Below are 441,257 nucleotides of genomic sequence, written 5' to 3'. Positions count from 1 at the left end.
CAGGACGGGGCTATCTGGATCAACACCGACACCGCATCCGTCGCCGTGGAACTCAAGCGTCTGACGCCTGCCGCATGAGCGCCGCACTCACCTACGCCAACCTCACGCCGGACGCCGTGCTCGATGCGATCGACAGCCTCGGCCTGCGCTGCGACGGCACGCTGCTGCAGCTCAACAGCTTCGAGAACCGCGTGTTCCAGATCCGGCTCGAGGACGGCAGCCAGCGCATCGGCAAGTTCTATCGCCCCGGTCGCTGGAGCGATGCCGCCATCCTCGAGGAACATGCCTTCACCCTCGAACTCGCCGCACGCGAGATTCCCGTGGTGCCGCCGCTCTTGATCGGCGGACGCACACTGCACCACGCCGCAGGCCATCGCTTCGCCCTGTTCGCCAGGCAGGGTGGCCGCACGCCTGAGCTTGAGCAGGAGCAGACCCTGGAATGGCTGGGTCGCTTTCTCGGGCGCATTCATGCAGTCGGGGCGAGCGCCGCGTACCGCGCCCGCCCCGCGCTGGACATCGAGACCTTCGGCCAGGCGCCGCGCCAGGTGCTGCTGGACGGCGACTGGATTCCCCCAGACCTGCGCCCGGCCTGGACCGGCATCAGCGACCAGGCGCTCGACCTTGTGGCGCGCAGCTACGAGCACGCGGGCCCGGTGCAAGGGCTGCGGCTGCATGGCGACTGTCATCCCGGCAATCTGCTGTGGACCGATGACGGCCCGCATTTCGTCGACTTCGACGACAGCCGCATGGGCCCGGCGATTCAGGACTTGTGGATGCTGCTCAGCGGCGACGCCGCCGACACGCGCCGCCAGTTCGACGCGCTGCTGCGCGGCTACACCGTGTTCCGCGACTTCAATGCGAGCGAGATGCACCTCATCGAAGCCCTGCGCACCCTGCGCCTGCTGCACCACAGCGCCTGGATCGCCAGCCGCTGGCACGATCCGGCCTTCCCCGCCGCCTTCCCGTGGTTCGGCAGTGCGCGCTACTGGCAGGACCGCATTCTCGAACTGCGCGAGCAGGTGGCGCTGATGCAGGAAGGGCCGCGTTTCTTTTGAGTCGGCGCGCTGATGCTTGAAGGGCTTTGCGCAAAGCCGCCCTCCCCGCAGGAGCAGCGCCTGCTCCCCCTCGTTGCCAGCACCGTGCTGTGCGGCCTGGGCTTCGGTTTCTTCCAGGTGCCGAACAACCGCAACATGCTGCTTGCCGCCCCCCGTGAGCGCAGCGCGGCGGCTGGCGGCATGCAGGCCACCGCACGGCTTTCGGGCCAGACCGCAGGCGCCGTGGGGAGCTCGGTGGTCTTTCATCTGATGGCCGGAGCCAATGCTCCCCAGGTCGGCCTGATCGTCGCAGCGGGCATGGCCGCGCTCGGAGCCTTGTTCAGTGTGATGCGCGCCAGCGAACAGCCATCAGCCTGAACCGTCCGCCCGGCCTCATTCCACGGTCACGCTCTTGGCCAGGTTTCGCGGCTTGTCCACATCGGTGCCGCGCGCGGTGGCGGTGTGGTAGGCCAGCAGCTGCAGCGGTACGACGTGCAGGATGGGCGAGAGGTCGCCATAGTGCTCGGGCAGGCGGATGAGGTGCACGCCGTCGCTGGCCTCGATCTGGCCGTCGGCGTCGGCGAACACATAGAGCTCGCCGCCGCGGGCGCGCACTTCCTGCAGATTGCTCTTGAGCTTGTCGAGCAGGGCGTCGCGCGGGGCCACCGCGACCACGGGCATGGCGTCGGTCACCAGCGCCAGCGGGCCGTGCTTGAGCTCGCCTGCGGGGTAGGCCTCGGCGTGGATGTAGGTGATTTCCTTGAGCTTGAGCGCGCCTTCGAGGGCGATGGGATAGTGCATGCCGCGGCCGAGGAACAGGGCGTTCTCGCGGCGGGCGAACGCTTCAGCCCACGCGATGATCTGCGGCTCCAGCGCCAGCACGCTCTGCACGGCCGCAGGCAGGTGACGCAGCGCGGTGAGCATGGCGGCTTCGGATTCGTCACTCAGCCGTCCCTTGGCGCGGGCCAGTGCACCGGCGAGCAGGTAGAGCGCAACCAGCTGGGTTGTGAAGGCCTTGGTCGAGGCCACGCCGATTTCGGTGCCGGCGCGGGTGAAGAACTGCATCGCGGTCTCGCGCGCCATCGCGCTGGTGGCGACATTCACCACGGCCAGGGTGTGGGTGTGGCCGAGCTGTTTGGCGTGCTTGAGCGCTGCCAGGGTGTCGGCGGTTTCACCCGATTGCGAGATGACCACGACCAGCGCGCTCGGGTCGGGCACCGAGTCGCGGTAGCGGTATTCGCTGGCCACTTCCACATCCACCGGCACGCGGGCGATGGATTCGATCCAGTACTTGGCCGTCAGCCCCGCGTAGAAACTGGTGCCGCAGGCCAGGATGCGCACGCCGCTGATGGCGGGAAACACGGCGGCGGCCTGCGCGCCGAACAGCGCCGGGGTGATGGCCTGGATGCTGTCGAGCGTGTCGGCAATCGCGCGCGGCTGCTCGAAAATTTCCTTCTGCATGAAGTGGCGGTAGGGGCCGAGCTCGACCGCGGCGGTGTGGGCCGTGATGGTGCGCACCTCGCGCTCCACCGGCTTGTGATCCCGGTCCACGATCCACACCTTGCCGAGCTGCAGATCGGCCACGTCGCCGTCTTCGAGGTAGATGAACTGGTTGGTGGTGCCGGCCAGCGCCAGCGCGTCGGAGGCGAGGAAGTTCTCGCCCTTGCCGAGCCCGACGACCAGCGGCGAGCCCTCGCGCGCGCCGACGATGCGGTGTGGCTCTTCCCGGCTGAACACGGCAATCGCATAGGCGCCATGCAGTTGCCGGGTGGCCGCCTGCACCGCCTCGAACAGATCACCGGCGTAGAGATGGTCGATCAGGTGGGCGATGACTTCGGTATCGGTCTGGCTTTCGAACTGGTAGCCGTCCGAGCGCAGCATGGCGCGCAGGGCCTCGTAGTTTTCGATGATGCCGTTGTGCACCACGGCGATGTGCGCCGACTCGGCAGCCTTGTTCGGCCCGGCGGAAAAATGCGGGTGCGCGTTGCTGGTGGTGGGGGCACCGTGCGTGGCCCAGCGGGTGTGGGCGATGCCGGTGAAGGCCTGCAGGTCATGCGTCTGCGCGTCGAGCTCGGCCACGCGCGCCACGCTGCGCGCACGCTGCAGCTGGCCGTTGGCATAGACGGCGACGCCGCAGGAGTCGTAGCCCCGGTATTCCAGGCGGCGCAGCCCCTCGATCAGAACCGGAACGATATTGCGTTGCGCCACGGCGCCGACGATTCCACACATGGACAGACTCCCCTTGTATTGCGGTGACGCGATGATAGGCAGGCGGATGTGAAATGAGCTGGCAATATTTCACGGAAAATGCTGTGAAATTCCACGATGCGAGCTGTGCGATATAAAATTGCATCTCAATTTCACAAATGGAATGAAATGAATGCCATCTCCCTCGACGACGCCGACCGCCGCCTGCTCGATCTGCTGCAGCAGGATTGCGCGCTGAGCAATCAGGAATTGGCGCAGCGCGCGCATCTCACCCCGCCGACCTGCCTGCGGCGGGTGCGGCGGCTGGTCGAGGCGGGGGTGATCGAGCGGCGCATCGCCGTGCTCGATCCGCAGCGCGTCGGCGCGGGGCTGACCGTCATCGTCGAAATCACCCTGGCCGAGCAGACCGCCGAGCGGCTGGCCGCGTTCGAGGCGCTGGTGGCCGATGTGCCCGAGGTGCAGCAATGCTGGCAGGTCTCACCCGGGCCGGACTTTGTGCTGGTGTTGCTGGTGCCGGACATGCCGGCGTATCACGCGCTGGTGCACCGGCTGTTCACCGCGGCCAACCACGTGCGCAATGTGCGCGCATTCTTTTCGGTGCACCGCAGCAAGTTTGCGCCGCGGGTGCCGCTCAGTCTGGCGACGACGCCAGCTTCTTCTTGACCGGGCGCCTCCAGCCGTCGAGGGTGACGGCCTTGGCGCGCGCCACGGTGAGCTTGCCCGCCGGAACGTCCTTGGCCACGGTGGAGCCCGCGCCGATGGTGGCCCCGGCGCCCACCGTGATGGGCGCGACCAGCACCGAGTTCGAGCCGGTGTGCGCGTCATCCTCGATGACGGTGCGGTGCTTGTTGGCGCCGTCATAGTTGGCGACGATGGTGCCCGCGCCGATGTTCACCCGCGCGCCCACGGTGGCGTCGCCCACATAGCTGAGGTGGTTGGCCTTGGAGCCAGCGCCCAGGGTGGAATTCTTCACCTCGACGAAGTTGCCGATGTGCACCCCGTCGGCCAGCGCCGTGGTCGGGCGCAGGCGGGCGAACGGGCCGATCAGCGCGTCGGCACCGATGCCCGCGCCGTCGAGATGGCAGAACGGATGGATGACCGTGCCCGCGCCCACGCGCACATCGCGCAGCACCGCGTAGGGCCCCACGCGCACGCCATCGGCCAGATGCACCTCGCCTTCGAATACGCAGCCCACGTCGATGAACACATCGCGCCCGCAGTGCAGCGCACCGCGCACGTCCAGCCGCGCCGGGTCGGCGAGCGTCACCCCGGATTCGAGCAGGCGGTTTGCTGCGCGCTGCTGCACCACACGCTCGAGATGCGCCAGTTGCTTGCGGTCGTTCACCCCAAGCACGTCGTCTGCGTCGGCCACGGTGAACGCCTGCACCGGCACGCCATCGGCCACGGCCAGCGCCACCACGTCGGTCAGGTAGTACTCGCCCTGTGCGTTGTCGTTGCGCAACTGGCCCAGCCAGCGGCGCAACTGCGGCAGCGGCGCGCACAGGATGCCGGTATTGCTCTCGCGGATTGCGCGTTGCTCCGGCGTGGCGTCCTTGTGTTCGACGATGCCCTGCACCGCGCCACCCGCGCCGCGCAGGATGCGGCCGTAGCCGGTGGGGTCGGGCAGTTCCACGGTCAGCAGCGCCAGCGCCCCGGCCCGCGCCTGCGCGACCATGGGCACCAGGCTGGAGGCGCTCACCAGCGGCACGTCGCCATACAGCACCAGGCAGACGCCGTGATCCGGCAGTTCGGGCAGCGCCTGCTGCACCGCATGCCCGGTGCCGAGCTGCGGCTCCTGCAGCGCAAAGCGCAGGTGCGGCTGGTGCGCGAAAGCCTGCTGCACCTGCTGCGCACCAAAGCCGGTGACCACCACCGTGCGTTCGGCCGCAAGCTGATGCACCGTGCCCAGCACATGGCCCAGCAGCGGCTTGCCCGCCAGGGGTTGCAGCACCTTGGGAGAATCGGAACGCATGCGCGTGCCCTTGCCAGCGGCAAGGACCACGACGCACAAGGGAGAGGCGGGAGTGGGGACGGTGGTCATGCGGCGCATTCTAAGGAGCGCGCATGACGTGTTTTGGTGATCTTGCGCGATCGCCTCCCCGCGATGCAGGGGAGGCGATCGCGCAAGGAACCGTCAGGCCGTCGCGGGGCGGGCGACCGACTTGGGTACCTCGGCGACGATGCGCTGCAGCAGGAATTTCGGCAGGCCGATCCACATGTCGAACAGCGCCACGCCCATTTCCAGCATCGCAATGGGGCAGGACAGCGCACCGCCGATCAGCACGAACCAGGCGAAGTCCGGGTTCTGCTTGGTGAGGAACCAGCCGGAAAAGTCGAGCAGCATCGCGGCGAACGGGGTGATGACCGAGATCGCCTTGATCTGGTTGTGCACCCGGGTCTGCAGAAACAGCCATCCGGCGATCCAGAAGATGACCCCCAGCATGGTCAGGTGCACCATGCCGGTCATCAGCATGGCGCTGTACGACATGCCGGTATCGACCTTGGCCACGGCCTTCACGTCCTCGTAGGTGGCCAGCGGTGGGTTGTGCAGTTGCTTGCTCATCGCCACGCTGTGACACATCAGACAGTGCTGCGCAAGGATGGGCTTGATCTCGGTTTCGTATCCGGTCTTGGTCTGGCCGCCGACCACCCAGTCATCGATGGTCTTTTGCAGTTGCGGCCACTGCTCCTTGGGCACGCCAGCGTTGGTGAGCATGGTGGGCAGCACGGTCTGCAGCTTGCTGCTGTCGCGGTTGCCGTAGTAGGAAATCTGGATGTCCCTGAGGGTCACGCCGGCCTTGCCGTCCAGACCGGCATGGGTGACGTACAGGTAAGCCTCCGCGCACAGCAGGCCGATGCAGACCAGAAAGATGAAGCCGGTATGCAGCAGTTTTTCCGGCACGGTGAGTTGATGAAGGGAACGCATGTGGGACTTTCTCGCAAGGTGTTCGCGGTTGTGAACGCGTTGTTGTTTTAACTTTTGTCAAAAATGCAGGGTTATCCTACTTCGTAAAAACCCTTAAGTGCAATGCCTGAGTTGCAAGCATGGACACGCGCAACGTTTTGTTTCTATTGCGTTTTACACCCGGCAGTATGTTGCGCCGTGGGCTGCGGTTACGCTGCGTGCTCTCCTTTGCATCCTCGCTGCACCAACGCCCTCGGCGTTCGGTCGGCTTCACTTATCCTTCGCTCGCATGCATAGTCGCTTTCGCCCTGCCGCGCTCTGGCGCCTGACCCGCAAGGAGTTGCGCAGATCCTGGCTGAACTACGGGGTGCTATGGGTCGGGGCGGTGCTGGTGGGCCTGGCGGCGGTGCAGTTTGCCAACTGGACCGACGTTGTGCTGGCGCTCTTTCTGCGCTGGATCGATGGCCGTGCCTGGCTGGCCCTGCTCATCACTCCGGCGCTGACCGCGGCCGGGGTGTGGATGACGCGGCGCTGGTTCAACGGCAGCGAGGGCAGCGGCATCCCGCAGGTGATCGCCGCGCTGCACGGCCCGCCCGATCCCTCACGCATCCGGCGCCTGTTCGGGCTGCGCATCCTGGTGGGCAAGGTTGCGGTGGGGCTGCTGGGCATGCTCGGCGGGCTGACCCTGGGCCGCGAGGGACCGACGGTGCACGTCGGCGCGTCCATCATGATCGAGATGCGGCGCTTTTATCCGCGGGTGTCGCTGCGCATGGAGCGCATGTTGCTGCTGGCGGGCTCCGCGGCGGGGCTGTCGGGCGCGTTCAACACCCCGCTGGCCGGCATTTTGTTCGCCATCGAGGAACTCACCCGCAGCTTCGAGGTACGCACCAACGGCGTGTTGATCACCAGCATCGTGTTTTCCGGCCTGGTGTCGCTGGCGCTGGCGGGCAACTATCTGTACTTCGGCCAGATCACCGCGCCGAACATCTTTCCGCTGGCCTTTGTGCTGCCGGTGGGCATCGCTGCGGTGCTGTGCGGACTGGCCGGGGCGGCGTTCAACCTCGCGCTGCTCAAGCAGGCGCGCTGGATTCCCGCCAGGCTGATGGCGTGGCGCGAGCGCTCGCCGCTGGTGTGGGGCGCGGGGCTGGGGGTGCTGGTGGCGCTCATCGGCATTGCGTCTGCCGGGCAGACCTGGGGCAGCGGCTACGACCAGGCGCGGCATCTGCTGATGAACCACGGCGAGCAGGTGAGTTGGTATTACCCGCTGGTGAAATGGCTCAGCATGGTGCTGTCGTACATCACGGGGCTTCCGGGCGGGCTGTTCTCGCCGTCGCTGTCCATCGGTGCGGGCTTCGGGCAGTGGGTCAGCCAGTGGTTCGGGCAGTATCCGCAATCGGCGCTGGTGGCCATCTGCATGGTGGGGTATCTGGCCGCGGTGACGCAGTCGCCGCTGACCTCCTTTGTCATCGTGATGGAAATGATCAACGGCGGCGGACTGGTGATTCCGCTCATGGCCACGGCGCTGATCAGCAGCCGGGTGGCGAATGTTTTCACGCCACCGCTGTACGAGGCGCTGGCGGTGCAGAAGTATTTCGCTGTCGCTGCGCACCCTGCGAGGGACGCCGTGGGCGACGCGCGTTGAGTGCCGGGGGTCGTCCCCCCGGATCCATCACGACAAGGAGACGCAACATGGCATCACACATCGCAGCTGAAAAAGCCGCTCCGCCGCCCTCGGAGCAGGTCTATCGCCGCATCGGCTGGCGCATCATTCCGTTCCTGATCCTGTGCTACTTCGTCGCCTACCTCGACCGGGTGAACATCGGCTTTGCCCAGCTGCAGATGAAGGGCGATCTGGGCTTTTCCGACGCGGTGTACGGTCTGGGCGCGGGCATCTTCTTTCTCGGCTACTTTGCGTTCGAGGTGCCGAGCAACCTCATCCTGCACCGGGTGGGCGCGCGGGTGTGGATCGCGCGCATCATGATCACCTGGGGGTTGATCTCGGCGGCCACGCTGTTCGTCACCACACCGACGCAGTTCTATGTGATGCGCTTTCTGCTCGGCGTGGCCGAGGCGGGCTTTTTCCCCGGCATCATCCTTTACCTGACCTACTGGTATCCGGCGGCGCGGCGCAGCCAGATGACTGCGTGGTTCATGAGCGCAGTGCCGCTGTCCGGGCTGGTCGGCGGGCCGGTATCGGGCTGGATCCTCCACCATTTCCACGGCCAGCACGGCTGGGCGGGGTGGCAGTGGTTGTTCGTGCTCGAAGGCCTGCCTGCGGTGGTGCTGGGCCTGGTCACGCTGTTCTATCTGGACAACGGCATTGCGCATGCCAAGTGGTTGAGCGCAGATGAAAAGGCCGCGCTGCAGCACGCGCTCGACCAGGAGGCGCAGACCAAGCCCGCGCATTCCGCGCTGCAGGGCCTGGCCGATCCGCGGGTGTGGCTGATGGCGCTGATCTACTTTTCCGTGGTCATCGGCTTGTACGGCCTGAGCTTCTGGCTGCCGCTGCTGATCAAGACGACTGGCGTGACCGATCCGCTGGTCATCGGCTGGCTGGTCGCGGTGCCCTACGGCGTGTCGGTGGTGGCGATGATTCTGGTGGGCCGCAGTTCGGACAGGCGCCATGAGCGCCGCTGGCATGTGGCCATTCCGGCGCTTCTGGGGGCCGTGGGGCTGGTGCTGTCTACCGCATGGAGCACGGACACCGCCCTGGCGATGGCCGCGCTGACCCTGGCCACCGTGGGCATCATGGTGGTGCTGCCGCTGTTCTGGGCGCTGCCCAATGCCTTTCTAGCGGGCAGTGCGGCGGCGGCGGGCATTGCGCTGATCAACGCCCTGGGCAATCTGGCAGGATTTTTCGGGCCGTCCATCATCGGCTGGGTGAAGCAGGCCACGCAGAGCACCAACGGCGGCATTCTGGTGCTGGCCGGTTTCATGGTGCTGTGCGCCGTGCTGGTGCTGCTGACGCCCAAGACAGCAAGCGCAACGCTGAATCAGTCCTTGTGATGATGCGCAGCGCGCAAGAGACCTGTTCAGTGTTGCCCTCAATGAAAAAGGCGTGCGCGAACCGTTCAGATTCGCGCACGCCTTCTTGTGGCTGCGGGTGGATCAGAGCTCGACCTGCAGGCGGGTGGTGTCCTTCACCTCGTCGATGACCGCGAACGATCGGGTTTCGCGCACGCCGGGCAGATTGGCGATGACGTTGGAGACAAAGGTCTTGTACGCCGCCATGTCGGCCACGCGCACCTTGAGCAGGTAGTCGAAGTTGCCGGCCACCATGTGGCATTCGAGAATTTCCGGGCGCACCTTGATGGCGGACTGGAACTTCTCGAAGCTCTCGGGCACGGAGCGGTCGAGCTGCACCTCGACGAACACCATCAGCCCGGCGCCCAGCAGATCGGGGTTGAGGCGGCCCTCATAGCCAAGGATGAAGCCGTCGCGGGTCAGGCGCTTGACGCGCTCGAGCACCGCAGTGGGCGAGAGGTTGACGAGTTGTGCCAGCCGCAGGTTGGCGATGCGGCCATCCTCCTGCAGCAGCGTGAGCAGGCGACGGTCAATGCGGTCGATGCCACCGATCTTTTCAGACATGAGCGGCCTCCGTCTGTCGGCATGGCTGTCGTGGATGAAGCGATAGAGAGTTCTTCATGGGCTTTGTGTGAACGGATGGATTAGTGGAGGTTTCAATTTAGCGCATCAGTGTCGGCAGCACACGGCTTGAGCGACAATTTCCTGACAAAGTCCCCGGATTATGGGGTGAGCACGATGGTCAGGCACGCTGTTGCGCTGGAATCGGTCTGGCGATGCAAACCGGATTCCCGGGCAATTTTATTCACCCATCCAGGCGGGCCGTCGCGGGCCCGCGGGGGTGTTCAGCGCCTCAGATAGTCGTGCACGACCCGGCCCAGGCCCAGGGTGAGATCGGTCAGGATGTGCACCCCAGACACCACGTCGATCACTGGCAGCGACGCCACCGGAGCCAGCGCATGGGCATGCAGTTCCAGTGCCGCCGGGCCTTCCCAGGCGCCTTTCACCACCAGGTCTTCCAGGTCGTACTGCACCAGTTCGCAGATGCGCGGCGTGCAGTCCACATGCGGAATGATCTTGAGCAGAAAGTTGGGCTGCCGCAGCGACGCCAGCACCTTTTCAGGGTCGAGTGCGCGGTGCTTGTAGCCCATGGTGCCGGTGGCGATGCGCACCGGGCCATAGTCCAGCGTGCCCAGCAGCGTGTCTGCCACCACGCTCATCTGCGGCTTGGCGAGCTTTTTCGGAAAGCCCCAGATTTCGCGCCCACCGGCGATCGGCGCCTCGTCGTCGAGGTACATCGCAATCTGATAGGTGGCGGGCTGACCCTTGTAGAGCACCGGTACCACCTGGCCCGACTCGGTGTAGGCGCCAAAGCCGGTGGAGTCGGGCATGCGGATGAACTCGAACTTGACCAGATCGCCTGCGGGCTGCAGCGGCTCGGGAATCATCGCACGCAGCACCTCGGGGTCGGTGCGATAGGTCACGACAAAGAACTCGCGGTCAATGAAACGGTAAGGCCCCGGCGGGTAGGCGGGGCTGGTCAGCGGCATGGAAAAGGCGGTCCTTGCAACGTCGGCAGCTTTCATGGGATGTCCTTCGAATGGATTTGCGCAACGCGGAGTGTCGCGGTGCCTGCAGTGGATCGGTGTCGCTGCGGGCGGCAGGGTTCCGTTGACCTGTGGCGCCTTCAGCCTTGGTTCAGCAGGGCGCAGGGCATAATGGCTCGAACAAGACCACGAGACCCGCTTCATGCCCAGACTGTTGATTGCATTGCTTTGTGCCGCTGCGGCAGTTGCGGGCTGTGGGGTCGTGGCCGCGCCCTGCCGCATTGCTTCGGCGGGGCTGAAAATGGTGCCCGTCGTGGGGCATGTGGCCGCTGCGCCGACGGATGTGTGCGCAGGCGTGATCGACCCCTGACCGGAGCGCGCACATGCCGGTGATTGCCGCGCTCGATCAGGGCACCTCCAGTTCCCGCACCCTCATCGTCGATCTGCAGGGTCAGGTTCTGGCCAGCGCGCAACGTGAGTTTGCGCAGCACTACCCCCAGCCCGGCTGGGTCGAGCACGACCCGCTGGATATCTGGGCCACACAGAGCGCCACGTTCACCGAGGCCCTGGCGCGCGCCGGCCTGGGGCTGCGCGATGTGGCCGCCATCGGCATCACCAACCAGCGCGAAACCGTGGTGCTGTGGGAGCGCGCCACCGGCAGGCCGCTGGCCAAGGCCATCGTCTGGCAAGATCGCCGAACAGCGTCGATCTGCGCCGAACTGGAGGCCAAGGGCCATGCGCCAGAACTGCAGCAACGCACCGGCCTGCTGCCCGACGCCTATTTTTCCGCGACCAAACTGGCCTGGCTGCTCGACCACATTCCGGGCGCGCGCGCTCGCGCCGAGGCGGGGGAACTGGCCGCAGGCACCATCGACAGCTGGCTGGTGTTCAAGCTCAGCGGTGGCACCGCGCACATCACCGATGTCAGCAACGCCAGCCGCACCCTGCTGTGCAACCTCCACACCGGCGACTGGGACGACGCCCTGCTGGCCTTGCTGCGCGTGCCGCGTGCGGTGCTGCCCGAGATCGTGCCCAACTGCGGCGCACTCGCCACGGCGCATCTCGGCGGGCTGGAGATTCCGATCACCGGCATGGCCGGCGACCAGCAGGCGGCGCTGTTCGGCCAGGCCTGCCTGCAGCCCGGCATGGCGAAAAACACCTATGGCACGGGCTGCTTCGCGCTGCAGCACACCGGCACGCAAGCAGTCGCCTCGCAAGCCCGCCTGCTCACCACCGTGGCCTGGAAGCTGGGCCAAGAGCAGCCGCTGCACTACGCCCTGGAAGGCAGTGTGTTCGTTGCCGGTGCCGCAGTGCAATGGCTGCGCGACGGCCTCGGTCTGGTGCAAGGCGCGCAGCAGGCGCAGCAACTCGCCGACAGCGTGCCCAGCAGCGACGGCGTGCTGCTGGTGCCCGCGTTCACCGGCCTGGGCGCGCCGTACTGGGACGCGCAGGCGCGCGGCCTGCTCATCGGCATCACCCGCGGCACCACGGCGGCGCACATTGCCCGCGCCACCATCGAGAGCATGGCCTACCAGAGCGCCGAGCTGTTTGCCGCCATGCAGGCCGATGTCGCCGCGCAAGGCGGCGCACCGCTGCGCGAACTCCGGGTGGACGGCGGCGCGGCGGTGAACGACACGCTGATGCAGTTTCAGGCCGATCTGCTCGGCGTGCCGGTGGTGCGTCCGGTGCAGACGGAAAGCACTGCGCTCGGCGCGGCCTATCTGGCGGGCTTGGGGGCCGGGCTGTGGCCAGATGCCGCCACACTCGGCGCGCTGTGGCAGGCGCAGCGCCGCTTCGAGCCCCGCCTGTCTGCCGACGAGCGCGAACACCGCATGGCACGCTGGGCACGCGCGGTGGAGCGTGCCCGTGGCTGGGCGGATGACGCGTAGCGAGACGGCGTCGCGGATGCGCGGGTCTTTGCCACTGTTGTTGCGTTTGTTTTCACCTGCGCGCCCGAACCTGGGCGGACAATTGCCGCACTAAGTTGATGCGGGCATGCGCCGGGCGCAGCGCCCGCTCGGGAGAACGGATATGGGTGAATTCAGCATCTGGCACTGGCTGATCGTGCTGCTGATCGTGATCATGATTTTCGGCACCAAGAAGCTCAAGAACATGGGCAGCGACCTGGGCGAGGCTGTGCGCGGTTTCAAGCAGGGCATGAAAGAGGCCGACGCTCCAGCGGAAAAAACCGCCGAAACCGAGACCGCCGCACCGCCGCAAGTGAGCACCTCGGCCACATCGCCCCTGGGCACCCGCGCCCAGCAGGCCGAAGACATCGCCTTCAAGTCGAAGTGAGTCGGTGGGGTCAGGTCTAGCTTTGTTGCATGCAGACGGTCGCGTGCAACCGAGCTAGACCTGACCCCGAGCACTTCCCGCCAGCATCTCGAACAGCATCAACCGGCATTCGATCGGCCCGTTGAACAGCACGATGCGCCGCCGGGGTTTGAGGCGCAGTGCGCGGTCCCAGTGCAGGTCGGCGGCGAGCAGGCCCACGTGCCAGCCGGCGAAGCGCTGCTTGAGCACGCGCGCGAGTTGCGGGGCGAAGTCGTCCGCGGCCTGGCCTTCGAAGGCGATGCGCGCGTCATACGGCGGATTGCTGATCAGCCAGGCAGCCTGCCCGGCAGGCAGCGCGGCGGCGTCTACCGGCGGCACGGCGTCGATCACGTCGCCCTGCTGCGCGGCAATCGCGCCCTCCACCCCGGCGCGGCGGGCGTTGTCCAGGGTCATGCGCACATTGGCCGGGTCGATGTCGGCCGCGAAGAACTGGCCCGGCGCCACCGGGCGCACGGCCTGTCGCGCGGCCTCGCGCAGCGCGGCCCAGGCGCTCGGGTCGAAGCCGCGCAGCACCTCGAAGCCGAAGGTGCGATCCAGCCCCGGCGCGCGGTTCGCGGCGATTTGCGCCGCCTCGATGACCAGCGTGCCCGATCCGCACAGCGGGTCGAACAGCACGTCGCGCGGCGTCCAGCCCGAGAGCTTGAGCAGCCCGGCGGCCAGATGTTCCTTCAGCGGCGCCGCGCCGTGTTCGCTGCGCCAGCCGCGCTTGAACAGCGGCTCGCCGCTGGTGTCGAGGTAGAGCAGGGCATCGACCTCGCGCAGATGCAGGTGGATGCGCACGTCGGGGTGCGCGGTGTCCACATCCGGGCGCTCGCCGGTCAGTGCGCGGAAACGGTCGCAGATGCCGTCCTTCACCCGCAGCGCGGCGAACTTGATGCTCTCCAGAGGCGAGCGCTCGGCGGTCACGTCCACGCGCAGCGCCTGGGTCACGTCGAACCATTGTTCCCAACCCAGATCGCGCGCCAGGTGGTAGATGTCTTCGGCGTCGGCATAACGGCAACTGCCGCCCAGCAACAACACCCGGCTGGGCAGACGGCAATGCAGGTTCAGCCGCATGGCGTCGGTCAGCGTGCCTTGCACCGGCAGGCCGCCGGGAGCAGGTGTTCCGGCTTGCAGCGTGGGGCTGTGCGCGGCCAGCGCCTTGACCTCGTCGGCCAGCGCCGCCTCGACGCCGCGTGGGCAGGGCAGGAAAAAATCGAAGAGGCCGGGATCTTGGCTCTTTTGGCTCTTGGGGGTCAGGTCTCGCCTTGATGCAGGTGATGGGGAGCCCGGCCTGACTGTCTTCCTGGATTTGTATGGTGATTGCATGCCCGCATCGTATTGCCTGCGGTCGCGGGGGGGGGGGGCGAGCCGACCCTGGGGGCGCTCAAAACCACCCGACCAGTCCTGCGCCTGCATAGGCCAGACCGAGCACGCCTGCAGCCAGCCAGGCCCAGGCCTGCCAGCGCAGCTTGCGTGCCAGCTTGTCCTGCGGTTCGGTGGTCAGCAGAAACAGGCGCCCGTCCTGCGGTTTTTTGAGCACATGGGTCTGCGGCTGCGTGGCGCGTTCAAGGCGTTCGGCCTGCACTGCGGCGGCGGCCTGCTGGCGCAGTTGCTCGAACTCGGCCATGTCGAGCTGGCCGTCGCCATTGGTGTCGAAGGCGCGGCGTTGCTCCGGGTCGGCCTTCCACGCGGCAATGCGTTCGCGCACTTCCTCGTGCAACCCGGCCTGCAGTGGCGACAGACTGGTGAACCAGCCCAGCGCGTACAGCGGCTCGCGCGGCAGGATGAGCTGCTCGGTGTAGCGATGGTCGCTGTCGCCCACGGTTGCCACCTCGCTGGTGCCGGGAAGGCGCTGCGCGGTTGCGCCCGTCCAGGTGCTTGCCGTGCGCGCAAACACCTCGGCGCCTTCGGGGTCGACGATGCAGCGGCCGGTGTCGTCCTCCAGCCAGAACTGCACGGAGCTCTTTCCCTGTTCCTCCACTTTCCACTTGCCGTTGCCTTCGCCCACGCGCCGTTCGATCTTGTAGCGATACCAGCAGCAGGGCGTGCGGGTGATGGGCGAGTACAGCGGCACATCAGGCGGCAGCGCCTGGCCGATCAGCTCGACATAGCCTTGCGATGCGGAGCGGATGCGTGCCGTGGGCATGTCTTCCATCACCCGGCGGCGGCGCTGCAGCCGAAAGAACTGCACCAGGCCCAGTGCGCCGATGCCCAGCGCGAACGCCAGTACCTGCCCCGGCGCTGCGGCGGGCGACAGACCGCTCAACATCGGCAGGAGACGCGGCGCAGCGCAGGCAACATCAGGAGGCTGCGAACAGACCCTTCAGGTCGACGTCAGCCCGCTCGTTCGACGCCACCTTGAACAGCTCCGCCGGGCCGAAGGCCAGCAGCCGCGCCACGAGCACGTCGGGAAACTGCTCGATGCGCACATTGTTCGCATTGACCGCCGCGTTGTAGAACTCGCGCCGATCGGCAATGCTTTCCTCCAGGGCGCTGATGCGCGCCTGCAAGTGCGCAAACGCCTCGTTGGTCTTGAGATCCGGGTAGGCCTCGGCCACCGCGAACAGCGCGCCCAGCCCGCTGCGCAGCGCCCCTTCGGCGCGGCCCAGGCTGCGCACATCGCCCGCCTCGCGCGCGCTCTGCACCTGCGCCCGCGCGCGCACCACGCGCTCCAGCGTCTCCTGCTCGAAATGCATCGACTGCCGGCACACCTCCACCAGCTTGGGCAGCTCGTCATGCCGCTGTTTGAGCAGCACGTCGATGTTCGCCCAAGCCTGCGAAATGGCGTGCTTGAGGCCGACGAGGTTGTTGTAGATCATCACGCCATACAACAGCAGCGCAACGAGCAGGGCGACGAGGACGAGGGTGACGATCATGTGCGGAGCCGGTTGAAACGGAGTGTGTCGGAGTTTACGTTTGGCGTCCGGCGTCGCCATGCGGCCGCCGGTGAAATCGCCCGCCCTGTGTTGTGCAGCGGGCACAACGCGCGCTGTGCCCGCCGGATTCATTCCCCGGCTTTGCGCGAGCGCACCCCGCGCCGCAGCGCCTTGTTGCTCTTGCGATGCGCCCCTGCCTTGCGCTGCAGCGCCGCCGCCACCAGCGGATTGCGCGGGGTGGAGGCCGGGAGCCGGATGGTCTGCGCGCGGGCGCGCTTGCGGGAGAGTTTCATGGAATGCGCGGGCGGTGCTCTATGCTTGCAGGGTCAGCTACGGACGCAGTGTGCCATGCCACCACAAGCAGCGAAAAAGACCCGCATCAGCATCGACGACTACCTCGCAGGCGAGCGCGATGCCGAAACGCGACACGAATACATCGACGGCGAGGTCTATGCCATGACCAGCGCCGGCCGTCGGCATGCGCTCATCGTCACTGCAATGACTGGCGCGCTGTTGCCGCTGGCCCGTGCGCGCCGCTTCCAGTTGTTTACCAACGACATGAAGCTCAGGCTGGAGATCGCCGGCAGCACCGTGTTTTACTACCCCGACCTGATGCTCGCCTGCGATCCGCAGGACCGCGACCCGTATTTCCTCACCCGCCCCTGCCTGATCGCCGAAGTGCTCAGCCCGGCAACCGAGCGCATCGACCGCCGTGAAAAACTGCTCTCCTACATCACCATCCCCAGCGTGCAAGAGGTGCTGCTGGTGGCGCAAGACCAGCCCCTGCTCGAAATCCACCGCCGCGCCAACGACTGGAAGGTTGAACTCTGCGAGCAAGGCAGCCTGCGGCTGGATTGTCTCGGCGCCGAGATCGCGGTCGAGCATGTGTATGCCGATGTCGATGCGGGGTCAGGTCTAGCTCCGTAGCAAATGCATCAATGCTAGACCTGACCCCACTCCGCGCTGCCTGGCGCTGGCGCCCCGGCGCCTACGCCCGCGACGGCGCGCGCATTTTCGGCTGGCTGCTGCTGCGCGCCGCGGCGCAGGCGGCCACCGTGCTGCTGCTCGCCCGCTGGCTGGGCGCGACGGGTTACGGCGCGTTCGTCGCCGCGCTGGCCATCGCCAGCTTTTTCACCCCGCTGGCCGGGCTCGGGCTGGGCGGGGTGTTGCTCATCCGTGGCGCACGCGCGCCCGCGCAACTGGGCGCGCTGCAGCGGCGCGCCACGGCGGCCTGGCTCGTCGCCAGCATCGGGGTCGTGCCGCTCGCGCTGCTGGCGCTTGCCACCAGCCTGCCCGACGCGCAGCCGCTGTGGGCGCTGGCGCTGCTCGCAAGCGCGGAAGTGGCAGCTGCCTCGTGGGTCGAGTTGCAAGCACGCTGCGCGCAGGCGCGGCACCAAGCGCACCGCTTCGGCGCCATCCAGGCCGGGCTGCCGCTGGCGCGGCTGGCCGCGCTGCTTGTTGTGTTGCCCTGGCTGCCGCCCAGCCCTGCGGTCTGGATGGCGGCCTATGCCGCAGCCAGTACCGTCTACGCCGCTGCACTGGCGTATTCCGCCGCGCGGCCCACAATGGATGCAGCGCGGACCGAGCCGCTGCCGACCAACGCGACCCTCGTGCGCGAAGGGCTGCCGTTTGCTGGCGGCGCGGTGGCGATGCGGCTGCAAGCGGAGTTCAACAAGCCGGTGCTCGCCCACCTGAGCTACGCGCAGGCCGGCGCGTTTGCGGTGGCGCAGCGGGTCATCGATCTGGCCGCGCTGCCGCTGGCAGCCTTGCAGGAAGCCCTTTGGCCACGTGTCTACGCCACTGCCGCGCCCAATGCGCGCCTCGTGCGCACCGGCGCGCTGCTGCTGCTGCTGGCGCTGGCCGCTGGCCTGGCGCTCGCGCTGGCCGCGCCGCTGTTGCCCGCGCTGCTGGGCGTTGGTTATGCTGCCGCGGCGGATGCGCTGGCGCTGCTTTCGCTGCTGCCCGCGGTGCAGCTCGTGCGCAACCTCGGCAACGCCTGGCTGATCGCCAACGTTTCCAACGCCGCGCTCTATGGCGTCTATGCCGCGAGCGCCGCCGCCGGCGTGCTGCTGGCCCTGCTGCTCGTGCCGCGTTGGGGGCTGGATGGGGCGGTGGGGGCGATGTATGGCAGCGAGGGGGTGGGCATGGGTGTCATCGGGTTGCTGGCGCTGCGTCGTGCAGCCAAAGATCAACGGGGAAGAGGATGAACCGGGATCCGTCGCAGGAATTGTTCGACAACTACGCCCGGCATTACGCCGCCATGGGCGAAGTCGAGCGTTTGCCGGCCGATCTGGACAGGCTGCGGCGCGACCGCCTGCCCGCGTGGATCGACTCGATCCCCAAAGACGCACGCATCCTCGATGCTGGTTGCGCGCAGGGCGATTTGTTGGCGGCCTTGTCGCGTGTCGGCTATACGCATCTGACCGGCGTCGATCTTTCGGCGCAACTGCTTGCCGCGGCCAAAGCCAAACTACCGGCAGGGGTGCCCTTGATTGAATGCGATATCCGCCGGTTCTTGGCCGACTGCGTAGAAGGCGCGTTCGACGTGATCTTTTTTTCACGACGTGCTCGAACACCTGCCGCGCGAGGACACGATCTCTGTGTTGCGCGGGTTTTACCGCGCGCTGGCGCCCGGCGGCTGGTTGAGCGTGCGGGTGCCGAACATGAGCGCGCTGATCGCGAGCTACAACGCCGCAATCGACTTCACCCACGTCACCCATTTCACCGAATTTTCTTTGCAGCAGGTGCTCGAGGCCGCGGGTTTTGCCACGGACAACATGACGTTGTCGAGCCAGGCGCCGCGGCTGTTCTGGTCATGGCACAGGCCGCACCGGGCGTTGCTGCGCGTGCTCAACCGCCTGCGTTGGCATCTCAACAATGCCTTGCACCGGGCGGTGTTTGTACTCTCGGACATGCATCCCCGCCCGCAGGTGTTTGACCCCAATCTCGTCGTGCTCGCGCGCAAATGACCAGACGCCTGCTGTTCGTCCTGCCCGATTTATCCAACGGCGGGGCGCATTACATGAATGTGCATCTCGCACATTTACTGCAACAACGCGGCTGGGACGTCCGTCTCGCCGTTCTGTTCGACCGGCCCGAGGCGATACCCTCGAATCTGCTCGAGGGCCTTACGGTCACCCGGCTTGCGGGGCGCGGCGTGGTCGGCAAGGCTGCCACTATCGCGCGCCTTGCCCGACTGGCGGCAGCTTCCGATGGGGTCATTGGCGGAATGGAGTTTGCCGCAACCAACTATGGCTACCTCGCCGCGCGCGCGGCACAACGGCCGTTCATAAGCTGGACACATATTGCATTCGACCGCCATCGAGCCACAGCGGGCGCGGCCGACCGGTGGGTCAGCCATTGGGTCTATCGCCGCTGCGCCGATGTCGTCTTCCCATCGGCCGGCGCGCGCGACTCGTTGCGCTCGGCGCTCGGCACCCAGCCGCCGCGGGCGCGTTGGCATGTGCTCGAAAACTTCATCTCCCTCGCGCCTGCCGCGGCGCAACCGCCCGATGCTGCCATTTACGCCCAACCCGTGTTGATTGGCGTCGGGCGGCTGGTCGATCAAAAAGCCTTCGACCGCCTGATCCGGGCCCATGCCGCGCTGCGGCGAGACGGGGTGGACCATCACCTGGTTTTGCTCGGTGAGGGGCCGCAGCGCGAGGCGCTGCTTGCGCTTGCGCGTTCGCTTGGGGTGGCGGAAACGGTCTTTCTGCCGGGGCAGGTGCAGAACGTGGCCGATTGGCTGGCGCACGCCACGGTGTTTGCGCTGTGTTCGCGCTATGAGGGTCTTCCGCTAGTGCTGCTCGAGGCGCTGGGCTGTGGCGTCCCTGCGGTGGCGATGGATTGCCCGAGCGGCCCGCGCGAAATCCTGCAAGATGGCCACTGCGGCCGGCTGGTGCCGGCAGACGATGAAGCGGCGTTTACCTTGGCGATCGGCGAGCTGCTGCGCGATGCCACGCTGCGGGCGCGGCTGGCGGCGCTGGGCAGGCAACGCGCGCTGGACTATGCCCCCGAGCGCATCGTCCCGCGCTGGGAGGCGTTGCTGGGCGAGCGCATCGAACGCGGGAAGCGCGACCATGGCTGAATGCGTTTCGGTGCTTCTTGCCACGCGCAACCGGGCGCCCTTGCTTGCGCGGGCAATCGCCAGTCTGCGCGGGCAAACGCATGCCAACCTGGAAATCCTGGTGTTGGACGACGGTTCCAGCGACACGACGCCGCGCTGGCTGGAGCGCTGGGCGCGCGAGGATACGCGGCTGCGCTGGTCTCGGCGCGAGCAGTCGCAAGGATTGGCCTCGGCGCTCAATTTCTTGCTTGGACAAAGCCACGGCGCGTGGCTCGCGCGCATGGACGACGATGACGTCGCGCATCCGCGCCGGATCGAGCGGCAGCTCGCCTACATGCAAGCGCAGCACCTCGACGTGAGCGGCACCTGGTATCGGCGCGTGGCGGGCTTGCGGCGTTCGGTTGCGCGGCCAGCGGTGGCGCACGACCGCATCGTCGCCGAGTTGCTCTTTCAGCCGCCGCTGCTGCACCCTTCGGTGATGTTTCGGCGCGCAACCCTCGAGCGGTGCGGCGGTTACTCTGAACATGCCCCCCACGCCGAGGATTACGCGCTCTGGGTGCAGTTGTTGCCCGAGGCGCGATTTGGCAACTGCCCCGAAATCCTCATGGACTACACCCTGTCGGCGCAGCAAGTGTCGCGGCAGTTCAACGCGCAGCAACTGGAAACCGCGCGGGCATTGCGCGTGCAAGCGTTGCAAAAACTTGGCATCACGCACACGCCGGCGCAGGCGCACATCCACGCAAGCCTGCGCGACCCGCAGCCGATTGAATCCCTCGATGCGCTCGAGCAGATTCACGTCTGGCTTCTCGACCTCCACGATCAGTTGCCAGCCGCTGGAAAACCCGCAGTCCAGCGCCAATGGTTTTTGCAATGCGTGCGCGCGGCTGGTTTGGGGCCCAAGGTCTTCCGCGCATTTGCCGCCAGCCCCCTGAGCACAGCCAGTCGTTCGCAAGAGGCGGCATTGCGCGCAATATGCGCCTTGCGGCTGCGCTATCGTTCCCCGCTTTACAACCAGCTCGAACCACTCGCCAGAATTGGATAAGGAGCGGGCGGCGTCCCTACGTCAGCGCGCGGTACAGCATCACCCAGCGTTGCGACTGCGCGGCTTGAGAAAAACATTGCTCTGCCCGCTTCCTTGCCGCCCGGCGCATCGCCAGCCACCGTGCCGGGTTTTGCGCGAGCTGACGCGCCGCATCGGCGAAGGCGGCGACATCATCGACCGGGCAAAGCCAACCACTCGTGCCCTGTTCGACCACCTCGGGCAGCGAAGAGGTCTCGGCGGCAATCACCGGCAGACCGCAGGACAGCGCCTCGATGACGGTAAGCGGCAAGCCTTCCAGCCGACTGGGAAACAGCAGCGCGTCGGCCTGCTGGTAGGCGGCGACCAGCCCGGCCGTGTCGAGTCGGCCGAGGCAACGGGCGTTCGAGGGCAGGGCGAAGCGGGTGTGCGCGCCGCTGCGGTCGGCGGTGTAGTGCAGCTCGAAGCCTGGGCCGAGGGCGTGCAGGATGGGCGCGAGCAGATCGACGCCTTTGCGCTTGACCCAATTGCCGACGTAGAGCAAACGGAGCGGCTGGTTCGGCGCATTGCGGTCGATGGGGCGGAATTGGTCAATATCCACGCCGTTGTGGATGACCTGAATATCGCGACGGCCGAAGGCGGCTTGCGCAACTTGCGCGGTGTAGTGGCTGACCGCAACCACGGCCCGCGCGCGGCGCAGGTTTGCGGCTTCGACCCGTTTGATCCAGGCGGCGTGGTAAAGCCGCTGCGCCGGGCGCTTGTACGGCGCGAGCGCCGGGTCGTGCACGCAGGAATGCAGGGTGCTCACCACCGGCAGGCCGCGCGGCAAAAACCGCGGGTGCAGCCAGGAGTTGACGTGAACGATCGTTGCCCACTGCGGCGGCATGGGAACGGGCACGCTCCAGGGCACGTATTCGGCACGCAGTGGCAGCCAGGTGATTTCGGCGCGGATGCCGCGCGCGTTGAGCGCGGCGCACAGCCGCTGTGTGAACACGTCGGCGCCGCTGTGAGCGCGCACGGCGGGGAACCAGACGGCTGGGGGCTTTGTCGGGTCAGCCGTCATGCTGCGAGTTCCCGTGCGACCTGCCGCCCAAACGCCTCCCACGCAAACCCCCGCGCAAACGACCGGCAACGCTCGGCGCCGGGCGACGCGTCGAGCGCGCGCAGGGTGGCGGCGGCGAGGGCGGCGGCGTCGCCCGGCGGCGCCAGCCAGCCGCTATCGCCGGGCGCGACGGCATCGACCACGCCGCCGGTGGCGTAGGCCACGGTGGGCAGGCCGTGCGCGGCGGCTTCGACCGCGACCATGCCAAAGCCTTCGGGGTCGCCGGGGAGGTCGCGCACGGGGAAGACGTGCACGTCGGCGCCGAAGTAGGCGTCGGCGAGGTCAGGTCCGAATAACTTGCCGAGCAGCCGGATGCGATCGGCGACTCCCGTGGCGCGCGCGGCGTCGAGGATGCTTTGCGCGGTCTGCGGCTGGGCGTAAAGCGCATGCGCCGGCGCGTCGCCGACGACGGCCAGCACCACGTCGGGTCGGGCGCGGGCGATGGTCGGCAGCACCTCCTGCACGAACTCGCGCAGGCCCTTGCGCGCGGTGAGCCGCCCGACCGAGAGCAGCACCGGCGCATGTTCCGGCAGGCCCCAGCGCTGGCGAAAGCGGGCACGGGCGGCGGGGTCGGGTTCGGGAATCGTCACGCCCGGATGGACGATGCCGATGCGCGCAGCATCCACCCCGGCGCTGCGGGCAAGCTGCGCGGTGGGCGTGCTGTTGGCAATCACCCGGTCGATGCGCCGCAGCGCCGGCAGCCACAGCGCGCGATAGACCGGGTGCGGCACGACCACGTCCAGCCCGTGCACATAGGCCGCGGTGCGTGCGCCACACGCACGCGCGGCCAGCAGCGCGTGCGGCGCGGTCAAGCCGCTGCCGGCCAGCACCACATCGGGCCGAAACGCCCGCGCCTGCCGCCAGCCAGCCAGCGCCGCGGCCAGCACGAAGCGCGACAGCGGCGCGAGCGGCACCTCGTGCACCGCGACGCCGCTCGGCGCGTGCTGTGCCGCGCCTGCCGGCGCGACCACGCGCACCGCGAAGCGCCGGGAGAGTTCCTCGGCCAGGTGCCAGTTGAGCCGCTCCATCCCGCCCCACAGCGGGGGGAAGTTACGCGTGACCAGCAGAACGCGCGCGGCGGGCATGGGCGCTCGGCGGGTTCAGGTCGCGGCGGGGTTGACGGGGGAGGCGCTCGGCGCGTCGAGCCGCACGTCCTCGTAAATCGCCGCCACCGGCAGCAGCAGCCCGACGCTTTGCAGCTCGACCGTCTCGCCCTCGGCGTAGGGGTAGAGCACCCAGTGCCCGGAGGCGTCGCGGCGGAACAGATCGACCGCGACCCGCTCGGTGTCGATCAGCGCATATTCCCGCAGGCTTTGCAGCTGGCGGTACCAGGCGAACTTGGCGCCGCGGTCGAACGCGGCGGTCGAGGGCGAGAGCACTTCGGCAACCAGCAGCGGCGCGCGCTTGCGGTCGGGCAGCTGCGCGTCGGCCGCGTCGCAAGTGACGAACACGTCGGGGTAAAAGTAGGCGTTTGCCGAATCCACTTCGACCTTCATGTCGGCGATGTACGTGCGGCACGGCCCGCCGCGCAGGTGCGCGCGCAGCGCGGCCGCCAGGTTCAGGCTGATGGTCACATGCGCGTCGCTGGCCCCCGCCATGGCGAACACCTCGCCGCGCAGGTATTCGTGTTTGCTCGCCTGCTGCGACTCCCAGGCGAGGTATTGCTCAGCGGTGAAGTCAGGGTCGTGCGCGGTTTGCATGGCGTGGTCGGTGTGGATCGACGTAGATTCAGGCGGCTCAGGGGCAGAGCCATGTTTGTTGCATTTGCATCAATGCTAGACCTGACCCCATGCGGCTTTCTCCGGCGTGAGGAGTTCAAGGTTCGGGTAGTAGGTGCGATAGCGCCTCGCGTCGCGTGTGAGCAGGGGCCAGGACTGAACTGCCGCGTGGGCACCGATCAGAAAATCCGGCGGCACACCAGTCTTGATGCCACCGAGCTTGCGGTAACTGGCAAACGCCTTGCCTGCGAGAAACAGCGCAGGGCGCGGCACTTCGCGCAGTTCAATCTCAAGCGTTTTCAACACGGCGTCGAGTGCCTCGAATGTGCTGAATGCCAGCGACAGTTCAGCATAGATGATGGGGTTGATGATCAGCCGGTGGATCTGAGCCTGCGTTCGCAACTGATGGATCGACCAGTCAGCCCATTGCGGATCGTTTTCCAGCACGTCGATCAGAACATTGGTATCGACCAGCAGCATCAGGTGTCGCCACGCAGGAGTTGCATCAACTCGTCGGTGCGCCACTTCACCGTTGCAGCGCCACGCGCGGCGTCGAAACGGTCTCGCTTTCCGCTTGTGCGCCGGGTTGGAGCAGGTTTTATGACAACGCTGCCAGCAGCGTCCAGTGCAAATTCCACTCCGCTGCCTGGCTTGAGATGCAGAGCCTCGCGAATGTGCTTGGGAATGGTGACTTGGCCTTTGCTGGTCAGCGTGGTGGTCATGATTTCTTCAAAAGTATTACTGATTTTTCAATGGTAGGAGGGTGGGTGGGGTCGTGTCTAGTTTTGCATCATTTGCATCGAAGCTGGCCCTGGCCCCGGGTGGCGACCTGAAACGGCCACATGCGCATCGCTTGCTCCGACCACCGAGAACACGTCGCTGGCGAGGTGTTCAGGCTTCTGCGTTCGCTAAGTTTCCCAGGCCAGGTATTGTTCGGCGGTCGAAACGTTCTTGGCTGCGACGCTCATGGCATGTGTGGTTGGTGGGGCGGGCGGGGCAAAGTGTGGGCGCTGTGATGGCTCGCAGGGCATGTTCAGCCGTCGCGCTTGTAGGTGAGGTTGGTGATCTGCTCCGAGATCAGGCCGATGAGAAACACGATCACACTGGCCGACAGCAGCAGCGCGCTCATGTTGGTGAACCGCCCTTCGGTGTGGAAGGTGTAGCCATACCAGCCCAGACCGAGCAGAAAAAACGCCGCCGATACCGGCGCGAAGAGCTTGAGCGGTGAGTACAGCGTGGCAATCTTGAAAATGATCAGCAGAAAGCGCACGCCATCGCGCAGCGGGCGGATGTGACTTTTGCCGATGCGCTTGTGCGCGGTGATGGGTACATAGGCCACGGGGTAGGCGCTGCGGAAGAACGCCATGGTGCTGGTGGTGGGGTAGGAGAAACCGTTGGGCAGCAGGTGGATGAATTCGCGGAACTTGTCGGCGCGCACGGCGCGAAAGCCGCTGGTGAGATCGAGCACGGGGTGGTTGGTCATCCAGGAGGCGAGGCGGTTATACAGGCCGTTGGCCAGGCCGCGCCCCATGCTGGCCTGCGAGCCATCGCCGCGCGCACCCACGGCCATGTCGTAGCCCGCATCGAGCTGGGCGAGCAGGCGAGGAATGTCGGCAGGGTCGTGCTGGCCATCCGCATCCATGAACACCAGCACCTCGCCCTGCGCAGCGCGCGCGCCGGTCTTGATGGCGGCGCCGTTGCCCATGCCATAGGGTTTGCTGATGACCCGCGCTCCGGCCTGCGCAGCCACTTCAGCCGTGGCATCTGTGGACCCGTCGTTCACCACGATGATCTCGGCCTGTGCATAGCGCGCGCGGATCTTCTCCACTGTTTGCGCCACGGCACCAGCCTCGTTGCGTGCGGGCAGGATGATGGAAAGATGCATGGGGGTCAGGTCTAGCTTTGTAGCAAATGCTTCGAAGCTAGACCTGACCCCACCGAAGTTAGTCATCGCGGTCATGGCGTGCGGCGGGGTGGACAAAGCGACTCATTGTGCTGCACCCTTGGTGGCCTTGGCTGCAATCTCTTCTGCCAGTACCTTGCGCAGGTGCAACTCGCTGTCCTGGTAGAAGCCCACATGCCGCAGCCAGCGCTGGTGCAGTGCGGCCATGCTCCAGCCTTGAATGTGCGTGAGCGGCGAGGGCACGGCATTGAGCAAGTCGAGCGCCTTTTGCGGATGCCCGGCGCTGGCGAGTTCCACCGCGAAGCGAAGCCGCGCGCCCACCGGAGAATCGGGCAGGCGCAAGGCCTGCAGGTCGAGGGCGTAGGCCGCCTGCAGCTCTCCCGCAGCGAGAGCGGTCAGCGCCTCGCGGTGCAGCAGGTCGCGACGGACGCTGGTCTGCATCGACTGCGGGTTGCGCAGCGCAGCAGTGAGCAGGCTCTGACCGAAGTCATGGCCGAACGCGGTGCAGTTGCTCTGGCCATCGAGCAGTTTTCCGAACTGGTATTGGGTGACGTTGTCCGCCAGATTCGCGCTGGCCGCTGCGCGCAGCAGGCTGGCGCGCAATCCCTGAGGCGCTTCGCCCTGCGCGCAGGCCACACCAGCGCGGTTGATCAGCACAATCAGGCTGTGCGGGTGCTCGCTCAGCGCTGCATCGAGCAGACGTGCAGATTCGGGCAGATTGCCAACCGCGCTCCAGAAATTCGCCAGATAGCTCTGCGCCCGTGGCGAATCCGGGTGCTCTCGCGCCCACACGAGCGCCTGCTGAAAGGGCTTGCCCCAGACATCGGCCCGGCGTGCCGTTTGCAGGGCGAACAATGCAAGCAGGGCGATGGCAAACCAGACCGGCCAGCGTCTTGGGGTCAGGTCTAGCTTTGGAGCATTTGCAACAAAGCTAGACCTGACCCCCATCAGGCCAACCAGGCCGATGGCCAGCGGCAGGAACATCAGCCCGGCCGGCAGGTAGTTGCGATGCTCGAAGGCGAGTTCGAGCTGCAGCCAGGTGCTTTCCATGACTTGGCCCGCCAGGTAGAAGCCCACGGCCACGCCGGCTGCGGCCACCACCGGATGCCGCGCCCAGCGCGACAGCGCGACAAAGGCGATGAGCGCCAGGATGCCGAGCACCGCGAACAGGGTGGACAGCGGGTGCAGCAGGCCGGTGGACAGGCGGATGTCGTCGTGAAACAGTCCGCCATCGTGGGGGCGGGCCAGCCAGATGTCGCCGATGTATGTCCAGACGATGCGGCTTTCGGTCAGCAGGCGCTGCAGCGGCGTGAAGTCGCGCCCGGCGGTGGCGCCTGTCCACAGGCCCGGCAGGAAGGTGGCCAGATAGCCCAGCACCGCCAGCGCCGGCAGGCGGATGAACACCCAGCGCCAGACGAGGAAGGCGCGCCCGCCTTGCTCCAGCGCGGTGTGCTTGCGGTCGAACACCAGTGCCTCGAGCACCCAGGCCAGCAGCGGCAGCAGTGCGCCGTTTTCCTTGGACAGCACCGCGAGCAGCGTACCCAGCGCCAGCGACAGGCTCATCCACGCATAGCCCGCGCGCCGGCGCCCGCTGGCGAGCAGCGCGCGGCCATGGGCATAGCCCCACAGCCCGGCGAACACGAAGGTCGCCGCGAGCATGGCCATGCGCTGCACCACATACAGCGTGGTGCTCACCCAGAACGGGTCGAGCAGCCACAGCCCGGCGGCCAGCACGCCGGCCCATGCCGCAGGCCGCCGCGCCAGACCCAGTGCCCGTGCCACTGCCGCGCTCAGCCCGGCGAGCAGCGCGCCGTTGATCATGTGGATGGCGACGTTGGTCAGCTTGAACGCCTCGGGAGATGCCGGCCAGTTGCGCGCGTCGAGCAGAAAGGTTGCCAGCGCCAGCGGCCGTCCGGTCGGCCCGGCAAAGCCCGAGGTGAGAAACGCCACGACCTTCCACCAGGTGTCGATCCGGCCGTAGTCGCCCAACGTGGCCAGGTTGGAAAAGTCGTCGAACAGGAAGGGGCCGGTACGTCCCGGCCAGTAGATCCCCCAGGTGAGCAGCAGCACGGCAGCCAGTGCGAGCAGGGGTAGGGTGCGGCGGCGCAAGGAGAGGGTTTGGGCTTGCATGGTGTCAGCGCTCCCTCTCGGCCGTCTTTCCCGCCAGCGGGGAAGGGGCCGCGCGATGCGCCTGCTCGGCGCGCGTGGCGGCCTCCTTGTGTGCCAGCTCTGCACGCAGTGTCGCGATCTCGGCAGTGTGAATGCCAAAGCGGTTCAGTTCGCGCATGCGGTCGAGCACATGGCCCGCATCGGCGTACAGCCCGGCGGCCCTCTGCATGATGAAGAGGTTTTTCCAATAGTCGTACTTGCCGGGGTCGAGCGCCACGGCGCGCAGCATCAGTTGATAGGCCAGGGGATAATTTTTACGGAGATTGGCCTCAAAGTTCGAGCGCAAAACAAGCAACTCAGCGCGATTTGGATTGACCAGCGAGGCGAATTCGAGTAGCCGGGATAAATCGTGAACATCGGCTGGTGAGTAATGACAGATTTTTTTGATACCGCAATCGATCAAGGCATAAATCGCGTTGACTCCTGATGAGCTGAGCGGACTGCGCGCCAGAATGCGCTGCATTCCGGCCCACCAGGTCTGTTCGATTGGGAGATGGTATTTGGCCGCCATAAAAATCAAACTTTGATATGGCGGTAAATCTGCACCGGGCAAGAGAGCCGCAACCTCGGTTTGGCGCATGGCAAGTTGAAATAATGCGCTTTGAGGATTGTTGGTCATCATCAAAAGCGCCCGCCCTAAATCGCTTGCGGCGCGCGCAGACTGCGGATGCGTTGTCGCCTCGAAATACGCCAGGCGGTACGGGTTGCCCCAGGTCTGCGCGCGAATGGCGGTGAACGCGCCATACAGCGCGATCAGCGCCGATACCAAGCCCACGGTGAGCAGCCGCAGCGTGCGGCGTCGCTCGGCATCCGGCGGGCTCCAGCTGAACAGCAGGGCAAACAGCGCGAGAAACACGCCCCAGTCCGGCAGATAGTTGCGGTGCTCGTACACCAGTTCCAGCGGCACGAAGGTGGACAGCAACGACTGCCCCGCGAACCACCACAGCACCCCGAACGCGAACAGCGGCAGGCGCTTGCGCAGCCAAAGCGCCGCAAGCAGCAATGCCGCGAGGAACGCCCAGCTCGCCGCCGTGGTCCACGGCGACAGCCAACCGGTAGACAACGCAATGTCGTCGTGATAGAGGCTGAGCGCATCCGGCGTGGGCAGCACGATCCAGCGCAGATAGTCCACCAGCACGCGGCCTTCGGTGAGCAGGCGCTCGCTCAAGGTAAACGGGCGCGCGGCATAGGCCGAGCCGTTCAGCGAGCCGGGCAGCAGCCACGCCAGGCCGAGCACGCCGGGAACGAGCAGCAGCACGAAGAAGACGGGGATCAGGGGGTGGAGACCGAATGCCCCCTCCCAACCTCCCCCACGCGTGGGGGAGGTGAGTACAACGCTGGGCGCGTCCTGCGGATTCTCCGCCCGACCTCCGCCACGGGTAGGGAAGGCGAGGCCCACGGGGAACTGGTCCGCCGAAAGCGTGCCGCGCAGCACCACCCACTCCAGCACGAAGGCGTAGGCCGGCAGCATCACCCCGGTTTCCTTCGCCAGCGCCGCAACCAAGGTGCCCAGCGCCAGGCTGCCCCAGATCCAGGCGAGCGCGCCGCGCTGCCCATTGATCAGCCGCATGCGGCCATGCCAGTACCCCAGCAGCCCGAGCAGCACGAAGGTCGCGGCCAGCGCCTCTTCGCGCTGAATCACGTACAGCACCGCGGTGAGCTGGATCGGCGCCAGCACCCAGGCCGCGGTCGCCAGCAGCGCCAGAGTTTGCCCGCCGACCAGCCAGGGCCGCTGCGCGCGCGGCTCCAGCCAGCCCAGCACCCGGCTGGAGAGCAGCCATACCAGCCAGCCGTTGAACAGATGCAGCAACACATTGGCGAGCTTCAGCGGCCACGGGTTCAGGCCGGTGAACACCATCTGCGCCGCAAAGCTGAACATCGACAGCGGTCGATCCAGCGGCCCCGCGTTGGCACTCCAGAGCGCATGCCAGAAGTGGGCCTGCAGCGCGCCCTGCGCAAACGCCGGGTTGTCCACCAGATTGCCAAAATCGTCGAACACATACCCCCCGGCCAGACCCGGCCAATAGACCAGCAGGCCGAGCGCGAGGATGAGGAGAAGAAAACCCTTGGGGGTCAGGTCTAGCTTCATAGCATGCGGCTTGCCTTGTGGCGGCGCACCACACGTCCCACGGTTGTGAAATGCACGCCGAAATGCGCGGCGATCTGGGTGTAGCTGTAGTGACCGGTCGCGTGCGCGGCGGCGATGGCGGCGTCGCGGTCGGCATGTGCGGCGGCAATTTCCGCCAGTGGTGCAGCAGGCGCGCGGCGTTGTGCCTTGGGAACCTGGAGCGCCGGCTCCCCCTTGGCCTTCGACAGCATGCGCGCGACAAAGCCCGCATCGCCCAGATACACCTGCCCCTGCAGTTTGTCCCAAAGCGGCGGCGCCTTGATGCCCTCGGCGACGAACTGCGCAAAGGCGCGCATCGCCTCTGCTCGCGCGGTGCCAAATGGGGACAGCAAGGCATCGGTCGTCAGCCAGCGCGGCGGTTCCACCTGCCCCGTCATCGCGCCGTAGCTGCTCCACGGCCAATCCTGCGGCAGGCGAACCATGCCAGCGCGCACCGGATTGAGCACTACATAGCGCGCCACTGCGAGCAAATAATTGTCGCGATCCACCAGAATCGCCTTGTAGCGGCCCTGAAACACATGCCCCACGCGGCCGTGTTTGCGATTGCTGCGCTGGGTAAATACCCCATTGAGTTGTCGCATGCCCGCAGACAGATTGCCGTCCGGGGTTTCCACCAGCAGGTGATAGTGATTGCTCATCAGGCAGTAGGCATGCACCTGCCAGTTGAAGTCAGCCACCGCATCGCCCAGAATGTCCAGAAACAGGTGGCGATCGGAGTCATCCTCATAAATCGCTTCCCGCCGGTCGCCACGCGCGGTGATGTGATAGAGCGCATGTGGAAATTCGAGGCGGAGAGGGCGGGACATGAGCCGAGTCTAAGCAAAGAATGGGGTCAGGTCTAGCCTTGTAGCAAAAGGGCACGAAAAACCCGCAACTCTGTTGCTCTGTTGAACACCGTGTCGTAGCAGCATGCTATAAAGCTAGACCTGACCCCAATTTATTCCAGCCAATTTTCCAAACGCAGCCCGTCGATGCGAGAAAACTCCCGTACGTTTGCTGTCACCAGAATGAGGTTTTCGCACAGCGCATGTGCAGCAATGAACAGATCGTTCGGGCCGATGGGCGTGCCGACCTGTTCCAGTGCATGGCGCAACTGCGCATAAATCGCATCCACTGGCGTCTCCAGGGGCAGAATGTCCATTGCGCAGAGCACGTCCTCCACCTGCTTGATCAGGCGCGGCGACGCGCTTTTTGCGGCGCCGAATCGCAGTTCCGCGCTCACCACCACCGAGGTGCAGACCTGAGACTCACCGACCCTGGCAATCGCCTGCGCAACGATGCCGCGCGGACGCCGCACCAAATCGGACAGCACGTTGGTGTCCAGCAAGTAACGCCATCGCGCGGTCACAGCGAGACGTCATCCGTGGGTTGCAGACCGACATCCACATCGGGGAAATCCGCGTCCAGATCCGGCAATTCGGCCAGTACGGCCAGCAGGCCCTTTTGCGTGACCGGCTCGATGATCAGGCGCGCGCCTTCGCGGCGCATGACAGCCTCGCGCCCCTTCAATTCAAACTCGCGCGGAATGCGCACGGCCTGATTGCGCCCGTTGCGGAAAAGACGGACGTGGCGTTCAGCAGGGTTCATGATCAGGCCTCCGGGATTGTTGAAGCATAGGCCAAGCATAGGTCAGGGAGTGATCGAGGTCAATGCGCCGACCGGGTCAGCAGGCGATCCACCCGAGCACCGAGCGCATCGCCCTTGGAACGCATCAGCACCTCGGTTCGCTGCGGGGGGGGCGGGTGAGGAGGGCGGCGTGAGGTCGGTCAGATGCTATGAAGCTAGACCTGACCCCGGTCGCAGGCAGCCCGCCTGCGCTCATCCCCGGCATGAAACGGAATCAATCCACTTGCCACCGCATCAAGGATGACCATTTCCACCACGGAGCCATCGTCGGCGTAGCTGAGGTTCACGTTCCAGTCCTGAGACGTTTCACGCACGATGGGTTTATCTGAAAAGCGCAGAACAAGAATATCGTCTTGTGGGTGATAGACGGCTTTCATTTTTCAGTTTCCCAGGCAAAGTGATGCATCACGGTTTTCACGACCAAGGTGCCATCGCGCGCTACGGCATCGCACAGCAGATTGTCCGAACGGCCAGAAACCTGTTTGGCGATCCAGACTCGGCGCTCATCCTGATGTCGGACCTCGCCAGTTTCGATGATCTCCAGCAGCAAGTCGAGGCTGATGTGCCGTTCCTGCATACGTTGCTGGGCGTGGAGGGTTGTCACCACTTGGCAATTGAAGCGCGGGCTGAATGCCATGGCGACAGGCAGGCAGTCCGAAACGAACGTCTTCATATCAGTATAGGCCTGCTGCAGAGCGCGGAGTTTCCCGCAATGAAAAAACCCGCCTCGCGGCGGGTTTCGGGGTGAAGCGTGAAAAGCGGGGTGGGGTGGTATGGAGCTAGACCTGACCCCATTCTTCTCATTCTTCTATCATTTATCGGCAAGACGTAGGGAGATACTTGGCAGCTACCCCATTTGTAGATCCAGTTGCGCAGGTCCACTTGATTGCACCACCAGTACCATTCGTCGAAGGAGTGAGAGCCAGAGTCTTGCTTCCAATTGCTGAGTTCGCTTTGTTGCCATAGGTGACGGTAATCACGCCCTTTGTACCAATTCCAACGCTTGATACATAATTACCTGACTGGGTCGTGTAGCCGGCGGTCGAGTTGTCGCCTGGGAAAGTACCTTTGGTTTGTTCATATTCCGAGACGACCGTTTTCGCTCCATCCGCCAGCGACAAGCCCTCCGACACCTGCGCCCGAATCGTGTAATCCTGATACGCCGGAATCGCAATCGCCGCCAAAATACCAATGATCGCCACGACGATCATCAACTCGATCAGCGTGAAACCCTGTTGCAGTTGCTTTTTCATTTGAAAACTCCTGAGAGTGGAAAGTAGAAACTCGGTAAACCAGAACGGTTGGGTAAAAGATCCGCAGCCCGAAGGCGGTGTGAAGCCTGGAGATGCTTGGCCCCGAGCTGCGGTGGACTGACATCACCCCCCGATGGGCAGGAGAGATAGAGCAACCGCCGTGCCAGCCTGCTTGCACTGAGATTCTTTGAACTGGTTCACGAAAATAGGGCCATCTGCCCCATCAGCAGCCGACAATCCTTGCCGCCCCTGCCAATTTTTGTCAGCCCGGTGCGGGAATTGGCAGATTCAGCGCATGCAGTGCGGTTTGTGAATGCGCCCTTACATCGGTACTACAGGTAAGAATTTAGCGAACAAAGAAAATGTGTCGATGTCAACAGCCACCCTCACGTCCAAAGGACAGACCACCATTCCCAAAGACATTCGGGATGCCCTCGGTCTGAAACCGAAGGATCGGATTCACTACACCCCATGCCCGATGGCACCGTGATCATGCGGGCCAAGACGCGCAGTATCGTGGAATTAAAAGGGGTGTTGCACGACCCCGAACGCAAGCCGTTGACCATCGAACAGATGCAGGCCTGGCGCTGATGCAAGGGCTCGACACCCATGTGCTGGTGCGCTACGCGTTGGCTGACGATCCGGAGCAAACCGCAGTGGCGCAGTCCATGATGCAGCAGGCCGCAGCGAGCGGCGAGCCTGTTCTGGTGAGCCTGCTGACGATTCTGGAGACAGAATGGGTGTTGCGTCGTGCGGCAAAGGTTGGAAAACCAGCCTTGATTGGCATGTTCAAAAATCTGCTTGAGTGTGGGGACATCCTGATTGAAAACGAGAACGCCCTGGAGCAGGCGCTGAGTGATTACCAAGACGGATTGGCAGACTTTGCGGATTGCCTGATGGCGGCGCGCTATCAGCAGCTGGGTTGTTCCACGATGCTGACCTTCGACGCCAAGGCCGCGCGCCTCCCGGTGTGTACCCGGCTGTAAGCGCAGCGGGCCGGGTTCAACTGCACGAGGTGGGCAGATACGCGCGCGGCACACCATTGGCCGCGGCAGCGCCACCGGGCGCGGTGGTGCAATTCCACACCAGCGAGCCGCCGCTCCCAAAGTAGCCGGAAAGGAAAAGCTGTTTGCCTTGGATCGGATTTGCGGCACCTTTGCCATAGGTGATGGTGATCAGGCCGTTCGCAGAGGTGACGCTGCTGACATAGTTGCCGCTCAAGGTTTCCAGCCCCATCGATGTGGCGCCGGCCGGGTAATGCCCGTGACTGGTGTAGAAGTCCCAGTTGGCGGTTTTGGCGGTTGCTGCGAGGTTAAGCCCCTCCGCAACCTGCGCGCGGATGGTGTAGTTCTGATACGCCGGAATGGCAATGGCGGCCAGAATGCCGATGATGGCCACCACGATCATCAACTCGATGAGGGTGAACCCGCGTTGGACGGAAGTGCGCATGGTGGATCTCGACAGGGTGCAGCGCGTTTGGCCTGGGAGACGGCGGGACGGACGGCTTTGTAAACAATCGTGATTTTTGCTCTGCAATCCACAGGCCAGCGGTGCGCGCCGCAACAAGGAGCGGATTGTGTGAACTGTTTCACGGTTTTTGCTGCAGCCCTGGTCGCACCGTGACGGTTTGGGGCTGGGAATGGACGATTTTTGTCAGCGCGCCGGATGGGGGTGACGCTTTTTCGCAGATGCGCGCTGGCGGCTCAGGGTTGGCGGGTCTGGGGCACAATCGCCCCGAACATCAACTGGAGGAACACGGCGATGCAACTCATCGACTCCATCGTGGCCGAGGCCGCTGCGCTCACTGCGCTGCGGCGCGATCTGCACGCGCATCCTGAACTGTGCTTCGAGGAGCAGCGCACTTCCGACGTGGTGGCCGCGCAGCTCGCGGCCTGGGGCGTGGAGGTGCACCGCGGCCTGGGCAAGACGGGCGTCGTGGGGGTGATTCAGGGGCGGGACGGCGGCAGGAATGGCCGCATGATCGGCCTGCGCGCCGATTTCGACGCCCTGCCGGTGACCGAATACAACACCTTCGCCCACGCCAGCCAGCACCCCGGCAAGATGCACGCCTGCGGCCACGACGGCCACACCGCCATGCTGCTGGCCGCCGCGCAGCATCTGGCCAAGACGCGCGATTTCGATGGCACGGTGGTGTGCATCTTCCAGCCAGCCGAAGAAGGCGGCGGCGGCGCGCGCGAGATGATCAAGGACGGGCTGTTTGCGCGCTTTCCGGTGCAGGCAGTGTTTGGCATGCACAACTGGCCGGGCATTCCGGCAGGGCAGTTTGCGGTGAAGACCGGGCCGGTGATGGCGTCGAGCAACGAGTTCCACATCCGGCTCACCGGCAAGGGGGCGCATGCGGCCATGCCGCACCTGGGCATCGACCCGGTGCCTGCGGCCTGCCAGATGGTCCAGGCGTTCCAGACCATCGTCACCCGCAACCGCGCGCCGCTGGAGCCCGCAGTGCTCTCGGTGACCATGATCCACACCGGCGAGGCGACCAATGTGATTCCCGAAACGGCGGAGATCCAGGGCACGGTGCGCACCTTCAGCACCGACATGCTCGACCTGATCGAGGCCCGCATGCGCGACATCGCCACGCACACTGCGGCTGCATTCGGCGTGCGCTCTGAGTTTGCGTTCAAGCGCAACTACCCGCCGACCATCAACCACCCCGCCGAGGCCGAATTCGCCCGGGGGGTGATGGTGGACATGGTGGGCGCGGAGGCGGTGCAGGAGTTCGTGCCGTCGATGGGCGCGGAGGATTTTTCCTTCATGCTGCAGGAGAAACCCGGGGCGTATCTGATCATTGGCAACGGCGACGGCGACCACCGCACGCCCGGCCACGGCGAGGGCCCGTGCACCCTGCACAACCCGACCTACGACTTCAACGACGACCTCATTCCCCTGGGCGGCAGCTTCTGGGTGCGGCTGGCGCGGGCCTGGCTGGCGAAGGCGTGAGGCGTTCTGGGGCCCCCTCCCAACCTCCCCCACACGTGGGGGAGGAGAAGTCGGCGCAATGCGAACACTGCGGATGCCCCTCCCAACCTCCCCCACACGTGGGGGAGGAGAAGTCGGCGCAATGCGAACACTGCGGATGCCCCTCCCAACCTCCCCCACACGTGGGGGAGGAGAAGTCGGCGCAATGCGAACACTGCGGATGCCCCTCCCAACCTCCCCCACGTGTGGGGGAGGAGAAGTCAGCGCAATGCGAACACTGCGGATGCCCGTCCCAACCTCCTCCACGGGGTGGGGGAGGCGAGAACGGTTCGCCGGGTGTCGAGGTTACGGCTCCGCCTGCGCGCAGGTCTTGACCACCTGGCCACCAAGCTGGCCCGAGACGCTGCCGAGGGTCTTCACCTGTTGCGGGGTGAGTGCGGGCAGACGCAGGACGACGCGGTTCAGGCCGGCATTGCGCTGCACCACTTTCGCGCCCTGAACGCCCTGCTTTCTGACCAGTTGCAACTGGTCCTGCGCGGCGGCTTCGCTGCTGAACACGCCCAGCGAAATGCCCGGCTCGTAACGCGGCCGGTCGGCCACCGGTGCGTACACCTTGACCTTGCCTTGCTGGGCGAGCTGGTCGAGCGCACTGCGCATCGCGTCCTGGCTGGGGAAGGGGCCAAGCAGCACCATCCATTGTCCGGGCACGGGGCTGGTGTGGGCCTCGGCCTGAAGCCCGGCCTGGCTCAGGGCAGCCTGTGCCTGCGCGAGCGCCTTGGTTTCCATCGCGCCGAACGGCCCGATCTGGCGGCAGACGGTGGGCTCCGCCGCCGCAGCGACCTCGGCCCGGGACGCCGGGGCGGAGGGTCTGGCTGCGGGCGGCGGCGCGCTTGCGGGGGCGCTGGGCGCGGGCTGCGGGGCGCTGGCGGGTGTGGCCGAGGCGCTGGCCAGCGGGGTGACCTGGACCTGCTCGGGATGGATCTGCAGCGCCAGGCGCTCGGGTTCGCGCTGCGTCACCGGCCCCAGCCCGGCACCCGCCATCCACCCCTGTGACCAGGCGAAGAACACGAGGTTGACAAGCAAGAGGGCAAGGAGCAGGACGCGCATGAAGGGGGAGGGCGTGGGCGGGACGGCGCTATTTTGCCGCGTCGGCTGCAACGGCCGCAGCGAGCCGCAGCGAGACATCAGCGCTGAGCACGCGGCGTTCACCGTTCGCGGTGCGCACGCGCAGCGCGCCATCCGGCGCGAGGCCCAGCGCAGTGCCGCAATACAGGGTGAGCCCGCGATCCTGCACCGACACCTCCAGACCGGCCCAGGCGTGCAGCGCATCCCATTGCGTCAATGCGGCGTCGCGCTGCCGGAGGCCGCCCTGCAGCCCATCGAGCAGGGCCGGGGCCAGTGCGGCGAGCACCGCGTCGCGGTCGACGGCGAGTCCGGCGGCGTCGAGCCCGGTGGCCTGCGACTGCCCGGGCGGACTGCGCAGGTTGAGGCCGAAGCCGATCACGACCCAGCGCGTGGTGGCCGTGTCGGCCATTTCCACCAGCACGCCGCCGAGCTTGCGCCAGTTGCCCTGCACGGGAAGCAGCAGGTCGTTGGGCCACTTGAGCCGCACCGAGCTTGCTCCAAGCGCGTGCAGCGCCTGCGCCAGCCAAACGCCCACGGCAAGGCTGAGCGCGCGGATGTCGTGCTGCGGCGGAAAGGGCCAGGCAACGGAGCACAGCACGCTGGTCTGCGCGTCGTCGAGCCACACCCGGCCCTGCCGCCCGCGCCCGGCGGTCTGCTGACGGGTGGCCAGCAGGGTGGGGCTGTCGAGCTGGCCGGAGCGCGCGGCGGCCAGCAGGTCTGCGTTGGTGGAGCCGGTGCGCTCCACCCAGCGCACCGCGCAGGCGGGGTGGGTGCGCGAGAGCCGGGCGCGCAGCGGGACGAGTGGATCGGCGCCCCCTCCCCAACCTTCCCCACCAGCGGGGAGATCGCGGGGTGATGCGTCTGGTGTCGGCAAGGCGGGGCAGGGGTGACACGCTGCCTTCACCTCCGCCACCCTTGGGGGAAGTTGAAAGGGGGTATCCCCAGCGCCCGCTTGACGCTGATTTCTCTTCTCCCGCGCGTGGGGGAGGTTGGGAGGGGCATCCGCAGTGTTCGCATTGCGCTGACTTCTCCTCCCCCACGTGTGGGGGAGGTTGGGAGGGGGAAAGGCATACCCCTGAACACGTTCCCGCAGCGCATCCACGATGGTGAGCAGCACGCCTTCGGTGTTGGCGAGCACCTCGTTGTTCCAGAACCGCAGCACGGCATAGCCCTGAGTGCGCAGCGCACCATCGCGTTGCAGATCGCCGGGGTTGGCGTTGTGCTGACCGCCATCCAGCTCGATGATCAGGCGCGCCTGGGGGCAGAGGAAATGGACGATATAGGGCCCGATGGGTGCCTGGCGACGGAATTTGACGCCGAGCTGCTGGTTGCGCAGGCGGTTCCACAGCAGCCGTTCGGCTTCGGTCAGGTTGCGCCGCAGTTCGCGGGCGCGCTGGATGGACGCTTGAAACATCGGCAAGGAGCGGCGGCGGTCAGGCAGGGGTGGGCTTCAGAGGCGGGGTTTCACTGGCGGGGCAGGCTCCCCACCCCAGCCCTCCCCACCCGTGGGGAGGGAGCACATTCCTCACCCACGGCGCGGGGGATGTCATGCCTTCGCGCTCCGCTTGCGCGTCTTGGGGGCGAGCAGGGTGCCGCGGCAGTTGGGTGCGCCGCAGCGGCAGGCGTAGTCGCGCTTGAGTTTGGCGGTGTAGCGGGCGTCGAGTTCGAGGGCGTAGTCGAAGAACAGTTCTTCGCCCGGGGCGATGTCGCGCAGGGCATCGATGTAGACGCGATGACCGATCTGCTGCGCCTCGCAGTTGGGGGCGCAGGAGTGGTTGATCCAGCGGGCGCTGTTGCCCTGCACGCCGCCGTCGATCACGGTGGCGTCGCCCAGCGAGAAGTAGAAGGTGTGATTGGGCTGGGCGGGATCGTGCGGATGGCGGCGCAGGGCCTCGGGCCAGTCGATGCGCTCGCCCTTGTACTCCAGCAGACGCTGCCCGGCGCGGATGGGACGGCGTGCAAACACCCCGCGACCGTGGATGGGCGAATCCTGCACCTGGGTGTAGGGGCCGCTGTCGGGAATGGTGGCGCGGACAGGGGGGCTTTTGGGCATGGGTTGACTGCGCAGGATGAGGGGAATGCGCGACGGCGCAGAAACTCGGTAAAGTAAAAAAAGGAACGCGAGAGGTCGAGGAGACAAGTTGCCCGCCATCGTTCCCTGTTTGGCAACGACAAAAACATTCTAGGAGTCTGTCGGGCTTGGGGCGCGGATGGCGAAAAAGGGCTGTGGGGATGCGATGTGGCGGCGGATTCGCCGCCCCATGGTGGGTGCCATGGGGCAAGAAGCCGCTGCCGCAGCGCGCCGCACAGCCATTTTGCAGCCCGCGATTCCCAAGCCCGACAGACTCCTAGGGAGCCCGATCATGAATCCACAACGCCGTACGCACTTGAAATGGTTTGCCGCAGCGCTGGCTGCGGCGTCTGCGCCAGTCTGGGCGCAGAGCGTGGCCGAGCAGGCTGGTGCGCTGGAGAAGAAAGACAAGAAGGCGGTGCCGTTACCCAAGGAAGGCAGCCTGTTTCCGTTGCCACCTGCAGTGGAGTTGATCGATGGCAAGACCTTGCAGACCAAGGACTGGGCGGGCAAGGTGGTGGTGCTGGAGTACTGGGCCACCTGGTGCCCGTTCTGCGCGCGGCAGATGCCGCATGTCGAGGCGCTCTATCAAAAGGAGCATCACCGCGGGCTGGAGGTGCTGGCGCTGTCCATCGACAAGAAGGCAGCCGACATCCCGCCGTTTCTCTCAAGAGAACGCCGGGCCGCCCCAAGTTCTCTTGACCCCCATGGGGGGCGGGTCGGCGTGCCGACCCAGGGGGCGCACACCACCAAAAACTACACCTTCCCAGTGGCGTGGCTGTCGCCCGCGCTGGCCAAGGTGCTTCCCAAACCTGCAGGTCTGCCGGTCACCATCGTCATTGGCCGCGACGGCCGGGTGAAGCTGGCCGAGTCGGGCGAGATGTTCGCCGAAGACCTCGCGGGCATCGCCAAATTTCTTTGATTGCATCCATCCATGAGCAAAAGCGACGCTTCCACCAAAACCCTGGTCATCGCCGAAAAGCCCAGCGTGGCACAGGACATCGTGCGCGCGCTCACGCCGCAGTCGGGCAAGTTCGAAAAGCATGATGAGTATTTCGAGAATGCGCAGTACGTCGTCACGTCGGCGGTGGGCCATCTGGTGGAGATCAAGGCCCCGGACGAGTTCGAGGTCAAGCGTGGCAAGTGGAGCTTTGCCAATCTGCCGGTGATTCCGCCGCATTTCGACCTGAACCCCATCGAGAAGACCAAGAGCCGCCTGGCTGCCGTGGTGAAGCAGCTCAAGCGCAAGGACGTGACCGCCGTGGTGAACGCCTGCGACGCGGGGCGCGAGGGCGAACTGATTTTCCGCCTCATCCTGCAATACGCCGAGGGCAAGAAGGCGCTGGACAAGCCGGTGCAGCGGCTGTGGCTGCAGTCGATGACCCCGCAGGCCATCCGCGAGGGCTTCGAGCGTCTGCGCGGCGAGGCCGACATGCGGCCGCTGGCCGACGCCGCGCGCAGCCGCAGCGAGGCCGACTGGCTGGTGGGCATCAACGGCACGCGGGCGATGACCGCATTCAACTCCAAGGACGGCGGCTTTTTTCTCACCCCGGTGGGCCGGGTGCAGACGCCCACGCTGTCCATCGTGGTCACGCGCGAGGAACAGATCCGCAAGCACGTCGCCCGCGATTACTTCGAGGTGCATGCCCAGTTCGGCGCACCTGCTGGCCACTATGCCGGCAAGTGGTTCGACCCGCAGTTCAAACGTGGCGACGATGCCGATGCCCGCGCCGACCGTCTGTGGGACAGGGCGCGCGCCGAGGCCATCGTGGCGGCGTGCAGCGGACAGCCTGCGGTGGTGCGGGACGAATCCAAGCCGTCCACCCAGCTCTCGCCCGCGTTGTTCGACCTCACCTCCTTGCAGCGCGAGGCCAACGGCCGTTTCGGCTTTTCCGCCAAGACCACGCTCGGGCTGGCGCAGGCGCTGTACGAAAAGCACAAGGCGCTGACCTACCCGCGAACCGACTCGCGCTTTCTGCCCGAGGACTATCTCGCCGTGGCGCGGCAGACCGCGCAGGCGCTGATCGATGCGGGCGGCAGCATGGCGCCGCACGCCCGCCGCGCGCTGGAGGCCGACTACATTCGCCCCAACAGGCGCGTGTTCGACAACACCAAGGTGTCGGATCACTTTGCCATCATCCCCACCACCCAGACGCCCGGATCGCTGACCGAGGCCGAGGCCAAGATCTACGACCTGGTGGCGCGGCGCTTCCTCGCGGTGTTCTTCCCGGCGGCTGAATATCTGGTGACCACCCGCATCAGCACCGTGGCGCAGCACCCGTTCAAGACCGAGGGCAAGATTCTGGTCAAGCCCGGCTGGCTGGAAATCTATGGCAAGGAAGAGCAGGGCGCAGACGCCAATCTGCCGCTGGTGGCCGAAGGCGACGCGGTACAGGCCGAGACGGTGGAGATCAAGGCGCTCAAGACCCGCCCGCCCGCCCGCTACACCGAGGCGACGCTGCTGGGCGCGATGGAAAACGCCGGCAAGCTGGTGGAAGACGAGGAACTGGCCGAGGCCATGTCGGGCAAGGGCCTGGGCACGCCCGCCACCCGCGCCGCCACCATCGAAGGCTTGCTGGCCGAGGCCTATATGGTGCGCGAAGGCCGCGAACTCATTCCCACCGCCAAGGCCTTTCAGCTCATGACCCTGCTGCGCGGCCTGCAGGTGGAAGAGCTGACCAAGCCCGAACTCACCGGCGGCTGGGAGCACAAGCTGGCGCAGATGGAGCGCGGCCAGCTCTCGCGCGAAGCCTTCATGCGCGACATTGCCGGCATGACCGAAACCATCGTGCGCCGCGCCAAGGAGTTCGACCGCGACACCGTGCCCGGCGACTACGCCACGCTGCAGACGCCCTGCCCGAACTGCGGCGGCGTGGTGAAGGAGAACTATCACCGATACGCCTGCACCCAGTGCGATTTTTCCATCGGCAAACACCCGGGCGGACGCAGTTTCGAGCTGGCCGAGGTGGAGCAACTGCTGCGCGACAAGCACCTGGGTCCGCTCACCGGCTTTCGCAGCAAGATGGGACGGCCGTTCGCCGCCGAGCTCAAGCTGGTGCAGGAAGACGGCAAGGGCCAGTGGAAGCTCGAATTCGACTTCGGCGACAGTGCCCCGGGCCGCGACGGCGGCGAGGCGCCGGACTTCAGCACGCAGCAGCCGCTTGGCGCCTGTCCCAAGTGCGGCAGCGCGGTGTATGAGGCGGGCAGCAGCTATGTCTGCGAAAAAAGCGTGGGCCCTGCGCCGAGCTGCGATTTCCGCAGCGGCAAGATCATCCTGCAGCAGCCCATCGAGCCGGAGCAGATGCGCAAGCTGCTGGAGACCGGCCGCACCGATCTGCTCGACGGTTTTGTTTCTGCGCGCACCAGGCGCAAGTTCAAGGCGTTTCTGGTGAAGCAGGCCGGCGGCAAGATTGGTTTCGAGTTCGAGCCGCGCGCGGCCAAGGCCCCGGCGAAAAAGGCCGCAGCGAAAAAGGCGGCGGCATGACAACGTGGCGTCATGCTTGCAGTGCAAGATGCGCCGGATGATCTTCGCCTGTGCCACCCCATGACGTCCCAGACTCCCTTTGACCTGCGCTGGTTCGCCCATCGCGGCGGCGGCGATGCGGCGCCGGAAAACACCCTGGCAGCGTTCGAAACCGGCTTCCATGCCGGTTTCCGCGCCTTTGAATGCGACGTGAAGCGCAGCGCCGATGGGGTGCTGTGGCTGCTGCACGACGACACCCTCGACCGCACCACCGATGCCCGTGGCCCGGCAGCGCCGTGGCGCTGGGAGAACCTGCAACTGGTGGACGCCGGCAGTTGGCACAGTGCGCGCTTCAAGGGCGAGCCGCCGCCCAGTCTCGACGCCGTGCTCGATTTCGCCGCGCGGCGGGGTGTCTGGCTGAACCTGGAAATCAAGCCCAACCCGGGTGAGGATGCCGCAACCGGCGACGCGGTGGCGCGGCGTGCGGCGCAATGGTCGGCGGCCCATCCATCGGTGCCCGCGCCCTTGCTGTCCTCGTTTTCGCATCCGGCCCTGCTGGCGGCGCGTGCCGTGCTGGATGCGCAGCATGCCGATTTGCCCCTGGCCTTGCTGGTGGAGGCGTACAGCGCGCAGGCGCTGGCGCAGGCCGTGGCGCTGCGCGCGCAAGCGCTGCACACCGACTGGCGGCAAGTCACGCCCGACACACTTGCCGCAGTGCATGCCGCGGGGCTGAAACTGCGCGCCTACACCGTCAACCAGCGGGACGTGGCGCAGCGCCTGCTGGCCGATGGCCTCGATGGGCTGTTCACCGACCGCCTGGAGTTGCCGCGGGGCCTGTGAGCCCGTCTGTCCGGGCGGGCTGCAACAGCGCCTGCACCAGCGCCAGGCTGTAGACGCTGGCCACGGTGTGGATGAAACGGCCGAAGTCGATGTGGGCGGTGTCGTCGGCGCGGTCGGAAATGGTGCGGGCCAGGGCAAAGGGCGTGGCGTAGTCGTGGCAGACCTGCGCGACTGCGGCGCCTTCCATTTCCACCGCCAGTGCGTCGGGTAGAGACTGGCGCAGGGCCTCGCTGTCGGCGCGGGTGGAGATGAAGCGGTCGCCACTGACAATCAGGCCACGCTGCACGCGCGGCGCATGCAGGCCGAAGGCGTGGCGGGTGGCGGCGTCGATCAGCGGCGGGCATCCGGCGCCGAACACCGCTTGCGCGGCAGTGTGCAGCGCATCGGTGCTGGCGGCGTCGGCGGCGAAGCGGCTCTTTCCGGTGTCCGGCACTTGGTAGCGCGGGTAGAGCGGGCGGGCGTCGAGGTCGTGCTGCAGCAGGCTGTCGGCAATCACCACGTCGCCGACCGCTACTCCCTCACCCAGCCCGCCGGCCACGCCGGTGAACAGCAGCGCGGTGCAGCCGAATTCGACAATCAGGCTGGTGGTCGTGGCCGCCGCAGCCACCTTGCCGATGCCGCACAGCACCAGCACCACGTCCCGGCCCCACAGCGTGCCCACGGTGTATTCGCGGTTGCCATGACGAACCCGGCGCGATTGTTCCAGCGCGTCGAGCAGTCCGCGCTGCTCTTGCGCGATGGCGCTGACGATGCCCAGACGGGACGCGTTCATGAGGGGAGTCCGCCGCGGTGCAGGCGCGCGAACAAGCATGCGAATTGCAGTGTTTGTCTTGTGTCAAACGGTAAACAGTGTTGGGATTTATTCTTTCGCATCGCAAACATGAAGGAGGAGGACATCATGGGTTCAGCCTGGAACGGACTGCTGGGAACCGATTATGGGTTGTTCAGCTTGATTGGCAGCATTGTCATGCTGGGCATCGGCGTGTTTTTCATCTGGTTTTTCAACCGGAAAATTCAGCAGAGCAGCGACGAACACGCACGCGAGCTGCGCAAGGCGGGGAGCAAGCCGCCCGCCAGCAACGGCCACGCCTGAGCGCGCCCCGCGACGGCGCCCCAATCTCTCCACCCCAGCCCGCCCCGCCAGCGGAGGCAGCCGTGCCTCCCCCGCCGCGTGGGGAAGGTTGGGAGGGGCGCAATTCAAACCGCTCCGTACCGGGTCAACCCTTGGGCTGTGGGCCAAGGGTTGACGTATGCTTTCGCCGGTTACAAAAAAAGACATTCCATTTCATAACACATCAACGGAGATCGTCATGCAGCGTCGTCAAGCAGTCATCGGTCTGGGATTGGCAGCAGCTGGTCTGGGGCTGAGCACCGTGGTTCGGGCGCAACAGCCCATCGTCATCAAGTTCAGCCATGTGGTGGCGCCCAATACCCCGAAGGGGCAGGCCGCAGAGCATTTCAAGAAACTGGCGGAAGAGCGCACCAAGGGCCGGGTGAAGGTGGAGGTCTATCCCAACAGCCAGCTCTACAAGGACAAGGAGGAGATGGAGGCGCTGCAGCTCGGTTCGGTGCAGATGCTCGCCCCCTCGCTGGCCAAGTTCGGTCCGCTGGGTGTCAAGGAATTCGAGCTGTTCGACCTGCCCTACATCTTTGACAACTACGCCGAACTGCACAAGATCACCCAAGGGCCGATCGGGCAAAGCCTGCTCAGGAAGCTCGAATCCAAGGGCGTGCTCGGGCTGGCCTACTGGGACAACGGCTTCAAGGACATGAGCGCCAACAAGCCGCTGCGCAACCCCTCGGACGCCAAGGGACTGAAGATGCGCATCCAGTCGAGCAAGATTCTGGACATGGAAATGCGCGCCATCGGGGCCATTCCGCAGGTGCTGGCGTTTTCCGAGGTGTATCAGGCGCTGCAGACCGGGGTGGTGGACGGCACCGAGAACCCGCCGTCCAACTTCTACACCCAGAAGTTCTATGAAGTGCAGAAGGCCATGACCCAGACCCAGCACGGGTATCTGGGCTATGCCGTCATCGTCAACCAGAAGTTCTGGGATGGACTGCCCGCCGACATTCGCAAGATCCTCGATCAGGCCATGGTCGAAGCCACCGACTTTGCCAACGCGGTGGCGAAAAAGGACAACGACGACGCCACGGAGGCGGTGCGCAAGTCGGGCAAGTGCGAGGTGATCGCGCTCACGCCTGCAGAGCGTCTGGCGTGGAAGAAGGCCATGGTGCCGGTCTACAAACAGGCCGAGTCGCGCGTGCCCAAGGCGCTGATGGACGAGGTGTTCAAGGCCACTGGCTTCGATCCGGCCAAGCTGTAAACCGTCCCCGAACCACGGCAAAGCTCGTGTCGCCAGGGTACAGGCCCTATCGACATGGGCTTTTGTCGTTTTGATGTGATCTTTCCTGATCGGATCGCCCCATGTCCGCCCTCTCGCTGTTCAACCGCGTGCTCGACCGGTTGGAAGAAACGCTGATCGCCCTCCTCATGGCGGCGGCGACCTTGCTCATCTTTGTCGCCGTTGCACACCGCTACATGGCCGGTATCGCCATTCCCGTGCTGCAGGACTGGCTGCTGTCGCTCCACTTCAGCTGGGCGCAGGAACTCTGCATCTACATGTTCGTCTGGATGGCCAAGTTCGGCGCTGCGTATGGTGTGCGCACGGGCATCCACGTTGGCGTGGACGTCCTGGTCAACCGCCTGTCGCCCGCGAAACAAAAGCCGGTCATCCTGTTCGGGCTGCTGGCCGGGGCGTTGTTCACCGGGGTCGTCGCTGTCATGGGGGCGAATTTCGTCTGGCACGTCAGCCACACCGACCAGACCTCGCCCGATCTCGAGCTGCCGATGTGGTGGGTGTATCTGGCGATTCCGCTGGGCTCGTCCCTGATGTGCTACCGCTTCCTGCAGGTGGCCTGGCGCTTCAACCGCGACGGCGAACTGCCGCATCACGATCCGGGGGAGGTGGAAGGACTGGATGAACCGATGGATCTTCCTGCTGGCGTGGACAACATTCACCCTGTCGCCGCCGGGAGGAGTGCCCGATGAGCGCCTTGATCATTTTCGGTCTGCTGCTTGCCCTGATGCTCACGGGCATGCCCATCTCCATCGCGCTTGGGCTGACGGTGCTCACCTTCCTGTTCACCATGACCGACGTGCCGATTCAGGCGGTCGCACTCAAGCTGTTCTCGGGGATCGAGAACTTCGAGATCATGGCGATTCCGTTTTTCATTCTGGCCGGCAACTTTCTCACCCACGGCGGAGTGGCGCGGCGGATGATTGCGTTTGCCAGCAGCCTCATCGGGCACTGGGCCGGGGGGCTTGGGCTGGCCGGAGTGCTGGCCTGCGCGCTGTTTGCTGCGGTGTCGGGGTCGAGCCCGGCAACCGTGGTGGCCATCGGCTCCATCCTCATGCCGGCCATGATCAAGGCGGGCTTCCCGCCGCGCTTCGGTGCCGGTGTCATCACCACCTCAGGTGCTCTGGGCATCCTCATTCCGCCGTCGATCGTGATGGTGCTGTATTCCATTTCCACCAACTCATCGGTCGGCGCGCTGTTCATGGCCGGCGTGGTGCCTGGCCTGATGCTGGCCACCATGCTGGGGGTGACCACCTGGTGGCGTGCCTGGCGTGGCAAGTATCCGCGCCAGCCCCGGGCGACATGGGCGCAGCGCGGGCGGGCGCTGCGTGAGAGCATCTGGGGGCTGATGCTCATCCTCATCGTGATGGGCGGCATTTACAGCGGCATCTTCACACCCACGGAGGCCGCAGCCATGAGCGCGGTCTATGCCTTCATCATCGCCGTGTTCGTCTACAAGGACTTGAAGCTGCGCGACGTGCCACGGGTGCTGCTGGCCTCGGCCAACATGAGCGCGATGCTGCTCTACATCATCACCAACGCGGTGCTGTTTTCGTTTTTGATGACCTCGGAGCACATCCCGCAGAGCATGGCGCAGTGGCTGCTCGGCGCCGGCCTGGGACCGATCGCCTTCCTGCTGCTCGTGAATGTGCTGCTTCTGGTGGCTGGCAATGTGATGGAGCCGTCGAGCATCGTGCTGATCCTGGCGCCCATCCTGTTTCCGGTGGCGATGCACCTGGGCATCGACCCGATCCACTTCGGCATCATCATGGTGGTCAACATGGAAGTGGGCATGTGCCACCCGCCCGTCGGGCTGAACCTCTATGTGGCCAGCGGCATCGCCAAGATGGGCATCACCGAGCTGACGATCGCGGTCTGGCCCTGGCTGCTGACCATGCTGGTGTTTCTCGGGATGGTGACCTACATCCCGGCGATCAGCCTGGCGTTTCCGCGCTGGCTGGGCATGGTGCACTGAGCATGGTGCACTGAGCATGGCGCGCGGGCTGACCCTGCCGCCAATGCCATCACCCCGCCAGCGGGGAGGGAGCAAAGACGTCCGGTGTCGACTCCTCCCCCACCGCTTGGGGGAGGTTAGGGCAACACTGAAAAAGTCCTTGTGATGGTGCGCGCCGGTGTGCGGGATGGGATGCAAGGCGCACACCAAGACAATAGCCGAAGCTATGGCGAGCGAGGGCCGCGCCGCAGACCGCCCGCAGAGCGGATGCGCAGCGCGCAAGGGACTTGTTCAGCGTTGCCTTAGCAGGCCGTTGAAAAAGTGCTCACCGAACTTGCGAAGTTCGTGGATTTCGAAGAAACGAGTGGCCCGGATCCGCATGCGAGGTGATTTCGAGGGCCATTTCGGCCTGTTTGCAGGCCTTTTTTCCCCTTTCGGGCGCACGTATCCCACGGCTCACGCATGATGCGCGTCCCACCAACCGCCGATTGCCCCAAGGCGCACCAGGTTGTAGGTGGCAAAGCACAGCAGCGCTTGGCCCGTGAGCTTGGCCTGGCCGATGAGCTTGGTCTTGGCCAGGCCACCCACCGTCTTGATCCATCCGAACGCCTCCTCGATGCGCTTGCGCACTTTGAGGCTGGTCTTGTAACCCTCGTTCCGGGTGATGCGACCATCCACCGCCGAGTGCTTGTCCTTGGCCGCCACGCGCGGCGTGACCTTGAGCGTTCTGCAGCCTTTGAGGAAGTCCTTGGTGTCGTACCCCTTGTCGGCTGCGACCGTGGCCCGCTTGTTTCTGTTGCCCCGGCGTTTGAGCATGGCCAGCGCCGCCTCGCGCTCTGCGGTGCCGCTGGCATGGGTGATCTCGACATCCACGATCAGGCCGTTGCGGTTCTCCATGAGGATGTGCCCCATGTGGCACAGACGGGACTTGTCCCCTGGGGCTTTCTTGTAAAGCCGGGCATCGGCGTCGGTGGTGCTGGCGTGGGTGTCGTTGCAGCGTAAGCGTTCAGCCAGCGGCGTGATTGCGCTCGAGCTATTGGGTGGGTAGATGCAGCAGCATCAGGCAGCAGTCTTCACGCGTCGGGCAGTGCGCCGCTGCACCGCCTTGGTGGTGTGCGATGGGCATACTGCTGCGACGCACTCGGTGAGGTTCACCGCTGCCAGAAGCATGAACATGATCGCATCGGTTTTCACGTCCAGCAGGTCGTGATCCTGCAGGCGGCTGTAGACGAACGCCAGCAGGTTGGGCTCGGCGTGGGAGTCGATCTGCTGCTGCAGCGCCTGCGCCTGCTGCAGCGTGGTCAAGCCGTCGAGGAAGAGCATCTTCGCCACGAGGCGGTCGAGGCAGCGATCTTGCAGATCCTCGCAGACCATCGGCCATGCATGTCCGCTGATCTTCATCGCCTGGTACACCACGAAGAGGATGTTGAGGATAATCTCGACCTGCTCCAGCCTGGCGCCCAGGCGCGGCAGGACCAGCACACTGGCAAGCAGCGTGGGCTGGTGCGCATGGATCTCGTCGGCGAGCGCCTCGCGCGCGCGCAGATCCATGCGGTCGACGGTGAGGATCGCCTGGGCAACAATGCGCGTGGAGATCCGCTGCGTCATCGGGGCGCGGCCCTGTCCAGGTCCGAGCACAGCGGGTCCTGCCCGAAGTGCTGCGTCCACAGCCTGGGGGTGAGTTCGACCACCCGGGACTGGGGATGTCGGCCCACGCGCTGCAACACGTCGACCAGATAGGTGTACGGGTCGATACCCTGCAGCACGCAGGTGGCGATGAGGCTTTGCAGGATGCCCACATGGCGTGCGCCGACCTCGCTCCAGCAGAACAGCCAGTTGCGCCGCCCCATCGGGATCGGACGCAGCGCGCGCTCGATGTGGTTCGTGTCGATGGGCACCGCCGGGTCATCGATGAACACTGACAGCGCTGCCCGTCGCTCTCGCACGTAGGCCAGCGCTTTGGTCAACGGATTGCTCGGCAGCAGGCCCTGCTGCGCGAACTGCTGCTCGACCCAGGCGAAGAACGCCTGCACCCGCGCCCGGCTGTGGGTGGCGCGATGCGCCAGCTTGGCCGCACCCTCCCACCCGGCGGCGCGGATCTCGGCCTCGATACGGTACAGCGCGGTGATGTGCTGCAAGGCTTGCGTGGCCGCCCGCGGCTCGGCGTCTTGCGCCTCGAAGAACAGGCGCCGCGCGTGCGCCCAGCACTGCGCGTGGGTGACTCCGGTCTGCCTCGCATAGCGGGCATAGGCCGCGTAGCCATCGCTCAGCAGCACCGTGCCACTGGGCAACTGTCCAAGAACTTGGCTCACATGCTCATGGCGGCGCGAGGCGAAGTGGGGGAAGCACACCTCGTCGTGCTCGCCATACACCGGCCAGAAGTACGTGCCCTTCATCTTCCCCGGCCCGGCGCGGCCGGCCTTGATCGGGGTCTCGTCCATCGTGATCACATGCCCGCCCAGGATCGAGGCCAGCTGCGCATCCACGATGGGCTCGAGCAGCGCCGCAGTCTGCTGCATGAGCTGGGTCAACCAGGCCCGGCTGAGCTTGAAGCCGGCATCGGCCAGCCGCTGATGCTGGCGGTACAGCGGCAGGTGGTAGCGGAACTTGTCCACCGCCATGCCGGCGACGAAACTCACGTCGGCGCGGCTGCCCTCGAACACGCTGGCCGGCGCCGGCGCGCAGTGCAGGGTCGCGGTGTCGAGCCGCTTGATCACCGGGCGCACGTACTTGAGCGCCACATAGGCGCCCGGGCGCTGCGCCAGGCGGTAGCTGACCTTCTCGCCGATGACCTCGTACTCCTCGGCACGCAACCCCTGCGCCTGGGCGCACGGCAGGTGGATGACCTGCACCTCGACCCGCTCGGCGTCGAAGAACGCCGTCGCGTCCTGGTCGCCAGCACAATCTGTCGTGCGTGCGCGCCGCGTGTGCCCGGCCACTTGGCGTCCAGCCTCGGGGGCTTGTGGCGGGATCGGCAGATCACCCAGAATCTGGCCGAGATGAAGTTGCTGCGCATCGGCCACGCTCTGCAGCCGTTCGCTCTTGCTGCCGAAGATCTGTCGCCTGAACCACGCCAGTTGCCGCTGCTGCTCAACGATGGTCTGCGCTTGCGATTGCAGCAACCGCACGAGAGCCTCAACCGCCATGCCCGCCACGATCTGGGCGGTATAGGTCTGCACTTGAGCGGGGTCTGCACGCATGAAAGCATTGTGCCCATGGCAAAGCCCGAAGGGAATCGGGCTTTGCCACATTGCAAAACCCGTTATCGCCACTCCACGTGTCGATGCCGCTTGAACTGCCGCGTCACCTGCAGCCCCTCGAGCAGGAGCTTGAGCGCGGTGAAGTCGATCTCGGCGCTGCGCTGCCCGCCCCAGTCGCGCACAAAGCGGCCGGCCTCCAGCCGTTTGCTCCACACGCACCAGCCGCTGCGATCGAAGTACAGCACCTTGATCTGGTCAGCCCGACGGTTCGCGAACACGAACAGATGCCCGCCCAGCGGGTCGACCTCAAAGCCCTGGCGCGCCAGCGCGTACAGCCCGTCGTAGGACTTGCGCATGTCGGCAGGCTGCCCATACAAGAAGACCCGGATGCGCCCCTCAGGAAAGAACATCAGCGGCGCACCAGATGCAGGCTCATGCCGCCGCCCAGGTCCAGCCGCAACTCCATGGGCGCATGCATGCCGCCGGTACCGACTTCGCCCAACTCGATGAACCCCGCGGCACGCTGCTCCATACGCCCAGTCTTGGCCGTCACGGGCGCAGCCTTCACCTTGCCCGACAGCCGCTCACGCCAGCGCCGATAGCTGCTCACACACACTCGCTCCTGCCGACAAAAGCTCTTGAGCGTCAGCCCCGAGGCCGGGAAACGCTCAATCACGTCGCGCCAGCACGCCTCGTCCAGGTGCCGCCGCCGCTTGACCTCGGCCACCTCTGCCGCGTCGTTCTCCATCTCGAATGTCTCCTCATCCCTGCGATGGGAAACATTCTTCGTGGGATCCGAAACGAACGAAAGAACGCCGCTGGCTTACCGGTTACGTTGCAGCGCTGCTGCCCTTTGAAGTCCACCTCGGGGTTGCGCCCGGGCGGGCTGGCGCTGTCATCGTCCTTGCGCTTGAAGCTCTTGTGCGAGGCCCACGCTTCGATGAGCGTGCCGTCCACGCTGAAGTGTTCGTCGCTAGCGAGCTTGCCCCATTGGGCGCTGAGCTTGACGCGCTCGAAGAAAGCGCGGGCCAGGTCCTGGTTGAACAGGCGTTCGCGGTTGGCGCTGAAGGTGGAGTGGTCCCAGACCTTGTCCTCGATGTTCAGGCCCACGAACCAGCGGTACAGCAGGTTGTAGTTGACCGCCTCGACCAACAGGCGCTCGCTGCGGATGGAGAACAGGATCTGCAGCAGCAGGGCCTTGAGCGGCATCTCCGGCGGCACCGAGGGGCGACCACGGCGGGCGTAGACCGATTCGAACTCGCGGTTCATCGTTGCCAGCAACGCATCAACCACCGCGCGCAACTTGCGCAGTGGGTGGGCCTGCGGCACGCGCTCTTCAAGGCTGATGTAGCTGAACATCGCTCCCTGGAAATCCTGGTTGCCCCTCATCGTCTTCGTCTGCGTCGTTCTCGGGTGGCTTCAGATCGTAGTGGCCGACGCGAGCGTCCGCAGGGGATTTTTCAACGGCCTGCTAAGGGGAGACCGTGTCTGGAGGAGCCGATATTCGGCGCCTCAATTCTGGTGGCAAAGCGCGAATTGCGGCCACGACGAAACGACTGACGGATTGGAGCGGGACGACCATTCATCAGTGCGCGTAAGGACATGACGGCATGATGGATCAACTACTGCCGCCGTGTGAACAGCCCATTCGATTGGTGCCCATTCGGGGTGAACCAGAGGAAGCCTCGTCCTGGCGCGTTCTCAGCCTTCCTTGCGAGCATTCCACCGGATCCGTCAGCGGTGCACATGAGCGCGAACGGCTACTCGTCGCACTTGCTGGAGCGCTGGGAGGATTGATCGATCCCGCCGACTGCGCATCGGTCATGCAAAGCCTCATCGAGGAAATCGTGACCGCGTCTGACCAAATTACGCTGGCTTGGGCGTGGATTGGCAAACCGGAGGATGAGGCCATTGCGCCTCTATGCGTGGCAGGACAAGAGGAGGTTTTCGGCCGCGCGTTGCGTATCAACCGCGACCCTACGACTGCACACTGCCCGATCTTTCAGGCGCTAACGCAACATCGCATCATCTATATGCCCATGTCTCCACGCAGCCCTTACAAACCATGGAGGCGTGCAGCTCAACAATATGGCTTCGAAGAAGTGCTTGCCGTTCCGATTGATCTTGATGTAACGGGTCAACACGGTGTGGTTGTGTTTTACGCGGTTGAGCGGGGCTACTTTGCCCGCATCGGGATGCAACCCTTTCGTGCGCTCGCCAAGCTTGGCCAGGTTGCTGTGCATCAAGCACAGCTCATCACCCGCCTCCAAATCCAAAGTTCGATCGATCCGTTGTGTGGCACGCTCAATCGCCATGCGACTGAGCAAATTCTGGAACAAGAATTTTCTCGTGCGCGACTCAGCCACGACGGGTTTGGGCTGATCCTGCTTGATCTTGACCGCTTCAAGCTCATCAACGACTCCTACGGACACATGGCCGGAGATGAAGCCCTGCGCGAAACCGTCTCCGTGCTGCGTCGACATGTCAGGTCCTCGGATCACATCGGACGGTGGGGAGGTGAGGAGTTTCTTGTCATCCTCCCTCACCAAACGATTGAACAGGTTTATGCCACGGCCGAGCGATTGCGCAGAGCAATCGAGTCGATCTGCGTCAAGCATGAAGGTCGCTGCATCCAATTCACCGCAAGTTTTGGCATCACGACATGGTCAGGTCAGTCCTGCACACCGGAACGCCTGATCTCGCGACTCGATTCATTTCTCTATGACGCAAAACGCTTGGGGCGCAACCAGGTGCGAGGTGCTGACGGGCGCGGCAGCGAGACGCTGTCTCTCGGAGCGCAAATCCAGGTGGCGTTGGAGACCCAGCGCATGCGTGTGGCGTATCAGCCGTTGGTTGACCTGCGCACTGGCGCTGTGGTCGCACAGGAGGCACTGGCCCGACTGATTACAGCTGAGGGCACCGTCATGCCAGCCAGCGCTTTTATCGGTGCGGCACACCGTCTGCGCATGGAATGGCGGATCGACGAAGCTGTATCGCGCCAAGCGCTGGCGCACTGTCTGGCGAGCACGCAGCAGGGTGTACACCCTCAAAGACATCTCATCAATTGTTCGGCGGATTTTCTGGCACGTCCGGACTGCATTGAAAGATTGCTCAGTGCCGCAGAACGCAATTGCGCGGATTGCGCTGACGTGTTGCATGGCCCGCACAAGCCAGTCATCATTGAAGTCACCGAGCGCCAGTTGCTCGGCGATCCCGCAAAAACGCGGCAACTGCTACAGCCCTTGCTCGATTTCGGATTCGAACTCGCTGTGGATGACTTCGGGAGCGGCTACTCGTCGTTTCTGTATCTGCTCGACCTTCCGGTGCGCTACCTCAAAATCGAAGGCGAACTCGTGCGCCGCTCTGTGGGGGAGTCACGCGCACGCACCATGATCGAGGCCATTCAGGCCATGGCTCGGCGCTTGGGCATTTGCACCATTGCCGAGGGCATCGAAGACCAAGCAACCTGCGACTTGATGCGCGACCTCGGTATCGACTGGGGACAAGGTTACTTGATAGGACGGCCGGAAATTTCCTGAAAAAGAACCCAGAGGGAGGAGAAAACATGTTTCATATTGACTATGCCCTGTTTGCACCCTGGCACGCGCTGGCTGGTGGCGTGATGATCGGAGCGGCCGCCGGCATCATGGCGCTGTTGGGAGGAAAAGTCATGGGTTGCAGCGGAATCGCAGGTGGCAATTTGCATGATCTGATCGAAGGCATACCCACTCAGGCCTGGCGATGGTCGTTTTTGCTGGGGGTCCTGTTGGGCACCGTCGGGTGGCTTGTACTTGAGGGGCCGATTCCCGGCGCATCTCAACCTCTGCCCTGGCTTGGTTACACCGTCGGAGGATTGGCTGTTGGCTTTGGCACACGGCTGGGTTCAGGCTGCACCAGCGGACATGGCGTGTGCGGAATTCCCCGGTTGTCCCAGCGTTCGCTCGTTGCGGTGGCCTGCTTTTTTTGCACGGCCATGTTGACCGTGTTCATTTCCCACCATCTTGTGTGAGGCAAACCATGATGAATCTGATTGCCATGGTCTGCGGCCTCTTGTTCAGTCTCGGTCTCTTGGTCTCTGGCATGGTTGATCCGGATAAAGTGATCGGCTTTCTGAATATTGCCGGGCATTGGGACCCCAGTTTGGCGTTTGTGATGATTGGAGCAATCCTCACCAATCTACTTCCGATGCGGCTGGCCATGCGGCGCAAGGAATCCATGTTGTTGCACTGCCCAATGGATCTACCGAAAGCGTCGCAAATCACCAAGCGTCTTGTCTTTGGCAGCGTGATTTTCGGCCTGGGTTGGGGTTTGAGCGGCATCTGTCCTGGTCCTGCTCTGGTCAATATTGGTACTGCACAGCCCGATCGCTTGCTGTTTTTTGTGTTTATGGTTCTCGGCATGGGGGGCTATGAAATCTGGAATCGGCAAATCTCGAACCAACGTACCCCCGTCACACATTTTTCTGACGCATTGGAACTTCTGCCATTGGGACGAGAGATCCAGCCGCCGCTGCGTGCCAAACTTGCAGCGCAGGGAGATGGCCATCAGATGACGATCCTGATTGATACGCCGCTTTCTGTGGGTGAACGGTACTGGGTGATGCAATCAGGACAAACGCGGCGCCAGGCGCGCTGTTATGTGGTGCAACACTTTCGCCCAGGCGTTCGAGAGGGCGACATAGCCAGCGCCGTCCTGGTTGCTTATCTCTTACTCGACATTCCTGAGCCAGCCTGACCTTGCCCGTGAAAAACGTATCCCTTGCTGAGTGATTCAATCCAAGCAAGGAGAACGGAAATGACGAAGACGACAAGGCGGGCGCGGTACACGCTCGAGTTCAAGCAAGAGGCTGTGCGGCTGGTCGAGGGCGGCCAGAGCATCGCTGCGGCAGCCCGCACACTGGGCGTGGTGGATCAGACGCTGTTCAACTGGGTCAAAGCCCAGCGGCACGGCAAGCTCAAGGGGGCTGACAGCAAGGTCGTCAGCGCCGAGCAGATGGAGATCAGTCGGCTGCGGGCCGAATTGGCGCGTGTGAAGATGGAGCGCGACATCCTGGGAAAAGCGACGGCGTACTTCGCAAAGGCAGCGACGTGAAGTACGCCTTCATCCAGCGCCACCGGCGCGTGTGGCCGATCTCGGTGCAGTGCCGGGTGCTGGAGGTCAGCGTGGCTGGCTACCACGCGCACGTCGTGCGGGCCGCCAGCACGGCCCAGCAACGCCATCTCAGCGACGATGCGCTGCTGGTGCATATCAAGGCCATCCACGCCGAGACCCGTGGGAGCTACGGCTGGCCGCGCACCTGGAAGGAACTGCTGGCCAGGGGCATCCGCGTGGGCAAGGAGCGTGTCCAGAAGCTCATGCAACGGCATGGCATCCGCGCCCGTGGCAAGCGGCGCTTCAAGGTCACCACCGACAGCAATCATGACTTCCCGATTGCCCCCAACCTGCTTGACCGGCAGTTCACCGTGGCCGAGCCCGACAAGGTCTGGGCAGGTGACATCACCTACATCGCCACCGACGAAGGGTGGCTGTTTCTGGCCGTGGTCATTGATTTGTTCAGCCGCCAGGTGATCGGCTGGAGCCTGCGCGCCGACATGACGCGCGACATCGTCATCGACGCCCTGCGCATGGCTTGGTTCAAGCGCCATCCGAGCAAGAAAGCCGGGCTCATCTTCCACAGCGACCGCGGTAGCCAGTACGCTGCCAAGGACTTCCGCGACGTGCTGGCCGAGTATGGGATCACGAGTTCAATGAGCCGCAAAGGCAACTGCTGGGACAACGCTTGCAGCGAGACGTTATTCGGTTCGCTCAAGGTGGAGCGGTTGCATGGGCAGCGCTTCAAGACACGTCGCCAAGCGATGGACGAAGCCGTCGCCTGGATGCTCTGGTACAACCGCACCCGGCTGCACTCAACCCTGGCCTATGTCAGCCCGATGCGGTTCGAAGAAAACTGGCTCGCCAACAAACCAAGGCAAGCCAGTGCATGAGTCAGCTATGGGATACGAATTCCAGGGGCAAGGTCAGCCCTTGTCGATGACTCAGCCAGTTCACCATTGAACTCTGCGCAAAAGGAAATGGCATGACAACGACGTTAAGCGAGAGCACAACGCGCGATGCTGCACGCTCTCATCTGTTGCTCTGGGCGATTCCAGCCCTGTTGATGACATTTGGTGAGGAGGGATGGCGTTTGCAGGAAAGTAACGCTGCAGCCGACGAATTTGCGATGGCAGGCGGAATCGACTTGTCGCGCGATGCCCCCACTTGGTTGCCGAGCACGGCCAAGGATTTAGCCTTGTCGCAAGACGGCACCGCAAACCGCCAGTCACCGAAATTCCTTGGGGTGGAAAGGCAGATCGGAGCGAGACCATGCCGGCTGCACATCACGGCCTGGCCCAGTGCGCAAGACTTGCTCCTCGTCCAGATGATTGATCTTTCAGCACGTCAGTTTGCCGAGACAACCACACGCGATGTCATCAATATTGTCAACAGTTCGGGCAGGGTTCTGGGGCAGACTGCTGACCAGATCTATGCCACCATCGAGGGCGTTGAGCAGGGTCTACGCACCACGGAAATGAGCGAAGTCGATAACAGGACGCATGTCGACTCGCTCGTGGGCAATGTCAAATCAATCTCGACGATTGCATCGGATATTCGCGCCATCGCATCCCAAACCAATCTTCTGGCCTTGAACGCGGCAATCGAAGCAGCGCGGGCCGGCGAAGCGGGGCGCGGATTCGCCGTCGTCGCCGACGAAGTCAAGAATCTCTCGCGGCGGGTTCAAGCCGCGACCCAAAGCATTACCGAACTTGCCGACGGAATCCGTGGCGTGTCCGGGGGAATCAAATCGGCATGCCATGCGTCGATGCAATCCGTCGAGGCTTCGCACGCTCTGCTCGAACGTTCAACAGCCGATGTAATGCAGATGCGGCGGGTTTCGCATGTTTCCAGTCTTCGTGCAGCGAAAGGCGGTCATCGACTTTTTGTTTTCCGCGTGCAAGGAGATCTGGAACGTGAGCCGCCGTTGCTCAAGCCTGATAGTCTGGCCACGCACCATAGCTGCGGCCTCGGGGATTGGTATGAGGCCAATCGCAGCACGCAGCTGGGACGGCTGGCCAGTTTTCAGGCCCTGGAGAAACCGCACGCCCGCCTTCATGAGTTGGTGCGTGATTTCGCCAAGCTCCTGCAGGAAGGGCAGCGGCACAAAGCGCTTGGGCTCATGCAAGACATCGACCGAGAACTGGAGATACTGCTAGATGCCATCGACTCATTGATACGCGAAATTGAAACCGTGCTTGAGGGATGAGATACCCCCAGCTCACCAGGCATGTCGTGCCCCGATGCCAGTAAACAAATCGAGGATTTGAGTGGACGATGACACGATCTGAAATTTCCAGCGCACTGGTGATGCAGGCTTTCGACGCCATCCCGGAGTCCTGCGTGCTGACCGATGCCGATCAGACCATCATCACGGTCAACCGTGCGTTCACTGCGCTGACTGGCTATGCGGAACAGGAGGTGATTGGACAGACCTGTCGCATCCTTCAAGGGCCACTCACCGACCCGGTCGCACTCGAAAAGATGCGTCAGGCCATCCAGGCAGGACAGGTGTTCCGAGGATGTCTGAGAAATTACCGCAAGGGCGGTTCGACCTTCTGGAATTCGATCACCATCACCCCATTGCGCGATGCCACTGGCCAAATCACGCACTTCGTCAGCGTGCAGCGGGATGACACCGAAAAGCATCAAATTTGGGAAGCCCTGCGCGAGCAGTCGATTCATGACCCCTGGCCCACCTGCCCAATCGGGCCGGGTTGGCGCAGCACCTCACTCTGGCAATTGCCAGAGCGCAGCGCGATCACAAGATGGTGGCCCTGGGCTATCAGCTTCGCGCGGTTGACTTTCTGGCTCGACTCGGTAGCCCACCAGATGCATGAAAAAAGCCCAGATCAGTCTGGGCTTTTTTCATGCCGACATGGCAGCGAGACGACGCCAGCGGACCAGTTCAGCGTCGATCGGGCGCGGAATTCTTGCGCAGCAGCTTGATGGCTGCGTAAACGGCCCCGCCTGCCAGGCTGACTTTCAGCAGGCGCGAGAACAGCGAGCGCGCCATGCGATGTCGCAGCAAGACAGAACCTGCGGAGCCCAGCAGCGACCCGAGATAGGGGTGGCTGCGGGTGAAACGCAAGACGCCCAGCAGGGCACCAGCCGGGGTCGTTGTGCCGAGCCTGGTGCTGGCGAACGCCAGACGCAGCATCTGGCCCGGACGGGCCTGCTGCTTGAACTGCTCGACCGCCTGAACGAACTCCACACGCTCCACGGCCATGCGCGCCACGAGAATCTGCTTGCGAACTGCAGCGGGCAGAGCGTGGTTCGGATCGGATGGGGGCTGAGACATTCGATCGGTTCTCAGGAGCGGCTGCGCCACACTGCGCTGTCCTTGGCGAATTCGGCGCGGGTGGCTGCAAAGGGAACGGGCGCGTTGCGCTGTGCCACGCGCAGGCGATAGACGCAATAAGCCACCACGCCGGCGTAGAGCAAGGTCAGCACAGTCAGCACCTGCCAGTGCCCGAGATCCCAGAACAGGATGACCAACAGGGCGGTGAGGCTGCCCAACGCAAGCAGACCGAACAACACGGCCAGCAGACCGAGCAGCAACTGGATTTGCAGGCGCTGGCGTTCCTCGCCCAGTTCAAGGGCGGCAAGCTCAAGGCGGCTTTGGAGCAGGCTGCTCCCGCGGCTCAGCAGCCGCTGCCACGCTGCCCCGACGCCCTCGGTGTCTGTGGGCTGCCCGTTCTCGGCCATGTGACAACGGATCAGCGACTGCGGTTGATCAGCAGGCCAACGGCCAGACCGATGGCTGCAGCAACGCCGATGGCTTTCCACGGATGGTCATGCACGTAGTCGTCTGTGGCCTGCGCGGCGGCCTTGCTGCGCTCGACCACGGCGTCCTGCAGATCCTGCGCCTTTTCGGCGGCCTGACGCAGCAGCTTCATGCCGCGGCGCTGCAACTCGGCAGCTTGCTCGCCACTGCTGGCCGCAGCCTGCTTGAGAAGATCTTCGGCGTGGTCGATCACGAGGGCGACGTCGGACTTGATCTCTTGGACGGATTTGGTCATGGTGGACTCCTGAGTGGAATGAAATGAACAGACTACCTGCAACTGATGTTAGCCCGCATCCCGCAGGTCTGGGTGATGTAGCGCAAGGCGGAGGCAAACTTCAGGGACGCAGACCGGCGATCAGGCGCTGGGGAAGCAAAAACAAATCGAGCGCGGCAAGAATGTCGGGGGCGACGAGTTGCGCCGCAGTCAGCGTGAGCGCATGGCTGCATTCCGGGCCGATCACGGCCACGCCCAGCGTGGCTGTGCGCAGCATGTCCACGTCGTTGCGACCATTGCCGATCGCTGCCACACCCGTGCCCAGCAGATGTCTGGCGCGGGCAGTCTTGTCCGCGCCACTCAGCACCACGGTGTGGCGCACGGGCAAGCCGGACAGGGCCTGGGCCACGGTGCCATAGGTGTCGCCGGTCAGCACCTCCACCTCCAGCACTCGGTGCAGCGCCACCAGTCGCTCGGCAACGCCAGCGATCAACTGGCCGTCGTGGGCAAGGGTGCCGTTGAAATCGATCAGCAAGTGCTTGAGATGCAGCACCTCGGCACCTGGAATGGCCACGGACAGGCCGGATGGCAGGCTGGACGTCATGTCAGTCCCCCGCGAATACGTTGCACCAGGCCGGTCGTGGAGCGGCCTTCGACAAAGGGAATCGCCACCGCGCGACCGCCCCAGGTCTGCACCAGCGCGGTCTCTGCGAGCACGGCCATGTCATAGTCGCCGCCCTTGACGTAGAGATCGGGACGCACGCGCGCGATCAGCGCCAGCGGCATGCGGTCTTCGAACAGCGTGACCAGGCTGACGCTTTCCAGTGCGGCCAGCACCGCAGCGCGGTCGTCCTGCGGGTTGAGCGGGCGCTCGGGCCCCTTGCCGAGCAGGCGCACCGACGCGTCGGAATTCAGCCCGAGCACCAGACTGCCGCCGAGCGCACGCGCCGCCGCGAGATAGACGACATGGCCGCGGTGCAGGATGTCGAATACGCCGTTGGTGAACACCACCGGCCGCGGCAGCGCGGCAACGCGGGCATCGAGCTGGTCGGGAGGGACGATTTTGTCGAGGAAATGCATGGCGAGAGCTTAGCCTCTTGGATGCGCGCGCAGATGGCCTCGCGCGTTCACGTTTTTTCACGCCTGCCTCAACAAGGGGCCGATATGATTTTGATCAATTCAAATTCATTTTTCGATTGATTCGTCACTCTGCGTCGAATCGAGAAAGCGAGCTGTCCCGTGTCCTCCGCGTTGTCAGGCCGTCTGCGCCTGTTCTGGCAGAACCTCGATCCGATGGTGCCCATGACTCTGGTCGGCGCGGTCGTGGGGTTCATCAGCGCCATTGCGGTGGAGGGCTTCCGCCAGGCGATGTACGCCGTGATGCGGCTGTACACCGAGCAGGAGCATCTGGTCGCTGCGGCGGCCGGGCTGCCGGCCTGGTCTCGGGTGATGATCCCCACGGTGGGCGCCACGCTGGGCGGGCTGGTGATGTGGGCCGGGCACCGCTGGATCAAGCGCCCGCGCGGGCCCGAATACATGGAGGCAGTGCGGGTGGGCGACGGCGTGCTGCCGCTCGGCCCCAACCTCACCCGCACGCTGTCGTCGCTGGTCGGGGTGAGCAGCGGCATCACCATCGGCCGCGAGGGGACGATGATTCAGTTCGCCGCGCTGGTGTCGTCGCTGCTGGGGCGCATCGGCAAGACCGACGCGGCGCATCGCCGACTCATCGTCGCCTGCGGCGCGGCGGCGGGCTTTGCCGGGGCGTACCACGCGCCGATCGCCGGCACGCTGTTCGTTGCCGAAATCATTCTCGGCGGGCTGGCGCTGCGCGAAATCGCCGCGGTGCTGGTCGCCGCGGTGATGGGCGAACTGACCACGCAGGCGCTGTTCGCCACCGGGCCGCTGTATCTGTCGCACACCATTCCGGTGGTGGGCTTTGCCGATCTGCTCGATGCGGTGTTCATCGGTCTGCTCGCCGGGCTGCTCGGCCCGGCCTTCCTGTGGCTGCTCGACTCGGCGCGCAAGCGCTACCAGCGGCTGATCGACTTTCTGCCGCTGCGCATGGGGCTGGCCGGGCTGCTCATCGGGCTGCTGTCGACCATCCGCCCGGAGGTCTGGGGCAATGGCTACAGCGTGGTGCAGTCGATGCTGGTCGATCACTGGGCGCTGTCCACGCTGATGCTGGTGTTCGTGCTGCGCATCATCGCCGTCACCGCGGCCAGCGCCGCGGGAATCCCCGGCGGCGTGCTCACGCCCACGCTGATGCTCGGCGGCGCGATCGGCCTGATGGTGCAGCACACTCTGCTGCTTTCCGACGCCTCGCACGCGCAAGCGCTGTGGGTGCTGGTGGGCATGGGCAGCCTGCTCGCCGCCACGACGCACGCGCCGGCAATGTCGGCCATCATGGTGTTCGAGATCACGCGCAACTACAACGTGGTGCTCGCGGCCATGCCTGCGTGCGTGGTGGCCTCTGTGATCGGCAGTCTGCTGCACGAGCGCTCGGTGTACGCCGAGGCGCTGGGACTGAAAGAGCAGGCCGGCGGACGCACCTCGCTGCTCGAGGCCATTACCGGAAGACATCCGGTCGCAGCAACCAGTGCCGCGCCGGCAGCGGAACTGAACGAGCAGAGCCCGTCTCAGTCGCGCGACTGAGGCTGCGTTTGGGCGATGCTTGCGGCAGGCGGTTGCTGATGGCGCTGGCGCCAGTCTTGCACGCTCTCGCCCAGATCGCTCAGCGCGCCCGTCACCCGAATGCCCTCGGGCAGCCGCCTGCGCAGCGCCGCATGAGAGCCGCCCACCCAGATGTCCACGGCTTGCGGCATGCGGCTGCGCAGTTCCGTCAGGGCATCGAGAACCTGCGCGGTTTGCAGGATGGGTGAGAAGCTCAGCACCAGCACATCGGCGGCATGCGCCTGCACCGCCTTGAGGATGTCGCCCAGAGGCATCTGCGCGCCAAGCTGCACGCAGCGGCAACCCTCCAGCGCCAGCATGGCCTCGACCATCAGCAGGCCCAATGTGTGCGGTTCCTGCGGCACCGTGGTGAGCAGGACCTTGGGACGCGACTGCGCCTCATCGCCCTGGGGAATGGCACTGATGACCGTGCGCAGCACGCGCTGCAGCACCTCCGAATAGAGGTGCTCTTCAAACACTTCCAGATCGCCGCGCATCCACGCTTCGCCCACGCCGACGGTCAGCGGCGCAATCACCTCGGAGATGAACCGACCAATGCCCATGCGCATCACGTCCTGCTGCAGGCTGCGGCGCAGCAGCTCACCGTCATGCCGCTTGAGCAGCGCGAGGTAGTGGTTCACCTCGTCACTGTGTGAGGAGGGCGTGGGAGGCTGGGCGCCCTCCGCAAGTGGGTTGGCTTCGATGACGGCAGGGCTGAGGGGGGTTTCGCGCGCCAGCGCGTCGAGCTGCTGCATGGACAGTGGCACGATCTGCGCCGGACGGCGACCGCCGTCGAGCAGGCGCTTGATCAGGCGCAGGCGCTCGACCTGATCGAGCGGGTAGAGCCGGTCTCCCGACGCATCTCTCTGCGGCTGTGGAAAGCCATAGCGCCGCTCCCAGACGCGCAGTGTGTCCTTGCCAATGCCGGTGTCCCGCTCCACGGCGGCAATGCCGAACTGCAAGGCGATGTTGAGGGTGCGGTCATTCATCGGTGAGAAACAACATGTCCTGGACAAAGCAGAGAGGGAAGGCTGCACAGACAGCCGGTGGCATGACACCCGACCTGAATCCATGCAGCGATACCGAGCGTACACATATCTTAGGCCGATCTGCGCTTGGCCGATAACCCTTCTGCTGTCTAGGACAAACGGGGAACGGTTTTGCGTGCAACCTGTTCTGAAGCATCATTGTCCTAGACAAACCAATCTCACGCACTGGAGATGTTCATGAAGCTGACCCTGTCCCCCCGTTTCGCAGCAGCCGTCGTGGCCTCGGCCGCACTGTTCTCCGTTGCCCCGCTCGCCCAGGCGGCAGACACCGCGGCGCCTGCTGCGGCAGCCGCCACCTGTCCGTCGCTGCTCAACAAGACCTTTCCCCGCCTGCAGGACGACAAGCCGGAAAGCCTGTGCCAATACGCCGGCAAGGTGGTCCTGGTGGTCAACACCGCCAGCTACTGCGGTTTCACCCCGCAGTACAAGGGGCTGGAAGCGCTGTACCGCGAGTATGGCAAGCAGGGCCTGGTGGTGCTGGGCTTTCCGTCCAACGACTTCCACCAGGAAATGGACAACAACGCCAAGATCGCTGCGTTCTGCAAGGACACGTACAACGTGCAGTTCCCGATGTTCGCGCCCTCGCATGTCACCGAGCCCAAGCCCAACGCGCTCTACGAGCAGCTGATCCTGGCCACCGGCGACCAGCCCAAGTGGAATTTTTACAAGTACCTCATCGGCCGTGACGGCAAGGTCGTGGGGGTCTATCCCAGTCTGGTTTCACCGGACAACAAGGACTTTGTTGCCAAGATCAAGACCTTGCTTGCGCAAAAACCCTGATTCAACTGCTGCCGCCTCCCCTCGACCCGCCCTTGAAAGGTATGCCATGAACGCCCCGGAAAAACTGTTTGCCCAAGCCGCTGCCGTCACTCTTCCCGATGTCCAGGCCACCCCGGACCGCCGCAACATCGCCATTCAACAAGTGGGTGTGCGCGGTGTGCGCTACCCCGTGCACATCGCATCCATGCAGGGCGTGCAGCCCAGCGTGGGCACCTTCGAGATGACCGTGGCGCTGCCCCCGGAGGTCAAGGGCACGCACATGTCGCGCTTCATCGAAATGCTCGAGGCGCACAAGGAGCCGCTCGATGCGCGGCAACTCGGTGTGCTGCTGCAGCACATGCTGGTTCGCCTGCAGGCCAGCGAAGGCGCCATCACCGCGCAGTTCACCTACTTTGCACGCAAGACGGCACCGGTGTCCGGGGTGGAAAGCCTGATGGACTACGAGGTCACGCTGCACGCCGCGCAGAAGGCCGGGGCGCTGACGCTGACGCAGACCGTGCAGGTGCCGGTCACCAGCCTGTGTCCGTGCTCGAAGGAAATTTCCAACTACGGCGCGCACAACCAGCGCTCGCACGTCACCATCGGCGCCACGCTGCGCGGCGATCTGGGCCTCGACGAGCAGATCCGCATTGCGGAAACCGCCGCCTCGTGCGAGCTGTGGGGGCTGCTCAAGCGCCCGGACGAGAAGTACGTCACCGAGCGTGCCTACGACCATCCCAAGTTCGTCGAAGACCTGGTGCGCGACGTCGCCGTGGCACTGGAGCGCGACGACCGCGTGGCCGCGTACACCGTGGAATCGGAAAATTTTGAATCCATTCACAACCATTCCGCGTATGCCCTGGTGGAAGGCCGCAAGACCTGAAGCGACAAGAGGAGAGACAACCATGCGCGTTGCCATCATCGGTACGGGAATTTCCGGTCTCGGAGCAGCCTGGGCCCTGCGCCGTCACGCCCAGGTCACGCTGTTCGAGGCGGGTGAGCACTTCGGTGGCCACACCAATACCGTGGACGTCGATCTGCCGGGCGAGCCGCAGTTTGCGGTCGACACCGGTTTTCTGGTGCTCAACGAGCGCACCTATCCCCGGCTGCAGGCGCTGTTTGCCGAGCTCGACGTGCCGTTGGCACCCTCCGACATGTCGTTCTCGGTGCAGGTGCCGCAGGCGGGTGGCGGCACGCTGGAGTGGAGCGGGTCCAACCTCGACAGCGTGTTCGCCCAGCGGCGCAACCTGGGCAAGCGGGCCTTCTGGCGCATGCTGCGCGACATCCTGCGGTTCAACCGCGCAGCCACCGCGCTGGCCCGCCTGCCCGACGCCGCTCTCAACCCAGACCAGACCGTGGGCGACTACCTGCGGCGCGAAGGCTACTCGGACGCCTTTCTGCACTGGTATCTGTTGCCCATGACCGCCTGCATCTGGTCGTGCCCGCCGGGGCAGATGCTCGACTTTCCAATCGCCACGCTGGTGCGCTTCTGCGACAATCACGGCCTGCTGCAAGTCAACAACCGCCCGCAGTGGTTCACCGTGCGCGGCGGGGCGCGGCAGTACGTGCAGAAAATCCTGGCTCACTTTCCCGATGCCCGCCTGCGCACTCCGGTGCGGCGCGTGGTGCGGCATGACAGCGGCGTGGAACTCCACACGCCAGACGGCGCCATCTGGTTCAACCAGGTGATCTTTGCCTGTCACAGCGACCAGGCCCTGGCCCTGCTCGACACCCCCAGCGCCGCCGAACGCGCCGTGCTCGGCGCCATTCACTACCAGCCCAACCGCGCGCTGCTGCACACCGACACCGGGCTGCTGCCGCGGGCGCGCAAGGCCTGGGCGGCCTGGAACTACGAAAGCGCGCCTGCCGACGGCGCGCAGCCGGGCACCGTCTGCCTGCACTACCTGCTCAACAAGTTGCAGCCGCTACCCACGCAAAAGCCCATCGTGGTGTCGCTCAACCCCTTGCGGGAGCCCGCGCCGCATACCGTGCTGCGCGACATCCACTACGCCCATCCCATTTTCGACCAGGCCGCCATTGCCGCGCAGCAACGCGTGCCCGAGCTGCAGGGCAAGCAGCGCAGCTATTTCTGCGGCGCCTGGTGTGGCTACGGCTTTCATGAGGACGGCCTGAAATCGGGCTACGCCGCCGCGAAGGTGCTGCTGAGCGGGGTGGACGCCCTGACGGCCCGCGCCGCCATCGCTGCATGAGGGAGGGTGGCATGTCTGCGATGCCCGCCGCTGTGCTGCATCACCCGCTGATCGGCAGCGGGCCGGTACGGCACCGGCGTCTGCGGCCCACCGAACATGCGTTCAGCTACCGCGCCATGTTCCTGCTGCTGCCCATGCGCAGCCTGGAGCGCAGTCCCGAGTTGTTGCCCATTGCGCGCAACCGGTTCGGCGCGATGAGCTTTTTCGATTCTGACCACGGCGAGGGCGGCAGCAACAGCCTGCGCTGGCTGCAAGGGCTGCTGGCTGCAGAGGGCATCCATGACGCCGACGGAGAGATCTGGCTGCAGACCTTCCCGCGCATCTGGGGCTATGTGTTCAAGCCGGTGAGTCTGTGGCTGTGCGAGCGCGCCGACGGCAGCCTGCGCTGCGCCGTGGCCGAGGTCAACAACACCTTCGGCGAACGCCACTGCTACATCCTCACGCCGCAACCGGGCGAGCGCAGCCTGCAATGGGGCGCGCAGTACCGCGCCACCAAGGCATTCCATGTCTCGCCGTTCTGCACCGTGGAGGGCGGCTACCGCTTCCGCTTTCTGCGCAGCGCGGGAAAGGCACAGGACCGTCTGATTCTGCGCATCGACCACGACGACGCCAACGGCCCGCTGATCGAAACCAGCATCAGCGGCGTGCTGCAGCCGCTCACCGCCGCGCGCGCCCGGCTGGCCCTGCTGCGCCATCCGATGCACAGCTTCGGCGTCATGGCGCGGATTCACTGGCAGGCCTTCAAGCTCTGGCGCAAGCGCGTGCCGTTTCATTCCAAGCCCCTTCCTCCCGACCAATTCGCAAGCCGATCATGAACGCCAGCGACCGCACCCTGTCTCCGCTCTCCCTCGACCCGGCACATCCTCCGGGGTTGGCCAGCAAGCGTCGCAAGCCGCCACTGGCAGCGCGCGGCGTGCTGCGCCTGCTGGAACGTCTGCAGATCGGCCGTCTCGACTTTCACGGCCCGGACGGTGTCTGGCGGCACTTCGGCACCGACGACAACGGCCCGCATGCGCAGGTCATGCTGCACAGCTGGGCGGTGATGGGCGAGGTGCTCAAGCGCGGCGACATCGCCTTTGCCGAGGCCTGGATGCGCCGCGCCTGGGATACGCCCGATCTGCCCACGCTGCTCAAGCTGCTGGTGGCCAATCGCGAGGTCATCGCCCGCGCGCTGCACGGCAGTGTGCTGGGCACCCTGGGCGACCGCCTGCGCCACCTGTTGCGCCGCAACAGCCGGGCGGGCAGCCGCGAGAACATTCACGCGCATTACGACATCGGCAACCCGTTCTACCAGCTCTGGCTCGACCCGAGCATGACCTACTCCAGCGCGCTGTTCAGCGGCGACGCCGCGCAGACCCTGGAGCAGGCGCAGGGCGCCAAATACGCGCGTGTGCTCGAGCAGATTGGCGTCAAAGCCGGAGCGCACGTGCTGGAAATCGGCTGCGGATGGGGGGGGTTGGCCGAGGCCGGTGCGCAGCGCGGCCTGCGCATGGACGGCGTCACCCTGTCCACCGAACAGCTCGACTACGCCCGCACGCGACTTGCCGGTGCGGCTGTCCCAGCCCGGCTGGAACTGTGCGACTACCGCGATCTCGACCGCATCGCGCCGAAAGGCGGCTATGACGGCATCGCGTCCATCGAAATGTTCGAGGCCGTGGGCGAGGCGTATTGGCCGAGTTTCTTCCGCACGGTGGCGCGGCATCTCAAGCCGGGCGCACGCGCCTGCATCCAGACCATCACCATCGCCGATGCGCTGTTCGACGACTACCGGCGCGGCACCGACTTCATCCAGCGCTACATCTTCCCCGGCGGCATGCTGCCGTCGCGCAGCGCCTTCATCGCCCAGGCCGAGGCTGCCGGGCTGGAAGTGATCGAGGAATTCGCCTTTGGCCCCGACTACGCCCGCACCCTGGCGCTGTGGCGCGAGCGCTTCACCGCCCAGCTCGACGCCGTGCGGGCGCAGGGCTTCGACGAGCGTTTCGTGCGGCTGTGGACCTTCTATCTCGCCTACTGCGAGGCCGGGTTCAGCCAGGGCTCCACCAATGTGCTGCAGTTCACCCTGCGCCATGCCGCAGCCCGCTGAATCCGCCCTGCGGGTGTCGCGCCGCAATCTGCTGCTGGCCGTGGCCGCCACGGCCTTGCCCCTGCACGCCGTGGCGCAGCAAGCGCCCGAGGTTCCGGCCAGTATCGCGGCACTGCTGCCGGATGCCCGGCTCTCGGGGCGGGGCGAGTTCCGTTACTTCGGCTTCCTGGTCTATACCGCCACGCTGTGGGTCGGGTCGCAGGGGCTGGGACCCTCGCTCGGCACCGCGCCGTTCGCACTGCAACTGCGCTACGCGCGCAGCCTCAAGGGTGCCGACATCGCGGCGCGGTCCGAGGAGGAAATGCGCAAGCTCGGCGAAGGCAGCCCGCAGCAGCGCGCCGCCTGGCTGCAGGCCATGCAGCAACTCTTTCCCGATGTGCAGGACGGCAACACCCTGACCGGCGTGTTCACCCCGGCATCCGGCGCGCAGACCGCGCAGACGCGCTTCTACTTCAATGGCACGCTGCGCGGCGCCGTGCCCGGTGCGGCCTTCGCACGCGCGTTCTTCTCCATCTGGCTGTCACCGCAAACCCCTGCGCCGGGGCTGCGCGACGATCTGCTCGCAAACGCCGGCACCAAAGCCAGCCTGCCATGAACGCCACCTCGGTTGCCCTGCCAGCCACGGCCTCCCAGCACCGCGCAGCCGCGCAGCCGCTGCACGCGCTGGCCTTGCTGCGTTACGGTGCGCCCAGTCTGGCCTTCGCCTTCGTCGCGCTGCCGCTGTATGTCTATCTGCCCGAACATTACGCCACGCGCTATGGCGTTCCGCTGGCGTATCTGGGCATGGTGCTGCTGCTCACGCGGTTTGCAGACGCGCTGTTCGATCCGCTGCTGGGTCGGCTGGCCGATCGGCTGTTGCTGCGCGGGCTGACCAAGCCCGCCATGCTGGCGGCCTGCGCGCTGATGTTCCTGGGGTTCGCCGCGCTGTTCGCCCTGCCTGCGCTGCTGCCGTTCAGTGCGCAATCCGGGTGGTTCACGGCATTGTTCACCGCGGCGCTGCTGCTCACCTATCTTGGGTTCAGCGCGGCGTCCATCCTCCATCAGGCCTGGGGCGCCACGCTGGGCGCGAACGAAGCGCAGCTTGCGCGCACCGTGGCGTGGCGCGAGGGGTTGGGGCTGGCGGGCGTGCTGCTCGCGGCCATCGTGCCGCAACTTGGCGGCGCGCCCCTGCTGGTGGGCGTGTTCGCCGTCGCCCTGGTCGTCGGCTTGACGCTGGTCTGGCGCGCGCCTGCGCCGTCTCCCCATCATGCGCTGCACGCCGCGCTGCACTGGCGCACCCTGTTCGTGCCGCTGCACAACCCGCGCTTTGTTGCGCTGCTGGCCGTGTTCGTCACCAGCGGCATCGCCGCGGCCATACCGGCCACGCTGGTGCTGTTCTTCATCCGCGACCGGCTGGACGCCGCAGACCTGTCGGGCGCCTATCTGTTCGCCTACTTTGCCGCTGCGGGTCTGCTGGTGCCATTGTGGCTGCGTGGCGTGCGGCGCTGGGGTGCGGCACGCTGCTGGCTGCTGGGCATGGGGCTGGCGGTGGCGGCCTTTGTCTGGGCGGCGCTGCTTCAGCCGGGCGATCGCTGTGGCTATGCGCTGGTGGTGGTGCTGTCGGGGGCGGCACTCGGGCCCGATCTGGTCATGCCCCCGGCACTGCTGGCTGGGGTGATTCGCGCCGCGGGGCATGGCGATCAGCTCGAAGGAAGTTACTTCGGCCTGTGGAACTTTGCCACCAAGCTCAATCTCGCACTGGCTGCAGGCCTGGCGCTGCCGCTGCTGGCGCTGTTCGGCTACCGCCCCGGCACGCTGGAGACCGGAGTGCTGCCGCCGCTGGTGGTGGCGTATTGCCTGCTGCCCTCGGCGCTCAAGCTGGTTTCGGCGGCCCTGCTTTGGCGCCATTTCGTTCGCGGCACGCCGGCCCAGACCGGCGCTGCGCTCCATCCCTGAACCGTCAACGGAGATTTCTCATGCTGTCCAAATCCGCGTTCTCTTCCTGGCTGCAACTGCGCCGCTGGTGGCTGCTGGCCGCCGTCCTCGGCGTGAGCCTGTTGTCGGGCTGCGCCAGCATCACGCCACTGGCCTACCGGGGCCAGACGCCCACGCTCGATCTCAAGCAGTATTTCAACGGTCGCATCACGGCGGTGGGCATTGTGTTCGACCGCTCGGGCAAGATGACCCGGCGGTTCCACGTGACCATCGACGCGTCCTGGAAGGGCGATGTGGGCACGCTCGACGAGCATTTCATCTACAACGATGGCGCCAAGCAGGAACGCATCTGGACCATTCGCGAGCTGCCGGAAAAGGATGGCGAGAAGCGCTATGTCGGTACTGCGGGCGATGTGGTGGGCGAGGCCATTGGCCGCGCCGCGGGCAATGCGCTGAACTGGCATTACACCCTGGCGCTGCCGGTGGATGGCACGGTCTACAACGTGCAGCTCGACGACTGGATGTACCTGATGGATGACCATGTGCTGCTCAACCACTCGGTCATCACCAAGTTCGGCTTCAAGGTCGGCAGCGTGTTCCTCTCGTTCAACAAGCCGTGAGCCTGAACCCGCGCATCGACGGCTGGAATGCACACCGCGTCTGGGTGATCGGCGCGTCCACCGGCATCGGCCGTGCCACTGCGCAAGCTCTGCTGCGGCAGGGTGCGCAGGTGGCGGTGTCGGCGCGCAACGCACAGGGTCTGCAATCCATTGACGGCGCGCTCGCGCTGCCGCTGGACGTGACCGATGCCCCCGCAGTGCAAGCCGCCATGAAGCGCCTGATGCGCGACTGGGGCGGCCTCGACCTGCTGCTGTATTGCGCAGGAACCTACCGCCCGATGCGCGCCACCGCCTTCGACCTGGCCAGCGCCCTGCAGCACGACGATGTGAACTACCGCGGCGCGCTGCACGCCCTGGCCGCCGTGCTGCCGGTGCTCACCGCGCAGCGCGCCGGGCACATCGCGCTGGTCAGCAGCGTGGCGGGCTTCGGCGGCCTGCCGCAGGCACTGGCCTATGGCCCGACCAAGGCGGCGCTGATCAATCTGGCGGAAACCCTCTACCTCGACCTGCACCCGCTGGGCATCGGCGTGCACGTGATCAATCCCGGCTTTGTCGAAACCCCGCTCACTGCGCAGAACACCTTTGCGATGCCCGCGCTCATCTCCCCCGAGCAGGCCGCCAGCGCCCTCATCAAGGGGCTGGAGGCCGGCCGCTTCGACATCCACTTCCCGCGCCGCTTCACGCTGTGGCTCAAGCTGCTGCGCCTGCTGCCACGCGGGCTTTACTTCTCGCTGATCAGCCGCTTCACCGGGCTGTGAATCGCGCTCAGCCGCCCCGGATGCGCCGCACCACCGCATCGGTGAAGACCTTGGTGCTGGCGGTGCCGCCCAGATCACCGGTACGGATGTGGTCGATGTTCAGGGTGTCGTGGATGGCCTGGCGCAGGCGCTGCGCCTTGTCGTGCAGGGTGACATGGTCGAGCATCAGCGCGGCGGCGAGCATCAGTGCCGTGGGGTTGGCAATGCCCTTGCCGGCGATGTCGGGCGCCGAGCCGTGCACCGCCTCGAAAATCGCAGCGTCCTCACCGATGTTGGCGCCCGGTGCCATGCCCAGCCCGCCCACCAGCCCGGCGGCCAGATCCGACAGAATGTCGCCGAACAGATTGGTGGTCACCAGGGTGTCGAACTGCCAGGGGTTGATCACCAGCTTCATGCAGCAGGCATCGACGATCACGTCGTCGAGCGCGATTCTCCCCGCGTACTTCTCCTTGTGCAGCATGTAGGCGGTCTCGAGGAAGATGCCGGTCAGCGCCTTCATGATGTTGGCCTTGTGCACCACGGTCACTTTCTTGCGCCCCAGCGCGATCGCGGTGCGGAAGGTGTAGTCCAGGATGTTGCGCGCGCCCTGCCGGGTGTTGACTCCAGTGGCAATGGCCACCGCGTGCGGGTCGCCGTCGATCGGGATGTAGTGCTCATAGCCCATGTACAGGCCCTCGACGTTTTCGCGGAACACCAGCAGGTCGATGTCGTCATAGCGCCCGCCAGGGATCAGGGTCTTGGTCGGGCGCATGTTGGCGTAGAGCTGGAAGGCTTCGCGCAGGCGCACATTGCTGGAGCGGTAGCCGCCGCCCGAGGGGGTTTCCAGCGGCCCCTTGAGCGCCAGCCGCGTGGTGCGGATGCTGGCCAGCGTGGCGGGCGGCAGCGGATCGCCCGCAGCCTTCACCCCGCCCAGACCCGCCACCTGCGCATCCCACTCGAAGGGCGCGTCCAGCGCCTCGAGTGCCGCCAGCGTGGCGTCCATGATCTCGGGGCCGATGCCGTCTCCGGCAATCAGGGTGGCGGGAATGCTTTGGCTCATGGGAAGGACTCCGGTTGTGGGATGCCCAGAGACAAGCAAAGCGCATGCCGCAGTGCATCATTGCCTACACTGTACCGAACACATGCAACAACGAGGGAGCCGAGATGAATGTCCGAAGCGGGTTGGTGATCGTCGTTCTGGTGCTGATTGGCATCTTTTCCGTGCTGAACTGGGGCGTGCTGATGGCATCCACCGATCTGACCCTGGGCTTCACTGCGGTGAAGGCGCCGCTGGGGTTGATCATGCTGGGGCTGATCGTGCTGCTGGCCGCAGTGTTCCTGATCTATGTCGTGGTGCTCCAGGCCGCGATGATGAGCGAATCGCGCCGCGTGGCCAAGGAACTCAAGGCGCAGCGCGAACTGGCCGACACGGCCGAGGCCTCGCGCTTCGATGAACTGCGGCAGCTGCACAGCGCCGACATGGAGCGGCTGCTGGCCAGAATCGATCAGCTCGACCGCGAACTGCGCAGCGCCATCGAAGCCAACGCCAACGGCCTGCACGCCGCGCTGGGCGAGATCGACGACCGGCTGCAGCGCGCAGGCGTGCCGCGGCTGCAGGGCTGATCTCCTCCTGGCTTCTCCTACGAGAGGGCGAGGTGCACCTCACTCCCTCCCCACATGTGGGGAGGACTGGGGTGGGGAGGACGCGCCCGGCCCAACCCGCATCACACTCGGCGCCAGGCAGGTGGTGGCATTGCACGCCTGCAGCCGCAGCGCCAGCGTGCCCTGCTGCGCGGGAGTGAGCGCGGGCAGCGCGAGCCGCACCTGCCCCTCCCACACCGCGATGCCCTGCGGCGCGAACGCCGGGCGGAAGGTCTGGGGCGGCGGATAGCGCACCCCCGGCAGCGGCCTGCCGTCGAGCAGCACGGTGGTGGCGATCAGATGGGGCATCGACGCGGGGTTGGCGTTGATGTGAAACCCGGGCGCGATGCGCAGTTGAAGCACCCAGTCCGAGCCGGCGCGCTGCAACTGCGTCTGCACCTGGTCGGCGGAACACGCGCCCTGCGGCAGCCCGGCGCAGTCTGCGGGCCGCGCGTCGTCCGCCTTCGCCGCAACCGTGAACACCGTCCGTCCTGCGGCGCTGTCCAGGGTTTGCAGTAGATCGGGCCAGTCGAGCGGGCGGGCTGCGACCTGCAGCGCGATCGGCTGCAGCGCGCGCCGCGCTGCCTCGGCCCAATGCGGCTCGCCGGTCTGCTGCGCCAGCGCCACCAGCACCGCGATCGCCGCGCTCTGCCCGGCAGGCCGGTGCACATCGCCCTGCAGTGGAGTGGGAAACGGCAGGGCATCCGCCGCGGGCGTGGAGCGCAGGCTGCCGTCCGGCGCGGCAAAGCGGGCGAGCATCGCCTCGGTCAGGGTGCGAGCACGCGCGTTCCAGAGCGGATCGTGTAGCACTGCGGCGAGCGCAAGGCAGGCGCGGGCGAATTCGGCATAGTCGTCGACAAAGCCGGGATTGCCCGCGCGCGCGCCAGCCCACTGGTGCACCAGCAGCCGCTGCTGCGGGTTCCAGGCGTGCTGCCACAGCCAGTCGGCAGCGCGCACCGCGGCGGCGGTCAGCGCGGAATCGCCGAGGGTGCTTCCGGCCTGCGCCAGCGCGCGGATGGCCAGCGCGTTGTCTGCGGTGACGATTTTGTCGTCGCGCCGGGGTTGCGGGCGGCGCTGGCGCGCGGCCAGCAGCGCGCGACGCAGCGGCGCGAGCTGCTGCAGCCGCGCCGTGAGCTTCCCGTCGCGCAGCAGCGCCTCGGCGACATCACGCTGCTGGCGCAGCACCCCGGCGGCGTCCCCAGGGTGCAGCGGGGTCAGCGTGTACAGCGAAAACCAGGCATCGGCCTGCCGTTTGCCGAGCACGGCGTCGATCTGCGCGCGGGTCCACAGATCGGTCGCGCCCTCGACCCCGCCGGTCTCGGCGGAAATCGCATTGGCGAACGCTCCCTGCGGCAGATGCAGCGCGCGCAGCAGAAAGTCCGCGGTGCGCTGCGCGGCCCAGCGCAGATCGGGCTGCCCGGTCTGCGCGTACGCGCGGGAGTAGACCGCGAGCAGCTGCGCGTTGTCTGCGAGCATCATCTCGAAATGCGGCAGCGACCAGTCGGGGTCGACGGTGTAGCGGCGAAACCCGCCGCCGAGCTGATCCATCAGCCCGCCCTGCGCCATCGCCTGCAGCGTGAACACCGCCGCGTGCGCGGCTTTCGCATGCCCCGCCGCGCCGCGCGCCAGCAGCCACGCCAGCAGTGGCGGCTGCGGAAAGCGCGCCGCGCTGGTGGCCGATGCAAAGCCGCCGTCGAGCGCGTCGAAGCGCTGCAGCGCTTCGGCCTGCGCAGCATCCGCCCAGCCTGCGACGCCGATCGGCGCCGCGGCATTGCCAGCGACCGCGGCGGCCTGCATCGCCCGCGCGATGTTCCCGGCGATGCGTTTGACCGTGGCCGGATGCTGCGTCCAGTTGCGGTGCAGCGTGGCCAGCAGCGTGGGAAAGCCGACCTGCTGCGGCGTGTCTTTCGGCGGGAAGTAGCTGCCGATGTAGAACGGTTGCAGTTCGGGAGTGAGGAAGACGTTGTTCGGCCAGCCGCTGTCGCGGGTCATCAGCTGCCGCGCGAGCATGTAGATGTGGTCGATGTCCGGGCGCTGCTCGCGGTCGACCAGCACGTTGACGAACCAGCGGTTCATCAGCGCGGCGATCTGCGGATTGCGGTAGAGCGCGCGCTGCGCCACATGGCACCAGTAGCAGGAAAAATAGCCGATCGACAGAAAAATCGGCTTGTTCTCGCGCCGCGCCTTGTCCAGCGCCTCCGGCCCCCACGGGTACCAGTCCACCGGGTCGTCGGCATGTTCGCGCAAATACGGATCGTGCGACGCGGCCAGGCGGTTGGCCGCAACCGCAGGCGCCGCGAGCCAAGCGGCCACGAACACGAGCAGGAGGGCGAGCCGCAGCAAAGCGCGCATCAGCCTTGCTCCGCCGGCGCGAGTGTTTGGGCGAGCACGCGCGCGATCGCCTGCACCCGCGCCGCCTGCACCGCCTGCGCGATCGCCGCCGACTTGCCGCCGGCTTGCGCAATCTGCTGCGCGATCGCCCCGGCATCGACGCTGCGCGCCGCGTGCAGCGCCGCGAGCAGCCGCGCGCGCTGCGGATAGGGCTGCTGCGCAAAGTCGCCGCCACGCCCGCGGTGATCGGCCTCGCAGGCCTGCAACACCTGCGCAAACCGCTCGGAGCGGCGCAGCGCGTCGCAGCGCTGCAGCAGCCGCAGCGTCGCCTCGGGCCCCAGGCTCGCGGCTTTGTGGATGTTGCCGTGCTCGGCGGCGACCACAGCGGCCAGCTCGGCGCAGTCGCCCGGCACGCGCAGCCGCCGCGCCACCGCCGCGGCCAGCGCGACGCTGCGCTGCTCGTGCCCCAGATGCCGTGGCAGCAACTCACGCGGCGTGGTGCCCTTTCCCAGATCGTGCGTCAAACAGGCCCAACGCACTTGCAGCGGCGCGCCCAGAGCGACGGCGGCCTGCAACACCAGCATCACATGCACCCCGGTATCGACCTCGGGGTGATAGTCGGCGCGTTGCGGCACACCCCACAGCCGGTCGAGCTCGGGCAGCAGCCGCGCCAGCGCGCCGCAGTCGCGCAGCACCGCGAACATGCGCTGCGGGTGATCTTCCATCAGCCCGCGCGCCAGTTCCTGCCAGACCCGCTCGGGAACCAGCGCGTCCACCTCGCCGGCCTGCACCATGCGGCGCATCAGTTCCAGCGTATCGGCGGCGACGGAAAAGTCGGCAAACCGCGCGGCAAACCGCGCCAGCCGCAGGATGCGCACCGGGTCTTCGGCAAACGCCGGCGATACATGCCGCAACACCCGCGCCTGCAGATCGCGCTGGCCGCCGTAGGGGTCGATCAGCGTGCCGTCTTGGGCCTGCGCCATCGCGTTGATGGTCAGATCGCGGCGCAGCAAATCGTCTTCCAGCGTGACATCGGGAGCGGCATGCACCGCAAAGCCGTGATAGCCCGGCGCGGTCTTGCGCTCGGTGCGCGCCAGCGCGTATTCCTCGTGCGTCTGCGGGTGCAGGAACACCGGAAAATCGCGCCCGACCGGGACGAACCCGGCATCGACCATGTCTTGCGGCGTGGCCCCGACCACCACCCAGTCGCGGTCGCCAGCCAGCCGCCCGAGCAGCGCATCGCGCACCGCACCGCCAACGATGTAGGCCCGACCGGGGAGAGGCAGGAAAGATGTAGACATGCGGGCCAGTGTAAAAGCCGCGCGATGCGGCCTGCGCGGAGTCAGGTCATGAGGCCATCATGGGGGCGTGGCTGTCCATCGCCCATGCGCTGTATCGAAACGCCCCGCTGCTTATCCTCGACGACGCCACCACTGCGCTCGAGCAGGGACGTCTGATCGGACTGTGCAAGCAGGGCGAGCTGCTGGAGCAAGATGGGTTAGGGCCTGTTGACGCTATTGGTGCACCACATGCAGTTTCACGCGCCGTCGAATACGGTCTGAAACAATGCCATCAGTGCCGATACATGCGCGGCGATGTCCGGTTGATAGTGCAGCAACGCCATCGGACAATCGATGCGCGCGCCGGGTTGTCCCGCGCGTTGTGCCGCGCTTTGAAGTGCCATGGCGAGCCCCTGCGGGTCGGAGGCGGCATAGGCGATCTTGGCGTCCTGCGCGATGACCTCGCCGCTGCCCACGACGTCGGCAATCACCACCGGCGTGCCGCACAGCACCGATTCCACTGCGACCAGGCCGAATGGCTCGTAGCGCGACGCGACCACGGTGAAGTCGGCCGCGGCGTAGACCGTCTCGATATCGGCGCGATACCCAAGTTGGAGTACGTTGCGCATCGGGTACGGCAGCGGGCGGCCCGCCACGGCGAGCAATCCGAGGCGGTCGTTCTGCGCGAACAGCGCGGCGAGTTCGGGCAGACCCTTGCGCACATGACCGGTCGAGGCCAGGAGGAACACCGGACGATCGGGTGGAAAACCCAGGCGCTGCCGCGCCTGCAGCCGCTCCTGCGCGGGCAGTGGGTGGAAGCGGTTGGTGTCCACGGGCGGATAGAGCACATGGATCTTTTCCTTTGGCAGGTCGTAGAACTGCAGCAGCTCGTCGCGCATGCGCAGTGAGTGCGCGACGATGTAACGCGCATGCGCATAGGTGCGCTGCTCGATTGCGATCTGGCTGCGGTCGGCCCAGCCGGCGCGCCGTCCCATGGCCTGAAGAAAACCGGGATGCGTACCTCCGCAGATCGCAACAAGGGCATGGCGGGAGTGATTGATTGCGAACACGCAGTTCGCCCCCTCACGCCGCAACACCCGTGCTGCGGCCCAGTCGAACGCTGCGCTGCGCAAGAGACGTGGCACGCCACGCAGCCGCAAGGCCACGCACTGCGCAGCCTGGGCCTGCGGCAGCTCGGTGTCGATCTTGCGGGCGATGACCAGCGGACGCAGGCCCAGAGCGAGCAGCCCGGCGACGACATCGCGTGCATAGCGTTCGGCGCCGCCACCGTGGGTCAGCGCCTGTGCGGTGATCGCCAGGCGCAAGGCCGGAGTTGCAAGCGGTACGCTCATCTCTCAGTCCTGCAGCGGACGCCCTGCGGCATCGCCATGCCGGGCGATGCGCAGCCGCGCCTTGGTGCGGAGCAACGGATCGATCAACCAGGGCAGCGTGGTGTAGCCCAGCAGGCGCAGACGATAGTCCAGGGGCACCCCAGTAGCCTGGAGAAACCGGCGCCATGTGCTGCCGCGTGGGCTTGGCTCGAGCATGGCTGCGGTAAACCGTGCGCGCGCCAGGGGGGCGGCCAGCGCCGCGGCGATCTCTTCTCCCCGCCCTGCTTGTTGCGCATCGGCCAGATGCTGCTCGATAGCGGCGAGAGAGGCGCGATTGCCCTGGGCCATCTGCAGCCGCAGCGTGGCAAGATCGGGCGCGCGGCGCTTGGCCGATAGCCCTCCGCGCCGCCAGCGCACCAGCGGCTCGGGCACGGTGGTCGCGCCGCCCAGCAGCAGGGCGCGCAGCAGCATGATCTGATCCTCGGCGTGGGCGCCTGCGCGCATCGGGCCGAATGCGGCAAACAGCCGTTTGCTCCAGGCGTGCGAGGCGCCGACCAGCCAGGGGCGCTGCTGCAGCCAGCGCCCGAGTGTCCAGTCGTCCAGCCGGGTGTGCGCCAGCCGTTGTTGCACCCGACCCGCGATGTCGATGTCGACCAGGTCGCTGGCGATCAGGTCGGGGCGGCGATTGCAGCCCAGCCAATGCGCCACCAGCCGCTCGCAGCGCTGCGGTTCGGACACGTCGTCACCGGCGGCAACGACCAGCAGCTCGCCCTGGGCGAGCTCGGCCAGCAGCGAAAAATGCGCGCTGATTCCCAGATTGCGCGGATTGCGCCGGAGCATGACGCGGTGCGGCCCGGCATAGCCCTGCACCGCCTGCTGCGCCAGCGCGAAGGTCGCATCGGGCGAGGCGTCGTCGGAAATGATGATTTCAAGCGGCGAATAGGCTTGCGCCAGCGCCGCCTGCACTGCCTCGGCGATGAAGCGCTCCTGACGGTAGCAGGCCAGCAGCAGGCTGACCAGCGGGCGATCGGGCTGGCTCATGCGGTCGTCATCCACCGCTGCGCCTGCTGCCGCACCACCTCGGGAAGGTGGTGCTCGCGCGCAAACACCGCGCGGATCCACTCGGCGTCGTTGCCGCGCGCGCTCACATCGGCGAGCAGTTCGCGCAACGCAACGTCCGCCTTGCAGTCCACCGCGTGGTGTTCGAGCTTGACCAGGGTGCGGATGAGGTCTTCGCGCAGGGTGCGGTGCTCGCGCGTCGCGGGGTCGACGAACGTGCCGTCGAAGCCGAAGCGGCAGGCCTGGAAGCGGTTGAAGGTGTAGACCAGATAGTCGTCTTCCTGCGGCTGGAACGGCCGCTCACGCTGGATGTACGCGCCCAGGGTCTGGATGTACGCGGCGATGCGTGCGGCCTTGGCGATGGTCAGCGGGGTGTCCATCACCCGCACCTCGATGGTGCCGTATTCGGGCTTGGGGCGGATGTCCCAGTAAAAATCCTTCATGCTCTTGACCACGCCGGTGGCGGTCATTTTGTCGAAATAGCGCGTGAATGCGTCCCAGGTGAGGGTGAACGGCGCGCGGCCCGACAGCGGAAACGCGAACACCGAATTGAGCCGCGCGGAGTGAAAGCCGGTGTCCTCGCCCTGCACATACGGCGACGAGGCCGACAGCGCGATGAAATGCGGAATGAAGCGCGACATGCAGTGCAGGGTGTAGAGGGCGGTGTCGGCGTCGGGGCAGCCCAGGTGCACATGCTGGCCGAACACGGTGAACTGTTTGCTCAGGTAGCCGTACAGCTCGGACAGTTGCAAAAAGCGCGGCTTGTCGAAAATGCGCTGCTGCGCCCAGTGTTGAAACGGGTGGGTGCCGCCACCGGCCAGGCCGACGTCGAGCTTGTCTGCGGCCTCCACCAGCGCGCCCTGGATGTCGGTGAGCTGTGCCAGCGCGTCGTCATAGCCGGTGCAGATGCCGGTGGACAGCTCGATCATGCTCTCGGTCATTTCGGGCGTGACCAGCCCCGGCAGCTTGCGGCCCTGGAGCAGGCGCAGCAGGTCGGGCGCGCAGGGCATGAGGTCGTAGTTGTGACGGCCCACGATCTGCAGTTCCAGCTCGATGCCGATGCTCAGCGCCGCCGAGGTTTTGAACGGCCCCAGGCTCATGCCCTGCCTCCAGCTTTGCGCTTGACCGCGGCGATGTCGCCGCTGTACCCGAGCGCCCAGCGCGCGAGCAGCGGCGCGAGCAGCTCCAAAAACGCAATCGCGCTGAACACCACGGCAAATACCGGGTGCAGCGCAGCGCCTGCCGGTGTGCCGAGAAAGCCCAGCGCCAGCGCAAAGTTCACCCCGGCAGCCGGGCTGAGCGCCAGCCCCAGCGCGACCGACTGCCGCCAGCTCGCCCCGCTCGCCCGCCCGAACGCGAGCACCCCGGCCAGCTTGGCCAGCAGCCGCACCACGACCACCAGCGCTGCCGCCAGCCCGCCGGCCAGCAGGATGCGGGTGTCCAGGCTCAGCCCGAGGATCAGGAACATCAGCACCAGCAGCACCCCGCCGGCGGTGCCGAAGTGCTGCGGCCACAGCCGCGGACGCGGGCTGCGCCAGCGCAGCAGCGCGCCGGCCAGCAGCGGGGTGAGCAGCGCAGACCAGCCCAGCATGCGAGTGAGCGAGAGAGTGAGCACGATCAGGCCGACGAGCATCAGCGCGCCGCCCTCGTTGCGGAAGTCGAAATGCCGCTCCACCCAGTTCACCGCCCAGGCCAGCAGCGCCGCAGCCAGCACCGAGCCGCCGAGCAGGTAAAGCAGATGCAGCGCCGAGGCGGCTGCGCCCTGCGGCCCATCCGCGTCCATCATGCCCATGAGCAGACTGCAGACCAGCAGCGCATAAAACGTGTTCAGGGCCGAGAGCAGCAACAGGCGCTCGGTGACTTGCCCGTTGGCGCGAAACTCGCTGCCGATGCGCAGCACCACGGCGGGCGACGTGACCATGAGCACGCCCGACACGATGGCCGACTGCAGCGCCGTGAAGCCCAGCAAGGCCAGCGTGATCCACACCGCGCCAAATCCCAGCGCCGATTCGAGCAGGCTCATGCCCAGCAGAGCCGGGTTGGCGCGCAGCCAGCGCAGGTTCACCCGGTGGCCGATCTCGAACAGCAGCACGGCCAGCGCCGTGTCCACAATCGCGCGGGCGCTGTTCTGCAGGTCGTACACATTGAGCCCGGCGCCTCCGGCAGCCAGAATCATGCCGGCTGCGGCATAGCCCACCAGCCGTGGCCAGCGCAGAAAGCGAAACACCGACTCGCCCGTGAGCGTGGCCAGCACCAGCGCCGCGCCCACCCAGAACACGCCGTCGGGGTGCAAGGGCCATGCGGGCAGGGTGCTGCTGATCATCGTGCGGGGTCTCCGGATGTTGAAACGGTGTTGCACTCCACCATAGCAGAGCGAGATGTTGCCAGCCGAATGGATGGAATAACCAGAAATTACCGACAGTAAGAAGCAATTGATCGGTTCTTTCGGAATCAAGGCGTGCCGGTCGGCGCAGGCTCCTAAAATGCCTTGATGCCCTACGTTCACCTCCGCACCCATACCGAGTATTCGATCGTCGACGGCGCCCTGCGTGTGGACGACATGGTGCCTGCCGCCGCTCGCGATGGCCAGGGGGCGCTGGCAATCACCGACTTCAACAACCTGTTCGCCACGGTGCGGTTCTACAAGGCGGCGCTGGAGGCCGGGGTCAAGCCGGTCATCGGCTGCGACGTGCTGGTGGCGCCCCCCCGCGACCCGGCGCAGCCCACACGCCTGCTGCTGTTGGTGCAGAACCGTGTCGGCTATCTCAACTTGTGCGAGCTGCTCAGCCGCGCCTGGCTGGACAACCAGCAGCGTGGTCGCGCCGTGCTCAAGTGGGAGTGGCTGGAGGACGGGCGGGCCGAGGGCTTGATTGCGCTCTCGGGTGCGCAGGACGGCGCCATCGGCCAGGCGCTGTTGCAGGGTGACACGCGCACCGCGCAGACGCTGGCGCGGCAGCATGTCGCGGTGTTTGCAGACCGCTTCTACATCGAGCTGCAGCGCAGTGGTCATGCGGCCTGCGAGCCGCATGTGCAGGCGGCGGTGCCGCTGGCTGCAGAACTCGGCCTGCCTGTGGTGGCCACGCATCCGGTGGAATTCCTCAAGGCCGCCGATTTCGATGCCCACGAGGCGCGGGTGTGCATCGCCGAGGGCGAGACACTGGGCAATCCGCGCCGCCAGCGCAGGTTCACCGATCAGCAGTATTTCAAGTCGCAGGCGGAGATGGAGGCCTTGTTTGCCGATGTGCCATCCGCGCTGGCCAATACCGTGACCATCGCCCAGCGCTGCAATCTGATGCTCGATCTGGGCAAGCCGCAGCTGCCGCTGTTTCCCACGCCCGAAGGGCTGACCCCGGCCCAGTTCTTTCGCCAGCAGGCGCAGCAGGGGCTGGAGCAGCGGCTGGCGGTGCTCTACCCCGATGCGGCGGCCCGCGATGCAGCGCGCCCGCGCTACCAGGAGCGGCTGGAATACGAGCTGGGCATCATCGCCAAGATGGGCTTCGAGGGCTACTTCCTCATCGTGGCCGATTTCATCAACTGGGCCAAGAACAACGGCTGCCCGGTGGGGCCGGGCCGGGGGTCGGGGGCGGGGTCGCTGGTGGCGTACAGCCTGCGCATCACCGACCTCGACCCGCTGGCCTACAACCTGCTGTTCGAGCGCTTTCTCAACCCGGAGCGGGTGTCCATGCCCGACTTCGACATCGACTTCTGCCAGGAAAACCGCGACCGCGTGATCGACTATGTCAAGCAGAAGTACGGCGTCGAGGCCGTGTCGCAGATCGCCACCTTCGGCACCATGGCCGCGCGCGCTGCGGTGCGCGATGTGGGCCGCGTGCTCGATCTGAGCTACACCTTCTGCGACGGCATCGCCAAGCTCATTCCGGCCAAGCCGGGCCAGCACATCACCATTGCAGATGCCCTGAAGCAGGAGCCCCTGCTCGCGCAGCGCTACGCGCAGGAAGAGGAGGTGCGGCAACTGCTCGATCTCGCGCAGCAGCTCGAAGGCCTGCCGCGCAATATCGGCATGCACGCCGGTGGCGTGCTGATCGCGCCGGGCAAGCTCACCGACTTTTGCCCGCTGTACGCCCAGCCGGGCAGCACCGACGCCGTGTCGCAGTTCGACAAGGACGACGTCGAGGCCGCCGGGCTGGTGAAGTTCGACTTTCTCGGTCTGGCCACGCTCACCATCCTGGAGCTGGGGGCGCAGTACATCCGCCGCAACCACCCAGACCGCGCCGACTTCAGGCTCGAAGACATTCCGCTGGACGACCCCAAGAGCTACAAGCTCATGGCGCGTGGCGATACCGTGGCCGTGTTCCAGCTCGAATCTCGCGGCATGCAGGGCATGCTGCGCGACGCCAGGCCCGACCGCTTCGAGGACATCATTGCGCTGGTGGCGCTGTACCGTCCCGGCCCGATGGACCTCATTCCCACCTATTGCGCGCGCAAGGCCGGCAAGGAAGACGTGGTCTATCCCGACCCGCGCATGGCCCCGGTGCTGGAAGAGACCTACGGCATCATGGTCTATCAGGAGCAGGTCATGCAGGTGGCCCAGGTCATCGGCGGCTACTCGCTCGGCGGCGCCGACCTGCTGCGCCGCGCCATGGGCAAGAAAAAGCCCGAGGAAATGGCCAAGCACCGCGGCATCTTCGCCGAAGGCGCGGCGAAGAATGGCATCAAGCCGGAAAAAGCCAACGAAATCTTCGACCTGATGGAGAAGTTCGCCGGCTACGGCTTCAACAAGTCGCACGCCGCGGCCTATGCGTTGCTCGCGGTGCAGACCGCGTGGATGAAGGCGCACTACCCCGCAGAATTTCTCGCCGCCAACATGAGCATCGCGCTCGACGACACCGACAAGCTCAAGATCCTGGTGGAAGACGCGCAGGCCTGCGGCATCGCCGTGCTGCCGCCCGATGTCAACGCCTCGCAATGGCGGTTCGACCCCGTGGACAGCCGCACCATCCGCTACGCGCTCGGCGCCATCAAAGGCAACGGACAGGGCGCGGTGGAAGCCATGATCGCCGCGCGCCAGCAGCAGCCCTTCACCTCGCTGTTCGACTTTGCCGCCCGCGTGGACCGCGCCCGCATCAACAAGCGCGTGCTCGAAGCCCTGGCCAAGGCCGGTGCGTTCGACGCCCTGCACCCCGAGCGTGCCGCCGTGCTCGCCGCCGTGGAAACCGCGATGGACTACGCCGTGCAGCAGGAGGCCGCGCAGCAGCAGGCCGGGCTGTTCGACCTGTTCGCCGCCGACGCCCATACCGGCTCCAGCGACAACCCCGCGCACGAACCCGCACTGCCCGCCGTGGAACCGTGGGACTTGCGCACCAAGCTCTCCGCTGAGAAAACCGCCATCGGCTTCTACCTCAGCGGCCACCTGTTCGACGCCTGCGCTGAAGAGGTGCGCCAGTTCGCCCGCACCCCGCTGGCCGAACTGGTGGATTCGCGCGAGCCCGTGCTCATCGCAGGCATTGCCGCCGGGGTGCGGCTGGTGCAGTCGCAGCGCGGGCGCATCGCCATCCTCACCCTGGAAGACCGATCCGGCGCGATGGAGATCGTCATTGGTGACAGCCTGCTGGAGAGTGTGCGCGACCGCCTGCGCGACGACGTGCTGCTGGTGCTGCGCGGCAAGGCGCAGACCGATCGCTTCAGTGGCGGCCTGCGGTTCAACGCCGATGCGGTGTGGAGTCTCGACGAGGCCCGTGCGCGGCTGGGCAGGCACATCCGCGTTGCACTCAACGGCAGCAGTACCGCGCAACCGCTGGTGGCGCTGGCTCACGCGCGCGCCAGCGAAGACGGCCTGCCGTTGCTGCTCGACATCGAGCGCGCCGGTGCGCAGGTCAGTCTCAGCGTCGAGGGCTTTCGTCTGCCGCCATCCGATGCGGTGCTGGCCGAACTCGCCCGCATGGCCAAGGACGGCAGGGCGGTGGTGGGCTATTGATCAGCCTGGATCGCGCGGACCGGCTTTCACCAGCATCGGCGTCCAGATCTTGCCATTGCTGTCCGGCGGGAAATGTTGCACCCGCTCGATGGCGCGCAGCACGGCCTGATCCCAGCTCGGCACGCCGCTGGAGCGTTCGACCTTGGCGGTGAGCACGGTGCCATCCGGCGAGAGATTGACCAGAATGGTCACGCGCGGATCGCCGGTGATCTGGTTGATCTCGGGGTAGGTCACGTTTTCGCGCACCAGGCTGGCAATGCGCGCGGCATAGGCGCCAGACGGCCCGGAGGTCTGCGCCGCAGTGCCCGTGCTCGTGGCCGATCCTGTGCCCGCCTGCTGCATCAACTGCTTCATGTAGTCGTCGCGCGACGAGGCGGCGAGCTGCGCCTGTTGTTGCTCGCGTTGCTTCTGCTTCTGTTCCGCCAGACGTTGTTGGGCTTCGCGTTTTTTCTGCTGCGCCAGCTTTTCCTGCTGAAGTCTTTCCGCTTTTTCGCGCTGCTGCTCGGCCAGCTTCTGGGCCTGCTCGCGCTGCTGTTGCTCAGCCTTTTGTTCGGCCAGGCGACGCTTTTCCTCGGCGAGCTTTTTCTTCTCGGCCTGCAGACGCTTTTCAAGCTGCGCTTGCTGCTCCTGCTGCTGCTTTTTCAATGCCGCCTCGCGCTCCTGCCGCAGCACGATGTCGGCCTGCTGCACCTGGGGTTGCGGCCTGGGCTCGACCACAGGCTGGGGCGGCGGGGGAGGTGGGGCCGGTTGCGGTTCGGGCTGCGGTTGCTTGCGCTCCATCGGGGCCGTCGGTCGCGGCGCGGCCCGCTGCACCGTGGGCGACCACAACTCGGCTTCCACCGCTTCCGGTGGGTGGCTTTTCCAGTGCACGCCAAAGGCGATGAGGGCGATGAGCAAGATGTGGAACAGTGCCGCCAGGCCGAAGGCGCGGATGGTGCCGCGTTCATGCGGCGGGCGCAGCGCATTGGGGTCACCGGAGGGAAAGCGTGCCGTGCTCATGCCAGAGAGTGCATCAGGGGTTGGACTGCACGGCAAGGCCCACGCGCTCCACGCCGTGCTGCTTGAGGATGTTGAGCGCGCGCATCACCGCGTCGTACTTCACGTTCTTGTCCGCAGCGATGAGCACCGGCATGGCGTCCAGGCTCAGCCCGGCCTGGGCGGCGAGTTGCTGCACGGTCTGCGGCAGATCCTTGAGGGTGACGGGTTGCGGCGCGGCATTGCTTGACTTGTTCCTGGGGTCGCGCAGCGAGACTTCCAGCATGTCGTCTTTCTGGATGGTGACCTGCACCAGGGTGCTGGGCGCCTGCGGCGCATTGCCCACCGTGGGCAGCTTGACCATGGTGGGTGTGATCAGCGGCGCGGTGACCATGAAAATGATCAGCAGCACCAGCATGACATCGATATAGGGCACGACGTTGATGTCGGCCAAGGCGCGGCGGGAATGCCGCCCGCGGCCGCTGGGTTGCATCGCCGGCATCTCAGCGTCCTCCACCGAAGCCGGTGACAGGGCCCTGCGCGCGGGCGGCAGCCGCCGCAGCCGCGCTGGCCATTTGCGCCGCTGGGGGTGCCGGTGCACTCTGGCGCTGCAGGATGTTGGAGAACTCTTCGGTGAACGACTCGTAGCGGTTGGCCAGGCGGTCGATGTCGCGGGCGAAGAAGTTGTAGGCAATCACCGCAGGGATCGCCGCGAACAGGCCGATGGCGGTGGCCACCAGCGCCTCGGCGATACCCGGCGCCACGGTGGCCAGCGTGACCTGCTGCAGATTCGACAGACCGACGAAGGCGTGCATGATGCCCCACACCGTGCCGAACAGACCGACATAGGGCGAGACCGAGCCGACCGAGGCGAGGAAGGAGAGGTTGGCCTCGAGCGCGTCCATCTCGCGCTGGAAGGCGGCGCGCATGGCGCGGCGGGCGCCGTCCACCAGGGTGGAGCCGTCGAGCACATGGCGCTCGCGCAGCTTGAGGTACTCGCGCATGCCCGAGGCGAAAATGCGCTGCAGCGGGCTGCCGTGGCGACCGTTGCTCAGCGCCGACTGATAGAGATCGTTCAGCCCCGTGCCCGACCAGAATTCCTGCTCAAAGTCTTCGGACTTGATGCGCGCCGACTTGATCGCAAAGTACTTGCGGAAGATGACCGTCCAGCTCGCCAGCGACACACTGAGCAGCAGCGCAAGCACGAGCTGCACCACGATGCTGGCGCCGAGCACCATGGACACGATGGAGAAATTTTGATCCATAGGGAATGGGCCGGATGGGCGATTGGAGGAATGGAGAGGAACGGCGCGATGGCAAAACAGACCGCATTACAACAAATCCGCAACGCGCTGACGCATCAGACAGAGGACAAGAGCGCAGCAAAAAGGTTCACGGCAAGGGCGCTACGGCGCAGTGCGGTCCTCAGCCCGCAGTCCAGCGGGTGATGCGCGCGCGTACTTCAGCGGAAATGCGGGCCGGTCGCAGGCTGGCAGACTGCACGCAGCCCACACGCACGGACGCTTCACACAGCAGCGTGACCGGTGCGCCCTGCGCGTCCGTGCGCCAGGCCTGCTGCGCCACCTGCAGGCTGGCCGCGCCCAGATCCTGCACGCGAAGCTGGATCTGCAGCGCATCATCCAGCCTTGCCGGGGCGGCGTAGCGCAACTGCAGGTCGGCCACGACGAACACCAGCCCGGATTGCGCCGCCAGTTCGGACTGCGCCAGCCCGAGGCTGCGCAACCACTCGGTGCGCGCCCGCTCGAAGAACTTGAGGTAGTTGGCGTAATAGACGATGCCGCCGGCGTCGGTGTCCTCCCAGTAGACCCGCACCGGCCAGGTGAATGTGCGCGTTGTCATGCCGCCTTGCGCTCCAGGTAGCCGCGCAGGCGGTGCAGGGCGTCTTCCAGATTGGCGATGCTGTTGGCATAGCTCAGGCGGAAGTAGCGCTGCGGCTCGGCGGTGCCGAAATCCTTGCCGGGAACGAGCACCACGCCGGTGTCGCGCATCACGTCGAAGCAGAAATCCCAACTGTCGGCGGCGAAGCGCGAGCAGTCGGCATAGACGTAGAACGCACCGTCCGGACGTACGGGAACAGTGAGCCCGAGGGCGTCCAGTCCGGGGACGATCAGGTCGCGGCGGCGCTGGAACTCGGCGCGGCGGCGTTCGTATTCGGCCAGGGTATCAGGCTCGAAACAATCCAGCGCGGCATGCTGCGCCACGCTGCTGGCGCAGATGAACAGGTTGCCGGCCATGCGCTCCAGCGGCGCGATGAGCGCGGGCGGCACGACCAGCCAGCCCAGCCGCCAGCCGGTCATCTGGAAATATTTGGAAAAGCTGTTGACGGTGATGATGTCGTCGCCCGCAGCCAGTGCGGTGCGGCCATAGGCGCGATCGAAGCTGAGGCCGAGATAGATCTCGTCGACGATGCTGACCCCACCGCGCGCGCGCACCACGTCGGCAATGCGGCGCAATTCGTCGGGGGCGATGGAGGTGCCGGTGGGGTTGGAGGGCGATGCCAGCAGCACACCTGCGGTCTGCGCGTTCCAGGCCGCCTCCACTTCGGCTGCCGTGAGCTGAAAGCGCTGCGGCGCCGGTGCCGGCAACATGCGCGCCCGCGCCCCGGCTGCGGCAACGAAGTTCTTGTTGCACGGATAGCTCGGGTCGGGCATGAGCACCTCGTCGCCCGGGTTGAACAGCAGCAGGCTCGCCAGCGTGAGGGCGCCCGAGGCGCCAGCGGTGATGAACACGCGCGCCGGATCGATCTGCGCCCCGTGCACCTGCGCATAGTGCTGCGCGATGCGCTCGCGCAGCGCGGGCAGGCCAGGGGCCAGGGTGTAGCCGGTGCGGCCGTCGCGCAGCGCGCGGGTGGCGGCTTCGACGACGGGCTCGGGCGCGGTGAAGTCGGGTTCGCCCACGCTGAGATGGATCATGCGCTTGCCGTGCGCGTCCCAGGCCGCCTGCTGTTCCCAGGCGGCGCGCACCACGTCCATGACGTAGAACGGTTCGATGGACTGATTGCGTTGGGCAAGGCGCATGGTGCGAGGTCGGCGGTGCCGGGTATGCGGTGTCGGGTCAGTCCTTGCGCGGCGGACGCTGGCCCGCTGGCCGCGCGGCCGGGCGGCGCGGCGCGGCCTTGGCCTTGTGGCGCACGGGCACATGCGCAAAGGGGCTGGGCGGTGGACTGAGATTGGAGGAGCCGGACTGCCCCTGAGGGTGCGACTGGTTGGCCGACTCGACTTCGATCTGGCGCAGTTGCGCGGCAATGCGGTCGAGCACGCCGTTGACGTATTTGTAGCCGTCGGTTCCGCCGTATACCTTGCCGAGTTCAACCGCCTCGTTGATGACCACGCGGTAGGGCACGTCGAGGTGGTGCAGCAGCTCGAATGTCCCCATCAGCAGCAGGGCGTGCTCCACCGGGGAGAGCTCGCTGGTCTGGCGGTCGATGTGCGGCTGGATCAGCGCGTCGAGCGGCCCGGCTTCGGCCAGCGCACCGTGCAGCAGCGACTGGAAGTGCGCGTCGTCGAGCTTGATGGTGGGGTAGCGCTCGTGCAGGAAGGCTTCGATGGCGCCCGCATCGCTGCCTGCGAGCAGCCACTCGTAAATGCCTTGAAACGCGAGTTCGCGCGACTTGCGCCGCGCGCTCTTTGGAGCGGTGGGAGCGGTCATGCGGCCTCGTCTTCGTCTGCGCTGATGTCGATGAACAGATTGGCCATTTCCACCGCGACGCGAGCGCACTCGGCGCCCTTGTCGATGCGCTCCAGCGCCTGCGCTTCGGTGTCCACCGTGAGCACGCCGTTGGCCACCGGCATGTTGTAGTCGAGCGCGACCTGGCTGATGCCGGCAGCGCTGGTGTTGCACACCACCTCGAAGTGATAGGTGTCACCCCGGATCACGCAGCCGATGGCAATCAGCGCGTCGAACGCCTCGCTCTCGGCCAGCGCCTGCAGCAGCAGCGGCAATTCCAGCGCACCAGGTACGGCGTAGAGGCCGATGTCGTCCTCGCCCACGCCCAGCCGTTCGAGTTCGTCGAGGCAGGACTGGGTGATGCGGTCGGTGATGGCGGTGTTGAAGCGCGCCTGGACCACGGCGATGCGCAGATCACGGCCATCGAGTTGTTCGGAAAGAATGCGGTTCTGGACGTTTTGCATGGCGTGGGGAGTCGAATGAGTGGCGCGCCGCAGGCGCGAAAGACAACAGCTTACGCGCCGGACGTCGGGGTGGGGTTGGCGCTGTGCGCCGACTCGAATCCGACGATCTCCAGCCCGTAGCCCACCATGCTGGGCATTTTGCGCGGCTGGCCGAGCAGACGCATCTGCCGCACGCCCAGATCGCGCAGGATTTGCGCACCGATGCCATAGTCGCGCAGCGCGGTGGCAACCGCCTTGGGCGGGGTGGTCGACGGGTGCAGCAGATGCTGGAATTGTGCCCCGAGCTGCTGCGCCGACTCGCCGCAATTGAGCAGCACGGCCACGCCGGCGCCCTCGCGGACGATGCGGCCAAGCGCCTGCGGCAGATTCCAGGAATGGCGCTGGCACGTGCTGTCCAGCAGGTCGAGCACGGACAGCGGCTCGTGCACGCGCACCAAGGGCGCGGACTGCGTGGCCAGGTCGCCATGTACCAGAGCCAGATGCAGGCCATGCCCGGCGCGGTCGGTATAGGCCACGCATTGCATCGCGCCAAACGGGGTCTGCATGGCGTGTGCGCCCACGCGCTGCACCAGCGATTCGGTGCGGCTGCGGTATTCGATCAGGTCGGCAATGGCGCCGATTTTCAACCCGTGTTCGGCGGCGAAGTGTTCCAGGTCGGGCAGGCGGGCCATGCTGCCGTCCGGATTCATCACCTCGCAGATCACGGCTGCGGGCTCCAGCCCGGCCAGTGCGGCCAGGTCGCAGCCGGCTTCGGTATGTCCGGCGCGCATCAACACACCGCCTTCCGCCGCCATCAGCGGGAAGACATGACCGGGCTGCACGATGTCGCTGGCCTTGGCGTTGCGCGCCACAGCGGCCTGCACCGTGCGTGCGCGGTCAGCCGCCGAAATGCCGGTGGTCACGCCCTCGGCGGCTTCGATGGAGGCCGTGAACGCGGTGCCGTGCGACGAGCCGTTGTGCTCCACCATGTGCTTGAGGCCGAGCTGCGCGCAGCGCTGGGCGGTGAGGGTGAGGCAGATCAGGCCGCGCGCGTGCGTGGCCATGAAGTTGATGCTCTGCGGGGTGATGTGCTCGGCAGCGATGACCAGATCGCCTTCGTTTTCACGGTCTTCTTCATCGACCAGGATGACCATGCGCCCGGCCTTGAGCTCGGCAATGATGTCTGGAATGGGGGACAGGGGCATGATGGGCAAGCTGCTGCGAAAAGCCCTTCATTCTAGAAGCGCACGGCCCGGCGTGCTGGCGTTCAGCGTGGCCCTGGGAGTCTGTCGGGCTTGGGGCGTGGATGGCGAAAAAGGGCTGTGGGGATGCGATGGGGCAAGAAGTCGCTGGCGCAGCGCGCCGCACAGCCGTTTTGCAGCCCGCGATCCGCAAGTCCGACAGACTCCTAGAAGTCGTATCGGCCGAAGAAAAAGGCGACGTTGCCGTTGTTCAGTTTGTTGTTGACCTTGGGAATGAAGGTGCCATAGAGCGAGAACTTGCCGAAGCGAATGGAGGCAATGGGCAGCGCGATGGGAAAGGGGATGTTCTTGAAAATGTCGGCGCGCGAGGTGACCGCCAGGGTGTAGCCCAGGCCGAAACCCACCGGGGCGTCGTTATTGAACATCCATTGATGGGCGTAGCCGACCACGGGCTCGGCGTTCCAGTGCGAGTCGGAAAAGATCATGGCATACACCATGTCCTCGTTGCCGTTCGCATCCATCAGATGCCGACCCCAGCCGATGCCCCAGGCGTGCTTGTTGAGGGTGGCACGCTTTGCTGCGGTGTAGGTGCCGGGGTCATGCCAGGTGTAGCCGCTGAAATACAGATCGTCCTTGCCGTGTTCGGTGGTGTTGACGGCGGTGTTCCAGGTGCCCTGTGCCCAGTCCGACACGCTGTCAAGGCCCAGTGCCCAGCTCATGCGCGGCGCAAGCGCCAGCCAGGCGAGGACAAGCAGGGAAATGAGGCGAAAGCGAGCGATCGTCATGGGGTTTTGTTGGGTTCGAGAAACGATTTTCTGCGCGGGAACTGTATCAGCGAGGACATGGCGCGCTGTTTCCGTTTGCAACCCGCACGCGTTCACGACGTCATGCGGGCAATCAGGCGACCCTGCTGCAACACCAGCAGGGTGTTTTCGGGCAGCGGCTCCCAGATTTCCGGCGTGAGGGGCACGCTGGCCAGCAGCACGGCGGGCGCGGGCCTGTCGTCCCGGCCCTGGATGTGCAAGCCGGAAGCGCGCACCTGATGCTCGCTGGCCGCCTCGCGGGTGAGCATGTGCAGCCCGGGAACCCAGGTGTTGCCCGGATGGCTGAGACGGCGGTGGGCGTGGGCGAACAACAGATCGCCGTCGGTGTAGAGAAAGTTGGCCGGGCCAATGGCCCGCAGCCGATTCGCAAACTCAGCGACCCGTTCGATGCGGCGCTTGAGATCGTCGCTGCCGCCTGCGGTGTCGAGAGGGATGAGATCGTGCATCAGCACATAAAAAGCATGTTCGGAGTCGGTCTGCCCCATCGGGCGGTGCGCGGCATGGGCCAGCGGCAGCGCATGCTCGATGTCGGGCAGGTCGCCGTTGTGGGCAAACACATGGCGGCGCCCGAACAGCTCGCGCGCGAAGGGCTGGGTGTTGACCAGCGCGACCGGCCCGCGCGAGGCGCGGCGGATGTGCGCAATCACCAACGGGCTGTGGAAGTCGTGCCTCTCCAGCACCGGGACGAAGGCGCTGGACAGCGCGGGCTGGGCTTCACGCAGCACATGCGCGTCTGCGCCCTCGAAGTAGGCCGCGCCCCAGCCATCGGGGTTGGCCGCGTGCGGGCCGCCGTGCCGAGCGAATTCGCGAAAGGCAAACCGCACTCGCGCAGGCACCCGGCTGGAATAGGCGAACAGTTCACACATGGGGTTGGCTCCGGTCAGCGTTCAACATGCGTTCCACATAGCGCGCGATCAGGTCGACCTCGAGGTTGACCGCCGCACCCGCCTGCAACCGGTGCAGATTGGTGTGCTGCAGGGTATGCGGAATGAGGTTGATGCGCACGCGGCAATGCTGCGGCAGGTCGTCGACCTGGTTGACGGTGAGGCTCACGCCGTTGACCACGATGGAGCCCTTGTAGGCAAAGAACCGGCCCAGTTCGCGCGGCGCGTCCACCTCGAGCAACCACGATTCGCCCACCGGCTCGAACCGGGCAACCTGACCGACGCCGTCCACATGCCCGGTCACCAGATGGCCACCGAGCTTGGTCGACAGCGACAGCGACTGCTCCAGATTGACCAGCGCGCCCACTGTATCGAGGCCGGCCGTGCGCGCCAGGCTCTCGGCCGAGATGTCGAAGGCAAAGCCATCGGGCTGCAGCTCCACGACGGTCATGCAGGCGCCGCTGATGGCAATGCTGTCACCCAGCTGCACGCCCTGCAGCCAGTCTGGTGCGACCCGCAGGGTGATGCGCTTGCCGTGCTGGCTGTTGCCGCCCAGCGGCGTGGCACTGGCGATGGTGGCAGTGGCTGTGATGAGTCCGGTGAACATGGCGATTCAGAAGAAATAGGAAGAAGAAAGGCGTGCGAGGATGCGCAGGTCGTCGCCCACTGGGTCGACCGCGTGCCAGCGCAGCGGCAGGCCGCTGGCCAGCGTTTCAATCGGGCCAAGCGCGGCCAGCCCCGCGCCCTGGCCGAGCAGCGTGGGCGCCAGATACAGCAGCAGTTCGTCGACCACCCCGGCGCGCAGCAAAGAGCCGTTGAGCTTTTCACCGGCTTCGCAGTGCAGCTCATTGATGCCGCGATGGCCCAGCGCGCGCATCAGCGCGCGCAGATCGGTCTTGCCGGGCTTGTCGGCATCAGCGGGCAGGGCGATGTCCTGGAGGTCGAGCCCGGGAGCCGCCGCAGCGCGCAACGCCGCAAGCCGGGGCGCAGCAGCATCGGCGGGCAGGGCGTGGACGATCCATAGCGGCGACGCCGTGCCCTGCAGCAGTCGCGCGGTTGCTGGAAGCTCCAGCCGGCTGTCGACCACGATGCGGATCGGCTGCCGCGGCGTGTCCACCGCGCGCACGGTGAGCTGCGGATCGTCCGCCCGCACCGTGCCCAGGCCGGTGAGCACGGCGCAGGCGCGGGCGCGCCAATGATGGCCGTCGGCGCGCGCCGCCTCGCCGGTGATCCACTGGCTGGTGCCGTTCGGCAGGGCGGTGATGCCGTCCAGCGATGCAGCAGCTTTGAGCCGCACCCAGGGCGTGCCGCGCATCATGCGGGAGAGGAAGCCGATGTTGATCTCGCGCGCTTCGTCTGCCATCAGCCCGACTTGCACCTGCACCCCGGCTTGCCGCAGCCGTTCCAGCCCCTTGCCCGCCACCAGCGGATTGGGGTCGGCAAGCGCTGCGACCACGCGCCGTATGCCCTGCGTGGCCAGCAGGTCGGCGCAGGGTGGGGTGCGGCCATGGTGCGCGCACGGCTCCAGGGTCACATAGGCGGTGGCACCCTGCAGCGCGTGACCGCGTTCCCAGGCTTGCTTGACCGCCTGCACCTCGGCGTGATCGAGCCCAGCAGCCTGGGTTGCGCCTTCGCCCAGCACCACGCCGTCGCGCACCAGCACGCAGCCCACGCGCGGGTTGGGGCTGGTGCGGTACATCGCGCTGCGCGCCAGGTCCAGCGCCCGGTGCATGTGGCGCCGGTCGTCTTCGCTGAACAGGGCGTCTGGTTGGGTCATCTCGATGCCTTGCCGCTTCGGGGCTTGGCCTTCGCGGGGCTGGGCGGCTGCATCTCCTGCAGCACATCGACGAACTGGCTCAAGTCCTTGAAGCTGCGATAGACCGAGGCGAAGCGCACGTAGGCGATGCTGTCCAGGGCGCGCAGTTCCTCCATCACCCAGCTGCCGATCTGGGTGGACGGCAGCTCGCGCGCGCCGCTTTGCAGCAGCAGTTGCTCGACGCGGACGATCGCCGTGTCCACCGCGTCCGCGCTGACCGGCCGCTTGCGCAGCGCGAGCAGGAACGAGGCGCGCAGCTTGTTGCGGTCGTAGTCGGTGCGGCGGCCGTCCTTTTTCACCACCACGGGAAAGCTGACCTCGGCGCGCTCGTAGGTCGTGAAGCGTTTGTCGCACTGGCCGCAGCGCCGCCGCCGCCGCAGGGCGGTGCCGTCCTCCACATCGCGGGTTTCAATCACCTGCGTGTCGGGGCTTTGGCAAAAAGGGCATTTCATTGCAGCGTTCGGAAAGGTAAACCGCCATTATTCACGCTGGGCGCAGCGCTCGCACTCTCGGTCACGGCTACACTGCCCGCCGATGAAAAATCTGGTTCTCCTCATTTCCGGGCGCGGCAGCAATCTGCAGTCCATTCTCCAGGCCGCGCGTGAGCAGGGCTGGATGGACAGCGTGCGCGGAGTGATCAGCAACAGGGCGGACGCCGCCGGGCTGGACGTGGCGCGCTCTTTCGGGGTGCCCACGCAGATCGTGGCGCATACCGATTTCGCCAGCCGAGAGGCGTTCGACCAGGCCCTGGGTGACGTCATCGCCGCGCTGCAGCCCGACGTGATTGCTCTGTGTGGTTTCATGCGGGTGCTGGGCGAGGCGTTCGTGACGCGCTTTTCGGGGAAGCTGGTCAATATTCATCCGTCCCTGCTGCCGGCGTTCACCGGCCTGCACACCCACGCCCGCGCGCTGGAAGAAGGCGTGAAATGGCACGGGGCCACGGTGCATCTCGTGAGCAGCGCACTCGATCACGGACCGATTCTGGCGCAGGCCGTGGTGCCTGTTCTGGATGACGACACCCCGCAATCTCTTGCTGCGCGGGTGCTGGTGGAGGAGCACCGCATCTACCCTCCCGTGGTGCGCGCCTTGCTGGAAGGCCGGGTGCAGACCGACGGTTTGCGCACCCGCATCCTGCCAGCTTCTGAACATCTCTCTTGAAGGTGCGCCATGAAACCGCGTGATCTGCTCTACACCGCGCGCGACGTGCTGCGCGACATGCTGCGCTTCGATGCCGCGGCCGACGCGGTGCTGTCGCGGCATTTCCGCGCCCGGCCGCAACTGGGCAAGACCGACCGCCAGGTTCTGGCCGATACGGTCTATCAGGTTCTGCGGCATCTGCGCCTGTTCCAGACCCTCGCCGCGAGTGACGAGAGCATCGGCGGAGCCATGGAATTGCGGCTCGCCATTCTCGGCTGGTCGGGCAATGCGGCGTCGGTGCACACCGCGTTTTCGCCCGAGCAACTGCAATGGCGCAAACGCCTGCTGACACAGGACGCCATGGCCCTGCCCGAGGCGGTACGCTGGAGTCTGCCCGAATGGCTGGCGGCTGCACTCGAGCAGCAGTACGGCGACGACTATCCCGCGCTGGCGCAGGCGCTGCTGCGCCCGGCACCGCTGGATCTGCGGGTGAATGTGCAAAAAGCCCGACGCGAAGCCGTGCTCGACGTGTTTGCACGTTTGAACATCCCAGCGCAGGCGACAAAGTATTCCCCGTGGGGTGTGCGCCTCGAGGGCAAGCCTGCGCTGCAAGACCTCACCGTGTTCCGCGAGGGGTGGGTGGAGGTGCAGGATGAGGGCAGCCAGTTGCTGGCGCTGCTGCTGGCGCCGCGTCGCGGAGAAATGGTGGTGGATTTTTGCGCCGGTGCCGGTGGCAAGACCCTGGCGCTGGGCGCGATGATGCGCAGTACCGGCAGGCTGTATGCCTTCGACGTGGCCGACTACCGCCTGGCCAAGCTCAAGCCGCGGCTGCTGCGCAGCGGGCTGAGCAATGTGTACCCGGTCGCCATCGCCCACGAACGGGATGAGCGGGTCAAGCGTCTGGCGGGCAAGGTCGACCGCGTGCTGGTCGATGCACCTTGCTCTGGCCTGGGAACCCTGCGCCGCAATCCGGACATGAAATGGCGACAAAAGCCTGAAGATATTGTTGAGTTGACCGCAAAACAGACCAATATCCTGCAATCTGCGGCGACTCTGCTCAAGCCGGGCGGGCGTCTGGTGTATGCGACCTGCAGCATCTTGCCGGAGGAAAACAGCGGGATCGTCAACGCGTTTCTTGCGGCACATCCCGAGTTCGAGCGTGTTCCGGCGGAGTCGGTCCTCGTCCAGCAGGGCGTGAGCGCGGACGGATTGACAGCGCAGGGCGATCTGCAACTCCGCCCCGACCGGCATGGCACCGATGGGTTCTATGCCGCTGTGCTGCAGCGCCGGGTTGCACCGCCTTCTGCGCAGCAAGGCACGAATTCGCTCCCACTTTCGCACTGACAAGGGTTAGGCGTTTGTCCCGAGCGCAGCGGGCTCGGCAGGACGGATAATCTATTACGCACATGTCTGCAACTTACGCGTCATGTGTGGCTCCAAGTGTGCTGTATCCATCTGAAAGTTTTTGATGTTTGATGTATTTTTGAACTGGGCCGGGCACGGCCTGCTGCAGGCCAGTTGGTGGCAAATCGTGCTGTTTGCGTTGATCACCACGCATATCACCATTGCTGCGGTCACGATTTTTTTGCATCGGGCCCAGGCGCACCGGGCGCTGGAACTGCACCCCATCGCGTCGCATTTTTTCCGCTTCTGGCTGTGGTTCACCACCGGCATGGTGACCAAGGAATGGGTTGCCATCCATCGCAAGCACCATGCCAAATGTGAAACGACAGACGATCCGCACAGCCCGGTGACACGCGGCATCGACACCGTCCTGCTGCGTGGCGCCGAGTTGTATCGTTCCGAATCTCGGAATGCCGAGACCCTGAGCAAGTTTGGCCACGGCACGCCGGATGACTGGGTGGAACGCAATGTCTATTCGCGCTTCGTCTGGCAAGGCGTGGGGCTTCTGCTGATTCTCGACGTTCTTTTGTTCGGCGCGATCGGCGCCACGGTGTGGGCCGTGCAGATGCTCTGGATTCCCATCTGGGCAGCCGGGGTCATCAACGGTCTGGGTCACTGGTGGGGCTACCGCAATTTTTCCGCCCGCGACCGCAGCCACAACATTTCCCCTTGGGGGCTTCTGATCGGCGGCGAAGAACTGCACAACAACCACCACACCTATCCCACATCGGCCAAGCTGTCGGTCAAGTGGTGGGAGTTCGATATCGGCTGGGCGTATATCCGCGCCTTGAGCTGGCTTGGATTGGCCAGGCCGCGCAAGCTGCCGCCCCAGTTCAGGCTGGGCGCCGTGCGGGCCGAGGTGGATCAACTCACGCTTCAGGCCGTCATTGCCAACCGCTATGAACTGATGGCGCGTTACGCTGCCGGGCTCAAGGCGACGCTCAGGGCAGAACTGGCCCGCGCCGCGGAGCAGGGCGCCTCAGGCAATCTGCCCGCCTTGCGCGCGGCCAGGCGCTGGATCGGCATGGAGCGCGACATTCTGTGCGAGCGCTCGCGTGCCCTGGTGGACGCGGCGGCGAATGCCAGTCCCAATCTCGGCAAGTTGTTGAACATGCGCGAAGAACTCAAGTCGGTCTGGGAGCAGACCAATCTGAACGCCGAGCAGCTCAGACAAAAGCTGCAGGACTGGTGCCATCGCGCAGAAGACAGTGGCGTGGCGGCTTTGCGCGATATTTCACTGCGCCTGCGCCGTTACACCCCGGCGAACTGATTCGCTTGCGAGAAATTCGGCAGGCCATCTCGGCCTGCCCTGGCGCCATGACGGCCCGCGAGATCGAGCGTCGAACCGTTTTCGCGGTGTGTGCAGAAGTCTTGCCGACAGCCGCCCATGAAAAATCCGCTGGTCTTGCCGTTTTTGCGGCAGATCCAGCGGATCGGTGATGCGACAGAGGACTGATCAGATTACTTGATCTTGCCTTCCTTGTAGCTCACATGTTTGCGCGCAACCGGATCGAACTTCATGATTTCGATTTTTTCCGGTGTGGTGCGCTTGTTCTTGGTGGTGGTGTAGAAATGGCCGGTGCCCGCAGAGGATTCCAGCTTGATTTTTTCGCGTCCGCCTTTGGTTGCCATGATGGGCTCCGTGCAGTTCTAGGGTCAGTCCGGGTCAATGGATAAATTGCTAAAGCTCAGATCTCGCCACGCGAGCGCAGCTCGGCGAGGACGACATCGATGCCTTTCTTGTCGATGGTGCGCAGACCGGAACTCGTGACGCGCAGGCGCACGAAGCGGTTCTCACTCTCCACCCAGAAACGGCGATATTGCAGATTGGGCAGGAAGCGGCGCTTGGTCTTGTTGTTCGCATGGGACACATTGTTCCCGACCATCGGCCCTTTACCTGTCACTTGGCATACACGTGCCATGGCACACCTCGAAATTGTGTAGAACAAAGGCTAAAGATTATAGCCTGAAAGACTGGCGTGTCCACGCCTTTCGTCCGTGCGCGGCGAGAAGACGTGGCGGGAAAGACGATCAGGACTCGGCATTTTCCAGATAACGCTGGGCGTCCAGTGCCGCCATGCAGCCGGTGCCCGCACTGGTGATGGCCTGGCGATAAACGTGGTCCTGCACGTCACCAGCGGCAAACACGCCGGGTACGCTGGTGGCGGTTGCCATGCCGTCGTTGCCGCCCCGGGTGAGGATGTAACCGTCCTTCATGTCCAACTGACCCTTGAAGATGTCGGTGTTGGGTTGATGACCGATGGCGATGAAGCAGCCCTTGAGTTCGATGTCCTCAGACGCGCCGGTCTGGGTGTTGCGGATGCGCACGCCCGTCACGCCGGAGTCGTCTCCCAGAACTTCCTGCAGCTCGCTCCAGAGCTTGAGTTCCACCTTGCCTTCGGCGGCGCGGGCCATGAGCTTGTCCACCAGGATGGGCTCGGCGCGGAACTTGTCGCGGCGATGAATGACCGTGACCTTGCTGGCAATATTGGCCAGATACAGCGCTTCTTCGACCGCAGTGTTGCCGCCGCCAACCACGCAGACCGGCTGGTTGCGATAGAAAAATCCATCGCAGGTGGCGCATCCCGATACACCCTTGCCCATGAAGGCCTGTTCGGTGGGCAGGCCCAGGTATTTGGCCGATGCGCCGGTGGCGATGATCAGGCTGTCGCAGGTGTAGACGCCGTTGTCGCCTTCGAGGCGGATGGGTTTTTCGTTCAGGTGCGCGGTGTGAATGTGATCGAACACGATCTCGGTGTTGAACCGCTCGGCATGCGCCTGAAAGCGCGCCATCAGATCGGGGCCCTGCACGCCGTCCACGTCGGCCGGCCAGTTGTCGACTTCGGTCGTGGTCATGAGCTGGCCGCCCTGTGCCATGCCGGTGATGAGCAAGGGGTGGAGATTGGCGCGCGCGGCATAAACCGCAGCGCTGTAACCGGCGGGGCCGGACCCCAGAATGAGCACTTTGGCGTGTTTGGATGTCATGATGTGTGAGAAACTGGAGGCTGTAAGTTGGGAGATGCGAGGCTGCCTGGGCTTGGCTGAGAGGCCGGAGGACAGGTTTGGCACCGCAACACAATCGCTAAGATTTTAGAAGGGCCGTGCAAAGGGTGCGCGATGCGCCGGGAAAGCCGTTGTTTCGCACGTCCGCTCTTTGCAAGACCCGCAAGATCCGGCAACTGGAGACACTGATGTCGCAAATCACCGATATTGACCTCGTTCGGCGCGTGCCGCTGTTTGCCGTGCTCACCGAGTCGCAGGCCTGGTCGATTTCGCAGTCCATCGTCAAGCGGCGCTACAAGCGCGGGGAAAACATTGTCGAACAGGGCAGCAAGTCCAACGCGCTGTTCATTCTGTTGTCGGGCCGCGCGCGCGTGGTCAGCGTGGACGCCAAGGGGCGCGAGGTCATCATTGCCGTGTTGCACGCGGGCGACTATATCGGCGAGATGAGTCTGATCGACGGCGAGCCGCATTCCGCCACGGTGCAGGCGGAGGTGCAGACCGACGTGATGATGCTGGGGCGCGTGGCGTTCTTGCAGTGCCTGCCCGAGAACACCAGCATGTCGTTTGCCATCATGCGCGGCCTGGCGCTGCGCCTGCGCCGGGCGGATCGCAAGATTGAATCCCTGGCGCTGATGGATGTCTATGGACGGGTGGCGCGCGCGCTGATGGAACTCACCGACGAGATGCAGAACGAGCATGTGATCCGCAACAAGCTGTCGCGCCAGGATCTGGCGAAGATGGTGGGCGCCTCGCGCGAGATGGTCAGCCGGGTGATGAAAGACTTTGAACAGCAAGGCTTTGTGATCGAGCGCGAGGATGGCAGCATGCTGATCCGCGAGCATCTCGCCACACTGCTGTGATGTATGCCGAAAATCGATACCCGACGCCGCCCCTCCCAGACCTCGCCACGTCCTGAGCCGCGCAGTCGCCTGCAGCGTTTTGCGGCAGAAGTCCGCTTGACCTTTGCGTTCATCGGCTGGATTTTGCTGAGCCTGAGTCTGCTGAGCTTTCACAAGTCCGATCCCTCCTGGTCCAGTTCCGGCACCGGCGGCGCCGTGGCCAACTGGGTAGGCGTGCTGGGTGCGTGGTTTTCGGACGTGGCCTACTTTCTTCTCGGCTTTTCGGCGCTTTGGCTCATTCCCCTGGGGCTGTATGGCGTGCTGCGCATGTGGCGCAACGCTCAACGCACTCCGTCACTGGCCGAGGCCGAGGAGACAGTCAGCCGTTGGCAGACATTGCGTCCGGTTGCTGCGGTGGCCGGGGTGCTGTTGCTGCCCCTGTCGAGTGCGGCGCTGGAGTCCACCCGGCTCTGGAGTCTTGCGGCGCGCCTGCCGGGAGAAGCTGGCGGACTGCTCGGCCATGCGCTGGGTGTCGGGGTCGATACCTTGCTGGGCGACACGGGCGGGACGCTGGTGCTGTTGGCCGTCTTCCTGTTTGCCTTGAGTTGGGTCGGGCATTTTTCCTGGGCGGACGCGGCTGAGCGTCTGGGCGGCTGGATCGAGCGGCTGTGGATCTGGCAGCTGGAACGTCGTGACCGCGAAGAAGACGCACTGGCCGGCCAGCAGGCCACGCAGGAGCGCGAGAAGGAAGTCGAATTGCAGCGTCCGCTGGTGGAAGAGCGCGAGGTGCTCGCACCGGTGCTGATCGAGCCCTCTGTGGCCTTCGTGCCGCAGTCGCCGCGGGTGCTCAAGGAAAAGCAGAAGCCCCTGTTCAATGAGTTGCCCGATTCCACCCTGCCGGCGCTGAGCCTGCTCGACCCGGCGCCCGCCGTGCAGGTGGAATCGGTCAATCATGAAACCCTGGAATTCACCTCGCGGCTGATCGAGAAAAAGCTCAAGGATTTTGGCGTGGAGGTGCGCGTGGTGGCGGCCTATCCGGGCCCGGTGATCACCCGCTATGAAGTCGAGCCGGCCACTGGGGTGAAGGGCGCGCAGATCGTCAATCTGTCGCGCGATCTGGCGCGCGCGCTGTCTCTGGTGAGCATCCGGGTGGTCGAGACCATTCCGGGCAAGAACACCATGGCGCTCGAACTGCCCAATGCCAAGCGGCAGACCATCAAACTGTCGGAAATTCTGGGTTCCAACAATTATCACGAGGCCGCATCCCTGCTCACCATGGGGCTGGGCAAGGACATCGTCGGCAATCCCGTGGTGGCCGATCTGGCCAAGATGCCCCACCTGCTGGTGGCAGGGACCACCGGATCGGGCAAGTCGGTGGGCGTCAACGCCATGATTCTCAGCCTGCTATACAAGGCCGAGCCCAGCGATGTGCGCCTGATCCTGATCGATCCGAAGATGCTCGAACTCAGCGTGTACGACGGGATCTCGCACCTGCTCGCACCTGTGGTGATCGACATGCGTCAAGCGGCGCAGGCACTGAACTGGTGCGTCGGCGAAATGGAGCGGCGCTACAAGCTGATGAGCAAGCTCGGCGTGCGCAATCTGGCGGGCTACAACACCAAGGTGCTGGAGGCCAAGGCGCGCGGCGAGCCGCTGACCAACCCGTTCAGCCTGACGCCGGATGCGCCCGAGCCGCTGGAGAAGCTGCCGCATATCGTTGTGGTGATCGACGAACTGGCCGACCTGATGATGGTGGTCGGCAAGAAGATCGAGGAGCTCATCGCGCGGCTGGCGCAGAAGGCGCGGGCCTCGGGCATTCACCTCATTCTTGCCACGCAGCGGCCCAGCGTGGACGTGATCACCGGGCTGATCAAGGCCAACATCCCCACCCGCATGGCGTTCCAGGTGTCGAGCAAGATCGATTCACGCACCATCCTCGACCAGATGGGCGCGGAGAGCCTGCTGGGCATGGGCGACATGCTCTACCTGCCGCCGGGCTCGGGCATGCCGCAGCGGGTGCACGGCGCCTTTGTCAGCGACGCCGAGGTGCACCGCGTGGTCGAGGACATCAAGAGCCGGGGCGGGCCGAACTATCTCGACGGCATTCTCACCGGCGAGGAGGAGGCCGAGGGCGCGGACGGCGCGCTGGGCAGCGCAGGCGGAGCCAACGCCGAAAGCGACCCACTCTACGATCAGGCGGTGCAGATCGTGCTGCAGCACCGCAAGGCCTCGATTTCTCTGGTGCAGCGTCATCTGCGCATCGGCTACAACCGTTCAGCCAGACTCCTGGAGCAGATGGAGCAGTCGGGCCTGGTGTCCGCGCTCACGTCCAATGGCAACCGCGACATTCTGGTGCCGGTGCGCGCTGAATGACCGGCGCCATTGCGCGACCCCCCTTTTGGCTTGATTCGAGAAGGACAACAAGATGACGATCCTCATCGCCCGCGGGCGCGCTGCACTGGCTGGGCTGCTGCTGGGCGTCGGCCTCTACGCTGCGACTCTGACCGGCGCTGTAGCCGCCACTTCCGTGCAGTTGCTGGAACAATGGCTGCAGCAGACCCGAAGCGGCAGCGCCCAGTTCACGCAGACCGTGCGCAACGCCAAGGGACCGGCCCAGGCACCGGCATCGGGCCAGTTCGCCTTCGAGCGTCCCGACCGGTTCCGCTGGGACTACACCAAGCCCTATGCCCAGGTCATCGTCAGCGATGGCAAGCAGCTCTGGACCTATGACCACGACCTGGATCAGGTCACCATCACCCCGGTGACGCAGGCGTTCAAGGGCACACCGGCCGCCATTTTTGCCGGGGCCGACCTGACCAAGCTGTTCACCCTGCAGCCGCTGCCCGATGCCGACGAGTTGCAGTGGGTGCAGGCCACGCCCAAATCCAAGGACAGCAATTTCGACTGGATTCGCATCGGCCTGCGGGCCACGCCACAAGGCCCGGAAGTCGCCGAGCTGCAACTGCGTGACGCGTTCGGCCAGGTGTCCACCATGCGCTTCACCGCGATCGTTCGCAACCCGGCGCTCGCCGCAGACAGCTTCCGCTTCACCCCGCCCAAGGGGGCCTCGGTCATCAACCAGCCCTGAACATGCAAGACAGCCCGGGCCTTTTCGACGACGCGGAACTGCCGGGGCCGCCGGTCTCGATGCGAGTGCCCACGGCGCAGGTGCCGCTGGCCGAACGTCTGCGGCCGCATCATGTCGATGAGGTGGTCGGACAACGCCACCTTCTCGGCCCGGGCAAGCCGTTGCGCGTGGCGTTCGAGACCCGGCGCTTGCATTCCATGCTGTTCTGGGGCCCGCCTGGCGTGGGAAAGACCACGCTGGCGCGGTTGATGGCCGGCGCGTTCGACGCCGATTTCCTGCCGCTGTCGGCCGTGCTCGCCGGGGTCAAGGACATCCGCGACGCGGTCGCGCAGGCGCAGGCGGCGCAGCAGCGGGGGCGGGCGACCATCGTGTTCGTCGACGAGGTGCACCGCTTCAACAAGAGCCAGCAGGACGCGTTCCTGCCGCATGTCGAGTCTGGCCTGTTCACCTTCATCGGCGCGACCACCGAGAACCCCTCGTTCGAGGTCAACAGCGCGTTGCTGTCGCGCGCCGTGGTCTATGTGCTGCAGCCGCTGGACGACGACGACCTGCGCGCGCTGATGCAGCGCGCCCTGCCGGGCAGCGGGGCCCAGGCGATCGAACCCGAGGCGCAGCAGCGCCTCATCCGTCATGCCGACGGCGACGCGCGCCGCCTGCTCGGCGCGCTCGAACTGGCGCTGCAGGCCGCGCAGCGCGCAGGGCAGTCGACCCTCGGCGCCGACCTACTGGAGCAGACCCTGGGCGCGACGCTGCTGCGGTTCGACAAGGGTGGCGACCAGACCTATGACCTGATTTCCGCGCTGCACAAATCGGTGCGCGGATCGGACGTGGACGCGGCGCTGTATTGGTTTGCCCGCATGCTCGAAGGCGGCGCCGATCCGCGCTATCTCGCGCGGCGGCTGATCCGCATGGCGGTCGAGGACATCGGCCTTGCGGACCCGAAGGCACTCACCCTCGCGCTCGAGGCCGCGCAGGTCTATGAGCGCCTGGGCAGTCCCGAAGGCGAACTGGCACTGGCCGAGGCCGTGGTCTATCTGGCCGTGACGCCGAAGTCGAACGCGGTCTACAAGGCGTACAACGCCGCCCGGGCATTCGCCAGGGACAGCGGCACGCAGCCCGTGCCACTGCATCTGCGCAACGCGCCGACCCAGTTGATGAAAAACCTGGGCTACGGCAAGGACTACCGCTACGCGCATGACGAACCGGACGCCTTCGCTGCCGGAGAGACCTATTTTCCGGAAGGCATGACGCCGCCGCGCCTCTACCAGCCGACTTCGCGGGGGCTGGAGGAGCGCATTGCCCGGCGCTTGCAGGCGCTGGCAGAGCGCAATACCCATGGCAGTGTTCTGTCGACTTTGCCGCCGGAAGGCGACACTGTGGCGCCCGAGCCGCCGTCCGACTGACGGCCATCACAATGCGGGTTCACCCGCTGCAGGGTGCACCAAGGCTGGCGGTTATCATCGCGCCAGCTCAAAAAACAGGGGGCTTGGACAGCCCGGCCCCCGCACAAGCCAATGCAGCCTGTTCACACTTCCGCCCGGCTCGATTCCTGCCAGGTGCCATGTTTCCCATGGGGCGCATGACCCCATGCGGGACTGACATGCAAGCCCCGCTCAAACCCGCTGCCAGCGCCACCGCACCAACACCGTGCGGGGAATCGGGCATGCGCCTTGCTTTCCAGTTTCCTTTGTTGTTCTGTTTGCACGTTTCATCTCGGCCGCTTCAAAAGAGACTGGCCGCAACGCACTAGCCATCCGCTCGTCAGGAGAATGTAGGTATGGATATTTTTCTTCAGCAGATCGTCAACGGTCTGGTTCTGGGCAGCATGTATGCCCTGATCGCCCTCGGGTACACCATGGTGTACGGCATCGTCAATCTCATCAATTTCGCGCACGGCGATGTGATGATGGTGGGGGCGCTCACGGCATACAGCGTGTTCAAGTTGTTGGAGCATCTCGCGCCGCACATGGCGCCGTGGCTGGTGATCGTGCTGGCCGTCGTTGTTGCCATGCTGGCGACGGGGTTGCTCAACTACTTCATCGAGCGCATCGCCTACAGGCCCCTGCGCAATGCACCCAAGCTGGCGCCGCTGATCACTGCCATCGGCATGTCCATCCTGCTCGAAACCCTGGCGATGATCATCTGGGGACGGGACTACAAGGTGTTCCCCGCGCATCTGCTGCCGAGCAACATCATTCACATGGGGGGCGTGGTCATCACCCCGGTGCAGATCATGATCCTGGTCGTCACCGCCGTGCTGCTGGGCGGGCTCACCTGGCTGGTCAATCACACCAAGCTCGGCCGCGCGATGCGGGCGACGGCCGAAAACCCGCGCGTGGCATCGCTGATGGGGGTCAATCCCAATTTCGTCATTTCCTCTGCCTTCGTGATCGGCGCCATGCTGGCGGCAATCGCGGGGGTGATGTGGTTCGCCAACTTCGCCACCGCCAATTTCTACATGGGCTTCACGCCGGGGCTGAAGGCGTTCACCGCAGCGGTGCTGGGCGGCATCGGTAATCTGTCCGGTGCCATGCTGGGCGGCGTGTTGCTGGGGCTGATCGAGGTGCTGGGGGCAGGGTATATCGGCACGCTGACCGGCGGGGTGTTCGGCAGCAACTACCAGGACATCTTCGCGTTCATCGTGCTGATTCTGGTGTTGACCCTGCGTCCGCAAGGCTTGCTGGGTGAGCGCGTGGCGGACCGCGCCTGAGGAGAACGACCATGGACAAACAAAAGAACTGGGTCTGGATTGTTGCCGGTGCTGCTGCGCTGATCGCGCTGCCCATGGTGCTGCAGATCGCTGGCGACGCCTGGGTGCGCATCGCGGCCTTTGCCATGCTCTACATCATGCTGGCCCTCGGCCTGAACATCGTGGTGGGCCTGGCCGGTCTGCTCGATTTGGGCTACATCGCGTTCTATGCAGTGGGCGCCTATCTGTATGCGCTGCTGTCGTCGAACCAGCTCACGAGCAATTTCGATGCGCTGGGGGCGATGTTCCCCAATGGCTTTGACGTGTCGATCTGGCTGGTCATTCCGCTGGCAGCCGCGCTGGCGGCCAGCGCGGGGATCGCGCTGGGCACACCCGTGCTCAAGCTGCGCGGCGACTATCTCGCCATCGTCACCCTGGGTTTTGGCGAGATCATCCGCATTTTCATGAACAACCTGAACGCGCCGATCAACATCACCAACGGCCCGCAGGGCATCTCGGGCATTCACGGCATCCGCCTGTTCGGCTGGGATCTGAACCACAACATCGACATCGGCAGCTTCACCATTCCCTCCGTGGCGCAGTATTACTACCTGTTCCTGGTGCTGGTGGTGTTTGTGGTGATCCTGAGTTACCGGCTGCAGGATTCGCGCATCGGCCGTGCCTGGATGGCCATGCGCGAGGACGAGATTGCCGCCAAGGCCATGGGCATCAATACCCGCAACATGAAGCTGCTGGCCTTCTCCATGGGCGCCACCTTCGGCGGCGTGGCCGGGGTGATGTTCTCGGCGTTCCAGGGATTTGTCTCTCCCGAGTCGTTCTCGCTGCTGGAGTCGATCATCGTGCTGGCCATGGTGGTGATCGGTGGCATGGGGCACATTCCGGGGGTCATCCTCGGTGCGGTGCTGTTGTCGGTCTTGCCAGAGGCGCTGCGCTACACCGGCTTCATTTCCGACTGGCAGCAGCATGCCTTCGGCCATGTGTTCATCGACAGCGGCATCCTGCGTCAGCTCATCTACGCGCTGGCCATGATCATCATCATGATTCTGCGGCCCAAAGGCTTGTGGCCCGCGCCGGAGCACGGCAAGAGCTTTGCGAAGCTGCCCACTCCGCTGCAGGAAGGAGGCAAGGCATGAGCGAGATCGTGTTGCAAGTCAGCGGCGCGTCCAAGCGCTTCGGTGGGCTGCAGGCCTTGAACGATGTCGGCATCAAGATCGACCGGGGCCAGATCTATGGCCTCATCGGCCCCAACGGTGCCGGCAAGACCACATTCTTCAACGTCATCACCGGCCTGTATCCGCCGGACTCCGGCGACTTCATTCTGGCGGGCAAGGCCTACAAGCCGGCTGCGGTGCATCAGGTGGCGCGCGAAGGCATTGCGCGCACCTTCCAGAACATCCGGCTGTTCCCGGACATGACCGCGCTGGAAAACGTGATGGTCGGCCGCCATGTGCGCACCCGCAGTGCGGTGATCGGCGCGGTGTTCCGCACCAGGCATTTCAAGGCCGAGGAAAAGGCCATCCGCGAACGCGCGCGGGAGCTGCTGGCCTATGTGGGCATCGAGCGCTACGCCGACTTTCGCGCCCGCACCCTGTCGTATGGCGATCAGCGCCGACTTGAAATCGCGCGTGCGCTGGCCACCGATCCGCAGTTGCTGGCGCTCGACGAGCCCGCAGCCGGCATGAACGCCACCGAAAAGCTGCAACTGCGCGAGCTGCTGACCGCCATTCAGAAGGACGGTCGCACCATCCTGATCATCGAGCACGATGTGAAGCTGGTCATGGGCCTGTGCAATCGCGTGACCGTGCTCGACTACGGCAAGATCATTGCCGAAGGGGTGCCCGCCGACGTGCAAAAAGATCCAAAAGTCATCGAAGCCTATCTCGGCGCAGGGGAGCATTGAGCATGTCCGAAATTGTTCTCAAGATCACGGGCCTGCGCGTGTCCTACGGTGGCATCCAGGCAGTCAAGGGAGTCGACCTTGAGGTGCGCAAGGGTGAGTTGGTCAGTCTGATTGGCGCCAACGGTGCGGGCAAGACCACCACACTCAAGGCCATCACTGGCCTGCAGCCCATCACGGACGGGGAAGTGCATTACGCAGGTCGCACCATCAATGGCCAGGGCGCATTCGACCTGGTGCGGCAAGGGCTGTGCATGGTGCCGGAAGGGCGCGGGGTGTTCACCCGCATGACCATTCAGGAAAACCTGCAGATGGGCGCCTACACCCGCAAGGACAAGGAGATCGCCAGCGACATCGACAAGGTCTACGGCATCTTCCCGCGTCTGAAGGAGCGCCGCGACCAGCTCGCCGGCACCATGTCCGGCGGCGAGCAGCAGATGCTGGCGATGGGCCGCGCGCTGATGAGCCGGCCGCAGGTGCTGCTGCTCGACGAGCCGTCGATGGGGCTGTCGCCCATCATGGTGGACAAGATTTTCGAAGTGGTCGAAGACATCTCCAGGCAGGGTGTGACCATTCTGCTGGTCGAGCAGAACGCCAAGCGGGCGCTGGGTCTGGCCGATCGCGGCTACGTCATGGATTCGGGTCAGGTCACCATGACCGGCCCGGCGGACGAGCTTCTGCACGACCCGCGCGTGCGGGCGGCCTACCTGGGAGAGTGAGCGATCCGATGGTCAAGAAGGGCTTGCATCTTTCAGGCCCTTTTTGATGGCGAGGACCTTGCTCAGGCCTTCGCGCCGGCCTTGTCGGCCTCGGTGGTGAAGGCGTCGGCAAAAAAGGCGTCCTCGGGCAGCTTGCAAAGAGTCGTGAAGTCACGCTGTGCAGCCTCCACCATCACCGGCGCGCCGCAGGCATAGACCGCGTGGCCCGAGAGATCGGGACAATCGGCCATGACCGCCTGGTGCACGAAGCCCGTGCGGCCCGCCCAGCCTGCATCGGCTTCGGACAGCACGGGAACGAAGCGCAGATTGGGCATCAGGCTGCATTGCTGCTCCACCCAGTCGCGCAGGTAGAGATCGACCGATTTGCGCCCGCCCCAATACAACGTGACCGGCCGCGTGTCGGCATTGCGCTGCATCTGTTCGAGCATGGCCTTGATTGGCGCGAAACCCGTGCCGGAGGCCAGGAAGATCATCGGTTTGCGCTCGGGATCTTCGCGCAGGAAAAAGCTGCCGAACGGCCCCTCGATGCGCTGGATTTCCTTCTCCTTCATGGCACTGAACACATGGTCGGTGAACCTGCCACCGGGCATGTGCCGCAGGTGCAACTCGATCTGCGGCGATTCGGATGGGGCGTTGGCCATGGAATAGCTGCGCCGCACACCACCCGGCAGCAGAAACTGGATGTACTGTCCGGCGCGGTAGCGCAGCGGATCGGCGGCGGGGAGCTGCAACATGACCCGCACCACATCAGGGGCGAGGTGCGTGATGCTGCTGACGCGCGCGGGCATTTTTTTTACGGGGAACTCACCCGCGCCGACCACTTCATGGCTTTCGATCACCACATCGCTGAGCGCCGTGGCGCGGCAGGCGAGAATGAAGCCCTGCGCACGCTCGGCCTCGCTGAGCGCCTTGAGCTGATGCGTGCCCAGCGCAATTTCACCCTGCAACAGCTTGCATTTGCAGGAGCCGCAGGCGCCGTCCTGGCAGCCGTAGGGCAAGCCGACCGACTGGCGGATGGCGGCGGCAAGCAGGGTTTCTTCAGCCTGGACGGTGTATTGATGGCCGCTGGGCTGGACGGTGACTTGATGATTCATGGATCGGATGACAAAGGTTGAAGATGAATGGAACAAGCAGACTGCGGCAGCCCCGCCTGCTCATCGTGGGCTGCGGTGACATCGGCATGCGGGTGGCGGCTCTGGCCCGCGGCCGCTACCGGCTGCTGGCGCTGACCTCGTCGCCCCAGCGGCTGGACGCATTGCGTGCTGCAGGAATCGTGCCGATCGTCGGCAATCTCGATCAGCCGCAAACCCTGTGGCGACTCGCTGGTCTGGCACCGGATCGCGTGCTGATGCTGGCCCCACCGGGCGACACCTCCGGCGCGTTCGACTTGCGCAGCCGCCATCTGATTTCCAGACTGAAACAGTCAGGCATCTTATCCGGGCTCGCGAAAAAAACCTTGCGCGTGGTCTATGCCAGTACGACCGGTGTGTATGGCGATTGCGGTGGGGCGCTGGTTGCGGAAACCCGCAGCTGCGCGCCACAGACCGCGCGCGCGCAGCGCCGCTGCGACGCCGAGACACATTGGCGCAAGGCCGGGCGGGAGCGCCGCTGGCGGGTCGGACTGTTGCGCATTCCCGGCATTTACGATGCACAGTCCCGCTCACCCAGGGCGCGGCTGGAGCGTGGTCTGCCCGTTCTGGCACGGCCCGATGATGTGTACACCAACCACATCCATGCGGACGATCTGGCGCGGCTGTGTCTGCTGGCGCTCGAGCGTGCTGCGCCCGGACGGGTCTACAACGTCTGCGACGACAGCAGTCTGCGCATGGGCGATTACTTCGATCTCGCCGCAGACCTGTACGGCCTGCCCAGGCCACCCCGCGTGGCGCGCGCCGAGGCACAGGCAGCAGGCTTGAGCCCGATGATGCTGAGCTTCATGGGCGAATCGCGCCGCCTGGACAACACCCGCATGAAAGCCGAATTGCGCGCCGCGTTGCGCTACCCCGATGTGGCGCTGGGGTTGTTGTCGGAGCAGGCAGACGACGCAGCTTGAGCGCCGCACCTGCCTGCGATCACGGCATCAATGCGTTTGCTGCGTGTTTTCCGGCAATTGCAGGGTGGGCAGGGGGCGCACGGTTTCCACCAGAATCAGCGGGCCGTCATCCAGCTTGGGCGCTGGCTTGCGCTCGCGCGGCACATGGATGGGCGCAGGCTGCGCGGCAAGGGCTTCCTGCACACGGCGGATGGCTTCTGCATCCGACTGCACCCACTGCAGGCCCGCGGCTTGCGCCGTGGCTTGCAAGGTTTCGACAGGCAGCACATAGTGCGTCGGCGCGGTCGCTGGAGCAGGTGCGGACGCGGCGTGCTGGGCGTCGCTGGCTGGTGCAGCGACCGCTGCCGGGACTGGTGTGTGGGCCGGTGCGGGGGCGGGCACTGGCGCTGATTCGGCCACCTCAACCGGAGTGCCGTGTTCCTGCACGGTCGCTGCGCTGGCTACTGCCGGTTCAGCCAGTTTGAGCACCAGCGGTGCTTCCTCGTCCGCCGGAGGGGGTGCGGAGATCGTCGCGGCCACAGTGCCGAGCGCCACAGGGGCAGCAAGGGAGCCGAAACTGCGGCCCTGCGCCTGAGTCGGCGCGTCGCCCTCGGCTTCGACCGAGACCTGGGCGGTATCTGCGCTCATTTCGCCGTTTTCGCCCGCGACGCCGCCTTCACGGCGCCCGCCACGACGGCCGCGGCCGCGGCGGTTGCGAGACTTGCGCTCGGCTTGGGCCTCGCCGGTTTCCCCTTCTGCCTGCATGCTCGCGGGCGCGGCCTCGGCCAGCGCGGCGGCGTCAGCTGGAATCAGGCCGTCATTGATCGTCTCTGCGGCGGCGGTGTTCTCGCCAGCTTCGCGGCGCGGTCGGCGGTTGCCTGAACGGCCTCCTGCCTGGGTGCGTGGCTGCATGTCGGCAAGGTTGTCCTCGGCGCCGATGTTGTCTTGCGCGGGCAGGGTTTCGGCGCGCTCCTTGCGGGCTGCGGCTTCTTCAGGGCTACGTTCGCGCTTGCTGCGCTCGCCGCGTCCGCTGCGTTCTCCCTGGGCCTGCTGGGCCCGGGGAGGGCGGTTGCGGCTTGCCGAGGCATCTGCGGTGGCGACTTCGGCGACGTCGTCGGTTGCCGCATCCTTGCTGCGCTGCCGGTCGGCGCGCTGCCCGTCGCCCTGTCCCTCGCGCTGGCGGTCACGTCCGCCACGGCGGCGATTGCCGTTCTGGTTGGCGCCGTTGCGCGGGCCGCGCCCGCCCTGCCCGGCGGTGTCCGCCTCGCTCTTGGTCAATGCCGGAGTGAGCGCAGACGCTGGCTTGGACGCTTCAGGCTGGGCCGGAGTGGTTTGTGTCGGCTCGGCCGAGAACAGGCGCTTCACCCAGCCAAACAAGCCGCCCGTGGCTGCTGGGGCGGCCGGCTTGTCTGCCGCCGCGGCAGCGGGTGCCGCCGGGGACGCGCCTGAGGCCCCGACTGCGGGCGCACTGGATGCTGCGGACTTGTCGGCAGCAGGCGTGGGCACGACGGGCGCCTGGCCTTCCGGCGTGATGCCGCGCACCAGGGCTTCCTGGCGGGGACGTTGCTCCTTTTCGCGGCGGGTGATGGCGGTGTTTTCCTCCACCTCGTCGGCCATCTTGTAGCTGGTGGGCAGATTGTCCAGCCGCGGGTCGTCGTGCTTGAGGCGTTCGAGCTTGTAGTTCGGGGTGTCGAGGTGCTTGTTGGGAATGAGCAGCACCGACAGGCGCTGGCGCAGCTCGATCTTGGTGATTTCGGCGCGCTTTTCATTGAGCAGGAACGAGGCGACTTCCACCGGCACCTGCACATGCACCGCAGCCGTGCCTTCCTTCATGGCCTCTTCCTGGATGATGCGCAGGATCTGCAGGGCGCTGGACTCGGTGTCGCGGATGTGGCCGGTGCCGTTGCAGCGCGGGCAGGTGACGTAGGCGCCTTCCGACAACGCCGGGCGCAGGCGCTGGCGCGAGAGTTCGAGCAGGCCGAACTTGGAAATCTTGCTCACCTGCACGCGGGCGCGGTCCTGTTTCATCGCCTCGCGCAGTCGGTCTTCGACCGCGCGCTGGTTGCGTGGCTCTTCCATGTCGATGAAGTCGACCACGATCAGGCCGCCCAGATCGCGCAAGCGCATCTGGCGGGCCACTTCGTCCGCGGCTTCGAGATTGGTGCGCAGGGCGGTCTCTTCAATCGCGCTGCCTCGGGTGGAACGTGCGGAGTTGACGTCCACCGCGACCAGCGCCTCGGTATGGTCGATGACGATGGCGCCACCAGCCGGCAGGTTGACCGTGCGCGAATACGCGGTTTCGATCTGCTGCTCGATCTGGAAACGCGAGAACAGTGGCAGGTCGTCCCGGTAGCGCTTCACGCGCTCGACCGTGTCGGGCATGACATGCAGCATGAATTGCCGCGCCTGCTCGTAGACGTCTTCGGTGTCGATCAGGATTTCGCCGATGTCGCTGGTGAAATAGTCACGGATGGCGCGAATGACCAGCGACGACTCCTGATAAATCAGGAAGGCGCCCTTCTGTGTCTCCGAGGCATCCCGCACGGCGCTCCACAGCTTGAGCAGATAGTTCAGATCCCACTGCAGTTCTTCGGCGCTGCGGCCGATGCCTGCGGTGCGAGCGATCAGGCTCATGCCTTCAGGGTGCTGGAGCTGGTCCATCGCCTCGCGCAGCTCCTGGCGGTCTTCGCCTTCGATGCGGCGGCTCACGCCACCGCCACGCGGATTGTTGGGCATCAGCACCAGGTAGCGCCCGGCCAGCGAGATGATGGTGGTCAGCGCCGCACCCTTGTTGCCGCGCTCTTCCTTCTCCACCTGCACCAGCATTTCCTGACCCTCGCGGATCACGTCCTGAATGCGGGCCTGCGAGGGCGGCACGCCTTCCTTGAAATACTGGCGCGAGATTTCCTTGAACGGCAGGAAGCCGTGGCGCTCTTCGCCATAGTCGACGAAGCAGGCTTCGAGCGACGGCTCGACCCGCGTGACCACGGCCTTGTAGATATTGCCCTTGCGCTGTTCGCGCCCGGCCTGTTCGATATCGATGTCGAGAAGTTTCTGTCCATCGACGATGGCCACGCGCAACTCTTCGGACTGCGTGGCGTTGAACAACATGCGTTTCATTTCAAAGCTCCTGACCGCGTCTTGCGGCCGATACAAAGCAGGCGCCAGGGCGCCCCCATGCGTTGTTGACCGGAGCTGAAACGAGGCGCTGGATTGCCGCTTGGAGCGCGGCGGCCAGGGCAGGCAGAATCAGACGATGCTCATGCCGGGAGATCCATCCGTCACACTCCAGAGGAAAGCGTCCGTCTTGCGGAGCCGGGCATTTGGCCCGGGTGCGAGGCGGCTTCGCATGCGGCGACGACTGGGCGCCGCATGCAGACTGGAGTGTCGGGGTGGGTGAGCACAAGCAGGTTTCGCGCGCGGTGACGGCATCCAGCACGATGTCGGGGCTGTAGTGCGGTCGCAGGCGAATTGTCGATTCAAGGGTTTCAGATCCAGGATGGCAAAGCCAATCGGGCGTCGCGCGGGTGGGATGCCTTGCGCGCAACAGCATCGTTTGGGCTTTGGGCCAACGCTCATTTCGATGAAGTCTGCTCACCTTGCCGCAGCCAAAAACGGCGGGGCGGCAAGATCAGCAGTGCGGAGCCGAATCTAGAATGAGTGCCACTGCCACAGTGGTTTGATCGGCCTCGCGCCAACCCGGAAAAACCCGGCAGGCAGCAAGACGCAATTGAGGCGGCACCCACTACATTCCTGGCACGTCGCCGAGCTGCATCACGCAACTCCGCGGAAAGATTGCCAAAATTTGCTCATTCAACTCCACAACTTCACGTCCGATTATATGCACACTGCCCCTTCGCCCCAGGTTCGACTGCTCCAGGTCGGTGATGCGGGAGAAGGCCAGCGGCTGGACAACTTTCTCGCGCGCCATCTCAAGGGCGTGCCGCGCAGCCTGATCTACCGCATCGTGCGCTCGGGGGAGGTGCGGGTCAACGGCGGGCGAGCCAGTGCAGATCAAAAGCTCCTGTCCAGCGATCAGGTGCGCATTCCGCCCGTGCGCGTGGCGCAGGCGGATGCGCCGCGCGCCGCGCCATCGGTGCAGTTTCCCATCGTGTTCGAGGACGACCATCTGCTGGCGATCAACAAACCCGAAGGCGTGGCGGTACATGGGGGTTCCGGGGTGAGTTTCGGGGTGATCGAGGCACTGCGGGCCGCGCGGCCGGCGGCCAGATTCCTCGAATTGGTGCACCGGCTCGACCGCGACACGTCCGGCCTGCTGCTGATCGCCAAGAAGCGCAGCGCGCTCACCGCGTTGCATGCGGCGCTGCGGGAGCGTCATGCCGACAAGCGTTATCTCGCACTGGTCGCGGGGGTGTGGACGCGTGGTGCGGTTCTGGTCGATGCGCCGCTGCACAAGTATCTGCTGGCCAATGGCGAGCGGCGCGTGCGGGTGGACGCGCAGCAGGGCCAGGAGTCGCGCACCCAGTTCCGTCCGCAGGAGCGCTTTGTCCTGGAGGGGCTGGGAGATTGGGGCGGACTGACCTTGCTCCAGGCGCGTCTGCTGACGGGACGCACGCACCAGATCCGGGTGCATCTGGCGCACAGCGGGCACCCCATCGTGGGCGACGACAAATATGGCGATGCAGACCTGAACGCGCAGCTGTCACGCGGGCAAGTGCCGGGCGTGCCGCCATTCAGGCGCATGTTCCTCCATGCGGAGTCTCTCGCCATTGCGCATCCGGCCACGGGCGTGCGGCTGGAGCTGCGGGCGCCGCTGCCGGACAACTGCGTGCAATGGCTTCATCAATTGCGGGCACAATGCGCGCCATCCTGACTCACACAGCGAGCCCCCACCATGCACCGCCAGAATTACGACCTGATTGTGTTCGACTGGGATGGCACGCTGATGGATTCCACCGCAGCCATTACCGGTGCCATCCAGCAAGCCTGCGGCGACCTGGGGCTGGCCGTGCCCAGCCGTGAACAGGCCTCGTATGTCATCGGCCTCGGACTGGACGACGCGCTGCGGCATGCCGCGCCGGACTTGCCGCATGCCGATTACCCGCGACTGGCTGCAGCCTATCGCAGACATTACTTCGCGCTCGACGGTCAGTTGGCGCTGTTCGATGGTGTGCTGGAGTTGCTGCATGAACTCAGATCGGCGGGCTACAACCTGGCGGTCGCCACCGGCAAGTCGCGCATCGGTCTGAGCCGGGCGATGGACCGACCCGAGCTGCGCGGCCTGTTCGACACCACGCGCACCGCTGATGAAACCTTTTCCAAGCCGCATCCGGCCATGTTGCAGGAAATCATGGCGGAACTCGCCTGTCCCCCGCGGCGCACCATCATGGTGGGGGACACCACGCATGATCTGCAAATGGCGCGCAATGCGCAGTGCGACGCCATTGGCGTGAGCTATGGCGCGCATGACATGGCCCAGCTGCAAACCTTGTCCCCGGTTGGACTGGTGCATTCCGTGACCGAACTCCGGAGCTTTCTGGAACAACATGGTTGATCGCCGTCCCGACAGCGCAAGGCGTTGCCGGGACCTGTGGCTTACATCTGCGGACGCATCACATTCGGAATGTTGATGGCCGGGGAATTCACCACCGGCACGGCGACCGAGGGGGTGTTGACCACCGGCACGGTCACGCTCGGCGTGGCCACGCTGGGCACATTGACCGAAGGCGTCGCGACTGACGGGACGTTGACCGACGGTGTGTTCACTGCGGGCACATGCACTGCGGGTGCGTTGATCACCGGGACGGTGACTGCAGGTGACGTGACCGCGGGCACGTTCGGCGTCTGCACCGAAGGCACTTGCCTGGCCACCTGTGCGCCAGTCTGTGCACCGAATCCCTGACCGATGGCCAGACCCTGCGCGCCGAGACCCGATTGCGCCTGGGTAGTCGTGCGGGTCTGGACGGTGTCGCGGTTTTGCGTTTCAGTGCGGGATTGTGCGTTGGCGGAGCCGGATTGGGTCAGCGTGGCATCGGCCGACGGCGCCCGGGTCTGGCTCTGGGTGGTCGTGCGGGTTTCGGCACGGGTTGTGGCCGATTGGGAGGTGCGCGTCTGCGCAGTGGGCGTGGTGCGCTGGTCGGTCGAGCGCGCCGAGGACGTGGCAGATTGCTGGCCGTCTCCGGCAGCCTGCAGGGCAGTCTGTGCGCTGGCGATGCCGAAGGACAGCGAGGCGGCGGCAACAGCAGCGGACAGAACGGTAAGGGTACGGGTCTTGGACATGAGGGTTCTCCTGAAGGCGAAAGATGAGTCGTTCACGCAGTGGTAATTATTCCCACGTCAGCGCTTGTGTGTATCATAGTGGCAAAAAGTCCCACGTCAAGTCGATCCGCGCTGATTTATCCTGCCCTCATGTACGACGCTCTCAAATCTGCGGCCCTGTCCATCCTGCGGCCCTTCGTGCGCTATCTCATCACGCAGGGCTGGACATATGGCGGCCTGGCTGAACTGCTGAAATTTGTCTATGTGGGCGAGGTCATCGCGCTGGACGAGCGCGACGGAAAGCCCACGCCAACCGATAGCCGCGTGAGTCTGCTCAGCGGAATTCATCGCAAGGAGGTGCGACGGCTGCGCGACGAATTGCAGGCGGGGTCTGGACAGATAGCCCTGCGGCATGGAGCCAATCTGTCGGCGCAGGTGGTTGCCGCCTGGGTGGCTTGCGAGGCCTATCGCGATGCGCAGGGCGAACCGCGCATCCTGCCCCTGCGTGCTGCGGAGCCACTGCCCAGCTTCGAGAGCCTGGTGCGACTGGTGAAGGCCGATATGCGGCCGCGCACCGTGCTCGACGAGTTGCTCAACGCCGGCGTGGTGGAGCTGCAGGGCGATGCGGTGAGGCTGGCGCGCGGCGGCTATGTCTCGGATCTGCCGGAGGACAGGCTGGCATTCATGGGCGCGCACATCGGTGATCACCTGCGCGCCGCCGTGCACAACCTGGAGGGCCGCGCACCTTATCTGGAACAGTCGGTGTATTTCGACGATCTGTCCGTGAAGGTTGTGGACGCGGTCCGCGCGGATTTGCGTCACCTCGGCGAGCAGGTCTTGCAGGAGGCCTATCAGCGCATCGCACGGGCCGATCAGGCCGACCGCGCGACGCACGGGGACACGCCGACAGACGCGCCGGTGGATGCCCAGGCCGCCGCACAAGCCGATGAGCAGGACGCTGGCAGGAGTCGTCTGCGCCTGGGGGTCTATTACTACGAGGAGGCAGTGCCGCCTTCGGGTCGGCCCGGAGACGCCAAATGAAGGCACTGCAACGTCAGGGTCTGCTGGTGTTGCGTGCGGCAGGGATGGCCCTGCTGGGGTTGGTGCTGGCTGTGGCTGGCTCGGTCGCGGCCACGCCGGGCGGAGTGGGGGGAACGGGAATCGATCCGGGCGGCATCGGCGGCACCGGCATCAGTCCTGGGGGCATCGGCGGAACGGGCATCGTGGCCATCGGCCCGGTTCAGCGCTTCGGCAGCATTTTTGTCAATGGCGGGGAATATGCGCTTGCACCGCAGACGCGCTATCGTGTGGATGGGCAAGCGGCGAGCGAGCAGAGCCTGCATCTTGGCGACATGGTGAGTGTGCATGCCGTGGAACAGGGCGGGCGGCTGGATGCGCTGGACGTGCGCATCGATCATGCCGTCATCGGGCGGGTGTCGCAGATCGATGCTTCAGCCGCACGGCTGGTGGTGCTGGGCCAGACGATTCATCTGCTGCCCAGCACGCTGCTGCGCACAGAACGCGATCAGCCGCTGCCGCTGTCCCGGCTGTCCGTGGGAGACCTGGTGCGCATCAGCGCGCTGCATCGAGGGGCGGATCAATGGCAGGCTTTGCGGTTGGTCAAGCTCTCCAGCCCGCCTGCCCGGCAGGTCACGCAGTTCCTGCTGCGTGGGCGCATCGAAGCGGTCAGCGCAGATGCACATCGGGTGCGGGTCAACGGAGTCTGGATGTCCTTGGCACATACGACGCCGCGAACTGCCCCGGCTGTCGGCGCGCAGGTCGTCGTGCGGGGCAGCCAGGGTCCACGGGGCGAGGTGATCGACGCCCTGCAGCCATCGCCCTTGGTTGCAGCGCCGCCTGGCGCCCGCGTGGTGCTTGTCGGTTATCTGCAGCAAACCCCGCAGGGCTGGGAGTCGCAGGGTTTGCGCATCGAAGGCGCGAACGCCGGGTTGAACCGAGCGCTGCAATCTGCCGCCGGGGAGCAGCCTGCGCCGCTGGTCATCGTCGGCACCTTGCAGTCGTCACAGATGGTGGTGGCCGAGCGCGTCATTCCTCAGGTGGATGCCATGCAGTTTGCGTTGCCACCGCTGGCTGGCGCGGCAACGTCGGGTGCGGGGAAGGCGGGGGAAGCGGCTGGCATCGGAGGAACGGCGGCCCAGTCCCTGCCATCCATCCCGTCCGGCCAGGGCGTCAACATGCCCATGCCGGGCATCGTCTCGCCAGCGCTGCCCACGATCATCCTGCCCAATGTGAACGCGCCAGTGACACCCGCCCTGCCCGCGGTGCCGCAAGTGCCTTCGGTCAACCTGCCTGCGGCGGCTCCCCCCTCGGTGATGCCGTCCCCGGTCGCACCACCTCCAGTGCCTTCGGTTGCACCGCCGACGGTCAACACCCCCAGCGTGGCAACACCGGCACTGCCTGCCAGCCCACAACTCCCCACCATCCCCCGTCCCTGAGGCGAAGCATCTGGCGCAAAAAAACCCGACAGTGCCGTGTTTCGGGGTTGAGGAGAGCGTGCTCTTATTCCGGGATGAACACTTTGCCTTCGGCAATGGCCTTGACCGTCAGCACCATCAGCAGCGCGATCAGCGCTGTGGTCACCGCCAGCAGTGCGCCACCCAGACCAATCAGGAAGCTGCTGCCGATCTTGCTGCCCATGGTCAGGCTGGAGATGGTGATGGCCGCCAGCGGGAAGGAATACGCCCACCACGACATGAAGAACGGCACCTTGCGGAACTGCGGGATCTGATAGAACAGCAGCAGGGTGGTGAACAGCGCCACATAGAACAGCACGCGGGCAAAGTTGTCGACCACGCCGCCGTCGAGCGCAAGGTAGGACAGAAAGCCCACCGCAGGCGGCGCGATCAGGATGAACAGCGTGGGCAGCAGCTTGGCGGGCACCGGCGGATGGAAGAAAAAGCGGTTCATCATCACGGTGAGCAGCACGATCCAGAACACCAGGCCGATGCTGAAAAAGAACCACGAGATTTCCGGCGAACCGTGGGTCATGCCGGCGATCGGCACCAGGATGTTGCCCACCACGGGAATGAACCACGCCGGGGTGGAATGCTGGATTTGGTAGTGGGTGTGGTGGATCCAGGACGACATGATCACCACGGTGAACACCAGGTGCAGGGCGATGCCCCCCCACCACAGCGCTTGCGACCACTGCGGTTGCACATGCAAGAAGGCGATCGACAGCAGCAGCGCACTGATGGAAATCGCCGGGAAGAAGCTGATGCGCACCGGGTGGTTGAACTCGGCCTTGAGTTCACCGGGGTAGCGCAGCGCCTTGGCGCCGTAGCCCAGGAGCAGCACGACAAACAGAGCCAGCGCCGCGTAGCTCAGGCCGATGCCCACGCCGTGCGGCATGGTCAGCACCTGTGCCGACTTGTGCCAGGCAATGGCCAGCCCGGTCGTGCCCATGATGGTGGCGAACAGGGTAACGGGGAAATGAGCCAGCCAACTGCTGGCATGCGCCGGTTCGGCGGCTTGTGAAGTTTGTGCGGTGGACATGGCAGGAATAGTTGAGAAAAACGGTACGGAATTGTGGCCGCAGCGCCTCGCGCTCACATTGATCGAACGCAATATTGAAAAATTTTGATACAACTGTGTGACACCAGTCACATCAACAGGAATCGGGACGTCGTTTCTATACTGGACGGATGAAATCGCTCTCCGACATTCGCAAGGATTACAGCCGCGCCGAGCTCGACGAGGCGCATGCCGACGCCGATCCGCTCAAGCAGTTCGAGCGCTGGCTGCAGCAGGCCATGGACGCGCAGGTGCCCGAGCCCAACGCCATGACCCTGGCCACCGTGGGGCCCAATGGCCGCCCCTCCACTCGGGTGGTGCTGATCAAGCATGTCGATGCGCGCGGCGTGGTCTGGTACACCAACTATCACAGCCGCAAGGGACGCGAGCTGGAAGTGCACGCCTTCGCTGCGCTGCAGTTTCACTGGGTGGAGCTCGAACGCGTGGTGCGCATCGAGGGCAGGGTGGAAAAGGTCAGCGCCGAGGAGTCGGACGCCTACTTTGCCAGTCGCCCGCTGGCCTCGCGCATCGGCGCCTGGGCGTCGCCGCAAAGCGAGCCGATCGACGGTCGCACCACCTTGCTCAAGCGCGCCGCCGAGTTCGGCCTGCGCTATGGCATCAGTCCGCCGCGCCCGCCGCACTGGGGAGGCTACCGCCTTGTGCCGGACGCCTGGGAGTTCTGGCAGGGGCGCCCCTCGCGGCTGCACGACCGCCTGCACTACAGCCTGCAGCAGGACGGCAGCTGGCTGCGACAGCGGCTGGCGCCTTGAAGTCCGGCGCTGCGCGGTTCAGTCGGCCAGCAGTTGCAGGCTGGTGGCCGCGTCTGCCCGGTGGATGTCGATCTGCAGTTCCACATACTCCGGCACTTCGCTCATCGGTGTCGGGTCGGCTTCGCAGGCGCAGCCGGGGATGATGCTGAAGTAGCTCAGTCCGGCCCGGATCTGCAGATGCTCTGCGGTTTCATTGCGCTGCAGCACCATCAGACAGACATCGTCGGTCAGGGCGTGACTGCCGCGGGCGATGCCCTGCTGCAGCGGGCGCACCAGGGCGCCGGCCTGCTGCAGTTCGGCGAGCAGGACCGCCTGAAAATCGGGTTGCGTCCAGGCGGCGCAGGCTGCAGGGAGGCGGAGCGACATGGGAGCGTGCCATTGTGCGGGGGATTGCGGCATTATTGCGGCACCGGTCCATTACAACATCGAGGGAGACCCGCATGACGCATCCTCTTTCACCCCATCGCCGCAGGCTGCTGCAGGTTTTGGCCGCAGCGCCGTTGTTCGGCCTGCTGCCTGTGGTCCGGGCGCAAAGCGCGCGCCAGGCCGAGGGCGTGCTGGCCGACGTCGCCAAGGCCACGTTCATCGCGGAGGGCAAAGGAAAACGGCCGATCTACATTTTTTTCGATCCGAACTGCCCGTTCTGCCATCAGCTCTACAAAAAGCTGCGGCCCTTTGTCGGCAAGGACGAGGTGCAGTTCCGCTGGATTCCGCTGGGCATGCTCACCCCCAGCAGCCTGCCCAAGGCGGCGGCGATCCTGCAGGCCATCGACCCGCTGCAGGCGTTCTACAAGAACGAGGACGACTACGATTTTGCCGCCAACGGCCAGCCCGGCGGCGGCATCGAGCCGGCGCAGACCATCACCCCCAAGGTGCGCGATGAACTCGCAGCCAATCTGGCGCTGTACAACAGCCAGAAACTGTTTGGCGTGCCGGTGGTGATCTGGCGCAAGGCCGACGGCCGTGCCGACATGCTGATCGGCGTGCCGTCGGATGCGCAGATCCGCAAAATCCTCGAACAGGCGCGCTGATCACAGGCTGAGCTGCAACCCTGCGGCAATGCCCCGGCCCGGCAGCACCGCGAGGTTGCGCAGGGTGTCGATCGAGCTGGCGCTATAGGCGGTCTGGTTGGTCAGATTGTCGAGTTTGACGAACCACAGCCCGCCGTGCCCGCCAAGCGTGATGCGCTGGGTCAGGCTGGCGTTGACCCGCACATAGCCGGGTGTAGGGCCGAGCAGGTCGCTCGCCGGCACGCGGTTTTGCCGCGCGGCCATCTGCAGCTCGGCGCGCGCGCTCCACGCGCCGGTAGCGTAGACCAGCGCCGGGGTGAAATGCAGCGGGGCGATGCGCGGCAACGGCTGGTCGTTGCTCAGGTTGTCGGCGCTTACCCAGTCCAGCCGGGCGGTGAGGTCCAGGCGCTGTTCCTCCTGGTCGATCAGCGGCTGCAGCGCAGTGGCCTCGATGCCAACGAAGCGCGCCCGCACCCCGACATAGTTGAACTCCGGCAGCGCACCCGGGGTGTTTGCGGCCACGCTGTTGCCGTCACCATCGACCGTGTTGCCGCTGCGGATCAGCGCGATGTAGTTGGCATAGCGGGTGAGAAATGCGGTGGCGGTGTAGCGGGTGCGGCCCTGCGCGACCTTGAACCCGGCCTCGATGCTGTTGCTGCGCTCCCTGGGCAGCGCTGGATTGCCGCGCTCGTAGGCGCCGGTGGCGTCGTGCGTGCCATCGGCGTAGAGCTCGTCGTAGCTCGGCGCGCGCTCGTTGTGCGACACCGTGCCGGTGAGCGCCAGCGTCGGGGTGAGCGCGTACTGGCCCTGCAGCGACAGGCTCAGCGGGGTGAAGCGCCGGGCGCTGGCGCTGCCAAAGCGGGCAATGCCGGTGGCGGCCTCGCCATCGGAGGCCACGCGCGCCTGCTCCACCCGCCCGCCCGCAGACCAGGCCCAAGGGCCGCCAGCGCCGCTCGCCAATGCGAACAGGGCGGTGTTGCGGGTGTGGGTCTGCGGCAGGAAGGCTTCGTCGCCGAGCGCGGAAAAATCGAACCGCAACGCCTGCAACCCCGTCTCCAGCCGCACCGGCCCGAAAGTGTGGTGCGCCGTCAGCCGCAGATTGTCTCCGGTGTTGACAAAGCGGGTTGCGGGCTCGCCGGAGTCGAGTTCGACATGGCGGTAATCGGTGTGGGTGTAGGACAGCCCCACGCTGTCGGCGCCGAGCACGTTGCGCACCGCGCCGCGCACACTGGTGCGGGTGGATCGCATGTCGATCTGCACGTTCGGATCGACGATTGTGCCGTAGCGGTTGTCGTTGCGGCTGAACGCGGCGCCGAAAAAGCCCCCGTCGCCGGTCAGCCCCGCGCCGAGGCTGCCGCCGCTGCCGTGCGCCGCGGAGTTGAGCACCCGTCCACCTTCGATCGACGGCCCGCTGGCACCGCGCGGGGCGGTGTAGTCGCCCGCCTCGCGGTGATAGGCGTCGGCGTGCAGCCCGATCCGGCTGTTGCCGCCGTCGAGCGCGAATGCCGCCGAGCCGCCGTGAAACGCGCTGTCGCCCTGGATCTGAGCGATGCCGTCCACCCCGCGCTGCGCCTCGCGCGGAATGTCGTCGTTGACCAGATTGACCACACCGCCCGCGGCACCGCCGGCATAGGGCAGTGCCTGCGGGCCGCGCAGCAGCTCGATCGATTGCGCCGCAAGCGGGTTCAGCGGGGCGTTGTGGTCGTAGCTCGCGGCCGAGGCGTCGAGCAGCGCCGAGCCGTTGGACAGAATGTCCACGCGGTTGCCATCGAGCCCGCGCACCACCGGACGGTCGGCATTGGGCCCATACCAGGTCGAACTCAGCCCGGGCAGCCCGGACAGCGCTGCACCCAGGGTGTTGCTGCCGCCTTGCCGCAACAGCAATTGCGCTCCGGACAGGTCGACCATCGGCGCTCCCGGCGCGCCGACCACCGGCGCAGCGTTGACCTCGATCGCGGGCAGCGCCGTGGGCTCTGCGGCGGTCTGTGCGACCGCGTTCTGACAAAACGCCAGCGCGCAGGCGGCAAAAAGCGGGTGCAGACGCAGGGAGGATTGGTGCGTGGAGTTCATCGGCGAGAGCAGGTAAGGTGGAACGAAATTCAAATGTTATAACGTAACATTTGAATGCGGCAAACCTCAAACCTGCCTGTGCGTGCGCGACAGCCGCGGCTCAGCCGCTTGCCTGCTGCGCGGGCCGGTGCAGCGCGCGCATCACATCGCTCTGCGTGATCATGCCCACCAGCCGCGCCGCGTCGTCGATCACCGGAATGTGATGGTGGCCGCTGCTCGCAAACAAGGGGATCAGCTCGGATAGATGCCGTGTTTCGGACACCACCTGGACCTGCCGCGTCATGCGCGCGGCCACCGGTGTGGCGGATTCACGGACCGCGCTGGGCGCCGCGTCGGGATGGGTGCGCAGATCGGCCGCGGTCACGATGCCAATGACCTGATGCTGACTGTCGATCACGGGCAGCGCCTTGATGCCGTGCTCTTCCAGTCGGCGCTGCGCATCGGCCACGCTCTCATCCGGGCCGGCAGACTGCACATTGCGCTGCATGATGTCGCTGCAGCGCACGCTGTCGATCCGGTGGTGGTAGGCGCGAACCTGGGCGTCCGCCAGCAGGTCGCGCAGGGTGGCGCGGTCGATGTCGAGCACCTCGCCATAGCGGGTAACGGCGGCATCGAGTGCGCTGGAGAGTTCGTCCGCATTGGGCAAGACCGCATCGTCAGCAGGCTGAGGCGCCGGATGCGGCCGACGCGTGGCCGCATGCCACGACAGTGCGCCGAGCACGAGCAGCGCCGAATTCAAGGCGACCGGTACGAACGCAAAGCGCCAGTCCGTGGTGTGCGTCAGCACGGCCAGCAAGGCTGCAGCCCCGCCGGGTGGATGGAGGCAGCGGGCTTGCAGCATCAGTGCAATTGCCCCGCCGACGGCCACTCCGGCAGCCAGCCAGGGCGTGCCGATCCAAGAGGCGCAGGCGATGCCCACGAGCGTTCCGAGGGTGTTGCCGCCAATCACCGACCAGGGACGCCCCAGTGGGCTGCTCGGCAGCGCGAACACGATGACCGCGCTCGCCCCAATGGGGGCCACCAGCCAGGGGACACGCGCCCATCCGCTGCTGCCTTCGACCAGTTGGCTGATCCAGCCCACTGCGGCAACGCCGAGCAGGCCGCCAAGGGCGACCCGCGCCCATTCCAGAACGCCGATGCGCGGGCTGCTGATGGTCTGCGCTGCCTTCATGCGCCTGTGCGAAGCAGCGCGGCATAGCGTTTTCGCAGTTTGTCCACCTTGGGCGCGATGACTGCGGCGCAATAGCCCTGATAGGGGTGATGCGCAAAGTAATCCTGATGTTCCTCTTCGGCGGGGCTGTAGTTCGACTCGGGTTCGATTTCGGTGACGATGGGGTCGGCAAACAGCCTTTGCTCACCGAGCCGTTGCACGAAGCTGCGCACCGCAGCCAGCTGTGCCGCGTCATGGGTGTAGATGCCCGAGCGGTACTGCGGCCCGACATCATTGCCCTGGCGGTTGCGTGTGGTCGGATCGTGCATGGCGAAAAACACCTCGAGCACAGTGCTCAGGGGAAGCACATCCGGGTCAAAGTCCAGACGGATGACTTCGGCATGCCCGGTACGCCCGGTGCACACATCACGATAGCTGGGACGCAGGACGTGGCCATTGCTGTATCCGCATTCCACACGCAGCACACCGCGCAAGGGGCGATACGCGGCGTCGAGACACCAGAAACATCCCCCGGCGAGGGTGATGCGCTGAGGCAGTGAGGGCAGGGCGGGTGTGGACATGGCGGCTGGTGCGGGAGTGCGGCGATTTGTCGCGGGATAGAGATTGTCCTGTGCTGACAGAATACGCAGCTTTGACGTGGCAATTTTCGCTGACAACCTGCAGCGGCCGTCCACAGCCTGAGATCCCGAGGAGAGAACACATGAATCTGCGCAAATCGACCCTGAGCCGCTGGCTGGCCGCCAGCACGGCCGCGCTGATGCTGGCCATTGCCCCTGCCGCCATGGCGCAACGTGCTGGCGACATTGAAGTGACGCAGGCGCAGGCCTTGCCGTCGATTCCGGGGGCGCGCAATGGCGGTGGGTTTCTCACCATCGTCAACCACGGCAATGCGGACGACAAGATCGTGTCTGCCGCCTCAACGGTCTGCGGGCATGTGGAACTGCACACCATGCGCATGGAGAACAACATCATGCGCATGCGTGAAGTGGGCGAGATTCCGCTGCCAGCGGGCAAGACCCTGCGCATGCAACCGGGTTCGGGCTACCACCTGATGTTCATGGACCTGAAAGAGCCGTTGAAGGTGGGCGCTACTGTGCCGGTCACGGTGAAGCTTGCGGGCGGTGGGCAACTGCAATTGCAGCTCAAGGTGGAACCGCGCGACAAGATTGCGGGAGACAGCGCCATGCCGGGCATGGGCATGCAGGGCGGCATGCACTGAAAGTCAGAGAGGCCCATGCAAGCGAAGCGGGCCGCAGCCAGAAGGTCTGCGGCCCGGGGTCCGACAGTCGGGTTTGCTGCCGCCTGTCAAGCTCATGCAGGGATGCATGATGGGGGTCTTGCAACAGCCCAGGTTTGACCCGGCCTGTATGCCAAAGCAGCCGAACTGCAAAGGCGACACCAAGGTACGCCTTGGTTGAAGTCAGCGTCAAGCCAAACACGACTGCCGCGTGGGGTGATGGTCAGCAGGCAGGCAGATTGATTCACCAGCCTCTTGATTTGAAACGATTTATTGTTGCGGCGGCGCAGACAGCAAGGAGTCGATGACACCCTGCATCCGCGCGGTCACCTGTGCGTCCGGCACGATGACTCGTCCCCATTCGCGCGCGGTCTCGCCGGGCCACTTGTGGGTCGCGTCCAGGCCCATTTTGCCGCCCAGGCCGGCAGTGGGTGAAGCAAAGTCGAGATAGTCGATCGGCGTGTTGTCGACGAGCACGGTGTCGCGCACCGGATCGACTCGGGTGGTGATCGCCCAGATCAGGTCGTTCCAGTCGCGGATGTTGACGTCGTCGTCGGTGACGATGATGAACTTGGTGTAGAGAAACTGTCGCAGAAAGCCCCAGATGCCGAACATCACCCGCTTGGCATGGCCGGCATACGCTTTGCGGATCGACACTGCCGCCAGCCGGTAGCTGCAGCCCTCCGGTGGCAGGTAAAAATCCTGGATTTCCGGGTACTGCCTCTGCAAGATGGGCACGAACACCTCGTTGAGCGCCACGCCCAGCACCGCGGGTTCGTCCGGCGGCTTGCCGGTGTAGGTGGAGTGGTAGATCGGCTGCTCGCGGTGGGTGATGCGCTCGACCTCGAACACCGGAAACCACTCCTGTTCGTTGTAATACCCCGTGTGGTCGCCGAACGGCCCTTCGAGCGCGTGCAGATACCCGTTTTTTTCCATCAGTGGCACGCCGGCCTCGCTCGTCCCGCGCCAGCCCGCGGCAGCCGGGGGAATCTGCCCCTCGAGCACGATTTCCGCGGTGGCGGGGACCTGCAGATCGAGGCCGATGCAGCGGGCGACCTCGGTGCGCGCGCCGCGCAGCAGCCCGGCGAACTGGTATTCGCTCAAAGCGTCCGGCACCGGGGTGACCGCCCCCAGCGTCGTGGCCGGATCGGCACCCAGCGCCACGGCAATCGGAAAGGGCTGGCCCGGATTGGCCAGTGCAAACTCGCGAAAGTCGAGTGCCCCGCCGCGATGCGCCAGCCAGCGCATGATGAGCTGGTTGCGACCGATGCGCTGCTGGCGGTAAATGCCCAGGTTCTGCCGCTTGCGCGGCGCAGGCACGTTCTGCGGCCCACGGGTGATCACCAGCCCCCAGGTCAGCAGCGGGCCCGCATCATCGGGCCAGCAGGTCTGGATCGGCAGGCGGTTCAGATCGACCTCATTGCCTTCGAGGACCACCTGCTGGCAGGCCGGGCGCGAGACGGTTGCCGGTCGCATGTCCCACACCGCCTTGACCAGTTGCATCAGCTCACCCGCGTCCTTCAGGCCACGCGGCGGCTCGGGCTCCTTCAAACGGGCGAGCACCTCGCCAATGCGCCGCAGTTCACTCACATCCTGCACACCCATGCCCAGCGCCACACGCTGCGGGGTGCCGAACAGATTGCCCAGCACCGGCATGGCGTAGCCGGTGGGCTGCTCGAACAGCACCGCAGGTCCACCCCCGCGAAGCAGGGCGTCGCAGACTGCGGTCATTTCCAGATGGGGCGACACGGCCTGCTGACTGCGGCGCAGGAGGGAAAGGGCTTCAAGCTGAGAGAGGAAATCGCGGAGGTCCCGATATTTCATATAACGAATAGAAGTAAAAAACAAGACCTTATGCGTTGACCTGGAATAACGATATTCCTAAAATTCGATCCGTGTTTGCCCTAATGCGCCTGTTCATCAGGCGGGCTGCACACTCGCCCCGAAACACGCCTTGCTGTGTCCAACAGATGGAATGCAGCAGTTCAGATGCCAGCTTCCAGCAAAGCTCGCATCTTAGGCCGTTGGGCTCCCCTGGTGAGCCTGTGTTGTCGGATCTGTGCCCTTGAGAAACGACGTCTGCAATTGGCTTCACGCAGCGGCTTTTCCGCTTAGACACAGGAGTGTTCCATGTTGAACGCAATGCGATCCACTCTGCCGCGTGCTCGTCGGCTGATCGGTGGATTCTGGGAATTGACACATCAAACCCTGATGATGGTGGGTCTGTTTGTGGTGGCTGGTGGTGCGTATCTGTATTTCCAGCCGCATGCCATCTCCTCGCTGGACCGTGGCCTGACCCAGTGGGTCATGGCGCGCAAGACTGCAACCGATGAGCTGCAGGCGCTGGCCCAAAAGCCCACGGAGGCGCTGCTGCCCGTGGCGCAGGCTGCGCAGGTGCCATCCGTGGAGGCGCCCGCACTGACGGCGCAGCAACGCACGGTATCCAACTGGCTGGCGCGGCGCTACAGCATTGCGCCCAATGCCATGGCGCAACTCGTCAGCGCGGCGTGGACCGTGGGGCGGCAGGAAAAACTCGATCCCCTGCTCATCCTCGCCGTGATGGCGGTGGAATCGTCGTTCAACCCTTACGCCGCAAGTGGCGCGGGCGCGACCGGGCTGATGCAGGTGATGGCCGGCGTGCACCGTGACAAGTTCGCCGCATTCGGTGGCCCGCAGGCCAGCATCGACCCACTGGCCAACATGCGCGTTGGCGCCGTGGTGCTCAAGGACGCGATCAACCGCGGGGGTTCGGTGCGTGCGGGTCTGCGCTATTACGTTGGCGCCACCACCGACGCCAACGAGGGTGGCTACGCCGACAAGGTGCTGGCCGAGCAGGTACAGCTTGAGCGCGTGGCGGGCGTGTCTCCCAAGCAGACAACCGCATCGCTGACGGCCAGTGCCGGTGCGCAACCCGGCACGCATGGGACAACGCCGGTCGCCAAGCCCACGGTTGCCGCCGAGCCGCAGCTCTCTGAACAAAAGCCATCCTCGCTGACCTGAGATAGGCGCGGCAACGCGACAACGCATTACCATATCGACCTGCACGACTGGCGATAGAGACTGGCTTGCGAGTCGGTCTTGAGGTGGGACGAACCACCGGGGAGTGCTGGACTTTTAGCCGTTCGCCTGGGCCAGCGCCATCGCTGTCAATGATTCCGATCAGCCCAGGCTTGTGCGCTTGCCTTCACCCAGGCAAGCCGCGGGCCGTTACCTGGACCCTTTCCATGTTCGACCGCAACATCACCATCGCCCAGACCGACCCCGACCTGTGGGCGGCCATCCAGTCCGAAAACCAGCGGCAGCAAGACCACATCGAGCTGATCGCATCGGAAAACTACACCTCGCCTGCGGTGATGCAGGCGCAGGGTTCGCAACTCACCAACAAGTATGCCGAGGGCTATCCCGGCAAGCGCTATTACGGCGGCTGCGAGTTCGTCGACATCGCCGAGCAGCTGGCGATCGACCGCGTCAAGCAGCTCTTCGGCGCCGAGGCCGCCAATGTGCAGCCCAACTCCGGCTCGCAGGCCAATCAGGGGGTGTTTTTCGCGCTGCTCAACCCCGGCGACACCATCATGGGCATGAGCCTGGCCGAAGGCGGGCACTTGACGCACGGCATGCCGCTGAACATGAGCGGCAAGTGGTTCAAGGTGGTCAGCTACGGGCTGAACGCGCAGGAAGAGATCGATTACGACGCGATGGAGCGCCTGGCGCACGAGCACAAACCCAAGCTCATCATCGCGGGAGCGAGCGCCTACAGCCTGCGCATCGATTTCGAGCGCTTCGCCCGCGTGGCCAGGGACATCGGCGCCTACTTCATGGTGGACATGGCGCACTACGCCGGGCTGATCGCCGCCGGCGTCTACCCCAACCCCGTGCCGCATGCCGACGTGGTGACGACCACCACGCACAAAAGCCTGCGCGGGCCGCGCGGCGGTGTCATCCTGATGAAGGAGCAGCACGCCAAGGCGATCAACAGCGCGATCTTCCCCGGCATCCAGGGCGGGCCGCTGATGCATGTGATCGCCGGCAAGGCGGTGGCGTTCAAGGAGGCACTGTCTCCCGAGTTCAAGGTGTATCAGCAGCAGGTCGTTGCCAACGCGCGGGCGATGGCCGATACGCTCATCAGCCGTGGGCTGCGCATCGTCAGCGGGCGCACCGAATCGCATGTGATGCTGGTCGATCTGCGCGCCAAGAACATCACCGGCAAGGCGGCAGAGAAAGTGCTGGGTGAGGCCCATCTCACCGTGAACAAGAACGCCATTCCGAACGACCCGGAAAAGCCCTTCGTCACCTCGGGCATCCGCATCGGCTCACCGGCGATGACCACGCGTGGTTTCAAGGAGGCCGAGGCGATCCAGACCGCGCACCTGATTGCCGACGTGCTCGACAAGCCAGAGGACGCCGGCACGTTGGAGCGCGTGCGCGCGGCGGTGAAAAAGCTGACCGACGCGTTCCCGGTCTATTCCGCCTGACCGGCGCGGTCACGCCCCAGGGCGGCAGCGGTGAGCGCTGACAGGCGCTCGCGCTGCCGCCCGTTTTCAGCGAAGTTGTCCGGCGCGAGCCAGTGCGCGAATGCCGCGTCCAGTGCAGGCCATTCGCAGTCGATGATGCTGAACCACGCGGTGTCACGATTGCGGCCCTTCACCACGGCAGCCTGCCGGAATATCCCCTCGAACGTGAAACCCAGCCGGATCGCCGCCTGGCGCGACGCGGCGTTGAGCGCGTTGCATTTCCACTCCAGCCGTCGATAGCCGAGCGCGAACGCCTCGCGCATCAGCAGATACAGCGCCTCGGTCGCGGCGCGTCGCCGCTGCAGCAGCGGCGAGAACGCCAGATGACCGATCTCGATGCTGCCCGCAGCCGGAGTGATGCGCAGATAGCTGGCCAGTCCCAACGCCTTGCCACTGGCGTGATCGACGATGGCGAAAAACAGCGGATCGAGACCGCCGCAGTTGGACTGCATCCACTGCGCGTAGGCGCGCTGCGTGCCGAACGGTCCATAGGGCAGGTAGGCCCAGTCGTCGCCGCACGCATCCATGCTGTACGCGGCAAACAGATCGGCGGCGTGGCGCTGCGCATCAGCGGGCTCCAGCGTGCAGAACTGCCCGAGCAGCGGCCGTCTGCCGGGTGCGGGCGGCGGTGTCCAGTGCGGAACTGCCGCACCGAGTGGGGGTGGGGTGAGCGTGGAAGGCTGCATGGTGTGGACGGATCGACGCTGCATTGTCGCGCGCAAAGGGGGCTCGTACCGCGTCAGCCCAGGGTCATCAGCTGCGCGTTGCCGCCGGCTGCGGCGGTATTGGTGCTCAGGCTCTGTTCGTGCAGCAGCGCGGCGAGGTCGATCAGGGTGCCATCCGCAATCTGCGCGGCGCTGAGGCTTTCGATGCGCACGATTGCACCTTCGCGCTGTGCCCAGCGTGTCTGGGCTCGGGCGAGTGCGTCGGCATCGCCCTCGAACAGCACCGCGCCGAGCAGCGGCAGGGCATCGGCCTGTGAGGGTGGGCACAGGCGCACGTGGGCCTGCACGGCCTGCGGCAAGGCGGCGACCGCGCGCGCAATCTGGCTTGCGGCATCCGGGCTTTCGACGCAGCAGACATTGCCCGTTGCCAGCGCTGCCGCGACATGGTGCAGCAGCCCCAGAGGGGTCTGCGGCATGGACCACACCGTGTCACGCGGCAGCAGGCGATAGCGATTGGTCTCGCCGGTCGGTCCGGGCAGGGTGTAGACCGTTTCCAGCGGACTGAGCGCCAGATAGCTGGCGCAGAGGGTTGCGGCCTGCGCGGCATCGAGCCCGTCGATGGAAACGACGCCGTCGCGCAGCGCGCTGGCGAGCTGCTGCAGCGCCTGCACGGTTGCAGCCGGCGCATCTGCGCTGCTCATGCCCATCGCTGCGGCGGCCGCAGCCTCCGGTATGGCCACAGCCGATCGTTTCGTGGGTTGCACCAGGCGGTGCAGGTACAGCGGCCCGCCGGCCTTGGGGCCGGTGCCCGACAGCCCCATGCCGCCAAAGGGTTGCACCCCAACCACTGCGCCGATGATGTTGCGGTTGACGTAAACATTGCCCGCGTGGATGCGGCTGCAGGCCTCGGCAATGGTTTCGTCGATGCGGCTGTGAATGCCGAACGTCAGGCCGTAGCCGGTGGCGTTGATCGCGTCGATCACCGCGCCGAGCTGTGCGCGCGGATAGCGCAGCACATGCAGCACCGGGCCGAACACCTCATGCTGCAGGCGGCTGACGGCGTCGATCTCGATCAGCGCGGGCTGCACAAAAGTGCCGTGGCCGCTGCCTTGGTTGCGCCCCAGGCGAGTGACCGCCTGGCCCTCGGCCTGCATGCGCGCAATGTGCGCCTCGATGCGGTCACGCGCCTCCAGATCGATCACCGGGCCGATGTCGGTGTGCAGGCGGTCGGGGTTGCCCATGACCCATTCGCACAGTGCGTCCTTGAGCATGCCGATCAGGCGATCGGCCACGTCCTCCTGCACGCACAGCAGCCGCAGCGCCGAGCAGCGCTGCCCGGCGGAATCGAAGGCCGAGGAGAGCACGTCGGCGACGACCTGTTCGGCCAGCGCCGAGGAGTCGACGATCATCGCGTTCTGCCCGCCAGTCTCGGCGATCAGCGCGATGGGGCGCCCCTGCGGGCTGAGGCGCTGCGCCAGGGTTCGCGCAATGTGCCGCGCGACTTCGGTGGAGCCGGTGAACATCACCCCGGCCACCGTCGGATGGGCAACCAGCGCCGCCCCCACCGTGGCACCATCGCCCGGAACGAGCTGCACCGCATCAGCGGGCACTCCGGCTGCGTGCAGCAGGCGCACCATTGCCGCGGCGATCAGCGGGGACTGTTCCGCCGGCTTGGCCACGACCGCATTGCCCGCGGCCAGCGCTGCGGCCACCTGGCCGCAGAAAATGGACAGCGGGAAGTTCCACGGACTGATGCACAGCACCACGCCGAGCGGACGGTGCGTGGCGTTGTCGAACTGCGCTGTCGCCTGCGCAGCGTCGTAGCGCAGGAAGTCCACCGCCTCGCGCACCTCCGCGATGGCGTTGGGCAGGGTCTTGCCGGCCTCGCGCACGATCAGGCCGAGCAGCGGCTGCATCTGCTGCTCCAGCGCATCGGCGGCGCGCTGCAGGCAGGCGGCGCGCTCGGCGGGTGGCGTGACCTGCCAGATTGGCGCAGCGTGTGCTGCGCGCTGCATGATCGGGTCGATCTCTGCGGGCAAGGTGTTGCGTACCCAGCCGACCAGGTCGCGGTGGTCGGCTGGATTGCGCACCGGCTGCCAGCCCTCGGCCTGCGCCTGCGCGGTGTTGCCAGGCACAGCGTCGGTGACGCTGCCGGGCGCGGCGTGTGCCAACTGTTGCGCGCTGCGCAGCAGCGCAGCGGACAGCGAGGCGAGCTGCTGCTCATGCGCCAGATTCAGACCCAGGGAATTGCGCCGCGCCTGCGCGCCCAGGCCACTGAACAACGCACGGGGCAGGGGGATGCCGGGGTGCGGCGCGCCGAGCACGCCGGTCTGCGCGGCAATCGCGCGGACCGCATCCACCGGGTCGGCCACCAGCTCGGCCACGTCCACGGCGGGGTCGTGGATGCGGTTGACGAACGAGGTGTTCGCGCCGTTTTCCAGTAGCCGTCGCACCAGATAGGCCAGCAGGGTGTCGTGGGTGCCCACCGGCGCGTAGATGCGGCAGGGGCGTCCGAGCTTGCCATCGGCCACCGCGCCGACCACCTGTTCGTACAGCGGCTCGCCCATGCCGTGCAGACACTGGAATTCGTAGCGGTCGGTTGGGGCGCCTTCCCCCGCCATGTGCACGATGCTGGCCAGCGTCTGCGCGTTGTGCGTGGCGAATTGCGGATAGACCGCATCGGGCGCAGCCAGCAGCTTGCGTGCGCAGGCCAGGTACGACACATCGGTATGCACCTTGCGGGTGTACACCGGATAGCCGTCGAGGCCGTCGATCTGTGCCCGCTTGATCTCGCTGTCCCAGTATGCGCCCTTGACCAGCCGGATCATCAACCGGTGGTCGCTGCGCCGGGCCAGATCGATGAGATGGTCGATGACGAAAGGGCAGCGCTTCTGATATGCCTGCACCACGAAGCCGATGCCGTTCCAACCAGCCAGCGCCGGGTTGAAACACAATGACTCGAGCAGATCGAGCGAGAGTTCCAGCCGGTCGGACTCCTCCGCGTCGATATTGATGCCCACGTCGTAGTGCCGTGCCAGTACCACCAGCCGCGTGAGGCGCGGCAGCAGCTCAGCCATCACGCGGTCGTACTGCGCGCGGCTGTAGCGCGGATGCAGCGCCGAGAGCTTGACCGACAGCCCCGGACCGTCCAGCAGCCCGCGGCCGTGCGACGCCTTGCCGATGGCATGCAGCGCCTGTTCATATGCGGCGAAATAGCGCTGCGCGTCGTTCTCGGTCACAGCGGCCTCGCCCAGCATGTCGTAGGAGTAGCGAAATCCCTTTTTCTCGTGGGCGCGGCTATTGGCCAGCGCCTCGGAAATGGTCTGGCCGGTGACGAACTGTTCGCCCATCAGCCGCATCGCCCGCTGCACGCCCTGGCGGATCAGCGGCTCGCCGCCCTTGCCAATCAGTCGGGTGAGTGCGCTGCTCAGACCCTTCTCGCTCGAAGTGGCCGTGAGTCGGCCGGTGAGCATCAGCCCCCACACCGCCGCGTTGACGAACAGTGAGGACGAATGCCCGAGGTGCGACTGCCAGTCGCCACGGCCGATCTTGTCGCGGATCAGTGCGTCGCGCGTGGCGTTGTCCGGGATGCGCAGCAGCGCTTCGGCCAGGCACATCAGCGCCACGCCCTCCTGGCTGGAGAGCGAGAACTCCTGCACCAGCGCTTCCACCCCGCCCAGTTCCCGCCGTGCCCGCACACCCTCGACCAATCGGGTCGCCAGTTGGCGGATCGCCGCGCGTTGCGCCGGATCATGCACCTGCGCCAGCTCGACCAGCATCGGCAGGCTGTCCGGCTCGGGCCGGTGCCAGGCCGCAGTGATGGCCGCGCGCAGATCGGTCTGCGGCAGCACACCCTGCGCCCAATCAAGAAAGGGCTGAACGTCGCAGGAGGTTGCGCCATTCGCAGCCTCTGGTTGCAAATCGGGTTGCGCCGCCTCGGGTGCATGCAGTGCCTGTGTGGCAAACGCGCCGCGCTCGATCTGCTCGACGAGTTGCAGCGTGGCTTGCTTGATCAGCCAGTGCGGCGTGCGCCCGATCTGGTTTGCTGCCCTGCGCACCCGCTCGCGCAGCGCATCGTCCATCTTGATGCCGATTGTGGTTGCGCCCATGGTTGCTCCTTTCTGGGTCGTTGGTTGCGATTTTTCATGCGAGGCGTATCTCGCGCATCCGGGTTCCTCCGGATGGGGGTCTTTTCGTTCGCGCAGTGACCTGGCGTGCGCTTGACCCTCCTCAACACGCCAAGATCCAGAAAGACTGCAATGCGAGAAGACAGGATCCAACCCGAAGGAGTCTCCTCATGCAGACCGATGCCGTGATGCAGGAATTGCAGGCCAACACGCTGCTCTCCGGATTGAGCCAAGCGCAAGCTGCCCGCCTGGTGCCCTTTGCCAGTGAGGTGCAGATCGGTGCCGGGGACGTGCTGTTCCAGCAGGGGCAGGCAGCGGACGTGTTCTATGTGGTGCGCTCGGGGTCGATCCAGGTTGGGGTGCCCGCGATCAATGGCCCCGGCGTGGAAGTGCAGACGCTGGGGCCGCATGACGTGCTGGGGTGGTCCTGGCTCATCCCGCCCTACAAATGGGTCTTCGAAGCCAAGTCGCTCACACGCAGCACCTTGTTGCGCTTCGACGGCAAGGCCATCCTGCAAGAATGCGAGCGCGATCCCGCTCTGGGCTACGCGCTGATGAAGCTCTTTGCGGCGCTCATGTCAGTCCGTCTGCAGGCTGCGCGGCTACGCATGATGGAATGCTGGGCGCCTCCAGGCTGGGCATAGAAAGGCGGTTGATCTTGCCAGACGATCACACCCGCTGCAGGCGCAGCAGACCCAGGCCGAACGCGCAGAACACCGACCCCGACAGCCGCTGCGGCCATCCCGAGGCAAACCAGACGCTGAGCCGTCTGCGCGCCAGCACCGCCAGACCCGCATAGGTGCTCAGCGCCAAAAGCGAGATCAGCATGAAGGTCAAGGTCAGCGCGGCGTACTGCGGGGCCATGGGCTTGGCGACACTGATGAACTGCGGGAACAGGGCCGCAATGAACACGATGGCCTTGGGATTGGTCAGCGCCACTTTCAGCCCCCGTGCAAACTGCGTGCGAGGGCGATATTCCGCCGTTTCACCGCTGCTCGCTTCAGACGCTGCAACAAGCGACTTTCCCGCCTTGCGCCATTGCTGGATGCCGAGCCAGATCAGATAAGCGGCTCCCGCAACCTTCACCACCATGAACGCCAGTTCCGACGATTGCAGCACCGCGTTCAAGCCCAGTGCACTCAGCGTCGCCAGCACCAGCAGACCGGAAATATTGCCCAGCGATGACCACAGGGCATGTCGCCACCCCAAGTGCAGGGCGTTATGGATCGACAACATCACTGCCGGCCCTGGGGTGAACGATGCGGCAAGCGCGAAGCTGATGAACAGGAGGAAAGTCGTCCAGGCTGGCATCGTGCGAATCGATTTGGTAGGCCGTGTTGGACTTGAACCAACGACCAAAGGATTATGAGTCCTGCGAGTATAGCATTCCGCAGCATTCCCGCATGTTGCTGTTTCTAAGTAAATCAGGCACTTAGCCGATGTGCAGTGCATCAAAATGTTGCTCAGTATTCCCCTACATGGCTAAAATTTCCCTACATGGCCCCTACATGGGCCGCCTAGGAGGGCAGAGACATGGGCAAGCGGGAGAACTTCACGGCGGGACGGGTGGCAGACTTCACATGCCCGGCAGGCAAGCAGCAGGCCATCTACTGGGACGCCAAGCAGCCCGGCCTCGGTTTACGCGTGACGGCCAACAATGCCCGCGCCTACGTTTTCGAGGCGTGGAGCCAGGGCCGCACGGTGCGGGTGACGATTGGAAGCCCGGCAGCATGGACGCTCGACGCTGCCCGCAAGGAAGCCGCCCGGCTGAAGGTGCTGGTTGACAGCGGCATCAACCCGAACGAGCAGCGCCGGGAGCAGGGGGAGGCGGAAGCCGCAGCGAAGGCGCAGGAGCAGATGCAGCGCCAGCGCCAAACCCTGACAGTGGGCGAAGTGTGGAGCGCCTATCTGGAGGAGCGCCGCCCGCACTGGAGCGCCCTGCACTATCGGGACAACTTGCGCATGGTGCAGCCCGGCAACTTGAAGGTGACGGGTAGGGGTTATCGGAACGGGAAAACCGCCGCACCGCTTGCCGAGTTCATGCCCTTGCCACTGGCACAACTCGACGCCGCCCGCATCGAGGCATGGGCAGCGCGTGAAGGCCAGAAGCGCCCAACAAGGGCACGGCTGGCATGGCGACTGCTGCGCGCATTCCTGACCTGGTGCGCTGAACACCCGCGCTATGCAGGCATTGTGCAGACGAACCCGGCCAAGACGCGCCGCACCCGTGAGGCGCTGGGCAAGCCCGGCGTCAAGTCCGATGTGTTGACGCGGGAGCAACTGCCCGCCTGGTTCGCCCATGTGCGCCAGATTCAAAATCCAGCCATCGCCGCCGCACTGCAAGTCATGCTGTTGACAGGTGCCCGGCCTGGTGAAGTGCTCACCCTGCGCTGGGAGGACATCGACATGCAATGGCGCAGCATCGTCATTCGGGACAAGGTGGAAGGCGAGCGCATGATTCCGCTCACCCCCTACGTGGCGCACTTGCTGGCGCTGCCGCCGCGCCGCAATGCATGGGTGTTTTCCAGCCCCAGCAGCGCCAGCGGGCAGCTTTCCAAGCCGAACACGCCGCACGCCCGCGCATGCCGCGCTGCCGGTATCGAGGGCCTGACGCTGCACGGCCTGCGCCGCAGTTTCGCGACATTGACCGAATGGCTGGAGATTCCCGCCGGGGTGGTGGCGCAAATCATGGGGCACAAGCCCAGCGCCACAGCCGAACGGCATTACAAGGTGCGCCCGCTGGACTTGCTGCGGGTTCACCATGAACGCATCGAGGCGTGGATTCTGGAGCAGGCTGGTATCGACTTCGCTGCCGCGCAGGAGCTGCCGACGCTGCGCCGGGTGCAGTAATAGCAAAAAGGCGATAAAATGACACAATGGACAGTGCAGCTACATCCCGCAGCCGAACCGGAATTGTTGGCGCTACCCGCAGACACGCAAGCCCGATTCCTTCGCATTGCCGAACTGCTGGAGAGCTACGGGCCGCAGCATGTGGGCATGCCCCATGTGCGCCCCATCGAGGGCAAGCTGTGGGAGATGCGCATGCAGGGCCGGGACGGCATCGCCCGCGCCATCTATGCCGCCATGCAGGGCCGCACGCTGTTGGTGCTGCATGTGTTCGTGAAGAAAACACAGACAACCCCGCGTGCCGCGATTGAAGCTGCACGCAAGCGCCTGGAGGCCCTGACATGAAAACCCTGCACAGCATCAAGCGCACCCTGCTGCAATCGCCCGAAGTGCAAGCCGAGTATGACGCGCTGGGGCCAGAATTCGACATGGCCCGCGAGCTGATTGCCGCCCGTGCCCGCGCCGGGTTGTCGCAGGCAGAGGTGGCGCAGCGCATGGGCACGACGCAAAGCGTGATTGCCCGGCTGGAAAGCGGCAAGCGCCCGCCTTCACTGCGCAGCGTCCAGCGTTATGCGCAAGCAGTGGGAGCGCGGGCCGTGGTGCGTATTGAGGGCTGAGAATCTCAAGCCAAGCTATTTGCGGTTAAAACACCTTCGCACAAGTCACAGTATCCGCATAGGAAGTGCCGTTAATGAGGATTTGACTATTTACAGGTGCTGTGCCGCTGGCTGTAAAGGTAATTGATTCTGTCCTGCCGGTGAGTTCTTCAGTGCCGCTGTAGACATTCCCGCTCAGTGTTCCGAAGGAATACCCATAGGCCTGAACAGCGGTAGGCACAGGAGCCAACGCCGATGATGCTGCTGTAACTCCGTCCGACTTGGTTAAAAAAACCATGTAGCCAGTGAAGCCAAAATTAATCGCTGGCACGTATCCAGTGCAGACATATGCGCCATCGTAGGGACTATTCGCATGGGCGAGCGACGAGATTAGAGCCGCAGCAATGGCGAATCCGACTTTTTTCAGCATGATGTATCCCCCAGACAGACGAAGTTTGACAATAACAATGGCCATCCCACTCTAGCAGTGATTCTGCACTGATGTCCATGGAGTTCATCACGCATCGCGCCAGGCTATCCCGACGGGGAGAAAAGCGGGAACCTTCGCCCGCCTGCCTGGTGCCCATGAACGAAGGCCAGCGCACGAAGGAGCGCAGACATGACACACGAAGCAGACGGCACAAGCGTTGACGGCTGGACGGCAGCCGAATTTATCGAGTGCGCCATCAATGGCGGAGAGCCTATCAACTGGAGCAAATGGGTTGAACACAGGCCATTGCTGAAAGCAGCAGACGCCGCCCGATTGCTCGCAGGACTGGAACCGAAGGCCCATAAAACGCTAAACCTGAATCACAACGATTTCGCCGGTGGCGCAAAAATGCGCGCCCTTGACTTCGTGGAAATAGCCGAATCACAAGGCATGGAACGCGCCAGACCCCGCGAATGGCTAGCCTGGGCCGATTCGATGGGCGAGCCGGTGCATGTGGGCTTTCGCCTAGCCGTGGAGCAGTTCGCCGCGAAGGAATCGCCAGCGGGTGAGGCCGCAACGATTGCAGGGCTGGGCACGGTGCGCAACAGCACGAAGGGAAAACGAGCGCAACAGCTAGACGCCGAGATTGAGGCAGCAAAACGAGAGGCGACGAACCCAAGCGGCGCGCACGCGGTTTATGCCGTGCTCCAGCGATGGGCCGAGCAGGGCAAAGCGCCGTTTATTGGGTTCGCCCAAGGTGAAGGTATCAAGTATCTAACGCCCGCAGGTGGCGTGGGTTTTTTCACGTTCGACGCGCTACGCAAGCGCATGAAAAGCGCCGCGAACGCCCGCTAACGGACGCCAGCGCCCGCGAGCGCCCGCAGCTATCGGAGAGCCGCAAAAGGCCGCATAACTTGCGAATCCATCGCAACTTACCCCATAGGAGGGGAACCGATGGACACGCAAAACATGCCGCCCGAATTGGCCCGCATCGCACAGGGCCGGGACTTCCTGACAACCGCCGAATTCGCCCGAACCGTGGGACGCGCGCCGCAGACAGCGCGCAAGAATTTTTGCATTGCCGGGCATTGCTGCGGCGTGAGGCCGCGCAATGTCGGAGGCCGCTTGCTGTGGCCTATCGCAGACGTGGCGCGCGCGCTCAATGGGGGTGCCTGACATGGAACGCACCCCAAAAAATGAGAAACCCGCCGGGCAGGGCGGGCAGTCCGAGGCAGTACAGCAAGAGCTTTTCGAACAACCTGCATTCTGCCCACAATGGCCGAGCAGCGCAACCAAAGAGGGCCAGCTACTCGCCGCCTTGCTCGATGGCGCAAGCCTGAACCATCCCGAGTTCGGAGCCATCGCGCGGACGTGGCGACTTGCTGCCTATGCCTGGTTGCTCAAGCGCAAAGGCTGGCACGTTCGCACAGTCAGCGAGGACGGCAGCCCTTGGACGGGCCGCGCCTGTGGCATCGCACGCTACATGCTGGAGCCTGCGGACATCGCAGCGGTGCGGGGAGTGCGCAATTGATGAACGGCAACGACATCGAGCGCGCCCGCGACGCGCTGCAAGCCATCCCGCCAGATTTGAACCGCGAGGACTGGACACGCGCAGGCATGGCCGCCAAAGCCGCCGGGCTGGCGCTGGAGGACTTCACCGACTGGAGCAGTAGAGGCGACAACTACGCCGGGCCGAAGGACTGCGCCGCCGTGTGGCAGAGCTTCAAGGGTGACGGCATCGGGCCGGGCACGTTGTTTCACCTTGCCTTCTCGCACGGCTGGCGTGACACATCCCGCAAGCAGCGCCAGCAGGCAACGCCGCGCCAGGCCAAGCCCAGCCCACAGCGGGCACAGCCAGACGCCGCCGCTATCTGGGAGCAATGCGAACCCGCACGCCCGCAGCATGGCTACATCACGGCCAAGCGCGGCAAAGCCGAAGGTTTGCGCCAAGTGCCCGCTGGTTCATCCCTGCGTATCGCCGGGCAGGACGTGACCGGCTGGCTGGTGCTGCCCTGCCGCACGCTGGCTGGTGAACTCCAGACGCTGCAATTCATCCCGCCGCCCGGTGCGGGCAAAAAGCTGAACCTGCCTGGTGCGAGCTTTGGCGACGGCCTGCACATCGTGGGGGGCAACCTGCCAGACGCCGCGCAATGCTTCATCGTGGAGGGCATCGGCCAAGCCTGGGCTTGCTGGCAGGCAACCGGGCAGCCTGCCGCTGTAACCTTTGGTGCAGGCCGCACGGCTGCCGTGGTGAAGGCCCTGCGCCAGCAAGCGCCAGCCCTGCCGCTGGTGCTGGTGCCCGATGCAGGCAAGGAGCAGCAGGCCGAAGCCATCGCCCGCGAACATGGGTGCCAGGTGGTGCGCCTGCCCGAAGGCAGCCCGCCGAACTTCGACGCGAACGACTACGCCGCAGAGCATGGCGCGGACGCCCTGGAGGTGCTGCTATCGAGCGCCAGCGAACCCGCAGGACGTTACCGGCTGCGCACAGCCGCAGAAATCGCCGCGCTGCCGCCGGTGCGCTGGCTGGTGCGTGGTGTGCTGCCTGCCGAGGGACTGGCTGCGCTGTTCGGTGCATCAGGCAGTGGCAAGACGTTTCTATGCCTGGACATGGCTGCCGCGATTGCCGAAGGCCGCCGCTGGTTCGGGTATCGCACCTATGCCGCGCCGGTGGTTTATGTAGGGCTGGAGGGCGAGGCTGGACTATCGCAGCGGGTGCAGGCATGGGAGAAACACCACAGACGGCTTTTGCCCGAGGGGCTGCGTTTTGTGGTGGCACAACCGTTCAACCTGCCCACTGCCGACGATGTGAACGAACTTGCAAAGGCGTGCAGCGCCAGCGGTGCGGGTGGTGGCCTGCTGATAATCGACACGCTGAACCGCGCCGCGCTGGGCTTGGACGAAAACACAGCCGAGGACATGGGTGCAATCATCGAGGCCGCAGCCGAATTGCAGCGCCGCATCGGTGGGCTGGTGCTGCTGGTGCATCACAGCGGCAAGGATTTGAGCCGGGGCATGCGCGGACATTCCAGCCTGCACGCCGCCCTTGATGCAGCCATCGAAGTGCGCCGCGATGGGGACGCCAGAAGCTGGCGCATCGCCAAGGCCAAGGACGGAGCCGACGCCGAGGGCATCGGTTTTCGGCTGGAGGTCGAAACACTGGGCATCGAGGACGACGGGACGCCCTATTCATCCTGCGCCGTGGTGGAAGAACGCCCCAGCGGGAAGGAGGGCGACAACGAGCCTGCAAAGGCGTTTTTTGAAGCGCAGAACATGCGCGCCATGCTGGCGCTGGTGCATGAAACCTTCGAGGCTGGCGACTTTCTCAGCCCCAGCGCAACAGCGCCCACGGGCACGCCCTGGGCTGTGCTGCGCCACATGGAGGGGTTCCCTGCCGGGTTGAGCAAGCCTGACGTGATGGGCCTGTTTCGCGCCATGCAGAAGGCGGGTTATCTGCGCCGCGAGAGCTACACCAAAGCGAACCGACACCCCGGCGAGCGATGGGCCATTGCGCCAGAAGGGTATGCATTCGCAGGCATCGCAGCGCCGGTGCAGAGCGAGGCTAACCCTGAACTTGCGCCGACTGCGTCGACCGCGTCGACATGCCATGTTTCAGAGGTTGACGCACCAGACGCAGGCGCGTCAAGCGCCCTGCGTCGACCTACAGGGGGGTATGGGGGGAAGTTGACGCAGCGCACGCAGGACGAAGCGCCAGCCGATAACCCGCCTTCTGGAGCAACCCCAGCCGCGCAGCCTGCCGAGGTCGACGCACAGGAGGCGACGCCATGACCGACCGCAAGCTGACCGCCGCGCTCATGCTTCTGGAGCGCAAGGGCGAGATTTTCCGCCGCGCCGATTCGGCCGGGGTGGTGCGATGGGTGCATATGGACTACCTGCCGCGCGCGGCAATCCAGCGCCAGCATGCGCAGGATGCCGACGTGCAGACCATCGCATCACGTCTGGGGCTAGGTGTGCCGCTGGTGCAGCAAGTGCTAGACGCGCCGCGCCACGGGAGGGCCGCGCCATGACCGCAACAACCCGGAGCAAACCCATGAACCTGAACGCATCGAACCCTACCCGGCAGGCGCTCGACGAACTGCGCCAAGCCGCCGAAGCCCTGCGCCGCGCCCTGGAGCAATACGCAGCCGCGCCGAAGCCCACAACTGCCCCGAAGGAGGCCGCCCATGATTGACGCCCTGATAGGTGGCACGCTGCACGGTGCCGCCGTGGAGAAAACCGGCCAAGCCGGGAAGCCCTTTGTCACTTGCAAGGTGCGCACGCCGATGCAAAGCGGTGAAGCCCTGTTCGTGAACGTGATTGCCTTCGACAAGGCCGCCTGTGCTGCCTTGCTGGCGCTGCATGCTGGTGAGCCTGTTCATATCGCCGGAATGCTCACGCCGAAGGTATGGACGCCGCCGCAAGGTGAGCCGCGCCCGGTGCTCGACATGCAAGCGCATGCGGTGCTGACAACCTACGCGGTGCAGCGCAAGCGCAAGGCTGTAGAGCCGCGAACGCAGCACAGCAAGGGAGATGCTCAGGCAGAGCAGCAGCGGGCCGCTATGGCCGCCCTGGAGCCTTTGGACACTGCGGAGGTGCTGCCGTGGGAGTGAGCAAAACGCCGCCGCAAACCTTCGAGGTGGTGGACTGTGACGATACCCCTACCCCCCGCCGTGGCAGGCCGCCTATCGTGCTCGACACGGTGAAGGGCTGCACTGACGAACTCGCCCGGCTGTATCGTGACGCCCGGCATGGACGCCTTGACGTGAACCGCGCCGCGAAGCTGGCCTATCTGCTGCAAATCCTGATTCGCGGGCACGAAGTGGCGACGCTGGAGGCCCGCATTCTCGCCTTGGAGGCATCGCATGACACGCAGACTTGAAAGCCGCCTAGAGCGCCTGGAGCATCAACGCGAGCAATCGCAGGCCAGCATGCGCCTAGTCTTTTGCAAAGGTGACGAAACCGCAGAGCAGGCCATTGCCCGCGAGCGGGCAGAAGATGACGCTTGCATCGTGGTGCGATTTATCGCAGTGGGAAGCAAAGCCGCCGCGCACTGAAAGCCCCCCAGGATGACGCCCGGCCATCGCGCCGGGCTTTGTCTTTTCTGGAGCAGGCCAAGTGCCCAGCATTCCCGCCAAATCCCTACACAGCCCCTACATGAACGCCGGGCAACAAAAAGCCCAGCGGGTGAGACTGGGCTAAGTGTCTGATTTAATTGGTAGGCCGTGTTGGACTTGAACCAACGACCAAAGGATTATGAGTCCTCTGCTCTGACCAACTGAGCTAACGGCCCATAGGAATGACTGCGTTGCTGCGGTGCAGGCGTGGCAAGGCAAACAGCATATGTTAGCGGGAGCATCTGGGAGTTGGCTTGAAGGGGGCGGCTGTGCACAGAGCACCTGGCAGGCGATCGCCAGCGAGCTTGACCGGCGGTGCGCGGTCGCCAGCGGTCGGCGGTGTGTGCCGGTCGCTGTCGCTGCGTGACCGGTGGCAAGTCAGGGCGATCTTTCGTTCTCGCGGGTCTCGCCGTCTGCGCGCCGAGGCGACGGACATGTTTCTTGACAACGCGACTGCAGACGGGCTGCTACTCTCTTTGGCCTGCCCGGGGCGTGCGCGTCTGGACTGCGCCGACAGGCATCCACACAACCATCGGGAGATTGCCATGAAGGGCGATGAAAGGGCGTTGCAGTTCTTGAGCAAGGCGCTGAAGGTTGAACGCACCGCAATCGATCCGTATGTTCTCCACGTTCGCAGGCATCAGAACGGGGGCCTGGAGGCGATGGTCGACGCGCGGCAGGGTTGACGTGCAGGAGACGGTCTCCTCCGCAGCGGCGTCGGCAGGCGAGGTTGCTTCCGACCAGCCCGTCAGCCGCGCGCAGTTCGTGCAACTGTTCCTGGCGGTGATGCTGCCGATCTTTCTGGCCGCGGTCGATCAGACTCTGTTGGCCACGGCAACGCCTGCGATCGCCCGCGAACTCGGCGACTTCCGCGACAGCGCCTGGATTGCGGTGGGCTATCTGCTCGCCTCCACCATCATGGCGCCGCTCTATGGTCGATTTGGAGATCGATACGGCCGCCGCGATGCGCTGGTGGCTGCGCTGGGTTTGTTTGCCCTGGGCTCGCTGGCATGCGCAGTCAGCCAGGGGATGTGGTGGCTCATTGCCGCGCGCATGCTGCAGGGCCTGGGCGGCGGTGGTTTGATGGTGATGAGTCAGGCTTTGATTGGCGAGGTGGTTGCGCCTCGGCAAAGGCCCCGATTTCAGGCGTACTTCGGTGTCGTGTTCGTCCTTGCCAGCGTCACGGGCCCCGTGCTGGGTGGGCTGGTGGTCAGCAGTTTGAGCTGGCGGTGGCTGTTCTTCGCCAATCTGCCGCTCGCAGCACTGGCCACCTGGCGCGTGCTGCGGCTACCTGCGAGCCCTCGCCATGCGCTTCCTGGACAGACGCACGACGCCCTGGGTGTGCTGCTGTTCGCGGCATCGGCCGCCGTTGCGCTGCTCTGGCTCACGCTGGCCGGACATCGCTTTGCCTGGGTGTCCGTCCCGAGCGCGGTCATGGCGGGCACCGCACTGCTGCTTGGCGGGGTGTTGATACGCCGCGAGCGGCGGCATGCGCATCCCTTCCTGCCGGTGGATCTGCTGCGGCAGCCCGCCATCGCCTGGACTGCCGTGACCATGGTGCTGTTCGCAGCCGGCCTCTTCGCTCTGGTGTTTTTCATGCCGGTGTATCTGCAGGTCGGGCATGCAGCGGGCGCCGCGCACGCGGGCCTGCTGTTGCTGCCACTCACCGGCGGTCTGGTGCTGGGCGCCAACATCACGGGGCGTCTGGTGGCCAGAACGGGGCGACCCGATATTCCAGTGCGATGGGGTCTGAGTGTTGCGGCGTGCGCGTTGTTTTTGCTGGGCCTGCTGCCCGCGGCTCCGCTGATCATTGGTGTGCTGGGCGTGACGGCGGGGCTGGGGTTCGGCACCGTGATGCCGACATCGCAACTGGTCGTGCAGACGGTGGCCGGTCGTGCTCGCCTGGGGGCGGCGGCAGCCACGGTGTCTCTGGCGCGATCGACAGGGGCCTCGGTGGGCACGGCGCTGTTCGGCGCTCTGGTGTTCGGCATGACGTCCAACACCGAGCTGCAGGCCGCGTTGCACGCCCCGGGCGGGAACGCCACGCTGCAGGTCATTCACGCGTTTCGCATGGCCTTCATCTGCGCCGCGGGTGTGAGCCTGATGGCCGCCTGGACATCCACCCGCGTGCCGCGCGTGACGCTTTGAACAACCAGAGGCAGAATGCGGCTGTCTGTCATTTCAACCCCATCCTGCCCTCCGCCATGCACGATCTCGACACACTCTCCCGCCACGCCATTGCTGGCCAGCTCCACTTTCGCAGCAATCCAGCCGGTCTGGTCTTTGCGGAAATCGACAACCCGGCAGGCACGGCCACGGTCTGTCTGCAGGGGGCGCACCTCACCACCTTTCGTCCCAAGGCGCAGCCCGAGCCGGTGGTCTGGGTGTCGGAGTCGTCGCGCTATTTGCCGGGCAAGTCGATCCGCGGCGGCGTGCCGGTGTGCTGGCCGTGGTTCGGTGCACACCCCAGCGAGAGCAGCTTTCCCGGGCATGGCTTTGCCCGCACCGTGCCGTGGGATGTGGTGGACAGCGGGACCGCGCAGGGTGCCACCCACATCACCCTGCAATTGCAAGCCTCCGAGGCCACCCGGGCACAATGGCCGCATGACACGCCGGTCACCCTGCGCATCCGTGTGGCCGACGCGCTGGAGATGGAACTGCGCACGCACAACGCCACCGCCCAAGCCGTGCCCCTGAGCGAGGCGTTGCATACCTACTTTCAGATTGGCGACATCGCCGAGGTGGAACTGCGCGGGCTGGACGGCTGCGCCTACCTCGACAAGACAGAGGGTTTTGCGCGCAAGCGGCAGCAGGGCGCGGTGCACTTTGCCGCCGAGACCGACCGGGTGTATGTCGATACCGAAAGCGCCTGCGTCATCCACGACCCGCAACTGCAGCGCCGCATCCGCATCGACAAGCAGGGCAGCGCCTCCACCGTGGTGTGGACACCGTGGGCCGAAAAAGCCGCGGCGATGGGGGATTTCACTGCACATGGCTGGCGCAACATGCTGTGCGTGGAATCGGCCAACGCGGCCGACAATGCGCTGACCCTGCAGCCCGGCGCGACCCACACCCTGCGGGTGCGCTACAGCGCCGAAGCGCTGTGATCAGAGCGCGGCCCGCGCTTCCGCCTGAATCCAGCGCGCGGCCTTTTCCGCGATCATCAGCGTGGGACTGTTGATATTGCCGCTGGGGATGACCGGCATCACGCCAGCGTCCACCACGCGCAGCCCGGCCACCACGCCGCCACGGCCGTCGCGCACGCGCAGCCGTGCATCGGCCACGGCCTGCCGATCGTCAGCGCGGCCCATCGCCGTGGTGCCCGCCGGATGGAAGATGGTGGTGGCGATGTCGCCGGCCAGACGGGCCAGTTCCTCGTCGGTCTGGAACTGCGTGCCGGGCTTGAATTCCTGCGGTTGATATCGGGCCAGCGCCGGTTGCGCCACGATGCGGCGGGTGAGCCGCAGACTGTCGGCGGCGACCTGCCGGTCTTCCTCGGTGCTGAGGTAGTTGGGAGCGATCGCCGGTGCATCGGCAAAGCGCGGGCTGCGAATCTGCACCGTGCCGCGGCTGCCGGGGTTGAGGTTGCACACGCTGGCGGTGAACGCATCGAAACCGTGCAGCGGCTCGCCGAAGGCGTCCAGACTCAAGGGCTGGACGTGGTACTGGATGTTGGGATGGGTGTATTGCGCGCTGCTGCGGGTGAACACACCGAGCTGGCTGGGCGCCATGCTCATCGGCCCGCTGCGCTTGAGGGCATACTCCAGGCCGATCATGGCCTTGCCCCAGGCGGAGGCGGCGCGGGTGTTGAGGGTGCGCGCGCCGTGCACCTTGAACACGGCGCGAATCTGCAGATGGTCCTGCAGGTTTTCTCCCACGCCAGGCAGGTCGGCCATGGGCGCAATGCCATGGCGCTGCAGCAGTGCGGCCGGGCCGATGCCCGAGAGTTGCAGCAATTGCGGCGAGCCGATGGCACCTGCGCTGAGGATGACCTCGCCAGTGGCTCGCGCAGTCACCATCTCCTGTCCGGTCCACACCTGCACGCCGCTGCAGCGCAGGGTGCCGTCCGGCTGGGTGTCGATCAGCAGCCGGGCGACCTGTGCCGAAGTCCACAGCTCGAAGTTGCTGCGGCCATAGCAGGTCGGGCGCAGAAAGGCCTTGGCGGCATTCCAGCGCCAGCCCGCTTTCTGGTTGACCTCGAAGTAGCTCACGCCTTCGTTGGTGCCACGGTTGAAGTCGTCGGTGGCGGGAATGCCGGCCTGCTGCGCTGCCTGCGCGAACGCGTCGAGAATGTCCCAGCGCAACCTCTGCTTCTCCACGCGCCATTCGCCGCCGTGACCGTGCAGTGCGGCAAATGCCGGATCGCCCGCGCGGTCTGCGCCAGGGTCGCGACGCCAGTGGTTTTCATGGGCGATGAAGTCGGGCAGACAAGCCTGCCAGTTCCAGGCGTCATCGCCAAGGCGCTCGGCCCAGGCGTCATAGTCGCGTGCCTGACCGCGCATGTAGATCATGCCGTTGATGCTGCTGCAGCCGCCCAGTACCTTGCCGCGCGGGTAGCGCAGACTGCGGCCGTTCAGCCCGGCATCGGGCTCGGTGCGGTAGAGCCAGTCGGTGCGTGGGTTGCCGATGCAATAGAGATAACCCACCGGAATGTGGATCCAGTGGTAGTCGTCCTTGCGGCCCGCCTCGATCAGCAGCACACGCTTGGTCGGATCGGCGCTCAGCCGGTTGGCCAGCAGGCTGCCCGCCGTGCCGGCGCCGATGATGATGAAGTCGAAAGTGGTGTCACTCATGGTGAGGGCATGATCGCACGCCGCTCCAGCCCGGGCCTACTTCGCCGTCGGCATGACGAACTCGGCGCCCTTGGGTGTGCTCTCGGGCCAGCGCTGCATGATGCTTTTTTGCTTGGTGTAGAAGCGCACGCCCTCCTCACCGTAGGCATGCATGTCGCCGAACAGGCTGGCCTTCCAGCCGCCGAAGCCGTGCCACGCCATCGGCACCGGGATGGGCACGTTGATGCCCACCATGCCCACCTGCACCCGGCGGCCGAACTCGCGCGCCACATGGCCGTCACGCGTGAAACAGGCCACGCCGTTGCCGTAGGCATGGGCATTGACCAGATCGAGCGCGGCGGTGAAATCGGGTACACGCACGCAGCTCAGCACCGGGCCGAAGATTTCCTCCTGGTAGATGCGCATGGCGGGCGTCACATGGTCGAACAGCGTGCTGCCGAGCCAGAAGCCGCCGTCGTGTCCGGCAACGGTCTGCGTCCTCCCATCGACCAGCAGGCTGGCACCTTGCGCCACGCCGGAGTCGATCAGGGCGGCGATGCGCGCACGCGCAGCAGCGGTCACGATGGGGCCCATCTCCGCGTCGAGTTCCATGCCGTTTTTCACTTTCAGCGCCTTGGTGCGTTCAACGAGCCGAGGCATGATCTTGTCGGCCACGTCGCCCACCAGCACACCCACCGAAATGGCCATGCAGCGCTCGCCGGCCGAGCCGAAGGCACTGCCCATCAGCGCATCGACCACCTGATCGAGATCGGCGTCGGGCATCACCACCATGTGGTTCTTCGCACCGCCCAGCGCCTGCACGCGCTTGCCTTGGCGTGCGGCCTCCTGTGCGATGTGATGCGCCACCGGGGTCGAGCCGACAAAGCTGATCGCCTTCACATCCGGGTGCTCCAGCAGTGCGTCGACCGCCACCTTGTCGCCCTGCACCACATTGAACACGCCGTCGGGCAGACCGGCCTGCTTGAGCAACTCGGCCATCAGCAGGCTGGGCGAGGGGTCGAGCGGGCTGGGCTTGAGCACGAAGGTGTTGCCCGCGGCAATGGCCACCGGGAACATCCACAGCGGCACCATGCACGGAAAGTTGAACGGTGTCACGCCGGCCACCACGCCCAGCGGCTGGCGCAGCGTCCAGTTGTCGATGGCGGTGGACACCTGCTCGGTGTAGTCGCCCTTGAGCAGTTGCGGAATGCCGCAGGCGAACTCGACGATCTCGATGCCGCGCGTGACCTCGCCCTGCGCGTCGGTGAACACCTTGCCATGTTCCGCGGTGATCATTGCGGCCAGAGTGTCGCGGTGCTGGTTGAGCAGTTCGAGAAACTTGAACATCACCCGTGCACGGCGCACCGGCGGCGTGTCAGCCCACTTCGCAAAAGCCGCTTGCGCGGCGGCAACCGCGGCATGCACTTGCGTCGCATCGGCCAGTTCGACCTGCCGCGAGACCGCGCCGGTGGCGGGATTGAACACCGGCTGTCTGCGTGCATGCGCCGACGTCACGCAATGGCCGTTGATGAAATGTGCCGCGTCAGCCGTGGCGGTGAAGGCAAGGGGTGCGCCCATGATGAACTCCGCTGTGAGGAAAGTCGTTGCCAAAGTCTAGGCGGGCCGCATGCGTTTGAACAGCGCCGTAAACTGACAACATTGTTTGAATAAACGAACAATCAGACCGGTCGGGGGAATCATGTCCATCGCATCACCGTCGCATGACGACATGCTCTGGCAGCAGGTGCACTGGCTCGGCACCATTGCTGCGCATGGCAGCCTGACCGCAGCCGCGCGGCGGCTGGGTGTGTCCAAGGCAGCGGTCAGCCAGCAGCTCGCCGCCCTGGAGCGCCGCATCGGTGTGCCGCTGGTCCGCCGCACCACCCGGACCCTGCGCCTGACCGAGGCGGGGCAGCGATTGGTGGATGACACCGCGCCGGCGTTCGCCCGGATCGTCCACAGTGTGGCGGCGGTCCATGACCTCGCGGACACGCCGCGCGGGCTGGTGCGCGTCACCGCACCGGTGGCCCTGGGTCGGCAGCATGTGGCGCCGCATCTGCTGCGCTTCTTGCGCAAATATCCTGACATTCGGGTGGAGCTGGAGTTGTCGGACCGGTTGTCCAACCTGCCGCAGGACGGCTTTGATCTGGCCGTGCGCCACGTGGCCGCCCCGCCCGACAGCCATGTGGCCTGGAAGCTGTGCGAGACACGTTCGTTGCTGGTGGCCAGCACGGCTTATCTGCGGCGACGTGGCGTGCCTGAGCATCCTGCAGCGCTCGCCCAGCACGACTGCCTGACCTACCTGCGGCCTGGCGCGGCCGTGTGGATGTTCGAGCGGACGCGTGACGGCGGCCAGGAGCCGCAACGCGAGCGTGTCACGGTTCAGGGGCCGCTGCGGGCCAACACCAGTGAAGTGTTGCGCGAGGCGGCGCGTGCGGGCCTGGGCATTGCGCTGGCGCCAGATTTCAGCCTGGACATGGGGGCACGCCATTCCTCCTTGCGCATCGTGCTGCCGGACTGGCGTGCTGCGGGGTTTTTCGGCGAGGCGATCTACGCGATCCGCCCCTGGTCTGCGACCACGCCGCGCGCCGTGCAGCTGTTGGTGGAGCACCTGCGCGAGTCGCTTGCCGCAGGGTGGGGCCCGGCGGCATGAAGGGCAATCAACCCAGCCCGCCGCACACCGGGCACTGCGGATTGCGCTGCAGGGTGATGGTCTGAAATTCGCTGTCCAGCGCGTCGATCAGCAGCAGGCGGCCGCGCAGCGTGGTTCCCGTCCCGGCGAGGAGTTTCAATGCTTCGGTGGCCTGCAGACTGCCGACCAGGCCGACCAGCGGGGCAAGCACACCCATCGTGGCGCAGCGCACTTCTTCCACCGGCGCGTCTGGTGGAAACAGGCAGGCGTAGCACGGGCCGCGCTGCCCATGGGCATCGACCCGGGTGTCGAACACACTGACCTGGCCCGAGAGGCGGATGGCCGCGCCGCTGACCAGCGGCACGCCGTGCGTCACACAGGCGCGGTTGAGCGCGTGGCGGGTGGCAAAGTTGTCGCTGCAGTCCAGCGCGACATCGGCACGGGCCACCAATGTGGCAAGCAGATCGTCATCCGCGCGGCGGGGGACGACCTGCACGTCGATGTGTGGGTTGATCTGGCGCATCGCCTCGCGGGCGGAATCCACCTTGCGCTGTCCGATACGCGCTTCGGTATGCGCGATCTGCCGCTGCAGATTGGTCAGATCGACCGTGTCATCATCCACCAGGGTGATGTGGCCCACGCCTGCGCTGGCGAGGTAGAGCGCAGCCGGCGAACCCAGCCCGCCTGCACCCAGAATGAGCGCGTGGGCAGCGCAGATCCGCTCCTGTCCTTCGATGCCGATTTCATCGAGCAGGATGTGCCGCGAATAACGCAGCAGCTGGGCATCGTCGAGAGGCATGACATCAGCGGCCGCAGCCAGGCGGCCGACTGTCCTTACTTGCTTTTGACGGCCCCGCTGGCATCCGGCTTGGGGCTGCTGGCCACGCCCGAAGCGGCTGGGGCCTTGACCTTGGCCGTGTTTGCAGCGGACTTGGCGGTGACCACCGGCTTGCCTTCCAGATAGTTCATGGCTTGGGTCAACTGCCAGTCTTCCTTGCTGCCGTATTCCGGCAGCTTGGGGAACTTGTTCGGATCTTTCTGCAGCTCGGCTTCGAGCAGGCGGCGTGCTTCATCCTGCTTGCGCACCTCCTCTTCCACCCGCTTGGCGTCCGCCGCTTCGCTGCCGGTGCCGATCTGGTTCTTGTAGTCGATCTCGCGCATGCGCAGCGCAGCATAGGGGTCGCCACTCTCCAGCGGATCGACCTCGTAGTTCGGCGTGATGCCCTTGCCCTGGATCGACTGGCCGTTCGGGGTGTAGTAGCGCGCGGTGGTGAGCTTGAGCGCGGTGTCGGGGCCGAGCGGCAGCACGGTCTGCACCGAACCCTTGCCGAAGGACAGCGTGCCCATCACCACGGCACGCTTGTAGTCCTGCAGCGCGCCGGTCACGATTTCGGAGGCCGAGGCCGAACCGCCATTGATCAGCACCACCAGCTTGACCGTCTTCACGCCTGCCGGAAGGCTGTCGAGCGGGTTGTCGCCCGGGCGGCTCATGTAGTCGCTAGGGGTGTTGCGGTAGGTCGAATTGGCCTCGGGCATCTGGCCGCGGGTCGAGACGATCACGGCGTCATTGGGCAGGAACACCGAGGCGACGCCCACCGCACTTTCGAGCAGGCCGCCCGGATCGTTGCGCAGGTCGAGGATCAGACCCTTCATGTTCGGGTCTTCCTTGTAGAGCGCGTCGATCTTGTTGACAAAGCTGGGCAGGGTGTCCGACTGGAACTGGGTGATGCGGACCCAGCCGTAGCCCGGGGCGATCATCTTGCCCTTGACGCTCTGGACCTGGATGAGCTCACGGGTGATGGTGAAGGTGAGGGTGCGGTTTTCCGCCTTGCGCAGCACGGTCAGGGTTACCTTGGTGCCGGGCTTGCCGCGCATGAGCTTGACCGCGTCATTCAGGCTCAGGCCCTTGACCGCGGTGTTGTCGATGCGGGTGATCAGGTCGCCGGCGTGAATGCCGGCGCGAGCTGCGGGAGAGCCCTCGATCGGCGAGACCACCTTGACCAGCCCGTCTTCTGCGGCAATTTCAATGCCCACGCCAACGAACTTGCCGCTGGTGCTTTCCTTGAAGTCCTTGAAATTCTTCTTGTCCAGGTATTCCGAGTGTGGATCGAGGTTGTTCACCATGCCGTTGATGGCGTTCTCGATCAGCTTCTTGCCCTCGACCGGCTCGAAGTAATCGGCCTTGATCAGCCCATACACCGCGGCGAATTGCTGCAATTCCTCAAGAGGAAGCGGCGAGACGGTGTTGCGTGCCAGCGCCTGGACTTGCAGGGTGGCCATGATGCCGGTGATGGCGCCAACGGCAACCCAGGCTGCGACTCGGAATTTACTGGCCATGGTGGATCAAGCGAAGTGTCTGCGAAGATCGGGCAGTATAGGGGGCTGTGTCTGATTTGCAGCAGTGGCGCGGAACATCCCGCCGCGCCGGGGGAAATGGCGCAGCGGCAGCCTGCCGCAGCAACTCAGACCTTGCCGCCGGAGGCGTTGAGGTAGTAGCGCTGCAGCGGCTTGAGTTCGGCGTCGAGTTCGTAGACCAGTGGGATGCCGTTGGGAATGTTCAGCCCGGTGATGTCGGCGTCCGAGATGTTTTCGAGGTATTTCATGATGGCGCGCATGGAGTTGCCATGCGAGACCACCAGAGTGCGCTTGCCTGCCTTGATCGCGGGTGCCAGCGACTCGTGCCAGAACGGCAGCACGCGGGTGATGGTGTCCTTCAGGCATTCGGTCAGTGGCAGTTGCTCGTGAGGAACGCGGGCGTAGCGCGGGTCGGCGGCCAGTTCCTTGCGGTGCGCGTCGTCGAGCGGCGGCGGCGGAATGTCATAGCTGCGCCGCCAGATGTGCACTTGCTCGTCGCCAAACTTGGCTGCGGTTTCGGCCTTGTTCAGCCCCTGCAGCGCGCCGTAGTGCCGTTCGTTGAGCCGCCAGGTGTGCACCATCGGCAGCCACATGGCGTCGAGTTCATCCAGGGTGAGCCACAGGGTGCGGATCGCACGCTTGAGCACCGAGGTGTAGGTCAGGTCGAAGCCGTAGCCCAGTTCCTTGAGCAGCCGCCCGGCGGCGCGGGCTTCACGGATGCCTTGCTCGGTCAGATCCACGTCGGTCCAGCCGGTAAAGCGGTTTTGCTGGTTCCAGGTGGATTCACCGTGGCGAAGCAGGACGAGTTTATGCATGGAAATCTCGGAGTGCAAAAAGCGTGGAAAACAGAACAAAAAGACGCACAGGCAGAATAGTAGTGCAGATGCGTCTCGTCGCTGCGCTGCAGCAATCAGCGGCATGTGCCGAAGGGTCGAAATCCATCCATCAGCGCGCACGAATTCGTTTTTCTAGAATTCGATGCTCAAGGAGAAAATCAAGTGCAGTTCCTCATCGAAAACTGGGCGCTCGTCCTCATTGCCCTCACCTCTGGCGGCATGCTGCTGTGGAGTTCATACGGCGGCGCCAGTGGCGCGGACGGTGTGAGCGCGGCGCAGGCTGTGCTCAAGGTCAACCGCGAAAAGGGCGTGATGATCGATGTGTGTGAGCCGACCGAGTTCCAGGCGGGCCACGCCGTGGGCAGCAAGAGCATTCCGCTGGGACAACTCGAAAAACGCATGAGCGATCTGCCCAAGGACAAAAACACGCCGGTCCTCATCATGTGCGCTTCCGGCATGCGTGCCAAGCGCGCGGCGGCGCAATTGCGCAAGGCGGGATTCGTGAATGCCACCGCCGTTGCCGGCGGCATGCGTGCCTGGCGCGAGGCGGGCCTCCCTGTCGAAAAAGGATGAATCGCCCATGAACAAGGTTCGCATGTATACCTCTGCGGTCTGCCCGTACTGCATCCGCGCCAAGGCGCTGCTGCAAAAACGCGGGGTGGCGGCGATTGAAGAAATTCGGATCGACCTCGATCCGGAGCAGCGCCAGCACATGATGGCGGTCACGGGCCGCCGCACGGTGCCGCAGATTTTCATCGGCGAGACCCATGTGGGCGGGTGCGACGACCTGTATGCCCTCGACGCCCGAGGCGGCCTGACGCCGCTGCTGCGCGACGCCGCCTGAACGCCGCCAGTTTGTGCCTCCGGTGGCTGTGGATCGGCCGCCGGGGTCGTGTCATGCAAGGCGGCCTAGAATCCCGCGTCATCAATTGACGCCCGCACCCTGCGGGCTTTTTTCCATGGAGAGTTGTTGATGAGCGCCATTCCCGAGAACACCCAATCCACCGACCCGGTTTTCATGCTGCAGCGCTGCTATCTGAAGGATCTGTCGCTGGAGCAGCCCAATTCGCCGCAAATTCTGCTCGAGCAGCAGCAGCCCAATGTGGACGTGCAGATGAGCGTCGAAGCCAAGCCGGTGGTGGACGGACTGTTCGAGATCACCGTGGCCGCCACCATCACCGCGCGCATGCAGGACCGGGTGCTGTTCCTGGTGGAAGGCAAGCAGGCCGGCATTTTCGAGCTGCGCAACATCCCGCAGGAGCATGCCGACATGCTGCTGGGCATCGCCTGCCCGCAGACGGTCTACCCCTACCTGCGCGCCAATCTGGCCGACGCGATCACCCGCGCCGGCTTTCCGCCGGTGCATCTGGCCGAGATCAACTTCCAGGCCATGTACGAACAGCAGCAGGCGCAGCAACAGGCGGCCAACGACGCCCCCGGCCAGCTGAACTGAGCGGTTCCGACTGACCATGGCGTCGTCCACACCCTGCTCCATCGGCGTGCTCGGTGCGGGCGCCTGGGGAACAGGGATTGCCTGCCAGATCGCGCCGCACCAGTCCGTGATGCTCTGGGGGCGTGACGCGGCGCAGATGCTGCGGCTGCAGGCCGAACGGGTCAACGCCGCGTATTTGCCGGGCATCAGCCTGCCGCCATCGCTTGGCCTTACCGCCGACCTCGATGCCGCGCTGCGCCACGCCGCCGGGCCACACGGCTTGCTGCTGTTGGCGGTGCCGACATCGGGTCTGCGCGCCACGGCGCAGGCGGTGCGCATTTTCAACGCCGACAAGCCCAGGGGCGCGCGGGTGCAGCATGTGCTGTGGCTGTGCAAGGGCTTCGAGCAGGGCAGCGGCTTGCTGCCGCATGCAGTGCTCGACGCGGTGTTTGCGGCAATGGACGCTGCGCCTGCGACCGGGGCCCTGTCCGGCCCGAGCTTTGCGCAGGAGGTGGCGCGCGGCCTGCCGGTTGCGCTCACATTGGCCAGCGCCGATGCCGCGCTGCGCAGCTTTGCCGTGACCGCGCTGCACCACGGCGCGATGCGCATCTACGCCACGCCCGATGTGATCGGCGTCGAAGTGGGTGGAGCGGTGAAGAACGTACTGGCCATCGCCACCGGGGTGAGCGACGGCATGGGGCTCGGACACAACGCCCGTGCGGCGCTGATCACTCGCGGTCTGGCCGAACTTTCGCGCCTGGGCGTGGCGCTGGGCGGGCAGGCCGAGACCTTCATGGGGCTGAGCGGGCTGGGTGATCTGGTGCTCACCGCCACCGGAGACCTATCGCGCAACCGCCGTGTTGGACTGGCGCTGGCGCAGGGGGACAGTCTGGCGCGCATCGTCGCCACCCTGGGCCATGTGGCCGAAGGCGTGCACACTGCGCAGACCGCGCTGCAGCTCGCGCGTGCGCACCGCGTGTCCATGCCCATCACCGAGGCGGTCAGCCGCCTGCTCGACGGCAAACTCACCCCACGCGAGGCACTGAGCGGTCTGCTGCAGCGCCAGGCGCGGGGCGAGTGAGTCTCCCTGTCCTCACCATCATGATTCAGCTCCTCGTTGGCCTGGGCAATCCCGGGCTGGAACATGCCCTCGATCGACACAACGCGGGGTTCTGGTTCGTGGACCAGATCGCCACGGCAGTGGGTATCAGCCTCAAGTCCGAGCGCGGATTCTTCGGGGATGTCGCCCGCGTGCGTCTGCACGGCCACGAGCTGTGGCTGCTCGAACCCAGCACCTACATGAACCGCTCCGGCCAGTCGGTCGGCGCGCTGGCCCGTTTCTACAAGATCGCGCCCGAGCACATCCTGGTGGCGCATGATGAACTCGACCTGCCGCCGGGCCAGGCCAAGCTCAAGCTTGGCGGCGGCCATGCCGGACACAATGGTCTGCGCGATCTGATTGCCCACCTGGGCACGCCCAATTTCTGGCGGCTGCGCATCGGCATCGGGCACCCGGGCGACCGTTCTGCCGTGGTGGGTTTTGTTCTCGGCAAGCCGCCGCAGTCGGAGTTGACCCTGATCGAACACGCGATGGAGCAGGCGCAGGCCGTGCTGCCGTCGCTGCTCAAGGGCGAATTCGAGGCGGCCATGATGCAACTGCATCGTGGCAACCGGCCCTTGCCCGCCAAGCCGCAGACCAAGGGCAGGCCGACCGCGGGCAATCCTGAAACCGGGCAGACAGACTGAACAGCCATGCGCAAACGCCCTATCGAACACAGACTGTTGTGGCCCTGCACCGCGTTCCTTGTTGCCATGCAGGGCGGGGCGCTCGCCGCGGAGCCCCAGGTGTGGCGCTGCGGCAATGCATATTCGCATCAACCCTGCGCGCATGGTGCGGCCATCGACACGCAGGACGGCCGCTCCGCGCAGCAGCAGGACGAGGCAAAGGCGCAGGCTGAGCGAACCCGTGCCCTTGCCGACACCCTGCACCGCGAAAACGCCGCCCGGGAAGCGCAACAGCGCAAGGAAGAGCTGGCTCGGCACAGAGCGCTGCTCAAGGAGCAGGCGGCGCTGCGGCGGGCGCAGCGCAAGGCGCACGACCTGCATGACAAGCTACCGCGGCAGAGGAAGAATCAGCGCCCGGTCGACACCCGGCGGGTTGTCCAGCCCGCAGCGCCAGCGCCACAGCGCTGAGACGGTACGGTCAGCCTGACGCGGCCGCGTTCGACGCGGTCAGCCGCTGATATTTTTCAAGCAGTTGCTCGCGGGTTTCCACGCGATCGGGGCGTACCGGAATGCAGTTCACCGGGCAGACCTGCACGCACTGCGGCGTATCGAAATGCCCCACACATTCGGTGCAGCGGTCGGGGTTGATCTCATAGATTTCCGGGCCCATGAAAATGGCCTCGTTCGGGCATTCGGGCTCGCACACATCGCAGTTGATGCAGTCGTCGGTGATCCACAGCGCCATGATCGGTTCTCAGGGATTCGCGGCGCGCCGCAGGGCCACCTTGGCCTGCAATCGCTCCATGACCAAGGGAACCACAAACTTGCTGACGTCGCCACCCAGCATGGCGATTTCCCGCACGAACGTCCCGGAGATGAACTGGTACTGATCTGCCGGGGTGAGAAACAGGGTTTCCACGTCGGGCATGAGCTGGCGGTTCATCCCGGCCATCTGGAATTCATACTCGAAGTCGCTGACTGCGCGCAGCCCGCGCACCACCACCTGCGCGCCGCGTCCCACCACAAAATCGCGCAGCAGGCCGGTGAAGCCGCTCACCTCGACATTGGGGTAGGGCGCGAGCACCTCGCGGGCGATGTCCAGGCGCTCGTCCAGCGTGAACATGGCGTTCTTGTGGTGACCGGCGGCAATGGCGACCACCAGCCGGTCGCACAGCTTGCTGGCGCGGCGCACCAGGTCTTCATGGCCGCGGGTCAGCGGGTCGAAGGTGCCGGGGTAGATGGCGAGCAGCATGGCGGGCGGTGGGAAAGCGGGAGGAAGGCGCAGTTTAGGGGTTTTGCGCGTCGGTTTCCGTGGAGGTGGCCACCGCGTTGTTGCGGCGCAGCAAGGCGAAATGCACCTGACCGGCGCGGCCGCGTCGCCACACTGCCCAGGTTTCGGGATCGAGAAGGTCAAACAGCGCCGGATCGTCGGTTTCCACATAGGCCAGACCGTCGTTGCTCAGCAGCGGATGCACGGACTGCAGCGCATGAAGCTGCTGCGCACTGGCATAGGGCGGGTCGATGAACACCACGTCGAAGCGCTCGCCCTGGCGGGCCAGCGCGTGTGCAGCAGCCAGGGCATCTGCGGTGCGTACCTGGACATGTTCGGCCTTCAGGCGCTGTGCGGCGGCAGTGATGCTGGCAGCGCAGCGCGGATGCTGCTCCACCAGCAGCACCGAGGCAGCACCGCGCGAGGCGGCTTCCAGGCCCAGCGCGCCGCTGCCGGCGTAGAGGTCGAGCACGCGGCGCCCGGCAAGGGTCTGGCCCAGCCAGTTGAACACGGTCTCGCGCACGCGGTCGGGGGTGGGACGCAACCCCGGCACATCGGGCACGGCGAGCTTGCTGCGCTTCCACAGCCCGCCGATGATGCGGATTTCGCCGCTGCGCGCGTGGCGGGGGCGGGCCTGCGGGGTTTTGGCGGGATGGCTTGGAGGGAGTGTTTTCATGGGCAGGTAAATTGTAGGGAGGCGGTTCCAGCTCCAAGACACACCGCAATTCCCCTTTTTCTCGATCGACTGCCCATGTTCCGCTTTTTCAAACGCAAATCCACCCCGGAAACCGCCTCGCCCGAAGTGCAGGCCGAGGCCGTGCCCGATGGGGTGGCTGCGCCCACATGGCCCACCGTGGCAGAAGCGCCGCAACCGCAGGCGGCGCCCGCCGCGGTGGAAACTCCTGCGCTGATTGCCGAGGAGCAGCCTGCCTCCGGCTGGTTCAACCGCCTGCGCTCCGGGTTGCGCAAGACCGGCGCGGGCATCAGCGGGCTGTTTGGCGGCAGCAGGATCGACGAGGCGTTGTACGAGGAGCTCGAGGCCGCGCTGATCATGGCCGACGCCGGCATGCCCGCGACCACCGCGCTGCTGACCGACCTGCGCAAGCGGGTCAAGGCCGCGCGCGCCGAAACCCCGCAGCAGGTGCGCGCGCTGCTGGCCGATGCGCTGGCCGATCTGCTCGCGCCGCTGCAAAAACCGCTGGACATCGGACGGCAGCAACCCACGGTGTTGATGATGGTCGGGGTCAACGGCGCGGGCAAGACCACGACCATCGGCAAGCTCACCCAGCACCTGCTGCGCGCCGGGGAAAAGGTGCTGCTCGCCGCTGGCGACACGTTCCGCGCCGCCGCGCGCGAGCAACTCGTCGCCTGGGGGCAGCGCAACCAGGTGCAGGTGATCGCGCAGGAAGGCGGCGACCCAGCGGCGGTGGCGTTCGACGCAGTGAACGCGGGCAAGGCGCGGGGCATGGACGTGGTCATCGTCGATACCGCCGGTCGCCTGCCGACCCAGCTGCACCTGATGGAGGAGCTCAAAAAGGTCAAGCGCGTGGTCGCCAAGGCGATGGACGGCGCGCCGCACGAAATCTTGCTGGTGATCGACGCCAACAACGGCCAGAATGCGCTGGCGCAGGTGCGCGCGTTCGACGACGCGCTGGGGCTGACGGGGCTGGTCATCACCAAGCTCGACGGCAGCGCCAAGGGCGGGGTGATCGCCGCGATCGCCCGCGAGCGCCCGGTTCCGGTCTATTTCATCGGCGTCGGCGAAGGGCTGGACGATCTGCAGCCGTTCGACGCCATGGCGTTCGCGCGGGCGTTGGTGGGGGAGGGGTGAGGGCAGCGTCGCGCGCCAGTCACCCCCAGCCGAGCACGGCGGTGAGCACCGCACCGCCGATCACCACGGCCCACGGCGGCACCCTCCACACCTGCAGCAGCAACAGCGCGGCCAGCGCCATTGCAAAGTCGCGCGGGGTGTGGATCGCTGCGGTCCAGACCGGGTCGTAGAACGCGGCAAGCAGCAGGCCGACGACCGCGGCGTTGATGCCCAGCATCGCGCTGCGCAGCGCCGGATGGTGGCGCAGGCTGGCCCACAGCGGCAGCGCACCGGTCACCAGCAGAAAACCCGGAAGAAAAATGCCGACCAGCGCCACACCGGCCCCCATCCAGCCGCCCGGCCCGAGGTGCGCCGCCGCCCCGAGAAAGGCGGCAAAGGTGAACAGCGGCCCGGGCACCGCCTGCGCCGCGCCATAGCCCGCGACAAAGGTCGCGTTGTCCATGCCTTGCGGCACGATCTGCGCCTGCAGCAGCGGCAGCACCACATGCCCGCCGCCGAACACCAGCGCGCCGGACTGGTACATCCCGGCAAACAACGCGAGCAGCGGTTGGTGCAGCGTGGATGCGAGCAGCGGCAGACCGAGCAGCAGCGCGCCGAACGCCGCAAGCAGCGCCACCCCGCTGCGGTGGCGCAGCGGCACCTGCAGCGGCGCAGGCACTGCGAACGCCGGAGCGCGCAGCAGCCAGCGTCCGACTGCGGCGCCGAGCGCAATCACCGCGAGCTGGCCGCCGACACCCGGCGCCATCGCGGCCAGCACCGCCGCGGCCACCGCGAGGCTGGCGCGTTCACGATCCGGGCACAGGCTCTTGCCCATGCCCCACAGCGCCTGCGCCACCATCGCAACGGCGACCAGCTTGAGCCCGTGCAGCCAGGTGCCGTTCGCCAGCGAGGCGGTGTGCCCGAGCAGCAGCGCAAACGCGGTCATCGCCAGCGCCGAAGGCAGGGTGAAACCCAGCCAGGCCGCGACCGCGCCGCGCATCCCGCCGCGCATCAGACCCAGGCCGATGCCGACCTGCGAACTCGCCGGACCGGGCAGGAACTGGCACAGCGCGACCAGATCGCCATACGCCTGCGCCGAGAGCCAGCCGCGGCGCTCGACGAACTCGCGGCGGAAGAATTCCAGATGCGCGATCGGCCCGCCGAACGCCGTGAGTCCCAGGCGCAAAAAGGCGAGAAAAATCGGCCCGCTGGCTTGGATGCGTTGCGTGCTGAGGGAGGAGCGCATCGGCGGGCGGATCAGGGTTATCGAGGTGTGTGTTGGTTGCGGCGGATTCTATGAACGCAAGATGCCATACCGGAGAACGATCATGCGCCTGCACACCCGTCTTGCGATCCTGCCCCTGCTGACCCTGCCCGTCCTCGCATTGGGGGCGACGGTGCAGGTGCGCATCCAGGGCATGGACTTCCACCCGAGTGCGGTGACGGTTGCCCCCGGAACCACCGTGACCTGGACCAACGACGACAGTTTTGCCCACACCACGACCAGCGACACCAAACTGTGGGACTCGGGGCTGTTGCAGCCGGGTCAGTCGTACAGCCACACGTTCGACGAGGCCGGCAGCTACCCCTACCACTGCGCGGTGCACACCTTCATGACCGGGACGGTGACGGTGAAGTGAGCATCGGCACGCGGGGATGGGTTTCCTGCGCCCGCAGCAGCACCCACAGGCCTGACGCCAGCAGCAGCGCGGCGGTGAACCAGAACGCCGGGGCGATCAGCCCAGCGCCCTGGGCGATGGCGCCCAGCACCAGAGCGCCCAGGGCGTAGCCGGTGTCGCGCCAGTAGCGGTAGGCACCCAGCGCGGAGCTGCGCCAGTCCGGGTGCGCGATATCGGCCACCGCGGCAATCAAGTTGGGATAGAGCAGGGCCATGCCCACGCCCATGACCACGGCGGCGAGGATCCAAGCGACCCAGCCCGTCACCAGCGTGACCGCGCCCACGCCTGCTGCGAGCAGCCACAGCCCGGCGACGATGGTGGGCTTGCGGCCGATGCGGTCTGAAAGCGGCCCGGTCCACAGTTGCGAGGCGCCCCACACCAGGCCATAGACCCCGGTGATCCAGCCGATGCCGACCACGCTCAAGCCGTGGCCGTGCAGGTACAGCGGCCACAGCACCCACAGCAGGGTGTCGGCCACCTTGTTCGCCACCCCGGCCTGGCAGAGCGCGGAGAAGGTGCGGTGACGGAACGAGACGAAGGCGAAGACCTGCATCGCGGTGGGATGGGAGGACAAACCTTCGGCAAACCTTGGTTTGAAGCCCTGATGCTTGCCGTCAGCGTGCCGCTTGCTCTCGGCGCGCGCCCAGGGAAGTGTTTCGCGCACGAACACCAGCGCCGTGCCCAGCCCTGCGGCAATCACCAGCAGGGCAAAACCGAGCAGGGCCGGCCGCGGCCCGATGAGCTGCGCCAGATAACCCGTGACGATGCCTGCGGTGCCCACTGCGGCGTAGCCTGCGAACTCGTTGATGCCGGTGGCCAGACCCCGCTGCTCGGGCCGCGTGATGTCCACCTTGCTGGTCACGGTCATGCTCCAGGCAAATCCCTGGTGGATGCCGAGAAACACATTCGCTGCGACCACCCACCACCAGTTCGGCGCGAAGAAAACGAGCAGCGGAATGGGGATGGCCGCCAGCCAGCCCATGACCAGCACCGGCTTGCGCCCGATGCGCTCGGACAGCCGTCCGGCGACAAAATTGAGCAGGCCCTTGACCAGCCCGAAGGAGATGACAAAGCTCATCAGGTAGAGAAACGAGGACTTGGGCACGCCGAAATCCTGCTGCGCCACCACCGGCAGCACATTGCGCTCCATGCCGATCATCAGGCCGACGAAACCCACCTGCACCGCCTGCCAGATGAACTGGTGCAGATTGAGGCGGATGCCTTGCAGATGCGCTGGCGGCGCAGCAGAGGGAGATGCAGCGCGCATGGGGCGTCAGCGCGCAGCGCCATGCTGCAGCGGCAGCCCGGCCGCCTGCCACTCGGGCACGCCCTCGGCGATCTTGCGGGCGCGAAAGCCGCGCTGCAGCAGCAGCTTGACCGCCGCGTCGGACATCACGCAAAACGGCCCGCGGCAATAGGCGACGATGTCCTTGTCACGCGGCAGCTCGCGCAGTCGGGCTTCCAGATCCGGCAAGGGAAGCGAGCGCGCCTCGGGCAGATGCGCGGCGCGGTACTCGGCCTCGGGGCGCACGTCGATCAGCACCGCTTCGCCGCTGCGCACCTTGTCGAGCAGGCTCTGGCTGTGCTCTCCAGGGTGAGGCGCTCGGGGCCGGAGAACAGCCGCTGCATCACCACCTGCAGATCGGCCACATGCGCTTCGGCCACGCTGCGCAGCGCCACCCACAGCGCCGCCACATCGGCGCCGCTGACGCGGTAGATGCGGCTCTTGCCGTCCTGCCGGACCTGCACCAGATGCGCCCCCTTGAGCACGCGCAGATGCGCGCTGGCCAGCTTGATGTCGATGGCAGCCTCGCGTGCCAGCACGTCAACCGACTTTTCTGCCTGCGCCAGGATTTCCAGCAACTCCAGACGCTTGGGGCTGGACACAGCCCGCCCGATGCGGGCGACCTGCTCGTAGAGATGATTCTTGAGTTCGCGTGGGTTCATGCACAATACTCTAACGATCATTAGAACATTTGGCACGGGAGTTTTCCCGAACGGCAGGTGCGCGGTTCAGTGGCGACTCAAAGCACCACCTTGACCAGCGGATGCGAAGTCAGCGCGAGGTACAGCGCGTCGAGCTGGGCGCGGCTGGTGGCGCGGATGGTGCAGGTGCAGCTCAGGTAGTTGCGCCCGCTGGAGGGGCGCAGTTCCATGCTGGCGGGGTCGAAGTCGGGCGCGTGCTGCAGCACGACCTCGGCGATGGCGTTGGCAAAGCCGTCGACATTGGCGCCCATGATCTTGATGGGAAAGTTGCTCGGGTAGTCGATCAGACTTTGCTCTGGCGGGATGGGGGGCAGGGAGTTCATGGCGTGCTGTCAGGGGCAGGTCTTGTGCAATTATCCGGGTTCATCCTCTGGGGCGAGCAAGACTGCATCCCTAACATAAGGCAACACTGAACAAGTCTCTTGCGCCTGCGCATCCGGCCTGCGGGCGGTCTGCGACGTTGCACATCCTCGCCATAGCTTGGGCTATGGCTGTGGTGTGCGCCTTGCATCCCATCCCGCCGCCCGGCGCGCATCATCACAAGGACTTATTCAGTGTTGCCATCAGTGCATTCGAATGCGCACATTTCGTGCTGTGCGCCACAGCCCTCCCTGCCCATCATGCCTTTTCCCCATCAGAATGAAATGGCCGCGCTGCGCACGCAGCTCGGCGCCGACATCGTCGGCCAGACCGCGCTGCTCGACCGGCTGGTCATCGGGCTGCTCACCGGCGGGCATCTGCTGCTCGAAGGGCTGCCCGGTCTGGCCAAGACCACGGCGGTCAAGGCGCTGGCCAGCCGGGTGCATGCCAGTTTCCAGCGGGTGCAGTTCACCCCCGATCTGCTGCCCGGCGACCTCACCGGCACCGAGGTGTTCAACCCGGCCGATGGCAGCGTGCGCTTCGTGCGCGGCCCGCTGTTTCACGACATCGTGCTGGCCGACGAGATCAACCGCGCCCCGGCCAAAGTGCAGTCCGCGCTGCTCGAAGCCATGCAGGAGCGCCAGATCACCGTCGGCGGGGTGACGCATGCGCTGCCGCCGCTGTTTCTGGTGCTGGCCACGCAAAACCCGCTGGAACAAGCCGGCACCTACGCCCTGCCCGAGGCGCAGCTCGATCGCTTTCTGCTCCATGTACGGCTGGACTATCCGGCGGCGGACGAGGAACTGCGCATCCTGCAGATGCATCTGCAGGCCAGCGACCCGGCGCGTGCCATCGGACAGCCGCCGTCTGCACAGGCGATCGATGCGGGTGCGGTGCTGGCCGCGCGGCAGGAGGTGCTGCAGGTGCATGTGGCCGAGAGTCTGCAGCGGGCCATCGTCGATCTGGTGCGTGCCACCCGGGCGCCGCAGCAGCGTGTGCCGCGGCTGGCCGGCACCGTGGCCGCCGGAGCGTCGCCGCGCGCCGTGCTGGCGCTGGCGCATGTCGCGCGGGCGCTGGCCTACTTACGCGGACGCGACTTCGTGCTGCCCGACGACCTGATCGCGCTGGCGCCCGATGTGCTTCGGCACCGCATCGTGCTGTCGCTCGACGCCGGGCTGAAGGACGTCAGCAGCGACGCGCTGATCGCCGAGCTGCTGGCGGCAACCGTCTGGCCCTGAACCTGACGCCGATTCATCCGCCGTGCTGTCCGACCTGTTGCATCAACCCGCCGCAACGCGGCCCGCCGCGCGGCCTCTGCTGCGTGCCGAAGACGCTACTGCGTTGATCGCGCTGGCGCGCGGCCTGCGTGGCGCTCAGCCTGTGCAGCTCGTTGGCCAGCGCGCCGCGGGAGATGCTGCCGCGGTCTGGCGCGGCCGCGGGCTGGACTATCTGGAAAGCCGCGCGTATCAGCCTGGAGACGATCTGCGCGATCTGCACTGGCGGCTGCTCGCGCGCACCGGCAGGCCCTTCGTCAAGCTGCACCACGAGGAGCACGCTCCCGCCTGGCATGCGCTGCTCGACCTGAGCGCGCACATGGGCTTTGGCACCCGGTTGCGCACCAAGGCCGAGCAGGCCGCGCGCATGACGCTGCTGGCCGGAGCCGTGCACGCGCTCGCCGCCGAAGGCGCCGCCGGGACGATGGCGATCACCCTGTGGCGCTCGCCTGTGCAGACCGTCGATCTGGGGCGCGGGTTGAGCGCGGTGCGGCGGCTCGCGCGCATGCTGGAGCAGGAGGCCGTCGCGCCGCCCGCCGCGCAAGAGGGCGAAGCGGTGCAGGAGTCTGCCGCAGCGCTCGCCGTCTGGGCGCAGCGCCTGCGGCGGGCCTTGCCCGAGGGGTCGCGCGTGGTGTGCGTCACCGACGGCGCGCTCTGGGACACGCCGGAAATCGACGCCGCGCTGTGGGCGCTGCGCAGCCGCGCCGAGGTGGTGATGTTGCTGGTGCAGGACCCGGTGGAGCTGGCGCTGCCGAGCGTTGCGGCCATCGATGGAGCGCGCTTCGTCGATCTGGCGCAGCGGCAAGGCGGCGTGCTGCCGGATGCAGCCCCTGCGCGCGCAGCCTTTGCTGCGCAGGCAACGCAGCACCGCGCCGCGCTGCTGTCCCGCTGGCGTTCGCGCGGCCTGACCTGCATCGACTCGGGCGTGGCGCACGGCGACGCCGAGGTACTGCGCGCGTTGCGAGGCCGCTGACCGGTATGGACCGCATCGCCGCGCTGGCCGACATCATCCCGCCTGCTGCGCCGCCCGCGCCGCCGCCTGCAGCGTGGTGGCAGCAGCCCGTGGTGTGGCTGGTCGTGCTGGTCGCAGCCCTCGTCGTGCTCTGGGCGCTGCAGTGGCTGCGTCGCAGCCGCGGCTGGCGCGCGTTGCGCACCGCGGCGCGGCAGGCCGTGCTGCCGCAGACCGATCCATCGCAGGCCGCGTTGCGGCTGGCCGCAGCGCTGCGCACACAGTTGCCCGAGGCGAGCTGGCCGCCCGCATTGCGGCAGACGCTGAATGCGCTGCGCTTTGCCCTGCAGCCCAGCGCGCAGGCGCTGCAGCAGGTGGCCGCCGACATCGCCGCGGCGAGCGAGCAGGCCATCCGCATGGCCGGGTGGCGGCCCGGGCGGGCGCAGTCCGCGTTCATCGCTGCGCTGCATGCGGCTGCTGAACCGGCAGCCGTTGCACGGGAGCCGGCATGAACCCGTTTGCCGCATTCACCCAATTCGTCGCTGCGCTGCACTGGGCGCAGCCGCTGGCCCTGTTCGCGCTACCGCTGGCGCTGTTGCCGCTGCGCGCGGCCTGGCGCGGCGGCAAGGCGCAGACCACACACGGTGTGGAACTGCTGCATCCCGACCTGCACGGCCTGCTGCAGGCGCCGCTGCCGCGCCGCGCGCCGCGCTTGCCCGCGCTGCTGCGCGCAGCCGCAGTGGCCGCGTGCATCGTCGCGCTGGCGCAGCCGCAGCGTCTGGGCGCGTGGATCGCTGCCGCACCCGAGGGCCGCGACATCGTCGTGCTGCTCGACACCTCGCTGACCATGAGCCTGCACGATCTGCAGTGGGACGGCAAACCCGCCAGCCGCCTGGCGGTGGCGCAGCGGGTGTTTGCCGATTTCGCCCAGGCGCGCCGCGGCGACCGCTTTGCGCTGATCGCCTTCGGCAGCCATGCCGCCACGCTGCTGCCGCCGACCTTCGACGCGCGTCTGGCCGGGCAGATGGCGGGGCTGCTGAGCGTGGGCCAACTCGGGCAGAACACCGCGCTGGGCGATGCGATCGCGCTGGCGCTGCGGCAGGTGCGGCCGCGCCGCGGCCTGCACCCCATCGTCATCCTGTATTCCGACGGCGGCGACAGCAATGTCGGCAGCATCAGCCCGGCAGACGCGGTGGCGCTGGCGTGGCATCTCGGGGTGAGGATTTACTGCGTCGAGGTCGGCCACACCCCCGACCCTGGCCAGCCCTACACCGTGCCCGCCTACGCCGGGCCGCAGCCCGACATGCGGCTGATCGCGCAGGCCACCGGCGGCAGGTTCTACTTTGCCGCAAGCGCCGGCGCGCAGCAAGCCGCGGTGCGCGACATCGGCGCGCTCAACCCTCGACTGCATCCGCCGCCGACCCGCCGCGCGGCGCAGCCGCTCTATCTCTGGCCGCTGCTGCTCGGCGCGGCGCTGTGGCTGCTGGCCGAAGCGCTCGATGCGGCGGCCGGACGACGAAAGGGCAAGACATGAGTGCTCCGCACGGCCGATCCGGAGGAGCGCTCGACTCCCTCGGGGATGCGGTTGGACCAGCCAACACGCCTGCGCGGGTTCGCGCGCCAGCCGAATCCGAGCGGCTTGCTAGCCGCGAGGTGGGGGCGCGCGCAGCGCGGAGGGTTGTCCGATGAACGCGTGGACGTTGTGGTCGCAGCCGTGGAACTGGGCGCGGCCCTGGGCATTCGCGCTGCTGCTGGTGCCGCTGCTGCTCGCACTGTGGCGGCTGCGGCAGGCGCGGCGCCAGCGCGCGCTGGCGCTCGCGTATGCCGACGCCGAGCTGCTGCCCTACGCCACGCGGCTGACCCCGACCGCGACCACCCGCCGCGCGCTGGTGTTCGATGCGCTGCTGTGGCTGCTGCTGGCCTGCGCCGCAGCCGGGCCGCGGCAGGCGGAGTTCACCGATGCTGCGGGCGCGACGAGCGGGCACCGGGTCGCGGTGATGGTGCTGCTCGACGCCGGCGCGCAGGCGGCGCAGCAGACCGATGCCGCGATCAGCGCGCTCGAGCAAAGCCGCCTGCTGCTGGCTGCGCTGTGGCCGCGGCTGCAGGGCGAGCGCCTCGGGCTGATCGCCTACGGTGCGCCACGTCCGGGTGCGCCGCTGCAGGCGGCGCAGCTGCTGCCGCCGACCCGCGATGCGGCGATCTTCCGGCATTTCGCCGCATTGGCGCAGCCCGCGCTGTTCAGCGCAGACGGTCCAGGCGGGTCGCTGGACCAGGTGATCGCGCTGGCGCGGCAGCGCCTGGCGCAGCAGGCCGAAGGCGAGCCGGGTGCGCTGCTGTTGCTCGCCGCAGGCGACGCGGTGCTCCCGAGCGACCTGGACGCGCAGGCGTTGGGCAAGACGCTGCGCGCCGCGCACCTGCCGGTTTTCGTGCTCGCCCTGCCCGGGCTAGACAGTGCGCAGGCGCAGGCGCTGCGCACTCTGGCTGCGGCAAGCGGCGGGGCGATGGCCGCAGCACAGACAGGACAAACCGACGGGGTGTGGACGCGGCTGTACGACCAGGGCATCGCCCGCATCCCGGTTGCCGGGCAAGGCAGCGCGCAGCACACGCAGTGGCGCGAGCTGTTCATGCTCTTTCTCGCCCCGGCGCTGGTGCTGATGCTATGGCGAGCAAGGCCGCGCCGCCAGCCGCGCGCAAAGGATGCGGCGCTGCTGGCGCTGGCGCTGCTCGCCGCGCTGCAGCTGCCACAGCCCGCACATGCGGAAGACGCCACGCCGCAGCAGGCTTGGGCCGCGTGGCAGGCCGGAGACATGGCCCGCGCGCAGGCGGTCTACGCGGCGCTGCCAGGTTTCGACGCGCGCATCGGCGAGGGCGACGCCGCGTATCGCCGCGGGCAGTTCCAGCAGGCCGCGCAGGCCTTCCACCGCGCGCTGCTGCGCGCCGACACCCCGGCACAGCGCTTTGCCGCGTTCTACAACCTGGGCAATGCGCTGATGCACCTGCCGGGCAAGATGCTGGAGGCGGTGCAGGCGTATGACGCCGCGCTGCGCATCCGCCCGGACGACGCCAACGCGCTGCGCAACGCCCGGCTGGCGCGGCGGCAATATGAGATCGACCACCCGGAAGCGGCGCTGGTGGGCATCGCCAAGCGGGCGCCTGCAATCCACCATTCGCGTTTCGGGCAGCAGACCTCGGATACGCCGTCGCAACTGCGGCACAAGCCGCCGCCGCAGGCCTCCGCCCCGCTGCAGGCCGGCACGCCGCTGGCGGCACGCGGGGGGCTGGCGCAGACCGCGCAGGCGCCGCTGCAGGCCGCCGCTGCGTGGCAGCCGCCCGTGCTCGACTGGGCCGCGGCAGACAAGCGCATGCAACTGCTGCAGGACGCCACGCAGGCGCTGTGGCAGCAGCGCGCCGACATCGACACCCGCGCCGCGCGCGATGCGGCCTCAGCGACAGGTGTGCGGCGATGAAGGGGCGCCTGGTCTTGGCTGCCGTGCTGATGCTGTGCGCCGCAGCAGCCTCGGCGCAAAGCCTGCAGTGCACCGTCGGCCCGCAACCCGCTGTGCTCGGGCAGCCGCTCACCTGGACCGTCACCGCGCGTGACCTGAAGCAGCCGCTTCCCGTGTTCACCCCGGCGCAGTTCGCCCCGGACTGGCTGCTGCAGGGCCAGCAGGGCGAGAGCGGCAGCGATGGTGCGGGGCACAGCACGCAGTCGTCCGCCCTGACCCTCTACCCGCTGCGTGCCGGGGTGCTGCCGCTTCCTGCGGTGCAGGTGGGCAGCCTCGCCTGCGCGGCGCAGACCGTGCGTGTGGCTGACGCCGCGCCGGGCGAGGCGCCGCTGCAATGGCGCACCCGCATCGACCCGGCGCAGCCGGTGCGGCTGCAGGCGGTGCGCGTCGAGCTGCAGGTGGCCGGCGGCGGCAATCTGGTGTGGGACACGCCGCAGGCGCGCAGCGCGCAGGCGGTGCTCACCCCGCTCGCCAGCGACACCCGCAGCGAGACGGTGGACGGCCAGCGGCAACTGGTGCAGGTGTTCGCCTGGAACCTGCTGCCGTTGCAGTCCGGGCCGGTCACGGTGGACTTCGGCCTGGTGCGCGCGCACGCCTTCGGCCAGCTGCGCGTTTACGCGCCGCCGCCGTTGCGCTTCACCGTCGCGGCGCTGCCGCTCTGGTGGCCCGCCGACGGTCTGGTCGGCAAGCCGCAGGTGCAGACCCTGCAGGCCAGCCGCGCGCTGCAACTCGGGCAGACCGGGGTGTGGCGGCTGCGCATCGCGGCTGCCGGGCTGGACCGCGCGCAGGTGCTGCGCGTGATGCAGGCATGGCAGGCGCAGGTCGGCAGCGGACTGCGGATCGTCGATCTGCAACTGCGCCGCGGTGCCGAGGGCGATGCGCCAGATGCAGGCGATGCGGCATGGGAGGTCAGCGTGTTTTTCCAGCCGACGCGGGGCGGGCGCTTGGCCCCGCCTGCGCTGCGGCTGGACTATTTCGACCCGCGCAGCGCGCTGCCCGCAGTGGTGTGGCATGCGCTGCCGCCGGTTGCGGTGCGTGATCCGCGCCCGCTGCGCGTGCTGCTCGCGGTCGGCGGCGTGCTCGCGCTGGTCGGCGCGCTCGCGGCGCTGCGCTGGGCCGTGTGCTGCCTGCGCGGTCGCGCGCGGCTGCACCGCGCCTTGCTGCGCCTGGCCGAGGCCGACGGCGCCGACGCGCTGCGCCGCGCGTGGCTGACGCTGCCGCCTGGCGCACTGCCGCATCCGGCGCCGACGCTCGCCGCCTGGCTGCACGCCGCGGCAGCGCAGGACGATGCCGAGTTGCGCGCTGTGGCGACCGCGCTGCAGACCCGGCTGTACGCCGCGCCGCCTGCGGCGCAGGCGGCCGATGCGCCGTCTGCGAGCCGACTCGCGCGCCGCCTGCGCCGCCGCTTTACGGCTTGCGGGACATGGCGGTGACCGTGTCGGCGCCGTCGATTTTCTGCGCGCTGAACAGCACCGTGTCGCCCACCTTCAAGCCGTCGAGCAGGGCCTTGTCCTTGACGCGGTAGACCATGGTCATCGCGGGCATGTCGGCGATGGCGCCGTGGCGCAGGGTGATCTTGCCCTGCGCCAGGTCGATTTTGCGCACCAGCCCCTCGGCCTGATGCGCGCCGTCCGTGCCGGCAGCTTCGCGCTGCATCATCTGCATGTGCTGCGCCATGCCCTGCGAGGTGGAATGGTCGTGGTCGGCATGGCTTTCGGCGGCAAGCGCGGGGGCGGCGAGCGCGGCGGCGCAGGCGAGGATGGCGAGGGTTTGCATCGTGCGGTTCATCGGGTTCTCCTTGGGTTGACGGAAAATCAATGCTGATGGTCGTGGCCGGGCTTGCGCACGTCCACGGTGGCTGCGGTCGGCTGGGGTTCGCCGGGGTCGGTGACCACCGGCGGCAGCCCGGTGCTGACCTCATGCGCCTGTGTGCCCGGTGGCATGCGGTACCAGCCGGGGTCGCGGTAATCGCCGGGCGCGAGGTTGTCGCGCACCTTGAGCACGCTGAACATGCCGCCCATCTCGATCGCGCCGTACGGGCCGCGCCCGGTCATCATCGGCAGGGTGTTGTCGGGTAGCGGCATCTCCATGTCGCCCATCTCGGCCATGCCCTTGCTGCCCATGGCCATGTAGTCGGGCAGCAGCTTTTGCAGCGCCGGGGTGAGGTCGTCTTGCGGCACGCCGATCATCGTCGGCACGTTGTGCCCCATCGCGTTCATGGTGTGGTGCGATTTGTGGCAGTGGAACGCCCAGTCGCCCGGGTTGTCGGCGACGAACTCGATCGCGCGCATCTGCCCGACTGCTACGTCCACGGTCACCTCGGGCCAGCGCGCGGCCCGCGGCACCCAGCCGCCGTCGGTGCCAGCGACTTCGAACACATGGCCGTGCAGGTGGATCGGATGGTTGGTCATGGTGAGGTTGCCCATGCGGATGCGCACCCGCTCGCCGGTGCGCGCCACCAGCGGCGCGATGCCGGGAAACGCCCGGCTGTTCCAGGTCCAGAGGTTGAAGTCCAGCATGGTGTTGACCCGCGGCACGCTGCTGCCGGGGTCGATGTCGTAGGCGTTGATCAGAAACGCGTAGTCGCGGTCGACCGCGTGCTGGCGCGGGTTTTTCGGGTGGACGATGAACAGGCCCATTGCGCCCATCGCCATCTGCACCATGTCGTCGGCATGCGGGTGGTACATGAAGGTGCCGCTTTTGCGCAGCACGAATTCGTAAACGAAGGTCTGCCCGGGCGCGATCTGCGGCTGTGTCAGCCCACCGACGCCGTCCATGCCGCAGGGCAGAATCAGCCCGTGCCAGTGGATGGTGGTGTGCTCGGGCAGCTTGTTGGTGATGAACAGCCGCACGCGGTCGCCCTCGACCGCCTCGAGGGTCGGGCCGGGGCTGGAACCGTTGTACCCCCACAGCCGCGCGGTCATGCCGGGTGCGATTTCGCGCACCACGGGTTCGGCGACGAGATGGAATTCCTTGACCCCGTCCTTCATGCGAAACGGCAGACTCCAGCCGTTCAAGGTGACGACCGGGTTGTAGGGTCGGCCCGCGGATGGGTGCAGCGGCGCGGCGGTGTCGGCGCTTGCGTGGCCGTGCGGCTCGGGTGCGGCGGAAAGCGCGTTGCGGCTGGCCGCGCCTGCGGCGAGCAGCGCCGCGGCGGTGCCGAGGAAATGACGTCGGGTGTTCATGCGAGAGTCCTTTGAGGGGTGGGCTTCAATGGCCTGCGGCGGTGGGGGCGGCACTGGCGGTTGCGGCGTCGGGCGCGGCTGCTGCGCCAAGATCGACGCCGAGCCGCGCGGCCTGCCAGACGGCGTCGGCGAGCCAGTAGTCGCGCTGCGCGGCGATCGCCGCGCGCACCGCCTGCACCTGTGTCTGCGCTGCGGCAACGAGTTGGAAGGTGCCGATCAGCATGCCGTTGTAGCGAAGCTGGCTTTCGTCCAGCACGGTCTGCGCCAGCGGCACGATGTTGTCCTGCGTGATGCGCTGTTGCTGCCAGGCGCTGCGGCGCAGGGCGTCGGCTTCGCGCAGTTGCGAGGCGGCGTCTTGTGCCGTGGCGAGCGCGCGGTTGCGCGCGGCCAGCACCGCGTCGGCCGCAGCGCTGCGGCGGGCATCGCCCGGGTCGAATACCGGCAGCGGCAGGCTGAGGTCGAAGCCGTTTTGCGCGGGAGCGTCGCTGTAGGTTTTGCGCACGCCGCCCACCTCCACATGGTCGATCAGGCTGGTGTTGCGCACCAGTGCTGCGGCCTGCGCCTGCGCGTCGAACTCGGCACGGGCGAGCTGCACGTCCAGCCGGGCGTGGAGCGCGGCCTGCAGCGGCCCGGCCGTGGGTGCAGGCAGTTCTGCCGGCGGCTTGGGCAGTTGCGTGGGCAGCACGAGGTGTGTGGCCTGTTCGGGCGACAGCCCCAGCGCCCGCACCAGGGCTTCGCGCGTTTGCGTTGCGGCCAGTTCGGCGCGGTTCAGGCTGAGCTGGCTGTCGGCGGCGAACAGGCCTTGCTGTGCGGCGTCGAGCCTGGTGAAGTTGCCGGCCTGCTGCATGCGGGCAGCCAGCGTCGCGGTGGCCTGTGCGGCGCCGACCACGTCGCGGTCATAGGCCGCAATCTGTTGCGCGGCGACGGCCCGCACCCAGGCCATGCGCGCCTGCGCGGCAAGGCGCAGAACCTCGCTGGCCAGACGCAGGCGCAGCTGCTCCTGCCGCGCCGTGTCGATGCGCGCACGGGTGGGCTGGGTGAGGAGGTCGAGCAGGGCGATGCTCAGGCTGCGGGTGATCTCCACCCCGCCCCCGCCGATGAGCAGACGCTCGAAGCTGAACAAGGGGTTGGTCAGCCGCGCGCCCTGGGTGGACGCGGCGGAATCGACCTGCGCCTGCGCGAGCAATGCCTGCAGCGCCGGGCTGCCGAGCACGGCAATGCGCACGGCGTCGTCGGCGGCGAGCGGCTGGCGCAGCAGCGCGTCGATCTGCGTCTGGGCCTGCTGGCGCTGGGCTTGATCGCGCTGCAGTTGCAGCGGCGCCCCGGTCTGGGGTTGGGTCAGGGCATTGGCCGCCTGCAGCGACTGCCGGGTCTGCAGCGGCGCGCATGCCGCCAGAAAGACCGCTGCAGCCAGAGGGGCGAGCCGCCGTGTTCGCAGGAGCACCTGCGGTCTGGGTGGGTTCCACATGAAAGGACTCCTCATTCGAGCCGCGACAGCGCGCGGCAACACGATGCGCAGCGCCGGGCTTGCGGCCCGCGCTGCAACCGGGAATCAAACGAGGGTCAGGCTCTGGGAGGGCGCTGCAGAGTGCGCGGATCGGCGCTGTGCCAGGCGGTATTGGCCACCTGCGGGCAGGCGTGCTGCGCCACACTTGCCATCAGCAGACTCAGTGCCGGTGGCTGGCCCACAGCAAGATGGCAGATCACGCAGTGCTGGTGGTCGTGGGAGCCGCAATCTGCGGCGGACGGGTCATGGCACGCCATCGTCGTCATGTCCATTGTTGCCATGTCACCCCTGTCACCCATTTGGTGCAGATGCTGCTGCATGGGCTGCGGCGCCACGCGGGCAATGCAATCGCCCGCGGCCATGCTGACCTGCGCCCAGCCGCGCAGGGGCAGCAGCACCAGCAGCAGGATAAGAACGGGACGCAGCAAGGCAGACATGTGAAGGAGTTTAAACGGAGCTCTGGAGTAGGGGCTGTAGGCGAATCGCGCAAGCCCCTGCGGGGTGCGGGGAAAAATGCAGAGCCGTGTGATGGACGCGTCCAAAATCCGCTCAGGCCTTTGGGTTGCATCAATAATGGGGCGGCAGTTCGTCGAACAGGCTGGGTGGGCTGGACGACGGCTCTTCCGTGCGCTGGCGCTGCAACTGGGCCACCTCGCGCATCAAGTGCGCAATCTGGGTCTGCTGCCGGGCCACCAGCCCGTTGAGTGTGTCGAGCAGGTCTTCCGCAAAGCCGAATTTCTCTTCCAGGCGGATCAGACGGGCATCGATTTCAGAATCAGTTGGCGCAGGACGCATGGCGGTGCAAGGGCGAGGGTGAGAGGCGACATTGGAGCAAATTCCCGTCCGCCGTGGTGCGGTCGGTTCGGCGCCTGCGGAGAGCCGATGTTGCCGCCCGACAGCCGGAACTTTCCGGCATTAGCACTCTCTACTTCCGAGTGCTAATATTGAAACAGAACAGGAGATTTCCATCCATGACCCACACTCAGTCTGCCGCACTTGCCCTGCGCCCGGCCCAGGTTGATGGCGCGTTTCCGCTCACCCTGCCCAGCCTGGGCAATCTCGACGCCTACATCAGCGCGGTCAACCGTCTGCCGATGCTCAGCGCCGAGGAAGAGTCGCGCCTGGCGCACAGCTGGCGCGAGCAGGGCGACAAGGACGCTGCCGGAAAGCTGGTGCTCTCGCACCTGCGGCTGGTGGTGTCCACGGCGCGGCAATATCTGGGTTACGGCCTGCCGCATGCCGACCTCATTCAAGAGGGCAATATCGGCCTGATGAAGGCGGTCAAGCGCTTCGATCCGTCGCACGGCGTGCGGCTGGTGAGCTATGCGCTGCACTGGATCAAGGCCGAGATCCACGAATACATCCTGCGCAACTGGCGGCTGGTGAAGGTGGCCACGACCAAATCGCAGCGCAAGCTGTTTTTCAACCTGCGCTCGATGAAGACGGCCAATGCCGGCATGAACGACGCGCAGATCGACGACATGGCCAAGGCCCTGCAGGTCAAGCGCGAAGATGTCATCGAGATGGAAAGCCGCATGGGCGGTGCCGACATCGCGCTCGACCCGACTGTGGAAGACGGCGAAGAGAATTACGCGCCGATTGCCTATCTGGCCGACAGCAGCCAGGAGCCGGTGGCCGTGCTCGAGGCACGCAGCCATGACCGTCTGCAGGTCGAGGGTCTGGAGAGTGCGCTCGAACAGCTCGATGCCCGCAGCCGCGCCATCGTGGAACAGCGCTGGCTGCAGGTGGCCGACGACGGCAGCGGCGGAAAGACCCTGCACGATCTCGCTGCCGAATACGGTGTGTCCGCCGAGCGCATCCGCCAGATCGAAGTGGCGGCGATGAAAAAGATGCGCAAGTCGCTGGCCGCGTTCGCCTGAGAACCCGGTCGTGGTCCGCCAGCAAAGCCCGTCGGTCGACGGGCTTTTTTGTGGGTGATCGGGGCAGTCAGGCGCGCCAGCGGCGCACGGCGCGACGCAGCGCTGCCCATTGGGCCTTGCGCTGCGCCGTGTCGGGCGCGGGTGCATAGCGCCAGCGTTCGAGCTGGATCAGCAGCGTGATCGCGGCCTGCGCCGCGTGGCCCGGCAACGCGGCGTGCTGCGCCGAGAGGTATGCGGCAAGGGCGCGCGGCGCGGTGGAGTCGGTGCTGTCGATTCCCGCCTGCTCCAGCTTGCGCCGCAGCAGGGCGTAGGTCTGCACCCAGGGGTCGGTTCTGCGGCGTTCCAGCGCCAGCAGCGCGCCGAGGAGGGCGGTGGCCACCAGCAGCGCGGCAATCGCCAACGCGGCCAGGGTCGCCATGTCGGGCTGCTGCAGGCCGAGCTTGCGCAGCAGATCCTGCTGGCGGTTGCTGCCGTAGTTCAGCACCCATTGGTTCCAGGCATTGTTCAGCGCGTCCCAGCGGTTGCGCAGTTGCAGCACGAACGCGGCGTCGCGCGGGCCGAGTGCCGCCATGCCGAGCAGCGGCTCGCGTGCGGCCAGTGTGGCGCCGCTGCGGTCGATGCGCGCCGGGTCGACCGCAGCGGTCGGGTCGGCGCGCACCCAACCCGCGCCGGGCAGCCAGTATTCGGCCCAGGCGTGCGCATCGCTTTGCCGCACCACCCAGGTCTTGTCCACCGGGTTGAAACGCCCGCCCTGGTAGCCGGTGACAATGCGCGCCGGATTGCCGGCTGCGCGCATCACCACGACGAAGGCCTGGGCGTAGTGCTCGCAAAACCCCGCGCGGCGGTCGAACAGAAACTGGTCCACGCCGTCGCGCTTGCCGTAGGTGCCGGGATCGAGGGTGTAGCGAAACGGCTGGTTGCGGAACATGGACAGCAGCGCCTGCGCGACAAAGCGCCCGTCCTGCCCGGCGGCGCGGGCCTGGGCTGCGAGTTGCTCGCCCAGCGCGACGCTGCGCGGATCGAATCCGGCGGGCAGGGCCAGATCGGCGCGCAGGCCAGAGTTGATGCGCGTGGGGCCATAGCGGAACTGCGGCGACGATTCCACCGTGTAGCGCGCCAGATGATCGAGTGGCCGTCCGGTGACCAGTTGCAGATCGGGCAGCCACTGCACCAGATAGCCGTCGATCTTGGGGGCGGCCAGCGGCGCGTCGAGGGCGAAGACGAAAGTCTGCTGCGTGGGCTGCAGGGTGACGGTGTAGCGCACCGGCTGGCCGGTGAGGTGTAGATCGGCGGGCGGGGTGAGGGTGGCGCGGTCGCGCGCGCGCGGGTCGGGCAGCCAGACACCGTCGTCAAAGCGGCTGAGCACCGGGCCGCGCCAGTACAGCAGCCGGTCGGGCGGGCGCGGCCCGTCGAACACCACGCGGAAGGCCACCGAGTCGTCGCGCGCCAGTTGCGCGATCTGCCCCGGCGACATGCTGGCCGACAGACCGGTGATCGCCTGCGCACTGCTTTGCGGCAGCGCCCACAGCGGCGCGGCAAAGCGCGGGAACACCATGAACAGCGCAATCATCGCCGGGGTGCCCAGCGCCATCATCTTCAGCGCGGTCAGCAAGGGCTGGCGCAGTGGCGGGCGCCCGGCAGGCAGGTTGGCGTTGACCAGCGCAGCGAGCATCCCCCAGGTCGCCAGCACCATGACCAGCGCGGTGCCGAGCGACTGCGAGAACAGAAAATTGGCAGCGATGGTGAAAAAGCCGAGAAAGAACAGCACATGCGCATCGCGCCGCGAGCGCATTTCCAGCGACTTCAGGCCCAGCAGCACGCACAGCAGGGCGACCCCGGCGTCGCGCCCGAGCACGGTGTGAAACTCCCACAGGGTGAGCGCGGCGCAGAAGAACAGAATCACCGCGAGCACCCAGCGCCTTGGCAGCGGTGCGCTGCGCCAGGCCAGCACCGCGCGCCACGCGAGCAGCGCCACGACCAGGCCGCTGGTCCACAGCGGCAGATGCAGGAACAGCGGCAGCATCAGCAGCAGCGAGACCGCGAGCAGGAACAGGGTGTCGCGGGCGTCGCGCGGCAGTGCGTCGATGCGCTGGCCCAGACGGGCCAGCAGCGCGCTGTGTGGTGGGAACGACGTGTTCATGTTCGGCTGCCCGCGCGCAGGGGGCCGGGGTGCAGCGCCAGCAGCCGCAGGCAGCGCTGGCGGTGCGCCGCGCCAGTGGCCGGGGCGATGCGCTGGCTGCCCAGCATCAGGCCGTAGGGCAGTCCGGCGCGGTCGGAGGCCAGCACCCAGGCGCACAGCCGGGACAGCCGCGCCTCGGTGTCGAGTGCGGCAGGCAGCGCGGCAAAGTCCAGCCACAGTTCGGCCTGCGCTTGCGGCTGCGCGGTGTCGCGGCTGACCAGTTCATCGCTGCGGGCAAACTTTTTCCACAGCACATGGCGTGGCGAATCGCCGTGGCGGTAGGGGCGCACGCCGTCGGTCTCGCTGCCGCCGCGCGCCAGCAGCAGGCCGCTGCCGGGGGTGGGGCGAGCAGGCGGCAGCGGTGGCGCCGGGTGTTCGACCGCAGGCAGCACCAGCAGCTCGCCCTGCGGCCGCCAGCGGCTCCAGGCGGTCCAGACGCCCAGCGGGTAGTTGCTCTCGACGGTCAGCAGCGGCCAGGGCAACAGGCCGCGCTGTGCCGGCGTCCAGCTCAGCTCGATCAGCGTCTGCTGATCGCGCGGGCAGTCGGTGTAGGTCCAGGGTAGCGGCTGGGCCGCTGCCTTGGCGCGCCTGCCGTGTTTGCCTGCAGGTTCGGTCGGGCGAGGCAGCGTGCCGTCGGGACGTAGCGCCAACCCCCAGCGGTCGCGGCTGCAGCCTTGCAGCAGCAGACCCAGCCGCGCGCGCTGACCCTGGTGCAACAACGCCTCTGGCGGTCTGGCGGTCAGGCGCAGGCCGCGCAGGTTGTTGTGGGTGACATGCATCGCCATCATGCCGCTGCCCGCGAGCAGGAAGGTCAGCAGGTAGCCGAGGTTGAGCTGGTAGTTGATGCTCAGCACCAGAAGCACCAGCAGCAGCATGCCAAAGAACCAGCCGATGCGCGTGGGCAGGATGTAGACATTGCGGTGCGTCAGCCGGGTGCTGGCACCGGCGGGGTGACGCGCGGCGGCCCAGGCGTCGAAGCGCCGTGACCACGCGCTGCCGAGGTCGGCAGGTGCAGCGGCAACCGGGCGGGGCAGGGTGGAATCAGCCGAGGTGGACATGGCAGGCGGCGCGGCAGTGTCCGGGCCTACACCGGCACCTGCTGCAACAGCGATTGCGCGGCCTGCAGCGAGGCCACGCGGTTGACCACCGGGCTGTCCAGGGTGCGCAGGCGATGTCCGGCAATCGCTGGAAAGACCTGCTGCACGTCGTCGGGAATGAGATAGTCGCGCCCCTGCAGCAGCGCCCAGGCGCGGGCCGCGCGCAGCAGCCCCAGCCCGGCGCGCGGGCTCAGGCCTTCGATGAACCAGCGGCCATTGCGTGTCTGCGCCAGTAGTTCCTGCACATAGTCAAGCAGCGCGGGCGCGGCATGCACGGCCTGTGTGTGTCGCTGCAGATCCATCAGTCCGGCAGGGCTGAGCACGGGGCGCAGCTCGGCGATCAGCGCGCGCCGGTCGCGGCCTTCGAGCAGCGCGCGCTCGGCGGCGCGGCTGGGATAGCCCAGCGAGATGCACAAGAGAAAGCGGTCGAGCTGCGATTCGGGCAGGGCGTAGGTGCCGAGCTGGTCGAACGGGTTCTGCGTGGCAATGACAAAGAACGGCTCGGGCAGCTTGCGCGTCATGCCGTCCACGCTGACCTGGCGCTCCTCCATCGCTTCGAGCAGCGCGCTTTGCACCTTCGGCCCGGCGCGGTTGATCTCGTCGGCCAGCAGCACCTGCGAGAACACCGGGCCAGGGTGGAACACGAACTCGCTGCGGTTGCGGTCGAACACCGAGATGCCCAGCAGATCGCCCGGCATCAGGTCGGCGGTGAACTGGGCGCGGGCGTACTGCAGGCCCAGGGCGGCGGCCAGCGCGTGCGCCAGCGTGGTCTTGCCCACGCCGGGAAGATCTTCGATCAGCAGATGACCGCCGGCCAGCAGGCAGCACACCGCAAGCTCCACCTGAAGGCGCTTGCCCTTGATGATGGTTTCGAGTTGGTCGATCAGGCTGGGCAGGGTTGGGTTTTTCACGAGGGCAGGCAGGCGGGCGATGACAGCGCACTATGCTACGAGGGCAGCGTGGTTGCCTCCGTTTCTGGGGACATGCCGCAGGAGACGAATCATGACGACCGGCTTTTATACCCATGCCGACTGCAGCCTGCACGAGATGGGCGCAGACCACCCCGAATGTCCGCAGCGCCTCGCCGCCATCGAAGACCGGCTGATCGCCGCGCAGATCGCCCCCTGGCTGGAGCGCCACGACGATGCCCCGCCCGCAACCCTGGAAGCGCTGGAACGCGCGCACTCCGCGCTCTACATCAGCGGGCTGAAGCAGAGAGGCGACTTCGAGCAGGGCCATGAGTGGATCGACGCCGATACCCTGATGAACCCGTACACCTGGCAGGCCGCGCTGCGCGCTGCCGGCGCGGCGATCAGCGCGACTGACGCGGTGATCGACGGCCATCTGCACAACGCTTTCTGCTCCATCCGCCCGCCCGGTCATCACGCCACCCGCGATCAGGCCATGGGCTTCTGCTTTCTGGGCAACGTGGCCATCGCGGCCCGCCATGCGCTGGACGTGCGCGGCCTGGAACGCGTGGCCATCGTCGATTTCGACGTGCACCACGGCAACGGCACGCAGAACATCTTTCACGGCGACGCCCGCGCGCTGATGGTCAGCTTCTTCCAGCACCCGTTCTATCCCTACACCGGCACCGAGCCCGAGCCGAACATGCTCAACGTGCCCGTCCCCGCCTACACCAAGGGCGATGCGGTGCGCCGCATCGTCACCGAACAATGGCTGCCGCGCCTGCAAGCGTTCGCCCCGCAGATGCTGTTCATCAGCGCCGGGTTCGACGCTCACCGCGAAGACGATCTCGGCCAGATGGGCCTGGTCGAAGCCGACTACGCCTGGATCACCCGCCAGCTCGTGGACTTCGCCGAGGCGCAGTGCGAAGGCCGCATCATCTCGTGCCTCGAGGGCGGCTACAACCTGAGCGCACTCGGCCGCAGCGTGGCCGAGCATGTGCGGGTGCTGGCCGGGCTGGACTGACGCTGCGGCTCTATTTGTTCAAGTCCCCCAGACAGAGATATTTCATCTCGACATATTCATCGATGCCGTGATGTGAGCCTTCGCGGCCCAGGCCGGATTGCTTCACGCCACCGAACGGGGCAACCTCGTTGGACATCAGGCCGGTGTTGATGCCCACCATGCCGTATTCCAGCGCCTCGGCCACGCGGAAAATGCGGCCGACGTCGCGGCTGAAAAAGTAGGCGGCCAGACCGAATTCGGTGGCGTTGGCTGCGGCGATGGCCTCCTGCTCGGTCTTGAAGCGGAACACCGGCGCGACCGGGCCGAAGGTTTCCTCGCGCGCGCAGAGCATGTCCGCAGTGACATCGGCCAGCACCGTGGCCTGGAAGAACCGCCCGGCGTTCGGGCCACCTTCGATGCGCTTGCCGCCGACCACCATGCGTGCGCCCTTGGCGGTGGCGTCGCTGATGTGCCTCTCCACCTTGGCCAGCGCCTGATCGTCGATCAGCGGGCCGAGGTTGACGCCGTCCTCGAAGCCGTCGCCCACTTTCAGACCGCCGACGGCCTGGGCCAGACGGTCGACAAACCGGTCATAGATGCCGTCCTGCACATACAGCCGGTTGGCACAGACACAGGTCTGGCCGGCGTTGCGATATTTGCTCGCCATCGCGCCCTCGATGGCCGAGTCGAGGTCGGCGTCGTCGAACACGATGAACGGGGCGTTGCCGCCAAGTTCGAGCGAGAGCTTCTTGATGGTCGGTGCCGACTGCGCCATGAGGATGCGGCCGACCTCGGTGCTGCCCGTGAACGACAGATGCCGCACCACCGGCGAGGCGCACAGCAGCTTGCCGATGGCGATCGAGCCTTCGGCGTCGGCGGTGAGCACATTGAGCACGCCGCGTGGAAGACCCGCGCGGTGCGCCAGCTCGGCTGCGGCCAGCGCGGTCAGCGGCGTCTGTTCGGCCGGTTTGATGACCACCGGGCACCCGGCGGCCAGCGCGGGCGCGACCTTGCGGGTGATCATGGCCAGCGGGAAATTCCACGGCGTGATCGCGGCGCACACGCCCACCGGCTGCTTGAGGACGAGCAGGCGCTTGGTGGCGTCGGGGCTGGGGATGGTCTCGCCATACACGCGCTTGGCTTCCTCGGCGAACCACTCCACAAAGCTCGCGCCGTAGAGCACCTCGCCCTTGGCCTCGGCCAGCGGCTTGCCCTGCTCGGCGGTCATCAGTCGTGCCAGATCGTCGGCATGGGCCACCAGCAGGTCGAACCATTTGCGCAGAATCGCGGCGCGTTGCTTGGCCGGCAGGGCGCGCCAGGCGGGCCAGGCGGCGTCTGCGGCGTCGATCGCGAGCTGGGCGTGCATCGGCTCGAGGGCGGGCACCTGCGCCAGTTCGGCATTGGTGGCCGGGTCGGTGACCGCAAAGCGGCGGGCAGAATCGATCCAGGCGCCATCGATATACGCCTGGGTCTTGAACAGCGTGGGGTCTTTGAGCAGCGACAGCGGGTTGACGGGCGGGTTCATGGCGGTTCGGGTGGGTGTGAACGGGAAAGGTGGGTGCGCGGTGCAGCAGACGCACAAGCCCTAAAATCTAGCCTTTTGCACCGCAGCGCGCCAGAGCCAGTTCCGCCCGCGCGCTGCAGCCACTTACCGCCCCCCATGAACGTCTCCGACATCCGCGAAAAATTTCTGGCCTATTTCGAGTCGCAGGGCTCCACCCGTGTGGCCTCGTCCTCGCTCGTGCCGGGTAACGATCCCACGCTGCTGTTCACCAACTCCGGCATGGTGCAGTTCAAGGATGTGTTTCTGGGCCAGGACCTGCGGCCCTACAAGCGCGCCACCACGGCGCAGCGTTGCGTGCGGGCAGGCGGCAAGCACAACGACCTGGAAAACGTGGGCTACACCGCGCGGCACCACACCTTCTTCGAGATGCTGGGCAATTTCAGCTTCGGCGACTACTTCAAGCGCGAGGCCATCCGCTATGCGTGGGAGTTGCTGACCACGGTCTACAGGCTGCCGGCGGACAAGCTCTGGGTGACGGTGTATGCCGAGGACGACGAAGCCCACGACATCTGGGCCAAGGAAGTCGGTGTGCCGCTCGAGCGCATCATCCGCATTGGCGACAACAAGGGCGCGCGCTACGCCTCCGATAACTTCTGGCAGATGGCTGATACCGGCCCCTGCGGGCCGTGCAGCGAGATTTTCTACGACCACGGCCCCGAGGTCTGGGGTGGCCCGCCCGGATCGCCTGAGGAAGACGGCGACCGCTACATCGAAATCTGGAATCTGGTGTTCATGCAGTTCGAGCGTTTTCACGCAGGCGACGAGCACTTCGACACCGAAGCCCAGGCGCAGGCGCGCAAGATTGCGGTCGAGGCCGATGGCGGCATCGGCCTCATCAGCCGCGACGGTGGGCGCTTCAAGCTCGCGATCTATCGCCAGAAGCCGCTGCCCAAGCCCTGCGTCGACACCGGCATGGGGCTGGAGCGCATTGCCGCAGTGCTGCAGCATGTGCACAGCAACTACGAGATCGACCTGTTCCAGGCCCTGATCAAGGCCGCCGCGCGCGAAACTCACACCGCAGACCTGTCGCACAACTCGCTCAAGGTCATTGCCGACCACATCCGCGCCTGCAGCTTTCTCATCGTCGATGGCGTGATTCCGGGCAACGAAGGCCGCGGCTATGTGCTGCGCCGCATCGTGCGCCGCGCCATCCGCCACGGCTACAAGCTCGGCGTGCGCCAGCCGTTTTTTCACAAGCTGGTGCCTGATCTGGTCGCGCAGATGGGCGCGGCCTATCCCGAGCTGGCGCAGGCGCAATCGCGCGTGGCCGAGGTGCTGCAGGCCGAGGAAACGCGGTTCTTCGAAACCATCGAGAACGGCATGTCCATTCTCGAAGCCGAGCTGTCCACGCTCAAGACCCAAGGCGGCAACACCCTGGACGGCGAGCTGGCGTTCAAGCTGCACGATACCTTCGGCTTCCCCCTCGATCTCACGCAGGATGTCTGCCGCGAACACGGCGTGCATGTGGATGAAGCCGCGTTCGACGCCGCGATGAACCGTCAGCGCGAGCAGGCGCGCGCCGCAGGCAAGTTCAAGATGCAGGCCGCGCTCGACTACACCGGGGACAAGACCCGCTTCGAGGGCTACGACCATCTCTTGGTGAAGGAGGCGCGGGTGGTGGCGCTGTATGTCGATGGCACCTCGGTGCAGACCATGCAGACCGGGCAGAGCGGCGTGGTCGTGCTCGACCGCACCCCGTTCTACGCCGAGTCCGGCGGTCAGGTGGGCGACAGCGGCGTGCTGTTCGAGGGCGACTCCTGTGCGCTGCGGTTTGAAGTGCACGACACGCAGAAGGTGCAGGCCGATGTGTTCGGCCATCACGGCACACTCGCATCCGGCACGCTGAAGGTCGGCGAAGTGGTGGCCGCGCAGGTGGACGCCGCGCGCCGCGCTGCGGTCATGCGCAACCACAGCGTCACTCACCTGATGCACACCGCGCTGCGCACGGTGCTGGGCGAGCATGTGCAGCAAAAAGGCTCCCTGGTGGATGCCGACAAGACTCGCTTCGACTTTGCGCATGACGCGCCGATGAGCGACGACGAGATTCGCCGCGTGGAGTTGATGGTCAACGAGCAGATCCTGCTCAACCAGGCCACCGAGGCGCGGGTCATGCCCATCGACGACGCCAAGAACCTCGGCGCCATGATGCTGTTCGGCGAGAAGTACGGCGACAGCGTGCGGGTGCTCGACATCGGCAATTCACGCGAGCTGTGCGGCGGCACGCATGTGGCCCGCACCGGCGACATCGGCCTGTTCAAGATCGCGCTCGAAGGCGGCGTGGCGGCGGGCATCCGCCGCGTCGAAGCCATCACCGGGCTGAACGCGCTGCGCTTTGTGCAGCAGCAAGACGCTCTGCTGCACAAGCTGGCGCGCACGCTCAAGGCACCGGCCGAAGAATCGGTTTCCAAGGTGGAACACTTGCTGGAACAGCAGCGCCAGCTCGACAAGGACATTGCCCAGCTCAGGGCGCAGCAGGCGGCAGCACAGGGCGACGCCATGCTGTCGCAGGCCATCGACCTGGGCGGCACCAAGGTGCTGCTCGCGCGCATGGACGGGCTCGATGCCAAGGGTCTGCGCGAAGCGGTCGATCGCATCAAGTCCAAGCTCAAGACCGCCGTGGTGCTGCTGGCCAGTGCCGAGGGTGACAAGGTGCAGCTTGCCGCTGGCGTCACCGCCGACCGCATCGGCAGCATCAAGGCCGGCGATCTGGTGAGCGCCGCTGCGCAGGCCGTCGGCGGCAAGGGCGGGGGTCGGCCCGACTTCGCCATGGCCGGGGGTACGCAGCCTGCGCAGATCGACGCGGCGCTGGCGCAGGCCCGCAGCCTGCTGCAGCAACGGCTGGGCGCCTGAAGAGCGAACCGGCGCATGGACCTGCAAGGCCGCTCGATCCTTCTCGCCGTCACTGGCGGGGTTGCGGCGTACAAATCCGCCGAGCTGTGCCGGCTGCTGGTCAAGGCCGGTGCGCAGGTGCAGGTGGTGCTGACCGCATCGAGCAGTCGTTTCGTCGGCGCGGCCACGTTTCAGGCGCTGTCGGGCAGGCCGGTATACACCGATCTGTGGGACGCGCGCGTGCCCAACAGCATGGCGCACATCGAGCTGGCGCGGGCGGCCGATCTCATCGTGGTCGCACCGGCCACCGCGCACACCCTGGCGCGCGCGGCGCAGGGGCTGGCCGACGATCTGCTGTCCACCCTGCTGCTTGCTGCGGGCAAACCGGTGCTGTTCGCCCCGGCGATGAACCGCGACATGTGGCTGCACCCGGCCACGCAGCGCAATGTCGCCCTGCTGCGCGGCGACGGCGCACGCCTGTGCGGCCCCGCCTCGGGCGAGCAGGCGTGCGGCGAGGTCGGCGAGGGCCGCATGGTCGAGCCCGAAGACCTGCTGCAGGACATCGTCGCTGCGCTCACGCCGCAGACCTTGCAAGGCCGCACCGTGCTGGTGACCGCCGGGCCGACCTTCGAGCCGATCGACCCGGTGCGTGGCCTGACCAATCGCTCCAGCGGCAAGATGGGCTATGCCTTGGCGCGCGCCGCGCGCGAGGCGGGCGCGCAGGTGCTGCTGGTCAGCGGCCCCACCGCGCTGCCCACGCCGTTCGGCGTGCAGCGCATCGACGTCGAAACCGCGCAGCAGATGTTCGACGCGGTCATGGCGCGGGTCGCGCAGGCGCAGGTGTTCATCGCCACCGCGGCGGTCGCCGACTGGCGGCCCGCGCAGGTCGCGGCGCAGAAGCAGAAAAAATCGCCCGATGCGCCTCAGCCCGCGATCGCGCTGCAGACCAACCCCGACATCCTCGCCAGCGTGGCTGCGCTGCCACAGCCGCCGTACTGCGTGGGCTTTGCCGCCGAGAGCGAAAACTTGCTCGCGCACGCCGCAGCCAAGCGGGAGCGCAAGAACGTGCCGCTGCTGGTCGGCAACCTCGGGCCGGACACCTTCGGCCGGGACGACAACCGGCTGGAGCTGTTCGACGCCAGCGGTCACCATCCGCTGGGCGCTGGCCGCAAGATCGATCTGGCGCGCCGGCTGGTCGCCGAGGTTGCGCGGCGCCTCGAGGCATCCGACAGCCCAGCACAAACGCCGCCTGGCAGATGACCTGCCGCGTCGGCTTTCCCTTGCCCGAAAGAGAACACGCATGATGACCATCGCCGTTCGCCTGCTCGATGCGCGCCTGCGCGACCAGCTTCCCGCCTATGCCAGCCCGGGCAGCGCCGGCATGGATCTGCGCGCCTGCATCGATGCGCCGCGGGTGCTGCAGCCGGGACAGGCCGAGCTTATCCCCACGGGGCTGGCGATGCACATCGCCGATCCCGGTCTGTGCGCCATGCTGCTGCCGCGCTCCGGTCTGGGTCACAGGCACGGCGTGGTGCTCGGCAATCTGGTCGGGCTGATCGATTCCGACTACCAAGGCCCGCTGATGGTGAGCTGCTGGAACCGCGGCACCCAGCCCTACACGGTGCAGCCGATGGAGCGCATTGCGCAGATGGTCATCGTGCCGGTGGTGCAGGCAAGCTGGCAGGTCGTGAACGACTTTTCCGCCACCGAGCGCGGCAGCGGCGGCTTCGGCTCCACCGGCGCGCACTGAAGGCCGCCGCGCGCAGGGAGTTGCACATGGCAAGACGCTGGGCCAAGCTGCTGGTGCGCAAGTTCGAGGCGATGCAGCACAACCGCTGGCTGCGTCCGTTCACCCGTTACATCGGCCATCCGGCGCTGTGGAGCCTCAACCGCCGCAGCGTCGCGCTGGCCGTGGCTGCCGGGATGATCGGCGGGCTGATTCCGGGGCCGTTCCAGATGCTCACCGCCGGGGGACTGGCGATGCTGCTGCGCTGCAATTTCCCGATCGCGCTGGTGGTCACGCTCTACAGCAACCCCATCACCATCGTGCCGCTGTATCTGCTGGCGTACAAGCTAGGCACTTCGGTCAGCCCGGCGCACAAGGTGCAGCCCTTGACTGCGCCGCCGGATTTCGACTGGCTGCACCTGTGGGACTCGACCGTGGCACTGGCGCACTGGGCGCTGAACCTGGGCACGCCGCTGTTCGTCGGTGTGCCGCTGCTGGCGCTGCTGCTCGCGCTGGTCGGTTACGCGGTCACTCGGCTGGGCTGGAGCCTGCACCTGCGGCTGGAATGGCGCAGCCGCAAGCAGGCCCGCAGGCTGCGCGAACTCTCCAGAACCGATTCGCGCTGAGTCTTGATTTACTTCTCGCCGGGCAGGAACAGACCGGCATCTGCGCTGTCCAGCAGCGCGCTCTTTGCCTCGATTTCATCCGGATCGGCCTCGCGCACGTCGAGCACGGTGTATTCGATCCGCAGCGCCAGTCCAGCCAGCGGGTGGTTGCCGTCGAGCAGCACCTTGTCGTCGTGAATCTCGGTCACGGTATAGAACACATCGGCGTTGCCCGGCGTGCAACCTTCGGGCAGCTGCTCGAACATCATGCCCTCTTCCAACTCGGGCGGAAACAGCCTGCGGTCTTCGACCAGCAGCAGATCGGGCTCATAGTCGCCAAAGGCATCCTCGGGCTGGAGGTAGATGTCGCCGCTGTCGCCCGGGCCCTTGCCGATCATCTGCTCGGCCATGCGCGGCAGCAGGTCGTCACCGCCCACATAGAAGTCGTCTCCCTCGGTGTTTTCGTCGATCAACTCGCCTTGCGAGTCCGTCATGCGCCAGGACAGGGTGGCGACAAGGCCTTCAATGATTTTCATGGGTATGCTCGCAGGAATTGATGAATGGAAACGGGGAACGATCAAAAGTTCGCCCGCATTGGAACATGACAAGCATGTCAAACGCGACATTGGATTGGGGGCACTTCACTGCCGCGCGTTTTTTGCGCGAGGTCTGGCAGCGCAAGCCGCTGCTGCTGCGTCAGGCGTTCGCCGGTTTCGCTCCGCTGCTCAGCCGTGCGCAGCTGTTCGCCCTGGCGGGGGATGAAGACGTGGAATCACGCCTGCTGCAGCGCAATGGGCGGCGCTGGCTGCTCGATCATGGCCCGTTTTCGCGCAGGCAGATTCCCCCGGTGGAACAGCGCAACTGGACTCTGTTGGTGCAGGGCGTGAACCTGCATGTCGACGCCGCGAGTGAACTGCTGTCGCAGTTTCGCTTCATCCCGGATGCGCGTCTGGACGATCTGATGATCTCCTGGGCGAGCGATGGTGGCGGCGTCGGTCCGCATCAGGATGCCTATGACGTGTTTTTGCTGCAGGCGGCAGGGCGCAGGCGCTGGCGCATCGGCCCGGTACTGGACGCCACACTGCAGCCGGGCAAGCCGGTCAAGCTGCTGGCGCATTTCGAGCCCGAAGAAGACCTGATTCTGGAGCCCGGAGACATGCTTTACCTGCCCCCCGGCTGGGGCCATGACGGCATCGCCGTGGGCAATGATTGCATGACCTATTCCATCGGCTTTCGCGCGCCGCCGCAGGGCGAGTTGCTCAAGGAAGTGCTGTGGCAACTGGCCGAATCCCAGCACGGCGGCCCGATCTATTCCGATCCGCCGTTGCGCGTGGGCTCTGCCCCCGCCCTGCTGCCGCCGGCGATGGTGAAGTTTGCCGCACAGGCGTTCGCGCGGCTCAAACCGGATGCAGCCGTGTTCGAGTCCGTTCTGGGCACCTACCTCACCACCCCCAAGCCGCAGGTCTGGTTCGAGAGCCCGCAAGCCAGCCTGGCAAGTCTGCGGCGCGCCTGCCAGCAAACCGGCTGCCGCCTGGATCGGCGCAGCAAAATGCTCTACACCGCGCAGGCGGTGTTCATCAACGGCGAGGCTGTCTCTGCGGATCTGGCGGCATCGGGTCTGCTGCGCACTCTGGCAGATCAGCACAGGCTGAGCGCCTTGCAGTTGAAGGGTGCAACGACGGGCGAACTCGCCGTGCTGGCGCAGTGGTGCGCGCAGGGATGGCTGCTCACCGGCGACATGGCGGCCGCTGCAGCGGCCACAGGCAAAACCCGCCGAGGCTGACATGGACGCTGCGGATCGCAACGACGCGCCGCTGCAGTTGGCGCAGGCGCTGGACACGCCTTTCGACTCCAGGGCCGATGCACACTCCGCCATGCATGGTCTTGTTGCCGATCAAACTGCGACTCAGTTGTTGTGCTTCAGTGCCGATTTCAGCGGCTGGCCTCTGCAGCAATCCAGTTTCGTACGTCAACTGGAGCTGTGGGCATTGCGCGATCCCAGGCGACCGGCCGCGCTGCGCATGCTGGCGCTCGACTGGAGCACCGTGCGCCTGCGCTTTGCCCGCTTCGCGGCCTTCCGCCGCGACTTTGCGCATCTCATCGAATGTCGGCAGATTTCAGAGACAAGGGCGCGCGGCTTGCACGAGATGATCTGGACGCCAAACCGCGCCATCTTCGCCCATACGGCAACCTGGATGTCGGGTGAACAAGTGCGCAGCGCAACCCGTCTGCACGCAATGCACCAGCTTTTTGAAGAGACTTGGCAACAAGCTGTCACCGCGTTCCCCGCAACGACGCTGGGATTGTGACAAATAAGCGACAGTTGGTTTTTCAACCGTAAATTTGCAACACGGGGAATACCCGAAGTCCATCTATACTTATGTGTGAGCTTGATGTGCATACCGGTTCTGGTTGCAGTTAGGTTCAATCAGGACGGTAAAGAATTTTGTCGGGCTCCCGCCCATTTTGACTGACGCTTAGAGGAAAGTAATGAAAAAGTCCATTCTGCTGGCATCGATGATTGCCGCTCTCGCCCTGGCCGCCTGCGGCAAGAAAGAAGAAGCTGCTCCCGCCGCTTCGGCTCCTGCTGCTGCTTCGGCCCCCGCCGCTGCTTCCGCTCCGGCTGCTGCTCCCGCTGCTTCGGCGCCTGCTGCTGCTTCGGCTCCCGCCGCTGCCTCGGCCCCGGCCGCTGCTGCATCTGGCGCCAGCGCTGCCAAGTAATCTGTCTTTTGCAGATGCAAAAAAGCCGACGCAAGTCGGCTTTTTTGTTGGTGCGCCCGGCAGGGCGCACTCACTTGGAGGTGAAAGTCCTCTACTCGCCCGGCAAGGGGAAGAGTTAGCCGAACGGCAAGGGTGTTCTGGGCGACTGGAAATCTGGAGGAAGCCGAAGGCAAAGCGCTGGCCTGACTACAGGGGCGCGGATACGAGGCGGCACGGCGGGGTGAGCAGGCCAATATCTGTAAAGCCCGAAACTTGCACGGAACGCCGTGACGTAGATCCGACAGGCATAAGCGTGACAAGCCGAAGGCGAAGGACGCCCGAAGGGCGGTCCCGCGCAGCGGGATGCCGTCACGAGCGAAGCGAGGCGGCACAAGGTGGGTGCGTCATACCCGGGGAGATCTGCACAGGTGCCGAGGGCGACCTTTGTGCTACCGCCATCGTGAGGTGGCGGGAGGCCTGTGCAGAAGTCAGCAGAGGCCATAGTAGGCGCAAGCCGAAGGGCCGAACATGGAAGACCGCGAATAGGCGGCGGGAACACATGGGCAGTCAATGAAGGCAGAAGACTCACAGCAAGTGAATGCCGGCGAAGCACAACCGGGGCGGAACTCCGAGGGGGCCTTGCACGGTGCCGAGGCTGACGTGACGACCCGCAGGCGGACGAAAGCGGAGTGGGCGCGGGCAAGCGGGCTGATGGAAGCCGTGGTCGAACGCGGCAACCTGATGCTCGCCTATGATCGGGTGCTCAAGAACAAAGGGGCGGCCGGTGTCGATGGCATCGGCGGCAATGAGTTCAAAGCACACCTCAAGCAACACTGGCCGACGATCAAGGCCAAGCTTCTGGCGGGGGAATACGTGCCCTCACCAGTGCGCCGGGTGGACATCCCCAAGCCGCAAGGCGGGGTCAGGACACTCGGCATACCGACGCTGACGGATCGGCTGATCCAGCAAGCGTTGCATCAAGTCCTCTCGCCGATCTTCGAGGCGGACTTCCCGGCGCACAGCGACGGCTTCCGAGCGGGGAAGAACGCCCATCAGGCGGTCAAGGCCGCGCAGCAATACGTTGCCGAAGGTCGCCGGGTGGTGGTCGACATCGACCTGGAGAAATTCTTCGACCGCGTCAACCACGACCTGCTGATGCAGAAACTCTCATTGAAGATCGACGACGGGCGAGTGCTGCGCCTCATCCGCCGGTATCTCGAAGCGGGCATGATGGCACAGGGGACCGTCTCCCCGCGGACGGAAGGCACGCCGCAAGGCGGCCCCTTGAGTCCGCTGCTATCCAACATCCTGCTGACGGAACTGGACCAGGAACTGGAACGCCGGGGCCATGCCTTCTGCCGCTATGCAGACGACTGCAACATCTACGTCAAAAGCAAGGCGGCGGGGGAGCGGGTCATGGCGAGCATCACCCGGTTTCTGGCGGAAAAGCTCAAGCTCAAGGTCCATGTGGCCAAGAGCGCGGTGGCCGAACCGTGGAAGAGGAAGTTTCTGGGCTACAGCCTGACGTGGCACAAAGCCCCGAAGCTGCGGATCGCGCCGACCAGCCTGCAACGGCTGGACGGCAAAATCCGCGCAGTACTCAAAGGCGCGCGGGGGCGCAACCTGACGACGGTCATCCACGAACTCAACCCGATCCTGCGCGGCTGGGCGGCGTATTTCAAGCTGACCGAAACCAAGCGGGCGCTGGAAGAGCGGGATGGCTGGATCAGGCGCAAGCTGCGCTGCATCCTGTGGCGGCAGTGGAAACGCCCCTACACACGCGCCAGGAACTTGATGAAGGCGGGGCTAACGGAAGAGCGGGCATTTCGCTCGGCGTTCAACCAACGTGGGCCGTGGTGGAACGGTGGCGCAAGCCACATGAACCAGGCGTTCCCGAAGGCTTTCTTTGATCGATTGGGTCTGGTGTCGCTGCTTGATACGACGCGACGACTCCAGTGTGTTCAATGAACCGCCGGATGCGGAACCGCACGTCCGGTGGTGTGAGAGGGCGACGGGGGTGACCCCGTCCCCTACTCGATCCCCGAAGTGTCCTGAGCCGATCGACGCAGACCGGCTCAGGACCCGGGCGGTTTATTGAATCTGTTGCTGCAGGATCTGCAGGATCTTGCGCGCGTCGTCCGTCTGCAGAGGCTTGCCCTCCAGCGTCTGTACCGACACCACGGTTTGCGTGCCGGAAGATTGCAGAGCGATGCGGTAGTCGGCGGGTTTGGGCTCGGATTCCTTTTTGCCGAACAGCTTGCCAAAAAAGCCGGTGCTGTCCTGAGATGCCTTGAGCGCAGCCTCGGCGCTGATGTAGCGCACGTCAAATTGCCCGGCCGAGCGGTTGCGGTCGATCACGGTGAAGCCTGCGGTGTTGATCGCCAGGCTGACCTTGCGCCAGGCGGTGTCGAAGCCTTCCTGCAATTGCAAGGCGAGGCCGTTGTCGATCAGTTGCAATGCGACCGGCTGCGCGATCTGTACCGGCTGCGCTACCCGTTGCTTGGCCGCCTCCTCGCTCATGCCCAGGGTGACCATGAGCTTGCGCAGAAAAATGGTGTTCAACTCCGGGTCGGGTGTGGCGGGTTCCCACGCCGTGGTCGACTTGTCGTTGGAGTTGTAGACCTCCTTCATTTTCTGGTGGGTGATGTAGATCTGCGTGCCCTTGCCGTCCGGGGTGCGCTCGAACACGGTGCGGAAGCGGTCGCGCGTGCCGGTGTCGTACAGGCTGTCGAACACCTTGCCCAGATATTTGCGGATGAAGTCCTGCGGCAGCTTGGCGCGGTTTTCTGCCCAGTCGGTTTCCATCACCCCGGTGGTGGCATCGGCCTGCGTGAGGTAGAAGCCATTTTCCTGCCAGAAGCCCTTGACCTTTTCCCACAGTTGGTCGGGCGTGGCATCGACCACCAGCCAGCGCTGCCCGCCGGCCTGATCGATGCGCATGCCGGGGTATTGCGGCAGGACCGCATTGCTCTTGGCAACCTGTTCGGCCGTCTGCACGCCGCGGTCGTAGGCCAGAGCGCTGACCGGCGCGTTGGGACTGCCGGGCACAACGTATTGCTCCTGTCGTGCCAGTTGGGTCAGGTCCGGCGGCACCTCGAGCGGATTGCCCTGTTTGGCGCTTTCGTAGTCGACGCTCTTGCCTTGGACAACGGTACTCAGCGAGGAGCAGCCGCTCAGGAAACCCGCAGCACCCAGTGCAAGGGCCAGGGCGCTCAGCCGCCAGGAAGTGGAAAAATTCATACGCGAATGGGTCTCGAAATGTCAGGAAGATCAGGCAACGAGGGGCAGGCCCAGAGCCTGCATCGCCGCGCGCAGCGGTGCGTGATGCGCAGCCTGTAACGGTGTCAGGGGCAGACGCACACCCGGGCCGATGCGGCCCATGAGATGCAGCGCGTGCTTGACTGGAATCGGGTTGGGGTCGCTGAACAGCATCTGGTTGAGCTCGATGAGCGCAAAGTGCAGCTTGCTGGCCAGCGCGGCATTGCCCGCCATCGCGGCAACACACAGGTCGTGCATGTGACGCGGCACCACATTGGCCGACACACTGATGTTGCCGTGGCCGCCGAGCAGCATCAGGGCCACCGCAGTTGGGTCGTCGCCGGAGTAGATGGAAAAGCCGGGCGGCGCCCGCTTGATGAGCTGTGCGGCGCGGTCGATATTGCCCGTGGCCTCTTTGATGCCGATGATGCCCGGCACTTGCGCAAGCCGCAGCGCGGTGTCCACGCTCATATCGGCCACGGTGCGACCCGGTACGTTGTAGAGCACGACGGGAATGTCGATTGCCTCGGCAATGGCGCTGAAGTGCGCCATCATGCCCTCTTGCGTGGGCTTGTTGTAGTAGGGCACGACACTGAGCACGCAGTCGGCGCCCACTTCCTGGCAGCGCTGCGACAGTTCGATGGCTTCGCGCGTGGAATTGGCTCCGGCACCGGCCATGACCGGCACGCGCTTTGCCGCCTGCTCGACAACCACACGAACGATTTCGATGTGCTCGTCAACGGGGATGGTGGGCGATTCGCCCGTGGTGCCGACCGGGCTGATGCAGTCTGTGCCCTGTGCGATGTGCCAGTCGACCAGCTTGCGCAGTGCGGAGTAGTCCACGCTGCCATCAGGGTGCATGGGGGTCACCAGCGCGACGATGCTGCCGCGAATGACCAGAGGTTGGGAGGACATTGTTCTGCGAGTGCTGCGGTTCAGATCGAAAGATTGTATCGGTCTGCCGCGTGGGCGTTGGCGGGCTCGCGCACCGCGACGATGCGCTGCACAAAAGCGGGCTGCGGCGCGTTCACATAGCCGTCCTCAAATGCCAGAACCCGCAGCGCGGGTCGCACGGCGTCAAGCAGCTCGCCGGGGCGCAGCAGGAACGCGGGGTTGGACGGCTTGCCCAGACTGGCCTGGCCGAGAGCGAAGGTTTCATACAGCAGCAATCCGCCCGGCGCCACGGCCTGCACGATCTGCGGCAGCAAGGGACGCCAGAGGTAATTGGTCACGATGACCGCGTCAAAGCTTTGCTGCGCATAGGGCCAGGGGCCGGATTCCAGATCGGCGACCTGCACCTGGGCGATGTCGCGCAGAGCGGCCAACACCTCGGCGTTGCGGTCCACGGCGAACAGCGTGTGGCCGCGCTGCTGCAGCCAGCGCACATGGCGACCACCGCCACAGGCCACGTCGAGCACGGTGCCACCGGTGCGCAGCAGATGGGCGTGGCGGACGATCCAGGCGGAAGGGAGTTGGGCGTTGGAATGATCAGCAACCATGAGGCGCATCGTAGCGGGGCCTGCCGGGCTGTGGCGCGTGCATCAGTCCTGCAAGGCAGAATAGGGGACATCCGCCATCCACTTCTCCCATCAAAACCACCCAATGACTTCAGCCACCATTCTCGTGACCGGCGGAGCCGGTTACATCGGCTCGCACACCTGTGTCGCCCTGATCGAAGCAGGTTACATCCCTGTGGTGTACGACAACCTTTGCAACAGCAGCGCCGAATCGTTGGCGCGGGTGGAACGCATCACCGGCAGGCGCCCGGCCTTCATCCAGGCCGACATTCGTGATGCGGCGCAACTCGACGCCGTGTTCGCGCAACACCGCATCGACGCGGTGATTCACTTCGCCGGTCTCAAGGCCGTGGGCGAATCGGTGGAAAAGCCGCTGATCTATTACGACAACAACGTCGGCGGCACCGTGGCCCTGCTGCAGGCCATGCAGCGCGCCAAGGTGCACAACATCATCTTTTCCTCCTCCGCCACGGTCTACGGCGACCCGGCCTCGGTGCCCATCCGCGAGGACTTTCCGCTCAGCGCGACCAACGCCTATGGCCGCAGCAAGCTGATGATCGAGGAAATCCTCGCCGACCTGCACCGCGCCGAGCCGCAATGGCGCATCGCCCGGCTGCGTTACTTCAACCCGGTGGGCGCGCACGAAAGCGGTCTGATCGGCGAAGATCCGCGCGGCATCCCCAACAATCTCATGCCCTACATCACCCAGGTCGCCGTGGGACGATTGGACAAGCTGCGGGTGTTCGGCGGCGACTGGCCCACGGTCGACGGCAGCGGCGTGCGCGACTACATCCACGTCATGGATCTGGCCGAGGGGCATGTGGCCGCGCTCAGGCATCTGCTGGCGCATGAAGGCATGTTCACGGTCAACCTCGGCACTGGCCAGGGCTACTCGGTGCTGCAGATGGTGCAGGCGTTTGGCAAGAGCATCGGCCGCGCGCTGCCCTATGAAATCGTGGCGCGTCGCCCGGGCGACATTGCCGAATGCTGGGCCGACCCAACTGCGGCGAGAACGCTGCTGGGCTGGAGCGCCAAGCGTGGCCTCGACACCATCTGCACCGACGCCTGGCGCTGGCAGCAAGGCAACCCGCAAGGCTATGGCGCCTGAATGCGCCGTTGCCAAGGCCCCGCGCTTGCGGCGGCAGGCACTGAGGCGCTAAGGTTCCTCCACCATCCATCCAACAGAAAGAATCGCCATGAGCAAAAGCACCCTGCATGCCTCAACGACTCCGATCCACATCGGTATTTCCGATGCAGACCGCGCCAAGGTTGCCGAGCAGTTGTCGCACCTGCTGGCCGATACCTACACCCTCTATCTCACCACGCACAACTTCCACTGGAACGTCACCGGGCCGATGTTCAACACCCTGCACCTGATGTTCATGGACCAGTACACCGAGCTGTGGAACGCGGTCGATCCGATTGCCGAGCGCATCCGAGCGCTGGGCTTTTCCGTGCCCGGCTCTTATCACGGCTTCAGTTCTCGCTCCAGCCTGGCCGACGTGCCGGAGCAGCCGCCCAAGGCGCAGGAGATGATCGCCATCCTCGTCAAGGGCCATGAGGCGGTGGCCAAGACCGCGCGCGGCGTGTTCACCGCGGCCGATGAAGTCAACGACCAGCCCACCGCCGATCTGATGACGCAGCGGCTGGACATCCACGAAAAGACCGCCTGGATGCTACGCTCGCTGCTTGAAGGCTGAAGCAGTCGGGGCCTCCCACGTGGCGATAATGCACGGATGGAACGTCTGCGCCTTTGGCTGGCCTTGATCCGCTGGGACAAGCCGGTCGGTTCTCTGCTGTTGCTCTGGCCGAGCCTGTCGGCCCTGTGGATTGCCAGCGATGGCCGCCCGAGTTGGTGGCTGATCGTCGTGTTCACTGCGGGCACCTTTCTCATGCGATCGGCCGGTTGCGCGGTCAACGACGTGGCCGACCAGGATTTCGACCGTGCGGTCCGTCGCACCGCGCAGCGGCCCGTCACATCGGGCAAGGTGTCCTCCCGCGAGGCGCTGCTGGTCGGCGCCGCGCTGGCGCTGGTGGCCTTCGGTCTGGTGCTCACCACCAATGCGCTGACCATCCAGATGTCGGTGGCCGCACTGCTCATCGCCATCGCCTACCCCTGGACCAAGCGCTGGCTGGCGCTGCCGCAGGCCTATCTCGGCGTGGCGTTCAGCTTTGGCATTCCGATGGCGTTTGCTGCGGCACGCGCCGAGGTGCCGTTGCTGGCCTGGGTGCTGCTGCTGGGCAATCTGTTCTGGGTGCTGGCCTACGACACCGAATACGCCATGGTCGACCGCGAGGACGACCTGAAGGTGGGTATCAAGACCTCGGCGATCACCTTCGGCCGCGCTGACGTGGCTGCGGTGATGGCCAGCTACGGCGCGTTCATCGCGATCTGGGCCGCAGTTGGCTGGGCGCTGCGGCTGCAGTGGCCGTATTTCGTCGGTGTGGCTGCCGCGGCGGCGCAGGCGGCGCATCACTACACCTTGATCCGCGCGCGCGATCCGGCGCAATGTTTCCGCGCCTTCCGCCTCAACCACTATCTGGGTCTGGCGCTGTTTGCCGGCGTGGTGGCGGCCTACGCGTTCAGGACGTGAGCCGCTCGAGCGCCTCGCGGTAGCGGGCGATGGTGTGCGCAATGACCTCGGCGGGCAGCTTGGGCGGCGGTGGCTGCTTGTTCCAGCCCGGCACGCCTTCGAGCCAGTCGCGCAGGAACTGCTTGTCGAAGCTGGGCGGCGCGCTGCCTTCCGCCCAGGTATCCGCAGGCCAGAAGCGCGAGGAATCGGGGGTGAGCACCTCGTCCATCAGGGTGAGCGTGCCGCTCTGGTCGAGGCCGAACTCGAACTTGGTGTCGGCGATGAGGATGCCGCGCGTTGCGGCGTAATCGGCGGCACGCTGGTAGAGGGTGATGCTGACGTCGCGCACGCGGGTAGCGAGCTCCGCGCCGAGCATCTGCTCCATCCGGGCGAAGGAAATGTTCTCGTCGTGCGCGCCCAGATCGGCCTTGGTCGCCGGGGTGAAGATGGGGGCAGGCAGCTTGCATGCGAGCTTGAGGCCTGCGGGCAGCGCGACGCCGCAGACCGCGCCGCTGGCCTGATAGTCCTTCCAGCCCGAGCCGGCGAGATAGCCGCGCACCACGGCTTCCACCGGCAGAGGCTTGAGGCGCTTGACCACCATCGCGCGGCCGCGCACCTGATCGCGCTCATCGGGCGCCACCACGGATTCTGGATCGACATCGAGCAGATGGTTGGGCACCACGTCGTGCAGCAGACCGAACCAGAACCGCGCCATGCGGGTGAGGATTTCGCCCTTGCCGGGGATGGGCTCGGCCATGATGACGTCGAACGCGGAGATGCGGTCGGTGGCGACCATCAGCAGGCGGTCGTCGCCGACGGCATAGTTTTCGCGCACCTTGCCGCGTGACAGCAGGGGCAGGGAATGCAGGTTGGATTGCAGCAGGGCGGTGGTCATGGGCGGGTTCGGGGTTCTCGTCGCGGAATGGAGGGATTGTAGAAATCCCCGTGATCGCGCTTTGCAGGGTTGAGTTTTTCATGGCCAGCGTCCCACAATGCGCCTGCCGCATGTGCGGCGACAACGGAGACTCGACATGGCTGCAAAACGCATCCTGCTGCTGGCAGGCGATTACGCCGAAGACTACGAAACCATGGTGCCGTTCCAAACCCTCTTGGCCGTGGGCCATACGGTGCACGCGGTCTGCCCGGACAAGAAGGCGGGCGAGCAGGTGAAAACCGCCATTCACGACTTCGAGGGCGCGCAGACCTATTCCGAAAAGCCCGGCCACAACTTCACCCTCAATGCCACGTTCGACGAGGTGAAGGCCGAGGACTATGACGCGCTGGTCATTCCCGGCGGGCGGGCGCCGGAATATCTGCGCCTCAACCCCAGGGTGCTCGAGCTGGTACGGCACTTCTTCAACGCCGACAAGCCGGTTGCGGCGGTCTGCCACGGAGCGCAGATTCTGGCGGCGGCGGGTGTGCTGCAGGGGCGCAAGTGCTCGGCCTATCCCGCCTGCGGTCCGGAGGTCCGCGAAGCCGGCGGCGACTATGCCGACATTCCGGTCGACCAGGCGGTGACGCAGGGCAATCTGGTAACTGCCCCGGCCTGGCCCGCGCATCCGGCGTGGATGGCGCAGTTTCTCAAGCTGCTGGGCACGCAGATCACCCTGTAGAGCGCGTGCAGACACCATGAAAAACGCCGAGCTGATGTCGGCGTTTTGGTGTTAGGGCGACGCTGAAAAAGTCCTTGTGATGCTGCGCGCCGGGCTACGGGATGGGATGCAAGGCGCACACCGCAGCCATAGCCGAAGCTATGGCGAGGATGTGCAACGCCGCAGACCGCCCGTTGGCCGGATGCGCGGCGCGCAGGGGACTTGTTCAGTGTTGCCTTAGCTCAGCACCGTCATGCTCAGGCGGCGGCGGTAGCTTTCCACCGTCGGATCGGTGACCGGCGGCTGCCCGGGCGCGGGTTTGGGGGCATCTGCGGGTGTCATCAGCTCCAGAATGCTGACAAAGGTCTTGCGTGCGCGGTCGTCGTTCCAATTCTTGTCGCGCATCAGGATCTCGAGCAGTTCGTCGAGCGCGGCAGTCCACTGCTGTGCGGCCATGTGCTGCTGTGCCAGGGCGTAGCGGGCATCGAAATCGCGCTTGTTGGTGGCGATGCTGGCCTGCAGTGCCGCCACCGCAGGCAGCGTGGGTGCGGCCTGCGCAGCGGCCAGCCAGTCGGCCAGCGCCTGGATGCGGGCATCGCCCAGCACCTTGCCCGCCAGCGGCTCGAAGGCCAGCTTGGCGTCGGCGGTGCGGCCAGCCTTCAGCAGCAGTTCGATATACGCCTTGCGTGCAGTGTCGTTGGCCGGGTTGGTGGCCAGGTCTTGCTGCAGTTTTTCCAGTGGCGAGAGCGCGGGGCCGGGATCAGCCTCCGCCTCGGCCTGCTCTGCGGCTGCATCGCCCTGTTCAGGTGCGGTGTCGGGAACATGCTTGTCCAGGAATTCGCGGATCTGACCTTCGGGCAGCGCGCCAACGAAACCGTCCACTGGCTGGCCGTCCTTGAGCAGCATGACCATGGGAATGCTGCGCACGCCGAACGCGGCGGCCAGTTCCTGCTCCTCCTCGGTGTTGATTTTCACCAGCTTGAACCGCCCGGCGTAGGCGACTTCGAGCTTTTCGAGAATGGGGCCGAGGGCGCGGCAGGGGCCGCACCACGGCGCCCACAGATCGACCAGAACGGGCACGGTGTTCGAGGCTTCAACGACTTCGGTTTCAAAATTGGCTACGGTGGCATCAATCATGTTCGACTCCTGAAAGAGCAGGGCAGATGGGGGCGTTCGGCGCCATACCAAGGGGTGTATCCCGGCGCACGATGCGCGTCTGGACAGGAGCATAGCGGCGCGCGATTTCAGGGGCGCGCTCCACTGCTTCTTAAAATCAGCCGTTTACAGACGTTGCACAGGAGAGAGCAGATGGCTGCAATCGGCGTGGTGATGGGGTCGCAGAGCGACTGGGAGGTGATGCGCCACGCGGCGGACATGCTCGCGCGCTTCGGCGTGGTGCACGACTGTCAGGTGGTCTCGGCGCACCGCATGCCCGACGATCTGTTCGCATACGCCGAGAGCGCGCAGGCACGGGGCCTGCACGCCATCATCGCCGGCGCGGGCGGCGCGGCGCACCTGCCTGGGATGCTCGCGGCCAAGACCACCGTTCCGGTGCTCGGTGTGCCGGTGCCGAGCAAATACCTGCGCGGCGAGGATTCGCTGCTGTCCATCGTGCAGATGCCAAAGGGGGTGCCGGTGGCGACCTTTGCCATCGGCGAGGCGGGGGCGGCCAACGCCGCGCTGTTCGCCGTGGCCATGTTCGCGGCGCACGACCCGGACTTGCGCGCGCGGCTCGACGCCTTTCGCGCCGAGCAGACCGCCGCCGCGCGCGCGATGCGCGTGGGAACCGCGGCATGAGCCCGGCGCGGTTCATCCCACCGGGCGCGACGCTGGGCGTGCTCGGCGGCGGGCAACTGGGCCGCATGTTCGCGCAGGCGGCGCAAAGCGCAGGGTATGGCGTGGCCGTGCTCGAAGCCGACGAGGCTGCGCCCGCGGCGCAGGTCACCGGCATCCATCTGGCCGCGCGCTATGACGATCCGCTGGCCCTCGAACAACTCGCCCGCGACTGCGCCGCGGTGACCGTGGAGTTTGAAAACATTCCGGCGCAGTCGATGCACTGGCTGCAGGCGCGCGTGCCGCTGGCGCCCGCGCCGCAGGCGGTGGCCGTGTGTCAGGACCGGGCACAGGAAAAGGCGCTGTTCCAGCGCCTGGGCGTGCCGTGCGCGCCACACGCGGTGCTGGCTGCGGGCAGCGACGTGGGCGCGATCGACCCCGATCTGTTCCCGGGCATTCTCAAGACTGCCCGGCTGGGCTATGACGGCAAGGGACAGGTGACGGTGCAGACGGCAGTCGATCTATCCGCAGCGTGGGCCGCGCTCGGCGGCGTGGACTGCGTGCTGGAAAAAAAGCTCGATCTGGCGTTCGAGCTGTCGGTGGTGCTGGCGCGCGGGCGCGATGGACAGATGGTGCAGTTCGCGCCACAGCAGAACCTGCACCGCGACGGCATTCTGTTCGCCAGTTTTTCGCCCGGACCGCAGGTCACGGCGGACATTGCCGAGGCGGCCCGCTGCGCTGCGGGTCAGGTTGCGCAGGGGCTGGATTACGTGGGCGTGCTGTGCGTGGAATTTTTTGTGCTGCGCGACGGTCGCCTGCTGGCCAACGAAATCGCCCCGCGCCCGCACAACTCGGGGCATCACACCATCGATTCCTGCACCGTGTCGCAGTTCGAGCTGCAGTGGCGTACTCTGGTGAATGCGCCGCTGTTCGCGCCCCGTCAGCACAGCGCCAGCGTGATGCTCAATCTGCTGGGCGATCTGTGGTTCGACGCCGCAGGCCAGCAGTGCGAGCCGGATTGGGCCACCGTGCTGGCGCAGCCCGGCGCGCATCTGCACCTCTACGGCAAGCATGCGCCGCGCAAGGGCCGCAAGATGGGGCATCTCACCTGCACCGCCGCCACGCCGGAGGAGGCGCGGCAGATGGCGCTGCGCACCTGCGCCATTCTTGGTCTGGAGCCATTCTGACGTGGCGCAGGTGCAGACCGACGCCCAGCTGCGTCCCCGGGACATCATCGCGGCGGTGCGGCGGCTGGAGGCGGGCGAACTCGTCGGCCTGCCGACCGAGACCGTCTATGGCCTGGCCGCTGATGCCGAAAATCCCGCGGCAGTGGCCAAAATCTATGCGGCCAAGGGTCGGCCTGAGGATCATCCGGTGATCGTGCATGTGTACCGTCAGGCCGATCTGGGCCATTGGGCCGCCGAGGTGCCCGAAGCGGCGCGGCGACTCGCCGCCGCGTTTTGGCCGGGGCCGCTGACCCTCATCTTGCCGCGCAGGCCCGGCGTGGCCGAAGCCTGCGCCGGCGGGCAGGCCACCATCGGCCTGCGCTGCCCATCCCACCCCGTTGCGCAGGCGGTGCTGGCGTTGTTCAAAGGCGGGCAGGGGGGGCTTGCCGCACCCTCGGCCAACCGCTTTGGCCGCATCAGCCCGACCACTGCGGCGCATGTGCATGCCGAACTTGGCGACGACCTGCTGGTGCTCGACGGCGGCGCCTGCTCTGTCGGCATCGAGAGCACCATCGTCGACTGCACCGTCCAGCCGCCGCGCCTGCTGCGGCCGGGGCAGTTGCTGGCGGCAGAGATCGCCGCCACGCTGGGATTGCCCGAGGGCGACCTGCTGCGGCCTGCGGAGTTGTCGCCTCGCGTTGCCGGCGTCCTGCCTGCGCACTACGCCCCGCGCACGCCGCTGCGCGTCCTGCCACGCGCACAGATCGAGGCGCGCTGGGCCACTGCCATGCAGGCAGGGCAGCGCATCGGCGTGCTGGCCCTTTCGCCACACGCCCAGGCGCCCGCTGCGAACTGGATCGCTCTGCCGAACGATGCTGCAGCGTATGCACAACAGCTTTACGCCGTTTTGCGCCAGCTCGATGCGGCGGAGCTTGAGGAAATCTGGGTTGAAGCCTTGCCGAGCGCTGCGTCCTGGATGGCGCTGCGCGACCGTCTTGCCCGAGCGGAACACGGCTCCGGGCGCTGAGGCGCCGCAACAGGCAGATGTGCGGCGGTTTGCTGCAGGCGTGTATCGTTTTGTTGCAAATCCAGCACGGCTGGCCGAAATGCAGAAAACCACCCTTGCGACGCCATTTTCCCTCGGCTATGCTGAAGCGAACGGTCGTTCTTTTTTGACCCGCCCGCCTGCAGGTCAGCAGGCATACAACAATGTTTGAGGAGATGTTCATGCGGAATCGCGTCTGGATTGCGCTGGCCTTGGCCAGTGCCCTGGGTCTGGCAGGTTGCGGCGGTGGAGGTGGCAACCCCACACCGCCCACGCTCGCCACCGTTGCCAGTGTGAATGCGGCCAGCACGGCGCCGAACACGCCGCCCAGCGGTGGGTTCAAGCAGGTCGTGGCGTTTGGCGACAGCTTGTCGGATGATGGGGCCTACACTCTGGCGGCCGTTAGCGTCTATGGCTCCACCACGAGTTTCAAGGGACTGCCTTACCCAGCCGGCGGTCAATTCACGGTCAACGGCGCGCCCACGGGCAACTGGACGAACGTGCTGGCCAAGAGCCTGAACATCGGCCTGACGCCCAATCTGATCGGTTATGGCACGCCGTCAGGGGTGCAGTATCTGAGCGCGACCGGCCCGACCACGACACCGGCGTTCTGCGCCTTCAGCGCGCCGCCCGCATCCGGTCTGGCCAACTGCACCAACTTCGCCCAGGGCGGCTCGATGGTGAGCAATTCCAACGGTATCGGACACAGCGGTGGTGCGCTGACGCTGCCAGTCACGACGCAAGTCCAGAATTACCTGGCACAGTTCGGCGGCAGTTTCAACAGCAATCAACTGGTGACCGTGCTGGCCGGGAATAACGACATTTTCACAGCCTTGGGCACCGTGAGCGCAAGCGTCACGCAGGCTGTCACGCAGGCCGTCACAAGCGCCCTGCAGCAGAATCCCAATCTGACGCAGGCGCAAATTGCGGCCATTCAGGCGTCTGCGCAGCATGATGCGACTTCGCAGGCGGTCGCCGTTGCACAGGCGACCGTGGCGAAGGCAGCAGACGACCTGTCGGCACAAATCAACCTGATCACCAGCAAGGGTGCGAAGTATGTGATGGTCTACACCTTGCCGGATTCTTCGCAGACACCGTTCGGTCGTGGCCTGCCGTACACCGGAGCAACGCCCCCGCAGGCTCCGCCCGCAGGCTATGTGTGCGACAACACGTCGACCTCGACGCCTTGCTATCTGCTGTCGAATCTGGTGCAGGTGTTCAACCAGCGTCTGCTCAACGATTTGCAAGGCCAGCCGGTCAAGGTGCTCGATGGCTACAGCTTGCTCAATCAGGAAATCGCCAACCCGGCGCAGTTCGGCCTCACCAACGTCACCACCCCGTGGTGCAACCCGGCGACGACCAGTTCGCTGCTTTGCAATGTGAACACGCCCTATGCCGCAGCCGGTGCGACCACGGCCAACCTCGGCACCTGGCTGTTTGCCGATACGGTCCATCCAACCCCCGCGGGTTATCAGATCATTGCCAGTACCACCCTGCAGTCCATGAAGGGTTTTGGCTGGATTTCGCAATAAGATTCCCAGGAGATACGTGATGACTATGACGCACCTGCACCGCACCGTGCTTGCCAGCGCGCTCGCCCTGGGCAACCTGGCCCTGCTTCCGGCAGCGCATGCCGACGACTTTCCAAAAAATATCGTCTATATCGGCGCTGCCTACCTCAACAACCATTCCAGCATGCCCAACCTGAGCGGCTACAACACCCCGCCCAACCTCAACCTTGCGGTGGGCAATGCCACCACCCTGGGCTTGGGCTATGTGCGCAATCTGCCCGGGCCGTGGAGTTTCGAACTGGCGCTGGGCTACCCGCCGCGGGTGCGCACCTATGCCGAGGGCAGTGGCTGGCAAAGTGTCGCCCGCGCCGGGGTCACCGACGTCGATGTGTATTCGCCCACCGCGTTCATCAACTACCACATCCGCGGCAAGGAAGCGACCTGGGATCCCTTCGTCGGTCTGGGGCTGAACTACACTTGGTTCCGCAATAACACGGCTCTGCAGCCTCTCAAGGGAGCTCTCCGAACTCCGGAAGTCGACATCCACCTGTCGAGCGACTGGGCGTTAGCGGCGCATGTGGGCATGATCTATCGCTTCAACTCGCGCTGGTCGCTGGTCGGCACCATCGCCTACGCCGATGTGCGCAGCGACCTCACCTCCACCTCGTACACGCCTGACCGGTCGATCATCACCAGCCAGGCCAAGACCACGATCAAGTTCAATCCAGTGATCTATACCCTGGCAGTCGGCTATAGTTTTTAAGCAGGACTGCTGCCAGAACGAGGGAGCCACGGCTCCCTCTTTTTCTTGGTGCGCCCGGCAGGGCGCACTCACTTGGAGGTGAAAGTCCTCTACTCGCCCGGCAAGGGGAAGAGTTAGCCGAACGGCAAGGGTGTTCTGGGCGACTGGAAATCTGGAGGAAGCCGAAGGCAAAGCGCTGGCCTGACTACAGGGGCGCGGATACGAGGCGGCACGGCGGGGTGAGCAGGCCAATATCTGTAAAGCCCGAAACTTGCACGGAACGCCGTGACGTAGATCCGACAGGCATAAGCGTGACAAGCCGAAGGCGAAGGACGCCCGAAGGGCGGTCCCGCGCAGCGGGATGCCGTCACGAGCGAAGCGAGGCGGCACAAGGTGGGTGCGTCATACCCGGGGAGATCTGCACAGGTGCCGAGGGCGACCTTTGTGCTACCGCCATCGTGAGGTGGCGGGAGGCCTGTGCAGAAGTCAGCAGAGGCCATAGTAGGCGCAAGCCGAAGGGCCGAACATGGAAGACCGCGAATAGGCGGCGGGAACACATGGGCAGTCAATGAAGGCAGAAGACTCACAGCAAGTGAATGCCGGCGAAGCACAACCGGGGCGGAACTCCGAGGGGGCCTTGCACGGTGCCGAGGCTGACGTGACGACCCGCAGGCGGACGAAAGCGGAGTGGGCGCGGGCAAGCGGGCTGATGGAAGCCGTGGTCGAACGCGGCAACCTGATGCTCGCCTATGATCGGGTGCTCAAGAACAAAGGGGCGGCCGGTGTCGATGGCATCGGCGGCAATGAGTTCAAAGCACACCTCAAGCAACACTGGCCGACGATCAAGGCCAAGCTTCTGGCGGGGGAATACGTGCCCTCACCAGTGCGCCGGGTGGACATCCCCAAGCCGCAAGGCGGGGTCAGGACACTCGGCATACCGACGCTGACGGATCGGCTGATCCAGCAAGCGTTGCATCAAGTCCTCTCGCCGATCTTCGAGGCGGACTTCCCGGCGCACAGCGACGGCTTCCGAGCGGGGAAGAACGCCCATCAGGCGGTCAAGGCAGCGCAGCAATACGTGGCCGCAGGCCGCCGGGTCGTGGTCGACATCGACCTGGAGAAATTCTTCGACCGGGTCCATCACGACCTGCTGATGCAGAAACTCTCGACGAAGATCAGTGATGGTCGGGTACTGCGCCTCATCCGCCGGTATCTCGAAGCGGGCATGATGGCACAGGGGATCGTCTCCCCGCGGACGGAAGGCACGCCGCAAGGCGGGCCCTTGAGTCCGCTGCTATCCAACATCCTGCTGACGGAACTGGACCAGGAACTGGAACGCCGGGGCCATGCCTTCTGCCGCTATGCAGACGACTGCAACATCTACGTCAAAAGCAAGGCGGCGGGGGAGCGGGTCATGGCGAGCATCACCCGGTTTCTGGCGGACACGCTCAAGCTCAAGGTCCATGTGGCCAAGAGCGCGGTGGCCGAACCGTGGAAGAGGCAGTTTCTGGGCTACAGCCTGACGTGGCACAAAGCCCCGAAGCTGCGGATCGCGCCGACCAGCCTGAGCCGGCTGGACGACAAAATCCGCGCAGTACTCAAAGGCGCGCGGGGGCGCAACCTGACGACGGTCATCCACGAACTCAACCCGATCCTGCGCGGCTGGGCGGCGTATTTCAAGCTGACCGAAACCAAGCGGGCGCTGGAAGAGCGGGATGGCTGGATCAGGCGCAAGCTGCGCTGCATCCTGTGGCGGCAGTGGAAACGCCCCTACACACGCGCCAGGAACTTGATGAAGGCGGGGCTAACGGAAGAGCGGGCATTTCGCTCGGCGTTCAACCAACGTGGGCCGTGGTGGAACGGTGGCGCAAGCCACATGAACCAGGCGTTCCCGAAGGCTTTCTTTGATCGATTGGGTCTGGTGTCGCTGCTCGACACGACGCGACGACTCCAGTGTGTTCAATGAACCGCCGGATGCGGAACCGCACGTCCGGTGGTGTGAGAGGGCGACGGGGGTGACCCCGTCCCCTACTCGATCCGAATCAAAAACGCGGTCTGTCTTTATATACAGCTGTGCTACATTGCACAGCAGTGTCATTCAGACTTGAGGACCATGCCATGGAACAGGGGAAAACCGCAGTGAATCCAGAAAAAGCCAAGGCGCTCGCCGCCGCGCTGTCGCAGATCGAAAAGCAGTTCGGCAAGGGCACCATCATGCGCATGGACGACGCCGAGGCGCAGCGCGACATCCAGGTGGTCTCCACAGGTTCGCTCGGTCTGGATATTGCGCTGGGCGTTGGCGGTCTGCCACGCGGCCGGGTGGTCGAGATCTACGGTCCGGAATCGTCGGGCAAGACCACACTCACCCTGCAGGTCATCGCGGAAATGCAGAAGCTCGGCGGCACCTGCGCCTTCATCGACGCCGAACACGCGCTGGACGTGCAGTATGCCGCCAAGCTGGGCGTCAACCTGCCCGATCTGCTGATTTCGCAGCCCGATACCGGCGAGCAGGCGCTGGAAATCGTCGATGCGCTGGTGCGCTCGGGCTCGGTGGACATGATCGTGGTCGACTCGGTTGCCGCGCTCACGCCCAAGGCCGAGATCGAGGGCGAGATGGGCGACTCGCTGCCGGGCTTGCAGGCGCGGTTGATGAGCCAGGCGCTGCGCAAGCTCACCGCCAACATCAAGCGCACCAACTGTCTGGTCATTTTCATCAACCAGATCCGCATGAAGATTGGCGTGATGTTCGGCAACCCCGAAACCACGACCGGCGGCAATGCGCTCAAGTTCTATTCCTCGGTGCGGCTGGATATCCGCCGCGTCGGCTCGATCAAAAAGGGCGAGGAGGTCATCGGTTCGGAAACCCGCGTCAAGGTCGTGAAGAACAAGGTGGCGCCGCCGTTCAAGCAGGCGGAATTCGACATCCTGTATGGCGAAGGGGTTTCGCGTGAAGGCGAGATCGTCGACCTGGGCGTGCTGGCCAAACTGGTCGAAAAATCGGGTTCCTGGTATGCCTACAACGGCGAGAAAATCGGCCAGGGCAAGGACAACGCCCGCGAGTTCCTCAAGGCCAATCCCGATATCGCCCGCGAAATCGAAAACAAGATCCGCGCCAACCTCGGTGTGCCCGAGGCCAATGAGGCCATGGCCGCCGTGCACGCCGCGGAAGACGAGCAGGAGTAAGGACCTTTTGGGGAGGTTCGCACGGCCTTGTTCCATGCCGTCCATGCAGCGTCCCCAACCTTCCCTGCGTGCGCGTGCCGTGCGTTATCTGGCGCAGCGCGAGCACAGCCGCCTTGAGCTGCAGCGCAAGCTGTCGCGCCACTGCGACGAGCCGCACGTGATCGATGCCCTGCTCGACGATCTGGAGCGCGCCAATCTGCTCAGCGGCGAGCGTTTTGCCCAGTCCCTGATGCATCGGCGCCAGCAGCGCTATGGCAATTTGCGCATTGCGCAGGAGCTTGGTACCCACGGACTGGCGGCCGAAGTCACGGCAGCGTCGCTGCAGGCTTTGAAAGCGAGCGAACTGGCGCGTGCGCAGGCCGTTTGGGCGCGCAAATTCCAGGCTCTTCCTCAGGACGCGGCCGAGCGGGCCAGACAGGCGCGCTTTCTCACACAGCGCGGATTCAGCAGCGAGACGGTGCGCGCCGTACTGCGCGGTGCTGGTGCGGATGAAGACGGTACAGGTGAGGCCTCTGCGCCGAACTGACTTGCTGCGGCGCAGCAGGCTGTTAAACTGAATCTTGCGCTTCATCAAAAAACAAATTCCCATGCGCAACACCCCAGCCGACTCCACTGCGCCCGTCCGTCGACTTGTCCATCGCCGCAGCATCAGCGTCGAGTGCTATGCACGCGAAGATGGTCTGTGGGATTTGCAGGCCGAGTTGCGGGATGTGAAAACCCGCGACATCACCCTGTCCGAGCGCAACCGGCCTGCTGGCATTCCGGTGCATGACATGCTGCTGGTCGTCACCATCGACAACGCGCTGAACATCACCGAGGCGCGTTCGCATACCTTGTTCAGCCCCTACGCCACCTGCGACGACCATGACGATGCCTACAAAAAGCTCGTCGGGCTCAATCTGCTGCGGGGTTTCCGCGCGGCGGTGCGCGAGCGCCTGGGCGGCGTGCTCGGCTGCACGCATCTGACCGAATTGACGCAAGTCCTGCCCACTGCGGCGATTCAGGGCCTGGCCGGTCTGGCGACGATTGCCCTGCCGGTGGCTGATGCAGAGCGTCCCTCGCACATGCCGTTTCAGCTCAACCGCTGCCATGCCTTGCGGCTCGATGGCCCGGCGGTTGCCGAGTTCTATCCCCGTTGGGCGCAGCCTGCTGTGCCGCAACGCGTTGAAGGCAAAATGCCGACACCCCACATCGAGGACGAGACATCATGAAAATTCACGAATACCAAGCCAAACAATTGCTGCGTGAACACGGGGTGCCGGTGCCGCGCGGCAGGCCGGCGTTTTCCGTGGACGAGGCGGTCGCCGTGGCGCAGGAGCTGGGCGGGCCGGTGTGGGTGGTCAAGGCGCAAATCCACGCCGGCGGCCGCGGCAAGGGCGGGGGCGTCAAGCTCGCGCGTTCGCTCGACGAGGTGCGGCAGTTCGCCGGGCAGATTCTGGGCATGCAACTGGTCACGCACCAGACCGGGCCGCAAGGGCAGAAAGTGCGCCGCCTCTTGATCGAGGAAGGGGCGGACATCCGCAAGGAGTATTACGTTGCGGTGCTCACCGACCGCGCCACGCAGAAGGTCGCGGTCATGGCGTCGAGCGAAGGCGGCATGGACATCGAGGAGGTCGCGGCGAAGACGCCGGACAAGATCCGCAAGGTGTTCGTCGATCCGCTGGTCGGGCTGCAGGACGCGCAGGCGCAGGAGCTGGCCGCGGGCATCGGCATCCCGCCGGGCTCGCAGCCGCAGGCGGTTGCCGTGTTCAAGCAGCTCTACCAGTGCTACATGGACACTGACGCGTCGCTGGTGGAGATCAACCCGCTGATCCTGGAAGGCAACGGCGGCATCAAGGCGCTGGATGCCAAGTTCAACATCGACGACAACGCGCTGTTTCGCCACCCGGAAATCGAGGCGCTGCGCGATCTGGACGAGGAAGACCCCGCCGAGGTCGAGGCGCACAAGTACGACCTGGCCTACATCCAGCTCGACGGCAACATCGGTTGCCTGGTCAACGGCGCCGGGCTGGCGATGGCGACCATGGACACCATCAAGCTGTTCGGCGGATCGCCCGCAAACTTTCTCGACGTGGGCGGCGGTGCGACCACCGAGAAGGTCACCGAAGCGTTCAAGATCATGCTGCACAACCCGCATGTGAGAGCGATTCTGGTCAACATTTTCGGCGGCATCATGCGCTGCGACACCATTGCCGAAGGGGTGATCGCGGCCAGCCGCATCGTGGGTCTGAACGTGCCGCTGGTGGTGCGCATGAAGGGCACCAACGAGGAGATCGGCCGCAAGATGCTGGCCGAGTCCGGCCTGCCCATCATCAGCGCCAACACCATGGGCGAGGCCGCGCAGGCCGCCGTCCATGCCGCGCAGGCCTGAGCCGCGCTCCCACTGCTTAAAGAGGACACCATGGCCATCCTGATCAACAAAGACACCAAAGTCATCACCCAGGGCATCACCGGCAAGACGGGGCAATTCCACACCCGCATGTGCCGCGACTATGCCAATGGCAAGAACTGCTTCGTCGCCGGGGTCAACCCGAAGAAGGCGGGCGAAGATTTCGAGGGCATTCCCATCTTCGGCACTGTGGCACAGGCCAAGGCGCAGACCGGCGCCACCGTGTCCGTCATCTATGTGCCGCCGGCCGGTGCTGCCGCCGCCATCTGGGAAGCTGTGGAGGCCGACCTGGACCTGGTGGTCTGCATCACCGAGGGCATTCCGGTCAAGGACATGCTGCTGGTGCGCAACCGCATGAAGGCCAAGGAGGCCGCTGGTGGAAAAAGAACCCTGCTGCTCGGTCCGAACTGCCCGGGGCTGATCACGCCCGACGAAATCAAGATCGGCATCATGCCGGGCCACATTCACCGCAAGGGTCGCATCGGCATCGTCTCGCGCTCGGGCACGCTGACCTATGAGGCCGTGGCGCAGGTCACCGAGCTGGGGCTCGGGCAGAGCAGCGCGGTCGGCATTGGTGGCGACCCGATCAACGGCCTCAAGCACATCGACATCATGCAGGCCTTCAATGACGATCCCGAGACCGATGCCGTCATCATGATCGGCGAGATCGGCGGCTCTGACGAGGCAGAGGCCGCGCTGTGGTGCAAGGCGCACATGAAAAAGCCGGTGGTGGGGTTCATCGCCGGTGTCACCGCGCCCCCGGGCAAGCGCATGGGCCACGCCGGCGCGCTGATTTCCGGTGGGGCCGACACCGCCGAGGCCAAGCTGGCGGTGATGGAGGACTGCGGTTTCACCGTCACCCGCAACCCCTCAGAAATGGGCAAGCTGCTCAAGCAGGTTCTGCGCTGATCGGGCAAGCGCCCCGGGCCGCTCCCGGTTACAAAAGGTATGATGCGGCACCAGTCCCGATGGGACCGCATTCAGAGCTTCCGGGGCAGCCATCGGCATGGAACACTATCTCACCGTCGAGTTCTTGACGGCACTCGGTCAGATTGTCCTGATCGACATTCTTCTGGGCGGAGACAATGCGGTGGTCATTGCGCTGGCCACGCGCAAGCTCCCTCCCCATCAACGCAAACTCGGCATCTTGTGGGGCACGGCGGGCGCCATCGGCCTGCGCATTGTTCTCATCTTTTTCGCGCTGACCCTGCTGAGGTTGCCCTTTCTCAAGATCGTTGGTGCCTTGCTCCTGTTCTGGATCGGCATCAAGCTGCTGGCGCCGCAGGATGAAGAGGGCCACGGCGACGTGCAGGCCGCAGACAAGCTCTGGGCGGCGGTCAAGACGGTGATCATCGCCGACTTTGTGATGAGTCTGGACAATGTCATCGCCATTGCAGGCGCGGCACAGAATGCGGGCGAGCAGCACTCCATGCTGCTGGTGGCGTTCGGTTTGCTGCTGTCGGTGCCCATCATCGTCTGGGGCAGCCAGTTGGTCATTCATCTGATGCAGCGTTTCCCGGTGATCATCACCCTGGGGGCGATGTTGTTGGGCTGGATCGCCGGTGGCCTGATCGTGACGGACCCGATCGCCGAGCAGTGGGTGGAGAACCTTCCGCTGGCGCAATATGCCGAAAAGATCGCCGGACTCGTGGGCGCAGTCGTGGTCTGGATTGCCGCGAAGCTGATCTATCGCCGGACGCCGGTTTCAGCCACATGAGCGCCATCATGACCAAGCCACCGGATTCGACAATTGCCCTGCAATACGAGATGCTCAGCCTGACCCATCCGGGCCGGGTGCGTGAGCACAATGAAGATGCGGTCGCGTTCGATGCACTGGCGCAGGTCGCGGTACTGGCCGACGGCATGGGGGGGTACGCCGCTGGCGAGGTGGCCAGTGGGATGGCCACGGCGCAGATCTGTGCCCGCATTGCCCGTCTCAAGGCCGACTACCCCAAGGTGACCGCGCTCGACCTGTCCACCGAGTTGCGACACGCCATCCGACATGTCAACGCCGACATCCTGCGCGCTGCGCGTGGCAATCCGCAGTTCTCCGGGATGGGCGCCACGCTGGTGGTGGTGGCGTTGACCGGCAATGTGGCGGTCGTTGCCCATGCGGGAGACTCGCGTGTGTATCTGCTGCGGCAAAACCAGCTGCGCCTGCTCACGCACGATCACTCGGCCCTGCAGGAGCAGATCGACATGGGCCTGATCCTGCCAGAGGACGCGGAAAGGATCGGTGGCAAGAACCTGGTCACCCGCGCTCTGGGCGTCGATGCCCAGCTCGAACCGGATGTCGCCATGCATCCCATGATGGCGGGGGACGTGTTGCTTCTGTGTTCCGATGGCTTGAACGATATGTTGTCTGATGCCAAAATCGAAGCCGTGCTGTGTCAGTACACCGGACATCCCGCTGCTGCCGCGCGGCAACTGGTGGAGGATGCAAATGCCGCTGGGGGGCGCGACAACGTTTCTGTCATTCTCGTGACGGCCCGTACGCCCAATTGATGCGCCTCGCACTTCCTTGATCTGACTGTTGACTCGAACGGATTCCAAATCGTGGCCAAACTCGTGATTACCCTGGATGGCAAGGTTTTGAAAGAGGTCGTCCTCAGCAAGGACCGCACCACACTGGGGCGGCGTCCGTACAACGATGTGGTCATCGACAATCTGGCCGTCAGCGGCGAGCACGCCGTCCTGTTGCGCGACACCGGCACCGATGTCGAGAGCTACACCATTCAGGATCTGGGCAGCACCAATGGCACCTACCTCAACGGCGCACCCATCAAGTCCAGCCCCTTCCGTGAGGGCGATACGGTCGATATCGGCAAATACAGCCTGCGCCTGCTGTCCGACACTCGGCAAACCACGTTTGGCCCATCGCGTTTTGGCGCGCAGACCGGATTTGGAAATTCCCGCTTCGGAAATTCCGGCTTCACCGATTCACGCACCCGCGCCGCCGACGCGGACCGCAGCTACAAGATCAAGGTGCTCAGTGGCGATGCAGCCGGACGCGAAATCATGCTCAGCAAGGAGCAGACGACCTTCGGTCAGCGCGGCATTCTGGTGGTGAGCGTGGTGCACAAGCCGCGTGGCTACGAACTGGTGCAGGTGGAGGGAGAAAAGCGCGCCCAGGTCAATGGCGTGTCTCTGGGCCTCATGCCGGTGGTCTTGCGTTCTGGAGACGTGATCAATCTCACCGGGGTTCAACTGCAATTCCTGCAGATCTGACGTTCTGATCACCCAAGATCAAACGCCCGCAGTCGCGGGCGTCGTTTTTGGTGCGCCCGGCAGGGCGCACTCACTTGGAGGTGAAAGTCCTCTACTCGCCCGGCAAGGGGAAGAGTTAGCCGAACGGCAAGGGTGTTCTGGGCGACTGGAAATCTGGAGGAAGCCGAAGGCAAAGCGCTGGCCTGACTACAGGGGCGCGGATACGAGGCGGCACGGCGGGGTGAGCAGGCCAATATCTGTAAAGCCCGAAACTTGCACGGAACGCCGTGACGTAGATCCGACAGGCATAAGCGTGACAAGCCGAAGGCGAAGGACGCCCGAAGGGCGGTCCCGCGCAGCGGGATGCCGTCACGAGCGAAGCGAGGCGGCACAAGGTGGGTGCGTCATACCCGGGGAGATCTGCACAGGTGCCGAGGGCGACCTTTGTGCTACCGCCATCGTGAGGTGGCGGGAGGCCTGTGCAGAAGTCAGCAGAGGCCATAGTAGGCGCAAGCCGAAGGGCCGAACATGGAAGACCGCGAATAGGCGGCGGGAACACATGGGCAGTCAATGAAGGCAGAAGACTCACAGCAAGTGAATGCCGGCGAAGCACAACCGGGGCGGAACTCCGAGGGGGCCTTGCACGGTGCCGAGGCTGACGTGACGACCCGCAGGCGGACGAAAGCGGAGTGGGCGCGGGCAAGCGGGCTGATGGAAGCCGTGGTCGAACGCGGCAACCTGATGCTCGCCTATGATCGGGTGCTCAAGAACAAAGGGGCGGCCGGTGTCGATGGCATCGGCGGCAATGAGTTCAAAGCACACCTCAAGCAACACTGGCCGACGATCAAGGCCAAGCTTCTGGCGGGGGAATACGTGCCCTCACCAGTGCGCCGGGTGGACATCCCCAAGCCGCAAGGCGGGGTCAGGACACTCGGCATACCGACGCTGACGGATCGGCTGATCCAGCAAGCGTTGCATCAAGTCCTCTCGCCGATCTTCGAGGCGGACTTCCCGGCGCACAGCGACGGCTTCCGAGCGGGGAAGAACGCCCATCAGGCGGTCAAGGCAGCGCAGCAATACGTGGCCGCAGGCCGCCGGGTCGTGGTCGACATCGACCTGGAGAAATTCTTCGACCGGGTCCATCACGACCTGCTGATGCAGAAACTCTCGACGAAGATCAGTGATGGTCGGGTACTGCGCCTCATCCGCCGGTATCTCGAAGCGGGCATGATGGCACAGGGGATCGTCTCCCCGCGGACGGAAGGCACGCCGCAAGGCGGGCCCTTGAGTCCACTGCGATCGAACATCCTGCTGACGGAACTGGACAAGGAACTGCAACGCCGGGGCCATGCCTTCTGCCGCTATGCAGACGACTGCAACATCTACGTCAAAAGCAAGGCGGCGGGGGAGCGGGTCATGGCGAGCATCACCCGGTTTCTGGCGGACACGCTCAAGCTCAAGGTCCATGTGGCCAAGAGCGCGGTGGCCGAACCGTGGAAGAGGCAGTTTCTGGGCTACAGCCTGACGTGGCACAAAGCCCCGAAGCTGCGGATCGCGCCGACCAGCCTGAGCCGGCTGGACGACAAAATCCGCGCAGTACTCAAAGGCGCGCGGGGGCGCAACCTGACGACGGTCATCCACGAACTCAACCCGATCCTGCGCGGCTGGGCGGCGTATTTCAAGCTGACCGAAACCAAGCGGGCGCTGGAAGAGCGGGATGGCTGGATCAGGCGCAAGCTGCGCTGCATCCTGTGGCGGCAGTGGAAACGCCCCTACACTCGCGCCAGGAACTTGATGAAGGCGGGGCTAACGGAAGAGCGGGCATTTCGCTCGGCGTTCAACCAACGCGGGCCGTGGTGGAACAGTGGCGCAAGCCACATGAACCAGGCCTTCCCGAAGTCCTTCTTTGATCGATTAGGTCTGGTGTCGCTGCTTGATACGACGCGACGACTCCAGTGTGTTCAATGAACCGCCGGATGCGGAACCGCACGTCCGGTGGTGTGAGAGGGCGACGGGGGTGACCCCGTCCCCTACTCGATTCGGTGCGCTCAGGGCGGGGCGCGAGCGCCTGTGCAGCGCGAGTCAGCGCGGCACGCGCATCACCTTGAGCATATTGGTGCCGCCTGCTGCGCCGATGGGCTCGCCGCAGGTGATGGCGTAGCTGTCGCCCGAGGCGACGGCGTTTTTCTCGATCAGCCGGGCTTCGGCCTGGTTGAGCAGGGTGTCTCGGTCTGTGGTGCTGAAATTCATCAGCATGGGACGCACATTGCGGTACAGCGCCATGCGGCGCACCGAGGTTTCGCTGCGCGACAGGGCGTAGATCGGGACATTGACCCGGTGGCGGCTCATCCACAGCGCGGTCGAGCCCGATTCGGTCAGTGCGGCGATGGCCTTGCAGCCCAGGTGATGCGCAGTGAACAGCGCAGCCATGGCAATCGACTGGTCGATGCGGGTGAACTGCTTGTTGACGAAGTCGTGTTCGAGCTTGACCTCCTCATAGGTTTCCGCCGCCTCGCAGATGCTGGCCATGGCCTCGACCGTCTCCACCGGATACTTGCCCGCGGCGGTTTCGGCCGAGAGCATGACGGCATCGGTGCCATCGAGCACGGCGTTGGCCACGTCGGACACCTCGGCCCGGGTGGGCACGGCGTTATTGATCATCGACTCCATCATCTGCGTGGCGGTGATGACCACCCGGTCCATTTCACGCGCCATGCGGATCATGCGCTTTTGCAGCGCGGGCACGGCGGCGTTACCCACTTCCACGGCCAGATCGCCACGCGCCACCATGATGCCGTCGGACGCACGCAGGATTTCCGGCAGTGCCGGAATGGCCTCGACGCGTTCGATCTTGGCGATCAGCGCCGGCTTGTGCCCGAACGGCTCGCCCGCCACATTGGCAAGCTGTCGGGCGAGTTCCATGTCGGTGGCGTTCTTGGGGAAGGACACGGCCAGATAGTCGGCCTGGAACGCCATCGCGGTGCGGATGTCTTCCATGTCCTTTGCCGTGAGTGCAGGCGCCGACAGCCCGCCGCCCTGCTTGTTGATGCCCTTGTTGTTCGACAGTTCGCCGCCGATGGTGACGACCGTGTGAATTTCGGCGCCGCTGACGTTTTCAACCGTCAGCACGATCAGACCGTCATTGAGCAGCAGGCGATCGCCCGGATGCACATCGCGCGGCAAATCCTTGTAATCGAGGCCGCAGCGCGTGTCGTCGCCCATCTCGCAGGTGGCGTCGAGGATGAACTTCTGGCCCGGCTGCAGCATGACCTTGCCGTCCTTGAACCGGCCGACGCGGATTTTCGGCCCCTGCAGATCGGCCATGATGGCCACCGCCTTGCCCAGGCGGTTGGCGGTTTCGCGGATGAGCTGGGCGCGGTCGATGTGGTCTTGCGCCTTGCCGTGAGAAAAATTGAGTCGCACGACATCGACGCCGGCAATGAGCATGCGTTCAAGGATGTCGGGCGAGGAACTGGCTGGGCCGATGGTGGCGACGATTTTTGTGGCGCGGGACATGAGTAGGGGGTGTGTGAGGATGGGCAACGGAACGCGTTCAAGCGAGAATGTGAAATCAATCACACCGAACGGGGCGTAGTGTAGAACGTGCCATTGACGGTTCTGTGCAAACCGCCAAAATCGCGCAAAACCGATTGACCCCGCGCAGTCCTGCCAGATCTTCTTGCTCACATTCCACAGCGCCATGCATGCGTCGTCTCGACAACAGCCTCTCCCGACCACTGCGCCGGAAGACGCCCTGTTGCCCGGACTGGCGGCGGTTCCAGAGGTCAGAAGCCTGCTGGAAGCGGTGGATCTGCCCATCGGCCGGTGGGATGCCGAGGGGCGGCTGACCTTCTTCAACCCGCCCTATGTCACCTGGGCGCGTCGCACTCCACAGGCGTTGCTTGGCAAGAGCCTGAAGGAACTGTACGGCGAAGATGCCTGGACGGCGGCCCGCCCCGCTTTCGAGCGCGGGTTCCAGGGACAGCAGGCCGACTATCTGCGGCTGCTGCGCCATCTCGATCCACCGCGCTGGGCGCGCATTCAGGTGTTTCCAGAGCGCGGACAGGACGGACGAATCGATGCGATCTATACCATCGCGCACGATGTGCATGACGACATCACCAACGCGATGTCGCTCAGACGCTCGAACTGGCTGCTCGAGCAGGCACTGGACAACCTGCCTTGGGGCGTGATCGAGAGCAATGCCGAGCTGATCATCACCCGCTGGTCGCGCTCCGCCGAGGCCATTCTGGGTTACACCGAGGCAGAGCGTCTGGGCACGCATCGCCTGGCCATGGGGGTTCCCGAAGAGGAGCGCGCGCGCACCATGGCAATCTATGCGCGTCTGCTGCGTGGCGAGATCGACAACTGGGTGGAGCAGGCGCAGTACATCCGCAAGGACCGGCGCCGCATCTGGGTGGAGTGGACGCTGTCTGCGCTGCGCGACGAAGAAGGGCGCGTGGTCTCCTTGCTGACCTTCGTGCGCGATGTGACCCACCAGGTCGACACCCACGCCCGCCTGCTGCACCACGCCGAGCGCGACGCCCTCACCGGTGTGCTCAGCCGCCGCGCCATCATGGAGCGGCTGGACACCGCGCTGTCGCGCCGCACACGCGGCGACATGCTGGCGCTCTACTTCATCGATCTCGACGGCTTCAAGCAGATCAATGACCGGCTCGGCCATGTGCGTGGCGACCGCTTGCTGATCCAGGTGGCGCATGCCATTCAGGACGTGCTGCGCCGCGACGATGCCATCGGCCGCCTGGGCGGCGACGAATTCGTGGTGCTCAGCGCCGTGGCCGATTTGTCCGCTGCCCAGGCACTCGCTGCCAAGCTGGTTGAAGTGAGTGCCGCGGCAGGCTACGACCTGCTTTCCGGTCTGCGGGTGACGGCCAGCATTGGCGTTGCCGCAGTGCCCACGCATGCCCGCAGCAGCTTTGACCTGCTGCAAAGGGCAGACGACGCCATGTACGCGGCCAAGAACGACGGCAAAAACCGCTGGGCGCTCTGCAATCAGCTTCTCAGCAGCACCTCGGCGCCAGACCGGCTCTGACGATCTCTCAGGCCCAGGTGCGGCTGATCCACGACAAGGCCCAGTACGCCACCATGCCGCTGAGAATGGTGCCCAGAATGCCACGCCGCGCAAAAAAATAGCCTGCGGCAACGAAGGCCGCGCCCAGCTTCACCCACGGCGGGCCCAGCGGCGTGAGCAGCAGCAACTCGGGCGCCACGACTGCAGCCAGCGCGGCGGCAGGGGCAAAGCGCAGGGCGATTTTCACCCGTGCCGGCAAGGGCATGGGTTTGCGGGAGAGCAGAAACATGTTCCGGCTCAGCACGGTGACGACCGTCATGCCGGCGACCAGGGCGATTTGCTGCAGCAGGGTCATGGCGCAACCGGCTTCAGGGTTTGGAGCCGTTCAGCAGGCCACCGCTGGACGCAAGCTGGCGCTGACTCCACGCGTCCCAGGCCATGCCCACCATCAGCGCGCCAGCGATGGCCGCAACCAGATTGAGCCGCAGGGGCAGCCAGAACAGCAGCGCGCTCAACGCCGAGGCCACGACGATGACCGCCGCAATGGTGCGATCGGCCAGCAGCGACAGCACAATGCCCAGCAGCGCCAGCGTGCCCGCGAACGCCAGTCCCCACGCGCCGGGAATGTGCTGCGCCATCAGAATGCCGAGGATGGACGGAATCTGCCATGCGACCCAGTTGGCCAGCGACACGCCGAGAAAGTAATGGGTTTGTTGCGGATCGCCGGTGGGATGCGGGTGACGACGGATCATCAAGACCTGGCTCAGATCGCCGATCAGGTAGCCGTAGACCAGGCGGCGCAAACGCGGCAGGTGCTCGAAATACGGCCGCATCTGCGCGCTGAAGACCACAAACCGCAGGTTGACGCAAAACGCCGTGCCCAGAATCAGCCAGAGCGGCGCGCCTGCTGCAATGAGGGGCAAGGCGGCCAGTTGCGCGCTGCCCGCAAACACGAACAGGCTGATCGCCAGCGCCAGTTGCACACTCAGACCCGACTTGACCATGGCCACGCCCGTGACCAGACCCCACGCGGCGATGCCCAGCGAGACAGCGCGCATGTCCCGCATGCCCTCGCGGAGCGCGGGCTGGGCAAACAGGGATGGATCGCGATGGAGGGTCGTCATGGCAAAGGGGTTTTCGACATTTTGCGCCGCATCAAACTGACCGGGCAAGCAGCGTTTGACGTGTTGTGACAAACACGCAAAGGGTTCGGGTGCTCGGGCCGGGCTCAGCGGTTGACGGGAACCGCGACGCGACGCAGCACGGGGGCATTCTGCAAGGCCAGCAGCAAGGGTGCCGTCTGCTTGGGCGACAGGCCTGCCTGTGCCGCCTGCACCGGAAATTGCGTTGCAAGGCCAGGTGCATAGAGCCAGAACGAACTGGCGGTGTAGCGTGCCAGGGCCAGTGCCTGCGCCGCGTGGCCGAGCCGACTGAGCAGCAGAATGCGGCGGATCAGCAGGTTCGGGTCGCCATAGGCGTGGCTCACCCGGTCGACTGCCGCTTGTTCGCGCAGCAGTTCGGCGCGGGTGTCGCTGGCGCGCACCTGAATGGCGCTGGCCTGGGCAAAGCCGATCAGCGGACGGAAAAACAGATCGCTGCGCTGCGCCTGCCGGATGGCCTGGGCTGACTGCGTCCGGTCGGCCGAGTAGGCGTCGTTGGTGATGCTGTAGTCATAGCCGGCCTTGGCCACGAGCGCGACCGCCAGCACGGCGACAGTCAGCGCGGCAGAGCGGGGGAGTGCGACATCGCCCAGGGCTGCGCCCGCCTTGCTGGCATCCTTGCCGCCGAACCCGTCCATCCACCCGGCGAGAAAGGCGAAGACCCAGAGGAAATACAGATACCACAGGGGATACTCGACCAGACTGTGCAGGCCCAGAAACGCCACACCCATCCAGGCGGTCAGGGGCAAGGGGGTGGGGGCGTCGGGCGCAGCGCGGCCGCATTGGACCCACGCGCGGGCGGAGCGCCACAGCCAGGCAAGCGCCACAGCGATGACCGGCACCGTGCCCACCAGGCCGGTTTCGGCGAGCAATTGCAGGATGAGATCGTGCGCGTTGTCGATGTTGTCCAGCGGCAACGGATGCAGCGCATGGTGGATGGCGGCATGTTGCAGTCCCCAGCCGAGTTGCCCCCAGCCGGCGCCGAACCAGGGCAGATGTTCGAACACCTGCCAGGCGTTGCGCCAGATCAGCGCCCGGGCGTTGACCGGCTGGTCGATCTGACGGGTGACGGCGTCGAGAAAGCTGATCCAGCCCAGGTGGTCGGCCTCGCGCAGCGCCAGCCACCACAGCGCGTACAGCACCGGCACCGCAACCAGCGCCGCCCAGCGCGGACTGCGCCAGGCGCCGCGCACTGCGATCAGCACCAGTGCCGACGCCACGACCGCCTGCACCATGCCGGTGCGCGAGCCACACACCACCAATGCCCAGCTCATGCCGATGACCGCAGCCCACACCGTGCGTGGGCGCAGGCGTGGCGCCCACCAGGCCAGCCCCGCCAGGCCGAGGGCCACGGCGGTGGCGTAGTGATTGGGCTGGCGCAGATTGCCGAACACCCGTCCGGTGGACGGATAGCTGATGAGGTCGGAATACAGCGGCAGGTGCGCCGCCAGCCAGGTGGCCAGCGCCGGGATTTGCCACAGGGCAAACTGCACCAGGCCGAAGGCCACTTGGATGAGTCCCTGCAACAGCAGCCCGGCGGCGGCCACGTCCAGCCAGGGGTGCTCCGCATCGCCTGCGGTTGTGGCCTGGCGCCGCGCCGCCGCATTGCCCAGACCGGCCACCAGCGCCGCGCTCAGCAGCACCGCCACAGTGATGGCCCCTTGGCTGGCGTAGGCCAGTTGTCCGCTGACGGTCTGCAGCGCGACCACCGTGGCGGCTACGGCGAACCCCAGCGCGGCCAGCCCGAACCGTGGTGCCAGCCCGCTCCAGACGGCAGCGAAAAACACCACGGCCCAGAGGGTGGCGGCAACCAGGGTGGTGCCCATTTTGGCGACCACGCCCGGATCGAAGGGCCAGATCAGCGGCAGCGAGATCGCCAGGCCCAGCAGGCCGAGCGCGAGTTGTTGAGAGAGGGAGGCGCCAGTCGGTGCGGGCTGGGTGGGGCGGGAGACGGGAGCGTTCAGCGGCATGCCGCGCATTATCCGTGCAGTGTCAGGCCACGCGGTGACCGATTGTTGCCGCGCTACTGGGGCAGAGTCTTGTCGATCAGCTTGTGTTGCGCATGTTCCTGTTCCAGGGTGCGCAGCCGGGCGTCGATGATGGAGGCTTCGAAATAATCCGCGCCCGGTGTGCGCTGCGCGATGCGCAACTGTTCGATGGCGGCCTCGGTCTTTCCCTCCAGGGCATAGGCCTCGGCCGTGGCACGATGCTGCGCGGCAAACGCGCCCGTGGCGGCGTCGGCGCGGGCGAGGTCTTGCCACAGGGTGATGTCATCCGGGTGCGCCACGGTCTGCTGGCGCAGAAAATCGCGCGCCGGGGTCTTGTCGGGCTGCGCCAGCAGGCAGCGCGACAGCAGGTGCAGCGCGGCCGTGGATTGCGGGAATTGTCTGTGCAGCGCACGCGCCGGCTCCAGCGCCTTGGTGGGTTGGGTGTCGAGCAGCAGTTCGGTCTGCAACAAATCCAGCGGCAGCCGCTCGGCAGCGGGCAGGTTTGCGGCGGCGGCTTGCGCGCGGGCAAGGGCTGCAGAGGCTGCATCGAAGCGCTTGAGTCGCTGCAGCACCACGGCCTGTCCGTAAGCCCAGGCGGCCTGCTGCGCCGGAAAGGCGATCCGATCCGCGCCGAACTGCCTTTCTGCGCGCAGCAGGGCGTCGTGTGATTGCGGGGTGAGGGCGCGGGCGCGGGCGTTCATCAGCCAGAACATCAGATCATGGTCGGGCGGCAGAGGCTTGTTGCCGCCGCGGGCCTCGGCATCGGCAATGCGTTCGCTGGTCAAGGGATGCGTCTGCAGAAAGGCAAACACGTCGGAATCGTCCAGCCGGGAGAGGTTTTGCAGCCGCAGCAGCATGCTGGCCATGGCTTGCGGCGGATAGCCGGAGTCTGACAGCACCTCGGTGCCGGTGCGGTCGGCGTCGCGTTCGTTGCTGCGCGAAAAGCGCAGCGCATTGTCGATGGCCGCGGCCTGTCCGCCCATGGCCAGGCCCTGCGCGGCCTGATCCTGCCCCGCGCTGGCAGCCACGATGGCGAGGATGAGCGAGCCGATGCTCAGCAGCCGGTCCTTGCCCGCCTGCGCCAGCCGCTGGGCAATGTGGCGCTGGGTGATGTGCGACATCTCGTGCGCGAACACGGCAGCTACCTGATCGTGCGACTGCGCGTCGATCACCATGCCGGTATGCACCCCGATCCAGCCGCCGGGCAGGGCAAAGGCATTGAAGCTGCGGTCGCGCAGCAGGAACACCCGGAACCGGCGCGGCGCCTCCATTTCTGCCGTGCGCCGCGCCGCAGGGGTGAGGCGGTCGACGATGGCCTGCAGATAGTCGCGCAGCAGACTGTCGTGCAGATAGGCGGGCTCCGCGCGCATTTCGCGCATGATGATCTCGCCCAGACGCTTTTCCTGCGCGGAACTGAAACTGCCCTGCGCCGGGTCGCCCAGGGTGGGCAGAGTGCTGGCGTAGCCGGGGTCGCGCGTGTCCCCGGTGTCCGAGGTTTGCGCCCAGACCGGTTGCGCCAGCAGAGCGGCGCTGCTCAGGCAGCAGGCAAGACGGCGCAGCACGCAGGGCATGGAGGCACCTGAAGCGGCTTGTGCGGTTCAGCCCAGCGCAGCGAGCGCGGCCTGCTGTTCCTCGGGCTCGTAGGCCTGCAGCACGTTCTGTACCAGCGGAGCGAGCTTGTCGGTATCGGCACGCAACACCTCCTGCTTGACCGACAGGATCTGGGCCGGGTGCATGGAAAAGCTGCGCAGCCCCATGCCCAGCAGCAGCCGGGTCAGCGCCGGGTCGCCCGCCATTTCTCCGCACACACTGATGTCCACCGGACGGCCTTTCCACGCGGCGGCGGCGCGGGTTTGCGCAATGATCTGCGCCAGCAGATTGAGCACGGCGGGATGCATCGGGTCGTAGAGGTTGGAGACGCTTTCATCTGCGCGGTCGATGGCCAGGGTGTACTGCACCAGATCGTTGGTGCCGACCGACAGAAAGTCGAAATGTCGCAGGAACAGCGGCAGCGCCAGCGCAGCGCCGGGCACCTCGATCATGGCGCCCACTTCCACCGGGCCATAGGCCACGCCTGCAGCGGCGAGTTCGGCGCGCGACTTGTCGAGTTCGGCAAAGGTCTGGCGGATTTCGCTGGCGTGCGCCACCATGGGAATGAGCACCTTGAGTGGCCCCAGCGTGGCGGCGCGCAGCAGGGCGCGCAGCTGGATGCGGAACATCGCCGGATCGGACAGGCTGTAGCGGATGGCGCGCAGGCCGAGTGCGGGGTTGAGATGGGTGAATTCGCCGTCGCGGTAGTCTTCGGCATCCAGCGGCTTGTCCGAGCCGATGTCGATGGTGCGAATGGTGACCGGCTTGCCCTGCATGGCCAGCAGCACGCGGCGATAGGCCTCGTACTGCTCGTCCTCGCCCGGCAGGTTGCTGCCGCGGTTCATGAACAGGAATTCGGTGCGGAACAGCCCCACGCCCGCAGCACCGGCTTCCAGCGCCGGGGCGCAGTCTTCGGGCTGTTCGATATTGGCCAGCAGCTCCACCGGCTCGGCGTTGAGGGTGCGCGCGGGGGTGAACTTCAGACGCTTGAGCCGCTCGCGCGCGAGCTGCGATTCCTGCTGGCGCAGGCGGTAGTCCTCGAGGATGACCGGAGACGGATCGACGATGAGCAGGCCGCTGTCGCCGTCGATGATGACCAGATCGTCCTGGCGGATCAGGCCACCGGCCGAGCGCGCGCCCACCACGGCCGGAATATCCAGACTGCGGGCGACGATGGCGGTATGCGAGGTCTTGCCGCCCACATCGGTGACAAAGCCCTTGAACACCCCGGTCTTGAACTGCAGCATGTCCGCCGGGGCGATGTCGTGGGCGATGAGCACCAGATCGCCGTTGCCGCTGGCCGAGCGGGCCAGCCCGGCGCTGCCGCGCAGGGCGCGCAGCACCCGCTCGACCACCTGCTCCACGTCGGCAATGCGTTCGCGCAGGTACTCGTCGTCCATTTCGTCGAAACTGCGCGAAATCACGTCGAGTTGCGCGGTGAGTGCCCATTCGGCGTTGTAGCGGCGCTGGCGGATCCAGGTGATGGTGTCCTGCGCCATCTGCCGGTCATCGAGCAGCATCTTGTGCACGTCGATGAACGCGGCCATTTCGGCGGGGGCGTCGGGTGGAAGCTCGGCCTTGAGCGTGTCGAGCTCGGCGCGCACGGCCCGGCGCGCGGCGCGCAGACGCTCGATTTCCGCCTCTTCCGTGCCCGGATCGACGAAGTAGTGCGCCACGTCCAGCCGGGCCGAGGCAAGAATGACGGCACGCCCGATGGCCATGCCGCGGGAAACCGGAATTCCGAACAGTTGAAGAGCCATGCCGCGATGGTAACGGGGGGCACGCTGGCGCAAAACACTCTGACTGCACCCTGCAAGACCAAGCAGGCAGCAAGGAGATGTCGCGCTCATTAAGCTTCGTGCACACTTGAGCGCCGCAGAGCGCGCAGTGTTTTCCCTGTTCGAGGTTCTTTTCCCTGGAGTTCACCATGCACAAACTTGCACTCTCACTGGCCCTTCTGGGTTTTGCCGCCGCGCCGGCCTTCGCGTCCACCATGCACCACGAGGTCAAGGTCGAACTGGCCGCCCAGAACAACTCTGGCGAAACTGGCTATGCCCTGATCAAGCCGATGGGCAAGGGCGTCGAGGTCATCGTCCATATCAAGGGTGGCCCCAAGGGCGTTGCCCAGCCCGACCACATTCATCCAGGCACCTGCGCCAATCTGAACCCAGTGCCCAAATATCCGCTGAACAACGTGGTGGACGGCAAGTCGGTCACCAAGCTGCCAGAGGTGAGCATGGACGATCTGTTCAAGGAGCCCATGGCCATCAACGTGCATGAAAGCGCGCAAGACCTGAAGAAATACGTGGCCTGCGGCGACATCAAGAAGTAAGCGACCTTCGGCGCGCGCTACCATTTCCGGCAACTCGGGGCGTCATCAAGGCGCCCCGTTTGCATTGGAGACGTGTCACGTGATTGCCCTGGTTGATGTCGATCTGTCCCGTCCGGACCACGCCCTTGCGGTGCTGGAACTGACCTCCCGCTACGCCCGCGATCCGATGGGCGGCGGCGAAGATCTCGCGCCCGAGGTCAAGGCCGTTCTCGTGGAGCGCCTGCGTGCGCGGCCCGATTACTTTGGCGTGCTCGCGCTGGACGACGCCACGCCCGTCGCGCTGATCAACTGCTTCGAGGGCTTCTCCACCTTCATGGCGCGGCCACTGGTGAACGTCCATGACGTGTATGTCGAGCCCGCCTACCGCGGACAGGGCCTGTCGCGCCAACTGTTGCAGCGGGTCGAAGAGGTGGCGCGCGCGCGTGGCTGCGGCAAGCTCACGCTGGAAGTGCTCGACGGCAATGCCGCCGCCATTGCCAGCTACCGACGCTTCGGTTTCGAAACCTACGCCCTGGACCCGGCTTTCGGCCGGGCGCAGTTCTGGCAGAAGCGGCTCTGAGCGGAGGCGAGTTACAGAATCTTCGACAGAAATTGCCGCGTGCGCTCGTGCTGCGGGTGGGTGAAAAACTGCTCGGGCGGGGCGGATTCGATGATGCGGCCTTCGTGCATCATCACCACGCGGTCGGCCACTTCGCGGGCGAAGCCCATTTCGTGGGTGACCACGACCATGGTCATGCCGTCGCGGGCGAGCGACTTCATCACTTCGAGCACTTCGCCGACCAGCTCAGGGTCGAGCGCCGAGGTTGGCTCGTCGAACAGCATCAGCTTCGGACTCATGGCCAGTGCGCGGGCAATGGCGATGCGCTGCTGCTGACCTCCGGAGAGCTGGTTGGGATACGCATCGCCCCGATCGGCCAGGCCGACGCGGGCAAGCAATTCATGTGCGCGTTGCAGCGCCTGCGCCCTGGGCTGCCCAAGCACATGCACGGGCGCTTCGATGATGTTCTGCAGCGCCGTCATGTGCGCAAACAGATTGAAGCGCTGAAACACCATGCCGACTTCGGCGCGGTGGCGGCAGATGTCGCGGTCGTGCAACTCATGCAGGCGGTTGCCCACTTGCCGGTAGCCCACCAGCTCGCCATCGACCGTCAGGCGGCCCGCGTCGATCTTTTCCAGGTGGTTGATGCAGCGCAGGAAGGTGGATTTGCCCGAGCCCGAAGCGCCCAGCAGGCAGACCACTTCGCCGCGTCGCACGTCGAGCGAAATGCCCTTGAGCACCTCGAGATTGCCGAAGCGCTTGTGCACGCCCTCGGCCTTGACCATGATGTCACTCACCGTGCCGCCCCCCGTCGCGCGAGCGCTGCGCGCAACTGCTGCAGAGGCGTCAGGGACGCGTTGCGGGTGGCGCTGCGGCCGAAATGCCGCTCGATGTAGAACTGGCCGATGGACAGCACAGTGGTCACCAGCAGGTACCAGATGCTGGCCACCAGCAGCAGCGGAATGGTGCGGTAGTTCACCGCGTAGATCAGCTGCACCGAATACAGCAGATCGCTGACCGCGATCACACTGACCAGCGAAGTGGTCTTGAGCATGGAAATGGTTTCGTTGCCGGTCGGCGGCACGATCACCCGCATCGCCTGCGGCAGCACCACACGGCGCATGATCTGCAGCCGCGACAGGCCCAGCGCGGCGCCGGCCTCGCTCTGACCTTCGTCCACCGACAGAATGCCGGCACGGACGATCTCGGCCATGTAGGCCCCCTCGTTGAGTCCGAGCGCCAGAATGGCGGCAATGAACGGGGTGATCAGATTGTTGGCGTCGAAGCTCCAGGAGCCGAAGCCGATATTGGGGTAGAGCGCGGTGATATTGAACCAGAACAGAATCTGCACCAGGACCGGCGTGCCGCGAAACAGCCAGATATAGAACCGACTCGCACCCGAGACCAGCGGGTTGAGTGAGAGCCGCATCACCGCCAGCAGCACGCCCAGCGCCACGCCGATGAGCATGGAAATGACTGTGAGTTCCAGGGTCAGCCACAGTCCGCGCAGCACACGTGCGGAAAAGAAATACTCGCCGACCACAGACCATTCGAAGCGCGGGTTGGTGGTGAAGGAGTAAGCCATCGCCAGAATCAGCACGAACACCGCGGCGGCCGCAATCCAGCGGCCGGGGTGTCGTGCAGGAATGGCCTTGATGTCGTCGGGTCGCATCGTGTTGTCTTGACTTCTTTGGTCTGCGCGGCCGACCGAGAAGTCGGCCGCGTCATGGCCTTACTGCGTGGCGCCGTTGATTGCCGGGTCCTTGATGGCGCCCTGGGTGATGCCCCACTTGTGCAGGATCTTGGCGTATTCGCCGCTGGCGATCACCTTTTTGAGCGCAGCCAGCACGGGCTCGGCCAGGCCGCTGTTCTTCGGCATGGCGATGCCGTAGGGCGCGGAGTTGTAGGCATCGCCGGTCAGCTTGAACTGGCCGTGCGATTTTTCCACGATCCAGGCGGCCACTGGCGAGTCGGCCATGCCCACCTGTGCGCGGCCGCTGGCGATGGCCAGGTTCGCGCCGTTCTGGTCGGGGAACACCGAGACGGTCACCGCCTTCTTGCCGGCAGCAACGCATTCCTTGCTCTGCTTGGCGGCGTCATCGGCCTGCGTGGTGCCTTTCTCGACGGCCACGGTCATGCCGCACAGATTGGCCAGACCCACCACCTTCGGGCCGCCCTGGGCCTTGACATAGAACGACGTGCCGGCGGTCATGTAGCTGACGAAATCGACCACTTCCTCGCGTTTCTTGGTGATGGTGAACGAGGACATGCTCATGTCGTACTTGCCCGACTGCAGCGCGGGGATGATGCTGTCGAAACTGGCGTTGACGAAGTCCGCCTTCACGCCGAGTTCCTTGGCGATGGCCTTGCCCAGGTCGACATCGGCACCTTCGATGGTCTTGCCGTCCTTGGCGATGAATTCCATCGGCGCGTAGGTGGCGTCGGTGGCGATGGTCAGATGGCCTTGTTCCTTGTACTTCTGGGGCAGGGTGCTGGCGGCTGAGGCGAGTGGGCTGAAAGTGGCGCCGAGCACCGCGAGGCTGGCAGCGGCGCCGAGCAGGCGCGCCGTGGTGGACAAACGCAAGTTGTGGGACATCTTGGACTCCATGGGATTGTGAACGTGTAGTGTGGATGCCGCCGCACAAGGCAGCGGACGCCGGTTGATTTTTCGCCAGGGATGGTTGGATCGGCTCGCCTGTGCCGCAGGGCGCCTCCGGGACTGGGCGGCAAGCCGGTACGCAGCGGGAGGCACATTCCTCTCTTTCTGTTTTCTTTTGGCTCGCGACCTTGCGATGATATGAAAACTCCGCACGGCGCATACAAGATTTGTGCCATGCGCTGATTGCGCATGATTTGGCGGACGGGGCGGTGCGTGCGAGGCGCAGGCGCGTGCGCCGGGCTCAGGGCGCGCGCCCGAGCCAGATCTCGAAGCAGGTGCCGCCGTCGCTCTGCGGCAGACAGCGTGCATCTCCGCCGTGCTGCCGCGCGATGCGCCGCACCAGCGGCAGGCCCAGCCCCGTGCCGTCGCCGCGCCCGGGCAGCCGGACGAAGGGCTCGAAGATGCGCTGTGCGTCGGCGGCGGGCACGCCCGGGCCGCGGTCGCACACGCGCACCACCGCGCCGCCTTCGACCGCTGACAGGCTGACCTGCGGCGGGCTGCCCGGCGCGTGCCGCCGCGCGTTGTCCAGCAGGTTGCGCACCGCACGGCGCAGCAGCCGGTCGTCCCCCTGCAGGGTGATCCAGTCGCCCTGCACCTCGACGTCGAACCGTGCCGCTTCCTCGGCCACCAGCGCGAGCAGGTCGACCTCCTCGCGCTGCAGCGACTGCCCCGGCGCCGCGTCCAGTCGGCTGGCGAGCAGGATGTCGTCGATCAATGCGTCGAGTTCGGTCAGGTCGTTCTTGGCGGCGCGTAGCGCGACCTCGCGCGCGGCGGCAGGCACCGGTGCGGCCAGTGTCTCCAGGCTCAGGCGCAGCCGGGTCAGCGGGGTGCGCAGTTCGTGCGAGGTGTAGGCCAGCAGCGACTTGTGGCTTTGCATCAAGGATTCGATGCGCGCTGCGGCGGTGTTGAAACTCTGCGCGAGTTGCGCCACTTCATCGTTGCCCTGCACCGCCACGCGTGCCGACAGGTCGCCCGCTCCCAGCGCCTGCACGCCCTGCTGCAGGGTTTCCAGGCGACGGGTGAGACGGCGCATCAGCGGCAGGGTCACGGCGCTGACCACCAGCGCGGTGAGCACCGTGCCGGTCAAAGGGGAGAGCAGCAGATGTCGCCAGGGCGAGGGCTGGATGCCCTGCGCCGCCATCAGCGCGCGGAACATGGCGCGGCGGATTTCCGCTTGCTGCGGATCGGAAAAGAACAGCCAGTGGATCAGCAGCGCCGACACCAGCGCCTGCGCCAGCAGCGCGAGGATGAGCGCCAGCCACAGACGCTGCCACAGCTGGGACTTGGCACCGCTTGCCGTCATGCTCAAACCCCGTCCTGCGACTTGGTGAACACATAGCCGGCGCCGCGCAGGGTGAGGATGCGGCGCGGGTGGCGCGGGTCGTCCTCGATCGCGGCGCGGATGCGGCTGATGTGCACGTCGATCGAGCGGTCGAAGGCCTCGAGCGCTTCGCCCTTGACTGCGCTGAGCAGGAATTCGCGGGTCAGCACCCGGCCCGGATGGCGCGCCAGCACCAGCATCAGGTCGAACTGGTAGGCGGTCATCGGGCGGTCTTCGCCGTCGATGCGCGCCTGCCGCGCGGCAGGGTCGATTTCCAGACGGCCGAAGCGCAGCACCTGCGCAGCAGACGGATCGTGCGGGGACAGGCTGCCGGCGCGCCGGCGCGTGATCGCGCGCAGCCGGGCGAGCAGCTCGCGCGGTTCGAACGGTTTGGTGAGATAGTCGTCGGCGCCGATTTCCAGCCCGACCACGCGGTCGAACGGATCGCCGCGCGCGGTGAGCATGAGCACCGGAAGGTCGCTGTGGGTGCGCAGTCGGCGGCAGATGTCCAGGCCGTCGCCGTCGGGCAGCATCAGATCGAGCACCAGGGCGTCGAAGCCCGGGCCTTCGCCCCGGCGCGGGTTGAGTTCGGCCTCGGCCTGCGCGGCGTTGGCGGCATGCGTGACCTGCCATCCGGCGCTGAGCAGAAAGTCGCGGACCTGCTGCGCCAGGCGGAGATCGTCTTCGACCAGCAGAAGCTGGCTGGGGGAGGTGCGGGTTTGCGGGGTCATGAAGCAGCCCAGTCTGGAATGGCACAGGCCACCGATGCGGCCTGCTTGGATCGGAGACTGGGGCTTATTGCATCATGCCCGGGCCACCCATCGGGCCCATGCCGTGCCCGTCCATGCCTGGGCCGCGGTGGTGCTGCATGCGCTCCATGCGCTGCTGCATCATGGAGTAGAGCTTGGCACGCTGCTCGGGGGTGAGGATCTGGGCCATGTCATATTGGGTCTGCGTGCGCTCGCGCGAGAGCTGGTTGGCCAGCGCCATCTGCTTGTCGCGCAGCGCTTCGAGTGCGCCGCGGTCGATGGTGGGCGCCGCCAGCAGCTTCATGCGTTGTTGCATCAGATCGCGCATCTGCTCCATTTCCGGGCGGGCCTTGTCCCACGCCTGCTTGCGCAGGGCACGCAGTTGCTCCTGCTGTGCCGGGGTGACGCCGGCCTGGGACAGCATGCGCCGCATGCCACGCTCGCCATGCTTTCCATGCATGCCGGGGCCGCAATGCCCCATCATGCCGTGCATGCCGGGCCCGCCCTGCTGCATGGGAGTGGCTGGCGGTGAGGTTTGCGCGCTGGCCAGCGCAGCGTGGCTGGCGACGGTGACCACGAGAGCGGCTCCCGCGACGCCGAGGAGGCGACGCAGACGCGAGGTGTCTTTGCTGGTGGGGGAAGTCTGTGGATTCATGGCGTTTCCCATGGGGAAGTTGACGATGAATCCATTGTGCGCGGCAGCAGTTGCCCGCAGGTCTTGCTGGGGTGAAGATTTGTAAAGCCGCGGCGGCGCGACTTACTCGCCTTCGCCGAACTTGTCGTCGAACAGGGCCTGCACCGCATCCAGGGCGATGTCGGCCTGATCGCCTTCGGCGTCAATGGTGACGGTGGAGCCGAGGCCCGCGGCCAGCATCATCACGCCCATGATGCTCTTGGCATTGACGCGCCGCGCGCCCTTGGAAATGAACACATCGCAGGGAAACTGCCCCGCGAGCTTGGTGAGCTTGGCAGACGCGCGGGCGTGCAGACCGAGCTTATTGCTGACCTGAATGGTGCGTTGCGGCATGGGAAGAACTGCGAAGGGACTGTTGTTGCGGGGCGCTCGGCGCAACCTGGATGACCCCCTGAATCGCCCCGGCCGTGGCGCGCGCTGTCAGGGCGTCCAGGCTTTCGTCCTGGTAGCACACCGAGCGCAACAGCATGGGCAGATTGACCCCGGCAACGATCTGGAGCTTGAGATCACTGGCGAGCTCGGCCAGTCGGATGGCCACATTGCTCGGCGTGGCGCCGAACACATCGACCATCATCAGCGCACTGCCGTCGCTGGCCGCTTCGCGCAGCGCGGGCAGTGCGTCGGCAGCCGCGGCTTCAACCGAGGCATCGGGTGCCACATCGACCACCAGCAACCTCTGCGGACAGCCTGCATACACATGGCTGGCGCATTCCTTCAGCGCGCTGGCGAGCGGTGCGTGGGCAATGATGAACAGACCGGGCATGCGGGAATCAGCTGCGATGGATGTTGCGCTGCATGATAGGTTGCCTGCTTTCAGCGCGAGGGGGATAAATTCACGGAATCGGCGAAAGTTTGCGCCGCATCGTCCTTGAAGGAATCGGTCGGGGCGAAGGCAGTGACCTGGTAGACATCGCTGCCCTGACTGAACAACAGCACCCGCTCGCGCACTGGCTTGCCATCGGGCGTCTGTCCATCGATTTTCAGATCGAGACTGTCGGGCAGATTCGGCGTCGCATTCTTTGGCGCGGCCGTCGAGGACGCCGTGACTCTGCCGTGCACATTGTCGACCGCCGCCAGATGCAATTGCGCCAATGCCCTGGCCGCCAGCGCCGGGTTGGGCAGGCGGGCATGCGCCAGCGCGAAGGTCATCTTGTCGGCCACGCAGCCCGTCATGCTCATCTTGACCTTCTGGTCGGCCAGCACGACGTCCTGCGCGATCTGTTCCGGCTTGCAGGGATAGGTCAGCAGAATGTTGACGTCCTTGGGCCGCACATCGCGCCAGTCCAGTGCGGGGGAACAGGCGCTGAGAAGCGCCGCAGCAGCGAGCAGGGCGCCGGAAAGGCGCAAAACCGGCATGGCCGCTGGGTATCGAGCTGTGAATAACATGGCGCCATTATCCCGTGACTCCCGAGGCGAGGTTGCTGTATGTCTATGGTGAACATGTCTTTCCGTCGTGAGATGCAATTCCGCTGTGTCTCCTCGTGGCAACAGTTCCGTGATGTCATGCGGGCGTTTCTCCTGGTGGCGCTGATGACCGCAATCGGCACGGCCTGGGCGGAAACGCCGCTGCCCCCGGTGAAAAACCTGCAGCAGAGTGTGCAATTGGCGGCGGCCAAGGACCAGCCGCTGATCGTGATGTTCAGCCTGCCGAGTTGCCCCTTTTGCGAAAAGTTGCGACGCACCGAATATCAGTTTCTCGCCAGAGACGGCTATCTGGTGCAGCAGATCGAGATCACTGACCGCGCCCCCGTGATCGGTTTCGATGGCAAGCCGACCTCGGGCGTTCAGCTGGCAAAGCAATTCGGCATCAAGCTGGCGCCGACCGTGCTGTTCTTTGGCCCCGGCGGCAAGGAGATCGGCGAGCGCATCACCGGCGCACCAACCGCTGATTTTTACGGTGCCTTCGTCAACCAGGCGCTCAAGGACAGCGCGAAGGCGCTCAAGGACCGCAAGCAGTCGGGAGCGGCCTGACGCGGTTCCTTCTCCTGTCGCAATGCGGCGACAAATCTGCCTGAGAAAAAGCGGGAAATTAGATACCCCCATGAGTATTGATATACTCTGGTCTGTATATATCGCGTGACCTGCCCCGACCGGACGGCTATCCTCGCACCGGTGTTTCTGGGCGCAGCGTTCGATCTGCGTGAAATCTGGTTTTTTGAGCAATTTTTCACGTATTCCTTGGTTTGATTTCCTCTTTTGGCGGAGTTGGATGATGACGGATTCCTTGCCCCGGCGTGTTCGCATCGGGCTGCTGACCGGGGTGTGTCTTTACATTCTTGGTGGCATGGCATTGGCGCAGGCCGAGACCCTGGATTTCCGCCAGGCGGTGGACGTGGCGCTCAGGCAGAACCCCGACTTGATGGGGGTGCAGGCGCAGATGGCGCAGGCGCGTGCCGGCATCAACCAGGCCGAGGGCGCCAAAATGCCCAAGATCACGGTGTCGGCCGGGGTGACCCGCACCAATGACGCGCTCAATGCCTTCGGCATCAAACTGTCGCAGCGGCAGGCCACGTTCAACGATTTTGGCGCCGGGCAGTTTGACCCGACCAATCCGAACGTCCTGAGTATTGCGCCCAATTCGCTCAACTACCCCGGCTCGGTCAACAACTTCAACACCCGCATCCAGGCCGAGTTGCCGCTCTATACCGGTGGCAAGCTGCAGGGTTACTTACAGCAGGCGCGCTCCATGCTGCTGGCGGCGCAGGCCGGCGATCAGGCCGCCAGGCAGCAGATCATCTACCACGCGCTGCAGGCGTATGACGGTGTGTACACCGCGCGCGCCTTCAAGGGCGTGGCGGCCAAGGCGCTGGAGGCCGCGCAAAGCCAGGTGAAAACGGTGGACAGCCTGTTCAAGCAGGGGGTGGTGATCAAGAGCGATCTGCTGTCCGCACAGGTGCGGCAAGAGGATGTGAAACTGCAGCAGGAACAGGCGGCCAATATGGAAGCGCAGGCGATGGATGCGCTGCACGTGGTGCTGGGTGTACCACTGAGCCAGCCCATCACCCTGGGGCCGGAGGTCATGGTGACCATGCCCGAGGGCGACCCGAATGCGTGGGTCGGCCAGGCGATGGAGCGCAATCCGCAGATCCAGGCGCTGCAGCATCAGATTGCGGCGGCCAACGGCAAGATCGAAGTGGCCCGTGCCGACCGTTATCCCCAGGTGGGAGCGATGGCGCGTTTCGACACCAACGACCCCAATGTCGGTTTCGAGTCGCGCAGCTACACCGTGGGCGCCCAGCTCAACTGGACCCTTTTTGATGGCGGTGTGACGCAAAACGCGGTCGATCAGGCCGTTGCCAAGCGCATGGAATTGCAGGCCAAGCTGCAGAGCGAGCAGAACCAGCTCGGCATGCAGGTTCAGGACAGTTACCGCAAGGCGGTCGATGCCGCCAATCAGGTCAAGATCCGCGAGCTCGCCGTGGTGCAGTCGGAAGAGGCCGCGCGCATCGTCAGCAAGCGCTACGCAGATGGCGTGGGCACGCTGGTCGAAGTCCAGGGCGCTCAGGCGCAGCTCGACAAGGCGCGTGCCGATCTCATTCTGGCCAGACAGCAGGTCAATCTGCAGCGCGCCGCGCTGCGGTTGGCCATCGGCAACCTGACGCTCGAGGCCACGCAGCCGATTCAGCCGCAGGCGCAAGCCGCGGCAGCGCAGGCGGTTGCGGTCGACACACCCTCCAAGCCCTGAAAGAGCGCGGCAGGCTGGGCGGCTTGCCCGGCTGCCGCACATCGTTCCTTGAAATGCATCCGAATCCGATCTTCCTCTCATGACCGCCATGAACCATTCCGTCCTGCCCTTGCTGCGCCGCGCACCGCTGGCGCTCCTGCTGTCCACGGCGTTGTTGTCGGCCTGCGGCCACCAGACCGACACCGCGCAAGTTCCCGTTGCGCCCCGCGTGGTGGCGGCGCAAACCCTCAAGCTTGCATCGAGCGATCAGCAGAACCTCACCCTGCTGTCAGGTACGGTGATGTCGAGCAACCAGGTGCAGGTGGCCTCGCGGCTGATGGGCTATATCCGCACGCTGTCGGTCAAGGAAGGGCAGACGGTGAAGGCGGGGCAGTTGCTGTTCCAGGTCGATCCCACCGACATCCAGGGCCAGGTGGCGCAGGCGCGCGCCGGGCTGGCGCAGGCGCAGGCCAATCTGGCCAATGCCAAGGGTGATTTCGAGCGCTTCGGCAATCTGTTCAGGGAACAGGCCATTCCGAAGCAGCAGTGGGATCAGGTGCAGTTGCGCTACCAGGTGGCGCAGGAGCAGGTGGCCGCAGCGCAGGCAGGCTACAACACCGCAGCGGCGCAGATGCGCTACTCGTCCGTCACCTCGCCCATCACGGGCGTGGTGGTGCAGAAGATGGCCAATCAGGGCGATCTCGCTGCGCCGGGCCGTCCGGTGCTGGTGATCGAAGGACAGGGCAAGCTGCAGGTCACGACCCAGGTTCCCGGCGATGTGTTCGACAAGATCAAGATCGGCGACAAGGTGCAGGTGCTTGCCAGCGGCAAATCATTGCAGGGCACCATCGCCCAAGCCGTGCCGGTGGCCGACCCGATGAGCCATACCCACACGGTGAAGATCGATCTCCCGGCCGATGCAGGTCTCGACAGCGGCAGCTTCGTGCGTGTGGGCTTTGCCGTGGGGAGTACGCCGCAACTGCGCGTGCCGCAGAGCGCCGTGGTCGATCGCGCCGGGATGACCGGCGTGTTCGTGGTCGACAAGGACGGCATCGCGCATTTCCGTCTGGTGCGTGTCGGCGCACAGATGGGCGCGGATGTCGAGATTCAGGCCGGACTGAACGCGGATGACACGGTCGTCACCAGCAACCTGCCCGAAGTGGAAAACGGCGTGAAGATCAGCGGAGGCAACCGTGGCTGAACATGCGGCTCCCATGAACAGCGCGGGCAAGCTGGCGCGCGCGTTCATCGAATCAAAAATCACCGCGCTGATCATGCTCGGCCTGACGCTGGCCGGGGTGCTGGCCCTGCTGGTCACGCCGCGAGAATACAACCCGCAGATCGTGGTGCCGGCGGCCAACATCATCGTCGCCAAGCCGGGCGCCGGGCCGCAGGAAATCCAGAACCTGGTGGTCAAGCCGCTCGAGGCCATCATGGCGTCGATGTCCGGAGTCGACCATACCTATGGCTACGCGACCAATGACTTCGGCGTGGTCACGGTGCAGTTCAAGGTGGGCGAGGATCAGGAAAAAAGCCTGGTCAAGATGTACAACCAATTGATGCAGAACCTCGACCGCATTCCGCCCGGGGCGATGCAGCCGGTGATCAAGCCGATCAACGTCGATGACGTGCCCATCCTCACCCTCACCCTGTCGTCGGCCACGATGAACGGCATGCAGTTGCGCGACGTGGGCGAGAAGGTGCTGGCGCATCTGCGCAACGTGCCCGGGGTGTCGTTCACCGAAGTGGTGGGTGGCGCGCCGCGCGCGGTCAATGTGGCCATTTCGCCGAGCAAGCTGGCCGCAGCCGGCATTCCGCTGGAACAGCTCGACAAGATTCTTCAGGGCAGCAACGCCGCGGCGCCGATCGGCAACCTGGTGGACAACAACAGGGTCACCCCGGTGCGCATCGACAGCTTCCTGGGCAATGCGCAGCAGGTGGGCGACATCCTGATCGGCGCACCCAATGGCAAGCCGGTCTACCTGCGCGACGTCGCCACCGTGACCGAAGGGCCGGAGCAGGTGGACGATCTGTCGCACTTCGCCTGGGGCCTGGCTGCCAAGGGCAAGCCGCATGGGCAGGAGATGAGCGCGGTCACCCTGGCGATCGCCAAGAAATCGGGCACCAACGCCGTGGTCGTGGTGCATGATGTGCTGAGCAAGCTCGGCGAGATCGAGAGCTATGCCTTGCCGCAAGGCGTGCATGTCACCATCACCCGCGACGACGGCCACAAGGCCAACGAGGCGGTCAACACCCTGGTGGAACACCTGGGCATCGCGATCGTCAGCGTGTCGCTGCTGCTGTGGTTCTTCCTGGGCTGGCGCGAGGCAGGCATCGTCACCCTGACCGTGCCGCTGACCCTGTTTGCGGTGCTCACGGTCGATCTGATCGTCGGCCAGACCATCAACCGCATCACGCTGTTCGCGCTCATTCTCTCGCTGGGGCTGCTGGTCGATGGTGCCATCGTGGTGATCGAGAACATCCACCGCCACCTGCATGGCGGGCCGATCAAGAACTTCAACCGCACCGTGGTGCAGGCGACCAACGAGATCGGCAACCCCACCAACATGGCCACGCTGGCGGTGATTCTCGCCTTCGTGCCCATGGCGTTCGTCAGCGGCATGATGGGGCCGTTCATGCGGCCCATCCCGATCAATGTGCCCGTGGCGATGATCGCCTCGCTCATTCTGGCCTACACCGTGGTGCCCTGGGCGGCGCGGGTGTGGCTGAGCAAGAAGGCCATGCGCGAGGCCCTGGCGCACAGCAGCAGTCTGGAAGAGGAAGGCGCGCACAAGCAGGACAAGCTGCATGCGGCCTATCTGAAACTGATCGAGCCGCTGCTGCGCAACCGCACCCAGCGCAACCTCATGTTCCTCGCCGTGCTGTTGCTGCTGATCGTGGCCATGCTGATGCCGGCCTGGCAGTTCATTCGACCCTCGGGCATGAATGGGCCGCTGTCGCCGCTGGGCGTCGAACTGAAAATGCTGCCCAATGACAACACCAACACCTTCCTGGTCCAGGTCGACACGCCGGCGGGCTCCACGCTGGAGCGCACCGACCAGGTGGCGCGCGCGGTCGGCGATGTGCTGGCGACCAATCCGTATGTGCTCGATTACCAGACCTTCGTCGGACAGGCAGCACCGATCGACTTTGCCTCGCTGGTGCGTGGCGACATGCTCAAGCGCGGCGACAACTTCGCGCAGATTCGCGTGAACCTGGTGGGCAAGGACGAGCGCTCGGTCGAGTCGCATGAAATCGTGCAGAAGCTCTACGAGCAGCTTGCCCCGGTGCGCGCGCGTTTCCCCTCGACCTTCATCAAGCTGTTCGAAACACCGCCCGGTCCGCCGGTGCGCGCGCAGGTCATGGCCGAGCTGTACGGGCCGAACTATGACACCCTGCGCGCGTCTGCCAAGGATGTGCTGGGTGCCTTCGACAAGACCTACGGTCTGATGAACCAGGACGATTCGGTCACCGCCACAACGACCGAATACCGCATCCAGATCGACCGACAAAAGGCGGCGATGTCGGGCATCGTTCCGGGGCAGATCATCCAGCTGCTGCACAACTATGTGTCGGGACTGAAGGTGGGCGCCATTCACGACAGCAACGCGCTGGAGCCGGTCAACATCATCGTGCGCGTGCCGCGCGCCGACCGGCAGAGCCCGCAGCAACTGCTCGACGTGCCGATCCAGAACGCGCAGGGCAAGGTCATTCCGCTGTCTGCCATCGCTGCGGTGGAGCGCACCACCCTGGCCAAGCCGATCTACACCCGCGACCAGCATCCGGTGGTCTATGTGGGCGGCGAGATGATCCACTCCAGCCCGGTCTATGCGACGCTGAGCCTGAACTCCATGCTTGATGGCAAGAAGCTGGCCAATGGCACCACCTTCACCACGGGCAACCTCGGCTTCACGGAGACCCCGGCGAGCGATCTCAAGGGCTATCAGCTGCTGTGGGGTGGCGAGATGCGGCTGACGCTGGACGTGTTCCGCGATCTGGGCGCGGCGTTCATGGTGGCGCTGGTGTTCATCTACCTGCTGCTGGTGGCGTATTACAAGTCTTTCCTGCTGCCGGTCATCGTGATGGGCGCCATTCCGCTCACGCTCATCGGCGTGTTCCCCGGTCACTGGATCACGCACCAGTCGTTCACCGCGACGTCGATGATCGGGGTGATCGCGCTGGCCGGGGTGGTGGTGCGCAACTCGCTGCTGCTGATCGACTTCATCCTCGACTACCGCGCCCGCGGCTACAGCCTGCAGGAATCGGTCGCGCAGGCTGGCGCGGTGCGGCTGCGGCCCATCTTGCTGACGGCGCTGGCCATCATGTTCGGCTCCGCCATCATGGTGTCCGATCCGGTGTTCGGCGGGCTGGCGGTGTCACTGATCTTCGGCACCCTGCTGTCCACCATCCTCACCCTGATCGTGATTCCTCTGCTCTACTACGTCTGGCAGATTCGGGTGAAGCCGAAGGTGCCGCCCAAGCCCCCCGCAGCACCGGCTGAACCTGTGCACGCGGCGTGAATCTGAACTTCATCGACATAACTTGGAGATTTTGAAATGACTGTCGAACGCTACATCCGTGTCATCGCTGGCACGTTCATCCTGATCTCGGTGCTGCTTGGCGCACCGGCAAGCCCGCTGTATGTCTCGCAGTGGTTCTTGCTGTTCACCGCATTCGTCGGCGCGAACCTGCTGCAATTCGGTTTCACCAACCTGTGCCCGCTGGGGTTTTTCCTGCGCAAGCTGGGCGTGCCCGATTCCAAAGCCAACTGCTGCGGCTGATCGCGCATGAGCATGGCGCGCACCGCACAGCCCCGGCTCAAATTCCTCGCCCCCGGCTGGTTCGCGCTGGTCATGGGCTGGGGCGGACTGGGTCTGGCCTGGCATCAGGCAACGCCCTTGCTTGGTGAGCCCGCAGCAGGCATTGCGCAAGGCCTGGGCTGGGCAGCCATTGCTGCGCTGATTGTTCTGCTGGCCTTGACCGGGGTTCGCCTCCAGAGGCATGCCCCGGATCTACTCGCCGATTTGCGCCACCCGGTCCGTCATCCTCTGCTGGCCATGATTCCGATGGCCATGCTGGTGGTAGCCGGATTTGCGGTGCAGGTGCTGGGCGTCAGTCACGCCTGGATGGCTGGGTTCTGGATGATCGGCGCGCTGGCGCAACTGGGCGTGACGGTCTGGGTGTTCCACCGCTTTCGCCTGCAGGCAGCCACCGACAAGGGGCCGAACTGGGCGGGGGTCACCCCGGCACTGTTCCTCGCCGCTGCCGGCAATGTCGTTGTGCCGTATGCCGGGGTGGCGCTCGGATTTTCCACTTGGTCCGTGGCGCAGTGGGCGGTGGGCGCGTTCTTTTTTCTGGTCGTGCAGTTGCTGTTCATGGTGCGAATTGCTGCTCATGGCATGCTGCCACGCAAGCTGTTGCCCATGCTGTTCATCACCATCGCCCCGCCCGCGGCCGGCGGCCTCGGACTGGCGCAGATCGGCGTCCCTGTCGAAGCCCTGGAGGGCGCCTGGGGCATTGCGCTGTTTTTTGTCGTGCTGAGCTTCCTGTCTTTCAAGCCGATGATGCAGGAGGCATTCACCATCGGGCACTGGGCGCTGTCGTTTCCGTTGGCGGCATTTGCCGGTCTGTCGATGCATCTGGCCCTGGTCACGCAGAACGGCGCCCTGCAGACCTTTGCGATTCTCGCGCTGGCACTGGCCTCGGTGATCATCGGCTGGCTGACCCTGGCGACCGCCCGCGGCCTGCGCGACGGCACTCTGCTGGCGCCCGAACCCGTGGCCCTGATTCATTCCGCCTGAGGCACATCACTGCCACGCCGACACGGACGGAAATGACACGCCTATGATGGAGACGATTGGATGAAGCGCAGTACCAAGCCCTTACAGATTCCCGGAGCCATCACCATGTCAGTCCTGACCAACGAAGCCTCGCGCACGGACATTCTCAACCGACTCAAGCGCGCCGAAGGGCAGATGCGCGGCGTCCAGCGCATGATCGAAGAAGGCGAGCCCTGTCTGAAGGTGGCGCAGCAACTGTCGGCAGTGCGCAAGGCGCTCGACAGCACCTTCGTGCGCATGACCGTGTGCTATCTCGAACAGGAACTCGACGGCCGTCTGGAAACGGCGGAGGATGGCCATCAGCCCAGGCTCAGCGCCATGCTCGACGAAGTGGAAACCCTGCTGGCGCGCATGTCCTGAGCGTCTGCTGCGCAGGCCTGCGTTCCTGCGCCTTCAACTTGCAGCGGCCTCGATGATGCCGCCGCCCAGGCACACCTCCCCTGCATACAGCACCGCCGATTGCCCCGGCGTGACCGCCCACTGCGGCGTCTGAAAATCCAGGGCAAACTCCGATGCGCTGCGCGCGCGGTAGCGGCACACCGCGTCGGTTTGTCGGTAGCGGGTTTTCGCACCCAGCACCGCACCATCGCCAGGCGCCTGCCCGGCCACCCAACTGGCCGACAGGGCCCGGAGCGAGCGGCTTTGCAGCAGCGGATGGTCATGGCCTTGCGCCACGATCAGGGTGTTGCTTCCCAGGTCTTTTCCCGCGACGAACCAGGGTTCGCCGTTGCCTGTTTTGCTGCCGCCCAGACCGATGCCCTTGCGTTGCCCCAGGGTGTAGAAGGCGAGGCCCACATGCTGGCCCACGGTCTTGCCCTCCGGCGTGTTCATCGGCCCAGGCCGCGTCGGCAGATAGCGTCCGAGAAACTCGCGGAACGGACGCTCACCGATGAAGCAGATGCCGGTGGAATCTTTCTTGCGCGCATTGTGCAGGCCGATCTCGGCGGCGATGCGGCGCACCGCGGTCTTCTCCAGTTCGCCGACTGGAAAGAGTGTGCGCGCGAGCTGCGTCTGGTTGAGCCGGTGCAGAAAGTAGCTCTGGTCCTTGGCGGGATCGAGGCCGCGCAGCAAGGCGAATCCCTGGTCTGTCTGTCGCACCCGCGCGTAATGCCCGGTGGCGATTCTGTCCGCACCCAGGCGCATGGCGTGGTCGAGAAACGCCTTGAACTTGATCTCGGCATTGCACAGCACGTCAGGGTTTGGTGTGCGCCCGGCGGCGTATTCCTGGAGGAATTCTGCGAACACGCGCTCTTTGTATTCCGCGGCGAAATTGACCGCCTCGATGTCGATGCCGATGCGGTCTGCCACGCTGGCCGCGTCGAGCCAGTCCTGACGGGAGGAGCAGTATTCGCTGTCATCGTCGTCCTCCCAGTTTTTCATGAACAGGCCCACCACGTTGTAGCCCTGTTGCTTCAACAGCCAGGCCGACACGGAGGAGTCCACGCCGCCGGATAGCCCGACCACCACGGTGCCGCGAGAAGAAGTCATCATGCGCAAATTGTAGAAACCCGTCGGGCTGGACGTTGACGGGCCTCGGCGTCAGAACACGCTCGGATCGGTCGAGATCAGTTCCAGCGGATAGCGTTGCCCGAGCAGATAGTCCTCCACGCAGCGCAGCACCAATGGGCTGCGATGGCGGCTGGTGCTGGCACGCAATGCGTCGACGTCCATCCACAGCGTGCGTACGATGCCGTCATCGAGTGCGCGCTGGGGGTCGGGGGCAGAAGCCGACCCGAAAAACGCAAGACGCAGGTAGCTCACATCCTGCACACCCTGCTCGGTGGTGCGCCTTGTGCGCGACAGATACACACCAACCAGCCCCTGTGGAGCGAACACCCGGCCGGTTTCCTCCAGCGCTTCACGCACCACGCCTTGCTGCGGACTTTCGCCCGCCTCCAGATGGCCCGCAGGCTGGTTCAGTCGAAGACCGTCCGGTGTCTGTTCCTCCACCAGAAGGAAGCGGCCGTCTTGTTCAATCAGGGCGGCGACAGTCACGCGCGGGCGTGCAGTGGGATGTGGGTGCATGTTGAATCGGTGTTCGCAAGGTTGGGGAAGGAACTTGGCAAGGCTGTTGGAAAATGCAAAAGTGTTTTCCGCGTGTCGGCCATTTGCGTCTGAGCAACCCTAGGGAAAACGCGAGATAATGCGCAGCTTTGGTGGATCGGTCGAACAAACAGGGTTGTTGCAGGTCGGCGTGTATTGTGCGACTCGTGGTTCTCAACTGTTTTCAGACCTGAATAAAGAAGATTTCATAGGAGAGACTCCATGCGTATTGGCATTCCGGCAGAAACCCTGGCCGGCGAAGCCCGTGTTGCAGCAACACCGGAAACAGTCAAGAAGTTGGTCGCCCAGGGGCACTCCATCGCGATGCAGGCCAATGCCGGAGTGCACGCAGATGCACCGGATGCAGATTACATCGCCGCAGGTGCGACCATTGTCGGTCGTGACGAGGCGTTTGCTGCCGAGATGGTGTTGAAGGTGCGCCCGCCCACGGCGGATGAACTGGCCTTGATGAAACCTGGCACCGTGCTGGTGGGTATGCTCGATCCGTTCAGCGTCGATGGCCTCCAGGCCATGACGGCCGCTGGCCTGACCGCCTTCGCTCTCGAAGCTGCCCCCCGTACCTCCCGGGCTCAGAGCATGGACGTGTTGTCCAGCCAGGCCAATATTGCCGGTTACAAGGCGGTCATCCTCGCGGCAAACATCTACCAGCGCTTCATGCCCATGCTGATGACGGCAGCCGGCACGGTCAAGGCGGCCCGTGTGGTGGTTCTGGGTGCGGGCGTTGCGGGTTTGCAGGCCATTGCCACCGCAAAGCGCCTCGGCGCCGTGATCGAGGCCTCCGATGTGCGGCCCGCGGTGAAGGAACAAGTGGAATCATTGGGCGCCAAATTCATCGATGTGCCATTTGAAACCGATGAGGAGCGCGATATTGCACAAGGCGTGGGCGGTTACGCCCGGCCCATGCCTGCAAGCTGGATGCAGCGCCAGGCTGCGCAGGTCGCCGAGCGGGTCAAGCAGGCCAATGTGGTGATTTCCACTGCGCTCATTCCCGGACGCCGCGCACCGGTGCTGATTACCGAAGACATGGTCAAGTCGATGAAACCGGGCTCGGTGATTATCGACATGGCAGCGGCGCAGGGCGGTAACTGCCCGTTGACCGAGGCGGGGAAAACCGTTGTCAAGCATGGTGTCACGCTGGTGGGTGAAACCAATCTGCCCGCCCTGGTTGCGGCGGATGCCTCAGCGCTTTATGCGCGCAATGTGCTCGATTTTCTCAAACTGGTGTTCGACAAGGAAAAGGGTTTTGTCGTCAACATGGAAGACGATATTGTCGCGGCCTGTCTGATGTGCCGCGACGGGCAACTGCTGCGCAAGACGGCCTGAATCGCCGCCTGAATCGCAACGAGCAATCCATTCCGATCGAAGACGAAGGACTCTGAACCATGCATGAAATCTCTCCCCTGGTGATCAACTTCACCATTTTTGTTCTGGCCATCTATGTCGGCTATCACGTGGTCTGGAATGTCACGCCGGCATTGCATACGCCGCTCATGGCGGTGACCAATGCAATTTCCGCCATCATCATTGTCGGGGCCATGCTTGCCGCCGCGCTGACCGTCACTCCGCTGGGCAAGGTGATGGGGACTCTGGCCGTGGCTCTGGCTGCGGTGAATGTGTTTGGCGGGTTTCTTGTGACCCGGCGCATGCTGGCCATGTTCAAGAAGAAAACCGGCGAAAAAAAATAATAGACATCCCAACGGCTCACTGACGCGGTTGTGGTGAACGCAATGCCATTCAAATCATTTCGACACACCAACCTCCGCGTGCAGCACCAAGGAATCAAGGTATGACTCTCAGTATGAATCTGGTCACCCTGCTGTATTTGCTGGCAGCGGTCTTTTTCATTCAGGCGCTCAAGGGGCTGTCACATCCGACAACCAGCCGGCGCGGGAATGTGTTTGGCATGGTCGGCATGGGGATCGCTGTCCTCACCACGGTTGCGCTGATTATCAAGATCGGTGGGGACGCCGGTACGCTGGGCCTGAGTTATGTGCTCCTCGGGCTGGTGGTCGGTGGCGGGATTGGCGCGGTCATGGCCAACCGGGTTGAAATGACCAAAATGCCGGAACTCGTGGCTTTCATGCACAGCATGATCGGTCTGGCAGCGGTGTTCATTGCCGTTGCGGCCGTGGCAGAACCGCATGCCTTTGGCATCGTTCAGGCAGCGGGAGATCCGCTGCCGGCGGGCAATCGCGTCGAACTGTTCATAGGCACCATCATCGGCGCCGTGACTTTCAGCGGCTCCGTCATTGCTTTCGGCAAATTGTCCGGACGTTACAAGTTCCGGCTGTTTCAGGGCGCGCCTGTGCGTTTTCCTGCCCAGCACTGGGTGAATCTGCTCATTGGCCTGGCCGCAGTGGCCTGTGGCATCTGGTTTTTTGCCACGTTGTCGTGGACGCCATTTCTCATCATGATGGCGCTGGCGTTTGTTCTGGGTGTGCTGATCATTATTCCGATCGGCGGTGCCGACATGCCGGTGGTCGTGTCCATGCTCAACAGTTACTCCGGCTGGGCGGCTGCGGGCATTGGTTTTTCGCTCGAGAACAATATGCTCATCATCGCCGGATCGCTGGTAGGGTCGTCAGGTGCGATTCTGAGCTACATCATGTGCAAGGCGATGAATCGGTCGTTCATCAGCGTGATTCTGGGTGGCTTTGGCGCGGAGGCATCAGGCAGCGGGGCGCAAACCCAGCAGCGCGCGGTCAAGTCGGGCAGCGCAGATGACGCCGCATTCCTGCTGTCGAATGTTTGACCCGAAACCAATCCGAACGTCCTGAGTATTGCGCCCAATTCGCTCAACTACCCCGGCTCGGTCAACAACTTCAACACCCGCATCCAGGCCGAGTTGCCGCTCTATACCGGTGGCAAGCTGCAGGGTACTTACAGCAGGCGCGCTCCATGCTGCTGGCGGCGCAGGCCGGCGATCAGGCCGCCAGCAGCAGATCATCTACCACGCGCTGCAGGCGTATGACGGTGTGTACACCGCGCGCGCCTTCAAGGGCGTGGCGGCCAAGGCGCTGGAGGCCGCGCAAAGCCAGGTGAAAACGGTGGACAGCCTGTTCAAGCAGGGGGGTGGTGATCAAGAGCGATCTGCTGTCCGCACAGGTGCGGCAAGAGGATGTGAAACTGCAGCAGGAACAGGCGGCCAATATGGAAGCGCAGGCGATGGATGCGCTGCACGTGGTGCTGGGTGTACCACTGAGCCAGCCCATCACCCTGGGGCCGGAGGTCATGGTGACCATGCCCGAGGGCGACCCGAATGCGTGGGTCGGCCAGGCGATGGAGCGCAATCCGCAGATCCAGGCGCTGCAGCATCAGATTGCGGCGGCCAACGGCAAGATCGAAGTGGCCCGTGCCGACCGTTATCCCCAGGTGGGAGCGATGGCGCGTTTCGACACCAACGACCCCAATGTCGGTTTCGAGTCGCGCAGCTACACCGTGGGCGCCCAGCTCAACTGGACCCTTTTTGATGGCGGTGTGACGCAAAACGCGGTCGATCAGGCCGTTGCCAAGCGCATGGAATTGCAGGCCAAGCTGCAGAGCGAGCAGAACCAGCTCGGCATGCAGGTTCAGGACAGTTACCGCAAGGCGGTCGATGCCGCCAATCAGGTCAAGATCCGCGAGCTCGCCGTGGTGCAGTCGGAAGAGGCCGCGCGCATCGTCAGCAAGCGCTACGCAGATGGCGTGGGCACGCTGGTCGAAGTCCAGGGCGCTCAGGCGCAGCTCGACAAGGCGCGTGCCGATCTCATTCTGGCCAGACAGCAGGTCAATCTGCAGCGCGCCGCGCTGCGGTTGGCCATCGGCAACCTGACGCTCGAGGCCACGCAGCCGATTCAGCCGCAGGCGCAAGCCGCGGCAGCGCAGGCGGTTGCGGTCGACACACCCTCCAAGCCCTGAAAGAGCGCGGCAGGCTGGGCGGCTTGCCCGGCTGCCGCACATCGTTCCTTGAAATGCATCCGAATCCGATCTTCCTCTCATGACCGCCATGAACCATTCCGTCCTGCCCTTGCTGCGCCGCGCACCGCTGGCGCTCCTGCTGTCCACGGCGTTGTTGTCGGCCTGCGGCCACCAGACCGACACCGCGCAAGTTCCCGTTGCGCCCCGCGTGGTGGCGGCGCAAACCCTCAAGCTTGCATCGAGCGATCAGCAGAACCTCACCCTGCTGTCAGGTACGGTGATGTCGAGCAACCAGGTGCAGGTGGCCTCGCGGCTGATGGGCTATATCCGCACGCTGTCGGTCAAGGAAGGGCAGACGGTGAAGGCGGGGCAGTTGCTGTTCCAGGTCGATCCCACCGACATCCAGGGCCAGGTGGCGCAGGCGCGCGCCGGGCTGGCGCAGGCGCAGGCCAATCTGGCCAATGCCAAGGGTGATTTCGAGCGCTTCGGCAATCTGTTCAGGGAACAGGCCATTCCGAAGCAGCAGTGGGATCAGGTGCAGTTGCGCTACCAGGTGGCGCAGGAGCAGGTGGCCGCAGCGCAGGCAGGCTACAACACCGCAGCGGCGCAGATGCGCTACTCGTCCGTCACCTCGCCCATCACGGGCGTGGTGGTGCAGAAGATGGCCAATCAGGGCGATCTCGCTGCGCCGGGCCGTCCGGTGCTGGTGATCGAAGGACAGGGCAAGCTGCAGGTCACGACCCAGGTTCCCGGCGATGTGTTCGACAAGATCAAGATCGGCGACAAGGTGCAGGTGCTTGCCAGCGGCAAATCATTGCAGGGCACCATCGCCCAAGCCGTGCCGGTGGCCGACCCGATGAGCCATACCCACACGGTGAAGATCGATCTCCCGGCCGATGCAGGTCTCGACAGCGGCAGCTTCGTGCGTGTGGGCTTTGCCGTGGGGAGTACGCCGCAACTGCGCGTGCCGCAGAGCGCCGTGGTCGATCGCGCCGGGATGACCGGCGTGTTCGTGGTCGACAAGGACGGCATCGCGCATTTCCGTCTGGTGCGTGTCGGCGCACAGATGGGCGCGGATGTCGAGATTCAGGCCGGACTGAACGCGGATGACACGGTCGTCACCAGCAACCTGCCCGAAGTGGAAAACGGCGTGAAGATCAGCGGAGGCAACCGTGGCTGAACATGCGGCTCCCATGAACAGCGCGGGCAAGCTGGCGCGCGCGTTCATCGAATCAAAAATCACCGCGCTGATCATGCTCGGCCTGACGCTGGCCGGGGTGCTGGCCCTGCTGGTCACGCCGCGAGAATACAACCCGCAGATCGTGGTGCCGGCGGCCAACATCATCGTCGCCAAGCCGGGCGCCGGGCCGCAGGAAATCCAGAACCTGGTGGTCAAGCCGCTCGAGGCCATCATGGCGTCGATGTCCGGAGTCGACCATACCTATGGCTACGCGACCAATGACTTCGGCGTGGTCACGGTGCAGTTCAAGGTGGGCGAGGATCAGGAAAAAAGCCTGGTCAAGATGTACAACCAATTGATGCAGAACCTCGACCGCATTCCGCCCGGGGCGATGCAGCCGGTGATCAAGCCGATCAACGTCGATGACGTGCCCATCCTCACCCTCACCCTGTCGTCGGCCACGATGAACGGCATGCAGTTGCGCGACGTGGGCGAGAAGGTGCTGGCGCATCTGCGCAACGTGCCCGGGGTGTCGTTCACCGAAGTGGTGGGTGGCGCGCCGCGCGCGGTCAATGTGGCCATTTCGCCGAGCAAGCTGGCCGCAGCCGGCATTCCGCTGGAACAGCTCGACAAGATTCTTCAGGGCAGCAACGCCGCGGCGCCGATCGGCAACCTGGTGGACAACAACAGGGTCACCCCGGTGCGCATCGACAGCTTCCTGGGCAATGCGCAGCAGGTGGGCGACATCCTGATCGGCGCACCCAATGGCAAGCCGGTCTACCTGCGCGACGTCGCCACCGTGACCGAAGGGCCGGAGCAGGTGGACGATCTGTCGCACTTCGCCTGGGGCCTGGCTGCCAAGGGCAAGCCGCATGGGCAGGAGATGAGCGCGGTCACCCTGGCGATCGCCAAGAAATCGGGCACCAACGCCGTGGTCGTGGTGCATGATGTGCTGAGCAAGCTCGGCGAGATCGAGAGCTATGCCTTGCCGCAAGGCGTGCATGTCACCATCACCCGCGACGACGGCCACAAGGCCAACGAGGCGGTCAACACCCTGGTGGAACACCTGGGCATCGCGATCGTCAGCGTGTCGCTGCTGCTGTGGTTCTTCCTGGGCTGGCGCGAGGCAGGCATCGTCACCCTGACCGTGCCGCTGACCCTGTTTGCGGTGCTCACGGTCGATCTGATCGTCGGCCAGACCATCAACCGCATCACGCTGTTCGCGCTCATTCTCTCGCTGGGGCTGCTGGTCGATGGTGCCATCGTGGTGATCGAGAACATCCACCGCCACCTGCATGGCGGGCCGATCAAGAACTTCAACCGCACCGTGGTGCAGGCGACCAACGAGATCGGCAACCCCACCAACATGGCCACGCTGGCGGTGATTCTCGCCTTCGTGCCCATGGCGTTCGTCAGCGGCATGATGGGGCCGTTCATGCGGCCCATCCCGATCAATGTGCCCGTGGCGATGATCGCCTCGCTCATTCTGGCCTACACCGTGGTGCCCTGGGCGGCGCGGGTGTGGCTGAGCAAGAAGGCCATGCGCGAGGCCCTGGCGCACAGCAGCAGTCTGGAAGAGGAAGGCGCGCACAAGCAGGACAAGCTGCATGCGGCCTATCTGAAACTGATCGAGCCGCTGCTGCGCAACCGCACCCAGCGCAACCTCATGTTCCTCGCCGTGCTGTTGCTGCTGATCGTGGCCATGCTGATGCCGGCCTGGCAGTTCATTCGACCCTCGGGCATGAATGGGCCGCTGTCGCCGCTGGGCGTCGAACTGAAAATGCTGCCCAATGACAACACCAACACCTTCCTGGTCCAGGTCGACACGCCGGCGGGCTCCACGCTGGAGCGCACCGACCAGGTGGCGCGCGCGGTCGGCGATGTGCTGGCGACCAATCCGTATGTGCTCGATTACCAGACCTTCGTCGGACAGGCAGCACCGATCGACTTTGCCTCGCTGGTGCGTGGCGACATGCTCAAGCGCGGCGACAACTTCGCGCAGATTCGCGTGAACCTGGTGGGCAAGGACGAGCGCTCGGTCGAGTCGCATGAAATCGTGCAGAAGCTCTACGAGCAGCTTGCCCCGGTGCGCGCGCGTTTCCCCTCGACCTTCATCAAGCTGTTCGAAACACCGCCCGGTCCGCCGGTGCGCGCGCAGGTCATGGCCGAGCTGTACGGGCCGAACTATGACACCCTGCGCGCGTCTGCCAAGGATGTGCTGGGTGCCTTCGACAAGACCTACGGTCTGATGAACCAGGACGATTCGGTCACCGCCACAACGACCGAATACCGCATCCAGATCGACCGACAAAAGGCGGCGATGTCGGGCATCGTTCCGGGGCAGATCATCCAGCTGCTGCACAACTATGTGTCGGGACTGAAGGTGGGCGCCATTCACGACAGCAACGCGCTGGAGCCGGTCAACATCATCGTGCGCGTGCCGCGCGCCGACCGGCAGAGCCCGCAGCAACTGCTCGACGTGCCGATCCAGAACGCGCAGGGCAAGGTCATTCCGCTGTCTGCCATCGCTGCGGTGGAGCGCACCACCCTGGCCAAGCCGATCTACACCCGCGACCAGCATCCGGTGGTCTATGTGGGCGGCGAGATGATCCACTCCAGCCCGGTCTATGCGACGCTGAGCCTGAACTCCATGCTTGATGGCAAGAAGCTGGCCAATGGCACCACCTTCACCACGGGCAACCTCGGCTTCACGGAGACCCCGGCGAGCGATCTCAAGGGCTATCAGCTGCTGTGGGGTGGCGAGATGCGGCTGACGCTGGACGTGTTCCGCGATCTGGGCGCGGCGTTCATGGTGGCGCTGGTGTTCATCTACCTGCTGCTGGTGGCGTATTACAAGTCTTTCCTGCTGCCGGTCATCGTGATGGGCGCCATTCCGCTCACGCTCATCGGCGTGTTCCCCGGTCACTGGATCACGCACCAGTCGTTCACCGCGACGTCGATGATCGGGGTGATCGCGCTGGCCGGGGTGGTGGTGCGCAACTCGCTGCTGCTGATCGACTTCATCCTCGACTACCGCGCCCGCGGCTACAGCCTGCAGGAATCGGTCGCGCAGGCTGGCGCGGTGCGGCTGCGGCCCATCTTGCTGACGGCGCTGGCCATCATGTTCGGCTCCGCCATCATGGTGTCCGATCCGGTGTTCGGCGGGCTGGCGGTGTCACTGATCTTCGGCACCCTGCTGTCCACCATCCTCACCCTGATCGTGATTCCTCTGCTCTACTACGTCTGGCAGATTCGGGTGAAGCCGAAGGTGCCGCCCAAGCCCCCCGCAGCACCGGCTGAACCTGTGCACGCGGCGTGAATCTGAACTTCATCGACATAACTTGGAGATTTTGAAATGACTGTCGAACGCTACATCCGTGTCATCGCTGGCACGTTCATCCTGATCTCGGTGCTGCTTGGCGCACCGGCAAGCCCGCTGTATGTCTCGCAGTGGTTCTTGCTGTTCACCGCATTCGTCGGCGCGAACCTGCTGCAATTCGGTTTCACCAACCTGTGCCCGCTGGGGTTTTTCCTGCGCAAGCTGGGCGTGCCCGATTCCAAAGCCAACTGCTGCGGCTGATCGCGCATGAGCATGGCGCGCACCGCACAGCCCCGGCTCAAATTCCTCGCCCCCGGCTGGTTCGCGCTGGTCATGGGCTGGGGCGGACTGGGTCTGGCCTGGCATCAGGCAACGCCCTTGCTTGGTGAGCCCGCAGCAGGCATTGCGCAAGGCCTGGGCTGGGCAGCCATTGCTGCGCTGATTGTTCTGCTGGCCTTGACCGGGGTTCGCCTCCAGAGGCATGCCCCGGATCTACTCGCCGATTTGCGCCACCCGGTCCGTCATCCTCTGCTGGCCATGATTCCGATGGCCATGCTGGTGGTAGCCGGATTTGCGGTGCAGGTGCTGGGCGTCAGTCACGCCTGGATGGCTGGGTTCTGGATGATCGGCGCGCTGGCGCAACTGGGCGTGACGGTCTGGGTGTTCCACCGCTTTCGCCTGCAGGCAGCCACCGACAAGGGGCCGAACTGGGCGGGGGTCACCCCGGCACTGTTCCTCGCCGCTGCCGGCAATGTCGTTGTGCCGTATGCCGGGGTGGCGCTCGGATTTTCCACTTGGTCCGTGGCGCAGTGGGCGGTGGGCGCGTTCTTTTTTCTGGTCGTGCAGTTGCTGTTCATGGTGCGAATTGCTGCTCATGGCATGCTGCCACGCAAGCTGTTGCCCATGCTGTTCATCACCATCGCCCCGCCCGCGGCCGGCGGCCTCGGACTGGCGCAGATCGGCGTCCCTGTCGAAGCCCTGGAGGGCGCCTGGGGCATTGCGCTGTTTTTTGTCGTGCTGAGCTTCCTGTCTTTCAAGCCGATGATGCAGGAGGCATTCACCATCGGGCACTGGGCGCTGTCGTTTCCGTTGGCGGCATTTGCCGGTCTGTCGATGCATCTGGCCCTGGTCACGCAGAACGGCGCCCTGCAGACCTTTGCGATTCTCGCGCTGGCACTGGCCTCGGTGATCATCGGCTGGCTGACCCTGGCGACCGCCCGCGGCCTGCGCGACGGCACTCTGCTGGCGCCCGAACCCGTGGCCCTGATTCATTCCGCCTGAGGCACATCACTGCCACGCCGACACGGACGGAAATGACACGCCTATGATGGAGACGATTGGATGAAGCGCAGTACCAAGCCCTTACAGATTCCCGGAGCCATCACCATGTCAGTCCTGACCAACGAAGCCTCGCGCACGGACATTCTCAACCGACTCAAGCGCGCCGAAGGGCAGATGCGCGGCGTCCAGCGCATGATCGAAGAAGGCGAGCCCTGTCTGAAGGTGGCGCAGCAACTGTCGGCAGTGCGCAAGGCGCTCGACAGCACCTTCGTGCGCATGACCGTGTGCTATCTCGAACAGGAACTCGACGGCCGTCTGGAAACGGCGGAGGATGGCCATCAGCCCAGGCTCAGCGCCATGCTCGACGAAGTGGAAACCCTGCTGGCGCGCATGTCCTGAGCGTCTGCTGCGCAGGCCTGCGTTCCTGCGCCTTCAACTTGCAGCGGCCTCGATGATGCCGCCGCCCAGGCACACCTCCCCTGCATACAGCACCGCCGATTGCCCCGGCGTGACCGCCCACTGCGGCGTCTGAAAATCCAGGGCAAACTCCGATGCGCTGCGCGCGCGGTAGCGGCACACCGCGTCGGTTTGTCGGTAGCGGGTTTTCGCACCCAGCACCGCACCATCGCCAGGCGCCTGCCCGGCCACCCAACTGGCCGACAGGGCCCGGAGCGAGCGGCTTTGCAGCAGCGGATGGTCATGGCCTTGCGCCACGATCAGGGTGTTGCTTCCCAGGTCTTTTCCCGCGACGAACCAGGGTTCGCCGTTGCCTGTTTTGCTGCCGCCCAGACCGATGCCCTTGCGTTGCCCCAGGGTGTAGAAGGCGAGGCCCACATGCTGGCCCACGGTCTTGCCCTCCGGCGTGTTCATCGGCCCAGGCCGCGTCGGCAGATAGCGTCCGAGAAACTCGCGGAACGGACGCTCACCGATGAAGCAGATGCCGGTGGAATCTTTCTTGCGCGCATTGTGCAGGCCGATCTCGGCGGCGATGCGGCGCACCGCGGTCTTCTCCAGTTCGCCGACTGGAAAGAGTGTGCGCGCGAGCTGCGTCTGGTTGAGCCGGTGCAGAAAGTAGCTCTGGTCCTTGGCGGGATCGAGGCCGCGCAGCAAGGCGAATCCCTGGTCTGTCTGTCGCACCCGCGCGTAATGCCCGGTGGCGATTCTGTCCGCACCCAGGCGCATGGCGTGGTCGAGAAACGCCTTGAACTTGATCTCGGCATTGCACAGCACGTCAGGGTTTGGTGTGCGCCCGGCGGCGTATTCCTGGAGGAATTCTGCGAACACGCGCTCTTTGTATTCCGCGGCGAAATTGACCGCCTCGATGTCGATGCCGATGCGGTCTGCCACGCTGGCCGCGTCGAGCCAGTCCTGACGGGAGGAGCAGTATTCGCTGTCATCGTCGTCCTCCCAGTTTTTCATGAACAGGCCCACCACGTTGTAGCCCTGTTGCTTCAACAGCCAGGCCGACACGGAGGAGTCCACGCCGCCGGATAGCCCGACCACCACGGTGCCGCGAGAAGAAGTCATCATGCGCAAATTGTAGAAACCCGTCGGGCTGGACGTTGACGGGCCTCGGCGTCAGAACACGCTCGGATCGGTCGAGATCAGTTCCAGCGGATAGCGTTGCCCGAGCAGATAGTCCTCCACGCAGCGCAGCACCAATGGGCTGCGATGGCGGCTGGTGCTGGCACGCAATGCGTCGACGTCCATCCACAGCGTGCGTACGATGCCGTCATCGAGTGCGCGCTGGGGGTCGGGGGCAGAAGCCGACCCGAAAAACGCAAGACGCAGGTAGCTCACATCCTGCACACCCTGCTCGGTGGTGCGCCTTGTGCGCGACAGATACACACCAACCAGCCCCTGTGGAGCGAACACCCGGCCGGTTTCCTCCAGCGCTTCACGCACCACGCCTTGCTGCGGACTTTCGCCCGCCTCCAGATGGCCCGCAGGCTGGTTCAGTCGAAGACCGTCCGGTGTCTGTTCCTCCACCAGAAGGAAGCGGCCGTCTTGTTCAATCAGGGCGGCGACAGTCACGCGCGGGCGTGCAGTGGGATGTGGGTGCATGTTGAATCGGTGTTCGCAAGGTTGGGGAAGGAACTTGGCAAGGCTGTTGGAAAATGCAAAAGTGTTTTCCGCGTGTCGGCCATTTGCGTCTGAGCAACCCTAGGGAAAACGCGAGATAATGCGCAGCTTTGGTGGATCGGTCGAACAAACAGGGTTGTTGCAGGTCGGCGTGTATTGTGCGACTCGTGGTTCTCAACTGTTTTCAGACCTGAATAAAGAAGATTTCATAGGAGAGACTCCATGCGTATTGGCATTCCGGCAGAAACCCTGGCCGGCGAAGCCCGTGTTGCAGCAACACCGGAAACAGTCAAGAAGTTGGTCGCCCAGGGGCACTCCATCGCGATGCAGGCCAATGCCGGAGTGCACGCAGATGCACCGGATGCAGATTACATCGCCGCAGGTGCGACCATTGTCGGTCGTGACGAGGCGTTTGCTGCCGAGATGGTGTTGAAGGTGCGCCCGCCCACGGCGGATGAACTGGCCTTGATGAAACCTGGCACCGTGCTGGTGGGTATGCTCGATCCGTTCAGCGTCGATGGCCTCCAGGCCATGACGGCCGCTGGCCTGACCGCCTTCGCTCTCGAAGCTGCCCCCCGTACCTCCCGGGCTCAGAGCATGGACGTGTTGTCCAGCCAGGCCAATATTGCCGGTTACAAGGCGGTCATCCTCGCGGCAAACATCTACCAGCGCTTCATGCCCATGCTGATGACGGCAGCCGGCACGGTCAAGGCGGCCCGTGTGGTGGTTCTGGGTGCGGGCGTTGCGGGTTTGCAGGCCATTGCCACCGCAAAGCGCCTCGGCGCCGTGATCGAGGCCTCCGATGTGCGGCCCGCGGTGAAGGAACAAGTGGAATCATTGGGCGCCAAATTCATCGATGTGCCATTTGAAACCGATGAGGAGCGCGATATTGCACAAGGCGTGGGCGGTTACGCCCGGCCCATGCCTGCAAGCTGGATGCAGCGCCAGGCTGCGCAGGTCGCCGAGCGGGTCAAGCAGGCCAATGTGGTGATTTCCACTGCGCTCATTCCCGGACGCCGCGCACCGGTGCTGATTACCGAAGACATGGTCAAGTCGATGAAACCGGGCTCGGTGATTATCGACATGGCAGCGGCGCAGGGCGGTAACTGCCCGTTGACCGAGGCGGGGAAAACCGTTGTCAAGCATGGTGTCACGCTGGTGGGTGAAACCAATCTGCCCGCCCTGGTTGCGGCGGATGCCTCAGCGCTTTATGCGCGCAATGTGCTCGATTTTCTCAAACTGGTGTTCGACAAGGAAAAGGGTTTTGTCGTCAACATGGAAGACGATATTGTCGCGGCCTGTCTGATGTGCCGCGACGGGCAACTGCTGCGCAAGACGGCCTGAATCGCCGCCTGAATCGCAACGAGCAATCCATTCCGATCGAAGACGAAGGACTCTGAACCATGCATGAAATCTCTCCCCTGGTGATCAACTTCACCATTTTTGTTCTGGCCATCTATGTCGGCTATCACGTGGTCTGGAATGTCACGCCGGCATTGCATACGCCGCTCATGGCGGTGACCAATGCAATTTCCGCCATCATCATTGTCGGGGCCATGCTTGCCGCCGCGCTGACCGTCACTCCGCTGGGCAAGGTGATGGGGACTCTGGCCGTGGCTCTGGCTGCGGTGAATGTGTTTGGCGGGTTTCTTGTGACCCGGCGCATGCTGGCCATGTTCAAGAAGAAAACCGGCGAAAAAAAATAATAGACATCCCAACGGCTCACTGACGCGGTTGTGGTGAACGCAATGCCATTCAAATCATTTCGACACACCAACCTCCGCGTGCAGCACCAAGGAATCAAGGTATGACTCTCAGTATGAATCTGGTCACCCTGCTGTATTTGCTGGCAGCGGTCTTTTTCATTCAGGCGCTCAAGGGGCTGTCACATCCGACAACCAGCCGGCGCGGGAATGTGTTTGGCATGGTCGGCATGGGGATCGCTGTCCTCACCACGGTTGCGCTGATTATCAAGATCGGTGGGGACGCCGGTACGCTGGGCCTGAGTTATGTGCTCCTCGGGCTGGTGGTCGGTGGCGGGATTGGCGCGGTCATGGCCAACCGGGTTGAAATGACCAAAATGCCGGAACTCGTGGCTTTCATGCACAGCATGATCGGTCTGGCAGCGGTGTTCATTGCCGTTGCGGCCGTGGCAGAACCGCATGCCTTTGGCATCGTTCAGGCAGCGGGAGATCCGCTGCCGGCGGGCAATCGCGTCGAACTGTTCATAGGCACCATCATCGGCGCCGTGACTTTCAGCGGCTCCGTCATTGCTTTCGGCAAATTGTCCGGACGTTACAAGTTCCGGCTGTTTCAGGGCGCGCCTGTGCGTTTTCCTGCCCAGCACTGGGTGAATCTGCTCATTGGCCTGGCCGCAGTGGCCTGTGGCATCTGGTTTTTTGCCACGTTGTCGTGGACGCCATTTCTCATCATGATGGCGCTGGCGTTTGTTCTGGGTGTGCTGATCATTATTCCGATCGGCGGTGCCGACATGCCGGTGGTCGTGTCCATGCTCAACAGTTACTCCGGCTGGGCGGCTGCGGGCATTGGTTTTTCGCTCGAGAACAATATGCTCATCATCGCCGGATCGCTGGTAGGGTCGTCAGGTGCGATTCTGAGCTACATCATGTGCAAGGCGATGAATCGGTCGTTCATCAGCGTGATTCTGGGTGGCTTTGGCGCGGAGGCATCAGGCAGCGGGGCGCAAACCCAGCAGCGCGCGGTCAAGTCGGGCAGCGCAGATGACGCCGCATTCCTGCTGTCGAATGCCGAAACCGTGATTATCGTCCCGGGATATGGCCTGGCGGTCGCACGCGCACAGCATGCGGTCAAGGAACTCGCGCAGAAACTCACCGAACACGGCGTGCAGGTGAAATATGCCATTCACCCGGTGGCTGGTCGCATGCCCGGCCATATGAATGTGCTGCTCGCAGAAGCCGAAGTCCCGTACGATCAGGTTTTTGAGATGGACGACATCAACCCCGAATTCGGGCAGGCGGACGTGGCGGTGATTCTTGGCGCCAACGATGTGGTCAATCCCGCAGCTAAAACCGATCCAAAATCACCGATTGCCGGCATGCCGATTCTCGAGGCCTACAAGGCGAAAACGGTGATCGTGAACAAGCGCTCGATGGCGGCTGGATATGCTGGTCTGGACAATGAATTGTTTTACATGGACAAGACCATGATGGTCTTTGGCGATGCGAAGAAGGTGGTCGAGGACATCACCAAGGCGATCGAGTAATTCACGAAAACACTTTGCCGATTTTGAAGGCACCACTTTGAAAGGCCCGTTTGATGCGGGCTTTTTTATTTGTTGTTCTGTCGTATGATCTGCATCGTTTCAACTTTCAACGCAGGAGCAGAAACACATGGCAACCTATAAAGAATTGCAGTCACAAATCGAAGCGCTCAAACAACAGGCCGAGGCCCAGCGCAAGGCGGAAATTGCGGCAGTGGTGGCGGATATTCGCGCAAAAATGGACGAATACGGCATTACCCTTGCCGATCTCGGCTCGCGCCGTGCCGGTGCATCTTCCAAAGGGTCGACGGTTGCACCCAAATATCGCAATGCACAAACCGGGGAAACCTGGACCGGGCGCGGAAAGATGCCGCGCTGGCTGCAAAATGCTGTCGACAGCGGCAAGAGCAAGGAATCCTTCCTGATTTGATCTGCAGATTTCACCATCTGCCGCCGCTCGGTTGCGGCGCAGCGTAACCAATGACAAAGACCGGGGACTTTCCCGGTCTTTGTCATTGGTGCTTTCGTTCTGACATGACGATTACAAGTTGCAGCGCCATGGGTGATGGAAAATGACGAGCATACAGACTCATCTTGATGAGCGATGCGATGAACGATTGCAAAATTCCAAACTGGGCAGCACGGAGTGGCTGGTGGGGGCGCCTGCAACCGGCCGAGAAGGCGCGCGTGGTTTCCGAAGTGTCTTACCAGGCTGTGCGCAGCGGAGAGCCACTGCAGCGTTACGGCATGCCCGCTCTGCATTGGATTGGCGTGATGTCCGGTCTCGCCAAATTCAACGTCACGACGGTGAGCGGAAAGCCGCTGGTCTATTCCGGTATCGGCGCCGGGGGCTGGTTTGGCGAAGGAACATTGATGCGCCAAGGGGTCTGGCGTTATCAGGCTCTCGCCATTCGAGATTGCGAACTGGCGCTGGTTCCCCGGGAGACGTTTCTCTGGCTGCTGGATCGGAATATCGGTTTCAGCCATTATCTGCTGCAGCAACTCAATGACCGCCTGGAGCTGATGACTCTGCAGGCATTGGATGATCATCAGGGCGGCGCGGAATCCATTGTTGCGCGCACGCTGCGCCATTTGTTTCATCCCCTGGCTGGGGCGAATGGTGGGGCACTACGGGTAACCCAGTCGGAAATCGGGCAACTTTGCAATTTGTCTCGCCAACGGGTGAATCAGGCGTTTCAGCGGCTGGAGACCGACGGTGTGTTGCGCTTGCAATACGGCGGGGTGGAAATTCTCGATCAGAACAAGTTGCGCGCCTGGGAGTTTCGCTGCCTGAATGCACGAAACGGTACAAAAACGCCCCGTGAGCCCGTTGAGTCCGCTGATGTGGTGCGCGCCAGCGCAGGGGCGGATGTGGCGTGAACAAGTCCTAATCTTCCGCCGCAATTGCGCTGGGCGTCAGAACAAGTGCCAGTTCCGCTGAGCCGCCTGGGTGGGGGACGCGCGGGTAGGGCGGCTTGGGCCAGTGCCACAGATGGGACGGAAAGACTGCACGCATTGCCAGGATGTCGCAGTGGTAGGGCGGGCCTTCAATCTTGCCCTCGGCAGCACCGGGTTTGGCGGCCTGCATGAACAGGGCAAAGAGTCTGCCCTGTGGCTGCAGCCAGCGATGCAGGCGCTGCGCGTATTGGGCCCAGTCATCCGGGTAGAGCGCGCACAGACAGGTCTGCTCCCAGATGGCATCGAACGCTTGCGGCGCATCCCATTGCCGCACATCGGCCTGCAGCACCGTCGCCTGCAAACCGCGCTCGCGCAAGCGCTGCCTGAGTCGATCGACCGCCTCCTGCGCATAGTCCAGCGCCGTGACCTCGAAACCGGCAGTGGCCAGATGCACGACTTCATGGCCCGCGCCGCACCCCGGAACCAGGATGCGGCACGGCCGCAATTCGCCAGAGGCCAGGCAGCGCAGCAGATGGGGGTGAACGCCGCCGCGATCCCATCCAGTCGTGTGCGTGCGGAAACGTTCGTTCCAGAATTCGACGGTGGGTCCGGGCATGTGTGGCAATGTTCCAAGAATGGTCTGTGATGCTACTGCCCCGTGGTTTGGCGTGGTTCGGCAGACAGATCGGGAAATCCCTAGAATGACCTGCTGTTTTGAGCGCAGACTGCCCGTCTGAAGTCTTGATGGTGCGTTGCAACGTCGTCCTTGAAAGCCACTTTCACAAATCCCATGCCCGTGTCGCCCGCCCCGGCCATCGTTCAGATCGACGCGCTCGATTTTGGCTATGGCGAGCGCCTGATTCTGCGCAACATCGACATGACCATTCATCCCGGCCAAGTGGTCGCGGTCATGGGCGCCTCGGGAGGCGGCAAGACCACGCTGTTGCGTCTCATCAGCGGGCAGGTCAAGCCGCAGCGCGGTTCGGTGCGGTTCGAGGGGCAGGACCTGGCCGGCGCCGATCAAAACCAGATCTTTGCCATGCGACGGCGCATGGGCATGCTGTTTCAGTTCGGCGCGCTGTTCACGGACATGAGCGTGTTCGACAACGTGGCATTTCCGCTGCGCGAACACACCGATCTTCCGGCATCGATGATCCGCGACCTGGTGCTGATGAAGCTCAACGCGGTCGGCCTGCGCGGCGCGCGCGACCTTTATCCGGCCGAGCTCTCGGGCGGCATGGCGCGGCGCGTGGCCATGGCCCGGGCCATCGCACTCGATCCTGCGCTGGTGATGTATGACGAGCCGTTTGCCGGCCTCGATCCCATTTCGCTGGGCATCTCGGCCCGGTTGATCCGCAGCCTCAACGACGCGCTCGGCTTGACCAGCATCGTGGTGTCGCACGACGTCGAGGTGACTTTCGACATCGCCGATTATGTCTACATCCTTGGCAACGGCAGTCTGATTGCCCACGGCACGCCGCAGCAGATGCGCGAGAGCGCCGATCCGCTGGTGCATCAGTTCGTGCGGGGCGAGCCGGACGGTCCGGTGCACTTTCATTACCCCGCGGCGGCCATCGATGACGATTTCCTGCACGCGGCAGCGGGGCACGGAGGGCGCGCGTGATGGTCACGGACAGACTGGTCTCCATCGGCGCCGCAACGCGCAAGCTGTTGAGCGATCTCGGCTACGCGGCCCGGCTGTTCGCCCGGCTGCTGCTGTTGGTCGGCCGCGTGTTCATGCGCCCGAGTCTGCTGATTCAGCAGATGTATTTTCTCGGCAATCTGTCGCTGGTCATCATTGCCGTGTCCGGGTTGTTCGTCGGCTTCGTGCTTGGGCTGCAGGGTTACTACACCCTGTCGCGCTACGGTTCATCGAGCGCACTCGGGGTGCTGGTGGCCCTGTCGCTGGTGCGCGAACTCGGGCCGGTGGTCACGGCCCTGCTGTTTGCCGGCCGTGCCGGCACCTCGCTCACAGCCGAGATCGGCCTGATGAAAGCGGGCGAGCAGATTGCGGCCATGGAAATGATGGCGGTCGATCCGGTGGTGCGCGTGCTCGCGCCGCGGTTCTGGGCGGGGGTCATCGTGATGCCCCTGCTGGCGGCTGTGTTCAGCGCGGTGGGCATCATGGGGGGCTATGTGGTTGGCGTGGTGATGATCGGCGTGGACGCCGGGCAATTCTGGTCGCAGATGCAAAGCGGGGTCGATGTGTTCAAGGACGTTGGCAACGGAGTCATCAAGAGTGTGGTGTTCGGCTTGGCGGTCACTTTCGTTGCGCTGTTGCAAGGCTGGCGCAGCCAGCCCACGCCCGAAGGCGTCTCGCGCGCCACGACGCGCACCGTCGTCATCGCGTCGCTGGCGGTGCTGGCACTGGATTTCGTGCTGACCGCCATGATGTTCAGCACCTGAGGGCATGAGGCCCTGGAGTTGTCGCAAATGAATCAACGAAAAATCGATCTCTGGGTGGGTATTCTGGTCGTGCTGGGCGCGGCGGCCCTGCTCTTCCTGGCGCTCAAGGCGGGCAACCTGTTGCAGATCAATTGGGGGCCGACCTATTCAGTGACAGCGCGGTTCGACAACATTGGCGGGCTGAAGGCGGGTGCTCCTGTCAAGAGCGCAGGTGTGGTCGTCGGGCGGGTGACCTCCATCAGCTTCGACAATCAGACCTTCCAGGCCGATGTGCACATGGCCATTGACCAGCGGTTCAAATTTCCGGTCGATACCTCGGCCAAGATCCTCACAGCCGGACTGCTCGGCGATCAGTACGTCGACTTCAGCCCCGGCGGCAGTGAGAAAAATCTCACCAATGGTTCAGTCATCCGCAACACCCAGTCGGCCGTGGTGCTGGAAAACCTGATCGGCCAGTTTCTCTACAACAAGGCTGCATCCAGCGGCGCGGGGGACAGCAAATGAAGCAACTCACCCGTCTTCTGCCCGTGCTGGTGCTGGCGGCGCTGGGCGGCTGTGCCACGCACAATCCGCAAGACCCGCTCGAACCCTACAACCGCGCGATGTTCACCATCAACGACAAGGTGGACCGGGCCGTGCTCAAGCCTGTTGCGACCGGGTACAAGGACATCACGCCGACGCCCATCCGTCACGGTGTCACCAACTTCTTCGGCAATTTCGGCGATGTGTGGTCGATGACCAATGATTTTCTGCAGGGCAATGTGCATGATGGCCTGAGCACCTTCATGCGCGTGGGCGTCAACTCGGTGTTCGGGCTGTTCGGCACCCTGGACATCGCGACCGAAATGGGCATCTACAAGCATCCCAACGATTTTGGCCTCACTTTGGCGCGCTGGGGTGTGGGTTCTGGGCCGTATGTGGTGCTGCCGTTCTACGGTCCGAGCACGGTGCGCGATGCAGCGGGCACCGGCGTGTTCCTCGCCTACGGGCCGACTGCCCAGGTCAGCCCGCCCAGCGCGAGTTACGGTGCGCTGGCATTGAATCTGGTGAACACCCGCGCCAACCTGCTCGACGCCTCCAATCTGTTCGACCAGATTTCGCTCGACCCTTATGTTTTCACCCGCAGTGCCTACGAACAACGCCGCAAGTCGCAGGTTGAGGAGGTGCGCGACCGCCCCTTCATCGATCTGGGCGAGCCCAATCCTCTGGCCAAGTACAGCTACGGCCCAGAGAATGGCGGCATCCCCGGTACGGCACCCGCGATGCCTGCAGTCGCGGCGAGCACTCCAAAGACAGGCGACGCCGCCCCCTGAATCTGCGCGCTGTCATCCTGCGGGGTGGCCGGCCGTTAATCGATCACGACACCAACACTGGAGTACCTCCCATGCTTCGACGGCTCTTCATGGCTTTTTCCCTGTCCTCGGTTGCGCTGATCGCGGGCCTGCCTGCGGCTGCCCATGCGGCCGATGCGCTGACCCCGCCGCAACTGATCGAGACCATGTCCAACGAGATCATTCGCGACGTGCAGCAGGACCCGAAGCTGCGCACCGGCAATCCCGAAGTGGTCATGCAGTTTGTCGAAACCAAAATCCTGCCGAATGTGGATTTCCAGAAAATCACCCAGAGCGCGGTTGGCCGCTACTGGCGTGAAGCCACGCCTGCGCAGCGCGCGGCGCTGGAGCAGCAGTTCAAACAGTTGCTGGTCTACACCTATGCTGGCGCGGTCAAGCAGATCAAGGATCAGAAGGTCAAGCTGCTGCCGTACCGCGAGCCTGCCAATGCGCAGGACGTGACCGTGCGCACCCGCGTCATCAACAACGGCGAGCCCCTGCAACTCGACTATCGCCTGGAAAACACCCCGGCTGGCTGGAAGATCACCGATGTCAATGTGATGGGCATCTGGCTGGTCGACAACTATCGCAGCGTGTTTGCGCAGGAAATCGGGCAGAAGGGCATCGACGGTCTGATCGCCACGCTGAAAGAAAAGAATCAGACCCTGGCCCAGGCCAAGACGGCCGGCTGATTCTGCAGTCATCACCATGCCTTTGTTCGCTCTGCCCGCTGAATTGACGCTGGACACCGCGACTGCGGTGCGGCGTCAGGCGCTATCGGCGCTGGCGGCGCAAGCCACCCCCTGGGAAATCGATGCCAGCGCGCTGCAGACCTTCGATTCCGCGGGTCTCGCCCTGCTGCTCGAATTGCGCCGTGCCGCGCCGGATCAAGTCTTGCAGGTCCGCGGCGTGCCCCAGCGTCTGGGGGATCTGGCGCGGGCGTACGGACTGGATTTCCTCATCGCCCCGGTCACCGCGCAGCCCTGATCGTGCGTCTTGCGCCGGTGCGACGCGATGCCTTGCATCGTCCCTCCGGCGCTTTCTGTTGTTTCCATGACCTCTACTGCAGCAGTTTCCTTTGATCATGTCGAGAAGCGCTATGGCCAGCACACCGCGGTCGACGGCGTCGCGCTCGACGTTGCCGAAGGAGAGTTTTTCGGTTTGCTTGGCCCCAATGGTGCGGGCAAGACCACGCTGATCAGCATGCTCGCCGGGCTCACCCGCCCCACGTCTGGCCGGGTGCTGGTGCAGGGCCATGACGTGCAACTCGATGCCGCCGCGGCACGTCGCCTGCTGGGCGTGGTGCCGCAGGAACTGGTGTTCGATCCGTTCTTTACGGTGCGTCAGGTGCTGCGCATCCAGTCGGGCTATTTCGGTTTCCGGCGCAACGACGCCTGGATCGACGAACTGCTGCACAACCTGGGACTCACCGCGCAGGCGGACAAGAACATGCGCGCATTGTCGGGTGGCATGAAACGCCGCGTGATGGTGGCGCAGGCGCTGGTGCACCGCCCGCAGGTCATCGTGCTCGACGAGCCGACCGCCGGGGTGGATGTGGAACTGCGCCAGTCGCTGTGGGAGTTCATCGCCCGGCTCAACGCCGAAGGTCACACCGTGCTGCTGACCACGCACTACCTCGAGGAAGCCGAGGCGCTGTGCAAGCGCATTGCCGTGATCAAGCGCGGCAAGGTCGTGGCGCTCGACCGCACCGAAGCGCTGCTGCAGCGCTTTGCTTCGTCGGTGCTCTATTTCCGTTTGCTCAAGGGGCAACTGCCCGCAGAGATGGGCGTGGAACAGCAGGGCGGGCGCGTGGCGCTGCCTGTGCGTGGGGCAGAGGATGTGGAGCATCAACTGGCCGCGCTGCGCCAGGCGGGTTGCGAGATTGATGAGCTGGAGTTGCGCCGTGCCGATCTGGAAGACGTGTTTCTCGAACTGATCGGAGCCTCCAGATGACCGGACTGCAAACCCTGCTGCAAAAGGAATTGCAGCGTTTTCTCAAGGTGGGTTTCCAGACCGTGGCCGCTCCGGTGGTCACGGCGCTGCTGTATCTGCTGATCTTTTCGCATGCGTTCACCGCGCACATGCAGGTCTATGGCCATGTGCCGTACACCGCCTTCCTCATCCCGGGGCTGATGATGATGAGCGTGCTGCAGAACGCGTTTGCCAACACCTCGTCGTCGCTGATCCAGTCCAAGATCACCGGCAATCTGGTGTTCGTGCTGCTCTCGCCGCTCAAGCCCTGGGAACTGTTCGTCGCGTATGTGGGCGCCTCCGTGCTGCGCGGTCTGATTGTCGGGGCGGGCGTCTTGCTGGTCACGGTGTGGTTCGTGCCGCTGAGCTTTGTCTATCCGCTGTGGATTCTGGTGTTCGCGGTACTGGGCGCGAGCATGCTGGGCGCGCTGGGACTGATTGCAGGGATCTGGGCGGAAAAATTCGACCAGATGGCAGCGTTCCAGAACTTCATCATCACCCCGGCGACCTTTCTGTCGGGCGTGTTCTACTCGGTGCATACCTTGCCTGGCTTCTGGAAGGCTGCGTCGCACCTCAATCCGTTTTTCTATCTGATCGACGGCTTTCGCTATGGCTTCTTTGGTGCAGGCGATGTGTCGCCCTGGATCAGCCTGCTGGCGGCGATGCTCGGCAATCTGCTGTGCGGCGGCATCGCCATGATGATGCTGATGCGCGGCACCAAACTTCGAAATTGACCATGCCCCTGCCGACCCCACAAGATCTTCACCGCTACATCGCCGACGGACTGGACTGCAGCCATCTGCAGGTCGAGGGCGATGGCCAGCATTTCTACGCCACCATCGTCAGTGCCGCGTTCGAGGGCCGCAGCCGGGTGCAGCGCCATCAACTGGTCTACGCCGCACTGGGAGAGCGCATGCGCGCGGAAATCCATGCGCTGTCGATGAAGACCCTCACCCCCCAGGAATTCGCGGCATTGCCGAACGCCTAAAATCGCCACTTTTTCGCACGCGCCGATGCGTGCCCGCCGTGCAGCCCATTCGCTGTCGGCCCGAAGGTCGTCATGGACAAACTCAGAATTACCGGGCAGCGTGTGCTGCAGGGCGTGGTGCAGGCCAGCGGGGCGAAGAACGCCGCGCTGCCGCTGATGGCCGCCGCGCTGCTGACCGCAGAGCGCGTGCACCTGCACAACGCGCCGCAACTCATGGATGTGCGCACCCTGGCCAAACTGCTGCGCAGCCTGGGCGTGCGGGTCGAACAGGAGGGTGGCGACATCCACCTCGACGCCGCGGCAGTAAACCACTTCGAGGCGTCGTACGACCTGGTCAAGACCATGCGCGCGTCGATTCTGGTGCTTGGGCCGCTGCTGGCGCGGTTCGGCCAGGCGCGGGTGAGTCTGCCCGGCGGCTGCGCCATTGGCGCGCGTCCGGTCGATCAGCACATCAAGGGGCTGCAGGCGCTGGGCGCGCAGATCGAGGTGGAGCATGGCTATATCGTTGCCCGCGTCAGCACACCGTCTGGGCGCCTGCGCGGCGCGCGCATCACCACCGACATGGTGACTGTGACCGGGACCGAGAACCTGATGATGGCCGCCGCGCTGGCCGAGGGCGAGACCCTGATCGACAACGCCGCGCGCGAGCCCGAGATCATCGATCTGGCCAATCTGCTGCGTGGCATGGGGGCGCAGATCAGCGGCGATGGCAGCTCGCAGATCCGCATCCAGGGTGTGCAGTCCCTGCAGGGAGTGGAGCACCGCATCATTCCCGATCGCATCGAGGTTGGCACCTTTCTGTGCGCGGCGCTGGCCACGCGGGGCGACATCACCGTCCAGGGGGCCGAGCCGACGCACCAGGATGCGCTGCTCGACAAGCTGCGCGAGGCCGGTGCCCACATCGACACCGGCGCCGACTGGATTCGCCTGCGCGCCGATGCGTTGCCGGGCGGACGTCCGCGCGCGGTCTCGGTGCGCACCACCGAATACCCGGGGTTCGCCACCGACATGCAGGCGCAGTTCATGGCGGTGAACTGTCTGGCAGATGGCGCGGCGCGCATGACGGAGACCATTTTCGAAAACCGCTTCATGCATGTGCAGGAGCTGGTGCGGCTGGGCGCGCAGATCGACATCGACGGCCACACCTGCGTGGTGCGAGGCGTGCCGCAGCTCTCTGGCGCCAACGTCATGGCCACCGACCTGCGCGCTTCGGCCGGGCTGGTGGTGGCCGGGCTGGCAGCCGAGGGGCAGACACAGATCGACCGCATCTACCACCTCGATCGCGGCTATGACGCCATGGAAGTGAAACTGCGCGGACTGGGCGCGGACATCGAGCGCATCAAGACATCTCCCGGAGGCTGACCGCATGCTGACCCTCGCCCTGTCCAAGGGACGCATTTTCGAAGACACCCTGCCCATGCTCGCGCGCGCGGGCATCACGGTGTCGGGCGATCCCGAGTCCACCCGCAAGCTCATCCTGCCGACCAACCGGCCCGATGTGCGCGTGGTGCTGGTGCGCGCCAGCGACGTGCCCACCTATGTGCGTTACGGCGGCGCCGACATCGGCGTGGCAGGGCTGGACGTGCTGCGCGAATACTTCGCCGGCAATGGCGCGGACGGCCTCTACCTGCCGGTCGATCTGGGCATTGCCCGCTGTCGGCTGAGCGTGGCGGTGCGCAAGGATTTCGACTACGCCGCGCAGGTGAAACAGGGCGCCCGGCTGCGTGTGGCGACCAAGTATGTTCACCTGGCGCGCGAGCATTTCGCCACCAAGGGCGTGCATGTCGATCTGGTCAAGCTCTACGGCTCGATGGAACTTGCTCCGCTCACCGGGCTGGCCGATGCCATCGTCGATCTGGTGTCCACCGGCGGCACGCTCAAGGCCAACGGGCTGGTCGAGGTCGAGCACATCATGGATATTTCCGCGCGGCTGATCGTCAACCAGGCCGCGCTCAAAACCCGCACCGCGCTGCTCAAGCCGCTGATCGACCAACTGCGCCAGGCTTCGCAACCTGCCGAGGAGACCGCCGCATGAATGCCACGCTCCAAGCCCTGCAACTGCGCAGGCTCGACGCCACCGCCGCCGACTTCGAGACGCAGTACCGTGCGCTGTTCGCGCGCATGGCCGAAGAAAACGCCGAGATCGACTCCCGCGCTGCCGACATCCTGCGCGATGTGCAGAGCAGGGGCGATGCCGCGGTGCTGGACTACACCCGCCGCTTCGACCGGCTCGACGCCCACGACATGGCCACGCTCGAGATCGGCCAGGCCGAGCTGCACGCCGCGCTCGCCGCCATCCCCGCAGAGCAGCGCAGCGCGCTCGAGGTCGCGGCAGACCGCGTGCGCCGCTATCACGCGCACCAACTGCAGCAAGTCGGGCAGAGCTGGGAATACCGCGACGAAGACGGCACCCTGCTCGGGCAAAAGGTCACCCCGCTCGACCGCGTCGGCATCTACGTGCCGGGGGGCAAGGCGGCGTACCCGTCGTCGGTGCTGATGAACGCGATTCCGGCGCATGTCGCCGGGGTGGACGAGATCATCATGGTCGTGCCCACCCCGGGCGGCGAGCGCAACCCGCTGGTGCTGGCCGCCGCCGCCGTGGCCGGGGTGAGCCGCGCGTTTGCCATCGGCGGCGCGCAGGCGGTGGGCGCACTCGCCTATGGCACGGCGACCGTGCCCGCGGTGGACAAAATCGTCGGCCCCGGCAATGCCTACGTCGCTGCGGCCAAGCGCCGGGTGTTCGGCGTGTGCGGCATCGACATGATCGCGGGCCCCTCCGAAATTCTGGTGCTGGCCGACGGCAGCACCCCGCCCGACTGGGTGGCGATGGACCTGTTCAGCCAGGCCGAGCACGACGAACTGGCGCAGAGCATTCTGCTGTGCCCGGACGCGGCCTATATCGATGCGGTGGCCGCGGCCATCCACCGCCTGCTGCCCGAGATGCCGCGCCGTGACATCATCACCGCGTCGCTCAACGACCGCGGCGCGTTGATCCGCGTGCGCGACATGGCGCAGGCCTGTGATCTGGCCAACCGCATCGCCCCCGAGCACCTCGAAATTTCCGCGCGCGATCCGCGGCAGTACGTTCCGGCGCTCAAGCATGCCGGGGCGCTGTTCCTCGGTGCCTACACATCCGAGTCGCTCGGCGACTATTGCGCCGGCCCCAACCATGTGCTGCCCACTTCGGGGACGGCGCGGTTCTCGTCGCCGCTCGGGGTGTACGACTTCATCAAGCGCTCCAGCCTCATCGAGGTCAGCCGCGAAGGCGCGCAGACCCTGGGGCGGATTGCCAGCGTGCTGGCCCACGGCGAGCGCCTGACCGCGCACGCCCGCGCCGCCGAGCTGCGGCTGGAGGCCGGCAAGTGAGCGCGGCGCAAGGCCACACGCAAGGAGCGCTCGCTGCTCCCGAGGCGCCGCGCGCGGCGTGGAGGTCAGTCCAATGAGCCGCTACTGGAGTCGCATCGTCCACGAACTGACCCCGTATGTGCCGGGCGAGCAGCCCAAGATCGACGGGCTGATCAAGCTCAACACCAACGAGTGCCCGTACCCACCGAGCGACAGGGTGCTGCAGGCGATCGCGGCGCAGACCTCGGCCGATCTGCGGCTCTACCCCGACCCGCAGGCCAGCAGCCTGCGCGCGGCGATTGCGCGGTTTCACGGCCTGCGGCCAGAGCAGGTGTTCGTCGGCAACGGTTCGGACGAGGTGCTGGCGCACGCGTTCATGGCGCTGCTGCGGCACGACGCGCCGCTGCTGCATCCGGACATCTCCTACAGCTTCTACCCGGTCTATGCGCGGCTGTACGGCATCGCCACGCGCGACATCCCGCTGCGCGCCGATTTTTCCATCGCGGTCGACGATTACCTGCAGGCGGGCGGCAACGGCGGCATCATCTTCCCCAACCCCAACGCGCCCACCGGCATGGCGCTGCCGCTGGCCGAGGTGCAGCGGCTGCTCGCCGGCAATCCCGATTCGGTCGTCGTGGTCGATGAAGCCTATGTCGATTTCGGCGCGCAGACCGCAGCCAGCCTGATCGACCACCATCCGCAACTGCTGGTGATCCGCACCCTGTCCAAGGCCTGGGCGCTGGCCGGGCTGCGCGTGGGCTATGCGCTGGGCCACCCCGACCTGATCGAGGCGCTGGCCCGGGTGAAGGACAGCTTCAACTCCTACCCGCTCGACCGCCTGGCGCTTGCCGGCGCCGAGGCCGCGCTGGGCGACACCGATTGGTTGCAGCAGACGCGTGAGCGCATCATCCTCAGCCGCACGCAGCTCACCGCGGGGCTGCAGGCGCGCGGCTTCGAGGTGCTGCCGTCGCAGGCCAATTTCGTGTTCGCGCGTCACCCGGCGCATTCCGGCGCGCAGCTGGCCGCGCAGTTGCGCGAGCGCCGCATTCTGGTGCGGCAGTTCGCTCGTCCGCAGCGCATTGCTGACTTCCTGCGCATCACCATCGGTACGCCCGCGCAGTGCGATGCGCTGCTCGCCGCGCTCGACACCCTGATCGCGGCGCAGCCGCCCGCCGCGCGCTGACGTTACGATTGCGCCTGTTCACGCCGTTACCGCCCATCCTCATGCGCACTGCCCAGGTTTCCCGCAATACCGCCGAGACGCAGATCTCCGTGTCCATCAATCTTGACGGGACGGGCGTGTCCAGGCTGTCCACGGGTGTTGGATTTTTCGATCACATGCTCGACCAGATCGCGCGGCATGGCCTGATCGACCTCGACGTCCAGGCGAAGGGAGACCTGCACATCGACGCGCACCATACCGTGGAAGACGTGGGCATCACCCTCGGTCAGGCGCTGGCGCGCGCTGTCGGCGACAAGAAGGGCATCCGCCGCTATGGCCACGCCTATGTGCCGCTCGACGAGGCCCTGAGCCGCGTGGTCATCGACTTCTCCGGCCGCCCCGGGCTGATCTGGCATGTGCCGTTCACCCGCGCGATGATCGGCGAGTTCGATGTCGATCTGGCGCGCGAGTTCTTCCAGGGCCTGGTCAACCACGCCGCGATCACTGTGCATGTCGACAATCTGCGCGGTGACAATTCGCATCATCAGTGCGAGACCGTGTTCAAGGCCTTCGGCCGCGCGTTGCGTGCTGCCGCCGAACCCGACTCCCGCATGGGCGAGATGATTCCTTCCACCAAGGGTTCGCTGTAATTTTTTCTCCCGTCTGACCCGAACCGATGAAACGAGTTGCCGTTGTGGACTATGGCATGGGCAATCTGCGCTCGGTGTCGCAAGCCGTGGCGCACGTGGCCTCGGGGACCGATTTCGAGGTGGTCGTCACAGCCGACCCCGCCGTGGTGCGCGCCGCCGATCGTGTGGTGCTGCCGGGCCAGGGCGCCATGCCCGACTGCATGCGCGAACTGCGCGAGTCCGGCCTGCAGCAGGCCGTGCTCGAAGCTGCAGCAAGCAAGCCGCTGTTCGGTGTCTGTGTGGGCATGCAGATGCTGCTCGATCACAGCACCGAAGGCCATGTGGACGGCCTCGGGCTGATTCCCGGCCAGGTGCAGCGTTTTGAACTGCAAGGCCAGACACAGCCCGACGGCAGCCGCTACAAGGTGCCGCACATGGGCTGGAATGCCGTCTGGCAAGGGCGCAGCGCGGGCGGCGCGGTGCATCCGATCTGGGCGCATGTGCCCGACGGCGCGGCGTTCTATTTCGTCCACAGTTATTACGCCGCGCCGCTGCACGGCGGCCACAGCGCGGGCGAAGCCGAGTATGGCGTGCGTTTTGCCAGCGCCGTGGCGCGCGACAATCTGTTTGCCACCCAGTTCCACCCGGAAAAAAGCGCCGACGCCGGTTTGATGCTGTATCGCAACTTCCTGCACTGGTCGCCCTGAGGGCGCTGTGCCCCGCTTCTTCCTTCGAGACTCTTTTCTCTTTTTTCTCTGCCCTGACATCATGCTGCTCATTCCGGCAATCGACCTCAAGGACGGCCAGTGCGTTCGCCTCGAACAAGGTGAAATGCAAGGCGCGACGGTGTTCTCCAAAGATCCCGCAGCCATGGCGCGGCACTGGATCGATCAGGGGGCCGAGCGCCTGCATCTGGTCGATCTCAACGGCGCGTTTGCTGGCAAGCCGCGCAATGCCGAAGCCATTGCCTCCATCCTCGAGGAAGTCGGCGAAGAAATCCCGGTGCAGCTCGGCGGCGGCATTCGCGATCTGGACACCATCGAACGCTACCTCGACGAGGGCCTGAGCTATGTCATCATCGGCACCGCAGCGGTGAAAAGCCCCGGCTTCCTGCGTGACGCCTGCAGCGCCTTCGGCGGTCACATCCTCGTCGGCCTCGACGCCCGCGACGGCAAGGTGGCGACCGATGGCTGGAGCAAGCTCACCGGCCATGAAGTCGTCGACTTGGCACGCAAGTTCCAGGACTACGGCATCGAAGGCGTGATCTACACCGACATCGGCCGCGACGGCATGCTCACCGGCATCAATATCGAGGCCACGGTGCGGCTGGCCGAAGCGCTCGACGTGCCGGTGATCGCCTCCGGGGGGCTGTCGGGCATGTCCGACATCGAAAAGCTCTGCGAGGTCGAAAGCAGCGGGGTCGAAGGGGTGATCTGCGGTCGCTCGATCTACACCGGCGCGCTCGACTTCGCCGCGGCGCAGCGCTTTGTCACCAGCCGCTAGGCCGCGCATGCTGTTCAAGCGCATCATTCCCTGTCTCGACGTCAGCGGTGGCCGCGTGGTCAAGGGCGTCAACTTCGTCGGCCTGCGCGATGCGGGTGACCCGGTGGAAATCGCCGCGCGCTACAACGCGCAAGGTGCCGACGAACTCACCTTTCTCGACATCACGGCCACCAGCGACGACCGCGATCTGCTGCTGCACCAGATCGAGGCAGTGGCCTCGCAGGTGTTCATTCCACTGACTGTGGGCGGTGGCGTGCGCACCGTGGACGATGTGCGCCGCCTGCTCAACGCCGGGGCGGACAAGGTCAGCTTCAACTCCGCCGCTGTGGCCAATCCGCAAGTCATTGCCGATGCCTCGGCCAAGTATGGCGCGCAGTGCATTGTCGTGGCCATCGACGCCAAGCGCCGCCCCGAAGGCCATGGCTGGGAGGTCTACACCCACGGCGGCCGCAAGGCCACCGGGCTGGATGCGGTGCAATGGGCCGTCGACATGGTGCAGGCCGGCGCCGGCGAAATCCTGCTCACCAGCATGGACCGCGACGGCACCAAGGTCGGCTTCGATCTGGCGCTCACCCGCGCGGTGTCCGACGCGGTGAGTGTGCCCGTCATCGCCTCGGGCGGGGTCGGCAACCTCGAACATCTGGCCGCGGGATTTCTCGAAGGCCATGCCGACGCCGTGCTCGCCGCCAGCATCTTTCACTACGGCGAATACACCGTGGGGCAGGCCAAGCAGCATCTGGCCGCACGCGGCATCGCCATGCGCCCCGACCTGTCGCTTTGAGCATCCTGCGGGATCTGCTTGGTCTGGGCAAGCGCGCAGCACCCAGCCCGCAGACTAAACTGCACTCCATGAACTGGCTCGATCAAGTGAAGTGGGACGCGCGCGGCCTCGTCCCCGCCATTGCGCAGGATGTGCGCACCGGCCGCGTGCTCATGTTTGCCTGGATGAACCGCGAGGCGCTGGAACAGACGCACAAGCGCGGCGAAGCCGTGTATTGGTCGCGTTCGCGCCACAAGCTGTGGCACAAGGGAGAAGAATCCGGCCATGTGCAGACCGTGCGCGACATCCGCCTCGACTGTGATGGCGATGTGGTGCTGCTGCAGGTGGAGCAGGCCGGTGGCATTGCCTGCCATACCGGGCGGGAGTCCTGCTTTTTCAGCAGCCTCGATCACGACCGCTGGACCGTTGCCGATCCCGTGCTGAAAGACCCGGCGCAGATCTACGACCAGACACACACGCAAGCCGCATCGACCGAGCAGCCCGATTCCGGCGCAGCGCTGGAGAGAATCTACGCCACCATCGCCAGCCGCCGCTGGGCAGATCCGAACCAGTCGTACGTGGCGCGGCTGTTCCACAAGGGCGAGGACGCCATCCTGAAAAAAATCGGGGAAGAGGCCACGGAACTGGTCATGGCCGCCAAGGATGGGAATGCGGAAAAAATCCTCTACGAAACAGCCGATCTGTGGTTCCACAGCCTGGTCGCGCTGGCACAGCATGGTCTGACACCACGGCAGGTGCTTGCCGAACTTGAGCGCCGCGAGGGCCGCTCGGGTCTGGCCGAATTTGCTGCGCGACCCGGCAATTCCTGAGAATCAGCCATGAGCGACCCGCAAAACATCATCGATCCGGCCAGTCCGCAGGACATGGAGAGCCTCAAGACCATCGCCCTGGCGGTCTATGTGTTGCAGGCGCTGAGTTTTTTCTGGGGCATCACTGCAGTCATCGGCGTGATCATCGACTATGTGAAACTCGAAGACGCGCGCGGCACCTGGGTGGAAAACCATCTGCGCTGGCAAATCCGCACTTTCTGGTGGGCGCTGATCTGGTCGGTGCTCGGCTTTGCGCTCATCTGGGTGTTCGGGCTGGGTTTTCTGGTGCTGGCCGTGGTGTATTTCTGGACCATTTATCGTGTGGTCAAGGGCTGGCTCAAGCTCACCGAGCGCAAAATGGTCCTGCCAACCCTGTAAAGCCTCGATCATCGCCATGACAGATTCCAACTGCATCTTCTGCAAAATTGCTGCCGGGCAGCTACCGGCAAAACTGCTGTACCAGGACGAGGACGTGATCGCCTTCCACGACATCCACCCTGCCGCACCTGTGCACTTTTTGATCATTCCCCGACTGCATCTATCGTCTTTATTCGATGTGGGTACTGAGCACACTGCCTTACTCGGTAAAATGATGCAGCTTGTACCCCGACTGGCACGTGAGCAGGGATGTGAAGAGGGCTTTCGCACCGTCATCAACACGGGTCAGAATGGAGGGCAGGAAGTGTTTCACCTGCACTTGCACGTCATGGGCGGCCCCCGTCCGTGGAAAAAACAGGCCCCTTAATTTTGCGGCGAAGGAGTAGATCATGGGCTCATTGAGCATTTGGCACTGGCTGATCGTGCTGGTCATTGTGATGATGGTGTTTGGCACCAAGAAACTGAAGAACATGGGCTCCGACCTCGGTTCCGCGGTCAAGGGCTTCAAGGACGGCATGCGCGACGCCAGTGCGGATGACAAACCGGCCGAGGCGGACAAGCAACTCGCTGCCGAAACCAGCGCCAAAAAGGAAACCATCGACGTCCAGGCCAAAGAGAAGTCGTCCACCTGATCGCCACATCGACCTGCTGGCCGGCAGCAATGCCGGCTTTTTGTTCCTGCAGACCGCTTGTGCACGCATTGCGTTTCCTTCTCAACTGACTGCCCATGTTTGACATCGGAATGTCCGAAATCGGCCTGATCGGCGTGGTTGCGCTGGTCGTGCTCGGGCCGGAGAAACTGCCGCGTGTGGCCCGCACCGCCGGCAATCTGCTGGGACGCGCGCAGCGCTATCTGGCAGATGTGAAGGCCGAGGTCAATCGCCAGATCGACCTGGAAGAACTGCGCAATGTGAAGTCGTCTCTGGAGACCGCTGCGCAGGACATGAAAAAATCCGTGACCGAGAACGTCGCAGAAGTGCAGGGCAGCTTTGACGATGCATGGAAAGAAGCCACGAGTGGCCTCACCAGCGGGACCGAGCCGTCGATCTCCGATGGTTTCTCCGCGCCCAGCCTGCCCAGTCCGGACTACCCGTCCAAGAAGCGCAAGAAGCTCTCGGGCAATACGGTTCCGCAGTGGTACCGCCGACAGGCACGTGTGCGCACGCAGGCGCTGTCGGGCGCAGCGCGCATGGCGCGCTACCGTGTCAAGCGCTGATGCGGTGTTGTCGCGGCGGCGTGTTTCGCGTGTTCCAACCCATTTTTGTTAGCGAGTGCATCGCCCGTGTCTGATTCCAAAAAAACAGTGACACCGGACAGCCCCGAGGCCGAACAGCCGTTCATCTCGCATCTGATCGAACTGCGCAACCGGCTCATCCGTGCCATCGCCGCGGTGGGAGTGGTGTTCATCGTGCTGTCGATCTACCCAGGGCCGTCCGGCTTGTTCGATCTGCTGTCGCACCCGCTCATCGCCCATCTTCCGAAGGGCTCGACGATGATTGCCATCGGGGTGATCTCGCCGTTTGTCGTCCCCATCAAGGTGACCTTGCTGGTGGCCTTCATGATTGCCTTGCCCGCCGTGCTCTATCAGGTGTGGGCCTTTGTGGCACCCGGCCTTTACACCCACGAGAAGCGACTGGTCATGCCGCTGATCATCAGCAGCACGCTGCTGTTCTACATGGGTGTGGCGTTCTGCTATTTCTTTGTCTTTGGGCGCTTGTTCACCTTCATTCAGGGTTTTGCTCCCAAGGTGATCACAGCGGCGCCAGACATCGAGGCTTACCTGAGCTTCATGCTGACCATGTTCATGGCGTTCGGCACGGCTTTTGAAGTCCCGGTGGTGCTGATGGTGCTGGTGCGCTTCGGTCTGGTGACGGTCGAGCAGCTCAAGTCCTGGCGCAGCTACTTCATTGTGGTGGCCTTCATCGTGGCGGCCATCGTCACACCGCCAGATGTGGTCTCGCAGACTTCGCTTGCGCTCTCGATGATTCTGCTGTTCGAAGTGGGCATTCTGGCAGCAAAGTATCTGGTGAAGTATTCGGCCCCTCCGTCCGACGAAGAAAAGGACGCGCAGTCCACCGCTTCCTGAGGCTTGCGCCGTTTACGGTAGCACGCCGTCGCTGTCCTCTGCCGATGGAGCCTGGCTCAGGTTTTGCGGACGCGTGCCGATGCGGACCACCACGGTTTGCGGCTTGCCATCGCGCAGCACCTGAATCGCCGTCTGACTGCCGGGCTTGAGCGCGGCCACCGCGTTGAGCAGTTGCCCGGTGTTCTCCACGGGCTTGCCCGCGACATCCAGCACCACGTCGCCCGGCTTGACGCCGGCCTGATCCGCCGGGCCCTGGCGCAGCACTCCGATGATGACCACGCCTTCCGGACGCGGCAGGTTCAGGCTGCGGGCGAGCTGGTCGGTCACGTCCTGTGGCTCCACGCCGATCCATCCCCGTACGACTTGTCCAGTCGTGATGAGCTGTTGCATCACGTTGCGCGCGGTGGAGACTGGCACGGCAAAGCCGATGCCCAGCGAGCCGCCGCTGCGCGAAAAGATGGCCGTGTTGATGCCGATGAGGTTGCCATTGGCATCGACCAGTGCGCCACCCGAGTTGCCCGGATTGATGGCGGCGTCGGTCTGGATGAAATTCTCGAAGGTATTGATGCCAAGCTGCGTGCGGCCCAGGGCGCTGATGATGCCCTGTGTCACCGTCTGGCCCACCCCGAAGGGATAGCCGATGGCCAGCACCACATCGCCCACGCGGGCTGTCGCATCATTGCCGAAGGTGATGACGGGAAGCGCGTCCAGCTGGATGCGCAACACGGCCAAATCAGTGTCGGGGTCGCGTCCCACCAGCCTGGCCTTGGCTTCGCGACCATCGGCCAGCGTGACTTCGATCTGATCGGCGCCTTCAACGACGTGGTTGTTGGTGAGGATGTAGCCGTCCGGGCTGACGATCACGCCAGAACCCAGTCCCACCGTGGGTTGGCGATTGCCCTGAAACTGGCGCCGCCACGGGTCCAGCCCCGGCACGCGGCGCGGCGTCTTGGATGTGGTGATGGACACCACTGCGGGCATGGCCTTGAGGGCAGCCGCACTGTAGCTGCCGGGTGCGGCCTGCAGCGGGGGGCTGGCAACTGGGGCGTCCTGCACGGTGACGACGGCGGGCTTGCCCACCGCCGAGGTTGCGGGGCCGCCAAAACGCACCCATTCCGGCTTGAGGGTCGAGACGACGAACAGCGCGGCGAGCGCAATCGTCGCAGTCTGAGAAAATAGCAGCCAGAGGCGTCGCATAGAGTGAGTGAGTCCAAAAGGAACTCGCTACATGGCGGCGCGTCTTCACACTTCAAGGCCACCATGCACAGAGAGCATTTGCAGGGCGAAATCGATGTGTTGCTCGATTGCGCACGATTTACCGATTATTGCCCAAACGGGTTGCAGGTCGAGGGCCGCGACGACATCCGGCGCATCGTCACGGGCGTGACGGCCAGTCTGGCGCTGATCGAGCGCGCCATTGCACTGCGGGCCGATGCCATCCTGGTGCATCACGGTTATTTCTGGCGCGGGGAAGACCCACGGGTCATCCGCCAGAAGCGCAAGCGTCTGGGCTTGCTGCTGGCGGCGGACATCAATCTGTTCGCCTATCACCTGCCGCTCGATGGGCATTGCGAACTGGGCAACAACGTCATGCTCGCCAAGCGGCTGGGCTGGTCTGTTCAGGGGCGTTTTGGCAAGCAGCAGCTGGGCTGCCTGGGCCATGCGCCGCAGTTGACCGTGGGTGACATGGCGCATGCCATCACGCGCGACCTGGGGCGCGCTCCCCTGGTCGTTGGCGATCCAGGTACTGCAGTCGGCACGCTGGCCTGGTGCACCGGCGGCGCGCAGGACTGGATCGAGGACGCCTGGGCGGCGGGTGCGCGAACCTTCGTCAGCGGCGAGATTTCCGAGCCCACGGCGCACTTTGCGCGCGAAATGGGCATCACCTATCTGGCGTGCGGCCACCACGCCACCGAGCGCGACGGCATTCGCGCGCTGGGCGATCATCTGGCCGCACACTATGGACTCGAGCATGTCTTCGTCGATCTCGACAACCCGGCCTGAGCGCCGCGGTGATCTTCCCGTTGCCCTCACCCTGGGCGATGCCTGTGGCATCGGCCCCGAGACCATCGTGCGTGCGTTTGCGCGCGGCGAGGCGGCGGGCTGCGTGGTCTATGGAGACGCGGCCTGGCTGGCGCGTACGGCGCGGGCCATGCGGTTCACGCCGCAAAGCGGCAGCCCGGTGATTGCGGAACTCGACACGCTGGCCCAGTGGCGTGATGTGCCCGAAGGGGCCATTCCCGTGCTTCCGGTTGTGCAACTGCCGGATGATCTGCCCCTGGGGCAAGTCGACGCACGCGCAGGCGCGGCGGCGTTCGCCTGCATCGAGGCCGCCGCGAAGGACGCCATCGCGGGACGTGTGGCCGCAGTCGTGACCGCACCGATCCACAAGGCCGCGCTCCATGCTGCGGGGGTGGACTTTCCAGGCCACACCGAAATCCTGCAGCACATCGCAGGCGGCGCGCCCGTGCGCATGATGTTGGCCAACGCCCAGCTCAGAACCGTGCTGGTGACGGTCCACATGGCATTGCGTCAGGCCATCGACGCCGTGACCACCGAGGCCGTGCTGCAGACCTTGCGCATTGCGCATCGGGCTGCAAATGCATGGGGGATGGAAAGGCCGCGCATCGCCGTGGCCGGGCTCAATCCCCACGCGGGTGAAGACGGGCTGTTCGGGGATGAGGAGGCACGCATCATTGCCCCGGCCATTGCACAGGCGCGACTCGAAGGCATCGATGCCACCGGCCCTTACCCCCCCGACACCGTGTTCATGCGCGCCCGCCATGACCCGCCTGCACATCCGGGGGCGTTCGACATCGTGGTGGCCATGTACCACGATCAGGGCTTGATTCCCGTGAAATATCTGGGGGTGGAGCAGGGCGTGAATGTGACCTTGGGCCTGCCCTTCGTGCGCACCAGCCCGGATCACGGCACGGCGTTCGACATCGCGGGCAAGGATCAGGCCGATCCGACCAGCCTGATTGCCGCCATCCGCATGGCGCGGCAGTTGGTTGGGGTGCCCCAGAGAAACTTACAGGCCGACGCCTAGCAGCAGGCTGCGCAGCTCGCGCAGGGCCAGGTCGATGTTGGGATGCTCGGCGGCAAAGCGGGTGGCCAGGGCTTGCGCCTGTTCGGCAAGATCGGTCGATTCAGACGCTGTGGCCGTCTCGCTGTGCTTGTGGTCCAGCGCGGTCTGGATGTCCTGATCCAGGGTTTGCAGCAGGCTCTTGAGCTCGGGGTCGAGCTGGGGCTGAGACTGCAGCACCGTGTGCAGGCGTTGCAGGGTGTCGCGAATTTGAGTATCAGACATGGTGAGGTGACAGGCGGGTGACAAAAGCATTGTGCCGATGCCCAGTGGGCGCGGCAAGTGCGTGGATCAAATCATGGCAAGACTGCGCTTGCGCCGTGGCGGGGGAAATGCGGCGTCGAGCAGGCTCAGATCCTCCACGCCGAGTTGCAGCTGCGTGGCAGCCAGATTGTCCCGCAGATGGGCGCTGCGCACGGCCTTGGGAATGGCGATGACCTCGGGCTGGCGCAGCACCCAGGCCAGCGCCACTTGCGCTGCGCTTACACCCAGCCTCTGGGCGATTGCCAGCACTGCGGCATGATCGCTGAGCGCGCCTTGGTCGATGGGGCTGTAGGCCATCAGAGGCAGGCGCCGCTTCGCCTGCCAGGGCAGCAGATCGAACTCGATGCCGCGCGCGCTCAGGCTGTAATACACCTGATTTGCGGCACAGTGCGAACCGCCAGGAAGAGCGGCGAGTTCTTCCATGTCGTCGACGTCAAAATTGCTGACACCCCAGTGGCGGATCAGGCCGCGTGCCTGCAGCGTTGCAAACCCGTCGAGCGTTTGCGCCAGCGGAAATTCGCCGCGCCAGTGCAGCAGATACAGGTCGATGGACTCCAGCTTCAAGCGGCGCAGGCTGCGCTCGCAGGCGTCGATCACGCCCTGGGTGGAGGCATGGTGTGGATAGACCTTGCTGACCACGGTGAGGTCCTCGCGGCGAGCCTCGCCCGCGGCGAAGGCCTGCTGCAGCGCGGTGCCCAGCATGGTTTCCGCGCCACCCTCACCGTACATCTCGGCCGTGTCGATCAGCCTGTAACCCAGGCGCAGCGCGTCGCGCACGGCGAGGATTTCCGCCTCACGCTGGTCGGCGCGTTCACCCATGCGCCAGGTGCCCAGGCCGAGGGCAGGAATGGGGGTGCCATCCGGCAATGTGCGCAGCAGGGCGGCAGTGGTCATGGTTCAGCGTGTTGCAGACGTTTCAGAAAAACCAGCGCAGCCAGCGGCTGTCCACGGCGCCCAGCAACAGCACCGCAAGGATGAAGCCAACGACAAACGCCATCAGGATTTGCAGGAGCTGATTGGTGCGTCGCTGCTCCTGCAGCAATTCGCGCAGCAGCGGGTCATCCCGCTTTTCATGTGCCTGCAGCGCCTGATGCAGCAAGCGCGGGATTTCCGGCAAATACTGTGCGTAGCGGGTCGATTCGTTCTTGAGCTTGTCGCGGAACGCGGGCCAGCCCACCTGGCTTTTCATCCACTTCTCCAAGAAGGGCTGGGCGGTGGTCCAGAGGTCGAGCTCCGGGTCGAGCTCACGACCCAGACCTTCGATGTTGAGCAGGGTTTTTTGCAGCAGCACGAGCTGGGGCTGGATTTCCACCTTGAAGCGGCGCGACACCTGGAACAGCCGCATCAGCACCTGGCCGAGCGAGATGTCCTTCAGCGGCCGCGCAAACTGTGGCTCGCACACACTGCGCACCGCGGCCTCGAGTTCGTCGATGCGCACGTCCGCCGGTACCCAGCCCGACTCGACGTGCAGCTCGGCCACGCGCTTGTAGTCGCGGCGGAAGAACGCAATGAAGTTCTGCGCCAGATAGTCCTTGTCGAAGTCGGACAGGGTGCCGACGATGCCGAAATCCAGCGCGATGTAGCGGCCGAAGGTCTCGGGCTGCAGGCTGACCATGATGTTGCCGGGGTGCATGTCGGCATGAAAGAACCCATCGCGGAACACCTGGGTGAAAAAAATATCCACCCCGGCCTTGGCCAGTTGCTTGAAGTCGACGCCGGCAGCGCGCAGCGCGTCGATGCGGCCGATCGGCACGCCATACATGCGCTGCATCACAATCACTTCACTGCGGCACAGCTCCCAGTGCATTTCGGGGATCAGGATCAGATCGAGTGACGCCATGTTGCGGCGCAGTTGCGCGCCATTCGCAGCCTCGCGCACCAGGTCGAGTTCGTCGTGCAGATAGTTGTCGAACTCGGCGACGACTTCGCGCGGCTTGAGGCGTCTGCCTTCGCTCCACAGCCTGTCCACCAGCGCCGCCATGGTGTGCATCAGTGCCAGGTCTTCTTCGATGACCTTGTGCATGCCGGGGCGCAGCACCTTGACGGCCACCTCGGCGCCACCCTGAGAAGCGGGCAGAGTGGCGAAATGCACTTGCGCAATGGAGGCGCTGGCCACCGGCTTGCGCTCGAACGTGGCGAACAGCACCCCGATCGGCTTGCCAAATGCGCGTTCGATGATGGCGACGGCCGTGTCGGAGTCGAACGGCGGGACGCGGTCCTGCAACTTGGCAAGTTCGTCGGCAATGTCCGGAGGCAACAGGTCGCGGCGCGTGGATAGCACCTGACCGAATTTGACGAAGATCGGGCCCAGGCTTTCCAGGGCCAGACGCAGGCGCTCGCCACGCGGAATGGTCAGCGACCGACCCAGGGTGAGCACGCGACTGAGACGACGCAGCCAGGGGTGACGGAAGCCGGAGAGGGCAATTTCATCCAGACCGTAGCGCAGGATGACGGAAAAAATCTTGAACAGTCGGAGCAAGCGTCGCATTGGGCGGTCAGCGTCTGTCGGCGCCAATTTGCTTGCGCAGCAGGGCGATGCGCTTTTCCAGCCGGGCTGTGCGATCGCGCAGGTCGCGCACCGCGTCCTGCTGCTGCGTCAGTTCGCTGCGGCTGACCAATGCCCGCGGACGGGTGGCGAACCAGTCGCGCGCGCGGGCATGACCGCGCTCCCACGCCTGTCTGCCTTGGGTGGCGGCTGCTCGTCCCGCTTGCGCAAGACGGTGTGCGGGAATGTCACCGATGAGCTGCGCCAGATCATCCTCCGCATCCCAGCGCACATGCGCCATCAGCCAGGAAAGGGTCTGGGCCAGTTCGGCGTCGCCACGCACGCGCGCCCCGCTCAAACTCAGCGGTGCACGCCTGGCGAGCGCGTCGCGCAGGGCGTCCATGTCCAGGGTGATGTGCAGGTGGGCATCGTCTGTGGCCATTGCGCCGTCCTGCGGGGTGCGCAGCAGGCCGTCCGGGCCGATTTCAAACGGCAGATCCATGCCAAGGGCGCTGAAAACCAGCGTCTTGCCGGCGTGCGCTCGCAACCTGCCCTGCGCGTGTGGATCGGTGGTGAGCAGATGGTTGATCGCAGGTGAAACAAGGGACTGGAGCCGACGGACGATCGACGTGTCCGTGGGAATCAGTTGCTGTAAGTCGGGAATGTGCATGGGCGGATTCGTTGGCAAGCGCATTCTAGGAGTCGGCACCTGGAAGAATGCGACGCAGCGCAAAAGGCCCACGACAAGTGACTGACGAAAAACGCCGCAGTGCTTGCGCAACTGCGGCGTTCCTGCGGCGAATCCTTGATGGTCAGTTCAGTTGCTGGATGCCTGCAAGCTGCCAGCCACTGGACCCATCGCGCGGCTTGACCAGGTTCCAGGCTTCGCGCACCGGGCTGGCGCCGCCCCAGGTCTCTTCACGCACCAGACCAGAGAACTCCACGCTGGCCACATACTCGGTCGGGGTTTCTTCCAGATCGAGCAGCGTGGCATCGAGGGTGACGATCTCCGTCTTGTTGGGCGCCATGCCGCGCTGCTGCAGTTCGGCGGACAGCGCCTCGAACATTTCGCTGGTGGTGAATGTCTTCAGACTGTTCAGATCGGCTGCGTCCCAGGCCTGTTGCAGGCGGATGTAATGCTGCTTGGCGCTCGCCAGAAAGCCATCCCGATCGAAATCGGCCGGAACGCGCGGCGCGCCAGCGGCCTGCGATGCGGCAGTGGGTGACCATTGCGCAGGCATGTGGGTTTCGACACCCAGTGGTGCCTGTGCGTAACCTTGCGAGGGGCCGCCTGCATACTGCATGGGCGACGACGTCTTGGTCGCAGACTTGCGACGCAGGAGATTGAAAACCCAGAAGGCGGCCAGCGCGAGCAGTCCGATCATCAGCGCGGAGCTGAGAAAGGAACCCAGCGCCCCGCCAAATCCCAGTGCATGGAACAACGCAGCCAGACCAAGGCCAGCCGCCAGACCGCCCAGGATGCCACCCCAGCGACTGGGTTGCTTGGCTGCCGGTGTGGCTGCGGCCTGCTGGCGCGTGGATGCTGGCGTGGCCTGCTGGGGAGGTGCCGCTTCGCGCTGTGTCACCGCGTTGCTCTGGCGGCCCATGCTCTTGCCGCCGCCCATGCGTTTGGCGTGTGCATCCATCGCACCCAGAGCGAGCGTCAGCATCAGGCCGAAAGCAAGAACACTGCGGAGCAAACCAGTTGTTTTCATGCGAAGTCCAGAGAGTGGAATGAAGGTGACATTTTGTTACCTTTCGGATGGAAAAGTTCAACCCATGTGTTTTGCGTTGCGTCAGATCAAAATTTTTGCCCGACATGCAGCGCGACGACGCCTGCGGTCAGGTTGTGCCAGTCGACGTGGCCGAATCCGGCTTCGCGCATCATCGCCGCCAGCGTCTGTTGATCGGGGTGCATGCGGATGGACTCTGCAAGATACTGATAGCTCTGCGCATCTCCTGCAACCAGTTTGCCCAGACGGGGCAGGACCTGGAAGGAATAGAGGTCATAGGCACCTCGAAGCGGTTCCCAGGGCTTGGAAAACTCCAGGACCAGCAGCTTTGCGCCGGGCTTGAGCACACGCTGCATTTCGCGCAATGCGACGTCCTTGTGGGTCATGTTGCGCAAGCCGAAGGCCACGCTCACCAGATCGAACTCGGCATCTCGAAACGGCAGTTTCTCGGCGTCGCACAGCACGGTCGGCACCAGCACGCCGGAGTCGATGAGGCGGTCACGCCCAGCGCGCAGCATGGAGCCGTTGATGTCGCTCATCACCACCATGCCGGTGGGGCCCACCTTGCGGGCAAAGGCGCGCGACAGATCACCGGTGCCGGCAGCGACGTCGAGCACGCGATCACCGGGCCGAACTCCGGCGATGGCGACGGTGAACGCCTTCCAGACACGGTGCATGCCGACGCTCATCAGATCGTTCATCACGTCATAGCGCGGAGCGACGGAGTCGAACACGCCGCGAACACGGGCGGCCTTTTCTTCTTCGGCAACTTGTTGATAGCCGAAATGCGTACTGGTCGAGTGGCTGGTGTCGGACATGGGGGACTTCAGTGAGACGAACATTGATGCGCGCCGGACGCGGCAGCAGGCATGGGCGTGTCGCGATCTACCCCGGCAGCCTGAAGGCGGGCGATGTAATCCGACCAGAGCGCGTCCTGGTTCTGCCCGAGGAAGTGCAGGTAATCCCAGCCGTAGATTCCACTGTCGTGGCCATCAGAAAAGCTCGGCTGGATGGCATAGTTGCCGACTTGCATCACGCTGACAATGTCCACGTCGCGTTTGCCCGTTTGCAGCGTTTCCTGCCCAGGCCCATGTCCACGCACCTCGGCTGACGGTGAATACACGCGCAGCAATTCAAAGGGCAGCCGGTACTGCGTGCCGTCTGCATAGCTCAACTCGAGCACACGCGAGAGCTTGTGCAAAACAATGGACTGGGGCCAGTCGGTGCGCGGAACGGGAGAGGACATGCAGTCGGCGGATTTGAGGTTTGTTGCATTGTCTCTCACTCGCTACGGAATCACCATGCGCCCGGACAAGACAGAGCCATGCAAAGGAGGCACAAGGCCCAGGAGACGAAAGTCAGCGACCAAGGGCGAAAAAAACCAGGCGAAAAAAAACCCAGGTCGATGTCGACCTGGGTGAATTGCACACTCCCTGAAAGAGCCAGTAAAGGCTCGGACATGATTTGATACAAATTGAGACGAATTGTCCAGAAGATCTTTTAATCCGACTTGGTCGCACAGGATTGAACGAAGCGTGACACAGCTACACGCCCCGAGGTGAACGTCTGGACAAAGGTTCATGCTGTCGATGCATCGACGCACGGCTCAGGAAGGTTATGGTGAAGGTTATGGTGCCGACTATCCGAATCGAACGGATGACCTACCGCTTACAAGGCGAAAATAGAATCCTCTGTAACCCGCATGAATGCTTGATTCAGCTATTCTTTCCGCTCCTTTTGTGGGAATCTAGTGGGAATTGAGGGAGGAGCGATGGCGTATTTCGAGCAAAGAAAAGGAGGTTGGTTGGCGCAGGTGCGTCGCAAGGGCATGTCCACGATCAGCCGCACGTTTGACCTGAAAGCCGATGCAGAGGCTTGGGCGCGCGAGATCGAGCGGGAATTGCAACGCGGCAATCTGGCGGTTCTGCGCGATGACGCGGGCAAGACGACCATCGCAGAGGTCGCCGAGCGATACAGCGTGTCAGTGCTGCCTGCGCGCCGGTCACACAGCGCGAAAACATATCTGGGCGCTGTAGTCGAGCGCTTCGGCCCGCGCTTCCTGTCCAGCATCCGTCCGCTGGATGTGGCGGACTGGCGCGATGCGCTGCTGGCACAAGGCTATGCCGCTCAAACCGTGGTGCATTACATCAACACCCTTTCTGCATTGCTCGGCTTCGCGGAGAAGGAATTGGGCATTGCGCTGTCCGCAGGCAACCCCTGCCGGGGCGTGCGCAAGCCCACGCCAGCAAAGGGTCGGGATCGGCGGCTGCGTCCGGGCGAGCTGGACTATCTGCTGAGAGCTGCTGCGCAGGTGCGCGCGCGGGTGAGCGGCCTGCCGCAGATCATCACCCTTGCGGTTGAATCGAGCATGCGCCTGGGTGAGCTGCTCGGGCTGGAATGGGCGCGCATCGATCTGCAACGGCGCACGGCGCACCTGGTGGACACCAAGAACGGCGAGAGCCGCACGGTGGCGCTGTCGAGCGCTGCGGTGGCTGCGTTGCAAAGCCTGCCGCGCCGGATTGATGGCCGGGTGTTCGGCTGGGCTGCGGCTGATGGCTTCGAAAAGACCTGGACACGCTGCAAGGCCCGCGCCCGCGCCATGTATGAGGCCGACTGTTCGGCGCAAGGGGCAAAACCCGATCCGGCATTCCTGGCCGATTTGCGCTTTCACGATCTGCGCCATGAAGCCACATCCCGGCTCTTTGAGAAGGGGCTGGGCATCATGGAAGTGGCGAGCATGACGGGACACAAGAGCCTGTCCATGCTCAAGCGCTACACGCACATCGAGGCGGAGAAGTTGGCGCAGAAGTTGGGGTAACCATCCGCAGGCCCTACGTTCTGGCCCAGCATGCGCGCGATGCCTGGCGAAGCGTCAAATTCGTTAAGCGTGGGTGAACATGGCCATGCGTAGTCCGACCTGACCCGATATCGATACCATTGATCCCACGCTTGATATCGCCTTGCCCGTTCCTGCGCTTGACAGGGCGATTCCGAGGTTCTGGGTCGTGGCTGCACTCCCTCCGGGTGTTGCAAGGCGCAAGGTCCTGATCGTCAGCGCTGCCGCCTTCGGCGCTGTCATCCGCGCCGAGCGCGTGCGCCGGTCCATTCCACAGGACCAGTTCGCCCTGCGCGCCAACATCGACCGGTCGTATTACGGCAAACTCGAGCGCGGAGAGCGCCAGCCCTCCCTGGCACTGATTCTGCGGATATCCAAAGGCCTGGGTATCCCAGCCGCCACACTCCTGGCGCTGGTCGAGCAGCGCCTGCCTGCGGACACCAATGAACGATAAAGCCCCCGGCCGAAATCAACCGGGCGAAATCATCCGCGAACAATGAAGCCGGGCGAAATCAAGGCAACCGGTCGAAATGAAACATTCCCGTTCGCTCCGGTCACACCGGCATTGCCGTCCCACTGCGCGCGTTGGCCCTCACCTGGGTGGCGAGCGCGTCGCACACGCTGCCGATGCCTTCCATCGCACAACCGCACCAGGTCGTGCGGTCAATGCCCCCTTGATCGTCCGCCCTGGTGTCCATACGGCCCAGCGTGAATGCGGACATCCCGTGCTCGGCGTCCCGCCGTTGGGGAGGTGCCACCGGATCGCGGGGTCGCCACGGTGTTGTTCCGAACCGTTCAGAACGCCGAAGCACCTGCCGCGCCTTGCTGAACGGCTCCACGTGCGTGCCGTTCTTCCGGCGCGGTGTTTTGTCACCGCGCGCAGGACGGCCGGGTTGATCCGCGCCGTGTCCTCCCCAGGTGCTCAAGATTCTGATTGAAGGCCGTGAGCACCGCGTTCGGGTTTCCCGGGCGAATTCTTCAGGGGGTGCCGTTCAAGATGCCGCCCTGAGGGCTTGAGACGGGTCGCGACATGGTGGATGCGCAAAAGGGGATTTGTCTCGATCGTCTTCCGGTGCAACCGATTTGAATCTGGCACGCAGCATCCCCCGTTTCTTGCCGCCACCCCGTTGCGCGGATGGGCCACATGCGCAACCGGGTCACCGGGTCATCCGGGTTGGCACTGACACGGGCCCGGGGCTCCCGTGCGGAGGAAGGTGGTGCGCTTCGGTGGCGGACGCTCAGCGTGCTTTGTGGCGTGGAATTCTGCGTGAAGCAGAATTTTGCTCCGGTAATGGCGACGCAGCATGCGATGGCGACGCCCGGCTGCACGGCAGCCGGGGTGAAGGGAGACCGACGGAGAATCCTCCGACCAGGTTGGGCCGGAAAACGGGATCGCCAGAAGATCGGGGCGGCCGGAAAACGGCTTCGCCGAAAGGGCGTTCGGAGCGCGGGGGGCGGATCGCCCGGTGTCGGAAATCCGCATCATCCGCGCGGCAAAAGTCGAGGAATCCGGACACCGGGCGCGACGCGCGCACGCGGTCGTCAGGGGCGAAAATGTTGACATCTATTCCCGCCGGAGCGTCCAAAATGTCAACATCTATTCGGCCCGGGATGCCCAAAATGTCAACATCTATTCTTGCCGGAGGGCGAAAATGTTGACATCTATTCGCGCCGAAGCCCCTGCGGCGGATGTTGCGCGTGAGCAACCGGGGCACCCGGATGGGATTCGAAATCGGGCAGGGGTTCAGCGCGCGGAGGGGAGAATTTTGCGCTTCGGTGGCGTGTGATCTGCCGCGAAATGGATGGCGTGCGTTCGCTGCGCGAAGCAAAATTCGACCCGACGCGCGCCCGCGGTCGGGGATTCATTTCAGCAGGCCATACCCCTCATTTCGACCGCTTCATTTCGACCGGCGAAGCCTTCGGGAACCCAAGTTGCACTGGTAACTCCGGGGGGGTGTCTGCACATTATAATAATAATTAGTCGCCCCTGCAAAATTCGTTTTCCGTTCCCCAACCGGACGGAACGCCACCCCATGAGACAGCCGCGTCGGGATTGGGGCGGCGAGCCCACAGTCTCAGGCCAGTGCCCAAGCGGGGCAGCGGGCGGGCGGTGAGGCGCCCATCGCCCGCGCACCCCCCAGCGCCTGGCGCAGCAGGCGCAAAAAAACCGGGCCCAGGCCCAGACGGACGATGGCGCGCAGCAGCCATTTGATGTTGTAGCCCGCCGCGCAGCTCAGGGCGTGCAGCGCATCGCCCAGCGCCCCCTTGAGCCAGCAGCGATCCAGGCGGTGATCGGCCTTCAAGTGTCCGATGGCCGGCTCTACCGCCGAGCGGCGGCGCAGCCAGGTGCGCTGCTGTGCAGTCAGGCGCTTGAACTTGCCGCGGTGCAGGATGTGCCGGCCCGGGTTGTCGGCATCCACCCCGCGAAAGCCCAGATCGACGACGACATGTTGGATGGTCACGGCCCAGTCCTGCATCAGAATGGTGGCCTGTTCCAGTGCCGCATGCAGGATGTGGCCGTCATAGGGATTGCCGGGGAAGGTGCGCGCCCCCAGCATCAGCCCCTGCTGGTGCGAGACCACCACGGCCGTCTTCACCCCAAACTCGTAGGGCTTGCGCGCCTTGCCCTTGCCGATGCACTCCACCTCCGGGGCATGCAGGGCGTAGAGTTTGTTCTTGTCTTTGGGTTGCTGCGTGCGCACGGCTTCAGCCCGGGCCATCCACTCCTGGAGCGCAGCCAGCGCTTTGGGGGAAGACGGGACAAAGTCCGCCGCCTGAAGCGTGCGCTGCACCGCGCGCAGCACAATCCCCAGGATCGTGCGCTGGCGTTTGATCACGCGCTGCAGACGCCGCAATTGCTTGGCGTGGGCATAGCCTGCCGCCTTGAAGCGCAAGGCCTTGCCTTCCTTGGCGTAGGTCTGCTTGAGGGGGATGCCTGCTTGTTTGGCGCTGCGCACCACCTTGTGGCGGGCGATCTCCAGCAGGCGGCTGTCGGTGGGGTGGGCGATGGCCTTCTCCTGCACGGTGGTGTCGACGATCACCCGCTGCAGCTCCTGGGGCTGCACGGCGCGGGTGGCCACAGCCGTGTCGATGGTGGCCTTGAGGAGTTCTTCCAGGCCGTCTTCCCCCAAGGCGCGGCGAAACCTCCCGACCTGGGTCGCGTCGCACGGCAGGCGGTGTTCAAAGTACGCCTGGCCCGAGAAGAACTGCCACAGCACGTTCTCGCTCCAGCGCACGACCAGTTCCTCATCGCTGACGTTGAAGGTGTGCTTCAGATACAGCAGGCTGATCATCAGCCGCAGGGGCAGCCGTGGACGACCCGCAGCACTGGCGCCTGCACCCACAAGTGCCTGATTGGGGCCGAACAGGTCCATGCCTTCGACCACGGTGCCTGCGCGCACTTGGCGCGCAAACTTCTCGGCAATGGCCGCCTCCAGTTGCGCCCAGGGCAGTCGTGTGGCCAGCACCGCCAGCGGGTCGCCCAGGTTGATCATCGCGTCGATGCGGCTGCGGAAAAAGTCGGGCGTTGCCATCCAGAAATCCCTCAGAAAATCGCCTCCACCATAACGTTTCTCAAGGGATTCGGTGCACCGAAAAACACAACAAAGTGTGCATTCATGCGGGGTGCAGGGGTTTTGCAGGGGGGACTAATTAGTCGCCCCTGCAAAATTCGTTTTCCGTTCCCCAACCGGACGGAACGCCACCCCATGAGACAGCCGCGTCGGGATTGGGGCGGCGAGCCCACAGTCTCAGGCCAGTGCCCAAGCGGGGCCGCGGGCGGGCGGTGAGGCGCCCATCGCCCGCGCACCCCCCAGCGCCTGGCGCAGCAGGCGCAAAAAAACCGGGCCCAGGCCCAGACGGACGATGGCGCGCAGCAGCCATTTGATGTTGTAGCCCGCCGCGCAGCTCAGGGCGTGCAGCGCATCGCCCAGCGCCCCCTTGAGCCAGCAGCGATCCAGGCGGTGATCGGCCTTCAAGTGTCCGATGGCCGGCTCTACCGCCGAGCGGCGGCGCAGCCAGGTGCGCTGCTGTGCAGTCAGGCGCTTGAACTTGCCGCGGTGCAGGATGTGCCGGCCCGGGTTGTCGGCATCCACCCCGCGAAAGCCCAGATCGACGACGACATGTTGGATGGTCACGGCCCAGTCCTGCATCAGAATGGTGGCCTGTTCCAGTGCCGCATGCAGGATGTGGCCGTCATAGGGATTGCCGGGGAAGGTGCGCGCCCCCAGCATCAGCCCCTGCTGGTGCGAGACCACCACGGCCGTCTTCACCCCAAACTCGTAGGGCTTGCGCGCCTTGCCCTTGCCGATGCACTCCACCTCCGGGGCATGCAGGGCGTAGAGTTTGTTCTTGTCTTTGGGTTGCTGCGTGCGCACGGCTTCAGCCCGGGCCATCCACTCCTGGAGCGCAGCCAGCGCTTTGGGGGAAGACGGGACAAAGTCCGCCGCCTGAAGCGTGCGCTGCACCGCGCGCAGCACAATCCCCAGGATCGTGCGCTGGCGTTTGATCACGCGCTGCAGACGCCGCAATTGCTTGGCGTGGGCATAGCCTGCCGCCTTGAAGCGCAAGGCCTTGCCTTCCTTGGCGTAGGTCTGCTTGAGGGGGATGCCTGCTTGTTTGGCGCTGCGCACCACCTTGTGGCGGGCGATCTCCAGCAGGCGGCTGTCGGTGGGGTGGGCGATGGCCTTCTCCTGCACGGTGGTGTCGACGATCACCCGCTGCAGCTCCTGGGGCTGCACGGCGCGGGTGGCCACAGCCGTGTCGATGGTGGCCTTGAGGAGTTCTTCCAGGCCGTCTTCCCCCAAGGCGCGGCGAAACCTCCCGACCTGGGTCGCGTCGCACGGCAGGCGGTGTTCAAAGTACGCCTGGCCCGAGAAGAACTGCCACAGCACGTTCTCGCTCCAGCGCACGACCAGTTCCTCATCGCTGACGTTGAAGGTGTGCTTCAGATACAGCAGGCTGATCATCAGCCGCAGGGGCAGCCGTGGACGACCCGCAGCACTGGCGCCTGCACCCACAAGTGCCTGATTGGGGCCGAACAGGTCCATGCCTTCGACCACGGTGCCTGCGCGCACTTGGCGCGCAAACTTCTCGGCAATGGCCGCCTCCAGTTGCGCCCAGGGCAGTCGTGTGGCCAGCACCGCCAGCGGGTCGCCCAGGTTGATCATCGCGTCGATGCGGCTGCGGAAAAAGTCGGGCGTTGCCATCCAGAAATCCCTCAGAAAATCGCCTCCACCATAACGTTTCTCAAGGGATTCGGTGCACCGAAAAACACAACAAAGTGTGCATTCATGCGGGGTGCAGGGGTTTTGCAGGGGGGACTAATTAAGGCTATCTCCGGGGGGGTGTCTGGTTTTGGAGCCCGCTTTCTGCGGGGGGTCTGACGCACCGTTTTGCACTCCCCGCGCACCTGGGAGCTCGGCCATTCTCCCCGCTTCGCTCCGCCCTGCACAGGCCGGTTTTGCGCGGAGCGGACCGGCCGTCCGAATGTTGACAAGACCTGGCCACTCGGCGGGCCGGTTCCCGCTTTCTCCCAATTCAGCGCGGCGCCCGTCAGCACCCGCCGCCCCGCGTTGTGCCGTTGCGGACGGCCCAGGGGCGCTGGCCTGCGGGAATAGATGTTGACATTTATCCTGCCCAGGGTCGAATAGATGTTGACATCTATTCTGTTCGGCAGGAATAGATGTTGACATTTTGGACGCGATCGATGTCAACATTTTGGAAGCCGCGCGGTGTTGGCGCGGTCCTTTCAAGGCAAGGGTGAGGCTCTTTTGTCGATGCGTGCCGCCTGACGCAGGCCGCGTCATCCCATCCCGCCCTGTTGGCTGTCACTCTGGATACGCTGCGCAGAAAGCCGACGGGGCGGACACAAGCGCAAAGCACCTTGGGGAATACTGCGGCCGGGCCGGTGAACCTCCGGTAAACGTGGAGCGAAATGCGCCGCCAGCTGCCGATTGTCGGACGCGTTTCAGGTCGCCCCGCGATCTGCTCAATCAGGCCGAGGGCGGTCCGCAGACGCCACTGCTCAGTTCTCGTTCAATGCAGCACGGGTTTGTCCACGCCCATGGTCTCCAGCCTCTGGACACGCGCCGCCTTGCACGCCTGCGCCAAATCCGCCAAGGCCTTCGGTGCCAGCAGCGACATGCTCTGAACATTGTGCATCAGCCCTTTGAGTTCCTGGGCGCTCGCCGGTGCTGCCGCGCCGGCCAGCAGAACAGCCGCCCCATGCAGCATGCCGCCGACCTCGACCAGCACGTCAAACGCCCGGCTGCCGTCGCTGGGCAGACTGATCGTCTCCTCCCGGCCATACAACCCAGCCATCACGCCGTCGATCTCTTCGAAACGGGTTTGCACAAACCGCAGCACCTCGGCGCGGGTGTATCCGGCGTTGAGTGGCACAAACCGAAACGGATGGCGCCGGTCTTGGTGTGTGGAGAGCTGGTTCCAGAATCCCATGACCAGCACCTCCAGCAGGGCATTGACCTCCTGTTCGCTGTTCATGACGGGCAGCTCACCTCCCCATAAATCCTCCAGCGCCCGCAGCGGCGAGGCCGCTGATGGCGAGATGATGGCCCCGAAAAACCGGGCGCGCACGATGTGGAACGGCAACGGACACGCGTAGTGCGACAGCACGGCTTTGACCTGGCCGTCAGAGACTTTGGGTGGAGTCGGCATGATGGGGGATGGGTTTTGTATTCTGGAATGCTTGCGTTCAGGCAGGCCAGCGGTGCCGGAACATCGCCACCGCGCCCTGCGTCAGAACCTCGGGCATGGTGTCATATTCCTTGGGACTGAGCTTTAGTTTCTCCAGCAGGGCCTGTCCCTCATCGGTGGCGTGCAGCAGAATGGTCGAAAGGAACGGCTCTGGTTCTCCTGCGACCACCGCAGCCCATGGCTCGGGGTCCAGTCCCATGCCGGTGTAGTAACCCAGACACCAGTGGCGCACGGTCAGCACACCGCTCTCTTCCACGAACACCGGGCTGTAGCTCTCCCCGCCTGCCTTGAGCGCCACTTGCACATCACTCCAGTGCTGGGTGAGCAAGGTCATCACGTCCATGCGCTCGGCGGGTGAGGTAAAAGCGGGCGGGTGCTCGCCCTGCTCAGCATCGAACACCCAGGGCAGGGCGTCGTTGAGGGTCACGCCGCCCGGACTGCTCAAGGCAGCGGTGAACAATCCGTTCACCGTGGACACATCCATGCCGCGCTCACGAAGATGCGGGCGCTCGAGCATCCCGTCGAGATTCAGTGCGGTCTGAGCGTCAGCAGGCGTCATCGGCGATTCTGTCCTGTGTAGGATGCAATCAACTTTCGCAACACCGAGGCAAAGTGGGCGATCAAGATCGCGACTGGGATAAAAACCGTTCTTCGACCTCTTCACGTTCGCGCGAAGTCGTCCCTGGGGGAGGATGGAAGCGGTCAGTCATCATGGTACTGGGCTGGCTGCTCGTGTTTGCCCTGACGTACGCGTTGATCGTGCGTTTCGTTCCCGGCTTTGGCACACCCAGGATTGAAGTCACGCAAGACGGCGCGCTCGTGTTGCATGCGAACCGTTCCGGCAACTGCGAGGTTCCCAGAACGATCAATGCAGTGCCGGTCCTGTTCATCGTGGAAACGGGTGCTTCCACGGTTTCAATCTCGGATGCCATGGCGCAGCGCATGGGGATCAGCGGATGCATGCCGACCATCTCATCGACCGCGAATGGCACGATCCCGAACTGCACAGCGGTAGCTCACACGCTGACCTTCGGGAATTTTGAAGTGCATGATGTCCAAGTGGGCGTGTTACCCCAGCTTGGACGACATGCCTTGCTGGGCATGAATGTGCTGAGCCGGATGGACTTGTCGCAGGGGGATGGGGAGATGACGGTGACAACGAGTTCGCGATGAGGGGGCTGGTTTTCTGAGGCTGCGGCGCTGCCACAGGTTTGCGTCTTTCAAGTGTTGCGTCGTAGAGCGTGTGTGGATGGCAACTTATCGGCCACTGCCGTCATTGAGGCCAATCGCGGCAACGGCAGCAATGCTGCACGTCGCTGCCATCCGCGGCGCAGGGCTGGTTGGCGTCAGGTTCCCGCGCAGCCCGAGCTCACGCTATCGACCTACAAGAGTCATCCGATTTGTGAGAAGCGGACAGTCACATGCGCCGCTGCTTCTCGAAACTCACCTGCAATTGCAGCAGACAGACACACTCAATCGAGGACGGATAGCGAGAAGGCCGGCCGTTGACTCATGGACTTGGCCGTCTCGATGGCGTTGTCTCAAAAACGGTGTTTTGTGAGGCGATGCCATTCCGCAAAAAGCGAGCCGATGAGGACTGCGCAGTGTTTCGTTACGTTGCGACACATGTCCTGCATTGACGAATCGCCTTTACAGAATAACAATGATTCGCATTACGTTGATGGAGCGGCAATGCGAATCATCCAGTGGACCCGAGGCTTAGCTTGTGTGGGCGGCTTGTTTCTCGGCGCGCAAGCGCAGGCGCAGTCATGGTCGGTGCAGCCATGCGATGTGGACGACTACATCACCAAAGCCATCGGGATCGAGGAACCATGGTTAGAAAATGCGGCCTATGTCTTTGCCCAGACCAACACCAATGGCACGCCACGGTCGCTGACGCTTTCCCCTGAGATCGAGGGCCAGTTCAGTGAGCGTCTGGGCATGGAGCTCGATCTTCCAGCCTACACCGCGAACGCGCCTTTCGGGCGTGGAAATGGAGCGTTTGGCCCCGTCGCAGCGGGATTGAAGTTTGCGGCTTTGCATACCTGTGATTTGAGCGAGGGGCGTGCCAGCCTATTGACGGCCGAAGTGGAAGGCCAGTACTGGGCCGACCCGCGTCCAAGTGTGCTGCCGGGGGAAGGCAATGCGGTGACGGCTCAGGTGATGTGGGCGCAACTCTGGTATCCCTGGTTCACCCAGGGAGAGGCTGGCTATACCCAACGCATCGGGACGGGTATCGCCAGTGGCTGGTTCCTCAACACCAGTTTGGGGCATGCCATAGGGACTGCTTATGCTGCGCAAGTGGAAGTGGAAGTCGACAACCAGTTGGTCATGGACGACGGACGGCGGGGTATGGAGGGAAGTGTGATGCCACAAATTGCTTACCACCTCACACAACAATGGCTGCTGGCCCTTGGTGAACAGGCGTCATTTCAACAAGGTACGTCGCATCCGCAATGGTCCACTTGGGTGATGCTGGAGCGGGAATTCTGAGGTGATGGGAACCCTAAATGGGGATCGACGACCAAAGTTGACCGGCCTAACGCACACCTGTCTGCGCGGAATGACCGGGGATTGAAGGATGATCTGCGCGGCCTTATGCAAACGGTGGAACAGAGCGGTGCAGGAGCAATCAGTGGGGACGAGACGATTTGCGCCATTCTGTCTCATTGCCTGAATTCAGTGCTTCGTCGGACGGTTGATTACTTGATCCTACCTGCGACTCTGCTGCACATCCATGGCGTACCTTCCGCCGCAACGACTGCTCTGGAGCGATTTCGCCAACGACTGCTCCTGGCCGACTCCAGCCCTCGAGATTTTGGCACAAAGTTGGCGCGCGACCATCTTTGGTCGCGTCGCTGGCATGTTGCCGGCGACGTTCTCTAAGAACTTATCCGTAAATAAGTAAAATGACCCTCCGAGCCGTGGCGTGTGCGGCGTGGGAGCGATGCGGTGGCCAAGCGGGCTGAGTCGTGGGTTGTGACAGATGCGTTCTGGCAACGAGTCGAGCCGCTCGTTCCAGCGCGGGTGATGCCGGCAAACAAGGTGTATCGGCGTCGACCTGGCGCGGGCCGACCGCCGAAGCCGGCACGGCAGGTGTTCGAGGCCATCGTGTACGTGCTGCGCACAGGCTGTCAGTGGAAGGCACTGCCCAAGGAGCGGTTCGGCAGCGCCAGCGCCGTGCACAAACGCTTCCTGGAATGGGAGAGGGCCGGGTTCTTCGAAGCGCTGTGGAAAGCGGGCCTGGCCGAGTACGACGACATGCAGGGCATCGCCTGGCGATGGCAGAGCGTGGACGGTGCGATGATGAAGGCGCCATTGGCGCAAGAAGCGGTCGGGCCGAACCCGACCGACCGGGGGAAAAAATGGGAGCAAGCGCCACCTGCTGGTGGACGGCCGTGGCGTCCCGTTGTCGCTCATCGTGACCGGGGCGAACGTCAATGATGGCAAACGCCTGGACGAAGTCCTGGGTGCCATCAGGGTCCAACGCGAGAGCCCGCCGGTGCGCCGCCACAAGCACCTGTGCGCCGATGCCGGCTACCGCAGTGCCGACAATGCGCGCACCATCGAAAAGCACGGCTATATCCCCCACGTCGTCGACCGTCGCAGGGAAGCGGACATCAAGCGGCGCGACCCGAAGAAGAAGGCCCGGCGCTGGGTCGTCGAGGTTTGCCATGGTTGGTTCAACCGATTCCGCAAGCTACTCGTGCGCTACGAAAAGCTCGAGCGCAGCTTCCTCGCACTCAACCACCTCGCCGCAGCCATCATCGCGTTTCGGAACGTGCCGCTCAAGGTCAACATTATTTACGGATAATTACTAAGGAGATCGCCATGAACACCCCCGAATCAGATCGTCAAAGCACAACCGACCCATGGAACAAGGGCAATGTCGTCGGACAGAAGGCACCGCTGAAACTGAAGGACATCTGGGCCATCCGGGTCCGTCTGCAAATGGAGCACCGCACGGCTGGCCTTGTTCAACCTGGGCTTGGACAGCAATCTCCGCGGCTATGATCTCGTCGCTCTACGCGTGCGCGATGTCTGACGCCGTGTCGATCTTTCGAGCGTTCTGGGCGCACGATCCCGACGCCGATGGCTTTGAGGCTTGGTACGAGCAGTCCAAGCCTGTGAAAGCCATCGGCCCCTCTGCCACATGCTCTTGTTCGCTTTTACCGCTGGCCCATCTCCTTGAGCATCTCGGCATGGATCTGGTCGAGCGTCACGTAGCCTTGGTGGGTGCTGTCGATTTGTGCAAAGCGTTGCGCCACCATCGGCATGCCAGCGCGCGCTTCGGCCAGGCTCAGGCGGCCATCGTGGTTGATGTCAGCCTGCTTGAAGCGGCTCTCGAGTTGCTTTTCCATGCGTTGCTGCATGGCGCTGGCCGCGAAACTGGGCATGCTCGACGCAAGCAGGCATAGCGCCAGCCCGAGAATGACAGGGTGCGGTCGGAACATAGTGTCGGTGATCAGCATGGTCGTACTCCAGGTTTTACAGACTGCGGTAGAAGGAGGTCGGCGGCGCGCTACCGACGACTTCGGTGAGAAAGGCGTTGAGGTCGCTTTGGATTGAGGTCAGTGACAAGTCGGTGCGAAACACCAGCTCCTGTTGCGTCAGCGCGGCAGCAATCACCGGTGCGGGCAGTGATAGGCCGTAACTGCCGTAGTAGGTGGTGATGCCGGCCGAGATGATCTGCGCCACTTGCTGCAGAGCTTGGGGGTTGCTGCGTGCTGCCATGATTTCGTCGGCGGCGGCACTGTATGCCTGCAAGACCATTTGTGTTTCGGCCAACCGCGCGGGCTCGTTCAGCACGGTGCTGAGAACTGCGACGCCGCCATGCGGCAACTGGCTCTGCGGCCACGCTGTATAGCCAGTGAACAGGGTCTGGATGTCAAAGGCACGCGCCAGGGGCGCGTTGGCACTGCTGCCGGGCAGCCGGGTTTGCATCACCAGCCCTGTGGCGGCGGGCTCAACGAGCGAGATGGCTGTGGGTGCGACGTTGAAGCTCGGATCGCAGGCCGGGTTGCTGTTCATCGGCAGTTGCTGTGCCATCATCGGCGCGGCCTGCATCACCGGCAAGTAGCACACCTTGAAGTTACCGATGCTTTGCCCCGCACGGCGTAACGCCGCCTGAAAGATGAGATCGGGTCCACCACCCTGACCACCGGACGTGGGGCCGGACACCAGCACGCCCTTGCCCACGAGTTGTGCGAACTGAGTGATGCCAGCGCTTTGCGGCGAAATCGTCCAGAAGCCACGCCAGTCGTTCACCTGCACGAGTTGCAGTTGAGAGACCTTGCCCGTGATGACTTGCTTGGCTGCGGTATAGGTCATGGCCAGCAGCGCGTCACCGTTGCCAGCGGAGAACTGGGTGGCAATCTGGCTACCGTCGGCAATGGGCACCAGTTTGGCCGGCAGGGTCGGGTTACGGGCCAGCGCTAGCAGCAACGGAAAGACGTTGGGGTTGGGTGTGGCCACGAAACGCAGCGGAGCGACAGACGCGACAGCCGATGTGGAGGTCGCAGCCAGCGGCCCACCGCCGCCGCCACAGGCGGTCAACACAGCGGTCAACGCAGCACTCAGCGTTAACAGCAAGCCACGACGCGCGAACACCTGCCAGAGTGAGCGCTGGGTTGGCTCGTCTGCTTCTGGTCTTCGAGCAGATGGCGCCGCGATGGGTTGGTAGGGCATAGATGAACAAGTTGGCATGGAAAACCTCCGGTGACATGACAATTGGTTGAACAGGGGCCAGCGTAGGCTGCGGGTGTTAGCGGCGGATTGCAGCCTGCACCGCTGGTGTGACTGCGCGTGACATGCACTGCAACTTGTCATGGTGGGTAACCGAAACAAGGGCGCGACGGGGTGCAGCTTGGCTACCATCGCAGCACTTCACTGCCTTTGACACCGCGTCTCGCCATGCCCTCCACGTCATCGCACACAACCGGAAGTCATTCCCTGTGCGAGGGGCGCCTGCTCGTGCTCGACGATGAGGCCGATCTGCGCGCCATGTTGCAGCGTTACCTCGGCGAGAATGGCTTCAGCGTGCGCACTGTCGCCGACGCGCAGCAGATGCAGCGCTTGCTGCAACGCGAGCGCTTCGATCTGCTCGTGCTTGACCTGACGCTGCCCGGAACCGACGGTCTGAGCGTCTGCCGTGACCTGCGCGCATCCGGAGAAACCATCCCCATTCTGATGCTGACCGCGCGCGGTGATCCGGTGGACCGCATCATCGGACTGGAAATGGGCGCAGACGACTATCTGCCCAAGCCCTTCAACCCGCGTGAGTTACTGGCACGACTGCGCGCCCTGCTGCGGCGCGAGCGCATGCCGAATCGGTTGCCAGCAACGCAGGACAAGCCCATACGCTTCGGTCCCTACGCGCTCGACCCCGTGACGCGCAGCCTGCGCCGCAACAATGATCTCCTGCGATTGAGCTCGGGCGAATGCGCCATGCTGCTGGCTTTGGCCAGTCGCCCCGGTCGGCCGTTGTCGCGCGAGCGGCTCATCGAGCTGGCCTACGGCCGCGAGCACGATTCCACTGATCGCAGTGTGGACGTACAGATCCTGCGGCTGCGTCGCCTGATTGAGATTGATCCGGCAGCGCCACGCTACATCCAGACCGTGCGTGGGCTGGGCTACGTCTTTACTCCGGATGCGACAGACGCCTCGGCTGCAATCCAAACAGAACCCAAGCCATGACAATGTGGCCGCGCAGTTTCTTCGGTCGCAATCTGCTGCTGATTATTGGCATGTTCTTTGTCGGCCAAGTGGTGAGCTGGGCACTGTTTGTCGCTCTTGTGCAGCGCCCACGCATCGAGCGTTTTGCTCCGGTCATCAGCGCGCAGCTGGCGACGTTGCGCTTGGCCTTGGAGGACCGGGACGCCGCGACGCGTCACCGCTTGCTTGACACCCTGCAGCGCCAATCTGGCAACGCGCTGCGCATCACCAGTCAGGCCCCCGGGGAAGTGACGCAACCCAGTCAATGGTTGGTACGCTGGTTCTTCGGGCTGCTGCGCCGACAACTTGGGCCAGGGCATACACTGGCTTGGCAATCGTCCCCAACCTACACGCTGTGGGTGCGTCTGCCGATGGGGCAACAAGACTACTGGGTGGGTTTTGCCGCACAGGGCTTCGTCCTGGAGGTGGAGGACGCGGCGTTGGCCATCCTGGCAGTGAGCGTGGGGCTGGCGCTGCTGGGAAGCTGGCTGATCCAGGCCAGCCTGCTGCGGCCGCTGCGTGCACTGGAACGTGCGGCGCTGCGCGTGGGTGGTACCCCGGATCATGGGTGGGAAAACGAGCCATTGGACGGTATGCCGCACACCGGGCTTGACCATGCGTTGGAAGGGACATCGATGCCCGCGCGCGTGGGCTCCGCCATGCCACTTGAACTCGCACGTGTGGCGCACAGCTTTGACACCATGGCGGCCCGGCTTCAGGCGCGCGACCATGAGCGTGCGCTGATGCTGGCGGGCCTGTCGCACGATTTGCGCACGCCGTTGACCAATTTGTGGCTCGGCGTGGAAATGCTGCGCGGGCAGGCTGATGCAGACTTGCTGGCGCGCATGACCCGCAGTATCGAGACCTCGAACCACATCATCGGCCAGTTCATCGATTTCGCCCGCAGCGCGGCAGCCGAAGCACCGCAGCACTGCGACTTGGCTAGCCTGGTGTATGCCGTGGCCGAGGAAATCCCGGGACTGATTGTTCAGTTTGAACTGCATGCTGATGCGCTGCAGACATGCTCCCTCCGTCCGCTGGCCATGCGGCGCATGTTGGCCAATCTGCTGGAAAACGCGCATCGGTATGGACGAGCGCCCGTGCAATTGCGTGCAAGTCGCCAGACCGACGCGCTGCAGATTGAGGTAAGGGATCACGGTGCAGGCGTATCGGCCGAAGCGTTAGCCAGCTTGACACAACCTTTCGTTCGCTGGGGCGAGGCGCAGTCAATGGTCGGCGGCACCGGGCTCGGGCTGGCAATCGTCGAGCGCCTCGCGCGGGCGCATGGCGGCGTGCTGCAACTGCGCAACCATCCGCAAGGTGGCCTATGGGCGCAGTTGCGGATCCATGCCCCGTTGCAATCCTGATGCGAAATCACGCTGGTGGCTCCAGGATGGACGGGAGATATTTCTTGTCACGAACACTCGGCTGAAATAGTCCCCCCTGCAAAACCCCTGCACCCCGCATGAATGCACACTTTGTTGTGTTTTTCGGTGCACCGAATCCCTTGAGAAACGTTATGGTGGAGGCGATTTTCTGAGGGATTTCTGGATGGCAACGCCCGACTTTTTCCGCAGCCGCATCGACGCGATGATCAACCTGGGCGACCCGCTGGCGGTGCTGGCCACACGACTGCCCTGGGCGCAACTGGAGGCGGCCATTGCCGAGAAGTTTGCGCGCCAAGTGCGCGCAGGCACCGTGGTCGAAGGCATGGACCTGTTCGGCCCCAATCAGGCACTTGTGGGTGCAGGCGCCAGTGCTGCGGGTCGTCCACGGCTGCCCCTGCGGCTGATGATCAGCCTGCTGTATCTGAAGCACACCTTCAACGTCAGCGATGAGGAACTGGTCGTGCGCTGGAGCGAGAACGTGCTGTGGCAGTTCTTCTCGGGCCAGGCGTACTTTGAACACCGCCTGCCGTGCGACGCGACCCAGGTCGGGAGGTTTCGCCGCGCCTTGGGGGAAGACGGCCTGGAAGAACTCCTCAAGGCCACCATCGACACGGCTGTGGCCACCCGCGCCGTGCAGCCCCAGGAGCTGCAGCGGGTGATCGTCGACACCACCGTGCAGGAGAAGGCCATCGCCCACCCCACCGACAGCCGCCTGCTGGAGATCGCCCGCCACAAGGTGGTGCGCAGCGCCAAACAAGCAGGCATCCCCCTCAAGCAGACCTACGCCAAGGAAGGCAAGGCCTTGCGCTTCAAGGCGGCAGGCTATGCCCACGCCAAGCAATTGCGGCGTCTGCAGCGCGTGATCAAACGCCAGCGCACGATCCTGGGGATTGTGCTGCGCGCGGTGCAGCGCACGCTTCAGGCGGCGGACTTTGTCCCGTCTTCCCCCAAAGCGCTGGCTGCGCTCCAGGAGTGGATGGCCCGGGCTGAAGCCGTGCGCACGCAGCAACCCAAAGACAAGAACAAACTCTACGCCCTGCATGCCCCGGAGGTGGAGTGCATCGGCAAGGGCAAGGCGCGCAAGCCCTACGAGTTTGGGGTGAAGACGGCCGTGGTGGTCTCGCACCAGCAGGGGCTGATGCTGGGGGCGCGCACCTTCCCCGGCAATCCCTATGACGGCCACATCCTGCATGCGGCACTGGAACAGGCCACCATTCTGATGCAGGACTGGGCCGTGACCATCCAACATGTCGTCGTCGATCTGGGCTTTCGCGGGGTGGATGCCGACAACCCGGGCCGGCACATCCTGCACCGCGGCAAGTTCAAGCGCCTGACTGCACAGCAGCGCACCTGGCTGCGCCGCCGCTCGGCGGTAGAGCCGGCCATCGGACACTTGAAGGCCGATCACCGCCTGGATCGCTGCTGGCTCAAGGGGGCGCTGGGCGATGCGCTGCACGCCCTGAGCTGCGCGGCGGGCTACAACATCAAATGGCTGCTGCGCGCCATCGTCCGTCTGGGCCTGGGCCCGGTTTTTTTGCGCCTGCTGCGCCAGGCGCTGGGGGGTGCGCGGGCGATGGGCGCCTCACCGCCCGCCCGCGGCCCCGCTTGGGCACTGGCCTGAGACTGTGGGCTCGCCGCCCCAATCCCGACGCGGCTGTCTCATGGGGTGGCGTTCCGTCCGGTTGGGGAACGGAAAACGAATTTTGCAGGGGCGACGAAATACTTCTGGCGGAATCCCGCGACACCGGGACTTCTCACAATCCCTGGTACGGCAAAGGGGGGCAGGTCACTATCACGCGATCCCTCTAAAAAAAGCCGCAGGTCAATCAAGCCGCAAGGGTCAGGGTGGCGCTCGCGGTGCGCAGTGGGGCTTGTGCGGGCTGGATTTGATCTGATGCGAGTGTCTGCAGGGCGTGTTGCATGGCTTTTCCGATCAGCATCACACAGGGAGAGCCGAGTTGTTCTGCTGCGAGAGTGCTGCACAAGGTGCCCAGGCAAGTGGTGATGCGGCGCTCCTGTGCGCTGCTCACGGCCTGGACGAGCAGCACCGGGGTATCGACTGGGAGACCGCCTTGGATCAGGCCGGATTCGATGGATTGGGCTTCGCCCACTCCCATGTAAATGACAAGGGTCAGGCCGGACTGGGCCAGTGCATCCCAGCGCGGCGCGCTGTTGCCCGGTTGGCGGTGGCCGGTGATCAGGGCGACGCCCGGCGCATAGTGTCGGTGCGTGAGGGAGATGCCGGCTGCTGCGGCGGCCGCGACGCCCGCTGTGATGCCGGGGACGACCTCCACCTGCAGGCCCGCAGCGTGCAGGGCGGCGATTTCTTCGCCGGCGCGGCCGAACACCAGCGGATCGCCGCCTTTGAGGCGCACCACGCGTTCACCGCGCAGTGCCTCGCTGATCATCAGACGTTCAATGAAGGCCTGCGGCGTGCTGGCGCAACCACCGCGTTTGCCCACCGGGATGACGCGGCAGTCTGCGGCGAGATGCGCCAGGCAGCCGGGGTTGACCAGATCATCGACCAGCGCCACGGTGGCTTGCTGCAGCACGCGCACCGCCTTGAGGGTGAGGAGTTCCGGGTCGCCAGGCCCAGCGCCAACGAGATGGACTGTGGCTTGCGAGACTTCAGCAAATGTCGGCATGGCGAGAACCTATGGAAGGATGTAGCGGAGTTGCGGCGAGCGTGGCGCGCGCCTCGACAGGGGATGCGGTCGACGCGACACTGAACCCGACGAGTCTGTCGCACATCGCACGGATGCTGGCGGCCTGCCGCGCGAGTGGCTCGGGCGGCAGGCTGTCGCCATGAAGAATGGCGTGAATCCAGCCGGCGCTGGCGCGCAGGTCGAGGCCGTCGGGCAGGTCTGTCGGCGGCGTGAATGGCGCGCCAGCCGGCCAGGTCTGCTCAGTTCCGTCAGCATGCAGGCCGAGGCGCTCCGAGTCGCGATTGGGATGGGCCACGGCCTCGCCCTCGCAGCCGCGCAGCAGCAGCGTGGGCTGATGCAGGGCGAGCAGCACGTCTTGCATCAGCTGGGCATATTCCGGATGGGTGTAGGCGGTGACCAGCAGGCTGGGTGATTGCAAAGGGTTGAGCATCTTGACCACCGAATGCCCGCCGTTACGCACTCCGAGCACATGACGCCATTGCAGCAGGCGGTCGAGCATCGGGCTGAGCCTGGACAGAGGCAGCAGCACGGCCTCGTTCCGCTCCAGCACGTCTTGCGCCTGCTCGGCACTGGAGGCGACGCGCATGCCCAGTGCGCGCCACAGCTGCGCGGTGGGCAGGCGGCCGTGCTCAGTGGACGGGGCGTCGATCACCAGAACTGGTATGCCCTGTTCCTGCAGCAGCGCGGCGAGCAAGGGCACTTGATTGGGCAGGCGGCGTGCTCCGTTGGCGCTGGGGATGACGACGACAGGACGCCTGGTGCGCACGTTGAGTTGCGGCAGGCTGTCCTTGACGGCGAGGGTGAAGCCCTCGAGTTCTTGGGCGCTCTCGCCCTTCATGCGCAGCGCCAGCAACAGGCCACCGATCTGCGCGTCAGCGAGTTCGCGCCGCAGCAGCCACCCCATGAGGGTGCGGGCCTGCTCCATGTCCAGGCTGCGGCTACCGCGGGCGCCGCGTCCCAGGGTACGCAACAGGGAGACGGCCTCCGGGTTGAAGCAGCCCGGCCCGGTTTCGAGCGGAATGGGGCGCAGTGTGGCGGGGTTGACCATAGCGAGATCCTCCTGGGCGCTGATTTGCGTGACTCATGCCGGAACCTTGCAGCCCTCGCGCACGATGCGCCGCAGCTCGGGCAGGCAGGAGCCGCAGTTGGTGCCGCACTTGAGTTGCTGCTGCAGCGCGGCGAGCTGCGTATCGGCGTCGCCCGCAAGCAGGGGCAGCAGGGCGTCGATCTGGCTTTGCCAGACGTCGAAGCAGTTGCACACCTGGTGGCCGGGGCTGTACAGATTGGCCGGCGGCGTGGTGGAGGGCAGCAGCAGCCAGCGGCCATAGGGCTTGGCGCTGGCTTCGCTTTGCAGCAGCTCGCGCAGCCAGCCTTGCGCCACCACGCTGTCCAGCGGGCCACTGAGCAGCGCGGCGTCGAGACTCTCGCCGTTCAGCCGCACCGCGCGGCGCACGCTGCGGCCGGGGTCGGCGTAATGCAGCGCGGCACTGCCCTGCACGCCGAAATGGGCATCGATGCGCGCCAGCAGTGCGGCATCGGGCGCACCGCGCGCGGCCGCGCGCAGCAGCAGGCCGGTGCGCTCGCGGCCGAAGGGCACGCACATGACGAAGGGCAGGCCGGCGAGTTCCTGCATCAGCGTGGCGCGCAGCGCCTGGGCGCTGGCCTCTGGCATCCAGCCGAAGGCGGCGAGGTGCCAGGTGAGGTTGGCCGCCTCCACCCGCACCGCGCTGTGCTTGAGTTCGGGCTGGAAGGAATAGGGGTCGATGACGGGCAGGGTCAGGCCGTTGACGCCCAGCCGCGCCACGCCCTCGGCGTTGCGTCCGGCGAGATATTCGGCGCCCCAGTGCATGGCGATGAATGCCTGGCCGGGGCGCACGGTGTCGGTGGCACGGGCGGGCAGGATGAGGTCGCCACGGCGCGAGGCCACGCGCACCAGTTCGCCATCGCTCAGGCCGCGCCGCGCCAGCTCGGCGGGGTGCAGATCGATGCAGGGTTCCGGGGCATGGTTGAACAGCCGCGGCACCGAGCCGGTGCGGCTCATGCCATGCCATTGGTCGCGCAGGCGGCCGGTGCTCAGGGCCACGGGATAGCGCGCGTCGCAGGGCTCGGCCACGGGCTTGAAGGGTTCGGCGAAAAATTTGGCGCGGCCATCGGCGGTGGGGAACAGGCCATCGTCATACAGCCGCGCCTTGCCGGTGGCAGCACCCTCGGGGTAGGGCCATTGCTGCGGGCCGTCGCGTTCCAGCGCGGCCCAGGTCAGGCCGGTGATGTCGAGGTCGCGGCCGCGGGTGCTTTCGCGGTGCTCGTTCCACACCTCTTCGGCATTGGTGTAGGGGAACAATGTCCTCTGATCAGGGCAGCGCGGCGGTAAGAGCGCTTCCAGCCGACGGGCGAAGTCGACCGCGATCTCCCAGTCGGCACGCGCTAGCCCGGGTGCTTCAACGGCCACCCGCACCCTGCTGATGCGGCGTTCGGAATTGGTCACCGTGCCCTCCTTCTCGCCCCAGGTTGTGGCGGGCAGCAGCACGTCGGCATAGGGCACGGTGGCGGCGGTGGTGTAGGCCTCCTGTACCACGACGAGTTCGGCAGTCTCCAGCGCGCGGCGCACCAGCGCCTGGTCGGGCAGCGATTGCGCCGGGTTGGTGCAGGCGATCCACAGCGCCTTCACCTTCCCGTCGGCGGTGGCCTGGAACAGCTCGATGGCGGTCTTGCCGCGCTCGGCTGGCACGTCGGCCACGCCCCACAGCGCGGCCACTTCGGCGCGGTGCGCGGGGTTGGAAAGGTCGCGGTGCGCCGACAGCAGATTGGCCATACCGCCGACTTCGCGTCCGCCCATGGCGTTGGGCTGGCCGGTGAGCGAAAACGGCCCAGCGCCCGGCTTGCCGATCTGGCCGCAAGCGAGGTGCAGATTGATCAGCCCGGCGTTTTTCGCCGTGCCGCTGCTGGACTGGTTCAGCCCCTGGCAATACATGGAGAGCGTAGGCTGGCGCGTCTGCGGCGAGGCATCTGGAGCGCCGAGGGCGAACCAGCGCGCCGCAGTGACAATGTCCTCGGCCTTGAGTCCGCAGAGGTTGGCGGCAACCGCCGGGGTCATGTCGCGCACGCGCTCGCGCGCCGCCGCATAGTCTTTGGTGTGCGCCGCGATATAGACCGGATCGATCAGGTCTTCCCATACCATCACATGCAACATGGCCAGGAACAGCGCGACGTCGGTGCCGGGCAGAAGCTGCAGGTGCAGATCGGCGAGCTCGGCGGTTTCGGTGCGGCGCGGGTCGACGACGACGATGCGCATGTCGGGACGCCTGGCCTTGGCCTTCTCGATGCGGCGAAACACGATCGGATGCGACCATGCTGCATTGCTTCCGGCCAGCAATAGACATGCGGCATGGTCGATGTCCGCGTAGCTGCACGGCGGGGCGTCGGCGCCGAGCGTGACCTTGTAGCCGGCCACCGCGCTGCTCATGCAGACACGGGAGTTAGTATCGACGTTGTTGGTGCCGATCAGGCCCTTGGCCAGCTTGTTGAAGACGTAATAGTCCTCTGTGAGCAACTGGCCCGAGATGTAGAAACCCACGCTGTCCGGACCATGCTCGGCAATGAGAGCGGCGAAGCGCTGCGCCACATGGTCGAGCGCGGCGTCCCAGCCCACCGCCTGGCGCGGCGCGTCGCGCCGGGTGCGCAGTTCTGGCCGCAGTGCGCGCACCTGCGGCAGCAGTTCCGGCTTGGCGCTGAGGTGCAGCGCGCCGCCCTTGGTGCACAGCTTGCCGAAGTTGGCCGGATGATCCGGGTCGCCGCGCACACCGGTGATGCGTCCGCCTTCGCTCTTGATGATGACGCCGCAGCCCACGCCGCAATACGGGCAGGTCGAGCGCGTCTCACGCACCGCGCCTTCCGGCACGATGGCGATGGAACCCGAAGGCAGGTCGGCGGCATTCATCGCTCGGCGCTCGCGCAGGCCGTGCCGTCGCAGCGCACTGCGGCCATGGCGGCAATCGGCGCATGCAGCTGGTCGCGGCGCAGATAGACCTGATCGCCGTCCACCTTCACGGCGAAGCTCGGGGTGCAGCCCTCGTCGGGCTCCTTCGCCCGGCCGTCGTCGAGCCGGATGGTCCAGTTGTGCAGCGGGCAGGCGACGGCTTCGCCGAACACGATGCCCTGGCTCAGCGGCCCGCCCTTGTGCGGGCAGCGGTCGAGCAGGGCATAGATGCGGTCGCTCGCGGTGCGGAACAGTGCGATGTCCACGCCGTCGGGGCGGCGCACGCGGCGCGCACCGAGCGCCGGAATGTCGGCGACGGCGCACACGGCCGTCCAGTCGTGAAGGACTGTGTTCATGCTGGTTCTCCTTGCGCTGCCGCGACCGGCACGATGGGGATGAACTGTCGCGCGTCCACCTGTGCCTTGTCGAACTCGAACCACGGATCGGGTTCGCCCTGCAGCGCGAACTGCAGCCGTTCCCACAGCGCGGCGCGGCCCGCGGCGTCGTCGAGGATGCGCTGCTTCACGTAGTCCAGCCCGACGCGGGCGATGTAGTGCACGGTGCGCTCGAGATACCAGCCTTCCTCTCGGTAGAGCTGGATGAAGGCGCCGGTGTATTCCAGGACTTCCTCCTGCGTCTTGAGCTTGACCAGGAACTGCGCCACCTCGGTCTTGATGCCGCCGTTGCCGCCGACATACATCTCCCAGCCGGAGTCGACGCCAATGATGCCCACGTCCTTGATGCCGGCCTCGGCGCAGTTGCGCGGGCAGCCGCTGACCGCGAACTTCACCTTGTGCGGCGCGTACATGCGCCAGGTGGCGCGCTCCAGAATCTTGCCCATCGCGGTACTGTCCTGCGTGCCGAAGCGGCACCATTCGCTGCCCACACAGGTCTTGACCGTGCGCAGCGCCTTGGCGTAGGCGTGGCCGCTGGGCATGCCGATGTCGTTCCACACCGCCTGCAGGTCTTCCTTTTTCACGCCGAGCAGGTCGATGCGCTGGCCACCGGTCACCTTCACTGTGGGAATTTTGTATTTGTCCACGGCATCGGCGATGCGGCGCAGCTCGGCCGCGCTCGTCTCGCCTCCCCACATGCGCGGAATCACGCTGTACGTGCCGTCCCTCTGGATGTTGGCGTGGCTGCGCTCATTGATGAAACGGCTTTGTGGGTCGTCCTTCGCCTCGTGGGGCCAAGTGGAAATGAGGTAGTAGTTCACTGCCGGGCGGCAGCTCGAACAGCCGTTGGGCGTGCGCCAGCCGAGCGTGGCATACACATCGGCAATGGTCAGCAGATGCTGCTCGCGGATGGCGTCGCGGACTTCCTGGTGGCTGGAATCGGTGCAGCCGCAAAGGGCTTTTTTCTTTGGCGTCGCGCTGTAGTCGCCACCCGCGGTGAACATCAGAATCTGCTCGACCAGCCCGGTGCACGAGCCGCAGCTTGCGCTGGCCTTGGTGTGCTTGCGCACCTCTTCCAGCGTAAACAGGCCTTTCTCCTTGATGGCCTTGCAGATCGTTCCCTTGGTCACGCCGTTGCAGCCGCAGACTTCGTCGGCGTCGGCCATCAGTTGCGCCTTGCTCTGGCCCTGGTGGCCAGCGTCGCCCAGATGGCTTTCGCCGAACATCAGCTTGTCGCGGATGTCGTGCACCTTGCGGCCTTCGCGCAGCAGCTTGAAGTACCACGAGCCATCGACGGTGTCGCCGTACAGGCAGGCGCCCACCAGCTTGTCGCCCTGAATCACCAGGCGTTTGTACACGCCGGAAAACGGATCGGACAGCACAATGTCCTCGCAGCCCTCGCCGCCCATGAAGTTGCCGGCCGAGAACAGGTCGATGCCGGTGACCTTGAGCTTGGTCGACACCTGCGAGCCGGTATAGCGGCCGATACCGAACTGCGCCAGATGGTTGGCTGCCACCTTGGCCTGTTCGAACAGTGGCGCAACCAGACCGTAGGCAACGCCGCGATGCGCGGCGCATTCGCCCAGGGCGTAAATGCGCGGGTCGGTGATGGTCTGCAGTGTGTCGCTCACAACAATGCCGCGGTTGCAGTGCAAGCCGGCCTTCTCTGCCAACGCCGTGTTGGGACGGATGCCCGCGGCCATGACCACCAGATCAGCGGGAATCTCCGTGCCGTCCTTGAACTGCACCGCACGCACCCGGCCGGATTCGTTGCCCAGCAGCGCTTGCGTCTGCGCGCCAATCAGGAATTTCAGGCCGCGGTCTTCCAGCGACTTCTGCAGCAGCTTGCCAGCCACCTCGTCGAGCTGGCGCTCCATCAGCCAGGGCATGATGTGCACCACGGTCACGTCCATGCCGCGCAGCATCAGGCCGTTGGCCGCTTCCAGCCCGAGCAGGCCGCCGCCGATGACCACCGCGTGCCTGTGCGCCTTGGCAGTCTCGATCATGGTCTCGGTGTCCTTGATGTCGCGGTAGGCGATGACACCGTCCAGATCCTTGCCCGGCACCGGCAGGATGAAGGGGTTGGAACCAGTGGCCAGCAGCAGGCGGTCATAGGGCGCCTCGATGCCATCGGCAGTGCGCACCACGCGGCGGATGCGGTCGATCTCGATCACGGTCTGGCCCAGATGCAGTGTGATGCCGTTGTCGGCATACCAGGACAGCGGATTGAGGATGATCTGCTCGATGGTCTGCTCGCCTGCCAGAACAGGCGACAGCAGGATGCGGTTGTAGTTGGGGTGCGGCTCGGCGCCGAATACGGTGATGTCGTAAAGGTCGGGCGCGAGCTTGAGCAGCTCTTCCAGCGCCCGTACCCCAGCCATACCGTTGCCGACGAGAACGAGTTTGGGATGGGTCATGATGCGTGTTCCCTTTGGATGAACGCGGCGGATCAAGCCGCCTTGGCCTGCGGATGCGCCTGGCGCTTGTAGAGAAACTCCAGAACTTGGGCGCGAAGGTGGGCGTAATGCGGGTCTTCGGAAAGCGCCAGGCGTTCACGCGGGCGCGGCAGGTCCACCGTGAGAATCTCGCCGATGGTCGCCGCTGGCCCGTTGGTCAGCATGACGATGCGATCCGACAGCAGCACGGCCTCGTCCACGTCGTGGGTCACCATCACCACGGTGGCGCCGCTGGCAGCGACGATGCCCTGCAACTCGTCCTGCAGCTTGGCGCGGGTGAGGGCGTCGAGCGCGCCGAAGGGCTCGTCCATCAGCAGCACCTTGGGTTGCATCGCCAGCGCCCGGGCAATGCCCACGCGCTGCTTCATGCCGCCGGAAATTTCGTGCGGGTGCTTGTGCGCAGCGTGCGGCAGGCCCACCAGTTCCAGCGCGGCCTGGGTGCGGGCCTTGAGCTGGGACTTGGTCTCCGTGGCGCCGAACACGCGCTCTACACCGAGGTAGATGTTGCCGTAGCAGGTCATCCAAGGCAGCAGCGAATGGTTCTGGAACACCACGGCACGGTCGGGACCGGGGGCGTGGATTTCACGGCCATCGCACACCATCACGCCGGAGGTCGGCAGAGTGAGACCGGCAATGAGGTTGAGCAGGGTGCTCTTGCCGCAGCCGGAATGGCCGATCAGGCTGATGAACTCGCCACGGGCGATGTCCAGGTTGATGCCCTTGAGGGCGTGGAAGGGGCCGCGCGTGGTGTCGAACACCATTTCGACCTGTTGCACAATGATGAAACGTTCCATGATGAATCCCTCTTGAATGGGTGGCAGAGGTCAGCGCGCCTCGTCGTAGCTGAAGCGCCGCGCAATCAGCATCAGCGCGCCTTCGAGCACCATGCCAGTGATGCCGATGACCAGGATGGCGATCAGGATGTGTGCCAAGTTGAGGTTGTTCCACTCATTCCATAGCCAAAAGCCGATGCCGGTGCCTCCGGTCAGCATTTCGGCGGCGACGATGACCAGCCAGGCGGTGCCCACCGACAGACGCACGCCAGTCATCATGTAGGGCATGACCGAGGGCAGCAGGATCTTGGTGAACACCTTCCAGGTAGACAGATCAAGCACGCGTGCGACGTTCATGTAATCCGCCGGGATGCGCTGCACGCCAATGGCGGTGTTGATCATCATCGGCCAGATGGAGCAGATGAAAATGGTGTAGATGGCCGCTGCCGGAGCGTTGCTGAACACGTACAGCCCAATCGGCAGCCAGGCCAAGGGGGATACCGGGCGCAGCAGGCTGATGAGCGGTGAGAGCATGCGGTTCAGAAACTGCACCCGGCCTATGGCGAAGCCCAGCGGAATGCCCACCAGCGCCGCCAGGCCGAAGCCATACGCCACGCGCTGCAGCGAGGCCAGCAGGTTCCAGCCGATGCCCACGTCGTTCGGCCCGTTGTCATAGAAGGGGTGGGCGAACACCTTCTGCGCCGAATGCCAGGTGACCAGCGGCGAGGGGAACTGGCTGCTGTGCTCGGCCGCCACTTCCCAGACCAGCAGCAACAGCGCCAGACCCATCAGCGGAGCGACGATGCGCAGGGCGATCTGGCGGTTTTTCGCCCGTTGCCGCTCCGCCGGGCTCTGGGTGCGGAAGGCGGGCGCGGCCTGTGGCGCTGCGGTTGTGACGGCTGCGGGTGCTGCGGCTTCGACAGTCGCGGCGGTTTCAAACGACCCGCTGGGGGCGGACAAGACGGCGGTGTTCATGCTGGACTCCTGGTTCATCGGGCAATCAATCTCAGACGGCGAGGTCGTTGACCTTGAAGCTGTGGGCGTAGGCCTTGGGGTCCTTGCCGTCCCAGGTCACGCCGTCGATCAGCTTGGAGGTGCGCAGGGCGCTGACGGGCACAGGGACCTTCAGTTCGGTGGCCACTTCCTTGTACAGATCGATGCGGTTCACCGCCTTGGCCACGGCGAGGTAGTCGGGGTCGGTCTTGATCAGGCCCCAGCGGCGGAACTGGGTGAGAAACCACATGCCGTCGGACAGCCAGGGGAAGTTGACCTGCCCGTCCTCATAAAACGTCATCGGGTGCTTGTCGTCCCAGCTATTGCCCAGACCGTTGGTGTAGCGGCCAAGGATGCGCGGCAGAATGGTTTCCACCGAGGTATTCACATAGCCGGGCGCGGCGATGGTGTTGGCCATCCTGGTCTTGTTCGCCAGCGAGGCGTCAATCCACTGGCAGGCTTCGAGCACCGCGGCCATCACGGCCTTGGTGGTGTTGGGATACTTGTCGACAAACTCGGCGGTGGTGCCCAGTGCCTTCTCGGGATGATCGGTCCAGATCTCCTGCGAGGTGACGGCGGTGAAGCCGATCTTCTGATTGATAGCCACCGCGTTCCACGGCTCGCCGACGCAGAACCCATCCATGCTGCCCACGCGCATATTGGCCACCATCTGTGGCGGCGGCACGGTGATCACCTTGTCGTCCTTCAGCGGATTGATGCCGTAGGTGGCCAGCCAGTAATACAGCCACATGGCGTGGGTGCTGGTGGGAAAGGTCTGCGCGAAGGTGTAGGTGCGCTTTTTCGCCAGAACGGCCTTGGCCAGCTCGGGCCCGGTGGTGATGCCTTCCTTGGCCAGTGTTTCGGCCAGGGTGATGGCCTGCCCGTTGCGATTCAGGCCCATGAGGATGGCCATATCCTTCTTCGGGCCGCCAACACCGAGCTGTACGCCATACGGCAGGCCGTAGAGCACATGCGACATCTGAATGCCGCCGGTGACCAAGTTGTCTCGCACGGCGGCCCACGAGGCCTGCTTGCTCGGGATGATCTTGACGCCGTACTTCTTGTCGAACCCCAGCACCGCGGCCATGACGATGGGCGCGCAGTCGGTCAGGGGAATGAATCCAATCTTGACCTCTTCCATTTCAGGTTTTCCCAGGGTTGCGGCGCGTGCCGTGGGCTGCAGGCTGGGAAGAAGGCCGGCAACAGCCACGGCGGCGCCTGACTTGATGAGCGTGCGGCGCAAGGGTTGTGCCGGGTCGTTGCTCTGGGGTGTGACCGAAGAGGTGGCCGAAGGTGTTGCGTCTTGTCGGTTGCGCATGGCGGATCCTGAAAATTGCGGGCGAAAAAAAGCCTCCGGGCGCTTCACACGAGGCGAAGCACACGAAGGCATCATTGCCGAGCTGAACGGGGGAGATATCCGCTCAGTGGGTTCAACATAGACCGCCGTTGGTCTACGGTCTGTTCTGTGCAAACAGCGTGCCAGGACGAACTTCAAGGCAGTGCAGAGGGAAGGGCAGAGAAACCCCCGGCGGTCTGCGCGCTGGCCCGATCGTCCGTGGTGCAAGGTGCCGCTTGACTGCGCCAGCATGGTGCAGCGGCGCACCTGGAAGGCGCGCTCCGCGTGCTTCAGATCAGCCCAACGGTGTCGAGGATGCGCTGGGCCACCTCGGAGAGTTTGAGGCCCTTTTCCATCGCCAGCTTGCGCATGCGGCGGAAGGCTTCTTCTTCCGTGCAGTTCTGCCGCTGCATCACAATGCCCTTGGCGCGTTCCACCAGCTTGCGCTCGGCCAGTTGCGTGCGCGCCGCGTCGAGTTCGGCGCGCAGGCCCTGCTCGCGCTCGAACCGCGCCAGCGCCACTTCGATCACCGGCTTCACCCGGCTGGGCTTGAGACCATCGACGATATAGGCCGTCACCCCGGCAGTAATGGCGAGTTGTGCGGTTTCGGTATCGTCATCGTCGGTGAACAGCACAATGGGGCGCGGCGTATCGCGCGAGGCCAGCACCACATGCTCCAGCAGATCGCGCACGCTGGACTCGGCGTCCACAATCACCAGATCCGGCTTGAGCGCGGCGATGCGCTCGTCCAGCGTTGGCGTGGCCGGCAGCACGGCGACCACGGCGTAGCCTGCATCCCGCAGAGCCTGCTCCAGCAGCGCGCAACGCCGCGTCTGGCGCGGATCGCTGGCCGCACCCTCTTCCATCGCCAGTGCGGGATCGGGGGAAATGATGGCAACGGTCAGGGGGCGTTGTGGGAGCGGTGGGCGTGACATATCGGACTTCGTGCAAATTTCGTGCCCCTGGTCGCCTCTTGGTCAGCCATCAAGACCCGACGCGCAGCGCACGGCGTAAGCGGCCAGCGCAGCGAGAACCTCGGCATCGTCCCCCGCGGGAGGGGCAATCTCGATCTGCAGTGCGGGGTAGAGCGTCTGCACTTCGCGCGCGATGCGTGGAATGTCGCGCTGCAGATGACCACCGGCACCGAGAAACAGCGTCGCGACACGAACCAGGCCGAGGCCGTCACGCCCCGCTTCCTCCAGTACCTGACGCAGCGCAGGCTGCATGGACTCCAGAAACGCCAGCCTCACCGGCAAATCGGGGTGGGCGGCCTGCACGCTATCGCGCACGGTCTCGAATGGGCGCGCCCACTCCGGCTGGCGTGAGCCGTGGGCGAGTAAAACAAGCAGTCGGGTGGTATGGGGCATGGGCGTGTGGGAAGGGGCGGGCATCAAGCAGACATCAAGCGTACAAGGTGGCCCACGCAATTTCGGTTCCTGTTGAACAATGCTCGAATCGCATCCCCCAGACCCATCCATGACAAGCTCCACGCCACCCCAGAACGACTCCCTGCACATTCCGCGCATCTGCCTGGGCACCATGACATTCGGTCAGCAGAACACCGAAGCCGAAGCACATGCGCAGCTGAGCTTCGCGCTGGATCAGGGCGTCCATTTTTTCGACACCGCCGAGATGTACCCGGTGCCCACTCGCGCAGAAACCACCGGGCGCACCGAGCTCTACGTTGGCTCCTGGCTGAAGACGCAACAGCGCGACAAGATTCTCCTCGCCACCAAGGCCGCCGGACCGGGCAGGGGGCTGAACTGGTCCGCGATGGCCAGCTCAGCTTCACCCGCGACAACCTGCACCGCGCGCTGGACGGCTCGCTCAAGCGCCTGCAGACCGACTATGTCGATCTCTACCAACTGCACTGGCCGGACCGCAATGTGCCGCTGTTTGGTCAATTTCACTTTGATCCGCAGAATGAGCGCGACACCGTGCCGCTGGAAATCACCCTGGCGGCACTCGGTGAGAGTCTGCAAGCCGGAAAAATTCGCCACTGGGGCCTGTCGAACGAAACCCCCTGGGGCGTGATGACGGCCCTGCGCCTTGCAGACGCCATGGGGCTGCCGCGTCCGGTGAGTGTGCAAAATGCTTACAACCTGCTCAATCGCACCTGGGAAAACGGTCTCGCCGAAGTGGCCTACCGCGAGCGGGTGGCGCTCCTGGCCTATTCCCCGCTGGCTTTCGGTCTGCTGTCGGGAAAATACCGAAGCGATCCGCAAAGCGCCGGGCGGATGCAGTTGTTCAAGGGCTTTGGCGCCCGCTATGCCAAGCCGCAGGTGGACAAGGCGGTGGCGGCCTATGCCGATCTGGCCGCCGCAGAAGGCCTGACGCCAACGCAACTGGCGCTGGGTTTCGCTTCCAGCCGCTGGTGCGTGGGCAGTGTGATTCTGGGCGCGACTTCCGTGCAACAACTGGACGAAGACCTGCGAGCCTGTCGGACCGCGCTGTCGCCGCAGGTGCTTGCGGCGATCGAGGACATTCACCTCAATGTCCCAAATCCGGCGCCGTGATGCGGTTCAGCACGGGGGTTTGCGCAGGCCGAACTCCTCAAGCGCCACACGGAAATTGCGGTTCTCATGCCCTGGGCGGGTGAGCTTGAACAGGGTGTAGCGCTGCAATGCGCTGAGGTCGGCCCAGCTTTGCGGGCCGTTGAGTATGAGGCCTTTGTCGAGTGCGCTTTGACGCACGCGCTCGGGAAGTTGTCTGCTGTCCCAAACAGTGTGGGTCGCGCGCGCGGGCATGCGGGTTGGCTGTGCCTTGGCTTGATGGACGATGGAGTGCAGCAGCAGATGCCGGTAGCGCCGCAGCCCTCCCGGGTTATCGAGATCCTCGGTGATGAGACGCCTGCGTGTGGCGTGATCAAAGCGTTGCCAGTGCTGCAGCGCGAGCTTGATGCGGCTGGCATCGAGCTTGTAGCGCACGATCATGGGCATACAGCACAGGCTCTTGGCGTAATCCGCTTCAAAGTTGAACAGCGGCAGGTCCATATCAGCCAGCGGAGCCGGGTGTCCAGAACCTGTCGTCGCAGACGGATGCACGGCGTCAACCAGGCCAGGGGCGTTCATCAGGCCGGGGTATCCTGCAGCGGTGGTGTCAGGCGGCCATCGTCAACGGTGGCGCTGGTGTAGGGGCCCGTGCCGCTGTGTTCGGATTCGGTTGCCGGAATGAAGCGGCCACTGAGCACATCGAACACATCCACCTGGCCGTCCTCGATGACGTAGTGCCACCCGTGCAGGCTCAGGTTGTGCTGCTCCACTCGCCGACGCACCATGGGGTAGTCCATCAGGCGTTCGAGCTGCAGAATGACCGCACGCTGCTCCGTGCGGCGCAGCACCTCGGGGCCTGGGGTGGCCACGGGAAGCATGGCATCCCGGCCCAGATGTAACCAGGACGTGAGGTTGTGCGCTTCTTCCGGAGTGTCTCCGTACAGCGCGCGGATGGCGCCGCAGTGACTGTGCCCGCACACCACGATGCGCTGCACATTCAGATTGAGCACGGCGAATTCGATGGCCGCCGCCGTGCCGTGAAAGCCGGTGCTGCCGTCAAACGGCGGCACGAAGCCGCCCACATTGCGCACCAGAAACAGCTCGCCTGGACCCGCGCCGGTGAGCAGGTAGGGCAACACGCGCGAATCCGAGCAGCCGATGAACAGGGTGGTTGGATGCTGCCCTTCGTCCACCAGGGTTTGAAAAGTGGCTTGGTAGGCAGGGAAGGCGTCGTTGTGAAAGCGGCGCAGGCGGCTGAGCAACTCGTCAGTCATGGCGGGGCTCGTCATGCAGGATGGAAACAAAGGCCGAAGGGGCAGGGCGCAGGCGAATCGGCTTGCTGCGGTCGGCAGTACCGATGGCGACAAAGCACACCGCCTGCTCGTTTTCATGCAGCGCAAAGAACTGACGCAAGCCAGTGGATTGCATAGCCTGACCGCTGACCAGACCAGAGCCGAAGCCATCGGCATGGGCGCTGAGCAGGATGTTCTGAATCGCACAGCCCAGGGAAATCAGCCGCTCCGCCAAGGGAATTTCGGGATGATCGTCAGTGGCATCGCGCACCACGACCAGCGCGACGAAGGGCGCGCGATGCGCCTTGTCGCGCGCCTCGGCCAGTTCTTTGTCGCTGGCGGTGGGGTCGCGCTCCTTCAAGGCCTGAGCAAACACCTCACCGAGACCGGCCCGACTGTCCGCCGGCACTACGATGAACCGCCAGGGCAGAATCTGTCCGTGATCCGGCGCCGCCGCTGCCGCGTGAAAATAAGTGTCGAGCTGTGCCGCGTCAGGGCCAGGAGAAAACAATCGCTTGGGAGCAAGTTGCTGCCGGGTGTGGATGAGCGTCGCGGTGAGTTCTGCGTACGCCGGGCGCCCACCACGATCCGACGAGGGTCTGTGATGCGTCGAGATGGCAGACATGACGATGCCCTGGTTGCGCGCTGCGAACTCAGTTCTGCGGCGCAGGGCAGGCAACTGCGGGCTCGGAGTCCGCGTCCTGCTGCCCGTGTCGCTCCAGGTCTTGCGCATAGAGTTGCAAGGCCCGCACCAGCGATTGTTGCCGCAGCGTTTGCGCAATCTGCGCCTGCAACGCCTCAAAAGGCAGCAACTGGCCATGGGCGATGCGGGCAATGCGCACGATGTGCAGGCCGAATCGGGTACGCACCAGACGCGGCAACAGGCCCGCTTTGCCATGCTCCATGAGGGCCTGCCAGAACTCGGGCACGCATTGCTCGGCGGTGAGTTGGCCCAGATTGCCGCCCACCTGCCCCGACGGGCAGTTGGACAGATCGCGCGCCAGTTCCGCAAACCCGCTGGCGTCGGCCATCAAGGAGTAGAGGGTGTCCTCGGCCTTGGTGCGCAGGGCGTCGATGGGGGTGGACGGCGTGACCGCGAACAGAATGTGATCGGCCTCGACCATATCGCCCTGGCGCAGGGTGTCGGCGTGTTGCGCGTAATAACGGCGGCATTCGGCCTCGTCCGGCTCGGGGGTCTGCACATCGTGCTGCAGCACGGCTTCGAGCAAGGCTTCGTCGCTGTCTGCCTGAAGTTCAAGTTCGGCAGCCCTTTGGCGCAGGCGGGTGAGCACATCGTCGGTCGGCACTGCGGAATTGAAGAGGTTGGTTTCCATGTCAATCTCCAGCTTTTAGCGTTTGCTGCGCACCAGTTGCCACGGGCGCAGCAGGTAACCCACTGAGGCGAAGCCGCTCCAGATGTGCACAAGTCGAGTGAAGGGGAAAATCAGGAACAGGGTCAGGCCGAAAAAGATATGCACCTTGAAAATCCAGGATGCATGTTGCATGTAGGATGCCGCCTCGACACCACGGAAGGTCACGATGTGCTTGGCCCAGGACATCAGGGCGAGCATTTCGACCCCATCGGTGTGCTGCGCCGACTCGAAAATGGTGGACAGACCCAGCAGCAGGGTGGCCAGCAACCACAGCAGCGTCACCCAGTCCATCGGCTTGGTGTGGGCGGCGACACGCGGATCGCTGATACGGCGCCAGATCAGCAACACCAGACCGATGAAAATCAGCACACCCAGCGCGCCGCCAGTGACCATGGCGATGATCTGCTTGTCATGCGGCTCCAGCCCCAAGGCTTCAAAGAACGCCAAGGGCGTGAGCAGGCCGAAGAGGTGGCCGAAAAACAGGCCGATGATGCCGACGTGAAACAGATTCGATCCCCAGCGCAGGGTGCCGGTGCGCAGCATCTGGCTCGATTCGCTGCGCCACAGATATTGCTCGCGGTCGAAGCGCACCAGACTGACGCCCAGAAAGATGGTGCCGGCGATGTAGGGATAGATGCCGAACAAAAAGTCGTTCCAGTTCATGATGTCAGACTCCTGCGGAGTGGGGTTGCGCAGCGCGTGGGATGAACTGCACGGTCTGCACGGAAGGGGTTGCATGCTGCGGATTGCAGGCGCCGAGAAAATCCACCGGTTCCTCGGCCCAAACCGCGTCGAGCCCGGCGGGCGTCCAGTCGGGCGGAAGGCCCTCGCGCTGGATGTCGCGCGGGCCGGGGGTGGGCGGGCGGGCCTCTTGCCCCCTCTGCTGCTCCACCAGAGCCCGCCAATCGCTCACCCCCGCGAGGCGGCAGACGGCGGATGTCACGGCCACCCAGCGAGATTCCCGACGGTCGAGCGCGGCGGTGAGATGCGCCACCAGGAGCGCGACCTCTTCAAGCGCCTCCCGCGCCGCGCTCGTGTCGAGAACCGAGCAATATTCGAGATAGACCGGCAGATAGTCGGGTAGCTCTCTGGCTTGCAGATCGAGGCCGACTTCCTGGTATTGCGCGAGCAGATCGACCATGGCCTGACCGCGATCACGCGAGTCGCCATGCACTTGCTCGAACAAGTTGAGCGAGGTGCTGCGGCCACGGTCGAAGGTATCGACGAATTCGGCCTGCAGATCCATCAGATCGGTGGCCGCCATGTGGTCGATCAGGCCCAGCAGCGATTCCCGCTCTGCAGACTGGCCGGATTCCAGCGGGCTGAGGATGGCGCGGATTTCTGCCAGATGCGCCTGCATGTCCTCGCCCGGATAGTCGAGCAGCAGCGCCAGGGCGCGCAATGGTCTGGATAGGTCTTGCATGATTACATCTCCGCTTTGATGGCAAAGGTGCGGCGTTTTTTGCCGCTGAACAGCGAGGGCGCGGACTCGCCGTCCGAGCAGCCGTTGCCGAAGGTGAAGCCGCATGAGCCCTTCAGATCGAAGGCGTTTTCGGCATATTCGCGGTGGGCGGTCGGGATGACGAAGCGGTCTTCGTAATTCGCAATCGCCAGGATGCGGTACATGTCTTCCACCATCGCCGCGGGCATACCCACCTGCTCGATGGCGGCCACATTGGCGGCGCCGTCCACATGTTTGCCGCGCATGTAGGCGCGCATGGCCAGCATGCGCTCCAGGGCACGCTTGACCGGAACGATATCGCCAGCAGTCAGCAGGTTGGCGAGGTATTGCAGCGGAATGCGCAGTTGCGACACGTCGGGCAGGGCGCCGTTGTCGCTCACCATGCCGCTTTGCACCGCAGTCTGGATAGGCGAGAGCGGCGGTACATACCAGACCATCGGCAGGGTGCGGTACTCCGGGTGCAAGGGCAGGGCGATCTTCCACTCCATCGCCATCTTGTAGACCGGCGAGCGTTTTGCCGCGTCGAGCCAGGCATCTGGCACGCCGTCACGCCGAGCCTGGGCAATGACCTGCGGGTCATGTGGGTCGAGGAAGATGCCGAGCTGCGCCTCGTACAGATCCTTCTCGTTGGCTACGCTGGCGGCCTCTTCAATACGGTCGGCGTCATACAGCAGCACGCCCAGATAGCGGATGCGGCCCACGCAGGTCTCCGAGCACACTGTGGGTTGGCCGGCCTCGATGCGCGGATAGCAGAAGATGCACTTTTCCGACTTGCCGCTTTCCCAGTTGTAATAGATCTTCTTGTACGGGCAGGCCGAGATGCACATGCGCCAGCCGCGGCATTTGTCCTGGTCGATCAGCACGATGCCGTCTTCCTCGCGCTTGTAGATCGCACCCGATGGGCACGACGCGACGCAGGCCGGGTTCAGGCAGTGCTCGCACAGCCGCGGCAGGTACATCATGAAGGTCTTTTCGAACTCGCCGTAGATGTCTTTTTGCATTGCCTCGAAGTTGGCGTCGCGGCTGCGCTTGGCGAACTCGCCTCCGAGAATTTCTTCCCAATTCGGACCCCATTCGATCTTCTCCATCCGCTGGCCGCTGATCAGGCTGCGCGGGCGCGCGGTTGGCGCAGCCTTGAGTTCGGGTGCCTTGTGCAGGTGCTCGTAGTCGAAGGTGAAGGGCTCGTAGTAGGCGTCGATTTCCGGCAGGTTGGGATTGGCGAAAATCTTCATCAGGATGGACAGGCGTGAACCTTGGCGTGGTTGCAACTTGCCGCCCGCCGTGCGGGTCCAGCCGCCTTTCCACTTGTTCTGGTTTTCCCACTCCTTGGGATAGCCGATGCCAGGCTTGGATTCGACGTTGTTGAACCAGGCGTATTCCATGCCGGGGCGCGTGGTCCAGACCTGTTTGCAGGTCACGGAACAGGTGTGGCAGCCGATGCATTTGTCGAGGTTGAGCACCATGCCGATCTGGGCGCGAACTTTCATTGTGTTTCTCCTGTTGGCGTGGGGTCAGGCTTGCGGTTCGATGGGGTGCGGGCGCTCGTGGCTGTAGGCCGGGCCAGCGGGCTCGTCCATCCAGTCCACCTTGTCCATCTTGCGCACGATGCAGAACTCGTCGCGGTTGGCGCCGACCGTGCCGTAATAGTTGAAGCCATAGGCGAGCTGGGCATAGCCCCCGATCATGTGCGTGGGCTTGGTGACGATGCGGGTGACGGCGTTGTGGATGCCGCCTCGCGCCTTGGTCACCTCGGACGCTGGGGTATTCACAATGCGTTCCTGCGCGTGGTACATCATGGCCATGCCGGGTTTCACCCGCTGGCTGACCACAGCGCGTGCCGCAATGGCGCCGTTGGCGTTGAACACCTCGATCCAGTCGTTGTCCACAATGCCTGCCACCTTGGCGTCATCTTCCGAAATCCATACGCACGGCCCGCCGCGGCTCAGAGTGAGCAGAATGAGGTTTTCGGTATAGGTGCTGTGGAAGCCCCATTTCTGGTGAGGGGTGATCCAGTTCAGCACGATTTCCTTGTTGCCGTTGCCAAACTTGCCCAGCACAGGCTGCACCGCTTTGAGGTTGACCGGTGGGCGGTAGCTGGCAAAGCCCTCGCCGAAGGCCAGCATCCAGGAGTGGTCTTGATAGAACTGCTGGCGGCCGCTGAGGGTGCGCCAAGGGATGTATTCGTGGACGTTGGTGTAGCCGGCGTTGTAGCAAATCTTCTCATCCTCGATGCCCGACCAGGTGGGCGAGGTGATGATCTTGCGCGGTTGCGCCTGGATGTCGCGGAAGCGGATCTTTTCGTGCTCCTTCGGAAGGGCCAGATGAGTATGGTCACGCCCGGTGATCTTCGACAGCGCGGCCCAGGCTTTCACGGCCACATGTCCGTTGGTCTCCGGGGCCAGCATCATCACGGTTTCGCAGGCATCGATATCGGTCAGGATGCGCGGACGGTCCTTGGTAGCGCCGTCTTCCAGCACCTTGCCATTGAGTTCTCCCAGCGCCTTGACTTCATCCTCGGTGTTCCAGGCAATGCCCTTGCCGCCGTTGCCGATGGTGTCCATCAACGGCCCTAAAGAGGTGAATCGCTTGAAGGTGTTGGGGTAGTCGTGGGTGACTACCGTGATCTGCGGTGCGGTCTTGCCAGGGATGAGCTCGCATTCGCCCTTCTTCCAATCGCGCACGGCGGTGGCCTGGCCGAGTTCGGCAGGGGTGTCGTGCATCATCGGCGTGAGGATCACGTCCTGTTCTACCCCCAGATGACCAACGCAGACCTCCGAGAATTTCTGCGCGAAGCCCTTGAAAATCTCCCAGTCCGAGCGCGCTTCCCACGACGGATCGACTGCGGCCGACAGCGGATGGATGAAGGGGTGCATGTCCGTAGTGTTGAGGTCGTTCTTTTCGTACCAGGTGGCCGCCGGCAGCACGATATCGGAAAACAGACAGGTGGTGCTCATGCGGAAGTCGAGAGTGATCAGAAGATCGAGCTTGCCTTGCGGGGCGTCCTCGCGCCACTGCACCTCGTGCGGGCGGCCGTCTGCGGCGCTCAGTTCGGTATCGAGCACGCCGTTCTGTGCGCCCAGCAGATGCTTGAGAAAGTATTCCGAGCCCTTGCCCGACGAACCCAGCAAATTGGAGCGCCAGACGAACATGTTCCGCGGCCAGTTCACCGGGTTGTCCGGGTCTTCGCAGCTCATGCGCAGGCTGCCGTCCTTCATGCCCTTGACCACATAGTCCTTCGGGGACAGTCCAGCCGCATTTGCCTCGCGCGCCAGGTGCAGCGGGTTGGTTTGCAGTTGCGGCGCCGACGGTAGCCAGCCCATGCGCTCGGCGCGCACGTTGTAGTCGATCATGCTGCCGCCGAATTCCTTCGGGTCGGCCAGCGGCGAGAGGATTTCATCGACGCCCAGCTTTTCGTAGCGCCACTGGTCTGTGTGCGCGTAGAAGAAGCTGGTGGAATTCATCTGCCGTGGCGGACGTCCCCAGTCCAGGGCGAAGGCCAGGGCGGTCCAGCCGGTCTGCGGGCGCAGCTTTTCCTGACCGACGTAATGCGCCCAGCCACCACCCGGCACGCCGATGCAGCCGCACATCATCAGCATGTTCATGATGGCGCGGTAATGCATGTCCATGTGGTACCAATGGTTCAGGCCCGCACCCAGAATCACCATCGAAGTGCCGTGAGTCTTGTGCGCGTTGATCGCAAACTCTCGGGCGATGCGCACCACCACCTCAGCCGGAACGCCGGTGATAGGCTGCTGCCACGCCGGGGTGTAGGGAACATTGTCGGCATAGCTGCGGGCGCAGGGGTTGGGTTCATCGCCCAAGCCGCGGTCGATGCCGTAGTGCGCGGCCATCAGGTCATAGACCGAGGCTACCTTCACGTCCTGCGCACGGCCGTCGGCGTCAACCAGTTGCAGCACGCGGTAAGGCACTTTGCGCACCAACACATCGTCCTGCACATTGCCGGGGTGATGTTCTGCGGGGATGCCGCCAAAGTAAGGGAAACCGACTTCGGCCACGCCCTCTTTCATCTCGATCAGGCTGAGCGCGAGTTGGGTGTCGGCACCGTCGCGCGCGTCGCGTGCTTCCAGGTTCCATTTACCCGCCATCTCGCCCTGCTCGCCCCAGCGATAGCCGACCGAGCCATGTGGCAGCGCGACTGAGCCGTCTGCGTTCAGCGCCACGGTTTTCCATTCCGGGTTGTTGGCCTGGCCGAGATGGTCGGCGAAATCGCTGGCCCGCAGATAGCGGTCGGCCGCCAGTACCTTGCGCCCCCCAGCGATCTCGCGCTCTTCCAGCCGCACCAGCAACGGCATGTCGGTGTATTTGCGGCTATAGTCGATGAAGTAATCCGACTTGTGCTCGCCAAAGTGGAACTCGCGCAGCATGACATGGCCCATGGCCATGGCCAGAGCCGAGTCGGTGCCCTGCTTGGGGTGCACCCATTCATCGCTGAGCTTGGCAACTTCGGAGTAATCGGGCGAGACGGCCACGGTCTTGGCGCCGCGGTACCGCGCCTCGGTGTAGAAATGCGCATCGGGGGTGCGGGTCTGCGGCACGTTCGAGCCCCAGGCCATGATGTAGTTGGCGTTGAACCACTCGGCTGATTCAGCCACGTCGGTCTGCTCGCCCCAGACCTGCGGCGAGGCCGGGGGCAGGTCGCAATACCAGTCGTAGAAGCTGCCCGGCACGGCGCCGATTAGGTTGAGATAGCGCGATCCTGCGGCATACGACACCATGGACATGGCCGGGATCGGCGAGAAGCCGTAGATCCGATCTGGACCATAGGTTTTGATGGTGTAGACATTGGCTGCGGCGATCATCTCGTTGACGTCGTCCCAATGCGCCCGCACGAAACCACCCATGCCGCGCAGTTTCTGGTATTCGCTGCGCTTGGCTTGATCCTGCACGATGCTGGCCCAAGCGTCCACCGGGTCGAGGGTCTTGCGCGCCTGCCGCCACATTTTCATCAGTCGACCGCGCACCATCGGATACTTCACACGATTGGCCGAATACAGATACCAGCTCGCCGAGGCACCGCGCTGGCATCCACGCGGCTCATGGTTGGGCATGTCGGGGCGTGTGCGCGGATAGTCGGTCTGCTGTGTTTCCCAGGTGACGATGCCGCCCTTGACATAAATCTTCCACGAGCACGATCCGGTGCAGTTGGCGCCATGTGTGGAGCGCACGATCTTGTCGTGCTGCCAGCGGCCGCGGTAGGCGTCCTCCCAGGTGCGGTCTTCGGTGGTGACTTCGCCGTGGCCGTCCGAGAACTTGGCGCGGGTCTTGGTGAAGTGGGTCAGGCGATCGAGAAAGTGACTCATCGTGGTCTCCGTTGATTCAGGGGTTAACAAGGCATCGGCGCGTTCTTGCGGCTGTAGTTCCACCAGGTCACCAGCACGCACAGCACATAGAAGGCGATAAAGCCATACAGCGCGGCCTGAGGGCCGCCAGTCAGGGAAATCGACGTGCCATAGCTCTTGGGAATGAAGAAGGCGCCATAGGCCGCAATGGCCGAGCTGAAGCCGATCACGGCTGCCGCTTCCTTGTTGGCGTCTTTCACGGCCTGCTCCTGCGCTGCTGGGCCTTGTCCGGCAGCGGCGCGCGTGCGGTCGGTCAGAAAGATCACAGGGATCATGCGGAAGGTCGAGCCATTGCCGATGCCCGTGGTGGCGAACAGCACCATGAAGGCAGCGAGGAAGCCGGTGAAATTGCCACCCACTCCACCTTGCGGCAGGAAATACAGCACCGCCACCACGCCCAGCGCCATGAGTATGAAATTCCAGAACGTCACGCGGGCGCCGCCGAGCTTGTCGGCCAGCCAGCCGCCGACGGGCCGGATGAGTGCGCCGACGAAGGGGCCGAGCCAGGCATAGTCGAGGGCATCGATGCCGGGAAACTGCGACTTGATCAACAGCGGAAAGCCTGCCGAGTAGCCAATGAACGAGCCGAAAGTGCCGGTGTAGAGCAGGCTCATCAGCCAAGTGTGCGAACGCTTGAAAATCACTGCCTGATCGGCGAAGGAAGCCTTGGCGTCGGCCAGATCATTCATGCCGAACCAGGCCGCAAGGGTGGAGGCGATGATGAAGGGCACCCAGACGAAACCGGCGTTCTGCAGCCAGATCTGCGTGGTCTTGTTGCCCGACACGGCGGTCTGTGGATCGCCGCTGAGCACGCCATATACCGCAGCAGTAATGACCAACGGCACGATGAACTGCACAATGGACACACCTAGATTGCCCAACCCGGCATTCAGTCCCAGCGCCAGGCCCTTCTGCGCCTTTGGAAAGAAAAAGTTGATATTGGCCATCGATGAGGCGAAATTGCCGCCGCCAAAGCCACTGAGCAGCGCCAGGATGACGAAGATTTCATAGGGCGTGGCGGGGTTTTGCACCGCGTAATAAATGCCCAGCGCGGGAAGCAGCAGCGAGGCTGTGGAGATCGCTGTCCAGCGTCGCCCGCCGAAGATCGGCACCATGAAGGAATAGAAAATGCGCAGCGTGGCACCGAATAGCCCGGGCAGCGCGGCCAGCCAGAACAGTTGATTGGTGGAAAACTTGAAGCCCACTTGCGGCAACTTCACCACCACCACTGACCACACCATCCAGACCGCGAAGGCGAGGGTGAGCGCGGGAATGGAGATCCATAGATTGCGCTGAGCAATCATTTGGCCTTCGCTTTTCCAGAACGCCGCGTCTTCCGGGTTCCAATGTTTGATCACATGACTGGACATGTTGAGTCTCCTGGGGTCTCAAGAATGTGTAGCGCTGGCAGATTGGCCATGCGCGAGGCTTGCGCCAGATGCGGTTGGGGGGTGACGCGGTGCAGGCCTGAGCACATCGGTGCGGCGGACTTCTGTAAAGAACATCCACACCAGCGAGAGCGAGACCACGCCATACATCAGCATGAAGGCGGAAGAGCGGATGCCGGTGAGATCGAGCAGGGCGCCGAACATGATGGGAAGCAGGAAACCGCCCATGCCTCCAGCCAGACCGACAATGCCCGACACCGTGCCGATATTCGCCGGGTAGTCATCGGCGATGTACTTGAACACGCTGGCCTTGCCGAAAGCGAAGGCGATGCCCAGAATGAACATCAGCGTGGTGAAGGCATAGACGTTCAGGCCGATGTGGAATGTTGTTGCGCCACTGGTGGTCAGCACCGTGAACTGGGTTTGCGGGTATGACAGCAGGAACAGCGCCACCCAGCTCACCCATAGGACCCACCAGGTCACCTGGTGCGCTCCGAATTTATCCGACAGCCATCCGCCCACGGCACGCAGCACCCCGCCCGGCAAGGAGAACGCCGCGGCCAGCAGTGCGGCCACCGGCAGGCTGAGCTTGTATTCACCGACGTAGTACTGGACCATCCAGAGCGACAGTGCCACGTAACCACCGAACACAATGCTGTAGTACTGGCTGTACTTGAGAACGCCTGGGTCTCGCAGCGCCTTGAGTTGCTGCATGAAACTGGTCTGACCCTGCACCACATGGCTTTTGTCGTGGTAGCTGAACAGCCAGAACAGAATGACCGTGCCGAGCATGACCGCGGCATACACATGCGGCACCATGGTCCAGCCAAAGGTCACGACCAGTGCCGGTGCAACGAATTTGTTGACTGCGGCACCCGAATTGCCCGCACCGAAAATCCCCATTGCCAAGCCCTGGCGATCTTTTGGAAACCAGCGCGCCACATACGGTGTGCCGACCGAGAAGGAACCACCGGCAAGGCCGATGAACAGGCCGATGGTCAGATATTGCCAGTACGCGGTGGCGTAGGACAACATCCAGATCGGGATGACGGTCGCCGCCATAATCAGGGTGAACACGATGCGTCCGCCGTAGCGGTCTGTCCAGATGCCCAACGGAACCCGGATCAGCGACCCACTAAGCACCGGCATCGCGGTGAGCAGGCCAAACTCGGTGGCATTGAGTCCCAGGGTCTTCTTGATGGGGATGCCGATGACGGCAAACATCATCCAGACCATGAAGCAGACGGTGAACGCCCAGGTGCTGACGATCAAAACCGACCAGGCCTGGCGACGGTGTTGCTGCGCATTTGCGCCCATGACGAGCCTCCTTGAATTGACAAGGACACTCTAGGCAGCACAGCGCCTGGGCGGTATCGATCAGAAGAGGCAGTGCACGCGGCAGTCGGAGGAGAGCCGATCCACTGCACTGTCGGTGGAACTACGCCGAAAGAACGAGGCGGCGCAGCAGCACGTCAGTGTTCAGCGCAGATGCACCAGTCGCCCCTGCCGGTCGAATGTGGCGAAACAGTCGATCTGCCCGGCGCGGATGCGTTCGATCAGCCCAGTGAGCGTTTGCTCAACCCGCTGAGGGTCTGGCGGCAGCTTGCTTACAACCGACTGCGTGGTGACGAACACCATGTCCCAGTGCTGCCCGGTCTGCGCCGACTCGTCGACCAGGGCGCCGAAATCCACCAGGTCCTCAGGCGACTTGTCCACTGCCATCACCGGAGTGAGAGCGCCTCCCTGCCTCTCGGCAAACCGGGAGCGCTGCTCGGCGCTGGCATCTTGCGGCAATTCAGCAGCGGTGAAGATGAGGTAGAGGTGCTGGGGTTCGGATTGCCGTCTGGCAGCCAGAAGCAGATCAACGAATGCGGTGGTTGGCATGTTGGGATTCCTTGAGCCCGTTGCGAGGTGTGCAGGGCGCTACCAGTTGCTGGCGACGATCAAGTCGCCCAGCCCTTTTCGCTGGCGTACACCGCTATTTGCACCCGCGACGACAGATTGAGCTTGCGCAGAATACTCTGCACATGCACTTTGACCGTGGTTTCTGCAATGTCGAGATCGCGGGCAATGACCTTGTTGCTCGCGCCGCGCGCAATGGCTGCAGCGATCTGCCGCTCGCGCGGGCTGAGCGGCTCGGTATCGTCTTCGGGTGAAATCTCCGCTGCTGTGGTGGCAGGTAGTGGTTCCTGTTGCGCGGTATCGCGCATCGCCTCCATGAGCTTGGGCGCCATGTCGGCCCCGACGATGACCTGCCCATGCTGCGCACGGCGAATGGCGGCGACGATTTCGCCGATGTCGCAGGTCTTGAGCAGATAGCCGCTGGCGCCAGCACGCAGCGCGGTGGCCAGATCCGCTGCGTCATCGCTGACCGTGAGCATGAGAATTTTCACCTGCGGAAAGGTTGTATGCAGCCCAGCGACCGCATCGACTCCACGCACCCCCGGAAGATGGTTGTCGAGCAGCACCACATCGGGTTGGGTGCGCTCGATCTGCCGCAGCGCCTCACCGATGTCGGCCGCCTCACCAACCACCTGCATGCCGGGTTCTTCAGCGAGCAGCGAAACCAACCCACGACGGAACAACGGATGGTCATCGACCAGCAGGACGCGAATTTCAGGAGGCATGGATGAGTGCAGTCGTGGAATCTGGCGAACCGGATTCCAATGCGGAGGGTGTGCCGAACGCATCAGGAAGTTCGAGGATGACCTGTGTTCCCTTGGCTGGTATGGAGGCGATCTGCAGCGTGCCGCCGATCTGCGCCGCGCGTTCACGCATGATCTGCAACCCGACATGGGCCTGTGCGCCAACCTGCAGGGCGCTCGGATCATATCCCTGACCGTTGTCACGGACGGCGAAGCGCCAGGTTGGCAAGCTGGTGACTTCGACCTCGACGCGGCTTGCATGCGCGTGCTTGCGCACATTCGATAGCGCTTCCTGCAGCACATGCAGAACCTGGATCTGTACATCCGGGTCGAGCGGTTGACCATGTCCGCTGAACTGCAATTGCACCGGCACGCCGCTTTGCAGTTCAAACTTTTGCAGGGTGCTGCGTAGCGCTGGCTCGATGTCCTGGTCCTGGGTGCGGGTCCTGAAGTGCAGCAGCAGTTCGCGCACATCGGCCAGACTCTCGCGCACCCCCGCGTCCAGTTCGTTGAGACTGGCGTCGATCCGTTGCGCATTGTTTGCCTTCATTGCCGCTCGCAGCAGCTGCAGCTGAATCTTCATGAAGGCCAACGCCTGCGCGATGGAGTCATGCAGTTCGCGTGCGAGCAACGCACGCTCCCGAGCTACCGCAGCCTCGCGCTCCAGCGCGGCGCTGCGCAGGCTTTCCATCGCTGCAGCGAGATGGCCCGCGAGAGCGTCGAACAAGGTACTCTGTTCTCGATCCATCCGGTGCTCGCGGCGGTAGAACAGATCGATCTCGCCAAGCAATCGTTGCTGCACAGACACCGGCACGCTCACCAACGTGGCGAAGCCCTCGCGCACGCAGGCATCATCAGGGGCGTGGGATGGACTGTCGGTCGCCGGGCGAAATTGCACGACCTGCGGCCCTGCCCCTGCTTGAGTCTGACCGCAATGACAGGTGCCAGCGAGAAGGCAGCGCTCGGCTTCGGTGATAGCGGGCGGCATGCTTTGGGCAGCGAGCAACAGATAGCGCCTGGCAGTTTCATCTGTCCAGCGCAGCAAAGCAGCGTCTGCCCCGGCGATGTCCTGGATCGCTGCGGTAAACCCCTTGGCCAGTTCATCGAGACTCTGCGCCTTGGACACCAATGCACTGATGCGATAGAGCGCTGCGAGCCGTTGCTGCTCAGCCTGCAGCGCAGAGGTTTTTTGTCTGACGCGCTCTTCGAGTTCGGTGTAGACCGTCTGCAGTTGCCCGGCCATGCGGTTGAAACCGATGGCCAGCTCGCCGAATTCATCGCTGGTGGCGATGTCAACGCGTGCCGCGTAATCTCCCCGCTCGAGGGCCTGCACTCCGCCGCTGAGTCGACCAACCGGCTCGAGCACGAACAGATACGCCGCGTAGAACATCAGCAGCGCACCGACCACCACAAGCGCACCAAGCCCCATCTGGAACGCATGCAGCACGGTGGTCCAGAAATCGAGGCGATGCTCGACGGCGCTGACAAAGGCATCGATCTGCGAGACGAACTGGTCAACCTCCTGCCTCGGCACGGCGGTGTCCGGTGATGCCTGTTGCCACTGCGGTTTCAGTCTCTGCCAGTGATGCAGCACGACATCGAACCGTGCGCGAATAGACGGATCCCAGGGGACGTACAAGGGACGCGACGGACTGCCGGTGCGCAGCATCTCGAGGTTGTCTTGCATGTGCTGCAATTCGGCGCCGAGATGCGCCGAGTCGCGCGACGCGGCGGTCAGCTCCGCCTTGTAGCTGAGCATGCGCAACTGTCCAGCAACGTTCACCGCTGCCGCGCCACCTTCGAGATTCCACGAAATCCACAACGTCGCCCCCACGGACAGCAACGACAGCATGAGGAACACCCCTGTGAACAGGGCAATCTTGGCAGTGAGTGTCCAGCGCGGCTTCATGTCTTTTGGCAAGACTCAAGTATGGAAATTGTCGTCGTCGCGGCAGACTTTGTCGACGTTCAGAATCACGCCTGCTTTCAGGGTTATTGCATGGATGCTGTCCGGTGGGTCGTATAGTGGTAAAAAGTTTACCGATTCATTCAACGGATAAATCCACAGGAACCCCGACATGACCGCCGCCCCCATCCCGACTTCTGCTCTCAATGGGAACACAGGCCGAAATACCCAAGCCAGCAGCATGCTGCAGGCAGCCTATGCCCGAGGCTGGATCACGCACCGCGATGGCAATGTCTCGGTGGATGATGTCAACGGTGACGGATTCTGGATTTCGCCCAGTGGCGTGATCAAGGCGCGGCTTGATGCCACGCAGATGCTGCATGTGAGCACCGATGCGCTGGCGCACGGCGTGGCCCCTGCTGGGGTATCGGGTGAGTTTGCCCTGCACCGCCTGGTCCAGGCGTTGCTGCCCGCAGGGTATGACACGGTGCTGCACCTGCATCCGACCTACATCGTCGCCGCAATGTTCGCCGGTTGGGACTTGCGGGAACTGTCCGAGGAATTTCCGGAAGTCACGCGCTACACGCGTGTCGGACGCAATGTGCCAGCGCTTGCTGCCACGAGCGAGGAGCTGGCTCTGGCCTGCGCACAGACTTTCACGCCGGCTCTGGGCGAAATGCCGCACATCGTCGGGCTGTACCGACACGGCATGGTCGCCATCGGTCGCTCTCCGCTTGACGCTTTCGAACACGTCGAGCGGTTGGAGCATGTCTGTCAGATGGTGCTGGCTTCCGGGATGCGGCCGACCAGCATCCACCCTGTGGCTGTTGCGGTGGCTGCGGACTTCGTCTGACCCGCACGCCAAGTCATTCAGCCATGAACCTGACCGAGGATGTGCCATGAACAAGAGCAACGCCGCGCTGGAAAGCTTCCTGAATCGCGACTATGACGCTGGTTTCGTCTCGCCGATCGAGGCGGACCTCGCGCCCAAGGGGCTGAACGAGGACATCATTCGGCTGATTTCGCGCAAAAAGAACGAGCCGGACTTTTTGCTCGCCTGGCGGCTCAAGGCCTATCGCCACTGGCTGAATCTGACCGAGCCGACCTGGGCGAAAATCCACCACCCGCCGATTGACTATCAGGCAATCCACTATTACGCCGCTCCAAAAACGGCCAAGTCGCCCAAGAGTCTGGGGGAGGTCGACCCGGAGTTGCTGCGTGTCTACGAAAAGCTCGGCATTCCGCTGCACGAGCGCGCCGCGCTCGCAGGGGTGGCGGTCGATGCGGTGTTCGACTCGGTTTCGGTTGCCACGACCTTCAAGGACAAGCTGGCCGCACATGGCATCATTTTTTGTTCCTTTTCCGAAGCGGTGCAAAACCACCCCTCGCTGGTGCAGCAATACCTGGGCACGGTGGTACCGCCGGGAGACAATTTTTTCGCCGCGCTCAACTCGGCGGTGTTCACCGACGGCAGCTTCGTCTACATCCCCAAGGGCGTACGCTGTCCGATGGAGCTGTCGACCTACTTTCGCATCAACGCCAAGGACAGCGGGCAGTTCGAACGCACGCTGATCATCGCCGACGAGGGCGCGCAGGTGTCGTATCTGGAGGGCTGCACCGCGCCGCGGCGCGATGAAAACCAGCTGCACGCCGCCGTGGTGGAAATCATCGCGCTCGAAGGCGCACAGGTGAAGTACTCCACAGTACAAAACTGGTACCCGGGCGACCAGGACGGCAAGGGCGGCATCTACAACTTCGTCACCAAGCGCGGCGATTGCCGGGGTGCTCGCTCGCGCATTTCCTGGACGCAGGTGGAAACCGGATCGGCGATCACCTGGAAGTATCCGAGCGTGCTGCTGCGCGGGGATGAATCGGTCGGCGAGTTTTATTCGGTTGCGCTGACCAACAACCACCAACAGGCCGATACCGGAACCAAGATGATCCACATCGGCCGCAACACCCGCAGCACCATCGTCTCCAAGGGCATTTCCGCGGGCCTTGGCAGCAATACCTACCGTGGCTTGGTCAAAGTGCTGCCCAAGGCCGAGGGCGCGCGCAATTACACGCAGTGCGATTCTCTGCTCATCGGCAGCCATTGCGGCGCGCACACCTTCCCGTATATCGAAGTGCGCCACCCCAGCGCGCAGGTCGAGCATGAGGCGACGACTTCCCGCGTCGGCGAGGATCAGCTCTTTTATTGCATGCAGCGCGGCATCTCCGCCGAGGACGCGGTGGCAATGATCGTCAACGGCTTTGCACGCGACGTCATCCGGCAGCTGCCGATGGAGTTTGCCGTCGAGGCGCAAAAACTGCTGGGTGTCAGCCTCGAAGGCGCGGTTGGCTGATCGACAGAAAAAGGACAACGCATGACCCAATCTCCTCTTTCCGCTCGCGCCTCCCATGCGCTGCTTGCGGTGCGCGACTTGCACGCGCGCGTCGAGCGCAAACCGGTGCTAGACGGTGTGGATTTTGAAATCCACCCTGGCGAAGTGGTCGCGCTGATGGGAACCAACGGCTCGGGCAAAAGCACGTTGGCACAAGTCCTCGCCGGGCGCGACCTCTACCAGATCGACACAGGCAGCGTGCAGTTCGAAGGTATGGATTTGCTCGCACTGCCGCCCGATGAGCGCGCCCGCCGCGGACTGTTCCTTGCCTTCCAATACCCGGTGGAAATCCCCGGGGTGTCGAACATCTACCTGCTGAAAGCGGCGGTCAACGCGCGGCGTAAGCTGTTGGAACTTCCAGAGCTCGACGCTATCGAGTTTCTGCATCTCATCAAGCAGCATTTGCGCGCACTCGGTATGGACGAGAGTTTTTTGCACCGGGGCGTCAACGAAGGATTCTCCGGCGGGGAGAAAAAGCGCAACGACATGCTGCAAATGGCGCTGCTCGAACCGCGGCTGGCCATTCTGGATGAGACCGACTCGGGGCTGGACGTGGACGCGCTGAAAGCCGTTGCCGACCAGGTCAACGCCATGCGCTCGCCCGAGCGCGCGTTTTTGCTCATCACGCATTACGAGCGGCTGCTTGAGCTCATCGTGCCCGATCGCGTGCTGGTGCTGCTGTTTGGGCGCATCGTCGCATCTGGCGGCACGGAGCTCGCGCAGCGCATCGCTGCCGAAGGCTACAGCTGGCTGCAAGCGGAGGCAAAGGCATGAGCGCGCTCGACGGTTTGCTTGATGCGTATGCGCGCGCCCCCAGGCCGCCCTTGCCGCTTGCATGCCAGCGCCACGACGCAGTACACGCCTTGCGCGCGCGTGGGCTACCAACGCGACACGACGAAGACTGGAAATACACCGCGCTGCGCGCGCTCGACGTGATGCCTCTGACGGCCGAGACGCCATCGCGTACGGTCAGTGCAGACGATCTCGCTGCACTGGGCGCGCTCGACGCGGCGCATTGCCCGCAGCTGGTGTTCATCGATGGCCGACTCGACGTTGGCCTGTCGACACCGAAGGCACTGCCCGCCGGTATACGCGTGTGGTCAGCCGCAAGCGCGCAAGACGACGCACTGCTTGCGCCGCTTGCTGAGGACGCCTTCGACGCTGTCAACCGGATGTTCGCCGCCGCCGGCGTGGACGTCGACCTGCCCGCAGGCGCACGGCTTGCCGCGCCGCTGTGCGTCATCGCCGTACAAACCCGCGCTGGCGGCAGCCATTTGCGCCACCGCGTGCGCTTGGGCGCGGGTGCGCAGGCGCAGCTCATCGTGCAACATGTCGCGCTGCCGGGCACTCCCGGTTATTTGGTCAGCGACGTGACTTGTATCGAACTGCAAGCAGCAGCGCAACTCGACTTCGTTCGCCTGCAAAGCGAAAGCGAGGCTGCGGTACACATCTCGCAGGTGCATGTCGCGCAAGGCGAAGGCAGCCACTTTGCCGCCCAGGCACTCATTACCGGCGCAGCGCTTTCGCGGCAGGAATGCGCGGTCAATCACCTCGCCGCTGCCTGCACGACCGAGTTGCGTGCTGCAAGCCTCCTGCGCGGCGCGCAACATGGCGACGTGCACTTGCGCATCGCCCACCGCCAACCGCGCGGCAGCAGCCACACGCATGTGCGCGCGGTGGTTGATGACACAGCGCATGCCGTATTCACGGGGCGGGTGGACGTACTGCCCGGCGCAGATCAAACGGACGCAGCGATGATCAATCGCAATCTGTTGCTGTCCGCAGGCGCCGAAGTCGATACCCGGCCGCAACTGCAAATCGACGCCGACGACGTGCACTGTAGCCACGGCGCTGCCGTCGGCCAACTCGATGCCGACGCGCTGTTTTATCTGGCTGCGCGCGGTATCGCGCCACAGCAGGCGCGGCAAATGTTGGTGCAGGGCTTCATCGCGCAAGCCTTGCCCGACCTGGACTTCACGCCGCTGGCCACGGCCGTGCATGCGCAGCTGGCGCGGCATGGTCTGCCACTGGCCGATCTCGATGTGGAGGGCAAATGAACGCTCGCGACACATCGACCTTGTGCTTGGGATCGTGCCAGGCTGCGCTACGTGCGGAGTTTCCGGCGCTCGCGCAAACCGTGCATGGCAAGCGCTTGGCGTATCTCGACAGCGCCGCCAGCGCGCAAAAGCCGCTCGTCGTCATCGAGGCCATGCGCGCGTTCGACAGCCACGACTACGCCAATATCCACCGCGGCGTGCATGCGCTGTCGCAGCGCGCGACCGACGCGTATGAGGTGGCACGGCAAACGGTGGCACGCTTTGTCAACGCCCGCACGGCGAGCGAAATTGTCTTCGTGCGCAACACCACGGAGGCGATCAATCTGGTTGCCGCGAGCTTTCTGCGCCCGCGCCTGGCCGCAGGCGACGAGGTGCTGGTCTCGGCGATGGAGCACCATGCCAACATCGTGCCGTGGCAGCTGGTGTGCGAACCGGTGGGAGCACGGCTACGTGTCATTCCCATCTCGGATGATGGAGTACTCGACCTCGATCAGTTGCCGCCGCTGCTCAACGACCGCACCCGGCTGGTTGCCATCACCCACGCGTCGAACGTGCTTGGCACGGTCAACGACATCGCCACACTGGCGCACAGAGCGCACGCGCAAGGCGTGCCGGTCTTGGTCGACGGCGCTCAGGCGGTTGCGCATCTGCTGGTCGACGTGCAAGCGCTGGGCTGCGACTTTTACGCGTTTTCCGGGCACAAGGTGTACGGCCCGACAGGAATCGGCGCGCTCTGGGGCAAGGCCGAGCTGCTTGCCACGATGCCGCCCTACCAGGGCGGCGGCGACATGATCCACACCGTCAGCTTTGAACACAGCACCTTTGCCGAGCCGCCGACGCGCTTCGAGGCTGGCACGCCGCACATCACGGGCGCCGTCGGCCTGGCCGCAGCGCTCGACTTCGTCGGCAGCATTGGCTGGGAACGCATCACGGCGCACGAGCGCATGTTGCTCGCGCAGGCCGAGCAGCAACTGAGCGAAATTCCGGGTCTGCGCCTCTATGGCCGCGCGCCTGGCAAGATTGGGGTGATGTCGTTCAACGTCGGCGGCGTACACGCGCATGACCTGGGCACCATCGTCGACACGCACGGCGTGGCAATCCGCGCCGGACACCATTGCACGATGCCGCTGATGCAGCGCTTTCGCGTGCCGGCAATGGCGCGCGCCTCGCTTGGCGTCTACAGCGACGAGCAAGATATCGCCGCGCTCGTCGCAGGGGTGCGGCAGGCGCAGTCGATGTTCGCTCAATGAGGGAGGTGGCGATGGGCGCAAGCGACGGTGCTGATTTGCGCGATCTCTACCAGGAGGTCATTTTCGACCACTACCGCAGGCCGCGGCATTTCGGCCATTTGCCGCACCCCGACCGCGTCGCGCAGGGGCACAACCCCTTGTGCGGCGACAGGGTGCAAATCGAGCTTGCCGTCGACAACTCCGGCGTCATCCATGACATTGCGTTCAGCGGCGAGGGCTGCGCCATTTCCACCGCATCGGCTTCGATGCTCACGGAAACGGTCAAAGGCAAACGCATCGACGAGGCGCTTGCGCTGTTTGCGCAGATGCACGGTGCACTGATCGGCGGCGAGCCGCTCGACCCGAATGACGTCGGCAAATTGGCTGCACTCGAAGGTGTCAAGCAATTTCCGGCGCGCATTAAATGCGCCTTGCTCGCCTGGCACACCCTGCGCAACGCACTCACTCAGGCCGCAGACCTGGCGAACACCGAGAGGGAGCCTTGACATGAACTGGCCGACCGATTCGGGTCTCGTCACCTTGCGCCGCGACGTCGCGGCCATTCTCGTGCCCATCGGGATCCAGGGAATGCTGCTCAAGGACACGCAAGCCCGCGTGACGCAACGGCTGGGCAGTCACATCACCGTTGTGTCGGAAGGTCGCATGTACCGCATTGACGGCCGTGACGCCGACGCGCTGGGTCTGGACGGCGGTGAACACGCCGACATCCCAAAGCCGTCGACGCGCGAAGAAGTCGAAAGCGCAGTGCGCACGCAGCTTGCGACCTGCTACGACCCAGAAATTCCGATCGATATCCTCGAGCTCGGGCTGATTTATCGGCTCGACGTGCGCGCGGCAGACGAAACCGGAATCGGGTGGCGGGTCGACATCGACATGACACTCACTGCCGCCGGCTGCGGCATGGGCTCGGTGCTCACACAAGAAGTGCATGACAAGGTGTCGCGCATCCCTGGTGTCGAACAAGTGAACGTCGAACTGGTATGGGATCCGCCGTGGAGTCTGGATCGTATGAGCGAGGCCGCCCGTCTGCAGTCCGGGCTTTGGTAAACCGTCACGGCGTGCTGGCTGACAGCCGTCAGCCTGCGGTCTGCACGTAAAAGTCGATGCGCACCCCTTCGGCGCTGCGGCTGACATATTCCACCCGCACCCGATCCCCGAAGTGCCGCTCGATCTGCTGCAACAGGGGGATCGGATCGTGGTCGTTGAAGAACGCCATGATCTCCCCTGGTTCGAGTGTATTCAACGCGCCGAAGATCGCCGCATGACGAAAGCGCTTGGCGATGCCGGTGGCGTCGAACGCATAGGTGCGATCGGCGCGGCGGTGCGCGTGGGGTTGCTGGATGATGTTGAGCGGGTCCATGCGATTCCTCCTTCAGGGATGAAAGACCATGCCAGTCGGCCGCGATCGGTCGAAACGACCTCAGCCGCGTGCCTCGAACTGCGGAAACAGGATGTTGTTCTCGGCATGCACATGCTCCATGAACTCGGCATGGAAGTGTGCAAGCCCCGCATACAGCGCGCGCCAGGTGTTGCAGGCTTGCGGCGGCGGTGCAAAGTCGTGGGCAATTGAGCGCATGCGCTCCAGCATCTGGCCGTGTTCTGTGTGCTCCTCGCGCATCTGCGCGATTGGCGGTACGAGAAATCCGCCGGGATTGCGGCACATCATCGGAAACAGGACCTGCTCCTCTTTTTGCATATGGTTCTGCAGTTCGTCGAGCATCGCCTGCAGCAGTGCAGAGAGTCCCGCGGGAACCTCTGGATGTCCGGCATGCACCTGCTCGACTTTGGTCGCCAGCCCGATCATCTCAGGCAATTCACGACGATGGCCGTCGTGAAACCGTGTGACGATGTGGTCGATGAGGCTGTCTGCATCCGTGGGCACACGGGCTGCTGCGCCGGTTTCGAGTGCAGCAAGCTTTGCAACAATTGCACCAATATCCAAACCCCTGGATTGCGCTGCTTCAGCCAGCGTTTGCTGCCCGCCGCAGCAAAAATCCAGGTGGTGTTCGCGCAGCACTGTGGTGGCGCCGGGAATGTCTCGTGCGAGGGCACCGAGTTCGCGCTCCGCATAGGCGGTATCGGATCGGGGAGTGGTCGTCATGGTGTCGTCTCCAACCAGGCGCAGGAGCCGTGGCGGCACGCCTGAACAAGTAATATAGATTCCACTATAAAGATTTATAATGGCATTCGCAATACCTATTTGGAGTTTGCCATGCGACTGACCTCGTTTTCTGATTTCGGGTTGCGCGCCCTGCTTGTGCTGGCCAGCAGTGAGCGTGAGATGTGGTCCAGTGCCGAACTTGCTTCGATGCTCGACGTCTCACGCGAACATCTTGTCAAGGTGCTCCAGCGCCTTGCTGCCGGCGGCTATGTGCAGACGGTGCGCGGCGCTGGCGGCGGAGCCAGGCTGGCGCTGCCGCCGCAGCGGATCCGGCTCGGCGAGGTGCTCGCCTGGCTAGAGGAGGATGAAGTGCTTGCCGAGTGCTACCGGGACGATGGCGGCCATTGCCTGCTGAGTGGTTTTTGTGCGCTGCGCCCCCGGTTGGAGCGCGCAAGGCAGGCGTACTACGCCGAGCTCAATACTGCCACGCTGGGCGACTGCGTCAATCCCAAGCTGCGCAAATTCGTCGCTGCGGCCGCATGAAACTGGTGTTGCCTCGAGATCGGCCTGCCGCAGACACCTGTCTCACCGACTCGCATCGGCGAACATCCCTTTTTCCTCGCGCTCGAAGTGGTGTTCCAGCAAATGCTGCAGGGGCAGGCTGGCGTCGAGCAGATCTAGGCGAGCCGACGCATCGGTGATCTTGTGATCGAGAGCAGCCAGACGGTGGCGCCAATCGAGCAGCATCTCCCCCAGTTTGGCATGCTCTGCCAGATAGACCTTGGGTTGCCAGCGCGCCCCGGCCGAAATGCGCGGAATCCATTGTGCTTCCTCTGCGGCGATGTGCGCCGCATGCTGCTTGTGCAAAGCATCCAGTGCGTGGCGGGCCTGATCGATCTGCCCGTTCAGCAGGGTCAGGCGCATCATCCGCATGGTGTGCAGCATCACCGCATGTTCGTGCAGCAGAACGGAAACGGATTTGGTGGGTGTCGTATCCATGGCGAAATCAAATCTGCGCTCCGACCAGTCCACGGTCTTCCAGTCGCTTGAGCAATAGCAAAAAATACAGCATGCCCGCAGCGGGCACCCAATTCCGAGCGAGCTGCTCCATCTGTGCCGCGTCCAGTCGTGGCCTGCCGAGCCACTGTGCAAGGTGCTTGTGCGCACCGACATCGTCCAATGGCAACACGGCAAGGCGACCCAGACCTCTGAGTGCCACATATTGCGCGCTCCAGCGCTTGATGCCGCGCAGGCTGCTGAGCATCTGAATGGCGCGGTCGTCGCTGGCAGCCTCCAGTTTGCCGAGGTCGATCGCGCCGCTGACGATGGCCCGCGCGCAGCCGAGCAGATAGTCCGCCTTGCGCTGGCTCCAACCCAGGTTGCGCAACACCGTCTCGCCTGCGGCGAGGACCGTTTCGGGTTTGGGAAATGGCGGCGGAAAACCGGCCGGTCTGTGAGGCGGCGCAAGGTGCGCAGCGGTCTTGCTCAGCAGCGCAAGGCCGCTGGCGAGACTGACCTGCTGGCAGGCGACAGCGTTACTCAGTGCCTCGAACAGATCGGGAAGACGCGGTGGCCGCAGCCCGCGGTAGCGCTGTGCCAAAGCAGCGACCTGCGCGTCGCTTCGCATCAGCCGGTCAAGGCCTTGCAAAGAGGCGTCGAAACCCAGGATGTTGCGCACAAGAGCCGCTAGAGCTTGGCTCTGGAGCGCGTCGATTTCGTCGGCACCGACGCAGCAAAGCTCCAGGGACGGGGCATCGACCGGGCCAGTCTGAGTCACCACGATGCCGACCACGGTGCCTCCGATGAACACACTGCGTCGCCATTGTTTGCCATCCCAAGCGTCGATGCCATTGTTCGGCGCGCGCCGCAGTGCCCATGCGGTGAGATCGAGCCGAAAGGGTGCCTGTGGAAGGAGTGGAATTGACGTTCTCACCTTGGATGCAAGACCTGCTGCAGCACCACGGCGTTGTTGTGCGCTTCGTCATGCGCCGCATACAGCAGCGTGACCTTGCGATGTTCGCGCATGGTCTGGCGCAGGACGGCAAGCGCTGCGGCCTTATCAGGCTGTGTCAGCTCCTGCAGGTAGCGTTCTCGAAATGCCTCCCACTTGCTTGGTTCGTGCCCGAACCAATGCCGCAACTCATCGCTCGGCGCCACCTCCTTGATCCAGAGATCGATGCGGGCCGCGGCCTTGGTCAACCCACGTGGCCACAGTCGATCGACGAGTACGCGCATGCCGTCTTCGTTATCTGCTTGTGCATAAACGCGTTTGAGGACAAGTTCACGAACCATGATATGCCCCTCCTTTGCGATCACGAGGATTTTTATAAGTATTATAGTTACCACAATAGCAGGCGTCTCGCAGCGCATGAAAGGAGCGCAACATGGATCTCGACAAGCTTTTCGGTGCGCATGCAAGCGCAGGCTTCGATGCACCGCTGGCGCTGCTGTCCGCCTGCCATGAGCGCATCGCCAAGCAGTGCACCACCCTGCAGCGCCTGCCTGCGCACTTGGCAGTGCATGGCGCCGATGATGCAGCGCGGCAGGCTGTTGCGCAGGTGATGCGGTATTTCGACACAGCGGGGCGCCTGCACCATCAGGACGAAGAAGAGGATCTGTTTCCCGCGCTGTTCGAGGCCATGGCCGGTTCGGATGCAGTGTGTCTGCATGAAATGCACGCGCGCATCACGCGCGAACACCGTGCGCTCGACGCTGCATGGCAGACACTCTATACGCAGCTTGTCCCCCTCAAGGAAGGCAATGCCACTGCGCTCGATCCGCAAAGCGTGGAGGATTTTGCTTTCCGTCACAGGCGGCACATCGATTTCGAAGAAGGGGAACTCCTGCCTCTGGCCGCACGGCTACTCAGTGATGCGCAACTTCAGGTCATCGGCCAAGCGATGCGCGCACGGCGGGCGGGTTGATTCTGACAAATCCCACGATATGGCTTGAGGCTTTCTTATTGATCTTTACTTAATTAATGACACTACCAGAGCGTAGCCTGCATCCAGCATGCGGCAATGATCGAGGGGCGTTTCTGAGCGCTCTTGAGCTTGTTGCGCGCGGTCGTGTGCAGGTAACCGGTAAGCCAGCGGCGTTCTTTCGTTCGTTTCGGATCCCACGAAGAATGTTTCCCATCGCAGGGATGAGGAGACATTCGAGATGGAGAACGACGCGGCAGAGGTGGCCGAGGTCAAGCGGCGGCGGCACCTGGACGAGGCGTGCTGGCGCGACGTGATTGAGCGTTTCCCGGCCTCGGGGCTGACGCTCAAGAGCTTTTGTCGGCAGGAGCGAGTGTGTGTGAGCAGCTATCGGCGCTGGCGTGAGCGGCTGTCGGGCAAGGTGAAGGCTGCGCCCGTGACGGCCAAGACTGGGCGTATGGAGCAGCGTGCCGCGGGGTTCATCGAGTTGGGCGAAGTCGGTACCGGCGGCATGCATGCGCCCATGGAGTTGCGGCTGGACCTGGGCGGCGGCATGAGCCTGCATCTGGTGCGCCGCTGATGTTCTTTCCTGAGGGGCGCATCCGGGTCTTCTTGTATGGGCAGCCTGCCGACATGCGCAAGTCCTACGACGGGCTGTACGCGCTGGCGCGCCAGGGCTTTGAGGTCGACCCGCTGGGCGGGCATCTGTTCGTGTTCGCGAACCGTCGGGCTGACCAGATCAAGGTGCTGTACTTCGATCGCAGCGGCTGGTGCGTGTGGAGCAAACGGCTGGAGGCCGGCCGCTTTGTGCGCGACTGGGGCGGGCAGCGCAGCGCCGAGATCGACTTCACCGCGCTCAAGCTCCTGCTCGAGGGGCTGCAGGTGACGCGGCAGTTCAAGCGGCATCGACACGTGGAGTGGCGATAACGGGTTTTGCAATGTGGCAAAGCCCGATTCCCTTCGGGCTTTGCCATGGGCACAATGCTTTCATGCGTGCAGACCCCGCTCAAGTGCAGACCTATACCGCCCAGATCGTGGCGGGCATGGCGGTTGAGGCTCTCGTGCGGTTGCTGCAATCGCAAGCGCAGACCATCGTTGAGCAGCAGCGGCAACTGGCGTGGTTCAGGCGACAGATCTTCGGCAGCAAGAGCGAACGGCTGCAGAGCGTGGCCGATGCGCAGCAACTTCATCTCGGCCAGATTCTGGGTGATCTGCCGATCCCGCCACAAGCCCCCGAGGCTGGACGCCAAGTGGCCGGGCACACGCGGCGCGCACGCACGACAGATTGTGCTGGCGACCAGGACGCGACGGCGTTCTTCGACGCCGAGCGGGTCGAGGTGCAGGTCATCCACCTGCCGTGCGCCCAGGCGCAGGGGTTGCGTGCCGAGGAGTACGAGGTCATCGGCGAGAAGGTCAGCTACCGCCTGGCGCAGCGCCCGGGCGCCTATGTGGCGCTCAAGTACGTGCGCCCGGTGATCAAGCGGCTCGACACCGCGACCCTGCACTGCGCGCCGGCGCCGGCCAGCGTGTTCGAGGGCAGCCGCGCCGACGTGAGTTTCGTCGCCGGCATGGCGGTGGACAAGTTCCGCTACCACCTGCCGCTGTACCGCCAGCATCAGCGGCTGGCCGATGCCGGCTTCAAGCTCAGCCGGGCCTGGTTGACCCAGCTCATGCAGCAGACTGCGGCGCTGCTCGAGCCCATCGTGGATGCGCAGCTGGCCTCGATCCTGGGCGGGCATGTGATCACGATGGACGAGACCCCGATCAAGGCCGGCCGCGCCGGGCCGGGGAAGATGAAGGGCACGTACTTCTGGCCGGTGTATGGCGAGCACGACGAGGTGTGCTTCCCCCACTTCGCCTCGCGCCGCCATGAGCATGTGAGCCAAGTTCTTGGACAGTTGCCCAGTGGCACGGTGCTGCTGAGCGATGGCTACGCGGCCTATGCCCGCTATGCGAGGCAGACCGGAGTCACCCACGCGCAGTGCTGGGCGCACGCGCGGCGCCTGTTCTTCGAGGCGCAAGACGCCGAGCCGCGGGCGGCCACGCAAGCCTTGCAGCACATCACCGCGCTGTACCGTATCGAGGCCGAGATCCGCGCCGCCGGGTGGGAGGGTGCGGCCAAGCTGGCGCATCGCGCCACCCACAGCCGGGCGCGGGTGCAGGCGTTCTTCGCCTGGGTCGAGCAGCAGTTCGCGCAGCAGGGCCTGCTGCCGAGCAATCCGTTGACCAAAGCGCTGGCCTACGTGCGAGAGCGACGGGCAGCGCTGTCAGTGTTCATCGATGACCCGGCGGTGCCCATCGACACGAACCACATCGAGCGCGCGCTGCGTCCGATCCCGATGGGGCGGCGCAACTGGCTGTTCTGCTGGAGCGAGGTCGGCGCACGCCATGTGGGCATCCTGCAAAGCCTCATCGCCACCTGCGTGCTGCAGGGTATCGACCCGTACACCTATCTGGTCGACGTGTTGCAGCGCGTGGGCCGACATCCCCAGTCCCGGGTGGTCGAACTCACCCCCAGGCTGTGGACGCAGCACTTCGGGCAGGACCCGCTGTGCTCGGACCTGGACAGGGCCGCGCCCCGATGACGCAGCGGATCTCCACGCGCATTGTTGCCCAGGCGATCCTCACCGTCGACCGCATGGATCTGCGCGCGCGCGAGGCGCTCGCCGACGAGATCCATGCGCACCAGCCCACGCTGCTTGCCAGTGTGCTGGTCCTGCCGCGCCTGGGCGCCAGGCTGGAGCAGGTCGAGATTATCCTCAACATCCTCTTCGTGGTGTACCAGGCGATGAAGATCAGCGGACATGCATGGCCGATGGTCTGCGAGGATCTGCAAGATCGCTGCCTCGACCGCCTCGTGGCGAAGATGCTCTTCCTCGACGGCTTGACCACGCTGCAGCAGGCGCAGGCGCTGCAGCAGCAGATCGACTCCCACGCCGAGCCCAACCTGCTGGCGTTCGTCTACAGCCGCCTGCAGGATCACGACCTGCTGGACGTGAAAACCGATGCGATCAAGTTCATGCTTCTGGCAGCGGTGAACCTCACCGAGTGCGTCGCAGCAGTATGCCCATCGCACACCACCAAGGCGGTGCAGCGGCGCACTGCCCGACGCGTGAAGACTGCTGCCTGATGCTGCTGCATCTACCCACCCAATAGCTCGAGCGCAATCACGCCGCTGGCTGAACGCTTACACACGAGCGGCGCACCTTGGGTGGCAGCGGACCCAGCGTGCTGGCGTAGCGCCGCGTGGACACCCCAGCGGCCACCGCCGACAGCGTGGCCGCATTGAGCGGGTCGGCCCCTGCCGCCCAGGCAAACGTGGGCAGGGGAAGTTCCCCGCCATCGAGGGCGCGTGCCCTTGGCCGGCGCATGTCGATGCGCTGCCCGCCCAGCACCACGCGGCTGCTGGTGTGCCCGCCGCGCACGGCGCGGCGCTGGGCATCGGGCACGCCCTTGGGACCGCACAACGCCTCTCGGTCGGCTTCCATCATCACGTCCAGCACCCGCCGACCGGCTTCGATGCACAGCCCGTAAAACGCTTGCTGCACGTCCTGCAAAACGCCTTGTAATGGCATCGAGATCTGAACTTGGGGCTGCGCGCATGCGCGCGCCGTGGATTTCGTGCGAGACTTCATCTTGGTGGTTCCTTTCTTTGCTTGCGAGGCACCCGCATGCTCGCATGCGGGCGAAAGGAGCCGCCACCTTCACACTATCCGTTCAACAGAGTTCGGGACATCGCCGTGATTTCGTTTCGTGATTGATTCAACATGCAACATAAACTTTTTTGGCTCTCTTGAATTTCGAGTGGGTTACGCGGCGGTTGATTGCAGTTGAAAACTGAGCAGAGCAGGGCAATGCGCCATGACACGCGGGGTTCATTCCCTTGAGCTTTGAGATGGGCGAAGCGTTCCAGTTTGACTGGAGCTGCGAGTATGTGGTGATTGCGGGGCTGCGCAGGCGCCTGGAAATGGCGCACACCAAGCTGGCCGCGAGCCGAGCCTTCCTTCTCGTGGCGTACTTCACTCAATCCCACGAAATGCTGGGATTCCGCATTTCCGCCGAGCGCCGCAGAAGCCTAGGAGTCTGTCGGGCTTGGGGCGTGGAGGGCGAAAAAGGGCTGTGGGGATGCTATGGGGCAAGAAGCCGCTGGCGCAGCGCGCCGCACAACCGTTTTGCAGCCCGCGATCCGCAAGTCTGAGAGGATGTAAACGAAAACAACATCTCGTGCGTTATGCTCGGATCGGGGCATGCGGACACGAGGCGGCAGATGGTGAAGAAGGCGCAGGATGAGCAAGCAAGACGACCGGGCCGCAAGCCCTCTCTGGACGCTGAACACACCACAGTGCTGCGTGCGATCACCCAGGAGCAGCCACGCGCGTCGTTGGACGAGGTGACGCGCGAGTTGCTTCGACGCACGGGCGTCAAGGTCAGCACGGTGACCGTGCGCAAGGCGCTGCGCGAGGCCGGCATCGAGCGGCTCAAGCCCTTGCGCCGCGCCGGTGAGCGCGCTGCGGTGCAAGGAACTGCGCCCAAGCGCTACGGCTACACCGCCGCGCACCGCCGTGCCGATGGCGCCAGCGGCATGAACACCGATTTGACCGATGCCGAGTGGGCGTTGGTGGCGGACCTGTTCGAGCGCGATGGCCAGCGCGGTGCGCCACCCCGCTACGCGCGCCGCCAGATGGTCAACGCCTGCTGCTACGCGCTGCGCACGGGGTGCGCATGGCGGTTGCTGCCCAAGACCTTCCCGCCCTGGCAGGCGACCTACATGTCGTTCAAGCGCTGGGCTGCGGCCGGCGTGTTCGAGGCCCTGCACGACCGGCTGCGCCAGCAATGGCGCGATCGCATGGGCAGAGCCCCCGAGCCGACGGCCGCCATCATCGATGCGCAAAGCACGCGCAGCACGGCCCAGGGCGGCAACACCGGGTTCGACGCGGGCAAGAAGGTCAAGGGGCGCAAGCGCCATCTGGTGGTCGATACCCTGGGATTGCTGCTGGCCGTCACGCTCACGGCAGCCAGCGTGCAGGATCGTGATGCGGCGGCCGAGGTCGTGGCGCAGGCCTGCACCAAAGTCCCGGGACTGAAAAAACTCTACACCGACGCCGCCTACGGCGGCAAATGCGCCGTAGGCATCGAGCTGACCCACGGCATCAGCGTGGAGGTCGTGCGTCACCCCGGCAACCGCAGCACGGGAACCTGGCAAGACGCGCAGCAGCCCCTGTGGCCCGAGACTGTTGCCAAGGGCTTCGTCGTGCAGGCCAAGCGCTGGGTGGTCGAGCGCACGCATGCCTGGAACGAGCGAGCCCGCCGCCTCATGGCGCACCATGACCGATCCAACTGGGCCCCGCTCGCCTGGGTGTGGTTGGCCGAAGCGCGTATCCTCGCGACACGATTGGCAGGGTAAATCATTTCGTTTACACCCTCTGACAGACTCCTAGGAATCGCAGTCTAACCAGTCCAAGTTTTCTGCCGCACCCCGGTGGCTCAAATTTGGATCGGCGCCGACAGAGCTTGCGCCCGTTGCCGTCGGCTGGCGGCGAGCCTGATTCGAGGCTGCCATCGTGGGCGTCTCAATGGACCGTGGGCTCTCGATATCGCCCAGACGAGGTGCCATCGCCCACTGGCAGAGCCGGTGCATCAACGGCACGAGTCGCCGGCCCATGTCTTGGAGCGTTCATTTTGCTCCCCGTGAATCCGTTGCCTTCCTTGGTCTGCCCCGCCCGCGCCGACCAGGGGCCTCCTCCTGTCTGGCCGGTGCTGACGTGGCAGGCGGTGCAAAGGCGTTAGGCTCAATGCCACCAGTGACTTTGAGCCAATGGATCAGGTGATCCCTCGCCACGACGCGACTTCCTCCGAGTTTGAGGGTCTGCAGCGGCGGGACGTCCTGACCGAGATCGATGAAGCCACCTCGCAGCCGGTTCTCGAGCGTCCTGCCGGCGGGCATCCCAAGCTCCTCAAGTTCGTAAAGCTTCAGAAATGCTTTCTTCAAGATTTCCATCACCCCCCCCACAAAGTGATGCGCGTATTGCGCTCTCATCCTGTTCTAGGAACTCAAACGCTTTGCCCAGAAAGATCAAGAAAAGTCGGGGCCGAAAATGCACATCCGACCCTCGTTCTAGGTTGGTGTGTGTTTTCGCGTGGGTCTGCTTGCGTGTGGGAATCCTGTGGGAAAAAAATCGGGAAGAATCGGGGGCGATCGGGTGCCTTTTGTGGGAACCCAGTGGGAATTGAGTGGGAATTCATTCCCACTGAGACAGAAAAAAGCCACACCTTGTTGATGTGGCTTGTTCTGTAAGTCATTGATTAATTGAAATTTTTTGGTGCCGACTATCCGAATCGAACGGATGACCTACCGCTTACAAGGCGGTTGCTCTACCAGCTGAGCTAAGTCGGCGTGGGCGTTTGGGGACGCCGGGTTGCGCAATGTCAGTATGACTATTTCACGCGGGTCAGATGTGTGCCGCCCGGTCTGGGCGCCGAGGGTGGAGGCTCTGGCGGGGGACCGCTCTGACCAGTTTGTGTTGATTTTACCGGCCTCAGACGGGGTGGCGGAGTCGATGCATCTTGTTCGCTCTGATCGGAGGCAACAGGGGCATTGTCGGCTTCGCCATCAGAGGGGGCGTCGTGACCCGTCTCCAGGGGAAATGCCATGCCTTGGCTGTTTTCGCGAGCGTAAATTGCAGTGACCTGTCCGATGGGCACCAGGATGTCTCGTGCGACACCGCCAAAGCGGGCCTTGAAGCGGATGTCGTCGTTGCCGATGTTGAGCGCACTGGTCGCGTCGAAGCTGATGTTGAGCACGATTTCGCCGTTCTTCACGAACTCCATCGGCACGCGCGCACCGGCGCCCACCTGGACCGCGAGGTAAGGCGTCAGGCCGTTATCCGTGCACCATTCGTAGATGGCGCGAATCAGATAGGGCTTGGTGGAACTGATGTTTTGCGTGCTGCGGTCCATCATGCGAATGCCAGCTTACTTGCGCATGATCTTTTCAGACGGCGTGAGCGCCTCGATGTAGGCCGGGCGCTGGAAAATACGCTCGGCGTATTTCGCCAGGGGCAGGGTCGACTTGGGCAGGTCGATGCCGTAGTGGTCGAGCCGCCACAGCAGCGGAGCGATGGCCACGTCGAGCATGGAAAAGTCTTCGCCCAGCATGTATTTGTTTTTCAGAAAAACAGGCGCGAGTTGCGTGAGGCGGTCGCGGATCGCGGCGCGCGCCTTTTCCAGGGCCTTTTCGTTGGACTTGGTGGCGCGCGATTCCAGCGTGCTGACATGGACGAACAATTCCTTTTCGAAGTTGAACAGGAACAGGCGCACGCGGGCACGGGCCACCGGATCGCCTGGCATGAGCTGCGGATGCGGGAAGCGCTCGTCGATGTACTCGTTGATGATGTTGGATTCGTACAGAATCAGGTCGCGCTCGACCAGGATGGGCACCTGGCCGTAGGGATTCATGACGCTGACGTCTTCGGGTTTGTTGAACAGGTCGACGTCACGGATTTCGAAATCCATGCCTTTTTCGAACAGCACGAAGCGGCAACGCTGCGAGAACGGGCAGGTCGTGCCGGAATAAAGCACCATCATGAATGCAGACTCCTAACAAAAAACAAAGGGCCGCCCCGAGATTTTTTGACCCCCTCGGCGGCGGGCCGGGCTAGGCCCGACCTGGGGGCTGAAAAAACAGAACGGGGTGGCGGAGCCACCCCGGCGATTCGGATTGGGCGCTGAGCCCGGGGTTCGGGCCGTTGCCAGTGCTACGTCACATCTTTCCAGTATTCGGATTTCAGTTTCCAGGTGATGAAGCTGAACAATCCCAGGAAGATGAGCACGATGACTCCCAGGCGCTTGCGGAACAGTTGGTCGGGCTCGGCCATCCACTGCATGTAGGCGACAAGGTCGGCAACTGTTGAATCATACTCGCTTGCCGATTCAGCCCCCTTGGTCAGCTGGGTGTAGCCGACAAAGGTCTTGAGCTTGACAGCGGGGTCTGCAGGATCGGGGCCGACCTGGAAGTTGGCCGCGCGTTCGCCCTGCAGCATCCACAGCGGGTTGGGCATGCCCACGCCCGGGAAGACCAGGTTGTTCCAGCCGCTCGGGCGGGTGTCGTCGCGGTAGAAGGTGCGCAGGTAGGTGTAGAGATAGTCCGTGCCGCTGCCGCGGTGCGAGGCCAGTGCCTTGGTGATGATGGACAGGTCCGGCGGTTCGACGCCAAACCACTTTTCGGCCTGTGCTGCGGTCATGGCCACACGCATGGTGTCGCCGATCTTGGCATCGCCGAACATCAGGTTGTGCTGAATCTGGTCATCGGTCAGGCCGATGTCGCGCAGGCTCTCGTAGCGCATGTATTTCGCGGAATGGCAGCCCAGGCAGTAGTTGACGAACAGGCGGGCACCGTTTTGCAGTGCCAGGATGTTGTTCACCCGATAGGGCGCGTGGTCGAGGGGAATTTCTTGCTCTTCAGCAGCGGCGCTGGCAATGCCTTGCAGCATCAGGCCAAGCAGCAGCCCCAGACACAGTCGGTGCAGGATGGATTTCATGGGCGCGCGCATCAGTGGGCTTTGAAGGTCAGGCGTTGCGGCACGGGTTTGAACGCGCCCAGTTGGCTCCACCATGGCATGAGGAAAAAGAAGCTGAAATACAGGAGCGTGCAGGTCAGTGCCACCGCATAGGCCACGGGCGAAGGCGGCTGGATGCCAAAATAGCCCAGCACGACGAAATTGATCGCAAACAGGATGTAGATGGCGCGGTGCCAGGTCGGGCGGTAGCGGATGGACTTGACTGGAGAATGATCCAGCCAGGGCAGAAAAAAGAAGATGATCACCGCACCGCCCATGCTGACCACGCCCCAGAATTTGGCGTCCACGGTGGCCAGTGCCCAGAACAGCAAGCCGCCGCCGACGGCAAACAGGGCGGCACGCGTAGGCCTGGCGCGATTCCGCCACAGCGCAAACAGCGTGGCCACGACAAGCACGGCCATCCAGATGTGCACGGTGTTGCTGGTGGTGGCGCGCAGAATGGAATAGAAGGGCGTGAAATACCAGACGGGCGCAATGTGCGGCGGGGTCTTGAGCGGATTGGCCGGGATGAAGTTGTTGTGCTCGAGGAAATAGCCACCAAACTGCGGTGCGAAAAACACCACCGCGCAGAAAATCATCAAGAACACCGACAGACCGAACAGGTCGTGCACGGTGTAGTACGGATGAAAGGCTACACCGTCACGCGGAATGCCGCGGCCGTCCTTGTTGTCCTTGATTTCCACGCCGTCCGGGTTGTTCGAGCCGACCTGGTGCAGGGCGATGATGTGCGAACCCACCAGGCCGATGAGCAGCAGCGGAATGGCGATGACGTGGAAGGCGAAAAAGCGGTTGAGCGTGACGTCGCTCACCACATAGTCGCCGCGAATCCATACCGCCAGATCCGGGCCGATGAAGGGGATGGCGGAAAACAGGTTGACGATGACCTGCGCGCCCCAGAAGGACATCTGCCCCCAGGGCAGCAGGTAGCCGAAGAAGGCTTCGGCCATGAGACACAGAAAGATCAGGCAGCCGAAAATCCAGATCAGCTCGCGCGGGGTGCGATAGGAGCCGTAGATCAGCCCGCGGAACATGTGCAGGTAGACCACGATGAAAAACGCTGACGCGCCGGTGGAGTGGATGTAGCGAATCAGCCAGCCCCAGTTCACGTCGCGCATGATGTACTCGACCGAGCCGAACGCCAGGGCGGCGTCGGGCTTGTAGTTCATCACCAGGAAAATGCCGCTGACGATCTGGATGGCCAGCACCACGATGGACAACGAGCCGAAGTAGTACCAGAAGTTGAGGTTCTTCGGCGCGTAGTACTCGGTCAGATGCGCGCTCCACAGCGAGGAGAACGGGAAGCGCTTGTCGATCCAGCCGCGCAGCCCGCCGTGTTCAGGCGCGGCATGCGCTCCGTGCAGCGATTGATCTGCCATTGAGGTGTCTCCTGTTGGTCTTGTGGGGAATGCGGCGGAGCGGTGAACTGGCCTCAGGCCTGCTCGTGCTCGCCGATGCGCAATTTGGCGTCGGTCACGAACATGTACGGTGGCACGACCAGGTTGTCGGGGGCCGGCATGTTCTTGAACACCCGACCGGCCAGATCGAACATCGAGCCGTGGCAGGGGCAGAGAAACCCGCCATCCCAGTCGGACGGCAGTGAAGGCTGCGGCCCGGGCGTGAAGCGATCCACCGGTGAGCAGCCCAGGTGCGTGCAGATCCCCACGACCACCAGATATTCCTTCTTGATCGAGCGCCACTGGGTCTGGGCCCAGACCGGGGTGGGGAAGGCGGTGCGCTTGGAATCCGGGTCAGCCACGAGGGCCTGGGTTTCGTCGAGCGACTTCAGCATGGCGGGCGTGCGGTGCAGAATCCACACGGGCTGGCCGCGCCACAGGACCGTCATTTTTTCGCTGGGGCGCAGGGTGCTGATGTCCACATCGACGGGACCACCCTCGGCGCGCGCCTTGGCGGAAGGCGCCATCGAATCGACAAAGGGAACGGCCGCACCCCCTGCTGCCACGCAACCGGCGCAGCCTGTAGCAATCAACCATGTGCGACGCTTTGAATCCATGTCCGTACTCCGCGAAAGATGGCGCATTGTTCCCTGCGCAGACCCGCTTGGACATTAGGAGAACCCTCTATAAGCACGCACTGATTTAGGCGCTTGTCGTTGATGAATGTCAAATGGAATCCTGCTGCGATGCAACAATATGAAGCCCTGGGCTGGGACTGCCACCACTTGATGGGCGGAGCATGCGGCGTTTGCACTCAGCGCCCTGATTGCGCAACGTCCACCTGTGGCTGCGCCGGCGGCAGTCGTGGCCCGGCAATGGACAGCGGGCGTCGCAGGGTCATGCGCTTGGCGTAATGGCCTTCCATGCGCTCCAGAACCCCGGAGAGAAAGCGCACGGCGTCGACGATATGTGGCCCCTTGTTCAACATGGCGCATTCGGCGCGGATGCTCATGGCCGCATCCGTCACTTCGGGGCGCGAGGGCTGGCCGCTGCGTGCCAGGGTGTCCAGGATCTGGGTGGCCCAGATCACCGGCAGGTGCGCCGCCTCGCACAGCCAGAGGATTTCCTCCTGCGCCTCGGACAGACGCTCGAACCCGAGTTCCACCGCCAGATCACCGCGTGCCACCATCACGCCCACGCGGGGATGCGCCAGCGCCTCGAGCAGGATGGACGGCAGTTGGGCGAAGGCCTGTCGGTTCTCGATCTTGAGCACGACGCCTGCATCGCTGCGTCCGAGCGCGGCAAGCTCCGCACGTAGCTAGGGCCTGTTCACGCTATTGGTGCACCCGCGTTGCCCCCAGGCGGGGATGGATGCAAGGCGGAGGCCAGGGGCAAGGCTGGGCGCCTTGCCCCTGGCTGACAACGCCGCAGACGCCCCGCCTGGGGGCAACCCTGCGGGCCGGGGGTCTGGGCGGCGCACTGCCACGTTGCAGTCCGCTTGTGGTGCAACACACCACGGCGCGGCCTGCGCCTCGCATTGCATCCGCCCAGACCCCCGGCGCGGGTGCACCAATAGCGTGAACAGGCCCTAGGCCACGTCCTGCGGGGCACGCAGGAAGGACAGTGCGACCAGGTCGACATGCGCGGCCATCGCGGCCAGATCGGCGCGGTCCTTGTCGGTCAGCGCCGGGGTGTCGAAGGTCGTGTCGGGGAAATTGATGCCTTTTTCCGCCTTGAGCTTGCTGCCGTTCGGTGCAGCATGGGTGATGCGCAGCCGCATGACATCCGGTGCGCAGCTCTCGATGACGGCGCCGATGCGTCCGTCGTCCAGCCAGACCGACTGTCCCGCGCGGGCGGAATGGAACGCGTCGGCCAGGGTGCAATGGATTTGCGGCGGTTCGGTGAAAGTGCCCTGCGGGTTGCGCACGCCGGGGCGGCCGGGCCGGTTTTCTTTGAGCAGCAGCAGCGGATCGCCGACGCACAGCCGCAGTTCGCCGGGCACCTCGGGGATGCCCTGGAGAGTGCCGGTACAGAGGATGTTGCGCCCCTGTTGCAAGGCAAATGCCATGTCCTCTTCCAGATAGACAGAACGATCGAAGGTGAACTGCATCAGGTCGCCGTCACGCCGCAGCAGCGTGCCGTAACGCACCCGCTTGCGGGCGTCGGTGACACGCAGACGCAGTGCGGGCGGCAGGACGTCGGGCAGTGCAGGGTGCAGGCTGGCGGCCAGCAGGACGGGCTCGACGGCGCTGTTCTGCGGTGCCGGGTTGGCGCCGAACCACAGGGCAAGCCGTGCCGCTTCGACCGGTTGCCCGTGCAGATCGCGCCGTGGCCGCAGATGCAGCACCCGTCCTTGCGGCGGCAAGGCGCCGGTGCGTGACTTGGGGCCGGCCAGATCGATCTGGACCAGCGGCACCCGCTCCTGCGCGCCGGGTGTGGCGCGAATCAGCGCGGCCATGCGCTGCCAGACTTTGGCATCGTCATGCGCGCAGTTGATGCGCGCCACGTCCATGCCGGCATCCACCAGGTCGCGGATGCCCTGGGCGTCCTGCGCGGATTGCGTCGCCAGAGTCACCATGATGCGCACGTCGCGCCGCGGCCGCGGTGGGTTGAGCAAGGCGGTCGCGTTGTCCTGCAGCAGCTGCGCGCCCTGGCCATGCGAGCAACAGGGGGCTGGACGATGGGCGTGGGACTGGCCGAGCATGTCTTCCAACCGCGCAGAGAGGGTGTCCAGCGCGGCGAGCACATGGGTCTCCATGCTGCCCAGGGACGACAGACCAAGCTGGGCCAGACGCAGTTGCAGCGGACGAAGATCCACCTGCCGCACCGCGAGATAGTGCAGCAGATTGCGTGCACTGGCCTGCCGCGCAGCAGGCAGGGCGGCGATCCGCTCGGCATGCGCAAGTTCCTGCTGCAGCGCCGCGGTGCGGAGTTGGCGGAGGGCAGCGAGCAGGTCGCCCGGAGGCAGCATCGAGGGTTCAGCAGACATGCCGCGTTGGTAACACGCGGAGATGACTGCGCTGTGTCACTCCGGATCAAGGCCGCACGAGCGTGCGCAACGGCCGCTCGTGGCCATCACGGCCTGCCGCGTGGATTGCTCCGGCATACACACCGAGAAGTCGCTCGACCTGTTCGCGAGTGCCAGGCCTGACGAGGGCCTTCAGAACTGCTCGTCGTCGCGCAGATAGCGCCAGGCACCGAGCGGCAGCGCGCCCAGCCGCACCTGGCCGATGCGTACCCGCTTGAGCCCGGTGACGCGCAGGCCGACGAGCTCGCACATGCGGCGAATCTGGCGCTTCTTGCCTTCGTGCAGCACAAAGCGCAACTGCTGCGGGTTAATCCATTCCACCTGCGCTGGGCGCAGCGGCTGGTCGTCCAGCATCAGGCCGTGGCGCAGCAAGGCGAGTTTGTTCTGAGGGAGGGCGGCCTGCACATCCTCTTCCCCCGCGTTGCCCGTCGGCGCGTCGCGCAGGCTGACGCGCACCAGATATTCCTTCTCGACTTCGCTGTCCTCACCGATGAGCTGGCGGGCGATGCGGCCGTCCTGCGTGAGCACCAGCAGGCCGGTGGAGTCGATGTCCAGCCGCCCCGCTACGGCCAGATGCCGCAGGTGCGCGGGCGAAAACTGGCGCGGCGCGTCGCACTCTTCCCAGCGGCTCTCGGCCTTGATCAGCGCAATGGCCGGGGTATAGCCATGCTCGGCCTGCGCGCTGACATAGCCCACTGGCTTGTGCAGCAGGATGGTGGCCTGCGCAGCCTGCTGATGCTGCGCCACCTTGCGAATGGCGATGCGCGACGCCGGCAGATTGGCCGCGACCTTGGCGCCCAGCACTGCCGGGGCGCCATCCACCAGGACCCAACCCTGTTCGATCCAGGCATCGGCCTCGCGCCGTGAGGCCAGGCCGAGTTCGGACATGCGCTTGGACAGTCGCACCGTGGTGTTCGGGTCGCCTTGGGCAGCGGGAGAGGCCGCCTTGGAAGGTGTGTGGCGGCGGGAAGGGGAACTGGCGTCGGCGCGCAGCGGGCGTCCGGGCCAGGCGGAAGCGGGGCGGGGTTTGGTGCTCACTGGACTGCCTTGCGCGCGCTGTGCTGTGGATTGCGTGTCTGGGAAGGGTTCGACAGGTTCATGGGTCGATGGTTTGTGGAGCGGGCGCGCGTCGCAGGCGGGCATGGATGCCGATTGCCAGTTCCCGCAGCGGCAGTTGCGAGAGAACGAGTCCGCTGAAGACCAGCGCACAGCCCAAGAGGGCGCGGGTGTCGAGCGCCTGATGCAGCACCAGCCAGGCGGCCAGCGCGGCGAACACGCCTTCCATGCTGAAGATCACGGCGGCATGGGCCGCAATGGCGTCGCGCTGCGCCACCACCTGCAGGGTGTAGGCCACGCCCACGGACAGCGCGCCACCATACACAATGGTCCACGCGGCACGCTGCAGCGCATCGAGGCTGATGGTCTCCACCAGCACACCGGTACCCAGGCAGAGCACGCCACAGACCACGAACTGCACCACCGCGAGCCGCAGCGGATCGTGACGCGGCGCCACCCTGCCCAGCAGGAGGATCTGCCCGGTGATGAACAGCGCGCCGCCCAGTTCCAGCCAGTCGCCATGCCGTACTGAATAACCGCTGCGCACACTGAGGAAGTACATGCCGAGCATGGCGAGCAGTGCGCCGAGCCACACGCCAGCGCCGATGCGCCGTCCCCACAGCAGCCCGAGCACCGGCACGAGCACGACATAGAGCGAGCTGATGAACCCGGCATTGGCCACCGTGGTGAATTCCAGCCCGATCTGCTGCAGCGAGATGGAAACGGCCACCAGCACGCCGAGAAGACCGCCATCGCGCAAGAGACTGCGGGGAGTCGAGCCGGGATGGGACGCAGGATCGGGGCGCCTGCGCATGGCCATGAACGCCATCACCACGACAGCGCCGAGCACGAAGCGCAGGCCGGTGTAGTAGAACGGGCCGACCATGCCGATGCTGGCCGTCTGGGCGACGAAGGCCGTGCCCCAGATGAGCGAAGCCAGCAGCATCAGGGCGCTGGCACGGAGTGAGGCGGTGGACTTCGGCATGGCAGAAAACAAAAAGCCGCCGCGCAGAACGCGCAGCGGACTGACGCGATGATAGGCGCGTGTCGGCTTACATGCTGCGCCGGTACTGTCCACCCACTTCGAACAGGGCCGTGGTGATCTGCCCCAGGCTGCAGACGCGCACCGCGTCCATCAGCACGGCGAACACATTGCCGTTATCGATGACGGCCTGCTGCAGGCGGCGCAGCATGGCGGGCGCCTCGGCCGCGTGGCGCTGGTGAAAGTCGGCCAGGCGACGCAGTTGCGATTCCTTTTCTTCTTCGGTGGAGCGCGCCAGTTCCAGATGGCCGGGCGCGCTGTTGCCGTGCGGGTTGCGGAAGGTGTTGACGCCGATGATGGGCAGCTCGCCCGTGTGCTTGAGCATTTCGTAATGCATGCTCTCTTCCTGGATCTTGCTGCGCTGATAGCCGGTTTCCATGGCGCCGAGCACGCCGCCGCGCTCGGCAATGGCTTCAAACTCCTTGAGCACGGCTTCTTCCACCAGATCGGTGAGTTCCTCGATGATGAAGGCGCCCTGGTTGGGGTTTTCGCACTTGGCCAGTCCCCACTCGCGGTTGATGATGAGCTGAATGGCCATGGCGCGGCGCACGCTGTCCTCGGTGGGCGTGGTGATGGCCTCGTCGAACGCGTTGGTGTGCAGACTGTTGCAGTTGTCGTAAATGGCGATCAGCGCCTGCAGGGTGGTGCGGATGTCGTTGAAGTCGATTTCCTGCGCATGCAGGCTGCGGCCGCTGGTCTGCACGTGGTACTTGAGCTTCTGGCTGCGTTCATTGGCGCCGTACTTGTCGCGCATGGCCACCGCCCAGATGCGCCGTGCCACCCGGCCGAGCACGCTGTATTCCGGGTCCATGCCATTGCTGAAAAAGAAGCTGAGGTTGGGTGCGAAGTCGTCGATGTGCATGCCCCGCGCCAGATACGCCTCGACAAAGGTGAAGCCGTTGGACAGGGTGAACGCGAGCTGGCTGATGGGGTTGGCACCGGCCTCGGCAATGTGATAGCCGCTGATGCTCACCGAGTAGAAATTGCGCACCCGGTGCTGCACGAAATACTGCTGGATGTCGCCCATGACCTTGAGCGAGAACTCGGTGGAAAAGATGCAGGTGTTCTGCCCCTGATCTTCCTTCAGGATGTCGGCCTGCACCGTGCCGCGCACGTTTTCCAGCACCCAGGCGCGGGTCTTGGCGGCTTCGTCATCGGTGGGTTCGCGGCCGTTGTCGGTGCGGAATTTGTCGAGCTGCTGGTCGATGGCGGTGCACAGGAACATCGCCAGAATGGTGGGCGCCGGACCGTTGATGGTCATGCTCACCGAGGTGGCGGGGTCGCACAGATCGAAGCCGTCGTACAGCGCCTTCAGGTCATCGAGCGTGGCGATGCTCACGCCCGAGTTGCCCACCTTGCCGTAAATGTCCGGGCGGCGATCGGGGTCGGCACCGTAGAGGGTGACCGAGTCGAACGCGGTGGACAGTCGCTTGGCCGGCATGCCCTCGCTCAGCAGCTTGAAGCGCCGGTTGGTGCGGAAGGCATCGCCCTCGCCGGCAAACATGCGGGTCGGATCTTCATTCTCGCGCTTGAAGGCGAAGGTGCCTGCGGTGTACGGAAAACTGCCGGGGACGTTGTCGCGCATCAGCCAGCGCAGGATTTCGCCGTGGTCGACATATTTGGGCAGCACCACTTTGCGCAGGGTCGTGCCCGACAGGGTGGTGTGGGTGAGGGCAGTGCGAATTTCGCGGTCGCGGATTTTCACCACATAGGTGTCGCCGGCGTAGGCGCGCTGCATATCCGGCCACATGGTCAGCAGCTTGCGCGCGGCGGGCAGCATGCGCGCTTCGCGCTGCTCGGCCAGATCGATGACGGCCTGCACCGCAGAGATCTTGTTCGGGTTGGCCGCGTGCAGCATGCGGCCGCTTTCGCGCAACTGCTGCGCCTCGCGCGCCAGCGTGGCCTGTGTGTCGACGCTGCGGTGATAGCCGCGCACCACGTCGGCAATCTCGGCCAGATAGCGGCTGCGCGCGGCCGGCACGATGGGCGTCTGTTGGGTGCTGTGACGGGTGGTGGCAAGGGGCAGGCGCCCGGGCTTGAGCACAAGTCCATGCGCGGCCAGTCGGGGCTTGATGGCCTGATACAGCGCGGTCACGCCGTCGTCGTTGAAGCGGCTGGCCATGGTGCCGAACACCGGCAGGTCTTCCGGTTTGGTGCTCCAGGCCTCGCGGTTGCGCTGCAACTGCTTGGCCACGTCGCGCAGCGCGTCCATCGCGCCCTTGCGGTCGAACTTGTTGATGGCCACGAAATCGGCAAAGTCGAGCATGTCGATTTTTTCAAGCTGGCTGGCCGCGCCGAATTCCGGTGTCATCACATACAGGCTGGCATCGGCATGGGGCACGATGGCCGCATCGCCCTGGCCGATGCCCGAGGTCTCGACCAGGATGAGGTCGAAGCCCGCCGCCTTGCATGCGGCAATCACGTCGGGCAGCGCCTTGCTGATCTCGCTGCCCGCCTCGCGCGTGGCGAGGCTGCGCATGAACACGCGCGGGCCCTGCCGCCACGGGTTGATGGCATTCATGCGGATGCGGTCGCCCAGCAGCGCGCCGCCGCTCTTGCGCCGTGAAGGGTCGATGCTGATGACGGCGATGCGCAGCGCGTCGTCCTGGTCGAGCCGCACACGGCGAATCAGCTCATCCACCAGGCTGCTCTTGCCCGCGCCGCCCGTGCCCGTCACGCCCAGCACCACACCCTGCGCGGCCTCGGCCCGGGTGTGGAGTTCGCGCAGCAGCGCGGCATCGGCCGCGCCGTTTTCCAGCAAGGTGATGACGCGTGCGAGCGCCTGTGCATCGCTGCGCAGCGCGTTCAGCGCGTGCTGGTCGTCCAGTGGCGGCAGGGGGTGGTCGGCACGCTTGAGCATGTCGCCGATCATGCCCTGCAGCCCCAGCGTCTGCCCGTCCTCCGGGCTGTAGATGCGTGCCACGCCATAGGCCTGCAGCGCGGCAATCTCCTCGGGCACGATGACCCCGCCGCCGCCGCCGAACACCTGGATGTGTCCTGCGCCCTCAGTGCGCAGGCGGTCGATCATGTAGCGAAAAAACTCCACATGTCCGCCCTGATAACTGGAAATGGCAATGCCGTGCGCGTCTTCCTGAATGGCCGCAGTGACGATGTCATCGACCGAGCGGTTGTGCCCCAGATGGATGACCTCCGCGCCCATACCGATCAGGATGCGCCGCATGATGTTGATCGCCGCGTCATGGCCGTCGAACAGCGACGCCGCCGTGACAAAGCGCAGCCGCTGCTGCGGGCGGTAGGCAGCCAGAACCTTGGCATCGGACAGATCGGTCATCGCAGTCTCCTGGAGCGCGGCGTGCATGGCGCCACGGTGGATTGATTGACGTATACGTCAATTCGGAACTGTAGTCGATCTGATGCAAAAGTGAATGAGGTAACGGGTCTGTCTCGGCCGATCGTGCTCTGTCAATATGGAATGCGGTTGCGGCTCAAAGCCTGCTGCAATTCCGGAGCAAGTTGCAAAATGAAGCGCGCGGTCAGGTGTTGTCCATCTCGGTAAACGATCTGTTGATTGCGCTGCGCGCGGCAGATGCCGTCAGGACAGATGGCGTCGCGCATGTCGATCACTGCAACGTGGGGGAAGGGAGCTGCAGCAGTTTTCAATAAATCAAAAATGCCATCTTTTGTCATCGGCTTGAGTACAGTCTGGCAGCGTTCCGGTGATGGCAGCCAGGCAGGCCAATTTGCTTTTGCAGAAAGGCATTCGGGACCGTCGAAGCCCAATTCGGGGGTGGGGCTCAGAATGGCAATTGCGTTTGTGACCGGACTCAAGCGATCGAGCACTGAACGTGTTCCCGAGATCCATTGCTGCGGCGTGAAGCCATAGTGCGTCGATCCCATAATGACCACATCTGGATGCATCCGAACCATGAGGTCGATGGCACGCTCGCGCCACTCATCACAGACGGTGTACATGGATTTGATGCGCGGGTAGTAGTAGCTGATGGCCTGTGCCGAACAGGCTGATTTGGTCAGCACAACGAGCCGCCATCCAGAGCGTTTGAGGTAGATCTCCGCCACGGCTGGAAACCATTGTGCCAGCACACTATCCCCGAACATCACCACAGTGTGGCTAGCATTTTCTGGACCGTAAACGCACTCGGATACATCCGCACTGTGGTACCAAGTGTCGCATGGCTGAGAATAAAGGACGGGGAGATCCATTCTTGCCGTTTGAATCCGGGCCTGCGCAGGGGAATGCAGATTTTGAACAGCTGCTTGTTGCCATGTGCCCATGACAAAATATCCCATAGCCATGCCGAGCGCGGACGGAGCAAACACAATCAAGGCACGTCGCATCGGCAGCCGCCTCACGGGTCGTTCCACTGCGACATAGGTCAGCAATGCCAACATCACACTCAGGGCGATCAGTCCGAGACGAGCAAACCAGTTCGATCCAAAAATCTGACTGCCAAGAATGAGTACAGGCCAATGCCAGAGGTAGAGGCTGTAGGAGAGATTTCCAAGGACTTGCAGCACTGGCGCGCGCAACATCAGGTGCGAGAATGCGCTGGTGGTGTCTCGTTCTGGAGCGTCGAGCAAGACCATAGCCGCGCCAAGGCTGGGCAGCAACGCCCAGAGCCCCGGGTAGCGCAGGTCGTCGGGATAGAGCACGGTTACGGCCAATATGAGAAGCCAACCTGCGGCATTGAGTCGGGAGCACCCGCGCAAGCGATTCAGAAACGCGACGATGCGCTGTTGCGGGAGGGGGTGGTGATCCAGCGCTTGCCGCAGCAGGATAATCAACGCCCCGAGCGCGAACTCCCACACGCGCCCGGGCATCAGATAAAACCCCGCTTCAACATCCGCATATGCACAGTACACCCCGAGGATGAGCGATGCGACGGCCAGCAGGCCAAGCCCGATGGCCAAGCGTTTGCGGCTGAACGGCGCGCCTTGCCATGACCAGATTCCCAGCAGAAACAGCATCAGCCAGGGCCAGATGAGATAGAACTGTTCCTCCACGGCCAGAGACCAGGTGTGCAGGAACAGGTTGCCACCCAGGCCTGCAGAAAAGTAGTTGATGATGCGCGCGGAAAGATAAAAATTGCTCAGCCACAGCGCAGCGGCTTGACCCGCTGCGGCGTCTTCGCGCTGTTGCTGAGGGCTGGCAAGCATCCAGGCGATGCCGGCCACCACGAGCAGGACGAGCAGCAGGGCCGGGAGCAGTCGTTTGAGTCGCCGAGCGTAAAAGGCCAAGGCATTGAAACGCCGTGTGGTTTCAGCCTCGTTGAGGATCAATCCGGAAATCAGATAGCCAGACAGCACAAAAAACACGTCAACGCCAACATAGCCACCCTGCATCCAGGGAATGTGTGCGTGGGCGCCCACAACGATGAAAATGGCAAGCGCACGCAAACTCTGCAAGTCTGAGCGGCGCGGTAGGGATGTGTGTGTTTTGCGGTCTTCCTGGCGCATTTTGTGCATTCTGCAGGAGACTGGCTGGACATTGGTTAGCAGTCAGCCGCCATATCCCCGTTAAAACCCTAAGCCAGCTTTCATACTTCCCGCCTACGCTTGCCATGAAGGCTTGGTTTGCCGAGGCGGCGGCGTTCTCGGTGTCACCCTGGCCTAACCAGGAGACAGTCATGCGCAGACTCTTTTTTCTTGCCCCGGATGTATCCAGCGCGCACGCGTTGGTTGATCACCTGCTGCTCGCGCGCATTCCGGACAAGCACATTCATGTGCTGGCACGCGAGGGCACGCAACTGGGCGATCTGCCCGAGGCGGGTATCGCGCAGCGTTCCGACCTCATTCCTGCCATCGAGCGCGGTGCGGCGGCTGGCGGCACCACGGGGCTGATTGCCGGGCTGGTGGCGGTGGCGTTGCCGGGCATGGCCATCATTCCGGCGGGCGGGATCGTGATTGCGCTGGCGGCTGCCGGTGCGCTGGTCGGCAGCTGGGCCAGCAGCCTGGTGGGGGTGAGCGTGAGCAGCACCCGACTCGCGCGTTTCAAGGAGGCCATCGCCTCCGGTCAGGTTCTGGTGATGGCGGATGTGGCGCATGAGCAGGTGCAGGCCATTCAGGACCGGATGAAGGACTGCTGCCCGACCGTGGCCTCCGAGGGCATGGATACCGACATCCCGGCGTTTCCTTGATGTTGGTCTGAGGTGTTCCTGCTCTACTCAGGCGCCAAGCAGGTCTCTGGCGACGCGGGTGATCTGTGCCACGCCGGGATGGGTGATGCGCCGCTCCACCGAGATGGCGTAGAACTCTTGGTGCATGTCATCGCAGTGGCCCAGCAGGCGCACGCCCAGCTCGCGCTCCAGGTCGGCTTGCAACACACTGGGGGCGGCAAACGCACCCCGTCCTTCGCGGCCGAAAGCGGTCATCAGCGCGCCGTCTTCGAATTCCCCGGCGATCTGTGCGGCAATCTTTTGACTGCCCAGCCACCGATCGATCTGGCCGCGCGCCGCTGAACTGGTTGCAGGCAGCAGCAGAGGCAACTCCGCCAGACAGTGCGGGAAAGACTGCACGGCGCGCGCGTGGAGTTGCGGCGCGGCAAAAAAACTCAGCGTGGTGCGGCCGAGCCGGTGGTTGAATGCACGCACATTCACATGCGCGGGCAAGGGGGCGTCCGCAATCACCAGATCGAGGCGATGGACGGCGAGATCGGCCAGCAGATCGTCCATTTCGCCTTCCTCGCAGACCAGCCGGGGTGATTCGTCCCCTTGCAACGCGGGCTCGATCAGCCGGTAGGCAATGGCCTTGGGCACGGCGTCGGTGACGCCGATGCGCAGCGGTGCGGTCGGGCGTGCGGGTTGATCGTGCTGCAGCGCGGCTTCCAGTTCGGCGCCCAGGGTGAAGATGTCGTCCGCGTAGCGCAGTGCAAGCTGGCCCGACGCGGTGAGCTCCAGCCCGCGCCCGTTCTTGCGAAACAGCGGCTTGCCCAGTTGCTCTTCCAGCAACTTGATCTGCCCGCTGAGGGTTTGTGGCGTGATGTGCAGCTGCTTTCCTGCGCGCACGATGCCGCCGGTCTTTGCGGTCACCCAGAAGTAGTGCAGGTGTTTGAAATTCATGCCGGCGTCCTTCAATCAGTTCGAATAAATCGAAATGAAAAATTCATAAATACGAATTTACGCGAAGTGTTTGCGTGCGTAAAGTGACGCCATCGACTTTTCACTGGAGCTTGACATGAACGACAGCAATGCCTGGGGCAAGCGTGCCGTGGTCTATTCATCCGGCACTGCCACCGCCTCTGTTCCCGCCCATCGTGTGCTGCGCAACACCTATGCACTGCTGGCGCTGACCCTTACGTTCAGCGCGGCCGCAGCGACGGTGAGCGCGGCGCTGAAACTGCCGCATCCTGGCATCATCATCACCCTGTTGGGGTATTTCGGCCTGCTCTTTGCCACCTACAAACTGAGCCAAAGTGCGTGGGGTCTGGCTTCGGTGTTCGCCCTTACTGGGTTTATGGGTTACACCTTGGGGCCCATCGTCAACCATTACCTAGCGATGCAAGGCGGCAGCGAGATCGTGGCCATGGCCTTCGGCGGCACCGCGCTGATTTTCTTTGGGCTTTCGGCTTGGGTGCTCACCAGCAAACGGGACTTCAGTTTCATGGGCGGCTTCCTGTTTGCCGGCATGATCGTCGCGCTGCTGGCCGGTCTTGCCGCGGTGTTCTTTCAGATTCCAGCCTTGTCACTCACGGTTTCGGCTGCGGTGGTGCTGCTCATGTCGGGGATGATTCTGTTCGAGACCAGCCGCATCATCCAGGGTGGCGAGACCAACTACATCCTCGCAACCGTGAGCCTGTTCGTCAGCATTTTCAACCTCTTCACCAGCCTGCTGCAGTTGCTCGGCTTCATGAGCAGCGACGACTGAGGGACGAGCGATGAAATGCCCGCATTGCACCGATACCACGCTGGTGATGGCAGAACGCCACGGCATCGAGATCGATTACTGCCCCGCTTGCCGTGGCGTGTGGCTCGACCGTGGCGAGCTCGACAAAATCATCGAGCGCGCTGCCGCAGCAGAACGAGCGGCTGGCCAGCGTGCTGCGCTTGCTGTGCCGCAACCTGTGCAGCAGCAACCGGCTGACCAGCAGCCTCACCGGCGATCGGACTTTGAAGACAGCGATTTCCGCAACAGGCATGGCGACCCGCGCTACGGCAAGCCCTATAAACGCAAGTCGCTGCTGTCGGATCTGTTCGATTTCGATTGACACTTTTGACTGACACATCAGGCGCTCCAGCCGTGTCATTCCTTGGGGGCTGATGCCCCTTTTTTCATGCGCTTCTGAACTCTCATGGACATGTTGAATACCTTGTTTTTCGGCCATGCCATCTGGCTTTGGCTGGTGTTTGGCGGCGTGGTCGTGGCTTTGCTGGCGCTCGACCTCGGTGTGCTGCACCGCGATGGTGGCGAGATCGGCGTGGCCGAGAGTCTGTGGCTGTCTGCGGGTTACATCGCCGTGGCGATGGTGTTCGGTGGCTGGCTGTGGTGGCAGGTGGGCGCGCAGGCGGGGATGGATTACTTCACCGCCTACGCGGTGGAAAAAAGCCTGTCGCTCGACAATGTGTTTGTGATTTCGCTGGTGTTCGGCGCGTTTGCCGTGCCGCGAGCGTTGCAGCACCGCGTGTTGTTCTGGGGCATTCTGGGCGTGATCGTGCTGCGCGCCATCCTCATCGGCGCGGGCGCCACGCTGGTGCAGCAGTTCCACTGGGTTTTGTACATCTTTGCCGCCTTCTTGATCTACACCGGCATCAAGATGCTGTGGGCCGCAGACCATGCGCCCGACCCGATGCGCAACCCCGTACTGCGGCTGATTCGTCGCATCGTCCCCGTGACCGAGCAACTGCACGGCAAGGCTTTCTGGGTGAAGCTGCCCGACGCCAGCGGCCGCATGCGCCGCTTCGCCACGCCCTTGTTCATGGCCTTGGTCACGGTGGAACTGGCCGATCTGGTGTTCGCGGTGGACAGTGTGCCGGCGGTCTTTGCCGTCACCTCCGATCCCTTCGTGGTGTACACGAGCAATCTCTTCGCCATCCTCGGCCTGCGGGCGCTTTACTTCGCGCTGGCGGCCATTTTGCACCGCTTTGCGTATCTGAAATACGCGCTGGCGCTGGTGCTGGTGTTCATTGGCGGCAAGATCATCGCGGCAGAACTGATCGGCAAGATTCCCTCCGCGATCAGTCTGGCCGTGACCTTCGGCCTGCTGGCCGCTGGGGTGTTGTTCTCGCTGTGGAAAACGCGCGAGGCAAGTGTGATCAAGCCTGCCGGGCGATGACGTCGAGCAGCGCGGCGCCGTAAGTGTCGCGCTTTTTATCACCCACGCCGGAGATGCCGCGCAGGGCGTCGAGGCTGTCCGGGCGGGCCAGGGCGATGGCCTGCAGCGTGGCGTCAGGGAACACCACGTAGGCGGGCACGCCGTGTTCCTTGGCAGTGGCGGCGCGCCAGGTGCGCAGGCGGGCGAACAACTCGGCATCGGCGCTGGACAGCGTCTGCATGGTCAGACGAGTGCCAGTGGAACTGGAATTGCCGCTGCTTGCGCGGCGCTTGCGTTCGCTCCCCGGCTCGCGGTGCTTGAGATAGATGCGTTGCGTGCCCTTGAGCACGGCGCGGCTCGCGTCGGTGAGGTGCAGCACGTTGAAGTGCGCGGCGTCCACTTCGACGAGCCGCTGCGCCACCAGCTGGCGCAGCAGCAGGCGCCAGTCGGTTTCACTCCAATCGGCACCGATGCCGAAGGTGGACAGGGTGTGGTGGCCATGGCGCTCGGTTTTGTCGGTGCGCTTGCCGCGCAGCACGTCGATGAGGTGGCTGGCGGCGAAGCTGGTGCCGCTCGACTGGCCGCAACGGTAGATGGTGGACAGCAGTTTCTGCGCGGCCTCCGTGGCGTCGATGAGCTGTGGCGGATTCAGGCAGTTGTCGCAGTTGCCGCAGGGCGTGCTGCTTTCGCCGAAATAGCCCAGCAGGCGCACGCGGCGGCAGTCGGCGGCCTCGGCCAGCGCCAGCATGGAGTCGAGCTTGGCGGTGGACAGGCGCTTGTAGGTGTCGTCGGCGTCCGAGAGATCGATGAGGCGGCGCTGCTGCACCACGTCCTGCAGGCCATAGGCCATCCAGGCTTGCGCGGGCAGGCCGTCGCGCCCGGCGCGGCCGGTTTCCTGAAAATAGCCTTCGATGGACTTGGGCATGTCCAGGTGCGCAACGAAGCGCACATCGGGCTTGTCGATGCCCATGCCAAAGGCGATGGTGGCCACCATGATGACGCCGTCTTCGTCGAGAAAGCGCCGCAGGTGCGCTGCGCGCGTGGCAGTCGGCAGGCCGGCGTGATAGGGCAGGGCGCGCAGGCCGTTGCCCGCAAGCATCTGCGCCACTTCCTCCACGGTGCTGCGCGACAGGCAGTACACCACGCCGCAATCGAGCGGATGCTCGGTACGAATGAACTGCAGCAACTGGGCGCGGCCGTCGCGCTTTTCCACCACCCGGTAGCGGATGTTGGGTCGGTCGAAACTGGAGACGAATTCAGCGCCATCCTGCAGCAGACGCTGAACGATCTCATGCCGTGTCGGAGCGTCTGCGGTGGCGGTGAGCGCCACGCGCGGCACGGCGGGCCAGCGCTCGCGCAGCACCGAAAGCTGGCCGTACTCCGGGCGGAAGTCGTGACCCCATTGCGAGACGCAGTGCGCCTCGTCGATCGCAAACAGCGCGATGCGCAGATCGTCGAGCAAGGCCATGCCGGATTCGCTGAGCAGCCGCTCCGGCGCCATGTAGAGCAGGTCGAGTTCGCCCAGGCGCGCAGCGCGCTGCACGGCTCTGGCCTCGGTGGCATCGAGGGTGGAGTTGAGAAAGGCGGCGCGAATGCCCAGCTCGCGCAGCGCGGCCACCTGGTCCTGCATCAGCGCGATCAGCGGCGACACCACGATGCCCACACCCTCGCGCAGCAGCGCCGGGATCTGAAAGCACAGCGACTTGCCGCCGCCGGTGGGCATGAGCACGAGCGCGTCGCCGCCGTGGGTGACATGGTCGATGGCCTGCGCCTGCAGGCCGCGGAATGTGGTGTAGCCCCAGACATGCTGCAGCGCATCCAGGGCGGTGGGGAACTTCATCGGCATGGCGCCATTGTCGCAGCGCCGCCCTGGATGCTTACTTGCGCATCAGCGTGGACTTGCCGAACAGACTTTCGATCAGATCGACCGCCACACGTGCGGTGCGGTTGCGCTCGTCGAACGCGGGGTTGAGCTCCACCACATCGAGCGAGGCGAGCCGCCCGGTGTCGGCGATCATTTCCATGCAGAGCTGCGCCTCGCGGTAGGTCGGGCCGCCGGGAACGGTGGTGCCCACGCCGGGGGCGATGTCGGGGTCGAGGAAATCGACATCGAAGCTCACGTGCAGATGGGTGTCGGCATCCAGCCCGGCCAGCGCCCGGTTCATGGTCTCGCGCATGCCGTATTCGTCGATGAAGCGCATGTCGAACACCTCCAGCCCCACGGCGTGCACCAGGCGCTTTTCCTCGGCATCGACGCTGCGGATGCCGATCTGGCGGATGCACGATGACTGCAACTGCGGCGCCGGACCCCCCAGCGTGGTGAGCGCCTGCGGCCCATTGCCGCACAGACAGGCCACCGGCATGCCGTGCAGATTGCCGGTGGGGGTGACGGTGTGGGTGTTGAAGTCGGCATGCGCGTCGAGCCAGAGCACGCGCAGCTTGCGACGGTGCGCGCGGCAATGCTGCGCCACCGCGCTGAGCGAGCCGATCGCCAGGCTGTGGTCGCCGCCGAGCAGGATCGGCAGCGCGCCCGCCTGCAGCGCAGCGCCCACGGTGCGGTGCACCGCGGTGTTCCAGGCGATGACCTCGGGCAGGTGGCGATAGCCGTCCACCGGCGGCTGCCAGGGGTTGTGCGGGCCGATGAGGTTGCCGCTGTCATGCACTTCCAGACCCAGGCCACGCAGCGCCAGGTCGATGCCGGCCACGCGCAGCGCTTCGGGCCCCATCGACGCGCCGCGGTCGCCCGCGCCGATGTCGGTGGGCGCACCGATGAGCTGCACCGGGGCGCGCTGCCTCATGCGGCGGCCTCGGTGTCGGCGACCTCGGCGTTTTCCACCTCGAACGCCTGCTCGATCACCTCCCACGCCTGCTCGGCAGTCTCGACGAAGTGAAACAGATGCACGTCTTCCGGCGAGATCATGCCGGTTTCCACCAGATAGTCGAAATTGATCAGCTTGCGCCAGAAGCTCTCGCCGAACAGCACGATGGGGCGACGGCGCACCTTGCGCGCCTGCGTGAGGGTGAGCACTTCGAACAGCTCGTCGAGCGTGCCGAAACCACCGGGAAAGCACACCAGCGCGACCGAGCGCATCAAAAAGTGCATCTTGCGAAGCGCGAAGTAGTGGAACTGAAAGCACAGCTCCGGGGTGATGTAGGGATTGGGGCGTTGCTCGTGTTGCAGCACGATGTTCAGCCCGACGCTCTTGCCCTGCGCCTCGTACGCGCCGCGGTTGCCCGCCTCCATGATGCCGGGGCCGCCGCCGGTGACGACGACCAGCGGCGCATCGGCGTCGCAGGTGGTGCGCGTGACGATGGCGGCAAAGCGTCGCGCCTCTTCGTAGTAGCGCGACATCTCCACCTGCATACGGGCGCGGGCGACGTCCTGCGCATCGCCGCTGGCGATCGCGTCTGCCAGGCGCTGCTGCGCCACGTCCTGCGGCAGGATGCGGGCGCTGCCGAAGATCACGATGGTCGATTCGATGCCGTGCTCGGTCTGGATGATCTCGGGCTTGAGCAGCTCGAGCTGCATGCGCACCGCGCGCATTTCCTCGCGCAGGATGAACTCGGTATCGGTGAAGGCCAGCTTGTAGCTGCTGCCCGGCTGGTCGTAAGGCGAGGGCTCGATGGCAACGATGGCCGCATCTTCGCCCGCGCTCGGAAAGTTGCGGTCGATCAGGTGATTGCGCTTGTGGCGCAAGAGACGTTGTTTGTTCATGCAACAAGCATAGCGAATCGGTTTGACCGCGAAATCCGGTTGCGCAAGTTTCGGCAAAGAGATGTTTCGCTGTGCCGCCGTGGTTACGTTTTCAAACGGCATTGCGCGGTGAATCGACCTAAAACCCACGCATCAAGAGACCAATGAGGAGCACAACATGGCCAGCGTTCACATCCCTTCCTCGGCTTCGGCCGCCGCGCCGCAGCACCGCATCCGCAAGGCGGCGGGCATCTGGAGCCTGCTGTTTGCCAGCCTGACGGCCATCATCGGCTCGGGCTGGCTGTTTGCGCCGCTGACCGCAGCCACGCAGGCCGGTCCAGCGAGCATTCTGTCCTGGGCCATCGGCGGGGCGGCCATTCTGGTGCTCGCCTTTGTCAATGCCGAACTCACCAGTGCGTTTCCGGGCATGGGCGCCGTCATCACCTTCCCCAAGCTCAGCCACGGCCATCTGGCCGCGGCGGTGGTGAGCTGGGTGGTGTTTCTCGGCTATGTGACCGTGGCCCCGGCGGAGGTGCTGGCTGTGGTGACCTATGCCAACAACTACCTGCCGGGCATGGTCGACACCAAGACGTCGCTGCTCACCGACACCGGCATGGCGGTGAGCATCGCATTGCTGGGGGTGTTCATCCTGATCAACGCCTGGGGCGTGCGCGCGCTGCTGCGGCTGGGCAATACCCTGATGATCTGGAAACTCATCATTCCGGTGCTGGCCATCGTGGCGCTGATGATTTCGTCGTTCCATGTGGGCAATTTCACCGCGCAGGGTTTCGCACCTTTCGGCGCCAAGGGCACCATCGCGGCAATCGCGACCTCGGGCATCGTGTTCAGCTACCTGGGCTTTCGTCAGGCGATCGAACTCTCGGGAGAAGCCACCAATCCGCAGCGCGATGTGCCGATCGCCATCATCGGCTCGGTGCTGATCGCCGGTCTCATTTTTGTCATGCTCGAAGTCGCGCTGATCGGCGCGGTGAACCCGGCAGACATCGCGCAGGGCTGGGCCAAGCTGCACTTCACCGGGGTGTCCGGCCCGTTCGCCGGGCTGGCGGTGATACTGGGCATGAGCTGGCTGGCCATCCTGCTCTACATCGACGCGGTCATCTCGCCCGCTGGCACCGGCCTGGTGTATGGCGGCACCACGGCCCGCGTGGTCTACGCCACCGGACGCGACGGCCTGTCCACGCCCTGGTTCGCCAAGCTCAACAAAAACGGCGCGCCGTCCACCGGGCTGTGGATCACCTGGATCGTGGGCATTCTGTTCTTCCTGCCGTTTCCGTCGTGGCAGAAGATCGTCACCTTCATTTCATCGGCCACCGTGCTGGGCTACGGCATCGGCCCGGTGGCGCTGATGACCCTGCGCCGCAGTCTGCCGATGAGCACCTACCCGCGGCCCTACACCCTGAAGGGCGCGAGCCTGTGGGCGCCGCTGGCGTTCATTGTGTCCAACTTCATCATCTACTGGTCGGGCGCGGGCACGGACAACTTTCTGTTCGGGGGCCTGGCGGTGATCTTTGTGCTGTTCATCATCGGTCAGGCCATCACCCACGGCGGCAAGCTCAGCCACCTGCAATGGAAAGGCGCGTGGTGGCTGGCGCCGTATTTCTTCGCCATGTGGCTGGTGACTTACCTGGGCCCGAAGGATCTGATCGGCGGCACCGGCATGCTGACCTTTTATCAGGGCATGGTGGTCGTGGTCATCATCAGCATCGGCATCATGGCGCTGGCCGTCGCCAGCGGCCTGCCGGAGCCGGAAGAAGCGCGCGAAGTGATTGCGATGACTGGCAAGACGCGGGGTTGACGGATGTTGCGCCGCGCCGAGGCAACGCTGAACAAATCCCCTGCGCGCTGCGCATCCGGGCAGCGGGTGGTCTGCGGCGTGGCACATCCTCGCCATGGCGACGGCTGTGGCTGCGGTGTGTGCCTTGCATCCCATCCCGCCTGGGGGCAAACGCGGGTGCACACATAGCGTGAACAGCGCCTAATCGTGCCGCCGGTCGATGTCTGACTGTTCGTAGTACGCGCGCTTGTTCGCGTACATCTGCTGGTCGGCGCGGTTGACTGCGGCCTCCAGGCGCTCGCCGAGCATGCAGGTGGCGATGCCCATGGAAAAGCTCAGGCTTGGCGACTGGTGGAACTGGTTGTTCAGGTCGATGAGTTCGAGCAGACGCTGGCACAACGCCTGGGCGCCGCTGGCGTCGGTGTCGGGCAGCAGCAGCACGAACTCGTCGCCGCCCACGCGCGCGGCGTCGTGCGGCTTGTCCACGCTCTTGCCCAGAACTTCACCGGCGCGGCGCAGCAGCGCGTCGCCTGCGGCGTGGCCGAGATCGTCGTTCACGGCTTTCAGGCCGTTGAGGTCGAGCATGATGACGCTCACCGGCCAGGCCTCCTTGCGCTCCAGGCGGTTGATTTCATCGGCAAAGAAGGTTCGGTTGCGCAGGCTGGTGAGCACGTCGTGGTTGCCCAGATATTCGAGATACGCCTCGGCCTTCTTGCGCGCGGTGATGTCGGTGAGCGAGACCAGCACCATCGCCCAGTCATCGTCATGTCCGGGCATGACGGCGAACTGCATGTGGGCATTGATCGGGCGCCCGTCCAGGCTGTAGTTGATGACTTCGCGCTGCTGGGTGAGCTTGCCGTTCCACAGGTCGATGAGCTGCTCGGCGAAATGCACCCGCATGTCGTCACGGAACACGCTTTGCAGATGGCGCAGCAGGTGTGCCTTGTCGGTGGCGCCCACCATGCTCAGGGTCTGCTGGTTGACGTCGAGCACGCGGATTTCCTGCATGCAGCGGTCGATGAATTCGGGATGCACGCGCAGGAAGGTGGTGAAGTCGGTGATGCCTTGGGCGCGCAGCATGGTCAGCAGGCTGCGCACCGCGCTGAAGTCCTCGACCCACAGCGATACCGGGGAATGCTCGAACAACCCGCGAGCGTATTGCTCGCTGGCGTGCAGCTTGCGCTCGGCGCGCAGGCGCTCGGTGAGATCTTCGACCGAAAGCAGCACCCGGTCCCAGGTCTGCTCATGGCCGGGAAGCACATGGGCGTTGAGCGCAATGTCCAGGCGCCTTCCGCTCAGGGTGTAGTTGACGGTCTGGCTGCTGTAGCGGGTGGCGCCTTCCCACAACTGGATCAGCTCTTCCAGATGGTGGACATGCATGTCGTCGCGGAAGACGCGGTCGAGGTTGGCCACCAGATGCGTCAGATCGCGGGCTTCGAACAGTTCCAGGGTGCGGCGGTTGACCTGCAGCACCTGAATGCGCGCGGAGCACTCGGTGATCCGCTGCGGGTCTGCACGGAACCAGGCGCGCAGATCGGTGACGCCGGCGCTGCGCCATTGCTCGAAAAGCGCGCGCAGCGCACTGAAATCCTCGACCCACAGCGACACGGGCGCCAGCTCGAACATGTCGGAGAGCGCGTCTTGCGGGCTTGGCTGGGTCATGGCGGGGGTCTTCGATGGCGCGCGTTCGGCATGGCGCGATGGGGCGAATGATAGAAAGCGCCCTGCCGCTCGGACGCACCAGAAGGTGCAGGAAAGCCCGAGGTCTGTGCATTTTTTCCTGTTTACCCCCGGTAACAGCGCACGCGCGCCTGAGCCGATACGCTCACTCCGAATGCCCACGACAGTGTTGGGTGAGCAGGAGGAGCAGTGATGCAGTACCGACAATTGGGAGCCGATGGGCCGGATGTCTCCGCTCTCGGCCTGGGATGCATGGGGATGTCCGAGTTCTACGGGCAGGGCGATGATGCGGAATCCGTCGCCACCATTCAGCGCGCCCTCGATCTCGGGGTGAATTTTCTCGATACCGCCGACATGTACGGCGTAGGACGTAACGAAGTGTTGGTCGGCCGTGCCATCGCCGGGCGACGCAGCGAGGTGTTTCTGGCGACCAAGTTCGGCAATATGCGTGGGCCGAACGGCGAATTTCTCGGGGTCAACGGCCACCCGGACTATGTGCGCAGCTGCTGCGAGGCCAGCCTCAAGCGCCTGGGGGTCGAGGTCATCGATCTGTACTACCAGCACCGGGTCGATCCGAATGTGCCCATCGAAGACACCGTGGGCGCGATGGCCGATCTGGTGCGCGCGGGCAAGGTGCACTATCTGGGCCTGTCGGAAGCGGCACCGGCCACCATCCGCCGGGCGCATGCGGTGCATCCGATTGCCGCGTTGCAGTCCGAGTATTCGCTGTGGACGCGCGACCCCGAGGGTGAGTTGCTCGACACGGTGCGCGAGCTGGGCATCGCGTTCGTGGCCTACAGCCCGCTGGGACGGGGGTTTCTGACCTCGCAGATCAAGTCGCTCGACGACCTGCCGCCGGACGACTGGCGCCGTCGTTCGCCACGTTTCCAGCCGGAGACCTTCTCGCGCAATCTGCGCCTGGCCGAGACCGTGCGGCAGATGGCCGAAGCCAAGAACTGCACCCCGGCGCAGTTCGCCCTGGCCTGGCTGCTGGCGCAGGGCGACGATGTGATCGCCATTCCGGGCACCAAGCGCCGCCGCTATCTGGAAGAAAACGTTGGCGCGCTGCGGGTACGGCTGACCACGGCGGACCTGATCCGTATCCACCAGGCAGTGCCGCCGGGCGCAGCCAGCGGCGAGCGCTATCCCGAGGCCGGCATGCAGGCGGTGAACCGATGATCGTTTAGGGCCTGTCCCCGAGAGACGATGGTGCGTCAAGTCAGTAACATGCACTGACATTCCAAAACAAGACGTCCACATGCCCGCAGCCGCGCTTTCCGATGCTTCGATTCTTCAGCTTCTGACCTCGGCGCAGCGGCCGATGCCCTCGCCCAGCGCCGTGGCGCTGGAACTCATGCGCGCGCTCGACCGCCGGGATCTGGGCATGCGCGACATTGCCAACATCGCCCGCAAGGACCCTGCGTTGGTGGCACGCATGATCCAGCTGGCCAACTCGGCCATTTTTGCCGGGATGCGCCCGGCGGTGGCCATCGAGGAAGCGGTGCTGCGCATCGGCACAGGCGGGCTGGCGCGGCTGGCCATCGCCATGTCGCTGATACAGGCGAGCAAGTCCGCCACGGTGGAGGGCTTCGATCTGCGGCGCTACTGGATGACCTCGATCCAGCGCGGCCTGGTGTTTCAGCATCTGTCGCAGCGCGTGGGCAAGATGCCCAGCGCCGAGGCGTTCAGCCTGGGGCTGCTGGCCGATGTGGGCCTGCTCGCCATGGTGGTGAGCCTGGGTGTGGAAGCGGTCTCGTCCGATGCGGCCGACTCCTTGCAGGCCTTGGGTGAACAGCAGCGCGCGCGCTACGGGTTCGATCAGGGCGATGCCAGCGCCGTGCTGCTTGGGCATTGGGGCTTCCCGATGACGCTGGCGCAGGCCGTGCGGTTCCGGCCCCTGCCCGCCGAGCCAGGCGACAGCCGTGAGGCGCAACTTGCCGAATGCGTGGCGCTGAGCCGCAGCTTGCAGTTGCACCCGGACGGCATGGAGCCGGACGCCGGGTTGATGCGTCGGCTGGCAGAACATCTCGCCTTGACCGAGGCCGATCTGCAGGGCGTGCTCGCCAGTGCGGCGCAGGACATGGCCAGCATGGCCTCGGTGTTCGAGATGAAGCTGGCGCAGAAGGAAGTCGATGCCGAATTCGACCGCTTGCGCCGCGCGCTGGCAGCGCCGCCGCTGTTGCTCGACCCGGTGGCCGAGCAGGTGCTGGTGGTGTCGCAGGACGACGGGCTGCGCGCAGGTCTGCGGCAGGCGCTGCAGTCTGCCGGGCACGCCGTGGTGGACGTGGCAACCCCGGCTGCCGCGATCGACATTCTGCAGGTGCAGGGGCTGCGTGTGGTGGTGCTCGACTGGGCCGATGGCAGCGAGATGGCCGAGCTGTGTCGCAGTCTGCGCAAGCAGCAAGGGCCGCGGATTTATCTGCTGGCGCTCTCGAGCGGCATGGATCCGCACAGCGTGCTCAGCGCTCTGGATGCCGGGGCCAACGATGTGCTCTCTGCCCCAGTGCTGCCGCAGATGCTGATCGCCAAAATCCAGACCGGCGCGCGTGCCACACGGGTGCTCGCGGCGGCCGAGGTCGAGCGCAGCCACAGCCTGCGCACCCAGCGCACCCTGGAGCAGCGCAATGCCGAGTTGCTGCAGGCCGCGGGTACCGACGAGCTGACGGGGCTGGGCAACCGACGCGCCCTCGACGCCTACCTGCCGATGACCTTTGCGCAGGCGCTCAGCGAAGGGCAGGCGCTTGCCTGTCTGATGTTCGATCTGGATGAATTCAAGGTCATCAACGACCGGCTCGGTCACGATGTTGGCGACCAGGCGCTGCGTGCCGTCGGGCTGGTGCTGCGCCAGCAGTCGCGCGGCTTGGACTTTGTCGCCCGCGTGGGCGGCGAGGAATTCATGATGCTGTGCCCGCAGACCGGGGCAGACGCCGCGCTGCGCATTGCCGAGCGCATCCGGCTGGCCATTGCCGCGCCGCAGCCCGACCTGCCGCCGCTGTCGGTCAGCGTGGGGGTGGCGGTCGGTGCGGCCGGATTTGCCGACTCCGCCAGCCTGATCCGCGCAGCCGATCAGGCGCTGCTGCAGGCCAAGCGGCTGGGCCGCAACCGGGTGTGCCTGGCGCCGACAGCTTCCGCGGCTGCAGGCTAGGGCCTGTTCACGCTATTGGTGCACCCGCGCCGGGGGTCTGGGCGGATGCAATGCGAGGCGCAGGCCGCGCCGTGGTGTGTTGCACCACAAGCGGACTGCAACGTGGCAGTGCGCCGCCCAGCCCCCCGGCCCGCAGGGTTGCCCCCAGGCGGTGCGTCTGCGGCGTTGTCAGCCAGGGGCAAGGCGCCCAGCCTTGCCCCTGGCCTCCGCCTTGCATCCATCCCCGCCTGGGGGCAACGCGGGTGCACCAATAGCGTGAACAGGCCCTAGGGGGCCAGCAGGTGCATGTCCTGCTGCCGGATGCGCAGCTCCAGGGCATCGCCACTGCGCACGGCCAGCTCGCGCCACAGCGCGGGCAAGGCGAACGCCTGCACTTCCAGACCGCAGGCCAGCGCGCAGCGCAGCCGCCACAGCGGGCCTTCACAGCGGGCGTCGATCAAATGAACAGACAGAATGATGTCTCCAGCCGCGACGTGCGCAGGGCGTGCATCTGAAGCAGGGCAGGGGTGCACGGCTTCGGCCCGCACCGCCAGGGTGAGGCGGTCTCCGGGCTGCGCTGCGGTTCCAGCGGGCAGGGCGCCCACCCAGTCGAGCACCGCGTGTTTGTCGAGGCCGAGCGTGACCACCGTCTGCTGACCGCTGTGGCGGACCGCTTGCACCTGCAAATCCCACAGATTGTCCACCCCCACCAGGCGGGCGGTGCGCAGGTCAGCCGGATGATCGAAGACCCGCTGCGGCGTGTCGACCTGCAGCAAACGGCCAGCCTCGATCACGCCGACCTGATCGCCCAGCAGTCGGGCGTCGCTGGGGTCGTGGGTCACCAGCACGGTGGTGATGGCGCGCTGGCGCAGCAGCGCAGCCAGGGTACGGCGCAGCGCGGGGCGGGCCTCGGGGTCGATGGCCGCCAGCGGTTCGTCGAGCAGCAGCAACTCGGGCGCACCGACCAGCGCCCGTGCCAGCGCCACCCGCTGCCGCTGGCCGCCGCTGAGCTGGTGCGGATGGTGGCGCAGCCAGGGACGCAGTTCCAGCGCGTCGAGCAGATCGTCCAGGTTCGCCTGCGCGCCACGGCCAAAGCGCAGATTGCGTTCGATGTTCCAGTGCGGAAACAGCGCGTCGCGCTGGAACATGTAGCCGATGCGTCGCGCCTGAGGCGGCAGCGCGGTCAGATCGCGCAGACCCAGATGCAGCCGCCCTGCACGCACGGGAAGGAATCCGGCGATGGTGTCGAGCAGCGCGCTTTTTCCCGCGCCGTTATGGCCCAGCAACACCAGGGTCTGGCCCGCTGGCACCTGCAGGCTGACTGTGGCCGATTGCCACGCGCCGATGCCCCATTGCAATCCGTCCAGATGCAGGCCGCCGCCGGTGCAAGGCTCCTGCACTGTTCTGGCGCCCGCGGCAAATGGGATCGGTGGGGTCAACGCAGCCATGCAGCAGGTGTGTGGCGGGTGCGCAGCGCGCGCGCGGAAATCAGCAGCCGCATCGCCCAGAACAATGCGAGCACGATCAGCAGGAACAGCACCGAGGCCGCCACCGACTGCCGCAGACCCGATTGCAGGAATAGGTCGTAGATGCGGATCGGCGCGGTCATCGGGTAATACGCCAGCAGCACCACGGCAGCGAATTCGCCGATGGCGCGAGCGAAACACAGCGTCAGCCCCGTGCCGATGCCCCGCGCCGCCAGCGGCAGGGTCACGCGGCGAAACACCTCCCACGGCGCCGCGCCCTGGATGCGCGCAGCGCGCTCGATCTGCAGGTCGACGGCCTCGAAGCCGCCGCGCGCCGCGTTCACCGCATACGGCAGGCCGACATAGCTCATCGCCAGCACGACGGCGGCAAACGTGCCCCAGAACTCCAGGCCGATGCGCGCCAGCGGTGCGCTCAGCCAGCCGTTGCGGCTGAACACCAGCAGCAGCGCGATCCCGGCAATGGTGTGCGGGATGGTCAGCGGCAGATCGACCAGCGCCTCGACCGCGCTCTTGCCGCGAAACTGCTGCCGCGCGAGCACATACGCCAGCGGCACGGCGAACACCGCAGCCAGCGCCGTGCTGGAGAGCGCCGCCGCCAGGCTCAGCCCGATCGCGCTGCGCACATCGGGCATCGCGGCCACCTGCCGCAGATCACCCAGCGTGGGATGCAGCAGCAGCGCCAGCAACGGCAGGGCGATGAACGCCAAGAGCGTGGCGCCGATCAGCCAGAACACCCAGAACATCGGGCTGTGGGTATCACGCGGCAACATGACCCGCTTCCCTCTGCAGCGCAGGCTCTCGGGGTGGGCGACCGGCACGCCCGCAGGGCCGCCCCAAGGGCGTGCCGCCCCTTGAGGGGAAAGCCAAGCGCAGCGCAGGCTCTCGGGGTGGGCTCATTCCGTCCAGGCCACCGTGAGCCCGCGCAGCGCCGCCGGGACCTTGTCGCGGTGCATGGCGTAAGGGTGCTTCAGCGCAATGAATCCATTGGCCGCGATCACCTTCTGTCCTTCCGGCCCGAGCAGGTAGGCGATGAACTCCTGGGCCAGTTTGGGATGCGGCGCGGAGGTCGGGATGGTCAGCGCGTAGATGATCGGTCGGCCCGCGAGATCGCCATTCTTGGTCTGGGCCTTGGCCTGGGCGTACTCTGCGGCGTATTTCGGATCGCTCAGGTTGATCTGCGGCGGCAGGTCGAGCGCCTCCAGGTGATGCTGCACCGCATCCGAGCGGTAGATCGCCAGGTAGTCGATCTGCCCGAGCTGCAGCGCCGAGATCAGATCGGTCTCGGTGTCGCGCAGATTGCTTTCGGGCGAATTGGCCAGCACCTTGGCCGCAAGATCGGGCTGTTTGTAGTACCGGCTGGCCAGATCGAGCATCTGCAGGGTCTGGTAGCCCGACGGGTCGGTGTTCGGGTTCGAACGCCCGATCTGCACCCCGGGCTGCGACAGCACCTTCCACCAGTTGTCCGCATGGATCTCCTTCGCGCCCTTGCTCTTGGGGGTGTAGATGAAGGTGATCGCGTTGCCAAGAAAGCCGATGGCCCAATTCGCAGTGGGCTTGCCGCCTTCCTGCCCGGTGAACATGTATTTGGGGATGACCGAGTAATCGGCCACGGCCACCACATCGGCGGGTTGATGCAGCACGGTGACCTGCTTGACCATTTTCACGCTGCCGCCAAACTGCGGCTGCACGGTCACGCCGGGGTGCAGCTTTTCGAACCCGCGCGCCAGGGTGGTGAAGGTCTTGCCCAGCGTGCCGGCGGCAAAGAGGGTGAGGGTTTCAGCCTGCGCCGAGGTGCAGGCGCAGCCGACGGCCAAGGCGAGTGCGGCCAGTGCGGTCGCGGTGGTTTTCTGGGTGCGCATGACGAGCCTCCTTGCGTTGTGCATTTCGAGCATAACGCGGGTACTTGCGACGAAATGTATCCAAATCCGACGGCGCAGAAAGGAATGAACGCTCAGCCGACCGCGCGCGGCGGGCGCAGCGCTGACTTGGGACGAAACGCCACGCACACCGCAGGGTCGGTTTCCAGATACGGCCCGCCGATCAGGTCGATGCAGTACGGCACGGCGGCAAACAGCCCTGGAACCACATTCGCGCCGGAGGCATCGCGCACGCCTTCGAGGGTTTCGGCAATCGACTTGGGCTGCCCCGGCAGGTTGATGATCAGCGTCTTGGCGCGGATCACCGCGGTCTGCCGCGACAGGATGGCCGTGGGCACGAAGTGCAGGCTGATGCGCCGCATCTGTTCGCCAAAGCCGGGCATTTCCTTGTCGGCCACGTCCAGCGTGGCTTCGGGCGTGACATCGCGCGGCGCCGGGCCGGTGCCGCCGGTGGTGAGCACCAGATGGCAGTGTTGCGTGTCGACCAGATCGACCAGGGTCGAGGCGATCTGCAGGCGGTCGTCCGGAATCAGGCGCTCGACGAAGGTCAGCGGATTGCGCAGCGCGCGGGCCAGCCACTCGCGCAACGCGGGCAGGCCTTTGTCTTCGTAGATGCCGCTGCTGGCGCGGTCGCTGATGGAAACGAGGCCGATGCGCACCGCATCGAACGGGGAGGAATCAGAAACTGGGGAGGGGTTCATCGTCTGCGGGATGGCTGGGGGTGTCATGGGCGGCGATGGCCGCCTTGATGAACTGGAACAGTTGGCGGGTCAGGCGCGGCGGCTTGTCCACGCCCACTTCGGCACGTGCACCGCGCACGAGCTGGCGCAACTGCTGTGCATCGGTACTCGGGTACTTGTCGAGAAATTCGGTCTGCGCCGCATCAAAGGCCAGCAGGTGGTCGCGCCAGCGTTCCAGCGCATGCATGCGGGCCACGCTGGCGCGGTCGTCCTGTGTGGCGGCAGCAAGGATGGCGCGCACCGCTTCGGCGTCGGTCGAGCGCATGAGCTTGCCGACATAGAGCGTCTGCCGCTTGCGTCCGCCATGCGCGGTGATGCGCTGGGCTTCGAGCACAGCGTCGCGCAGCGCCTCGGGCAGGTTGGCCTGACGGATGGTGTGCGCGGGCAGGGCGATGAGCTGCTCGCCCAGCTCCTGCAACGCGAGCATCTCGCGCTTGACCTGGCTTTTGCTCGGTGGACGATCGTCTGGCGGAGCGTCTGCGGAGTCGGTGGGGCGATGCGGGAATTTCATGCCTCTTATTATCCGTTGACTTCAGACGCACCTCAGCCGACCGTCCATCCCGGGCGGGGCGCAGAGCAAAAACAAGGAATTCCATATCGTGGGACGTTTCGCCTACAGCAAATCGCAGTTTCAGGACCTCGCCCAGCAGGCGCTCGACCAGGCCCGCAAGGCTGGCGCGACCGACGCGCAAGTCGAAGTCTCCGAAGGGCAGGGCATGTCGGTCGGCGTGCGCAACGGCCAGATCGAAAACGTGGAGCACAACCGAGACAAGAGCCTGTCCATCAGCGTGTTTGACGGCCAGCGCCGTGGCCACGCCAGCACCTCCGATTTTTCTGCCGAGGCCATTGCACGCACGGCGAAGGCCGCTTTCGATATCGCCCGCTATACCGCCGAGGACGACTGCGCCGGGCTGCCCGATGCGGATCAACTCGCCATCGGTCAGCCACAGGGCGCGCTCGACCTCTATCACCCGTGGGACCTGACGCCGCAGGCCGCTGCGAAGATCGCCCTGCGCGCCGAGCGCGCTGCGTTCGCCGTCGATCCACGCATCCGCAACAGCGAGGGCGCAAGCGTGTCTGCGCAGGAGTCGCACTTCGTCCTGGCCAACAGTCGCGGGTTCTGCGACGGCTATGCCACCTCGTCGCACAGCCTGTCCTGCGCGCCGATCGCCGGCCACGGTGACGACATGCAACGCGACTACTGGTGGACGTCGGAATGCGATCCCGCCGACCTGGCATCGCCCGAGGCCGTCGGCCGCTATGCCGCCGAGCGCGCGCTCTCCAGGCTGAAGGCGCGCAAGCTGTCCACGCGCAAATGCCCGGTGCTGTTCGAGTCGCCGCTGGCTTCGGGGCTGATCGGCAGTTTCACCCACGCCATCAGTGGCGGGGCGCTCTATCGCAAATCGTCCTTCCTGCAGGACAGCCTGGGGCAGCCGGTCTGGGCCGACCACATCGACCTGATCGAAGACCCCACTCTGCCCAAACGCCGCGGCAGTTCACCGTTCGACAGCGAAGGCGTTGCCACCCGCAAGCGCGCGCTGGTCGAAGGTGGCGTGGTGCAGGGCTACCTGCTGGGCACCTACTCGGCGCGCAAGCTGGGCATGCAGACCACGGGCAACGCCGGGGGTGCGCACAACCTGCTGCTCACCAGCCGGCTCACCCAGCCCCGGGATGACCTGCGCGCCATGCTGCGCAAGCTCGACACCGGGCTGTTTGCCATCGAGCTGATCGGTCACGGCATCAACTACGTCACCGGCGACTACTCGCGTGGAGTCATGGGTTTCTGGGTCGAGGGCGGAAAGATTCGCTATCCGGTGCAGGAGATCACCATCGCTGGCAACCTGCGCGACATGCTGCGCAATGTGGTTGCCGTCGGCGCCGACACCCACACCTACGGCAGCAAGACCACGGGCTCCATCCTGATCGACGGCATGACCGTGGGCGGCGCAGGCTGATCTGCAAGCACATGCGCTCCAGCCGCCTTCGGGCGGCTTTGTTTTTGTGGAGTGCGCGAATGCGGCACTTCCACGCAAAGCAGATTCACACCGAAGTCACGAATCTATCGTGCTAACCCGTAAGGATGCGACCGGTTACACAAGTTACGATCAGTCGATCGGGGCGGTGATCCTATACCGCACAAGAAATGACATCCCGATGCTTTCAACTTTTCCTTCGGAGACTCCATGGAACGTCGTTCATTCGTGAAACATGCTGGCCTGGCCGGCATTCTTGCGGCGGGTACTGCACCTGCCGTCATGGCGCAGCAGACCGTGCGCTGGCGCCTGGCGTCGAGCTTTCCCAATTCGCTCGACACGATTTATGGCGCGGCCAATGTGTTCGCGCAAAAGGTCAAGGAACTGACCAACGGGAAGTTCGAGATTTCGGTGCACGCAGCCGGTGAACTGGTGCCCGCGTTCGGCGTGGTCGACGCCGTGCAGCAAGGCACGCTGGAGTGCTGCCACACCGCGCCGTATTACTTCTTCGGCAAGGACCCGACCTTTGCGCTCGGCGGCACGGTGCCTTTCGGCTTCAACTCGCGCCAGATGACTGCCTGGATGTTCCAGGGCAACGGCCTCAAGCTCATGCGCGAGTTCTACAGCCAGTACAACATCGTCAACTTCCCCTGTGGCAACACCGGCGCGCAGATGGGTGGCTGGTTCCGCAAGCCCATCAAGAGCCTGGCCGACATGAAGGGCCTGAAGATGCGCATCGGCGGCTTCGCCGGCAAGGTGATCGAGCGCATCGGCGTGGTGCCGCAGAACATTCCCGGCGGCGACATCTATCCCTCGCTGGAAAAGGGCACCATCGACGCCGCCGAGTGGATCGGGCCGTACGACGACCTGAAGCTGGGCTTCTACAAGGTGGCCAAGAACTACCTGTATCCGGGCTGGTGGGAAGGTGGCCTGGAACTCGATCTGTATGTGAACAACAAGGCCTACAACGCGCTGCCTGCCGACTACAAGGCCGCCGTGGATGCCGCGACCGCCTATGCACACGTCAACATGCAGGCGGCCTACGACGCCAAGAATCCGCCGGCGCTCAAGGAACTGGTGGGCAAGGGCGCCAAGCTGCAGGGCTTCCCCAAGGACGTCATGGAGGCTGCCTACAAGGCGGCCAATGACCTCTACAGCGAACTGTCGGCCAGCAACGCCAACTGGAAGAAGGTCTACACCGACTGGGTCAAGTTCCGCAACGACGACATTCTCTGGTTCCGCTTCGCGGAAAATGAGTTCGACCGGTTCATGTCCACCCGCAAGCTCACCTGAACGCTCACGGTAAAAAAGCCCGCTCCGGCGGGCTTTTTGTTTGGGCTTGGCATCCATCAATACAATCAGACGCGCTTCGACAAGCAATGTAGCAGTTGTAACAAGCGTCAACATCCCAGGAGACCCCATGGAACGCCGTTCATTTGTCAAACACGCCGGCCTGGCCGGAATTCTTGCCGCGGGTGCTGCCCCGGCTGCTGTCATGGCCCAGCAAGCGGTGCGCTGGCGCCTGGCCTCAAGTTTCCCCAACTCGCTCGACACCATTTTCGGCGCCGCCAACATCTTCGCGCAGAAGGTCAAGGAGGCCTCCGGCGGCAAGTTCGAAATCAGCGTCCATGCTGCGGGCGAGCTGGTGCCTGCATTCGGCGTGGTCGACGCCGTGCAGCAAGGCACCGTGGAGTGCGCGCATACCGCGCCGTACTACTTCTTCGGCAAGGACCCGACCTTCGCACTGGGCTGCGCAGTGCCCTTCGGCATGAACTCCCGCCAGATGAGCGCCTGGATGTATCAGGGCAACGGCCTCAAGCTCATGCGCGAGTTCTATTCAAACTACAACATTATCAGCTTCCCGCTGGGCAACACCGGAGCGCAGATGGGGGGCTGGTTCCGCAAGCCCATCAAGAGCCTGGCCGACATGAAAGGCCTGAAAATGCGCATCGGCGGCTTTGGCGGCAAGGTCATGGAGCGCATCGGCGTGGTGCCGCAGAACATCCCCGGCGGCGATATCTATCCCTCGCTGGAAAAGGGCACCATCGACGCCGCCGAGTGGATCGGGCCGTACGACGACCTGAAGCTGGGCTTCTACAAGGTGGCCAAGAACTACCTGTATCCGGGCTGGTGGGAAGGTGGTCCGCAACTTGATCTGTTCGTCAACCAGAAGGCCTACAACGCGCTGTCTCCCGAATACAAATCGATCGTCGAGATCGCGGCGTCGCACGCGCACATCAACATGCAGGCCATGTATGACGCCAAGAACCCGCCGGCGCTCAAGGAACTGGTGGGCAAGGGCGCCAAGCTGCAGGGCTTCCCGAAAGATGTGATGGAGGCTGCATTCAAGGCGTCCAACGATCTCTACAACGAGCTCTCCGCCAGCAACGCCAACTGGAAGAAGGTCTATACCGACTGGGCCAAGTTCCGCAACGACGACATTCTGTGGTTCCGCTTTGCGGACAACGAGTTCGACCGTTTCATGGCTACCCGCAAGTTCACCTGAATCTGCACTGCACGTTTCTGAAAAACGCCCCGACATGCGGGGCGTTTTTCATGGCGATGTCCCGTTCGCTGTTGAACGGTGGTGAGTGACGGCTCCGGGTGGGGATGCTACGCGACGCGCTGAATGCCCTGTGTGGTGTCAGCAGGTGAGCGCTGTGCGAGGGCGTGCAACAAGGTCGTCATCTGGTCGCAGCCGCGCAATCGGCGCATGCGCGGAGCGGCGTCGTTCAAGGCGCTGGCAACCCAGCGCAGCACCATGGCCCCGTCGCTCCAGCGCTTGACGTTGCGGGTGTAGCTGGCGACCAGTCCGTTGAGGTTCTCGATCGGGTTGGTCGTGCGCAGGGTGCGGTACAGCGCGCCGGTGATGCCCAGGGTCTGCAAGGTCAGTGTGTCCTCCAGGCCCTCGCGCAAGCTGGTGGCAGCCCCGGGGTGCTTGGAGGCCAGAGAGCTGGCCAGACGTTGCAGCTGGCGCCGAGCCAGGTCGGCGTCGCTGGCCGCATAGGCATCGCGCAGCGCGCGGTTGACGCTGGCGTGCAGGGTCTTGGGCAGGTGATCGAGGACGTTGCGACGCTTGTGCTCCTGGCAGCGCTGGATGAGGGCTGCGCAGCCGAAGGTTTGCGTGATGGCGCGGCGCAGCGCCTTGCCGCCGTCGACCACCCACAGCCGTGGGCGCTTGGCATCGAGGCCGCGGTCGATGAGATCGGACAACAAGGCGGCCACGACGCGGGCGGCTTCGCTGGAGCCCTCGCGAATCCCCAGGACATGCTTGCCCGCGGTAAGCGTTCAGCCAGCGGCGTGATTGCGCTCGAGCTATTGGGTGGGTAGATGCAGCAGCATCAGGCAGCAGTCTTCACGCGTCGGGCAGTGCGCCGCTGCACCGCCTTGGTGGTGTGCGATGGGCATACTGCTGCGACGCACTCGGTGAGGTTCACCGCTGCCAGAAGCATGAACTTGATCGCATCGGTTTTCACGTCCAGCAGGTCGTGATCCTGCAGGCGGCTGTAGACGAACGCCAGCAGGTTGGGCTCGGCGTGGGAGTCGATCTGCTGCTGCAGCGCCTGCGCCTGCTGCAGCGTGGTCAAGCCGTCGAGGAAGAGCATCTTCGCCACGAGGCGGTCGAGGCAGCGATCTTGCAGATCCTCGCAGACCATCGGCCATGCATGTCCGCTGATCTTCATCGCCTGGTACACCACGAAGAGGATGTTGAGGATAATCTCGACCTGCTCCAGCCTGGCGCCCAGGCGCGGCAGGACCAGCACACTGGCAAGCAGCGTGGGCTGGTGCGCATGGATCTCGTCGGCGAGCGCCTCGCGCGCGCGCAGATCCATGCGGTCGACGGTGAGGATCGCCTGGGCAACAATGCGCGTGGAGATCCGCTGCGTCATCGGGGCGCGGCCCTGTCCAGGTCCGAGCACAGCGGGTCCTGCCCGAAGTGCTGCGTCCACAGCCTGGGGGTGAGTTCGACCACCCGGGACTGGGGATGTCGGCCCACGCGCTGCAACACGTCGACCAGATAGGTGTACGGGTCGATACCCTGCAGCACGCAGGTGGCGATGAGGCTTTGCAGGATGCCCACATGGCGTGCGCCGACCTCGCTCCAGCAGAACAGCCAGTTGCGCCGCCCCATCGGGATCGGACGCAGCGCGCGCTCGATGTGGTTCGTGTCGATGGGCACCGCCGGGTCATCGATGAACACTGACAGCGCTGCCCGTCGCTCTCGCACGTAGGCCAGCGCTTTGGTCAACGGATTGCTCGGCAGCAGGCCCTGCTGCGCGAACTGCTGCTCGACCCAGGCGAAGAACGCCTGCACCCGCGCCCGGCTGTGGGTGGCGCGATGCGCCAGCTTGGCCGCACCCTCCCACCCGGCGGCGCGGATCTCGGCCTCGATACGGTACAGCGCGGTGATGTGCTGCAAGGCTTGCGTGGCCGCCCGCGGCTCGGCGTCTTGCGCCTCGAAGAACAGGCGCCGCGCGTGCGCCCAGCACTGCGCGTGGGTGACTCCGGTCTGCCTCGCATAGCGGGCATAGGCCGCGTAGCCATCGCTCAGCAGCACCGTGCCACTGGGCAACTGTCCAAGAACTTGGCTCACATGCTCATGGCGGCGCGAGGCGAAGTGGGGGAAGCACACCTCGTCGTGCTCGCCATACACCGGCCAGAAGTACGTGCCCTTCATCTTCCCCGGCCCGGCGCGGCCGGCCTTGATCGGGGTCTCGTCCATCGTGATCACATGCCCGCCCAGGATCGAGGCCAGCTGCGCATCCACGATGGGCTCGAGCAGCGCCGCAGTCTGCTGCATGAGCTGGGTCAACCAGGCCCGGCTGAGCTTGAAGCCGGCATCGGCCAGCCGCTGATGCTGGCGGTACAGCGGCAGGTGGTAGCGGAACTTGTCCACCGCCATGCCGGCGACGAAACTCACGTCGGCGCGGCTGCCCTCGAACACGCTGGCCGGCGCCGGCGCGCAGTGCAGGGTCGCGGTGTCGAGCCGCTTGATCACCGGGCGCACGTACTTGAGCGCCACATAGGCGCCCGGGCGCTGCGCCAGGCGGTAGCTGACCTTCTCGCCGATGACCTCGTACTCCTCGGCACGCAACCCCTGCGCCTGGGCGCACGGCAGGTGGATGACCTGCACCTCGACCCGCTCGGCGTCGAAGAACGCCGTCGCGTCCTGGTCGCCAGCACAATCTGTCGTGCGTGCGCGCCGCGTGTGCCCGGCCACTTGGCGTCCAGCCTCGGGGGCTTGTGGCGGGATCGGCAGATCACCCAGAATCTGGCCGAGATGAAGTTGCTGCGCATCGGCCACGCTCTGCAGCCGTTCGCTCTTGCTGCCGAAGATCTGTCGCCTGAACCACGCCAGTTGCCGCTGCTGCTCAACGATGGTCTGCGCTTGCGATTGCAGCAACCGCACGAGAGCCTCAACCGCCATGCCCGCCACGATCTGGGCGGTATAGGTCTGCACTTGAGCGGGGTCTGCACGCATGAAAGCATTGTGCCCATGGCAAAGCCCGAAGGGAATCGGGCTTTGCCACATTGCAAAACCCGTTATCGCCACTCCACGTGTCGATGCCGCTTGAACTGCCGCGTCACCTGCAGCCCCTCGAGCAGGAGCTTGAGCGCGGTGAAGTCGATCTCGGCGCTGCGCTGCCCGCCCCAGTCGCGCACAAAGCGGCCGGCCTCCAGCCGTTTGCTCCACACGCACCAGCCGCTGCGATCGAAGTACAGCACCTTGATCTGGTCAGCCCGACGGTTCGCGAACACGAACAGATGCCCGCCCAGCGGGTCGACCTCAAAGCCCTGGCGCGCCAGCGCGTACAGCCCGTCGTAGGACTTGCGCATGTCGGCAGGCTGCCCATACAAGAAGACCCGGATGCGCCCCTCAGGAAAGAACATCAGCGGCGCACCAGATGCAGGCTCATGCCGCCGCCCAGGTCCAGCCGCAACTCCATGGGCGCATGCATGCCGCCGGTACCGACTTCGCCCAACTCGATGAACCCCGCGGCACGCTGCTCCATACGCCCAGTCTTGGCCGTCACGGGCGCAGCCTTCACCTTGCCCGACAGCCGCTCACGCCAGCGCCGATAGCTGCTCACACACACTCGCTCCTGCCGACAAAAGCTCTTGAGCGTCAGCCCCGAGGCCGGGAAACGCTCAATCACGTCGCGCCAGCACGCCTCGTCCAGGTGCCGCCGCCGCTTGACCTCGGCCACCTCTGCCGCGTCGTTCTCCATCTCGAATGTCTCCTCATCCCTGCGATGGGAAACATTCTTCGTGGGATCCGAAACGAACGAAAGAACGCCGCTGGCTTACCGGTTACTGCCCGCGCGCGCATCGACCCCCAAGGCGATGAGGACCACGCGATCGGCAAAGTGGATGCCATCAATCATGATGACGGGCAGATCCAAGGTGTCGAGCCGCCGGTTCAGCCAGGCGTCAAGCTGCTGCTGGCTGAGTTCTTTGAAGCGGCGCGACACGGCGCTCTTGGACGCACACGAGCGGCGCACCTTGGGGGGCAGCGGACCCAGCGTGCTGGCGTAGCGCCGCGTGGACACCCCAGCGGCCACCGCCGACAGCGTGGCCGCATTGAGCGGGTCGGCCCCTGCCGCCCAGGCAAACGTGGGCAGGGGAAGTTCCCCGCCATCGAGGGCGCGTGCCCTTGGCCGGCGCATGTCGATGCGCTGCCCGCCCAGCACCACGCGGCTGCTGGTGTGCCCACCGCGCACGGCGCGACGCTGGGCATTGGGCACGCCCTTGGGACCGCACAACGCCTCTCGGTCGGCTTCCATCATCACGTCCAGCACCCGCCGACCGGCTTCGATGCACAGCCCGTAAAACGCTTGCTGCACGTCCTGCAAAACGCCTTGTAATGGCATCGAGATCTGAACTTGGGGCTGCGCGCATGCGCGCGCCTTGGACTTCGTGCGAGACTTCATCTTGGTGGTTCCTTTCTTTGCTTGCGAGGCACCCGCATGCTCGCATGCGGGCGAAAGGAGCCGCCACCTTCACACTATCCGTTCAACAGAGTTCGGGACATCGCCTTTTTCATGGCGCAGGAACCGCTGCTGGAGAATTGAGCGGGCCTTGCGCCATCGCCACTGCGAGATGGTCGATCAGCGCGCGTACGGCAGGCGACACAAAGCGGCTGGGCGGATAGAGCGCGTAGGCGTCACCGCCATAATTGCCTTGGAAGTCCCATTCCTGCAATACCTGCACGGCGGTCCTGCTGTCCAGGGCAGAGCGAGCCACATAGTCGGGCAGCGAGCAGATACCCAGATCAGCCAGCATGGCGTCGAGTCGCAGTGCACTGTGGTTGACCGCATAGCGTCCATTCACCTCGACTTCAACGGCAGAGTTGCCGTGACGGAAGCGCCAGCGCCGGTCCTGCGCGTCTTCCCCCAATACCAAGCAGCTGTGCGCCGCCAGATCGGCCGGATGGAGAATGGCCGGGCGGCTGGCGAGATAGCAGGGCGTTGCGCACAGAACCTGCTGCACCGGCATGAGCTTGCGCGCAGCAAGCCCTTCGGGCGGTCTGCGTGTGACCTGAATGTAACCGGTAAGCCAGCGGCGTTCTTTCGTTCGTTTCGGATCCCACGAAGAATGTTTCCCATCGCAGGGATGAGGAGACATTCGAGATGGAGAACGACGCGGCAGAGGTGGCCGAGGTCAAGCGGCGGCGGCACCTGGACGAGGCGTGCTGGCGCGACGTGATTGAGCGTTTCCCGGCCTCGGGGCTGACGCTCAAGAGCTTTTGTCGGCAGGAGCGAGTGTGTGTGAGCAGCTATCGGCGCTGGCGTGAGCGGCTGTCGGGCAAGGTGAAGGCTGCGCCCGTGACGGCCAAGACTGGGCGTATGGAGCAGCGTGCCGCGGGGTTCATCGAGTTGGGCGAAGTCGGTACCGGCGGCATGCATGCGCCCATGGAGTTGCGGCTGGACCTGGGCGGCGGCATGAGCCTGCATCTGGTGCGCCGCTGATGTTCTTTCCTGAGGGGCGCATCCGGGTCTTCTTGTATGGGCAGCCTGCCGACATGCGCAAGTCCTACGACGGGCTGTACGCGCTGGCGCGCCAGGGCTTTGAGGTCGACCCGCTGGGCGGGCATCTGTTCGTGTTCGCGAACCGTCGGGCTGACCAGATCAAGGTGCTGTACTTCGATCGCAGCGGCTGGTGCGTGTGGAGCAAACGGCTGGAGGCCGGCCGCTTTGTGCGCGACTGGGGCGGGCAGCGCAGCGCCGAGATCGACTTCACCGCGCTCAAGCTCCTGCTCGAGGGGCTGCAGGTGACGCGGCAGTTCAAGCGGCATCGACACGTGGAGTGGCGATAACGGGTTTTGCAATGTGGCAAAGCCCGATTCCCTTCGGGCTTTGCCATGGGCACAATGCTTTCATGCGTGCAGACCCCGCTCAAGTGCAGACCTATACCGCCCAGATCGTGGCGGGCATGGCGGTTGAGGCTCTCGTGCGGTTGCTGCAATCGCAAGCGCAGACCATCGTTGAGCAGCAGCGGCAACTGGCGTGGTTCAGGCGACAGATCTTCGGCAGCAAGAGCGAACGGCTGCAGAGCGTGGCCGATGCGCAGCAACTTCATCTCGGCCAGATTCTGGGTGATCTGCCGATCCCGCCACAAGCCCCCGAGGCTGGACGCCAAGTGGCCGGGCACACGCGGCGCGCACGCACGACAGATTGTGCTGGCGACCAGGACGCGACGGCGTTCTTCGACGCCGAGCGGGTCGAGGTGCAGGTCATCCACCTGCCGTGCGCCCAGGCGCAGGGGTTGCGTGCCGAGGAGTACGAGGTCATCGGCGAGAAGGTCAGCTACCGCCTGGCGCAGCGCCCGGGCGCCTATGTGGCGCTCAAGTACGTGCGCCCGGTGATCAAGCGGCTCGACACCGCGACCCTGCACTGCGCGCCGGCGCCGGCCAGCGTGTTCGAGGGCAGCCGCGCCGACGTGAGTTTCGTCGCCGGCATGGCGGTGGACAAGTTCCGCTACCACCTGCCGCTGTACCGCCAGCATCAGCGGCTGGCCGATGCCGGCTTCAAGCTCAGCCGGGCCTGGTTGACCCAGCTCATGCAGCAGACTGCGGCGCTGCTCGAGCCCATCGTGGATGCGCAGCTGGCCTCGATCCTGGGCGGGCATGTGATCACGATGGACGAGACCCCGATCAAGGCCGGCCGCGCCGGGCCGGGGAAGATGAAGGGCACGTACTTCTGGCCGGTGTATGGCGAGCACGACGAGGTGTGCTTCCCCCACTTCGCCTCGCGCCGCCATGAGCATGTGAGCCAAGTTCTTGGACAGTTGCCCAGTGGCACGGTGCTGCTGAGCGATGGCTACGCGGCCTATGCCCGCTATGCGAGGCAGACCGGAGTCACCCACGCGCAGTGCTGGGCGCACGCGCGGCGCCTGTTCTTCGAGGCGCAAGACGCCGAGCCGCGGGCGGCCACGCAAGCCTTGCAGCACATCACCGCGCTGTACCGTATCGAGGCCGAGATCCGCGCCGCCGGGTGGGAGGGTGCGGCCAAGCTGGCGCATCGCGCCACCCACAGCCGGGCGCGGGTGCAGGCGTTCTTCGCCTGGGTCGAGCAGCAGTTCGCGCAGCAGGGCCTGCTGCCGAGCAATCCGTTGACCAAAGCGCTGGCCTACGTGCGAGAGCGACGGGCAGCGCTGTCAGTGTTCATCGATGACCCGGCGGTGCCCATCGACACGAACCACATCGAGCGCGCGCTGCGTCCGATCCCGATGGGGCGGCGCAACTGGCTGTTCTGCTGGAGCGAGGTCGGCGCACGCCATGTGGGCATCCTGCAAAGCCTCATCGCCACCTGCGTGCTGCAGGGTATCGACCCGTACACCTATCTGGTCGACGTGTTGCAGCGCGTGGGCCGACATCCCCAGTCCCGGGTGGTCGAACTCACCCCCAGGCTGTGGACGCAGCACTTCGGGCAGGACCCGCTGTGCTCGGACCTGGACAGGGCCGCGCCCCGATGACGCAGCGGATCTCCACGCGCATTGTTGCCCAGGCGATCCTCACCGTCGACCGCATGGATCTGCGCGCGCGCGAGGCGCTCGCCGACGAGATCCATGCGCACCAGCCCACGCTGCTTGCCAGTGTGCTGGTCCTGCCGCGCCTGGGCGCCAGGCTGGAGCAGGTCGAGATTATCCTCAACATCCTCTTCGTGGTGTACCAGGCGATGAAGATCAGCGGACATGCATGGCCGATGGTCTGCGAGGATCTGCAAGATCGCTGCCTCGACCGCCTCGTGGCGAAGATGCTCTTCCTCGACGGCTTGACCACGCTGCAGCAGGCGCAGGCGCTGCAGCAGCAGATCGACTCCCACGCCGAGCCCAACCTGCTGGCGTTCGTCTACAGCCGCCTGCAGGATCACGACCTGCTGGACGTGAAAACCGATGCGATCATGTTCATGCTTCTGGCAGCGGTGAACCTCACCGAGTGCGTCGCAGCAGTATGCCCATCGCACACCACCAAGGCGGTGCAGCGGCGCACTGCCCGACGCGTGAAGACTGCTGCCTGATGCTGCTGCATCTACCCACCCAATAGCTCGAGCGCAATCACGCCGCTGGCTGAACGCTTACACCTGAATCATGAGATCGACGCCGTCGCGGATGGCGTCGACGTTCTGGTCAGTTGCCATGAGATGCACGTTCACTTCAGGAAATTTCTCCAGAAAGCGCAACAGCACGGGATGCAGCACATGGCGGGCAAACGCCTTGGGCGCGCTGATGCAAAGCCGTCCATGCGGGGCGCCTGCCTGACGCTGCGCCACTTGCATGACGTCCTGCGCAGCACTGGCCAGTTCGCTGCAGTGGACGACAGCGGCGCTTCCTGCTTCCGTCAGGCGGAGTTGCCTTGTGGTGCGCTGAAGCAACCGCACGCCGAGTTCGCGCTCCAGCCGCGCTACCTGACGGCTCACGGCAGATGGCGTGGTACCAAGATGCCGCGCCGCTGCAGAAAAACTCCCCAATTCGGCGACGCGCAAGAACGCCACCATTTCCGGCAAGACGGTCAAAAACGAATTTGTTCCCACCACGCAATGATCCTGTTCCGGCTGAGGCCCTCGTCCGTTCGCCATGCCCACCCAACAATGGGCGACGGCACCATCTGACGCAGACGAATCGATGACAAATCCATTGGAACATCACCCAACCCCTTCTGCCTCGGCACACGCGCTGTGGCGCGCCCAATTCGGCGTGTCCGATGTCTTGCTGCTGATGGTTGCCGCTGTCTGGGGAGGCAGCTACGCCGTGACAAAGCAGGTGACGCTGCTGTGGCCGGTGCTGGACTTTCTGACATTGCGCTTCGGTCTGACCTGTCTTGTCCTGCTCCCGGCTCTGCGGCTCTTGTTCACCCCAAAAGGGCGCGGCGGGCTGGCGGTGGGGGGAATTCTTGGTGTCAACCTGCTGGCCATCTTTGTTTGCGAAACCTACGGTGTCACCCTGACGAGCGCGGCGAATGCCGCTTTGCTCATCAGTCTGTGCGTGGCGCTGACGCCGCTCACCGAGTGGCTGCTGCTCGGGCAAGCACCGTCCATGCTGACTTGGCGGGCGGTGGCGCTATCCGTCCTTGGAGCTGTCCTGCTGACTTCAACTGCGGGATTTGGGCGGCCAGGACTGGGAGACGTGCTCATCCTGCTCGCCGCCTTGCTGCGCGCCATCATGGTGACGCAAACCCGGAGACTTGCGACCCGCCACACATTGCCCGCGTTGACGCTGACTGCGCTGCAGTCCGCCGTGGTGACGCTTGGGCTGCTGGCGCTCACCATCATCCTGCATGGCCCGCACTGGCCTGCGCTTCCCAGGCAGATGAGTTTCTGGGGTGGCATGATGTTTCTGGTTTGTAAGCGTTCAGCCAGCGGCGTGATTGCGCTCGAGCTATTGGGTGGGTAGATGCAGCAGCATCAGGCAGCAGTCTTCACGCGTCGGGCAGTGCGCCGCTGCACCGCCTTGGTGGTGTGCGATGGGCATACTGCTGCGACGCACTCGGTGAGGTTCACCGCTGCCAGAAGCATGAACTTGATCGCATCGGTTTTCACGTCCAGCAGGTCGTGATCCTGCAGGCGGCTGTAGACGAACGCCAGCAGGTTGGGCTCGGCGTGGGAGTCGATCTGCTGCTGCAGCGCCTGCGCCTGCTGCAGCGTGGTCAAGCCGTCGAGGAAGAGCATCTTCGCCACGAGGCGGTCGAGGCAGCGATCTTGCAGATCCTCGCAGACCATCGGCCATGCATGTCCGCTGATCTTCATCGCCTGGTACACCACGAAGAGGATGTTGAGGATAATCTCGACCTGCTCCAGCCTGGCGCCCAGGCGCGGCAGGACCAGCACACTGGCAAGCAGCGTGGGCTGGTGCGCATGGATCTCGTCGGCGAGCGCCTCGCGCGCGCGCAGATCCATGCGGTCGACGGTGAGGATCGCCTGGGCAACAATGCGCGTGGAGATCCGCTGCGTCATCGGGGCGCGGCCCTGTCCAGGTCCGAGCACAGCGGGTCCTGCCCGAAGTGCTGCGTCCACAGCCTGGGGGTGAGTTCGACCACCCGGGACTGGGGATGTCGGCCCACGCGCTGCAACACGTCGACCAGATAGGTGTACGGGTCGATACCCTGCAGCACGCAGGTGGCGATGAGGCTTTGCAGGATGCCCACATGGCGTGCGCCGACCTCGCTCCAGCAGAACAGCCAGTTGCGCCGCCCCATCGGGATCGGACGCAGCGCGCGCTCGATGTGGTTCGTGTCGATGGGCACCGCCGGGTCATCGATGAACACTGACAGCGCTGCCCGTCGCTCTCGCACGTAGGCCAGCGCTTTGGTCAACGGATTGCTCGGCAGCAGGCCCTGCTGCGCGAACTGCTGCTCGACCCAGGCGAAGAACGCCTGCACCCGCGCCCGGCTGTGGGTGGCGCGATGCGCCAGCTTGGCCGCACCCTCCCACCCGGCGGCGCGGATCTCGGCCTCGATACGGTACAGCGCGGTGATGTGCTGCAAGGCTTGCGTGGCCGCCCGCGGCTCGGCGTCTTGCGCCTCGAAGAACAGGCGCCGCGCGTGCGCCCAGCACTGCGCGTGGGTGACTCCGGTCTGCCTCGCATAGCGGGCATAGGCCGCGTAGCCATCGCTCAGCAGCACCGTGCCACTGGGCAACTGTCCAAGAACTTGGCTCACATGCTCATGGCGGCGCGAGGCGAAGTGGGGGAAGCACACCTCGTCGTGCTCGCCATACACCGGCCAGAAGTACGTGCCCTTCATCTTCCCCGGCCCGGCGCGGCCGGCCTTGATCGGGGTCTCGTCCATCGTGATCACATGCCCGCCCAGGATCGAGGCCAGCTGCGCATCCACGATGGGCTCGAGCAGCGCCGCAGTCTGCTGCATGAGCTGGGTCAACCAGGCCCGGCTGAGCTTGAAGCCGGCATCGGCCAGCCGCTGATGCTGGCGGTACAGCGGCAGGTGGTAGCGGAACTTGTCCACCGCCATGCCGGCGACGAAACTCACGTCGGCGCGGCTGCCCTCGAACACGCTGGCCGGCGCCGGCGCGCAGTGCAGGGTCGCGGTGTCGAGCCGCTTGATCACCGGGCGCACGTACTTGAGCGCCACATAGGCGCCCGGGCGCTGCGCCAGGCGGTAGCTGACCTTCTCGCCGATGACCTCGTACTCCTCGGCACGCAACCCCTGCGCCTGGGCGCACGGCAGGTGGATGACCTGCACCTCGACCCGCTCGGCGTCGAAGAACGCCGTCGCGTCCTGGTCGCCAGCACAATCTGTCGTGCGTGCGCGCCGCGTGTGCCCGGCCACTTGGCGTCCAGCCTCGGGGGCTTGTGGCGGGATCGGCAGATCACCCAGAATCTGGCCGAGATGAAGTTGCTGCGCATCGGCCACGCTCTGCAGCCGTTCGCTCTTGCTGCCGAAGATCTGTCGCCTGAACCACGCCAGTTGCCGCTGCTGCTCAACGATGGTCTGCGCTTGCGATTGCAGCAACCGCACGAGAGCCTCAACCGCCATGCCCGCCACGATCTGGGCGGTATAGGTCTGCACTTGAGCGGGGTCTGCACGCATGAAAGCATTGTGCCCATGGCAAAGCCCGAAGGGAATCGGGCTTTGCCACATTGCAAAACCCGTTATCGCCACTCCACGTGTCGATGCCGCTTGAACTGCCGCGTCACCTGCAGCCCCTCGAGCAGGAGCTTGAGCGCGGTGAAGTCGATCTCGGCGCTGCGCTGCCCGCCCCAGTCGCGCACAAAGCGGCCGGCCTCCAGCCGTTTGCTCCACACGCACCAGCCGCTGCGATCGAAGTACAGCACCTTGATCTGGTCAGCCCGACGGTTCGCGAACACGAACAGATGCCCGCCCAGCGGGTCGACCTCAAAGCCCTGGCGCGCCAGCGCGTACAGCCCGTCGTAGGACTTGCGCATGTCGGCAGGCTGCCCATACAAGAAGACCCGGATGCGCCCCTCAGGAAAGAACATCAGCGGCGCACCAGATGCAGGCTCATGCCGCCGCCCAGGTCCAGCCGCAACTCCATGGGCGCATGCATGCCGCCGGTACCGACTTCGCCCAACTCGATGAACCCCGCGGCACGCTGCTCCATACGCCCAGTCTTGGCCGTCACGGGCGCAGCCTTCACCTTGCCCGACAGCCGCTCACGCCAGCGCCGATAGCTGCTCACACACACTCGCTCCTGCCGACAAAAGCTCTTGAGCGTCAGCCCCGAGGCCGGGAAACGCTCAATCACGTCGCGCCAGCACGCCTCGTCCAGGTGCCGCCGCCGCTTGACCTCGGCCACCTCTGCCGCGTCGTTCTCCATCTCGAATGTCTCCTCATCCCTGCGATGGGAAACATTCTTCGTGGGATCCGAAACGAACGAAAGAACGCCGCTGGCTTACCGGTTACTCTGGTTTTGCTCTGCACGATATTCGCTTTTTCGCGCAGAACTATGCGGCAGCTCGCACCAGTCCAAGCCGAGTGTCGTTGTTGATGGGCAGCGAGCCGGTATTCGGCGCCCTGTTTGCCGTACTCTGGCTGGGCGAGCGGATGACCCTGCTGGGTTGGGTGGGCGGGGCCTTGATGGTGCTGGCTGCGTGGTATGCCACGCGCAGGCCCGCAGTGGTCGGTGCGTAGAGCGGCTATGCAGACTTTCCGTCTCGCGTCCAGAGCTTCGCGAGCCCGTGCGCAGCCAGCGCGCAAACCAGGCCCACCAGGGCGCCGCCCAGGACGTCTGCCGGAAAATGCGCCCCCACCGCGATGCGCGACCAGCAGACCCACAGCACGAAGATCCACAGCAGCGCACCCCAACGCCGTGGCAGCGAAAAGGCGAAACTCGCCGCAAGAACTGCGGCGAACGCTGCGTGTCCGGACGGAAAGCTGTGGACGAACCTGGGCTCGCCCAGCACATGCACCGCCTGCGCACCGAGCACCGACAGCGGCCGGGGAAAGTTGGCCAAGGGTTTGAGCAGGCCATAGATCGCCAGATAAAGCAGCAGATTGGCCCAGGCATAGACCAGCACGCTGCGCACCGGCAGCACGCGCGGCCAGCGCATGGCAAGGGTCAGCGCCAGGCCCATATAGACCGGCAGCAGATGGTGATCAGCCAGCGCTGTTCCCAACCGTGCGGCGTTGTTCCACACCGCGTTATCGCCCGCGTGGTTGATGGCGAGGAACAGCCGCGCGTTCCAGCCGTTCCAGGCGTACCAGGGAGATTGCGGGCTGAGCATCACATCACCCCGAGCGCAAACAGCCAAAGCCCCACACCGGCGGCGGCGCTGACACCGGCCAGTGCGAACAGCCATTTGCGGCGGGTGAGCGCAGTGATCGAGGCCAGCGAGATCGCGATCTGCAGGAAGATCAGCGCACGCGCCATGTCGGTGTGCGGGCGGTTCATGCGCGCGGATTCGGCGTCGGCCTTTTTCGACTCGGCCTCGAGCGATTCGGCCAATGCGCGGATCGATTGTTTCTGTGCCTTGTATTTCGCGATGGATTTTTCGAACTCGGCATGCTTTTCTGCCGGAGTGAGCTGGATGGCAAGTTCCATCAGGTGTTGCTTGGTACTGGCGGCTTGGTAGTAATTCCACTGATCGGTCGCCTGCGCCTTCTTCAGCACGGCTTCGTTCTTGTAGAGCACGACCTCATTCATCAAGTGACTGCCCTGATAGCTGACGATGGCGCCCAGCGCCGCCAGCAGGGCGGTGAAGATGGCGACCCACTGACTCAGGCCGTGACCCTCGTGGTGCGCTGCCTCTTCAAGCTGTTCTTCGTGGGGCGCGTGGACATGCAGACCGGTTTCGCTCATGGTGTGTGGAGGATATGTCGTGGAACGTCAGCCAGATGCTGCCGACTCAGGACGAAACAGAAATCAGGCGGGTGCCAGCCAGGGCATCATGCAGGTATTGCCGATCCTTGCGCAGCAGGCTTGTAGCGGCCCAGAGCAGCACACCGGCGCAAATCAGCAGGCTCATGTTCCGGGGGCCGAGATGCAGCGCGGCGGAAAGCGCCAGTGCGGGCAGTATCCACAGCCAGCACAGCAACGCGCGCCAGAGCGCCCGCCCCACGCTGAGGGCGGTGCCCGCGGTGGTGACCACCCGAATGCGCCAGGTTTTCATGGGCAGCGTCTGGCGGCCGGCGCTCCAGAACCACGTGCCATATGCCGTGAGCACGGTGAACTCGGACCACTGCATGATGGGGCGGAGCACATGCGGGTTTTGTTCGGCGCCGAGGAGATGCAGTACAAAAACAACCAGGGCTGCGGCAAACAACGCAATGCCGAGCAGGATCAGCCCCTCGTAAACCAGACAAGCCAGACGCCGACGCAGCGGCGGGGCGATCAGCATGGGAGTCCGGGTTGCTGCGGAGTCTGCAGAAGCCATTCCATCAAACGCGGACGCCATTCAGTGTGCCGGACAGCGCAGCGGATCGGCGCAGGGCACGGCGCTGGAGGCTGCAGGCAACGGTCGGGAGGCCGACTTCACGGGCGGTGCCGCAGCGGTCGACTTTGCAGCAGGTGCGGGCGCATGCGCCTTGACCGGGGCGGGTGGCAAGTTGTTGTCGCGCTTTTGTTTTTCCTGCAAATACTTGCCGACCTGGCCAGGGTGTGGTTTGGGATGCCGCGCTTCTTCCTTGAGGCGTTCGCGCTCGGACTCCGGCAATTTTTTGTAGGCCTCCCAGGCTTCGCGTCGGCTTTGGACTGGCGCTTTTCCTGTGGAGAGAAAGGTTTCCCGGGCCAGACGCCGCTTTTCCGGGCTGAGATGCGCCCATTCATTCATTCGGCGCTGCAGGATTTGTTGCTGCTCCGGGCTCATTGCGGGATAGCGCGCGGCAATGTCCAGCCATTTTTTCTTGCGGTCGCGGTCGAACTCATGCCAGTCGGCTTGCAATGGCGACAGGATCTGCTGCTGCGCCGGGCTGAGCTGCTTCCAGGTCGGTCTGGCCTCGGCCGCATGCACCGCGTGGCTGCAGACCAATAGAACCAGGAGGCCGGAAAGGAACAGCAGGCGTGCAAGCAGCAGCCGCGTTCGCAAGGTGCGCGAGGAACTGAGCCGGAACGTCATCAGCGTTCCTGTTTGAGGAAACGGGCAAATCCAGGGTCGGCGTAGGCAGCGGGCGGAAGCTCTCCCAGCAGCAAGGCCGTGTCGATATCGGCCGTGACGCGGATGAATTTTTCCTGCTGATAGTCCTGCAGAGCCAGCAGGCCTGCGACCAGAACGAGCAAAGGCAGCACCGCGCTGGTGCGGAACAGCCACGCCTTCCACTGGAACGGGCCGGTGAGCGTCAGGGTGTGACCCTGTTGGACTGCGGTCTGCGCCATTGTGGTGCGCGCCTGATCGAGGGCCATGAGCCGCAGGGCCTTGAGGCGCTCGGATTGTTCGGGCGTGATCTGCTGCTCGGCCAGATGCAGGCGGGCAGCAAGCTGCTGCGAAAGGCGGGCTTCCACTGTGGTGCGCAGCGTGTCGGGTGCGTCGGTTTTCATGCGTAGCCTTGTGCTTTCAGGGCGCGCGCCAGAGAGTGAATGGCGCGCGAGCAATGCGTTTTGACGCTGCCTTCGGAACAGCCCATGGCTTGGGCGGTTTCGGCAACGTCGAGTTCCTCCCAATAACGTAACAAAAACGCTTCCCGTTGACGCGCGGGCAAACGCGAGATTTCTGTTTCCAGATGTTTGAGGACTTGCATCCGCTGCAACTGGGTATCCGCCCCTTCGAGATGCTCGCTGACCTGTTCCAGATCCAGCGTCTCCAGCAAATCGAATTCCCCATCGCCGTCCTGGGTTTCGAAGTCCGACAGATTGCTGAACAGGGCGCTGCGCACCTTGCGCTTGCGGTGCCAGTCGAGAATGGCATTGGTCAGAATGCGCTGGAACAGCAGCGGCAGTTCGTTGCGTGGCTTGTCGGCGTATTTGGTCGCCAGGCTGATCATCGCCTCCTGCACCAGGTCCATGGCGGCATCGTCGTCACGCGTGGAGAACGCGGCGCGCAGATAGGCGCGTTTGTCGATGCTGGCGAGAAAATCGTTGAGTTCTTGTTCAGTGGCCATCGCGTCGGACGCTGTGCGGCCCGTATGGATGAGAAACAACTGATCATTATGCCGTGGTGCATGACGCACGCAAACAAGGCGCTCCAGCGCAAGAGAGGTGCATGCGTCTTGCCGCCAGCGCCTGCGCGTCGTGTGGCTGTTTGGCTGAAAAATCACATGCCACATTGTGAGCCATGCTGCGCTGCACTACACTACTTCGTTCCGTTCAGTCTGAACCTCCTTGCAGCAAAAGGGCGAAGCGCCATTGGCGTGGCCTGCTGCACCCACAACGTTCCTGATTGCACGCGTATCTCGAAGGCCTGCCACAAGCGGGTGCGGAGGGAGACCTGAAGTCTTTCGTCAGAGAAATTCACAAGGTGAACTCATGGAAATGAACCGCGCAGAACACAAGTCGGCCGCAACGGCTGCATCCAAGTCCAACGCGCCTGCCGCGCAGGAACTCACTGGGGCCGAAATCCTGGTGCGCTGCCTCCAGGAAGAGGGTGTCGAATTCATGTGGGGCTACCCCGGCGGGGCAGTGCTCTACATCTACGACGAGCTTTACAAGCAAACGACCATTCAGCATGTGCTGGTGCGGCAGGAAGCCGCTGCCGTGCACGCGGCCGATGCCTATGCGCGCGCCACCGGCAAGGTCGGCGTGGCGCTGGTCACCTCCGGCCCCGGAGCAACCAATGCCATCACGGGCATTGCCACGGCGTACATGGATTCGATTCCGATGGTCATCATCACCGGGCAGGTGCCGACCACGGCCATCGGCCTCGATGCCTTCCAGGAATGCGATACCGTGGGCATCACCCGCCCGGTGGTCAAGCACAACTTTCTGGTGAAAGACGTGCGCGACCTGGCCACGGTGATGAAAAAGGCGTTCCACATCGCCCGATCCGGGCGTCCCGGACCGGTGGTGGTGGATGTGCCCAAGGACGTGTCGCGCCACACCACGCACTTCGAGTATCCCAAGTCGGTGGAAATGCGCTCGTACAACCCGGTGCGCAAGGGCCACGGCGGACAGATCCGCAAGGCGGTGCAGCTGCTGCTTTCGGCCAAGCGCCCCTACATCTATACCGGCGGCGGGGTGGTGCTCGCCAATGCTTCGCCCGAGTTGCGCAAGCTGGCCGATCTGCTGAAGTATCCCTGTACCAACACGCTGATGGGCCTGGGCGCGATGCCCGGCGAAGATCCGAAATTTCTCGGCATGCCGGGCATGCACGGCACCTATGAGGCCAATATGGCGATGCAGCACTGCGACGTGCTGCTTGCCGTGGGTGTGCGCTTCGACGACCGGGTGATCGGCAATCCAGGGCACTTTGCCCAGGTGCAGCGCAAGATCGTGCACATCGACATCGATCCGTCTTCCATTTCCAAGCGGGTGAAGGTCGACGTGCCCATCGTTGGCGATGTCGGTGAAGTGCTGCAGGAGCTCATTGATCAGCTCGAACAAGCCTTCAAGGCCGGCAACAAGAACGACGGCGGCGCTCTGGCGGCCTGGTGGGCGCAGATCGAGGAATGGCGCAAGCGCGATTGCCTGGCTTACGAGCATTCCACCGAGGTCATCAAGCCGCAGGCGGTGATCGAAACGCTCTACGAGCTGACCAAGGATCGCGAAACCTATATCTGCTCCGACGTCGGGCAGCACCAGATGTGGGCGGCGCAGCTCTACAAATTCCCAGAGCCGCGTCGCTGGATCAACTCCGGCGGCCTGGGCACCATGGGCGTGGGGCTGCCCTACGCCATGGGCATCAAGCTGGCCAAGCCAGAGGCCGAGGCGGTCTGTGTCACTGGCGACGGCTCGATCCAGATGAACATCCAGGAGCTGGCCACCTGCCTGCAATACGGCACGGCGGTGAAGATCATCCTGCTCAACAACCGCTATCTGGGCATGGTGCGGCAGTGGCAGGAGATCGAGTACGAAGGCCGCTATTCGCATTCCTACATGGACTCGCTGCCGGACTTTGTCAAACTCGCCGAGGCCTATGGGCATGTCGGCATCAAGGTGGACAAGCCCGAGGAACTGCGCCCTGCGCTGGAGAAGGCGTTTGCGCTGAAGGATCGCACGGTGTTTCTCGACATCGCGGTCGATCCGACCGAGAACGTCTGGCCGATGGTGCAGGCGGGCCGCGGCATTACCGACATGCTGCTCGGATCGGAGGATCTTTAAGGCAGTTCAGCCGCGCTGGACGGCCTGGAGCGCAGCGACCGTGTCTGACCGGATGCGGCCGTCTGCGGATCGGGCGGTGTGCGCATTTCGCTTTGCCCTGCGGCGTTGCAGCAGGGCGCTTTCCCATCAATCTCGCAGCAGCCAGGCGACGCTTACCGGCGCCGCACGAAGCCTGCGCAGAGGAGTGACACCATGAAACACATCATTGCAGTTCTGCTGGAAAACGAAGCGGGGGCCCTGTCTCGCGTGGTGGGCCTGTTTTCCGCCCGTGGCTACAACATCGAGTCTCTCGTGGTTGCGCCCACGGAAGATGCCTCGCTGTCGCGCATGACCATCGTCACCAGCGGCTCGGAGGATGTGATCGAGCAGATCACCAAGCACCTCAACCGCCTGATCGAAGTGGTCAAGGTGGTCGACCTCACCGAGGCCTCGTTCATCGAGCGCGAGCTCATGCTCATCAAGCTGCGCGCCGTGGGCAAGGAGCGCGAGGAGATCAAGCGCATGTCCGATATTTTTCGCGGCCACATCATCGACGTGACCGACAAGTCCTACACCATCGAACTCACGGGCGATGCCGCCAAGCTCGACGCCTTTATCCAGGCGGTCGATGCCACGGCCATCCTCGAAACCGTGCGAACCGGCAGTTGCGGGATTGGCCGCGCCGAACGTATCTTGCGCGCCTGAACGCCGGCCGCGCACTCTTTCCCTTTTCTTTTTCCCTCTTTGCATGTGGACGCGTTTCGACGCGTGCAGTGCACAAATCTCTTACAGCAGGAGCCAACATGAACGTGTATTACGACAAAGACGCCGATCTCTCCCTCATCAAGGGCAAGAAGGTCACCATCGTGGGATATGGCTCGCAAGGCCATGCGCACGCCCAGAACCTGAATGACAGCGGCGTGAAAGTCACTGTCGGCCTGCGCAAGAACGGTGCGTCCTGGGACAAGGCCAAGAAGGCCGGCCTGAAGGTGGCCGAAGTGGAGAAGGCCGTTGAAGGCGCCGACGTGGTCATGATGCTCATGCCCGATGAAAACATCGCCGAGGTCTATCGCAACGCGGTCGAGCCGAACATGAAGAAGGGCGCCGCGCTGGCGTTCGCGCACGGCTTCAACGTGCACTATGGCCAGGTGCAACCCCGCGCCGATCTCGATGTCATCATGATCGCCCCCAAGGCCCCGGGTCACACCGTGCGCAGCACCTACACCCAGGGTGGCGGTGTGCCCCACCTGATCGCCGTGCATGCCGACAAGTCCGGCAAGGCGCGCGATCTGGCGCTGTCCTACGCCGTGGCCAATGGCGGTGGCAAGGCGGGCATCATCGAGACCAATTTCCGCGAGGAAACCGAAACCGATCTGTTCGGTGAGCAGGCCGTGCTGTGCGGCGGGACCGTGGAGCTGATCAAGGCAGGTTTCGAAACCCTGGTCGAGGCGGGTTACGCGCCGGAAATGGCCTATTTCGAGTGCCTGCACGAACTCAAGCTCATCGTCGACCTGATCTACGAAGGCGGCATCGCCAACATGAACTACTCCATTTCCAACAATGCGGAGTACGGCGAGTACGTCACCGGGCCGAAGGTCGTGACCGAGGACACCAAGAACGCCATGCGTCAGTGCCTGAAAGATATCCAGACCGGTGAGTATGCCAAGAGCTTCATCCTGGAAAATCGCGCCGGCGCGCCCACTCTGCTATCACGCCGCCGCTTGACCGCCGATCACCAGATCGAACAGGTCGGCGAGAAGCTGCGGGCGATGATGCCCTGGATCAAGGCGAACAAGCTGGTTGACAAGTCCAGGAATTGAACACCTCTTTTTTCAAGTACGACACCCGGCGGAAGCCGGGTGTCGTACTTGAGGTCCCGGCTTTGCCGTCCGCTTGCTTGCTGGGCGACTAAACTCTCACCATGACTTACCCCCATCCCATTCTCGCCCGCGAAGGCTGGCCGTTCATTGCCAGCAGTGTCCTGCTCTCCGTCATCGTGTGGGCGCTGGCAGGGTTCTGGTGGTCCTTGCCACTGTGGTTGCTGAGCCTTTTTGTCATTCAGTTCTTCCGTGATCCGGCGCGCCCCATCCCGACGGATCCCCTCGCCGTGCTCAGCCCGGCGGACGGTCGCATCGTCGCCATCGAGCCTGCGTTCGACACCTACGCGCAGCGTGATGCGCTGAAAATCAGCGTGTTCATGAACGTGTTCAATGTGCATTCCAACCGTGCTCCGGTCGACGGAACGCTGCGTGCAGTGCAGTACTTCCCGGGAAAATTTTTCAATGCTGATCTCGACAAGGCGTCCGAACAAAACGAACGCAACGCCTTGGTGATCGACAGCGCCGGGCGCGTGGTGACCGCAGTGCAGGTTGCAGGGCTGATTGCGCGGCGTATCCTTTGCTATGTGAAGGCGGGAGAGGGCTTGCAGCGTGGACAACGCTTTGGCTTCATCCGCTTCGGCTCGCGGGTGGACGTTTATCTGCCACTGGGCTCGCAGTCGCGCGTCTCGATTGGCGACAAGGTCTATGCAAGCAGCACCATTCTGGCCGACCTGGCAGCCTGAGATGGCGACCGTGCATCGGCCTGACTCCAGCGAAGCCCGCCATGTCGCGTAACGTGTCGCACTTTCCGCAGCAAGATGCCCGCTCCGCGGTGACTGGGCAGGCTCCGGATCCGGAAACGAGAGTCCCTGCCGAACCGCACAACCAGTCCCCGTGTCCCGACGAGGATCCGACACATCGTCGCAGACGCGGTATCTATTTACTGCCCAATTCCTTCACTGCTGCGGCCCTGTTCTGCGGTTTCTATGCGATTGTCATGGCCATGAGCGGCCGCTACGACTCTGCCGCGACGGCAATCTTTGCGGCCATGGTGCTCGACAGCCTCGACGGGCGTGTGGCGCGCATGACCAACACCCAGAGCGAGTTCGGCGCGCAATTCGACTCGCTCGCTGACATGGTGTCTTTCGGCGCAGCGCCTGCATTGATCGTTTACGAGTGGTCCCTGCGCGGTCTGGGCAAACTGGGATGGGTGGCTGCCTTTGTGTATTGTGCTGGCGCTGCCTTGCGTCTGGCGCGTTTCAACACCAACGTGGCCGTGATCGACAAGCGTTATTTCCAGGGTTTGCCCAGCCCTGCGGCTGCCGCATTGGTCGCCGGTTTTCTCTGGATCATGACAGACGCTGGCGTGCAGGGCGCCCATGTTTCGTGGTTCAGTTTTGTCATCACGCTGTTTGCGGGCATCACCATGGTGACCAATGTTCCGTTCTACAGCTTCAAGGACGTGAGTTTTCGTCGCAGTGTTCCGTTCATCAGCATCTTCCTGATCGTTTTGTTGATCGGCTTGATTGCCTATCAACCACCGCTGGTCTTGTTTGGTCTGTTCGTGCTGTATGGGATCTCGGGGTATGTGGTGTATGTCTGGCACCGCATCAAAGGCCGCCCGGTGAGTGTGATCGCCACCTCCGTGGACGAGCCGGACGAACGCGGTTTGCATTGAGCACGTGCAGGCTATTGACAAACAGTTCAATCCTCGCAACAATAACGGTTTTACGCGGGAATAGCTCAGTTGGTAGAGCGCAACCTTGCCAAGGTTGAGGTCGCGAGTTCGAGCCTCGTTTCCCGCTCCAGATTCTCGAAAAAAAGGGAAGCCAAGCTTCCCTTTTTTGTGCTCGGTGCGCGTGGACTTGGCCCAGCAAGATCGATGTGCACAGATCCTGGCCCGACGCAGCAAACCGGGACGTTTTTGCGTACGATCTCGCTCCTGTTGCGCAAAAGCCCATCACCCGGCGGGGTGGCAGAGTGGTTATGCAGCGGCCTGCAAAGCCGTCTATGCCGGTTCGATTCCGACCCCCGCCTCCAATATCCAGCGCTGCTGCTTGCCCGGATGGCGAAATTGGTAGACGCAGCGGACTTAAAATCCGCCGCCTTCCTGAAAAGGGGCGTGCGGGTTCGACCCCCGCTCCGGGCACCAGGGTTGACGCGCCGTTGCCAGATGGGTCCGCGGGTTCCCCGTTGATCCTCCTGCGAGACATCTGACCGATATGCCCTGCCGCGCCTATTCGCGCAAACAATGGGTACGGCGCGCTCTTGTCATTCCAACCCGATAAGATGCAGCCATGCGAATTCTCTTAGCCAATGATGATGGGTATCTGGCCCCCGGCCTGGCCGCGCTGTACGAGGGCCTGCGTGCGCGGTGGGATGTGACGGTGATCGCGCCTGAGCAAAACGCCAGCGCGGCGTCCAATGCGCTCACGCTCAACAGGCCTCTGTCGGTCTATACCGCGCAAAACGGTTTTCTGTATGTGAATGGCACGCCGTCTGACTGTGTGCATATCGCGCTGACGGGTTTGCTGGATTTTCGCCCTGATCTGGTGGTCAGCGGGGTGAACAACGGGGCCAATCTGGGCGACGACACCATCTATTCTGGAACGGTCGCCGCAGCCACGGAGGGCTACCTGTTCGGCATTCCGGCGCTGGCCATTTCGCTTGTCGAAAAGGGCTGGAAGCATCTGGATACCGCGGTGGCGGTTGCGGTGGATGTGGTTGCGAAGCTTGCAGAGGAAATGCCGCAGCAGGCGCAGTTGCTCAACCTGAACGTCCCCAATCGTGCGCTGAATGCCTTGGGTGGCGTGCGCGTGACGCGCTTGGGCAAGCGGCATCCGAGTCAGCCGGTGGTCGTGCAGAAGAATCCGTATGGCGACACGATTTACTGGATCGGCGGGGCGGGCGCAGCGATGGACAAGCAGCAGGGGACGGACTTCGATGCCATTGCCCAGGGCTGTGCGTCACTGACTCCACTGCAACTGGATCTGACGCACCACGCGCAGCTCGAGCAATGTGCGGCGCGCTTTGAAACGCGGGGACTTGCGTGAGTTCGAGTGGCAAGTCGTCGCGCTTTGTCCACTGGCCCGTGCGCATCACGCAGGTCGCTGACCGCGCCGGAACGACCCAAACGTCCGCATCACCGCTGCGAACGCCGCCGACCGGCGGGGCGGTATTCCCTTCGCGAAACAGGCAGGACGTGACGCAAACCGCACTCACGCAGGGGCCGTCGCGTTGTTTGCCGCGACAGGTCGGCTTGGATTCGGACGCCGTTCGCAAAGGCATGGTGGACAAGCTCAGGCAGTTTGGCGAGTTTGACGAACGCGTGCTGCAGGCCCTGCAGGCAGTTCCGCGGCATCACTTCGTCGAGCCGGGGCTTGCGGCGCAGGCGTATCTCGACAACGCATTGCCGATCGGCTTTGAACAGACCATCTCCAAGCCTTCGGTGGTGGCGCGCGGTCTGGATGCAGCACTCAAGGCGCTGGCGCCGCGTGCCAATCTGGGCAAGGTGCTCGACATCGGCACCGGCTGCGGCTATGCCGCCGCAGTCACCGCGCGGCTGGCGGTGGAGGTCTACAGCGTCGAGCGCATTCGCGCCCTGCACGATCTGGCGCGCAACAATCTGCGCGCCCTTCGGGTGCCGAATCTGCGCCTGATTCTGAGCGATGGCATGCTCGGTTGTGAGCAGGGCGCCCCTTTCGATGTGATCCTGTCCGGAGCTGCTGCGCTGACCGTGCCACAGGCCTGGCTCGATCAACTCGCGGTAGGCGGTGTGCTGATCGCCCCCATTGGCGACCCGCAGCAACTGTTGCTCTACCGTAAGCGATCGGCGACGAGATTTGATGTCAAACCGCTCGAGGGCGCAAAGTTCGTCCCTCTAAAATCCGGCTTGACCTGAACCCAAGCCCCACACCATGCGCATCGCACTCTTCGCTCTCACTCTGTTTCTCGCTTCGGTCCTGGGCGCGTGCACCTCGGTTCCGCTGTCTCCCGTGCCTGTCGAGCAGAAGAGCTTCCAGCAACTCACTCCGAGCCAATCGGCGCCGCCAGCCACCGTTGCTGCTGCGCCTGCAGGCATAGCGACTGCAGCGTCGGCATCGCTGGCGGGGCAGCCGGGCTACTACACCGTGCAGCCGGGAGATACCTTGCGGCGCATCGCCCTGCAGTACGGCACCACCTGGCAAGCCCTGGCGCAGTGGAACAACCTCGCCGATCCCAATGTGATCGAGGTCGGGCAGGTGCTGCGCGTCACGCCTCCCCAGGCGGCAACACGATCGGCAGAGGCATCTGCACCGCCTCTGCCCAGTGGAAGCACGGCGCAGAGTTTTGCCGTGACGCCGCTGGCACCTGTGGCGCCTTCCATGCCTGCCACCGAGGCGACCACTGCGCCTGCGGCCAAGCCGTCGACGCCGCCCGTTCTGCCGCGCCCTGCGGCCTCTGCGGCCTCTGCGGCGCCGGCGCCCAGTGGGCCGGCAGTCATCGCCAGCAATCTGGCGACGGCGACGCACGACGGCCTTGTCTGGTCCTGGCCCGCAAGCGGCAAGATCATTCAAGGATTCAACGGAACGACCAGCAAGGGCATTGACATTGCGGGAAATCTGGGCGACCCAGTCTATGCCGCGGCTGGCGGACGTGTGGTTTACGCGGGCTCCGAGCTGCGTGGCTTCGGCAAGCTGATCATCATCAAGCACAACGACGATTACATCAGCGTCTACGCCCACAACAACGTCATGCTCGTCAAGGAAGGCGAGGCGGTGAAACGCGGACAGAAAATTGCGGAGATGGGGTCGACGGATGCGCCGCGCGTGGAACTGCATTTCGAGATTCGACTGCGCGGCAAATCCATTGATCCAGTCGGCTTGCTGCCCAAGCAGCCCTGATCCTGCAGCATGGCTCGCACCCGCAAGTCAGACTCCCGTTCCAGTGCTGCACCCCTTGAGACGGGCTGCGTTCCTGAGAATGGGGTGACTGACGCTACCGCTGATGGTCAGCGCGTCGACGCGTTGAATGGCCTGGCGCAGTTGCAGGCCGCTGCGGCGTCGGCACAGCCCGCGCCCGCACCGGAAGGTGCGCCGTGCCCACCGGCTTCACTGGCTGCGATTGACGACGAATCGGGTGTCAGTGCGCTTCAGTCCTATCTCAACCAGATCCGCGCCAAACCCCTGTTCACACCAGAACAGGAGTTCGAGATGGCGACCCGCGCCAAATCGGGCGAGTTCAGCGCGCGCCAGGCCATGGTCGAGCACAACCTCCGTCTGGTGGTCAGCATCGCCAAGGCGTATGTCGGGCGCGGAGCCGCCTTGGGCGACTTGATCGAAGAGGGCAATCTCGGCCTGATTCACGCGATCGAAAAGTTCGAGCCTGAACGCGGGTTCCGCTTTTCGACTTACGCAAGCTGGTGGATCCGCCAGAGCATCGAGCGTGCCTTGATGCAGCAAGTCCGCACCATCCGTTTGCCGGTGCACGTCATCCGCGAGCTCAATCAAGTGCTGCGGGCGCGCAAGCACCTGGAACAGGCCGCGAGTTATCGCGGGCAGACATCCGTCGAGGACATTGCGGCACTGCTGGGGAGAAACGCGGACGAGGTCGCTGATCTGCTTGCGCTGGCCGAGCAGCCCACATCCCTCGATGCCTTGCGCGAAACGCAGTCCGGCGAGAGCTATGCCGATCAGTTTGCCGATCAGGATGCGCAAAGCATGGAAGAGCAGACCCAGTCCCGGGAGGTCGAGGCGCTGGTCGATTCCTGGGTCGGCGCCCTCGCCGAGCGCGAGCGTGAGATCATCGAAGCGCGATTCGGTTTGCACGGCCGCGAACTGGAAACCCTGGAATCCCTGGCGCAGCGCCTCGGTCTCACGCGTGAACGGGTCAGGCAAATCCAGCAAGAAGCCCTGCTCAAGCTCAAGGGGCGCCTGGCGCGCAACGGAGTCGACAAAGGGGCCCTTCTCTGACGTGCCGACAGATCGCCATTCCATGATCCGCACCCCCATCGTCGCGTTCGATATCGAGACCATTCCAGACCCCGACGCGTTGCGTGCCGCTGGCCTGGCAGATCCCGGGCTGGACGACCATGACACCGTCTTGCAGGCGCAGACGCGGCGCCTTGACAAAACCGGGAGCGATTTCCTGCCAGTGCATTGCCAGAAGGTCCTGGTCATTTCCTGCACCTTCCGCAACCACGAGGGCCTGAAAATTCACTCCTTCGTCGATCACGGCGGACAGGAAGGGCAGGTGGTGCAGAGTTTCTTCCGGGTGATCGAAAAGCACGCGCCACAACTCGTCTCGTGGAACGGTGGCGGTTTCGATCTTCCCGTACTGCATTACCGGGGTTTGGTGCATGCCGTCGTTGCGCCGAAATATTGGGACATGGGCGAAGATGACCGGGAAATGAAGTGGAATAACTACATTTCCCGGTATCACACCCGTCATCTGGACTTGATGGATCTGCTTGCGCTGTACCAACCGCGGGCAAACGCCCCGATGGATGTGCTGGCGAAGCTGTGCGGTTTTCCCGGCAAACTCGGCATGGACGGCAGCAAGGTCTATGAGGCCTGGCGCGCAGGGCAGACCGATGATATTCGGCGTTATTGTGAAACCGATGTCATGAATACCTACCTGCTGTACTGCCGCTACCAATTGATGCGCGGCGGTTTGTCTGTCAACGAGTATGCCGATGAAATTCAGGTCGTGCGTGAAACGCTGGGCACACTGGCGGCGCACGAGGCGCACTGGCAGGAATATCTGGCCGCCTGGCCAACCCAGTCTCCGCCTGCAGCGTAGGGCGCGCGCCGACGCGGCCGCGCTGCTGGGCACCACCGAGATTTCGAGGCGGCATCTGTTCCAATAGATGGCATGGAACAACGTGAACGCATGGAATGGCTGCAGATCGATGGCCTGGATCTCGAAGGGCGTGGCGTCGGCCGCAGTGAAAACGGCAAAGTGGTCTTCGTTTCCAATGCCTTGCCCGGGGAGCGAGTTCAGGCCAGCATCGCACGCAGCAAGCGCAATTGGGAGTCCGGTACAGCGATTGCCTGGGCCAATGTGTCCAGCAGCCGCGTGACGCCCAAATGTCCTCATTTTGGGATCTGTGGGGGGTGCAGCATGCAGCATGTCGACCCCTCAGCCCAACTGGCCTTCAAGCAACGCACCCTGGAAGATGATTTCTGGCACTTGAGCCGACTGCGGCCGCAAACCCTGCTGCGCCCCATTGCCGGGCCCAGCTGGGGCTATCGCACCCGGGCACGGCTGACGGTACGCCTGGTGATCAAGAAGGGCGGCGTTCTTGTCGGATTCCATGAAAAAGGATCCAGTTATGTTGCAGATATGCGCAGTTGCGCGATCTTGCCGCACAAGGTGTCTGACCTTCTGCTGCCACTGCGCACGTTGATTGCCAGCCTCTCACGCCCCGAGCGGGCGCCACAGATCGAGTTGGCCATGGGCGACAGTGTGACCGCACTGGTCTTGCGGCATCTGGAGCCATTGACCGAGGAAGATCGGCAGCTTCTGCGCGACTTTGGCGCCAGGCACGATGTGCAATGGTGGCTGCAGGCCAAGGGGCCGGATTCCGCTGTGCTGCTCGACGGCGACGGCGCACCACTGCGCTACGGCCTGCCGGAGTTCGGCATCACCATGCCATTTCGCCCGACCGATTTCACCCAGGTGAACCCGCAGATCAACCGAGTCATGGTGGCGCGCGCTCTGCGGCTTCTGAATGCGCAGGCAACAGACCGGGTCATCGACTGGTTCTGTGGCCTCGGCAATTTCACCTTGCCGATCGCCACACAGGCGCGCACGGTGCTTGGCATCGAAGGCAGTGCCACATTGGTCGCGCGCGCGCTGGATAATGCCCTGCAGAACGATTTGCAGGACAAGGTGGCATTCACGGCGCGCAATCTATTCGAGATGGACGCTGCGGATCTGCGCGCCTACGGTGAGGCGGATCTGTGGCTGGTCGATCCGCCGCGCGATGGCGCGCTGGCTCTGTGCAAGGCCCTGGTGGAGGCGGTTGGCGGAAAGTCGCTCTCGCGAACAGAGGGCACGGAGATTGAGCATTTGCCCTCGGAGCAGGGCGGGGAACGGGTGCCGTTCAATCCGCCACGGCGAATCGTCTATGTCTCGTGCAACCCGGCAACCCTGGCGCGGGATGCCGGTTTGCTGGTGCATCACGGCGGCTACACCCTGCGTGCGGCCGGTGTGATGAATATGTTCCCGCATACGGCGCATGTGGAATCGATGGCAGTGTTCGAACGCGACTGAATACAACGCCCATGTAAAAACGCCCGCGACAGCGGGCGTTTTTACTGCGGAATGCCAGTTTTCAGCGGCGACCGCCACCGCTGAAAAAGCTCAGGATCGACAACAGGTTGACGAACACGTTGTAGATGTCGAGGTAGATGGCCAGGGTTGCCGTGATGTAGTTGGTCTCACCGCCATTGATGACGCGCTGCACATCGATCAACATGAAGGCCGAGAAAATGACGATGGCCACGACCGAGAAGGTCAGCATCAGCGCAGGCAACTGCAGCCAGATGTTGGCGATGCCTGCCAGGATCAGCAGGATGACACCGACAAACAGCATTTTCGACAGGCCCGACAGATCGCGCTTGACCACATTGGCCAGCGTGGCCATGGCGCCGAAAATGACCGCCGTACCGCCGAAAGCCAGCATGATGAGTTGCGGTCCGTTGCGCATGCCCAGCACAAAGCCGAGCATCTGCGACAGCATCACGCCCATGAAGAACGTGAACAGCAGCAAGAGCCCAACCCCGGTGCTGGAGTTTTTGGTCCGTTCGATGCCGAACATCAGACCGAAGGCGCCGACCAGGAACACGATCATGGTCATGCCGGGGCTTTGCGCCATGGCCAGGTTCAGGCCGGTTGCCATGCCGATCCACGCCCCGATGACGGTGGGGATGAGCGACAGGGCCAGCAGCGAGTAGGTCTGCCGCAGAACCTTGTTGCGCACGGTTGCTGCGCCGCCCGGCTGGGCGTAGATGGTGTAATCACGTTGCTCGTTCATGGAAAGACTCCGTTCCTTGATGTGGAAACTGTAAATGAGACTAGCACACGCTAAATACGTTCCACTGGCTGCATTTCAATCGCCGCGACATGAATTTGCAAGCAATGTGCGTGCGCTTCAGTCTGGGTTCAGGCTGCCTGGGGGGCGGTGCCGTAGACCTCGGCCACTCGGCGCAGCGCGCTGTCCAGTGTGAGATGGTGATTTTGTGGGCCGTGGACGGCGATTTTCTCGGAACCGAGCACATTGCCCAGGCGGGCGCAGTCCGCGAGCGTCCAGCCGTGTGACAGGCCGTAAAGCAGCCCGGCGCGGAACGCATCGCCACATCCCGTAGGATCGCAGACGGTGCGGGCGGGTACGCCGGGAATGTCGACCGGCGCGGCGCCATCGCTCCAGATGCGGCAGCCCAGTTCGCCGCGCGTGACCACCAGGCCTTGCACTTGCGTGGCGATGTGCTCGAGGCTCCAGCCGGTGCGTTCCACCAGCAATTCGGCCTCGTAGTCGTTGACTGCGATCCAGCTCGCCTTGGCGATGAAATCCCGCAGATCCGCGCCGTCGAACATGGGCATGCCCTGGCCCGGATCGAAAACGAAGGGGATGCCGGCCGCGGCAAGTTGCGCGGCGTGGTCGATCATGGCTGCGCGGCCGTCGGGCGCGATGATGGCCAGAGTGACCCCGGCGTCCAGTGGCACGGGCAGTTCGTGCGCCCGGCCCATGGCGCCGGGGTGGAAGGAGGTGATCTGGTTGTTGTCGCGGTCGGTGATGATGTGCGCCTGCGCGGTGTAACTGCCGAGCAGTTGGCTGACGTGCGTGCGCGGGATGCGCAGCGCATCGAGCCGGTCGAGGTAACTCTGACCGTCCTCACCCAGCGCGGCGAGGATGAGCGGGTCGCCGCCCAGCAGCGCCAGGCTGTAGGCGATGTTGCCGGCGCAGCCGCCGAACTCGCGCCGCATCGTGGGCACCAGAAAGCTGATGTTGAGGATGTGGACCTTGTCCGGCAGGATGTGCTCGGCAAAGCGGCCGTCGAAAGTGGTGATGGTGTCGAACGCGAGCGAACCGCAGATCAGGGTGGACATGAGGTTCAGCCTTCGAAGCGCAGGGCAGGAAAGAGAATGACGTCGCGAATGCTGGGCGCGTCGGTCAGCAGCATGACCAGCCGGTCGATGCCGATGCCACAGCCGCCCGCCGGTGGCATGCCGTATTCCAGCGCGCGCACATAGTCGGCGTCGTAATACATGGCTTCGTCGTCGCCGGCTTCCTTGGCCTGGACCTGGGCCTGAAAACGCGCGGCCTGGTCTTCGGGATCGTTCAGTTCGGAAAAGCCGTTGGCGATTTCGCGGCCGGTGATGAACAGCTCGAAACGCTCGGTGGTCTGCGGGTCGGCATCCGAGGCGCGGGCCAGGGGCGAGACTTCCACGGGATAGTCGACGATGAAGGTCGGCTCCCACAGCAGATGCTCGGCGACTTGTTCAAACAGGGCGAGCTGCAGGGCACCAAGCCCCATGCCCTTGAGCTTGTGCGGGGCGTGGTCGGCGTCGAGTCGGCGCAGCTCGCCGCGCAGAAAGCCGTCGTCTGTCAGTTGGGCGTCGGTGTAGTCCGGGGCATGCTTCTGGATGGCCTGCGTGAGGGTCAGGCGGGCAAACGGCGCACTCAGGTCGAGGGTGCGGCCCTGATGGGTGAGTACGGTGGTGCCGCAGGTGCGTTGCGCAGTGTTGCGGATCAGCGCCTCGGTGAAGTCCATCTGGTCGCGGTAGGTCCACCACGCGGCGTAAAACTCCATCATGGTGAACTCGGGGTTGTGCCGCGGGCTCAGGCCTTCGTTGCGGAAATTGCGGTTGATCTCGAACACCCGCTCGAAGCCGCCCACCAGCAGGCGCTTGAGATACAGCTCGGGCGCGATGCGCAGATACATTTGTTGATCCAGCGCATTGTGGTGTGTGACGAAGGGCTTGGCCGCCGCGCCGCCCGGTATGGGGTGGAGCATCGGCGTTTCCACTTCCATGAAGCCCGCAGCAAGCATTTCGCCGCGCAGCGCCGCAATGGCCTTGCTGCGCAGCGCAAAGCGCTCGCGCGACTCGGGGGTGACGATCAGATCGACATAGCGCTGGCGGTAGCGGGTTTCCAGGTCTTCGAGGCCGTGGAACTTGTCCGGCAGCGGGCGCAGGCTTTTCACCAGCAGCCGCACCTGCTCGGCCTTGATGGTCAATTCGCCCGTGCGCGTCTTGAACAGCACCCCCTCACAGCCGATCCAGTCTCCCAGGTCGTCGTGCTTGAACGCCGTGTGGGCCTCTTCGCCGGTGACGTCGTTGGACACATGGATCTGAATGCGCCCGGTACTGTCCTGCAGGGTGGCGAAACTCGCCTTGCCCATGACCCGCTTGAGCATCATGCGGCCTGCTACACGCACGCGCACCGCCGCTGCGTCCAGCGCCTGCGGCTCGTCACCGCCATGCTGCGCCTGCAGACTGGCGGCGTGGTGCGTGGGCTTGAAGTCGTTCGGGAATGCGGGGGCGATCTTGCGCAGTGCGGAGAGTTTGGCGCGGCGCTCGGCAATCAGCGGGGAGTCATCGGTGGCGGGCGAGTGGGAAGCGTCGTTATTCATGCAGGTGGGAGAGACGGAGGGTCGGGGCGGGCCTCGGGCCCCGTGGAAACGGGCGCATACCGCAGCCGCGCAAGCGTGGCCAACGCCAAGCACCAGGATTTTACCCGTGCGCTTCAAAAAAGAAGGCACCCGACAAGAGACCAATCCAGAACAGACCGATGAGGCCTGCCTGCACTGCAGCATTGGCCATGCCGAATCGCCACCGGGCTCCGGCAAATCCAGCAACCGTCTTGCTGACGCCGTTGGCGGAGAGTGCAAAGCCAATGGCCAACATGGCCTGCAGGGAACTGAACGTGCCATTGGCCGCGAACTGGGCGGCCGAGGCAGACGCTGCATGGGCATCCGCAAAGCCGGCCAGGCCCGTGGCGATGATGGCGCCGCTGTCGCCCAGCCAGATTCGCGCCCAATCGGCGACGAGCAACACACCGGCCAGGATGGAAGCAAACAGCAAGGCATGCAAGGGCTTGAATGGGCGCATTTCTGCGAACTGCGACAAGCTGGCGGAAGGCGATTCGTCGCGAGGGCTGCCGCGCCACAATGCACCGACGGCAAGCAATGCGCCCACGCCATACAACCCAATCGCAGGCAGCAGACTGGCCAGCAGGGTCGGCTGAATCAAGGCAACCAGAGCGGCCAGTTCGATCACGGTGGCCAGATTCGACAGCAGGGCCGCACGCAGGCAATCGGTCTGCGCGGCAGGTTCCAGCCGCGCCCGCTGTGCCATGCTGGCAATCGTTGCGGTGCTCGAGACAAAGCCGCCTGCCAGACCTGAGAGCGCCAGACCGCGTCGACTGCCCAGCGCCCGCACGCCCAGATGCCCGAGCGACTGGATGGCCATCACCAAGACCGCCAGAAGCCACAGAGTGTGCAGGTTCAGCCCGGCAAGCCACGCGATTTTCTGGTCAGGCAGCAGTGGCAAGATCACCAGCGCAGCCGCAGCCAGCATGAGCGCCGATTCCATTTCTGCGTTGCTCAGCACATTGCGCACAAAGTCATGCAGTGTGCTTTTTGCCGCCAGCACCCCGGCGACGACTGCAGCCAGCCCGGCCGCCCAGCCCGGCGCCTGCTGTGCCAATGCGCCGATCAGGACGGTGAGAAGCAGCGCGAATTCGGTGGTCAGCCCAGGGTCGGCCTTGCGGGTCTGCAGATAGCCGGAGAGCGCCAGCAGTCCGAACGCCGCAAGAACCACCGCCAGCACCAGCGCCCCCAGAGTGGCCGCCGCAGCGCCCGCGAGCGACGCCAGCACGAAGCTGCGCAACCCCGCAGGAGATTCCGGCGGCTGGCTGCGCTCACGCTCGACGCCGATCAGCAGACCTGCGCCGAGGGCGGCAGCCCAGGGGAGGAGGGAGGGGTCAGCCATGGAATGGAAGGGGGCTCGATCAGGGCGCGGGGCAGTCGCCGCCGAGGTCGGATTCCTCCAGACGCAACCGTCCCGATTTGGCCAGCACCAGGTCACGCACATTGTTGAGTATGGGGGAGCGCACGCACAGCCGGATGCGCCCGGCGGTGAACGCGCCACTGGCCTGCTGCGCAACCCCAAGGGGCGTGAAGATCACGGTCTTGCGCAAGGGGCTGTTGGCGAACACTGTGATGCCCTGCGGCACTGCGACTGCGGTGTGCACCAACTGCTCGCCAGCATCCGGCTGGCCGTTGCGGTTGTTGTCGAAGAAGATCATCCAGCCTGCTGCCCAGTTCCACTGCGCCGCATCATGGCATTTCGGCGGCACTCCGGCGCACAGCGCGACAGGGCGTTGATGCGAAATGGCGGTCTGCCGTGCCAGCGCAAACGCTGCGGCCAGGGCGTTGGTCGTGGTCGCCAGCCGGTGTTGCAACAGCCAGCCATGTAACCAGGGAACTGCCCAGGTCGCCAGCAAAGCGGCGATGGTCAGCGCGGCCAGCGCCTCGATCAGGGTGAAGCCGCGACGCCTCCGCCGTCTTGACCGGCGGCAGCACAGCAGGGGAAATGCGCCAGTGCTCTGCATCGCCGCCTGCCTGCGGGACTGCGATCAATTCGCCCAGCACTTGGCGGTACCGCCGGTGCCGGTTGCCGACTTGGTGCCGAGTTGGTCGATGCTCAGCGTGCCGCAGGCGGTGTCGCGGGCCGCCTGCGCGGGCTGGGGTTTTGCCGTGACGGTGAACGCGTCATTGGTTGCGACCACGCTGAAGTCGTAGTCTGCCCCGGAGTTTTGCGCGCTGGAGCAATCGAGTGGGGCTGCAGGTGGAGTGCCGACCAGACTGTTGTCGTTCCCGGCTGTGTCCTGGTCGTACCGCAGATTCACCGTGTAGTAGCGCTCCATGGCCGCTGCGTATTGCGCCACGCATCCTTCGGCTGCGGCGCGCTTGGTCTTGACCACGCTGTTGACGTAGGACGGATAGCCAATCGCGGCGATCACCGCGATCACAGCGACCACGATCATCAGCTCGATCAGCGAGAAGCCTGTCGATCGAGGGCGGCGGCTGCCGCCAGGGTTTGGCGCAGGCAGGTTCATGGTGAGTCGCTCCAGACGGTTGAAAAGGGTCGTCATCACAGGCTCAGCTCGCGCCAGGAGACCCGCCCGACACTGCCGGACGGAGACGTGATCGGCCCGAGGTTGACCGGCGAGCCCGACAGGTTGTTGAACTGCAGCATGATCTTGCCATTCTTGTCGTAGCTGCCCGTCACACCCGCTGCCGGGCCGACCGGGTACACCACGCCGTTGTACGCCACATTGACGGTCACGCCCTTGTTGTTGATATAGGTCGTGACCCCCAGACCGAAATCGGTACTGAAGTTCGCGCCGGTGAACGGATCGACCAGCATCACCGCACCCGAGGGCACGGTGTTGCAGGGATCGCTGACCTTCGGGATCATGGTGGTCACCAGCGCCAGGCCACCGATGAACTGCGTGCGGTTGAGAATGCGCTCGCCGGATTGCGTGGACAGGTCCATGTACCAACCCACCTTGCCGTCCATGTCGTTGGTCGCTGCTGGACTGGTGGCGCGCAGCAGGTTGCCGTTGCCGGCGCTGTCCTCCTTGATGATGCTGCGCTCGGTCAAGTCCTTGCGCTGGGTGGTGAGGGAAGCCACGGTGGGGGCGCCCGATCCAGTGACATCAGTGGCAACCCGCAGGCCATACCAAGTCTGCACCTGGGTGGATTTCACGTCGTTATCGTCCAGATAACGCCCGGTGCCGAACAGCGCCCATGTGCTTTGCTTGCCCTTGGTGCTGTCATAGCTCAATGCGACCAGGCTGGTGATCGGCTGCGGATTGCCGTTTTTGTCGACCGCCTGGAAGATGCTGCTGCCGACTCCCAGTGGCGAGGTCAGGTCGAATTTCCACAGGTTGCCGTTGAGGTCGCCAGCGTAGGCGGCGGTCGAGATGCCGGTCTTGCTGTCGGGCTGCGCCACTCCCGGCTCGGCCAGGCCGTCATTGAGCGCACCGCCCACGGAGGGACGGACGTTGAGTGCACCGGTCGCCAGGTCGAATTCCAGCAACGCCGGCATATTGATCTTGCTGTTGTAGCCGTTGCCCAGGTAAGCCACCCAGCGGGTGCTGGTGCCGTCCTTGATCTGCGCGATCACCGGGGCGCCGGTCATCTGGCCGATGTAGTCGCTGCAATTGCTGGCGACAGTGCCGCCGCAGGTGCCGGTGTCCCCCGCTGAACGCTCCCAGAGCAAGACCTTGGGCACTGGTTTGGTCGGGTCGGCCATGCTTTGCGCCAGTGCGTCGAAATTGGCGGGGTTGGTAATGTCCAGCGCATACACGGTCTTGGCTGGTCCGCGGCCTGTGGTTCCCACAAGAATGGTGCGCCAGATCTTGCCCTGTCCATCGCCGGTGTCGAGGTAGACGTTCTGCGTGGTGATCTTGCCGTCGTTGAAATACTGGTGCGGCACCGCTTGCGCGCCGGTCACTCCGTCGACCACGCCGTATTGCGGGTTGGCGAGGTTGGTGATGCCGCCCGCGCTGTTCGCCGACTGCGCCAGCACTGCAGCAGGCAGGAAGGCAAACACCTCCTGTCCGGCGGGTTTGTCCGGGTCGGGCGTGCCGTCGATATTCAGCGCCTGCTTCACACGGAAGGCATGCAGCATGCCGTCATTGGCAGCGACATACACCAGAGGATTGCGTGTGGACTGGTTCGCAACGAAGGTGCCATAGGTCGGGGCGCCCGCAAAGGTGGCGTTGACATACAGTGTCTTGTCGGGCGCTGCGACATACACCGGCGTTGAGGAAATCACATCTCCCAGCAGCACCTTTCGCTGGCGCAGTGTGGTGTCGGAGTTGTCGCCGCGCAGGTAATTGAGCATGGCGGCACGGGTGGTGGACTGCTTGGTGCCGTTCACGTAGTAATCCAACCCCTGCAAGAGCGTTGCGTCAAGGCCCGGCAAGGTGTTGCCTGTGCCGAGCACGAAGGCCGTCGGCGTTTGCGCGTTCGTGGTGCTCGCCAGGCGATTCATCGTCCAGATGTTGCGGTTGGCGGGCGCGGGAAACGCATTGTTCACCGCCCAGGCGGGCACGTAGGCCTGCGCAGTGGCGTCCCACATTTCCGCACCGAGCGCGCCGCTCCACTGCCCGGTGTAGTAGCTGCCGAGGAAGCGGTACAACGCATCGGTGCTGCTCGACGTGCTGGTGCCAGACAGCGTGATCGCGTTGCCTGCGCCCTTGCGGTCGGCAATCTGCGCCAGCGCGGACTTCAGACCGCTGATGAATTCGGTCGGATTCTTTGCGGAGAAGAAATCACCATGCCCGTTGATCGCGGCGTGCAGCAGGTCGGCGATGTTGTTGATGCTGTCCGCTTGCGGCTTGGGCCAGGTCATGCTGGTCACGCCATTGGGCGGGGTGCCGGTGCGCGCCCATTCGAACAGCTGTGGCTGTGTGAGCGAGGTCGGTGTGATTCCCGTCGGGGTGAAGCCCAAGCCCATGGTGAAGGTGGTCATGTGCTGCCAGAACGCCGGGTCGCTGGGTGTGGTCGGTACATTGTTTGCGGCGAGTGGGCGTAAATCGTCCTGCCAGTATTTCATCGCCACATCGGCGAGCGTATTCGAATAGCTGTCCAAATAAGGCTGGGTCGCGATGCGCTGATAGGTTGCAGGTGCAGTAATTTTGGTACCGTTCGTTCCATCAACGTTGTCCACACCGATAGCGCCATCGCTATCAGTATTCCAGAAGCCATCGGTGGTCAGAATGGTGAATGCGGGTCGGCAGGTATATTCTGATTTGTCAGTTGCGCTGGTCTGCCAGGGTTGATCCGTTTTATAGTATTCACCAACGGCTTTGAGTGCGGAGCGCAACGGCGTGCCGTTGTTGGGCGTGATCGTGGTGATCCAGTCCCAGAAATTGGCCTTTTGCGTCCCGGCAGAACCATCGCCGAACGGCTGGACGACCGCGAGTTTGTTTAGCGCATTTGTGGGGGTGCTGAAGGAATAAGGAGCAGGGGACGAGGGAATTTTTGCCGTATTTCTTCCGTTGATGGAACCAAAGCCGAAGCGATAATTTTTGTCCAGCCCGGAAAGTGCTAAGGTCAGGCCGGTCTTGGCCATCAGGATGCGGGTGCGGTAGTAAGAGTACCAATTCGCGATGTTTTGACCGGCAGGGATGCCAGCGGGAGCGGCAACGCCACTCTGGTCGCTGCTACCGTAGCAGTTGGAAAAAAATTTGCAGTTATCCGATACTGTGTAATAGCTGTAATTGGCGCCATTTTGTACGGTAAAGGCAAATGCGTAGTAAGTCTTGCCGTCCGAGTTAGTCGATTTATAAAATTTGAATGTGCTGCTGCCGGTAGAACCTTGCCATCCGTTGAGATTAGTTGTTCCTGTGCTGGAAAATGGATCGCTCAGTGCGTTTGGGAAAGAACTGTTTCCATAAGAATTGCCTTGGGCGTCCACGGCAGGTAAATAAGTCACAGTTGGGTTGTAGTACACCCCGTTGACTGCTGAGTTTCTTAATCCTTTGTCGAGATCAGTTGAGGAGAGATAGCCGTAGTCCGGCATGACGCTCCATGACATCGACCCCGAATCGTCGAGCATCAGCACCAGATTCGGCGGGATGGGTTTTTGCAGGATCAGCGGGCTTTGGGCCACGCTGACGGCGGCCTGGGCGATTGGCGTGGCGGCAAGCAGGGAGGACAGGGAGAGCACGAGGGCTCGGCGCGTGATGGAACGGATGGAGGACATGGCGGACTCCGTCAACAGTGTTTTGGGCGAGGGCATCATGCGGTTCAGTTGGTGCGGTAGATGGCTTGCACCACCACCTGCGCGCGGTTTTGCGATGGCGCGCCGTTGGCTTCGGGGGAGTTGGCGCGTGCGGTGATGCGGTAGCACTGCCCTGCAGTCTTGAGCGAGCCGCCACCGCCCTGGTTGTTCTGGTCATTGGTGAACTGGAAATTCCCGCCGTCGATGCTGCATTGCCCCATGTACTGGATGAGGTAAGACGGGTTGTTGCCGTAGGCGGTGACGATTTTTCCGGCGCCACCGCTGGCGTCCTTGGCGGTCGGCGGAAAGGTCCAGGCAGAAGCGGGCACTGCGCCGTCGTTTGCCGGGTTGTCGCTGCAGGGATTGTTGGCGCAGTCGGTGTAGACCTCGCTGAACGTGGCGGGATTGGGCGGATTGTTCGGCGGCAGGATGGTCGACGCTGCGAATTGCAGCGAGGCTTCGGCGACCTGGAACGCCTGGGTGCGGTCGACCGTGTTGCCGGCCATTTTTTCTTCGGTGCTCGACAGCCGGATGGCGGCCAGGCCGATGATGGTGATGACCAGCAGCAGGATCAGCGAAACGATCAGCGCCACGCCCTGTTGCGCCTTGGCGGCATCGACGCGTTGGGAGGTGAGGGTGGAAAGACGGGATGGTTTCATGGTCAGCGCACGCGGATGGTGGTGTCGAAGGTGCGAACCAGGCGCTCCTGGGCGGCGGCATTGACGTTCTGCGGGTTGGTCACGGTCTGCAGAGTCAGGGTCAGGTGGACCGCGGAGACGGTGTTCCAGGCAGCGGCGGCAATGTCGCCTGCAGCGACGAGATTCGGGCCTGCGGTGAGGTAACTGACCTGCAGATTGGTCACCCCACGGACGATTTCGTCAGAGACCAGTGCATTCCCGGCGTAATGCGCGCGATACAGCGACAGCGTGCCGTTCGGCGCACCGGCACCGGCCGGGCCGACATACCAGGCGTCGGCGTGGTAGGGGGCAACATAGGCCGACGGGCTGAACGATTGACAGGACGCCAGTTGCGCCGAGCTGTTGCCGGGTGTGCCGCCACCGGCCATCGGCAGCCCGCCGCTGAACGCTGCAGCCTGAAAGATGTAGCTCTGCGTACCGTCGCAGGCGAGCACCAGATCATTGGCAGCAATGTCCACGTCGCTCGGGGCGAGTTGCATGGGCACGATGGCCGTGCAAGCAGCGCCGGGCGTCACGCGATTGCCGCTGACCACGCCCGCACCTCGGGTGACCAGCGCGGCGAATCCGCCGGAGGGGGCCGGCGTTGCGGGCAGTGGATCGAGGTTGGCCGCGTCGTTGACGCCGAACAGGCCGGCACCATTGACCCACCGATACCATCCGTTGCCTGCGAGCATGTCGTTGACCGCGCTGTTGCCGCAGGGCGTGCTGCCAGCCTGGCGGATGTCGCGCGCCATCAGCTCGAACGCGATGCGGGCGTTGTCCTGCAACTGGCTCAGACCGCCGGTGGTGGTGTAGCTCTGACGGCTGGTCAGCAGCACGCTGACCACGGCGCCAATGACCACCAGGCCAAGCAGCATGGCGACCATCAGCTCAACCAAGGTCAGCCCGGCCTGCCGCAAGCGGTGGGAGGGGGAGATGGAGCGCTTCATAATTGGGTCCAGAAGGTCAACGTCTGCGCGGCCTGCCCAGCGGTGGCCTTGCTTTCGTTGAAGGTCAGGGTGATGCGGCAATTGCTCGCGGTCACGTTGGCTCCGACTGGTGCGCAGGCCACGGTGCCGCTGGCCTTGGAGCCAAGGGCGAACAGGCCGCCGCGCAACCGTGCGTCGGCTGGTGCCGGCTTGCTGCTGTCATACCCCAGGCACCAGTTGCGCAGTTGCGCCTGTGCCAGGGTGCCTGCTGCATTTGGACAGTTGTCTGCGGTGACGGTGGTGTTGTAGTTGCCCAGCAGCGCGTTGGCACGGTCGGCGCGCATCGTGTCAAACATCGAATAGGCAGCGATTGCCGCCTGGGTGCGGCCGAGCGAGCTGGCGTTGTCGGCAACAGTCTTGACCTGCAGCACGATGATGCCCAGGATGCCGATGGTCAGCACCGCTGCGGCAACCAGGATTTCGAGCAGCCCGACGCCGCGCTGTATGGCGCGGCGGGGGGACGAGAGGCCGCGCAACCGCGGCGCGGTGTCATTTGCAGTTCGCATTGGGAGCATCCGCCTTGCAGGACTGGGAATCGGTACAGCTTGCAACCGTGGTGCCGGTGTAGAGGTAGATGCAGCGGTGGTTGTCGCTGCTGATGGCATTGCTGGAGAGATCGAGCACCAGTCCGGTGTAGCCGGTCGTGGCGTTGAGCTGCTTGAGCAGCCCCATCGGGGTGGCGACCAGGTTCTGAACCGCGGGGGTGGAGGTGATGCCCGCGGAAACCGGCGCCGCCTGGGTGATGGGCATCGAAGCACCTTGCGCTGGAATGGCAAACATCGAACCATCCGCGTTGAGCTGCACATCCATGCGCCGCTTGACTGCCTCGGTGCGCGCCTGAGCCAGCAGGCTGACCGCGTTGTTGGCCTGCGTGGTGAGGCGACTGGAAATCATCAGCCGGTTGAAGCTGGGCACGGCCAGGGCAAGCAACAGTCCGGCAATGACCAGCGTCACCAGCAGTTCGATCAGGGTGAAGCCGCGTAGCCGAGCCGGCCTCGGCAACTGCCGAAAGAGGGCCCCAGGCGCCACTGCGTCCCGCGAAACATGTGAAAGCAAAGCCGTCATGATGTGTCTGAATGTGTTTTTTCACATTCTGACTGGCGACATGCCAGCGGCATGAAACTTTCCGACGAGCGGTCGTCTAGAGCCGACGAACGGCGTTTTGTTACAAATTTCGTCGCTTCAGAAGGGCAGACGCAAGGAAAATTGGGGGTCAGACGATGGCCACCCGACTTGCGGCAATGGCTGTGAGATTGCGGCTGAGCCACAGCGCCTGGGCGCGGGGCCCGTTCACTGCGTCGCAGTCCCAATCGGACAGCACCTGGCGCAGCAGGCCGTTGCTCCAGTGGTCGCGGGGACGGTGGGTGTGGCCGTGGATCATCCAGCGGGCGTCTGCGTGGGCCAGCCAGCGGTGTGCCTCTTGCGGGTCGGCATCGGCCCAGTTTTCCGGGCGGGATTGCGCTGCGCTGCTGGCAGCGCGCAGGGCGAGGGCCTGCTGCACGCGGACGTCAAGTGGTTGCGCAAGAGTGCGGCGTTGCCAGTTCGTCTGGCGCACCTGTTCGCGGAACTGCAGGTAGGCCGTATCGGCAAGGCAGAACTGGTCGCCGTGGGTGAGCAGGATGCGCGCGCCGTGGAACTCCAGAAGCGCGGGATCGGGCAGGAGCTGAGCACCAGTGGCTTGCGCAAAGTCGGCGCCGAGCAGGAAGTCGCGGTTGCCGTGCTGCACGAACAGGGCATGGCCGGACTGGGTGTAATCGCGCAGCGCGGCGGCAATCTGTTGCGCACAGCGTGCGTCGTTTGGGGCGACGGTCAGCGCGGAAGGCGTGAGCAGATCGTCCCCGATCCACGCCTCGAACAGGTCGCCGAGGATGAACAGGGCCTGCGCCTTGCGGGCGGGGCCGTTCAGCCAGTCCAGGAAAACCTGCACGGTGCGTGGGCTTTGCGCGCCCAGGTGCAGGTCGGAAATGAAGGCGATGCGGCGCCAGTTTTCAGCTGCGATCAATGGCGCCGCAATGGGGGGAGTGGATGGGGCGCGCGACGTGTGGGCAGCCACGGTGGAAGCTGGCGGCTCGCGCTGGGTCGCTGTGCTGCAGGCTCAGACTTCGACCGCCTTGAGGATGACCACGTCGTCCTGCGGCACGTCATCGTGGAAGCCCTTGCGGCCGGTCTTGACGCCCTTGATCTTGTCGACCACATCCTGCCCTTCGACCACTTTGCCGAACACGGCGTAGCCCCAGCCTTGCGCGGTGGGCGCGGTGTGGTTGAGGAAGGCGTTGTCGGCCACGTTGATGAAGAACTGCGCGGTGGCCGAGTGCGGGTCGGAGGTGCGCGCCATGGCGAGGGTGTAGCGCTCGTTTTTCAGGCCGTTGTTGGCTTCGTTTTGGATGGGAGCGAGGGTGGGCTTTTGCTTCATGCCGGGCTCGAAGCCGCCGCCCTGGATCATGAAGCCGTCGATCACGCGGTGGAAGATGGTGCCGTCGAAATGGCCCGAGCGCACATAGGCCAGGAAGTTTTCGCAGGACTTGGGGGCGTGCGCGGTATCGAGTTCGATGCGGATGTTGCCGTGGTTGGTTTGGAGTTCGACCATGATGGACTTTCGGTAGGGGTAGTCGGGGTCAGTTGAGGAGTTTGGCGTCTTCGATGACGATGGGCTTGACCGGCACGTTCTGGAACGGGCCTTCGTTCTTGGTCGGTACGGCGACGATCTTGTCGATCACGTCCATGCCCGAGATCACCTTGCCGAATACGGCGTAGCCGTAGCCGTCCGGCTTGGGGTAGTCGAGACTGGCATTGTCGACCACGTTGATGAAGAACTGCGAGGTGGCCGAGTTCGGGTCGGCGGTGCGGGCCATGGCGATGGTGCCGCGCAGGTTGCGCAGTCCGTTCTGGCTTTCCAGAGGGATGGGCGCGCGGGTGGGCTTTTTCTGCATGTCGGCCGTGAAGCCGCCGCCTTGCACCATGAAGCCGGGAATCACACGGTGAAAGATGGTGCCCTTGTAGAAGCCGCTTTTCACATAGTCGAGAAAGTTGGTCACGGTCTTGGGGGCGCGAGCGGGGTCGAGCTGCACGACGAAGTTGCCCAAGGTGGTGGTGAACTCGACCTTGGGTTGTGCGGCTGGTGCGTCAGCAGCCTGCGCGGCGGGGAGGGCGGTTGCAGACGCCAGGCTCAGCGCAGCGATGACAGGGGCGATGCGTTGTCGCACCCGCAGCCACAGGCTTGCGAATGGCGGGCGGGAAGGGGAGGTGAGACTGTGGTCCATCATGAAACGCTTCCTTGGAAAATGAGTTGCCACTGCGCGCTGCGTTGCGCCCAGTATTGGCGGTACAGGGTGTTGTCCGGCGAATCGGCTGCACTGTACTGCACCACGATTTGCCCCGGGTATTGCAGGATGGTCAGGGCGCCGGGGTTGACAGGGGTTGTCTTGGCGGGTGAGGGCGAGGCGGCCGCGGTGGCGGTCAATGCGTCCTGTGGGCGCAGACCCATTGTGGCGGAGCGGGTGATGTCGGCCTGCAACTGTGCGGTGACGCGCTGGCGCTGCGCGGTCCATTGCGCCGCATCCAGCCATTGCACCTGGCGGGTGATCACCACGGGCGTGCTGCCCGCCGGGGTGTCGGCCATCAGGCTGCGCACGTCCGGGTTGGACAGCACCACGCAGCCGTCCGATGCCAGTGGCACGCGGGCGTAACTGTCGGGCGGGGTGCCGTGGAGCCAGACGCCAAAGCCGGTGTGGCCCTGCTGCTTGTCCCACTCGTTGGGGTAGTTCAGCGTCAGCGCTCCGGCGCCATACAGCGGCTTGAGGTTCTTGGCGCCGATTTTCCGGGTGATGAAATAGATGCCCAGCGGCGTTTTCATGTCGCCCAATTGGGTTTTGCCGGCGCCGAGCTTGCCCTGACTGAAGTAGTAGCTGGCTTCGAGTTGGGGAATGCCGTTGCGCTGGTGAAACAGGTAGAGCCGCGAGCGCGCGGTATCCACCACGATGGCGCGTTGCACATCGGGGGCGAGCGCCACCAGATTGGCTGGAATGGCCCCGGCTGGCGGTGGCGCGGTATACGCGCCAAGCCGTGCCAGCGCCTCGGCGCGAAGTTCCAGGATGCGGGTGTTTTGCAGCGCGAGTTCCTGCGCAAGCGGGGGCGCAGGCGCGGCGGCAAACCCGGCGGTACCGCCCCGACTGGCCTGCAGCACATCACCCAGCAGCAGTTGCGCCAGAGCGAAATGAGGATGGTCGCGCACCAGTTGTTCGGCCTGGGCGCGGGCAGCGTCCAGGTGGCCGGCGGCGACTTCGGCGTAGGCGTGCAGCAGACGACGCTCCGCGCCATCCTGACTGGGGTGGCTGCCCAGGGTCGTGGTGAGCTTGAGCAGTGTGCGGGCGGACACTGCGGCAGACGGCGCGGAGGCCGGGTTGCCATCGGTGGCGAGATTCAGGGCGTGCGCTGCGCGATCCTGCTGCAGGACGCCGAGCCTGTTGGGCACCGCGTTGTAATCGGTTGCGGCCCGGGCAGCGAACACCAGCGGCACGCACAGCAACATCCAGGGCAAGAGTTTGCGCAGGGCAGGGCGGCGCGTTGGGCGGCGAGTTGCGCGATTCATCGGCAGCACAGTTTGCAAGGATGTGTGGACCAGGAGGGCAATCCGGCTCAGCCGACGATTTCACGCACGATCAGCCACTTGCCGTTCTCGCGCTGCATCTGCAGGGTTTTCGGGCCGTCGAAATCGAGCGCACCCGCGGTGTAGTGCTGCCGGAAGCGGGCGGTAGCCTTGTCGCCGTCGACCTGCACCTTCATGTCGTGCACCTTGACGGTGATCTTCGCCTTGTCGGAAATGCGGGCACGGCGCTGGTCTTTCCAGCTTGCCAGACTCATGCCCTTTTCCGGTTTGAAATTGGGCGCGTAGGCAGCAAAGTAGCCCGCCAGATTCTTGCTCTGCCATGCAGCGGCCCAACGCTGCACCGCATCGGCCACGGCAGTCTGTTCTGCTGCGGCATTGCCGGCGGGCTCCTCTGCCGTGGACGTGGGCTTGGGTTTTTCAACCACCGGCGCAGCAGCCTCCGGTGCAGCAGGAGTCGGTTGCGCAACGTGGGTGGGCTCAGGCTTGGCAGCGGGCTTTTCCGCCGCAACCGGGGCCAGCTTCGGAGCGGGGGGCGGAGTGACGGGTTTTGCTTCCTTGCCCGGTTGCGCTGCACTGACTTTCAGCGCCGCTGTGGCCGGGCTCTTGCCCTGCTCGAACAGCTCGCGGATCAGATTGAGCTTGACCTTGGCGCTGGCGTTTTCATCGGGCGCGAGCTGCAGCGCTTTCTGATAAGCCTGGCTGGCGAGCTTGGCATAAATGTCGCCCAGATTGGCCTGCGCTGTGGCATAGCTCGGATTGGTGCGGATGGCCATGTCCAGCGCCGCTCTGGCCTTGTCGTACTGGCCTTGCTGGGCGTAGAGCACGGCAAGATTGTTGTACGGCTCGGGCAGTTCCGGATATTGCTCGGTGAGCGACTGGAAGATCTGGATGGCCTGCGCATCTTTCTTCTGCTCGGTGAGGATGACGCCCTTGAGGAACTGGTATTGCGGGTCTTTGGGCTTTTGCGCCAGCAGCGTGTCCACCTGTTGCAGCGCGCCCTGCAGGTCGCCCTTCTGCAGGCTCTGGTTGACACTGGCCGCGTCTGCCGCCCAGACAGACGGGGCACTCATGGCGAGGGCGATCAGGGAGGCGAGAAGACGGTTGCGCATAGGTGCTGGGATGGTGGTCAGGAGACTGGACAGGCGCCGTGCTCAATGGCGTTGCGCGGGGCGGACTCAATTCGCGGCGGATCAAGCCGGAAAGTGGCTGCTTGTGCTAAGTTTTTGATTTTATCCGGGGACACCGCGCGCCTGCGCACAAGCTGATGTTCCCAAACACACTCCCATGACTGCGTTGCACCTTCACAATACCCTGACGCGCGGGAAAGACCGCTTTGTGCCCATCGAACCCGGTCATGTCCGCATGTATGTCTGCGGCATGACCGTGTACGACTATTGTCACATCGGGCATGCGCGGGTGATCGTGGTGTTCGACCTGCTGCAGCGCTGGCTGCGGGCGCAGGGGCTGCGGGTGACCTATGTGCGCAACATCACCGATATCGACGACAAAATCATTCGCCGCGCGCAGGACAACGGCGAGACCATCCGTGCACTGACCGACCGCTTCATTGCCGCGATGCACGAGGATGCCGACGCGCTGGGGGTCGAGCGTCCCACGCATGAGCCGCGCGCCACCGACTATGTGCCGCAGATGCTCGACCTCATCGGCAAGCTCAAGGCGCGTGGACTGGCCTATCGCGACAGCGCGGGCGATGTGAACTTTCACGTGCGCGCCTTTTCGGGCTACGGCAAGCTCTCCGGCAAGTCGCTCGATGAATTGCGCGCCGGCGAACGGGTCGAGGTGGATGCCGCCAAGCAAGACCCGCTGGACTTCGTGCTGTGGAAGGCCGCCAAGCCGACCGAGCCGGACGAGGTGAAATGGCCCTCGGCCGATGGCCCGGGCCGCCCGGGCTGGCATATCGAATGCTCGGCGATGAGCTGCGCGCTGCTGGGCGAAACCTTCGACATCCACGGCGGCGGCGCCGACCTGCAATTCCCGCATCACGAAAACGAAATTGCGCAGAGCGAGGGCGCACACGGCAAGCCCATGGCCAATGTCTGGCTGCACAACGGTTTCGTGCGGGTGGACGGCGAGAAGATGTCCAAGTCGCTGGGCAACTTTTTCACCATCCGAGACATCCTCCGGCATGTGGACGCCGAGACCGTGCGGCTGTTCATCGTGCGGGCGCACTACCGCAGCCCGCTGAACTACAGCGACGAGCATCTGCAGGACGCGCATGCCGCGCTGACCCGGCTGTACACCGCGCTCGATCCGTTTTCCGACCTGCCCCCGGGCATCGACTGGAACCATCCGCGTGCGCAGGCCTTCGCCGCGGCGATGAACGACGATCTCAACACCCCGGAAGCCATGGCCGTGCTGTTCGAGCTGACCACCGACATCAACAAGACCGGTGACGCCACGCTCGCCGCCTTGCTCAAGAATCTGGGGGGCTTGCTCGGCTTGCTGCAGCAACGCCCGCGCGAGTTCCTGCAAAGCAAGGCGGCAGCGGTGGATGCCGCCTGGGTCGAGCAGCAAGTCCAGGCCCGCGCCGCCGCCAAGCAGGCGCGCAACTTCGCCGAAGCCGACCGCATCCGCGCCGAGCTCGCCGCCAAGGGCATCGTGCTCGAAGACAAGCCGGGCGGGGTGACGGTGTGGAGAGCGGCGTGAAGGCGACCGTGCGTTCCAGAGAGGGGGCAACGGCTTCCGCCGCTGTCCTGGCTCTCGACTGGGACAAGGCGTGCAGCCATTTGCAGCGCACCGATCGCGTGATGCGCAAGCTCATCAAGACCCACGCAGGAACGCGGCTGCAGAGCCGGGGCGATCCGTTTCAAACCCTGGCGCGCTCCATCATCGGCCAGCAGATTTCCGTCAAGGCGGCACAAACCGTGTGGGACCGGCTGTGCGCCGCCGTTCCGCAGGTCGCGCCGCGTCACTTGCTGGAGGTTGAGGAAGAGGCCCTGCGCGCCTGCGGGCTGTCGGCTCGCAAGGTTGGCTATGTGCGCGATCTGGCGGCGAAATTCCACGCCGGGGAGGTGCATCCGGACAACTGGCAGGACATGCCCGACGAGGCCATCGCCGCCGAGCTGCTGACCATCCGCGGCATTGGCCGCTGGACCGCGGACATGTTCCTGATCTTTCACCTCATGCGCCCGGATGTGCTGCCGCTGGGCGATCTGGGTCTGATCAAGGGCGTGAGCCAGACCTACTTCGCCGGAGAGCCAGTCACCCAAAGCGAGGTGCGCGAGGTGGCGGCGGCCTGGGCGCCTTGGCGTTCGGTGGGGACTTGGTATATTTGGCGCAGTCTGGACCCGGTGCCCGTCGAGTACTGAGTGCCCCCGGGGTCGACTCGCCGATTCGCTTCCCGTGGGAGTCAAGGAAACCCGAGGAGGCCCCGCGTTTCCCTGAGAGCGACCCCGGCCAGACCCAATTTCGAGGTGAATATGAGCAAAAAAATCTTTCTCGATTTCGAGCAGCCTGTTGCCGAACTGGAGAACAAGATCGACGAGCTGCGCTATGTGCAGGACGAATCCGCCGTCGACATCTCCGAGGAAATCGGGCGCCTGCAGAAGAAGAGCCTGCAACTCACCAAGGACCTCTATTCCAAGCTCACCCCCTGGCAGACCACACAGATCGCACGGCATGCCCAGCGGCCCTACACCCTCGACTACGCCGGCCTGATCTTCACCGACTTTCATGAGCTGCATGGTGACCGCGCGTTTGCCGATGACCTCTCCATCGTCGGCGGTCTGGCGCGGCTGGGTGGGCAGGCCTGCATGGTGATCGGCCACCAGAAAGGGCGCGACACCAAGGAGCGCGCCCTGCGCAATTTCGGCATGCCCAAGCCCGAGGGCTACCGCAAGGCACTGCGGCTGATGAAACTGGCGGAAAAATTCCACCTGCCCATCTTCACCTTTGTCGACACCCCTGGCGCCTATCCCGGCATTGATGCCGAGGAGCGCAGCCAGAGCGAGGCCATCGGCCGCAACATCTACGAAATGGCGCAACTGCAGGTGCCCATCATCTCCACCATCATTGGCGAAGGGGGATCGGGCGGGGCGCTGGCCATTGCCGTGTGTGACCAGTTGCTGATGTTGCAGTACTCCATTTATTCGGTGATCTCGCCGGAAGGCTGCGCCTCCATTCTGTGGAAAAGCGCCGAGCGCGCTCCCGAAGCCGCCGAGGCGCTGGGCCTCACCGCGCATCGGCTCAAGGCCCTGGGTCTGGTGGACAAGATCGTCAACGAGCCTGTGGGTGGTGCGCATCGCGACCCCGCCGCCATGGCCGCGTCGCTCAAGCGGGCGCTGGGCGAGTCGCTGCGGCATTTTCTGCACACCAAGCCTGCCGATCTGGTGCAGCAACGGCTTGAGCGTCTTCAGAGCTTCGGCAAATTCGAAGACACCAAGGCCGCGGGCCGCTGACCGTCCGGCACGCAGCGTCGTCACGCGCCGTGCTGAGCAATCCTGCGCTTGCGGCGCTGCAGCGTTTCGCGGCGCAACACCCGGACATCGCGTCCGCTGGGCGCATCGGTCTGGCCTTCAGCGGCGGCGCGGATTCCACCGCCTTGCTGCTGGCAGCCCGATCCTTCTGGGGTCGCCAGCGGCTGATTGCCCTCCATGTGAATCACGGCCTGCAGCCCAGCGCCCCGGTGTTTGCGGCCCATTGCGCACGGTTCTGTGCAGCGCAGCAGTTGCCTTGCGCCGAGGCCCAGGTATCGGTCGATGTGGGCCGTGGGCAGAGTGTGGAGGAGCAGGCGCGAGATGCACGTTACCTGGCGCTTGCAGAACTGGCGCGGCAGCAGCGCTGCACGGTGGTGTTGCTGGCGCAGCATGGCGATGATCAGGCAGAGTCGGTGTTGCTCGCGCTGCTGCGCGGCGCAGGGCCACGCGGCCTGGCAGCGATGCCCGCTCGCATGCTGCGCCACGGGGTTCTGTTTGTACGGCCCTTGCTCGACTGCGGCAGCGCGGAACTGCGCGCCTGGCTGACTGCGCAGGGTGTGGCCTTTCTGCGCGATCCAATGAATGTCGACCCGGCCTTTCGCCGCAGTCGCATTCGCGCCGAGCTGTTGCCGGTGATCGCGCAACTCGAACCCGCCTACCGGCAGACCCTCGGCCGAACCGCCGCGCTCTGCGCCGCCGCAGATGCGCAGATGCAATGGCGTGCGTCGGACGATTTGCGGCGGTGCGCCGTCCCCAATGGCCTTGATCTCGCCGCCTTGCGATCGCTGGGCGCAGAGCGGCTCAGCGAGGCGTTGCGCCTGTGGCTTCGCCTGCGGGGCCAGCGACTGGACCGGGCCCGCACCGATGAGTTGGTGCGCCAGGTTCTGCGCTCGGCACAGGGGGCGCATCACCTGGAACTGCAGTTGCCACTGGGTGTTGTGCGGCGCCAGGGGAGGTTACTGGTTTTTCACCCGAGGGATCCCGTTCGCCCGAGAACATAGAATGTCTGGCTTTCTGCGAGGCAACCAGGCGCGCCGTGCGCCGGGTGATGTCGACTTCGCAGCTCTCGAACGCATTTCTCATGGCACTCATCGTCCAGAAATACGGCGGCACCTCGGTGGGGTCGGCCGAACGGATCAAGAACGTCGCCCGCCGCGTGGCCAAGTGGCACGAAGCCGGGCATCAGGTGGTGGTGGTGGTGTCGGCCATGTCGGGCGAAACCAATCGCCTGATCGCACTGGCCAAAGACATCCAGCCTCACCCGGACCCGCGCGAACTCGACGTGGTCGCCTCCACCGGCGAGCAGGTCACCATCGGTCTGCTGTCCATGGCGCTGCAAGCGCTGGGCCACAAGGCGCGCAGCTATACCGGCGCACAGATCGCGGTGCATACAGACAGCGCATTCACCAAGGCGCGCATCGAATCCATCGACTCTGCCAAGCTCAAGGCCGATCTGGCGCAGGGCATCGTGCCCGTGGTGGCTGGTTTTCAGGGCGTGGATGCGA

The 441,257-nt window shown here is 64.9% G+C and carries 440 protein-coding genes, 5 tRNA genes, 14 pseudogenes and 1 riboswitch (2 of these 460 only partly in view); of the genes and pseudogenes, 233 read left to right on the top strand and 226 right to left on the bottom strand.

Features of this window, described 5'->3' with window-relative positions:
* The 3 genes in view from AC1ZQA_RS13600 to AC1ZQA_RS13590 are tightly spaced (at most 12 nt apart) and all read left to right on the top strand, a layout consistent with a single transcriptional unit that may run on beyond the window.
* On the top strand, positions 1-78 hold the final stretch of the coding sequence (locus AC1ZQA_RS13600) for a YaeQ family protein (RefSeq protein ID WP_482677387.1). Its footprint begins 465 nt before the window's first position; 78 of the gene's 543 nt are visible here — the last part of the coding sequence; its start codon lies off the left edge, out of view; it ends in the stop codon at positions 76-78.
* Positions 75-1,055, top strand: coding sequence for a serine/threonine protein kinase (locus tag AC1ZQA_RS13595; protein ID WP_482677386.1), 981 nt, complete (start codon positions 75-77; stop codon positions 1,053-1,055). Before AC1ZQA_RS13600 ends, AC1ZQA_RS13595 begins: the two co-directional genes overlap by 4 nt.
* A gap of 12 nt (positions 1,056-1,067) precedes the next feature.
* On the top strand, positions 1,068-1,412 hold the full coding sequence (locus AC1ZQA_RS13590) for a hypothetical protein (protein WP_482677385.1): 345 nt from the start codon (positions 1,068-1,070) through the stop codon (positions 1,410-1,412).
* A gap of 15 nt (positions 1,413-1,427) precedes the next feature.
* Here AC1ZQA_RS13590 and glmS read toward each other — a convergent pair whose 3' ends face one another.
* Entirely contained in the window at positions 1,428-3,263 is a 1,836-nt protein-coding gene (gene glmS, locus AC1ZQA_RS13585; RefSeq protein WP_482677384.1) for a glutamine--fructose-6-phosphate transaminase (isomerizing), read from the bottom strand.
* A 147-nt stretch (positions 3,264-3,410) separates the two neighbouring features.
* Here glmS and AC1ZQA_RS13580 point away from each other — a divergent pair, with 147 nt between their 5' ends.
* Positions 3,411-3,905, top strand: a complete 495-nt coding sequence (locus AC1ZQA_RS13580; protein WP_482677383.1) for an Lrp/AsnC family transcriptional regulator — start codon at positions 3,411-3,413, stop codon at positions 3,903-3,905.
* Here the strand turns inward: AC1ZQA_RS13580 and glmU are convergent.
* Positions 3,874-5,283: a bifunctional UDP-N-acetylglucosamine diphosphorylase/glucosamine-1-phosphate N-acetyltransferase GlmU gene (gene glmU, locus AC1ZQA_RS13575; protein ID WP_482677382.1), complete on the bottom strand. Its 1,410-nt coding sequence runs from the start codon at positions 5,281-5,283 to the stop codon at positions 3,874-3,876. The genes AC1ZQA_RS13580 and glmU overlap by 32 nt on opposite strands.
* A gap of 93 nt (positions 5,284-5,376) precedes the next feature.
* Positions 5,377-6,168, bottom strand: a complete 792-nt coding sequence (locus AC1ZQA_RS13570; RefSeq protein WP_482677381.1) for a hypothetical protein — start codon at positions 6,166-6,168, stop codon at positions 5,377-5,379.
* Between the two features lie 268 nt (positions 6,169-6,436).
* Here AC1ZQA_RS13570 and AC1ZQA_RS13565 point away from each other — a divergent pair, with 268 nt between their 5' ends.
* Together AC1ZQA_RS13565 and AC1ZQA_RS13560 are read left to right on the top strand one after the other, a co-directional pair.
* Positions 6,437-7,789: a chloride channel protein gene (locus AC1ZQA_RS13565; RefSeq protein WP_482677380.1), complete on the top strand. Its 1,353-nt coding sequence runs from the start codon at positions 6,437-6,439 to the stop codon at positions 7,787-7,789.
* 47 nt (positions 7,790-7,836) lie between these two features.
* A complete protein-coding gene (locus AC1ZQA_RS13560) occupies positions 7,837-9,153 on the top strand; it encodes an MFS transporter (protein ID WP_482677379.1) in 1,317 nt (438 codons plus the stop codon).
* Positions 9,154-9,255: 102 nt separating this feature from the next.
* Here the strand turns inward: AC1ZQA_RS13560 and AC1ZQA_RS13555 are convergent, their stop codons facing one another.
* Complete coding sequence (locus AC1ZQA_RS13555; protein WP_482677378.1) at positions 9,256-9,735, bottom strand: Lrp/AsnC ligand binding domain-containing protein; 480 nt, start codon at positions 9,733-9,735, stop codon at positions 9,256-9,258.
* A 281-nt stretch (positions 9,736-10,016) separates the two neighbouring features.
* Positions 10,017-10,757, bottom strand: a complete 741-nt coding sequence (locus AC1ZQA_RS13550; protein ID WP_482677377.1) for an acetoacetate decarboxylase — start codon at positions 10,755-10,757, stop codon at positions 10,017-10,019.
* Between the two features lie 163 nt (positions 10,758-10,920).
* Between AC1ZQA_RS13550 and AC1ZQA_RS13545 the strand changes: the two genes are divergently transcribed.
* From AC1ZQA_RS13545 to tatA (AC1ZQA_RS13535), 3 genes are all read left to right on the top strand, one after another.
* Entirely contained in the window at positions 10,921-11,088 is a 168-nt protein-coding gene (locus tag AC1ZQA_RS13545; RefSeq protein WP_482677376.1) for a DUF6726 family protein, read from the top strand.
* A gap of 13 nt (positions 11,089-11,101) precedes the next feature.
* Entirely contained in the window at positions 11,102-12,607 is a 1,506-nt protein-coding gene (gene glpK / locus AC1ZQA_RS13540; protein WP_482677375.1) for a glycerol kinase GlpK, read from the top strand.
* Positions 12,608-12,749: 142 nt separating this feature from the next.
* On the top strand, positions 12,750-13,013 hold the full coding sequence (tatA, locus tag AC1ZQA_RS13535; protein WP_482677374.1) for a Sec-independent protein translocase subunit TatA: 264 nt from the start codon (positions 12,750-12,752) through the stop codon (positions 13,011-13,013).
* A gap of 54 nt (positions 13,014-13,067) precedes the next feature.
* Here tatA (AC1ZQA_RS13535) and AC1ZQA_RS13530 read toward each other — a convergent pair whose 3' ends face one another.
* The 4 genes from AC1ZQA_RS13530 to AC1ZQA_RS13515 all read right to left on the bottom strand — a co-directional run bounded on the left by AC1ZQA_RS13530 (position 13,068) and on the right by AC1ZQA_RS13515 (position 16,203).
* Positions 13,068-14,360 (bottom strand): THUMP domain-containing class I SAM-dependent RNA methyltransferase, encoded by a 1,293-nt coding sequence (locus AC1ZQA_RS13530; protein ID WP_482677373.1) that lies wholly within the window; start codon positions 14,358-14,360, stop codon positions 13,068-13,070.
* Between the two features lie 58 nt (positions 14,361-14,418).
* Positions 14,419-15,303, bottom strand: coding sequence for a GIDE domain-containing protein (locus AC1ZQA_RS13525; protein ID WP_482677372.1), 885 nt, complete (start codon positions 15,301-15,303; stop codon positions 14,419-14,421).
* 31 nt (positions 15,304-15,334) lie between these two features.
* Entirely contained in the window at positions 15,335-15,910 is a 576-nt protein-coding gene (locus AC1ZQA_RS13520; RefSeq protein ID WP_482677371.1) for a LemA family protein, read from the bottom strand.
* Between the two features lie 128 nt (positions 15,911-16,038).
* A complete protein-coding gene (locus AC1ZQA_RS13515) occupies positions 16,039-16,203 on the bottom strand; it encodes a hypothetical protein (RefSeq protein WP_482677370.1) in 165 nt (54 codons plus the stop codon).
* A gap of 55 nt (positions 16,204-16,258) precedes the next feature.
* Between AC1ZQA_RS13515 and AC1ZQA_RS13510 the strand changes: the two genes are divergently transcribed.
* The 6 genes and pseudogenes from AC1ZQA_RS13510 to AC1ZQA_RS13485 all read left to right on the top strand — a co-directional run bounded on the left by AC1ZQA_RS13510 (position 16,259) and on the right by AC1ZQA_RS13485 (position 21,018).
* Positions 16,259-16,837 (top strand): Uma2 family endonuclease, encoded by a 579-nt coding sequence (locus tag AC1ZQA_RS13510; protein WP_482677369.1) that lies wholly within the window; start codon positions 16,259-16,261, stop codon positions 16,835-16,837.
* An 11-nt stretch (positions 16,838-16,848) separates the two neighbouring features.
* Positions 16,849-18,117, top strand: coding sequence for an oligosaccharide flippase family protein (locus tag AC1ZQA_RS13505; RefSeq protein ID WP_482677368.1), 1,269 nt, complete (start codon positions 16,849-16,851; stop codon positions 18,115-18,117).
* Positions 18,114-18,461: pseudogene (locus tag AC1ZQA_RS13500) on the top strand (methyltransferase domain-containing protein); the annotation flags it as partial. The gene AC1ZQA_RS13505 and the pseudogene AC1ZQA_RS13500, both read left to right, overlap by 4 nt.
* Before the next feature lie 13 nt (positions 18,462-18,474).
* The gene (locus tag AC1ZQA_RS13495; protein WP_482677367.1) at positions 18,475-18,879 is read left to right on the top strand and encodes a methyltransferase domain-containing protein; all 405 of its coding nucleotides are present in this window, start codon (positions 18,475-18,477) and stop codon (positions 18,877-18,879) included.
* Positions 18,876-19,997 (top strand): glycosyltransferase, encoded by a 1,122-nt coding sequence (locus AC1ZQA_RS13490; protein WP_482677366.1) that lies wholly within the window; start codon positions 18,876-18,878, stop codon positions 19,995-19,997. Before AC1ZQA_RS13495 ends, AC1ZQA_RS13490 begins: the two co-directional genes overlap by 4 nt.
* Entirely contained in the window at positions 19,990-21,018 is a 1,029-nt protein-coding gene (locus AC1ZQA_RS13485) for a glycosyltransferase family 2 protein (RefSeq protein WP_482677365.1), read from the top strand. Before AC1ZQA_RS13490 ends, AC1ZQA_RS13485 begins: the two co-directional genes overlap by 8 nt.
* Positions 21,019-21,034: 16 nt before the next feature.
* Here AC1ZQA_RS13485 and AC1ZQA_RS13480 read toward each other — a convergent pair whose 3' ends face one another.
* From AC1ZQA_RS13480 to AC1ZQA_RS13415, 14 genes are all read right to left on the bottom strand, one after another.
* Complete coding sequence (locus AC1ZQA_RS13480; protein WP_482677364.1) at positions 21,035-22,012, bottom strand: glycosyltransferase family 4 protein; 978 nt, start codon at positions 22,010-22,012, stop codon at positions 21,035-21,037.
* Positions 22,013-22,053: 41 nt separating this feature from the next.
* The gene (locus AC1ZQA_RS13475; RefSeq protein WP_482677363.1) at positions 22,054-23,181 is read right to left on the bottom strand and encodes a glycosyltransferase family 4 protein; all 1,128 of its coding nucleotides are present in this window, start codon (positions 23,179-23,181) and stop codon (positions 22,054-22,056) included.
* Positions 23,182-23,196: 15 nt separating this feature from the next.
* Positions 23,197-23,796, bottom strand: a complete 600-nt coding sequence (locus AC1ZQA_RS13470; protein ID WP_482677362.1) for a Uma2 family endonuclease — start codon at positions 23,794-23,796, stop codon at positions 23,197-23,199.
* Positions 23,797-23,871: 75 nt separating this feature from the next.
* Complete coding sequence (locus AC1ZQA_RS13465; RefSeq protein ID WP_482677361.1) at positions 23,872-24,294, bottom strand: type II toxin-antitoxin system VapC family toxin; 423 nt, start codon at positions 24,292-24,294, stop codon at positions 23,872-23,874.
* A complete protein-coding gene (locus tag AC1ZQA_RS13460; RefSeq protein ID WP_482677360.1) occupies positions 24,294-24,536 on the bottom strand; it encodes an AbrB/MazE/SpoVT family DNA-binding domain-containing protein in 243 nt (80 codons plus the stop codon). The genes AC1ZQA_RS13465 and AC1ZQA_RS13460 overlap by 1 nt, the downstream gene beginning before the upstream one ends.
* A gap of 311 nt (positions 24,537-24,847) precedes the next feature.
* Entirely contained in the window at positions 24,848-25,699 is an 852-nt protein-coding gene (locus AC1ZQA_RS13455) for a glycosyltransferase family 2 protein (RefSeq protein WP_482677359.1), read from the bottom strand.
* A gap of 102 nt (positions 25,700-25,801) precedes the next feature.
* Complete coding sequence (locus AC1ZQA_RS13450; RefSeq protein ID WP_482677358.1) at positions 25,802-27,847, bottom strand: hypothetical protein; 2,046 nt, start codon at positions 27,845-27,847, stop codon at positions 25,802-25,804.
* Positions 27,848-27,851: 4 nt separating this feature from the next.
* On the bottom strand, positions 27,852-29,975 hold the full coding sequence (locus AC1ZQA_RS13445; protein WP_482677357.1) for a tetratricopeptide repeat protein: 2,124 nt from the start codon (positions 29,973-29,975) through the stop codon (positions 27,852-27,854).
* On the bottom strand, positions 29,972-30,820 hold the full coding sequence (locus AC1ZQA_RS13440) for an REP-associated tyrosine transposase (protein ID WP_482677356.1): 849 nt from the start codon (positions 30,818-30,820) through the stop codon (positions 29,972-29,974). The genes AC1ZQA_RS13445 and AC1ZQA_RS13440 overlap by 4 nt, the downstream gene beginning before the upstream one ends.
* A 131-nt stretch (positions 30,821-30,951) precedes the next feature.
* Complete coding sequence (locus AC1ZQA_RS13435; RefSeq protein ID WP_482677355.1) at positions 30,952-31,362, bottom strand: PIN domain-containing protein; 411 nt, start codon at positions 31,360-31,362, stop codon at positions 30,952-30,954.
* Complete coding sequence (locus AC1ZQA_RS13430) at positions 31,359-31,601, bottom strand: antitoxin (RefSeq protein WP_482677354.1); 243 nt, start codon at positions 31,599-31,601, stop codon at positions 31,359-31,361. The genes AC1ZQA_RS13435 and AC1ZQA_RS13430 overlap by 4 nt, the downstream gene beginning before the upstream one ends.
* Positions 31,602-31,795: 194 nt before the next feature.
* Positions 31,796-32,017, bottom strand: coding sequence for a DUF2283 domain-containing protein (locus AC1ZQA_RS13425; RefSeq protein ID WP_482677353.1), 222 nt, complete (start codon positions 32,015-32,017; stop codon positions 31,796-31,798).
* A complete protein-coding gene (locus AC1ZQA_RS13420; RefSeq protein WP_482677352.1) occupies positions 32,014-32,313 on the bottom strand; it encodes a DUF4258 domain-containing protein in 300 nt (99 codons plus the stop codon). The genes AC1ZQA_RS13425 and AC1ZQA_RS13420 overlap by 4 nt, the downstream gene beginning before the upstream one ends.
* Positions 32,314-32,455: 142 nt before the next feature.
* Positions 32,456-32,893, bottom strand: a complete 438-nt coding sequence (locus AC1ZQA_RS13415; RefSeq protein WP_482677351.1) for a pilin — start codon at positions 32,891-32,893, stop codon at positions 32,456-32,458.
* Positions 32,894-33,206: 313 nt separating this feature from the next.
* Between AC1ZQA_RS13415 and AC1ZQA_RS13410 the strand changes: the two genes are divergently transcribed.
* Positions 33,207-33,383, top strand: a complete 177-nt coding sequence (locus tag AC1ZQA_RS13410; RefSeq protein ID WP_482677350.1) for an AbrB/MazE/SpoVT family DNA-binding domain-containing protein — start codon at positions 33,207-33,209, stop codon at positions 33,381-33,383.
* A gap of 100 nt (positions 33,384-33,483) precedes the next feature.
* Positions 33,484-33,879 carry a PIN domain-containing protein gene (locus AC1ZQA_RS13405; RefSeq protein ID WP_482677349.1) on the top strand — a complete coding sequence of 132 codons (396 nt, stop codon included), beginning with the start codon at positions 33,484-33,486 and terminating at the stop codon, positions 33,877-33,879.
* Positions 33,880-33,895: 16 nt separating this feature from the next.
* On the opposite strand, the gene AC1ZQA_RS13400 is transcribed toward AC1ZQA_RS13405, so the two are convergent.
* Positions 33,896-34,342 carry a pilin gene (locus AC1ZQA_RS13400; protein ID WP_482677348.1) on the bottom strand — a complete coding sequence of 149 codons (447 nt, stop codon included), beginning with the start codon at positions 34,340-34,342 and terminating at the stop codon, positions 33,896-33,898.
* A 312-nt stretch (positions 34,343-34,654) separates the two neighbouring features.
* On the opposite strand from AC1ZQA_RS13400, the gene AC1ZQA_RS13395 reads away from it, so the two are divergent.
* Complete coding sequence (locus AC1ZQA_RS13395; RefSeq protein ID WP_482677347.1) at positions 34,655-35,854, top strand: M20 aminoacylase family protein; 1,200 nt, start codon at positions 34,655-34,657, stop codon at positions 35,852-35,854.
* Between the two features lie 324 nt (positions 35,855-36,178).
* Here AC1ZQA_RS13395 and AC1ZQA_RS13390 read toward each other — a convergent pair whose 3' ends face one another.
* From AC1ZQA_RS13390 to AC1ZQA_RS13380, 3 genes are all read right to left on the bottom strand, one after another.
* The gene (locus tag AC1ZQA_RS13390) at positions 36,179-36,940 is read right to left on the bottom strand and encodes an SPOR domain-containing protein (RefSeq protein ID WP_482677346.1); all 762 of its coding nucleotides are present in this window, start codon (positions 36,938-36,940) and stop codon (positions 36,179-36,181) included.
* A gap of 28 nt (positions 36,941-36,968) precedes the next feature.
* Entirely contained in the window at positions 36,969-38,372 is a 1,404-nt protein-coding gene (locus AC1ZQA_RS13385) for a biotin--[acetyl-CoA-carboxylase] ligase (protein WP_482677345.1), read from the bottom strand.
* 132 nt (positions 38,373-38,504) lie between these two features.
* Positions 38,505-39,011, bottom strand: coding sequence for an SET domain-containing protein (locus AC1ZQA_RS13380; RefSeq protein WP_482677344.1), 507 nt, complete (start codon positions 39,009-39,011; stop codon positions 38,505-38,507).
* A 310-nt stretch (positions 39,012-39,321) separates the two neighbouring features.
* On the opposite strand from AC1ZQA_RS13380, the gene AC1ZQA_RS13375 reads away from it, so the two are divergent.
* From AC1ZQA_RS13375 to AC1ZQA_RS13365, 3 genes are read left to right on the top strand one after another with little or no spacing between them, the layout of a single operon-like run.
* Positions 39,322-39,951 (top strand): TlpA family protein disulfide reductase, encoded by a 630-nt coding sequence (locus AC1ZQA_RS13375; protein ID WP_482677343.1) that lies wholly within the window; start codon positions 39,322-39,324, stop codon positions 39,949-39,951.
* 12 nt (positions 39,952-39,963) lie between these two features.
* Positions 39,964-42,513: a DNA topoisomerase III gene (locus AC1ZQA_RS13370; RefSeq protein ID WP_482677342.1), complete on the top strand. Its 2,550-nt coding sequence runs from the start codon at positions 39,964-39,966 to the stop codon at positions 42,511-42,513.
* 60 nt (positions 42,514-42,573) lie between these two features.
* Positions 42,574-43,332 (top strand): glycerophosphodiester phosphodiesterase family protein, encoded by a 759-nt coding sequence (locus AC1ZQA_RS13365; protein ID WP_482677341.1) that lies wholly within the window; start codon positions 42,574-42,576, stop codon positions 43,330-43,332.
* On the opposite strand, the gene AC1ZQA_RS13360 is transcribed toward AC1ZQA_RS13365, so the two are convergent.
* Complete coding sequence (locus AC1ZQA_RS13360) at positions 43,298-44,104, bottom strand: 5'-methylthioadenosine/adenosylhomocysteine nucleosidase (protein ID WP_482677340.1); 807 nt, start codon at positions 44,102-44,104, stop codon at positions 43,298-43,300. The genes AC1ZQA_RS13365 and AC1ZQA_RS13360 overlap by 35 nt on opposite strands.
* Before the next feature lie 126 nt (positions 44,105-44,230).
* Here AC1ZQA_RS13360 and AC1ZQA_RS13355 point away from each other — a divergent pair, with 126 nt between their 5' ends.
* From AC1ZQA_RS13355 to AC1ZQA_RS13340, 4 genes are all read left to right on the top strand, one after another.
* Entirely contained in the window at positions 44,231-44,425 is a 195-nt protein-coding gene (locus tag AC1ZQA_RS13355; RefSeq protein WP_482677339.1) for a DUF3149 domain-containing protein, read from the top strand.
* 217 nt (positions 44,426-44,642) lie between these two features.
* Entirely contained in the window at positions 44,643-45,659 is a 1,017-nt protein-coding gene (locus tag AC1ZQA_RS13350; RefSeq protein WP_482677338.1) for a TRAP transporter substrate-binding protein, read from the top strand.
* A gap of 101 nt (positions 45,660-45,760) precedes the next feature.
* Positions 45,761-46,384 (top strand): TRAP transporter small permease, encoded by a 624-nt coding sequence (locus AC1ZQA_RS13345; protein WP_482677337.1) that lies wholly within the window; start codon positions 45,761-45,763, stop codon positions 46,382-46,384.
* Positions 46,381-47,667 (top strand): TRAP transporter large permease, encoded by a 1,287-nt coding sequence (locus AC1ZQA_RS13340; RefSeq protein WP_482677336.1) that lies wholly within the window; start codon positions 46,381-46,383, stop codon positions 47,665-47,667. Before AC1ZQA_RS13345 ends, AC1ZQA_RS13340 begins: the two co-directional genes overlap by 4 nt.
* A 435-nt stretch (positions 47,668-48,102) precedes the next feature.
* Here AC1ZQA_RS13340 and AC1ZQA_RS13335 read toward each other — a convergent pair.
* The 6 genes and pseudogenes from AC1ZQA_RS13335 to AC1ZQA_RS13310 form a co-directional block, all read right to left on the bottom strand.
* Positions 48,103-48,645: pseudogene (locus AC1ZQA_RS13335) on the bottom strand (IS5 family transposase); the annotation flags it as partial.
* A 60-nt stretch (positions 48,646-48,705) separates the two neighbouring features.
* Entirely contained in the window at positions 48,706-49,254 is a 549-nt protein-coding gene (locus AC1ZQA_RS13330) for a hypothetical protein (protein WP_482676860.1), read from the bottom strand.
* Positions 49,251-50,846, bottom strand: a complete 1,596-nt coding sequence (gene tnpC, locus AC1ZQA_RS13325) for an IS66 family transposase (RefSeq protein ID WP_482676861.1) — start codon at positions 50,844-50,846, stop codon at positions 49,251-49,253. The genes AC1ZQA_RS13330 and tnpC (AC1ZQA_RS13325) overlap by 4 nt, the downstream gene beginning before the upstream one ends.
* 62 nt (positions 50,847-50,908) lie before the next feature.
* Positions 50,909-51,256 (bottom strand): IS66 family insertion sequence element accessory protein TnpB, encoded by a 348-nt coding sequence (tnpB, locus tag AC1ZQA_RS13320; RefSeq protein ID WP_482676862.1) that lies wholly within the window; start codon positions 51,254-51,256, stop codon positions 50,909-50,911.
* On the bottom strand, positions 51,256-51,594 hold the full coding sequence (gene tnpA / locus AC1ZQA_RS13315; RefSeq protein WP_482676863.1) for an IS66 family insertion sequence element accessory protein TnpA: 339 nt from the start codon (positions 51,592-51,594) through the stop codon (positions 51,256-51,258). Before tnpA (AC1ZQA_RS13315) ends, tnpB (AC1ZQA_RS13320) begins: the two co-directional genes overlap by 1 nt.
* Positions 51,595-51,674: 80 nt before the next feature.
* Positions 51,675-52,235 (bottom strand): annotated as a pseudogene (locus AC1ZQA_RS13310) (IS5 family transposase); the annotation flags it as partial.
* 221 nt (positions 52,236-52,456) lie between these two features.
* Between AC1ZQA_RS13310 and AC1ZQA_RS13305 the strand changes: the two are divergent.
* The 7 genes and pseudogenes from AC1ZQA_RS13305 (at position 52,457) to AC1ZQA_RS13275 (ending at position 58,886) form a co-directional block, all read left to right on the top strand.
* The gene (locus AC1ZQA_RS13305) at positions 52,457-54,385 is read left to right on the top strand and encodes a putative bifunctional diguanylate cyclase/phosphodiesterase (RefSeq protein WP_482677335.1); all 1,929 of its coding nucleotides are present in this window, start codon (positions 52,457-52,459) and stop codon (positions 54,383-54,385) included.
* 26 nt (positions 54,386-54,411) lie between these two features.
* Complete coding sequence (locus AC1ZQA_RS13300) at positions 54,412-54,855, top strand: YeeE/YedE family protein (RefSeq protein WP_055450442.1); 444 nt, start codon at positions 54,412-54,414, stop codon at positions 54,853-54,855.
* A gap of 8 nt (positions 54,856-54,863) precedes the next feature.
* Positions 54,864-55,580, top strand: a complete 717-nt coding sequence (locus AC1ZQA_RS13295) for a DUF6691 family protein (protein WP_482677334.1) — start codon at positions 54,864-54,866, stop codon at positions 55,578-55,580.
* A gap of 60 nt (positions 55,581-55,640) precedes the next feature.
* Positions 55,641-56,830 (top strand): IS3 family transposase gene (locus AC1ZQA_RS13290; RefSeq protein ID WP_482676881.1). Its coding sequence is split into 2 segments (ribosomal slippage): positions 55,641-55,899 and positions 55,899-56,830, totalling 1,191 coding nucleotides; the frame shifts between segments, so codons are not numbered across the junction.
* 92 nt (positions 56,831-56,922) lie between these two features.
* Positions 56,923-57,702: pseudogene (locus AC1ZQA_RS13285) on the top strand (methyl-accepting chemotaxis protein); the annotation flags it as partial.
* 3 nt (positions 57,703-57,705) lie between these two features.
* The gene (locus AC1ZQA_RS13280) at positions 57,706-58,146 is read left to right on the top strand and encodes a CZB domain-containing protein (RefSeq protein WP_482679334.1); all 441 of its coding nucleotides are present in this window, start codon (positions 57,706-57,708) and stop codon (positions 58,144-58,146) included.
* Positions 58,147-58,247: 101 nt separating this feature from the next.
* On the top strand, positions 58,248-58,886 hold the full coding sequence (locus AC1ZQA_RS13275; RefSeq protein WP_482677333.1) for a PAS domain-containing protein: 639 nt from the start codon (positions 58,248-58,250) through the stop codon (positions 58,884-58,886).
* On the opposite strand, the gene AC1ZQA_RS13270 is transcribed toward AC1ZQA_RS13275, so the two are convergent.
* The 5 genes from AC1ZQA_RS13270 to AC1ZQA_RS13250 all read right to left on the bottom strand — a co-directional run bounded on the left by AC1ZQA_RS13270 (position 58,846) and on the right by AC1ZQA_RS13250 (position 61,018).
* Positions 58,846-59,238 (bottom strand): hypothetical protein, encoded by a 393-nt coding sequence (locus AC1ZQA_RS13270; RefSeq protein WP_482677332.1) that lies wholly within the window; start codon positions 59,236-59,238, stop codon positions 58,846-58,848. The two genes, AC1ZQA_RS13275 and AC1ZQA_RS13270, sit on opposite strands and share 41 nt — an antisense overlap.
* A gap of 11 nt (positions 59,239-59,249) precedes the next feature.
* Positions 59,250-59,645: a phage holin family protein gene (locus AC1ZQA_RS13265; RefSeq protein ID WP_482677331.1), complete on the bottom strand. Its 396-nt coding sequence runs from the start codon at positions 59,643-59,645 to the stop codon at positions 59,250-59,252.
* Between the two features lie 11 nt (positions 59,646-59,656).
* Positions 59,657-59,959 (bottom strand): ElaB/YgaM/YqjD family protein, encoded by a 303-nt coding sequence (locus AC1ZQA_RS13260; protein ID WP_482677330.1) that lies wholly within the window; start codon positions 59,957-59,959, stop codon positions 59,657-59,659.
* A gap of 100 nt (positions 59,960-60,059) precedes the next feature.
* Positions 60,060-60,542: an HAD family hydrolase gene (locus AC1ZQA_RS13255; protein ID WP_482677329.1), complete on the bottom strand. Its 483-nt coding sequence runs from the start codon at positions 60,540-60,542 to the stop codon at positions 60,060-60,062.
* The gene (locus AC1ZQA_RS13250; protein ID WP_482677328.1) at positions 60,539-61,018 is read right to left on the bottom strand and encodes an adenylyltransferase/cytidyltransferase family protein; all 480 of its coding nucleotides are present in this window, start codon (positions 61,016-61,018) and stop codon (positions 60,539-60,541) included. Before AC1ZQA_RS13250 ends, AC1ZQA_RS13255 begins: the two co-directional genes overlap by 4 nt.
* A gap of 159 nt (positions 61,019-61,177) precedes the next feature.
* Here AC1ZQA_RS13250 and AC1ZQA_RS13245 point away from each other — a divergent pair, with 159 nt between their 5' ends.
* On the top strand, positions 61,178-62,590 hold the full coding sequence (locus AC1ZQA_RS13245; RefSeq protein WP_482677327.1) for a chloride channel protein: 1,413 nt from the start codon (positions 61,178-61,180) through the stop codon (positions 62,588-62,590).
* On the opposite strand, the gene AC1ZQA_RS13240 is transcribed toward AC1ZQA_RS13245, so the two are convergent.
* Complete coding sequence (locus AC1ZQA_RS13240) at positions 62,575-63,597, bottom strand: MerR family transcriptional regulator (protein WP_482677326.1); 1,023 nt, start codon at positions 63,595-63,597, stop codon at positions 62,575-62,577. The two genes, AC1ZQA_RS13245 and AC1ZQA_RS13240, sit on opposite strands and share 16 nt — an antisense overlap.
* A 231-nt stretch (positions 63,598-63,828) precedes the next feature.
* Here AC1ZQA_RS13240 and AC1ZQA_RS13235 point away from each other — a divergent pair, with 231 nt between their 5' ends.
* The 9 genes from AC1ZQA_RS13235 to AC1ZQA_RS13195 are packed head-to-tail and all read left to right on the top strand — an operon-like array spanning position 63,829 to position 72,001.
* Positions 63,829-64,437: a glutathione peroxidase gene (locus tag AC1ZQA_RS13235; protein WP_482677325.1), complete on the top strand. Its 609-nt coding sequence runs from the start codon at positions 63,829-63,831 to the stop codon at positions 64,435-64,437.
* A gap of 46 nt (positions 64,438-64,483) precedes the next feature.
* A complete protein-coding gene (gene folE2 / locus AC1ZQA_RS13230; protein WP_482677324.1) occupies positions 64,484-65,299 on the top strand; it encodes a GTP cyclohydrolase FolE2 in 816 nt (271 codons plus the stop codon).
* Between the two features lie 22 nt (positions 65,300-65,321).
* On the top strand, positions 65,322-66,626 hold the full coding sequence (locus tag AC1ZQA_RS13225) for an NAD(P)/FAD-dependent oxidoreductase (protein ID WP_482677323.1): 1,305 nt from the start codon (positions 65,322-65,324) through the stop codon (positions 66,624-66,626).
* 20 nt (positions 66,627-66,646) lie between these two features.
* The gene (locus AC1ZQA_RS13220) at positions 66,647-67,441 is read left to right on the top strand and encodes a DUF1365 domain-containing protein (RefSeq protein WP_482679333.1); all 795 of its coding nucleotides are present in this window, start codon (positions 66,647-66,649) and stop codon (positions 67,439-67,441) included.
* Positions 67,438-68,709, top strand: a complete 1,272-nt coding sequence (locus tag AC1ZQA_RS13215; protein ID WP_482677322.1) for a class I SAM-dependent methyltransferase — start codon at positions 67,438-67,440, stop codon at positions 68,707-68,709. The genes AC1ZQA_RS13220 and AC1ZQA_RS13215 overlap by 4 nt, the downstream gene beginning before the upstream one ends.
* Complete coding sequence (locus AC1ZQA_RS13210; protein WP_482677321.1) at positions 68,693-69,304, top strand: chalcone isomerase family protein; 612 nt, start codon at positions 68,693-68,695, stop codon at positions 69,302-69,304. The genes AC1ZQA_RS13215 and AC1ZQA_RS13210 overlap by 17 nt, the downstream gene beginning before the upstream one ends.
* Complete coding sequence (locus AC1ZQA_RS13205; protein WP_482677320.1) at positions 69,301-70,644, top strand: MFS transporter; 1,344 nt, start codon at positions 69,301-69,303, stop codon at positions 70,642-70,644. Before AC1ZQA_RS13210 ends, AC1ZQA_RS13205 begins: the two co-directional genes overlap by 4 nt.
* 20 nt (positions 70,645-70,664) lie before the next feature.
* Complete coding sequence (locus AC1ZQA_RS13200; protein ID WP_482677319.1) at positions 70,665-71,243, top strand: DUF3833 domain-containing protein; 579 nt, start codon at positions 70,665-70,667, stop codon at positions 71,241-71,243.
* Positions 71,240-72,001: an SDR family NAD(P)-dependent oxidoreductase gene (locus tag AC1ZQA_RS13195; RefSeq protein ID WP_482677318.1), complete on the top strand. Its 762-nt coding sequence runs from the start codon at positions 71,240-71,242 to the stop codon at positions 71,999-72,001. Before AC1ZQA_RS13200 ends, AC1ZQA_RS13195 begins: the two co-directional genes overlap by 4 nt.
* 7 nt (positions 72,002-72,008) lie before the next feature.
* On the opposite strand, the gene AC1ZQA_RS13190 is transcribed toward AC1ZQA_RS13195, so the two are convergent.
* Entirely contained in the window at positions 72,009-73,040 is a 1,032-nt protein-coding gene (locus AC1ZQA_RS13190) for an isocitrate/isopropylmalate dehydrogenase family protein (RefSeq protein WP_482677317.1), read from the bottom strand.
* A gap of 104 nt (positions 73,041-73,144) precedes the next feature.
* Here AC1ZQA_RS13190 and AC1ZQA_RS13185 point away from each other — a divergent pair, with 104 nt between their 5' ends.
* A complete protein-coding gene (locus tag AC1ZQA_RS13185; protein WP_482677316.1) occupies positions 73,145-73,603 on the top strand; it encodes a LapA family protein in 459 nt (152 codons plus the stop codon).
* Between the two features lie 39 nt (positions 73,604-73,642).
* Here the strand turns inward: AC1ZQA_RS13185 and AC1ZQA_RS13180 are convergent, their stop codons facing one another.
* The 6 genes from AC1ZQA_RS13180 to AC1ZQA_RS13155 form a co-directional block, all read right to left on the bottom strand.
* Entirely contained in the window at positions 73,643-75,973 is a 2,331-nt protein-coding gene (locus tag AC1ZQA_RS13180) for a thioredoxin domain-containing protein (RefSeq protein ID WP_482677315.1), read from the bottom strand.
* Positions 75,973-77,253 (bottom strand): multifunctional CCA addition/repair protein, encoded by a 1,281-nt coding sequence (locus tag AC1ZQA_RS13175; RefSeq protein WP_482677314.1) that lies wholly within the window; start codon positions 77,251-77,253, stop codon positions 75,973-75,975. The genes AC1ZQA_RS13180 and AC1ZQA_RS13175 overlap by 1 nt, the downstream gene beginning before the upstream one ends.
* 236 nt (positions 77,254-77,489) lie before the next feature.
* A complete protein-coding gene (locus AC1ZQA_RS13170; RefSeq protein WP_482677313.1) occupies positions 77,490-78,584 on the bottom strand; it encodes a glycosyltransferase family 4 protein in 1,095 nt (364 codons plus the stop codon).
* A 3-nt stretch (positions 78,585-78,587) separates the two neighbouring features.
* Positions 78,588-79,604: a glycosyltransferase family 2 protein gene (locus AC1ZQA_RS13165; protein WP_482677312.1), complete on the bottom strand. Its 1,017-nt coding sequence runs from the start codon at positions 79,602-79,604 to the stop codon at positions 78,588-78,590.
* Positions 79,601-80,722: a YbdK family carboxylate-amine ligase gene (locus AC1ZQA_RS13160; RefSeq protein WP_482677311.1), complete on the bottom strand. Its 1,122-nt coding sequence runs from the start codon at positions 80,720-80,722 to the stop codon at positions 79,601-79,603. Before AC1ZQA_RS13160 ends, AC1ZQA_RS13165 begins: the two co-directional genes overlap by 4 nt.
* Positions 80,719-81,945 (bottom strand): cation:proton antiporter, encoded by a 1,227-nt coding sequence (locus AC1ZQA_RS13155; protein WP_482677310.1) that lies wholly within the window; start codon positions 81,943-81,945, stop codon positions 80,719-80,721. The genes AC1ZQA_RS13160 and AC1ZQA_RS13155 overlap by 4 nt, the downstream gene beginning before the upstream one ends.
* Positions 81,946-82,113: 168 nt before the next feature.
* Here AC1ZQA_RS13155 and dnaE point away from each other — a divergent pair, with 168 nt between their 5' ends.
* Positions 82,114-85,557, top strand: a complete 3,444-nt coding sequence (dnaE, locus tag AC1ZQA_RS13150; protein WP_482677309.1) for a DNA polymerase III subunit alpha — start codon at positions 82,114-82,116, stop codon at positions 85,555-85,557.
* Here the strand turns inward: dnaE and tolA are convergent, their stop codons facing one another.
* From tolA to nrdR, 13 genes and pseudogenes are all read right to left on the bottom strand, one after another.
* Positions 85,558-86,556, bottom strand: coding sequence for a cell envelope integrity protein TolA (gene tolA, locus AC1ZQA_RS13145; RefSeq protein WP_482677308.1), 999 nt, complete (start codon positions 86,554-86,556; stop codon positions 85,558-85,560).
* Positions 86,557-86,569: 13 nt separating this feature from the next.
* A complete protein-coding gene (locus tag AC1ZQA_RS13140; RefSeq protein ID WP_482677307.1) occupies positions 86,570-87,034 on the bottom strand; it encodes a biopolymer transporter ExbD in 465 nt (154 codons plus the stop codon).
* A 1-nt stretch (position 87,035) separates the two neighbouring features.
* The gene (tolQ, locus tag AC1ZQA_RS13135; protein ID WP_482677306.1) at positions 87,036-87,797 is read right to left on the bottom strand and encodes a protein TolQ; all 762 of its coding nucleotides are present in this window, start codon (positions 87,795-87,797) and stop codon (positions 87,036-87,038) included.
* 160 nt (positions 87,798-87,957) lie between these two features.
* Entirely contained in the window at positions 87,958-88,392 is a 435-nt protein-coding gene (ybgC, locus tag AC1ZQA_RS13130; RefSeq protein ID WP_482677305.1) for a tol-pal system-associated acyl-CoA thioesterase, read from the bottom strand.
* Entirely contained in the window at positions 88,389-89,570 is a 1,182-nt protein-coding gene (locus AC1ZQA_RS13125) for a pyridoxal phosphate-dependent aminotransferase (RefSeq protein WP_482677304.1), read from the bottom strand. The genes ybgC and AC1ZQA_RS13125 overlap by 4 nt, the downstream gene beginning before the upstream one ends.
* A gap of 193 nt (positions 89,571-89,763) precedes the next feature.
* A pseudogene (gene nusB, locus AC1ZQA_RS13120) lies at positions 89,764-90,201 on the bottom strand (transcription antitermination factor NusB); the annotation flags it as partial.
* Positions 90,198-90,683: a 6,7-dimethyl-8-ribityllumazine synthase gene (gene ribH / locus AC1ZQA_RS13115; protein WP_482677303.1), complete on the bottom strand. Its 486-nt coding sequence runs from the start codon at positions 90,681-90,683 to the stop codon at positions 90,198-90,200. The pseudogene nusB and the gene ribH, both read right to left, overlap by 4 nt.
* 50 nt (positions 90,684-90,733) lie before the next feature.
* Complete coding sequence (gene ribBA, locus AC1ZQA_RS13110) at positions 90,734-91,867, bottom strand: bifunctional 3,4-dihydroxy-2-butanone-4-phosphate synthase/GTP cyclohydrolase II (protein ID WP_482677302.1); 1,134 nt, start codon at positions 91,865-91,867, stop codon at positions 90,734-90,736.
* Between the two features lie 203 nt (positions 91,868-92,070).
* On the bottom strand, positions 92,071-92,649 hold the full coding sequence (locus AC1ZQA_RS13105; protein ID WP_482677301.1) for a peptide ABC transporter permease: 579 nt from the start codon (positions 92,647-92,649) through the stop codon (positions 92,071-92,073).
* A gap of 92 nt (positions 92,650-92,741) precedes the next feature.
* Positions 92,742-93,554: a class II glutamine amidotransferase gene (locus AC1ZQA_RS13100; protein WP_482677300.1), complete on the bottom strand. Its 813-nt coding sequence runs from the start codon at positions 93,552-93,554 to the stop codon at positions 92,742-92,744.
* Positions 93,547-94,179 (bottom strand): riboflavin synthase, encoded by a 633-nt coding sequence (locus AC1ZQA_RS13095; RefSeq protein ID WP_482677299.1) that lies wholly within the window; start codon positions 94,177-94,179, stop codon positions 93,547-93,549. Before AC1ZQA_RS13095 ends, AC1ZQA_RS13100 begins: the two co-directional genes overlap by 8 nt.
* A 6-nt stretch (positions 94,180-94,185) precedes the next feature.
* A complete protein-coding gene (gene ribD, locus AC1ZQA_RS13090; protein ID WP_482679332.1) occupies positions 94,186-95,331 on the bottom strand; it encodes a bifunctional diaminohydroxyphosphoribosylaminopyrimidine deaminase/5-amino-6-(5-phosphoribosylamino)uracil reductase RibD in 1,146 nt (381 codons plus the stop codon).
* Positions 95,332-95,345: 14 nt separating this feature from the next.
* A complete protein-coding gene (gene nrdR / locus AC1ZQA_RS13085; protein WP_482677298.1) occupies positions 95,346-95,840 on the bottom strand; it encodes a transcriptional regulator NrdR in 495 nt (164 codons plus the stop codon).
* An 82-nt stretch (positions 95,841-95,922) separates the two neighbouring features.
* Between nrdR and purN the strand changes: the two genes are divergently transcribed.
* The 3 genes from purN to AC1ZQA_RS13070 all read left to right on the top strand — a co-directional run bounded on the left by purN (position 95,923) and on the right by AC1ZQA_RS13070 (position 99,199).
* Positions 95,923-96,546 (top strand): phosphoribosylglycinamide formyltransferase, encoded by a 624-nt coding sequence (gene purN, locus AC1ZQA_RS13080; RefSeq protein ID WP_482677297.1) that lies wholly within the window; start codon positions 95,923-95,925, stop codon positions 96,544-96,546.
* A 9-nt stretch (positions 96,547-96,555) separates the two neighbouring features.
* Positions 96,556-97,869 (top strand): RsmB/NOP family class I SAM-dependent RNA methyltransferase, encoded by a 1,314-nt coding sequence (locus tag AC1ZQA_RS13075; protein ID WP_482677296.1) that lies wholly within the window; start codon positions 96,556-96,558, stop codon positions 97,867-97,869.
* A gap of 124 nt (positions 97,870-97,993) precedes the next feature.
* Positions 97,994-99,199: a DesA family fatty acid desaturase gene (locus tag AC1ZQA_RS13070; protein ID WP_482677295.1), complete on the top strand. Its 1,206-nt coding sequence runs from the start codon at positions 97,994-97,996 to the stop codon at positions 99,197-99,199.
* 191 nt (positions 99,200-99,390) lie between these two features.
* Here the strand turns inward: AC1ZQA_RS13070 and rpmG are convergent, their stop codons facing one another.
* The 3 genes from rpmG to trxB all read right to left on the bottom strand — a co-directional run bounded on the left by rpmG (position 99,391) and on the right by trxB (position 100,914).
* Positions 99,391-99,561 carry a 50S ribosomal protein L33 gene (rpmG, locus tag AC1ZQA_RS13065; protein WP_055450706.1) on the bottom strand — a complete coding sequence of 57 codons (171 nt, stop codon included), beginning with the start codon at positions 99,559-99,561 and terminating at the stop codon, positions 99,391-99,393.
* 56 nt (positions 99,562-99,617) lie between these two features.
* Complete coding sequence (gene rpmB / locus AC1ZQA_RS13060) at positions 99,618-99,851, bottom strand: 50S ribosomal protein L28 (RefSeq protein ID WP_013106704.1); 234 nt, start codon at positions 99,849-99,851, stop codon at positions 99,618-99,620.
* Positions 99,852-99,960: 109 nt separating this feature from the next.
* Positions 99,961-100,914: a thioredoxin-disulfide reductase gene (gene trxB, locus AC1ZQA_RS13055; RefSeq protein ID WP_482677294.1), complete on the bottom strand. Its 954-nt coding sequence runs from the start codon at positions 100,912-100,914 to the stop codon at positions 99,961-99,963.
* Positions 100,915-101,120: 206 nt separating this feature from the next.
* Between trxB and AC1ZQA_RS13050 the strand changes: the two genes are divergently transcribed.
* The 8 genes from AC1ZQA_RS13050 (at position 101,121) to AC1ZQA_RS13015 (ending at position 110,185) form a co-directional block, all read left to right on the top strand.
* Complete coding sequence (locus AC1ZQA_RS13050; protein ID WP_482677293.1) at positions 101,121-101,792, top strand: Crp/Fnr family transcriptional regulator; 672 nt, start codon at positions 101,121-101,123, stop codon at positions 101,790-101,792.
* A 3-nt stretch (positions 101,793-101,795) separates the two neighbouring features.
* Positions 101,796-104,144 carry a DNA translocase FtsK gene (locus AC1ZQA_RS13045; protein ID WP_482677292.1) on the top strand — a complete coding sequence of 783 codons (2,349 nt, stop codon included), beginning with the start codon at positions 101,796-101,798 and terminating at the stop codon, positions 104,142-104,144.
* 52 nt (positions 104,145-104,196) lie between these two features.
* Positions 104,197-104,859 (top strand): outer membrane lipoprotein periplasmic chaperone LolA, encoded by a 663-nt coding sequence (gene lolA / locus AC1ZQA_RS13040; RefSeq protein ID WP_482677291.1) that lies wholly within the window; start codon positions 104,197-104,199, stop codon positions 104,857-104,859.
* 2 nt (positions 104,860-104,861) lie between these two features.
* Positions 104,862-106,262, top strand: a complete 1,401-nt coding sequence (locus AC1ZQA_RS13035; RefSeq protein ID WP_482677290.1) for a replication-associated recombination protein A — start codon at positions 104,862-104,864, stop codon at positions 106,260-106,262.
* A 374-nt stretch (positions 106,263-106,636) separates the two neighbouring features.
* Entirely contained in the window at positions 106,637-107,569 is a 933-nt protein-coding gene (locus AC1ZQA_RS13030) for a branched-chain amino acid ABC transporter permease (RefSeq protein WP_482677289.1), read from the top strand.
* A gap of 11 nt (positions 107,570-107,580) precedes the next feature.
* Positions 107,581-108,702 carry an ABC transporter permease subunit gene (locus AC1ZQA_RS13025; RefSeq protein ID WP_482677288.1) on the top strand — a complete coding sequence of 374 codons (1,122 nt, stop codon included), beginning with the start codon at positions 107,581-107,583 and terminating at the stop codon, positions 108,700-108,702.
* Entirely contained in the window at positions 108,699-109,469 is a 771-nt protein-coding gene (locus tag AC1ZQA_RS13020; protein ID WP_482677287.1) for an ABC transporter ATP-binding protein, read from the top strand. Before AC1ZQA_RS13025 ends, AC1ZQA_RS13020 begins: the two co-directional genes overlap by 4 nt.
* A 2-nt stretch (positions 109,470-109,471) precedes the next feature.
* Positions 109,472-110,185: an ABC transporter ATP-binding protein gene (locus AC1ZQA_RS13015; protein ID WP_482677286.1), complete on the top strand. Its 714-nt coding sequence runs from the start codon at positions 109,472-109,474 to the stop codon at positions 110,183-110,185.
* 62 nt (positions 110,186-110,247) lie between these two features.
* On the opposite strand, the gene AC1ZQA_RS13010 is transcribed toward AC1ZQA_RS13015, so the two are convergent.
* Positions 110,248-111,279: a CDP-6-deoxy-delta-3,4-glucoseen reductase gene (locus AC1ZQA_RS13010; RefSeq protein WP_482677285.1), complete on the bottom strand. Its 1,032-nt coding sequence runs from the start codon at positions 111,277-111,279 to the stop codon at positions 110,248-110,250.
* A gap of 23 nt (positions 111,280-111,302) precedes the next feature.
* Here AC1ZQA_RS13010 and AC1ZQA_RS13005 point away from each other — a divergent pair, with 23 nt between their 5' ends.
* On the top strand, positions 111,303-112,238 hold the full coding sequence (locus AC1ZQA_RS13005) for an SDR family oxidoreductase (RefSeq protein WP_482677284.1): 936 nt from the start codon (positions 111,303-111,305) through the stop codon (positions 112,236-112,238).
* A gap of 27 nt (positions 112,239-112,265) precedes the next feature.
* On the opposite strand, the gene AC1ZQA_RS13000 is transcribed toward AC1ZQA_RS13005, so the two are convergent.
* The gene (locus AC1ZQA_RS13000) at positions 112,266-115,337 is read right to left on the bottom strand and encodes an Rne/Rng family ribonuclease (protein WP_482677283.1); all 3,072 of its coding nucleotides are present in this window, start codon (positions 115,335-115,337) and stop codon (positions 112,266-112,268) included.
* Between the two features lie 721 nt (positions 115,338-116,058).
* On the opposite strand from AC1ZQA_RS13000, the gene AC1ZQA_RS12995 reads away from it, so the two are divergent.
* Together AC1ZQA_RS12995 and AC1ZQA_RS12990 are read left to right on the top strand one after the other, a co-directional pair.
* Positions 116,059-117,051, top strand: a complete 993-nt coding sequence (locus AC1ZQA_RS12995) for an RluA family pseudouridine synthase (RefSeq protein ID WP_482677282.1) — start codon at positions 116,059-116,061, stop codon at positions 117,049-117,051.
* Positions 117,052-117,072: 21 nt separating this feature from the next.
* Positions 117,073-117,732, top strand: a complete 660-nt coding sequence (locus AC1ZQA_RS12990; RefSeq protein WP_482677281.1) for an HAD-IA family hydrolase — start codon at positions 117,073-117,075, stop codon at positions 117,730-117,732.
* A 41-nt stretch (positions 117,733-117,773) separates the two neighbouring features.
* On the opposite strand, the gene AC1ZQA_RS12985 is transcribed toward AC1ZQA_RS12990, so the two are convergent.
* On the bottom strand, positions 117,774-118,457 hold the full coding sequence (locus AC1ZQA_RS12985; protein ID WP_482677280.1) for a hypothetical protein: 684 nt from the start codon (positions 118,455-118,457) through the stop codon (positions 117,774-117,776).
* A 129-nt stretch (positions 118,458-118,586) separates the two neighbouring features.
* Between AC1ZQA_RS12985 and AC1ZQA_RS12980 the strand changes: the two genes are divergently transcribed.
* Both AC1ZQA_RS12980 and AC1ZQA_RS12975 read left to right on the top strand, forming a co-directional pair.
* Positions 118,587-119,477, top strand: a complete 891-nt coding sequence (locus tag AC1ZQA_RS12980) for a DUF6502 family protein (protein ID WP_482677279.1) — start codon at positions 118,587-118,589, stop codon at positions 119,475-119,477.
* Entirely contained in the window at positions 119,474-120,892 is a 1,419-nt protein-coding gene (locus tag AC1ZQA_RS12975) for a DUF5666 domain-containing protein (protein WP_482677278.1), read from the top strand. The genes AC1ZQA_RS12980 and AC1ZQA_RS12975 overlap by 4 nt, the downstream gene beginning before the upstream one ends.
* A 64-nt stretch (positions 120,893-120,956) precedes the next feature.
* On the opposite strand, the gene AC1ZQA_RS12970 is transcribed toward AC1ZQA_RS12975, so the two are convergent.
* Complete coding sequence (locus AC1ZQA_RS12970; RefSeq protein WP_482677277.1) at positions 120,957-121,952, bottom strand: SLAC1 anion channel family protein; 996 nt, start codon at positions 121,950-121,952, stop codon at positions 120,957-120,959.
* 149 nt (positions 121,953-122,101) lie between these two features.
* Here AC1ZQA_RS12970 and pdxH point away from each other — a divergent pair, with 149 nt between their 5' ends.
* On the top strand, positions 122,102-122,740 hold the full coding sequence (gene pdxH, locus AC1ZQA_RS12965; protein ID WP_482677276.1) for a pyridoxamine 5'-phosphate oxidase: 639 nt from the start codon (positions 122,102-122,104) through the stop codon (positions 122,738-122,740).
* 18 nt (positions 122,741-122,758) lie between these two features.
* Here pdxH and AC1ZQA_RS12960 read toward each other — a convergent pair whose 3' ends face one another.
* The gene (locus AC1ZQA_RS12960; protein ID WP_482677275.1) at positions 122,759-123,106 is read right to left on the bottom strand and encodes a hypothetical protein; all 348 of its coding nucleotides are present in this window, start codon (positions 123,104-123,106) and stop codon (positions 122,759-122,761) included.
* Positions 123,107-123,180: 74 nt separating this feature from the next.
* On the opposite strand from AC1ZQA_RS12960, the gene AC1ZQA_RS12955 reads away from it, so the two are divergent.
* Positions 123,181-123,771 carry a thioredoxin fold domain-containing protein gene (locus AC1ZQA_RS12955; protein WP_482677274.1) on the top strand — a complete coding sequence of 197 codons (591 nt, stop codon included), beginning with the start codon at positions 123,181-123,183 and terminating at the stop codon, positions 123,769-123,771.
* Here AC1ZQA_RS12955 and AC1ZQA_RS12950 read toward each other — a convergent pair whose 3' ends face one another.
* The 3 genes from AC1ZQA_RS12950 to msrA form a co-directional block, all read right to left on the bottom strand.
* Positions 123,772-125,820 carry a TonB-dependent receptor gene (locus tag AC1ZQA_RS12950; RefSeq protein ID WP_482677273.1) on the bottom strand — a complete coding sequence of 683 codons (2,049 nt, stop codon included), beginning with the start codon at positions 125,818-125,820 and terminating at the stop codon, positions 123,772-123,774.
* Positions 125,821-125,920: 100 nt separating this feature from the next.
* Positions 125,921-126,991 (bottom strand): HPP family protein, encoded by a 1,071-nt coding sequence (locus AC1ZQA_RS12945; protein WP_482677272.1) that lies wholly within the window; start codon positions 126,989-126,991, stop codon positions 125,921-125,923.
* Positions 126,988-127,551 carry a peptide-methionine (S)-S-oxide reductase MsrA gene (gene msrA / locus AC1ZQA_RS12940; RefSeq protein ID WP_482677271.1) on the bottom strand — a complete coding sequence of 188 codons (564 nt, stop codon included), beginning with the start codon at positions 127,549-127,551 and terminating at the stop codon, positions 126,988-126,990. The genes AC1ZQA_RS12945 and msrA overlap by 4 nt, the downstream gene beginning before the upstream one ends.
* A 140-nt stretch (positions 127,552-127,691) precedes the next feature.
* On the opposite strand from msrA, the gene AC1ZQA_RS12935 reads away from it, so the two are divergent.
* Positions 127,692-128,210: a copper chaperone PCu(A)C gene (locus AC1ZQA_RS12935; RefSeq protein ID WP_482677270.1), complete on the top strand. Its 519-nt coding sequence runs from the start codon at positions 127,692-127,694 to the stop codon at positions 128,208-128,210.
* Positions 128,211-128,498: 288 nt separating this feature from the next.
* Here AC1ZQA_RS12935 and AC1ZQA_RS12930 read toward each other — a convergent pair whose 3' ends face one another.
* Positions 128,499-130,052, bottom strand: a complete 1,554-nt coding sequence (locus AC1ZQA_RS12930) for a UbiD family decarboxylase (protein WP_482677269.1) — start codon at positions 130,050-130,052, stop codon at positions 128,499-128,501.
* Positions 130,053-130,358: 306 nt separating this feature from the next.
* Between AC1ZQA_RS12930 and AC1ZQA_RS12925 the strand changes: the two genes are divergently transcribed.
* Together AC1ZQA_RS12925 and glyA are read left to right on the top strand one after the other, a co-directional pair.
* A complete protein-coding gene (locus tag AC1ZQA_RS12925; protein WP_482677268.1) occupies positions 130,359-131,228 on the top strand; it encodes a lytic transglycosylase domain-containing protein in 870 nt (289 codons plus the stop codon).
* Between the two features lie 33 nt (positions 131,229-131,261).
* Positions 131,262-131,367, top strand: a riboswitch (ZMP/ZTP riboswitch).
* An 85-nt stretch (positions 131,368-131,452) separates the two neighbouring features.
* Entirely contained in the window at positions 131,453-132,700 is a 1,248-nt protein-coding gene (gene glyA / locus AC1ZQA_RS12920; protein WP_482677267.1) for a serine hydroxymethyltransferase, read from the top strand.
* Here the strand turns inward: glyA and AC1ZQA_RS12915 are convergent.
* Complete coding sequence (locus AC1ZQA_RS12915; protein ID WP_482677266.1) at positions 132,688-133,425, bottom strand: GNAT family N-acetyltransferase; 738 nt, start codon at positions 133,423-133,425, stop codon at positions 132,688-132,690. The genes glyA and AC1ZQA_RS12915 overlap by 13 nt on opposite strands.
* 53 nt (positions 133,426-133,478) lie before the next feature.
* Positions 133,479-137,513 carry a trifunctional transcriptional regulator/proline dehydrogenase/L-glutamate gamma-semialdehyde dehydrogenase gene (gene putA / locus AC1ZQA_RS12910; RefSeq protein ID WP_482677265.1) on the bottom strand — a complete coding sequence of 1,345 codons (4,035 nt, stop codon included), beginning with the start codon at positions 137,511-137,513 and terminating at the stop codon, positions 133,479-133,481.
* 188 nt (positions 137,514-137,701) lie between these two features.
* Here putA and AC1ZQA_RS12905 point away from each other — a divergent pair, with 188 nt between their 5' ends.
* Positions 137,702-138,175 carry a Crp/Fnr family transcriptional regulator gene (locus tag AC1ZQA_RS12905; protein ID WP_482677264.1) on the top strand — a complete coding sequence of 158 codons (474 nt, stop codon included), beginning with the start codon at positions 137,702-137,704 and terminating at the stop codon, positions 138,173-138,175.
* 25 nt (positions 138,176-138,200) lie between these two features.
* Here AC1ZQA_RS12905 and AC1ZQA_RS12900 read toward each other — a convergent pair whose 3' ends face one another.
* On the bottom strand, positions 138,201-138,842 hold the full coding sequence (locus AC1ZQA_RS12900; RefSeq protein ID WP_482677263.1) for a LysE family translocator: 642 nt from the start codon (positions 138,840-138,842) through the stop codon (positions 138,201-138,203).
* 222 nt (positions 138,843-139,064) lie between these two features.
* Between AC1ZQA_RS12900 and AC1ZQA_RS12895 the strand changes: the two genes are divergently transcribed.
* From AC1ZQA_RS12895 to AC1ZQA_RS12885, 3 genes are read left to right on the top strand one after another with little or no spacing between them, the layout of a single operon-like run.
* Positions 139,065-140,381: a tyrosine-type recombinase/integrase gene (locus AC1ZQA_RS12895; protein WP_482677262.1), complete on the top strand. Its 1,317-nt coding sequence runs from the start codon at positions 139,065-139,067 to the stop codon at positions 140,379-140,381.
* An 18-nt stretch (positions 140,382-140,399) separates the two neighbouring features.
* Positions 140,400-140,723 (top strand): type II toxin-antitoxin system RelE/ParE family toxin, encoded by a 324-nt coding sequence (locus tag AC1ZQA_RS12890; protein ID WP_482677261.1) that lies wholly within the window; start codon positions 140,400-140,402, stop codon positions 140,721-140,723.
* Positions 140,720-140,995, top strand: a complete 276-nt coding sequence (locus tag AC1ZQA_RS12885; RefSeq protein WP_482677260.1) for a helix-turn-helix domain-containing protein — start codon at positions 140,720-140,722, stop codon at positions 140,993-140,995. The genes AC1ZQA_RS12890 and AC1ZQA_RS12885 overlap by 4 nt, the downstream gene beginning before the upstream one ends.
* A 25-nt stretch (positions 140,996-141,020) precedes the next feature.
* Here AC1ZQA_RS12885 and AC1ZQA_RS12880 read toward each other — a convergent pair whose 3' ends face one another.
* Entirely contained in the window at positions 141,021-141,404 is a 384-nt protein-coding gene (locus AC1ZQA_RS12880; protein ID WP_482677259.1) for a hypothetical protein, read from the bottom strand.
* A 189-nt stretch (positions 141,405-141,593) separates the two neighbouring features.
* On the opposite strand from AC1ZQA_RS12880, the gene AC1ZQA_RS12875 reads away from it, so the two are divergent.
* The 8 genes from AC1ZQA_RS12875 (at position 141,594) to AC1ZQA_RS12840 (ending at position 146,280) form a co-directional block, all read left to right on the top strand.
* On the top strand, positions 141,594-142,259 hold the full coding sequence (locus AC1ZQA_RS12875; protein WP_482677258.1) for a hypothetical protein: 666 nt from the start codon (positions 141,594-141,596) through the stop codon (positions 142,257-142,259).
* Between the two features lie 99 nt (positions 142,260-142,358).
* Positions 142,359-142,580: a hypothetical protein gene (locus AC1ZQA_RS12870; protein ID WP_482677257.1), complete on the top strand. Its 222-nt coding sequence runs from the start codon at positions 142,359-142,361 to the stop codon at positions 142,578-142,580.
* Between the two features lies 1 nt (position 142,581).
* On the top strand, positions 142,582-142,935 hold the full coding sequence (locus tag AC1ZQA_RS12865) for a hypothetical protein (RefSeq protein WP_482677256.1): 354 nt from the start codon (positions 142,582-142,584) through the stop codon (positions 142,933-142,935).
* Entirely contained in the window at positions 142,935-145,190 is a 2,256-nt protein-coding gene (locus AC1ZQA_RS12860) for an AAA family ATPase (protein WP_482677255.1), read from the top strand. The genes AC1ZQA_RS12865 and AC1ZQA_RS12860 overlap by 1 nt, the downstream gene beginning before the upstream one ends.
* A complete protein-coding gene (locus tag AC1ZQA_RS12855; protein ID WP_482677254.1) occupies positions 145,187-145,429 on the top strand; it encodes a hypothetical protein in 243 nt (80 codons plus the stop codon). Before AC1ZQA_RS12860 ends, AC1ZQA_RS12855 begins: the two co-directional genes overlap by 4 nt.
* A 23-nt stretch (positions 145,430-145,452) precedes the next feature.
* Positions 145,453-145,593 carry a hypothetical protein gene (locus AC1ZQA_RS12850; RefSeq protein ID WP_482677253.1) on the top strand — a complete coding sequence of 47 codons (141 nt, stop codon included), beginning with the start codon at positions 145,453-145,455 and terminating at the stop codon, positions 145,591-145,593.
* Positions 145,586-146,011 carry a single-stranded DNA-binding protein gene (locus AC1ZQA_RS12845; protein ID WP_482677252.1) on the top strand — a complete coding sequence of 142 codons (426 nt, stop codon included), beginning with the start codon at positions 145,586-145,588 and terminating at the stop codon, positions 146,009-146,011. Before AC1ZQA_RS12850 ends, AC1ZQA_RS12845 begins: the two co-directional genes overlap by 8 nt.
* On the top strand, positions 146,002-146,280 hold the full coding sequence (locus AC1ZQA_RS12840; RefSeq protein ID WP_482677251.1) for a hypothetical protein: 279 nt from the start codon (positions 146,002-146,004) through the stop codon (positions 146,278-146,280). The genes AC1ZQA_RS12845 and AC1ZQA_RS12840 overlap by 10 nt, the downstream gene beginning before the upstream one ends.
* A gap of 334 nt (positions 146,281-146,614) precedes the next feature.
* Here AC1ZQA_RS12840 and AC1ZQA_RS12835 read toward each other — a convergent pair.
* A tRNA-Ile gene (locus AC1ZQA_RS12835) sits at positions 146,615-146,691 on the bottom strand.
* Between the two features lie 258 nt (positions 146,692-146,949).
* Here AC1ZQA_RS12835 and AC1ZQA_RS12830 point away from each other — a divergent pair.
* The 3 genes from AC1ZQA_RS12830 to AC1ZQA_RS12820 are packed head-to-tail and all read left to right on the top strand — an operon-like array spanning position 146,950 to position 149,622.
* A complete protein-coding gene (locus AC1ZQA_RS12830; RefSeq protein WP_482677250.1) occupies positions 146,950-147,201 on the top strand; it encodes a hypothetical protein in 252 nt (83 codons plus the stop codon).
* A 1-nt stretch (position 147,202) separates the two neighbouring features.
* Positions 147,203-148,663, top strand: a complete 1,461-nt coding sequence (locus AC1ZQA_RS12825; protein ID WP_482677249.1) for an MFS transporter — start codon at positions 147,203-147,205, stop codon at positions 148,661-148,663.
* 56 nt (positions 148,664-148,719) lie between these two features.
* Positions 148,720-149,622 (top strand): D-hexose-6-phosphate mutarotase, encoded by a 903-nt coding sequence (locus AC1ZQA_RS12820; RefSeq protein WP_482677248.1) that lies wholly within the window; start codon positions 148,720-148,722, stop codon positions 149,620-149,622.
* Here the strand turns inward: AC1ZQA_RS12820 and AC1ZQA_RS12815 are convergent, their stop codons facing one another.
* Positions 149,623-151,308, bottom strand: coding sequence for a GMC family oxidoreductase (locus AC1ZQA_RS12815; protein ID WP_482677247.1), 1,686 nt, complete (start codon positions 151,306-151,308; stop codon positions 149,623-149,625).
* Positions 151,309-151,344: 36 nt separating this feature from the next.
* A complete protein-coding gene (locus AC1ZQA_RS12810; RefSeq protein WP_482677246.1) occupies positions 151,345-152,865 on the bottom strand; it encodes a CoA-acylating methylmalonate-semialdehyde dehydrogenase in 1,521 nt (506 codons plus the stop codon).
* 121 nt (positions 152,866-152,986) lie between these two features.
* Between AC1ZQA_RS12810 and AC1ZQA_RS12805 the strand changes: the two genes are divergently transcribed.
* Complete coding sequence (locus AC1ZQA_RS12805) at positions 152,987-153,940, top strand: LysR family transcriptional regulator (RefSeq protein WP_482677245.1); 954 nt, start codon at positions 152,987-152,989, stop codon at positions 153,938-153,940.
* A gap of 7 nt (positions 153,941-153,947) precedes the next feature.
* Here AC1ZQA_RS12805 and AC1ZQA_RS12800 read toward each other — a convergent pair whose 3' ends face one another.
* The 3 genes from AC1ZQA_RS12800 to gpmA form a co-directional block, all read right to left on the bottom strand.
* Entirely contained in the window at positions 153,948-154,718 is a 771-nt protein-coding gene (locus AC1ZQA_RS12800) for a HesA/MoeB/ThiF family protein (RefSeq protein ID WP_482677244.1), read from the bottom strand.
* 35 nt (positions 154,719-154,753) lie between these two features.
* On the bottom strand, positions 154,754-156,256 hold the full coding sequence (locus tag AC1ZQA_RS12795; RefSeq protein WP_482677243.1) for a S41 family peptidase: 1,503 nt from the start codon (positions 156,254-156,256) through the stop codon (positions 154,754-154,756).
* A 125-nt stretch (positions 156,257-156,381) separates the two neighbouring features.
* Positions 156,382-157,089, bottom strand: coding sequence for a 2,3-diphosphoglycerate-dependent phosphoglycerate mutase (gene gpmA / locus AC1ZQA_RS12790; protein WP_482677242.1), 708 nt, complete (start codon positions 157,087-157,089; stop codon positions 156,382-156,384).
* Positions 157,090-157,272: 183 nt separating this feature from the next.
* On the opposite strand from gpmA, the gene AC1ZQA_RS12785 reads away from it, so the two are divergent.
* The 6 genes from AC1ZQA_RS12785 (at position 157,273) to AC1ZQA_RS12760 (ending at position 160,735) form a co-directional block, all read left to right on the top strand.
* Entirely contained in the window at positions 157,273-157,683 is a 411-nt protein-coding gene (locus AC1ZQA_RS12785; protein ID WP_482677241.1) for a rhodanese-like domain-containing protein, read from the top strand.
* A gap of 7 nt (positions 157,684-157,690) precedes the next feature.
* Positions 157,691-157,954 carry a glutaredoxin 3 gene (grxC, locus tag AC1ZQA_RS12780; RefSeq protein WP_482677240.1) on the top strand — a complete coding sequence of 88 codons (264 nt, stop codon included), beginning with the start codon at positions 157,691-157,693 and terminating at the stop codon, positions 157,952-157,954.
* Between the two features lie 129 nt (positions 157,955-158,083).
* Positions 158,084-158,563, top strand: a complete 480-nt coding sequence (secB, locus tag AC1ZQA_RS12775) for a protein-export chaperone SecB (RefSeq protein ID WP_482677239.1) — start codon at positions 158,084-158,086, stop codon at positions 158,561-158,563.
* A 16-nt stretch (positions 158,564-158,579) separates the two neighbouring features.
* Positions 158,580-159,623, top strand: coding sequence for an NAD(P)H-dependent glycerol-3-phosphate dehydrogenase (locus AC1ZQA_RS12770; protein WP_482677238.1), 1,044 nt, complete (start codon positions 158,580-158,582; stop codon positions 159,621-159,623).
* 20 nt (positions 159,624-159,643) lie between these two features.
* Positions 159,644-160,288: an aminoacyl-tRNA hydrolase gene (gene pth / locus AC1ZQA_RS12765; protein ID WP_482677237.1), complete on the top strand. Its 645-nt coding sequence runs from the start codon at positions 159,644-159,646 to the stop codon at positions 160,286-160,288.
* A gap of 6 nt (positions 160,289-160,294) precedes the next feature.
* A complete protein-coding gene (locus tag AC1ZQA_RS12760) occupies positions 160,295-160,735 on the top strand; it encodes a hypothetical protein (protein ID WP_482677236.1) in 441 nt (146 codons plus the stop codon).
* 10 nt (positions 160,736-160,745) lie between these two features.
* On the opposite strand, the gene AC1ZQA_RS12755 is transcribed toward AC1ZQA_RS12760, so the two are convergent.
* From AC1ZQA_RS12755 to rsmD, 3 genes are read right to left on the bottom strand one after another with little or no spacing between them, the layout of a single operon-like run.
* Complete coding sequence (locus AC1ZQA_RS12755; RefSeq protein ID WP_482677235.1) at positions 160,746-161,012, bottom strand: YfhL family 4Fe-4S dicluster ferredoxin; 267 nt, start codon at positions 161,010-161,012, stop codon at positions 160,746-160,748.
* Positions 161,013-161,021: 9 nt separating this feature from the next.
* The gene (coaD, locus tag AC1ZQA_RS12750; RefSeq protein ID WP_482677234.1) at positions 161,022-161,519 is read right to left on the bottom strand and encodes a pantetheine-phosphate adenylyltransferase; all 498 of its coding nucleotides are present in this window, start codon (positions 161,517-161,519) and stop codon (positions 161,022-161,024) included.
* Positions 161,520-161,553: 34 nt separating this feature from the next.
* Positions 161,554-162,213 carry a 16S rRNA (guanine(966)-N(2))-methyltransferase RsmD gene (rsmD, locus tag AC1ZQA_RS12745; RefSeq protein ID WP_482677233.1) on the bottom strand — a complete coding sequence of 220 codons (660 nt, stop codon included), beginning with the start codon at positions 162,211-162,213 and terminating at the stop codon, positions 161,554-161,556.
* 75 nt (positions 162,214-162,288) lie between these two features.
* Between rsmD and ftsY the strand changes: the two genes are divergently transcribed.
* Positions 162,289-163,368, top strand: a complete 1,080-nt coding sequence (gene ftsY, locus AC1ZQA_RS12740; protein WP_482677232.1) for a signal recognition particle-docking protein FtsY — start codon at positions 162,289-162,291, stop codon at positions 163,366-163,368.
* 19 nt (positions 163,369-163,387) lie between these two features.
* Here the strand turns inward: ftsY and chrA are convergent, their stop codons facing one another.
* Positions 163,388-164,593, bottom strand: a complete 1,206-nt coding sequence (gene chrA / locus AC1ZQA_RS12735; RefSeq protein ID WP_482677231.1) for a chromate efflux transporter — start codon at positions 164,591-164,593, stop codon at positions 163,388-163,390.
* An 82-nt stretch (positions 164,594-164,675) separates the two neighbouring features.
* Here chrA and AC1ZQA_RS12730 point away from each other — a divergent pair, with 82 nt between their 5' ends.
* Positions 164,676-164,987, top strand: a complete 312-nt coding sequence (locus tag AC1ZQA_RS12730; protein WP_482677230.1) for a cupredoxin domain-containing protein — start codon at positions 164,676-164,678, stop codon at positions 164,985-164,987.
* On the opposite strand, the gene AC1ZQA_RS12725 is transcribed toward AC1ZQA_RS12730, so the two are convergent.
* From AC1ZQA_RS12725 to AC1ZQA_RS12715, 3 genes and pseudogenes are all read right to left on the bottom strand, one after another.
* Positions 164,959-166,293 carry an MFS transporter gene (locus tag AC1ZQA_RS12725; RefSeq protein WP_482677229.1) on the bottom strand — a complete coding sequence of 445 codons (1,335 nt, stop codon included), beginning with the start codon at positions 166,291-166,293 and terminating at the stop codon, positions 164,959-164,961. The genes AC1ZQA_RS12730 and AC1ZQA_RS12725 overlap by 29 nt on opposite strands.
* 6 nt (positions 166,294-166,299) lie before the next feature.
* A pseudogene (locus tag AC1ZQA_RS12720) lies at positions 166,300-166,973 on the bottom strand (ArsR/SmtB family transcription factor).
* A 77-nt stretch (positions 166,974-167,050) separates the two neighbouring features.
* Positions 167,051-167,335: a YbeD family protein gene (locus AC1ZQA_RS12715; protein WP_482677228.1), complete on the bottom strand. Its 285-nt coding sequence runs from the start codon at positions 167,333-167,335 to the stop codon at positions 167,051-167,053.
* 297 nt (positions 167,336-167,632) lie between these two features.
* Between AC1ZQA_RS12715 and AC1ZQA_RS12710 the strand changes: the two genes are divergently transcribed.
* The 6 genes from AC1ZQA_RS12710 to AC1ZQA_RS12685 all read left to right on the top strand — a co-directional run bounded on the left by AC1ZQA_RS12710 (position 167,633) and on the right by AC1ZQA_RS12685 (position 174,534).
* Entirely contained in the window at positions 167,633-168,610 is a 978-nt protein-coding gene (locus tag AC1ZQA_RS12710) for an AAA family ATPase (RefSeq protein ID WP_482677227.1), read from the top strand.
* Between the two features lie 22 nt (positions 168,611-168,632).
* Complete coding sequence (locus AC1ZQA_RS12705; protein ID WP_482677226.1) at positions 168,633-169,619, top strand: DUF58 domain-containing protein; 987 nt, start codon at positions 168,633-168,635, stop codon at positions 169,617-169,619.
* A gap of 5 nt (positions 169,620-169,624) precedes the next feature.
* Entirely contained in the window at positions 169,625-170,107 is a 483-nt protein-coding gene (locus AC1ZQA_RS12700; RefSeq protein WP_482677225.1) for a hypothetical protein, read from the top strand.
* Positions 170,104-171,129, top strand: coding sequence for a VWA domain-containing protein (locus tag AC1ZQA_RS12695; protein ID WP_482677224.1), 1,026 nt, complete (start codon positions 170,104-170,106; stop codon positions 171,127-171,129). The genes AC1ZQA_RS12700 and AC1ZQA_RS12695 overlap by 4 nt, the downstream gene beginning before the upstream one ends.
* A gap of 151 nt (positions 171,130-171,280) precedes the next feature.
* The gene (locus AC1ZQA_RS12690; protein ID WP_482677223.1) at positions 171,281-173,062 is read left to right on the top strand and encodes a tetratricopeptide repeat protein; all 1,782 of its coding nucleotides are present in this window, start codon (positions 171,281-171,283) and stop codon (positions 173,060-173,062) included.
* Positions 173,059-174,534, top strand: coding sequence for a hypothetical protein (locus AC1ZQA_RS12685; RefSeq protein WP_482677222.1), 1,476 nt, complete (start codon positions 173,059-173,061; stop codon positions 174,532-174,534). Before AC1ZQA_RS12690 ends, AC1ZQA_RS12685 begins: the two co-directional genes overlap by 4 nt.
* On the opposite strand, the gene AC1ZQA_RS12680 is transcribed toward AC1ZQA_RS12685, so the two are convergent.
* The 5 genes from AC1ZQA_RS12680 to AC1ZQA_RS12660 all read right to left on the bottom strand — a co-directional run bounded on the left by AC1ZQA_RS12680 (position 174,509) and on the right by AC1ZQA_RS12660 (position 178,588).
* Positions 174,509-174,889, bottom strand: coding sequence for a copper-binding protein (locus AC1ZQA_RS12680; protein ID WP_482677221.1), 381 nt, complete (start codon positions 174,887-174,889; stop codon positions 174,509-174,511). The genes AC1ZQA_RS12685 and AC1ZQA_RS12680 overlap by 26 nt on opposite strands.
* A 26-nt stretch (positions 174,890-174,915) precedes the next feature.
* The gene (locus tag AC1ZQA_RS12675; RefSeq protein ID WP_482677220.1) at positions 174,916-176,286 is read right to left on the bottom strand and encodes a multicopper oxidase family protein; all 1,371 of its coding nucleotides are present in this window, start codon (positions 176,284-176,286) and stop codon (positions 174,916-174,918) included.
* A 25-nt stretch (positions 176,287-176,311) separates the two neighbouring features.
* Complete coding sequence (locus AC1ZQA_RS12670; RefSeq protein WP_482677219.1) at positions 176,312-177,754, bottom strand: TolC family protein; 1,443 nt, start codon at positions 177,752-177,754, stop codon at positions 176,312-176,314.
* 95 nt (positions 177,755-177,849) lie between these two features.
* A complete protein-coding gene (locus AC1ZQA_RS12665; RefSeq protein WP_482677218.1) occupies positions 177,850-178,230 on the bottom strand; it encodes a hypothetical protein in 381 nt (126 codons plus the stop codon).
* Positions 178,231-178,360: 130 nt separating this feature from the next.
* Complete coding sequence (locus AC1ZQA_RS12660) at positions 178,361-178,588, bottom strand: SlyX family protein (RefSeq protein ID WP_482677217.1); 228 nt, start codon at positions 178,586-178,588, stop codon at positions 178,361-178,363.
* A gap of 176 nt (positions 178,589-178,764) precedes the next feature.
* Between AC1ZQA_RS12660 and rpoH the strand changes: the two genes are divergently transcribed.
* Positions 178,765-179,673, top strand: coding sequence for an RNA polymerase sigma factor RpoH (gene rpoH / locus AC1ZQA_RS12655; protein WP_482677216.1), 909 nt, complete (start codon positions 178,765-178,767; stop codon positions 179,671-179,673).
* 67 nt (positions 179,674-179,740) lie between these two features.
* Here rpoH and AC1ZQA_RS12650 read toward each other — a convergent pair whose 3' ends face one another.
* From AC1ZQA_RS12650 to AC1ZQA_RS12640, 3 genes are read right to left on the bottom strand one after another with little or no spacing between them, the layout of a single operon-like run.
* On the bottom strand, positions 179,741-181,813 hold the full coding sequence (locus tag AC1ZQA_RS12650) for a transglutaminase TgpA family protein (protein ID WP_482677215.1): 2,073 nt from the start codon (positions 181,811-181,813) through the stop codon (positions 179,741-179,743).
* Entirely contained in the window at positions 181,810-182,910 is a 1,101-nt protein-coding gene (locus AC1ZQA_RS12645) for a DUF58 domain-containing protein (protein ID WP_482677214.1), read from the bottom strand. The genes AC1ZQA_RS12650 and AC1ZQA_RS12645 overlap by 4 nt, the downstream gene beginning before the upstream one ends.
* A gap of 26 nt (positions 182,911-182,936) precedes the next feature.
* Positions 182,937-183,860, bottom strand: coding sequence for an AAA family ATPase (locus tag AC1ZQA_RS12640; RefSeq protein ID WP_482677213.1), 924 nt, complete (start codon positions 183,858-183,860; stop codon positions 182,937-182,939).
* Between the two features lie 91 nt (positions 183,861-183,951).
* Here AC1ZQA_RS12640 and AC1ZQA_RS12635 point away from each other — a divergent pair, with 91 nt between their 5' ends.
* Positions 183,952-184,881, top strand: a complete 930-nt coding sequence (locus tag AC1ZQA_RS12635) for a histone deacetylase family protein (protein ID WP_482677212.1) — start codon at positions 183,952-183,954, stop codon at positions 184,879-184,881.
* Between the two features lie 10 nt (positions 184,882-184,891).
* Here the strand turns inward: AC1ZQA_RS12635 and AC1ZQA_RS12630 are convergent, their stop codons facing one another.
* Positions 184,892-186,385, bottom strand: a complete 1,494-nt coding sequence (locus tag AC1ZQA_RS12630; protein ID WP_482677211.1) for an NAD-dependent succinate-semialdehyde dehydrogenase — start codon at positions 186,383-186,385, stop codon at positions 184,892-184,894.
* Positions 186,386-186,520: 135 nt separating this feature from the next.
* On the opposite strand from AC1ZQA_RS12630, the gene alaS reads away from it, so the two are divergent.
* Genes alaS through AC1ZQA_RS12610 form a run of 4 tightly spaced genes read left to right on the top strand, consistent with a single transcriptional unit; the run spans position 186,521 to position 191,605 of the window.
* A complete protein-coding gene (gene alaS, locus AC1ZQA_RS12625; RefSeq protein ID WP_482677210.1) occupies positions 186,521-189,274 on the top strand; it encodes an alanine--tRNA ligase in 2,754 nt (917 codons plus the stop codon).
* A gap of 15 nt (positions 189,275-189,289) precedes the next feature.
* Positions 189,290-190,513, top strand: coding sequence for a bifunctional phosphopantothenoylcysteine decarboxylase/phosphopantothenate--cysteine ligase CoaBC (gene coaBC / locus AC1ZQA_RS12620; RefSeq protein WP_482677209.1), 1,224 nt, complete (start codon positions 189,290-189,292; stop codon positions 190,511-190,513).
* Positions 190,514-190,553: 40 nt separating this feature from the next.
* Positions 190,554-191,003: a dUTP diphosphatase gene (dut, locus tag AC1ZQA_RS12615; RefSeq protein WP_482677208.1), complete on the top strand. Its 450-nt coding sequence runs from the start codon at positions 190,554-190,556 to the stop codon at positions 191,001-191,003.
* A gap of 26 nt (positions 191,004-191,029) precedes the next feature.
* A complete protein-coding gene (locus tag AC1ZQA_RS12610) occupies positions 191,030-191,605 on the top strand; it encodes a DUF2062 domain-containing protein (protein ID WP_482677207.1) in 576 nt (191 codons plus the stop codon).
* 8 nt (positions 191,606-191,613) lie between these two features.
* Here AC1ZQA_RS12610 and AC1ZQA_RS12605 read toward each other — a convergent pair whose 3' ends face one another.
* The gene (locus AC1ZQA_RS12605; RefSeq protein WP_482677206.1) at positions 191,614-192,120 is read right to left on the bottom strand and encodes an FKBP-type peptidyl-prolyl cis-trans isomerase; all 507 of its coding nucleotides are present in this window, start codon (positions 192,118-192,120) and stop codon (positions 191,614-191,616) included.
* A gap of 74 nt (positions 192,121-192,194) precedes the next feature.
* On the opposite strand from AC1ZQA_RS12605, the gene AC1ZQA_RS12600 reads away from it, so the two are divergent.
* From AC1ZQA_RS12600 to ltrA (AC1ZQA_RS12585), 4 genes are all read left to right on the top strand, one after another.
* Positions 192,195-193,367, top strand: coding sequence for a JmjC domain-containing protein (locus tag AC1ZQA_RS12600; RefSeq protein ID WP_482677205.1), 1,173 nt, complete (start codon positions 192,195-192,197; stop codon positions 193,365-193,367).
* A gap of 37 nt (positions 193,368-193,404) precedes the next feature.
* Positions 193,405-193,893 carry a hypothetical protein gene (locus AC1ZQA_RS12595; RefSeq protein ID WP_482677204.1) on the top strand — a complete coding sequence of 163 codons (489 nt, stop codon included), beginning with the start codon at positions 193,405-193,407 and terminating at the stop codon, positions 193,891-193,893.
* A 181-nt stretch (positions 193,894-194,074) separates the two neighbouring features.
* Positions 194,075-194,305 carry a hypothetical protein gene (locus AC1ZQA_RS12590; RefSeq protein WP_482677203.1) on the top strand — a complete coding sequence of 77 codons (231 nt, stop codon included), beginning with the start codon at positions 194,075-194,077 and terminating at the stop codon, positions 194,303-194,305.
* A gap of 549 nt (positions 194,306-194,854) precedes the next feature.
* A complete protein-coding gene (ltrA, locus tag AC1ZQA_RS12585; protein ID WP_482677202.1) occupies positions 194,855-196,252 on the top strand; it encodes a group II intron reverse transcriptase/maturase in 1,398 nt (465 codons plus the stop codon).
* Between the two features lie 123 nt (positions 196,253-196,375).
* On the opposite strand, the gene bamC is transcribed toward ltrA (AC1ZQA_RS12585), so the two are convergent.
* Genes bamC through AC1ZQA_RS12570 form a run of 3 tightly spaced genes read right to left on the bottom strand, consistent with a single transcriptional unit; the run spans position 196,376 to position 199,050 of the window.
* Positions 196,376-197,524 (bottom strand): outer membrane protein assembly factor BamC, encoded by a 1,149-nt coding sequence (gene bamC, locus AC1ZQA_RS12580; RefSeq protein ID WP_482677201.1) that lies wholly within the window; start codon positions 197,522-197,524, stop codon positions 196,376-196,378.
* A 30-nt stretch (positions 197,525-197,554) separates the two neighbouring features.
* Entirely contained in the window at positions 197,555-198,457 is a 903-nt protein-coding gene (dapA, locus tag AC1ZQA_RS12575) for a 4-hydroxy-tetrahydrodipicolinate synthase (protein WP_482677200.1), read from the bottom strand.
* A gap of 20 nt (positions 198,458-198,477) precedes the next feature.
* Positions 198,478-199,050, bottom strand: a complete 573-nt coding sequence (locus AC1ZQA_RS12570) for a class I SAM-dependent methyltransferase (RefSeq protein ID WP_482677199.1) — start codon at positions 199,048-199,050, stop codon at positions 198,478-198,480.
* 94 nt (positions 199,051-199,144) lie between these two features.
* On the opposite strand from AC1ZQA_RS12570, the gene galE reads away from it, so the two are divergent.
* The 3 genes from galE to ubiA all read left to right on the top strand — a co-directional run bounded on the left by galE (position 199,145) and on the right by ubiA (position 201,653).
* Positions 199,145-200,167, top strand: a complete 1,023-nt coding sequence (galE, locus tag AC1ZQA_RS12565) for a UDP-glucose 4-epimerase GalE (RefSeq protein WP_482677198.1) — start codon at positions 199,145-199,147, stop codon at positions 200,165-200,167.
* 88 nt (positions 200,168-200,255) lie between these two features.
* Entirely contained in the window at positions 200,256-200,759 is a 504-nt protein-coding gene (locus AC1ZQA_RS12560) for a Dps family protein (RefSeq protein ID WP_482677197.1), read from the top strand.
* A gap of 36 nt (positions 200,760-200,795) precedes the next feature.
* The gene (gene ubiA, locus AC1ZQA_RS12555; RefSeq protein ID WP_482677196.1) at positions 200,796-201,653 is read left to right on the top strand and encodes a 4-hydroxybenzoate octaprenyltransferase; all 858 of its coding nucleotides are present in this window, start codon (positions 200,796-200,798) and stop codon (positions 201,651-201,653) included.
* On the opposite strand, the gene AC1ZQA_RS12550 is transcribed toward ubiA, so the two are convergent.
* On the bottom strand, positions 201,643-202,527 hold the full coding sequence (locus tag AC1ZQA_RS12550; protein ID WP_482677195.1) for a phosphoribosylaminoimidazolesuccinocarboxamide synthase: 885 nt from the start codon (positions 202,525-202,527) through the stop codon (positions 201,643-201,645). The two genes, ubiA and AC1ZQA_RS12550, sit on opposite strands and share 11 nt — an antisense overlap.
* A gap of 136 nt (positions 202,528-202,663) precedes the next feature.
* On the opposite strand from AC1ZQA_RS12550, the gene AC1ZQA_RS12545 reads away from it, so the two are divergent.
* Complete coding sequence (locus AC1ZQA_RS12545) at positions 202,664-203,245, top strand: DJ-1/PfpI family protein (RefSeq protein ID WP_482677194.1); 582 nt, start codon at positions 202,664-202,666, stop codon at positions 203,243-203,245.
* Positions 203,246-203,461: 216 nt separating this feature from the next.
* Here AC1ZQA_RS12545 and trxA read toward each other — a convergent pair whose 3' ends face one another.
* Positions 203,462-204,361 carry a thioredoxin gene (gene trxA / locus AC1ZQA_RS12540; protein ID WP_482677193.1) on the bottom strand — a complete coding sequence of 300 codons (900 nt, stop codon included), beginning with the start codon at positions 204,359-204,361 and terminating at the stop codon, positions 203,462-203,464.
* Positions 204,362-204,532: 171 nt separating this feature from the next.
* Here trxA and purE point away from each other — a divergent pair, with 171 nt between their 5' ends.
* From purE to ltrA (AC1ZQA_RS12465), 15 genes are all read left to right on the top strand, one after another.
* Positions 204,533-205,021, top strand: coding sequence for a 5-(carboxyamino)imidazole ribonucleotide mutase (gene purE / locus AC1ZQA_RS12535; protein ID WP_482677192.1), 489 nt, complete (start codon positions 204,533-204,535; stop codon positions 205,019-205,021).
* Positions 205,018-206,184, top strand: coding sequence for a 5-(carboxyamino)imidazole ribonucleotide synthase (locus AC1ZQA_RS12530; RefSeq protein ID WP_482677191.1), 1,167 nt, complete (start codon positions 205,018-205,020; stop codon positions 206,182-206,184). The genes purE and AC1ZQA_RS12530 overlap by 4 nt, the downstream gene beginning before the upstream one ends.
* A gap of 1 nt (position 206,185) precedes the next feature.
* Entirely contained in the window at positions 206,186-207,190 is a 1,005-nt protein-coding gene (locus AC1ZQA_RS12525) for an L-threonylcarbamoyladenylate synthase (protein ID WP_482679331.1), read from the top strand.
* Positions 207,191-207,390: 200 nt separating this feature from the next.
* The gene (locus tag AC1ZQA_RS12520) at positions 207,391-208,740 is read left to right on the top strand and encodes an SGNH/GDSL hydrolase family protein (RefSeq protein ID WP_482677190.1); all 1,350 of its coding nucleotides are present in this window, start codon (positions 207,391-207,393) and stop codon (positions 208,738-208,740) included.
* Between the two features lie 19 nt (positions 208,741-208,759).
* Positions 208,760-209,482, top strand: a complete 723-nt coding sequence (locus AC1ZQA_RS12515; RefSeq protein WP_482677189.1) for an OmpW/AlkL family protein — start codon at positions 208,760-208,762, stop codon at positions 209,480-209,482.
* 547 nt (positions 209,483-210,029) lie between these two features.
* Positions 210,030-211,427, top strand: coding sequence for a group II intron reverse transcriptase/maturase (ltrA, locus tag AC1ZQA_RS12510; protein ID WP_482677188.1), 1,398 nt, complete (start codon positions 210,030-210,032; stop codon positions 211,425-211,427).
* 152 nt (positions 211,428-211,579) lie between these two features.
* Entirely contained in the window at positions 211,580-212,644 is a 1,065-nt protein-coding gene (recA, locus tag AC1ZQA_RS12505) for a recombinase RecA (protein ID WP_482677187.1), read from the top strand.
* 43 nt (positions 212,645-212,687) lie between these two features.
* Positions 212,688-213,170 carry a recombination regulator RecX gene (gene recX / locus AC1ZQA_RS12500; protein ID WP_482677186.1) on the top strand — a complete coding sequence of 161 codons (483 nt, stop codon included), beginning with the start codon at positions 212,688-212,690 and terminating at the stop codon, positions 213,168-213,170.
* Positions 213,171-213,231: 61 nt separating this feature from the next.
* Positions 213,232-213,855 (top strand): DUF2889 domain-containing protein, encoded by a 624-nt coding sequence (locus AC1ZQA_RS12495; protein ID WP_482677185.1) that lies wholly within the window; start codon positions 213,232-213,234, stop codon positions 213,853-213,855.
* Entirely contained in the window at positions 213,852-215,015 is a 1,164-nt protein-coding gene (gene sucC / locus AC1ZQA_RS12490) for an ADP-forming succinate--CoA ligase subunit beta (RefSeq protein WP_482677184.1), read from the top strand. Before AC1ZQA_RS12495 ends, sucC begins: the two co-directional genes overlap by 4 nt.
* Positions 215,016-215,045: 30 nt before the next feature.
* Positions 215,046-215,942 carry a succinate--CoA ligase subunit alpha gene (gene sucD / locus AC1ZQA_RS12485; protein ID WP_482677183.1) on the top strand — a complete coding sequence of 299 codons (897 nt, stop codon included), beginning with the start codon at positions 215,046-215,048 and terminating at the stop codon, positions 215,940-215,942.
* Positions 215,943-216,039: 97 nt separating this feature from the next.
* Positions 216,040-216,750, top strand: a complete 711-nt coding sequence (locus AC1ZQA_RS12480; RefSeq protein ID WP_482677182.1) for a TerC family protein — start codon at positions 216,040-216,042, stop codon at positions 216,748-216,750.
* Positions 216,751-216,758: 8 nt separating this feature from the next.
* Positions 216,759-217,538 (top strand): PP2C family protein-serine/threonine phosphatase, encoded by a 780-nt coding sequence (locus AC1ZQA_RS12475; protein ID WP_482677181.1) that lies wholly within the window; start codon positions 216,759-216,761, stop codon positions 217,536-217,538.
* A gap of 51 nt (positions 217,539-217,589) precedes the next feature.
* The gene (locus AC1ZQA_RS12470; protein ID WP_482677180.1) at positions 217,590-218,261 is read left to right on the top strand and encodes an FHA domain-containing protein; all 672 of its coding nucleotides are present in this window, start codon (positions 217,590-217,592) and stop codon (positions 218,259-218,261) included.
* A 549-nt stretch (positions 218,262-218,810) separates the two neighbouring features.
* On the top strand, positions 218,811-220,208 hold the full coding sequence (ltrA, locus tag AC1ZQA_RS12465) for a group II intron reverse transcriptase/maturase (RefSeq protein ID WP_482677179.1): 1,398 nt from the start codon (positions 218,811-218,813) through the stop codon (positions 220,206-220,208).
* Between the two features lie 114 nt (positions 220,209-220,322).
* On the opposite strand, the gene pyk is transcribed toward ltrA (AC1ZQA_RS12465), so the two are convergent.
* The gene (gene pyk, locus AC1ZQA_RS12460; RefSeq protein WP_482677178.1) at positions 220,323-221,756 is read right to left on the bottom strand and encodes a pyruvate kinase; all 1,434 of its coding nucleotides are present in this window, start codon (positions 221,754-221,756) and stop codon (positions 220,323-220,325) included.
* 184 nt (positions 221,757-221,940) lie between these two features.
* Here pyk and AC1ZQA_RS12455 point away from each other — a divergent pair, with 184 nt between their 5' ends.
* Positions 221,941-223,293, top strand: a complete 1,353-nt coding sequence (locus tag AC1ZQA_RS12455; protein WP_482677177.1) for a sensor domain-containing diguanylate cyclase — start codon at positions 221,941-221,943, stop codon at positions 223,291-223,293.
* Between the two features lie 7 nt (positions 223,294-223,300).
* On the opposite strand, the gene AC1ZQA_RS12450 is transcribed toward AC1ZQA_RS12455, so the two are convergent.
* From AC1ZQA_RS12450 to ptsP, 5 genes are all read right to left on the bottom strand, one after another.
* Positions 223,301-223,627 (bottom strand): AzlD domain-containing protein, encoded by a 327-nt coding sequence (locus AC1ZQA_RS12450; RefSeq protein ID WP_482677176.1) that lies wholly within the window; start codon positions 223,625-223,627, stop codon positions 223,301-223,303.
* 13 nt (positions 223,628-223,640) lie between these two features.
* On the bottom strand, positions 223,641-224,396 hold the full coding sequence (locus AC1ZQA_RS12445; protein WP_482677175.1) for an AzlC family ABC transporter permease: 756 nt from the start codon (positions 224,394-224,396) through the stop codon (positions 223,641-223,643).
* A 104-nt stretch (positions 224,397-224,500) separates the two neighbouring features.
* The gene (locus AC1ZQA_RS12440) at positions 224,501-226,402 is read right to left on the bottom strand and encodes an O-antigen ligase family protein (protein ID WP_482677174.1); all 1,902 of its coding nucleotides are present in this window, start codon (positions 226,400-226,402) and stop codon (positions 224,501-224,503) included.
* A 53-nt stretch (positions 226,403-226,455) separates the two neighbouring features.
* The gene (locus tag AC1ZQA_RS12435; protein ID WP_482677173.1) at positions 226,456-227,991 is read right to left on the bottom strand and encodes a M48 family metalloprotease; all 1,536 of its coding nucleotides are present in this window, start codon (positions 227,989-227,991) and stop codon (positions 226,456-226,458) included.
* Positions 227,992-228,018: 27 nt separating this feature from the next.
* Positions 228,019-229,770: a phosphoenolpyruvate--protein phosphotransferase gene (gene ptsP, locus AC1ZQA_RS12430; RefSeq protein ID WP_482677172.1), complete on the bottom strand. Its 1,752-nt coding sequence runs from the start codon at positions 229,768-229,770 to the stop codon at positions 228,019-228,021.
* Positions 229,771-229,937: 167 nt separating this feature from the next.
* On the opposite strand from ptsP, the gene AC1ZQA_RS12425 reads away from it, so the two are divergent.
* Both AC1ZQA_RS12425 and AC1ZQA_RS12420 read left to right on the top strand, forming a co-directional pair.
* Entirely contained in the window at positions 229,938-230,342 is a 405-nt protein-coding gene (locus AC1ZQA_RS12425) for a hypothetical protein (RefSeq protein WP_482677171.1), read from the top strand.
* A 79-nt stretch (positions 230,343-230,421) separates the two neighbouring features.
* Complete coding sequence (locus AC1ZQA_RS12420) at positions 230,422-230,901, top strand: GNAT family N-acetyltransferase (protein ID WP_482677170.1); 480 nt, start codon at positions 230,422-230,424, stop codon at positions 230,899-230,901.
* 11 nt (positions 230,902-230,912) lie between these two features.
* Here the strand turns inward: AC1ZQA_RS12420 and AC1ZQA_RS12415 are convergent, their stop codons facing one another.
* From AC1ZQA_RS12415 to AC1ZQA_RS12375, 9 genes are all read right to left on the bottom strand, one after another.
* Complete coding sequence (locus AC1ZQA_RS12415; protein ID WP_482677169.1) at positions 230,913-231,677, bottom strand: amino acid ABC transporter ATP-binding protein; 765 nt, start codon at positions 231,675-231,677, stop codon at positions 230,913-230,915.
* A complete protein-coding gene (locus AC1ZQA_RS12410) occupies positions 231,674-232,552 on the bottom strand; it encodes an amino acid ABC transporter permease (RefSeq protein ID WP_482677168.1) in 879 nt (292 codons plus the stop codon). Before AC1ZQA_RS12410 ends, AC1ZQA_RS12415 begins: the two co-directional genes overlap by 4 nt.
* Before the next feature lie 60 nt (positions 232,553-232,612).
* The gene (locus AC1ZQA_RS12405) at positions 232,613-233,476 is read right to left on the bottom strand and encodes an ABC transporter substrate-binding protein (protein ID WP_482677167.1); all 864 of its coding nucleotides are present in this window, start codon (positions 233,474-233,476) and stop codon (positions 232,613-232,615) included.
* A gap of 304 nt (positions 233,477-233,780) precedes the next feature.
* The gene (locus AC1ZQA_RS12400) at positions 233,781-234,842 is read right to left on the bottom strand and encodes a HAMP domain-containing sensor histidine kinase (RefSeq protein WP_482677166.1); all 1,062 of its coding nucleotides are present in this window, start codon (positions 234,840-234,842) and stop codon (positions 233,781-233,783) included.
* A gap of 2 nt (positions 234,843-234,844) precedes the next feature.
* Positions 234,845-235,591 (bottom strand): response regulator, encoded by a 747-nt coding sequence (locus AC1ZQA_RS12395; protein ID WP_482677165.1) that lies wholly within the window; start codon positions 235,589-235,591, stop codon positions 234,845-234,847.
* A gap of 64 nt (positions 235,592-235,655) precedes the next feature.
* Complete coding sequence (locus tag AC1ZQA_RS12390; RefSeq protein ID WP_482677164.1) at positions 235,656-236,264, bottom strand: Spy/CpxP family protein refolding chaperone; 609 nt, start codon at positions 236,262-236,264, stop codon at positions 235,656-235,658.
* Positions 236,265-236,366: 102 nt separating this feature from the next.
* Complete coding sequence (locus AC1ZQA_RS12385) at positions 236,367-236,636, bottom strand: HPr family phosphocarrier protein (protein ID WP_482677163.1); 270 nt, start codon at positions 236,634-236,636, stop codon at positions 236,367-236,369.
* Positions 236,605-237,066 (bottom strand): PTS sugar transporter subunit IIA, encoded by a 462-nt coding sequence (locus AC1ZQA_RS12380; RefSeq protein ID WP_482677162.1) that lies wholly within the window; start codon positions 237,064-237,066, stop codon positions 236,605-236,607. The genes AC1ZQA_RS12385 and AC1ZQA_RS12380 overlap by 32 nt, the downstream gene beginning before the upstream one ends.
* 50 nt (positions 237,067-237,116) lie before the next feature.
* Entirely contained in the window at positions 237,117-237,659 is a 543-nt protein-coding gene (locus tag AC1ZQA_RS12375; RefSeq protein ID WP_482677161.1) for a hypothetical protein, read from the bottom strand.
* A 147-nt stretch (positions 237,660-237,806) separates the two neighbouring features.
* On the opposite strand from AC1ZQA_RS12375, the gene AC1ZQA_RS12370 reads away from it, so the two are divergent.
* The 7 genes from AC1ZQA_RS12370 (at position 237,807) to AC1ZQA_RS12340 (ending at position 246,167) form a co-directional block, all read left to right on the top strand.
* The gene (locus AC1ZQA_RS12370; protein WP_482677160.1) at positions 237,807-238,274 is read left to right on the top strand and encodes a thioredoxin family protein; all 468 of its coding nucleotides are present in this window, start codon (positions 237,807-237,809) and stop codon (positions 238,272-238,274) included.
* A gap of 241 nt (positions 238,275-238,515) precedes the next feature.
* Entirely contained in the window at positions 238,516-239,988 is a 1,473-nt protein-coding gene (locus AC1ZQA_RS12365) for a TolC family protein (RefSeq protein WP_482677159.1), read from the top strand.
* A gap of 88 nt (positions 239,989-240,076) precedes the next feature.
* The gene (locus AC1ZQA_RS12360) at positions 240,077-241,168 is read left to right on the top strand and encodes an efflux RND transporter periplasmic adaptor subunit (protein WP_482677156.1); all 1,092 of its coding nucleotides are present in this window, start codon (positions 240,077-240,079) and stop codon (positions 241,166-241,168) included.
* Positions 241,161-244,487: an efflux RND transporter permease subunit gene (locus AC1ZQA_RS12355; protein ID WP_482677155.1), complete on the top strand. Its 3,327-nt coding sequence runs from the start codon at positions 241,161-241,163 to the stop codon at positions 244,485-244,487. The genes AC1ZQA_RS12360 and AC1ZQA_RS12355 overlap by 8 nt, the downstream gene beginning before the upstream one ends.
* 36 nt (positions 244,488-244,523) lie before the next feature.
* Entirely contained in the window at positions 244,524-244,748 is a 225-nt protein-coding gene (locus AC1ZQA_RS12350; protein ID WP_482677154.1) for a YgaP family membrane protein, read from the top strand.
* Between the two features lie 12 nt (positions 244,749-244,760).
* Positions 244,761-245,768, top strand: coding sequence for an SLAC1 anion channel family protein (locus AC1ZQA_RS12345; RefSeq protein WP_482677153.1), 1,008 nt, complete (start codon positions 244,761-244,763; stop codon positions 245,766-245,768).
* 60 nt (positions 245,769-245,828) lie between these two features.
* Positions 245,829-246,167 (top strand): metal-sensing transcriptional repressor, encoded by a 339-nt coding sequence (locus tag AC1ZQA_RS12340; RefSeq protein ID WP_482677152.1) that lies wholly within the window; start codon positions 245,829-245,831, stop codon positions 246,165-246,167.
* 33 nt (positions 246,168-246,200) lie between these two features.
* Here the strand turns inward: AC1ZQA_RS12340 and mnmA (AC1ZQA_RS12335) are convergent, their stop codons facing one another.
* Entirely contained in the window at positions 246,201-247,295 is a 1,095-nt protein-coding gene (gene mnmA, locus AC1ZQA_RS12335; RefSeq protein WP_482679330.1) for a tRNA 2-thiouridine(34) synthase MnmA, read from the bottom strand.
* 51 nt (positions 247,296-247,346) lie between these two features.
* Positions 247,347-247,832, bottom strand: a complete 486-nt coding sequence (locus tag AC1ZQA_RS12330; RefSeq protein ID WP_482677151.1) for an NUDIX hydrolase — start codon at positions 247,830-247,832, stop codon at positions 247,347-247,349.
* A gap of 240 nt (positions 247,833-248,072) precedes the next feature.
* Between AC1ZQA_RS12330 and AC1ZQA_RS12325 the strand changes: the two genes are divergently transcribed.
* The 3 genes and pseudogenes from AC1ZQA_RS12325 to AC1ZQA_RS12315 all read left to right on the top strand — a co-directional run.
* The gene (locus AC1ZQA_RS12325; RefSeq protein ID WP_482677150.1) at positions 248,073-249,194 is read left to right on the top strand and encodes a Re/Si-specific NAD(P)(+) transhydrogenase subunit alpha; all 1,122 of its coding nucleotides are present in this window, start codon (positions 248,073-248,075) and stop codon (positions 249,192-249,194) included.
* Positions 249,195-249,253: 59 nt separating this feature from the next.
* Positions 249,254-249,556 carry an NAD(P) transhydrogenase subunit alpha part 2 gene (locus AC1ZQA_RS12320; protein ID WP_482677149.1) on the top strand — a complete coding sequence of 101 codons (303 nt, stop codon included), beginning with the start codon at positions 249,254-249,256 and terminating at the stop codon, positions 249,554-249,556.
* 101 nt (positions 249,557-249,657) lie between these two features.
* A pseudogene (locus tag AC1ZQA_RS12315) lies at positions 249,658-250,617 on the top strand (NAD(P)(+) transhydrogenase (Re/Si-specific) subunit beta); the annotation flags it as partial.
* Positions 250,618-250,795: 178 nt separating this feature from the next.
* Here the strand turns inward: AC1ZQA_RS12315 and AC1ZQA_RS12310 are convergent.
* The gene (locus AC1ZQA_RS12310) at positions 250,796-250,954 is read right to left on the bottom strand and encodes a hypothetical protein (protein ID WP_482677158.1); all 159 of its coding nucleotides are present in this window, start codon (positions 250,952-250,954) and stop codon (positions 250,796-250,798) included.
* Between AC1ZQA_RS12310 and AC1ZQA_RS12305 the strand changes: the two genes are divergently transcribed.
* The 6 genes from AC1ZQA_RS12305 (at position 250,947) to AC1ZQA_RS12280 (ending at position 257,947) form a co-directional block, all read left to right on the top strand.
* Positions 250,947-251,768, top strand: coding sequence for a TolC family protein (locus tag AC1ZQA_RS12305; RefSeq protein WP_482677157.1), 822 nt, complete (start codon positions 250,947-250,949; stop codon positions 251,766-251,768). The genes AC1ZQA_RS12310 and AC1ZQA_RS12305 overlap by 8 nt on opposite strands.
* 88 nt (positions 251,769-251,856) lie before the next feature.
* Positions 251,857-252,948, top strand: coding sequence for an efflux RND transporter periplasmic adaptor subunit (locus AC1ZQA_RS12300; protein WP_482677156.1), 1,092 nt, complete (start codon positions 251,857-251,859; stop codon positions 252,946-252,948).
* Entirely contained in the window at positions 252,941-256,267 is a 3,327-nt protein-coding gene (locus tag AC1ZQA_RS12295) for an efflux RND transporter permease subunit (protein WP_482677155.1), read from the top strand. The genes AC1ZQA_RS12300 and AC1ZQA_RS12295 overlap by 8 nt, the downstream gene beginning before the upstream one ends.
* A 36-nt stretch (positions 256,268-256,303) precedes the next feature.
* Entirely contained in the window at positions 256,304-256,528 is a 225-nt protein-coding gene (locus AC1ZQA_RS12290) for a YgaP family membrane protein (RefSeq protein WP_482677154.1), read from the top strand.
* Between the two features lie 12 nt (positions 256,529-256,540).
* Entirely contained in the window at positions 256,541-257,548 is a 1,008-nt protein-coding gene (locus AC1ZQA_RS12285; RefSeq protein ID WP_482677153.1) for an SLAC1 anion channel family protein, read from the top strand.
* Between the two features lie 60 nt (positions 257,549-257,608).
* Positions 257,609-257,947 (top strand): metal-sensing transcriptional repressor, encoded by a 339-nt coding sequence (locus AC1ZQA_RS12280; RefSeq protein ID WP_482677152.1) that lies wholly within the window; start codon positions 257,609-257,611, stop codon positions 257,945-257,947.
* Between the two features lie 33 nt (positions 257,948-257,980).
* Here AC1ZQA_RS12280 and mnmA (AC1ZQA_RS12275) read toward each other — a convergent pair whose 3' ends face one another.
* Together mnmA (AC1ZQA_RS12275) and AC1ZQA_RS12270 are read right to left on the bottom strand one after the other, a co-directional pair.
* Positions 257,981-259,075, bottom strand: a complete 1,095-nt coding sequence (gene mnmA / locus AC1ZQA_RS12275; protein ID WP_482679330.1) for a tRNA 2-thiouridine(34) synthase MnmA — start codon at positions 259,073-259,075, stop codon at positions 257,981-257,983.
* A 51-nt stretch (positions 259,076-259,126) separates the two neighbouring features.
* Positions 259,127-259,612 (bottom strand): NUDIX hydrolase, encoded by a 486-nt coding sequence (locus AC1ZQA_RS12270; protein WP_482677151.1) that lies wholly within the window; start codon positions 259,610-259,612, stop codon positions 259,127-259,129.
* Between the two features lie 240 nt (positions 259,613-259,852).
* Here AC1ZQA_RS12270 and AC1ZQA_RS12265 point away from each other — a divergent pair, with 240 nt between their 5' ends.
* From AC1ZQA_RS12265 to AC1ZQA_RS12245, 5 genes are all read left to right on the top strand, one after another.
* A complete protein-coding gene (locus tag AC1ZQA_RS12265; protein ID WP_482677150.1) occupies positions 259,853-260,974 on the top strand; it encodes a Re/Si-specific NAD(P)(+) transhydrogenase subunit alpha in 1,122 nt (373 codons plus the stop codon).
* Positions 260,975-261,033: 59 nt separating this feature from the next.
* Entirely contained in the window at positions 261,034-261,336 is a 303-nt protein-coding gene (locus AC1ZQA_RS12260) for an NAD(P) transhydrogenase subunit alpha part 2 (RefSeq protein ID WP_482677149.1), read from the top strand.
* A gap of 101 nt (positions 261,337-261,437) precedes the next feature.
* A complete protein-coding gene (locus AC1ZQA_RS12255; protein WP_482677148.1) occupies positions 261,438-262,874 on the top strand; it encodes an NAD(P)(+) transhydrogenase (Re/Si-specific) subunit beta in 1,437 nt (478 codons plus the stop codon).
* A gap of 127 nt (positions 262,875-263,001) precedes the next feature.
* Positions 263,002-263,301, top strand: a complete 300-nt coding sequence (locus AC1ZQA_RS12250; protein ID WP_482677147.1) for an H-NS histone family protein — start codon at positions 263,002-263,004, stop codon at positions 263,299-263,301.
* A gap of 167 nt (positions 263,302-263,468) precedes the next feature.
* Positions 263,469-264,251, top strand: a complete 783-nt coding sequence (locus AC1ZQA_RS12245; protein WP_482679329.1) for a Crp/Fnr family transcriptional regulator — start codon at positions 263,469-263,471, stop codon at positions 264,249-264,251.
* 7 nt (positions 264,252-264,258) lie between these two features.
* On the opposite strand, the gene AC1ZQA_RS12240 is transcribed toward AC1ZQA_RS12245, so the two are convergent.
* Positions 264,259-264,885 carry a methyltransferase domain-containing protein gene (locus AC1ZQA_RS12240; protein WP_482677146.1) on the bottom strand — a complete coding sequence of 209 codons (627 nt, stop codon included), beginning with the start codon at positions 264,883-264,885 and terminating at the stop codon, positions 264,259-264,261.
* 174 nt (positions 264,886-265,059) lie between these two features.
* Between AC1ZQA_RS12240 and AC1ZQA_RS12235 the strand changes: the two genes are divergently transcribed.
* The 23 genes from AC1ZQA_RS12235 to tatC all read left to right on the top strand — a co-directional run bounded on the left by AC1ZQA_RS12235 (position 265,060) and on the right by tatC (position 281,658).
* A complete protein-coding gene (locus AC1ZQA_RS12235; protein ID WP_482677145.1) occupies positions 265,060-265,893 on the top strand; it encodes an ABC transporter ATP-binding protein in 834 nt (277 codons plus the stop codon).
* Complete coding sequence (gene mlaE / locus AC1ZQA_RS12230) at positions 265,893-266,675, top strand: lipid asymmetry maintenance ABC transporter permease subunit MlaE (RefSeq protein ID WP_482679328.1); 783 nt, start codon at positions 265,893-265,895, stop codon at positions 266,673-266,675. The genes AC1ZQA_RS12235 and mlaE overlap by 1 nt, the downstream gene beginning before the upstream one ends.
* A 27-nt stretch (positions 266,676-266,702) precedes the next feature.
* The gene (gene mlaD / locus AC1ZQA_RS12225; protein WP_482677144.1) at positions 266,703-267,179 is read left to right on the top strand and encodes an outer membrane lipid asymmetry maintenance protein MlaD; all 477 of its coding nucleotides are present in this window, start codon (positions 266,703-266,705) and stop codon (positions 267,177-267,179) included.
* Positions 267,176-267,988 carry an MlaA family lipoprotein gene (locus AC1ZQA_RS12220; RefSeq protein WP_482677143.1) on the top strand — a complete coding sequence of 271 codons (813 nt, stop codon included), beginning with the start codon at positions 267,176-267,178 and terminating at the stop codon, positions 267,986-267,988. The genes mlaD and AC1ZQA_RS12220 overlap by 4 nt, the downstream gene beginning before the upstream one ends.
* 89 nt (positions 267,989-268,077) lie before the next feature.
* Complete coding sequence (locus AC1ZQA_RS12215; RefSeq protein WP_482677142.1) at positions 268,078-268,698, top strand: MlaC/ttg2D family ABC transporter substrate-binding protein; 621 nt, start codon at positions 268,078-268,080, stop codon at positions 268,696-268,698.
* 16 nt (positions 268,699-268,714) lie between these two features.
* A complete protein-coding gene (locus AC1ZQA_RS12210) occupies positions 268,715-268,993 on the top strand; it encodes an STAS domain-containing protein (RefSeq protein WP_482677141.1) in 279 nt (92 codons plus the stop codon).
* Positions 268,994-269,059: 66 nt separating this feature from the next.
* Positions 269,060-269,959: an ABC transporter ATP-binding protein gene (locus AC1ZQA_RS12205; protein ID WP_482677140.1), complete on the top strand. Its 900-nt coding sequence runs from the start codon at positions 269,060-269,062 to the stop codon at positions 269,957-269,959.
* Positions 269,956-270,711, top strand: coding sequence for an ABC transporter permease (locus AC1ZQA_RS12200; protein ID WP_482677139.1), 756 nt, complete (start codon positions 269,956-269,958; stop codon positions 270,709-270,711). Before AC1ZQA_RS12205 ends, AC1ZQA_RS12200 begins: the two co-directional genes overlap by 4 nt.
* Positions 270,712-270,713: 2 nt before the next feature.
* Complete coding sequence (locus AC1ZQA_RS12195; protein WP_482677138.1) at positions 270,714-270,965, top strand: BolA family protein; 252 nt, start codon at positions 270,714-270,716, stop codon at positions 270,963-270,965.
* 72 nt (positions 270,966-271,037) lie between these two features.
* Positions 271,038-272,327: a UDP-N-acetylglucosamine 1-carboxyvinyltransferase gene (gene murA / locus AC1ZQA_RS12190; RefSeq protein WP_482677137.1), complete on the top strand. Its 1,290-nt coding sequence runs from the start codon at positions 271,038-271,040 to the stop codon at positions 272,325-272,327.
* 4 nt (positions 272,328-272,331) lie between these two features.
* A complete protein-coding gene (gene hisG, locus AC1ZQA_RS12185) occupies positions 272,332-273,000 on the top strand; it encodes an ATP phosphoribosyltransferase (protein ID WP_482677136.1) in 669 nt (222 codons plus the stop codon).
* On the top strand, positions 272,997-274,331 hold the full coding sequence (hisD, locus tag AC1ZQA_RS12180) for a histidinol dehydrogenase (RefSeq protein WP_482677135.1): 1,335 nt from the start codon (positions 272,997-272,999) through the stop codon (positions 274,329-274,331). Before hisG ends, hisD begins: the two co-directional genes overlap by 4 nt.
* A 73-nt stretch (positions 274,332-274,404) precedes the next feature.
* Positions 274,405-275,493: a histidinol-phosphate transaminase gene (hisC, locus tag AC1ZQA_RS12175; protein ID WP_482677134.1), complete on the top strand. Its 1,089-nt coding sequence runs from the start codon at positions 274,405-274,407 to the stop codon at positions 275,491-275,493.
* A gap of 41 nt (positions 275,494-275,534) precedes the next feature.
* Complete coding sequence (gene hisB / locus AC1ZQA_RS12170; RefSeq protein ID WP_482677133.1) at positions 275,535-276,122, top strand: imidazoleglycerol-phosphate dehydratase HisB; 588 nt, start codon at positions 275,535-275,537, stop codon at positions 276,120-276,122.
* 26 nt (positions 276,123-276,148) lie between these two features.
* Positions 276,149-276,808 (top strand): imidazole glycerol phosphate synthase subunit HisH, encoded by a 660-nt coding sequence (gene hisH, locus AC1ZQA_RS12165; RefSeq protein WP_482677132.1) that lies wholly within the window; start codon positions 276,149-276,151, stop codon positions 276,806-276,808.
* Between the two features lie 61 nt (positions 276,809-276,869).
* On the top strand, positions 276,870-277,604 hold the full coding sequence (gene hisA / locus AC1ZQA_RS12160; RefSeq protein WP_482677131.1) for a 1-(5-phosphoribosyl)-5-[(5-phosphoribosylamino)methylideneamino]imidazole-4-carboxamide isomerase: 735 nt from the start codon (positions 276,870-276,872) through the stop codon (positions 277,602-277,604).
* A 7-nt stretch (positions 277,605-277,611) separates the two neighbouring features.
* Positions 277,612-278,385, top strand: a complete 774-nt coding sequence (hisF, locus tag AC1ZQA_RS12155) for an imidazole glycerol phosphate synthase subunit HisF (RefSeq protein ID WP_482677130.1) — start codon at positions 277,612-277,614, stop codon at positions 278,383-278,385.
* Between the two features lie 59 nt (positions 278,386-278,444).
* Positions 278,445-279,194 (top strand): bifunctional phosphoribosyl-AMP cyclohydrolase/phosphoribosyl-ATP diphosphatase HisIE, encoded by a 750-nt coding sequence (hisIE, locus tag AC1ZQA_RS12150; protein WP_482679327.1) that lies wholly within the window; start codon positions 278,445-278,447, stop codon positions 279,192-279,194.
* Between the two features lie 9 nt (positions 279,195-279,203).
* Positions 279,204-279,572, top strand: a complete 369-nt coding sequence (locus tag AC1ZQA_RS12145) for a DUF4870 family protein (RefSeq protein ID WP_482677129.1) — start codon at positions 279,204-279,206, stop codon at positions 279,570-279,572.
* A gap of 16 nt (positions 279,573-279,588) precedes the next feature.
* A complete protein-coding gene (locus AC1ZQA_RS12140) occupies positions 279,589-279,939 on the top strand; it encodes a histidine triad nucleotide-binding protein (RefSeq protein WP_482677128.1) in 351 nt (116 codons plus the stop codon).
* 22 nt (positions 279,940-279,961) lie between these two features.
* Positions 279,962-280,204, top strand: a complete 243-nt coding sequence (gene tatA / locus AC1ZQA_RS12135) for a Sec-independent protein translocase subunit TatA (RefSeq protein WP_482677127.1) — start codon at positions 279,962-279,964, stop codon at positions 280,202-280,204.
* Positions 280,205-280,299: 95 nt separating this feature from the next.
* A complete protein-coding gene (gene tatB / locus AC1ZQA_RS12130; protein WP_482677126.1) occupies positions 280,300-280,788 on the top strand; it encodes a Sec-independent protein translocase protein TatB in 489 nt (162 codons plus the stop codon).
* Between the two features lie 66 nt (positions 280,789-280,854).
* The gene (gene tatC, locus AC1ZQA_RS12125) at positions 280,855-281,658 is read left to right on the top strand and encodes a twin-arginine translocase subunit TatC (protein ID WP_482677125.1); all 804 of its coding nucleotides are present in this window, start codon (positions 280,855-280,857) and stop codon (positions 281,656-281,658) included.
* Between the two features lie 12 nt (positions 281,659-281,670).
* On the opposite strand, the gene AC1ZQA_RS12120 is transcribed toward tatC, so the two are convergent.
* Complete coding sequence (locus tag AC1ZQA_RS12120; protein WP_482677124.1) at positions 281,671-282,855, bottom strand: S1C family serine protease; 1,185 nt, start codon at positions 282,853-282,855, stop codon at positions 281,671-281,673.
* 63 nt (positions 282,856-282,918) lie between these two features.
* Between AC1ZQA_RS12120 and AC1ZQA_RS12115 the strand changes: the two genes are divergently transcribed.
* Together AC1ZQA_RS12115 and pdxA are read left to right on the top strand one after the other, a co-directional pair.
* Positions 282,919-283,662: a Nif3-like dinuclear metal center hexameric protein gene (locus tag AC1ZQA_RS12115; protein WP_482677123.1), complete on the top strand. Its 744-nt coding sequence runs from the start codon at positions 282,919-282,921 to the stop codon at positions 283,660-283,662.
* Positions 283,631-284,707 (top strand): 4-hydroxythreonine-4-phosphate dehydrogenase PdxA, encoded by a 1,077-nt coding sequence (pdxA, locus tag AC1ZQA_RS12110; RefSeq protein WP_482677122.1) that lies wholly within the window; start codon positions 283,631-283,633, stop codon positions 284,705-284,707. The genes AC1ZQA_RS12115 and pdxA overlap by 32 nt, the downstream gene beginning before the upstream one ends.
* Here pdxA and AC1ZQA_RS12105 read toward each other — a convergent pair.
* From AC1ZQA_RS12105 to AC1ZQA_RS12075, 7 genes are all read right to left on the bottom strand, one after another.
* The gene (locus AC1ZQA_RS12105; protein WP_482677121.1) at positions 284,690-284,968 is read right to left on the bottom strand and encodes a DUF4404 family protein; all 279 of its coding nucleotides are present in this window, start codon (positions 284,966-284,968) and stop codon (positions 284,690-284,692) included. The genes pdxA and AC1ZQA_RS12105 overlap by 18 nt on opposite strands.
* Positions 284,969-285,034: 66 nt before the next feature.
* Positions 285,035-285,901, bottom strand: a complete 867-nt coding sequence (locus AC1ZQA_RS12100; RefSeq protein WP_482677120.1) for an aldo/keto reductase — start codon at positions 285,899-285,901, stop codon at positions 285,035-285,037.
* A 22-nt stretch (positions 285,902-285,923) separates the two neighbouring features.
* The gene (gene ubiB, locus AC1ZQA_RS12095) at positions 285,924-287,495 is read right to left on the bottom strand and encodes a ubiquinone biosynthesis regulatory protein kinase UbiB (RefSeq protein ID WP_482677119.1); all 1,572 of its coding nucleotides are present in this window, start codon (positions 287,493-287,495) and stop codon (positions 285,924-285,926) included.
* Between the two features lie 7 nt (positions 287,496-287,502).
* Positions 287,503-288,162 (bottom strand): ubiquinone biosynthesis accessory factor UbiJ, encoded by a 660-nt coding sequence (locus AC1ZQA_RS12090; RefSeq protein WP_482677118.1) that lies wholly within the window; start codon positions 288,160-288,162, stop codon positions 287,503-287,505.
* A 142-nt stretch (positions 288,163-288,304) separates the two neighbouring features.
* Positions 288,305-289,207 carry a Tim44 domain-containing protein gene (locus AC1ZQA_RS12085; protein ID WP_482677117.1) on the bottom strand — a complete coding sequence of 301 codons (903 nt, stop codon included), beginning with the start codon at positions 289,205-289,207 and terminating at the stop codon, positions 288,305-288,307.
* Positions 289,208-289,293: 86 nt separating this feature from the next.
* Complete coding sequence (gene ubiE, locus AC1ZQA_RS12080) at positions 289,294-290,043, bottom strand: bifunctional demethylmenaquinone methyltransferase/2-methoxy-6-polyprenyl-1,4-benzoquinol methylase UbiE (RefSeq protein WP_482677116.1); 750 nt, start codon at positions 290,041-290,043, stop codon at positions 289,294-289,296.
* A gap of 8 nt (positions 290,044-290,051) precedes the next feature.
* Positions 290,052-290,471, bottom strand: a complete 420-nt coding sequence (locus AC1ZQA_RS12075) for a gamma-butyrobetaine hydroxylase family protein (RefSeq protein WP_482677115.1) — start codon at positions 290,469-290,471, stop codon at positions 290,052-290,054.
* Positions 290,472-291,038: 567 nt separating this feature from the next.
* Here AC1ZQA_RS12075 and AC1ZQA_RS12070 point away from each other — a divergent pair.
* Both AC1ZQA_RS12070 and AC1ZQA_RS12065 read left to right on the top strand, forming a co-directional pair.
* Positions 291,039-292,043 (top strand): tyrosine-type recombinase/integrase, encoded by a 1,005-nt coding sequence (locus AC1ZQA_RS12070; RefSeq protein ID WP_482679326.1) that lies wholly within the window; start codon positions 291,039-291,041, stop codon positions 292,041-292,043.
* A gap of 187 nt (positions 292,044-292,230) precedes the next feature.
* On the top strand, positions 292,231-292,515 hold the full coding sequence (locus tag AC1ZQA_RS12065; RefSeq protein WP_482677114.1) for a helix-turn-helix domain-containing protein: 285 nt from the start codon (positions 292,231-292,233) through the stop codon (positions 292,513-292,515).
* Positions 292,516-292,615: 100 nt separating this feature from the next.
* Here AC1ZQA_RS12065 and AC1ZQA_RS12060 read toward each other — a convergent pair whose 3' ends face one another.
* The 5 genes from AC1ZQA_RS12060 to AC1ZQA_RS12040 form a co-directional block, all read right to left on the bottom strand.
* Positions 292,616-292,783, bottom strand: coding sequence for a hypothetical protein (locus tag AC1ZQA_RS12060; RefSeq protein WP_482677113.1), 168 nt, complete (start codon positions 292,781-292,783; stop codon positions 292,616-292,618).
* Between the two features lie 1,353 nt (positions 292,784-294,136).
* Positions 294,137-295,594, bottom strand: coding sequence for an IS5 family transposase (locus AC1ZQA_RS12055; RefSeq protein ID WP_482677112.1), 1,458 nt, complete (start codon positions 295,592-295,594; stop codon positions 294,137-294,139).
* A 216-nt stretch (positions 295,595-295,810) separates the two neighbouring features.
* Complete coding sequence (locus AC1ZQA_RS12050) at positions 295,811-297,268, bottom strand: IS5 family transposase (protein ID WP_482677102.1); 1,458 nt, start codon at positions 297,266-297,268, stop codon at positions 295,811-295,813.
* Positions 297,269-298,097: 829 nt separating this feature from the next.
* Positions 298,098-298,736, bottom strand: a complete 639-nt coding sequence (locus tag AC1ZQA_RS12045; protein ID WP_482677111.1) for a hypothetical protein — start codon at positions 298,734-298,736, stop codon at positions 298,098-298,100.
* A 37-nt stretch (positions 298,737-298,773) separates the two neighbouring features.
* On the bottom strand, positions 298,774-299,334 hold the full coding sequence (locus tag AC1ZQA_RS12040; RefSeq protein ID WP_482677110.1) for a UPF0149 family protein: 561 nt from the start codon (positions 299,332-299,334) through the stop codon (positions 298,774-298,776).
* 53 nt (positions 299,335-299,387) lie between these two features.
* Here AC1ZQA_RS12040 and AC1ZQA_RS12035 point away from each other — a divergent pair, with 53 nt between their 5' ends.
* The 4 genes and pseudogenes from AC1ZQA_RS12035 to AC1ZQA_RS12020 all read left to right on the top strand — a co-directional run.
* Positions 299,388-299,948 (top strand): retropepsin-like aspartic protease family protein, encoded by a 561-nt coding sequence (locus tag AC1ZQA_RS12035; RefSeq protein ID WP_482677109.1) that lies wholly within the window; start codon positions 299,388-299,390, stop codon positions 299,946-299,948.
* A 453-nt stretch (positions 299,949-300,401) separates the two neighbouring features.
* Positions 300,402-301,268, top strand: coding sequence for a hypothetical protein (locus AC1ZQA_RS12030; protein WP_482677108.1), 867 nt, complete (start codon positions 300,402-300,404; stop codon positions 301,266-301,268).
* 459 nt (positions 301,269-301,727) lie between these two features.
* Positions 301,728-302,589, top strand: a protein-coding gene (locus tag AC1ZQA_RS12025; RefSeq protein ID WP_482677107.1) for an IS5 family transposase whose coding sequence is annotated in 2 segments (ribosomal slippage) — positions 301,728-302,137 and positions 302,136-302,589 — 864 coding nt in all. Because the reading frame shifts where the segments join, the coding sequence is not laid out codon by codon here.
* Between the two features lie 17 nt (positions 302,590-302,606).
* Positions 302,607-302,817, top strand: a pseudogene (locus tag AC1ZQA_RS12020) (integrase); the annotation flags it as partial.
* A 127-nt stretch (positions 302,818-302,944) separates the two neighbouring features.
* Here AC1ZQA_RS12020 and AC1ZQA_RS12015 read toward each other — a convergent pair.
* Positions 302,945-303,247 (bottom strand): EF-hand domain-containing protein, encoded by a 303-nt coding sequence (locus AC1ZQA_RS12015; protein ID WP_482677106.1) that lies wholly within the window; start codon positions 303,245-303,247, stop codon positions 302,945-302,947.
* A 16-nt stretch (positions 303,248-303,263) separates the two neighbouring features.
* Positions 303,264-304,343 (bottom strand): substrate-binding domain-containing protein, encoded by a 1,080-nt coding sequence (locus AC1ZQA_RS12010; protein ID WP_482677105.1) that lies wholly within the window; start codon positions 304,341-304,343, stop codon positions 303,264-303,266.
* A gap of 345 nt (positions 304,344-304,688) precedes the next feature.
* Here AC1ZQA_RS12010 and AC1ZQA_RS12005 point away from each other — a divergent pair, with 345 nt between their 5' ends.
* The 3 genes from AC1ZQA_RS12005 to AC1ZQA_RS11995 all read left to right on the top strand — a co-directional run bounded on the left by AC1ZQA_RS12005 (position 304,689) and on the right by AC1ZQA_RS11995 (position 308,498).
* On the top strand, positions 304,689-305,471 hold the full coding sequence (locus tag AC1ZQA_RS12005; RefSeq protein WP_482677104.1) for a response regulator: 783 nt from the start codon (positions 304,689-304,691) through the stop codon (positions 305,469-305,471).
* Entirely contained in the window at positions 305,468-306,856 is a 1,389-nt protein-coding gene (locus AC1ZQA_RS12000) for an ATP-binding protein (protein WP_482677103.1), read from the top strand. The genes AC1ZQA_RS12005 and AC1ZQA_RS12000 overlap by 4 nt, the downstream gene beginning before the upstream one ends.
* A gap of 184 nt (positions 306,857-307,040) precedes the next feature.
* Entirely contained in the window at positions 307,041-308,498 is a 1,458-nt protein-coding gene (locus AC1ZQA_RS11995; protein ID WP_482677102.1) for an IS5 family transposase, read from the top strand.
* Between the two features lie 205 nt (positions 308,499-308,703).
* Here the strand turns inward: AC1ZQA_RS11995 and cobA are convergent, their stop codons facing one another.
* The 10 genes from cobA to AC1ZQA_RS11945 form a co-directional block, all read right to left on the bottom strand.
* Positions 308,704-309,522, bottom strand: coding sequence for a uroporphyrinogen-III C-methyltransferase (gene cobA / locus AC1ZQA_RS11990; protein ID WP_482677101.1), 819 nt, complete (start codon positions 309,520-309,522; stop codon positions 308,704-308,706).
* Positions 309,506-310,591: a DNA-binding protein YbiB gene (gene ybiB, locus AC1ZQA_RS11985; RefSeq protein ID WP_482677100.1), complete on the bottom strand. Its 1,086-nt coding sequence runs from the start codon at positions 310,589-310,591 to the stop codon at positions 309,506-309,508. The genes cobA and ybiB overlap by 17 nt, the downstream gene beginning before the upstream one ends.
* Before the next feature lie 33 nt (positions 310,592-310,624).
* The gene (locus AC1ZQA_RS11980; protein ID WP_482677099.1) at positions 310,625-313,480 is read right to left on the bottom strand and encodes a nitrate reductase; all 2,856 of its coding nucleotides are present in this window, start codon (positions 313,478-313,480) and stop codon (positions 310,625-310,627) included.
* On the bottom strand, positions 313,477-313,875 hold the full coding sequence (nirD, locus tag AC1ZQA_RS11975) for a nitrite reductase small subunit NirD (RefSeq protein ID WP_482677098.1): 399 nt from the start codon (positions 313,873-313,875) through the stop codon (positions 313,477-313,479). The genes AC1ZQA_RS11980 and nirD overlap by 4 nt, the downstream gene beginning before the upstream one ends.
* Positions 313,872-316,331: a nitrite reductase large subunit NirB gene (nirB, locus tag AC1ZQA_RS11970; protein WP_482677097.1), complete on the bottom strand. Its 2,460-nt coding sequence runs from the start codon at positions 316,329-316,331 to the stop codon at positions 313,872-313,874. The genes nirD and nirB overlap by 4 nt, the downstream gene beginning before the upstream one ends.
* A gap of 32 nt (positions 316,332-316,363) precedes the next feature.
* Positions 316,364-317,164, bottom strand: coding sequence for an ABC transporter ATP-binding protein (locus AC1ZQA_RS11965; protein WP_482677096.1), 801 nt, complete (start codon positions 317,162-317,164; stop codon positions 316,364-316,366).
* 30 nt (positions 317,165-317,194) lie between these two features.
* Positions 317,195-318,118: a nitrate ABC transporter permease gene (gene ntrB / locus AC1ZQA_RS11960; protein WP_482677095.1), complete on the bottom strand. Its 924-nt coding sequence runs from the start codon at positions 318,116-318,118 to the stop codon at positions 317,195-317,197.
* A 31-nt stretch (positions 318,119-318,149) separates the two neighbouring features.
* Complete coding sequence (locus tag AC1ZQA_RS11955) at positions 318,150-319,454, bottom strand: CmpA/NrtA family ABC transporter substrate-binding protein (RefSeq protein WP_482677094.1); 1,305 nt, start codon at positions 319,452-319,454, stop codon at positions 318,150-318,152.
* A 308-nt stretch (positions 319,455-319,762) separates the two neighbouring features.
* Positions 319,763-320,407, bottom strand: coding sequence for an ANTAR domain-containing response regulator (locus AC1ZQA_RS11950; protein WP_482677093.1), 645 nt, complete (start codon positions 320,405-320,407; stop codon positions 319,763-319,765).
* Between the two features lie 42 nt (positions 320,408-320,449).
* Positions 320,450-320,839: a sirohydrochlorin chelatase gene (locus AC1ZQA_RS11945; protein WP_482677092.1), complete on the bottom strand. Its 390-nt coding sequence runs from the start codon at positions 320,837-320,839 to the stop codon at positions 320,450-320,452.
* 109 nt (positions 320,840-320,948) lie between these two features.
* Between AC1ZQA_RS11945 and AC1ZQA_RS11940 the strand changes: the two are divergent.
* A pseudogene (locus AC1ZQA_RS11940) lies at positions 320,949-321,988 on the top strand (aldo/keto reductase).
* Between the two features lie 6 nt (positions 321,989-321,994).
* Here the strand turns inward: AC1ZQA_RS11940 and AC1ZQA_RS11935 are convergent.
* The 14 genes from AC1ZQA_RS11935 to AC1ZQA_RS11870 all read right to left on the bottom strand — a co-directional run bounded on the left by AC1ZQA_RS11935 (position 321,995) and on the right by AC1ZQA_RS11870 (position 337,633).
* A complete protein-coding gene (locus AC1ZQA_RS11935) occupies positions 321,995-322,543 on the bottom strand; it encodes a nitrate reductase associated protein (RefSeq protein ID WP_482677091.1) in 549 nt (182 codons plus the stop codon).
* Entirely contained in the window at positions 322,543-323,238 is a 696-nt protein-coding gene (locus tag AC1ZQA_RS11930; protein WP_482677090.1) for a carbonic anhydrase, read from the bottom strand. The genes AC1ZQA_RS11935 and AC1ZQA_RS11930 overlap by 1 nt, the downstream gene beginning before the upstream one ends.
* Positions 323,231-323,881: a nitroreductase family protein gene (locus tag AC1ZQA_RS11925; protein ID WP_482677089.1), complete on the bottom strand. Its 651-nt coding sequence runs from the start codon at positions 323,879-323,881 to the stop codon at positions 323,231-323,233. The genes AC1ZQA_RS11930 and AC1ZQA_RS11925 overlap by 8 nt, the downstream gene beginning before the upstream one ends.
* Before the next feature lie 28 nt (positions 323,882-323,909).
* Positions 323,910-324,590 carry a peptidylprolyl isomerase gene (locus AC1ZQA_RS11920; protein ID WP_482677088.1) on the bottom strand — a complete coding sequence of 227 codons (681 nt, stop codon included), beginning with the start codon at positions 324,588-324,590 and terminating at the stop codon, positions 323,910-323,912.
* A 15-nt stretch (positions 324,591-324,605) separates the two neighbouring features.
* Positions 324,606-325,292 carry a respiratory nitrate reductase subunit gamma gene (gene narI, locus AC1ZQA_RS11915; protein ID WP_482677087.1) on the bottom strand — a complete coding sequence of 229 codons (687 nt, stop codon included), beginning with the start codon at positions 325,290-325,292 and terminating at the stop codon, positions 324,606-324,608.
* Between the two features lie 4 nt (positions 325,293-325,296).
* Positions 325,297-326,052, bottom strand: a complete 756-nt coding sequence (gene narJ / locus AC1ZQA_RS11910; RefSeq protein WP_482677086.1) for a nitrate reductase molybdenum cofactor assembly chaperone — start codon at positions 326,050-326,052, stop codon at positions 325,297-325,299.
* 2 nt (positions 326,053-326,054) lie between these two features.
* The gene (gene narH / locus AC1ZQA_RS11905; protein WP_482677085.1) at positions 326,055-327,578 is read right to left on the bottom strand and encodes a nitrate reductase subunit beta; all 1,524 of its coding nucleotides are present in this window, start codon (positions 327,576-327,578) and stop codon (positions 326,055-326,057) included.
* Between the two features lie 24 nt (positions 327,579-327,602).
* Positions 327,603-331,412 (bottom strand): nitrate reductase subunit alpha, encoded by a 3,810-nt coding sequence (locus tag AC1ZQA_RS11900; RefSeq protein ID WP_482677084.1) that lies wholly within the window; start codon positions 331,410-331,412, stop codon positions 327,603-327,605.
* A gap of 23 nt (positions 331,413-331,435) precedes the next feature.
* Positions 331,436-332,821, bottom strand: coding sequence for a NarK family nitrate/nitrite MFS transporter (locus AC1ZQA_RS11895; RefSeq protein ID WP_482677083.1), 1,386 nt, complete (start codon positions 332,819-332,821; stop codon positions 331,436-331,438).
* An 18-nt stretch (positions 332,822-332,839) separates the two neighbouring features.
* The gene (locus AC1ZQA_RS11890) at positions 332,840-334,156 is read right to left on the bottom strand and encodes an MFS transporter (RefSeq protein WP_482677082.1); all 1,317 of its coding nucleotides are present in this window, start codon (positions 334,154-334,156) and stop codon (positions 332,840-332,842) included.
* 162 nt (positions 334,157-334,318) lie between these two features.
* Entirely contained in the window at positions 334,319-334,723 is a 405-nt protein-coding gene (locus tag AC1ZQA_RS11885) for a hypothetical protein (RefSeq protein WP_482677081.1), read from the bottom strand.
* Positions 334,724-334,782: 59 nt separating this feature from the next.
* On the bottom strand, positions 334,783-335,466 hold the full coding sequence (locus tag AC1ZQA_RS11880) for a response regulator (RefSeq protein ID WP_482677080.1): 684 nt from the start codon (positions 335,464-335,466) through the stop codon (positions 334,783-334,785).
* Positions 335,456-337,393 (bottom strand): type IV pili methyl-accepting chemotaxis transducer N-terminal domain-containing protein, encoded by a 1,938-nt coding sequence (locus AC1ZQA_RS11875; RefSeq protein WP_482677079.1) that lies wholly within the window; start codon positions 337,391-337,393, stop codon positions 335,456-335,458. Before AC1ZQA_RS11875 ends, AC1ZQA_RS11880 begins: the two co-directional genes overlap by 11 nt.
* 15 nt (positions 337,394-337,408) lie before the next feature.
* Positions 337,409-337,633, bottom strand: coding sequence for a hypothetical protein (locus tag AC1ZQA_RS11870; protein WP_482677078.1), 225 nt, complete (start codon positions 337,631-337,633; stop codon positions 337,409-337,411).
* On the opposite strand from AC1ZQA_RS11870, the gene AC1ZQA_RS11865 reads away from it, so the two are divergent.
* From AC1ZQA_RS11865 to sufT, 7 genes are read left to right on the top strand one after another with little or no spacing between them, the layout of a single operon-like run.
* A complete protein-coding gene (locus AC1ZQA_RS11865) occupies positions 337,632-338,243 on the top strand; it encodes a class II aldolase/adducin family protein (protein ID WP_482677077.1) in 612 nt (203 codons plus the stop codon). The two genes, AC1ZQA_RS11870 and AC1ZQA_RS11865, sit on opposite strands and share 2 nt — an antisense overlap.
* Positions 338,244-338,289: 46 nt before the next feature.
* On the top strand, positions 338,290-339,735 hold the full coding sequence (gene sufB / locus AC1ZQA_RS11860; protein WP_482677076.1) for a Fe-S cluster assembly protein SufB: 1,446 nt from the start codon (positions 338,290-338,292) through the stop codon (positions 339,733-339,735).
* Positions 339,736-339,795: 60 nt separating this feature from the next.
* Positions 339,796-340,548 (top strand): Fe-S cluster assembly ATPase SufC, encoded by a 753-nt coding sequence (sufC, locus tag AC1ZQA_RS11855; protein ID WP_482679325.1) that lies wholly within the window; start codon positions 339,796-339,798, stop codon positions 340,546-340,548.
* Positions 340,545-341,831: a Fe-S cluster assembly protein SufD gene (gene sufD / locus AC1ZQA_RS11850; protein ID WP_482677075.1), complete on the top strand. Its 1,287-nt coding sequence runs from the start codon at positions 340,545-340,547 to the stop codon at positions 341,829-341,831. The genes sufC and sufD overlap by 4 nt, the downstream gene beginning before the upstream one ends.
* Positions 341,828-343,081: a cysteine desulfurase gene (locus tag AC1ZQA_RS11845; protein ID WP_482677074.1), complete on the top strand. Its 1,254-nt coding sequence runs from the start codon at positions 341,828-341,830 to the stop codon at positions 343,079-343,081. The genes sufD and AC1ZQA_RS11845 overlap by 4 nt, the downstream gene beginning before the upstream one ends.
* Positions 343,082-343,092: 11 nt before the next feature.
* Complete coding sequence (gene sufU / locus AC1ZQA_RS11840) at positions 343,093-343,566, top strand: Fe-S cluster assembly sulfur transfer protein SufU (protein WP_482677073.1); 474 nt, start codon at positions 343,093-343,095, stop codon at positions 343,564-343,566.
* Position 343,567: 1 nt separating this feature from the next.
* A complete protein-coding gene (gene sufT, locus AC1ZQA_RS11835) occupies positions 343,568-344,128 on the top strand; it encodes a putative Fe-S cluster assembly protein SufT (RefSeq protein WP_482677072.1) in 561 nt (186 codons plus the stop codon).
* Positions 344,129-344,156: 28 nt separating this feature from the next.
* On the opposite strand, the gene AC1ZQA_RS11830 is transcribed toward sufT, so the two are convergent.
* The gene (locus tag AC1ZQA_RS11830) at positions 344,157-344,423 is read right to left on the bottom strand and encodes a DUF2249 domain-containing protein (protein ID WP_482679324.1); all 267 of its coding nucleotides are present in this window, start codon (positions 344,421-344,423) and stop codon (positions 344,157-344,159) included.
* 78 nt (positions 344,424-344,501) lie between these two features.
* A complete protein-coding gene (gene ytfE / locus AC1ZQA_RS11825) occupies positions 344,502-345,182 on the bottom strand; it encodes an iron-sulfur cluster repair protein YtfE (RefSeq protein ID WP_482677071.1) in 681 nt (226 codons plus the stop codon).
* 111 nt (positions 345,183-345,293) lie between these two features.
* Here ytfE and AC1ZQA_RS11820 point away from each other — a divergent pair, with 111 nt between their 5' ends.
* Positions 345,294-345,725, top strand: a complete 432-nt coding sequence (locus AC1ZQA_RS11820) for an RrF2 family transcriptional regulator (protein ID WP_482677070.1) — start codon at positions 345,294-345,296, stop codon at positions 345,723-345,725.
* A gap of 42 nt (positions 345,726-345,767) precedes the next feature.
* On the opposite strand, the gene AC1ZQA_RS11815 is transcribed toward AC1ZQA_RS11820, so the two are convergent.
* The 3 genes from AC1ZQA_RS11815 to AC1ZQA_RS11805 all read right to left on the bottom strand — a co-directional run bounded on the left by AC1ZQA_RS11815 (position 345,768) and on the right by AC1ZQA_RS11805 (position 347,498).
* Positions 345,768-346,181, bottom strand: a complete 414-nt coding sequence (locus tag AC1ZQA_RS11815; protein WP_482677069.1) for a hemerythrin domain-containing protein — start codon at positions 346,179-346,181, stop codon at positions 345,768-345,770.
* A 7-nt stretch (positions 346,182-346,188) separates the two neighbouring features.
* Positions 346,189-346,992 carry a DNA-3-methyladenine glycosylase family protein gene (locus AC1ZQA_RS11810; RefSeq protein WP_482677068.1) on the bottom strand — a complete coding sequence of 268 codons (804 nt, stop codon included), beginning with the start codon at positions 346,990-346,992 and terminating at the stop codon, positions 346,189-346,191.
* Between the two features lie 119 nt (positions 346,993-347,111).
* Complete coding sequence (locus AC1ZQA_RS11805) at positions 347,112-347,498, bottom strand: DUF488 domain-containing protein (RefSeq protein ID WP_482677067.1); 387 nt, start codon at positions 347,496-347,498, stop codon at positions 347,112-347,114.
* A gap of 68 nt (positions 347,499-347,566) precedes the next feature.
* Here AC1ZQA_RS11805 and AC1ZQA_RS11800 point away from each other — a divergent pair, with 68 nt between their 5' ends.
* From AC1ZQA_RS11800 to AC1ZQA_RS11780, 5 genes are all read left to right on the top strand, one after another.
* On the top strand, positions 347,567-348,106 hold the full coding sequence (locus tag AC1ZQA_RS11800) for a hemerythrin domain-containing protein (RefSeq protein ID WP_482677066.1): 540 nt from the start codon (positions 347,567-347,569) through the stop codon (positions 348,104-348,106).
* Positions 348,107-348,344: 238 nt separating this feature from the next.
* On the top strand, positions 348,345-348,683 hold the full coding sequence (tnpA, locus tag AC1ZQA_RS11795) for an IS66 family insertion sequence element accessory protein TnpA (protein WP_482676863.1): 339 nt from the start codon (positions 348,345-348,347) through the stop codon (positions 348,681-348,683).
* The gene (tnpB, locus tag AC1ZQA_RS11790; RefSeq protein WP_482676862.1) at positions 348,683-349,030 is read left to right on the top strand and encodes an IS66 family insertion sequence element accessory protein TnpB; all 348 of its coding nucleotides are present in this window, start codon (positions 348,683-348,685) and stop codon (positions 349,028-349,030) included. The genes tnpA (AC1ZQA_RS11795) and tnpB (AC1ZQA_RS11790) overlap by 1 nt, the downstream gene beginning before the upstream one ends.
* A gap of 62 nt (positions 349,031-349,092) precedes the next feature.
* Complete coding sequence (gene tnpC, locus AC1ZQA_RS11785; RefSeq protein WP_482676861.1) at positions 349,093-350,688, top strand: IS66 family transposase; 1,596 nt, start codon at positions 349,093-349,095, stop codon at positions 350,686-350,688.
* Positions 350,685-351,233: a hypothetical protein gene (locus AC1ZQA_RS11780; RefSeq protein WP_482677032.1), complete on the top strand. Its 549-nt coding sequence runs from the start codon at positions 350,685-350,687 to the stop codon at positions 351,231-351,233. Before tnpC (AC1ZQA_RS11785) ends, AC1ZQA_RS11780 begins: the two co-directional genes overlap by 4 nt.
* A gap of 82 nt (positions 351,234-351,315) precedes the next feature.
* Here AC1ZQA_RS11780 and AC1ZQA_RS11775 read toward each other — a convergent pair.
* A pseudogene (locus AC1ZQA_RS11775) lies at positions 351,316-351,738 on the bottom strand (IS256 family transposase); the annotation flags it as partial.
* 239 nt (positions 351,739-351,977) lie between these two features.
* Here AC1ZQA_RS11775 and AC1ZQA_RS11770 point away from each other — a divergent pair.
* Together AC1ZQA_RS11770 and AC1ZQA_RS11765 are read left to right on the top strand one after the other, a co-directional pair.
* Positions 351,978-352,145 (top strand): annotated as a pseudogene (locus AC1ZQA_RS11770) (IS21 family transposase); the annotation flags it as partial.
* Positions 352,146-352,370: 225 nt separating this feature from the next.
* Positions 352,371-353,507, top strand: coding sequence for an IS5 family transposase (locus AC1ZQA_RS11765; RefSeq protein WP_482677065.1), 1,137 nt, complete (start codon positions 352,371-352,373; stop codon positions 353,505-353,507).
* A 914-nt stretch (positions 353,508-354,421) separates the two neighbouring features.
* Here AC1ZQA_RS11765 and AC1ZQA_RS11760 read toward each other — a convergent pair.
* The 12 genes from AC1ZQA_RS11760 to AC1ZQA_RS11705 form a co-directional block, all read right to left on the bottom strand.
* A tRNA-Thr gene (locus tag AC1ZQA_RS11760) sits at positions 354,422-354,497 on the bottom strand.
* A 41-nt stretch (positions 354,498-354,538) separates the two neighbouring features.
* Positions 354,539-355,060 carry a ClpXP protease specificity-enhancing factor gene (locus AC1ZQA_RS11755; RefSeq protein WP_482677064.1) on the bottom strand — a complete coding sequence of 174 codons (522 nt, stop codon included), beginning with the start codon at positions 355,058-355,060 and terminating at the stop codon, positions 354,539-354,541.
* 15 nt (positions 355,061-355,075) lie between these two features.
* Positions 355,076-355,687, bottom strand: coding sequence for a glutathione S-transferase N-terminal domain-containing protein (locus tag AC1ZQA_RS11750; RefSeq protein WP_482677063.1), 612 nt, complete (start codon positions 355,685-355,687; stop codon positions 355,076-355,078).
* 170 nt (positions 355,688-355,857) lie between these two features.
* Positions 355,858-356,640, bottom strand: coding sequence for a cytochrome c1 (locus AC1ZQA_RS11745; RefSeq protein WP_482677062.1), 783 nt, complete (start codon positions 356,638-356,640; stop codon positions 355,858-355,860).
* Between the two features lie 11 nt (positions 356,641-356,651).
* Positions 356,652-358,055 (bottom strand): cytochrome b, encoded by a 1,404-nt coding sequence (locus AC1ZQA_RS11740; protein ID WP_482677061.1) that lies wholly within the window; start codon positions 358,053-358,055, stop codon positions 356,652-356,654.
* Between the two features lie 53 nt (positions 358,056-358,108).
* Positions 358,109-358,690: a ubiquinol-cytochrome c reductase iron-sulfur subunit gene (gene petA / locus AC1ZQA_RS11735; protein WP_482677060.1), complete on the bottom strand. Its 582-nt coding sequence runs from the start codon at positions 358,688-358,690 to the stop codon at positions 358,109-358,111.
* A gap of 197 nt (positions 358,691-358,887) precedes the next feature.
* Entirely contained in the window at positions 358,888-359,346 is a 459-nt protein-coding gene (locus AC1ZQA_RS11730; RefSeq protein WP_482677059.1) for a pyruvate kinase, read from the bottom strand.
* A 315-nt stretch (positions 359,347-359,661) separates the two neighbouring features.
* On the bottom strand, positions 359,662-361,062 hold the full coding sequence (locus tag AC1ZQA_RS11725) for a pyruvate kinase (protein ID WP_482677058.1): 1,401 nt from the start codon (positions 361,060-361,062) through the stop codon (positions 359,662-359,664).
* 171 nt (positions 361,063-361,233) lie between these two features.
* The gene (locus AC1ZQA_RS11720) at positions 361,234-362,139 is read right to left on the bottom strand and encodes a pseudouridine synthase (protein ID WP_482677057.1); all 906 of its coding nucleotides are present in this window, start codon (positions 362,137-362,139) and stop codon (positions 361,234-361,236) included.
* A gap of 58 nt (positions 362,140-362,197) precedes the next feature.
* The gene (locus AC1ZQA_RS11715) at positions 362,198-363,142 is read right to left on the bottom strand and encodes a DMT family transporter (RefSeq protein WP_482677056.1); all 945 of its coding nucleotides are present in this window, start codon (positions 363,140-363,142) and stop codon (positions 362,198-362,200) included.
* Positions 363,143-363,209: 67 nt separating this feature from the next.
* On the bottom strand, positions 363,210-366,491 hold the full coding sequence (gene icmF / locus AC1ZQA_RS11710) for a fused isobutyryl-CoA mutase/GTPase IcmF (RefSeq protein ID WP_482677055.1): 3,282 nt from the start codon (positions 366,489-366,491) through the stop codon (positions 363,210-363,212).
* A gap of 131 nt (positions 366,492-366,622) precedes the next feature.
* The gene (locus tag AC1ZQA_RS11705) at positions 366,623-368,635 is read right to left on the bottom strand and encodes an acyltransferase family protein (RefSeq protein ID WP_482677054.1); all 2,013 of its coding nucleotides are present in this window, start codon (positions 368,633-368,635) and stop codon (positions 366,623-366,625) included.
* Between the two features lie 170 nt (positions 368,636-368,805).
* Here AC1ZQA_RS11705 and AC1ZQA_RS11700 point away from each other — a divergent pair, with 170 nt between their 5' ends.
* A complete protein-coding gene (locus AC1ZQA_RS11700) occupies positions 368,806-369,315 on the top strand; it encodes a DUF1269 domain-containing protein (protein ID WP_482677053.1) in 510 nt (169 codons plus the stop codon).
* 27 nt (positions 369,316-369,342) lie between these two features.
* Here the strand turns inward: AC1ZQA_RS11700 and nhaR are convergent, their stop codons facing one another.
* Positions 369,343-370,236 carry a transcriptional activator NhaR gene (gene nhaR, locus AC1ZQA_RS11695; RefSeq protein ID WP_482677052.1) on the bottom strand — a complete coding sequence of 298 codons (894 nt, stop codon included), beginning with the start codon at positions 370,234-370,236 and terminating at the stop codon, positions 369,343-369,345.
* Positions 370,237-370,351: 115 nt separating this feature from the next.
* Here nhaR and AC1ZQA_RS11690 point away from each other — a divergent pair, with 115 nt between their 5' ends.
* The 3 genes from AC1ZQA_RS11690 (at position 370,352) to AC1ZQA_RS11680 (ending at position 372,446) form a co-directional block, all read left to right on the top strand.
* Positions 370,352-371,041: a Bax inhibitor-1/YccA family protein gene (locus AC1ZQA_RS11690; RefSeq protein WP_482677051.1), complete on the top strand. Its 690-nt coding sequence runs from the start codon at positions 370,352-370,354 to the stop codon at positions 371,039-371,041.
* Positions 371,042-371,051: 10 nt separating this feature from the next.
* Positions 371,052-371,381 carry a TFIIB-type zinc ribbon-containing protein gene (locus tag AC1ZQA_RS11685; protein ID WP_482677050.1) on the top strand — a complete coding sequence of 110 codons (330 nt, stop codon included), beginning with the start codon at positions 371,052-371,054 and terminating at the stop codon, positions 371,379-371,381.
* Between the two features lie 84 nt (positions 371,382-371,465).
* Entirely contained in the window at positions 371,466-372,446 is a 981-nt protein-coding gene (locus tag AC1ZQA_RS11680) for a TerC family protein (RefSeq protein WP_482677049.1), read from the top strand.
* Here the strand turns inward: AC1ZQA_RS11680 and recQ are convergent.
* From recQ to AC1ZQA_RS11665, 3 genes are read right to left on the bottom strand one after another with little or no spacing between them, the layout of a single operon-like run.
* Positions 372,427-374,265 carry a DNA helicase RecQ gene (recQ, locus tag AC1ZQA_RS11675; RefSeq protein ID WP_482679323.1) on the bottom strand — a complete coding sequence of 613 codons (1,839 nt, stop codon included), beginning with the start codon at positions 374,263-374,265 and terminating at the stop codon, positions 372,427-372,429. The genes AC1ZQA_RS11680 and recQ overlap by 20 nt on opposite strands.
* A gap of 37 nt (positions 374,266-374,302) precedes the next feature.
* Positions 374,303-375,223, bottom strand: coding sequence for an arginase (gene rocF / locus AC1ZQA_RS11670; protein WP_482677048.1), 921 nt, complete (start codon positions 375,221-375,223; stop codon positions 374,303-374,305).
* Complete coding sequence (locus AC1ZQA_RS11665) at positions 375,220-376,140, bottom strand: LOG family protein (protein ID WP_482677047.1); 921 nt, start codon at positions 376,138-376,140, stop codon at positions 375,220-375,222. The genes rocF and AC1ZQA_RS11665 overlap by 4 nt, the downstream gene beginning before the upstream one ends.
* A 157-nt stretch (positions 376,141-376,297) precedes the next feature.
* Between AC1ZQA_RS11665 and AC1ZQA_RS11660 the strand changes: the two genes are divergently transcribed.
* Complete coding sequence (locus AC1ZQA_RS11660) at positions 376,298-377,935, top strand: APC family permease (RefSeq protein ID WP_482677046.1); 1,638 nt, start codon at positions 376,298-376,300, stop codon at positions 377,933-377,935.
* Between the two features lie 180 nt (positions 377,936-378,115).
* Here AC1ZQA_RS11660 and AC1ZQA_RS11655 read toward each other — a convergent pair whose 3' ends face one another.
* Entirely contained in the window at positions 378,116-379,576 is a 1,461-nt protein-coding gene (locus AC1ZQA_RS11655) for a sensor domain-containing diguanylate cyclase (RefSeq protein WP_482677045.1), read from the bottom strand.
* A 210-nt stretch (positions 379,577-379,786) separates the two neighbouring features.
* Here AC1ZQA_RS11655 and AC1ZQA_RS11650 point away from each other — a divergent pair, with 210 nt between their 5' ends.
* Both AC1ZQA_RS11650 and AC1ZQA_RS11645 read left to right on the top strand, forming a co-directional pair.
* On the top strand, positions 379,787-380,773 hold the full coding sequence (locus AC1ZQA_RS11650) for an aldo/keto reductase (RefSeq protein ID WP_482677044.1): 987 nt from the start codon (positions 379,787-379,789) through the stop codon (positions 380,771-380,773).
* Between the two features lie 79 nt (positions 380,774-380,852).
* Complete coding sequence (locus AC1ZQA_RS11645) at positions 380,853-382,739, top strand: sensor domain-containing diguanylate cyclase (RefSeq protein WP_482677043.1); 1,887 nt, start codon at positions 380,853-380,855, stop codon at positions 382,737-382,739.
* Positions 382,740-383,005: 266 nt separating this feature from the next.
* On the opposite strand, the gene AC1ZQA_RS11640 is transcribed toward AC1ZQA_RS11645, so the two are convergent.
* From AC1ZQA_RS11640 to yjgA, 5 genes are all read right to left on the bottom strand, one after another.
* Positions 383,006-384,166, bottom strand: coding sequence for an ABC transporter ATP-binding protein (locus AC1ZQA_RS11640; protein WP_482677042.1), 1,161 nt, complete (start codon positions 384,164-384,166; stop codon positions 383,006-383,008).
* A complete protein-coding gene (locus AC1ZQA_RS11635) occupies positions 384,154-384,975 on the bottom strand; it encodes an ABC transporter permease (protein ID WP_482677041.1) in 822 nt (273 codons plus the stop codon). The genes AC1ZQA_RS11640 and AC1ZQA_RS11635 overlap by 13 nt, the downstream gene beginning before the upstream one ends.
* Positions 384,976-385,098: 123 nt before the next feature.
* On the bottom strand, positions 385,099-386,064 hold the full coding sequence (locus tag AC1ZQA_RS11630) for an extracellular solute-binding protein (RefSeq protein ID WP_482677040.1): 966 nt from the start codon (positions 386,062-386,064) through the stop codon (positions 385,099-385,101).
* Between the two features lie 92 nt (positions 386,065-386,156).
* Positions 386,157-386,783, bottom strand: coding sequence for a molybdopterin adenylyltransferase (gene mog, locus AC1ZQA_RS11625; protein WP_482677039.1), 627 nt, complete (start codon positions 386,781-386,783; stop codon positions 386,157-386,159).
* Positions 386,761-387,333 carry a ribosome biogenesis factor YjgA gene (gene yjgA / locus AC1ZQA_RS11620; RefSeq protein WP_482677038.1) on the bottom strand — a complete coding sequence of 191 codons (573 nt, stop codon included), beginning with the start codon at positions 387,331-387,333 and terminating at the stop codon, positions 386,761-386,763. Before yjgA ends, mog begins: the two co-directional genes overlap by 23 nt.
* A gap of 88 nt (positions 387,334-387,421) precedes the next feature.
* Between yjgA and pmbA the strand changes: the two genes are divergently transcribed.
* The 3 genes from pmbA (at position 387,422) to AC1ZQA_RS11605 (ending at position 391,301) form a co-directional block, all read left to right on the top strand.
* Positions 387,422-388,777: a metalloprotease PmbA gene (gene pmbA, locus AC1ZQA_RS11615; protein ID WP_482677037.1), complete on the top strand. Its 1,356-nt coding sequence runs from the start codon at positions 387,422-387,424 to the stop codon at positions 388,775-388,777.
* 228 nt (positions 388,778-389,005) lie between these two features.
* Positions 389,006-390,088, top strand: coding sequence for a TRAP transporter substrate-binding protein (locus AC1ZQA_RS11610; RefSeq protein WP_482677036.1), 1,083 nt, complete (start codon positions 389,006-389,008; stop codon positions 390,086-390,088).
* Between the two features lie 127 nt (positions 390,089-390,215).
* The gene (locus AC1ZQA_RS11605) at positions 390,216-391,301 is read left to right on the top strand and encodes a TRAP transporter substrate-binding protein (RefSeq protein ID WP_482677035.1); all 1,086 of its coding nucleotides are present in this window, start codon (positions 390,216-390,218) and stop codon (positions 391,299-391,301) included.
* 107 nt (positions 391,302-391,408) lie between these two features.
* On the opposite strand, the pseudogene AC1ZQA_RS11600 reads toward AC1ZQA_RS11605, so the two are convergent.
* The 7 genes and pseudogenes from AC1ZQA_RS11600 to AC1ZQA_RS11570 all read right to left on the bottom strand — a co-directional run.
* Positions 391,409-392,068 (bottom strand): annotated as a pseudogene (locus AC1ZQA_RS11600) (transposase); the annotation flags it as partial.
* Between the two features lie 68 nt (positions 392,069-392,136).
* A complete protein-coding gene (locus AC1ZQA_RS11595; RefSeq protein ID WP_482677032.1) occupies positions 392,137-392,685 on the bottom strand; it encodes a hypothetical protein in 549 nt (182 codons plus the stop codon).
* The gene (tnpC, locus tag AC1ZQA_RS11590; RefSeq protein WP_482676861.1) at positions 392,682-394,277 is read right to left on the bottom strand and encodes an IS66 family transposase; all 1,596 of its coding nucleotides are present in this window, start codon (positions 394,275-394,277) and stop codon (positions 392,682-392,684) included. The genes AC1ZQA_RS11595 and tnpC (AC1ZQA_RS11590) overlap by 4 nt, the downstream gene beginning before the upstream one ends.
* Before the next feature lie 62 nt (positions 394,278-394,339).
* Complete coding sequence (gene tnpB / locus AC1ZQA_RS11585) at positions 394,340-394,687, bottom strand: IS66 family insertion sequence element accessory protein TnpB (protein WP_482676862.1); 348 nt, start codon at positions 394,685-394,687, stop codon at positions 394,340-394,342.
* On the bottom strand, positions 394,687-395,025 hold the full coding sequence (gene tnpA / locus AC1ZQA_RS11580; protein WP_482676863.1) for an IS66 family insertion sequence element accessory protein TnpA: 339 nt from the start codon (positions 395,023-395,025) through the stop codon (positions 394,687-394,689). The genes tnpB (AC1ZQA_RS11585) and tnpA (AC1ZQA_RS11580) overlap by 1 nt, the downstream gene beginning before the upstream one ends.
* Positions 395,026-395,106: 81 nt before the next feature.
* Positions 395,107-395,727 (bottom strand): annotated as a pseudogene (locus tag AC1ZQA_RS11575) (IS256 family transposase); the annotation flags it as partial.
* Positions 395,728-395,836: 109 nt separating this feature from the next.
* Positions 395,837-396,421 carry a substrate binding domain-containing protein gene (locus AC1ZQA_RS11570; RefSeq protein ID WP_482677034.1) on the bottom strand — a complete coding sequence of 195 codons (585 nt, stop codon included), beginning with the start codon at positions 396,419-396,421 and terminating at the stop codon, positions 395,837-395,839.
* Positions 396,422-396,426: 5 nt separating this feature from the next.
* On the opposite strand from AC1ZQA_RS11570, the gene tnpA (AC1ZQA_RS11565) reads away from it, so the two are divergent.
* The 4 genes from tnpA (AC1ZQA_RS11565) (at position 396,427) to AC1ZQA_RS11550 (ending at position 399,315) form a co-directional block, all read left to right on the top strand.
* Positions 396,427-396,765 (top strand): IS66 family insertion sequence element accessory protein TnpA, encoded by a 339-nt coding sequence (tnpA, locus tag AC1ZQA_RS11565; RefSeq protein ID WP_482676863.1) that lies wholly within the window; start codon positions 396,427-396,429, stop codon positions 396,763-396,765.
* Positions 396,765-397,112, top strand: a complete 348-nt coding sequence (gene tnpB, locus AC1ZQA_RS11560; protein WP_482676862.1) for an IS66 family insertion sequence element accessory protein TnpB — start codon at positions 396,765-396,767, stop codon at positions 397,110-397,112. Before tnpA (AC1ZQA_RS11565) ends, tnpB (AC1ZQA_RS11560) begins: the two co-directional genes overlap by 1 nt.
* Positions 397,113-397,174: 62 nt before the next feature.
* On the top strand, positions 397,175-398,770 hold the full coding sequence (tnpC, locus tag AC1ZQA_RS11555; RefSeq protein ID WP_482676861.1) for an IS66 family transposase: 1,596 nt from the start codon (positions 397,175-397,177) through the stop codon (positions 398,768-398,770).
* On the top strand, positions 398,767-399,315 hold the full coding sequence (locus AC1ZQA_RS11550; RefSeq protein ID WP_482676860.1) for a hypothetical protein: 549 nt from the start codon (positions 398,767-398,769) through the stop codon (positions 399,313-399,315). The genes tnpC (AC1ZQA_RS11555) and AC1ZQA_RS11550 overlap by 4 nt, the downstream gene beginning before the upstream one ends.
* Before the next feature lie 57 nt (positions 399,316-399,372).
* Here AC1ZQA_RS11550 and AC1ZQA_RS11545 read toward each other — a convergent pair whose 3' ends face one another.
* Positions 399,373-399,792: a LysR family transcriptional regulator gene (locus tag AC1ZQA_RS11545; protein ID WP_482679322.1), complete on the bottom strand. Its 420-nt coding sequence runs from the start codon at positions 399,790-399,792 to the stop codon at positions 399,373-399,375.
* Between the two features lie 127 nt (positions 399,793-399,919).
* On the opposite strand from AC1ZQA_RS11545, the gene AC1ZQA_RS11540 reads away from it, so the two are divergent.
* Positions 399,920-400,687 carry an EamA family transporter gene (locus tag AC1ZQA_RS11540; RefSeq protein ID WP_482677033.1) on the top strand — a complete coding sequence of 256 codons (768 nt, stop codon included), beginning with the start codon at positions 399,920-399,922 and terminating at the stop codon, positions 400,685-400,687.
* Positions 400,688-400,698: 11 nt separating this feature from the next.
* On the opposite strand, the gene AC1ZQA_RS11535 is transcribed toward AC1ZQA_RS11540, so the two are convergent.
* From AC1ZQA_RS11535 to tnpA (AC1ZQA_RS11520), 4 genes are all read right to left on the bottom strand, one after another.
* Positions 400,699-401,247, bottom strand: a complete 549-nt coding sequence (locus AC1ZQA_RS11535; protein ID WP_482677032.1) for a hypothetical protein — start codon at positions 401,245-401,247, stop codon at positions 400,699-400,701.
* Positions 401,244-402,839 (bottom strand): IS66 family transposase, encoded by a 1,596-nt coding sequence (tnpC, locus tag AC1ZQA_RS11530; RefSeq protein WP_482676861.1) that lies wholly within the window; start codon positions 402,837-402,839, stop codon positions 401,244-401,246. Before tnpC (AC1ZQA_RS11530) ends, AC1ZQA_RS11535 begins: the two co-directional genes overlap by 4 nt.
* Positions 402,840-402,901: 62 nt before the next feature.
* Entirely contained in the window at positions 402,902-403,249 is a 348-nt protein-coding gene (gene tnpB / locus AC1ZQA_RS11525) for an IS66 family insertion sequence element accessory protein TnpB (protein ID WP_482676862.1), read from the bottom strand.
* Positions 403,249-403,587, bottom strand: coding sequence for an IS66 family insertion sequence element accessory protein TnpA (gene tnpA / locus AC1ZQA_RS11520; RefSeq protein WP_482676863.1), 339 nt, complete (start codon positions 403,585-403,587; stop codon positions 403,249-403,251). Before tnpA (AC1ZQA_RS11520) ends, tnpB (AC1ZQA_RS11525) begins: the two co-directional genes overlap by 1 nt.
* 87 nt (positions 403,588-403,674) lie before the next feature.
* On the opposite strand from tnpA (AC1ZQA_RS11520), the pseudogene AC1ZQA_RS11515 reads away from it, so the two are divergent.
* Positions 403,675-403,901: pseudogene (locus AC1ZQA_RS11515) on the top strand (EamA family transporter); the annotation flags it as partial.
* Between the two features lie 5 nt (positions 403,902-403,906).
* Here the strand turns inward: AC1ZQA_RS11515 and AC1ZQA_RS11510 are convergent.
* Genes AC1ZQA_RS11510 through AC1ZQA_RS11485 form a run of 6 tightly spaced genes read right to left on the bottom strand, consistent with a single transcriptional unit; the run spans position 403,907 to position 407,303 of the window.
* Positions 403,907-404,494: a phosphatase PAP2 family protein gene (locus AC1ZQA_RS11510; protein ID WP_482677031.1), complete on the bottom strand. Its 588-nt coding sequence runs from the start codon at positions 404,492-404,494 to the stop codon at positions 403,907-403,909.
* On the bottom strand, positions 404,494-405,069 hold the full coding sequence (locus AC1ZQA_RS11505) for a DUF4337 domain-containing protein (RefSeq protein WP_482677030.1): 576 nt from the start codon (positions 405,067-405,069) through the stop codon (positions 404,494-404,496). The genes AC1ZQA_RS11510 and AC1ZQA_RS11505 overlap by 1 nt, the downstream gene beginning before the upstream one ends.
* A 46-nt stretch (positions 405,070-405,115) precedes the next feature.
* Positions 405,116-405,607: an RDD family protein gene (locus AC1ZQA_RS11500; RefSeq protein ID WP_482677029.1), complete on the bottom strand. Its 492-nt coding sequence runs from the start codon at positions 405,605-405,607 to the stop codon at positions 405,116-405,118.
* Positions 405,608-405,664: 57 nt separating this feature from the next.
* Complete coding sequence (locus tag AC1ZQA_RS11495) at positions 405,665-406,324, bottom strand: DUF3106 domain-containing protein (protein WP_482677028.1); 660 nt, start codon at positions 406,322-406,324, stop codon at positions 405,665-405,667.
* The gene (locus tag AC1ZQA_RS11490) at positions 406,324-406,743 is read right to left on the bottom strand and encodes a DUF3619 family protein (RefSeq protein ID WP_482677027.1); all 420 of its coding nucleotides are present in this window, start codon (positions 406,741-406,743) and stop codon (positions 406,324-406,326) included. The genes AC1ZQA_RS11495 and AC1ZQA_RS11490 overlap by 1 nt, the downstream gene beginning before the upstream one ends.
* Positions 406,740-407,303: an RNA polymerase sigma factor gene (locus AC1ZQA_RS11485; RefSeq protein WP_482679321.1), complete on the bottom strand. Its 564-nt coding sequence runs from the start codon at positions 407,301-407,303 to the stop codon at positions 406,740-406,742. The genes AC1ZQA_RS11490 and AC1ZQA_RS11485 overlap by 4 nt, the downstream gene beginning before the upstream one ends.
* Positions 407,304-407,667: 364 nt before the next feature.
* Between AC1ZQA_RS11485 and AC1ZQA_RS11480 the strand changes: the two genes are divergently transcribed.
* From AC1ZQA_RS11480 to rlmD, 14 genes are all read left to right on the top strand, one after another.
* Positions 407,668-409,458: an acetolactate synthase 3 catalytic subunit gene (locus tag AC1ZQA_RS11480; protein ID WP_482677026.1), complete on the top strand. Its 1,791-nt coding sequence runs from the start codon at positions 407,668-407,670 to the stop codon at positions 409,456-409,458.
* Between the two features lie 192 nt (positions 409,459-409,650).
* Positions 409,651-410,142, top strand: coding sequence for an acetolactate synthase small subunit (gene ilvN, locus AC1ZQA_RS11475; protein WP_482677025.1), 492 nt, complete (start codon positions 409,651-409,653; stop codon positions 410,140-410,142).
* 98 nt (positions 410,143-410,240) lie between these two features.
* On the top strand, positions 410,241-411,257 hold the full coding sequence (gene ilvC, locus AC1ZQA_RS11470; protein ID WP_482677024.1) for a ketol-acid reductoisomerase: 1,017 nt from the start codon (positions 410,241-410,243) through the stop codon (positions 411,255-411,257).
* A gap of 101 nt (positions 411,258-411,358) precedes the next feature.
* Positions 411,359-412,000, top strand: coding sequence for a phosphatidylserine decarboxylase (locus tag AC1ZQA_RS11465; protein WP_482677023.1), 642 nt, complete (start codon positions 411,359-411,361; stop codon positions 411,998-412,000).
* A gap of 191 nt (positions 412,001-412,191) precedes the next feature.
* The gene (gene pssA / locus AC1ZQA_RS11460; RefSeq protein ID WP_482679320.1) at positions 412,192-412,935 is read left to right on the top strand and encodes a CDP-diacylglycerol--serine O-phosphatidyltransferase; all 744 of its coding nucleotides are present in this window, start codon (positions 412,192-412,194) and stop codon (positions 412,933-412,935) included.
* Positions 412,936-412,989: 54 nt separating this feature from the next.
* A tRNA-Gly gene (locus AC1ZQA_RS11455) sits at positions 412,990-413,065 on the top strand.
* 158 nt (positions 413,066-413,223) lie between these two features.
* Positions 413,224-413,297, top strand: a tRNA-Cys gene (locus AC1ZQA_RS11450).
* Positions 413,298-413,316: 19 nt separating this feature from the next.
* Positions 413,317-413,409 (top strand) — tRNA-Leu (locus AC1ZQA_RS11445).
* Between the two features lie 145 nt (positions 413,410-413,554).
* Positions 413,555-414,310 carry a 5'/3'-nucleotidase SurE gene (gene surE, locus AC1ZQA_RS11440; RefSeq protein WP_482677022.1) on the top strand — a complete coding sequence of 252 codons (756 nt, stop codon included), beginning with the start codon at positions 413,555-413,557 and terminating at the stop codon, positions 414,308-414,310.
* Positions 414,307-415,158 (top strand): protein-L-isoaspartate(D-aspartate) O-methyltransferase, encoded by an 852-nt coding sequence (locus AC1ZQA_RS11435; RefSeq protein WP_482677021.1) that lies wholly within the window; start codon positions 414,307-414,309, stop codon positions 415,156-415,158. The genes surE and AC1ZQA_RS11435 overlap by 4 nt, the downstream gene beginning before the upstream one ends.
* A 16-nt stretch (positions 415,159-415,174) precedes the next feature.
* The gene (locus AC1ZQA_RS11430) at positions 415,175-416,140 is read left to right on the top strand and encodes a peptidoglycan DD-metalloendopeptidase family protein (RefSeq protein ID WP_482677020.1); all 966 of its coding nucleotides are present in this window, start codon (positions 415,175-415,177) and stop codon (positions 416,138-416,140) included.
* Positions 416,141-416,149: 9 nt separating this feature from the next.
* The gene (rpoS, locus tag AC1ZQA_RS11425) at positions 416,150-417,208 is read left to right on the top strand and encodes an RNA polymerase sigma factor RpoS (RefSeq protein ID WP_482677019.1); all 1,059 of its coding nucleotides are present in this window, start codon (positions 416,150-416,152) and stop codon (positions 417,206-417,208) included.
* A gap of 22 nt (positions 417,209-417,230) precedes the next feature.
* On the top strand, positions 417,231-418,037 hold the full coding sequence (locus AC1ZQA_RS11420; RefSeq protein WP_482679319.1) for a 3'-5' exonuclease: 807 nt from the start codon (positions 417,231-417,233) through the stop codon (positions 418,035-418,037).
* Positions 418,038-418,109: 72 nt separating this feature from the next.
* The gene (gene rlmD / locus AC1ZQA_RS11415; RefSeq protein WP_482677018.1) at positions 418,110-419,513 is read left to right on the top strand and encodes a 23S rRNA (uracil(1939)-C(5))-methyltransferase RlmD; all 1,404 of its coding nucleotides are present in this window, start codon (positions 418,110-418,112) and stop codon (positions 419,511-419,513) included.
* 61 nt (positions 419,514-419,574) lie between these two features.
* Here rlmD and AC1ZQA_RS11410 read toward each other — a convergent pair whose 3' ends face one another.
* From AC1ZQA_RS11410 to AC1ZQA_RS11335, 16 genes are all read right to left on the bottom strand, one after another.
* Positions 419,575-420,276, bottom strand: coding sequence for a Bax inhibitor-1/YccA family protein (locus AC1ZQA_RS11410; protein ID WP_482677017.1), 702 nt, complete (start codon positions 420,274-420,276; stop codon positions 419,575-419,577).
* 128 nt (positions 420,277-420,404) lie between these two features.
* Positions 420,405-421,349, bottom strand: coding sequence for a carbohydrate kinase family protein (locus tag AC1ZQA_RS11405; RefSeq protein ID WP_482677016.1), 945 nt, complete (start codon positions 421,347-421,349; stop codon positions 420,405-420,407).
* A 5-nt stretch (positions 421,350-421,354) separates the two neighbouring features.
* Positions 421,355-422,875, bottom strand: a complete 1,521-nt coding sequence (lysS, locus tag AC1ZQA_RS11400) for a lysine--tRNA ligase (RefSeq protein WP_482677015.1) — start codon at positions 422,873-422,875, stop codon at positions 421,355-421,357.
* 100 nt (positions 422,876-422,975) lie between these two features.
* Positions 422,976-424,235, bottom strand: a complete 1,260-nt coding sequence (locus AC1ZQA_RS11395) for an MgtC/SapB family protein (RefSeq protein ID WP_482677014.1) — start codon at positions 424,233-424,235, stop codon at positions 422,976-422,978.
* 19 nt (positions 424,236-424,254) lie between these two features.
* Positions 424,255-424,857: a GspH/FimT family protein gene (locus AC1ZQA_RS11390; protein WP_482677013.1), complete on the bottom strand. Its 603-nt coding sequence runs from the start codon at positions 424,855-424,857 to the stop codon at positions 424,255-424,257.
* Between the two features lie 24 nt (positions 424,858-424,881).
* Entirely contained in the window at positions 424,882-425,400 is a 519-nt protein-coding gene (locus AC1ZQA_RS11385; protein WP_482677012.1) for a type IV pilin protein, read from the bottom strand.
* A complete protein-coding gene (locus AC1ZQA_RS11380) occupies positions 425,400-429,026 on the bottom strand; it encodes a pilus assembly protein (protein ID WP_482677011.1) in 3,627 nt (1,208 codons plus the stop codon). Before AC1ZQA_RS11380 ends, AC1ZQA_RS11385 begins: the two co-directional genes overlap by 1 nt.
* 44 nt (positions 429,027-429,070) lie before the next feature.
* A complete protein-coding gene (locus AC1ZQA_RS11375) occupies positions 429,071-429,703 on the bottom strand; it encodes a pilus assembly PilX family protein (protein WP_482677010.1) in 633 nt (210 codons plus the stop codon).
* 2 nt (positions 429,704-429,705) lie between these two features.
* Positions 429,706-430,671 (bottom strand): PilW family protein, encoded by a 966-nt coding sequence (locus tag AC1ZQA_RS11370; RefSeq protein WP_482677009.1) that lies wholly within the window; start codon positions 430,669-430,671, stop codon positions 429,706-429,708.
* The gene (pilV, locus tag AC1ZQA_RS11365; RefSeq protein ID WP_482677008.1) at positions 430,668-431,216 is read right to left on the bottom strand and encodes a type IV pilus modification protein PilV; all 549 of its coding nucleotides are present in this window, start codon (positions 431,214-431,216) and stop codon (positions 430,668-430,670) included. Before pilV ends, AC1ZQA_RS11370 begins: the two co-directional genes overlap by 4 nt.
* Entirely contained in the window at positions 431,200-431,712 is a 513-nt protein-coding gene (locus AC1ZQA_RS11360; RefSeq protein WP_482677007.1) for a pilus assembly FimT family protein, read from the bottom strand. The genes pilV and AC1ZQA_RS11360 overlap by 17 nt, the downstream gene beginning before the upstream one ends.
* Before the next feature lie 211 nt (positions 431,713-431,923).
* A complete protein-coding gene (locus AC1ZQA_RS11355) occupies positions 431,924-432,712 on the bottom strand; it encodes a UDP-2,3-diacylglucosamine diphosphatase (RefSeq protein WP_482677006.1) in 789 nt (262 codons plus the stop codon).
* A gap of 93 nt (positions 432,713-432,805) precedes the next feature.
* Entirely contained in the window at positions 432,806-433,297 is a 492-nt protein-coding gene (locus AC1ZQA_RS11350) for a peptidylprolyl isomerase (protein WP_482677005.1), read from the bottom strand.
* 28 nt (positions 433,298-433,325) lie between these two features.
* A complete protein-coding gene (locus AC1ZQA_RS11345) occupies positions 433,326-433,970 on the bottom strand; it encodes a peptidylprolyl isomerase (protein ID WP_482679318.1) in 645 nt (214 codons plus the stop codon).
* Positions 433,970-435,298, bottom strand: coding sequence for a L,D-transpeptidase family protein (locus tag AC1ZQA_RS11340; protein ID WP_482677004.1), 1,329 nt, complete (start codon positions 435,296-435,298; stop codon positions 433,970-433,972). The genes AC1ZQA_RS11345 and AC1ZQA_RS11340 overlap by 1 nt, the downstream gene beginning before the upstream one ends.
* Before the next feature lie 47 nt (positions 435,299-435,345).
* Positions 435,346-436,425 carry a YybH family protein gene (locus AC1ZQA_RS11335; RefSeq protein WP_482677003.1) on the bottom strand — a complete coding sequence of 360 codons (1,080 nt, stop codon included), beginning with the start codon at positions 436,423-436,425 and terminating at the stop codon, positions 435,346-435,348.
* A 175-nt stretch (positions 436,426-436,600) separates the two neighbouring features.
* Between AC1ZQA_RS11335 and cysS the strand changes: the two genes are divergently transcribed.
* The 5 genes from cysS to AC1ZQA_RS11310 all read left to right on the top strand — a co-directional run.
* The gene (gene cysS, locus AC1ZQA_RS11330) at positions 436,601-437,983 is read left to right on the top strand and encodes a cysteine--tRNA ligase (protein ID WP_482677002.1); all 1,383 of its coding nucleotides are present in this window, start codon (positions 436,601-436,603) and stop codon (positions 437,981-437,983) included.
* Positions 437,980-438,645 carry a DNA-3-methyladenine glycosylase family protein gene (locus AC1ZQA_RS11325; protein ID WP_482677001.1) on the top strand — a complete coding sequence of 222 codons (666 nt, stop codon included), beginning with the start codon at positions 437,980-437,982 and terminating at the stop codon, positions 438,643-438,645. The genes cysS and AC1ZQA_RS11325 overlap by 4 nt, the downstream gene beginning before the upstream one ends.
* Positions 438,646-438,756: 111 nt before the next feature.
* On the top strand, positions 438,757-439,734 hold the full coding sequence (locus AC1ZQA_RS11320) for an acetyl-CoA carboxylase carboxyltransferase subunit alpha (protein ID WP_482677000.1): 978 nt from the start codon (positions 438,757-438,759) through the stop codon (positions 439,732-439,734).
* 29 nt (positions 439,735-439,763) lie between these two features.
* Positions 439,764-440,753 carry a tRNA lysidine(34) synthetase TilS gene (gene tilS, locus AC1ZQA_RS11315; RefSeq protein ID WP_482676999.1) on the top strand — a complete coding sequence of 330 codons (990 nt, stop codon included), beginning with the start codon at positions 439,764-439,766 and terminating at the stop codon, positions 440,751-440,753.
* An 80-nt stretch (positions 440,754-440,833) separates the two neighbouring features.
* Positions 440,834-441,257, top strand: partial view of an aspartate kinase gene (locus AC1ZQA_RS11310; protein ID WP_482676998.1) — the 5' portion only. 830 nt of this gene lie beyond the right edge of the window; 424 of the gene's 1,254 nt are visible here — the first part of the coding sequence; the start codon lies at positions 440,834-440,836; its stop codon lies off the right edge, out of view.

It is taken from the genome of Thiomonas sp. DCM-2, from assembly GCF_056820905.1.
Note: the sequence above shows the minus strand (reverse complement) of the source record. Positions and strands in the feature narration are given on the sequence as shown.

Bases quoted from the DNA above. Each gene is read 5' to 3' on its own strand.
- AC1ZQA_RS13595 (WP_482677386.1), top strand. From the start codon at position 75: ATGAGCGCCGCACTCACCTACGCCAACCTCACGCCGGACGCCGTGCTC.
- AC1ZQA_RS13590 (WP_482677385.1), top strand. From the start codon at position 1,068: ATGCTTGAAGGGCTTTGCGCAAAGCCGCCCTCCCCGCAGGAGCAGCGC.
- glmS (WP_482677384.1), bottom strand. From the start codon at position 3,263: ATGTGTGGAATCGTCGGCGCCGTGGCGCAACGCAATATCGTTCCGGTT.
- AC1ZQA_RS13580 (WP_482677383.1), top strand. From the start codon at position 3,411: ATGAATGCCATCTCCCTCGACGACGCCGACCGCCGCCTGCTCGATCTG.
- glmU (WP_482677382.1), bottom strand. From the start codon at position 5,283: ATGACCACCGTCCCCACTCCCGCCTCTCCCTTGTGCGTCGTGGTCCTT.
- AC1ZQA_RS13570 (WP_482677381.1), bottom strand. From the start codon at position 6,168: ATGCGTTCCCTTCATCAACTCACCGTGCCGGAAAAACTGCTGCATACC.
- AC1ZQA_RS13565 (WP_482677380.1), top strand. From the start codon at position 6,437: ATGCATAGTCGCTTTCGCCCTGCCGCGCTCTGGCGCCTGACCCGCAAG.
- AC1ZQA_RS13560 (WP_482677379.1), top strand. From the start codon at position 7,837: ATGGCATCACACATCGCAGCTGAAAAAGCCGCTCCGCCGCCCTCGGAG.
- AC1ZQA_RS13555 (WP_482677378.1), bottom strand. From the start codon at position 9,735: ATGTCTGAAAAGATCGGTGGCATCGACCGCATTGACCGTCGCCTGCTC.
- AC1ZQA_RS13550 (WP_482677377.1), bottom strand. From the start codon at position 10,757: ATGAAAGCTGCCGACGTTGCAAGGACCGCCTTTTCCATGCCGCTGACC.
- AC1ZQA_RS13545 (WP_482677376.1), top strand. From the start codon at position 10,921: ATGCCCAGACTGTTGATTGCATTGCTTTGTGCCGCTGCGGCAGTTGCG.
- glpK (WP_482677375.1), top strand. From the start codon at position 11,102: ATGCCGGTGATTGCCGCGCTCGATCAGGGCACCTCCAGTTCCCGCACC.
- tatA (WP_482677374.1), top strand. From the start codon at position 12,750: ATGGGTGAATTCAGCATCTGGCACTGGCTGATCGTGCTGCTGATCGTG.
- AC1ZQA_RS13530 (WP_482677373.1), bottom strand. From the start codon at position 14,360: ATGCAATCACCATACAAATCCAGGAAGACAGTCAGGCCGGGCTCCCCA.
- AC1ZQA_RS13525 (WP_482677372.1), bottom strand. From the start codon at position 15,303: ATGTTGAGCGGTCTGTCGCCCGCCGCAGCGCCGGGGCAGGTACTGGCG.
- AC1ZQA_RS13520 (WP_482677371.1), bottom strand. From the start codon at position 15,910: ATGATCGTCACCCTCGTCCTCGTCGCCCTGCTCGTTGCGCTGCTGTTG.
- AC1ZQA_RS13515 (WP_482677370.1), bottom strand. From the start codon at position 16,203: ATGAAACTCTCCCGCAAGCGCGCCCGCGCGCAGACCATCCGGCTCCCG.
- AC1ZQA_RS13510 (WP_482677369.1), top strand. From the start codon at position 16,259: ATGCCACCACAAGCAGCGAAAAAGACCCGCATCAGCATCGACGACTAC.
- AC1ZQA_RS13505 (WP_482677368.1), top strand. From the start codon at position 16,849: ATGCTAGACCTGACCCCACTCCGCGCTGCCTGGCGCTGGCGCCCCGGC.
- AC1ZQA_RS13490 (WP_482677366.1), top strand. From the start codon at position 18,876: ATGACCAGACGCCTGCTGTTCGTCCTGCCCGATTTATCCAACGGCGGG.
- AC1ZQA_RS13485 (WP_482677365.1), top strand. From the start codon at position 19,990: ATGGCTGAATGCGTTTCGGTGCTTCTTGCCACGCGCAACCGGGCGCCC.
- AC1ZQA_RS13475 (WP_482677363.1), bottom strand. From the start codon at position 23,181: ATGCCCGCCGCGCGCGTTCTGCTGGTCACGCGTAACTTCCCCCCGCTG.
- AC1ZQA_RS13470 (WP_482677362.1), bottom strand. From the start codon at position 23,796: ATGCAAACCGCGCACGACCCTGACTTCACCGCTGAGCAATACCTCGCC.
- AC1ZQA_RS13465 (WP_482677361.1), bottom strand. From the start codon at position 24,294: ATGCTGCTGGTCGATACCAATGTTCTGATCGACGTGCTGGAAAACGAT.
- AC1ZQA_RS13460 (WP_482677360.1), bottom strand. From the start codon at position 24,536: ATGACCACCACGCTGACCAGCAAAGGCCAAGTCACCATTCCCAAGCAC.
- AC1ZQA_RS13455 (WP_482677359.1), bottom strand. From the start codon at position 25,699: ATGCATCTTTCCATCATCCTGCCCGCACGCAACGAGGCTGGTGCCGTG.
- AC1ZQA_RS13450 (WP_482677358.1), bottom strand. From the start codon at position 27,847: ATGCAAGCCCAAACCCTCTCCTTGCGCCGCCGCACCCTACCCCTGCTC.
- AC1ZQA_RS13445 (WP_482677357.1), bottom strand. From the start codon at position 29,975: ATGAAGCTAGACCTGACCCCCAAGGGTTTTCTTCTCCTCATCCTCGCG.
- AC1ZQA_RS13440 (WP_482677356.1), bottom strand. From the start codon at position 30,820: ATGTCCCGCCCTCTCCGCCTCGAATTTCCACATGCGCTCTATCACATC.
- AC1ZQA_RS13430 (WP_482677354.1), bottom strand. From the start codon at position 31,601: ATGAACCCTGCTGAACGCCACGTCCGTCTTTTCCGCAACGGGCGCAAT.
- AC1ZQA_RS13425 (WP_482677353.1), bottom strand. From the start codon at position 32,017: ATGAAAGCCGTCTATCACCCACAAGACGATATTCTTGTTCTGCGCTTT.
- AC1ZQA_RS13420 (WP_482677352.1), bottom strand. From the start codon at position 32,313: ATGAAGACGTTCGTTTCGGACTGCCTGCCTGTCGCCATGGCATTCAGC.
- AC1ZQA_RS13415 (WP_482677351.1), bottom strand. From the start codon at position 32,893: ATGAAAAAGCAACTGCAACAGGGTTTCACGCTGATCGAGTTGATGATC.
- AC1ZQA_RS13410 (WP_482677350.1), top strand. From the start codon at position 33,207: ATGCGCCCTTACATCGGTACTACAGGTAAGAATTTAGCGAACAAAGAA.
- AC1ZQA_RS13405 (WP_482677349.1), top strand. From the start codon at position 33,484: ATGCAAGGGCTCGACACCCATGTGCTGGTGCGCTACGCGTTGGCTGAC.
- AC1ZQA_RS13400 (WP_482677348.1), bottom strand. From the start codon at position 34,342: ATGCGCACTTCCGTCCAACGCGGGTTCACCCTCATCGAGTTGATGATC.
- AC1ZQA_RS13395 (WP_482677347.1), top strand. From the start codon at position 34,655: ATGCAACTCATCGACTCCATCGTGGCCGAGGCCGCTGCGCTCACTGCG.
- AC1ZQA_RS13390 (WP_482677346.1), bottom strand. From the start codon at position 36,940: ATGCGCGTCCTGCTCCTTGCCCTCTTGCTTGTCAACCTCGTGTTCTTC.
- AC1ZQA_RS13385 (WP_482677345.1), bottom strand. From the start codon at position 38,372: ATGTTTCAAGCGTCCATCCAGCGCGCCCGCGAACTGCGGCGCAACCTG.
- AC1ZQA_RS13380 (WP_482677344.1), bottom strand. From the start codon at position 39,011: ATGCCCAAAAGCCCCCCTGTCCGCGCCACCATTCCCGACAGCGGCCCC.
- AC1ZQA_RS13375 (WP_482677343.1), top strand. From the start codon at position 39,322: ATGAATCCACAACGCCGTACGCACTTGAAATGGTTTGCCGCAGCGCTG.
- AC1ZQA_RS13370 (WP_482677342.1), top strand. From the start codon at position 39,964: ATGAGCAAAAGCGACGCTTCCACCAAAACCCTGGTCATCGCCGAAAAG.
- AC1ZQA_RS13365 (WP_482677341.1), top strand. From the start codon at position 42,574: ATGACGTCCCAGACTCCCTTTGACCTGCGCTGGTTCGCCCATCGCGGC.
- AC1ZQA_RS13360 (WP_482677340.1), bottom strand. From the start codon at position 44,104: ATGAACGCGTCCCGTCTGGGCATCGTCAGCGCCATCGCGCAAGAGCAG.
- AC1ZQA_RS13355 (WP_482677339.1), top strand. From the start codon at position 44,231: ATGGGTTCAGCCTGGAACGGACTGCTGGGAACCGATTATGGGTTGTTC.
- AC1ZQA_RS13350 (WP_482677338.1), top strand. From the start codon at position 44,643: ATGCAGCGTCGTCAAGCAGTCATCGGTCTGGGATTGGCAGCAGCTGGT.
- AC1ZQA_RS13345 (WP_482677337.1), top strand. From the start codon at position 45,761: ATGTCCGCCCTCTCGCTGTTCAACCGCGTGCTCGACCGGTTGGAAGAA.
- AC1ZQA_RS13340 (WP_482677336.1), top strand. From the start codon at position 46,381: ATGAGCGCCTTGATCATTTTCGGTCTGCTGCTTGCCCTGATGCTCACG.
- AC1ZQA_RS13330 (WP_482676860.1), bottom strand. From the start codon at position 49,254: ATGACGCAGCGGATCTCCACGCGCATTGTTGCCCAGGCGATCCTCACC.
- tnpC (WP_482676861.1), bottom strand. From the start codon at position 50,846: ATGCGTGCAGACCCCGCTCAAGTGCAGACCTATACCGCCCAGATCGTG.
- tnpB (WP_482676862.1), bottom strand. From the start codon at position 51,256: ATGTTCTTTCCTGAGGGGCGCATCCGGGTCTTCTTGTATGGGCAGCCT.
- tnpA (WP_482676863.1), bottom strand. From the start codon at position 51,594: ATGGAGAACGACGCGGCAGAGGTGGCCGAGGTCAAGCGGCGGCGGCAC.
- AC1ZQA_RS13305 (WP_482677335.1), top strand. From the start codon at position 52,457: ATGATGGATCAACTACTGCCGCCGTGTGAACAGCCCATTCGATTGGTG.
- AC1ZQA_RS13300 (WP_055450442.1), top strand. From the start codon at position 54,412: ATGTTTCATATTGACTATGCCCTGTTTGCACCCTGGCACGCGCTGGCT.
- AC1ZQA_RS13295 (WP_482677334.1), top strand. From the start codon at position 54,864: ATGATGAATCTGATTGCCATGGTCTGCGGCCTCTTGTTCAGTCTCGGT.
- AC1ZQA_RS13280 (WP_482679334.1), top strand. From the start codon at position 57,706: ATGCAATCCGTCGAGGCTTCGCACGCTCTGCTCGAACGTTCAACAGCC.
- AC1ZQA_RS13275 (WP_482677333.1), top strand. From the start codon at position 58,248: ATGCAGGCTTTCGACGCCATCCCGGAGTCCTGCGTGCTGACCGATGCC.
- AC1ZQA_RS13270 (WP_482677332.1), bottom strand. From the start codon at position 59,238: ATGTCTCAGCCCCCATCCGATCCGAACCACGCTCTGCCCGCTGCAGTT.
- AC1ZQA_RS13265 (WP_482677331.1), bottom strand. From the start codon at position 59,645: ATGGCCGAGAACGGGCAGCCCACAGACACCGAGGGCGTCGGGGCAGCG.
- AC1ZQA_RS13260 (WP_482677330.1), bottom strand. From the start codon at position 59,959: ATGACCAAATCCGTCCAAGAGATCAAGTCCGACGTCGCCCTCGTGATC.
- AC1ZQA_RS13255 (WP_482677329.1), bottom strand. From the start codon at position 60,542: ATGACGTCCAGCCTGCCATCCGGCCTGTCCGTGGCCATTCCAGGTGCC.
- AC1ZQA_RS13250 (WP_482677328.1), bottom strand. From the start codon at position 61,018: ATGCATTTCCTCGACAAAATCGTCCCTCCCGACCAGCTCGATGCCCGC.
- AC1ZQA_RS13240 (WP_482677326.1), bottom strand. From the start codon at position 63,597: ATGAATGACCGCACCCTCAACATCGCCTTGCAGTTCGGCATTGCCGCC.
- AC1ZQA_RS13235 (WP_482677325.1), top strand. From the start codon at position 63,829: ATGTTCATGAAGCTGACCCTGTCCCCCCGTTTCGCAGCAGCCGTCGTG.
- folE2 (WP_482677324.1), top strand. From the start codon at position 64,484: ATGAACGCCCCGGAAAAACTGTTTGCCCAAGCCGCTGCCGTCACTCTT.
- AC1ZQA_RS13225 (WP_482677323.1), top strand. From the start codon at position 65,322: ATGCGCGTTGCCATCATCGGTACGGGAATTTCCGGTCTCGGAGCAGCC.
- AC1ZQA_RS13220 (WP_482679333.1), top strand. From the start codon at position 66,647: ATGCCCGCCGCTGTGCTGCATCACCCGCTGATCGGCAGCGGGCCGGTA.
- AC1ZQA_RS13215 (WP_482677322.1), top strand. From the start codon at position 67,438: ATGAACGCCAGCGACCGCACCCTGTCTCCGCTCTCCCTCGACCCGGCA.
- AC1ZQA_RS13210 (WP_482677321.1), top strand. From the start codon at position 68,693: ATGCCGCAGCCCGCTGAATCCGCCCTGCGGGTGTCGCGCCGCAATCTG.
- AC1ZQA_RS13205 (WP_482677320.1), top strand. From the start codon at position 69,301: ATGAACGCCACCTCGGTTGCCCTGCCAGCCACGGCCTCCCAGCACCGC.
- AC1ZQA_RS13200 (WP_482677319.1), top strand. From the start codon at position 70,665: ATGCTGTCCAAATCCGCGTTCTCTTCCTGGCTGCAACTGCGCCGCTGG.
- AC1ZQA_RS13190 (WP_482677317.1), bottom strand. From the start codon at position 73,040: ATGAGCCAAAGCATTCCCGCCACCCTGATTGCCGGAGACGGCATCGGC.
- AC1ZQA_RS13185 (WP_482677316.1), top strand. From the start codon at position 73,145: ATGAATGTCCGAAGCGGGTTGGTGATCGTCGTTCTGGTGCTGATTGGC.
- AC1ZQA_RS13180 (WP_482677315.1), bottom strand. From the start codon at position 75,973: ATGCGCGCTTTGCTGCGGCTCGCCCTCCTGCTCGTGTTCGTGGCCGCT.
- AC1ZQA_RS13175 (WP_482677314.1), bottom strand. From the start codon at position 77,253: ATGTCTACATCTTTCCTGCCTCTCCCCGGTCGGGCCTACATCGTTGGC.
- AC1ZQA_RS13170 (WP_482677313.1), bottom strand. From the start codon at position 78,584: ATGAGCGTACCGCTTGCAACTCCGGCCTTGCGCCTGGCGATCACCGCA.
- AC1ZQA_RS13165 (WP_482677312.1), bottom strand. From the start codon at position 79,604: ATGAGCCAGCCCGATCGCCCGCTGGTCAGCCTGCTGCTGGCCTGCTAC.
- AC1ZQA_RS13160 (WP_482677311.1), bottom strand. From the start codon at position 80,722: ATGAGCCTGGGGCCGTTCAAAACCTCGGCGGCGCTGAGCATCGGCATC.
- AC1ZQA_RS13155 (WP_482677310.1), bottom strand. From the start codon at position 81,945: ATGATCAGCAGCACCCTGCCCGCATGGCCCTTGCACCCCGACGGCGTG.
- dnaE (WP_482677309.1), top strand. From the start codon at position 82,114: ATGCCCTACGTTCACCTCCGCACCCATACCGAGTATTCGATCGTCGAC.
- tolA (WP_482677308.1), bottom strand. From the start codon at position 86,556: ATGAGCACGGCACGCTTTCCCTCCGGTGACCCCAATGCGCTGCGCCCG.
- AC1ZQA_RS13140 (WP_482677307.1), bottom strand. From the start codon at position 87,034: ATGCCGGCGATGCAACCCAGCGGCCGCGGGCGGCATTCCCGCCGCGCC.
- tolQ (WP_482677306.1), bottom strand. From the start codon at position 87,797: ATGGATCAAAATTTCTCCATCGTGTCCATGGTGCTCGGCGCCAGCATC.
- ybgC (WP_482677305.1), bottom strand. From the start codon at position 88,392: ATGACAACGCGCACATTCACCTGGCCGGTGCGGGTCTACTGGGAGGAC.
- AC1ZQA_RS13125 (WP_482677304.1), bottom strand. From the start codon at position 89,570: ATGCGCCTTGCCCAACGCAATCAGTCCATCGAACCGTTCTACGTCATG.
- ribH (WP_482677303.1), bottom strand. From the start codon at position 90,683: ATGCAAAACGTCCAGAACCGCATTCTTTCCGAACAACTCGATGGCCGT.
- ribBA (WP_482677302.1), bottom strand. From the start codon at position 91,867: ATGCCCCTGTCCCCCATTCCAGACATCATTGCCGAGCTCAAGGCCGGG.
- AC1ZQA_RS13105 (WP_482677301.1), bottom strand. From the start codon at position 92,649: ATGACGATCGCTCGCTTTCGCCTCATTTCCCTGCTTGTCCTCGCCTGG.
- AC1ZQA_RS13100 (WP_482677300.1), bottom strand. From the start codon at position 93,554: ATGTGTGAACTGTTCGCCTATTCCAGCCGGGTGCCTGCGCGAGTGCGG.
- AC1ZQA_RS13095 (WP_482677299.1), bottom strand. From the start codon at position 94,179: ATGTTCACCGGACTCATCACAGCCACTGCCACCATCGCCAGTGCCACG.
- nrdR (WP_482677298.1), bottom strand. From the start codon at position 95,840: ATGAAATGCCCTTTTTGCCAAAGCCCCGACACGCAGGTGATTGAAACC.
- purN (WP_482677297.1), top strand. From the start codon at position 95,923: ATGAAAAATCTGGTTCTCCTCATTTCCGGGCGCGGCAGCAATCTGCAG.
- AC1ZQA_RS13075 (WP_482677296.1), top strand. From the start codon at position 96,556: ATGAAACCGCGTGATCTGCTCTACACCGCGCGCGACGTGCTGCGCGAC.
- AC1ZQA_RS13070 (WP_482677295.1), top strand. From the start codon at position 97,994: ATGTTTGATGTATTTTTGAACTGGGCCGGGCACGGCCTGCTGCAGGCC.
- rpmG (WP_055450706.1), bottom strand. From the start codon at position 99,561: ATGGCAACCAAAGGCGGACGCGAAAAAATCAAGCTGGAATCCTCTGCG.
- rpmB (WP_013106704.1), bottom strand. From the start codon at position 99,851: ATGGCACGTGTATGCCAAGTGACAGGTAAAGGGCCGATGGTCGGGAAC.
- trxB (WP_482677294.1), bottom strand. From the start codon at position 100,914: ATGACATCCAAACACGCCAAAGTGCTCATTCTGGGGTCCGGCCCCGCC.
- AC1ZQA_RS13050 (WP_482677293.1), top strand. From the start codon at position 101,121: ATGTCGCAAATCACCGATATTGACCTCGTTCGGCGCGTGCCGCTGTTT.
- AC1ZQA_RS13045 (WP_482677292.1), top strand. From the start codon at position 101,796: ATGCCGAAAATCGATACCCGACGCCGCCCCTCCCAGACCTCGCCACGT.
- lolA (WP_482677291.1), top strand. From the start codon at position 104,197: ATGACGATCCTCATCGCCCGCGGGCGCGCTGCACTGGCTGGGCTGCTG.
- AC1ZQA_RS13035 (WP_482677290.1), top strand. From the start codon at position 104,862: ATGCAAGACAGCCCGGGCCTTTTCGACGACGCGGAACTGCCGGGGCCG.
- AC1ZQA_RS13030 (WP_482677289.1), top strand. From the start codon at position 106,637: ATGGATATTTTTCTTCAGCAGATCGTCAACGGTCTGGTTCTGGGCAGC.
- AC1ZQA_RS13025 (WP_482677288.1), top strand. From the start codon at position 107,581: ATGGACAAACAAAAGAACTGGGTCTGGATTGTTGCCGGTGCTGCTGCG.
- AC1ZQA_RS13020 (WP_482677287.1), top strand. From the start codon at position 108,699: ATGAGCGAGATCGTGTTGCAAGTCAGCGGCGCGTCCAAGCGCTTCGGT.
- AC1ZQA_RS13015 (WP_482677286.1), top strand. From the start codon at position 109,472: ATGTCCGAAATTGTTCTCAAGATCACGGGCCTGCGCGTGTCCTACGGT.
- AC1ZQA_RS13010 (WP_482677285.1), bottom strand. From the start codon at position 111,279: ATGAATCATCAAGTCACCGTCCAGCCCAGCGGCCATCAATACACCGTC.
- AC1ZQA_RS13005 (WP_482677284.1), top strand. From the start codon at position 111,303: ATGAATGGAACAAGCAGACTGCGGCAGCCCCGCCTGCTCATCGTGGGC.
- AC1ZQA_RS13000 (WP_482677283.1), bottom strand. From the start codon at position 115,337: ATGAAACGCATGTTGTTCAACGCCACGCAGTCCGAAGAGTTGCGCGTG.
- AC1ZQA_RS12995 (WP_482677282.1), top strand. From the start codon at position 116,059: ATGCACACTGCCCCTTCGCCCCAGGTTCGACTGCTCCAGGTCGGTGAT.
- AC1ZQA_RS12990 (WP_482677281.1), top strand. From the start codon at position 117,073: ATGCACCGCCAGAATTACGACCTGATTGTGTTCGACTGGGATGGCACG.
- AC1ZQA_RS12985 (WP_482677280.1), bottom strand. From the start codon at position 118,457: ATGTCCAAGACCCGTACCCTTACCGTTCTGTCCGCTGCTGTTGCCGCC.
- AC1ZQA_RS12980 (WP_482677279.1), top strand. From the start codon at position 118,587: ATGTACGACGCTCTCAAATCTGCGGCCCTGTCCATCCTGCGGCCCTTC.
- AC1ZQA_RS12975 (WP_482677278.1), top strand. From the start codon at position 119,474: ATGAAGGCACTGCAACGTCAGGGTCTGCTGGTGTTGCGTGCGGCAGGG.
- AC1ZQA_RS12970 (WP_482677277.1), bottom strand. From the start codon at position 121,952: ATGTCCACCGCACAAACTTCACAAGCCGCCGAACCGGCGCATGCCAGC.
- pdxH (WP_482677276.1), top strand. From the start codon at position 122,102: ATGAAATCGCTCTCCGACATTCGCAAGGATTACAGCCGCGCCGAGCTC.
- AC1ZQA_RS12960 (WP_482677275.1), bottom strand. From the start codon at position 123,106: ATGTCGCTCCGCCTCCCTGCAGCCTGCGCCGCCTGGACGCAACCCGAT.
- AC1ZQA_RS12955 (WP_482677274.1), top strand. From the start codon at position 123,181: ATGACGCATCCTCTTTCACCCCATCGCCGCAGGCTGCTGCAGGTTTTG.
- AC1ZQA_RS12950 (WP_482677273.1), bottom strand. From the start codon at position 125,820: ATGAACTCCACGCACCAATCCTCCCTGCGTCTGCACCCGCTTTTTGCC.
- AC1ZQA_RS12945 (WP_482677272.1), bottom strand. From the start codon at position 126,991: ATGAAGGCAGCGCAGACCATCAGCAGCCCGCGCATCGGCGTTCTGGAA.
- msrA (WP_482677271.1), bottom strand. From the start codon at position 127,551: ATGTCCACACCCGCCCTGCCCTCACTGCCTCAGCGCATCACCCTCGCC.
- AC1ZQA_RS12935 (WP_482677270.1), top strand. From the start codon at position 127,692: ATGAATCTGCGCAAATCGACCCTGAGCCGCTGGCTGGCCGCCAGCACG.
- AC1ZQA_RS12930 (WP_482677269.1), bottom strand. From the start codon at position 130,052: ATGAAATATCGGGACCTCCGCGATTTCCTCTCTCAGCTTGAAGCCCTT.
- AC1ZQA_RS12925 (WP_482677268.1), top strand. From the start codon at position 130,359: ATGTTGAACGCAATGCGATCCACTCTGCCGCGTGCTCGTCGGCTGATC.
- glyA (WP_482677267.1), top strand. From the start codon at position 131,453: ATGTTCGACCGCAACATCACCATCGCCCAGACCGACCCCGACCTGTGG.
- AC1ZQA_RS12915 (WP_482677266.1), bottom strand. From the start codon at position 133,425: ATGCAGCCTTCCACGCTCACCCCACCCCCACTCGGTGCGGCAGTTCCG.
- putA (WP_482677265.1), bottom strand. From the start codon at position 137,513: ATGGGCGCAACCACAATCGGCATCAAGATGGACGATGCGCTGCGCGAG.
- AC1ZQA_RS12905 (WP_482677264.1), top strand. From the start codon at position 137,702: ATGCAGACCGATGCCGTGATGCAGGAATTGCAGGCCAACACGCTGCTC.
- AC1ZQA_RS12900 (WP_482677263.1), bottom strand. From the start codon at position 138,842: ATGCCAGCCTGGACGACTTTCCTCCTGTTCATCAGCTTCGCGCTTGCC.
- AC1ZQA_RS12895 (WP_482677262.1), top strand. From the start codon at position 139,065: ATGGGCAAGCGGGAGAACTTCACGGCGGGACGGGTGGCAGACTTCACA.
- AC1ZQA_RS12890 (WP_482677261.1), top strand. From the start codon at position 140,400: ATGACACAATGGACAGTGCAGCTACATCCCGCAGCCGAACCGGAATTG.
- AC1ZQA_RS12885 (WP_482677260.1), top strand. From the start codon at position 140,720: ATGAAAACCCTGCACAGCATCAAGCGCACCCTGCTGCAATCGCCCGAA.
- AC1ZQA_RS12880 (WP_482677259.1), bottom strand. From the start codon at position 141,404: ATGCTGAAAAAAGTCGGATTCGCCATTGCTGCGGCTCTAATCTCGTCG.
- AC1ZQA_RS12875 (WP_482677258.1), top strand. From the start codon at position 141,594: ATGACACACGAAGCAGACGGCACAAGCGTTGACGGCTGGACGGCAGCC.
- AC1ZQA_RS12870 (WP_482677257.1), top strand. From the start codon at position 142,359: ATGGACACGCAAAACATGCCGCCCGAATTGGCCCGCATCGCACAGGGC.
- AC1ZQA_RS12865 (WP_482677256.1), top strand. From the start codon at position 142,582: ATGGAACGCACCCCAAAAAATGAGAAACCCGCCGGGCAGGGCGGGCAG.
- AC1ZQA_RS12860 (WP_482677255.1), top strand. From the start codon at position 142,935: ATGAACGGCAACGACATCGAGCGCGCCCGCGACGCGCTGCAAGCCATC.
- AC1ZQA_RS12855 (WP_482677254.1), top strand. From the start codon at position 145,187: ATGACCGACCGCAAGCTGACCGCCGCGCTCATGCTTCTGGAGCGCAAG.
- AC1ZQA_RS12850 (WP_482677253.1), top strand. From the start codon at position 145,453: ATGAACCTGAACGCATCGAACCCTACCCGGCAGGCGCTCGACGAACTG.
- AC1ZQA_RS12845 (WP_482677252.1), top strand. From the start codon at position 145,586: ATGATTGACGCCCTGATAGGTGGCACGCTGCACGGTGCCGCCGTGGAG.
- AC1ZQA_RS12830 (WP_482677250.1), top strand. From the start codon at position 146,950: ATGTTTCTTGACAACGCGACTGCAGACGGGCTGCTACTCTCTTTGGCC.
- AC1ZQA_RS12820 (WP_482677248.1), top strand. From the start codon at position 148,720: ATGCACGATCTCGACACACTCTCCCGCCACGCCATTGCTGGCCAGCTC.
- AC1ZQA_RS12815 (WP_482677247.1), bottom strand. From the start codon at position 151,308: ATGAGTGACACCACTTTCGACTTCATCATCATCGGCGCCGGCACGGCG.
- AC1ZQA_RS12810 (WP_482677246.1), bottom strand. From the start codon at position 152,865: ATGGGCGCACCCCTTGCCTTCACCGCCACGGCTGACGCGGCACATTTC.
- AC1ZQA_RS12805 (WP_482677245.1), top strand. From the start codon at position 152,987: ATGTCCATCGCATCACCGTCGCATGACGACATGCTCTGGCAGCAGGTG.
- AC1ZQA_RS12800 (WP_482677244.1), bottom strand. From the start codon at position 154,718: ATGCCTCTCGACGATGCCCAGCTGCTGCGTTATTCGCGGCACATCCTG.
- AC1ZQA_RS12795 (WP_482677243.1), bottom strand. From the start codon at position 156,256: ATGGCCAGTAAATTCCGAGTCGCAGCCTGGGTTGCCGTTGGCGCCATC.
- gpmA (WP_482677242.1), bottom strand. From the start codon at position 157,089: ATGCATAAACTCGTCCTGCTTCGCCACGGTGAATCCACCTGGAACCAG.
- grxC (WP_482677240.1), top strand. From the start codon at position 157,691: ATGAACAAGGTTCGCATGTATACCTCTGCGGTCTGCCCGTACTGCATC.
- secB (WP_482677239.1), top strand. From the start codon at position 158,084: ATGAGCGCCATTCCCGAGAACACCCAATCCACCGACCCGGTTTTCATG.
- AC1ZQA_RS12770 (WP_482677238.1), top strand. From the start codon at position 158,580: ATGGCGTCGTCCACACCCTGCTCCATCGGCGTGCTCGGTGCGGGCGCC.
- pth (WP_482677237.1), top strand. From the start codon at position 159,644: ATGATTCAGCTCCTCGTTGGCCTGGGCAATCCCGGGCTGGAACATGCC.
- AC1ZQA_RS12760 (WP_482677236.1), top strand. From the start codon at position 160,295: ATGCGCAAACGCCCTATCGAACACAGACTGTTGTGGCCCTGCACCGCG.
- AC1ZQA_RS12755 (WP_482677235.1), bottom strand. From the start codon at position 161,012: ATGGCGCTGTGGATCACCGACGACTGCATCAACTGCGATGTGTGCGAG.
- coaD (WP_482677234.1), bottom strand. From the start codon at position 161,519: ATGCTGCTCGCCATCTACCCCGGCACCTTCGACCCGCTGACCCGCGGC.
- rsmD (WP_482677233.1), bottom strand. From the start codon at position 162,213: ATGAAAACACTCCCTCCAAGCCATCCCGCCAAAACCCCGCAGGCCCGC.
- ftsY (WP_482677232.1), top strand. From the start codon at position 162,289: ATGTTCCGCTTTTTCAAACGCAAATCCACCCCGGAAACCGCCTCGCCC.
- chrA (WP_482677231.1), bottom strand. From the start codon at position 164,593: ATGCGCTCCTCCCTCAGCACGCAACGCATCCAAGCCAGCGGGCCGATT.
- AC1ZQA_RS12730 (WP_482677230.1), top strand. From the start codon at position 164,676: ATGCGCCTGCACACCCGTCTTGCGATCCTGCCCCTGCTGACCCTGCCC.
- AC1ZQA_RS12725 (WP_482677229.1), bottom strand. From the start codon at position 166,293: ATGCGCGCTGCATCTCCCTCTGCTGCGCCGCCAGCGCATCTGCAAGGC.
- AC1ZQA_RS12715 (WP_482677228.1), bottom strand. From the start codon at position 167,335: ATGAACTCCCTGCCCCCCATCCCGCCAGAGCAAAGTCTGATCGACTAC.
- AC1ZQA_RS12710 (WP_482677227.1), top strand. From the start codon at position 167,633: ATGCCTTTTCCCCATCAGAATGAAATGGCCGCGCTGCGCACGCAGCTC.
- AC1ZQA_RS12700 (WP_482677225.1), top strand. From the start codon at position 169,625: ATGGACCGCATCGCCGCGCTGGCCGACATCATCCCGCCTGCTGCGCCG.
- AC1ZQA_RS12695 (WP_482677224.1), top strand. From the start codon at position 170,104: ATGAACCCGTTTGCCGCATTCACCCAATTCGTCGCTGCGCTGCACTGG.
- AC1ZQA_RS12690 (WP_482677223.1), top strand. From the start codon at position 171,281: ATGAACGCGTGGACGTTGTGGTCGCAGCCGTGGAACTGGGCGCGGCCC.
- AC1ZQA_RS12685 (WP_482677222.1), top strand. From the start codon at position 173,059: ATGAAGGGGCGCCTGGTCTTGGCTGCCGTGCTGATGCTGTGCGCCGCA.
- AC1ZQA_RS12680 (WP_482677221.1), bottom strand. From the start codon at position 174,889: ATGAACCGCACGATGCAAACCCTCGCCATCCTCGCCTGCGCCGCCGCG.
- AC1ZQA_RS12675 (WP_482677220.1), bottom strand. From the start codon at position 176,286: ATGAACACCCGACGTCATTTCCTCGGCACCGCCGCGGCGCTGCTCGCC.
- AC1ZQA_RS12670 (WP_482677219.1), bottom strand. From the start codon at position 177,754: ATGTGGAACCCACCCAGACCGCAGGTGCTCCTGCGAACACGGCGGCTC.
- AC1ZQA_RS12665 (WP_482677218.1), bottom strand. From the start codon at position 178,230: ATGTCTGCCTTGCTGCGTCCCGTTCTTATCCTGCTGCTGGTGCTGCTG.
- AC1ZQA_RS12660 (WP_482677217.1), bottom strand. From the start codon at position 178,588: ATGCGTCCTGCGCCAACTGATTCTGAAATCGATGCCCGTCTGATCCGC.
- rpoH (WP_482677216.1), top strand. From the start codon at position 178,765: ATGACCCACACTCAGTCTGCCGCACTTGCCCTGCGCCCGGCCCAGGTT.
- AC1ZQA_RS12650 (WP_482677215.1), bottom strand. From the start codon at position 181,813: ATGAACACGTCGTTCCCACCACACAGCGCGCTGCTGGCCCGTCTGGGC.
- AC1ZQA_RS12645 (WP_482677214.1), bottom strand. From the start codon at position 182,910: ATGTCCACCTCGGCTGATTCCACCCTGCCCCGCCCGGTTGCCGCTGCA.
- AC1ZQA_RS12635 (WP_482677212.1), top strand. From the start codon at position 183,952: ATGACGACCGGCTTTTATACCCATGCCGACTGCAGCCTGCACGAGATG.
- AC1ZQA_RS12630 (WP_482677211.1), bottom strand. From the start codon at position 186,385: ATGAACCCGCCCGTCAACCCGCTGTCGCTGCTCAAAGACCCCACGCTG.
- alaS (WP_482677210.1), top strand. From the start codon at position 186,521: ATGAACGTCTCCGACATCCGCGAAAAATTTCTGGCCTATTTCGAGTCG.
- coaBC (WP_482677209.1), top strand. From the start codon at position 189,290: ATGGACCTGCAAGGCCGCTCGATCCTTCTCGCCGTCACTGGCGGGGTT.
- dut (WP_482677208.1), top strand. From the start codon at position 190,554: ATGATGACCATCGCCGTTCGCCTGCTCGATGCGCGCCTGCGCGACCAG.
- AC1ZQA_RS12610 (WP_482677207.1), top strand. From the start codon at position 191,030: ATGGCAAGACGCTGGGCCAAGCTGCTGGTGCGCAAGTTCGAGGCGATG.
- AC1ZQA_RS12605 (WP_482677206.1), bottom strand. From the start codon at position 192,120: ATGAAAATCATTGAAGGCCTTGTCGCCACCCTGTCCTGGCGCATGACG.
- AC1ZQA_RS12600 (WP_482677205.1), top strand. From the start codon at position 192,195: ATGTCAAACGCGACATTGGATTGGGGGCACTTCACTGCCGCGCGTTTT.
- AC1ZQA_RS12590 (WP_482677203.1), top strand. From the start codon at position 194,075: ATGAAAAAGTCCATTCTGCTGGCATCGATGATTGCCGCTCTCGCCCTG.
- ltrA (WP_482677202.1), top strand. From the start codon at position 194,855: ATGAAGGCAGAAGACTCACAGCAAGTGAATGCCGGCGAAGCACAACCG.
- bamC (WP_482677201.1), bottom strand. From the start codon at position 197,524: ATGAATTTTTCCACTTCCTGGCGGCTGAGCGCCCTGGCCCTTGCACTG.
- dapA (WP_482677200.1), bottom strand. From the start codon at position 198,457: ATGTCCTCCCAACCTCTGGTCATTCGCGGCAGCATCGTCGCGCTGGTG.
- AC1ZQA_RS12570 (WP_482677199.1), bottom strand. From the start codon at position 199,050: ATGCGCCTCATGGTTGCTGATCATTCCAACGCCCAACTCCCTTCCGCC.
- galE (WP_482677198.1), top strand. From the start codon at position 199,145: ATGACTTCAGCCACCATTCTCGTGACCGGCGGAGCCGGTTACATCGGC.
- AC1ZQA_RS12560 (WP_482677197.1), top strand. From the start codon at position 200,256: ATGAGCAAAAGCACCCTGCATGCCTCAACGACTCCGATCCACATCGGT.
- ubiA (WP_482677196.1), top strand. From the start codon at position 200,796: ATGGAACGTCTGCGCCTTTGGCTGGCCTTGATCCGCTGGGACAAGCCG.
- AC1ZQA_RS12550 (WP_482677195.1), bottom strand. From the start codon at position 202,527: ATGACCACCGCCCTGCTGCAATCCAACCTGCATTCCCTGCCCCTGCTG.
- AC1ZQA_RS12545 (WP_482677194.1), top strand. From the start codon at position 202,664: ATGGCTGCAAAACGCATCCTGCTGCTGGCAGGCGATTACGCCGAAGAC.
- trxA (WP_482677193.1), bottom strand. From the start codon at position 204,361: ATGATTGATGCCACCGTAGCCAATTTTGAAACCGAAGTCGTTGAAGCC.
- purE (WP_482677192.1), top strand. From the start codon at position 204,533: ATGGCTGCAATCGGCGTGGTGATGGGGTCGCAGAGCGACTGGGAGGTG.
- AC1ZQA_RS12530 (WP_482677191.1), top strand. From the start codon at position 205,018: ATGAGCCCGGCGCGGTTCATCCCACCGGGCGCGACGCTGGGCGTGCTC.
- AC1ZQA_RS12520 (WP_482677190.1), top strand. From the start codon at position 207,391: ATGCGGAATCGCGTCTGGATTGCGCTGGCCTTGGCCAGTGCCCTGGGT.
- AC1ZQA_RS12515 (WP_482677189.1), top strand. From the start codon at position 208,760: ATGACTATGACGCACCTGCACCGCACCGTGCTTGCCAGCGCGCTCGCC.
- ltrA (WP_482677188.1), top strand. From the start codon at position 210,030: ATGAAGGCAGAAGACTCACAGCAAGTGAATGCCGGCGAAGCACAACCG.
- recA (WP_482677187.1), top strand. From the start codon at position 211,580: ATGGAACAGGGGAAAACCGCAGTGAATCCAGAAAAAGCCAAGGCGCTC.
- recX (WP_482677186.1), top strand. From the start codon at position 212,688: ATGCAGCGTCCCCAACCTTCCCTGCGTGCGCGTGCCGTGCGTTATCTG.
- AC1ZQA_RS12495 (WP_482677185.1), top strand. From the start codon at position 213,232: ATGCGCAACACCCCAGCCGACTCCACTGCGCCCGTCCGTCGACTTGTC.
- sucC (WP_482677184.1), top strand. From the start codon at position 213,852: ATGAAAATTCACGAATACCAAGCCAAACAATTGCTGCGTGAACACGGG.
- sucD (WP_482677183.1), top strand. From the start codon at position 215,046: ATGGCCATCCTGATCAACAAAGACACCAAAGTCATCACCCAGGGCATC.
- AC1ZQA_RS12480 (WP_482677182.1), top strand. From the start codon at position 216,040: ATGGAACACTATCTCACCGTCGAGTTCTTGACGGCACTCGGTCAGATT.
- AC1ZQA_RS12475 (WP_482677181.1), top strand. From the start codon at position 216,759: ATGACCAAGCCACCGGATTCGACAATTGCCCTGCAATACGAGATGCTC.
- ltrA (WP_482677179.1), top strand. From the start codon at position 218,811: ATGAAGGCAGAAGACTCACAGCAAGTGAATGCCGGCGAAGCACAACCG.
- pyk (WP_482677178.1), bottom strand. From the start codon at position 221,756: ATGTCCCGCGCCACAAAAATCGTCGCCACCATCGGCCCAGCCAGTTCC.
- AC1ZQA_RS12455 (WP_482677177.1), top strand. From the start codon at position 221,941: ATGCATGCGTCGTCTCGACAACAGCCTCTCCCGACCACTGCGCCGGAA.
- AC1ZQA_RS12450 (WP_482677176.1), bottom strand. From the start codon at position 223,627: ATGACCCTGCTGCAGCAAATCGCCCTGGTCGCCGGCATGACGGTCGTC.
- AC1ZQA_RS12445 (WP_482677175.1), bottom strand. From the start codon at position 224,396: ATGACGACCCTCCATCGCGATCCATCCCTGTTTGCCCAGCCCGCGCTC.
- AC1ZQA_RS12440 (WP_482677174.1), bottom strand. From the start codon at position 226,402: ATGCCGCTGAACGCTCCCGTCTCCCGCCCCACCCAGCCCGCACCGACT.
- AC1ZQA_RS12435 (WP_482677173.1), bottom strand. From the start codon at position 227,991: ATGCCCTGCGTGCTGCGCCGTCTTGCCTGCTGCCTGAGCAGCGCCGCT.
- ptsP (WP_482677172.1), bottom strand. From the start codon at position 229,770: ATGGCTCTTCAACTGTTCGGAATTCCGGTTTCCCGCGGCATGGCCATC.
- AC1ZQA_RS12425 (WP_482677171.1), top strand. From the start codon at position 229,938: ATGCACAAACTTGCACTCTCACTGGCCCTTCTGGGTTTTGCCGCCGCG.
- AC1ZQA_RS12410 (WP_482677168.1), bottom strand. From the start codon at position 232,552: ATGCGACCCGACGACATCAAGGCCATTCCTGCACGACACCCCGGCCGC.
- AC1ZQA_RS12405 (WP_482677167.1), bottom strand. From the start codon at position 233,476: ATGTCCCACAACTTGCGTTTGTCCACCACGGCGCGCCTGCTCGGCGCC.
- AC1ZQA_RS12400 (WP_482677166.1), bottom strand. From the start codon at position 234,842: ATGACGGCAAGCGGTGCCAAGTCCCAGCTGTGGCAGCGTCTGTGGCTG.
- AC1ZQA_RS12395 (WP_482677165.1), bottom strand. From the start codon at position 235,591: ATGACCCCGCAAACCCGCACCTCCCCCAGCCAGCTTCTGCTGGTCGAA.
- AC1ZQA_RS12390 (WP_482677164.1), bottom strand. From the start codon at position 236,264: ATGAATCCACAGACTTCCCCCACCAGCAAAGACACCTCGCGTCTGCGT.
- AC1ZQA_RS12385 (WP_482677163.1), bottom strand. From the start codon at position 236,636: ATGCCGCAACGCACCATTCAGGTCAGCAATAAGCTCGGTCTGCACGCC.
- AC1ZQA_RS12380 (WP_482677162.1), bottom strand. From the start codon at position 237,066: ATGCCCGGTCTGTTCATCATTGCCCACGCACCGCTCGCCAGCGCGCTG.
- AC1ZQA_RS12375 (WP_482677161.1), bottom strand. From the start codon at position 237,659: ATGCCGGTTTTGCGCCTTTCCGGCGCCCTGCTCGCTGCTGCGGCGCTT.
- AC1ZQA_RS12370 (WP_482677160.1), top strand. From the start codon at position 237,807: ATGCGGGCGTTTCTCCTGGTGGCGCTGATGACCGCAATCGGCACGGCC.
- AC1ZQA_RS12365 (WP_482677159.1), top strand. From the start codon at position 238,516: ATGACGGATTCCTTGCCCCGGCGTGTTCGCATCGGGCTGCTGACCGGG.
- AC1ZQA_RS12360 (WP_482677156.1), top strand. From the start codon at position 240,077: ATGAACCATTCCGTCCTGCCCTTGCTGCGCCGCGCACCGCTGGCGCTC.
- AC1ZQA_RS12350 (WP_482677154.1), top strand. From the start codon at position 244,524: ATGACTGTCGAACGCTACATCCGTGTCATCGCTGGCACGTTCATCCTG.
- AC1ZQA_RS12345 (WP_482677153.1), top strand. From the start codon at position 244,761: ATGGCGCGCACCGCACAGCCCCGGCTCAAATTCCTCGCCCCCGGCTGG.
- AC1ZQA_RS12340 (WP_482677152.1), top strand. From the start codon at position 245,829: ATGAAGCGCAGTACCAAGCCCTTACAGATTCCCGGAGCCATCACCATG.
- mnmA (WP_482679330.1), bottom strand. From the start codon at position 247,295: ATGACTTCTTCTCGCGGCACCGTGGTGGTCGGGCTATCCGGCGGCGTG.
- AC1ZQA_RS12330 (WP_482677151.1), bottom strand. From the start codon at position 247,832: ATGCACCCACATCCCACTGCACGCCCGCGCGTGACTGTCGCCGCCCTG.
- AC1ZQA_RS12325 (WP_482677150.1), top strand. From the start codon at position 248,073: ATGCGTATTGGCATTCCGGCAGAAACCCTGGCCGGCGAAGCCCGTGTT.
- AC1ZQA_RS12320 (WP_482677149.1), top strand. From the start codon at position 249,254: ATGCATGAAATCTCTCCCCTGGTGATCAACTTCACCATTTTTGTTCTG.
- AC1ZQA_RS12300 (WP_482677156.1), top strand. From the start codon at position 251,857: ATGAACCATTCCGTCCTGCCCTTGCTGCGCCGCGCACCGCTGGCGCTC.
- AC1ZQA_RS12290 (WP_482677154.1), top strand. From the start codon at position 256,304: ATGACTGTCGAACGCTACATCCGTGTCATCGCTGGCACGTTCATCCTG.
- AC1ZQA_RS12285 (WP_482677153.1), top strand. From the start codon at position 256,541: ATGGCGCGCACCGCACAGCCCCGGCTCAAATTCCTCGCCCCCGGCTGG.
- AC1ZQA_RS12280 (WP_482677152.1), top strand. From the start codon at position 257,609: ATGAAGCGCAGTACCAAGCCCTTACAGATTCCCGGAGCCATCACCATG.
- mnmA (WP_482679330.1), bottom strand. From the start codon at position 259,075: ATGACTTCTTCTCGCGGCACCGTGGTGGTCGGGCTATCCGGCGGCGTG.
- AC1ZQA_RS12270 (WP_482677151.1), bottom strand. From the start codon at position 259,612: ATGCACCCACATCCCACTGCACGCCCGCGCGTGACTGTCGCCGCCCTG.
- AC1ZQA_RS12265 (WP_482677150.1), top strand. From the start codon at position 259,853: ATGCGTATTGGCATTCCGGCAGAAACCCTGGCCGGCGAAGCCCGTGTT.
- AC1ZQA_RS12260 (WP_482677149.1), top strand. From the start codon at position 261,034: ATGCATGAAATCTCTCCCCTGGTGATCAACTTCACCATTTTTGTTCTG.
- AC1ZQA_RS12255 (WP_482677148.1), top strand. From the start codon at position 261,438: ATGACTCTCAGTATGAATCTGGTCACCCTGCTGTATTTGCTGGCAGCG.
- AC1ZQA_RS12250 (WP_482677147.1), top strand. From the start codon at position 263,002: ATGGCAACCTATAAAGAATTGCAGTCACAAATCGAAGCGCTCAAACAA.
- AC1ZQA_RS12245 (WP_482679329.1), top strand. From the start codon at position 263,469: ATGAGCGATGCGATGAACGATTGCAAAATTCCAAACTGGGCAGCACGG.
- AC1ZQA_RS12240 (WP_482677146.1), bottom strand. From the start codon at position 264,885: ATGCCCGGACCCACCGTCGAATTCTGGAACGAACGTTTCCGCACGCAC.
- AC1ZQA_RS12235 (WP_482677145.1), top strand. From the start codon at position 265,060: ATGCCCGTGTCGCCCGCCCCGGCCATCGTTCAGATCGACGCGCTCGAT.
- mlaE (WP_482679328.1), top strand. From the start codon at position 265,893: ATGGTCACGGACAGACTGGTCTCCATCGGCGCCGCAACGCGCAAGCTG.
- mlaD (WP_482677144.1), top strand. From the start codon at position 266,703: ATGAATCAACGAAAAATCGATCTCTGGGTGGGTATTCTGGTCGTGCTG.
- AC1ZQA_RS12220 (WP_482677143.1), top strand. From the start codon at position 267,176: ATGAAGCAACTCACCCGTCTTCTGCCCGTGCTGGTGCTGGCGGCGCTG.
- AC1ZQA_RS12215 (WP_482677142.1), top strand. From the start codon at position 268,078: ATGGCTTTTTCCCTGTCCTCGGTTGCGCTGATCGCGGGCCTGCCTGCG.
- AC1ZQA_RS12210 (WP_482677141.1), top strand. From the start codon at position 268,715: ATGCCTTTGTTCGCTCTGCCCGCTGAATTGACGCTGGACACCGCGACT.
- AC1ZQA_RS12205 (WP_482677140.1), top strand. From the start codon at position 269,060: ATGACCTCTACTGCAGCAGTTTCCTTTGATCATGTCGAGAAGCGCTAT.
- AC1ZQA_RS12200 (WP_482677139.1), top strand. From the start codon at position 269,956: ATGACCGGACTGCAAACCCTGCTGCAAAAGGAATTGCAGCGTTTTCTC.
- AC1ZQA_RS12195 (WP_482677138.1), top strand. From the start codon at position 270,714: ATGCCCCTGCCGACCCCACAAGATCTTCACCGCTACATCGCCGACGGA.
- murA (WP_482677137.1), top strand. From the start codon at position 271,038: ATGGACAAACTCAGAATTACCGGGCAGCGTGTGCTGCAGGGCGTGGTG.
- hisG (WP_482677136.1), top strand. From the start codon at position 272,332: ATGCTGACCCTCGCCCTGTCCAAGGGACGCATTTTCGAAGACACCCTG.
- hisD (WP_482677135.1), top strand. From the start codon at position 272,997: ATGAATGCCACGCTCCAAGCCCTGCAACTGCGCAGGCTCGACGCCACC.
- hisC (WP_482677134.1), top strand. From the start codon at position 274,405: ATGAGCCGCTACTGGAGTCGCATCGTCCACGAACTGACCCCGTATGTG.
- hisB (WP_482677133.1), top strand. From the start codon at position 275,535: ATGCGCACTGCCCAGGTTTCCCGCAATACCGCCGAGACGCAGATCTCC.
- hisH (WP_482677132.1), top strand. From the start codon at position 276,149: ATGAAACGAGTTGCCGTTGTGGACTATGGCATGGGCAATCTGCGCTCG.
- hisA (WP_482677131.1), top strand. From the start codon at position 276,870: ATGCTGCTCATTCCGGCAATCGACCTCAAGGACGGCCAGTGCGTTCGC.
- hisF (WP_482677130.1), top strand. From the start codon at position 277,612: ATGCTGTTCAAGCGCATCATTCCCTGTCTCGACGTCAGCGGTGGCCGC.
- AC1ZQA_RS12145 (WP_482677129.1), top strand. From the start codon at position 279,204: ATGAGCGACCCGCAAAACATCATCGATCCGGCCAGTCCGCAGGACATG.
- AC1ZQA_RS12140 (WP_482677128.1), top strand. From the start codon at position 279,589: ATGACAGATTCCAACTGCATCTTCTGCAAAATTGCTGCCGGGCAGCTA.
- tatA (WP_482677127.1), top strand. From the start codon at position 279,962: ATGGGCTCATTGAGCATTTGGCACTGGCTGATCGTGCTGGTCATTGTG.
- tatB (WP_482677126.1), top strand. From the start codon at position 280,300: ATGTTTGACATCGGAATGTCCGAAATCGGCCTGATCGGCGTGGTTGCG.
- AC1ZQA_RS12120 (WP_482677124.1), bottom strand. From the start codon at position 282,855: ATGCGACGCCTCTGGCTGCTATTTTCTCAGACTGCGACGATTGCGCTC.
- AC1ZQA_RS12115 (WP_482677123.1), top strand. From the start codon at position 282,919: ATGCACAGAGAGCATTTGCAGGGCGAAATCGATGTGTTGCTCGATTGC.
- pdxA (WP_482677122.1), top strand. From the start codon at position 283,631: ATGTCTTCGTCGATCTCGACAACCCGGCCTGAGCGCCGCGGTGATCTT.
- AC1ZQA_RS12105 (WP_482677121.1), bottom strand. From the start codon at position 284,968: ATGTCTGATACTCAAATTCGCGACACCCTGCAACGCCTGCACACGGTG.
- AC1ZQA_RS12100 (WP_482677120.1), bottom strand. From the start codon at position 285,901: ATGACCACTGCCGCCCTGCTGCGCACATTGCCGGATGGCACCCCCATT.
- ubiB (WP_482677119.1), bottom strand. From the start codon at position 287,495: ATGCGACGCTTGCTCCGACTGTTCAAGATTTTTTCCGTCATCCTGCGC.
- AC1ZQA_RS12090 (WP_482677118.1), bottom strand. From the start codon at position 288,162: ATGCACATTCCCGACTTACAGCAACTGATTCCCACGGACACGTCGATC.
- AC1ZQA_RS12085 (WP_482677117.1), bottom strand. From the start codon at position 289,207: ATGAAAACAACTGGTTTGCTCCGCAGTGTTCTTGCTTTCGGCCTGATG.
- ubiE (WP_482677116.1), bottom strand. From the start codon at position 290,043: ATGTCCGACACCAGCCACTCGACCAGTACGCATTTCGGCTATCAACAA.
- AC1ZQA_RS12075 (WP_482677115.1), bottom strand. From the start codon at position 290,471: ATGTCCTCTCCCGTTCCGCGCACCGACTGGCCCCAGTCCATTGTTTTG.
- AC1ZQA_RS12060 (WP_482677113.1), bottom strand. From the start codon at position 292,783: ATGTCCGCATTCACGCTGGGCCGTATGGACACCAGGGCGGACGATCAA.
- AC1ZQA_RS12055 (WP_482677112.1), bottom strand. From the start codon at position 295,594: ATGGCAACGCCCGACTTTTTCCGCAGCCGCATCGACGCGATGATCAAC.
- AC1ZQA_RS12050 (WP_482677102.1), bottom strand. From the start codon at position 297,268: ATGGCAACGCCCGACTTTTTCCGCAGCCGCATCGACGCGATGATCAAC.
- AC1ZQA_RS12045 (WP_482677111.1), bottom strand. From the start codon at position 298,736: ATGCCGACTCCACCCAAAGTCTCTGACGGCCAGGTCAAAGCCGTGCTG.
- AC1ZQA_RS12040 (WP_482677110.1), bottom strand. From the start codon at position 299,334: ATGACGCCTGCTGACGCTCAGACCGCACTGAATCTCGACGGGATGCTC.
- AC1ZQA_RS12030 (WP_482677108.1), top strand. From the start codon at position 300,402: ATGTCCTGCATTGACGAATCGCCTTTACAGAATAACAATGATTCGCAT.
- AC1ZQA_RS12015 (WP_482677106.1), bottom strand. From the start codon at position 303,247: ATGCTGATCACCGACACTATGTTCCGACCGCACCCTGTCATTCTCGGG.
- AC1ZQA_RS12005 (WP_482677104.1), top strand. From the start codon at position 304,689: ATGCCCTCCACGTCATCGCACACAACCGGAAGTCATTCCCTGTGCGAG.
- AC1ZQA_RS12000 (WP_482677103.1), top strand. From the start codon at position 305,468: ATGACAATGTGGCCGCGCAGTTTCTTCGGTCGCAATCTGCTGCTGATT.
- AC1ZQA_RS11995 (WP_482677102.1), top strand. From the start codon at position 307,041: ATGGCAACGCCCGACTTTTTCCGCAGCCGCATCGACGCGATGATCAAC.
- cobA (WP_482677101.1), bottom strand. From the start codon at position 309,522: ATGCCGACATTTGCTGAAGTCTCGCAAGCCACAGTCCATCTCGTTGGC.
- ybiB (WP_482677100.1), bottom strand. From the start codon at position 310,591: ATGGTCAACCCCGCCACACTGCGCCCCATTCCGCTCGAAACCGGGCCG.
- AC1ZQA_RS11980 (WP_482677099.1), bottom strand. From the start codon at position 313,480: ATGAATGCCGCCGACCTGCCTTCGGGTTCCATCGCCATCGTGCCGGAA.
- nirD (WP_482677098.1), bottom strand. From the start codon at position 313,875: ATGAACACAGTCCTTCACGACTGGACGGCCGTGTGCGCCGTCGCCGAC.
- nirB (WP_482677097.1), bottom strand. From the start codon at position 316,331: ATGACCCATCCCAAACTCGTTCTCGTCGGCAACGGTATGGCTGGGGTA.
- AC1ZQA_RS11965 (WP_482677096.1), bottom strand. From the start codon at position 317,164: ATGGAACGTTTCATCATTGTGCAACAGGTCGAAATGGTGTTCGACACC.
- ntrB (WP_482677095.1), bottom strand. From the start codon at position 318,118: ATGAACACCGCCGTCTTGTCCGCCCCCAGCGGGTCGTTTGAAACCGCC.
- AC1ZQA_RS11955 (WP_482677094.1), bottom strand. From the start codon at position 319,454: ATGCGCAACCGACAAGACGCAACACCTTCGGCCACCTCTTCGGTCACA.
- AC1ZQA_RS11950 (WP_482677093.1), bottom strand. From the start codon at position 320,407: ATGTCACGCCCACCGCTCCCACAACGCCCCCTGACCGTTGCCATCATT.
- AC1ZQA_RS11945 (WP_482677092.1), bottom strand. From the start codon at position 320,839: ATGCCCCATACCACCCGACTGCTTGTTTTACTCGCCCACGGCTCACGC.
- AC1ZQA_RS11935 (WP_482677091.1), bottom strand. From the start codon at position 322,543: ATGAACGCCCCTGGCCTGGTTGACGCCGTGCATCCGTCTGCGACGACA.
- AC1ZQA_RS11930 (WP_482677090.1), bottom strand. From the start codon at position 323,238: ATGACTGACGAGTTGCTCAGCCGCCTGCGCCGCTTTCACAACGACGCC.
- AC1ZQA_RS11925 (WP_482677089.1), bottom strand. From the start codon at position 323,881: ATGTCTGCCATCTCGACGCATCACAGACCCTCGTCGGATCGTGGTGGG.
- AC1ZQA_RS11920 (WP_482677088.1), bottom strand. From the start codon at position 324,590: ATGGAAACCAACCTCTTCAATTCCGCAGTGCCGACCGACGATGTGCTC.
- narI (WP_482677087.1), bottom strand. From the start codon at position 325,292: ATGAACTGGAACGACTTTTTGTTCGGCATCTATCCCTACATCGCCGGC.
- narJ (WP_482677086.1), bottom strand. From the start codon at position 326,052: ATGCAAGACCTATCCAGACCATTGCGCGCCCTGGCGCTGCTGCTCGAC.
- narH (WP_482677085.1), bottom strand. From the start codon at position 327,578: ATGAAAGTTCGCGCCCAGATCGGCATGGTGCTCAACCTCGACAAATGC.
- AC1ZQA_RS11900 (WP_482677084.1), bottom strand. From the start codon at position 331,412: ATGAGTCACTTTCTCGATCGCCTGACCCACTTCACCAAGACCCGCGCC.
- AC1ZQA_RS11895 (WP_482677083.1), bottom strand. From the start codon at position 332,821: ATGTCCAGTCATGTGATCAAACATTGGAACCCGGAAGACGCGGCGTTC.
- AC1ZQA_RS11890 (WP_482677082.1), bottom strand. From the start codon at position 334,156: ATGGGCGCAAATGCGCAGCAACACCGTCGCCAGGCCTGGTCGGTTTTG.
- AC1ZQA_RS11885 (WP_482677081.1), bottom strand. From the start codon at position 334,723: ATGCCAACCACCGCATTCGTTGATCTGCTTCTGGCTGCCAGACGGCAA.
- AC1ZQA_RS11880 (WP_482677080.1), bottom strand. From the start codon at position 335,466: ATGCCTCCTGAAATTCGCGTCCTGCTGGTCGATGACCATCCGTTGTTC.
- AC1ZQA_RS11875 (WP_482677079.1), bottom strand. From the start codon at position 337,393: ATGAAGCCGCGCTGGACACTCACTGCCAAGATTGCCCTGTTCACAGGG.
- AC1ZQA_RS11865 (WP_482677077.1), top strand. From the start codon at position 337,632: ATGCTGCAGGCAGCCTATGCCCGAGGCTGGATCACGCACCGCGATGGC.
- AC1ZQA_RS11870 (WP_482677078.1), bottom strand. From the start codon at position 337,633: ATGCTGCTGGCTTGGGTATTTCGGCCTGTGTTCCCATTGAGAGCAGAA.
- sufB (WP_482677076.1), top strand. From the start codon at position 338,290: ATGAACAAGAGCAACGCCGCGCTGGAAAGCTTCCTGAATCGCGACTAT.
- sufD (WP_482677075.1), top strand. From the start codon at position 340,545: ATGAGCGCGCTCGACGGTTTGCTTGATGCGTATGCGCGCGCCCCCAGG.
- AC1ZQA_RS11845 (WP_482677074.1), top strand. From the start codon at position 341,828: ATGAACGCTCGCGACACATCGACCTTGTGCTTGGGATCGTGCCAGGCT.
- sufU (WP_482677073.1), top strand. From the start codon at position 343,093: ATGGGCGCAAGCGACGGTGCTGATTTGCGCGATCTCTACCAGGAGGTC.
- sufT (WP_482677072.1), top strand. From the start codon at position 343,568: ATGAACTGGCCGACCGATTCGGGTCTCGTCACCTTGCGCCGCGACGTC.
- ytfE (WP_482677071.1), bottom strand. From the start codon at position 345,182: ATGACGACCACTCCCCGATCCGATACCGCCTATGCGGAGCGCGAACTC.
- AC1ZQA_RS11820 (WP_482677070.1), top strand. From the start codon at position 345,294: ATGCGACTGACCTCGTTTTCTGATTTCGGGTTGCGCGCCCTGCTTGTG.
- AC1ZQA_RS11815 (WP_482677069.1), bottom strand. From the start codon at position 346,181: ATGGATACGACACCCACCAAATCCGTTTCCGTTCTGCTGCACGAACAT.
- AC1ZQA_RS11800 (WP_482677066.1), top strand. From the start codon at position 347,567: ATGGATCTCGACAAGCTTTTCGGTGCGCATGCAAGCGCAGGCTTCGAT.
- tnpA (WP_482676863.1), top strand. From the start codon at position 348,345: ATGGAGAACGACGCGGCAGAGGTGGCCGAGGTCAAGCGGCGGCGGCAC.
- tnpB (WP_482676862.1), top strand. From the start codon at position 348,683: ATGTTCTTTCCTGAGGGGCGCATCCGGGTCTTCTTGTATGGGCAGCCT.
- tnpC (WP_482676861.1), top strand. From the start codon at position 349,093: ATGCGTGCAGACCCCGCTCAAGTGCAGACCTATACCGCCCAGATCGTG.
- AC1ZQA_RS11780 (WP_482677032.1), top strand. From the start codon at position 350,685: ATGACGCAGCGGATCTCCACGCGCATTGTTGCCCAGGCGATCCTCACC.
- AC1ZQA_RS11765 (WP_482677065.1), top strand. From the start codon at position 352,371: ATGGTGAAGAAGGCGCAGGATGAGCAAGCAAGACGACCGGGCCGCAAG.
- AC1ZQA_RS11755 (WP_482677064.1), bottom strand. From the start codon at position 355,060: ATGGACCGCAGCACGCAAAACATCAGTTCCACCAAGCCCTATCTGATT.
- AC1ZQA_RS11750 (WP_482677063.1), bottom strand. From the start codon at position 355,687: ATGATGGTGCTTTATTCCGGCACGACCTGCCCGTTCTCGCAGCGTTGC.
- AC1ZQA_RS11745 (WP_482677062.1), bottom strand. From the start codon at position 356,640: ATGAAATCCATCCTGCACCGACTGTGTCTGGGGCTGCTGCTTGGCCTG.
- AC1ZQA_RS11740 (WP_482677061.1), bottom strand. From the start codon at position 358,055: ATGGCAGATCAATCGCTGCACGGAGCGCATGCCGCGCCTGAACACGGC.
- petA (WP_482677060.1), bottom strand. From the start codon at position 358,690: ATGGATTCAAAGCGTCGCACATGGTTGATTGCTACAGGCTGCGCCGGT.
- AC1ZQA_RS11725 (WP_482677058.1), bottom strand. From the start codon at position 361,062: ATGTCTGCTGAACCCTCGATGCTGCCTCCGGGCGACCTGCTCGCTGCC.
- AC1ZQA_RS11715 (WP_482677056.1), bottom strand. From the start codon at position 363,142: ATGCCGAAGTCCACCGCCTCACTCCGTGCCAGCGCCCTGATGCTGCTG.
- icmF (WP_482677055.1), bottom strand. From the start codon at position 366,491: ATGACCGATCTGTCCGATGCCAAGGTTCTGGCTGCCTACCGCCCGCAG.
- AC1ZQA_RS11705 (WP_482677054.1), bottom strand. From the start codon at position 368,635: ATGCGCCAGGAAGACCGCAAAACACACACATCCCTACCGCGCCGCTCA.
- AC1ZQA_RS11700 (WP_482677053.1), top strand. From the start codon at position 368,806: ATGCGCAGACTCTTTTTTCTTGCCCCGGATGTATCCAGCGCGCACGCG.
- nhaR (WP_482677052.1), bottom strand. From the start codon at position 370,236: ATGAATTTCAAACACCTGCACTACTTCTGGGTGACCGCAAAGACCGGC.
- AC1ZQA_RS11690 (WP_482677051.1), top strand. From the start codon at position 370,352: ATGAACGACAGCAATGCCTGGGGCAAGCGTGCCGTGGTCTATTCATCC.
- AC1ZQA_RS11685 (WP_482677050.1), top strand. From the start codon at position 371,052: ATGAAATGCCCGCATTGCACCGATACCACGCTGGTGATGGCAGAACGC.
- AC1ZQA_RS11680 (WP_482677049.1), top strand. From the start codon at position 371,466: ATGGACATGTTGAATACCTTGTTTTTCGGCCATGCCATCTGGCTTTGG.
- recQ (WP_482679323.1), bottom strand. From the start codon at position 374,265: ATGAAGTTCCCCACCGCCCTGGATGCGCTGCAGCATGTCTGGGGCTAC.
- rocF (WP_482677048.1), bottom strand. From the start codon at position 375,223: ATGAGGCAGCGCGCCCCGGTGCAGCTCATCGGTGCGCCCACCGACATC.
- AC1ZQA_RS11665 (WP_482677047.1), bottom strand. From the start codon at position 376,140: ATGAACAAACAACGTCTCTTGCGCCACAAGCGCAATCACCTGATCGAC.
- AC1ZQA_RS11660 (WP_482677046.1), top strand. From the start codon at position 376,298: ATGGCCAGCGTTCACATCCCTTCCTCGGCTTCGGCCGCCGCGCCGCAG.
- AC1ZQA_RS11655 (WP_482677045.1), bottom strand. From the start codon at position 379,576: ATGACCCAGCCAAGCCCGCAAGACGCGCTCTCCGACATGTTCGAGCTG.
- AC1ZQA_RS11650 (WP_482677044.1), top strand. From the start codon at position 379,787: ATGCAGTACCGACAATTGGGAGCCGATGGGCCGGATGTCTCCGCTCTC.
- AC1ZQA_RS11645 (WP_482677043.1), top strand. From the start codon at position 380,853: ATGCCCGCAGCCGCGCTTTCCGATGCTTCGATTCTTCAGCTTCTGACC.
- AC1ZQA_RS11640 (WP_482677042.1), bottom strand. From the start codon at position 384,166: ATGGCTGCGTTGACCCCACCGATCCCATTTGCCGCGGGCGCCAGAACA.
- AC1ZQA_RS11635 (WP_482677041.1), bottom strand. From the start codon at position 384,975: ATGTTGCCGCGTGATACCCACAGCCCGATGTTCTGGGTGTTCTGGCTG.
- AC1ZQA_RS11630 (WP_482677040.1), bottom strand. From the start codon at position 386,064: ATGCGCACCCAGAAAACCACCGCGACCGCACTGGCCGCACTCGCCTTG.
- mog (WP_482677039.1), bottom strand. From the start codon at position 386,783: ATGAACCCCTCCCCAGTTTCTGATTCCTCCCCGTTCGATGCGGTGCGC.
- yjgA (WP_482677038.1), bottom strand. From the start codon at position 387,333: ATGAAATTCCCGCATCGCCCCACCGACTCCGCAGACGCTCCGCCAGAC.
- AC1ZQA_RS11610 (WP_482677036.1), top strand. From the start codon at position 389,006: ATGGAACGTCGTTCATTCGTGAAACATGCTGGCCTGGCCGGCATTCTT.
- AC1ZQA_RS11605 (WP_482677035.1), top strand. From the start codon at position 390,216: ATGGAACGCCGTTCATTTGTCAAACACGCCGGCCTGGCCGGAATTCTT.
- AC1ZQA_RS11595 (WP_482677032.1), bottom strand. From the start codon at position 392,685: ATGACGCAGCGGATCTCCACGCGCATTGTTGCCCAGGCGATCCTCACC.
- tnpC (WP_482676861.1), bottom strand. From the start codon at position 394,277: ATGCGTGCAGACCCCGCTCAAGTGCAGACCTATACCGCCCAGATCGTG.
- tnpB (WP_482676862.1), bottom strand. From the start codon at position 394,687: ATGTTCTTTCCTGAGGGGCGCATCCGGGTCTTCTTGTATGGGCAGCCT.
- tnpA (WP_482676863.1), bottom strand. From the start codon at position 395,025: ATGGAGAACGACGCGGCAGAGGTGGCCGAGGTCAAGCGGCGGCGGCAC.
- AC1ZQA_RS11570 (WP_482677034.1), bottom strand. From the start codon at position 396,421: ATGTCTCCTCATCCCTGCGATGGGAAACATTCTTCGTGGGATCCGAAA.
- tnpA (WP_482676863.1), top strand. From the start codon at position 396,427: ATGGAGAACGACGCGGCAGAGGTGGCCGAGGTCAAGCGGCGGCGGCAC.
- tnpB (WP_482676862.1), top strand. From the start codon at position 396,765: ATGTTCTTTCCTGAGGGGCGCATCCGGGTCTTCTTGTATGGGCAGCCT.
- tnpC (WP_482676861.1), top strand. From the start codon at position 397,175: ATGCGTGCAGACCCCGCTCAAGTGCAGACCTATACCGCCCAGATCGTG.
- AC1ZQA_RS11550 (WP_482676860.1), top strand. From the start codon at position 398,767: ATGACGCAGCGGATCTCCACGCGCATTGTTGCCCAGGCGATCCTCACC.
- AC1ZQA_RS11545 (WP_482679322.1), bottom strand. From the start codon at position 399,792: ATGGTGGCGTTCTTGCGCGTCGCCGAATTGGGGAGTTTTTCTGCAGCG.
- AC1ZQA_RS11540 (WP_482677033.1), top strand. From the start codon at position 399,920: ATGACAAATCCATTGGAACATCACCCAACCCCTTCTGCCTCGGCACAC.
- AC1ZQA_RS11535 (WP_482677032.1), bottom strand. From the start codon at position 401,247: ATGACGCAGCGGATCTCCACGCGCATTGTTGCCCAGGCGATCCTCACC.
- tnpC (WP_482676861.1), bottom strand. From the start codon at position 402,839: ATGCGTGCAGACCCCGCTCAAGTGCAGACCTATACCGCCCAGATCGTG.
- tnpB (WP_482676862.1), bottom strand. From the start codon at position 403,249: ATGTTCTTTCCTGAGGGGCGCATCCGGGTCTTCTTGTATGGGCAGCCT.
- tnpA (WP_482676863.1), bottom strand. From the start codon at position 403,587: ATGGAGAACGACGCGGCAGAGGTGGCCGAGGTCAAGCGGCGGCGGCAC.
- AC1ZQA_RS11510 (WP_482677031.1), bottom strand. From the start codon at position 404,494: ATGCTCAGCCCGCAATCTCCCTGGTACGCCTGGAACGGCTGGAACGCG.
- AC1ZQA_RS11505 (WP_482677030.1), bottom strand. From the start codon at position 405,069: ATGAGCGAAACCGGTCTGCATGTCCACGCGCCCCACGAAGAACAGCTT.
- AC1ZQA_RS11500 (WP_482677029.1), bottom strand. From the start codon at position 405,607: ATGCTGATCGCCCCGCCGCTGCGTCGGCGTCTGGCTTGTCTGGTTTAC.
- AC1ZQA_RS11495 (WP_482677028.1), bottom strand. From the start codon at position 406,324: ATGACGTTCCGGCTCAGTTCCTCGCGCACCTTGCGAACGCGGCTGCTG.
- AC1ZQA_RS11490 (WP_482677027.1), bottom strand. From the start codon at position 406,743: ATGAAAACCGACGCACCCGACACGCTGCGCACCACAGTGGAAGCCCGC.
- AC1ZQA_RS11485 (WP_482679321.1), bottom strand. From the start codon at position 407,303: ATGGCCACTGAACAAGAACTCAACGATTTTCTCGCCAGCATCGACAAA.
- AC1ZQA_RS11480 (WP_482677026.1), top strand. From the start codon at position 407,668: ATGGAAATGAACCGCGCAGAACACAAGTCGGCCGCAACGGCTGCATCC.
- ilvN (WP_482677025.1), top strand. From the start codon at position 409,651: ATGAAACACATCATTGCAGTTCTGCTGGAAAACGAAGCGGGGGCCCTG.
- ilvC (WP_482677024.1), top strand. From the start codon at position 410,241: ATGAACGTGTATTACGACAAAGACGCCGATCTCTCCCTCATCAAGGGC.
- AC1ZQA_RS11465 (WP_482677023.1), top strand. From the start codon at position 411,359: ATGACTTACCCCCATCCCATTCTCGCCCGCGAAGGCTGGCCGTTCATT.
- surE (WP_482677022.1), top strand. From the start codon at position 413,555: ATGCGAATTCTCTTAGCCAATGATGATGGGTATCTGGCCCCCGGCCTG.
- AC1ZQA_RS11430 (WP_482677020.1), top strand. From the start codon at position 415,175: ATGCGCATCGCACTCTTCGCTCTCACTCTGTTTCTCGCTTCGGTCCTG.
- rpoS (WP_482677019.1), top strand. From the start codon at position 416,150: ATGGCTCGCACCCGCAAGTCAGACTCCCGTTCCAGTGCTGCACCCCTT.
- AC1ZQA_RS11420 (WP_482679319.1), top strand. From the start codon at position 417,231: ATGATCCGCACCCCCATCGTCGCGTTCGATATCGAGACCATTCCAGAC.
- rlmD (WP_482677018.1), top strand. From the start codon at position 418,110: ATGGAACAACGTGAACGCATGGAATGGCTGCAGATCGATGGCCTGGAT.
- AC1ZQA_RS11410 (WP_482677017.1), bottom strand. From the start codon at position 420,276: ATGAACGAGCAACGTGATTACACCATCTACGCCCAGCCGGGCGGCGCA.
- AC1ZQA_RS11405 (WP_482677016.1), bottom strand. From the start codon at position 421,349: ATGTCCACCCTGATCTGCGGTTCGCTCGCGTTCGACACCATCACCACT.
- lysS (WP_482677015.1), bottom strand. From the start codon at position 422,875: ATGAATAACGACGCTTCCCACTCGCCCGCCACCGATGACTCCCCGCTG.
- AC1ZQA_RS11395 (WP_482677014.1), bottom strand. From the start codon at position 424,235: ATGGCTGACCCCTCCCTCCTCCCCTGGGCTGCCGCCCTCGGCGCAGGT.
- AC1ZQA_RS11390 (WP_482677013.1), bottom strand. From the start codon at position 424,857: ATGCAGAGCACTGGCGCATTTCCCCTGCTGTGCTGCCGCCGGTCAAGA.
- AC1ZQA_RS11385 (WP_482677012.1), bottom strand. From the start codon at position 425,400: ATGACGACCCTTTTCAACCGTCTGGAGCGACTCACCATGAACCTGCCT.
- AC1ZQA_RS11380 (WP_482677011.1), bottom strand. From the start codon at position 429,026: ATGTCCTCCATCCGTTCCATCACGCGCCGAGCCCTCGTGCTCTCCCTG.
- AC1ZQA_RS11375 (WP_482677010.1), bottom strand. From the start codon at position 429,703: ATGAAACCATCCCGTCTTTCCACCCTCACCTCCCAACGCGTCGATGCC.
- AC1ZQA_RS11370 (WP_482677009.1), bottom strand. From the start codon at position 430,671: ATGAAGCGCTCCATCTCCCCCTCCCACCGCTTGCGGCAGGCCGGGCTG.
- pilV (WP_482677008.1), bottom strand. From the start codon at position 431,216: ATGCGAACTGCAAATGACACCGCGCCGCGGTTGCGCGGCCTCTCGTCC.
- AC1ZQA_RS11350 (WP_482677005.1), bottom strand. From the start codon at position 433,297: ATGGTCGAACTCCAAACCAACCACGGCAACATCCGCATCGAACTCGAT.
- AC1ZQA_RS11345 (WP_482679318.1), bottom strand. From the start codon at position 433,970: ATGGACCACAGTCTCACCTCCCCTTCCCGCCCGCCATTCGCAAGCCTG.
- AC1ZQA_RS11340 (WP_482677004.1), bottom strand. From the start codon at position 435,298: ATGAATCGCGCAACTCGCCGCCCAACGCGCCGCCCTGCCCTGCGCAAA.
- AC1ZQA_RS11335 (WP_482677003.1), bottom strand. From the start codon at position 436,425: ATGCGCAACCGTCTTCTCGCCTCCCTGATCGCCCTCGCCATGAGTGCC.
- cysS (WP_482677002.1), top strand. From the start codon at position 436,601: ATGACTGCGTTGCACCTTCACAATACCCTGACGCGCGGGAAAGACCGC.
- AC1ZQA_RS11320 (WP_482677000.1), top strand. From the start codon at position 438,757: ATGAGCAAAAAAATCTTTCTCGATTTCGAGCAGCCTGTTGCCGAACTG.